Origin of the sequence: Streptomyces sp. NBC_00442, from assembly GCF_036014195.1 — a bacterium.
GTDB lineage: Bacteria > Actinomycetota > Actinomycetes > Streptomycetales > Streptomycetaceae > Streptomyces.
Window position 1 is genome coordinate 3,701,137 of the sequence record NZ_CP107918.1, and the last position, 461,373, is coordinate 4,162,509.

General features: G+C 71.4%; 382 protein-coding genes, 4 tRNA genes, 6 pseudogenes and 1 riboswitch (2 of these 393 cut by a window edge). Of the genes and pseudogenes, 193 read left to right on the forward strand and 199 right to left on the reverse strand.

What is annotated here, in order from left to right; genetic code table 11:
- The 7 genes from OG432_RS16760 to trxA all read left to right on the forward strand — a co-directional run.
- On the forward strand, positions 1-926 hold the end of the coding sequence (locus OG432_RS16760) for a DUF6049 family protein (RefSeq protein WP_328311738.1). Its footprint begins 1,393 nt before the window's first position; only the last 926 of its 2,319 coding nucleotides appear in the window; its start codon lies beyond the left edge, outside the window; the stop codon is at positions 924-926.
- 44 nt (positions 927-970) lie between these two features.
- On the forward strand, positions 971-3,139 hold the full coding sequence (gene murJ / locus OG432_RS16765) for a murein biosynthesis integral membrane protein MurJ (protein ID WP_328311740.1): 2,169 nt from the start codon (positions 971-973) through the stop codon (positions 3,137-3,139).
- A 128-nt stretch (positions 3,140-3,267) separates the two neighbouring features.
- On the forward strand, positions 3,268-5,004 hold the full coding sequence (locus tag OG432_RS16770; RefSeq protein WP_328311741.1) for a protein kinase family protein: 1,737 nt from the start codon (positions 3,268-3,270) through the stop codon (positions 5,002-5,004).
- A 25-nt stretch (positions 5,005-5,029) separates the two neighbouring features.
- A complete protein-coding gene (sigM, locus tag OG432_RS16775) occupies positions 5,030-5,743 on the forward strand; it encodes an RNA polymerase sigma factor SigM (RefSeq protein WP_328311742.1) in 714 nt (237 codons plus the stop codon).
- The gene (locus OG432_RS16780; protein WP_328311743.1) at positions 5,740-6,732 is read left to right on the forward strand and encodes a hypothetical protein; all 993 of its coding nucleotides are present in this window, start codon (positions 5,740-5,742) and stop codon (positions 6,730-6,732) included. The genes sigM and OG432_RS16780 overlap by 4 nt, the downstream gene beginning before the upstream one ends.
- Before the next feature lie 148 nt (positions 6,733-6,880).
- The gene (trxB, locus tag OG432_RS16785; RefSeq protein ID WP_328311744.1) at positions 6,881-7,840 is read left to right on the forward strand and encodes a thioredoxin-disulfide reductase; all 960 of its coding nucleotides are present in this window, start codon (positions 6,881-6,883) and stop codon (positions 7,838-7,840) included.
- Positions 7,841-7,887: 47 nt separating this feature from the next.
- A complete protein-coding gene (gene trxA, locus OG432_RS16790) occupies positions 7,888-8,223 on the forward strand; it encodes a thioredoxin (protein ID WP_328311745.1) in 336 nt (111 codons plus the stop codon).
- A 97-nt stretch (positions 8,224-8,320) separates the two neighbouring features.
- Here the strand turns inward: trxA and OG432_RS16795 are convergent, their stop codons facing one another.
- The 9 genes from OG432_RS16795 to rpmH all read right to left on the reverse strand — a co-directional run bounded on the left by OG432_RS16795 (position 8,321) and on the right by rpmH (position 15,222).
- Positions 8,321-8,938 (reverse strand): GNAT family N-acetyltransferase, encoded by a 618-nt coding sequence (locus OG432_RS16795; RefSeq protein WP_328311746.1) that lies wholly within the window; start codon positions 8,936-8,938, stop codon positions 8,321-8,323.
- A 306-nt stretch (positions 8,939-9,244) separates the two neighbouring features.
- Entirely contained in the window at positions 9,245-10,336 is a 1,092-nt protein-coding gene (locus OG432_RS16800) for a ParB/RepB/Spo0J family partition protein (RefSeq protein WP_328311747.1), read from the reverse strand.
- Positions 10,333-11,409 (reverse strand): ParA family protein, encoded by a 1,077-nt coding sequence (locus OG432_RS16805; RefSeq protein ID WP_328311748.1) that lies wholly within the window; start codon positions 11,407-11,409, stop codon positions 10,333-10,335. Before OG432_RS16805 ends, OG432_RS16800 begins: the two co-directional genes overlap by 4 nt.
- Positions 11,410-11,698: 289 nt before the next feature.
- Positions 11,699-12,424 carry a 16S rRNA (guanine(527)-N(7))-methyltransferase RsmG gene (rsmG, locus tag OG432_RS16810; protein ID WP_328311749.1) on the reverse strand — a complete coding sequence of 242 codons (726 nt, stop codon included), beginning with the start codon at positions 12,422-12,424 and terminating at the stop codon, positions 11,699-11,701.
- 112 nt (positions 12,425-12,536) lie between these two features.
- Positions 12,537-13,049, reverse strand: coding sequence for a Jag family protein (locus OG432_RS16815; RefSeq protein WP_328311750.1), 513 nt, complete (start codon positions 13,047-13,049; stop codon positions 12,537-12,539).
- Between the two features lie 14 nt (positions 13,050-13,063).
- The gene (yidC, locus tag OG432_RS16820; RefSeq protein ID WP_328311751.1) at positions 13,064-14,359 is read right to left on the reverse strand and encodes a membrane protein insertase YidC; all 1,296 of its coding nucleotides are present in this window, start codon (positions 14,357-14,359) and stop codon (positions 13,064-13,066) included.
- A gap of 3 nt (positions 14,360-14,362) precedes the next feature.
- A complete protein-coding gene (yidD, locus tag OG432_RS16825; protein ID WP_267058309.1) occupies positions 14,363-14,698 on the reverse strand; it encodes a membrane protein insertion efficiency factor YidD in 336 nt (111 codons plus the stop codon).
- Positions 14,695-15,066 (reverse strand): ribonuclease P protein component, encoded by a 372-nt coding sequence (gene rnpA / locus OG432_RS16830; protein WP_328311752.1) that lies wholly within the window; start codon positions 15,064-15,066, stop codon positions 14,695-14,697. The genes yidD and rnpA overlap by 4 nt, the downstream gene beginning before the upstream one ends.
- An 18-nt stretch (positions 15,067-15,084) precedes the next feature.
- Complete coding sequence (gene rpmH, locus OG432_RS16835) at positions 15,085-15,222, reverse strand: 50S ribosomal protein L34 (RefSeq protein WP_006381191.1); 138 nt, start codon at positions 15,220-15,222, stop codon at positions 15,085-15,087.
- 391 nt (positions 15,223-15,613) lie between these two features.
- Between rpmH and dnaA the strand changes: the two genes are divergently transcribed.
- The 9 genes from dnaA to OG432_RS16880 all read left to right on the forward strand — a co-directional run bounded on the left by dnaA (position 15,614) and on the right by OG432_RS16880 (position 28,133).
- On the forward strand, positions 15,614-17,440 hold the full coding sequence (gene dnaA / locus OG432_RS16840) for a chromosomal replication initiator protein DnaA (RefSeq protein WP_328311753.1): 1,827 nt from the start codon (positions 15,614-15,616) through the stop codon (positions 17,438-17,440).
- A gap of 928 nt (positions 17,441-18,368) precedes the next feature.
- On the forward strand, positions 18,369-19,499 hold the full coding sequence (dnaN, locus tag OG432_RS16845) for a DNA polymerase III subunit beta (RefSeq protein ID WP_328311754.1): 1,131 nt from the start codon (positions 18,369-18,371) through the stop codon (positions 19,497-19,499).
- A gap of 129 nt (positions 19,500-19,628) precedes the next feature.
- Positions 19,629-20,504, forward strand: coding sequence for a phosphogluconate dehydrogenase (NAD(+)-dependent, decarboxylating) (gene gnd / locus OG432_RS16850; protein ID WP_328311755.1), 876 nt, complete (start codon positions 19,629-19,631; stop codon positions 20,502-20,504).
- Between the two features lie 42 nt (positions 20,505-20,546).
- Positions 20,547-21,668: a DNA replication/repair protein RecF gene (recF, locus tag OG432_RS16855; protein ID WP_328311756.1), complete on the forward strand. Its 1,122-nt coding sequence runs from the start codon at positions 20,547-20,549 to the stop codon at positions 21,666-21,668.
- Entirely contained in the window at positions 21,665-22,207 is a 543-nt protein-coding gene (locus OG432_RS16860) for a DUF721 domain-containing protein (protein WP_328311757.1), read from the forward strand. The genes recF and OG432_RS16860 overlap by 4 nt, the downstream gene beginning before the upstream one ends.
- Positions 22,208-22,596: 389 nt before the next feature.
- Positions 22,597-24,660, forward strand: a complete 2,064-nt coding sequence (gene gyrB, locus OG432_RS16865; protein ID WP_328311758.1) for a DNA topoisomerase (ATP-hydrolyzing) subunit B — start codon at positions 22,597-22,599, stop codon at positions 24,658-24,660.
- A 44-nt stretch (positions 24,661-24,704) separates the two neighbouring features.
- Entirely contained in the window at positions 24,705-27,320 is a 2,616-nt protein-coding gene (gene gyrA, locus OG432_RS16870; RefSeq protein ID WP_328311759.1) for a DNA gyrase subunit A, read from the forward strand.
- A 3-nt stretch (positions 27,321-27,323) separates the two neighbouring features.
- Positions 27,324-27,962, forward strand: a complete 639-nt coding sequence (locus OG432_RS16875; RefSeq protein WP_443058401.1) for a DUF3566 domain-containing protein — start codon at positions 27,324-27,326, stop codon at positions 27,960-27,962.
- A 97-nt stretch (positions 27,963-28,059) separates the two neighbouring features.
- A tRNA-Ile gene (locus OG432_RS16880) sits at positions 28,060-28,133 on the forward strand.
- 401 nt (positions 28,134-28,534) lie between these two features.
- Here the strand turns inward: OG432_RS16880 and OG432_RS16885 are convergent.
- On the reverse strand, positions 28,535-28,909 hold the full coding sequence (locus tag OG432_RS16885) for a DUF6344 domain-containing protein (RefSeq protein ID WP_328311761.1): 375 nt from the start codon (positions 28,907-28,909) through the stop codon (positions 28,535-28,537).
- A 223-nt stretch (positions 28,910-29,132) separates the two neighbouring features.
- On the opposite strand from OG432_RS16885, the gene OG432_RS16890 reads away from it, so the two are divergent.
- Both OG432_RS16890 and OG432_RS16895 read left to right on the forward strand, forming a co-directional pair.
- Entirely contained in the window at positions 29,133-29,267 is a 135-nt protein-coding gene (locus OG432_RS16890) for a DLW-39 family protein (protein WP_003958712.1), read from the forward strand.
- Between the two features lie 319 nt (positions 29,268-29,586).
- Positions 29,587-30,867, forward strand: coding sequence for a hypothetical protein (locus OG432_RS16895; RefSeq protein ID WP_328311762.1), 1,281 nt, complete (start codon positions 29,587-29,589; stop codon positions 30,865-30,867).
- Positions 30,868-30,999: 132 nt separating this feature from the next.
- On the opposite strand, the gene OG432_RS16900 is transcribed toward OG432_RS16895, so the two are convergent.
- Both OG432_RS16900 and OG432_RS16905 read right to left on the reverse strand, forming a co-directional pair.
- Positions 31,000-32,838 (reverse strand): serine/threonine-protein kinase, encoded by a 1,839-nt coding sequence (locus OG432_RS16900; protein WP_328311763.1) that lies wholly within the window; start codon positions 32,836-32,838, stop codon positions 31,000-31,002.
- Positions 32,839-32,869: 31 nt separating this feature from the next.
- On the reverse strand, positions 32,870-33,418 hold the full coding sequence (locus OG432_RS16905; RefSeq protein ID WP_267058290.1) for a helix-turn-helix domain-containing protein: 549 nt from the start codon (positions 33,416-33,418) through the stop codon (positions 32,870-32,872).
- 152 nt (positions 33,419-33,570) lie between these two features.
- Here OG432_RS16905 and OG432_RS16910 point away from each other — a divergent pair.
- A tRNA-Ala gene (locus OG432_RS16910) sits at positions 33,571-33,643 on the forward strand.
- Positions 33,644-33,787: 144 nt separating this feature from the next.
- Here the strand turns inward: OG432_RS16910 and OG432_RS16915 are convergent.
- Together OG432_RS16915 and OG432_RS16920 are read right to left on the reverse strand one after the other, a co-directional pair.
- A complete protein-coding gene (locus OG432_RS16915) occupies positions 33,788-34,645 on the reverse strand; it encodes a helix-turn-helix domain-containing protein (RefSeq protein ID WP_328311764.1) in 858 nt (285 codons plus the stop codon).
- A complete protein-coding gene (locus OG432_RS16920) occupies positions 34,642-35,382 on the reverse strand; it encodes a peptidoglycan-binding protein (RefSeq protein WP_328311766.1) in 741 nt (246 codons plus the stop codon). The genes OG432_RS16915 and OG432_RS16920 overlap by 4 nt, the downstream gene beginning before the upstream one ends.
- 266 nt (positions 35,383-35,648) lie before the next feature.
- On the opposite strand from OG432_RS16920, the gene OG432_RS16925 reads away from it, so the two are divergent.
- The gene (locus tag OG432_RS16925) at positions 35,649-36,251 is read left to right on the forward strand and encodes a peptidase inhibitor family I36 protein (protein WP_328311767.1); all 603 of its coding nucleotides are present in this window, start codon (positions 35,649-35,651) and stop codon (positions 36,249-36,251) included.
- A gap of 192 nt (positions 36,252-36,443) precedes the next feature.
- On the opposite strand, the gene OG432_RS16930 is transcribed toward OG432_RS16925, so the two are convergent.
- Genes OG432_RS16930 through OG432_RS16945 form a run of 4 tightly spaced genes read right to left on the reverse strand, consistent with a single transcriptional unit; the run spans position 36,444 to position 39,913 of the window.
- The gene (locus tag OG432_RS16930) at positions 36,444-37,568 is read right to left on the reverse strand and encodes an acyl-CoA dehydrogenase family protein (RefSeq protein ID WP_328311769.1); all 1,125 of its coding nucleotides are present in this window, start codon (positions 37,566-37,568) and stop codon (positions 36,444-36,446) included.
- Positions 37,569-37,573: 5 nt separating this feature from the next.
- On the reverse strand, positions 37,574-38,719 hold the full coding sequence (locus tag OG432_RS16935) for a hypothetical protein (RefSeq protein WP_328311771.1): 1,146 nt from the start codon (positions 38,717-38,719) through the stop codon (positions 37,574-37,576).
- A 58-nt stretch (positions 38,720-38,777) separates the two neighbouring features.
- A complete protein-coding gene (locus OG432_RS16940) occupies positions 38,778-39,026 on the reverse strand; it encodes an acyl carrier protein (RefSeq protein ID WP_328311772.1) in 249 nt (82 codons plus the stop codon).
- 17 nt (positions 39,027-39,043) lie between these two features.
- A complete protein-coding gene (locus OG432_RS16945; protein ID WP_328311773.1) occupies positions 39,044-39,913 on the reverse strand; it encodes a 3-hydroxyacyl-CoA dehydrogenase family protein in 870 nt (289 codons plus the stop codon).
- A gap of 660 nt (positions 39,914-40,573) precedes the next feature.
- Here OG432_RS16945 and OG432_RS16950 point away from each other — a divergent pair.
- The 10 genes from OG432_RS16950 to OG432_RS16995 all read left to right on the forward strand — a co-directional run bounded on the left by OG432_RS16950 (position 40,574) and on the right by OG432_RS16995 (position 72,197).
- Positions 40,574-48,082, forward strand: a complete 7,509-nt coding sequence (locus tag OG432_RS16950; RefSeq protein ID WP_328311774.1) for a polyketide synthase — start codon at positions 40,574-40,576, stop codon at positions 48,080-48,082.
- Complete coding sequence (locus OG432_RS16955) at positions 48,075-52,709, forward strand: type I polyketide synthase (protein ID WP_328311775.1); 4,635 nt, start codon at positions 48,075-48,077, stop codon at positions 52,707-52,709. Before OG432_RS16950 ends, OG432_RS16955 begins: the two co-directional genes overlap by 8 nt.
- Positions 52,710-52,763: 54 nt before the next feature.
- The gene (locus OG432_RS16960; RefSeq protein ID WP_328311776.1) at positions 52,764-53,555 is read left to right on the forward strand and encodes a CmcJ/NvfI family oxidoreductase; all 792 of its coding nucleotides are present in this window, start codon (positions 52,764-52,766) and stop codon (positions 53,553-53,555) included.
- A gap of 45 nt (positions 53,556-53,600) precedes the next feature.
- A complete protein-coding gene (locus tag OG432_RS16965) occupies positions 53,601-59,909 on the forward strand; it encodes a type I polyketide synthase (protein ID WP_328311777.1) in 6,309 nt (2,102 codons plus the stop codon).
- A complete protein-coding gene (locus OG432_RS16970; RefSeq protein WP_328311778.1) occupies positions 59,906-65,950 on the forward strand; it encodes an aminotransferase class III-fold pyridoxal phosphate-dependent enzyme in 6,045 nt (2,014 codons plus the stop codon). Before OG432_RS16965 ends, OG432_RS16970 begins: the two co-directional genes overlap by 4 nt.
- Before the next feature lie 25 nt (positions 65,951-65,975).
- Positions 65,976-66,998, forward strand: a complete 1,023-nt coding sequence (locus tag OG432_RS16975) for a 2-oxoglutarate and iron-dependent oxygenase domain-containing protein (RefSeq protein ID WP_328311779.1) — start codon at positions 65,976-65,978, stop codon at positions 66,996-66,998.
- A complete protein-coding gene (locus OG432_RS16980; RefSeq protein WP_328311780.1) occupies positions 66,995-68,020 on the forward strand; it encodes an isopenicillin N synthase family dioxygenase in 1,026 nt (341 codons plus the stop codon). Before OG432_RS16975 ends, OG432_RS16980 begins: the two co-directional genes overlap by 4 nt.
- A gap of 64 nt (positions 68,021-68,084) precedes the next feature.
- Positions 68,085-69,221: a glycine amidinotransferase gene (locus OG432_RS16985; protein ID WP_328311781.1), complete on the forward strand. Its 1,137-nt coding sequence runs from the start codon at positions 68,085-68,087 to the stop codon at positions 69,219-69,221.
- Positions 69,222-69,242: 21 nt separating this feature from the next.
- Entirely contained in the window at positions 69,243-70,970 is a 1,728-nt protein-coding gene (locus OG432_RS16990; RefSeq protein WP_328311782.1) for a carbamoyltransferase family protein, read from the forward strand.
- Between the two features lie 36 nt (positions 70,971-71,006).
- Complete coding sequence (locus tag OG432_RS16995) at positions 71,007-72,197, forward strand: hypothetical protein (RefSeq protein WP_328311783.1); 1,191 nt, start codon at positions 71,007-71,009, stop codon at positions 72,195-72,197.
- Positions 72,198-72,272: 75 nt separating this feature from the next.
- Here OG432_RS16995 and OG432_RS17000 read toward each other — a convergent pair whose 3' ends face one another.
- Genes OG432_RS17000 through OG432_RS17010 form a run of 3 tightly spaced genes read right to left on the reverse strand, consistent with a single transcriptional unit; the run spans position 72,273 to position 74,945 of the window.
- Positions 72,273-73,160 (reverse strand): ABC transporter permease, encoded by an 888-nt coding sequence (locus OG432_RS17000; protein ID WP_328311784.1) that lies wholly within the window; start codon positions 73,158-73,160, stop codon positions 72,273-72,275.
- 1 nt (position 73,161) lies between these two features.
- Complete coding sequence (locus OG432_RS17005) at positions 73,162-73,995, reverse strand: ABC transporter permease (RefSeq protein WP_328311785.1); 834 nt, start codon at positions 73,993-73,995, stop codon at positions 73,162-73,164.
- Entirely contained in the window at positions 73,995-74,945 is a 951-nt protein-coding gene (locus OG432_RS17010; RefSeq protein WP_328311786.1) for an ABC transporter ATP-binding protein, read from the reverse strand. Before OG432_RS17010 ends, OG432_RS17005 begins: the two co-directional genes overlap by 1 nt.
- A gap of 450 nt (positions 74,946-75,395) precedes the next feature.
- On the opposite strand from OG432_RS17010, the gene OG432_RS17015 reads away from it, so the two are divergent.
- Both OG432_RS17015 and OG432_RS17020 read left to right on the forward strand, forming a co-directional pair.
- Positions 75,396-76,508: an ATP-grasp domain-containing protein gene (locus tag OG432_RS17015; RefSeq protein WP_328311787.1), complete on the forward strand. Its 1,113-nt coding sequence runs from the start codon at positions 75,396-75,398 to the stop codon at positions 76,506-76,508.
- A 200-nt stretch (positions 76,509-76,708) separates the two neighbouring features.
- Positions 76,709-77,668 (forward strand): RsmB/NOP family class I SAM-dependent RNA methyltransferase, encoded by a 960-nt coding sequence (locus OG432_RS17020; protein WP_328311788.1) that lies wholly within the window; start codon positions 76,709-76,711, stop codon positions 77,666-77,668.
- Between the two features lie 84 nt (positions 77,669-77,752).
- On the opposite strand, the gene OG432_RS17025 is transcribed toward OG432_RS17020, so the two are convergent.
- From OG432_RS17025 to OG432_RS17035, 3 genes are read right to left on the reverse strand one after another with little or no spacing between them, the layout of a single operon-like run.
- Entirely contained in the window at positions 77,753-78,994 is a 1,242-nt protein-coding gene (locus OG432_RS17025) for an ATP-grasp domain-containing protein (protein ID WP_328311789.1), read from the reverse strand.
- Between the two features lie 30 nt (positions 78,995-79,024).
- On the reverse strand, positions 79,025-79,828 hold the full coding sequence (locus tag OG432_RS17030; protein WP_328311790.1) for a 4'-phosphopantetheinyl transferase family protein: 804 nt from the start codon (positions 79,826-79,828) through the stop codon (positions 79,025-79,027).
- Positions 79,825-80,580, reverse strand: a complete 756-nt coding sequence (locus OG432_RS17035) for a thioesterase II family protein (protein WP_328311791.1) — start codon at positions 80,578-80,580, stop codon at positions 79,825-79,827. The genes OG432_RS17030 and OG432_RS17035 overlap by 4 nt, the downstream gene beginning before the upstream one ends.
- Positions 80,581-80,779: 199 nt before the next feature.
- On the opposite strand from OG432_RS17035, the gene OG432_RS17040 reads away from it, so the two are divergent.
- Complete coding sequence (locus tag OG432_RS17040) at positions 80,780-82,036, forward strand: ATP-grasp domain-containing protein (protein WP_328311792.1); 1,257 nt, start codon at positions 80,780-80,782, stop codon at positions 82,034-82,036.
- 166 nt (positions 82,037-82,202) lie between these two features.
- On the opposite strand, the gene OG432_RS17045 is transcribed toward OG432_RS17040, so the two are convergent.
- Positions 82,203-82,913 (reverse strand): DUF5324 family protein, encoded by a 711-nt coding sequence (locus OG432_RS17045; RefSeq protein ID WP_328311793.1) that lies wholly within the window; start codon positions 82,911-82,913, stop codon positions 82,203-82,205.
- A 317-nt stretch (positions 82,914-83,230) separates the two neighbouring features.
- Between OG432_RS17045 and OG432_RS17050 the strand changes: the two genes are divergently transcribed.
- A complete protein-coding gene (locus OG432_RS17050; RefSeq protein ID WP_328311794.1) occupies positions 83,231-83,764 on the forward strand; it encodes a peptidylprolyl isomerase in 534 nt (177 codons plus the stop codon).
- A gap of 85 nt (positions 83,765-83,849) precedes the next feature.
- Complete coding sequence (locus tag OG432_RS17055; protein WP_328311796.1) at positions 83,850-84,737, forward strand: rhomboid family intramembrane serine protease; 888 nt, start codon at positions 83,850-83,852, stop codon at positions 84,735-84,737.
- Positions 84,738-85,062: 325 nt separating this feature from the next.
- Here the strand turns inward: OG432_RS17055 and crgA are convergent, their stop codons facing one another.
- On the reverse strand, positions 85,063-85,317 hold the full coding sequence (crgA, locus tag OG432_RS17060) for a cell division protein CrgA (RefSeq protein ID WP_267059063.1): 255 nt from the start codon (positions 85,315-85,317) through the stop codon (positions 85,063-85,065).
- A 136-nt stretch (positions 85,318-85,453) separates the two neighbouring features.
- Between crgA and OG432_RS17065 the strand changes: the two genes are divergently transcribed.
- The 6 genes from OG432_RS17065 to OG432_RS17090 all read left to right on the forward strand — a co-directional run bounded on the left by OG432_RS17065 (position 85,454) and on the right by OG432_RS17090 (position 89,879).
- On the forward strand, positions 85,454-86,266 hold the full coding sequence (locus OG432_RS17065) for a DUF881 domain-containing protein (RefSeq protein WP_443058402.1): 813 nt from the start codon (positions 85,454-85,456) through the stop codon (positions 86,264-86,266).
- A gap of 23 nt (positions 86,267-86,289) precedes the next feature.
- Entirely contained in the window at positions 86,290-87,003 is a 714-nt protein-coding gene (locus OG432_RS17070; RefSeq protein ID WP_328311797.1) for a class E sortase, read from the forward strand.
- A 68-nt stretch (positions 87,004-87,071) separates the two neighbouring features.
- On the forward strand, positions 87,072-87,251 hold the full coding sequence (locus OG432_RS17075) for a hypothetical protein (protein ID WP_328311798.1): 180 nt from the start codon (positions 87,072-87,074) through the stop codon (positions 87,249-87,251).
- Complete coding sequence (locus OG432_RS17080) at positions 87,248-87,886, forward strand: aminodeoxychorismate/anthranilate synthase component II (protein ID WP_328311799.1); 639 nt, start codon at positions 87,248-87,250, stop codon at positions 87,884-87,886. The genes OG432_RS17075 and OG432_RS17080 overlap by 4 nt, the downstream gene beginning before the upstream one ends.
- Positions 87,817-89,115, forward strand: a complete 1,299-nt coding sequence (locus OG432_RS17085) for a class E sortase (RefSeq protein WP_443058403.1) — start codon at positions 87,817-87,819, stop codon at positions 89,113-89,115. Before OG432_RS17080 ends, OG432_RS17085 begins: the two co-directional genes overlap by 70 nt.
- Positions 89,116-89,141: 26 nt before the next feature.
- Positions 89,142-89,879: a class E sortase gene (locus tag OG432_RS17090; RefSeq protein WP_328311801.1), complete on the forward strand. Its 738-nt coding sequence runs from the start codon at positions 89,142-89,144 to the stop codon at positions 89,877-89,879.
- A 132-nt stretch (positions 89,880-90,011) separates the two neighbouring features.
- On the opposite strand, the gene pknB is transcribed toward OG432_RS17090, so the two are convergent.
- From pknB to OG432_RS17120, 6 genes are all read right to left on the reverse strand, one after another.
- Positions 90,012-92,039, reverse strand: coding sequence for a Stk1 family PASTA domain-containing Ser/Thr kinase (gene pknB, locus OG432_RS17095; protein ID WP_328311802.1), 2,028 nt, complete (start codon positions 92,037-92,039; stop codon positions 90,012-90,014).
- Positions 92,040-92,226: 187 nt separating this feature from the next.
- A complete protein-coding gene (locus OG432_RS17100) occupies positions 92,227-93,696 on the reverse strand; it encodes a peptidoglycan D,D-transpeptidase FtsI family protein (protein WP_328311803.1) in 1,470 nt (489 codons plus the stop codon).
- Positions 93,693-95,114, reverse strand: a complete 1,422-nt coding sequence (locus OG432_RS17105; protein ID WP_328311804.1) for an FtsW/RodA/SpoVE family cell cycle protein — start codon at positions 95,112-95,114, stop codon at positions 93,693-93,695. Before OG432_RS17105 ends, OG432_RS17100 begins: the two co-directional genes overlap by 4 nt.
- Before the next feature lie 26 nt (positions 95,115-95,140).
- Positions 95,141-96,622, reverse strand: coding sequence for a Stp1/IreP family PP2C-type Ser/Thr phosphatase (locus OG432_RS17110; RefSeq protein WP_328311805.1), 1,482 nt, complete (start codon positions 96,620-96,622; stop codon positions 95,141-95,143).
- A 129-nt stretch (positions 96,623-96,751) separates the two neighbouring features.
- On the reverse strand, positions 96,752-97,288 hold the full coding sequence (locus OG432_RS17115; protein WP_328311806.1) for an FHA domain-containing protein FhaB/FipA: 537 nt from the start codon (positions 97,286-97,288) through the stop codon (positions 96,752-96,754).
- 10 nt (positions 97,289-97,298) lie between these two features.
- A complete protein-coding gene (locus OG432_RS17120; protein ID WP_328311807.1) occupies positions 97,299-98,159 on the reverse strand; it encodes a DUF3662 and FHA domain-containing protein in 861 nt (286 codons plus the stop codon).
- A 377-nt stretch (positions 98,160-98,536) separates the two neighbouring features.
- Here OG432_RS17120 and OG432_RS17125 point away from each other — a divergent pair.
- The 4 genes from OG432_RS17125 (at position 98,537) to OG432_RS17140 (ending at position 101,754) form a co-directional block, all read left to right on the forward strand.
- A tRNA-Leu gene (locus OG432_RS17125) sits at positions 98,537-98,619 on the forward strand.
- 362 nt (positions 98,620-98,981) lie between these two features.
- Positions 98,982-100,448, forward strand: a complete 1,467-nt coding sequence (locus tag OG432_RS17130; RefSeq protein ID WP_328311808.1) for a DUF2252 domain-containing protein — start codon at positions 98,982-98,984, stop codon at positions 100,446-100,448.
- 80 nt (positions 100,449-100,528) lie between these two features.
- On the forward strand, positions 100,529-101,365 hold the full coding sequence (locus OG432_RS17135) for a hypothetical protein (protein WP_443058576.1): 837 nt from the start codon (positions 100,529-100,531) through the stop codon (positions 101,363-101,365).
- Positions 101,366-101,409: 44 nt separating this feature from the next.
- Positions 101,410-101,754: a rhodanese-like domain-containing protein gene (locus OG432_RS17140; RefSeq protein ID WP_328311809.1), complete on the forward strand. Its 345-nt coding sequence runs from the start codon at positions 101,410-101,412 to the stop codon at positions 101,752-101,754.
- A gap of 28 nt (positions 101,755-101,782) precedes the next feature.
- Here the strand turns inward: OG432_RS17140 and OG432_RS17145 are convergent, their stop codons facing one another.
- From OG432_RS17145 to paaA, 6 genes are all read right to left on the reverse strand, one after another.
- Entirely contained in the window at positions 101,783-102,925 is a 1,143-nt protein-coding gene (locus tag OG432_RS17145; protein ID WP_328315136.1) for an acyl-CoA dehydrogenase family protein, read from the reverse strand.
- 287 nt (positions 102,926-103,212) lie between these two features.
- The gene (locus tag OG432_RS17150; protein WP_328311810.1) at positions 103,213-104,265 is read right to left on the reverse strand and encodes a 2Fe-2S iron-sulfur cluster-binding protein; all 1,053 of its coding nucleotides are present in this window, start codon (positions 104,263-104,265) and stop codon (positions 103,213-103,215) included.
- Positions 104,266-104,769 carry a 1,2-phenylacetyl-CoA epoxidase subunit PaaD gene (gene paaD / locus OG432_RS17155; protein WP_328311811.1) on the reverse strand — a complete coding sequence of 168 codons (504 nt, stop codon included), beginning with the start codon at positions 104,767-104,769 and terminating at the stop codon, positions 104,266-104,268.
- Positions 104,763-105,482, reverse strand: coding sequence for a 1,2-phenylacetyl-CoA epoxidase subunit PaaC (gene paaC, locus OG432_RS17160; RefSeq protein ID WP_328311812.1), 720 nt, complete (start codon positions 105,480-105,482; stop codon positions 104,763-104,765). Before paaC ends, paaD begins: the two co-directional genes overlap by 7 nt.
- Positions 105,479-105,766, reverse strand: a complete 288-nt coding sequence (paaB, locus tag OG432_RS17165; RefSeq protein ID WP_328311813.1) for a 1,2-phenylacetyl-CoA epoxidase subunit PaaB — start codon at positions 105,764-105,766, stop codon at positions 105,479-105,481. The genes paaC and paaB overlap by 4 nt, the downstream gene beginning before the upstream one ends.
- Positions 105,763-106,752, reverse strand: a complete 990-nt coding sequence (gene paaA / locus OG432_RS17170; protein WP_328311814.1) for a 1,2-phenylacetyl-CoA epoxidase subunit PaaA — start codon at positions 106,750-106,752, stop codon at positions 105,763-105,765. The genes paaB and paaA overlap by 4 nt, the downstream gene beginning before the upstream one ends.
- Before the next feature lie 135 nt (positions 106,753-106,887).
- On the opposite strand from paaA, the gene OG432_RS17175 reads away from it, so the two are divergent.
- The 3 genes from OG432_RS17175 (at position 106,888) to OG432_RS17185 (ending at position 109,804) form a co-directional block, all read left to right on the forward strand.
- Entirely contained in the window at positions 106,888-107,799 is a 912-nt protein-coding gene (locus OG432_RS17175; protein ID WP_328311815.1) for a DUF5819 family protein, read from the forward strand.
- Positions 107,796-109,097 carry an HTTM domain-containing protein gene (locus OG432_RS17180; protein ID WP_328311816.1) on the forward strand — a complete coding sequence of 434 codons (1,302 nt, stop codon included), beginning with the start codon at positions 107,796-107,798 and terminating at the stop codon, positions 109,095-109,097. The genes OG432_RS17175 and OG432_RS17180 overlap by 4 nt, the downstream gene beginning before the upstream one ends.
- A gap of 74 nt (positions 109,098-109,171) precedes the next feature.
- A complete protein-coding gene (locus tag OG432_RS17185; RefSeq protein ID WP_328315137.1) occupies positions 109,172-109,804 on the forward strand; it encodes a TrmH family RNA methyltransferase in 633 nt (210 codons plus the stop codon).
- A 77-nt stretch (positions 109,805-109,881) separates the two neighbouring features.
- Here the strand turns inward: OG432_RS17185 and paaN are convergent, their stop codons facing one another.
- Positions 109,882-111,546 (reverse strand): phenylacetic acid degradation protein PaaN, encoded by a 1,665-nt coding sequence (gene paaN / locus OG432_RS17190; protein ID WP_328311817.1) that lies wholly within the window; start codon positions 111,544-111,546, stop codon positions 109,882-109,884.
- Between the two features lie 216 nt (positions 111,547-111,762).
- On the opposite strand from paaN, the gene OG432_RS17195 reads away from it, so the two are divergent.
- From OG432_RS17195 to OG432_RS17205, 3 genes are read left to right on the forward strand one after another with little or no spacing between them, the layout of a single operon-like run.
- A complete protein-coding gene (locus OG432_RS17195) occupies positions 111,763-113,379 on the forward strand; it encodes a 3-hydroxyacyl-CoA dehydrogenase (RefSeq protein WP_328311818.1) in 1,617 nt (538 codons plus the stop codon).
- On the forward strand, positions 113,376-113,969 hold the full coding sequence (locus OG432_RS17200; RefSeq protein ID WP_328311819.1) for a TetR/AcrR family transcriptional regulator: 594 nt from the start codon (positions 113,376-113,378) through the stop codon (positions 113,967-113,969). Before OG432_RS17195 ends, OG432_RS17200 begins: the two co-directional genes overlap by 4 nt.
- A gap of 49 nt (positions 113,970-114,018) precedes the next feature.
- A complete protein-coding gene (locus OG432_RS17205) occupies positions 114,019-114,831 on the forward strand; it encodes a hypothetical protein (RefSeq protein ID WP_328311820.1) in 813 nt (270 codons plus the stop codon).
- A 54-nt stretch (positions 114,832-114,885) separates the two neighbouring features.
- Here the strand turns inward: OG432_RS17205 and OG432_RS17210 are convergent, their stop codons facing one another.
- Positions 114,886-115,374, reverse strand: coding sequence for an Lrp/AsnC family transcriptional regulator (locus OG432_RS17210; RefSeq protein WP_328311821.1), 489 nt, complete (start codon positions 115,372-115,374; stop codon positions 114,886-114,888).
- 180 nt (positions 115,375-115,554) lie between these two features.
- Here OG432_RS17210 and pdhA (OG432_RS17215) point away from each other — a divergent pair, with 180 nt between their 5' ends.
- The 7 genes from pdhA (OG432_RS17215) to OG432_RS17245 all read left to right on the forward strand — a co-directional run bounded on the left by pdhA (OG432_RS17215) (position 115,555) and on the right by OG432_RS17245 (position 123,702).
- Positions 115,555-116,679 carry a pyruvate dehydrogenase (acetyl-transferring) E1 component subunit alpha gene (pdhA, locus tag OG432_RS17215; protein ID WP_328311822.1) on the forward strand — a complete coding sequence of 375 codons (1,125 nt, stop codon included), beginning with the start codon at positions 115,555-115,557 and terminating at the stop codon, positions 116,677-116,679.
- Entirely contained in the window at positions 116,679-117,710 is a 1,032-nt protein-coding gene (locus OG432_RS17220; RefSeq protein ID WP_328311823.1) for an alpha-ketoacid dehydrogenase subunit beta, read from the forward strand. The genes pdhA (OG432_RS17215) and OG432_RS17220 overlap by 1 nt, the downstream gene beginning before the upstream one ends.
- Positions 117,710-119,185: a dihydrolipoamide acetyltransferase family protein gene (locus OG432_RS17225; protein WP_328311824.1), complete on the forward strand. Its 1,476-nt coding sequence runs from the start codon at positions 117,710-117,712 to the stop codon at positions 119,183-119,185. Before OG432_RS17220 ends, OG432_RS17225 begins: the two co-directional genes overlap by 1 nt.
- Before the next feature lie 69 nt (positions 119,186-119,254).
- Positions 119,255-120,223, forward strand: coding sequence for an NTP transferase domain-containing protein (locus OG432_RS17230; RefSeq protein ID WP_328311825.1), 969 nt, complete (start codon positions 119,255-119,257; stop codon positions 120,221-120,223).
- Positions 120,220-121,638 carry a molybdopterin molybdotransferase MoeA gene (locus tag OG432_RS17235; protein WP_328311826.1) on the forward strand — a complete coding sequence of 473 codons (1,419 nt, stop codon included), beginning with the start codon at positions 120,220-120,222 and terminating at the stop codon, positions 121,636-121,638. The genes OG432_RS17230 and OG432_RS17235 overlap by 4 nt, the downstream gene beginning before the upstream one ends.
- Positions 121,635-122,714 carry a potassium channel family protein gene (locus tag OG432_RS17240; RefSeq protein ID WP_328311827.1) on the forward strand — a complete coding sequence of 360 codons (1,080 nt, stop codon included), beginning with the start codon at positions 121,635-121,637 and terminating at the stop codon, positions 122,712-122,714. Before OG432_RS17235 ends, OG432_RS17240 begins: the two co-directional genes overlap by 4 nt.
- Positions 122,715-122,724: 10 nt before the next feature.
- The gene (locus OG432_RS17245) at positions 122,725-123,702 is read left to right on the forward strand and encodes an NAD(P)H-quinone oxidoreductase (protein ID WP_328311828.1); all 978 of its coding nucleotides are present in this window, start codon (positions 122,725-122,727) and stop codon (positions 123,700-123,702) included.
- A gap of 115 nt (positions 123,703-123,817) precedes the next feature.
- Here the strand turns inward: OG432_RS17245 and OG432_RS17250 are convergent, their stop codons facing one another.
- The 3 genes from OG432_RS17250 to OG432_RS17260 form a co-directional block, all read right to left on the reverse strand.
- Positions 123,818-124,357, reverse strand: coding sequence for a bacterial proteasome activator family protein (locus tag OG432_RS17250; protein ID WP_328311829.1), 540 nt, complete (start codon positions 124,355-124,357; stop codon positions 123,818-123,820).
- 158 nt (positions 124,358-124,515) lie between these two features.
- Complete coding sequence (locus OG432_RS17255; protein WP_328311830.1) at positions 124,516-125,106, reverse strand: hypothetical protein; 591 nt, start codon at positions 125,104-125,106, stop codon at positions 124,516-124,518.
- Between the two features lie 288 nt (positions 125,107-125,394).
- Positions 125,395-127,020 (reverse strand): protein kinase domain-containing protein, encoded by a 1,626-nt coding sequence (locus OG432_RS17260; RefSeq protein ID WP_328311831.1) that lies wholly within the window; start codon positions 127,018-127,020, stop codon positions 125,395-125,397.
- Positions 127,021-127,343: 323 nt separating this feature from the next.
- Here OG432_RS17260 and OG432_RS17265 point away from each other — a divergent pair, with 323 nt between their 5' ends.
- Complete coding sequence (locus OG432_RS17265; protein ID WP_328311832.1) at positions 127,344-129,062, forward strand: protein kinase domain-containing protein; 1,719 nt, start codon at positions 127,344-127,346, stop codon at positions 129,060-129,062.
- A gap of 12 nt (positions 129,063-129,074) precedes the next feature.
- On the opposite strand, the gene OG432_RS17270 is transcribed toward OG432_RS17265, so the two are convergent.
- The 3 genes from OG432_RS17270 to OG432_RS17280 all read right to left on the reverse strand — a co-directional run bounded on the left by OG432_RS17270 (position 129,075) and on the right by OG432_RS17280 (position 131,328).
- On the reverse strand, positions 129,075-130,088 hold the full coding sequence (locus OG432_RS17270) for a phosphotransferase (RefSeq protein WP_328311833.1): 1,014 nt from the start codon (positions 130,086-130,088) through the stop codon (positions 129,075-129,077).
- A gap of 15 nt (positions 130,089-130,103) precedes the next feature.
- The gene (locus OG432_RS17275) at positions 130,104-130,523 is read right to left on the reverse strand and encodes a pyridoxamine 5'-phosphate oxidase family protein (protein WP_328311834.1); all 420 of its coding nucleotides are present in this window, start codon (positions 130,521-130,523) and stop codon (positions 130,104-130,106) included.
- 142 nt (positions 130,524-130,665) lie between these two features.
- Complete coding sequence (locus OG432_RS17280; RefSeq protein WP_323177966.1) at positions 130,666-131,328, reverse strand: response regulator transcription factor; 663 nt, start codon at positions 131,326-131,328, stop codon at positions 130,666-130,668.
- A gap of 385 nt (positions 131,329-131,713) precedes the next feature.
- Between OG432_RS17280 and pdhA (OG432_RS17285) the strand changes: the two genes are divergently transcribed.
- The 6 genes from pdhA (OG432_RS17285) to OG432_RS17310 all read left to right on the forward strand — a co-directional run bounded on the left by pdhA (OG432_RS17285) (position 131,714) and on the right by OG432_RS17310 (position 138,717).
- Positions 131,714-132,868 (forward strand): pyruvate dehydrogenase (acetyl-transferring) E1 component subunit alpha, encoded by a 1,155-nt coding sequence (gene pdhA / locus OG432_RS17285; protein ID WP_328311835.1) that lies wholly within the window; start codon positions 131,714-131,716, stop codon positions 132,866-132,868.
- A 2-nt stretch (positions 132,869-132,870) separates the two neighbouring features.
- Entirely contained in the window at positions 132,871-133,851 is a 981-nt protein-coding gene (locus tag OG432_RS17290; protein WP_328311836.1) for an alpha-ketoacid dehydrogenase subunit beta, read from the forward strand.
- Positions 133,852-133,861: 10 nt separating this feature from the next.
- A complete protein-coding gene (locus tag OG432_RS17295) occupies positions 133,862-135,253 on the forward strand; it encodes a dihydrolipoamide acetyltransferase family protein (protein ID WP_328311837.1) in 1,392 nt (463 codons plus the stop codon).
- A 381-nt stretch (positions 135,254-135,634) separates the two neighbouring features.
- Positions 135,635-136,669 (forward strand): hypothetical protein, encoded by a 1,035-nt coding sequence (locus OG432_RS17300; RefSeq protein ID WP_328311838.1) that lies wholly within the window; start codon positions 135,635-135,637, stop codon positions 136,667-136,669.
- A 90-nt stretch (positions 136,670-136,759) separates the two neighbouring features.
- Positions 136,760-137,422: a GntR family transcriptional regulator gene (locus OG432_RS17305; RefSeq protein WP_328311839.1), complete on the forward strand. Its 663-nt coding sequence runs from the start codon at positions 136,760-136,762 to the stop codon at positions 137,420-137,422.
- Positions 137,419-138,717, forward strand: coding sequence for an MFS transporter (locus tag OG432_RS17310; RefSeq protein ID WP_328311840.1), 1,299 nt, complete (start codon positions 137,419-137,421; stop codon positions 138,715-138,717). The genes OG432_RS17305 and OG432_RS17310 overlap by 4 nt, the downstream gene beginning before the upstream one ends.
- Positions 138,718-138,736: 19 nt before the next feature.
- Here OG432_RS17310 and OG432_RS17315 read toward each other — a convergent pair whose 3' ends face one another.
- Entirely contained in the window at positions 138,737-139,561 is an 825-nt protein-coding gene (locus tag OG432_RS17315) for a maleylpyruvate isomerase family mycothiol-dependent enzyme (protein WP_328311841.1), read from the reverse strand.
- A 164-nt stretch (positions 139,562-139,725) separates the two neighbouring features.
- On the opposite strand from OG432_RS17315, the gene OG432_RS17320 reads away from it, so the two are divergent.
- Positions 139,726-140,499 carry a carbon-nitrogen family hydrolase gene (locus tag OG432_RS17320; RefSeq protein WP_328311842.1) on the forward strand — a complete coding sequence of 258 codons (774 nt, stop codon included), beginning with the start codon at positions 139,726-139,728 and terminating at the stop codon, positions 140,497-140,499.
- A gap of 158 nt (positions 140,500-140,657) precedes the next feature.
- Here the strand turns inward: OG432_RS17320 and OG432_RS17325 are convergent, their stop codons facing one another.
- Positions 140,658-141,155, reverse strand: a complete 498-nt coding sequence (locus OG432_RS17325) for an LURP-one-related/scramblase family protein (protein WP_328311843.1) — start codon at positions 141,153-141,155, stop codon at positions 140,658-140,660.
- A 77-nt stretch (positions 141,156-141,232) separates the two neighbouring features.
- Here OG432_RS17325 and OG432_RS17330 point away from each other — a divergent pair, with 77 nt between their 5' ends.
- Positions 141,233-143,053 (forward strand): NHL domain-containing thioredoxin family protein, encoded by a 1,821-nt coding sequence (locus OG432_RS17330; protein ID WP_328311844.1) that lies wholly within the window; start codon positions 141,233-141,235, stop codon positions 143,051-143,053.
- A 116-nt stretch (positions 143,054-143,169) separates the two neighbouring features.
- Here OG432_RS17330 and OG432_RS17335 read toward each other — a convergent pair whose 3' ends face one another.
- From OG432_RS17335 to OG432_RS17365, 7 genes are all read right to left on the reverse strand, one after another.
- Entirely contained in the window at positions 143,170-143,922 is a 753-nt protein-coding gene (locus tag OG432_RS17335; protein WP_328311845.1) for a DUF4232 domain-containing protein, read from the reverse strand.
- Between the two features lie 312 nt (positions 143,923-144,234).
- Positions 144,235-147,183, reverse strand: coding sequence for an AfsR/SARP family transcriptional regulator (locus OG432_RS17340; RefSeq protein ID WP_328311846.1), 2,949 nt, complete (start codon positions 147,181-147,183; stop codon positions 144,235-144,237).
- Between the two features lie 209 nt (positions 147,184-147,392).
- Positions 147,393-147,617 carry a DUF6458 family protein gene (locus tag OG432_RS17345; RefSeq protein WP_328311847.1) on the reverse strand — a complete coding sequence of 75 codons (225 nt, stop codon included), beginning with the start codon at positions 147,615-147,617 and terminating at the stop codon, positions 147,393-147,395.
- Positions 147,618-147,709: 92 nt separating this feature from the next.
- Entirely contained in the window at positions 147,710-149,005 is a 1,296-nt protein-coding gene (locus tag OG432_RS17350) for a M18 family aminopeptidase (RefSeq protein WP_328311848.1), read from the reverse strand.
- 180 nt (positions 149,006-149,185) lie between these two features.
- Positions 149,186-153,223 carry an SGNH/GDSL hydrolase family protein gene (locus tag OG432_RS17355; protein WP_328311849.1) on the reverse strand — a complete coding sequence of 1,346 codons (4,038 nt, stop codon included), beginning with the start codon at positions 153,221-153,223 and terminating at the stop codon, positions 149,186-149,188.
- Positions 153,224-153,959: 736 nt separating this feature from the next.
- Entirely contained in the window at positions 153,960-155,789 is a 1,830-nt protein-coding gene (locus OG432_RS17360) for an acyl-CoA dehydrogenase (RefSeq protein WP_328311850.1), read from the reverse strand.
- A 115-nt stretch (positions 155,790-155,904) separates the two neighbouring features.
- Complete coding sequence (locus OG432_RS17365) at positions 155,905-156,123, reverse strand: hypothetical protein (RefSeq protein WP_443058578.1); 219 nt, start codon at positions 156,121-156,123, stop codon at positions 155,905-155,907.
- Positions 156,124-156,246: 123 nt separating this feature from the next.
- Here OG432_RS17365 and OG432_RS17370 point away from each other — a divergent pair, with 123 nt between their 5' ends.
- From OG432_RS17370 to OG432_RS17385, 4 genes are all read left to right on the forward strand, one after another.
- Complete coding sequence (locus OG432_RS17370) at positions 156,247-157,122, forward strand: helix-turn-helix domain-containing protein (protein WP_328311851.1); 876 nt, start codon at positions 156,247-156,249, stop codon at positions 157,120-157,122.
- On the forward strand, positions 157,079-157,294 hold the full coding sequence (locus OG432_RS17375; RefSeq protein WP_328311852.1) for a DUF397 domain-containing protein: 216 nt from the start codon (positions 157,079-157,081) through the stop codon (positions 157,292-157,294). Before OG432_RS17370 ends, OG432_RS17375 begins: the two co-directional genes overlap by 44 nt.
- Positions 157,295-157,338: 44 nt before the next feature.
- Positions 157,339-157,800 carry an SseB family protein gene (locus OG432_RS17380; RefSeq protein WP_100575483.1) on the forward strand — a complete coding sequence of 154 codons (462 nt, stop codon included), beginning with the start codon at positions 157,339-157,341 and terminating at the stop codon, positions 157,798-157,800.
- A 152-nt stretch (positions 157,801-157,952) separates the two neighbouring features.
- On the forward strand, positions 157,953-158,930 hold the full coding sequence (locus OG432_RS17385) for a pirin family protein (RefSeq protein WP_328311853.1): 978 nt from the start codon (positions 157,953-157,955) through the stop codon (positions 158,928-158,930).
- 157 nt (positions 158,931-159,087) lie between these two features.
- Here OG432_RS17385 and OG432_RS17390 read toward each other — a convergent pair whose 3' ends face one another.
- Positions 159,088-159,519, reverse strand: coding sequence for a hypothetical protein (locus OG432_RS17390; protein WP_328311854.1), 432 nt, complete (start codon positions 159,517-159,519; stop codon positions 159,088-159,090).
- Between the two features lie 175 nt (positions 159,520-159,694).
- Here OG432_RS17390 and OG432_RS17395 point away from each other — a divergent pair, with 175 nt between their 5' ends.
- Positions 159,695-160,858 carry an AI-2E family transporter gene (locus OG432_RS17395; protein WP_328311855.1) on the forward strand — a complete coding sequence of 388 codons (1,164 nt, stop codon included), beginning with the start codon at positions 159,695-159,697 and terminating at the stop codon, positions 160,856-160,858.
- Here the strand turns inward: OG432_RS17395 and OG432_RS17400 are convergent.
- Positions 160,816-162,978, reverse strand: coding sequence for an ATP-binding SpoIIE family protein phosphatase (locus OG432_RS17400; protein WP_328311856.1), 2,163 nt, complete (start codon positions 162,976-162,978; stop codon positions 160,816-160,818). The two genes, OG432_RS17395 and OG432_RS17400, sit on opposite strands and share 43 nt — an antisense overlap.
- 144 nt (positions 162,979-163,122) lie before the next feature.
- Here OG432_RS17400 and aspS point away from each other — a divergent pair, with 144 nt between their 5' ends.
- Complete coding sequence (gene aspS, locus OG432_RS17405; RefSeq protein WP_328315138.1) at positions 163,123-164,895, forward strand: aspartate--tRNA ligase; 1,773 nt, start codon at positions 163,123-163,125, stop codon at positions 164,893-164,895.
- 128 nt (positions 164,896-165,023) lie between these two features.
- Here the strand turns inward: aspS and OG432_RS17410 are convergent, their stop codons facing one another.
- The gene (locus OG432_RS17410) at positions 165,024-166,088 is read right to left on the reverse strand and encodes an aldo/keto reductase (RefSeq protein WP_328311857.1); all 1,065 of its coding nucleotides are present in this window, start codon (positions 166,086-166,088) and stop codon (positions 165,024-165,026) included.
- Between the two features lie 134 nt (positions 166,089-166,222).
- Here OG432_RS17410 and OG432_RS17415 point away from each other — a divergent pair, with 134 nt between their 5' ends.
- Positions 166,223-167,056: a helix-turn-helix transcriptional regulator gene (locus OG432_RS17415; protein ID WP_328311858.1), complete on the forward strand. Its 834-nt coding sequence runs from the start codon at positions 166,223-166,225 to the stop codon at positions 167,054-167,056.
- Positions 167,057-167,110: 54 nt separating this feature from the next.
- Here the strand turns inward: OG432_RS17415 and OG432_RS17420 are convergent, their stop codons facing one another.
- From OG432_RS17420 to OG432_RS17490, 14 genes are all read right to left on the reverse strand, one after another.
- Complete coding sequence (locus OG432_RS17420; RefSeq protein WP_328311859.1) at positions 167,111-167,758, reverse strand: class I SAM-dependent methyltransferase; 648 nt, start codon at positions 167,756-167,758, stop codon at positions 167,111-167,113.
- A gap of 149 nt (positions 167,759-167,907) precedes the next feature.
- Positions 167,908-169,131, reverse strand: a complete 1,224-nt coding sequence (locus OG432_RS17425; protein ID WP_328311860.1) for a zinc ribbon domain-containing protein — start codon at positions 169,129-169,131, stop codon at positions 167,908-167,910.
- A gap of 6 nt (positions 169,132-169,137) precedes the next feature.
- Positions 169,138-169,707 carry a phage tail protein gene (locus tag OG432_RS17430; RefSeq protein WP_328311861.1) on the reverse strand — a complete coding sequence of 190 codons (570 nt, stop codon included), beginning with the start codon at positions 169,705-169,707 and terminating at the stop codon, positions 169,138-169,140.
- A complete protein-coding gene (locus tag OG432_RS17435; RefSeq protein ID WP_328311862.1) occupies positions 169,704-171,650 on the reverse strand; it encodes a putative baseplate assembly protein in 1,947 nt (648 codons plus the stop codon). Before OG432_RS17435 ends, OG432_RS17430 begins: the two co-directional genes overlap by 4 nt.
- Positions 171,650-172,090 carry a GPW/gp25 family protein gene (locus OG432_RS17440; RefSeq protein WP_120722519.1) on the reverse strand — a complete coding sequence of 147 codons (441 nt, stop codon included), beginning with the start codon at positions 172,088-172,090 and terminating at the stop codon, positions 171,650-171,652. The genes OG432_RS17435 and OG432_RS17440 overlap by 1 nt, the downstream gene beginning before the upstream one ends.
- A 10-nt stretch (positions 172,091-172,100) precedes the next feature.
- The gene (locus tag OG432_RS17445) at positions 172,101-174,035 is read right to left on the reverse strand and encodes a VgrG-related protein (RefSeq protein ID WP_328311863.1); all 1,935 of its coding nucleotides are present in this window, start codon (positions 174,033-174,035) and stop codon (positions 172,101-172,103) included.
- On the reverse strand, positions 174,032-174,757 hold the full coding sequence (locus OG432_RS17450) for a CIS tube protein (protein ID WP_328311864.1): 726 nt from the start codon (positions 174,755-174,757) through the stop codon (positions 174,032-174,034). The genes OG432_RS17445 and OG432_RS17450 overlap by 4 nt, the downstream gene beginning before the upstream one ends.
- Before the next feature lie 2 nt (positions 174,758-174,759).
- Entirely contained in the window at positions 174,760-175,197 is a 438-nt protein-coding gene (locus OG432_RS17455; protein WP_267058993.1) for a phage tail protein, read from the reverse strand.
- Between the two features lie 48 nt (positions 175,198-175,245).
- Complete coding sequence (locus OG432_RS34935) at positions 175,246-178,914, reverse strand: hypothetical protein (protein ID WP_443058404.1); 3,669 nt, start codon at positions 178,912-178,914, stop codon at positions 175,246-175,248.
- 6 nt (positions 178,915-178,920) lie between these two features.
- Positions 178,921-179,079 (reverse strand): DUF6760 family protein, encoded by a 159-nt coding sequence (locus OG432_RS17470; protein ID WP_162952566.1) that lies wholly within the window; start codon positions 179,077-179,079, stop codon positions 178,921-178,923.
- Entirely contained in the window at positions 179,076-179,543 is a 468-nt protein-coding gene (locus tag OG432_RS17475) for a hypothetical protein (RefSeq protein WP_328311867.1), read from the reverse strand. Before OG432_RS17475 ends, OG432_RS17470 begins: the two co-directional genes overlap by 4 nt.
- Entirely contained in the window at positions 179,543-179,986 is a 444-nt protein-coding gene (locus tag OG432_RS17480; protein WP_328311868.1) for a phage tail protein, read from the reverse strand. Before OG432_RS17480 ends, OG432_RS17475 begins: the two co-directional genes overlap by 1 nt.
- A gap of 59 nt (positions 179,987-180,045) precedes the next feature.
- The gene (locus tag OG432_RS17485) at positions 180,046-181,638 is read right to left on the reverse strand and encodes a phage tail sheath family protein (RefSeq protein WP_328311869.1); all 1,593 of its coding nucleotides are present in this window, start codon (positions 181,636-181,638) and stop codon (positions 180,046-180,048) included.
- A gap of 335 nt (positions 181,639-181,973) precedes the next feature.
- Positions 181,974-182,129, reverse strand: coding sequence for a hypothetical protein (locus OG432_RS17490; RefSeq protein WP_328311870.1), 156 nt, complete (start codon positions 182,127-182,129; stop codon positions 181,974-181,976).
- Between the two features lie 470 nt (positions 182,130-182,599).
- Here OG432_RS17490 and OG432_RS17495 point away from each other — a divergent pair, with 470 nt between their 5' ends.
- From OG432_RS17495 to OG432_RS17505, 3 genes are all read left to right on the forward strand, one after another.
- Complete coding sequence (locus OG432_RS17495) at positions 182,600-186,277, forward strand: AfsR/SARP family transcriptional regulator (protein WP_328311871.1); 3,678 nt, start codon at positions 182,600-182,602, stop codon at positions 186,275-186,277.
- A gap of 50 nt (positions 186,278-186,327) precedes the next feature.
- Positions 186,328-187,893: a peptidoglycan-binding domain-containing protein gene (locus OG432_RS17500; RefSeq protein ID WP_328311872.1), complete on the forward strand. Its 1,566-nt coding sequence runs from the start codon at positions 186,328-186,330 to the stop codon at positions 187,891-187,893.
- Positions 187,894-188,153: 260 nt separating this feature from the next.
- Positions 188,154-189,575 carry a hydrolase gene (locus OG432_RS17505; protein WP_443058579.1) on the forward strand — a complete coding sequence of 474 codons (1,422 nt, stop codon included), beginning with the start codon at positions 188,154-188,156 and terminating at the stop codon, positions 189,573-189,575.
- A gap of 219 nt (positions 189,576-189,794) precedes the next feature.
- On the opposite strand, the gene OG432_RS17510 is transcribed toward OG432_RS17505, so the two are convergent.
- From OG432_RS17510 to metG, 4 genes are all read right to left on the reverse strand, one after another.
- A complete protein-coding gene (locus OG432_RS17510) occupies positions 189,795-191,906 on the reverse strand; it encodes an AAA family ATPase (RefSeq protein ID WP_328311874.1) in 2,112 nt (703 codons plus the stop codon).
- On the reverse strand, positions 191,903-192,610 hold the full coding sequence (locus tag OG432_RS17515) for a DUF4255 domain-containing protein (RefSeq protein WP_328311875.1): 708 nt from the start codon (positions 192,608-192,610) through the stop codon (positions 191,903-191,905). Before OG432_RS17515 ends, OG432_RS17510 begins: the two co-directional genes overlap by 4 nt.
- 65 nt (positions 192,611-192,675) lie before the next feature.
- The gene (locus tag OG432_RS17520) at positions 192,676-193,353 is read right to left on the reverse strand and encodes a response regulator transcription factor (RefSeq protein ID WP_328311876.1); all 678 of its coding nucleotides are present in this window, start codon (positions 193,351-193,353) and stop codon (positions 192,676-192,678) included.
- 205 nt (positions 193,354-193,558) lie between these two features.
- Positions 193,559-195,145, reverse strand: a complete 1,587-nt coding sequence (gene metG, locus OG432_RS17525; RefSeq protein ID WP_328311877.1) for a methionine--tRNA ligase — start codon at positions 195,143-195,145, stop codon at positions 193,559-193,561.
- A gap of 167 nt (positions 195,146-195,312) precedes the next feature.
- Here metG and OG432_RS17530 point away from each other — a divergent pair, with 167 nt between their 5' ends.
- Entirely contained in the window at positions 195,313-195,966 is a 654-nt protein-coding gene (locus OG432_RS17530; protein WP_328315139.1) for a response regulator transcription factor, read from the forward strand.
- The gene (locus tag OG432_RS17535) at positions 195,963-197,117 is read left to right on the forward strand and encodes a sensor histidine kinase (protein ID WP_328311878.1); all 1,155 of its coding nucleotides are present in this window, start codon (positions 195,963-195,965) and stop codon (positions 197,115-197,117) included. Before OG432_RS17530 ends, OG432_RS17535 begins: the two co-directional genes overlap by 4 nt.
- On the opposite strand, the gene OG432_RS17540 is transcribed toward OG432_RS17535, so the two are convergent.
- From OG432_RS17540 to OG432_RS17550, 3 genes are all read right to left on the reverse strand, one after another.
- On the reverse strand, positions 197,098-198,432 hold the full coding sequence (locus tag OG432_RS17540; protein ID WP_328311879.1) for a VWA domain-containing protein: 1,335 nt from the start codon (positions 198,430-198,432) through the stop codon (positions 197,098-197,100). The genes OG432_RS17535 and OG432_RS17540 overlap by 20 nt on opposite strands.
- A 93-nt stretch (positions 198,433-198,525) precedes the next feature.
- Complete coding sequence (locus OG432_RS17545) at positions 198,526-199,548, reverse strand: hypothetical protein (RefSeq protein ID WP_328311880.1); 1,023 nt, start codon at positions 199,546-199,548, stop codon at positions 198,526-198,528.
- 14 nt (positions 199,549-199,562) lie between these two features.
- Complete coding sequence (locus tag OG432_RS17550) at positions 199,563-201,050, reverse strand: APC family permease (RefSeq protein ID WP_328311881.1); 1,488 nt, start codon at positions 201,048-201,050, stop codon at positions 199,563-199,565.
- A 366-nt stretch (positions 201,051-201,416) separates the two neighbouring features.
- Between OG432_RS17550 and OG432_RS17555 the strand changes: the two genes are divergently transcribed.
- A complete protein-coding gene (locus tag OG432_RS17555; protein ID WP_328311882.1) occupies positions 201,417-202,610 on the forward strand; it encodes a M23 family metallopeptidase in 1,194 nt (397 codons plus the stop codon).
- Here OG432_RS17555 and OG432_RS17560 read toward each other — a convergent pair.
- On the reverse strand, positions 202,570-203,565 hold the full coding sequence (locus OG432_RS17560; protein ID WP_328311883.1) for a LysR family transcriptional regulator: 996 nt from the start codon (positions 203,563-203,565) through the stop codon (positions 202,570-202,572). The two genes, OG432_RS17555 and OG432_RS17560, sit on opposite strands and share 41 nt — an antisense overlap.
- Before the next feature lie 240 nt (positions 203,566-203,805).
- Between OG432_RS17560 and snpA the strand changes: the two genes are divergently transcribed.
- Positions 203,806-204,462 carry a snapalysin gene (gene snpA, locus OG432_RS17565; RefSeq protein WP_328311884.1) on the forward strand — a complete coding sequence of 219 codons (657 nt, stop codon included), beginning with the start codon at positions 203,806-203,808 and terminating at the stop codon, positions 204,460-204,462.
- A gap of 602 nt (positions 204,463-205,064) precedes the next feature.
- Here the strand turns inward: snpA and OG432_RS17570 are convergent.
- The 3 genes from OG432_RS17570 to OG432_RS17580 all read right to left on the reverse strand — a co-directional run bounded on the left by OG432_RS17570 (position 205,065) and on the right by OG432_RS17580 (position 208,689).
- Positions 205,065-207,038 (reverse strand): FUSC family protein, encoded by a 1,974-nt coding sequence (locus OG432_RS17570; RefSeq protein WP_328311886.1) that lies wholly within the window; start codon positions 207,036-207,038, stop codon positions 205,065-205,067.
- 238 nt (positions 207,039-207,276) lie between these two features.
- Complete coding sequence (locus OG432_RS17575) at positions 207,277-208,290, reverse strand: endonuclease/exonuclease/phosphatase family protein (RefSeq protein WP_328311887.1); 1,014 nt, start codon at positions 208,288-208,290, stop codon at positions 207,277-207,279.
- Positions 208,291-208,335: 45 nt separating this feature from the next.
- Positions 208,336-208,689 (reverse strand): hypothetical protein, encoded by a 354-nt coding sequence (locus OG432_RS17580; protein ID WP_328311888.1) that lies wholly within the window; start codon positions 208,687-208,689, stop codon positions 208,336-208,338.
- 97 nt (positions 208,690-208,786) lie between these two features.
- On the opposite strand from OG432_RS17580, the gene OG432_RS17585 reads away from it, so the two are divergent.
- Entirely contained in the window at positions 208,787-209,203 is a 417-nt protein-coding gene (locus OG432_RS17585) for a hypothetical protein (RefSeq protein ID WP_328311889.1), read from the forward strand.
- A gap of 326 nt (positions 209,204-209,529) precedes the next feature.
- Positions 209,530-210,579, forward strand: coding sequence for a tryptophan--tRNA ligase (trpS, locus tag OG432_RS17590; protein ID WP_328311890.1), 1,050 nt, complete (start codon positions 209,530-209,532; stop codon positions 210,577-210,579).
- Between the two features lie 88 nt (positions 210,580-210,667).
- On the opposite strand, the gene OG432_RS17595 is transcribed toward trpS, so the two are convergent.
- Entirely contained in the window at positions 210,668-211,576 is a 909-nt protein-coding gene (locus tag OG432_RS17595; RefSeq protein WP_328311891.1) for a LysR family transcriptional regulator, read from the reverse strand.
- A 138-nt stretch (positions 211,577-211,714) separates the two neighbouring features.
- On the opposite strand from OG432_RS17595, the gene OG432_RS17600 reads away from it, so the two are divergent.
- From OG432_RS17600 to OG432_RS17610, 3 genes are read left to right on the forward strand one after another with little or no spacing between them, the layout of a single operon-like run.
- The gene (locus tag OG432_RS17600; protein ID WP_328311892.1) at positions 211,715-212,185 is read left to right on the forward strand and encodes a nuclear transport factor 2 family protein; all 471 of its coding nucleotides are present in this window, start codon (positions 211,715-211,717) and stop codon (positions 212,183-212,185) included.
- A gap of 47 nt (positions 212,186-212,232) precedes the next feature.
- A complete protein-coding gene (locus tag OG432_RS17605) occupies positions 212,233-213,165 on the forward strand; it encodes a zinc-binding dehydrogenase (RefSeq protein ID WP_328311893.1) in 933 nt (310 codons plus the stop codon).
- Between the two features lie 53 nt (positions 213,166-213,218).
- Positions 213,219-213,899 carry a transglycosylase SLT domain-containing protein gene (locus OG432_RS17610; RefSeq protein WP_328311894.1) on the forward strand — a complete coding sequence of 227 codons (681 nt, stop codon included), beginning with the start codon at positions 213,219-213,221 and terminating at the stop codon, positions 213,897-213,899.
- An 18-nt stretch (positions 213,900-213,917) separates the two neighbouring features.
- Here the strand turns inward: OG432_RS17610 and OG432_RS17615 are convergent, their stop codons facing one another.
- The 8 genes from OG432_RS17615 to OG432_RS17650 all read right to left on the reverse strand — a co-directional run bounded on the left by OG432_RS17615 (position 213,918) and on the right by OG432_RS17650 (position 221,220).
- Positions 213,918-214,844, reverse strand: coding sequence for an NAD(P)/FAD-dependent oxidoreductase (locus tag OG432_RS17615; RefSeq protein ID WP_328311895.1), 927 nt, complete (start codon positions 214,842-214,844; stop codon positions 213,918-213,920).
- Positions 214,841-215,449: a mycothiol-dependent nitroreductase Rv2466c family protein gene (locus tag OG432_RS17620; RefSeq protein WP_328311896.1), complete on the reverse strand. Its 609-nt coding sequence runs from the start codon at positions 215,447-215,449 to the stop codon at positions 214,841-214,843. The genes OG432_RS17615 and OG432_RS17620 overlap by 4 nt, the downstream gene beginning before the upstream one ends.
- Positions 215,446-215,862: a hypothetical protein gene (locus OG432_RS17625; RefSeq protein ID WP_328311897.1), complete on the reverse strand. Its 417-nt coding sequence runs from the start codon at positions 215,860-215,862 to the stop codon at positions 215,446-215,448. The genes OG432_RS17620 and OG432_RS17625 overlap by 4 nt, the downstream gene beginning before the upstream one ends.
- A 51-nt stretch (positions 215,863-215,913) precedes the next feature.
- Positions 215,914-217,374, reverse strand: a complete 1,461-nt coding sequence (locus OG432_RS17630) for a maltokinase N-terminal cap-like domain-containing protein (protein WP_328311898.1) — start codon at positions 217,372-217,374, stop codon at positions 215,914-215,916.
- Complete coding sequence (locus tag OG432_RS17635; protein WP_328311899.1) at positions 217,371-218,528, reverse strand: IS701 family transposase; 1,158 nt, start codon at positions 218,526-218,528, stop codon at positions 217,371-217,373. The genes OG432_RS17630 and OG432_RS17635 overlap by 4 nt, the downstream gene beginning before the upstream one ends.
- 349 nt (positions 218,529-218,877) lie before the next feature.
- A complete protein-coding gene (locus tag OG432_RS17640; RefSeq protein WP_328311900.1) occupies positions 218,878-219,597 on the reverse strand; it encodes an SDR family oxidoreductase in 720 nt (239 codons plus the stop codon).
- Between the two features lie 37 nt (positions 219,598-219,634).
- Positions 219,635-220,981 (reverse strand): NDP-sugar synthase, encoded by a 1,347-nt coding sequence (locus OG432_RS17645; protein ID WP_328311901.1) that lies wholly within the window; start codon positions 220,979-220,981, stop codon positions 219,635-219,637.
- A 26-nt stretch (positions 220,982-221,007) separates the two neighbouring features.
- Entirely contained in the window at positions 221,008-221,220 is a 213-nt protein-coding gene (locus tag OG432_RS17650; protein ID WP_328311902.1) for a hypothetical protein, read from the reverse strand.
- Positions 221,221-221,496: 276 nt separating this feature from the next.
- Here OG432_RS17650 and OG432_RS17655 point away from each other — a divergent pair, with 276 nt between their 5' ends.
- A complete protein-coding gene (locus tag OG432_RS17655) occupies positions 221,497-222,351 on the forward strand; it encodes a helix-turn-helix transcriptional regulator (protein ID WP_328311903.1) in 855 nt (284 codons plus the stop codon).
- A 32-nt stretch (positions 222,352-222,383) separates the two neighbouring features.
- Here the strand turns inward: OG432_RS17655 and OG432_RS17660 are convergent, their stop codons facing one another.
- Positions 222,384-223,307, reverse strand: coding sequence for a transketolase (locus tag OG432_RS17660; RefSeq protein ID WP_328311904.1), 924 nt, complete (start codon positions 223,305-223,307; stop codon positions 222,384-222,386).
- 242 nt (positions 223,308-223,549) lie between these two features.
- Between OG432_RS17660 and OG432_RS17665 the strand changes: the two genes are divergently transcribed.
- Positions 223,550-225,520 (forward strand): helix-turn-helix domain-containing protein, encoded by a 1,971-nt coding sequence (locus tag OG432_RS17665; protein WP_328311905.1) that lies wholly within the window; start codon positions 223,550-223,552, stop codon positions 225,518-225,520.
- A gap of 257 nt (positions 225,521-225,777) precedes the next feature.
- The gene (glgA, locus tag OG432_RS17670; RefSeq protein WP_443058580.1) at positions 225,778-226,968 is read left to right on the forward strand and encodes a glycogen synthase; all 1,191 of its coding nucleotides are present in this window, start codon (positions 225,778-225,780) and stop codon (positions 226,966-226,968) included.
- A gap of 51 nt (positions 226,969-227,019) precedes the next feature.
- On the opposite strand, the gene glgB is transcribed toward glgA, so the two are convergent.
- The 16 genes from glgB to OG432_RS17750 all read right to left on the reverse strand — a co-directional run bounded on the left by glgB (position 227,020) and on the right by OG432_RS17750 (position 244,510).
- Positions 227,020-229,206: a 1,4-alpha-glucan branching protein GlgB gene (glgB, locus tag OG432_RS17675; protein ID WP_328311908.1), complete on the reverse strand. Its 2,187-nt coding sequence runs from the start codon at positions 229,204-229,206 to the stop codon at positions 227,020-227,022.
- On the reverse strand, positions 229,203-231,341 hold the full coding sequence (locus OG432_RS17680; protein ID WP_328311909.1) for an alpha-1,4-glucan--maltose-1-phosphate maltosyltransferase: 2,139 nt from the start codon (positions 231,339-231,341) through the stop codon (positions 229,203-229,205). Before OG432_RS17680 ends, glgB begins: the two co-directional genes overlap by 4 nt.
- Positions 231,342-231,416: 75 nt before the next feature.
- Positions 231,417-232,184: a MinD/ParA family ATP-binding protein gene (locus OG432_RS17685; protein WP_328311910.1), complete on the reverse strand. Its 768-nt coding sequence runs from the start codon at positions 232,182-232,184 to the stop codon at positions 231,417-231,419.
- A gap of 51 nt (positions 232,185-232,235) precedes the next feature.
- Positions 232,236-233,489 carry a PP2C family protein-serine/threonine phosphatase gene (locus OG432_RS17690; protein ID WP_328311911.1) on the reverse strand — a complete coding sequence of 418 codons (1,254 nt, stop codon included), beginning with the start codon at positions 233,487-233,489 and terminating at the stop codon, positions 232,236-232,238.
- 10 nt (positions 233,490-233,499) lie between these two features.
- On the reverse strand, positions 233,500-233,970 hold the full coding sequence (locus OG432_RS17695; protein WP_328311912.1) for an ATP-binding protein: 471 nt from the start codon (positions 233,968-233,970) through the stop codon (positions 233,500-233,502).
- 17 nt (positions 233,971-233,987) lie between these two features.
- Positions 233,988-234,299 carry an STAS domain-containing protein gene (locus tag OG432_RS17700; RefSeq protein ID WP_328311913.1) on the reverse strand — a complete coding sequence of 104 codons (312 nt, stop codon included), beginning with the start codon at positions 234,297-234,299 and terminating at the stop codon, positions 233,988-233,990.
- A gap of 9 nt (positions 234,300-234,308) precedes the next feature.
- Positions 234,309-236,459 carry a glycogen debranching protein GlgX gene (gene glgX / locus OG432_RS17705; protein ID WP_328311914.1) on the reverse strand — a complete coding sequence of 717 codons (2,151 nt, stop codon included), beginning with the start codon at positions 236,457-236,459 and terminating at the stop codon, positions 234,309-234,311.
- Positions 236,456-236,797 (reverse strand): STAS domain-containing protein, encoded by a 342-nt coding sequence (locus tag OG432_RS17710; RefSeq protein ID WP_328311915.1) that lies wholly within the window; start codon positions 236,795-236,797, stop codon positions 236,456-236,458. Before OG432_RS17710 ends, glgX begins: the two co-directional genes overlap by 4 nt.
- Positions 236,794-238,632, reverse strand: coding sequence for an AGE family epimerase/isomerase (locus tag OG432_RS17715; protein ID WP_328311916.1), 1,839 nt, complete (start codon positions 238,630-238,632; stop codon positions 236,794-236,796). The genes OG432_RS17710 and OG432_RS17715 overlap by 4 nt, the downstream gene beginning before the upstream one ends.
- Positions 238,633-238,645: 13 nt before the next feature.
- The gene (locus OG432_RS17720; protein ID WP_328311918.1) at positions 238,646-239,872 is read right to left on the reverse strand and encodes a low temperature requirement protein A; all 1,227 of its coding nucleotides are present in this window, start codon (positions 239,870-239,872) and stop codon (positions 238,646-238,648) included.
- A gap of 5 nt (positions 239,873-239,877) precedes the next feature.
- Positions 239,878-240,264 carry a nuclear transport factor 2 family protein gene (locus OG432_RS17725; protein ID WP_328311919.1) on the reverse strand — a complete coding sequence of 129 codons (387 nt, stop codon included), beginning with the start codon at positions 240,262-240,264 and terminating at the stop codon, positions 239,878-239,880.
- An 8-nt stretch (positions 240,265-240,272) separates the two neighbouring features.
- Entirely contained in the window at positions 240,273-240,896 is a 624-nt protein-coding gene (locus tag OG432_RS17730) for a DJ-1/PfpI family protein (RefSeq protein ID WP_328311920.1), read from the reverse strand.
- The gene (locus OG432_RS17735; RefSeq protein WP_328311921.1) at positions 240,893-241,318 is read right to left on the reverse strand and encodes an ester cyclase; all 426 of its coding nucleotides are present in this window, start codon (positions 241,316-241,318) and stop codon (positions 240,893-240,895) included. Before OG432_RS17735 ends, OG432_RS17730 begins: the two co-directional genes overlap by 4 nt.
- A 99-nt stretch (positions 241,319-241,417) precedes the next feature.
- Positions 241,418-242,926, reverse strand: coding sequence for a GMC family oxidoreductase (locus OG432_RS17740; RefSeq protein WP_328311922.1), 1,509 nt, complete (start codon positions 242,924-242,926; stop codon positions 241,418-241,420).
- A gap of 67 nt (positions 242,927-242,993) precedes the next feature.
- Positions 242,994-243,773 (reverse strand): antibiotic biosynthesis monooxygenase, encoded by a 780-nt coding sequence (locus tag OG432_RS17745; RefSeq protein ID WP_328311923.1) that lies wholly within the window; start codon positions 243,771-243,773, stop codon positions 242,994-242,996.
- Positions 243,770-244,510 carry a DJ-1/PfpI family protein gene (locus OG432_RS17750; RefSeq protein ID WP_328311924.1) on the reverse strand — a complete coding sequence of 247 codons (741 nt, stop codon included), beginning with the start codon at positions 244,508-244,510 and terminating at the stop codon, positions 243,770-243,772. Before OG432_RS17750 ends, OG432_RS17745 begins: the two co-directional genes overlap by 4 nt.
- 234 nt (positions 244,511-244,744) lie before the next feature.
- Between OG432_RS17750 and OG432_RS17755 the strand changes: the two genes are divergently transcribed.
- The 5 genes from OG432_RS17755 to OG432_RS17775 all read left to right on the forward strand — a co-directional run bounded on the left by OG432_RS17755 (position 244,745) and on the right by OG432_RS17775 (position 250,761).
- On the forward strand, positions 244,745-246,142 hold the full coding sequence (locus OG432_RS17755; protein WP_328311925.1) for an MFS transporter: 1,398 nt from the start codon (positions 244,745-244,747) through the stop codon (positions 246,140-246,142).
- 81 nt (positions 246,143-246,223) lie between these two features.
- A complete protein-coding gene (locus tag OG432_RS17760; RefSeq protein WP_328311926.1) occupies positions 246,224-247,387 on the forward strand; it encodes a ferritin-like domain-containing protein in 1,164 nt (387 codons plus the stop codon).
- A gap of 19 nt (positions 247,388-247,406) precedes the next feature.
- Positions 247,407-248,093: a type 1 glutamine amidotransferase domain-containing protein gene (locus tag OG432_RS17765; RefSeq protein ID WP_328311927.1), complete on the forward strand. Its 687-nt coding sequence runs from the start codon at positions 247,407-247,409 to the stop codon at positions 248,091-248,093.
- Positions 248,090-249,790 carry an MFS transporter gene (locus OG432_RS17770; protein WP_328311928.1) on the forward strand — a complete coding sequence of 567 codons (1,701 nt, stop codon included), beginning with the start codon at positions 248,090-248,092 and terminating at the stop codon, positions 249,788-249,790. Before OG432_RS17765 ends, OG432_RS17770 begins: the two co-directional genes overlap by 4 nt.
- Before the next feature lie 2 nt (positions 249,791-249,792).
- A complete protein-coding gene (locus tag OG432_RS17775) occupies positions 249,793-250,761 on the forward strand; it encodes an aldo/keto reductase (RefSeq protein ID WP_328311929.1) in 969 nt (322 codons plus the stop codon).
- A 7-nt stretch (positions 250,762-250,768) separates the two neighbouring features.
- On the opposite strand, the gene OG432_RS17780 is transcribed toward OG432_RS17775, so the two are convergent.
- Positions 250,769-251,557: a helix-turn-helix domain-containing protein gene (locus OG432_RS17780; RefSeq protein WP_328311930.1), complete on the reverse strand. Its 789-nt coding sequence runs from the start codon at positions 251,555-251,557 to the stop codon at positions 250,769-250,771.
- A gap of 154 nt (positions 251,558-251,711) precedes the next feature.
- Entirely contained in the window at positions 251,712-252,104 is a 393-nt protein-coding gene (locus tag OG432_RS17785) for an SH3 domain-containing protein (protein ID WP_328311931.1), read from the reverse strand.
- A 574-nt stretch (positions 252,105-252,678) separates the two neighbouring features.
- Between OG432_RS17785 and OG432_RS17790 the strand changes: the two genes are divergently transcribed.
- Positions 252,679-254,100, forward strand: coding sequence for an MFS transporter (locus OG432_RS17790; protein ID WP_443058581.1), 1,422 nt, complete (start codon positions 252,679-252,681; stop codon positions 254,098-254,100).
- 107 nt (positions 254,101-254,207) lie between these two features.
- Here the strand turns inward: OG432_RS17790 and OG432_RS17795 are convergent, their stop codons facing one another.
- Positions 254,208-255,119 (reverse strand): hypothetical protein, encoded by a 912-nt coding sequence (locus OG432_RS17795; RefSeq protein WP_328311933.1) that lies wholly within the window; start codon positions 255,117-255,119, stop codon positions 254,208-254,210.
- 142 nt (positions 255,120-255,261) lie between these two features.
- On the opposite strand from OG432_RS17795, the gene OG432_RS17800 reads away from it, so the two are divergent.
- The 3 genes from OG432_RS17800 (at position 255,262) to OG432_RS17810 (ending at position 256,511) form a co-directional block, all read left to right on the forward strand.
- Complete coding sequence (locus tag OG432_RS17800) at positions 255,262-255,777, forward strand: hypothetical protein (RefSeq protein ID WP_328311934.1); 516 nt, start codon at positions 255,262-255,264, stop codon at positions 255,775-255,777.
- A gap of 90 nt (positions 255,778-255,867) precedes the next feature.
- Positions 255,868-256,083, forward strand: coding sequence for a type II toxin-antitoxin system VapB family antitoxin (locus OG432_RS17805; RefSeq protein ID WP_328311935.1), 216 nt, complete (start codon positions 255,868-255,870; stop codon positions 256,081-256,083).
- Positions 256,080-256,511, forward strand: a complete 432-nt coding sequence (locus tag OG432_RS17810) for a PIN domain nuclease (protein ID WP_328311936.1) — start codon at positions 256,080-256,082, stop codon at positions 256,509-256,511. The genes OG432_RS17805 and OG432_RS17810 overlap by 4 nt, the downstream gene beginning before the upstream one ends.
- Before the next feature lie 68 nt (positions 256,512-256,579).
- Here OG432_RS17810 and OG432_RS17815 read toward each other — a convergent pair whose 3' ends face one another.
- A complete protein-coding gene (locus tag OG432_RS17815; RefSeq protein WP_328311937.1) occupies positions 256,580-257,185 on the reverse strand; it encodes a hypothetical protein in 606 nt (201 codons plus the stop codon).
- 140 nt (positions 257,186-257,325) lie between these two features.
- Between OG432_RS17815 and OG432_RS17820 the strand changes: the two genes are divergently transcribed.
- Both OG432_RS17820 and OG432_RS17825 read left to right on the forward strand, forming a co-directional pair.
- A complete protein-coding gene (locus OG432_RS17820) occupies positions 257,326-257,841 on the forward strand; it encodes a hypothetical protein (protein WP_328311938.1) in 516 nt (171 codons plus the stop codon).
- 116 nt (positions 257,842-257,957) lie between these two features.
- Positions 257,958-258,365: a hypothetical protein gene (locus OG432_RS17825; protein WP_328311939.1), complete on the forward strand. Its 408-nt coding sequence runs from the start codon at positions 257,958-257,960 to the stop codon at positions 258,363-258,365.
- Between the two features lie 77 nt (positions 258,366-258,442).
- Here OG432_RS17825 and OG432_RS17830 read toward each other — a convergent pair whose 3' ends face one another.
- On the reverse strand, positions 258,443-259,309 hold the full coding sequence (locus OG432_RS17830; RefSeq protein ID WP_328311940.1) for a lytic polysaccharide monooxygenase auxiliary activity family 9 protein: 867 nt from the start codon (positions 259,307-259,309) through the stop codon (positions 258,443-258,445).
- Positions 259,310-259,451: 142 nt separating this feature from the next.
- A complete protein-coding gene (locus OG432_RS17835; RefSeq protein WP_328311941.1) occupies positions 259,452-260,327 on the reverse strand; it encodes a hypothetical protein in 876 nt (291 codons plus the stop codon).
- Between the two features lie 132 nt (positions 260,328-260,459).
- On the opposite strand from OG432_RS17835, the gene cbiE reads away from it, so the two are divergent.
- Both cbiE and cobM read left to right on the forward strand, forming a co-directional pair.
- Entirely contained in the window at positions 260,460-261,725 is a 1,266-nt protein-coding gene (gene cbiE / locus OG432_RS17840) for a precorrin-6y C5,15-methyltransferase (decarboxylating) subunit CbiE (protein WP_443058405.1), read from the forward strand.
- Positions 261,722-262,465, forward strand: coding sequence for a precorrin-4 C(11)-methyltransferase (cobM, locus tag OG432_RS17845; protein WP_328311942.1), 744 nt, complete (start codon positions 261,722-261,724; stop codon positions 262,463-262,465). The genes cbiE and cobM overlap by 4 nt, the downstream gene beginning before the upstream one ends.
- Before the next feature lie 125 nt (positions 262,466-262,590).
- On the opposite strand, the gene OG432_RS17850 is transcribed toward cobM, so the two are convergent.
- A complete protein-coding gene (locus OG432_RS17850) occupies positions 262,591-263,754 on the reverse strand; it encodes a cobalt-precorrin-5B (C(1))-methyltransferase (RefSeq protein WP_328311943.1) in 1,164 nt (387 codons plus the stop codon).
- 36 nt (positions 263,755-263,790) lie between these two features.
- Between OG432_RS17850 and OG432_RS17855 the strand changes: the two genes are divergently transcribed.
- Complete coding sequence (locus OG432_RS17855) at positions 263,791-264,537, forward strand: cobalt-precorrin-6A reductase (protein ID WP_328311944.1); 747 nt, start codon at positions 263,791-263,793, stop codon at positions 264,535-264,537.
- Positions 264,538-264,642: 105 nt separating this feature from the next.
- On the opposite strand, the gene OG432_RS17860 is transcribed toward OG432_RS17855, so the two are convergent.
- The 3 genes from OG432_RS17860 to OG432_RS17870 are packed head-to-tail and all read right to left on the reverse strand — an operon-like array spanning position 264,643 to position 268,177.
- Positions 264,643-266,175, reverse strand: coding sequence for a precorrin-2 C(20)-methyltransferase (locus OG432_RS17860; RefSeq protein ID WP_328311945.1), 1,533 nt, complete (start codon positions 266,173-266,175; stop codon positions 264,643-264,645).
- Positions 266,172-266,813 carry a precorrin-8X methylmutase gene (locus tag OG432_RS17865; RefSeq protein ID WP_328311946.1) on the reverse strand — a complete coding sequence of 214 codons (642 nt, stop codon included), beginning with the start codon at positions 266,811-266,813 and terminating at the stop codon, positions 266,172-266,174. The genes OG432_RS17860 and OG432_RS17865 overlap by 4 nt, the downstream gene beginning before the upstream one ends.
- Positions 266,810-268,177 carry a cobalamin biosynthesis protein CobG gene (locus tag OG432_RS17870; protein WP_443058582.1) on the reverse strand — a complete coding sequence of 456 codons (1,368 nt, stop codon included), beginning with the start codon at positions 268,175-268,177 and terminating at the stop codon, positions 266,810-266,812. Before OG432_RS17870 ends, OG432_RS17865 begins: the two co-directional genes overlap by 4 nt.
- 636 nt (positions 268,178-268,813) lie before the next feature.
- Positions 268,814-268,920, forward strand: a riboswitch (cobalamin riboswitch).
- 71 nt (positions 268,921-268,991) lie between these two features.
- Between OG432_RS17870 and cobN the strand changes: the two genes are divergently transcribed.
- Complete coding sequence (gene cobN / locus OG432_RS17875; protein WP_328311948.1) at positions 268,992-272,636, forward strand: cobaltochelatase subunit CobN; 3,645 nt, start codon at positions 268,992-268,994, stop codon at positions 272,634-272,636.
- Positions 272,637-272,751: 115 nt separating this feature from the next.
- On the opposite strand, the gene OG432_RS17880 is transcribed toward cobN, so the two are convergent.
- The gene (locus OG432_RS17880; RefSeq protein WP_328311949.1) at positions 272,752-274,452 is read right to left on the reverse strand and encodes a sigma-70 family RNA polymerase sigma factor; all 1,701 of its coding nucleotides are present in this window, start codon (positions 274,450-274,452) and stop codon (positions 272,752-272,754) included.
- 410 nt (positions 274,453-274,862) lie between these two features.
- Here OG432_RS17880 and OG432_RS17885 point away from each other — a divergent pair, with 410 nt between their 5' ends.
- The 5 genes from OG432_RS17885 (at position 274,863) to OG432_RS17905 (ending at position 279,959) form a co-directional block, all read left to right on the forward strand.
- Positions 274,863-276,029, forward strand: coding sequence for a Dyp-type peroxidase (locus OG432_RS17885; protein ID WP_328311950.1), 1,167 nt, complete (start codon positions 274,863-274,865; stop codon positions 276,027-276,029).
- 134 nt (positions 276,030-276,163) lie between these two features.
- Positions 276,164-277,315, forward strand: a complete 1,152-nt coding sequence (locus tag OG432_RS17890) for an NAD(P)/FAD-dependent oxidoreductase (RefSeq protein WP_328311951.1) — start codon at positions 276,164-276,166, stop codon at positions 277,313-277,315.
- A gap of 63 nt (positions 277,316-277,378) precedes the next feature.
- Positions 277,379-277,693 carry a (2Fe-2S)-binding protein gene (locus OG432_RS17895; protein ID WP_328315141.1) on the forward strand — a complete coding sequence of 105 codons (315 nt, stop codon included), beginning with the start codon at positions 277,379-277,381 and terminating at the stop codon, positions 277,691-277,693.
- Positions 277,674-279,155 carry an NAD(P)/FAD-dependent oxidoreductase gene (locus tag OG432_RS17900; RefSeq protein WP_328311952.1) on the forward strand — a complete coding sequence of 494 codons (1,482 nt, stop codon included), beginning with the start codon at positions 277,674-277,676 and terminating at the stop codon, positions 279,153-279,155. The genes OG432_RS17895 and OG432_RS17900 overlap by 20 nt, the downstream gene beginning before the upstream one ends.
- A 99-nt stretch (positions 279,156-279,254) precedes the next feature.
- The gene (locus OG432_RS17905; RefSeq protein ID WP_328311953.1) at positions 279,255-279,959 is read left to right on the forward strand and encodes a GntR family transcriptional regulator; all 705 of its coding nucleotides are present in this window, start codon (positions 279,255-279,257) and stop codon (positions 279,957-279,959) included.
- A gap of 192 nt (positions 279,960-280,151) precedes the next feature.
- Here OG432_RS17905 and OG432_RS17910 read toward each other — a convergent pair whose 3' ends face one another.
- The 3 genes from OG432_RS17910 to OG432_RS17920 form a co-directional block, all read right to left on the reverse strand.
- On the reverse strand, positions 280,152-280,478 hold the full coding sequence (locus OG432_RS17910) for a MerR family transcriptional regulator (protein ID WP_328311954.1): 327 nt from the start codon (positions 280,476-280,478) through the stop codon (positions 280,152-280,154).
- 166 nt (positions 280,479-280,644) lie between these two features.
- Positions 280,645-280,953, reverse strand: coding sequence for an SCO5918 family protein (locus tag OG432_RS17915; RefSeq protein ID WP_328311955.1), 309 nt, complete (start codon positions 280,951-280,953; stop codon positions 280,645-280,647).
- Positions 280,954-281,187: 234 nt separating this feature from the next.
- Positions 281,188-281,391, reverse strand: coding sequence for a cold-shock protein (locus OG432_RS17920; protein ID WP_267058905.1), 204 nt, complete (start codon positions 281,389-281,391; stop codon positions 281,188-281,190).
- Positions 281,392-281,722: 331 nt separating this feature from the next.
- Between OG432_RS17920 and OG432_RS17925 the strand changes: the two genes are divergently transcribed.
- On the forward strand, positions 281,723-284,881 hold the full coding sequence (locus OG432_RS17925; RefSeq protein ID WP_328311956.1) for an ATP-binding protein: 3,159 nt from the start codon (positions 281,723-281,725) through the stop codon (positions 284,879-284,881).
- Here OG432_RS17925 and OG432_RS17930 read toward each other — a convergent pair.
- The 7 genes from OG432_RS17930 to OG432_RS17960 form a co-directional block, all read right to left on the reverse strand.
- The gene (locus OG432_RS17930; protein WP_328311957.1) at positions 284,859-285,653 is read right to left on the reverse strand and encodes an ABC transporter permease; all 795 of its coding nucleotides are present in this window, start codon (positions 285,651-285,653) and stop codon (positions 284,859-284,861) included. The two genes, OG432_RS17925 and OG432_RS17930, sit on opposite strands and share 23 nt — an antisense overlap.
- Positions 285,650-286,660, reverse strand: coding sequence for an ATP-binding cassette domain-containing protein (locus OG432_RS17935; RefSeq protein WP_328311958.1), 1,011 nt, complete (start codon positions 286,658-286,660; stop codon positions 285,650-285,652). Before OG432_RS17935 ends, OG432_RS17930 begins: the two co-directional genes overlap by 4 nt.
- A 432-nt stretch (positions 286,661-287,092) precedes the next feature.
- The gene (locus tag OG432_RS17940) at positions 287,093-287,512 is read right to left on the reverse strand and encodes a TOBE domain-containing protein (protein WP_328311959.1); all 420 of its coding nucleotides are present in this window, start codon (positions 287,510-287,512) and stop codon (positions 287,093-287,095) included.
- Between the two features lie 171 nt (positions 287,513-287,683).
- Entirely contained in the window at positions 287,684-288,790 is a 1,107-nt protein-coding gene (gene menC / locus OG432_RS17945; RefSeq protein ID WP_328315142.1) for an o-succinylbenzoate synthase, read from the reverse strand.
- A gap of 2 nt (positions 288,791-288,792) precedes the next feature.
- A complete protein-coding gene (locus tag OG432_RS17950) occupies positions 288,793-289,602 on the reverse strand; it encodes a GNAT family N-acetyltransferase (RefSeq protein WP_328311960.1) in 810 nt (269 codons plus the stop codon).
- Positions 289,599-290,681, reverse strand: a complete 1,083-nt coding sequence (locus OG432_RS17955; RefSeq protein ID WP_328315143.1) for a M20 family metallopeptidase — start codon at positions 290,679-290,681, stop codon at positions 289,599-289,601. Before OG432_RS17955 ends, OG432_RS17950 begins: the two co-directional genes overlap by 4 nt.
- Positions 290,682-290,868: 187 nt before the next feature.
- A complete protein-coding gene (locus tag OG432_RS17960; RefSeq protein ID WP_328311961.1) occupies positions 290,869-292,515 on the reverse strand; it encodes a PucR family transcriptional regulator in 1,647 nt (548 codons plus the stop codon).
- A 424-nt stretch (positions 292,516-292,939) separates the two neighbouring features.
- On the opposite strand from OG432_RS17960, the gene OG432_RS17965 reads away from it, so the two are divergent.
- The 6 genes from OG432_RS17965 (at position 292,940) to OG432_RS17990 (ending at position 298,917) form a co-directional block, all read left to right on the forward strand.
- Positions 292,940-293,887 carry a hypothetical protein gene (locus OG432_RS17965; protein ID WP_328311962.1) on the forward strand — a complete coding sequence of 316 codons (948 nt, stop codon included), beginning with the start codon at positions 292,940-292,942 and terminating at the stop codon, positions 293,885-293,887.
- Between the two features lie 74 nt (positions 293,888-293,961).
- Positions 293,962-295,008, forward strand: coding sequence for an NAD(P)/FAD-dependent oxidoreductase (locus tag OG432_RS17970; protein WP_328311963.1), 1,047 nt, complete (start codon positions 293,962-293,964; stop codon positions 295,006-295,008).
- A gap of 32 nt (positions 295,009-295,040) precedes the next feature.
- Entirely contained in the window at positions 295,041-296,843 is a 1,803-nt protein-coding gene (locus OG432_RS17975; protein WP_328311964.1) for a carbamoyltransferase family protein, read from the forward strand.
- A 57-nt stretch (positions 296,844-296,900) separates the two neighbouring features.
- Positions 296,901-297,380, forward strand: a complete 480-nt coding sequence (locus OG432_RS17980) for an SRPBCC family protein (protein WP_328311965.1) — start codon at positions 296,901-296,903, stop codon at positions 297,378-297,380.
- A complete protein-coding gene (locus tag OG432_RS17985) occupies positions 297,377-298,003 on the forward strand; it encodes a histidine phosphatase family protein (RefSeq protein WP_443058406.1) in 627 nt (208 codons plus the stop codon). Before OG432_RS17980 ends, OG432_RS17985 begins: the two co-directional genes overlap by 4 nt.
- 410 nt (positions 298,004-298,413) lie before the next feature.
- Entirely contained in the window at positions 298,414-298,917 is a 504-nt protein-coding gene (locus OG432_RS17990) for a nucleoside deaminase (RefSeq protein ID WP_328311966.1), read from the forward strand.
- Positions 298,918-299,092: 175 nt separating this feature from the next.
- Here the strand turns inward: OG432_RS17990 and xdhC are convergent, their stop codons facing one another.
- From xdhC to OG432_RS18035, 9 genes are all read right to left on the reverse strand, one after another.
- Positions 299,093-299,902, reverse strand: coding sequence for a xanthine dehydrogenase accessory protein XdhC (gene xdhC / locus OG432_RS17995; protein ID WP_328311967.1), 810 nt, complete (start codon positions 299,900-299,902; stop codon positions 299,093-299,095).
- Position 299,903: 1 nt separating this feature from the next.
- Positions 299,904-302,333 carry a xanthine dehydrogenase molybdopterin binding subunit gene (gene xdhB / locus OG432_RS18000; RefSeq protein ID WP_328311968.1) on the reverse strand — a complete coding sequence of 810 codons (2,430 nt, stop codon included), beginning with the start codon at positions 302,331-302,333 and terminating at the stop codon, positions 299,904-299,906.
- Entirely contained in the window at positions 302,330-303,814 is a 1,485-nt protein-coding gene (locus OG432_RS18005; protein ID WP_328311969.1) for a xanthine dehydrogenase small subunit, read from the reverse strand. The genes xdhB and OG432_RS18005 overlap by 4 nt, the downstream gene beginning before the upstream one ends.
- A 426-nt stretch (positions 303,815-304,240) precedes the next feature.
- Complete coding sequence (locus OG432_RS18010) at positions 304,241-304,990, reverse strand: GAF domain-containing protein (protein WP_443058407.1); 750 nt, start codon at positions 304,988-304,990, stop codon at positions 304,241-304,243.
- Positions 304,991-305,122: 132 nt separating this feature from the next.
- Positions 305,123-305,380, reverse strand: coding sequence for a hypothetical protein (locus tag OG432_RS18015; protein ID WP_328311971.1), 258 nt, complete (start codon positions 305,378-305,380; stop codon positions 305,123-305,125).
- 180 nt (positions 305,381-305,560) lie between these two features.
- The gene (locus tag OG432_RS18020) at positions 305,561-306,430 is read right to left on the reverse strand and encodes a slipin family protein (RefSeq protein WP_328311972.1); all 870 of its coding nucleotides are present in this window, start codon (positions 306,428-306,430) and stop codon (positions 305,561-305,563) included.
- Positions 306,431-306,523: 93 nt separating this feature from the next.
- Complete coding sequence (locus OG432_RS18025; RefSeq protein WP_328311973.1) at positions 306,524-306,754, reverse strand: hypothetical protein; 231 nt, start codon at positions 306,752-306,754, stop codon at positions 306,524-306,526.
- A gap of 5 nt (positions 306,755-306,759) precedes the next feature.
- Positions 306,760-307,416, reverse strand: coding sequence for a DUF5994 family protein (locus OG432_RS18030; RefSeq protein WP_328311974.1), 657 nt, complete (start codon positions 307,414-307,416; stop codon positions 306,760-306,762).
- Positions 307,417-307,485: 69 nt separating this feature from the next.
- The gene (locus OG432_RS18035; RefSeq protein ID WP_328311975.1) at positions 307,486-308,391 is read right to left on the reverse strand and encodes a hypothetical protein; all 906 of its coding nucleotides are present in this window, start codon (positions 308,389-308,391) and stop codon (positions 307,486-307,488) included.
- Positions 308,392-308,429: 38 nt separating this feature from the next.
- Between OG432_RS18035 and OG432_RS18040 the strand changes: the two genes are divergently transcribed.
- On the forward strand, positions 308,430-310,283 hold the full coding sequence (locus OG432_RS18040) for a toll/interleukin-1 receptor domain-containing protein (protein ID WP_328311976.1): 1,854 nt from the start codon (positions 308,430-308,432) through the stop codon (positions 310,281-310,283).
- Between the two features lie 178 nt (positions 310,284-310,461).
- The gene (locus OG432_RS18045; protein WP_328311977.1) at positions 310,462-310,800 is read left to right on the forward strand and encodes a hypothetical protein; all 339 of its coding nucleotides are present in this window, start codon (positions 310,462-310,464) and stop codon (positions 310,798-310,800) included.
- A 38-nt stretch (positions 310,801-310,838) separates the two neighbouring features.
- Here the strand turns inward: OG432_RS18045 and OG432_RS18050 are convergent, their stop codons facing one another.
- Positions 310,839-312,062, reverse strand: coding sequence for a glycosyltransferase (locus OG432_RS18050; RefSeq protein WP_328311978.1), 1,224 nt, complete (start codon positions 312,060-312,062; stop codon positions 310,839-310,841).
- A gap of 128 nt (positions 312,063-312,190) precedes the next feature.
- On the opposite strand from OG432_RS18050, the gene OG432_RS18055 reads away from it, so the two are divergent.
- Both OG432_RS18055 and OG432_RS18060 read left to right on the forward strand, forming a co-directional pair.
- Positions 312,191-313,090 (forward strand): alpha/beta fold hydrolase, encoded by a 900-nt coding sequence (locus tag OG432_RS18055; protein ID WP_328311979.1) that lies wholly within the window; start codon positions 312,191-312,193, stop codon positions 313,088-313,090.
- Positions 313,091-313,122: 32 nt separating this feature from the next.
- Positions 313,123-313,257, forward strand: a pseudogene (locus OG432_RS18060) (acyl carrier protein); the annotation flags it as partial.
- Positions 313,258-313,259: 2 nt separating this feature from the next.
- On the opposite strand, the gene OG432_RS18065 reads toward OG432_RS18060, so the two are convergent.
- Positions 313,260-314,333 (reverse strand): alpha/beta fold hydrolase, encoded by a 1,074-nt coding sequence (locus tag OG432_RS18065; RefSeq protein ID WP_328311980.1) that lies wholly within the window; start codon positions 314,331-314,333, stop codon positions 313,260-313,262.
- A gap of 18 nt (positions 314,334-314,351) precedes the next feature.
- Here OG432_RS18065 and OG432_RS18070 point away from each other — a divergent pair, with 18 nt between their 5' ends.
- Both OG432_RS18070 and OG432_RS18075 read left to right on the forward strand, forming a co-directional pair.
- A complete protein-coding gene (locus OG432_RS18070; RefSeq protein WP_328315144.1) occupies positions 314,352-314,579 on the forward strand; it encodes an SDR family NAD(P)-dependent oxidoreductase in 228 nt (75 codons plus the stop codon).
- A gap of 129 nt (positions 314,580-314,708) precedes the next feature.
- Positions 314,709-315,146: an NUDIX hydrolase gene (locus tag OG432_RS18075; protein WP_328311981.1), complete on the forward strand. Its 438-nt coding sequence runs from the start codon at positions 314,709-314,711 to the stop codon at positions 315,144-315,146.
- 156 nt (positions 315,147-315,302) lie between these two features.
- On the opposite strand, the gene OG432_RS18080 is transcribed toward OG432_RS18075, so the two are convergent.
- Positions 315,303-315,376, reverse strand: a tRNA-Gly gene (locus OG432_RS18080).
- Positions 315,377-315,617: 241 nt separating this feature from the next.
- Here OG432_RS18080 and OG432_RS18085 point away from each other — a divergent pair.
- From OG432_RS18085 to OG432_RS18095, 3 genes are all read left to right on the forward strand, one after another.
- Positions 315,618-315,797, forward strand: coding sequence for a hypothetical protein (locus tag OG432_RS18085; protein ID WP_328315145.1), 180 nt, complete (start codon positions 315,618-315,620; stop codon positions 315,795-315,797).
- A 96-nt stretch (positions 315,798-315,893) separates the two neighbouring features.
- Complete coding sequence (gene dcd / locus OG432_RS18090) at positions 315,894-316,469, forward strand: dCTP deaminase (RefSeq protein WP_267058858.1); 576 nt, start codon at positions 315,894-315,896, stop codon at positions 316,467-316,469.
- 2 nt (positions 316,470-316,471) lie between these two features.
- Positions 316,472-316,978, forward strand: a complete 507-nt coding sequence (locus OG432_RS18095; RefSeq protein ID WP_328311982.1) for a phosphoribosyltransferase — start codon at positions 316,472-316,474, stop codon at positions 316,976-316,978.
- A 120-nt stretch (positions 316,979-317,098) separates the two neighbouring features.
- On the opposite strand, the gene OG432_RS18100 is transcribed toward OG432_RS18095, so the two are convergent.
- Entirely contained in the window at positions 317,099-318,082 is a 984-nt protein-coding gene (locus OG432_RS18100; RefSeq protein WP_328311983.1) for a Yip1 family protein, read from the reverse strand.
- A gap of 286 nt (positions 318,083-318,368) precedes the next feature.
- On the opposite strand from OG432_RS18100, the gene OG432_RS18105 reads away from it, so the two are divergent.
- On the forward strand, positions 318,369-319,445 hold the full coding sequence (locus OG432_RS18105) for a hypothetical protein (RefSeq protein ID WP_328311984.1): 1,077 nt from the start codon (positions 318,369-318,371) through the stop codon (positions 319,443-319,445).
- A gap of 121 nt (positions 319,446-319,566) precedes the next feature.
- On the opposite strand, the gene OG432_RS18110 is transcribed toward OG432_RS18105, so the two are convergent.
- The gene (locus tag OG432_RS18110) at positions 319,567-321,858 is read right to left on the reverse strand and encodes a (Fe-S)-binding protein (protein WP_328311985.1); all 2,292 of its coding nucleotides are present in this window, start codon (positions 321,856-321,858) and stop codon (positions 319,567-319,569) included.
- 282 nt (positions 321,859-322,140) lie between these two features.
- Here OG432_RS18110 and OG432_RS18115 point away from each other — a divergent pair, with 282 nt between their 5' ends.
- The 8 genes from OG432_RS18115 (at position 322,141) to OG432_RS18150 (ending at position 330,455) form a co-directional block, all read left to right on the forward strand.
- On the forward strand, positions 322,141-323,007 hold the full coding sequence (locus OG432_RS18115) for an NAD-dependent epimerase/dehydratase family protein (RefSeq protein WP_328311986.1): 867 nt from the start codon (positions 322,141-322,143) through the stop codon (positions 323,005-323,007).
- A 13-nt stretch (positions 323,008-323,020) separates the two neighbouring features.
- Positions 323,021-324,058, forward strand: a complete 1,038-nt coding sequence (locus OG432_RS18120; protein WP_328311987.1) for an MraY family glycosyltransferase — start codon at positions 323,021-323,023, stop codon at positions 324,056-324,058.
- 95 nt (positions 324,059-324,153) lie between these two features.
- On the forward strand, positions 324,154-324,924 hold the full coding sequence (locus OG432_RS18125; RefSeq protein ID WP_328315146.1) for an FkbM family methyltransferase: 771 nt from the start codon (positions 324,154-324,156) through the stop codon (positions 324,922-324,924).
- Positions 324,925-325,138: 214 nt separating this feature from the next.
- Complete coding sequence (dnaK, locus tag OG432_RS18130) at positions 325,139-326,992, forward strand: molecular chaperone DnaK (protein ID WP_328311988.1); 1,854 nt, start codon at positions 325,139-325,141, stop codon at positions 326,990-326,992.
- On the forward strand, positions 326,992-327,630 hold the full coding sequence (gene grpE / locus OG432_RS18135; protein WP_328311989.1) for a nucleotide exchange factor GrpE: 639 nt from the start codon (positions 326,992-326,994) through the stop codon (positions 327,628-327,630). The genes dnaK and grpE overlap by 1 nt, the downstream gene beginning before the upstream one ends.
- A 45-nt stretch (positions 327,631-327,675) precedes the next feature.
- Entirely contained in the window at positions 327,676-328,863 is a 1,188-nt protein-coding gene (gene dnaJ / locus OG432_RS18140; protein ID WP_328311990.1) for a molecular chaperone DnaJ, read from the forward strand.
- Between the two features lies 1 nt (position 328,864).
- Positions 328,865-329,332: a heat shock protein transcriptional repressor HspR gene (locus tag OG432_RS18145; protein ID WP_328311991.1), complete on the forward strand. Its 468-nt coding sequence runs from the start codon at positions 328,865-328,867 to the stop codon at positions 329,330-329,332.
- A 148-nt stretch (positions 329,333-329,480) separates the two neighbouring features.
- Complete coding sequence (locus OG432_RS18150; protein ID WP_328311992.1) at positions 329,481-330,455, forward strand: helix-turn-helix transcriptional regulator; 975 nt, start codon at positions 329,481-329,483, stop codon at positions 330,453-330,455.
- A 257-nt stretch (positions 330,456-330,712) separates the two neighbouring features.
- Here the strand turns inward: OG432_RS18150 and OG432_RS18155 are convergent, their stop codons facing one another.
- Positions 330,713-331,690: a helix-turn-helix transcriptional regulator gene (locus OG432_RS18155; RefSeq protein ID WP_267058846.1), complete on the reverse strand. Its 978-nt coding sequence runs from the start codon at positions 331,688-331,690 to the stop codon at positions 330,713-330,715.
- Between the two features lie 254 nt (positions 331,691-331,944).
- On the opposite strand from OG432_RS18155, the gene OG432_RS18160 reads away from it, so the two are divergent.
- Positions 331,945-332,115 carry a hypothetical protein gene (locus OG432_RS18160; RefSeq protein WP_328311993.1) on the forward strand — a complete coding sequence of 57 codons (171 nt, stop codon included), beginning with the start codon at positions 331,945-331,947 and terminating at the stop codon, positions 332,113-332,115.
- Complete coding sequence (locus OG432_RS18165) at positions 332,112-332,444, forward strand: (2Fe-2S)-binding protein (RefSeq protein ID WP_053726447.1); 333 nt, start codon at positions 332,112-332,114, stop codon at positions 332,442-332,444. The genes OG432_RS18160 and OG432_RS18165 overlap by 4 nt, the downstream gene beginning before the upstream one ends.
- Positions 332,445-332,557: 113 nt before the next feature.
- Here OG432_RS18165 and OG432_RS18170 read toward each other — a convergent pair whose 3' ends face one another.
- The gene (locus OG432_RS18170) at positions 332,558-332,971 is read right to left on the reverse strand and encodes a pyridoxamine 5'-phosphate oxidase family protein (RefSeq protein ID WP_328311994.1); all 414 of its coding nucleotides are present in this window, start codon (positions 332,969-332,971) and stop codon (positions 332,558-332,560) included.
- Between the two features lie 140 nt (positions 332,972-333,111).
- Here OG432_RS18170 and clpB point away from each other — a divergent pair, with 140 nt between their 5' ends.
- Together clpB and OG432_RS18180 are read left to right on the forward strand one after the other, a co-directional pair.
- A complete protein-coding gene (clpB, locus tag OG432_RS18175) occupies positions 333,112-335,715 on the forward strand; it encodes an ATP-dependent chaperone ClpB (RefSeq protein WP_328315147.1) in 2,604 nt (867 codons plus the stop codon).
- Positions 335,716-335,912: 197 nt separating this feature from the next.
- A complete protein-coding gene (locus tag OG432_RS18180) occupies positions 335,913-336,455 on the forward strand; it encodes a YbjN domain-containing protein (RefSeq protein ID WP_328311995.1) in 543 nt (180 codons plus the stop codon).
- A 42-nt stretch (positions 336,456-336,497) separates the two neighbouring features.
- Here OG432_RS18180 and OG432_RS18185 read toward each other — a convergent pair whose 3' ends face one another.
- Positions 336,498-337,664 (reverse strand): hypothetical protein, encoded by a 1,167-nt coding sequence (locus OG432_RS18185; RefSeq protein ID WP_443058583.1) that lies wholly within the window; start codon positions 337,662-337,664, stop codon positions 336,498-336,500.
- A 155-nt stretch (positions 337,665-337,819) separates the two neighbouring features.
- Positions 337,820-339,010, reverse strand: a complete 1,191-nt coding sequence (locus OG432_RS18190; protein ID WP_328311996.1) for a pyridoxal phosphate-dependent aminotransferase — start codon at positions 339,008-339,010, stop codon at positions 337,820-337,822.
- A 110-nt stretch (positions 339,011-339,120) separates the two neighbouring features.
- On the opposite strand from OG432_RS18190, the gene OG432_RS18195 reads away from it, so the two are divergent.
- The 9 genes from OG432_RS18195 (at position 339,121) to OG432_RS18235 (ending at position 349,097) form a co-directional block, all read left to right on the forward strand.
- A complete protein-coding gene (locus OG432_RS18195) occupies positions 339,121-339,417 on the forward strand; it encodes a hypothetical protein (RefSeq protein ID WP_328311997.1) in 297 nt (98 codons plus the stop codon).
- A 479-nt stretch (positions 339,418-339,896) separates the two neighbouring features.
- Positions 339,897-340,421, forward strand: coding sequence for a DUF2617 family protein (locus OG432_RS18200; protein ID WP_328311998.1), 525 nt, complete (start codon positions 339,897-339,899; stop codon positions 340,419-340,421).
- Positions 340,422-340,506: 85 nt separating this feature from the next.
- Positions 340,507-342,135, forward strand: a complete 1,629-nt coding sequence (locus tag OG432_RS18205) for a polyamine aminopropyltransferase (protein WP_328311999.1) — start codon at positions 340,507-340,509, stop codon at positions 342,133-342,135.
- Positions 342,136-342,260: 125 nt separating this feature from the next.
- Positions 342,261-343,253, forward strand: a complete 993-nt coding sequence (locus tag OG432_RS18210; protein WP_443058408.1) for an SRPBCC domain-containing protein — start codon at positions 342,261-342,263, stop codon at positions 343,251-343,253.
- 36 nt (positions 343,254-343,289) lie between these two features.
- Positions 343,290-344,078, forward strand: a complete 789-nt coding sequence (locus OG432_RS18215) for an aldose epimerase family protein (RefSeq protein ID WP_328312001.1) — start codon at positions 343,290-343,292, stop codon at positions 344,076-344,078.
- Between the two features lie 23 nt (positions 344,079-344,101).
- Positions 344,102-344,650 carry an orotate phosphoribosyltransferase gene (pyrE, locus tag OG432_RS18220; RefSeq protein WP_267058836.1) on the forward strand — a complete coding sequence of 183 codons (549 nt, stop codon included), beginning with the start codon at positions 344,102-344,104 and terminating at the stop codon, positions 344,648-344,650.
- A gap of 270 nt (positions 344,651-344,920) precedes the next feature.
- Positions 344,921-345,943, forward strand: coding sequence for a class II fructose-bisphosphate aldolase (gene fbaA / locus OG432_RS18225; RefSeq protein WP_328312002.1), 1,023 nt, complete (start codon positions 344,921-344,923; stop codon positions 345,941-345,943).
- Positions 345,944-346,430: 487 nt separating this feature from the next.
- The gene (locus OG432_RS18230; RefSeq protein WP_328315149.1) at positions 346,431-347,885 is read left to right on the forward strand and encodes an MFS transporter; all 1,455 of its coding nucleotides are present in this window, start codon (positions 346,431-346,433) and stop codon (positions 347,883-347,885) included.
- 798 nt (positions 347,886-348,683) lie between these two features.
- Positions 348,684-349,097: a DUF3151 domain-containing protein gene (locus OG432_RS18235; protein ID WP_267058834.1), complete on the forward strand. Its 414-nt coding sequence runs from the start codon at positions 348,684-348,686 to the stop codon at positions 349,095-349,097.
- A gap of 21 nt (positions 349,098-349,118) precedes the next feature.
- On the opposite strand, the gene OG432_RS18240 is transcribed toward OG432_RS18235, so the two are convergent.
- Positions 349,119-349,379 carry a hypothetical protein gene (locus OG432_RS18240; RefSeq protein ID WP_328312003.1) on the reverse strand — a complete coding sequence of 87 codons (261 nt, stop codon included), beginning with the start codon at positions 349,377-349,379 and terminating at the stop codon, positions 349,119-349,121.
- A gap of 45 nt (positions 349,380-349,424) precedes the next feature.
- Here OG432_RS18240 and OG432_RS18245 point away from each other — a divergent pair, with 45 nt between their 5' ends.
- The 4 genes from OG432_RS18245 to OG432_RS18260 all read left to right on the forward strand — a co-directional run bounded on the left by OG432_RS18245 (position 349,425) and on the right by OG432_RS18260 (position 353,497).
- A complete protein-coding gene (locus tag OG432_RS18245) occupies positions 349,425-350,339 on the forward strand; it encodes a DUF3152 domain-containing protein (RefSeq protein ID WP_328312004.1) in 915 nt (304 codons plus the stop codon).
- A 114-nt stretch (positions 350,340-350,453) separates the two neighbouring features.
- Positions 350,454-351,302: a tryptophan 2,3-dioxygenase family protein gene (locus tag OG432_RS18250; protein WP_328315150.1), complete on the forward strand. Its 849-nt coding sequence runs from the start codon at positions 350,454-350,456 to the stop codon at positions 351,300-351,302.
- Entirely contained in the window at positions 351,295-352,524 is a 1,230-nt protein-coding gene (gene kynU / locus OG432_RS18255) for a kynureninase (protein ID WP_328312005.1), read from the forward strand. The genes OG432_RS18250 and kynU overlap by 8 nt, the downstream gene beginning before the upstream one ends.
- Positions 352,525-352,615: 91 nt before the next feature.
- Complete coding sequence (locus OG432_RS18260; protein WP_328312006.1) at positions 352,616-353,497, forward strand: alpha/beta hydrolase; 882 nt, start codon at positions 352,616-352,618, stop codon at positions 353,495-353,497.
- Here the strand turns inward: OG432_RS18260 and OG432_RS18265 are convergent.
- Positions 353,494-354,699 carry an SGNH/GDSL hydrolase family protein gene (locus OG432_RS18265; protein WP_443058409.1) on the reverse strand — a complete coding sequence of 402 codons (1,206 nt, stop codon included), beginning with the start codon at positions 354,697-354,699 and terminating at the stop codon, positions 353,494-353,496. The two genes, OG432_RS18260 and OG432_RS18265, sit on opposite strands and share 4 nt — an antisense overlap.
- Positions 354,696-355,265, reverse strand: a complete 570-nt coding sequence (locus OG432_RS18270) for a TetR/AcrR family transcriptional regulator (RefSeq protein ID WP_328312008.1) — start codon at positions 355,263-355,265, stop codon at positions 354,696-354,698. Before OG432_RS18270 ends, OG432_RS18265 begins: the two co-directional genes overlap by 4 nt.
- 141 nt (positions 355,266-355,406) lie before the next feature.
- Here OG432_RS18270 and OG432_RS18275 point away from each other — a divergent pair, with 141 nt between their 5' ends.
- From OG432_RS18275 to OG432_RS18290, 4 genes and pseudogenes are all read left to right on the forward strand, one after another.
- Positions 355,407-355,904: an FBP domain-containing protein gene (locus OG432_RS18275; RefSeq protein ID WP_328312009.1), complete on the forward strand. Its 498-nt coding sequence runs from the start codon at positions 355,407-355,409 to the stop codon at positions 355,902-355,904.
- 226 nt (positions 355,905-356,130) lie between these two features.
- A complete protein-coding gene (locus OG432_RS18280; protein ID WP_328315151.1) occupies positions 356,131-357,513 on the forward strand; it encodes a sensor histidine kinase in 1,383 nt (460 codons plus the stop codon).
- Positions 357,510-358,175, forward strand: coding sequence for a response regulator transcription factor (locus OG432_RS18285; protein WP_328312010.1), 666 nt, complete (start codon positions 357,510-357,512; stop codon positions 358,173-358,175). The genes OG432_RS18280 and OG432_RS18285 overlap by 4 nt, the downstream gene beginning before the upstream one ends.
- 97 nt (positions 358,176-358,272) lie before the next feature.
- Positions 358,273-358,544 (forward strand): annotated as a pseudogene (locus OG432_RS18290) (ISAzo13-like element transposase-related protein); the annotation flags it as partial.
- A gap of 54 nt (positions 358,545-358,598) precedes the next feature.
- Here the strand turns inward: OG432_RS18290 and OG432_RS18295 are convergent.
- Both OG432_RS18295 and OG432_RS18300 read right to left on the reverse strand, forming a co-directional pair.
- Positions 358,599-359,390, reverse strand: coding sequence for an ABC transporter permease (locus OG432_RS18295; protein WP_328312011.1), 792 nt, complete (start codon positions 359,388-359,390; stop codon positions 358,599-358,601).
- Complete coding sequence (locus OG432_RS18300) at positions 359,387-360,349, reverse strand: ATP-binding cassette domain-containing protein (protein WP_328312012.1); 963 nt, start codon at positions 360,347-360,349, stop codon at positions 359,387-359,389. The genes OG432_RS18295 and OG432_RS18300 overlap by 4 nt, the downstream gene beginning before the upstream one ends.
- A gap of 208 nt (positions 360,350-360,557) precedes the next feature.
- On the opposite strand from OG432_RS18300, the gene OG432_RS18305 reads away from it, so the two are divergent.
- Complete coding sequence (locus OG432_RS18305; protein WP_328312013.1) at positions 360,558-361,292, forward strand: GbsR/MarR family transcriptional regulator; 735 nt, start codon at positions 360,558-360,560, stop codon at positions 361,290-361,292.
- A 218-nt stretch (positions 361,293-361,510) separates the two neighbouring features.
- On the opposite strand, the pseudogene OG432_RS18310 reads toward OG432_RS18305, so the two are convergent.
- A pseudogene (locus tag OG432_RS18310) lies at positions 361,511-362,353 on the reverse strand (IS5 family transposase).
- Positions 362,354-362,551: 198 nt separating this feature from the next.
- Complete coding sequence (locus tag OG432_RS18315) at positions 362,552-362,878, reverse strand: rhodanese-like domain-containing protein (RefSeq protein WP_328312014.1); 327 nt, start codon at positions 362,876-362,878, stop codon at positions 362,552-362,554.
- 36 nt (positions 362,879-362,914) lie between these two features.
- Between OG432_RS18315 and OG432_RS18320 the strand changes: the two genes are divergently transcribed.
- Complete coding sequence (locus tag OG432_RS18320) at positions 362,915-363,544, forward strand: TetR/AcrR family transcriptional regulator (RefSeq protein WP_328312015.1); 630 nt, start codon at positions 362,915-362,917, stop codon at positions 363,542-363,544.
- Positions 363,545-363,705: 161 nt separating this feature from the next.
- Here OG432_RS18320 and OG432_RS18325 read toward each other — a convergent pair whose 3' ends face one another.
- A complete protein-coding gene (locus OG432_RS18325) occupies positions 363,706-364,140 on the reverse strand; it encodes a MerR family transcriptional regulator (RefSeq protein ID WP_328312016.1) in 435 nt (144 codons plus the stop codon).
- 70 nt (positions 364,141-364,210) lie between these two features.
- Here OG432_RS18325 and OG432_RS18330 point away from each other — a divergent pair.
- Positions 364,211-365,502: pseudogene (locus tag OG432_RS18330) on the forward strand (MFS transporter).
- A gap of 189 nt (positions 365,503-365,691) precedes the next feature.
- On the opposite strand, the gene OG432_RS18335 reads toward OG432_RS18330, so the two are convergent.
- Positions 365,692-366,258 (reverse strand): hypothetical protein, encoded by a 567-nt coding sequence (locus OG432_RS18335; protein WP_328312017.1) that lies wholly within the window; start codon positions 366,256-366,258, stop codon positions 365,692-365,694.
- 88 nt (positions 366,259-366,346) lie between these two features.
- On the opposite strand from OG432_RS18335, the gene OG432_RS18340 reads away from it, so the two are divergent.
- A complete protein-coding gene (locus tag OG432_RS18340) occupies positions 366,347-367,615 on the forward strand; it encodes a cytochrome P450 (protein ID WP_443058584.1) in 1,269 nt (422 codons plus the stop codon).
- Positions 367,616-367,736: 121 nt separating this feature from the next.
- Here the strand turns inward: OG432_RS18340 and OG432_RS18345 are convergent, their stop codons facing one another.
- Both OG432_RS18345 and OG432_RS18350 read right to left on the reverse strand, forming a co-directional pair.
- Positions 367,737-369,353: an ABC transporter permease gene (locus tag OG432_RS18345; protein WP_328312018.1), complete on the reverse strand. Its 1,617-nt coding sequence runs from the start codon at positions 369,351-369,353 to the stop codon at positions 367,737-367,739.
- A complete protein-coding gene (locus OG432_RS18350) occupies positions 369,350-370,279 on the reverse strand; it encodes an ABC transporter ATP-binding protein (protein WP_328312019.1) in 930 nt (309 codons plus the stop codon). Before OG432_RS18350 ends, OG432_RS18345 begins: the two co-directional genes overlap by 4 nt.
- A 74-nt stretch (positions 370,280-370,353) precedes the next feature.
- Here OG432_RS18350 and OG432_RS18355 point away from each other — a divergent pair, with 74 nt between their 5' ends.
- The gene (locus tag OG432_RS18355) at positions 370,354-370,899 is read left to right on the forward strand and encodes a GbsR/MarR family transcriptional regulator (RefSeq protein ID WP_328312020.1); all 546 of its coding nucleotides are present in this window, start codon (positions 370,354-370,356) and stop codon (positions 370,897-370,899) included.
- Positions 370,900-371,042: 143 nt separating this feature from the next.
- On the opposite strand, the gene OG432_RS18360 is transcribed toward OG432_RS18355, so the two are convergent.
- Positions 371,043-371,849, reverse strand: coding sequence for a diacylglycerol kinase (locus OG432_RS18360; RefSeq protein ID WP_328312022.1), 807 nt, complete (start codon positions 371,847-371,849; stop codon positions 371,043-371,045).
- A 177-nt stretch (positions 371,850-372,026) separates the two neighbouring features.
- On the opposite strand from OG432_RS18360, the gene OG432_RS18365 reads away from it, so the two are divergent.
- Positions 372,027-373,310, forward strand: a complete 1,284-nt coding sequence (locus tag OG432_RS18365) for an adenylosuccinate synthase (protein ID WP_328312023.1) — start codon at positions 372,027-372,029, stop codon at positions 373,308-373,310.
- A 272-nt stretch (positions 373,311-373,582) separates the two neighbouring features.
- Positions 373,583-374,515, forward strand: a complete 933-nt coding sequence (locus tag OG432_RS18370) for an NADP-dependent oxidoreductase (protein ID WP_328312024.1) — start codon at positions 373,583-373,585, stop codon at positions 374,513-374,515.
- A gap of 153 nt (positions 374,516-374,668) precedes the next feature.
- On the opposite strand, the gene OG432_RS18375 is transcribed toward OG432_RS18370, so the two are convergent.
- The 11 genes from OG432_RS18375 to OG432_RS18425 form a co-directional block, all read right to left on the reverse strand.
- The gene (locus OG432_RS18375) at positions 374,669-375,334 is read right to left on the reverse strand and encodes a ScbR family autoregulator-binding transcription factor (RefSeq protein WP_328312025.1); all 666 of its coding nucleotides are present in this window, start codon (positions 375,332-375,334) and stop codon (positions 374,669-374,671) included.
- Between the two features lie 78 nt (positions 375,335-375,412).
- A complete protein-coding gene (locus OG432_RS18380; protein ID WP_328312026.1) occupies positions 375,413-376,279 on the reverse strand; it encodes an immunity 49 family protein in 867 nt (288 codons plus the stop codon).
- Positions 376,280-376,421: 142 nt separating this feature from the next.
- A complete protein-coding gene (locus OG432_RS18385) occupies positions 376,422-376,748 on the reverse strand; it encodes a toxin-antitoxin system YwqK family antitoxin (protein WP_328312027.1) in 327 nt (108 codons plus the stop codon).
- 86 nt (positions 376,749-376,834) lie between these two features.
- The gene (locus tag OG432_RS18390) at positions 376,835-377,386 is read right to left on the reverse strand and encodes a pentapeptide repeat-containing protein (RefSeq protein WP_328312029.1); all 552 of its coding nucleotides are present in this window, start codon (positions 377,384-377,386) and stop codon (positions 376,835-376,837) included.
- A 136-nt stretch (positions 377,387-377,522) separates the two neighbouring features.
- On the reverse strand, positions 377,523-378,167 hold the full coding sequence (locus tag OG432_RS18395; protein ID WP_328312030.1) for a hypothetical protein: 645 nt from the start codon (positions 378,165-378,167) through the stop codon (positions 377,523-377,525).
- 15 nt (positions 378,168-378,182) lie between these two features.
- On the reverse strand, positions 378,183-380,657 hold the full coding sequence (locus tag OG432_RS18400) for a hypothetical protein (protein WP_328312031.1): 2,475 nt from the start codon (positions 380,655-380,657) through the stop codon (positions 378,183-378,185).
- Positions 380,654-381,070, reverse strand: coding sequence for a DUF6507 family protein (locus OG432_RS18405; protein WP_328312032.1), 417 nt, complete (start codon positions 381,068-381,070; stop codon positions 380,654-380,656). The genes OG432_RS18400 and OG432_RS18405 overlap by 4 nt, the downstream gene beginning before the upstream one ends.
- 53 nt (positions 381,071-381,123) lie before the next feature.
- Positions 381,124-381,435 carry a pore-forming ESAT-6 family protein gene (locus OG432_RS18410; protein WP_328311255.1) on the reverse strand — a complete coding sequence of 104 codons (312 nt, stop codon included), beginning with the start codon at positions 381,433-381,435 and terminating at the stop codon, positions 381,124-381,126.
- A gap of 20 nt (positions 381,436-381,455) precedes the next feature.
- The gene (locus tag OG432_RS18415) at positions 381,456-381,791 is read right to left on the reverse strand and encodes a hypothetical protein (protein WP_328312033.1); all 336 of its coding nucleotides are present in this window, start codon (positions 381,789-381,791) and stop codon (positions 381,456-381,458) included.
- 196 nt (positions 381,792-381,987) lie between these two features.
- Entirely contained in the window at positions 381,988-382,236 is a 249-nt protein-coding gene (locus OG432_RS18420) for a DUF397 domain-containing protein (RefSeq protein ID WP_328312034.1), read from the reverse strand.
- Positions 382,233-383,069 (reverse strand): helix-turn-helix domain-containing protein, encoded by an 837-nt coding sequence (locus OG432_RS18425; RefSeq protein WP_328312035.1) that lies wholly within the window; start codon positions 383,067-383,069, stop codon positions 382,233-382,235. The genes OG432_RS18420 and OG432_RS18425 overlap by 4 nt, the downstream gene beginning before the upstream one ends.
- Before the next feature lie 155 nt (positions 383,070-383,224).
- Here OG432_RS18425 and OG432_RS18430 point away from each other — a divergent pair, with 155 nt between their 5' ends.
- Positions 383,225-383,629 carry a hypothetical protein gene (locus tag OG432_RS18430; protein WP_328312036.1) on the forward strand — a complete coding sequence of 135 codons (405 nt, stop codon included), beginning with the start codon at positions 383,225-383,227 and terminating at the stop codon, positions 383,627-383,629.
- 76 nt (positions 383,630-383,705) lie between these two features.
- Here OG432_RS18430 and OG432_RS18435 read toward each other — a convergent pair whose 3' ends face one another.
- Positions 383,706-384,464: an ALF repeat-containing protein gene (locus tag OG432_RS18435; protein ID WP_328312037.1), complete on the reverse strand. Its 759-nt coding sequence runs from the start codon at positions 384,462-384,464 to the stop codon at positions 383,706-383,708.
- A 460-nt stretch (positions 384,465-384,924) separates the two neighbouring features.
- On the opposite strand from OG432_RS18435, the gene OG432_RS18440 reads away from it, so the two are divergent.
- On the forward strand, positions 384,925-386,412 hold the full coding sequence (locus OG432_RS18440; RefSeq protein WP_328312038.1) for a glycosyltransferase family 39 protein: 1,488 nt from the start codon (positions 384,925-384,927) through the stop codon (positions 386,410-386,412).
- Positions 386,413-386,434: 22 nt separating this feature from the next.
- Here OG432_RS18440 and OG432_RS18445 read toward each other — a convergent pair whose 3' ends face one another.
- Positions 386,435-388,201, reverse strand: a complete 1,767-nt coding sequence (locus OG432_RS18445) for a serine/threonine-protein kinase (RefSeq protein ID WP_328312039.1) — start codon at positions 388,199-388,201, stop codon at positions 386,435-386,437.
- Between the two features lie 359 nt (positions 388,202-388,560).
- On the opposite strand from OG432_RS18445, the gene OG432_RS18450 reads away from it, so the two are divergent.
- From OG432_RS18450 to OG432_RS18465, 4 genes are all read left to right on the forward strand, one after another.
- A complete protein-coding gene (locus OG432_RS18450) occupies positions 388,561-389,922 on the forward strand; it encodes an aspartate aminotransferase family protein (RefSeq protein ID WP_328312040.1) in 1,362 nt (453 codons plus the stop codon).
- A 210-nt stretch (positions 389,923-390,132) separates the two neighbouring features.
- Positions 390,133-390,804, forward strand: a complete 672-nt coding sequence (locus OG432_RS18455) for a GntR family transcriptional regulator (RefSeq protein WP_328312041.1) — start codon at positions 390,133-390,135, stop codon at positions 390,802-390,804.
- Positions 390,780-393,227 (forward strand): glycosyltransferase, encoded by a 2,448-nt coding sequence (locus OG432_RS18460; RefSeq protein WP_443058410.1) that lies wholly within the window; start codon positions 390,780-390,782, stop codon positions 393,225-393,227. Before OG432_RS18455 ends, OG432_RS18460 begins: the two co-directional genes overlap by 25 nt.
- 235 nt (positions 393,228-393,462) lie before the next feature.
- Complete coding sequence (locus OG432_RS18465; RefSeq protein WP_328312043.1) at positions 393,463-394,113, forward strand: hypothetical protein; 651 nt, start codon at positions 393,463-393,465, stop codon at positions 394,111-394,113.
- Between the two features lie 562 nt (positions 394,114-394,675).
- Here the strand turns inward: OG432_RS18465 and OG432_RS18470 are convergent.
- Entirely contained in the window at positions 394,676-395,416 is a 741-nt protein-coding gene (locus tag OG432_RS18470) for an SLATT domain-containing protein (protein WP_328312044.1), read from the reverse strand.
- Positions 395,417-395,798: 382 nt separating this feature from the next.
- On the opposite strand from OG432_RS18470, the gene OG432_RS18475 reads away from it, so the two are divergent.
- The 7 genes from OG432_RS18475 (at position 395,799) to OG432_RS18505 (ending at position 402,370) form a co-directional block, all read left to right on the forward strand.
- Positions 395,799-396,134, forward strand: a complete 336-nt coding sequence (locus OG432_RS18475) for a YbaB/EbfC family nucleoid-associated protein (RefSeq protein WP_328312045.1) — start codon at positions 395,799-395,801, stop codon at positions 396,132-396,134.
- A 127-nt stretch (positions 396,135-396,261) separates the two neighbouring features.
- Complete coding sequence (gene recR / locus OG432_RS18480) at positions 396,262-396,861, forward strand: recombination mediator RecR (RefSeq protein WP_328312046.1); 600 nt, start codon at positions 396,262-396,264, stop codon at positions 396,859-396,861.
- 32 nt (positions 396,862-396,893) lie between these two features.
- On the forward strand, positions 396,894-397,553 hold the full coding sequence (locus tag OG432_RS18485; protein WP_328312047.1) for a DUF5063 domain-containing protein: 660 nt from the start codon (positions 396,894-396,896) through the stop codon (positions 397,551-397,553).
- Positions 397,554-397,817: 264 nt separating this feature from the next.
- Entirely contained in the window at positions 397,818-399,098 is a 1,281-nt protein-coding gene (locus OG432_RS18490) for an aspartate kinase (RefSeq protein ID WP_267058803.1), read from the forward strand.
- Positions 399,095-400,153 (forward strand): aspartate-semialdehyde dehydrogenase, encoded by a 1,059-nt coding sequence (locus tag OG432_RS18495; RefSeq protein WP_328312049.1) that lies wholly within the window; start codon positions 399,095-399,097, stop codon positions 400,151-400,153. The genes OG432_RS18490 and OG432_RS18495 overlap by 4 nt, the downstream gene beginning before the upstream one ends.
- Positions 400,154-400,466: 313 nt before the next feature.
- Positions 400,467-401,096 carry a SigE family RNA polymerase sigma factor gene (locus tag OG432_RS18500; protein ID WP_443058585.1) on the forward strand — a complete coding sequence of 210 codons (630 nt, stop codon included), beginning with the start codon at positions 400,467-400,469 and terminating at the stop codon, positions 401,094-401,096.
- A complete protein-coding gene (locus tag OG432_RS18505) occupies positions 401,093-402,370 on the forward strand; it encodes a hypothetical protein (RefSeq protein ID WP_328312052.1) in 1,278 nt (425 codons plus the stop codon). Before OG432_RS18500 ends, OG432_RS18505 begins: the two co-directional genes overlap by 4 nt.
- 61 nt (positions 402,371-402,431) lie before the next feature.
- Here the strand turns inward: OG432_RS18505 and OG432_RS18510 are convergent, their stop codons facing one another.
- The 4 genes from OG432_RS18510 to tatA form a co-directional block, all read right to left on the reverse strand.
- Positions 402,432-403,238, reverse strand: coding sequence for an SURF1 family protein (locus OG432_RS18510; protein WP_328312053.1), 807 nt, complete (start codon positions 403,236-403,238; stop codon positions 402,432-402,434).
- A gap of 456 nt (positions 403,239-403,694) precedes the next feature.
- Positions 403,695-405,470, reverse strand: coding sequence for a S9 family peptidase (locus OG432_RS18515; protein ID WP_328312054.1), 1,776 nt, complete (start codon positions 405,468-405,470; stop codon positions 403,695-403,697).
- Positions 405,471-405,554: 84 nt separating this feature from the next.
- Positions 405,555-406,517, reverse strand: a complete 963-nt coding sequence (locus OG432_RS18520) for a threo-3-hydroxy-L-aspartate ammonia-lyase (protein WP_328312055.1) — start codon at positions 406,515-406,517, stop codon at positions 405,555-405,557.
- Between the two features lie 42 nt (positions 406,518-406,559).
- Complete coding sequence (tatA, locus tag OG432_RS18525) at positions 406,560-406,811, reverse strand: Sec-independent protein translocase subunit TatA (protein WP_328312056.1); 252 nt, start codon at positions 406,809-406,811, stop codon at positions 406,560-406,562.
- A 173-nt stretch (positions 406,812-406,984) separates the two neighbouring features.
- Between tatA and OG432_RS18530 the strand changes: the two genes are divergently transcribed.
- Positions 406,985-408,502, forward strand: a complete 1,518-nt coding sequence (locus OG432_RS18530; protein ID WP_328312057.1) for an LCP family protein — start codon at positions 406,985-406,987, stop codon at positions 408,500-408,502.
- A 108-nt stretch (positions 408,503-408,610) separates the two neighbouring features.
- Here OG432_RS18530 and OG432_RS18535 read toward each other — a convergent pair whose 3' ends face one another.
- The 4 genes and pseudogenes from OG432_RS18535 to OG432_RS18550 form a co-directional block, all read right to left on the reverse strand.
- On the reverse strand, positions 408,611-409,702 hold the full coding sequence (locus OG432_RS18535) for a type III polyketide synthase (RefSeq protein WP_328312058.1): 1,092 nt from the start codon (positions 409,700-409,702) through the stop codon (positions 408,611-408,613).
- 29 nt (positions 409,703-409,731) lie between these two features.
- On the reverse strand, positions 409,732-410,937 hold the full coding sequence (locus tag OG432_RS18540; RefSeq protein ID WP_328312059.1) for a cytochrome P450: 1,206 nt from the start codon (positions 410,935-410,937) through the stop codon (positions 409,732-409,734).
- A gap of 627 nt (positions 410,938-411,564) precedes the next feature.
- Positions 411,565-412,002, reverse strand: a pseudogene (locus OG432_RS18545) (molybdopterin-dependent oxidoreductase); the annotation flags it as partial.
- A gap of 109 nt (positions 412,003-412,111) precedes the next feature.
- Positions 412,112-412,777, reverse strand: coding sequence for a DNA-binding response regulator (locus OG432_RS18550; RefSeq protein WP_328312061.1), 666 nt, complete (start codon positions 412,775-412,777; stop codon positions 412,112-412,114).
- Between the two features lie 142 nt (positions 412,778-412,919).
- Here OG432_RS18550 and OG432_RS18555 point away from each other — a divergent pair, with 142 nt between their 5' ends.
- Positions 412,920-413,462 carry a GNAT family N-acetyltransferase gene (locus OG432_RS18555; RefSeq protein ID WP_328312062.1) on the forward strand — a complete coding sequence of 181 codons (543 nt, stop codon included), beginning with the start codon at positions 412,920-412,922 and terminating at the stop codon, positions 413,460-413,462.
- A 52-nt stretch (positions 413,463-413,514) separates the two neighbouring features.
- On the opposite strand, the gene OG432_RS18560 is transcribed toward OG432_RS18555, so the two are convergent.
- Positions 413,515-415,143: a serine/threonine-protein kinase gene (locus tag OG432_RS18560; protein ID WP_328312063.1), complete on the reverse strand. Its 1,629-nt coding sequence runs from the start codon at positions 415,141-415,143 to the stop codon at positions 413,515-413,517.
- Between the two features lie 261 nt (positions 415,144-415,404).
- Here OG432_RS18560 and OG432_RS18565 point away from each other — a divergent pair, with 261 nt between their 5' ends.
- The 3 genes from OG432_RS18565 to OG432_RS18575 are packed head-to-tail and all read left to right on the forward strand — an operon-like array spanning position 415,405 to position 418,900.
- Positions 415,405-416,400, forward strand: a complete 996-nt coding sequence (locus tag OG432_RS18565; protein ID WP_328312064.1) for a B3/B4 domain-containing protein — start codon at positions 415,405-415,407, stop codon at positions 416,398-416,400.
- A 44-nt stretch (positions 416,401-416,444) separates the two neighbouring features.
- Positions 416,445-417,665, forward strand: coding sequence for an ATP-grasp domain-containing protein (locus tag OG432_RS18570; protein WP_328312065.1), 1,221 nt, complete (start codon positions 416,445-416,447; stop codon positions 417,663-417,665).
- On the forward strand, positions 417,662-418,900 hold the full coding sequence (locus OG432_RS18575; protein ID WP_328312066.1) for an MFS transporter: 1,239 nt from the start codon (positions 417,662-417,664) through the stop codon (positions 418,898-418,900). Before OG432_RS18570 ends, OG432_RS18575 begins: the two co-directional genes overlap by 4 nt.
- Here OG432_RS18575 and pdxR read toward each other — a convergent pair whose 3' ends face one another.
- The 6 genes and pseudogenes from pdxR to OG432_RS18605 all read right to left on the reverse strand — a co-directional run bounded on the left by pdxR (position 418,901) and on the right by OG432_RS18605 (position 424,266).
- Positions 418,901-420,412, reverse strand: coding sequence for a MocR-like pyridoxine biosynthesis transcription factor PdxR (gene pdxR / locus OG432_RS18580; protein WP_328312067.1), 1,512 nt, complete (start codon positions 420,410-420,412; stop codon positions 418,901-418,903).
- Between the two features lie 22 nt (positions 420,413-420,434).
- Entirely contained in the window at positions 420,435-420,860 is a 426-nt protein-coding gene (locus OG432_RS18585; protein WP_328312068.1) for a hypothetical protein, read from the reverse strand.
- A gap of 503 nt (positions 420,861-421,363) precedes the next feature.
- Positions 421,364-421,684, reverse strand: a complete 321-nt coding sequence (locus tag OG432_RS18590) for an immunity protein TriTu family protein (protein WP_328312069.1) — start codon at positions 421,682-421,684, stop codon at positions 421,364-421,366.
- Between the two features lie 105 nt (positions 421,685-421,789).
- Positions 421,790-422,278, reverse strand: a pseudogene (locus tag OG432_RS18595) (DUF4265 domain-containing protein).
- Positions 422,279-422,402: 124 nt separating this feature from the next.
- Entirely contained in the window at positions 422,403-422,777 is a 375-nt protein-coding gene (locus OG432_RS18600) for a nuclear transport factor 2 family protein (RefSeq protein ID WP_328312070.1), read from the reverse strand.
- A gap of 247 nt (positions 422,778-423,024) precedes the next feature.
- Positions 423,025-424,266, reverse strand: coding sequence for an MFS transporter (locus OG432_RS18605; RefSeq protein WP_328312071.1), 1,242 nt, complete (start codon positions 424,264-424,266; stop codon positions 423,025-423,027).
- 100 nt (positions 424,267-424,366) lie between these two features.
- On the opposite strand from OG432_RS18605, the gene OG432_RS18610 reads away from it, so the two are divergent.
- Positions 424,367-424,948, forward strand: coding sequence for a TetR family transcriptional regulator (locus OG432_RS18610; RefSeq protein WP_328312072.1), 582 nt, complete (start codon positions 424,367-424,369; stop codon positions 424,946-424,948).
- A gap of 394 nt (positions 424,949-425,342) precedes the next feature.
- On the opposite strand, the gene OG432_RS18615 is transcribed toward OG432_RS18610, so the two are convergent.
- A complete protein-coding gene (locus tag OG432_RS18615; RefSeq protein WP_328312073.1) occupies positions 425,343-425,588 on the reverse strand; it encodes a hypothetical protein in 246 nt (81 codons plus the stop codon).
- A 652-nt stretch (positions 425,589-426,240) separates the two neighbouring features.
- On the opposite strand from OG432_RS18615, the gene OG432_RS18620 reads away from it, so the two are divergent.
- From OG432_RS18620 to OG432_RS18630, 3 genes are all read left to right on the forward strand, one after another.
- Positions 426,241-427,929: a sigma factor-like helix-turn-helix DNA-binding protein gene (locus OG432_RS18620; protein ID WP_328312074.1), complete on the forward strand. Its 1,689-nt coding sequence runs from the start codon at positions 426,241-426,243 to the stop codon at positions 427,927-427,929.
- 1,009 nt (positions 427,930-428,938) lie between these two features.
- A complete protein-coding gene (locus tag OG432_RS18625) occupies positions 428,939-429,244 on the forward strand; it encodes a hypothetical protein (RefSeq protein WP_328312075.1) in 306 nt (101 codons plus the stop codon).
- A gap of 72 nt (positions 429,245-429,316) precedes the next feature.
- Complete coding sequence (locus OG432_RS18630) at positions 429,317-429,451, forward strand: hypothetical protein (protein WP_328312076.1); 135 nt, start codon at positions 429,317-429,319, stop codon at positions 429,449-429,451.
- A gap of 313 nt (positions 429,452-429,764) precedes the next feature.
- On the opposite strand, the gene OG432_RS18635 is transcribed toward OG432_RS18630, so the two are convergent.
- From OG432_RS18635 to OG432_RS18665, 7 genes are all read right to left on the reverse strand, one after another.
- The gene (locus OG432_RS18635; protein ID WP_030183853.1) at positions 429,765-430,445 is read right to left on the reverse strand and encodes a hypothetical protein; all 681 of its coding nucleotides are present in this window, start codon (positions 430,443-430,445) and stop codon (positions 429,765-429,767) included.
- Positions 430,442-431,002: a hypothetical protein gene (locus OG432_RS18640; protein ID WP_097249658.1), complete on the reverse strand. Its 561-nt coding sequence runs from the start codon at positions 431,000-431,002 to the stop codon at positions 430,442-430,444. The genes OG432_RS18635 and OG432_RS18640 overlap by 4 nt, the downstream gene beginning before the upstream one ends.
- Positions 431,003-431,206: 204 nt before the next feature.
- Positions 431,207-432,721 (reverse strand): NaeI family type II restriction endonuclease, encoded by a 1,515-nt coding sequence (locus tag OG432_RS18645; protein ID WP_328312078.1) that lies wholly within the window; start codon positions 432,719-432,721, stop codon positions 431,207-431,209.
- A gap of 495 nt (positions 432,722-433,216) precedes the next feature.
- Positions 433,217-434,488, reverse strand: coding sequence for a TIGR02679 family protein (locus OG432_RS18650; RefSeq protein ID WP_328312079.1), 1,272 nt, complete (start codon positions 434,486-434,488; stop codon positions 433,217-433,219).
- Positions 434,485-438,741, reverse strand: coding sequence for a TIGR02680 family protein (locus OG432_RS18655; protein WP_328312080.1), 4,257 nt, complete (start codon positions 438,739-438,741; stop codon positions 434,485-434,487). The genes OG432_RS18650 and OG432_RS18655 overlap by 4 nt, the downstream gene beginning before the upstream one ends.
- Positions 438,738-440,063: a TIGR02678 family protein gene (locus OG432_RS18660; RefSeq protein WP_328312081.1), complete on the reverse strand. Its 1,326-nt coding sequence runs from the start codon at positions 440,061-440,063 to the stop codon at positions 438,738-438,740. Before OG432_RS18660 ends, OG432_RS18655 begins: the two co-directional genes overlap by 4 nt.
- On the reverse strand, positions 440,060-441,688 hold the full coding sequence (locus tag OG432_RS18665) for a TIGR02677 family protein (RefSeq protein ID WP_328312082.1): 1,629 nt from the start codon (positions 441,686-441,688) through the stop codon (positions 440,060-440,062). Before OG432_RS18665 ends, OG432_RS18660 begins: the two co-directional genes overlap by 4 nt.
- A 232-nt stretch (positions 441,689-441,920) precedes the next feature.
- On the opposite strand from OG432_RS18665, the gene OG432_RS18670 reads away from it, so the two are divergent.
- Together OG432_RS18670 and OG432_RS18675 are read left to right on the forward strand one after the other, a co-directional pair.
- Entirely contained in the window at positions 441,921-442,565 is a 645-nt protein-coding gene (locus OG432_RS18670) for a DUF433 domain-containing protein (RefSeq protein ID WP_097251353.1), read from the forward strand.
- Positions 442,562-443,032 (forward strand): DUF5615 family PIN-like protein, encoded by a 471-nt coding sequence (locus OG432_RS18675; RefSeq protein ID WP_328312083.1) that lies wholly within the window; start codon positions 442,562-442,564, stop codon positions 443,030-443,032. The genes OG432_RS18670 and OG432_RS18675 overlap by 4 nt, the downstream gene beginning before the upstream one ends.
- 117 nt (positions 443,033-443,149) lie before the next feature.
- On the opposite strand, the gene OG432_RS18680 is transcribed toward OG432_RS18675, so the two are convergent.
- Positions 443,150-443,872: a hypothetical protein gene (locus tag OG432_RS18680; protein WP_328312085.1), complete on the reverse strand. Its 723-nt coding sequence runs from the start codon at positions 443,870-443,872 to the stop codon at positions 443,150-443,152.
- Between the two features lie 427 nt (positions 443,873-444,299).
- On the opposite strand from OG432_RS18680, the gene OG432_RS18685 reads away from it, so the two are divergent.
- The 4 genes from OG432_RS18685 (at position 444,300) to OG432_RS18700 (ending at position 449,215) form a co-directional block, all read left to right on the forward strand.
- Positions 444,300-445,082, forward strand: a complete 783-nt coding sequence (locus OG432_RS18685; RefSeq protein ID WP_328312086.1) for a hypothetical protein — start codon at positions 444,300-444,302, stop codon at positions 445,080-445,082.
- Positions 445,083-445,119: 37 nt separating this feature from the next.
- Positions 445,120-446,442 (forward strand): 7-cyano-7-deazaguanine synthase, encoded by a 1,323-nt coding sequence (locus OG432_RS18690; protein ID WP_328312087.1) that lies wholly within the window; start codon positions 445,120-445,122, stop codon positions 446,440-446,442.
- 152 nt (positions 446,443-446,594) lie between these two features.
- Positions 446,595-447,008 carry an effector-associated constant component EACC1 gene (locus tag OG432_RS18695; RefSeq protein WP_328312088.1) on the forward strand — a complete coding sequence of 138 codons (414 nt, stop codon included), beginning with the start codon at positions 446,595-446,597 and terminating at the stop codon, positions 447,006-447,008.
- Positions 447,008-449,215 (forward strand): caspase, EACC1-associated type, encoded by a 2,208-nt coding sequence (locus OG432_RS18700; RefSeq protein WP_328312089.1) that lies wholly within the window; start codon positions 447,008-447,010, stop codon positions 449,213-449,215. The genes OG432_RS18695 and OG432_RS18700 overlap by 1 nt, the downstream gene beginning before the upstream one ends.
- Before the next feature lie 36 nt (positions 449,216-449,251).
- On the opposite strand, the gene OG432_RS18705 is transcribed toward OG432_RS18700, so the two are convergent.
- Positions 449,252-449,497, reverse strand: a complete 246-nt coding sequence (locus OG432_RS18705; RefSeq protein ID WP_328312090.1) for a hypothetical protein — start codon at positions 449,495-449,497, stop codon at positions 449,252-449,254.
- 389 nt (positions 449,498-449,886) lie between these two features.
- Between OG432_RS18705 and OG432_RS18710 the strand changes: the two genes are divergently transcribed.
- From OG432_RS18710 to OG432_RS18720, 3 genes are all read left to right on the forward strand, one after another.
- A complete protein-coding gene (locus OG432_RS18710; protein WP_328312091.1) occupies positions 449,887-456,201 on the forward strand; it encodes a protein kinase domain-containing protein in 6,315 nt (2,104 codons plus the stop codon).
- Positions 456,202-456,268: 67 nt separating this feature from the next.
- The gene (locus OG432_RS18715) at positions 456,269-459,190 is read left to right on the forward strand and encodes a DEAD/DEAH box helicase (protein ID WP_328312092.1); all 2,922 of its coding nucleotides are present in this window, start codon (positions 456,269-456,271) and stop codon (positions 459,188-459,190) included.
- A protein-coding gene (locus OG432_RS18720; protein ID WP_328312093.1) for an Eco57I restriction-modification methylase domain-containing protein crosses the window boundary here: on the forward strand, positions 459,190-461,373 show its 5' portion. 1,974 nt of this gene lie beyond the right edge of the window; the window shows 2,184 of its 4,158 coding nt (coding positions 1-2,184); its start codon is at positions 459,190-459,192; its stop codon lies off the right edge, out of view. Before OG432_RS18715 ends, OG432_RS18720 begins: the two co-directional genes overlap by 1 nt.

Below are 461,373 nucleotides of genomic sequence, written 5' to 3' on the forward strand. Positions count from 1 at the left end.
AGGCCCAGACGATGGCCGCCGCGCTGCACGCGCTCGATTCCCAGCGCTGGACCCAGCCGCTCGACCTGTCCGCAGCGGCCACGGCCAAGCCCGACCCCGGGGCCACCACGAGGGTGCCCGGCGCGAGCGCGTACCCCGATGCGCTGCGCCGCCAGGAACTGCCGGCCGACGCCTTCCAGGACATGAAGGACACCCAGGGCACCCTGGAGAGGTTCAAGGTGATCCTGGCCGCGCCCGACCGCGTGGTGACGCCGTTCGGCAACGCCATCAACCGGGAGATGTCGGCGTCCTGGCGCGGCGACGCGGACAACGCGCAGAAGTACCGGTCCGGGGTCCAGCTCTATCTGGACGGTCTCGCCAACCAGGTCCATCTGATCCAGAAATCGACCGCGACCATGTCGGGCCGCAGCGCGACCATCGCCGTCACCGTGCAGAACAAGCTGGTGCAGGGCGTCGGCCACCTGGTGCTGAGGATCCAGCCGAAGAGCCCCACCCGTCTCCAGCTGGGCGAGGACGGCGCCGCGATCGGCGAACAGCCGGTGAAGGTGGACGGAGACCGCAGCCAGTCGGTCAAGTTCACCGCCATCGCCAACGCCAACGGCCCCGTCCCCGTGACCGCGCGGCTCTACACCGAGGACGGCACGCCGTACGGTGACCCGATGGAGTTCACCGTCCAGGTCTCCGAGATCACTCCGACGGTGATGCTGGTCATCGCCGGCGGTGTCCTGCTCCTGGTGCTCGCCGGCATCAGGATGTACACCCACCGCAAGCGCTCCACGGCGCGCGAGGAGCCCGAGGGCGACGACGGCCCCGGCACGCCGAACGGTTCAGCGGACGCCGATCCCGGGCAGCCGAGTGACCCGACACCGGACACCGGTCCGGAAAGCGGGGCCTCACCCGGCCCGGGTGAGAAAGTGGACCATTGAGCTATGTCGTGGCCGTCGGCCGGGGACGATGAGGTGGGGTAACCATGAACGCGCCGTACGACGGTGACCGTGGGCAGGGCACCGGCAGTGGTGCCGCGCCCTCCGGGGGCATGCCCCCGGCACCCGCCCAGCAGGGCCAGGTCCCGCCACCGCAGTCCGCGCCTGATCCGTACGTCCAGGACGCCTACGCCTACGACCCGTACCGGTCGCAGGATCTGTCCGCCCAGGACCCGGTGACCGAGGCGCTCTACGATCGTGCGGCGCACCCGCCGCCGCCCCCGGGCACCTATGCGGAGCAGCCGCCGCTCTATCAGCAGCCGACCGCTCAGCAGTACGCGCCCGACCCGCGCATCTGGGCGCAGACGCCGCCACCCGAGCCGGAGGGGCCCTCGCGCCATCTGCCTTACGGCGACGACGCCCGGACCACCCAGTTCGTGGGTCTCGACGACCTGGTCACGCAGGCGGGTGAGGAGCTGCCCGAGCAGGACGCCTTCGCCCATCTCTACCGGGACCAGCAGCAGGCGGGCCCGCCCACGGCGCCCGCAGGTCCCGAGCCGGTACCCGCGCCGCCCCGCGCGTCGGGCGGCCGTGCCTCCAGCCTGATGAAGTCCAGCGCCGTCATGGCGGCCGGCACCCTGGTGTCACGGCTCACGGGCTTCGTACGCAGCCTGGTGATCACCGCGGCGCTGGGCGCCGCCCTGCTCGGCGACACGTTCACCATCGCCCTGACCCTGCCGACGATGATCTACATCCTCACCGTCGGCGGTGGCCTCAACTCGGTGTTCGTGCCCCAGCTGGTGCGCTCCATGAAGGACGACGAGGACGGCGGTGAGGCCTACGCCAACCGCCTTCTGACGCTCGTCATGGTGGCGCTCGGCACCATCGTCGCCCTGGCGGTCATCGGGGCCCCGCTGCTGATCCAGCTGATGTCGCCCACCATCGGCAACGACGCGGCCGCCAACAGCGTCGCCGTGACGTTCGCCCGCTACTGCCTGCCCACGATCTTCTTCATGGGCGTGCACGTGGTGATGGGGCAGATCCTGAACGCCCGCGGCAAGTTCGGCGCGATGATGTGGACCCCGGTCCTCAACAACATCGTGATGATCTGCACGTTCGGTCTGTTCATCTGGGTCTACGGCACTTCCGCCGAGTCCCGCATGGGCGTCCAGACCATCCCGCACGACGGCGTCCGGCTGCTCGGCATCGGCACCCTGCTCGGTCTCGTGGTGCAGGCCCTGGCGATGCTCCCCTACCTTCGCGAGACCGGGTTCCGCTTCCGGCCCCGTTTCGACTGGAAGGGCCACGGGCTCGGCAAGACGGTCAAGCTCGCCAAGTGGACCGTCATGTTCGTGCTCGCCAACCAGGCCGGCGTCATCGTCGTCACCCGGCTCGCCACCGCGGCGGGCAAGCAGTCGGGGCGTGACGGCGCAGGCTTCCTCGCCTACTCCAACGCCCAGCTGATCTGGGGCATGCCGCAGGCCATCATCACCGTCTCGGTCATGGCCGCGCTGCTCCCGCGGATCTCGCGTGCCGCGCACGACAACGACCCGGGCGCGGTCCGCGACGACATCTCCCAGGGCCTGCGCAACTCGGCGGTCGCCATCGTGCCGGTCGCGTTCGCGTTCCTGGCGCTCGGCGTCCCCATGTGCACCCTGCTGTACGCGTCGAGCGGCATCCAGGCCGCCCAGTCCATGGGCTTCATCCTGATGGCGTTCGCGCTCGGCCTGATCCCGTACTCGGTGCAGTACGTCGTCCTGCGCGGGTTCTACGCGTACGAGGACACCCGCACGCCGTTCTACAACACGGTCATCGTGGCAGCCGTCAACGCCGCGGTCTCGGCCGCCTGCTACGTCGTGCTGCCCGCCCGGTGGGCGGTCGTCGGGATGGCCGCCGCGTACGGGCTTGCCTACGCCGTGGGTGTCGGAGTGGCGTGGCGCCGGCTCCGCAACCGGCTGGGCGGCGACCTGGACGGCGCACACGTCCTGCGTACGTACGCCCGTCTGTGCCTCGCCGCGGTTCCGGCCGCGGTGGTGGGCGGCGCGGTCGGCTTCGGCCTGCTGAAGTTCCTGGGCGAGGGCGCGGGAGGATCGGTCGTGGCCCTGGTCGCCGGTGGCGGCGTACTGATGGGAGTCTTCTTCGTCGCGGCCAAGCGCATGCGCATCGAAGAGCTCAACGCCATGGTCGGAATGGTGCGCGGGCGGCTCGGCCGCTGAGACCGGGGCCGGCGCACAACCATCGTCGGCCACCGCGTGTCGTGCATAGTGCTGGACTGTGGGCACAATTGGCATGACTTTGCATGGCTGGCCTACAGCACGCAACGGATGGGGAGGCAGGAGCGACGGTGGCGGAACGTAGCACGGCTGCCGTCGACGTAGCCGACAACAGTGGCGACAAACCGCTGACCGCCAAGGCGGACAAGGCGACGACCGACGGGGTGACGGAGTCCATCGACACGGCAGACACGGCTGAGCAGAGCACGAACGGCACCGGCGGCGGCGAGCGCAAGGCCTCCGAGCCGTCCATCGCGACGCCCGAACTGCACAGCGGACACAAGCTGGCCAGACGCTACCGCCTCGAGGAGTGCGTCACCCGTCTGGACGGTTTCAGCAGCTGGCGTGCCGTGGACGAAAAGCTCCGCCGTGCGGTCGGCGTCCACCTGCTGCCCGCCGACCACGCGCGGGCCCGCTCCGTCCTCGCCGCGGCCCGCTCCTCAGCACTGCTCGGCGACCCCCGCTTCGTGCAGGTCCTGGACGCCGTCGAGGAGAACGACCTCGTCTACGTCGTCCACGAGTGGCTGCCCGACGCCACCGAGCTCACCGCCCTCCTGGCGCTCGGACCGCTGGAGGCGCACGACGCCTACCAGATGGTCACCCAGGTCTCCCAGGCCATGGCGGCGGCCCATCGCGAGGGCCTCGCCCACCTCCGCCTCACCCCGAGCGCTGTCCTGCGGACCTCCACCGGGCAGTACCGCATCCGCGGCCTCGCCGTGGCCGCGGCGCTGCGCGGCATCACCTCCGAGAAGCCTCAGCGCACCGACACCGAGGCCATCGGAGCGCTGCTGTACGCGGTGCTCACCCAGCGCTGGCCGTACGAGAGCGACGCGTACGGCCTGCACGGCCTGCCCAAGGGCGTCGGTCTGATCGCCCCCGACCAGGTACGGGCGGGCATCCACCGTGGCCTGTCCGAACTCGCCATGCGGGCGCTGGTCAACGACGGGGCCACCGCGTCCCGTCAGGAGCCGCCCTGCACCACCCCGGACGAGCTGGTCAAGGCCATCGGGGAAATGCCGCGCATCCGTCCCCCGGAGCCCGCGTTCACCGCGCCGCCCGAGTACCAGCGCACCACCTACCAGCAGGGGACGTACGGCCGCCCGGCCGCGGGACCCGGTCCGTCCGTCAACCAGCCCATCCAGCCCCCGCCCCCGCCGCTCCAGGGCCGCACCGGCAAGGCGCTCAAGTGGGCCGTATCCGCGCTCCTCATCGCCGCCCTCGGCCTCGGCAGCTGGCAGCTCGCCGACGCCCTCCTCCAGCACGACAAGGGCGGTTCCAACGAGACCGGGAACACCCGCACCACGGACAGCGGCAACGACGGTGACAAGCCGAAGGCGCCCCTGCCGATCAAGATCCAGGGCGCTCAGGAGTACGCGCCGGACGGCAAGCCGCAGGATGCGGACGGCGTGGCCAGCACCTACGACGGCAAGTCCTCGACGTTCTGGCGCTCCAAGAGTTATCTGGGCGGTCCCGAGCTCGCGCCCTTCAAGAAGGGCGTGGGCATCGTCTACGATCTCGGCTCCGAGAAGGATGTCTCGACCGCCTCGATAGCGCTCCGCTTCAGTGGCGATCACACCACCATCGCGCTGTACGCGACCGACTCCATGTCGTCGGGCCGAGGTGTGACCGACATGAAGCAGATCGCCACGACGACGACCAAGGGCACCACGGCCGACCTCAAGGCGAAGGCTCCGGTGAAAACCCGGTACGTGGTCCTCTGGCTCACCGCCGCTCCGTACGCGGCAGGCGACGGTTACAGCGACTCGGGCTTCAAACAGGGCATCACGGATGTGAAGTTCGCCGGCTGACCGATCGGCGGGGGGAGGCTCACTGTTGGACGACGCCACGCTGGGCGACATGAGCGACAAGGATCTGTTGGCGCGCCATGTCGACGGCGACCCCGACGCCTTCGGTGAGATCGTGCGGCGTCACCGCGACCGGCTGTGGGCGGTGGCGCTGCGCACCCTGGGGGACCGCGAGGAGGCCGCCGACGCCGTCCAGGACGCCCTCGTCTCCGCCTACCGCGCCGCCCACACCTTCCGCGGCCAGTCCGCCGTCACCACCTGGCTGCACCGCATCACGGTGAACGCCTGCCTCGACCGGGCCCGCAAGGCCGCCTCCCGCAAGACGTCCCCGGTCGACGACCCCGAACGCCTGGAGCAGCTCGTCGAGCCGCACGAGTCGGCCGAGGCGCCCGCTGAGCGGCAGGAACTGCACCGGCAGCTCATCGAGGCCCTGGGCACCCTGCCACCGGACCAGCGCGCCGCCCTCGTCCTCGTCGACATGCAGGGTTACCCGGTCGCCGAGGCCGCCGCGGTACTCGATGTGCCGACCGGCACGGTGAAGAGCCGCTGTGCCCGCGGTCGCGCGCGGCTGCTGCCGCTTCTCACTCATCTGCGCGCGGATACGGCCGATGCCAGGGGTAGCGGCGAGTCCAGTGGGGGAAGGAACCGGACGCCGGGGACATCCGTCCCACCTCCGTCGGACACGAACGACGCAGGACCGAGCGATTCAGCTGCAGTGAAGGGCGGAGGTGGGCGCGCGTGACATCCACGACCGGAACAACGGAACACCCGGACGTCTCGGAGATCTCCGAACTCACCGAGGGCCTCCTCCCTCCGGCCCGTAGCGCGGACGTCCGCCGCCATCTCCAGGGCTGTGTCCTGTGTGCCGACGTACGTGACTCCCTCGAAGAAATCCGCGACCTGCTCGGGACGCTGCCCGGCCCGCCCCGCATGCCCGCCGATGTGGTGGGGCGCATCGACGCGGCACTCGCCGCGGAAGCCCTGCTCAATGCCACAACCCCTGAGGACCCCGAGGACCCCGAGGCCACGCGGTCCGAGGGCACGTCGCGTGAAACCGCCCATGTTTCACGTGAAACACCGGAGGCGGCCACCGCACCGGCACTCGCCGCCACTGCGACCCCGCCCTCACCCGGTGCCTCCCAGACCGACCGCCCCGCCGGGCATGCCCGCGCGGCGGCCGGCCCCGGACCCGGCCGCGGCCGCAAGCACCGGCGCCGCGCGACCGTGCTCACCGCGGTGCTCGGCGCTGCGGCGGTCGGAGCGGGGTTCTTCTTCGTGCAAAACATGCAGTCGCCCACGCCCACCCCCCATGCCGAGCCCGCCCAGTCCCAGCCGTCCCAGTCCGACGGCACCGCGTTCTCCGCGGGCAGCCTCGAAGGGCGGGTGCAGTCGCTGCTGGAGTCCCAGGGGGGCCAGAGCACCCAGAAGGCTCCCTCGGCGCAGATCGCCCCGTCCACGAAGAACGCGCCCGACAGCGAGAAATCTTCTGACGGTCTCCGGTCCGCCGCCAGCATCCCGCCCTGTGTCCAGGCGGGGACCGGGCGGCCCTCCCAGATGCCTCTCGCCACCGAGCAGGGCACGTACGAGGGCTCGCGGGTGTTTCTCGTGGTGCTGCCCGACCAGGGCAATCCCTCCAACGTGGAGGCGTACGTCATCGACGCGTCCTGCGAGAGCGCCGGCCCGTCCGCCCACGGCAAGGTGCTGCTGACCCGCTCCTACCCGCGTCGCTGAGGCCCGGCGGCCCCTACGCGGGACGGGTCTCCATGCCGCCCGTACGGCTCGGGAATGCAACCCCCGTAGGATCCGTTGGGTGGGGTGAGAGTCCTGGACCGGGGCCCCGACAGGCAGTAGGCAGTCCGCAGAGACGAGGAAGAAACCCGTGAGCGACGTCCGTAACGTGATCATCATTGGCTCGGGCCCGGCCGGATACACCGCGGCCCTGTACACCGCACGTGCGTCGCTGAAGCCGCTGGTGTTCGAGGGCGCCGTCACCGCCGGCGGTGCGCTGATGAACACCACCGAGGTGGAGAACTTCCCCGGTTTCCAGGACGGCATCATGGGCCCGGAGCTCATGGACAACATGCGCGGCCAGGCCGAGCGCTTCGGCGCCGAGCTGGTCCCGGACGATGTGGTCGCCGTCGACCTGACCGGTGACATCAAGACCGTCACGGACACCTCGGGCACGGTCCACCGCGCCAAGGCCGTCATCGTCACCACCGGCTCGCAGCACCGCAAGCTCGCCCTGCCCAACGAGGACAAGCTGTCCGGCCGTGGCGTCTCGTGGTGCGCCACGTGTGACGGGTTCTTCTTCAAGGACCAGGACATCGCCGTGGTCGGCGGAGGCGACACCGCGATGGAGGAGGCGACCTTCCTCTCGCGCTTCGCCAAGTCGGTCACGATCATCCACCGCCGGGACACCCTGCGTGCCTCCAAGGCGATGCAGGAGCGTGCCCTCGCCGACGAGAAGATCAAGTTCGCGTGGGACAGCGAGGTCGCGGAGATCCACGGCGACCAGAAGCTCTCCGGACTGACGCTGCGCAACACCAAGACGGGCGCGACGTCCGAGCTGCCGGTGACCGGCCTGTTCATCGCCGTCGGCCATGACCCGCGTACCGAGCTCTTCAAGGGCCAGCTCGACCTCGACGAGGAGGGCTACCTGAAGGTCGCCGCCCCCTCGACCCGTACCAACCTGACGGGTGTCTTCGGCGCCGGCGACGTCGTCGACCACACCTACCGGCAGGCCATCACGGCGGCCGGCACGGGCTGCTCCGCCGCCCTCGACGCGGAGCGCTTCCTCGCGGCCCTGGCCGACAGCGAGAAGGCCGCAGCCACCGTCTGATCCGCCCCTTCCAGCGTCCCTCCCCCCAACACCCCTAGGAGACTGCCGTGGCCGGCACCCTGAAGCACGTAACCGACGCCGACTTCGACGAGATCGTCCTCAAGAGCGGCAAGCCCGTTCTCGTGGACTTCTGGGCCGAGTGGTGCGGCCCGTGCCGCCAGATCGCCCCGTCGCTCGAGGCCATCGCCGCCGACCACGGCGACGAGATCGAGATCGTCAAGCTCAACATCGACCAGAACCCGGACACGGCCGCCAAGTACGGCGTGATGTCGATCCCGACGCTCAACGTCTACCAGGGCGGCGAGGTCGTGAAGACGATCGTCGGCGCGAAGCCGAAGGCCGCGCTGCTGCGTGACCTCGACGGTTTCATCACCGAGAAGTAAGGCCCGACGCGCCCCGCTGTTTCACGTGAAACGGGCTCGCTCCCTCCGAGGGGGCGAGCCCGTTTCGCATGTGTGGAGCATCCACAGCGGCGCACCGCTACAGCGGCCTGAGGACCGGCTCCTTCTGAACTGCCCCGAGCAGCCGGTCAAGGGCCAGCTCGACGTCTTCCTTCCAGGACAGGGTCGTGCGCAGTTCCAGGCGCAGCCGCGGATATCGGGGATGGGGCCGCACGGTCTTGAACCCGACCGACAGCAGATAGTCCGCCGGCAGCACACAGGCCGGCTCCTTCCACCGGGCATCCCCGAATGCCTCGATGGCCTTGAAGCCACGGCGCAGCAGGTCCTTGGCGACCGTCTGCACGAGCACTCTTCCCAGCCCCTGCCCCTGATAGCCCGGCATGATCCAGCCGGTCATCAGCTGTACGGCGTCGGCGGCCACGGGGCTGGTGGGAAACGCGGTGGAGCGGGGTACATAGGCCGGAGGCGCGTACAGCACGTAGCCGACCGGGACGTCGTCGACGTATACGACCCGACCGCAGGAACCCCACTCCAGGAGCACCCCGGAGATCCAGGCTTCCTTCTCGACTTCGGGTCGTCCCGCTTTTAACGCCGCTTCGCCGCTGACGGGGTCGAGTTCCCAGAACACACAGCCGCGGCAGCGCTTGGGGAGGTCCGGAAGGTTGTCCAGCGTGAGCGGTACGAGCCGACGCCCCATGGAGGCTGTTCCTCACTTCCCTCGCCTGCCGCCTCCTGCGCGGCCGACAGTGTGCTCAACTCCCGCAGCAGGCTGCCGACGAACCCGCCGACCGCTCCGAGACCGAGCCCTGCCGTCACCAGCCGAGTGCGGCTCACCGTTCGCATGGCCCCGCCCTCCCTAGAGGATGGATCAAGGTCGATGTGCCATACCAGAACGCATCGTATCCACCCCTTCACGGCAGCGACACCGCTCGCATGCAAAGGGCGGGCCGTGTTCCCGTATGAACAGGGAACGCGGCCCGCCCGTGAGCGGCAGCGACCGGACTCAGCCGGTGCCGTCCTCCGAGGCCTGCTCGGCGAGGCCCTTCTCCAGGACCCGCCCCTCGCCCGGGGCGAGGGTGCCGAGGATCCTCTCCAGATCCTCTATCGAGGCGAACTCGACGACGATCTTTCCCTTCTTCTGACCCAGGTCGACCTTCACCCGTGTCTCGAAGCGGTCCGAGAGCCGGGTCGCCAGGTCGCTGAGGGCCGGCGAGAGGAGAGCGCCCGCCCGGGGGCCCTTCGTCTTCGGAGCGTTCTTGGGCTCCGAGTTCAGCAGCGTCACGATCTCTTCGACCGTCCGCACCGAAAGCCCCTCGGCCACGATGCGCTTGGCGAGGGCGTCCTGTTCCTCGGAGTCCTCCACCGAGAGCAGCGCCCGCGCATGTCCCGCCGAGATGACGCCCGCGGCAACCCTCTTCTGGACCGACGGCGACAGCCGCAGCAGCCGCAGCGTGTTGGAAACCTGAGGCCGGGAACGGCCGATGCGGTCCGCCAGCTGGTCATGGGTGCACTTGAAGTCCCGGAGCAACTGGTCGTAGGCGGCGGCCTCTTCCAGCGGGTTGAGCTGCGCGCGGTGCAGGTTCTCCAGCAGGGCGTCGAGAAGGAGCTTCTCGTCGTCCGTCTCCCGCACGATCGCCGGGATCCGCTCAAGGCCGGCCTCGCGGCAGGACCTCCAGCGCCGCTCACCCATGATGAGTTCGTAGCGCTCGGGGCCGGTCTGCCGGACGACGACGGGCTGCAGAAGCCCGACCTCCTTGATGGAGGTGACGAGTTCGGAGAGCGCGTCCTCGTCGAACACCTCGCGCGGCTGGCGCGGGTTGGCCGTGATGGAGTCGATCGGCAACTCCGCGAAGAAGGCGCCGGCCGGGGTGGCGGGTTCGGCAACGGCCTCCGGCTCCACCACTGTTTCACGTGAAACGGCTGCCTGCGGCAGTGTCGCCACCTTCGCGGCCGCCACGCCCCGCTCCGCGGTCAGGACCGGTACCGAGGACGGGGACGTGGATGCCGTCCCCACCGATGAACCCGGCTTTTCCTGTGCGGCGGAAGGGATCAGCGCACCGAGCCCCCGTCCCAATCCTCTGCGTCGCTCGCTCACTGGATCCCCTCCGACATGCTGTGCTGGTTGTTCTGGCTGACCACATGCGCGTGCGTGGGGTCGTACTGCACACCGACACCGCGCAGGGCGATCTCGCGGGCAGCTTCGAGGTAGGACAGCGAACCACTAGAGCCGGGGTCGTAGGTGAGCACCGTCTGCCCGTAGCTCGGAGCCTCGGAGATGCGGACCGAGCGCGGAATGCTGGTCCGTAGCACCTCCTTGCCGAAGTGGCTGCGCACCTCGTCGGCCACCTGGGAGGCGAGCCTGGTCCTGCCGTCGTACATGGTGAGCAGGATCGTGGAGACATGCAGCGTCGGGTTGAGGTGGCCGCGTACGAGATCGACGTTCCTCAGGAGCTGACCCAGGCCCTCCAGCGCGTAGTACTCGCACTGGATCGGGATCAGCACCTCGGCCCCCGCGACCAGCGCGTTGACCGTCAGCAGGCCCAGCGACGGCGGGCAGTCGATGAGGATGTAGTCCAGCGGCTGCTCGTACGCCTGGATGGCGCGCTGCAGGCGGCTCTCTCTCGCCACCAGCGACACGAGCTCGATCTCCGCACCGGCGAGATCGATCGTGGCCGGGGCACAGAAGAGACCCTCGACGTCCGGGACGGGCTGGACCACTTCAGAGAGCGGCCTGCTTTCCACCAGAACGTCATAGATGGACGGGACTTCGGCATGGTGGTCGATGCCCAGCGCCGTCGAGGCGTTGCCCTGCGGATCGAGGTCGACGACCAGGACCCGCGCACCGTGCAGCGCGAGAGAAGCGGCGAGGTTGACCGTGGAGGTGGTCTTTCCTACGCCGCCCTTCTGGTTGGCAACGACCATGATTCGGGTCTGCTCCGGCCGTGGCAGGCCCTCGCCTGCACGGCCGAGAGCTTCCACCGCCAGCTGGGCAGCACGACCAATGGGGGTGTCGTCCATCGGGGGCGGTGTTTCACGTGAAACATCCTCCCCCGCCGATTCGGTACGGGGACCGGGGACCGGATCGGTCATCGGTCCCGCGATGTTGGCGTCGGACCGCAAGGATTCACTCTCCTCGACATCAGGCTCGCAATGAACAGAGCCTCCCATGCCTTCGGGGTCGTGAACCAGCGAGGCCCGTCCTTCTGTGGATGAATCCACCTCTGTGGACAACTCCGTAGCCTCTGCGGGGGACACAAGGCCCCCCGCGAACGGCTTACGGTCGCGCGGAGAGGAAGCCGCACGGCCGCGGCTGATGATTCCATGCAGCAGTGAGCGACGTTTCACGTGAAACACGATGCATCCGCGCTCGCCGGAGACCGTTACGACACTCCGAAATGCGTACGTATACCGCCTTCTATGGAGCATTCACCCAGAAGCACATGAAGTGGACTAAATCTCAGCGGCGACGCCGGGTCCTGCTCGTCCGCGCGGCCTTGGCGCGCTTGGCGGCGAACCGCACACCACCGGGGCTCTCGCCAACCTCGACCCGGACAACCGTGGACAGCGGGTCCACCACACCCTCGCCGACATGGAGCACCGAGGTCTCCACCACACCGAGTTTGCTCAGCGCGGCGCGTGCTCCCAGGATCTCCTCCTCGGCCGTGTCGCCCTTGAGCGCCAGCATCTCGCCGTAAGGACGCAGCAGCGGAACGCCCCAGCCGGCCAGCCGGTCGAGCGGCGCCACCGCACGCGCCGTCACCACATGGACCGGAGTGACCTTGCCCATCATCTCCTCGGCGCGGCCGCGCACCACGGTCACATGGTCGAGGCCGAGCAGCTCCACGACCTCCTGAAGGAAGTTGGTGCGCCGCAGCAGCGGTTCCAGAAGCGTGATCTTCAAATCCGGGCGGACCAGCGCCAGCGGGATACCGGGCAGCCCCGCGCCCGAGCCCACGTCGCACACCGTGACGCCCTCGGGAACGACCTCGGAGAGCACCGCGCAGTTGAGCAGATGCCGCTCCCACAGGCGCGGCACCTCACGCGGCCCGATCAGACCGCGCTTGACCCCCGCATCCGCGAGCAGCTCCGCATACCGCACGGCCTCGGGGAAGAACTCCCCGAAAACCGCCCGCGCCTCTTCCGGCGCCGGGGGAAGCTCCGCTGCTGCCTCTGCCTCCGTCACGGGGACCGTCCTTCCCTACCTAGGCGGCGTTACCGCACTGTGGTGGCTGACTATCAGGCTGACAAAGATCGGCCCCGCCTGCGGACAGACGGGGCCGAGAAAGCAATGGCGCTCAGGCGGGCAGCACGACGACGAAGCGCTGGGGCTCCTCGCCCTCCGACTCGCTGCGCAGCCCCGCGGCCGCCACCGCGTCGTGCACGACCTTGCGCTCGAACGGCGTCATCGGGTCCAGCTTCACCGGCTCACCGGTGCTCTTCACCTCGTCCGCCGCCTTGGCACCCAGCGCGGCGAGCTCCGTACGCTTCTGGGCCCGGTAGCCGCCGATGTCCAGCATCAGACGGCTGCGGTCACCGGTCTCACGGTGCACGGCCAGGCGCGTCAGCTCCTGGAGCGCCTCAAGGACCTCGCCGTCACGGCCGACAAGTTTCTGCAGGTCGCGGCTGTTGCTGTCACTGATGATCGAGACCGCGGCCCGGTCCGCCTCGACGTCCATGTCGATATCGCCATCGAGGTCGGCGATGTCGAGCAGGCCCTCCAGGTAATCGGCGGCGATCTCCCCTTCCTGCTCCAGGCGGGAGAGGGGGTCGACGCCCTCAGCGGCCGGGGCGGTGGTGCCTTCCGTCACGGATGGACTCCTTCTTACTTCTTGGACGGGTGCTTGGGCCGCTGCTGACCCTTGCGCTGACCCGACTTGGCTCGTGCCTGACCGGCCGTGGGCTTGCCCTGCTTCGGCTTGGCGTCCTGCTTGGGCTTCGCGTCCTGCGGTTCAGCCCGCTTCTCGTCGGGCACCTCGGCCGCGGAGTCGTCCGTGGAGCCCTTCGTCAGCGAGGTCTTCGCGGCCGCGTCGTCCTGCTGCACGGCACCACCCTGGCGCTGCGCCTTGGTCTGCCGCTTGGGCTGCTGGCGCTTGGGAGCCGCGCCGCCCTCGGCCTCGAGCAGTGCCGTGTCGCTCTTCACCACGGAGCCGTCGGCCTGGGCCGCGAAGCCCTGCTTGGAGAGCGTGGTGATGAACTTGCGCTCGTTGGCGTTGCGGTCCGGGCCCTTGGCCACGATCGCCTGCACGATGGTGCGGCGCTTCTTGCCGCGCACCTCGCCGTGCGTGCTGACGTTCTTGATCAGGCGGTCCAGGTAGTGCGCCTGCGCCTTGGAGCCCGGCGTCGGGTTCTGGTTGATCACGTACATCTGCTGGCCCATGGTCCACACGTTGGTGGTCAACCAGTAGACGAGGACACCGACGGGGAAGTTGATGCCCATCACGGCGAACATGACGGGGAAGACGTACATCAGCATCTTCTGCTGCTGCATGAACGGCGTCTTGACCGAGAGGTCCACGTTCTTCGTCATCAGCTGGCGCTGGGTGAAGAACTGCGAGGCCGACATCATCACGATCATGATCGCGGTGACGACCCGGACGTCGGTGAGGGTGGCCCCGAGGGACTCGACCTTCGACGCGTGGTCCATGAACTTCGCGGCCAGCGGCGCGCCGAAGATGTGGGCCTTCTGGGCGCTCTCCAGGAGCGGCTGGTTGATGACGCCGATGGTCTTGCCGTTGGCGATGCCGGCGAGCACGTGGTACAGCGCGAAGAAGAACGGCGACTGGGCGATGATCGGAAGGCACGAGGAGAGCGGGTTGGTGCCCGTCTCCTTGTACAGCTTCATCATCTCTTCGGACTGACGCTGCTTGTCGCTCTTGTAGCGCTCCTGGATCGCCTTCATCTTCGGCTGGAGCGCCTGCATGTTCCGCGTCGACTTGATCTGCTTCACGAAGAGCGGGATCAGACAGATACGGATGAGCACCACGAGGGACACGATCGACAGGCCCCAGGCCCAGCCCGTGTCCGGCCCGAAGATCGCGCCGTACAACGTGTGGAACTGGACGATGACCCAGGAAACAGGCCAGGTGATGAAGCTGAACAGACTGGCAATCGTGTCCACTAATCAGGCTCCTTGAGCTTTGGGCGGGGTCTCTGCGGCCGGGCTTGTCTCGGTCTCAGCGGCGGACTGCCCGCCCTTGTCGCCGCGCCAGGCAGCGCGCAGCGCCTCGTGCCATCGAGGGCGCTTGCGCTCCGGCACGTAGTCCACACCGCCGGGCGACCACGGATTGCACCGCAGAATGCGCCAAGCGGTCAGGGCTGTGCCTTTGACGGCACCGTGCCGGTCGATCGCCGTATATCCATAGTGGGAACACGACGGGTAGTACCGGCAGACGGGCCCAAGAAGTGGGCTGATCGTCCACTGGTACAGCTTGATCAGGGCCAGCAGCGGGTACTTCATCGCGCGCCCCCTCCCAGGAGCCGCGCGAGGGCGGCATCCAGGTCTCGGGCCAGCTGTGCATGGTCGGCATCGCCCGCACCGGGCAATGCCCGTACGACCACCAGGCTACCGGCGGGCAACTGGGACAGTCGTTCGCGCATGAGATGGCGGAGCCTGCGCTTCACCAGATTGCGGACGACAGCCACACCGACGGCCTTGCTGACAACGAAACCCGCACGCGTCGGGGGAGCGCTCTCCCCAGGCGCGTGCGGGTCCGTTGTACCGCTGCTTAGATGGACGACGAGGAGCGGGCGGCCGGCCCGGCGTCCTCGGCGAACCGCGGTCGCGAAGTCCTCGCGCCGCCTCAGCCGATTCTCGGTAGGCAGCACGTCATGACCTGTCGGCTATTACGCGGACAGGCTTGCGCGACCCTTGCCACGGCGGTTCGCGAGAATCGCGCGGCCGGCGCGGGTACGCATCCGCAGGCGGAAGCCGTGGGTCTTGGCGCGGCGACGGTTGTTCGGCTGGAAGGTGCGCTTGCTCACTCGGGGGCTCCAGAAATGATTCGTTGGCGGCGGGACATCGCCTGGCTGTCACCGTGCGCCCACGAGTAGCTCGCGTATACGCCCGTGTGCACCGCTTCACGACCACAGATCGTGATCTTTGCCCATCGGAGGCAGGCGGCAGCAGCCATCGACAACTCGACCTGGTTACGGTACGCGCGGCTACGCCATCCGGTCAAACCGGCTCCTCGCCGGGCTCCGGTATGCACAGGCTGTGGACAACAACTTGAACCACGTCAGTGGGCCCGACTACCGTGGCTGAACTCCGAGCCTTCTCCCCATCTGTCCTCGCCTGTCTGTCCTGCCTGTCTATGCCATCCCCATCCCGTCCCGAGAACCACACATTCGTGGGACCTGCGAGAGAGCGTGCCCTGTGGCTGACGTACCTGCCGATCTTGCCGCAGTGTGGCCACGCGTGCTGGAACATCTCCTCGGGGAGGGGCAGCAGGGCATCGAGCCCAAGGACAAGCAGTGGATCGAGCGCTGCCAGCCGCTCGCGCTGGTGGCCGACACCGCGCTGCTCGCCGTCCCCAATGAATGGGGCAAGCGCGTGCTGGAAGGCCGGCTCGCCCCGCTGATCAGCGAGACCCTGAGCCGCGAGTGCGGCCGCACCATCCGGATCGCGATCACCGTCGACGACTCGGTGGGCGATCCCTCGCCGCCCGCCCCGCAGCAGCAGGCTCCGCAACAGCAGCAGCCGCGCTACCAGGACGACCACCCCTACGGCCGCCAGGCCGACGACGGCCTGGCGGCCGCGCGCCCCGCCTATCCCGGCGAGTACCAGCAGCGCTCCGAGCCGGGCGCCTGGCCGCGCGCCCAGGAAGACCTCTGGCAGCAGCCCCGGCTCGGCGGCTTCCAGGACCGCGACGCCCCGGGCGAGCAGTGGCGCGAGCCCTACGGCGCCCCGCGCCCGCAGCAGCCCCAGCACGACTACCGCTCCCCGCAGCTGCCCGAGCGCGGCCCGTACGACCAGGACCGCGGCCAGTACGACCAGGGCCGGGGCCAGTACGAGCAGCCCAAGCCGCAGTCGTACGAGCAGCAGCGCCACGACCAGCGGTCCGACCGGCGCGATCTCCCCGACGGGCAGCCCCCGCAGCGCGGCGGCTCCGGCCACCTCGCGCCGTCCCCCTCCGGCGGCGCGCCCGCGCAGGGCGGTCCGGGCGAGCCGCACGCGCGCCTGAACCCCAAGTACCTCTTCGACACCTTCGTCATCGGCTCGTCGAACCGGTTCGCGCACGCCGCGGCCGTCGCGGTCGCCGAGGCGCCGGCCAAGGCCTACAACCCCCTCTTCATCTACGGGGAGTCGGGCCTCGGCAAGACCCACCTCCTGCACGCGATCGGGCACTACGCGCGCAGTCTGTATCCCGGCACCCGGGTGCGGTACGTGAGCTCCGAGGAGTTCACCAACGAGTTCATCAACTCGATCCGCGACGGCAAGGGCGACACCTTCCGCAAGCGCTACCGCGATGTCGACATCCTCCTGGTGGACGACATCCAGTTCCTGGCTAGCAAGGAGTCGACGCAGGAGGAGTTCTTCCACACCTTCAATACGCTCCACAACGCCAACAAGCAGATCGTGCTGTCCTCGGACCGGCCGCCCAAGCAGCTGATGACCCTGGAGGACCGGCTGCGCAACCGCTTCGAGTGGGGTCTGACCACCGATGTGCAGCCGCCCGAGCTGGAGACGCGTATCGCGATCCTCCGTAAGAAGGCGGTGCAGGAGCAGCTCAACGCGCCGCCGGAGGTACTGGAGTTCATCGCGTCCCGGATCTCGCGGAACATCCGCGAGCTGGAGGGCGCGCTGATCCGCGTCACCGCGTTCGCCTCCCTGAACCGGCAGCCGGTGGACCTCGGGCTCACCGAGATCGTCCTGAAGGACCTGATCCCCGGCGGCGAGGACTCGGCGCCCGAGATCACCGCGAGCGCGATCATGGCCGCGACCGCCGACTACTTCGGTCTGACGGTGGAGGATCTCTGCGGATCCTCGCGCAGCCGCGTCCTGGTGACGGCCCGCCAGATCGCCATGTATCTGTGCCGCGAGCTCACGGATCTCTCGTTGCCCAAGATCGGGGCCCAGTTCGGCGGCCGCGACCACACGACGGTGATGCACGCCGACCGCAAGATCCGCGCGCTGATGGCGGAGCGCCGTTCCATCTACAACCAGGTCACCGAGCTCACCAACCGCATCAAGAACGGCTGAGCCGGCCGACGCACCACAGCTCCCAGGGCGCCCGGGGATTTATCCTCCGGGCGCCCTTCGGCGTTCCCGGAGCCCTTCCCGAGCCCTTCCCGAGCCCTCCGAGAGCCCCCGAAATGCGTGTGTGCGGGACCCGGGAAGCGTGTGTACGGGCTCGGGGGAAGCGTGTGTACGAGTCCGCCGGGCGTCGCGCTGTTCGAATACCGGCTGGTCAGAGGCGGTTCTCCACAGATCTGGGGACTTTTGGCCGTCCACACCCTGGGGACCGCGAAGTTGTCCAGATTGCGTCCACAGGCGCGGCGGCTGATACTCCATCACTCCAGGTCAACAGCCTGTGGATTTGTGGGCATCCTCGTTCCACAGCTTGTGGACGAATTCTCTGTCCACAGCCTGTGGGCGAAGTTGTCCACCGGTGACCCACAGGCCTCGGTCCGTTGTCCCCAGCTTCTCCACAGCCCTGTCCACTGTTCGGCAACGCAACACCCGCAATCACCGGACCGAGTGAAAGCCGTCACACCAAGGGGGCAGGTTGGCCTGTGGGGAACCGGGGTAAAGCTGGGGACAGGGCTGGGGAGAACCACCCCTCTTCTGTGCATGGGGTGTGCAGAACTTTCGGGCGTCCACAGAAACCATGAGTTGTCCACTGGTTCCACCCACAGGGCCGGTGGACAAAAAACTGGGTGTGACCTGCGCAAACGGGGTTATCCACGGTTTCCACAGGCCCTACTACTACTCCCACTTAGAGTTAGCTGGGAATCCGCTTCGAAGTGGGGCCTGTGCACAACTGCCCGCCGGAGCTCCCGACGCCGCTCGACGCGACTTGACCCCGACGCGCACCGACTGTCAGCGGCGTACGTCAGACTGGTCCCCGGCGACAGCGCCGACGACGAAAGCCAGCAGGGCGAGCCAGCAACAGCAGGAGGCGGTTCCGGTGAAGATCCGGGTGGAGCGCGATGTACTCGCGGAGGCGGTGGCCTGGGTGGCCCGCAGCCTCCCGGCCCGTCCGCCCGCGCCCGTACTCGCGGGCCTTCTTCTGAAGGCGGAGGACGGCGCGCTCAGCTTCTCCAGCTTCGACTACGAGGTCTCGGCGCGGGTCTCGGTGGACGCCGAGGTCGACGAGGACGGCACGGTGCTCGTCTCCGGCCGCCTGCTCGCCGACATCTGCCGCGCCCTGCCCAACCGTCCGGTGGAGATTTCCACAGACGGTGTACGGGCGACCGTGGTCTGCGGCTCCTCCCGCTTCACCCTCCACACCCTGCCCGTGGAGGAGTACCCGGCGCTGCCGCAGATGCCCACCGCCACCGGCACCGTTCCCGGTGAGGTCTTCGCCTCGGCCGCCGCCCAGGTCGCCATCGCGGCCGGCCGGGACGACACCCTGCCCGTCCTGACCGGCGTGCGCATCGAGATCGAGGGCGACACCGTCACCCTGGCCTCCACCGACCGCTACCGCTTCGCGGTCCGCGAGTTCCTGTGGAAGCCGGAGAACCCGGACGCCTCCGCGGTCGCCCTGGTGCCCGCCAAGACGCTCCTGGACACCGCCAAGGCGCTCACGAGCGGCGACACGGTCACCCTGGCGCTGTCGGGCTCCGGAGCGGGCGAGGGTCTGATCGGCTTCGAGGGCGCCGGCCGGCGCACCACCACCCGCCTCCTCGAGGGTGACCTGCCGAAGTACCGCACCCTCTTCCCCACCGAGTTCAACTCGGTCGCGGTGATCGAGACCGCCCCGTTCGTCGAGGCCGTCAAGCGCGTCTCCCTGGTGGCCGAGCGCAACACCCCCGTGCGGCTCACCTTCGAGCAGGGCGTGCTCATCCTGGAGGCCGGCTCCAGCGACGACGCACAGGCTGTGGAAAGGGTCGACGCCAACCTGGAGGGCGACGACATCTCGATCGCCTTCAACCCGACCTTCCTGCTCGACGGCCTGAGCGCGATCGACTCGCCGGTCGCCCAGCTGGCCTTCACCACCTCGACCAAGCCTGCGCTGCTCAGCGGCAAGCCCGCGCAGGACGCCGAGGCGGACGACGCGTACAAGTACCTGATCATGCCGGTGCGCCTGTCCGGCTGAGCGGCTTGAGGACGTACGCCCCGGGCACCCGGGGCGTACGTCTGAGCGGCTGACCCCGCAGGTGTGTACAGGGGCTCCGGCGTAGGCTCGGACGCGGGTACGAACGCCTCAACGTCAAAGGATTCTGTGATGGAGCTCGGTCTCGTCGGCCTCGGCAAAATGGGCGGCAACATGCGCGAGCGCATCCGCCGCGCAGGCCACACAGTCATCGGTTACGACCGCAACGCGGACGTCGCCGATGTCCACAGCCTCAAGGAGCTTGTGGACAGTCTCAAGGGCCCGCGCGTCGTGTGGGTGATGGTCCCCGCGGGCGCGGCGACGCAGTCCACCATCGACGAGCTCGCCGAGCTCCTGTCGCCCGGTGACATCGTCGTGGACGGCGGAAACTCGCGCTGGACGGACGACGAGAAGCACGCCGTCGAGCTGGGCCTCAAGGACATCGGCTTCGTCGACTGCGGCGTCTCCGGCGGCGTCTGGGGCCTGGAGAACGGCTACGCGCTGATGTACGGCGGCACCGCCGAGAACGTCGCGAAGGTCCAGCCGATCTTCGACGCGCTCAAGCCCGAGGGCGACTTCGGCGCGGTCCACGCCGGCAAGGTGGGCTCCGGCCACTTCTCCAAGATGGTTCACAACGGCATCGAGTACGCCATGATGCAGGCCTACGCCGAGGGCTGGGAACTCCTGGAGAAGGTCGACTCCGTCACCGACGTCCGCGAGGTGTTCCGCAGCTGGCAGGAGGGCACGGTCATCCGTTCCTGGCTGCTGGACCTCGCGGTCAACGCCCTGGACGACGACGAGCACCTCGACAAGCTGAAGGGCTTCGCGCAGGACTCCGGCGAGGGCCGGTGGACGGTCGAGGCCGCCATCGACAACGCCGTGCCGCTCCCCGCGATCACCGCGTCGCTGTTCGCCCGCTTCGCGTCCCGTCAGGACGACTCCCCGCAGATGAAGATGATCGCCGCCCTGCGCAACCAGTTCGGCGGCCACGCGGTCGAGTCCAAGTAGCTGTCAAGAGCAGTAGGTAAGCCGGGGGAGGTCGGCGACACCATGCACGTCACCCATCTCTCGCTGGCCGACTTCCGCTCGTACGCCCGGGTCGAGGTTCCGCTCGACCCGGGCGTCACCGCTTTCGTGGGCGCCAACGGCCAGGGCAAGACCAACCTGGTCGAAGCCGTCGGCTACCTCGCCTCGCTCGGCAGCCACCGGGTCTCGTCGGACGCGCCGCTGGTCCGCATGGGCGCCGAGCGCGCCGTGATCCGGGCCGCCGTCACCCAGGGCGAGCGCTCCCAGCTGATCGAGCTCGAACTGAACCCCGGCCGCGCCAACCGTGCCCGCATCAACAGGTCCTCGCAGGTCAGACCCCGCGACGTGCTGGGGATCGTACGGACGGTGCTGTTCGCGCCGGAGGACCTCGCCCTGGTCAAGGGCGACCCTGGTGAGCGGCGCCGCTTCCTCGACGAGCTGATCACCGCGCGCTCCCCCCGGATGGCGGCCGTGCGGTCCGACTACGACCGGGTGCTCAAGCAGCGCAACACCCTCCTGAAGTCCGCCGCGATGGCCCGCCGGCACGGCGGCCGCGGCATGGACCTGTCGACGCTCGACGTGTGGGACCAGCACCTTGCCCAGGCCGGCGCCGAACTGCTCGCCCAGCGCCTCGACCTGATCGCCGCCCTGCAGCCGCTCGCCGACAAGGCGTACGACCAACTGGCGCCGGGCGGCGGCCCGTTGACCCTGGAGTACAAGCCGTCCGCGCCCGGCACCGGGCACACCCGCGAGGAGCTGTACGGGCAGCTCATCGCGGCTTTCGCGGACGTCCGCAAGCAGGAGATCGAGCGCGGGGTGACGCTGGCGGGCCCGCACCGCGACGACCTGTCGCTGCGCCTGGGCGAGCTGCCGGCGAAGGGGTACGCGAGCCACGGCGAGTCGTGGTCGTACGCGCTGGCGCTGCGCCTCGCCTCGTACGACCTGCTGCGGGCCGAGGGAAACGAGCCGGTCCTCGTGCTCGACGACGTGTTCGCCGAGCTGGACGCCACGCGCCGTGAGCGGCTCGCCGAACTGGTGGCGCCGGGCGAGCAGGTCCTGGTGACGGCCGCGGTGGACGACGACGTTCCGGGCATCCTGGCGGGTGTGCGGTACGAGGTCGCGGCGGGCGAGGTGATCCGGGCATGAGCGAGACGTCCGGCGAGGGCGAGCAGCCCAAGGTGCCCGAATCCTCCGGCGTCGATCTGGCGCGTGTCGCGCTGCGCGCCGCCAAGGAGCAGGCCAGGGCGCGGGGCGACGCCGCGCAGCAGAAGAAGCAGGCCCGCAGGGGCGGCGGGCTCCGTTCCGGTGCCCGTGCGGACGGGCGCGATCCGCTGCCGCTGGGCGCCGCGATCAACCGGCTGATCAATGAGCGGGGCTGGGAGGCGCCCGCCGCGGTGGGCGGCGTGATGGGCCGCTGGCCGCAGATCGTCGGCGACGACCTGGCCAACCACTGCGTGCCGAAGTCCTACGACCAGGCCGAGGCGGTCCTCACCGTGCAGTGCGACTCGACGGCCTGGGCCACCGAGCTGCGCCTGTTCGCGCCCCAGCTGGTGGCGCGCATCAACGCCGACCTCGGCCACGGCACGGTCCGGCTGATCAAGGTGCTGGGACCGGGCGGGCCGCCGCAGCGGTACGGCCGGCTGCGGGCGCCGGGCAGCACGGGGCCGGGCGACACCTACGGGTGAGGGTGCACCGCGCGCTCGTGTGCCTCAGGCGCACCCCCTGTGACGTGGGAAAACGTGACTTCTGTGCGCCCTGGTACCGCGTGATGGCCCTGAGGCGTCCCTCACGGTAGTCGGAGGTTGACAGGCCGAAGCGCTGAAAGCCCGTGTGAGGCTCTTGGGGCCCCTCCCCGGATATGGGGAGTCGGAAGGCGCCCGCCCAGGGCGGCACATGCGGACTCAGGTACCGGCAAACCCCCATTCATGTCGGCGCTACCGGTAGACTGGTCAATAATCCCGCCGTCCTCGCGGGACCCACCGAAAGACGCGATCGGACGCTTGCCGCCACGGCGACGCCCGACGCCGACCATCGCTGAACGACGCAGCCGCTCCTGCCTGTACAGGGGAGGCTTGTGCTGTGCCAGAAAGGGCGCTTCGTGGCCGATTCCGGCAACCCCAACGAGAAGACCCCGTCCACTGCCGTCGGTGAGAACGGCGAGGTAACCACCTCGTACGACGCCAGCGCGATTACCGTCCTCGAAGGTCTGGACGCGGTCCGCAAGCGACCCGGCATGTACATCGGCTCGACCGGTGAGCGTGGTCTGCATCACCTTGTGTACGAGGTCGTCGACAACTCGGTCGACGAGGCCCTGGCCGGGCACGCGGACACGATCGACGTCACGATCCTGCCCGACGGCGGTGTCCGCGTGGTCGACAACGGCCGCGGCATCCCCGTGGGCATCGTTCCCTCCGAAGGGAAGCCGGCCGTCGAGGTCGTGCTCACCGTGCTGCACGCGGGCGGCAAGTTCGGCGGCGGCGGTTACGCGGTCTCCGGCGGTCTGCACGGCGTGGGCGTGTCCGTGGTGAACGCGCTGTCCACGAAGGTGGCCGTCGAGGTCAAGACCGACGGCTACCGCTGGACGCAGGACTACAAGCTGGGTGTCCCGACGGCGCCCCTCGCCCAGCACGAGGCCATCGAGAAGTCCGGCACGTCGGTCACCTTCTGGGCCGACGGCGACATCTTCGAGACCACCGAGTACTCCTTCGAGACGCTGTCGCGGCGCTTCCAGGAGATGGCCTTCCTCAACAAGGGCCTGACGATCAGACTCACCGACGAGCGCGAGTCGGCGCGGGCGGTCTCGGGAGCGGACTCCGCCGAGGAGGGCGAGGAGCCGCAGCCCCTCACGGTGACGTACTTCTACGAGGGCGGCATCGTCGACTTCGTGAAGTACCTCAACTCGCGCAAGGGCGAGCTGATCCACCCGACCGTGATCGACATCGAGGCCGAGGACAAGGAGCGACTCCTCTCGGCCGAGATCGCGATGCAGTGGAACTCTCAGTACTCCGAGGGCGTTTACTCCTTTGCGAACACCATCCACACGCATGAGGGGGGTACGCATGAGGAGGGATTCCGCGCCGCGCTCACGGGCCTGGTCAACCGGTACGCGCGCGACAAGAAGCTGCTGCGCGAGAAGGACGACAACCTCTCGGGCGAGGATATCCGCGAGGGTCTGACGGCGATCATCTCCGTCAAGCTGGGCGAGCCGCAGTTCGAGGGTCAGACCAAGACCAAGCTGGGCAACACCGAGGCGAAGACGTTCGTCCAGAAGGTCGTGCACGAGCACCTCACCGACTGGTTCGACCGCAACCCCGTCGAGGCCGCGGACATCATCCGCAAGTCCATCCAGGCGCAGACGGCGCGCGTCGCCGCCCGCAAGGCGCGCGACCTGACGCGTCGCAAGGGGCTCCTCGAATCGGCGTCGCTGCCCGGCAAGCTGTCGGACTGCCAGTCCAACGACCCCACCAAGTGCGAGATCTTCATCGTCGAGGGTGACTCCGCCGGTGGCTCGGCGAAGTCCGGCCGCAACCCGATGTACCAGGCGATCCTGCCCATCCGAGGCAAGATCCTGAACGTCGAGAAGGCGCGGATCGACAAGATCCTGCAGAACACCGAGGTCCAGGCGCTGATCTCGGCGTTCGGTACCGGGGTCCACGAGGACTTCGACATCGACAAGCTCCGCTATCACAAGATCATCCTGATGGCGGACGCCGACGTCGACGGCCAGCACATCAACACCCTGCTGCTGACCTTCCTGTTCCGCTTCATGCGGCCGCTGGTCGAGGCCGGACATGTGTACCTGTCACGCCCGCCGCTCTACAAGATCAAGTGGGGCCGGGACGACTTCGAGTACGCGTACTCCGACCGCGAGCGCGACGCGCTGGTGCAGCTCGGCAAGCAGAACGGCAAGCGCATCCGCGAGGACTCGATCCAGCGCTTCAAGGGTCTCGGAGAGATGAACGCCGAGGAGCTGCGCATCACCACGATGGACGTCGAGCACCGCGTGCTCGGCCAGGTCACCCTGGACGACGCGGCCCAGGCCGACGACCTGTTCTCGGTGCTGATGGGTGAGGACGTCGAGGCACGCCGCTCGTTCATCCAGCGCAACGCGCGGGACGTCCGCTTCCTCGACATCTGACTCGGTCTGTCGCTGACCGCTTCGAAAGGACTTGAGAACCAGCAATGGCCGACGAGAACACTCCTACGCCCACTGAAGCCGCTGCCGCCGCGGCCGCAGCCGAGGAAGCCCTCGCCCTGCGCATCGAGCCCGTCGGGCTCGAAACGGAGATGCAGCGCTCCTACCTCGACTACGCGATGTCCGTCATCGTCTCGCGTGCGCTGCCCGACGTGCGGGACGGCCTGAAGCCCGTCCACCGCCGCGTCCTGTACGCGATGTACGACGGTGGGTACCGGCCCGAGAAGGGCTTCTACAAGTGCGCCCGCGTCGTCGGTGACGTCATGGGTACCTACCACCCGCACGGCGACTCCTCGATCTACGACGCCTTGGTGCGCCTCGCCCAGCACTGGTCGATGCGCATGCCGCTGGTGGACTCCAACGGCAACTTCGGCTCCCCGGGCAACGACCCGGCCGCCGCCATGCGGTACACCGAGTGCAAGCTCATGCCGCTGGCCATGGAGATGGTCCGTGACATCGACGAGGAGACCGTCGACTTCACGGACAACTACGACGGCCGCAACCAGGAGCCGACGGTCCTGCCGGCGCGCTTCCCGAACCTTCTGGTCAACGGCTCGGCCGGCATCGCGGTCGGCATGGCGACCAACATCCCGCCGCACAACCTGCGCGAGGTCGCCGAGGGCGCCCAGTGGTACCTGGCGAACCCGGAGGCCTCGCACGAGGAGCTCCTGGACGCGCTGATGGAGCGCATCAAGGGCCCCGACTTCCCGACCGGCGCGCTCGTCGTGGGCCGCAAGGGCATCGAGGAGGCGTACCGCACCGGCCGCGGCTCCATCACCATGCGCGCGGTCGTCGCGGTCGAGGAGATCCAGAACCGCCAGTGCCTGGTGGTCACGGAGCTGCCGTACCAGACCAACCCCGACAACCTCGCGCAGAAGATCGCCGACCTGGTCAAGGACGGCAAGGTCGGCGGCATCGCCGACGTCCGGGACGAGACCAGCTCCCGTACCGGCCAGCGTCTGGTGATCGTCCTGAAGCGGGACGCGGTCGCCAAGGTCGTCCTGAACAACCTGTACAAGCACACCGATCTGCAGTCGAACTTCGGCGCCAACATGCTGGCCCTGGTCGACGGCGTGCCGCGCACCCTCTCGATCGACGCGTTCATCCGCCACTGGGTGACGCACCAGATCGAGGTCATCGTCCGGCGCACGAAGTTCCGCCTGCGCAAGGCCGAGGAGCGCGCCCACATCCTGCGCGGCCTGCTCAAGGCGCTCGACGCGATCGACGAGGTCATCGCGCTGATCCGGCGCAGCGACACGGTCGACGTGGCGCGCGTGGGCCTGATGGAGCTGCTGTCCATCGACGAGATCCAGGCCAACGCGATCCTGGAGATGCAGCTCCGCCGGCTCGCGGCGCTGGAGCGCCAGAAGATCGTCGCAGAGCACGACGAGCTCCAGGCGAAGATCAACGAGTACAACGCGATCCTCGCCTCGCCCGAGAAGCAGCGCGGGATCGTCAGCGAGGAACTGGCCGCGATCGTCGACAAGTTCGGCGACGACCGGCGCTCGGCCCTGGTGCCGTTCGACGGCGACATGTCCATCGAGGACCTGATCGCCGAAGAGGACATCGTCGTCACCATCACCAACGGCGGCTACGTCAAGCGCACCAAGACCGAGGACTACCGCTCGCAGAAGCGCGGCGGCAAGGGCGTGCGGGGCACCAAGCTGAAGCAGGACGACATCGTCGACCACTTCTTCGTCTCCACCACCCACCACTGGCTGCTGTTCTTCACGAACAAGGGCCGCGTCTACCGGGCGAAGGCGTACGAACTCCCCGACGCCGGGCGCGACGCGCGCGGCCAGCACGTCGCCAACCTCCTGGCCTTCCAGCCGGACGAGAAGATCGCCCAGATCCTCGCGATCCGCGACTACGACGCGGCGCCCTATCTGATCCTGGCCACCAAGGCCGGCCTGGTGAAGAAGACGTCGCTCAAGGACTACGACTCGCCTCGTTCGGGTGGTGTCATCGCCATCAACCTGCGGGAGACCGCGGACGGCGGCGACGACGAGCTGATCGGCGCGGAGCTGGTCTCGGCCGAGGACGACCTGCTGCTCGTCAGCAAGAAGGCGCAGTCCATCCGCTTCACGGCGACCGACGACGCGCTGCGCCCCATGGGGCGCGCCACGTCCGGCGTCAAGGGCATGAGTTTCCGCGAGGGAGACGAACTGCTCTCGATGAATGTCGTCAGGACCGGTACGTTCGTCTTCACCGCAACCGATGGCGGGTACGCGAAGCGCACCCCCGTCGACGAGTACCGCGTCCAGGGCCGCGGCGGCCTCGGCATCAAGGCCGCCAAGATCGTGGAGGACCGCGGCTCGCTCGTCGGCGCGCTGGTGGTCGAGGAAACGGACGAAATCCTCGCCATCACCCTCGGCGGCGGTGTGATTCGTACGCGAGTCAACGAGGTCAGGGAGACGGGCCGTGACACCATGGGCGTCCAACTGATCAACCTGGGCAAGCGCGATGCCGTCGTCGGTATCGCCCGTAACGCCGAGGCGGGCAGCGAGGCCGAAGAGGTCGACGGGGCCGACGACGCCGAGGGCGCTATTGCCGAGGCTGCTGCCGAGGGCGTCCAGCCGTCGGCCGGGGAGCACGAGGAGTAAAGCGTGAGTGGAGCCACGGGCGCCGGAGCGGCCGCTTCCGGAGCAAACGGTGCCCGTGGCCCTGCCGCGGACTCCCAGGGGGTAACGGTGACGGAGACCCGCGGGGCCAAGGGCCGGGCGGAGTACGAGGGTGGCGGCGCGCTGCCCGGCGAGCGCGAGAAGACCGCGCACGGCGGACAGCAGCCCTACCATCCGCCGCAGGCGTATCCGGCGCCGCAGCGCACCGGTGAGGGAATGCGGCGGCCGCGCACGGGGGCCCGCACGGCGCCCCGTACGCGCAAGGCCCGGCTGCGGGTGGCCAAGGCCGACCCGTGGTCGGTGATGAAGGTCAGCTTCCTGCTGTCCATCGCGCTCGGCATCTGCACGGTCATCGCGGCCGCGGTGCTGTGGATGGTCATGGACGCCATGGGTGTGTTCTCCACGGTCGGCGGCACGATCAGCGAGGCCACCGGCTCGAACGAGTCCAACGGCTTCGACCTCCAGTCGTTCCTGTCGCTGCCGCGGGTGCTGCTCTTCACCTCGGTCATCGCGGTGATCGACGTGGTGCTCGCCACGGCGCTCGCGACGCTCGGCGCCTTCATCTACAACCTCTCGGCGGGCTTCGTGGGCGGTGTCGAGCTCACTCTGGCCGAGGACGAGTAGCCGCAGTTCACGGCGGCTCGCATATCGATTTTGGGACTGGCCGTCCCGTGCGCTAATCTTCAGAGGTCGGCGCGCGGGACATCCCGCGAGACGCGGCGGGGCTATAGCTCAGTTGGTTAGAGCGCATCCCTGATAAGGATGAGGCCACAGGTTCAAATCCTGTTAGCCCCACAGTGACGAAGACCCCCAACCGATCGCGGTTGGGGGTCTTCGGCGTTTCCGAGCCCGGCCTGTGGGTGGGTATGGGTGTGGGTTTCGGCCGGGCCTGGGTGGGCTGGGGGCTTGGGAGTCGGGGTCTGAGGGCTTGGACCCGGGTGGGGCCGTGGGCGGGGCTGGGGTGAGCCGTGGGGGTGTGGCGTCCGGGGAGCCGAGGGGTGGGGCAGGCCCGGTTCGCCGGAGACGGGGCGCCGGCGTGCTGGACGGCGCCGGCCTCGGCGCCGGCGTGCTGGACGGTGACGGAACAGGTGTCGTCGGCGGGGCGTCGGAGTGCCGGGGACAGGAGCTCCGGACGCCGAAGAGCCCGGCAACTCCGAGGAGTTGCCGGGCTCGCAGCTCGGGCAGAGCGGGTGGGGTCAGGAGGACGGGGTTTCCGCTGCGGCCGGGTCTTCGGCCGGCTCCGCGGCGCCGTCGTCGCCCGACGTGGGGTCGTCCGCCGTGTCGCGGACGTCACCGCGGTGGCGGGAGGAGGGCGAGGAGCCGTGGGCCTCGGCACGGATGCGCTGCTTCATGGTGGGCGGCAGCGCCGACGCGGCGGGCAGGGCCCATTGCACGGCCGGCGCAACGGAGGTGGCCGGTTCGCTGCGGTTGTACGTCACGTCGTGCTGCGGTACGGAAGCCGAGGGGGCGGCGGCGGCAGTGGCCTGGCCGGCCAGGCCGAGGGAGGCGAGGAGCGCGACCAGCGCGCCGATGAGTGCGGTCCACCAGGTCGTGAGCTTGCTGGTTGCCATGACGTCCTCGCTTCTTCCGTAAGCAGACATGTGCTGTTGGGTTGCCCGAATTGCGTTGTATCCGATGATGTGTGGGGGCGGTCGGCGAGGCGAGGAGCGACGCACCGTATCGACGGATCTTCCGATGAACTACACACGGATGGAGCATCACCGGTCGATATCGATCGGTGTGTATAGTCGGGCGACAGAGGTCCCTTACGTCAAGGAAAGACGAGGTCGCGCGGTGAAGAAGCTTCTCCTGGTCGCACTGGCCGCCATCGGCGGGCTCCTCGTGTACCGCCAGATCCAGGCGGATCGCGCCGAGCAGGATCTGTGGACGGAGGCGACCGACTCCGTGCCCGCAGGTTCGGGTGTGTGAGACCGAAAGACCCGGTTGCGAAGCCCCGGCCACTGAGGTGGCCGGGGCTTCGTGCTGTCCCGGGGCAGGCCCCGGGCGCCGGCGAGTTCACGTGAGCTAAGAGTTGACTTGCGAGGGCAAAGGTGGGCGGGGCGACGTGAGGACGAGGCACAGCAGGTCCCGGGCGGCAGCACATCCAGCCACTGCGCACGCGGTGGCTTCCGTATATATGGCGCTGCTCGCGGCAGCGCGTGGAGGAGTACGGCGTGTGGTGCTGGCACGCAGGGCGTCGGTATATAAGGGGACGGCGCATGCGCCGCGACCGCGTACGACGGCGGCGATGGCCGCGGCGAGAGCGGGGGTGTGGGCGGCCGCGCTCTGTTTGCTCTTGGCGGCGCCGGGGCCCGTGCACGCGGCCGGGGCTCCGTCCCCGTACCGCTTTCCCGACGGTGTGCAGGACGTGTCGGGCGGCGGGCAGGGCACCGACGCACCGGTGCTGAAGGCCGACACCGCCTACAGGTCGCTCATCAAGCCCGGGGGCAAGCTCTATTTCCGCCTGAGTCTCGACGGGAAGAAGGACGCCTACGCTTCGGCCGTCGCCCTGCCGGGCCCCGCGGGCGCCAAGCTCGCCTACGGCGACTCGGTCCGGGTGTCGATCCAGGACGCCGACGGCGAGACCTGCGACGCCCAGCGCCGTTCGATCGGCTCGGCGCAGTACCCGCACCCCGTCGCCGCCTATGCCTACCGCGCCGTCCGCAAGAGCCTGTCGACCTGTCAGGAACCCGGCTCGTACTTCATGGTGGTCGAGCGGGAGGACGATCCCGGCTCCACGCCCGCCGACTGGGGCCTGGACCTGCGGTATTCGACCGAGCCCACCCGCGAGGGCGCCGGGCCGGGCACGGCGCCGTCGGGCTGGCCCTCCGCGTCGCCGACTCCGTCGGCCGGCACCCCGCGCCGGGTCCACGGCGGCACCGGCTTCCATGACGCGGCCGAACTCTCCGGCGGCCAGTGGGAGGACGCCGTCCGGCCGGGCGAGACCCATTTCTTCCAGGTGCCGCTCGACTGGGGCCGGCAGCTCTTCGTCAGCGGCAGTCTGGACGGCATCACCACCGCACGGACCGGCTATGTCGGCACCGCGCTGTCCCTCCAGCTCTACAACCCCGAGCGGGGCCCGGTCGCCGGTGCGTCGGCGCCGTACGACGGCCGGCGCAAGGAGGCCTCGCTCGACCCGCTGGCCCCGGTCGCCTACGACAACCGGTACTCGCCCTCCGACGAGACCTCGGCGATGCGGCTCAGCGGCCCCTACTACCTGGCCGTCTCCCTCAGCCCCGAGGTCGGGCAGACCTTCGGAGACACGTCCTACGACGTGACGCTGAAGCTGACCGTACGAGGAGCGAAGGATGCGGCTCCCGCCTACGCGGGTCCCGCGCCCGACTTCGGCGGGGCCGGCGGCTCCTCTGCCGGCGGCACCTCGATGAAACTTCTCGCGGCCCTCGGCATCGGCACGGGCACGGTGCTGGTGGCCGGGCTCGGGCTGTGGACCGTGGTGGCCCGCCGGCGCGCGGCGGCGGCCGCTCCCGCCCCGGACGCGCAGGGCTTCGGGCCACCCCACTCCTGGTAGCCGGAGCCCGCACCGCATCCCGATGACCCCGTGCCGCATCCCGATGCCCCCGTGCCGCATCCCGATGCCCCCGTGCCACGTCCGGGGCGGGAGCGGCCGCCGTGCCGCGTCCCGACGCCCGTGCCGCGCCCGTCAGATCCGCGTCAGCGCCCAGAAGCCGACCGCGAAGCACACCAGCGCCACCAGGAGCACGGGGACCGCGACCTTGCGGGGCGGCCCGGGGCGCGAACGCCGCGCCGGCGGCCGCCCCAAGGGGGCTCCCTGTACGGGAACTTGGGGCGCCACGACGGAATGCGGAACGGAAGGGGGATGCGGGGCCGCGTACGAGCCGGGGTAGGGCGTCGTGTACGGGGTCGTCGCGGGCGTGGGCGGTGTCTGCTCGTAGTGCGGCGGCAGGAGGTACGAGGGCGACGGTGCCTGGCCGGGAAAAACGTGCGAGGCGAAGGCCTGCGCGGACGGGTCTTGTGGGGAAATGCCGTGGGCGCGGGGCGCCTGGGCGCGGGGCGCCTGAGTGGGAGGAGTCCGGGTGGCAGGAGCTTGGGTGGGAGGGGTCGGCGGCTGTGGTGGGGGCGGGGGGAAGGCGGCCGCAGCCGAGCCCTCCGGAGGAACCGCTGACGGCCCCAGCCCAGGCCTCCGGGTCGAAGCCGAATCCGGTCCCAGCCCCGAGCCTGAAGCCGCCCCCGAGCCTGAAGCCGCCTCCAACCCCGAAGCCGCCTCCAGCCCCAAGCCTGAAGCCGCCCCCCAGCCTGAACCCGCCCCCGAACCCGAAGCCGCCTCCAGCCCCGAGCCTGAAGCCGCCCCCGAGCCTGAAGCCGCCCCCGGGGCCGAATCCGGGCCGGGACCCCAACCAGGCCCCAAACCAGCCCCCGCACCAGGCTCCCGACCGACTCCCGGACCGGCCCCCGGACCAGGCCCCGTCTCCGGAGCCGGCCCCGAAGGCGAGGGCCACGACTCGCCCGCGGGCGAGGGCCACGACTCGCCCGCGCGGAAGGCCTGTTGCGCGTAAGCGCCCGACGCGTCGCCGGAGGTGTCCGTCGGCCGAAGACGACCGGGTTCGGTGGCCTGGGGTTCGGTCGCGGCGCGGGGCGCCCGCTCCGGGCCGTGGTCGGCGAAGCCGGGCGGCAGGGGGCCGATCTGGTCGAAGACCTCGACGGGCTCCTCGTCCGGGTCCTGCTCGGGCAGCAGCTCAACCGCCGACGCCAGCGCCTTGCGCGCCCCCGTGGCCGTGCGGAACCGGTTCTGCGGGTTCGGCTGGAGCAGCCCCGCGAGGACCTGCCACAGGGGTTCGGGCACGCCCTGAGGGGCGCCCGGGGTGCCGTGCGCGGCGAAGTACTCCACGAGGGCCCGCGCGTCCGGCTTGCTGCCCTCCAACAGGTACAGGGCAACCAGGCCGACCGCGAAGAGGTCGGCGGGGAAGTCGGGTTCGGCGCCCATCATCTGCTCGGGCGCGAAGTAACCCGGCGTCCCCACCACGTAGTTGGTCTCGGTGAGGCGGGGCTCGTCCTTGCGCATGGAGATGCCGAAGTCGGAGAGGCGCAGGTGGGGGCGGCCGCCGCCGGTGGCCTCCAGCAGGACGTTGGCCGGCTTGATGTCGCGGTGGACGACGCCCTCCGCGTGGACCGCGGCGAGGCCGGCCAGGAGCTGGTCGAGCAGGGTGCACACGAAGCGCGGCGGCAAGGGCCCGTAGTCGCCGATGAGATGGGCCAGCGAGCCGCCGCTCACCAGGTCCATGGTGAACAGGACCTTGTCGTCGTCGGCGGCCCAGCTGGCCGGGGCGAGCACGTGCGGATGATCGATCCTGAGGGCCTGCTCGCGGACGAACCGCAGCAGGGTGTGGGCATCGCTCTGCTGAAGCACCTTCGCCGCCACGTAGCGGCGCCTGCGCCGGTCCCAGGCGCGCCAGACGGCTCCGGCCCCGCCCCGTCCGACCGGGTCGACCAGCTCGTACCGACCGGCGAAGACCTCACCCACCCGGCGCCCCCCAGGATCGATCGGACCGTTGTCAGCTCTGGTGCGCCTCGTAGTGCGCGACCGCCTCGGAAGTGCGCCCCGCGCCGTACACCCGGAGGAACTCTGCCAGCTCGGGGTGGGCGGGGGCGAGGGTCTCGGCGGCGTCGATGATGTCTCCGGCGGCCGCCACCGAGCGCAGCAGCGACTGGATCTCGCGCACCACGCGCCGTACGGTCGGCGCTCCCGAACTGGACGTCGTCTGGCCGGTGTTGGTCAGCACCGAGCCTCCCTGCGACTTCTTGATCTCTTCCATCCGGTCGGTGGCCTCCACGGCGCTCACACTGCCGTCGGCGACCTGCCCCGCCAGATCCTGGAGCGACTGGACGCGCTGCACGACGGCGGGATTGCCGATCTTGGCGCGCTGCCCGCTCATCAGCTGCGACAGCATGGGCGCCGAGAGCCCGAGAACGGCGGCGAGCCGGGCCTGGTTGAGCCCGAGGTCGTCTATCAGGCGGCGGAAGAGCGCCCCCAGCGGCTCTCCGTACCAGCTCCGCTGAAGCTCCCTCGCTCTGGCGGTCGCTTCCTGCTGTGCTGTGTCCATTGCGCGTCTCCCCATCGCTTCCCCATCGAGGCCGCTTCACGGGTGCGAACCTCGACGAGCATCTTACGGAGAGTGGTCGTTCACCGGGAGCCCCAATCCTTTTGCGAGAACCCCGGTCCGACCCGGTACTCTGGTCCCGCACCACCTCACCCGGGGCCTTAGCTCAGTTGGTAGAGCGCTGCCTTTGCAAGGCAGATGTCAGGAGTTCGAATCTCCTAGGCTCCACAGAAGAAAAGCCCTCTTGACCTGCGGAAACGTGGGCCGGGAGGGCTTTTTTCGTCTGCCTGTGCCCCGGCCCGCCCCGCCCCGCCCCACCCGCGCCCGCCCGTGCCCACGGGACGCCGGGGCCCGCACCGGCGCGGCCCGCGGCTAGGGAGACGCCTGGATGGCCGCGGTGAAACAGGAGGGGTCCCTCCTCGTGGCCGGAAGGAGGCACGCGGTGATGGGCTGCCCGCCCCCGACGGAGTTCATCGGGGTGTACACGTACCCCTGTGCGTCCAGTTCGTCGGAGACGGTCGCCGTGCGGCTGGGGGCGCCGGGAACAGCGAGGCGGACCTGGTCCCCGATGTGGGTGTTGCCGATGCGGGCCCAGGCTGTCCCGCACGGGGGACTGTAGCGAATCTCGACGAGCTGGCCGGTGGTCAGCCGGTGGGCGTCCAGGGTGGTCGAATGCTCGGCGCAGAGGCTGCTCGCCGGGCTGCGGTTGTCGCAGGCGGCCCGATGGCAGCGCACCGGGTCGGCCGCGGCACCCGACAGGTGGTGCAGCAGTGCGCCGATCGCCGCGATGGCCCCGACCGCGAGGGCAGCCGGCAGTACACGTCGGCGGTGGACCGGGCCGGGCGGGCGGCCGGCCGCCGGCGGGGTCCGCTGCGAGCGAGGGCGGCCGCCCTCCTGCCCGGCCCGTAGCGGGGGCGGTTCCGGCGTCGCGCGTTTCTTGGACGCGCCCGCGGTGCGCCAGGCCGGAGCGGCCAGGTCCCACAGGGCGAGCATCACGTCGGGCGGCTCACCGGCGATGCGGCAGAGCTCCTCCACGGCCGAACGGGGCAGCCTCGTCCTGGCGCTCAGATAGCGCTCCCAGGAGGACTTGCTGAAGGGGGTCTTCTCGGCGAGCGCCACGAGGCTGAGGCCGGTACGGGCGCGCAGGAGGCGAAGCTCCGTCACCAGCCGGTCCTGTGCGCGGGAGGGTTCCTCGGGCTCGGAGCCCCGCACGGGGGACGTCCCGGTCATGCCCGCAGGGCGTTCCAGGTGTGGGGGCCCATCGTTCCGTCGGGTACCAAGTGGTGCCCGCTCTGGAATCGTTTGACGGCTCGTTCCGTCATCGGGCCGTACAGGCCGTCCACTTCACCGACGGGGAACCCCGCCCGGGTCAGCAGGCACTGCGCCTCGGCGACGTCGGGGCCGGCGTTGCCCTGTCCGAGGACGGCGGTACGGGTATCGCTGAGACCGGCGTGCCACTGGGCGCCGGACTGGCTGATCCGGCAGGCGTAGGAGACCGCGGCGTCGCTGTCGTGCTGCCACGGGTGCAGGACGAGGGCCAGTGCGCCGAGCACGGCCACGAGTGCTGCCGCCCCTGCCGCGAGCCACCCGCGCCTCATCCGCCGCCCGTCCCCGGGCGGCCCCTCGCGCCCGTCGCGCCCCTCGCGCCCGTCGCGCCCCTCGCGCCCGTCGCGCCCCTCGCGCCGGTCTTCGGGGGCTTCGGCGGAGCGCTGATCCCAGGCGGCCACGGCCAGCCGGTGCAGCGCCAGGGCTCGTGCCTCGTCCGCTCCCGCCGCGCGGGCCAGCGCCTCCACCGCCTGTGCGGGAGGGAGCGTGCGCCCGGAGAGATAGCGCTGCCAGGAGGAGGTGCTGAACCCCGTCCGGGCGGCGATCCTCACGTTGCCGAGTTCGGCGCGCTCCTTCATGGCACGTAACTCGGTGATGAGGTCGCGGACATGAGGGTCCAAGCCCTCGGGAAGTGCTGACAACCGCGCCATGTTCGTCCCCCGATCTCCCCCGGATCGCCCCCTGCGGAGCCCATCGACGATACCGGCTGGGCGTCCACGGCTCCCGACTCATCCCGGCCAGACCTCACGCCGGTGCTCGAAGGGGCAGGTCACGAGGTGGGACATCCCGCGTTGAGGTCAGCTGCCGATGGCCCGTGGACCGCCCGATACCGACGGATCGAAGCTCGAGGTGTTCGGCCGGGGCGCTCCCGTTCCGGCCGCCGTCTCCAGTGGAGGAGCCAGCAATCATGATCCGTACGACACGCATGGCGGCCTGCGTCGCCGCCGTCGCCGCTCTGGCGGCGATCGGGCAGACGGGGCCCGCCTCGGCCTCACCCGTCGCCCACCCCGCGTTCTCGGCGCAGAGTGTGCGCGGCGGTCTTTCGGCCGCACAGAGCGCGGAGTTGCAGCACCAGGTCGACGCGACGCTCGCCGAGACCGGCGGGCGCCAGGTGTCGGCGAACCGCATCGAGCTCGCCGGTGACGCCAGCGTCCTGATCCCGGTGCCCGGTGAGAAGTACGCACGCGACCTGGCCACCGGCGCCGGCCCCGCCGCGAATGCCAGGGCCGCCGCGCTGGCGGAGTGCAAGTACGGCAACTTCTGCGGGTGGAAGGGAGCCGAGTACACGGGGAAGATCTGGCAACGCGGCACGTGCGGCGCCAAGTTCGAGATCCCCGACGGGTGGAACAGCGGCGGCTCCTGGTGGAATCACCAGACCGGCTCGCACAGGGCCAAGATGTACGGCAAGACCGGCAAGGTCGTCTTCACGACGCCCCCTGCCAACGACCCGAACGGCTCGTTCGACCCCCACGGCAACTGGGGGCCCGTCTGGAGGGTGCAGCCCTGCTGACGGCCCGGTCCTGACGGCCTGGTCCTGACGGCCCGGTCCTGACGGCCCGGTCCTGACCGGCGGCGGACGAGCGCTGGGGCAGCACCCGGGTGGGTGCTGCCCCAGCGTTTCGCTGTACCGCGTTCTCGCGCCGTCACGACCGTCACGACCTGCCGGCCCGGTCGGAGCGGGGGCGGATCGGGGCGGATCGGATCAGAGCGTCAGGTCGGCGATCTGGAGCTGCTGGATCTGGGTGGTGCCCTCGATGATCTCCTGGATCTTGGCGTCACGGAGGTGGCGCTGGACCGGGAAGTCCGGGCCCACGCCGTTGGCGCCGTGGAGCTGTACGGCGTCGCTCGCGGCCTGGAAGCCGGCCCGGGAGGCGAAGTACTTGGCGATCAGGGTCTGGCGGATGGCGTCCCGGTGGTTGGCGGCGCGCAGCGCACCGGCCTGCCGGCAGAGCAGCCGGGCCGCCTCCACCGAGGCGGTCATGTCGGTGAGCAGGCCCCGCACCAGCTGGTGCTCCCCCAGCGGGACGCCGAACTGCGTACGCTCGCGGGCGTACTCCAGGCTCGCCGTCAGACAGCCCTGGGCCAGGCCCACCGACCCGTACGCCGTGCTGAACCGGCCGTAGTCGAGGGAGCCGGTGGCCACCAGGTCGAAGGTGAGCCGGCCGTGGCTGATCAGGTTGGCCGCGGGAACGGCACAGTCGTCGAACGAGAGCTCCGCGAGCTCGGAGGCGCGCAGGCCGAGCAGCCCGGAGATCGGCTCGGTGGTGAAGCCCTCGGTGCCCCGCTCGACCACGAAGGCCGCCGGGTCACCGTCCAGCCGGGCGAAGACGAGGAAGATCTCGGCACGTTGGCCGAAACTGATCCATTTCTTGCGCCCGTTGAGGACGAAGGTCTCGCCGACCCGCTCGGCGGTCATCGAGCCGTTTCGAGCGTCGCTGCCGGTCTCCGGCTCCGTGAGGGCGAACGCGCCGACGCTCTCGCCGGTGCCGATGCGCGGCACCCAGCGGTCGGACTGCTCCTTGGTGCCCCATTTGAGAAGGGCGTGGGCGACCATTCCCTGGACCGCCACCAGGTTGCGGATGTTGCCGCAGCCGCGGCCCAGCTCCTCGCTGAGCAGGCCGTAGGTCTCCGTGTCCATGCCCTGGCCGCCCGCCTCGGTGGGCAGCGTCGGCACCAGCAGACGGGACTTGCCGAGGAGCGCGACGATGTCGTCGGACAGCGCCTGGTCCCGGTCCCACTGGTTCGCGTGCGGGAGGAGGTGGTCATCGGCGAACCGGGCGAACGCGGCCTGGTCCTCGCGCTGTTGCCCGGTCAGTGCGTACTGCATTGCGTCTACCCAATCTCCTGTGCAACTGCCGCCGGCCATGCCGCGGGGTCGATGCCGTGCTGGCTCACGAACGCGTGGACCAGCCGTTCCAGACCGAATCCGACGCATCCGCTGGCGATCGGTCCGCCCTGTGGGCCGTTGATCTCGAAGGACTCCCCGAAGAAGTGACCGTGGAGGTTGAACGAGCCGACCGCGATGGACCGGTCGGACGCGACCGGCACCTGGAGTTCGAACTTGAGCTCCATCATCCGCTGGGAGAGGATCCGGCTCGCCGTGTCGGCGTTGGCGAAGAAGTGGTCGTTGGCCACCTCGCAGCCGCTGACCAGCTCCAACTCCTCCATCAGCGCGAACGTCTGGCGCATCACGGACGTGCGGCACTCGGCGGCGAACTCCGGGGTGCCCATGAAGACGATCTCGCGGATCGTGAAGTCCCAGAGCCGCTCCAGGCTCGTGTGGTAGCGGGACTCGTGCCGGAACGACTTGCCCCGGGCCGTGAAGACCGAGTCGCCCTCCAACTGGCTTCCCTGGAACTGGTGGAAGCTGTGGTAGCACATGGTCGGCGGCAGGCAGTAGTCCTGGTTCGAGCAGTGGGCGAAGAGGCCGTCGGGCAGCCGCTGCTCGGCCTTGTACTCCTCGACGAACCGCTGGTACACGTCGATGTCGTTGTGCAGCCGGGTCACGAACATGGGGAACTGCGGGAACGAGCCGAAGTACCCGAACCGGTCGAGCACGCTGGTCGGCAGCAGCGTCGGGTACTGGTACTCCCGAGCGTGGTCGAGACTCAGGGCGATGGCCCGAAGCCGCTTGTCCAGGAAGGCGAAGAGGGAGATCAGGGGTTCCCCGAAGCCGACTTGGCCCTCTCCGGACACGAACACGGCGCCCTGCTCGAGGAGTTCGGGAAACGCGTCGGTGAACTCCGTTTCCCGGCGCGTGGATTCCCATACGACGCGGGGCGGAAGAGGGCGCTGGGGCAGGATCTGCTCCGCCACCATCCTATTGAGCTTCTCGGCCAGATCGCCGGAGTCCGCCGAGTTCAGCGTGAGCTCGACCCGGTCCACGAACCCGTCCTCATTGAACAGCTTGAACTCTTCGATGGAGCTGGATACGAAGAAGAGCCGCTTCATCAGTTCGGACGCAAGGCTGTCCGGCACGCGTTGGGCTAGAGAGAAAGTTACAGTCGGCATCCGAAGGCCCTCTCTGACCCGGCCGTCAGGCGGCGGCGAGTTTGCGGGTAATGAGTCCGTCGATGCGGTTCACCGTACGGAAATTGTCGAACTGCAGGTCGTCTCCGGTGACGGATATGGCGAATTCCTGCTCCGCGAAGAGAACCAGTTGCATCACGAACATGGAGCGCACGAGGCCCCGTTCGAAGATGTCGTCGTCGTCTCCCACGGACGACTCCGAGATGTTTTCGAGAATGAACTCACGAATGGCTGCTTTGTTGTCCATGTCGGCCATTGCTCTGCCCCTTTCCTTCAGCCGCGCTTGCCGGCTGCGTAGTTGAAGAAACCCTGTCCGGTCTTGCGGCCGTGCAGCCCCGCGTCCACCAGCTTGGTGAGCAGTGGGCAGGGGCGGTACTTGCTGTCCTTGAACTCGTCGTACAGGACCTCGATCGAGAGCAGGACGGTGTCGAGCCCGATGAGGTCGGCGGTCTCCAGCGGGCCCATGGTGTGGCCGAAGCACTCCACGAAGAGCCGGTCCGTGTCCGCGGCCGACGCGACTCCCTCGTGCACGAGGAAGGCCGCCTCGTTGACGGTGAGCATCATGACGCGGTTGGTGACGAAGCCGGGGGAATCGTTCACGACGATGCTCTTCTTGCCAAGAGCCGACAGGAAGTCGCGCGAGGCTTCGATCGTTGATTCTGAGGTGTGGTGAGCCCGGATGACCTCGACCGTAGGCTTCAGCGGCACCGGGTTCATGAAATGCATGCCGATGACGTTCTCCGGTCGGCCCGTAAGGCCGCCCAGCCGGGTAATCGATATGGCCGAGGTGTTCACCGCGATGATGACGTCGGGGCCGCAGATCTTCCCCAGCTGCTCGTAGATGGGCCGCTTCACCTCCCACCGCTCCGTGGCGTTCTCGACCACGAAGTCGGCCGTGGCGAGCTGCTGGATGTCGGTGGTGAAGGTCGTCTCCGCCACGAGTTCCTCGGCGGTGATCGCGGAGGCCGGGGCGAGCATCGAGTACAGCCGGACGTCGTCGCGCAGCTGGGCCCGGGTCCGCTCCAGGATCTCCTCGCTGCGGTCGACGAGGATCACCTTGAACCCGGCCTGGCGCAGTGCGATGGTGACGCCCCTTCCCATCACCCCGGCGCCGATTACACCGACGGTACGAACGTTCACCATGGCTATTACCTCAATCTCCCCGCGTCGAGCCGTGATCGCGACAATCCCGGTCATGAAGTCATCGGTCTTTGATTGATGTCTGCGGAACGCGCATGCAGCGTCCGCCCGGCGGGAATCCGAAGGGGCGTCGCCCGAACTCCCCGTGGGGAAAAGGCGGTCCGGCCCCACGCCCGCTCATCGGCTGGTGGGCAATGCAAGCCTCTGCTTTTGGCCAAGAAGGTGCCGACCAAATCAGGACACGTAACACGTGATGCTGTCAACGGCTGTACCAAGTCAACTCCGCGGCAGCTTACCTGTTCAGAGGGCATCCCCCAAGTGATCACAGCAACAACAATTGATCCTGGACATTGTCTGCGTATCCGTGCACGATCGGTCACAGGCAGGGGGAGCTGGGCACCAAGCAAGGGATCTCGGTACCTCATTGAACCCCCTTGTCAACAGGGGGACTTGCATGCCTAGTCTGGCTGGGACCAGTGGCAGTGGCATCCGTTCAATGGACAGAGGGCGCACGTGTACGGCTCCCGCCGGGAGCCCCGCGTCTGATCTGCCCGCTCGGGCCTCACTGCATGCGCCGTAGATGAATCCCAACGGTCTTGTTCCCGATTGGGCTTGCCAACGGCTTCCGTGTGAACGGTAGTGACACTCTGGGGGAACAGCACCATGAACAGCCCGGTCGGCAACCACCGTTCCGACTCCGAACGCCAGTTGAGCGCGTGGTGCGGCAGCTCGGTCGATGTGCCTTCCCTCGCCGTCCATGAGCTTTTCGAACAGACGGCCCGTGGCACCGCGGGACCCGGTGTGCGGGGCGGCGCCGACGCGATCGCCGTCGTGGACGGGGAGCGCCTGTTGACCTATGGTCAACTCGACGCGCTGGCCGACCGCGTGGCCGACTGGCTGCTGTCCGCCGGCGTGCGCCCGGGAGAGCCCGTCGCCCTGTGCATGCGGCGGTCCCCCGGCCTGTTCGCCGCGATGCTCGGCGTCCTCAAGTCGGGTGCCTGCTATGTCCCGTTGGACGCAGGGGACCCGGAGGAGCGGCTGCGCTACGTCGTGGAGCAGGCCGGGATCGGCGTGTTCGTCACGGACGGATCGCGCCAACTTCCGTCTGTGGCACGTGAAACGCTGGTCGTCGACGAGCAGTGGTGCGCCGCGGACCCGTCGGATGCGGGCGGGGAGCGCGGGGAAGCGGACGGGGAGCGCGCGGAGCGTCCCGCCGCCGACCCGAGCGCCGCGGCCTACGTCATCTACACCTCGGGATCGACCGGGCGCCCCAAGGGCGTCGCCATGTCCCACCGGTCCCTGGTCAACATGCTGACCTGGCACGACCGCACCAGGCCCGGCAGCTGTGGCTCCCGTACCGCCCAGTTCTGCGCGGTGAGCTTCGACTTCTCCTTCCACGAGATCTTCTCGACGCTGTGCTTCGGCGGCACCCTCGTGCTGGCCGACGAGGACGTACGGCGCGACTCCTTCGCACTGGTCGACTTCCTCGCCGCGCAGCGCGTCGAGCGTCTCTTCGTGCCCGTCACCGCCCTCACCCAGCTCGCCGAGGCGGCCCTGACGAACACCGCTCCCCTGGCCCTCGCCGAAGTGATCACGACGGGCGAGCGCCTGGTGATCACCCCGGCGATGGCCGACCTGTTCCGGCGCACCGGTGCGCTGCTGCACAACCACTTCGGGGCGACCGAATTCCAGGACGCCACCACCCGCACCCTCGAAGGCGACCCGGCCCAGTGGCCCACGACCGTGCCGGCCGGCCTGCCCATCGACAACGTTCGCGTGTACGTCCTGGACGCGGAGCTGCGCCAGGTGCCGGCCGGCACCGAGGGCGAGCTGTGCGTCGCGGGCGCCGGTGTGGCGGGCGGCTACCTCGGGCGGCCGGATCTGACCGCCGAGCGGTTCGTCGACGACCCGTTCGGGGAGGGCCTGCTCTACCGCACGGGCGACCTCGCCCGCGCCGCCGACGACGGCGGGATCGAGCACCTGGGCCGGATGGACGACCAGGTCAAGATCCGGGGCATGCGCATCGAGCCCGGCGAGATCGAGGCGGTGCTCGCGGCTCACCCGGACGTACGGGAGGCCGTCGTCCTGGCCCACGAGGTCGGGGGCCACAAGCGACTGGTGGCGCATCTGGTGGCACGCGAGGGCGTCGCCCGCGACCAGCTGCCCAAGCGCCTGCACACCCACCTCTCCGACCGGCTGCCGCGCCACATGGTGCCCGAGGCCTACCTCGTACGGGACGCGATGCCGCTGACGTCGAGCGGCAAGACGGACCGTCGGGGCCTCACCGCGCCCGAGGTCTTCGCACGCCTCGACGGGCCCGCGCCGTCGCGTGCCGGCTCGCCCACCGAACGGCTCGTCTCCGAGGTCCTCCGGGCCGTCCTGCGGCTCGACGCGGTCGGGCCCGACGACAACTTCTTCGACATCGGCGGGACCTCTCTGCACCTGATGGAGGTCCAGCGCCGCCTCTCCGAGACGCTCGGGCGTGCCTTCTCCGTGGTCGACCTGTTCCGCCACCCCACGGTGCGGGGCCTCGCCGCCCACCTCGATGAGGACGGGACGAGCGGTGCGGCCGCGTCCCGGCCCGCGCGCGGGCCCGCGCCGGCGGCGGGCGCCGACATCGCGGTGATCGGCATGGCGGGCCGTTTCCCCGGAGCCGGTGACCTGGAGACGTTCTGGCGGAACCTGCGCGACGGCGTGGAGTCCGTCACCCAGCTGTCCGCGGCCGAACTCGACCAGGCGGACGCCCGGTTGGCCGGCCACCCCGACTACGTCAGGGCCGGCGCGGTGCTGCCCGACATCGAGCTGTTCGACGCGGACTTCTTCCAGATCACCGCCAAGGAGGCCGCCCTCGTCGACCCCCAGCAGCGGGTGTTCCTCGAATGCGCCTGGGAGGCGTTCGAGAACGCCGGGTACGTGCCGGGCGACGACCGCGGCCCGGTCGGCGTCTTCGCCGGGTCCAGCCTGAGCACGTACCTGATGAACAACCTCAACCCGCACTACGGCCACCCGGCGAACGGCCCGTTCATCGAGGCCGACATGCTCCAGTTCCAGCTGAAGCTCGGCAACGACCGCAACTACCTGCCGACCCGCGTCTCGTACAAGCTCGACCTGCGGGGCCCCAGCATCAACGTCCAGACGGCCTGCTCCACCTCGCTGGTCGCCCTGCACCTCGCCTGCCGCAGCCTGCGGTCGGGGGAGAGCGCGATGGCGCTGGCCGGAGGCGTGTCGATCGTGGTGCCGCAGAAGGGCGGCTACCTCCACGAAGAGGGCATGATCCGTTCGCGCGACGGCCACTGCCGGGCGTTCGACGCCGAGGCGGAAGGCACCCTGTTCGGCAACGGCTGCGGTGTGGTGCTGCTCAAGCGGCTCGACGAGGCCGTGGCGGACGGCGACAACATCATCGCCGTGATCAAGGGCTCGGCGGTCAACAACGACGGCTCGGACAAGGTCGGCTTCACCGCGCCGAGCGTCACGCGCCAGGCCGACGTGATCCGGGAGGCGCTCGCCGACGCGGGCGTCGACGCGGCGAGCGTCGGCTACGTCGAGGCCCACGGGACCGGTACGGCGGTGGGCGACCCGATCGAGGTCGCCGCCCTCACCGAGGCGTTCCGGGAGAGCTCCGCGGGGCTCGCGCCACAGTCGTGCGCGATCGGATCGGTCAAGACCAACATCGGCCATCTCGACGAGGCCGCGGGAATCGCCGGACTGGTGAAGGCCGCGCTGGCCGTCGAACACCGCACGCTCCCGCCGAGCCTGCACTTCACGTCCCCCAACCCCCGGATCGACTTCGCATCGGGCCCGTTCTTCGTCAACACGACGACCACCGCGTGGGAATCCGACGGCGCTCCGCGGCGGGCCGGCGTCAGTTCCTTCGGCATGGGCGGCACCAACTGCCACGTCGTGCTCGAAGAGGCACCCGAGCCCCCGCCCGCCGCCCCGCGCGAACCCGGGAGCGGCCGCCCGCGGCTGCTCGCGCTGAGCGCCCGCGGCCCCCAGGCCCTGCGCGAGCTGGCCGGCCGCTACCTCCGACACCTCGACGAACATCCCGAACTCCCCTTCGGCGACGTGTGTTTCACCGCCGCCGCGGGACGCACGGTGTTCGACCACCGCCTCGCCGTCGTCGCCCGTGACGGCCGGGAGGCACGGGCCGCGCTCGAGGTGGCGGCCACGAACGGCCCCGCAGGACCGGACGCCGACGCGCGCGCCGCCACCGGCACGCGCACCGGCGCTCGCACGGCCGGTCGCACCGCGTTCGTGTTCAGCGGGCAGGGATCGCAGTACGCGGGCATGGGCCGCGAGCTGTACGCGACGCAGCCCGTCTTCCGGGCCGCCCTCGACCGCTGCGCCGGGCTCCTGGAGGGCCAGCTGGAGCGCCCGCTCCTCGAGGTGCTGTTCCCCGCCGAGGGCGACAGCTCCCCGGTGGACGAGACCGCGTACGCCCAACCCGCCCTGTTCGCCGTCGAGTTCGCGCTCGCCGAGCTGTGGGAGGCGTGGGGGGTGCGCCCCGACGTGATGATCGGGCACAGCCTCGGCGAGTACGTCGCGGCCTGCCGGGCCGGAGTCTTCTCGCTCAGGGACGCCCTGACGCTGGTCGCCGAGCGCGGCCGCCTGATGCAGGCGCTGCCCGCCGGCGGCCGGATGGTCTCGGTGGCCCTTGCGGAGGCCGAGGTCGCACCGCTCATCGCCCCGTACCGCGAGCACGTCTCCGTCGCCGCGGTGAACGCCGCCGCGTCCACCGTCGTGTCCGGCCGGGGCGACGCCGTCGAGGAGATCGTCGCCGCCCTCACCGAGCACGGCGTCAGGCACCGTGAGCTGACCGTCTCGCACGCCTTCCACTCGCCGTCGATGGAGCCGATGCTGGCTCGGTTCGCGCAGGCCGCCGAGCGGGTCGACTACGCGGCGCCGAGCACGCCCGTCGTCTCCAACGTCACCGGCGAGATCATCGGTGAGGAGATGGCGCACGCCTCCTACTGGGTCGAGCACGTCATGCGGCCCGTGCGGTTCGCCGACGGCGTGGCCGCGATGGCCCGCGCCGGCGCCGAGGTCTTCGTGGAGATCTCGCCCCGGCCCACCCTGCTGCAGTTCGTCGCCGCCGAGCTCGGTGACACCCCCGCGCTCCTGGCACCGAGCCTGCGCCCCGGCCGCGAAGAGGCCCAACTGCTGGAAGCGGTAAGGGACATGTGGCAGGCCGGCCTGCATGTCGACCTGCCGCGCCTGTACGCGCCCGGGGAGCACCGGCGTCGCGCGCTGCCCACCTACCCGTGGCAGCGGCAGCGGCACTGGATCGACGCACCCGCGGCGGTGCCCGCCACCGCCGCTCCCGCCGCGTCCGGGGAGCAGCCCCTGATCGGGCGGCCCGTGGACCTGGCCGACAGCGACGAGGTCCGCTTCCAGTCGGTGGTGGGAGCGCGGCACCTGCCGTGGCTCGGCGACCACCGGGTGTTCCAGACCATCGTGATGCCCGGCGTGGCCTATCTGTCGACCGCGTTCGCCGCGGGGCAGGAGGCCTTCGGCAGCGAGGGCGTCGAGCTGCGGGACTTCTTCATCCACCGGGCCATGACCTTCTCCGACGAACACGCCGACCGGGACGCCCAGATCGTCCTGAAGCCGGACGGCGAGGGGGCGCACGGACTCGGGATCTTCTCCCGCCCGTCCGGCGCCGGCGCGCGGCCCTGGACGCTGCACATCTCGGGAAGCCTCGCCCCCGCCCCCGCGGGACGGCCCGGCGGCCGGGAAGGGGAGCGCGCCGCCGAGTCGCTGGAGAGCCTGCGGGCGCGTTTCACCGGCGAGATCCCGGTCGAGGACATCTACCAGGGCGAGCGGGAGCGCGAGATCGACCTGGGCCCGCTGTTCTGGGCCACCGAACGGCTGTGGCGCGAGGATCAGAAATGCCTGGCGCGGATCGCCCTGCCGCCGGAACTGCGCGCCGAGGCCTCGCGCTACCGGATCCACCCCGTCCTGCTGGAGGCCTGCTTCCTGGCGCTGACGGTGACGTACCCCGAGAAGTACGGGCGCCGCACCTATGTGCCGGTCGGTGTGGAGCGGCTCCTGTTCCACGAGCGGGTCGGCACCCACGCGTGGTGCCACGCCCGGCTGCGGCCCGCCGACAGCGACGACCCCGAGACCCTGCACGGCGACGTGGACCTGTACGACGCCGACGGGCGGGTCGTCCTCACCATGGAGGGCGTGCTCCTCAAGCGGGCGCACCGCCAAGCCATGGTGGGCCGCCCCGACGCCGCCTGGCAGCAGTGGCTGTACCGCGCCTCCTGGACGCCCGAGCCGCCGGCCGCCGGCTCCGCCGCGGGCCCCAAGCGCTGGCTCGTCCTGTCCGAAGGGCCGGCCGCGCACGCGCTGGCCGACACGGCGCGCGGCAACGGTGTCGACTGCGTGGTCGTGGACCCGGCAGGCGCCGAGGGCCCTGACGCGTTCGCGCGGCTGCTCGACGGGGCGGGGGGCGAGCCGGACCTGGTCGTGGCCGCCTGGCCCGCGGACGCGGCGGCGGCCCCCTCGTCGCAGGAGGCGCTCGACCACAGCGTGCGGATGCTGCACCTGGCGCAGGCGCTGATCGCCCGCGGCGGGGACGCCGGCAGGCTCCGCGTCGTGACCCGGGGCGCACAGGCCGTCGCGGACCAGGAGGTACGCGATCCGGCGCAGGCCGCGCTGTGGGGTCTGGGCCGCGTGATCGGCCTGGAGCAGGTGGACCTGGGGTACGCGCAGATCGACCTCGACCCGGCCCTGCCCGCCGCGGAGCAGGCCGGGGTGCTCGCCGCGGAGCTGAACCGCGCCGGCGCGACGGACGAGGACCAGATCGCCTACCGCGGCGGGATACGGCACGTGGCGCGGCTGGTCAGGACGGCGCCCGGCGCCGAGGGCCCCGGCTCCGGCGGCGCCAACGGCCCGCGCGCGGACGGCAGTTACCTGATCACCGGAGGCCTCGGCGGGCTCGGACTGGAAACGGCCCGGCTGCTGCACGAGCGCGGCGCACGCCATCTGGTCCTCCTCGGGCGCGGCGCGCCGCAGGAGGCCGCCGAAGAGGTGCTGGCCGGGCTGCGCGCCGCCGGGACCCGCGTGGAGACCGTCGCGGCGGACGTCGCCGACGAGGCGCAGCTCGCCGCGTGCCTACGCATGATCGCCGAGGACCCGGAGCTGCCCCCGCTGCGCGGAGTGCTGCACCTGGCCGGGGCCCTGGACGACGGGGTGCTGCACCAGCAGTCGGCCGGGCGCTTCGAGCGGGTCTTCGCGGCCAAGGCGCGCGGCGCCTGGCTGCTGCACCGGCTGACCGAGGGCCTGCCGCTGGACTTCTTCGTGATGTTCTCCTCGGTGTCCTCCGCGCTCGGCGCCCCCGGGCAGTCCAACTACGCCGCGGCCAACGCCTATGTGGACGGCCTCGCCTCCTACCGGCGCGGCCTCGGCCTGCCGGCGCTCGCCGTGCAGTGGGGCTCCTGGGCCGAGACCGGAATGAGCGCCCGGCTGGGCCTCGACAGCAAGCTGGAGCGGATCGGCGAAGGGGTCATCCCGAAGCAGCAGGGCGTCGACGCGCTCGGCGCGCTGCTCGGGGCGCGCCCGGAAAGCGCCGCGGTCGCGGTGCTGCCGATCCAGTGGCCCCGGTTCATGGAGCACCAGGTCGGCCCGGTGCCGTTCCTGTCGGGGTTCCGGCAGCGGCCCGCGGCCGGCCGGCCCGCCGCCCCCGCCGAGACGTTCCAGGAACGGCTCGCGGCGACGGAGCCGGGACGCCGCCGTGCGCTGCTCGCCGACCAGGTGTGGGAGCAGGTGCTGCAGAGCCTCGGCTCGGACCGCGGTCTGGAGCCGGACGCGGGTTTCTTCTCGCTCGGCCTGGACTCCCTCGGCTCCATCGAACTGCGCAACAGGCTCCAGACCGCGCTGGGTTGCCGCCTCGGCCAGACGGTGGTCTTCGACTACCCGACGCTGTCCTCGCTCACCGGCCACCTGTGGGACGTGGTCGGCATCGCCGACGACGACGCCGAGGACGCCGCCCGCGCCGACCACCCCGACACCACGGACACCGGCACGGACACCACCGGCACCGCAACGGACGCCGGCACCGCCGCCGGCGCCTCCGGCACCACCGACGACATCGGCGACGGGTCCGTGGACGACGTGGCTCGACTGCTGGCCAGGAAGCTCGGGATCGGGAACATCGACCATGCATGAGAAGAACGAGACGTACGAGGCCCTGCTGCGCGGCGCGCTGGCCCGGATCGAGGAGCTGGAGGCCGCGGTCGACGAGGCGCGCGAGAGCTCTTCGCGCCCCGGCCCCGTCGCGATCGTCGGCATGGGCTGCCGCTTCCCGGGCGCCGAGGGCCCCGACGCGTACTGGAAGCTCCTGTCCGAGGGCCGTGACGCGGTCACCGAGGTCCCAGCCGACCGGTGGGACATCGACGCCTACTACGACCCCGACCCGGACGCGCCGGGCAAGATGTCCACCCGGCACGGCGGATTCATCGACGGCCTCACCCAGTTCGACGCCTCGTTGTTCGGGATCTCCGCCCGCGAGGCGGCCAGCATCGATCCGCAGCAGCGGCTGCTCATGGAGGTCTCCTGGGAGGCGTTCGAGCACGCGGGCATGCCCGTGAAGAGCCTGCCCGCGCGGACCGGAGTGTTCGTGGGCATCAGCAATGTCGACTACCGCGAGGCGATGGTGTCCGGCGGGGCCGAGTCGCTCGACGGCTACTTCAGCTCGGGCAGCACCACCAGCACGGCGAGCGGCAGGCTCTCGTACTTCCTGGGTCTGACGGGCCCCTCGCTCTCCGTCGACACCGCCTGCTCCTCGTCCGCGGTCTCGGTGCACCTCGCCGTGATGAACCTGCGCAGCGGAGCCTGTGACATGGCGCTCGCGGGCGGCGTGAACCAGATCGTCACCCCGCACGAGACGATCAGTCTGTCCAAGGGCCGCATGATGTCCCCGGACGGACGCTGCAAGCCCTTCGACGCCGAGGCCAACGGGTACGTACGGGCCGAGGGCTGCGGAATGATCGTGCTCAAGCGGCTGGAGGACGCGCGGCGCGACGGGGACCGGATCCTCGCCGTGATCCGCGGCAGTGCCACCAACCAGGACGGGCACCGCAGCGGGCTCACCGTGCCGCACGGTCCCTCGCAGCAGGACGTCGTGCGCCGCGCGCTCCAGGACTCCGGCATCGGGCCCGAAGAGGTCGGCTACATCGAGGCGCACGGCACGGGGACCGCCCTGGGCGACCCGATCGAGGCCGCTGCGCTCGGCGCGGTGTTCGGCGAGCGGCCGAGCCCCCTGGTGGTCGGCTCGGTCAAGTCCAACTTCGGGCACCTGGAATCCGCGGCCGGCATCGCGGGCGTCATCAAGACGGTGCTCGCCCTGTGGCACGCGGAGATTCCGCCGACCCTGCACTTCAGCACCCCCAACCCGTTCATCGACTGGGACGCGCTGGCGCTGCGGATCCCGACCTCGGCCGAGCCGTGGACCGGGGAGCGGCGGATCGCCGGTGTCAGCTCGTTCGGTTTCAGCGGCACCAACTGCCATGTGGTCCTGGAGGCCGCACCGCGTGAGCCGCGGCCCGCGACGCCGCCGGCCGACCGCCCCGTGCACGTCCTCGGCCTCTCGGGCGCGACCGAGCAGGCCCTCGCCGATTCGGTGCGGCGGACGGCCGCGTTCGTGGCGGACGGCGCGGACGGCGCGGCGCTGGCCGACGTGTGCTTCACGGCCAACACCGGACGCAGCCACCTGGAGCACCGGGCGGCCGTCGTCGCCGACTCCGCGGAACACCTGGTGCGGCAGCTGACCGGCGAGGAGCCGGGTCTGCTCACCGGGCACGTCCAGGGGCAGCGCTCGGTTCCCGACGTGGCCTTCCTCTTCACCGGCCAGGGCAGCCAATACCCGGGCATGGGAGCCGAGTTGTACCGCACCCAGCCGGTGTACCGGCGGGCGATCGACAGCTGTGCCCAGATCCTCGACCCGCTGCTCGGCCGGTCCCTGACGGCGCTGCTCCACCCGGAGCCCTCGGACGAGCCGGGCGACGAGCTCGACCGCACCCGGTTCACCCAGCCCGCGCTGTTCGCGGTCGAGTACGCCCTCGCCCAGCTGTGGCGGTCGTGGGGCGTCGAGCCGCGGAGCGTTCTCGGCCACAGCGTGGGCGAGCTCGTCGCCGCCTGTGTCGCCGGGGTGTTCTCCCTGGCGGACGGCCTGCGCCTGGTCGCCGAGCGCGGCCGGCTGATGCAGGAACTGCCCGAGGGCGGCGTCATGGTTTCCCTGCGGGGGCGCCCCGGGCTGATCGAGGAGGTCGTGGGCCGCTACCCGCTGGTGGCGGTCGCCGCCGTCAACGGGCCCGAGGAGCTGGTGATTTCGGGCGACGGCGACCAGACGGCGCAGGCCGTCGCCGAACTCGCCCGGCAGGGTGTCACCAGTCGCGGGCTCAAGGTGTCGCACGCCTTCCACTCCCCGTTGATGGCCTCCATCGCGGAGCCGCTGACCGCGGTCGCCAAGAGCGTCACGTACGCCAAGCCGCGCATCCCCGTGATCTCCAACGTCACGGGCGGCCCGGTCGGCGCCGACGAGCTGTGCGACCCCGCCTACTGGGTGCGGCACGCGCTGGCCCCGGTCCGGTTCGCCGACGGGATGCGCGCCGCGTACGAGACCGGTGCCCGCGCCTTCGTGGAGATCGGCCCCAAGCCCGTCCTGCTCGGCCTGGGCCGCGACTGCCTGCCGGACGCCGACGCGCTGTGGCTGCCCAGCCTGCGGCCGGGCCGCGACTGGACCGAGCTGCTCGGCAGCCTCGCCGCGCTCCACGTGCGGGGCGTCGCCGTCGACTGGCGGGCCTTCGACCAGGAGTACGCCGCCGCGCGCCGCGGTGTCACCCTGCCCACCTATCCCTTCCAGCGCGAACGCCACTGGTTCACCGAGGAGCAGCCCGCGATCACCCCGGGCCGGCTGTCGGACGAGGACTGGCTGGTGGGTGTGGAGTGGGGTGAGGTGGCCGGGGAGGCTGTCGAGGAGTTGGGTGGCTGTTGGCTGGTGAGGGGTGCCGGTGCCGGTGCGGGTGCCGGTGTGGTGTCCGGTGTGCGGGTGGTGGGTGACCTGGTCGAGGCCGATCATGTGGTGTTCGTGGCGGATGCTGTGCCCGCGCCGGGTGTGGATGTGGCCGATCGTGCGCTGGAGTTGTCGGTCGGGTTGCTGGAGTTGGTGCAGGAGTTGGCTGCTGGTGGGCGGCCGGTGCGGTTGCGTGTGGTGACGCGTGGCGGTCAGGCGGTCGTGCCGGGCGACCGGGTGGATCCGGCGCAGGCGGCGCTGTGGGGTCTGGTGCGTACGGTGCGTGCCGAGCACCCGGAGCTGGAGTGCTCCATCGTCGACCTGGATGCCGACGCATCGGTCGAGGACGGCCTGCGTACCTCGCACGCGCTCAGTGCGGTCCGCGGCGCGCTGCGCCTGACACCCACCCTCACCCCCGTCACCGAAACCGCTCCCCTTTTCGAGGGGTCGGTGGGGTTGTCGTCGGATGCGAGTTATCTGGTGACGGGTGGTTTGGGTGGGTTGGGTTTGCGGGTGGGTGAGTGGTTGGCGCGTGAGGGTGCGGGTCATGTGGTGTTGGCGGGTCGGAGTGTGGATCCGTCGGGTTTGTCGGGTGAGGTGCGGCGTTGTGTTGGGGTGATGGAGGGGTTTGGGGCGCGGGTTTCGGTGGTGGCCGCGGATGTGTCGTGTGGGGGTGATGTGGAGCGGTTGGTGGCGGTGGCTGAGGGTGTGGCGCCGTTGCGGGGTGTGGTGCATGCGGCTGGTGTGCTGGATGACGGTGTGCTGGGTGGTCAGAGTGCATCGCGGTTCGGTGGGGTGTTCGCGCCGAAGGTGCGGGGTGGTGTGGAGCTGGACCGGGTGCTGCGTGAGCGGGGTGTGGGGCTCGACTTCTTCGTGGCCTTCTCCTCCGTCGCCGCCCTGGTTCCCACCCTCGGATCCGCTTCCTACGCGGCTGCCAATGCCTTCCTCGACGGGTTGATGGCGTCGCGGCGGGCGCAGGGCCTGCCGGGTCTTTCGGTCAACTGGGGCCCCTGGGGCGAAGTCGGCATGGGGGCGCGGGACACGGCCGCATACGAGCGGATCGGCCTGCGCATGATCCCCCCGGACCAGGGCGCCCGCATCACGGTGAAGCTGGCGTGCGGGGCGGCTCCGTCGGGCGCCGTGGGCGTGGTCGGAGCGGACTGGACGACGTTCCGCGACGCGCTCGGCGAGGGCCTGCCCGCCGGATACCTGGCGGCGTTCACCGAAGCCGCAGCCGGTTCCGTACGCGCCACCGCAGCCGCCGGAGCGCGAGCCGCAGGGACCGGCACGGGCCGTCCACTGCCCGGCCAACGACCCGGTCAGCAATCCGCCCAACTGCCTTCCCTGCGCGCCGAGTTGGCGGCCGCCGACGATCGGCGTGCCTTCCTGGCCGCCCAGGTCGAACGCATGCTGCGCGAAGTCCTTGGATCGCGCTCGGCACCGGGGCCGCACCAGGGGTTCTTCAGCCTCGGCATGGACTCCCTGATGGCCGTCGAGTTCCGGGCCAGGCTCACGGCCGGGCTCGAACTGCGGCTGCCCACCACGGTGGCCTTCACCTACCCGACCCTCGACGAGCTGGTCTCCTTCCTGGCCGATGAACTCGGCATCACCCCCGCGGCCGGCGACCCGGGGCCCGAGCGGCAGGCGGCGCCGACGAGGACCGCGTCCGGAGCTCCGGCCGAGACCCCGTCCGGCCCCCCGTCCGAGACCCCGGCGGAGGCATCCGCCTCCGACCTGATGGCCCGGATCGCCGAGAAGTACCGCACCCACCGGAGCACCTGACACGCGCTCCGGGCACCACGGAACAAGGACCGACCGAGAAAGGTACGACGCATCTTGTCTTCTCCCCTCACAGCCAACGTCCGTTACCTGGCGCCCGAGTGGTGCGACAGCGAGACCGCGCCGAACATCGGCGACTGGCAGGCCATGGCGGCCGCCACCGTCGAGCACAGCGTCCCCATCGAGAACGCCCGGGACATCGAGTACGGCCTGGACACCACGGGCTTCACCCTGACCCGGCACGAGACCTCGGTCGACTTCCGCGACGAATCCGCCATCGTCGCCCAGTACTTCACGGAGCTCGCCCCGCTCGTGCGCGAGCGCACCGGGGCGGACGAGGTCTTCGTGACCCACCACTTCGTGCGCTGGGGCGAACCCGAGGACTTCGAGGCCGGCTACGCCGGGTTCCTGCACGGCGACAAGGGCCTGGACGACCCCTACGGCTACACCGACGCCCGGATGGCGGAGCTGGACATCCGGCTCGCGCCGGACCAGGAGTACGCCTTCGCCTGGTACAACACCTGGCAGCCGGTGGACCGCGAGGTGAGCCAGCACCCGCTGGTCGTGATGGACGCGCGCTCCGTGCCGCGCGAGGACATCCACGACTACTTCTACACAAGCATCGGCAACCACCCGCCGGAGTCGGCCCCCGGATTCGCCGAAGGCCACCGCTTCTTCTACTTCCCCCGCATGCAGACGAACGAGGTGCTGATGTTCAAGCAGCTCGACACGCGACCGGACCGTGCGCCGACCTGTCTGCACTCCGCCTTCGAGGACCCGACGGCACCGGCGGACGCGCCGCTGCGGCGGAGCATCGAAGTGCGCTGGATGTGCGCTTTCAAGCGCTGAACCACAAGCGCCGTACCGACTGAGCAGGTGGAGGGGAACCCCAACATGGCAGGACCGCAGCCGAACGACGATCTGCTGGCATCGCTCCAGCAGTCCGTCTTCGTCATCGACAGGCTGGAGAGCGAGCTCGCGCGGACCCGCGAGGACGTCGCGATCATCGGAATGTCCTGCCGTTTCCCCTCCGCGGACAGCCCGGCGGCGTTCTGGGACCTGCTCCGCGACGGGGTGGACGCCATCACCGAGATCCCCGCCGACCGCTGGGACGTGGAGTCCCTGTACGACCCGGACCCGGCGGCCGAGGGAAAGCTGTACAGCAAGTACGGCGGCTTCGTGGACGGCGTGGACCGGTTCGACCCGCTGTTCTTCGGGATCTCCCCGAAGGAGGCGGCGCGGCTCGACCCGCAGCACCGCATGCTGCTCGAAGTCGCCTGGGAAGCCCTGGAGGACTCCGGGCACGCCCCGAGGACCCTGCGGGGCAGCCGTACCGGCGTGTTCGTCGGCATCGCCGAGAACGACTACGCGCGTCTCATCGAGGAGGCGCACGGCACCCGCTTCGACCACTACGACGCCACCGGCACCGGCTTCTGCTTCGCCTCGGGACGCATCTCGCACGTCCTGGGCCTCCAGGGCCCCAACGTGGCCATGGACACCGGCTGTTCGAGCTCGCTCGTCGCCATCCACCAGGCCGTGTCGGCCATCCGGCTCGGCGAGTGCGACATGGCGCTGGCGGGCGGCGTCCACCTGCGGCTCTCACCGACCACCTCGCTCTCGCTCGCCAGGACCGGCGCGCTGGCGCCCGACGGCCGGTGCAAGACGTTCGACGCGCGTGCCGACGGGTTCGGCCGCAGCGAGGGCTGCGGGCTCATCGTGCTCAAGCGGCTGTCCGACGCCCAGCGGGACGGCGACACCGTCCTCGCCGTGGTGCGGGGCTCCGCCGTCAACCACGACGGACCCGCCAGCGGCTTCACCGTGCCCAACCAGCGGGCCCAGGTCTCCCTGATCCGCAGCGCGCTGGGCAACGCGGGCGTCGAGCCGGACGAGGTGGGCTATGTCGAGACCCACGGCACCGGCACCTCGCTGGGCGACCCGATCGAGGTGGGCGCGCTCGCGACGGTCTTCGGCGGCAGCCCGCACCCGGTCCTGCTGGGCGCGGTGAAGAGCAACATCGGCCACACCGAGGGCGCCGCGGGCATCGCCGGCGTCATCAAGGCGGTCCTCGCGCTGCGCCACCAGGAGATCCCGGGCAACGTGCACTTCGACGAGCCCAACCCGTACATCGACTGGGAGAACCTGCCGTTCACCGTGCCCACCACGCCGGTCCCCTGGCCCGGGACCGAGGGCGGCGCCCGGGTGGCGGGCGTGAGCTCCTTCGGCATGAGCGGCACCAACGCGCACGTGGTGCTGGGCGCGGCGCCCGCCGCGCCGGCACGGGACGACTCCGGGCATCCCGCGCGGCTGCTCACCCTGTCCGGGCGGACCGAGCGGGCACTGGCGGACGCGGCCGGACAGCTGGCCGCGTTCGTGGCCGGCGGCGCCGGCGGTGCCTCGCTCGCCGACGTCTGCTTCACCGCGAACACCGGGCGCGACCACTTCGAGCACCGGCGTGCCGTCGTGGCCGCCACCCCGGCCGAGCTGGTCGAGCGGCTGACCGCGGGGGGTGGGCACAGCGGGTACGTGCCCGTGCACCGCCCCGCTCCCGGCGTCGCCTTCCTCTTCACCGGCCAGGGCTCCCAATACGCGGGCATGGCACAGGAGTTGTACGCGAGCGAGCCGGTGTTCCGGGAGGCCGTCGACCGGTGCGCCGAGGTCCTCGACCGCCACCTGGACCGGCCCCTGCTGTCGGTGCTCCACCCCGCCGACCCCGCTCACGACGACCTCCTGGACCGGACGGGATACACGCAGCCCGCGCTGTTCGCGGTCGAGTACGCCCTGACGGAGCTGTGGCGCTCCTGGGGCGTGACCCCCGACGTGGTGCTGGGGCACAGCGTCGGCGGGCTGGTCGCGGCCTGCGTGGCCGGCGTGTTCTCGCTGGACGACGCCCTTCTCCTCGTCGCGGAGCGCGGCCGGCTGATGCAGGGCCTCGAACAGGGCGGCGTGATGGTGTCGTTGCGCGGCGACGAGGCCGTCGTCGCGGCCGCCGTCGCCGCCCATCCCCTGGTGTCCGTCGCCGCCGTGAACGCGCCGGGAGAGGTGGTGGTGTCCGGGGCGGCCGAGCAGGTGGAGGCGGTCCTCGAAACCCTCGCGGAGCAGGGCGTGCAGGGCCGCAGGCTCTCGGTGTCGCACGCCTTCCACTCGCCGCTGATGGCACCGATCGCCGAGCCGTTCCGTGCGGTGGCCCGACGGGTGCGGTACGCGCGCCCGCGCATCGCCGTCGTCTCCGACCTGACCGGGCGCCTCGCCGACGCCGACGAGCTGTGCGACCCCGAGTACTGGGTGCGGCACGCACTGGATCCCGTGCGGTTCGCCGACGGGGTACGGGCCGCGCACGCCACGGGTGCCCGCGCGTTCGTCGAGATCGGACCCAAGCCCGTGCTGCTGGGCCTCGGCCGGGCGTGCCTGACGCAGAGCGAGGGCGACGACGTCGCCTGGGTGCCGAGCCTGCGGCCCGGCCGCGACCGGGCCGAGCTCCTCTCCGGAGCCGCCGCGCTGCACGTGTACGGGGTCCCGGTCGACCTGGCCGCCGTCGACGGACGCGGCGACCCCCGCCGCGTCCCGCTGCCCACCTACCCCTTCCAGCGCGAGCGCCACTGGTTCACCGCGCCGGCCCGCGCGGGGCGGACGCCCGTCGCCCGGGTGCGGCCCCTGCTCGACACCGAGATCCGCCTTCCGATGTACCGAGTGACCGTGTTCCAGAGCGAGTTGGGCGCGGACTCCGTGCCGTTCCTCGCCGAGCACCGCGTGGGCGGCGCCCTGGTGTCACCGGCCGCCTGTCACCTCGCGATGGCGGCGAGCGCGGTCGAGGCCGTGTCGGGCGAGGGGACGGTCGTCCTGACGGACGTGGTCTTCCCCGAAGCCCTGGTCGTCCCCGACGAGGGCACCCGCACGGTCCAGCTGTCCCTGACCCCGCGCGCCGGCGGAGCGCCCGGCCAGGACTTCCAGCTGGCCGGCGCGGTGCACGGAGCCGACGAGGACGCCCCCGTGCACGCCACGGGCCAGGCGGCGCTCCAGAGGGACCTGCCACCGGCCGAGACCGTGGACGTGGACGCCCTGCGGTCCGGGCTCGGCCGGGAGGTCGACGCGGACGAGCTGTACGCGCGCCTCGCCGACCACGGCATCGAACTGGGCCCGGTGTTCCGCCGGCTGGGCCACATCTGGACGGGAGCGGACGAGGTGCTGGCGACCGTGACGGCCGCCCCGACGGACGACCCGTCCGTCGCGCCCGTCCACCCCGGGCTCCTGGACGCGCTGTTCCAGGCCACCGAGGCCGTCGCGCTCGCCGACGGCGAGCGGGGCGAGGCCAGGCTGCCGTTCGCGGTGGCGCGGCTGCGCCTCGACCCCGGAGCCGGAGACCGGGCGCACTGGATCCACGCGCGCAGGACCGGCGCGGGCCCCTGGGACATCCGCCTGCTGGACGGGTCGGGCACCGTGGTGGCCGAGGTCGAGGGCTTCGAGGACCGCCCCGCACCCCGCGACGGCTTCTCCACCGCACCCGCCTGGGCCGACTGGCTGGTGGGTGTGGAGTGGGGTGAGGTGGCCGGGGAGGCTGTCGAGGAGTTGGGTGGCCGTTGGCTGGTGAGGGGTGCCGGTGTGGGTGCCGGTGCGGGTGCCGGTGTGGTGTCCGGTGTGCGGGTGGTGGGTGACCTGGTCGAGGCCGATCATGTGGTGTTCGTGGCGGATGCTGTGCCCGCGCCGGGTGTGGATGTGGCCGATCGTGCGCTGGAGTTGTCGGTCGGGTTGCTGGAGTTGGTGCAGGAGTTGGCTGCTGGTGGGCGGCCGGTGCGGTTGCGTGTGGTGACGCGTGGCGGTCAGGCGGTCGTGCCGGGCGACCGGGTGGATCCGGCGCAGGCGGCGCTGTGGGGTCTGGTGCGTACGGTGCGTGCCGAGCACCCGGAGCTGGAGTGCTCCATCGTCGACCTGGATGCGGACGCATCGGTCGAGGACGGCCTGCGTACCTCGCACGCGCTCAGTGCGGTCCGCGGCGCGCTGCGCCTGACACCCACCCTCACCCCCGTCACCAACCCCACCTCCACCACTCCGGTGCGGCTGGTCCTCGACGCGTACGGCAGCCCCGACCACCTGCGCGCCCACCCGCTGCGGAGGCGCGAACCGCGGGCGGGCGAGGTCGAGATCGAGGTCGCGGCGGCCGGCCTGAACTTCCGCGACGTCCTGATCTCGCTGGGCATGATGCGGGAGCACTACGCCACCGCCCACGGCATCGACGAGGCCCGGGACATTCCCCTGGGCTTCGAGTGCGCGGGTGTCGTCGCGGCGGTGGGCCCCGAGGTGACGGGGCTCGCGGTCGGCGACCCGGTGATGGCGATGGCCGAGGGAGGCTTCGCCGACTACGTCACCGTGCGCGCGGGGCAGGTCGCGGCGATGCCCGCGGGGCTCACCCCCGCCGAAGGCGCCACGATCCCGCTCGCGTTCCTGACCGCCCACTACGCGCTGACCCGGCTGGCCGGCCTGCGCCGCGGGGAGCGGGTCCTCATCCACGCGGCGTCCGGCGGCGTCGGCAGCGCCGCCGTGCAGATCGCGCGCGCCGTGGGGGCCGAGGTGTACGCGACCGCGAGCGAGGCCAAGCGGGACGCGGTACGGGCCATGGGCGTCACCCACGTCCTCGACTCGCGCAGCACCTCCTTCGCCGACGACATCGCGGCGCTCACCGACGGGCAGGGCGTCGACGTCGTACTCAACAGCCTGAACGGGGAGTTCATCCCCGCGAGTCTCAACTGCCTCGCCAAGAAAGGGCGTTTCGTCGACATGGGCAAGCTGGGCGTCTGGTCGCCCGAGCGGATGCGGGCGGAGCGTCCGGACGCGGGCTACTTCCCGTTCGACCTCGGGGACGACGCCGAGCTGGACGCGACCCTGCTCCCCGGCCTCTTCGCGGAGCTGAACACGCTCTTCGCGGCCGGGGAACTGCGGCCGCTGCCGATGACCGTGTTCCCGCGCCACCAGGCCACCCGGGCCTACACGTACATGCAGCACACCAAGCACACCGGAAAGATCGTCCTGCTCTTCGAGGGGGCGGTGGGGTTGTCGTCGGATGCGAGTTATCTGGTGACGGGTGGTTTGGGTGGGTTGGGTTTGCGGGTGGGTGAGTGGTTGGCGCGTGAGGGTGCGGGTCATGTGGTGTTGGCGGGTCGGAGTGTGGATCCGTCGGGTTTGTCGGGTGAGGTGCGGCGTTGTGTTGGGGTGATGGAGGGGTTTGGGGCGCGGGTTTCGGTGGTGGCCGCGGATGTGTCGTGTGGGGGTGATGTGGAGCGGTTGGTGGCGGTGGCTGAGGGTGTGGCGCCGTTGCGGGGTGTGGTGCATGCGGCTGGTGTGCTGGATGACGGTGTGCTGGGTGGTCAGAGTGCATCGCGGTTCGGTGGGGTGTTCGCGCCGAAGGTGCGGGGTGGTGTGGAGTTGGACCGGGTGGTGCGTGAGCGGGGTGTGGGGCTCGACTTCTTCGTGGCCTTCTCCTCCGTCGCCGCCCTCCTGGAGGACGGCGGCCAGGGCAACTACGCGGCTGCCAATGCCTTCCTCGACGGGTTGATGGCGTCGCGGCGGGCGCAGGGCCTGCCGGGTCTTTCGGTCAACTGGGGCCCCTGGGCCGAAGTCGGCATGGCGGCGCATCTGGCCGAGCGGCTGACCAAGGCCGGCTCGGGCATGATTCCCCCGGACCAGGGCGTCGACGCACTGCGGGCGCTGCTCGGCGCGCCGGTCGCGCAGATCGGCGTGATGCCCACCGTGCGCGCCCCCCGGCCCGAACCGACCCGCACGGCACCCCCCGCCGCGACCGAGACCTGGCCCGCCCGCCTTGCCGCGGAACCGGCCGAGGGACGCAGGGACCTGCTGCGCCACTACCTGGAGCAGCAGCTGACCGCACTGCTCGAACTGCCCACGGGCTACCGCATCGACGGGCACGCCGCCTTCTCCGAGCTGGGCATGGACTCGCTCATGGTGGTCGGGCTCAGGAACCGGCTGCAGAGCGATCTGGACGTCGCGCTCGGCTCCACCGTCGCCTTCAACTACCCCACGGTCGAACAGCTCGTCGGTCATCTCCTCCAGGAGCTCGCCCTGGACACGACCGACGCGGCCGATGCGACCGAGGCGTCCGTCCCGCCCCCCGCCCGGCCCCTGGACGACCTGCGGGCCGACGTCGACCGCGAGCTCGACCTGCTGATCAACGACGACGAGGACATGACGCCGTGACCGACCGACACGACAGCGCCGATGCGCTCAGGCTGCAGAAGGCACTGACCGCCATCCGGGGCCTGCGGACCCGGGTCAAGGAACTGGAGCGCGACCGGTCCCAGCCGATCGCCGTCGTCGGCATGGGCTGCCGGCTGCCGTCGGCCGACGGCCCCGACGCGTACTGGGACCTGCTGCGGTCGGGAGGCGAAGGAATCGGCGAGATCCCGTCCGACCGCTGGGACGTGGCGGCGTACTACGACGCCGACCCGGAGGCCGAGGGCCGGATGTACTGCCGCAGGGGCGGCTTCCTCGACGACGTCGCCGGATTCGACGCGCCCTTCTTCGGGATCTCGCCCCGCGAGGCCAAGCGCCTCGACCCGCAGCAGCGGCTGCTCCTCGAAGTGACGTGGGAGGCGATCGAGGACGCCGGGCGCGACCCGAAGTCCCTCGCGGGATCCGCCACGGGCGTGTTCGTCGGCATCTCGGAGGCCGAGTACCTCCAGCAGATGCAGAACAAGGGCGCGCACGCGACCGAGATGTACGACGTGACGGGCACCGCGCTGAGCGTGGCAGGCGGCCGGCTCTCCTACCACCTCGGTCTCCGCGGCCCCAACATCGCGCTGGACACGGCCTGTTCGTCGGCACTGGTCGCCACGCACCTGGCGGTCGCGAGCCTGCGCAGCGGCGAATGCGACCTGGCGCTGGCCGGCGGGGTGAGCCTGATGCTGGCGCCGGACGCCTTCGTCGCGTTCTGCAAGGGCTCGGCGCTCGCCGCCGACGGCCGGTGCAAGACGTTCGACGCCCGCGCCGACGGCTACGCGCGCGGCGAGGGCGCGGGTATGGTCGTACTGAAGCGCCTCGCCGACGCCGTCGCGGACGGCGACCGGGTCCACGCGGTCATCCGCGGCACGGCCGTCAACCAGGACGGCCGCACCAACGGTCTGACCGCGCCCAACGGCCTGGCGCAGCAGGAGGTCATCCGCAAGGCGCTGGCCGATGCCGGACTCGCGCCGCACGACGTCGGCTACGTGGAGGCGCACGGCACCGGCACCCAGCTGGGCGACCCCATCGAGGTGGACGCGCTGGGCACCGTCTTCCGCGACCGCGGCGCCGCGGGGCCGCTGCTGATCGGCGCCGCGAAGACCAACATCGGTCACCTGGAGGCCGCGGCGGGCGTCGCCGGCCTCATCAAGGCCGTGCAGGTCCTCAAGCACGGCGAGGTCCCGCCCAACCTCAACTTCGAGGAGCCTAGCCCGCACATCCCGTGGGCCGAGCTGCCCGTGCACGTCCCGGTCGAGGCCCGCCCGTGGCCGGCCGGCACCCGCGCCGCGGGCGTCAGCTCGTTCGGGTTCAGCGGCACCAACGCCCACATCGTGCTTGAGGCCGCCCCCGAGCGCGAGCCCGCCGCGGACGGGCCCGAGCGCCCGAACCACGTGCTGCCGCTGTCCGCGCGCACCCCCGAGGCGCTGCGCGAACTCGCCGGGCGGTACGCCGAGTTCCTGCGCCGGGAGCCGGCCGAACCGCTCGCCGACGTGGCGTTCAGCGCCGCGTCGGGGCGCACGGCCTTCCCGCACCGGCTGGTGGCGTCCGCCGCGAACGGCGCCGACGCGGCCGACCTGCTGTCCGCCTTCGCCGAAGGGCGCCGCGCCAGGATCTCGACCGGGCACGCCACCCACCGGCCGCCGGTCGCCTTCCTCTTCACCGGCCAGGGTTCCCAGTACGCGGGCATGGGGCGGCTCCTGTTCGACACGCACTCCGGGTTCCGCGCGACCCTGGAGCGCTGCGACGCGATCCTGCGCGAGCAGGGCCTCCTGGAGGCCCCGCTGCTCGACGTGCTGTACCCGCAGCCCGACGGGCCGGGGGCCGGCCTGATCGAGCGGACCTCGCACGCCCAGCCCGCCATCTTCGCGCTGGAGTACGCGCTGGCCCGGCTGTGGCAGTCGTGGGGCGTCGAGCCGCAGGTGGTCATCGGGCACAGCACCGGCGAGTACGCGGCCGCCTGCGTCGCGGGCTTCTTCTCCCTGGAGGACGGCCTGAAGCTGGTCGCCCGCCGGGCCGCGCTGATCGAGGAAGCGACCTCGGGCGGGGCCACCGCCGCCGTCTTCGCCTCGCCCGCCGAGATCGCCCCGGTGCTCGAAGGGTTCGCGGGCCGGGTCGGCGTCGCCGGGATGAACGGGCCGCGCGAGACCCTCGTCGCCGGGGTCGCCGACGCGGTCGCCGAAGCGCTGGCGCTGCTGAAGGAGCGCGGCCTCGACGGGCGGCCGCTCAAGATCCCGCACGCGCCGCACTCGCCCATGATCGAGCCGGTCCTCGCCGAGTTCGCCAAGGCCGCCGCGGGCGTCACGTTCACCCCGCCGCGCATCAAGATGATCTCCAACGTCACGGGCGGCGTCGTCGCGTCCGTGGACGCCGACTACTGGCGCCGTCACATGCGGGAGCCGGTGCGGTTCTCGGACGGCATGGCCGCGCTCGCCGAGGAGGGCCCCGGGGCCCTCCTGGAGATCGGTCCGCAGCCGGTGCTTCAACTCCTGGGCCGGCAGAGCTGGACCGGCCCTTCGGTGCGCTGGCTGTCCTCCCTGTGGGAGGGCCGCGACGACTGGAAGCAGCTGCTGCACAGTGTCGCCGAACTGCACGCGTCCGGCGTCGACATCGACTGGGCCGCCTTCGAGGGCCCCTACCCCCGGCGGCGGGTGTCGGTGCCGACCTACCCCTTCCAGCGCACGCCCCACTGGTTCACGCAGACAGAAGGAACGACGGTGCCTCAGCAACCCCTCGGCGCGGCGGCGGTTCCCGCGCAGGCCACGCAGGCCACGCAGGCCGGACGGCGGGAACGGATCCTCGCGGATCTGCGGGAGCGGATCAGCGTGGGCCTGGAGATGAGGCCCGAGGACGTCGAGCCCGGATCCAGCCTCGTCGACCTCGGTGCGGACTCGCTCCTGATGGTGCGGCTCATCCAGGACATCACCGACCTGTACGGGGTGGTGCTCACCGTCGGCCGGCTCTTCGACGACCTGGACACCCTGGAGGCCATCGCCGGGCACCTGGACGCCCAGGTGCCCGCGGGCCACGCGCTGCCCGACGACCAGCCGGCCCCCGGCCCGGCCCCCGCCGCGGCGCCCGGGGCGCAGGCCCCGCCGGCCGAGCCCCTGGCGCTGGCCGGAGCAGCCCCGGCCCCGGCGGACCTGGCGCTCACGGCCGGCCAGGACGAGCTCGGCCGGCTCATGGCGGCCCAGCTGAAGGTCATGTCCCAGCAGCTCGACGTCCTCGCACGGCACGGCGCCGCCCCGGCGCCCGCCACACCGGCCGCGCTGCCCGCCCCCCGTCAGGCGCAGCCCGCGCCGAAGCGCACCGAGGCGCCCGCCGCGCCCCCTCGCATTCTGACGGAACGTCAAAGTGCGCATCTGGCCGACCTGTTGACGTCGTACAAGAAGCGCACCGCGGGGTCCCTGGCCCGCGCGGTCGACTACCGGGCGCTGCGCGCCGACACCCGGATGCGGTCGGTGCGGCCCGAGACCCGCTCCGTCTCCTACCCGGTCATCGGCGAGCGGGCGAGCGGCTCCCACTTCTGGGACATCGACGGCAACGAGTACATCGACATCGCCATGGGCGTCGGTGTGCTGCTGTGCGGGCACGATCCCGACTTCGTCACCGAAGCCGTCTCCGACCAGCTGGGCCTGGCCCTCCAGACCGGTCCGATCTCCGCGCTCTCCGACGAAGTCGCCGAGCTGGTCTGCGAGATGACCGGCATGGAGCGCCTGTTCTTCGCCGTGACCGGCACCGACGCGGTACGCGGCGCGCTGCGCATGGCCCAGGCGGCCACCGGACGCTCCCGCTTCGTGATGTTCTCCGGGTCCTACCACGGCCAGGACGACCGGGTGCTCGCGCTGCCCGACGTGCTGGGCGACCCCACGCACTCCGTGCCGATGGCCCCCGGCATCTCGCCCGGCGCCGCCCAGGACCCGCTGATCCTCACCTACGGCGCCGCCTCCGCGCTGAAGGCCATCGAGGAGCACGCGCACGAACTGGCCGGCGTCCTGGTCGAGCCCGTGCAGAGCCGCAATCCCACGCTCCAGCCCGGGGAGTTCCTGAAGGAACTGCGCGCCCTGACCACCCGCGTCGGCGTCCCGCTGATCTTCGACGAGGTCATCACCGGTTTCCGGGTGCACCCGGGCGGCGCGCAGGCCCACTTCGGCGTACGGGCCGACCTCGCCGCGTACGGCAAGGTCGTCGGCGGCGGACTGCCGGTCAGTGTCGTGGCGGGACGGGCCGAGTTCCTGGACCGGGTGGACGGCGGCGACTGGGTGGACGGCCCGGGGCCCGACCCGGACAGCGAGAAGACGTACATCGGCTCCACCTTCGAAATGCACCCCCTGGCCATGGCCAGCACCCGCGCGATCCTGCGCCACCTGCGCGAGCAGGGGCCGGAGCTCCAGCGGACGCTGACCGCCCGCACCACCGCCATGGCCGAGAGGCTCAACGCGTTCTTCGAGGCCCAGGGCGTGCCGATCCGGGTGCTCCACTTCGCGTCCGTGTTCCGGTTCGCGTGGAAGGGCAACGCGAGCTACGCCTACCAGCCCCTCGACATCGAGGTGTTCCACTTCCACCTGCTGTCCCGGGGCATCTACATCTGGGAGGGCAGGACCTGCTTCCTGTCCACGGCGCACACCGACGAGGACATCGACGGCATCATCACCGCCGTCGAGGAATCGATCGCGGCCATGCGCGCCGGCGACTTCCTGCCCCCGGCCCCCGACCGGGCGCCCCGCGCCACGGCGCTCGGCGAGGAGCAGCGCGAACTGCTCGCGCTGGAAAGGGAAGCGAGGGACGGCGAGCCGTCCTGGACGGTCCCCGACGACATCCTGCTGCGAGGGCCGCTCGACCTGGCCGCACTGCGCCGCGCGGTGAACACGCTGGTCGCCCGGCACGAGGCGCTGCGCACGGTCTTCCCGGCCGGCGGCGGCGCCGAGATCAGGCCCGAGCTCACGATTCCCGTCGACGTCGTCGACCTCACCGCGGTGCCCGCGCAAGGTCAGGACGAGGCGGTCGCCCAGTGGTGGCGGCAGGAGATGGACAAGCCCTTCGACCTGGCCGATGGCCCGCTGCTGCGGGTCGCCGTCCTCAGGCTGGCCGACGACCTGCACCACCTGACGCTGCTGACCCACCACATCGTCTCGGACGGCTGGTCGGTGTCCGTCCTGGTCGAGGAGATCGCGGCGCTGTACACCGCCGGGCGCAGGGGCACCGACGCCGCCCTGCCCGAGCCGCTTCAGCACCGCGACTTCGTGGCGTGGCAGGAGCGGCGGCGCCCGGACGCCGAAGCGCAACAGGCCTACTGGACCGAGCGGTTCGGCCGGGGCTTCCCCGCCACCCTGCTCCCCGCCGACCACGGGCGCACCGAGGCGCCCTCGCACCGCGGCGGGCGCGTCTCCACCACCCTCGAACCCGAGCTGTGCGAGGCGGTGAAGAAGGCCGGGCGGGCCCACAAGGCGACCCTGTTCATGACTCTGCTGGCCGTATATAGTTTGCTCACCCATAGGCTGACCGGCCAGGACGACATCGTCATCGGTACGCCGCAGGCCAACCGCCCCTTCAAGGACAGCGGTTCGGTGGTGGGGTACTGCGCCCACTTCCTGCCGGTGCGCAGTGAACTCGCCCCCGGCACGACGGTGGCGGACCATCTGCGCAGGACCCGGGACGTGGTCCTGGCGGCCTTCGAACACCAGGAAGTCCCGTTCGCCAGGCTGCGCGAAGCCACCGGGGAAGCCACCCGGCCGTTCCCGCTCCCGCTGCGTACGGTCTTCAATCTGGACCGGGACGTGCCCTGCCCGGCCTTCGACGGCCTCGACGCCGAATTCCGTTCCGTACCGACCCGGTTCGCCCTCGTCGACTTCCGTCTCGACGGTCTTGAGTCCGACGGCGGCGTGCGGCTCGACTTCGACTACCGCACCGACCTGTTCGACGAGACGACCGCGCGGGCCTGGAGCGCCTACTTCAGGACCCTCCTCGAAGCCCTCGTCAGCGACCCCGAGCAGCCCGTCGACCAGCTGCCCGCTCCCTGAACCCGCTCCGATCCTGGAAGGAAACATGATCCCGGTCATCAAGCTCGCCGACCTTGAGGCACGGCGCCCCGAGTCCTTGGAACTGCTGCACGCTTCCCTGCGGGACAACACCCTGGTTCACGTGGACGCGCGTACGGAGCTCGGTGCCGGGTTCTTCTCGGATCTGTACGGGCAGACCCGGTCCTTCTTCGCGCTGCCCGAGGAGCGCAAGAAGGCGCTGGACATAGACAAGTCGCCGAACTACCGCGGCTACGTCGGCCAGGGCACGGAGTACACCAACGGCGTGCCGGACCTGAAGGAGTCCTTCGAGTTCGGCAAGGAGACACCGGCGCCCGAGGGCGAACGGCTCCACTGGTACGGCCTGTACGGAGACAACCAGTGGCCCGGCGAGGCGACGCTGCCCGGCTTCCGGGCGGTCGTGGACGCCTACTCGGCGGCCATGGACCGGATCGCGCTGGCCGCCCTCGCCTGCCTGCAACTGACGCTGGACCAGGAGGCCGACCCGGAGAAGGGCGTCACCGGCGGGGAGCTCTGCTCCTTCTCGCGGCTGATCTACTACCGCGACCCGAAGGGCTTCGGCGCCGGCGAGGCCCGTCTGGAGCGGCACACCGACAGCGGTCTGCTCACCATCGGGCTGCAGAACGCGGCGGGCCTCGAAGCCCAGGCGGCCAACGGTGAGTGGCTCCGCGTCGAGCCGCCCGCCGACGTGTTCACCGTCTTTCCCGGTGAACTGATGGAGATCTGGACCCACGGCTACTACCGGGCGTGCGCGCACCGGGTCCGCAACGCGGCCCTCAGCGGCGAGCGCCTCTCGTACGCGTCCTTCTTCCTGCCGGACCTCCAGCGCGAGCTGGTCCCGATGGACCGTGCGACCAGTGCGCGCCTGAGCGGCCCACTGTCGGTGCCCGGCGCGAACCCCTGGCTGGCCGGCGGCAGTGAACTTCCCCCGGCCACCCCCATAGGGCAGCTGGAGTGGGACCGGATGAACGTGATCTTCCCGGGGCGGGACACCGCGGAAGCCGAAACACAGAAGGGACAGGTCCAGTGAACGACCACACCACCGGGGATGCCTTCAAGGAGGTCCCCGTCATCGGCATCGCGCCGCTGGTGACCCCGGACCCGGACCCCGAGGCCCTGCGCGAGACCGTGGAACAGATCGGGCAGGCCTGTCGCGACGTCGGGTTCTTCTACATCAAGGACCACGGCGTCACCCCGCGGGAGAGCGCCGAACTGTTCCAGGCGTCACGGGACTTCTTCGCCCTCCCGCTGGAGGAGAAGCTGAAGATCCGGCTCGGCATCACCGAGCAGTTCCGCGGGTTCGTGCCGCTCGGCGGCGAGGTCACCGGCGGCAAGACCGACTGGCACGAGTGCCTCGACCTTCAGCCCGAGTCGGGGCGCCACGCCCACACCATCGCCGCTGCCGCCGCGGCCCGCAGCGGTGACACCCACCCGCTGGACGACCCGGGCCAGTGGCCCCCGGCGCTGCCCGCGTTCCGGGAGACGGTGATGCGCGCCTGGGACCAGCTGTACGGCCTGAGCGCCCGGATCGCCGCCGGAATGGCCCTCAGCCTGGGCCTGGACGAGCACCACTTCGCCCCGTACCACGGCGTGGAGCTGAGCGATCTGCGGATGGTGCACTACCCGCCGTACAACGAGACGGTCGGCAGGGCCGCCCCCGAGGACCTCCCCATGGAGGACGTCGACCACGGCTTCGGCGCCCACGTCGACTACGGGTTCCTCGCGGTGCTCCAGCAGGACGCGGTCGGCGGCCTCGAGGTGCGCAACGCCGAGGGCGCCTGGATCCCCGCCCCGCACATTCCCGGCACGTTCCTGGTCAACATCGGCCAGATGATGCAGCGTTGGACCAACGACCACTACCGCGCGACCTGGCACCGCGTACAGCTGCCCGGTGCCGTCGACCGCTACTCCATCCCCTTCTTCTTCGAACCGCGCTACGACGCCGTGATCGAGCCACTGGACGTGTGCTGCGACGCCGACAACCCGCCCCGCTACGAGGCCTGCGCGTTCGGCCCGTACGTGGTGGACCTGTTCGCGAAGGCCTATGACTGACGCCGACCGCCGGCACCTGTCCGCAAAGCCCCTGTCACACCCACACAGATAGGCACCCGTACGAATGCAGACATCGTCGATCGTCAATTCGTGGAACGAGTGGGACCCCCTGCAGGAGATGGTGGTCGGCTCCGCCGACAACGCCAACTTCGAGCCGACCGAGCCGGGCAGCCGCCCCTCGATCAGGAACGCCCCCGACACCCCCTTCCCGACCGGCCCGAAGTCCAAGAAGGCCATCGACCTCGCCAACGAGGAACTCCAGCAGCTCGCCAACCTGCTGGAGTCCCAGGGCGTCACCGTCCGCCGCCCCGAGACGCACGACTTCTCGGCCCCGATCCGCACCCCGGACTTCGAGGTCGAGAACCAGTACTGCGCGGTCTGCCCCCGCGACGTCATGATCACCATGGGCAACGAGATCATCGAGGCCACCATGTCGCGCCGGGCCCGGTACTTCGAGTACCAGCCCTACCGCAAGCTGGTGTACGAGTACTGGAACGCCGACGCCCGCGTCCAGTGGACGACCGCGCCCAAGCCGTCGATGGCCGACGGCATGTACCGCGAGGAGTTCTGGGACTGGCCGCTGGAGAAGCGGCACGCCCAGATGCACTCCCACGAGTTCTGCATCAACCAGGACGAAGTGATCTTCGACGCCGCGGACATGAGCCGGCTCGGCCGCGACATCCTGGTCCAGGAGTCCATGACCACCAACCGGGCCGGCATCCACTGGCTCAAGCGCCACCTGGAGCCCCGCGGCTTCCGCGTCCACCCGGTGCACTTCCCGCTGGACTTCTTCCCCTCGCACATCGACTGCACCTTCGTGCCGGTGCGTCCGGGCCTCATCCTCACCAATCCGGACCGTCCCCTGCGCGAGGGCGAGGAGAAGATGTTCCTCGACAACGACTGGGAACTGGTCGAGGTCCCGCAGCCCGTCCTCGGCAACGAGGACATGCCGAAGTACTGCCAGTCGTCCAAGTGGCTGTCCATGAACGTCCTCAGCATCTCCCCGACCAAGGTGATCTGCGAGGCCGAGGAGAAGCCCCTCCAGGACATGCTGACCAACCTCGGATTCGAGGTCTTCCCGACCCCGTTCCGCAACGTCTTCGAGTACGGCGGGTCCCTGCACTGCGCCACGTGGGACGTACGCCGCGAAGGCACCCGGGAGGACTACTTCCCGAACCTCACCTACCAGCCGCTGGTCTGACACCCCCTCTTGGGAGCCCCTATGTACATCCTTGGGATCAACTCGGTCTACCACGAGTCGTCGGCCTGTCTGCTCAAGGACGGAGTGGTGGTCGCAGCGGCGGAGGAAGAGCGGTTCAACCGGGTCAAGCACGGCAAGGAAGCCCGTGCCGACAACCCCGACGAACTGCCCATGAACGCCATCGAGTTCTGCCTCGATACCGCCGGCATCCGCCCCGCCGACGTCGACCACATCACCTGCGCGGCCGACCCGGACGAGATCAGGGACGTCCTGGACTCCGGGCTGCCCTCGCCCTGGGACAGCCCGGCCAAGCAGTCCGAGTTCCTCGGCAACTTGCCCAACATCCCGAAGAAGTTCGTCGAACTCGGCTTCACCGGGGACTTCCACTGGGTGGCCCACCACACCGCCCACGGCGCCTCCACGTACTTCGCCTCCTCCTTCCAGGACGCGGCGGTCCTGGTCGTGGACGCGCTGGGCGACGACGCCTTCTCGACGCGCTTCTACCACGGCAAGGGCGACAAGCTGGACTGCGTCCAGAGCGTCCGCTACCCGGCGTCCATCGGGTACCTGTGGGAGCTGGCCTCGGTCTTCCTCGGCTTCGGCGTGTACGACGCGGCGAAGGTGATGGGCCTGGCGGCCTACGGCGACCCGCAGCGCTTCGCCGAAGGGTTCGACAAGCTCGCGTGGACCACCGACGACGGTGGCTTCGACATGCGGCACGAGCTCCTGAAGTTCAGCGACATCCTGTACTACCCCCCGTCGGCCGACACCTCGGGTCTGGAGTCCGTCCTCGGCGTGGCCCCGCGCCGCCCCGACGAGCCGCTCCAGGACGTGCACCACGACATCGCGGCCGCACTCCAGGAGAAGACCAACCAGCTGGTCCTGCACATGGCGCGGCACCTGCACGAGCTGACCGGCTCCAGCAGGCTGTGCCTCGCGGGCGGTGTCGCCCTCAACTGCGTCACCAACCAGGTCGCCTTCGAGCAGGGCCCCTTCGACGAGCTGTACGTGCAGCCCGCCGCGCACGACGGCGGCCTGTCGGTCGGCGCCGCGCTCCACGTGTGGAACGACGTCCTCGGCGGCGGCCGCGCCCCCGAGATGCGGCACGCCTACTGGGGCCCCGCGTACTCCGACGAGCAGATCGAGGCCGAGCTCTCCAGCAGGGAGGGCCTGGTGTTCGAGCGGGCCGCCGACTTCGAGAAGGACGTCGCGAAGCTGCTCAGCGAGGGGCACGTCATCGGTCTGTTCCAGGGCGCGATGGAGCTCGGCCCCCGGGCGCTCGGCAACCGCAGCATCATCGGCGACCCCCGCCGGCGGGAGATGCGCGACGTGCTCAACCACAAGGTCAAGCACCGGGAGTATTTCCGCCCGCTGGCGCCGAGCGTGCTCAGCGAGGCGGTGCCGGAGTGGTTCGAGGTGGCCAAGGAGACCACCGCGGCCGACTACATGCTGATGGCCTACCCGGCGAAGCCCGACAAGTACGACCGCATGGGCGCCGTGCTGCACGTGGACAACACCTGCCGCATCCAGGCCGTGCGGGCCGATGTGAACCCGCGGTTCCACGGCATCATCAGCGAGTTCGCGGCGCTGACGGGCGTGCCCATGGTGCTCAACACCTCATTCAACGACCAGGAGCCGATCATCTGCTCCCCGGCGGATGCGGTGAACACCTTCATGAAGACCGAAATCGACTATCTGGTGATCGGCCCGTACCTGGTGCGCAAGGCGGCCGCGGAGCCACGGGGCTGACGCGCCGCACCCGGTGGAAGAGCAGGGAGAGAAGCAGTGAAACTGCACGTCACGCGGATCCAGGACGTCGTTCGGCGCATGGTCCAGGACATCGGAACGTACTGGGCGCCGGCCTCGGCGGACGGCCACGCGGCCGCCGAGGTGGCCGTCCTTGAACAACTGGTCGCAACCGGGGGCTTCGGACCGGCCGAAGCGAAGAAGCACCTGGTCGAGATCATCGTGGCGAGCACCGCGCTCGCCAACGCGTACGGCGTCTCCCTGCAACAGGCCTTCAACGACGCCTCGGTCCCGGCCGACCTGACCGAGGCGTCGTTGTGGCCCGAGCAGCCGGTGGCGCCGGCCGAGACCGCGGTGCGGGTAGCCGAGGCGTTCGCTCCGGTCCGCGCCACCATGGCCTTCTACCGGTCCGACGCCCGGCAGGGCAGCGACCCGGACGTGGTCGCGCTGCGCCACTCGATTCCCCACCTCCTGCGGGCGGCCTTCACCGGGTTCGACTCGGCGGACGACCTCAGCGGGCAGCTGCTGCGGCACTTCGACGCGCTGCGCAAGCCGGCCGTCCCGGTGGCGAGCGCCGAGTTCGACCCCTCGCAGGCGGAGTCGGTCGGACTCATCCGTCCCATCCAGACGGAAACGGTCTGCCCGTTCGCCCTGAAGTCCACCCTGTGGGGTTCCCCGTCCTACGACGAGAGCCTCTCGTTCGAGGACAACATGCGGCGCTCGCTGCCGAGCGTGCGGCAGTTCATCAGAATTCTGGACCGCGACGTGGTCGACGGCTATGTGTACGCCTTCCCGACGCGCATATTCGGCGACTCGTTCGAGGACCTTCAGCAGCTCTTCCGTAACTTCGTCGATTTCCTGCACCGCACGATGACGGACGCCGCGCCTGCCGGTCTCGATCCGGCCGTCGCGACCGACCCGAAATGGTTCCTCGTCCTGGAGAGCGAGGAATGCTTCATCAGTGTCTTCGCGCCGTGCTATCCGCACGACCATTCTCGCTACATGAATGGTGTCGAGGGTCATTTCCTCTTCATGCTGCAGCCGGAGGCAGCCGTTCTGAGGCAGCTCACGAAGAACGACTACCACCAGCGCTCGGAAGCGATACGGTTCCGATTCCGGGACGGATTCCAGGCCTACACGCTGGCCGACATCGAAATCGACCGCTTCCTGCTTCCGATGCGGCCCGACCAGCCGCCGGTCAAGTGGTACGAGCTGAACGTGACCAGCTGAATTCGGCTCCACGAGAAAGGGGCGGCCGGGACGTGAAGTCCCGGTCGCCCCTTTCCTTGTGCGGGCCGTGCCCGGTCAGCTGAGCAGCAGCTTCCCGATCCGCCGCGAAGCACCGTAGAGGCCGAGTGCCGCGAGGGCCACCAGATAGGCGACGTGCCCGAACATCGTCGGGTCCAGAACGCCCATGGAGAGTCCCCGGGCCAGTTCGATGCCGTGGTACAGGGGCGAGACCTCCACCAGGTACCGCATCGCCGGCGGATACACCGACATCGGGTAGAACGTGGTGGAGAACAGGAACATCGGCATCACGGCGACGTGGATGTAGTCGAACTGCGAGGACGACCGCAGGAGCGTCGCGCACACCATGCCGAGCGCGGCGAAGACCGTCGCGACGAGCAGCGCCACCGGGATCAGAAGCAGCGACCAGGGGGAGGTGGCGAGCCCGAGGGCCGCCATCACCGCGAGGAACGCCGCCGCGTACATGCCGCTGCGCAGCACCGCCCAGCTGATCTCGCCGATCGCGACGTCCAGGGTGCCCATCGGCGTCGACAGCATCGCGTCGTAGAGGCGGTCGAAGCGCAGCTTGTAGAAGATGCTCAGCGTCTCGTAGACCGCGCCGTTCATCGCGGAGGCCACCAGCAGGGCCGGGGCGACGAACGCCACGTAACTGATGGTGCGGCCGCCGGGACCCGCCACGTCGCCGACCAGCGATCCGAATCCGACCTGGAAGGCCAGCAGGTAGAAGAGCGGTTCGAAGACGCCCGACAGCAGGACGAGCCAGGCGCGGGAGTAGACGAGCGCGCTGCGCATGACCAGGTGCCGGGCGAGCCCGGAGTAGCGGCTGGAGGGGAAGATCCGCAGCAGCGGGCCGCCACCGCCGACCCGGCGACTGGCCAGCGACTCCCGGACGGCGGCCATCTCCGGAGAGGCGTCCGTGGTCACGGTGCTCGGGGGACTGTCCATGTCAGATCACCAGCCTGCGGTGGAACTGCCGCCGGCCGATGAGGACACCGCCGGCCAGCAGGGCGAACAGGAAGAGCGCGTGCCCGAGGGCGGGCAGCGCGGACATGCCGCCGAGCGCGACGCCGCGGGCCAGCTCGTTGCCGTGCCAGATCGGGGAGATCCAGACCAGTGGCTGGATGACCGCGGGCAGCCGGTCGACCGGGAAGAACGTGCCGGCGAACAGGGTCATCGGCAGGACGGCGAAGCGGTTCAGCGCGACGAAGGCGTGCCCCTCGCCGCGGGTCGTGGCGGCGAAGGCCATGACCGGCGCCGCGCAGGCCGCCCCGACGAACACCGCGACGGGCAGGGCGAGCAGCACCCCGGGCCCCTTCCACGCTCCGAGGAGCGCAGCGGCGATCCCGTAGATCACCGCCGACAGCGCCAACCGGATGACGATCCACAGGAGTTGGGCGCCGAACAGCTGCTGAGGGGTGATCGGACTCGCGCTGACCGCGTGGTAGTCCTGTTTCCACTTGAAGCCGGAGAGGATCGGATGGCCCGACTCGTTCACCGCCGTGGAGATGATGCCGCTGACCAGCAGCGCCGGGGCGATGTACTGGAGGTAGGACACCCCCGGGCCGATCGAGCCGATCGATCCGTCCTTGACCTGCGAGCCGAAGCCGAGGCCCATGGCGCCCAGGAAGAGCACGGGCTGAAGGCCCGATGAGTACAGGTTCGCGCGCCAGTAGCGGCGGTACCAGGCCCACTGGCCCTCGATGCGCAGACCCATGGCCCGCCAGGGGCCGACGACGCTTCCCGTCGACCGGGACCGCGCGTGCTGGATGTCGGTGGCCATCAGTCGACCAGCGTCCTGCCGGTCAGGCGCAGGAAGACGTCTTCCAGGGTGGAGCGCCGGATCAGGGTGGACAGCGGCTCGACGCCCCGCTCGGCCGCGCGGACCACGGCCGCCTCGCCGTTCGACGTGTACAGGAGCAGCCGGTCGGGCAGCACTTCGATGCGGTCGGCCAGGTCCTTGACCTTCTCCACGTGCTCGGTCTGCGTGCCGGGACGGAAGCGCAGCTCCAGGACCTCGCGGGTGGAGTACCGCTCGATGAGACCGGAGGGCGAGCCCTCGGCGACGATCTTCCCGCCGTCCATCACCACGAGCCGGTCGCACAGCTGCTCGGCCTCGTCCATGTAGTGCGTGGTGAGGATGAGGGTGACCCCGCTCTGCTTGAGCCGGAAGAGCCGGTCCCACAGCAGGTGCCTGGCCTGCGGATCGAGCCCGGTGGTCGGCTCGTCGAGCAGCACCACCTCGGGGTCGTTGACCAGGCCGCGGGCGATGGTGAGGCGGCGCTTCATGCCTCCGGAGAGGGGTTCCACCTCGTCGTCGGCGCGGTCCGAGAGCTGGGCGAACTCCATCAGCTCCACGGCCTTGTCGCGCGCGTGCGCCCGGGAGAGGCCGAAGTAGCGGGCGTAGACCTGAAGATTCTGGCGGACCGTCAGTTCCCGGTCGAGGTTGTCGACTTGAGGAACGATCCCGATCCGGGCCCGGATTTCGGGCCCCTGTACGTCAGGATCCATGCCGAGCACCCGCAGATCTCCGCCGGTGCGCGGCGAGATGCACGAGATCATCCGCATGGTCGAGGATTTACCCGCCCCGTTGGGGCCGAGGAAACCGAAAGCTTCGCCACGTGGCACGGACAGATCGATGCCGCGGACCGCTTCGAATGAGCCGAACTGCTTCTTCAGGCCGGTGGCTCGAATTGCAGTGGCATCGTCGGCGCCAGCGTTTTCCCTGGCCACAAACCACCACTCTCTAGTCGCATGATCTGGAACAGCCAATCTACTAGGGGCGGTTGAGCGCCTGCAAGGCTCCTGATGTGCGGTACGAGGCGGGGTGCAGCCGGGGCGGGGCGCGGGCTCAAGCGCAGTTACTCGTGGCGCTCCGGCGGTCCGCGATCAGAACGCCCGCCAACGTTCACCCGGTACGTCTTGTCGCGTCTGCTGACCGGTGTTAGCGTGGCGATCGTGAATGTAGCAGATGGTCTCAACTCCCCTTCGCAGACTGGCTATTTCGTCGAGGTTTCCATTCCGGGAATGGAACTTTGGCCGGAGTTGCGCAATCGCGCCCGAAGTCTGCGGGAGCATGGCGTCCCTGTTCTCTTCCTCGCCGCCGCCGAGTTCGCATCGGTGTATGAGGAATGTGCAGACCAGGTCATCATTTGCCCCGATGTCTTCTCAGAGGATGCCGTCGTGGAGGCGCTGAGCCCCTACCGCGGCAGAATCGACCGGTTCTCACTCATCAATGACAAGATCTGGCCGGTCCAGCTGGGCGCCTCGCGACGCCTCGGCATCGACTTCCCGGGCTTCGAGGGACAGCTCAACTGCCGCATCAAGCCCCGTCTGCGGGAGGTGCTGGCCGACACGCTGCCGCTGCACACCGAGGTCTTCGCGGCCTCGGACCTCAGCCGGGAGAACGTGGCCGCGGCGGTCGAGCGGCTGGGCACCCCCTTCGTGATCAAGCCGATCTGGGGCACGGCGAGCGCCTTCGTGGAGATCGTCACCGACCCGGAGCGCGCCTACGACGAACTCGCCGAGACCTTCGAGGGTCTGGCGGCCGGCCACCCGCACGGCGCGTTCGACGACGGCACCCGGGTGTGGGACCCGCGCCACGAGGTCCTGCTCGAATCGTTCATCGGGTCCGGCCGCGAGCTGTCCTTCGAGGCGTTCATGCAGGACGGCGACCTCGTGCCGCTGCTGATCCAGGAGAAGCTGCTCTGGGCCCAGGAGGGCGGGTTCCGGCTGGAGACGGCCAACGTCTGCCCGACCCCCTTCGTCTCGGCGGAGGAGGAGGCGCGCATCTGCGACATCCTCCAGGACGCGCTGCGCAAGCTCGGCGTGGACGACACGTTCGTCCACATCGAGTTCAAGTGGGACGGCGAGAAGGCCTCCATCATCGAGGTCAACCCCCGGATCGGCGGCGGCAGTGTCGCCAAGACCCTCATCGCCTGGCTCGACATCGACGTGCGCGACATGGGCCGCAAGCTCCAGCTGGGCGAGGCCCTGCCGCGGAAGTACGTGCGGACCAAGGAGGGCTTCCTCCTCGGCGTATTCGTCAATGCGATGGAATCGGGCATCTTCAAGGAATTCGACGGCCTGGACTGGGTCCACGCCCAGCCGGAATTCGACTTCGAGCAGAACTATCTGGAGGCGGGCCAGCGCGTGCCGGCCCGGAACGAGTCGAAGGCCACCCGCGAGGGGTGGATGTACACCTATGACGCGTTTTACCACTGCACGGACGTCGAGCGGATCGACTATCTGCACGAGGAGACGCGGAAACGGGTCCAGCTGAGGTTCGAGGAGTAGCGGGCGGCCGCGCCCGGCCCCGCCGGCCTCCGAGGCATCGCCCCGGGGGCCGGCGGCGTGCCGGGCGCGTGCCGGGGCGGGCGGTGGCCCGGGGCGGGACATTGGACGGTCCCGGCGGGTTGATGTCAAAATGAGAGACTCATCCCGCGCGGCCAGTCACGATGCCCCCGACCCGCGGGCCGACGACAGGAGCTCCAGCCGTGTCCAACGCGCGGACGGTCCAGCAGTTCGAGAAGCGCATGGCGGAGGTCTTCCGGATTCGCCCCGCCCAGGTGAAGAACCTGTTCAAGGGTGCGAGGCCGACCGCTATCCGGGTCAATCGCCTTCTCGACGAGGAAACATATCAGGACACGCTGCGCATAGTGCGGGAAAAGGCCCCGAAAGCCTTTCCGGTCGACTGGTGCGAGCACACCTTCCTGTGGCCCGAGAACGACGGATTCGACGACATTCTGCCGATGGCCCACGAAGGGCGCGTCTATTTGCAGAACGCGTCCAGTCTCATTCCGCCCGTTGCCCTTTCCGCCCGTCCCGGCGACAGCATTCTCGATGTCGCGTCCGCCCCCGGCGGAAAGGCATTCCATGTCGCCGCCCGGGTGAACAACGACTGCACTCTGTGGCTGAATGACGCGGCCGCTCCCCGCGCCCGCAAGCTGGGCGAACTCGCCGATGTGTACGGCGTGAAATACGCCGAGCTGACCACGCACCCCGCGCAGTACCTGGACAAGTCGATCCCCGCCGAATCGTTCGACCGGATCCTCCTGGACGTCCAGTGCTCGGGCGAGGGACGGGTCGATCTGCGGCGCCCCGTGACGCTGCGGTACTGGTCCGAGGAGCGCATCGAGAAGTACAAGTTCCTCCAGACGAAGATGCTGAGTGCGGCCTATCGTCTGCTGCGGCCCGGTGGCGTCATGGTGTATTCCACCTGCACGCTCAGCCCCGAGGAGAACGAGTTCCCGGTCAGCAAGATCCTCCAGCGGCACGCGGACCTCACGGTGGAGCCGCTCGGCTTCTCCGAGCCGTCGTTCCAGCCCGGCGTCACGTCGTGGCGGGGCACCAAGTTCGACGCGCGGCTCACGGACGCGGTCCGCGTGGCGCCCACCGAGGTCTTCGAGGGCTTCTTCGTGGCCAAGATCGCCAAGGCCGGGGCCGGCGCGGCGTAACCGGCCGCCCCGCGCCCCAGCCGGCTCCCGGCCCGGAACGCGGGGCCGGGGATGCCTGGGGCCGGGGATGCGGGAGCCCGGGGCTCAGACGGCCAGCGGGGCGAGGTCCGCGACGACCTTCTCCTCGGCGAGATCGAGGATGCGCGTGGTGGCGGCCTCGTCCGCGGCGACCGCGACCAGGGCGGCGAGCCGGGGGATCGGGTTCTTCGGCGGCAGGAGCAACCGCGTTCCCGGCGGGGCGAGCACGGTGGTGTGCGCGACGCCGGGCAGACCGTCGACGTTGCTGAGGTCGACCTCGCGAACCGTGCAGTCGTGCGGCGGGTAGACGAAGCGGATCTCCGCCGTGCCCCCCGGCTCCCGGTCGCCGGTGCCCAGTTCGGGACGGCGCCCGAGGGCGATCTCGGCGGCCGCCTTCACCAGGTCGACGCCGGTGGCCATGCGGCTGATCAGGGGGATCAGGTCACCGCCGAGCCGCGCGTTCAGCTCGATCAGCCGGGGCCCGTCGGGCGTCAGCCTGACCTCGGCGTGGGTGACGCCGAAGTCCACGGCCAGGACGCGGTGCGCGCTCTCGATCAGCGTGGCGACCTCGGGATCCAGCGCCCCGGCCGCGGCGGTGACCAGGTGCCCCACTTCTTCGAAGTACGGCGCGAACCCCACACGCTTCTCGGCGACGTGCACCCACCGCACGTTCCCCTCGAAGACCACGCTGTCCACGCTGATCTCGGGTCCTTCGAGGAACTCCTCCACCAGGATGCCCTCGCCGGCCGGCAGCGTCCCGTACGCGGCCCCCGCGGCCAGCTCGAACGCCGCGCGCACCCCGCTCTCGTCCTCGGCCTTCACCACGCCGATGCTGCCGGCCAGGGAGCGGGGCTTCACCACCACCGGACAACCGAACTCCGCCGCGGCGCGGGCGGCCTCGTCGGCCGAGAACGTCAGCCGGTAGCCGGGCGAGGGCAACCCGGCCTCCTTCATGAGCGACCTGGTCGCGTACTTGTCGCGGCAGCGCGTCACCGCGGCGACCGAGGTGTGCGGCAGCCCCAGTTCCTCGGCGGCGCGGGCGGTCGCCTCCAGGACGAGCTCGTCCCAGGTGAAGACTCCGCCACGGCCCCCGGCCACGTTCAGCTCGGTCACTGCCGCGGCGATCGCCTTGGGATCGGTGCAGTCGACGACCCGGTGGTCGGCGAGATACGGCGCCTGCCAGGTGGGTTCCGCCGGGAGAACGGCCGTCAACTCATAGTCCTCGGCGAGGGACTGGAAGGAGTACTCCCGATATGGCTGGCCCCCGCTTCCGACAATTGTCAGCCGCGGCTTCTCTCGCTGTGCCATTGCGTGTTCCCCTTTTATCTCTCTGCCGTGTCATCCCTGAACGCGGTCGACCAGTTCAGAAGAGCGTTCGGAGTCGAAGAGTTCCCAGGCGTCCCGAGACCGCACTCGATGGATGCTCATGCCACGATCCATCAAGAACGCCGCGGAAGCCATACTTTCCGGATCCGTAAATCCGGGGGGCGCGTCCACCGGCATCAGCACGGTGCGGCCGTCGAGCAGTTCGGGCCGTCCGGGATAGGAGGCCAGCCGTGTCATTGCCGATGTCTCACACAGCTGAATTCCCGGGAGCGGCACGCGCAGCCCGTCACCGGTCGCTTTGACGACCGCTTCCTTGTACGTCCAGCGCCGCAGCAGCCACGTAGCGCGCGCATCCTCCGGCGTCTTTTCCAGCGTACTCAACTCATCCGCGCCCAGGGCGCGTTGCAGCACGGCGGCATGGCGCGACGTGAGGAGGCCCACGGTCTCCACGTCGACGCCGACCCGCGCCCCATGGCTCACGGCGACCACGACGACGGAGCCGGCGTACGACACCGAGACGTCCAGCCGCGCCCCCTCGATCCGGGGGCGGCCGTGCGGCAGGGGGCAGTCCGGGCAGTCCCGCACGACGCCGATGTCCCGCGCACCGAGGCCGAGTTGGCGGGCGGCGGCCAGGCGCACCAGGGCGGCGGACACCGTGAAGCGGTCCCGGTCATCGGCCCTGGCGTACAGATCCCGCCGTACGGTCTCGCTCCGCGTCAGCAGGGCGGCGAGCCCGGGACGGCAGTACGCGGTCCGGGCCCACCACACCTCGCAGGAGGCGCCGCCGCCGTTCCCCCCGGTCGCCGGGTGCGTCACTGCGCGGGGTCGGTGAGGGCGCCCAGAGCCGTCCTGACGTCCTGGGCGATGTGACCGATGAGCGGGTCCGGGTCGTCGCTGAAGTAGAAGTGCGCGCCGTCGAGCAGCCGCGTGCCGAGGAACTTCTCCGACTGCCCCGACCACTGGGCGAGTTGGTCCGCCGGGGCGTGCCGGTCCTCGCGGCCGCCGAAGACCGAGAGCGGCAGCGGCAGCGGCGGCCGCTCCGGGTCGGGCCGCCAGGTCTCCACCAAGCGAAGGTCCGCCCGGATCAGCGGCCCGAAGATCCCCCACAGGCCCGGGTCGTCCAGGAGCACGTCCGGGGTGCCGCCCAGGGCGCGCACATGGTGGCGGAACCCGTCCTCGTCCAGCGTGTGCCGCCGCACGGCAAGGGGCGTGGCGCTCGGCGCGCGACAGGCGGAGAGCCCCAGCCACACGGGCGGGGTGCGTGCCTCGGCGACGAGCCGGTGTGCCAGTTCGAACGCGACGATGCCGCCCATGCTGTGGCCGAAGAAGGCGTACGGCTCGTCCAGTTCGGGTTCGATCCGGTCCAGGAAGTGCCGGGTGAGCAGGTCGAGGTCGTCGATCAGGGGGCGGCCCATCAGGTTGCCGTGCCCCGGTGCGTCCAGCCATCGGCCGTCCCAGCCTTCGGGGAGCCGGTCCTGCCAGGTGTTGAACAGTGTGCTGGAGCCCCCGGCGTGATGAAAGCCGAACAGCCGTACCCGGGGTGCGGTATTCGCCCTGGTCCCGCTCAACAGAGCTCCCTCCCTGCGCCGGAGCGTCCGCCCCGCCGGCCGCCCACTCTGCCAGCCACGCGTTCACGAGTTCAAGGGATGCCGTGCCGGATGCCGTGCCCGTCACACCAGTTGATCCTTTTGATCATTGTCACCGCCCGGTCCTGCGGATAGCTTGATCGATGCCAACGGTCCTGACTTCCCAGGAGGTACACCGCCCATGTCGGCTTCAGGGAAGACGGACGGGGGCGCGCGTCCCCACGTCGTCGTGATCCATCGCTGGCGGGACCGGTACGCCCACTACGAGACGTATCTGGATCACGACGAACACGCCGTGACCTACGTGACGACCGAGGTGGGAACCGCGGGGGTGCCCGGCCGCGCCGCCGGTGTCGCGCTCGTGGACGCCACCGACGACATGCCCGCGGTGCGTGACGCCGTGTCCGGCCTGTCCAAGGAGCACGGGACGCCCACGGCGGTGGTCGCGCTGAAGGAGGACGACCTGCTGATAGCGGCGCAGCTCCGCACCGAGCTGGGCCTTCCGGGCACCGCGCCCCACGAACTGGTCCCGTTCCGCGACAAGTTGGAGATGTGCGAGCGGGTCGAGGCGGCCGGGCTCGCCATCCCCGCGTTCGCCCCCGTGTCCGGGCCCCCGGACGTGGAGGCCTTCGCCGCACGCCACGGGTGGCCCGTCGTCCTGAAGCCCACGCAGGGCAGTTCCAGCGCGGGCGTCCGGGTCCTGGACGACGCCGCCGAGCTGGCCGGTGTGGACTGGCACGAGGGTGCCCCCCTCATGGTCCAGGTGCGCGAGAGCGACCCGATCTACCACGTCGACGGACTGTTCAGGGAAGGCCGTCTGGAGGCCTGGCGGGCCTCCCGCTACGTCAACACGTGCCTGGGCTTCAGGGACGGCACCTACCTGGGTTCCGTCGAGGAGGACGATCCCGCCGTTCTGGCCGCGATCGGCGCGGCGTCGGAAGGCTTCCTCGGGGCGCTCACCGACACCTCGACCGTCTTCCACCTGGAGGTGTTCGTCGGGCGCGGCGCCGACGGCGCGATCCGCTGCTCCTTCCTCGAAGTCGGAGCGCGGGTCGGCGGCGCGGAGATCCCCTTCATCTGGCGGGACGTGCACGACTACGACCTGATGGGGCCGGCCTTCGCGCTCCAGCTGGGCGAGCAGCCCGCCGAGGGGCGGCTGCGCGCCAGGGAGGTCGGCGGGTGGCTCCTGATCCCGGCGCCGACGGAGCGGCCCTGCCGCATCGTCGAGGTCACGTCGATGACGGGACGGGATCCGGGGCCGTACGCCGAGTCGCTCCTCGCCCCGGGCGAGATCCTGCCCGCGGCGGACGCCTACTACGAACACGTCGGCGGGCGCTTCAGGTTCACCGGCGCGACGAGCGCGGCGGTGGAACGCGCGGTCCGTGACACGGCCCGGGACTTCCGCGTCGCCGCGGAGTCCTGCGGGACGCCGGCCTGAGCCGGGGCCTTGACGGTCCGGGCCCGCCGGGGCTCGTGGTGGCCGGGGCCTGCGCGGTTTTGCCCCTTCACGGTCGGGCCGCTGCGGGGTCCGGGCCGGTGGCGGTACGTCGACGGGCGCCCGGCGGCCTGTTCCGGCCACCGGGCGCCCGTTCGGCGCGTCCGGATCAGTGCTTCTCGTCGCGCTCCTGTTCCTCCGCCTCGGCCTCGGCCTGCTTGGCCTGGACTTCGGGGTCGAGGGCGTCGGCGCTGCCGTCCACGGCGGTGAGCGGCGGGCGGTCGTCGGCGACCTCGGTCGGCTCCGGGGGCTCGACCAGCCAGTCCGGGTTGGCCTGCTTGTCCCACCACCGCCACGCGGCGAACGCGCCGCCCGCGACGATGCCGAGGATCAGGAAGCCCTTGCCCGCGCGGGCCGCCTTGGCCCGGCGCCGGTGCTTGCGCGCCAGCTTCTCGATCTCCTTCGTCGTCACCTGGCCGCGCAGTGCCGCGAGCGCCGCCGCGGAGCGGGCCATGGCCTCCTCGCGCAGGGGCTGAGCGGCCGCCACGGCCTGCTCGACGCGGGGGGCCGCGTAGTCCGCGGCCTGCCGGGCGGCCCGGCGCGAGTGCTTCGCCGCCTGGTGGGCCACCTCGTCCACCCTCGGCGGGACACGCGGCGCCACATGGGCGTCGTACTGGTGCCGGGCCTGGCTGCGGGCCTGGGCCGCCGCCTTGGTCACCTTCGGTGCGACGCGTACGCGCGCTTCCTGGGCGTAGTGCTGGGCATACTGTGCGGCCTGCTGCTTGGCCGAGTCGGCGTAGGGCGCCACCACTTCCGCGGCGTGCAGCACGCTCTCCTTCGCCGATCCGGTTGCGGCGCGCACGCTCTCCATGCGGGTCACGTGATCCTCCTCCTTGGTGGCGGTTCGGTATGTCGCCTTTCCACCCATCTCGAAATCATGCCTGTCCTGCGAGTACCCGGCATGTGCTCCAAGGCATCCGGGTGGGGGCCGTGTCTTTCGAGCAATTTCGGGACGGGGGGCGGGACGCGGTACTGAGGGGGAGCTCGCCGACGACAATGCCACGGTTCGGGGCAGTACGGCACCGTTCAGCGGGTATCCGTGGGTAACCGGGCGGTTTTCCACCCGTCGGCACGGTCCGTGCGAGGATCGTGCATCGTCAGTGCAGACCCTTGCAGCGCTTTAGAGGAAGGCAGATCGTGGCCGAGCAGCTTTACGCCACCCTGAAGACCAACCAGGGCGACATCGAGATTCGGCTCCTGCCGAACCACGCACCCAAGACGGTCAAGAACTTCGTGGAGCTCGCCAAGGGCGAGCGCGAGTGGATCGACCCCGCGACCGGCCAGAAGACCAACCGCCCGCTCTACGACGGCACCGTCTTCCACCGCGTCATCGAGGGCTTCATGATCCAGGGCGGCGACCCCCTGGGCAACGGCACCGGCGGTCCGGGCTACGAGTTCGCCGACGAGTTCCACCCCGACCTCGGCTTCACCAAGCCGTACCTGCTGGCCATGGCCAACGCCGGCCCGGCCACCAACGGCTCGCAGTTCTTCATCACCGTGTCGCCCACCGCGTGGCTGACCGGCAAGCACACCATCTTCGGCGAGGTCTCCAGCGACGCCGGCAAGAAGGTCGTGGACGCCATCATCGCCACCGAGACCAACTCGCGCACCGACCGCCCGGTCAACGACGTGATCATCGAGTCGGTCGTCGTGGAGACCCGCGAAGGCTGAACTTCGGCTCCGCAGGGAACCTTTCCGCCCCGCTCGTCCGTATGACGAGCGGGGCGGAGCTGCTGCACGAGAACGAGGGAGCCCGATGAACCAGGAAGAGGACGAGGCGCGGCAGTCGAGCCTGCCCGGCTGCTACCGCCATCCCGAGGTGCGCACCGGCATCAGCTGCGCGCGCTGCGAACGGCCGATCTGCCCGCAGTGCATGGTCAGCGCGTCCGTCGGCTTCCAGTGCCCCGAGTGTGTGCGCTCGGGTTCCGGCACCGGCCACGCGCCGGCCGCGAACCGGCCGCGGACCGTGGCGGGCGGGGTCCTCGCGACCGGCGATCCGCAGCTGATCACCAAGGTCCTCATCGGGATCAACCTCGCCGTGTTCCTGGTGCAGCAGGTCGTCGGCGACCGGTTCACCGATGCGCTCTACCTGCTGGCGTCGTGGCCGGTCCAGGGCTTCGACGGCGTGCAGGGCGTGGCCGAGGGCCAGTGGTACCGCCTGGTCACCTCGATGTTCCTGCACGGCAGCTACATCCACATCGGCTTCAACATGCTCAGTCTGTGGTGGCTGGGCGGGCCCCTGGAGGCGGCGCTCGGCCGGGCCCGCTATCTCGCGCTGTACTTCGTGTCCGGCTTGGCCGGCGGCGCGCTGACGTATCTGCTGGCCGCGCAGAACCAGCCCTCGCTCGGTGCGTCCGGCGCGATCTTCGGCCTGTTCGGTGCCATGGCGGTGCTGATGCGGCGGATGAAGTACGACATGCGTCCGGTGATCGGGCTGCTCGTGGTCAACCTGATCTTCACGTTCTCGTGGTCGGGCATCGCCTGGCAGGCGCACGTGGGCGGTCTGGTGGCGGGCGTCCTGGTCGGCATCGGCATGATGCACGCGCCGGCGGAGCGGCGTGGGCCGGCGCAGTGGGGCAGCTGCGCCGCGGTCCTCGCGGTCTCGCTCGCGCTGGTCCTGATCCGCACCGCCCAGCTGACCTGATGTGCGGTCGGCGGCTGACCTGATCCGTACGGCACCGGACATCCCATCCGAGCTCGACCGGGCCCGCCCGACCACAGCGGGTACGAGCTTTCCCCAGAGTTGTCCACAGTGGGTGCCCGAACTTGTGCACTGGGTGGGGAACGCCCGTGCCCCTCGCTCCTGACCTGGGAGTTCCAGGTGGGGCAAGGGGCACAAGGGGTGGGGCGGCCGGTGGAACCAGTCACACCGGCGTCAACATCCCGGAAGTTATCCACAGATCGTCTGAGTTATCCACTCCCCGTGGATAGCGTTGTGGATAACTAGGGGCAGAGCTTGCTTTCGGCCGCTACTTCCACTGCGTGGAGACGCCGAAGCCGCCCGCGATGAAGCCGAAACCGACGACGATGTTCCAGTTGCCGAGCGCGCTGAGCGGCAGATCGCCCTCGGTCACATAGAAGAGGACGATCCAGGCAAGACCGATGAGGAAGAACGCCAGCATCACCGGGGCCACCCAGCCGCGATTGCCCAGCTTTATGGCAGTCGCCTGCTTCGGGGGCGGCGGCGTGAAATCGGCCTTCTTGCGGATACGTGACTTCGGCACGAGGAACTCTCCTGTCGATGCGCTGCGTGACCGCGCAGGGAACTGTGGCGGCGCCGGGGGACGGACTGCGGGGGAAGCCTCCCCCAAGCGTCCGTTAGCGTAGTGCTTCCGTGGCGCCGAAGGAGATAAGGGTACGTTGAGCAATTCTGCCGACTCCCCCGACGGGGTCCCCGAGCAGCCCCGCGACTCCCTCGCCGGGGTCCCCGAGCAGCCCCGGCGACGCCTGCGCGGCCGACCCGTGCGGCTGCTCTCCGCCGCCGTGTTCGCGCTCGCCGGCCTCATCTTCGTGACCAGCTTCAACACGGCCAAGGGCACCAACATCCGCACCGACGCCTCGCTCCTGAAGCTGTCGGACCTGATCAAGCAGCGCGACCACAAGAACAAGGAGCTCGGCGACACCACCGCCGCGCTCCGCGGCGACGTGGACGCGCTCGCCCAGCGCGACGACGGCTCCACCAAGGCCGAGGACCAGCTCCTCAACGGCCTCAAGGACGCCTCGGGCACCGCGCCCGTCTCCGGCAAGGCGCTCACCGTCACCCTCGACGACGCCCCGCCCAACGCCACCGCGGCCCCCGGTTACCCCACCCCCCAGGCCAACGACCTCGTCATCCACCAGCAGGACCTCCAGGCCGTGGTCAACGCGCTGTGGCAGGGCGGCGCCCAGGGCATCCAGGTCATGGACCAGCGCCTGATCGCCACCAGCGCGGTCCGCTGCGTCGGCAACACCCTGATCCTCCAGGGCCGCGTGTACTCGCCCCCGTACAAGATCACCGCGGTGGGCGGCACGGGGAAGCTGCGCGCCGCCCTGAACGCCTCGCCGGCGATCCAGAACTACCAGCTGTACGTGAAGGCGTACGGGCTCGGCTGGAAAGTCGACGAGCACAAGACGATGACTCTCGCCGCCTACTCGGGCACAGTGGATCTCCACTACGCGAAACCGGTGCAGTAGCGGCGCGGAAGGGGACACCGCCGATGTCCGTGCGGATCGTCGTCAGGTCCTTCAGCGAACTGTGCATCACCGCCGGCACCGTGATCGTCCTGTTCGTCGTCTATCTCCTGTACTGGACGGGCGTGAAGGCCGACCACGCGGCGAGCGACCAGATGTCCAGCCTCCAGCGGCAGTGGGCCGCCCAGAGCCCGCCGCCCCGTCCGGCCGCGTCCCCGCAGAGCACCGCACCGGCCGGGTCCGAGGGGCCGCCCGCTCCCGCCGCGTACGCCGAAGGCCGCTCCTTCGCCGTCATGTACATCCCGCGGCTCGGCAAGGACTGGCACGAGCCGGTCCTCGAAGGCACCGCCGTGAAGGACCTCCAGAAGGGCCTCGGGCACTACGCGAACACCGCCCCGCTGGGCCAGCAGGGCAACTTCTCGGTCGCCGGCCACCGGCGCACCTACGGCGACCCGTTCAAGGACTTCCCCGAACTGCGGCCGGGGGACGCGGTCGTCCTGCGCGACGACAGCACCTGGTACACCTACCGCATCGACAACAAGCCCTACCGGACCGTGCCCAGCGACGTCGGCGTCATCGACGCCGTCCCCGCCAAGTCGCCCTTCCGCTCCCCGGGCCGCTATCTGACCCTCACCACCTGCGATCCGGAATGGGGCAGCAGCCACCGCCTGATCGCATGGGGACACCTCGACTCCACGCAGCCCGTGACGCGGGGCGGACCCCCGGCTTTGGACGGCTGACCCCACTCCACAGCCCCGGCCCTTACTCTGGTGCCGTAACGATCGTCGGAAGGGACAGCGGGGACAGCATGTACGGCTGGATCTGGCGGCATCTGCCGGGCAACGCGTGGCTTCGGGCGTTCATCTCGCTCGCGATGGTGCTGATCGTCGTCTACGTGCTCTTCCAGTACGTCTTCCCGTGGGCGGAGCCTCTGCTTCCGTTCAACGACGTGACGGTGGACCAGGGGATGGGGACAGCAGTCCGGTGAGCGCACGCATTCTCGTAGTCGACAACTACGACAGCTTCGTCTTCAACCTGGTCCAGTACCTGTACCAGCTCGGCGCCGAGTGCGAGGTCGTCCGCAACGACGAAGTCTCGCTCGGTCACGCCCAGGACAACTTCGACGGCGTCCTGCTCTCGCCCGGACCCGGCGCCCCCGAACAGGCGGGCGTCTGCGTCGACATGGTGCGCCACTGCGCGGCGACCGGCGTCCCCGTCTTCGGTGTCTGTCTCGGCATGCAGTCGATGATGGTCGCGTACGGCGGTGTGGTGGGCCGCGCCCCCGAGCTGCTGCACGGAAAGACGTCGCCGGTGCTGCACCAGGGCGCCGGCGTCTTCGCGGGCCTGCCCTCCCCGTTCACGGCGACCCGCTACCACTCGCTGGCCGCCGAACCGGCCACCCTGCCGGGCGAGCTCGAAGTCACCGCCCGCACCGAGGACGGCATCATCATGGGGCTGCGCCACCGTGAACTGCCGGTCGAGGGCGTCCAGTTCCACCCCGAGTCGGTGCTGACCGAGCACGGCCACCGGATGCTGGCCAACTGGCTGGTGCGATGCGGGGACGCGGGGGCCGTCGGGCGCTCGGCGGGGCTCGCGCCGGTGGTGGGCAAGGCCGCGGCGTGACTCCGGTGCGCCCGGAGGACGAGTACGACCCGCTGACGGACCCGCTGCCACCGGCGGCGGGGTCGCCGTGGTTCCGTGCCGACAAGCCGGCGCCCGGCGCTTCAGCCCCCGTACAGGAGCCCGTATACGGGCCCGCGCCGGTCCCCGGCCCGGGACCCGCGCCTGCTCACGCCCCGGCGCCCGCCGCGTGGCACGAGCAGGCGCCCGCGCCCCAGGAGGGCTGGTACCCGGCACCGGAGCCGCCCGCCGAACCCGTGAACCGGGCCGCGCCCCCGATACCCGGCCCCGGCCCCGGCATCTCCGGGCCGATGGCTGTCCCCGGGCCGATGGCCGCCGGGTCGTCGGCCGTCCCCGAACCGACCGCCGTCTTCGAGCCGATAGCCGACTACGAGCCGTCTGCCACGTCGGTGCCGCCGGCCACCGGTGGCCGGGCCGAGCGGCGCAAGGCGGCCAAGGGCAAGGGACGCGCGACTCCCGCGCCCGCCTCCGTGCCCGCCCCCGCGCCGGACGGGCGGCGTCCGACCCGGGCCGAGGCGCGCCGGGCGGCCAAGGCGCGCAAGGACAGTGCGGCGGTGGTCGCCAGCCGGGTGGTGGGCGAAGCGTTCATCACGCTGGGCGTGGTGATGCTCCTGTTCGTGACGTACCAGCTGTGGTGGACCAATGTCCGCGCCCACCAGGAAGCGGGCAGCGCGGCCAAGAAGATCGCCCAGGACTGGGCGGACGGGCGCAAGCCCGACACGTTCGCGCCGGGTCAGGGCTTCGCCATCATGCACATCCCCAAGCTGGACATCGTCGCCCCGATCGCGCAGGGCACCAGCAAGGCGAAGGTCCTCGACAAGGGCATGATCGGCCACTACGACGAAGCCGGCCTCAAGACCGCCATGCCCTCGGACGCGACCGGCAACTTCGCGGTCGCCGCCCACCGCAACACCCATGGCGAGCCCTTCCGGTACATCAACCGGCTGAAGGCGGGCGACAAGGTCATCGTCGAGACGCAGGACGCGTACTACACGTACGAGATCACCAGTGCACTGCCGCAGACCCCGCCGTCGAACGTCTCGGTGCTCAAGCCGATCCCCGTCGGGTCCGGATTCACCAAGCCCGGCCGTTATCTGACGCTGACGACCTGCACGCCGGAATTCACGAGTACCTACCGATTGATCGTGTGGGGCAAGATGGTCGACGACCGGCCGCGCAGCAAGGGCAAGCCCGACGCGCTCGTGGGATGACCGAACGGACAGCAGGGGCGGGTGCGGTGGCTGCAGGAACCGACCACGAGGAGCGGACCGGCGTCCCCGGGCCCGCTCCGGCCCGGCGCGGGCGAGGAGCCGTCGCCGCGGTCATCAGCGTTCTGGGTGAACTCCTCATCACAGCAGGCCTGGTGCTCGGTCTGTTCGTCGTCTACTCGCTGTGGTGGACCAACGTCGTCGCCGACCGCGAGGCCTCCGCGCAGGGCGACAGCGTGCGCCGCGACTGGGCGGCCGCCGCCGGGCCCGGCGCGCTCGACACCAAGGGTGGCATCGGCTTCCTGCACGTCCCGGCGATGAAGAACGGCGAAGTGCTCGTCAAGAAGGGCACCGACACCGACGTCCTGAACGGCGGTGTCGCCGGCTACTACACGGACCCCGTCAAGGCGACGCTCCCCGGTACGGCCACGAGCGGCAACTTCACGCTCGCCGCCCACCGGGACGGCCACGGGGCCAAGTTCCACAACATCGACAAGCTGAGGACCGGCGATCCGGTCGTCTTCGAGACCAAGGACACCTGGTTCGTCTACAAGGTGTTCGCCGAGCTGCCCGAGACCTCGAAGTACAACGTCGACGTCCTCCAGCCCGTCCCGAAGGGCTCGGGCGTGAAGAAGCCCGGCCAGTACATCACCCTGACGACCTGCACCCCGGTCTACACCTCGAAGTACCGCTACATCGTGTGGGGCGAGCTGGTGCGCACGGAGAAGGTCGACGCGAAGCGGACGCCGCCCGCCGAACTGCGGTAGGGCCGCGGCCCGTACCGCGTCGGGAGCGCGGTGCACACCGAAGAGGGCGGCCCGGCATCCCGTGGCCCGAACACCACTGAGCCCCGGCACCCTCATCGGGCGCCGGGGCTCAGTGCCGTGAGCCGTGACCGTCTAGTCGACGGGCCAGCCCGGCCATCCGGTGTCGTTCTGTCCGCCGCCGCCGCCGCCGCCGCCGCCTCCACCGCCGCCGCCGCCGATGGTGGTCAGCGTGACGGGCTGGCTCGGGTCGGCCATGGTGCCGCCGCCCGGCGTCACGGTGAGGACACGGGCCTTGTCGTCGTTCGAACTGCCCGGCGCGAACTGAACGTTGCTGAATCCGGCCTCGTTCAGCGTCTGGGTGGCCTTCTTGACGGTCATGCCGGCCAGATTCCCCGGGATCTGGGCCTGGCCGGGCGTCGGGGACGTCTGCGGGCCCTTGGAGACCCTCAGTACGATCTGGACGTCCTTGGCCTGCGGGGTGTTCCCGGTGGGGGTCATCGACACGACCTGGTTGAGCGGCTTGTCGTTGTCGACGTCCTGGCGGGAGACGTTGGTGAAGCCGAGGGCACTGAGCTGCTGGACGGCCGCGGTGTAGTCGTGGTTCGTCACGTCGGGCAGGTTCGTGGTCTGCTTCTTGGCGATCGTCAGCGTGACCGTCGAGTTCTTCTCGGCCTGCGAACCGCCCGTCGGGTCCTGCTTGTCGACCGTGCCGGGGGCCGAGCTGGACTCGACCTCCTTGGTCTTCACCTGGAAGCCCTTTTTCTGGAGCAGCTGGGTGGCGCTGTCCTTGTCCTTCTGCGTGACGTCCGGGACCTCGATCTTGGGCGCGCCCGTGGAGACGGTGACCGAGACGGTCTCGCCCTTCTTCATGTCGCCGCTCGCCGGGCTCTGGGTGCAGATGTTGCCCTGGGGCTGGTCCGCGCACGGCTCGTTCTTGTCCACGGACATCTTGACGCCGACGTTGGTCGCCAGCTTCTCCGCGTCGCCCTGGCTGCTGCCGACGAGCCGAGGCACGCTCACCGTGGTGCTGTCGGCGCCCCCGCTGAAGACGGCCTTGCCGATCAGGATCGCGCCGACCAGGACCAGGACGCCCGCCAGGATCAGCAGGATCGTCGAGGTGTTGGACTTCTTCTGGCGCCGCCGGCCGGGGCGGTCGTCGTAGCCGTAGCCGCCGTCGTCGGGGTTGACCGGCGGAAGCATCGAGGTCTGGCCGCCACCGGTGTCGGCCTGGCGCAGCGCCGTCGTGGCCTGGTCGTGGCCGTAGCCGTCGTACCCGTTGCCGTAGCCGACCGCGCCCATGGCCGCGGTCGCGGCGACCGGCTGCCCGTCGAGGTAGGCCTCGATGTCGGCGCGCATCTCGTCCGCCGACTGATAGCGGTAGTCGGGGTCCTTGACCAGAGCCTTCAGGACGATGGCGTCCATCTCGGGCGTGATCTCGGAGTCGAAGTTCGACGGAGGCTGCGGGTCCTCGCGTACGTGCTGGTAGGCCACCGCGACCGGAGAGTCCCCGACGAAGGGGGGCCGGACGGTGAGCAGCTCGTACAGCAGGCAGCCCGTCGAGTACAGGTCGCTTCGCGCGTCGACCTGCTCGCCCTTGGCCTGCTCGGGGGAGAGGTACTGGGCGGTGCCGATCACGGCGGCGGTCTGCGTCATCGTCATGCCGGAGTCGCCCATGGCGCGGGCGATGCCGAAGTCCATGACCTTGACCTGGCCGGTGCGCGTCAGCATGACGTTCGCCGGCTTGATGTCACGGTGGACGATGCCGTTGCGGTGCGAGTACTCCAGGGCCTGGAGGATGCCGATGGTCATTTCCAGGGTGCGCTCGGGCAGCAGCTTGCGCCCGGAGTGCAGCAGCTCACGCAGGGTGGAACCGTCGACGTACTCCATCACGATGTACGGGATGGAGACGTTGTCGACGTAGTCTTCGCCGGTGTCGTAGACAGCGACGATCGCCGGGTGGTTGAGCGAGGCGGCCGACTGGGCCTCACGGCGGAACCGGGCCTGGAAGGACGGGTCGCGGGCGAGGTCGGCCCGCAGCGTCTTCACGGCGACGGTGCGGCCGAGCCGGGTGTCGTGCGCGAGGTAGACCTCGGCCATGCCACCACGGCCGAGCACCTGGCCCAGCTCGTACCGGCCGCCGAGGCGACGCGGCTCTTCCATAGCTAATCCAGCCCTCTCCGTCTGTCCCGACCGTACCCATGGGTGGTCCGGCGGTGTGCTGTTCGCGCATACGCTACCGGGCACCGCAAGCCGATCAGCTCGCGGCCGTCACCTGATACCGGACCGGTACAGGGCACGTGTGATGTTTCACGTGAAACGGACGATGTTTCACGTGAAACGGCCCGGGTCACTTCTTGCCGTCGAGTACCGCCTTCATGACATCCCTGGCGATGGGGGCCGCGAGCTTGCCGCCCGCGATGTCGTCACGCGTCGTGTCGGAACCCTCGATCACGACGGCGACCGCCACCGGGGAGCCGTCCCCCGACTTGGCGTAGGAGATGAACCAGGCGTACGGATTGTCCTTGTTGCCCACGCCGTGCTGGGCGGTACCGGTCTTGCCACCGACGGTCATGCCGTTGATCTGCCCGGCCTTGCCGGTGCCGTCGGTGACCACGAACTCCATCATCTTCTGGAGCTTCTGCGCGGTGGCTGCCGACATGGGCTGGCTCATCTGCTCGGGCTGCGTCTTGGAGAGCACGTCGACGTTCGGCGCCTGGAGCTGGTCGACCATGTAGGGCTTCATCAGCTTGCCGTCATTGGCGACGGCCGAGGCGACCATGGCCATCTGGAGCGGCGTGGCGCGGTTCGAGGCCTGGCCGATGCCCGCCATGGCGTTCTGCGGACGGTTGTCCTTCGGGTAGACGCTGGCGTCCGTGCGGACCGGGTTGAAGATCTCCTTGTTGAAGCCGAACTTCTCGGCCTCGGCCTTCATCTTGTCGTTGCCCAGGTCCGCGCTGATCTTGCCGAAGACGGTGTTGCAGGACCACTGCAGCGCCACCTTGAGGGTGGCGTTCTCGCAGGGGATGTTGCCCTCGTTGTTCAGTGGCTGGTGGTCGGTGTCCGGCAGGATGTACGGCACCGGCGACTTCGTCGGATCGTCGATCCCGGAGTACAGGCCGTTCTCCAGCGCGGCCGCGGCGGTGACCACCTTGAAGGTCGAGCCCGGCGGGTAGGTCTGGCGCAGCGCGCGGTTCAGCATCGGGTCGTCCGGGTCGACCTTCTTCTGCAGGGCGTTGTAGGCCTTGGAGTCCTTGCTGGTGTTGCCCGCGAAGGTGGACGGGTCGTAGGACGGCGTGGAGGCCAGCGCCAGGATCGCACCGGTGCGCGGGTCGATGGCGGCGACGGCGCCCTTCTTGTCGCCCAGCCCGTCGAACGCGGCCTTCTGGGCCTTGCTGTTGAGGGTGGTGATGACATTGCCACCCTTCTTCTTGTCCCCGGTGAACATCGACATCGTCCGGTCGAAGAAGAGCCGGTTGTCGGTGCCGGAGAGGATGCCGTCCTCCAGGTTCTCCAGCTGGGTGGCACCGAACGCCTGCGAGGCGTACCCGGTGACCGGTGCCCACGTGGGTCCGTCCTTCCAGGACCGCTTGTACTTGAAGTCGTTGCCGGAGGTCTCCGTGGAGCCGGTGATCGTCTGACCGTCGGCCGTGATGATGTTGCCGCGCTCGTGGGCGAACCGCTCGATCTCCACCCGCCGGTTGTGCTCGTTGGCGTTGAGCTCGTCGGCCCGGACGTACTGGAGCCAGTTGTCGCGGATCATCAGCGAGAGGATGAGCAGCCCGCAGAAGATCGCGATCCGGCGCAGGGGCTTGTTCACGGGCGGACCACCTGGGTCATCTCGGCGTCGGGGGACGGGGCGGGAGCCGGAGCGGGACGGCGGGCGGTGTCGCTGATCCGGATCAGAATGCCGATCAGCGCCCAGTTGGCGATGACGGACGATCCGCCCTGCGCCAGGAACGGCATGGTCATACCGGTCAGCGGGATGAGGCCCATCACACCGCCGGCCACCACGAAGACCTGGAGCGCGAAGGCGCCGGACAGGCCGATCGCGAGCAGCTTGCCGAACGGGTCGCGTGCGGCGAGCGCGGTGCGCACGCCCCGCTCCACGATCAGGCCGTAGATCAGCAGCAGCGCCATCATTCCGGCCAGGCCCAGCTCCTCGCCGACGGTGGAGAGGATGAAGTCGGCGTTGGCGGCGAAGCCGATCAGGTCCGAGTTGCCCTGCCCGAGTCCGGTGCCGAGGGTTCCGCCGGAGCCGAACGACATGATGGCCTGGCCGATCTGCTCGCAGGCACCGGTCTTGTCGCTCGTGTAGCAGGCGAAGGGGTCGAGCCAGGCGTTCACACGCGACTGGACGTGCGGCTCGAAGGAGGCCACCGCCACCGCGCCGACCGCCGACATCAGCAGACCGAACACGATCCAGCTGGTGCGCTCGGTCGCCACGTACAGCATCACGACGAACAGGCCGAAGAACAGCAGCGAGGTGCCGAGGTCGGTCTCGAAGACCAGGATCAGGATCGACAGCGCCCAGATCACCAGGATCGGGCCGAGGTCACGGCCGCGCGGCAGGTACAGGCCCATGAACCGGCGGCTGGCCAGGGCGAGCGCGTCGCGCTTCACCATCAGGTAGCCGGAGAAGAAGATCGCGATGATGATCTTGGCGAATTCGCCGGGCTGGATGGTGCCGAGACCGGGGATCGAGATCCAGATCTTGGCGCCGTTGACCGCCGGGAAGAACATCGGCAGCACCAGCAGGAACAGCGCCACGGCCATCGAGATGTACGTGTAGCGCTGCAGGATGCGGTGGTCCTTGAGGAGCAGCAGCACACCGACGAACAGGGCCACGCCGATCGCGGTGTACAGCAGCTGATGGGGTGCGTCGGGGGAGAACTTGCCCCAGGCGGACTTCGCGCGCTGGATCAGCCGCGGCGACTGGTCGAGCCGCCAGATCAGGACGAGGCCGAGCCCGTTGAGCAGCGTCGCGAGCGGCAGCAGCAGCGGATCGGCGTACCGGGCGAACTTGCGCACCACCAAGTGCGCCACACCCGCCATCAGGCCGAGGCCCAGACCGTATCCGAGCATGCCGGAGGGAAGCTTGCCGGTCATGGCAAGCCCCACGTTGGCGTACGCGAACACCGGGATGGCCACCGCGAAGATCAGCAGGGCCAGCTCGGTGTTGCGGCGGCTCGGTGCTTCGATCGCGCCAATGGTGGTCGTGTTGGTGACAACGCTCATGGTGTGGAAAGGCCCCCTACGGCTGCCTACTGCTTACCGCACTGCGAGACCAGCTTCTGCTCGTCCTCCGAGAGGCTGGGGCCGGGTGTGGGAGATGCGGTGGTGGTCTTGTCGGACGGGGTGCCGGTGGCACCCTTGCCGGGCTTCGCGGAGTTGTTGCTCTCCGCCGCGCGGCGCTCCTCCTCCTTCTGGCAGGCGGATGCCTGCGTCGCGAACTCCTGGATCTTGGCCTGCGCCTTGTCGAGGCTGTTCGCCGCGATGGTGGAGTCGATCTGGTTCTGCTGGTACTGCGGGAGGTACTTGAGTTCGATCTTGGGGTAGTCGGTCTCCACCTTGGAGAGCTTCACCCACGCCAGGTCCTGGCTGATGCCCCGGTACAGCGCCACATGCGGAGTGCCGTCGCTGTTGGTGCCGATGTAGTACTGCGTCTGCGTCCAGCGGTAGCCGCCGTACAGGCCGCCGCCGACGACCGCGAGGGCCAGCACGATGAACAGGGATCTGCGGATCCACCGGCCCTTGCGGCGCCGGTCCGGCTTGACGAAGTCCTCGTCCGTGTACGAGCCGAAGGCGCCCTCGGGGGGACTGCCGTAGCCGCTGTCGTCGCCGCTGCCGGGCGGGCCGAAGCCGCCCGTCGGGGCGGGCGCGGGCGCGGGCCTGCCGAGCCCGGAGGCGCGGCCCGCCGGGGTCTGCATGGCGCCGCCGTCGTTCAGCTGCAGCTGGTTCTCGGCGACCGCGCCGACGATCACCGGCGTGTCGTTGAGCTGGCCCGCCAGGGTGTCCCCGGCGTCGACGTCGAGGACGTCGGCGATGATCACCGTGATGTTGTCGGGGCCGCCGCCGCGCAGCGCGAGCTGGATCAGCTCCTGCACGGTCTCCTGCGGGCCCTGGTAGCTGGCGAGGGTCTCCTCCATCGTCTGGTGGGAGACCACGCCCGACAGGCCGTCGGAACAGATCAAGTACCGGTCGCCGGCCCGCACTTCACGGATCGACAGATCGGGCTCGACGTGGTCGCCGCTGCCCAGGGCGCGCATCAGGAGCGAGCGCTGCGGATGGGTGGTGGCCTCTTCCTCGGTGATGCGGCCCTCGTCGACCAGACGCTGCACCCAGGTGTGGTCCTGGGTGATCTGGGTCAGGACACCGTCGCGCAGCAGATAGGCGCGCGAGTCGCCCACGTGCACGAGACCGAGGCGCTGGCCCGTCCACAGCAGAGCGGTGAGCGTGGTGCCCATCCCCTCCAGCTGGGGGTCCTCCTCGACCATCATGCGCAGCTGGTCGTTGGCCCGCTGCACGGCGGTGCCGAGCGACGTGAGGATGTCGGAGCCGGGTACGTCGTCGTCGAGCGTGACCAGGGTGGAGATCACCTCGGAGGAGGCGACCTCACCGGCGGCCTGACCACCCATGCCGTCCGCGATGGCCAGCAGACGAGGGCCGGCGTAACCGGAGTCCTCGTTCCCCTCGCGGATCATGCCCTTGTGCGATCCGGCGGCGAAACGCAGGGACAGACTCATGCGCACCTCGCCCGTCGGCTCGGGGTACGGCCGGTCATGTCGAGCCACACTGCCCACCCTCCGGTCGGGAGCCCGCCCCGGTCCCTGGGGACCGTCGCGGCTCGCTCGCTCCGCTCGCTCATTGTCGTACTACTTCCGCAGCTCGATGACGGTCTTGCCGATGCGGATCGGCGCGCCCAGCGGAATCGGGGTCGGGGTGGTGAGCCGGGTCCGGTCCAGATAGGTGCCGTTGGTGGACCCGAGATCCTCGACGATCCAATTGCCGTCCCGGTCCGGGTAGATCCTGGCATGGCGGCTCGACGCGTAGTCGTCGTCCAGGACGATCGTCGAATCGTGCGCCCGGCCCAGCGAGATGGTCTGGCCCTGGAGGGCGACCGTCGTGCCGGTCAGGGTGCCCTCCGACACGACCAGCTTGGAGGGGGCGCCGCGGCGCTGACGCCCGCCGCCACCCTGCTGCTGGCCGCGCTGCGGCGGCGGCGTCGCGGCAGCGGCGGACTGCCGGCCGGTCTGCTGCTGCCGGCCTGCTTCATTGCCCCTGCGCGAACCGCGCTGGGTGACACGCGTGCCGAACAGATCACTGCGAATGACCTGAACGGCCACGATGACGAACAGCCACAGTACGGCGAGGAAACCCAACCGCATGACCGTGAGGGTCAGCTCTGACATTGCCCCCGCTTCACCCTTCGGCTTGCCGGTAAACGATGGTGGTGCTGCCCACGACGATCCGCGAGCCGTCGCGGAGCGTAGCGCGGGTGGTGTGCTGCCCGTCCACCACGATGCCGTTGGTGGACCCGAGATCCTGGATCGTCGGGGGCGTTCCGGTCCGGATCTCACAGTGCCGGCGCGAAACGCCGGGATCGTCGATCCTCACGTCCGCATCGGTGCTGCGGCCAAGGACCAGGGTCGGGCGGGAAATCTGATGGCGGGTGCCATTGATCTCGATCCAGCGTCGCACCTGACCGTGTCCGCCCGGCATCGGCCCCGGGGCCGCCGGACGGCGGTCGGCGGGCGAACCGGCGGGACGGCCCGGAGGCGGCGCCGTGGGCATGGGCGGCGCCGAGCCGGCGGCCGGCGGGTAGCCGTAACCGCCACCCTGAGGGGCCGCGGGCGCGGGACGCTGCGGGCCGCCGGGGCCCGCGCCCTGGCCGCCCTGCTGGTCGGTGCTGGACGCGAGCGTGCGGCTGCGCACCCGGTACAGACCCGTGTCGAGGTCATCGGCCTTCTCAAGGTGCACCTTGATCGGGCCCATGAAGGTGTAGCGCTGCTGCTTCGCGTAGTCGCGCACCAGGCCGGCCAGCTCGTCGCCGAGCTGCCCCGAGTACGGGCTGAGCCGCTCGAAGTCGGGAGCGCTCAGCTCGACGATGAAGTCATTGGGGACGACCGTGCGGTCCCGGTTCCAGATCGACGCGTTGTTGTCGCACTCGCGCTGGAGCGCGCCGGCGATCTCGACGGGCTGGACCTCGGACTTGAAGACCTTCGCGAAGGTGCCGTTGACCAGGCCTTCGAGCCGCTGCTCGAAACGCTTCAGGACTCCCATGGGGCACCTCCTCCGTCGTTGCCGTCCTGGTGATGCTGCCGGTTCTGCTCCGGGTCGTTCTCTTGGTACTGCTTACTGATCGTATCCACGCGTCGGGAAATCGGCTGGTTCCCCTTCTGTGCCCTGTGGACGAGTGTCACCTCTCACACACACCTCTCGTACGGATCGTAGAGGTGGCTTCCCGACAGTGTCCCGCACCCGGGGTGCACTGTGGAGGAGCGGGTAACGATGCCGGGGGTTGCCTCCCTGCGCCTTGTCCCTCCCCACCAGGGTCGCCGCAAACAACCGATGTGAATCCACCCTGTCCAGCGTGCTAATCTTCTCGACGTCGCCAGGCAATCGCACCGAAAAGTGAGAGAGCCCAGCACACCACTCTTGCGCGAGTGGCGGAACGGCAGACGCGCTGGCTTCAGGTGCCAGTGTCCTTCGGGACGTGGGGGTTCAAATCCCCCCTCGCGCACAAGTCAGAAGCCCCGCAGATCCCCGGATCTGCGGGGCTTCCTTCGTATGTCGTGCCGGTCGCACGCGCCTGGCGTCTCATGCCCCGCTCCGTTCCGTTCCGTTTCCTGTTCCGTCCGGTCCCGTACCTGGATCCCGTTCCCCGGCTCCGTTCTCCGCTCTGTGTCATATGTCGCGTCACGGGCCGCGCAAACCTGGTGAGGCGGCGCGGGGCATCGGGCGGTTTCACGTGAAACGGCCCCGATCGGAGAGTTGTCCACAGGGCAGGGCGGGTGTGCGCCAGCGCCTGTACCGTCAGGGGCAGTTGATCGTGTGGCGGCTCCGTGCGAGCGGCGTCGTACGAGACGGGGGAGGCGGCACGCCATGGGAGAGATCGACACGGTGGTCCCGGCGCCACGAGCCGAGGGGACGGACGGACAGGGGCGGATTCCCGGCGTCCCCGGGTTCGCCCGCCGCCCCCACCCACCGGGCACGGCACACCGCACGGCCCAGCGGTCGCCCAAGGCCGAAGGAAAGGCGTTGCGGGACCGGATCCCGCGCGGCGCCCACGACTCGCTGCTCCTGGCCGCCGACCGGCCCGACGCCGTCCGCGCGGTCGAGGAGTCCAACGCGGGCCGGGTGCCCGAGCTCACACCGATACGGGTGGGCCGCATGGCCGCCGGTCCCTTCGCCTTCCTTCGCGGCTCCGCCGGACTCATGGCACACGACCTGGCCGGCACTCCCGTCACGGGAATCGCCGCACAGATCTGCGGAGACGCCCACGCCGCCAACTTCGGGCTGTACGGCGACGCGCGAGGAAGCCTCGTCATCGACCTGAACGACTTCGACGAAACCGTGACCGGCCCCTGGGAATGGGACGTGAAACGGCTCGCCGCCTCGCTGGTCCTGGCGGGCCGCGAAGCGGGCGCCGACGAGACCACCTGCCGCGCCGCGGCGTTCGACGCCGTCGGCGCCTACCGCCGCACCATGCGCCTGCTCGCGAAACTGCCGGCCCTCGACGCCTGGAACGCGATGGCCGACGAGAGACTCGTCTCCCACGCCGACGCCCACGACCTCATCGGCACCCTGGAACGCGTCGCCGAAAAGGCTCGCAACAACACCAGCGCGCGCTTCGCCGCCAAGGCGACCGAACATGACAAGGACGGCAACCACCACTTCGTCGACGCGCCGCCGGTGCTGCGCCGCGTGACCGACGCCGAAGCCACGGCCGTCGCCGCCTCGCTGGAGCAGTACCTGCACACGCTGCCCGAAGACCTGCGGCCGCTGCTCGCGCGCTACGCCATCCACGACGTCGCGTTCCGCGTCGTCGGCACCGGAAGCGTCGGCACCCGCTCGTACGTGGTGCTGCTCCTGGACCACCGGGGCGAACCCCTCGTGCTCCAGGTCAAGGAGGCCAGGCCCTCCGTGCTGCTGCCGCACCTGCCGAAGGAGGGCTTCCAGCCGGCCGAAGCCGGGCACGAGGGGCGGCGCGTGGTGCTCGGGCAGAAGCGGATGCAGGTGGTCAGCGACATCCTGCTCGGCTGGACGACCGTGAACGCATTGCCTTACCAGGTACGGCAATTCAGAAACCGCAAGGGCAGCGTCGACCCCGCCGCGCTCGCCGCCGGCCAGCTCGACGACTACGGCCGCATGACGGGAGCGCTGCTCGCCCGCGCCCACGCGCACAGCGCCGACCCCCGGCTGATAGCCGGGTACTGCGGAAAGAACGAGGAGTTCGACCACGCGGTGGCCGCCTTCGCGGTGACCTACGCCGACCGTACGGAGGCCGACCACGCGACCCTGGCCGCAGCCGTGCGCGCCGGCCGCATCCCGGCGGAGGCGGGGGTGTGAGGTGCCGCGTTCGCCGCCCTTACGCTGGACCGGTGACGGACGAAGCTGCAGGCGGTACGACTGCCCGGAACGAAGACCCGTTGAGCACCCCGGCAGCCGCGGGGGGCGAGACGGGCGCGCCGTTGGGCGGGCAGGCCGGGGCCGAGCGGCCGGAGGCGCGGCTCGAGCGTGCGGTGCGGGCGGCCGAGCAGGCGCTGATCGAGTTCGAGATCGCCGTGGAGACCTTCCGGGTCGAGGTGGAGAACTTCTCCCGGCTCCACCACCAGCGGCTCGGCCCGATGTACGCGAGGCTCGATGAGCTGGACGCGCAGATCGCCGAGGCCAGGGCGGTGCGGAGCGGCGACCCCGAGGACCTGCGCAGGGCGCGGGAGGCGCGGGCGGCGGTCATGCCGATGCCGGGGGTCGAGGAGCTCTTCCACGACTGGATGGACTCCGACGGCCTCTCCCCCGAGGCCGCCTCGATGCTCACCGACCAGCCGGTGCGGCCGCCCAAGCGGGTCCGGCCGAGCGAGGAGGTGCGCAGGCTCTATCGCGAGCTGGCGCGCAAGGCGCACCCGGATCTGGCGCAGGACGACACGGAGCGCGCACGGCGGGACGAGTTCATCGCCCGGGTCAACGCCGCGTACGGGCGGGGCGACGAGGCGCTGCTGCGGGAGCTGGCCGAGGAGTGGGCGGCGGGCCCGGTGCCGGCCGAGGCGCGGCCCAGCGAGAGCGAGGAGCTGTACGCGCGCCTTGAGTGGCTGAGCCGCCGCAAGGAGCTCCTGGCGCTGGTGGCCCGTGAACTGGAGGACAGCGCGATCGGTTCGATGCTGCGGATGGCACCGGACGATCCGGACCGTCTCCTGGAGGAGATCGCGGAGCAGTTGCTGGCCGAGGTGGCCGGTCGTGAGACGGAGCTGGCGAAGCTGGTGCAGTAGCGTTCGCAGAACCTGCCGGGTTCGTACGAGAGAAGGCATGACCCATGAATTTCGCCCAGCTGCCCTCGGTGGATGTCGCCGAGGTGCCGGCCGACGCCCTGGTCCTCGATGTCCGTGAGGACGACGAGTGGGCGGCGGGGCATGCCGAGGGCGCGCTGCATGTGCCGATGAGCGAGTTCGTGGCCCGCTTCGGCGAGGTGACGGAGGCGGTCGCGGACGGCCGCCGGGCGTATGTGATGTGCCGGGTCGGCGGACGGTCGGCACAGGTCACGCAGTACTTGGTGCAGCAGGGGATCGACGCGGTGAACGTCGACGGCGGCATGCAGGTGTGGGAGGCCGCGGGCCGCAAGGTCGTCGACGCCGCGGGCGCGCCGGGCACGGTCGTCTGACGGGCCCGCTGCCCGCCCGGCCCGGCGCTCAGGCGGTCTGGCTGAGGGGGTGGGCGGCGAGGAGGTCGCCGAGGGCTTCCTCGTGGGCGGCGGCGGGGCCGAGGGACAGCTCCAGTTGTTTGGCCCAGGCGTGGTAGCGGTGCAGCGCGTAGTCGGTGTCGGCGCCGAATCCGCCGTGCAGGTGCTGGGCGGTCTGGACGACGCGGCGCACGCCTTCGGAGGCCCAGATCTTGGCGACCGATACGTCCGCGGCGACGGGCAGGGCGCCCGGGGCGCCGGTGCTGATGCGCCAGGCGGCCTGCCAGAGCGTGGCTTCCATGGCACGCAGGTCGATGTAGCGGTCGGCGGCCTGGACGGCGACCGCCTGGAATGTGGCGACCGGGTGTCCGAACTGCTCGCGCTTTCCGGTGTATTGGCCGGTCATGGCGAGGACGGCTTGGCCGAGGCCGAGAGCCAGGGCGCAGGTTCCGGTGGCGAGCAGATGGTGCAGCCACTCCCAGGCGCCGTCCGCCTCGATGACCGCGGACGCGGTGAGCCGTACGGATGCGAGGTGGAGTTCGGCGAAGCGTTCGCCGCTGGTGGAGATCTGGTCGGCGAGGGCGATGCCCCGGTGGTCGCGGGGGACCAGGGCCAGGACGGTGTGTCCCTCGGCGGTGTGGGCGGGCACAGCGACGCGGTCGCAGGTCTGGGCCCACGGGACCGCGGTCTGGGCGCCGTCCAGCACCCAGTGGTCGCCGTCCCGGCGGGCGGTGACGGCGAGTTCGGCGCCGTCGTGGCCGGTGCGGCCGTTGGCGGCGACGGTGACGACGAGGTTGCCCCGCCCGATGGCGGGCAGCAGCTCGTGGCGCAACTCGGCCTGGCCGTACCGCTGTACGGCCAGGGCGACCGCGCTCGTCTCCAGGAGGGGAACCCGGGCCAGGACCTTGGCCGATTCGCGCAGCAGCAGGCACAGGGCGACGGGGTCGAGGCCGGCTCCGCCGTACTCGGCGTCGAGCACCAGGCTCAGCAGGTCGGACGCGGCGAGTTTGGCCCAGAGGCCGCGGTCGAAGTCGTCGGCGACGGCGCCCGCGGTGAGAGCGGGGCTGGGTACCGCGTCGGGTGCGACGCCGGAGAAGACGGCTTTGGCGGCCTCGACGGCTGCCTGCTGCTCCTCGGTGAAGGTGAAGTCCACGGCCTTGTCCTCCCGCACGCACCGGTTCTCTCCGGGGTGGGCGCCGCCGCGCGAACGGCGCGTCGCCCTACCGGATCTGACGGATCGTCAAGATAGAACAGGTTCTACGGGATGGGAATGGGCACGCTCCACCGAGGGCACGCTCCACCGACCGGCAGCCCGGGGGCCGGCTGCCCAGCACCGCCGGACACCCATGGCCCCGGACACTCATGGCCCCGGACACCCATGGCCCCGGGCGCCCCGGTCCTCACCGGCCCTCACCGGCCCTCAGCGGCCCTCAGCGGCCCTCACCGGTCGAAGTCGAGCTCCACCTCCCCCGTGGCGGGGTGCGACTGGCAGGCGAGGACATAGCCCGCCTCCGTCTCCTCCGGCTCCAGCGCGAAGTTGCGCTCCATCCGGACCTCGCCCTTGACCAGGAAGGCCCGGCACGTCCCGCACACCCCGCCCTTGCAGGCGTACGGCGCGTCGGCGCGGGCGCGCAGCACCGTCTCCAGCAGGGATTCGCCCTCGCGCACCGGCCAGTTGCCCGAACGGCCGTCCAGCGTCGCGGTGAGGGTGGCACGCGAGGGGGCGGCCGCCGCGGCCACCGCGACCGGCGCCGCATCGACGTGGAAGATCTCCTGGTGGATACGGGTGCGGTCGACGCCGAGGCCGCGCAGCGCCCGCTCGGCTCCCTGGACCAGGCCGAAGGGCCCGCACAGGAACCAGCCGTCGATGTCGGCCACCGGAAGCAGCGCGGGCAGCAGGGTGTCCAGCCGCGCGCGGTCGAGCCGGCCGGAGGGCAGCCCGGACTGCTGTTCCTCCCGGGACAGCACGGTGACCAGCTGGAACCGTTCGGGATAGCGGTCCTTCAGGTCGGCCGTCTCTTCGAGGAACATCGTCGACGCGGCGCTGCGGTCGCTGCGTATGAGGCAGAACCGCGCCTCGGGCTCGCGGGCGAGCAGTGTCGCCGCGATCGACAGGACCGGGGTGATGCCGCTGCCTCCGACGATCGCCGCGAAATGGCCGGGGCGCGGCGGCAGGACGAAGCGCCCCATAGGCTCCATGACGTCGACCGTGTCGCCGACGGCGAGTTCCTTGAAGGCGTACGTGGAGAACGCGCCGCCCTCCACGACGCGGATGCCGACGCGCAGCACCGGCTCGTCCGGCGCCTCGACGGCGGGCGCGCAGATCGAGTACGTACGGCGGATCTCCGCGCCACCCACGCTGCGACGCAGGGCGAGGTGCTGGCCGGGGCGGTGGCGGTAGGCCTCGCGAAGCTCGGGCGGTACGGCGAACGTGACGGCCACCGCGTCGTCAGTGAGCCGCTCTACCTCGCTGACCCGGAGCGGATGGAACATCTACAACTCCTTGAAGTGGTCGAACGGTTCACGGCAGGAGACGCAGCGGCGCAGCGCCTTGCACGCGGTCGAGGAGAAGCGGCTGAGCAGCTCGGTGTCGGTGGATCCGCAGTGCGGGCAGCGCACCGACAGGGTGAGCGCGACCGGTCCCTCCGCGGTGTGCGGGCGCGGGGGAGCTATGCCGAACTCGGCGAGCTTGCGGCGCCCTTCGGCGCTGATGTCGTCGGTCGACCAGGCGGGCGACAGGACGCGCACGACCGACACCTCCGGGATGCCGTGGTCGTGCAGTATGCGCTCGATGTCCGAGGTCATGGTCTCGACGGCGGGGCAGCCGGTGTAGGTGGGGGTGAGTTCGACCCGTACCTTGCCGGGCGCCTCGACGTGCAGGGCGCGGAGCACGCCGAGTTCGTCGAGGGTCAGGACCGGCAGTTCGGGGTCGGGGACGGAACCGGCGAGGCGCCGCAGTTCGCTCTCCAGCGGGGTGGGGCGGGTGTCGGTCACCATGACGCCCCCGGGTGGCTGCGGTGCAGGTGCTGCATTTCGGCGAGCATCCGCCCGAACGGTTCGGTGTGCAGGCCCTGCCGGCCCGCACCCGCCGCCCAGGCTCCGGCGCGCGGGCCTTCGGGAACGGTCAGGGTGGCCCGGCTCAGGATCGAGGTCACCGATGCCGTCCACCGTGCGTCCAGGCCGGCCCAGTCGAGGTCGATGCCGGGGATCGGCTGGAACATCTCGCCGGTGTAGCGCCACAGCGCGTCCACGGCCTGCCGCATCCGTCCGTGGCTCTCCTCGGTGCCGTCGCCCAGGCGCAGCGTCCACAGCTCGGCGTGGTCGCGGTGGTAGTCGACCTCCTTGACCGCCTTCGCCGCGAGGGCGGTGAACTCGCTCTCGCCTTGCGCCAGTTCGCCGTAGAGAAGGTGCTGGTACGTGGAGAAGTACAGCTGGCGGGCGATGGTGTGGGCGAAGTCGCCGTTGGGCTGCTCGACGAGCTGGAGGTTGCGGAAGGCCCGCTCCTCGCGGAGGTAGGCCAGCTCGTCCTCGTCGCCGGCCTGGGAGAGCAGGACCCGCGCCTGGCCGAGCAGGTCGAGGGCGATGTTGGCCAGGGCGACCTCCTCTTCGAGCACGGGCGCGTGGCCCGCCCACTCCCCCAGCCGGTGCGACAGCACGAGCGCGTCGTCGCCGAGGGCCAGGGCGGCGTCCGCCGAGACGATGGCCGTCACAGGTGCTTCACCCCTTCGGGGATCTCGTAGAACGTCGGGTGGCGGTAGGGCTTGTCGGCGGCCGGGTCGAAGAACGCGTCCTTCTCGTCGGGCGAGGACGCGCTGATCGCCGCGGACGGCACGACCCAGATGGAGACGCCTTCCGACCTGCGGGTGTAGAGGTCGCGGGCATTGCGCAGGGCCATCTCGGCGTCGGGCGCGTGCAGGCTTCCCGCGTGGGTGTGGGAGAGCCCGCGGCGCGAGCGCACGAACACCTCCCACAGCGGCCAGTCGTGCGTGCTCATGCCGTTGCCTCTCCGTTCGCGTGCTGCGCTTGCTGCTTCGTGGCGTAGGCGGCGGCCGCGTCGCGGACCCAGGCGCCTTCCTCGTGGGCACGGCGGCGCTGGGTGATCCGCTGCTCGTTGCAGGGGCCGTTGCCCTTGAGGACCTCCCAGAACTCCGTCCAGTCGATCTCGCCGAAGTCGTGGTGGCCGCGCTCCTCGTTCCAGCGCAGATCGGGGTCGGGCAGGCTCAGCCCGAGGGCCTCGGCCTGGCCGACCGCTATGTCCACGAAACGCTGGCGCAGCTCGTCGTTGGAGTGCCGCTTGATCTTCCAGGCCATCGACTGGGCGGAGTGCGCCGAGGCGTCGTCGGGCGGGCCGAACATCATCAGCGACGGCCACCACCAGCGGTTCACCGCGTCCTGCGCCATGGCGTGCTGCTCGGGCGTGCCCCGGGACAGTGCCAGCAGGAGCTCGAACCCCTGGCGCTGATGGAAGGACTCCTCCTTGCAGATGCGGACCATCGCGCGGGCGTACGGCCCATAGGAGCAGCGGCACAGCGGGACCTGGTTGGTGATCGCCGCGCCGTCCACCAGCCAGCCGATCGCGCCGACGTCGGCCCAGGTCAGGGTGGGGTAGTTGAAGATCGAGGAGTACTTCTGGCGGCCCGAGTGCAGCTTGTCGAGGAGCTCGTCGCGGCCGGTGCCGAGCGTTTCGGCCGCGCTGTACAGGTAGAGGCCGTGGCCCGCCTCGTCCTGGACCTTCGCCATCAGGATCGCCTTGCGGCGCAGGGACGGGGCGCGGGTGATCCAGTTGGCCTCCGGCTGCATGCCGATGATCTCGGAATGGGCGTGCTGCGCCATCTGGCGGACCAGCGAGGAGCGGTACTCCTCGGGCATCCAGTCGCGCGGCTCGATCCGCTCGTCCGCGGCGACGGCCGCGTCGAACACCGCCCGGTGCGCGTCGCCCGTCTCTGCGGCTGCCGTGGCTGTCGCGGTCACTCCGGTCATTCAGGCCCCCTGCCGAGCTGCTGTGCGGTGGTCCATCAACCGACCGATCGTTCGGTCCAGTGACTTCAATGGTGAGTCGACGGCCCGTAGGGTGTCAACCCTGTGGATAACTCAGCGGGTGCCGATCGGGGCGGGATGGATTCGTACAAGAACGGGGCCAGTGCCGGGAGCAGGGCCGAGGACAGCGCATCCGAGCAGGTCGGAGTGGGTGCGGACGGCTCCGGCGACCCGGTGACGAGCGAGCGGGCAGCCCCGGCGGGGCAGGAATCCGCCCCGGAATCCGTCCCGGAAACCGGCCCCCCATCCGGGCCGTCCGGCGCGCCGCGCGACCCCGCCGGGGACCTCTCGGACGCCGGTGGCGGTGGCGGGGGCGAGGGCGAGGCCCCGCAGGGGATCGCCGGGCTGCCCGTCCGGTTCCAGGCGGTGGCCGCCGTCGGGCTCGCGGTCGTCGGCGTGATCGCCTTGGTGCAGATCGGGATGGTGTTCCTGCACGTCGCACCGTCCAACACCATCAGCAAGCAGTACGGCACCGCGGTCGACGACTGGATCTACCCCGAGTTCGAGCAGAACTGGAAGCTCTTCGCGCCCAATCCGCTCCAGCAGAACATCGACGTCCAGGGGCGTGCCGAGATCAAGTTGCCGGACGGCAGCACCAGGACCACCGACTGGATCGACTTCTCGGCCCAGGACGGCGCCGCCATCCGCCACAACCCGCTGCCCAGTCACACCGAGCAGAACGAACTGCGCCGCGGCTGGGACTTCTTCGTCGGGTCCCACACCGACGACAACAAGCCGAACGGCCTGCGCGGCGAGCTGTCCGAGCAGTACCTGCGGCGCATCGTGATGCTCAGGCTCGGCGCGCACCGCGACGGCGGCACGGTCGACCGGATCCAGCTCCGGTCCATGACGATCTCCGTCAAGGGCCCGTCATGGAGCGACGAGAAGACCGACACCCGGCCGTCCTACCGGGTGATCCCCTGGTGGACGGTGGGCCCGGCCGACCTGCCCAAGGGCGCCGGCGACGCACGCACGGAGGCGCAGCGGTGACCACGTACGACCACGACGAGCCGGCCGGCCACCGCTCCCCGGCCACCGGTACCTCCCGACCGCCCGCAGGCACCGGCGCCATCCACACCTCCGCCACCCCCGGCCCCGCCCAGGTGCCCCCCGGCCCCGGCGAGACGTGGGCCGCGCGCGCCGTGCGGGTCGCTTCGGCCGCGGCCCTCGGCCCGTACCAGAGCGCCGTCGTACGGATCGGTTTCTCCGCGACCTGGCTGTTCTTCCTGCTGCGCGAGCTGCCCAACCGGCGTGAGCTGTACGGCCCCGACGGACCCTGGAGCTGGGGCCTCGGCAACCGTCTGGTGGACGGGAACCACGCGTTCACCGTGCTCCTGTGGAGCGACAGCACCGTCTGGTTCGAGGTCGTGTACGCGCTCGCCGTCGTGTCGAGCGTGCTCCTCCTGCTCGGCTGGCGCACCCGCACCATGTCCGTCGTCTTCATGATCGGCGTGCTCTCTCTGCAGAATCGCTCCGTCTTCGCGGGGGACGGCGGTGACAACGTCATCCACCTGATGGCGATCTATCTCGTCTTCACGCGGTGCGCCCGCGTCTGGTCGCTGGACGCGCGGCGCCTCGCGCGCGGCGGCCGGGACCGGGTCGGCCCGGTGCTGTGGGCGGTGTGCGGACTCGCGCTGCTGGCCGGTACCTGGCGTACGTCCGGGGCCGGTGTCTTCGGCGCCGGCGAGTGGTGGCTGTGGGTCGTGTTCTGGGGCATGTGGGCCGCGCAGGGGCTGTGGTGGGCGGCCCACCGGTACGCGGGCGCCGACGCGCGGGCGCTGCTCGACGTCCTCGCCAACCTCGTCCACAATGCCGCGATGGTCGTGATCATGGCGGAGGTCTGCCTGGTCTACGCGACCGCCGGCTGGTACAAGATCCAGGGCAGCCGCTGGCAGGACGGCACGGCGCTGTTCTACCCGCTCAAGCTCGACTACTTCTCGCCGTGGCCCGAACTCTCCTCCCTGCTGGGCACGAGCGGCGTGATCGTCATGCTCCTCACCTATGGAACGGTCATGGTGCAGGTGGCGTTCCCGTTCACGCTGTTCAACCGCCGGGTCAAGAACGTGCTGCTGGTGGCGATGATGCTGGAGCACGCCGGGATCGCGGTCCTGCTGGGCCTGCCGTTCTTCTCCCTCGCGATGATCGCCGCCGACGCCGTGTTCCTTCCGACGTCCTTCCTGCGCCGGGTGGGGGCCTACGCGGGCCGGCTGCGGCCGGGCGCGCGCCTTCCCGGGCAGCGCGGACAGGGGGCGGACGAGGTCGAAAGGCCCCGTACGCTCGTGGGGTGAGCAGCACCGAACAGCCGGCCCGCGCCGAGGACACCACCCCGGCCGGCGTCGAGGAGACCCCGGCCGGCGACCCCATGCAGTACGACGAAGGCTTCGGCCCGGCCGAGGTCGGGGTGGGTCCGCACCCGTTGCCCTGGCCCGAGGGCGAGCGCTACGACCCGGAGCTGCTCGCCCATGGCGACCGGCGCAATGTCGTCGACGCCTACCGCTACTGGACGCGCGAGGCGATCGTCGCGGACCTCGACACCCGGCGGCACGACTTCCACGTGGCCGTCGAGAACTGGGGCCACGACTTCAACATCGGATCCGTGGTGCGCACCGCCAACGCGTTCCTCGCCAAGGAGATCCACATCGTGGGCCGGCGCCGCTGGAACCGGCGCGGGGCCATGGTCACCGACCGCTACCAGCATGTGCGCCACCACCCGGACACCGAGTCGCTGACCGCATGGGCGCTGGCGGAGGGCGTGCCGATCATCGGCATCGACAATCTGCCGGGCGCGGTGCCGCTGGAGCGGACCGAGCTGCCGCGCCGATGTGTCCTGCTCTTCGGGCAGGAGGGCCCCGGGCTCACCGAGGAGGCGCGCGAGCACGCCCATATGGTGTGCTCCATCGCCCAGTTCGGCTCCACGCGGTCCATCAACGCGGGCGCCGCCGCGGCCATCGCGATGCACGCCTGGGTGCAGCGGCACGCCGTCGTCCCCGGCTGACGCGCCGCCCGGGTGCAGCGGCACGCCGTCGTCCCCGACCGACGCGCCGCTGCCGCCCGCCCCGTGAGGGGCCGTGCTCAGGCCTGCCTGCGGACCTCCACCACGCGGAAGCGGTTGGCCACGAACGCCCCGTCGCACAGGGCCGCGTTGGCCGCGGGGTTGCCGCCCGAGCCGTGGAAGTCGGAGAAGGCGGCCGTCTGGTTGACGTAGACCCCGCCCGTCAGGTTCAGCGACAGCTGGGCCGACTCCTCCAGGCAGACATCCTCCACCGCGCGCTCCACCTCGGGTGAGGTGGTGTACGCGCCGACCGTCATGGCGCCCTTGTCGCGGACCGTGCGGCGCAGCAGCTCGACCGCGTCCGCCGTGGAGTCGACGGCGACGGCGAAGGAGACCGGGCCGAAACACTCCGACAGGTAGGCGGCCTCGCTGTCCGGCTTCGCGCCGTCCAGCTTGACGATCACGGGGGTGCGCACCACCGCCCCGGGGAACTCGGGGTTGGCCACCTCCCGTGAGGGCAGGGCGACTTCCCCGAGGCCCGCCGCCGCCTCCAGACGGGACTTCACATCGGGGTTGACGAGGGCGCCGAGCAGCGCGTTGGCCCGGCCGTCGTCGCCGAGGAGGCCACCGACCGCGCCCGCGAGGTCGGTGACCACCTCGTCGTAGGACTTCCTTCCCGCGTCGGTGGTGATGCCGTCGCGGGGGATCAGCAGGTTCTGCGGGGTGGTGCACATCTGGCCGCTGTAGAGGGACAGCGAGAAGGACAGGTTGGCGAGCATGCCCTTGTAGTCGTCGGTGGAGTCGATGACCACCGTGTTGACGCCGGCCTTCTCCGTGTAGACCTGCGCCTGGCGGGCGTTGGCCTCCAGCCAGTCGCCGAAGGCGGAGGAGCCCGTGTAGTCGATGATCTTGATCTCGGGGCGGACCGCGAGGGTCTTGGCGATGCCCTCGCCGGGCCGCTCGGCCGCGAGCGCCACCAGGTTGGGGTCGAAGCCCGCCTCGGCCAGCACCTCGCGCGCCACCTTCACCGTCATCGCGAGCGGCAGCACCGCGCGCGGGTGCGGCTTGACCAGGACCGGGTTGCCGGTGGCGAGGGAGGCGAAGAGGCCCGGGTAGCCGTTCCACGTCGGGAAGGTGTTGCAGCCGATGAGCAGGGCAATGCCGCGCCCGGCCGGCGTGAACGTCTTGGTGAGCTCCAGAGGGTCGCGCTTGCCCTGCGGCTTGGACCAGGCGGCGCTGCCCGAGGGGGTGCGGGTCTGCTCCTGGTAGGCGTACGCGACGGCCTCGAGCCCGCGGTCCTGGGCGTGCGGGCCACCGGCCTGGAACGCCATCATGAAGGCCTGGCCGCTGGTGTGCATGACCGCGTGCGCGAACTCGTGGGTGCGCGCTCCGATGCGGGCCAGGATCTCGACGCAGACCAGCGCCCGCGTCTCGGGCCCGGCGGCCCGCCAGGCGGCCATGCCGGCGCGCATCGCGGGCAGCAGGACGTCGAGGTCGGGGTGCGGGTACTGGACGCCCAACTCGATTCCGTAGGGCGAGACTTCGGCGCCCGTCCAGTCGTCGGTGCCCGGCTGGTCGAGGTCGAAGCGGCGGTTCAGGAGCGCGTCGAAGGCAGCCTTGCCGTCCTCGGCCCCGGTCTCCCCGTAGGCCTTGGGGTGCTCCGGGTGCGGCGACCAGTACGCACGCGTGCGGATCGCCTCCAGGGCCCCGTCCAGGGTGGGCCTGTGCTTCTCGGTCAGCTGCATGGAGCAACTCCTCGTCGAGTCTTCGAGCTGGGCAGGGAGAGCCGGACACCGTTAGAGTAACCGAACGATCGGTCGGGACAAGAGGGTCCGGGGAAACCTGTGGACAACGGCAAACCTGTGGACAACTCCCGGCCACGCCCGCCGCGGCGCCCGTCGTGCGGCCCCGTGAGGGGGCCCGCCGGGCCCGTGGGCACGCCGTAGGGGAGGATCGCGTTCATGACCAAAACCGCCAGCGCCTCAGCGATCGCGCCGAGCCGTACCGTCGCCGTCGTCGGCACCGGGACCATGGGGCAGGGCATCGCCCAGGTCGCCCTCGTCGCCGGACACCCCGTACGGCTCTACGACGCCGTGCCCGGCCGGGCACGCGAGGCCGCGGACGCCCTTGCCGGCCGCCTGGAGCGGCTGGTCGACAAGGGCCGCATGGACGGCGCCGCACGCGACGCCGCGCTGGCCCGTCTGTACCCCGCCGACGCCCTCGCCGAGCTCGCCGACGCGGCGCTCGTCGTCGAGGCCGTCCTGGAACAACTCCCCGTCAAGCAGGAGCTGTTCACCGCGCTCGAAGCGGTGGTGGCCGAGGACTGCCTGCTCGCCACCAACACCTCCTCGCTCTCGGTCACCGCGATCGCGGGGGCGCTCGCGCACCCCGGCCGCTTCGTCGGCCTGCACTTCTTCAACCCTGCGCCGCTGCTCCCGCTGGTCGAGGTCGTCAGCGGTTTCGCCACCGACGAGGCCGCCGCGACCCGTGCGTACGAGACGGCGCAAGCCTGGGGCAAGACGCCGGTGCGCTGCACCGACACCCCGGGCTTCATCGTCAACCGCATCGCCCGCCCCTTCTACGCCGAAGCCTTCGCCGTCCACGAGGAGCGGGGCGCGGACCCGGCCACCATCGACGCGGTGCTGCGCGAGTGCGGCGGTTTCCGGATGGGCCCGTTCGAACTGACCGACCTCATCGGGCAGGACGTGAACGAGGCGGTGACGCGCTCGGTCTGGGAGTCCTTCTTCCAGAGCCCCAAGTTCACCCCGTCCCTCGCCCAGCGCCGCCTGGTCGAGTCCGGGCTGCACGGGCGCAAGAGCGGGCGCGGCTGGTACGCGTACGAGGCACCTGGCGTATCCGGCGCGGCGGGCTCCTCCAGCGCGTCCAGCGCCGGTGGTGCCGGTGGTGCGGGTGCCGCCGGTGGCGCGCCCTCACAGAATGCGGGGCGCCCCGAGCCGCACACCGCCCCGCCCGCGAAGGCGCCCGCGTCCGTCACCGTCGTCGGTGACCTGGGCCCGGCCCGCGAACTGGTCGCGATGATGACCGAAGCCGGCATCGACGTGACGAGCGTCAACGAGGGCGGCCCCTACATCGAGCTTCCGGGGGATGGACAGCTCGTCCCGGCCGACGGCAAGACGTCCGTCGAGTTCGCGGACGTCGTGTACTTCGACCTCGCCCTCGACTACCGGGGCGCCACCCGCATCGCGCTCTCCGCGAGCGAGGACACCTCCGAGCGCGCCGTGGCCGAAGCCGTCGGCCTGTTCCAGAAGCTCGGCAAGGAGGTCAGCGTCATCGGTGACGTGCCGGGCATGATCGTCGCCCGTACCGTCGCGATGCTCGTCGATCTCGCCGCCGACGCCATCGCCAAGGGTGTCGCCACACCCGAGGACATCGACACCGCGATGCGCCTCGGCGTCAACTACCCGCTGGGGCCGGTCGAATGGAACCGGCGCCTGGGCCGGGACTGGGCGTACGACGTGCTCTCGGCGCTCCACGAGCGCTGCCCCACCGGCCGCTACGCGCCCTCGCTCGCGCTCTACCGACAGGCGTACGCCGGCGACGAGGAGACGGGCTCATGACCACGGCCAAGCGCGACACCTACACGCCCGAGACCCTCCTGACGGTGGCGGTGCGGATCTTCAACGAGCGTGGCTACGACGGCACGTCGATGGAGCACCTGTCCAAGGCGGCCGGGATCTCCAAGTCGTCGATCTACCACCATGTCTCCGGCAAGGAGGAACTCCTGCGCCGGGCCGTGAGCCGCGCCATCGACGGTCTCTTCGGCGTCCTGGACGAACCCGGTGCCCAGCGCGGCCGCTCCATCGAGCGGGTCGAGTACGTCACCCGACGTACCGTCGAAGTCCTCACGGCCGAACTCCCCTACGTCACGCTGCTGTTGCGCGTCCGCGGCAACACCAAGACGGAGCGCTGGGCCATGGAGCGCCGCCGGGAGTTCGACCAGCGCGTCGCCGACCTGCTCAAGGCGGCCGTCGCCGACGGTGACCTCCGCGACGACCTGGACATTCGGCTGGCGACCCGGCTGCTCTTCGGCATGGTCAACTCCCTGGTGGAGTGGTACCGGCCGCAGCGCGAGGGCGAGGCGGACGGGGACCAGGTGGCCGACACGGTGGTCAGGATGGCGTTCGAGGGGTTGCGGACCGGCCATTGAGGACCGGGGCCGTTGACGGAGCCACCGAAGCGGATCACCATCCACGGACATGGCTGCCTCGCGAACTCCTGCGCCCGTTGTGTCCCTCTGCGCCGTGGTGCTGCTCGCGGGGCTGACGCTGACCGGATGCAGCGGCACAGGCGGCACGGACGACGCGGCGGGCAGGAAGCCGAACGCGACAGCAGCCGTCGAGAAGGCCGCCGTCCCGCCCGGTGGGCGGACGGAACCCGTCAAGGGCGACACGTTCGGCTGTCTGACGCCCGAGCAGGCCAAGACTGACTCTGTCGTCTTCCCGTCCACGACGGGATCGCTCACTGGCGGCTTTCTGACCGGAAATGGCAACACCGGGATCGTTCTCGCCCATCAGTCGGGCGGGAACGTCTGCCAGTGGAAGGACAAGGCCGTCGAACTCGGCAAGGCCGGCTTCCGGGTGCTCGCCGTCAACAGCACGACCGGTGACGAGGCCGCCGAGATCGAGGGCGCGGCCGCCACGCTGCGCCACGAGGGCGCCTGGATGCTGCTCCTCATGGGTGCTTCCGAGGGCGGCGCCGCCGGCCTCCGGGCGGCCGACGACATGCTGCTGAAGCCGGACGCGCTCGTCGCGCTGTCCGCGCCCGCGGCATACGGCTCGACGGACGCGGTGGCCGCTGCCAGGGGGCTCGCCGTGCCCATGCTCTACATGGCGGGCGGCCGGGACGGCGCGTCCACCACGGCCGCGCGCGAGCTGAGCGCGGCGAGCACGAAGGCGCCGGAGAACCGCCTGGTGACCGTCGCGGGAACGGCCGAGCGAGGCGTGGGCCTGCTGGCCGCTCCCGACGACTGGGAGACCGTGCTCGCCTTCCTGAAGAAGTACTGCACCTGAGTGGGTGAGTGGGTGAGCGGGCCTGGCCGCACCGCACCGCACCGCACGAGGTGATTACACGGGGTCCAGGTCCGTCTCCTCGAACACCAGGAGCGTCCGCGTGGAGAGCACCTCCGGGATGGACTGGATCCGGGTGAGGACGAGCTCGCGCAGGGCTCTGTTGTCGGGTGTGTGCACCAGGAGCAGCACGTCGAAGTCCCCGCTCACCAGGGCGATGTGGGCGGCGCCCGGCAGCTGTTGGAGTTGCTCGCGGACGGTGCGCCACGAGTTCTGGACGATTTTGAGCGTGATGTACGCGGCGGCGCCCTGGCCCGCCCTCTCGTGGTCCACACGCGCGGTGAAGCCGCGGATCACGCTGTCCTCGACGAGCCGGTTGATCCTGGCGTAGGCGTTGGCGCGCGAGACGTGCACCCGCTCGGCCACGGACCGTATCGAGGCCCGGCCCTCCGCCTGAAGGATCCGCAGGATGTCGTGGTCGATCTCGTCCAGCGGGCGCGGTGGCACCGGCCGTGCGTCGCCGGTGGCCATTTGTTCAGCTGCCATGTCCCCCCGCCTTCCTGTTGTGGACGACCTGTTCCCATCTCAGGCTGTGGAGAACCGTTTGTCCACAGGCTGAAGGCGCCTGTAGCCAAAATGCGTCCACGACCGAACAATCGGTAGGTGAGGGGCGTCACAGTCGCGCCCCCTCCTGGATGTCCGCTCCGCACAAGGAGGTGCATTGGCATGACGGTCCAAGAGCTCCCCGGTGCCGCCGCATACCGGCCGGCCCCTCCACCTGCCTGGAGGCACCGCACCGACCCCGCCCCGCTCCTGCCGGACTCCGAGCCCTTCCGGGTCCTGGGCACGGGCGCCGAGCTCGACCGTGCGCTGATGCTGAAGCTGTACGCGGAGCTGGTCCGTGGCCGCCGCTACAACGCGCAGGCCACCGCGCTCACCAAGCAGGGCCGTCTCGCCGTGTACCCCTCGTCGACCGGTCAGGAGGCCTGCGAGGTCGCCGCCGCCCTCGCCCTGGAGGAGCGTGACTGGCTGTTCCCGAGCTACCGCGACACCCTCGCGGCCGTCGCCCGGGGCCTGGACCCGGTGCAGGCCCTGACGCTGCTGCGCGGCGACTGGCACACCGGCTACGACCCGCGCGAGCACCGCATCGCTCCGCTGTGCACCCCGCTGGCCACCCAGCTCCCGCACGCGGTGGGCCTCGCCCACGCGGCCCGCCTCAAGGGCGACGACGTGGTCGCGCTCGCCCTGGTGGGCGACGGCGGAACCAGCGAGGGCGACTTCCACGAAGCGCTGAACTTCGCGGCCGTGTGGCAGGCGCCGGTGGTCTTCCTGGTGCAGAACAACGGCTTCGCCATCTCCGTGCCGCTCGCCAAGCAGACCGCGGCCCCCTCCCTCGCCCACAAGGCCGTCGGTTACGGAATGCCGGGCCGCCTGGTGGACGGCAACGACGCGCCCGCGGTGCACCAGGTGCTCTCGGAGGCCATCGGCCGGGCCCGGCGCGGCGGCGGCCCCACCCTGATCGAGGCGGTCACGTACCGGATGGAGGCGCACACCAACGCCGACGACGCGACGCGCTACCGCGGCTCCGCCGAGGTCGAGGCCTGGCGCGCACACGACCCGATCCGGATCCTGGAGGGCGAGCTGACGGCCCGCGGCATCCTCGACGAGGACGGCGTGCGTGCCGCGGCCGAGGCCGCCGAGGCCATGGCGGCGGCGCTGCGCGAGCGGATGAACGCCGAGCCGGTCCTCGACCCCATGGACCTCTTCACCGAGGTGTACGCCGAGCGGAACGGCCAACTGCGCGAGCAGGCCGCCCAGTTGCGCGCCGAGCTGGAAGCCGAGGCCCGCTGATGGCCACCGCCACCGACCGCACGGCCGGCCGGAGGACCGCCGGGAAACCCGCCACCATGGCGCAGGCGCTGCAGCGCGCGATGCGCGACGCCATGGCCGAGGACCCCACCGTGCACGTCCTCGGGGAGGACGTCGGCACCCTGGGCGGGGTCTTCCGGGTCACCGACGGGCTGGCCAAGGAGTTCGGTGAGGACCGCTGCACCGACACCCCGCTCGCCGAGGCCGGAATCCTGGGCACGGCCGTCGGCATGGCGATGTACGGGCTGCGGCCGGTCGTCGAGATGCAGTTCGACGCCTTCGCCTACCCGGCCTTCGAGCAGCTCATCAGCCACGTCGCGAAGATGCGCAACCGCACCCGCGGCGCGATGACGATGCCGCTGGTGGTGCGGGTGCCCTACGGCGGCGGCATCGGTGGCGTGGAGCACCACAGCGATTCCAGCGAGGCCTACTACATGGCCACGCCCGGCCTCCAGGTCGTCACCCCCTCCACCGTGGAGGACGCGTACGGGATGCTGAGGGCGGCCATCGCCTCGGACGACCCGGTCGTCTTCCTCGAACCCAAGCGGCTGTACTGGTCGAAGTCCGACTGGTCCCCCGACGACCCGGCGCCGGTGGAGCCCATCGGCAAGGCCGCCGTGCGGCGCACCGGGACGAGCGCCACGCTCATCACGTACGGGCCGTCCGTGCCCGTGTGCCTGGAGGCGGCCGAGGCGGCCCGCGAAGAGGGCTGGGACCTCGAAGTCGTCGACCTGCGCTCGCTGGTCCCGTTCGACGACGAGACGGTGTGCGCTTCGGTGCGCCGCACCGGGCGCGCCGTGGTGGTCCACGAGTCGGCGGGCTTCGGCGGCCCCGGCGGCGAGATAGCGGCCCGGATCACCGAGCGCTGCTTCCACCACCTGGAGGCTCCCGTGCTGCGGGTCGCCGGCTTCGACATTCCCTATCCGCCGCCGATGCTGGAGAAGCACCATCTGCCCGGGGTCGACCGGGTGCTCGACGCGGTGGCACGGCTGCAGTGGGAGGCGGGGCACTGATGCCGAAGGTCCTGGAGTTCAAGCTGCCCGACCTCGGGGAGGGGCTCACCGAGGCGGAGATCGTGCGCTGGCTCGTCGCGGTCGGCGACGTGGTGGCGGTGGACCAGCCGGTGGTCGAGGTGGAGACGGCCAAGGCGATGGTCGAGGTGCCCTGCCCCTACGGGGGAGTGGTCACCGCGCGCTTCGGCGAGGAGGGCACCGAACTGCCGGTCGGCTCGCCCCTGTTGACCGTGGCGGTCGGGCCCTCGCCGGCAGGGGACGCCGTCGAGGACCAGGCACGGGAGGACCAGGCACGGCAGGACCACCAGGCACGGGAGGCCGACGTACGGGAGGGCCGCGTACAGGAGGCCGCCGCGGACGCCGAGTCCTCCGAGTACTCGGGCAATGTGCTGGTCGGCTACGGGACGGGGGCGGCCACCGCCCGCCGCCGCGGCAGGATCAGGCCCGCCACGCCGTTCGCCGCCCCCGCGCCGGCGGCCGCCCCCGTCGCCCCGCAGGCGCCGGTCGAGACCCAGGTCCCCGCCGTGGCGCCCGCGAAGGCGTCGGGGCCGGTGCCGGTCATCTCGCCCCTGGTACGCAGGCTGGCCCGCGAACACGGCCTCGATCTGCGGGCGTTGCGGGGTACCGGTCGCGACGGGCTGATCCTGCGGGCCGACGTGGAGTCGGCGATGAAGGCACCGGTGGCCTCCGCGCCCGAGGCCTCTCGGGCAGCCGTCCCCACGGGCGGCACGCCCGCGCCGGGCACGTCCGCGGCCGTCGCATCCGGGCGCGGTACGTCCACGGGCGGCGCCGAGCGGATCGCGCTGCGCGGCATCAGGGGAGCCGTCGCCGACAAGCTCAGCCGCAGCAGGACCGAAATCCCCGACGCCACCTGCTGGGTGGACGCCGACGCGACCGAGCTGATGGCGGCGCGCGCCGCCATGAACGCGGCAGGCGGCCCCAAGGTGTCCGTGCTCGCGCTGCTCGCCCGGATCTGCACGGCGGCCCTCGCCCGATTCCCCGAGCTCAACTCGACGGTCGACGTCGCGGCCCGCGAGATCGTGCGGCTGCCCGAGGTGCACCTGGGCTTCGCCGCCCAGACCGAGCGTGGCCTGGTCGTGCCGGTCGTCCGCGACGCCCACACCCGCGACGTCGACTCGCTCGGCGCCGAACTGGCCCGGCTCACCGAGGCGTCCCGCACGGGCACGCTGACCCCGGGCGAGCTGACCGGCGGCACCTTCACCCTCAACAACTACGGGGTCTTCGGGGTCGACGGCTCCACGCCGATCATCAACCACCCCGAGGCCGCGATGCTGGGCGTCGGCCGCATCATCCCCAAGCCCTGGGTGCACGAGGGGGAGCTCGCCGTGCGCCAGGTCGTGCAGCTCTCCCTCACCTTCGACCACCGGGTGTGCGACGGCGGCACGGCGGGCGGCTTCCTGCGCTACGTCGCGGACTGCGTGGAACACCCGGTGGTGCTCCTGCGCACCTTGTGACGAACGTCCCCGCCGACTCGGGACGTTCACGGGGGTAGCCGTGATCGTGCGGCGGCCCATACTCGGAAGATGACCGCGTATGACGCCGCAGGACCCGCGCGGGACGCCGCCGGCAGCACGCAGGAAAACGCGAACCCGGCCTACGGCACCGGTGGCCCGGGGTTCGACGCCGCGCACACGGACTACGACGCCGTGGTGCTCGCCGGGGGCGCGGCCAAGCGGCTCGGCGGCGCCGACAAGCCGGGGCTCAGCGTGGGCGGCCGGTCCCTGCTCGACCGGGTGCTCACCGCCTGCGCCGGCGCCACGAACACCGTCGTGGTGGGCGGCAGGCGCGACACCGCGAGGCCGGTGACGTGGGCGCGTGAGGAGCCGGCCGGCGGCGGGCCGCTGGCCGCACTCGACGCCGGAGTGCGGCACACGTCGGCGGGGAGCGTGCTCGTGCTCTCGGCCGATCTGCCGTTCCTCGCCGCGCCGACCGTCCAGGCACTGCTCGCCGAGGTCCGCCGCACGGGCCGCGACGCCGCGCTGTGCACCGACGCCGATGGCCGTGACCAGCCGCTGGTCGCCGTCTACCGCGCCGGACCGCTCCGCCGCGAGCTGGCGTCGATCGCCGCCGAACACGGCTCGCTCGCCGGACTGCCGCTGCGGCGGCTGACCCGCCGGCTCGACCTCACCCGCGTCACCGGGGACCCTCTCGCCTCGTTCGACTGCGACACCTGGGAGGACCTCGCCTCCGCGCGCGCCAGGATCAGGGACCATGGGGGCGTGCTGGACGAATGGATCACCGCAGTCAAGGACGAGCTCGGCATCGAACTGGACGTCGACACCGGCGTCCTGCTCGACCTGGCCAGGGACGCCGCCCACGGCGTGGCCCGGCCCGCCGCCCCCCTCACCACCTTCCTGGTGGGCTACGCGGCCGCCAAGGCGGGAGGCGAGGGCAAGGACGTGGCGGACGCGGCACGCCGGGCGGCCGCGCTCGCCAACCGCTGGGCGGCCGAGGCCGAGGCCTCCGACGGCCCGAAGAACGACGCCGGATGACCGCCCGGACCCCGGCGGCCGACGACGGGTCCGACGAGGCCCTCGCCCTGCTGCGCGACACCGGTCCCGCCGTCCCGCGGCGCAAGGCCGGACCCCCGGGCCAGGACCGGGCGGAGCCCGTGCACCGCGACAGCGGCGGGAACGCGTCGGCGAAGCCGGGATCCGGCGCCTCCTCCAAGCCTCACCGCAGTTCCGCCCCCGCGCCCCACCGGCGTGCGTCGTCCTGGGCCGACGCACGGGCCGTGGCCGCACGGGCGGGCCGTTCCGCGCCGCCGCGCGCCCATCGGGTTCCGCTGGAACAGGCCCTGGGCGAGACCCTCACCGGGCCGCTCACCGCGCTCACCGATCTGCCCTCCTTCGACACCTCCGCCATGGACGGCTGGGCGGTCGCGGGGCCGGGGCCCTGGACGGTCCAGGACGGCGGCGTCCTCGCCGGTCACGCCGTGCCCGGCCCGCTCGGCGACGGGGACGCGGTACGCATCGCCACCGGGGCCCGCATCCCGGGCGGCGCCACCGCGGTGATCCGCAGCGAACACGCCCGCTTCGACGAGGCGCGCACCCTGCTCCAGGCCGACCGCGTGGTGCTGCACGGCCAGGACATCCGCCCGCGCGGCCAGGAGTGCCGCTCGGGAGACGCCCTGCTGCCCGCCACCGCCCTGGTCACCCCGGCCGTGCTCGGCCTGGCCGCGGCAGCCGGATACGACGAGCTGGCCACGGTGCCGAGACCACGCGTCGAGGTTCTCGTCCTGGGCGACGAGCTGCTCACCCAGGGCCTCCCCCATGACGGTCTGATCCGGGACGCGCTCGGCCCCATGCTCGGGGTCTGGCTCAGGGCGCTCGGCGCGGACGTCATCGCGACCCGACGGCTGAAGGACGACGCGGGCTCGCTGCTCGCCGCGGTCACCGCCTCCTCGGCCGATCTCGTGATCACGACGGGCGGGACCGCGGCGGGGCCCGTCGACCACGTCCACCCGGTGCTGCACAAGGCCGGTGCCGAGCTCCTGGTCGACGGGGTCGCCGTGCGGCCGGGGCACCCGATGCTGCTGGCGCAGATCGGAGTGGGCAAGCACCTGGTCGGCCTGCCCGGCAATCCGCTGGCCGCGGTCTCCGGGCTCCTCACCCTGGCCGAGCCGCTGCTGCGTGAACTCGCGCACCGGGCGCGCCCGGTGACGTACACCGCGCCGCTGCGCAACGCGGTGCAGGGGCACCCGCACGACACCCGGCTCGTCCCCGTGGTGCACCGCGCGGAACGGGTCCTGCCCCTGCACTACAACGGCCCGGCCATGCTGCGCGGGGTCGCGGCGGCCGACGGACTCGCGGTGGTGCCCCCCGGTGGGGCGCGCGAGGACCAGGAGGTCGAGATCCTCGATCTGCCGTGGGCACACGCCGGCTCGGGCGACGGGTGTTTCACGTGAAACTGCCCGGCCACGACGCGATGGCACGGCAGGCGGGGGAACACCTGATCACCCGGCGGGTGCAGCTGCCCCGTCGTGTCGTCGACCGGCCCTTGCGGCAGGTCGCGAAGCGGCTCCTCATGGCGCTCGCCGTGCTGACACTGACGACGCTCATCGTCTGGATCGACCGCGGCGGCTACCACGACAACGCCAACGGCAAGGTCGACTTCCTCGACGCCGTCTACTACGCCACCGTCACCCTCTCCACGACGGGTTACGGCGACATCGTGCCCTACAGCGACAGCGCACGGCTCACCAACATCCTGCTGGTGACACCGTTGCGCGTGCTGTTCCTGATCATCCTCGTCGGAACCACTCTCGAAGTCCTCACCGAACGGACCCGCGAAGAGTGGCGGCTCAACCGCTGGAAGGCCCAATTGCGCGAGCACACCGTCGTCGTCGGCTTCGGGACGAAGGGCCGTTCGGCGATCCAGACCCTGTGCGCGAGGGGACTGAACAAGGAACAGGTCGTCGTCGTGGACCCGAGCGCGAAAGTGATCGAGGCCGCCAACGCCGAGGGGTTCGCCGGCGTCCTCGGCGACGCCACACGCAGCGACGTGCTGTTGCGCGCCGAGTTGCAGAGGGCACGCCAGATCGTCATCGCCACCCAGCGCGACGACACCGCGGTCCTCGTCACGCTGACCGCCCGCCAGCTCAACCGGAGCGCCAAGATCGTCGCGGCGGTACGGGAGGAGGAGAACGCGCCGCTCCTGCGTCAGTCCGGCGCGGACGCCGTCATCACCAGCGCCAGCGCGGCCGGCCGCCTCCTCGGCCTGTCCGTGCTCAGCCCGAGCGCCGGCACCGTGATGGAGGACCTGATCCAGCAGGGCAGCGGGCTCGACATGGTGGAGCGGCCGGTACGCAAGAGCGAGGTCGGACGCGGCGTGCGGGAGACCCACGACCTGGTGGTGAGCGTGGTGCGAGGGCACCGGCTGCTGGCGTACGACGACGCCAAGGCGAGCCCGCTCCAGCTGACGGACCGGCTCATCACGATCGTACGAGCCGGTGGCGCGCCGGGAGAGGGTCGGCCGGAGTAGCGTCGCAGACATGTATGCGATCACGATTCCTGAGCCGGGCGGTCCCGAGGCACTGGTCTGGGCCGAGGTCCCCGATCCCGTACCGGGCGAGGGCGAGGTCCTCGTCGAGGTGGCCGCGGCCGCCGTCAACCGTGCCGATGTGCTCCAGCGGCAGGGCTTCTACAACCCGCCGCCCGGCGCTTCCCCCTACCCGGGCCTGGAATGTTCCGGGCGGATCGTGGCGCTGGGGTCCGGGGTGTCCGGGTGGAGCGTCGGCGACGAGGTGTGCGCCCTGCTGAGCGGCGGCGGCTACGCCCAGCGGGTGGCCGTGCCGACGGGGCAGCTGCTGCCCGTGCCCGAGGGCGTGGGGCTGACCGAGGCGGCGGCCCTGCCCGAGGTCGTCTGCACCGTGTGGTCCAACGTGTTCATGGTGTCCCACCTGCGGCCCGGTGAGACGCTTCTGGTGCACGGCGGATCGAGCGGGATCGGCACGATGGCCATCCAGCTCGGCAAGGCGATCGGGGCCACGGTCGCGGTCACGGCGGGTGGCCGGACGAAGCTGGAGCGCTGCGCGGAGCTGGGCGCGGACATCCTGATCGACTACCGCGAACAGGACTTCGTGGACGAGGTGTTGAAGGCCACCGACGGCGTCGGCGCCGATGTCATCCTCGACATCATGGGTGCCAAGTACCTGGAGCGGAACGTGCGGGCGCTCGCCGTCAACGGACGGCTCGCGGTGATCGGGCTCCAGGGCGGCGCCAAGGGCGAGCTGAACCTGGGCGCGCTGCTCACCAAGCGGGCCGCGGTCACCGCCACGTCGCTGCGCGGGCGGCCCGCGTCGGAGAAGGCGGCGATCGTGGCGGCGGTGCGTGAACACGTGTGGCCGCTCATCGCCGACGGCGGCGTTCGGCCCGTGGTGGACCGCACGGTGCCGCTGGCGGACGCGGCCGAGGGCCACCGGGTGCTCGAATCGTCCCAGCACATCGGCAAGGTCCTGCTGACGGCCTGACCTGACGTGCCGAAGGGGGCGCCGGAAGCCGGCGCCCCCTTCGGACCCGCTCGGGCGTACTCGATCCTGCTCGGGCCTGCTCGGTACGGACTACAGGTACGGACTACAGGTACGGCTACAGGTACGGGCCCGAGCGGGCGCCCGCGTGGGGACCGCCCTCGTCGTCCTCGTCGTGCGACACACCGGGCGGCAGCGCGCGGCGCATCTGCTCCAACTGGGCGCGAGCCGCCATCTGCTGGGCGAACAGCGCCGTCTGGATGCCGTGGAAGAGCCCTTCCAGCCAGCCCACCAACTGGGCCTGCGCGATGCGCAGTTCGGCCTCGGAGGGGATGGCCTCCTCCGTGAAGGGCAGGGAGAGCCGCTCCAGTTCCTCGACCAATTCCGGCGCCAGGCCGTCTTCCAGTTCCTTCACGGACGAGGCGTGAATGTCCTTCAGGCGTACGCGGCTCGCCTCGTCGAGAGGAGCCGCGCGGACTTCCTCAAGGAGCTGCTTGATCATGCTGCCGATCCGCATGACCTTCGCGGGCTGTTCGACCATCTCCGTCACCGGGACCTCGCGGGACTCGTCGTCTCCACCGCCGATGGCCATACCGTCCTGGCCTACGACCAGGATGTGGGGGCTGTCCGGCGACTTATCGTTCCTCGGCATCTCCATGCCGCCCATTCTCTCGCACACGTGCCTCTCATCCCGTTGTGCCCCCGGGAAGCGGTGATCCACCGCCAGGGAGGCGCCGATTCCGGCCGAAGAGGCCGTGTTTCACGTGAAACACGGCCCCGTCCACGGCGTTCGTGCCGGGCCGCCGGGATGCCGTGTCAGGGCCGTCTCAGCCGCAGCGCGAGAAATCCGAGCCCCAGACCGGTCAGGGCCAGGCCCGCTCCCAAGGAGAGGACGTGGAGGCGCAGGTCGGAGCCGCTGGAGCTGGAGGTGGAGACGGCCTGGGGCGTCTGATGGGGCCGGGGCTGCGTCCGCCCCGGCGTGGCCGTGCGGGCGGGGGTCGACTGGGGCGACGCCGGTGCCGAGGGCTCCGGGGCCGGGATCCGCGCGGGCGCCTGCGGGGCCGTCCGGTTCGTCTCCAGCGGAGCCGGGGCCACCTCGTCCCAGGCGTCCGACACGACGGGGTACTGGGCATCGGCCCGGCCCGGCCGCGTCCGGCCGACTCCGGCCCGGCTGCCCGCGAGGTGCTGCTCATCGGCGGCCACGCGGGAGGGCGTCGACCCCGGGGACGGATCGGTCGACGGCGAGGCCGGGAGGGAGGCCGAGGGCGAGGTCCGAGCGGTGTCGGGCGAGGTCACGGACACGCTGGGCGTCGGGTCGCCGACGGCGAGCGCGAGGGGCAGGGGCGTCAGGAGCAGCGCTCCCGTGAGCGAAACGGCCGCGGCGAGCGACCGGACCCCTGGAGCCATGGCGGGGCCCCTTCCCGTACGGATGCGCAGGATCGCCTGAGGTGGCCGAATCAGCGTCACACGCGGCGAGTTGCGCGGCATCCCGGGAGCCGCCCGGCATGCGCCGAATGGGCTTGGCGCCGCCCGGGGCATCCGACCGAGGAAGACCGGCACGGGTGATCCGCAGCGACGAAGGCCCGGCACCAGGGGGCGCCGGGCCTTCATCCGTATCCGTATCCGAGTCCCGTTCCGAGTCCCGTTCGAGTCCCGTTCCGAGTCCGTATCCGCGTGTGCGTGCGGGACGTGTGACTACTGACCGGGCGGGTTGCCCGACGAGATCTGGAGCGTGAACTGGGCGTTCTTCTTGTCCACGTCCACGCCGGCCGCGGGGAACTGAGTGACCACCACGTCCTGGCCCCACTGGCCGTTGTCGATGGTCTCGGTGTTGACCTTCCAGCCGGCGGCCTGGATGCAGGACTTCACCGACAGGATGTCCTTGTAGGAGAAGTCGGGCGCCTGGACCTTGCCCGGGTCGAGGGTGGAGGTCTGCGGCGAGGTGCACTTGTCGGCGTCCATCTTGCGATCGCGCTCGGGGCCCTTGTGTCCGGCCGCCGCCGAGGTGCTGGCCTTCGCGTCGCCGCCATCGGCGTTCGAGTCGCCGTTGTTCAGGGTCAGTGCCGTGATCAGACCGCCGACCGCGAGGAGCGCCACGGCCACGGCGCCCACGATCACGCCGGTGTTCCGCTTGCCGCCGCCGGATGCCGCGGGCGGGGTGTGGGCCGGGGACATCGTGTACGGCGGCGGGGTGGCGGCCCCCATCGGGGCGTGCTGCTGCGGGTACCCGTAGGACGGCTGGACCATCGGCGTCGGGGCCGGGGTGGGCGGACCGTAGGGACCCGCCTGGTACGGCGTCTGCACGCTGCCCTGCAAGCCGGGCGCGGCCTGCGAGTCGAGCGGCGGGAAGACCGTCGCACCGACGCCCGCGCCGCTGACCGGCGGAGCCCCGCCGGTGATGACCGGTGCCGCGCCCATCTGGCCGGCGGACGCGATCCGGTGGATCTCGTCGTGCATGGCCTGAGCGCTGGGGAAGCGTTCGTTCGGGTTCTTCTTCAGGGCGCGGGCCACCAGCGCGTCCACGGCCGGGGTGATCGACCGGTTGACGGAGGACGGGGCGACCGGCTCCTCCTGGACGTGTGCGTACGCGATCGCGAGCGGCGAGTCCGCGTCGAAGGGGATGCGCCCGGTCAGGAGCTGGAAGAGCATGATGCCGACCGAGTACAGGTCGGAGCGGGCGTCCACGCCACGGCCGAGGGCCTGCTCGGGCGACAGGTACTGGGGGGTGCCGACCACCATGCCGGTCTGGGTCATGGAGGTGACGCCGGACTGCATGGCGCGGGCGATGCCGAAGTCCATCACCTTGACGATGCCGCGCTTGGTCATCATCACGTTGCCCGGCTTGATGTCCCGGTGCACCAGGCCCATCTCGTGGCTGACCTCCAGGGCGGCCAGCACGTCGGCGGTCACCTTGAGGGCCTTGTCGGCCGGCATGGCGCCGTACTGCTGGACGTCGCGCTGCAGCGTCGAGCCGAGCGGCTCGCCCTCCACGTACTCCATGACGATGTACGGCATCACGCCGTCGGCGCCCGCGGAGCCGTTGAACATCACCGTGTCCTCGCCGGTGTCGAAGACGGAGACGATGTTGGTGTGCTGCAGCTTGGCGACGGCCTGCGCCTCGCGGCGGAACCGCTCGCGGAACGACTGCTCCCGGCCCAGTTCGGTGTGCAGGGTCTTGATGGCGACCTGGCGGTCGAGGGCGGAGTCGTACGCGAGGTACACCGACGCCATTCCGCCCTCGCCGAGGAGGTCGCGCAGCTGGTAGCGCCCGCCCGCGATGGAACCGCCCGCATAGCGGCCGTGTGCGCCGTCCTGGCTCATGACTGTGCATCCCCCTTGGCGCGGTGGCCAGTGATGATCCTCGATTTTTCAGGCCAAGTCTGCCCGAGGGGTGAGTCACGTCAAGCCGGGTGCCCGTTCCGTGACCCTACGCACGGGAAGAGACTCGCAAGCGTTACAGGAATGGCATGGAAACCGTACGAGATTTGCATGGGTACACGCGGAACCGATTGGATGGCCGGTCCATCCCGGACCGGCGGCCCCCGCCAACGCTGTAGCGTGCACTACTGCACAACCAGCGGATGAGCACGACAGAAGACCGTAAGGAAGACCGCGGACGCGGCCAGATACGACGGCGAGGACTGATGGCACCCGAACCCGACGGAAACGGCGCCGGGATGGCCGATGGGCAGGACCACGAGTCGTGGGTCGGCGTTCTCGTCGGCGACGGCCGGTACCGCCTCACCCACCGGCTGGGGCGCGGCGGCATGGCGGAGGTGTTCGCCGCCGAGGACGTGCGCCTGGGCCGCACCGTCGCCGTGAAGCTGCTCCGTGCCGATCTCGCCGAGGACCCGGTGTCCAAGGCGCGCTTCACCCGTGAGGCGCAGTCGGTGGCCGGACTCAACCACCACGCGGTGGTGGCGGTGTACGACTCCGGCGAGGACTTCGTGGGCCGCCAGACGGTCCCGTACATCGTGATGGAGCTCGTCGAGGGGCGCACCATCCGCGACCTGCTGGTCGACGCGGACGCGCCGCCGCCGGAGCAGGCGCTGATCATCGTGTCCGGCGTGCTCGAAGCGCTCGCCTACTCGCACCAGCACGGCATCGTGCACCGTGACATCAAGCCGGCCAACGTGATCATCACGGACACGGGCGCGGTCAAGGTGATGGACTTCGGCATCGCGCGCGCCCTGCACGGCGCCCAGTCGACGATGACGCAGACCGGCATGGTCATGGGCACCCCGCAGTACCTCTCGCCCGAGCAGGCGCTCGGCAAGGCCGTCGACCACCGCTCCGACCTGTACGCGACCGGCTGCCTGCTGTACGAACTCCTCGCGCAGCGGCCCCCGTTCGTCGGCGAGACGCCGTTGTCGGTGGTCTACCAGCACGTCCAGGACATGCCGATTCCGCCGTCGCACGTGGCTCATGTGGCGCCGCCGGAACTCGACGGCCTCGTCATGCGTTCTCTCGCCAAGGATCCGGACGACCGTTTCCAGTCCGCCGAGGAGATGCGCGGCCTGGTCCAGTACGGGCTGCAGATGCTCCAGGCGCAGGGCGGCCACACCGGCACCTGGAACACCGGCCCGGTCGAGATGATGCACGAGAGTGCCCGCACTCCGGCGATGGGCAGCGCCGGTGCCACCGCGGCCATGGGGCACCCCGTGCACGGGGACACCTCGCAGTTCGGCGGTCCGATCCTGCCGCCGTCCAACCCGGACGACGGCGGGTACGACGGCTACGGTCACGGCGCCCCGAAGCGGCGTGGCGGCTCGGGCAAGATGGTGCTGTTCGTGGTGCTCGCCATTGTCGCGATCGCCGCGGGTGTCGCCTTCGCGCTGAACGCGACACAGGGTTCGGGCAACGGCTCGGGCGGCGGCGGGGGCACGACCTCGAACTCGCCGAAGACCTCGCCGTCGGTCTCCGCGCCGGACAGCCCTTCCGCGCCGGACACCCCAGGCACCAGCCAGGGCCAGACGTACGGCAGCAGCAGCAACGGCAACGGCGAGTCCCCCTCGCGCCACCGCTCGCGCTCCGCGTCGCCGTCCCCCAGCAAGTCGCGGCCGTCGCACTCGCCGGGTACGGACCAGGGCACGACGTCCGGCACGAGCGAGGGCACGGACCAGGGCACGACGTCCGGCACGAGCGAGGGCACGACCCAGGGCACGACGTCTGGCACGAGCGACGGCACGACCCAGGGCACGACGTCCGGCACGAGCGCGGGGGCCGACCAGGGAAGTACCACCAAGGGCAGCTCTGCGGGGGCCGACCAGGGCACCACCACCAAGGGCAGCTCTGCGGGGGCCGACCAGGGCACCACCACCAAGGGCACGACGCAGGGAACGTCCACCGGATCCGGAAACTGACCCGGCTGACCCTCACCCCGCGAAGGCCTCGCACACCGCCTCGTACTCGCGGGTCCACCAGACCGCCAGGGCCGACGCCGCAGGAAACTGCGGGTCGGCCCTGCTGTCGTGCAGCTGGTAGCGCCAGCGCAGGATCCAGAAGTCGTTGAGCCGCTCCCACCACACCCGGTGCACCGCGGCCGCCAGCTCCTGCGCGTCGGCTCCGGCGGCCCGCCGGTAGGCGCGCGCGTAGGCCCGTACCTTGGCCAGCTCCAGTTGGCCCGAGGGGCGGACGAAGAAGATCACGGCGGCTCGCACCGCCTCCTCGGCGCGCGGCTGGACGCCGAGCCGGTCCCAGTCGACGATCGCCGCGGGCTCGGACGTGCGGCCCTCGCCGCGGTACAGCAGGTTCAGCGGATGGAAGTCGCCGTGCACCCAGGCGCCGGTCGCGGGGGCCGCCGGGCGGCGGTGGGCGTGCTCGCCGAGCAGCACCCGCCGCTCCAGCAGGCGGTGCTCGGCCAGTTCGTCGAAGCTGTCGCGGGGCCGGTGCCGGCGGGCCCGCGCCACCAGGTCGTCGATGAGCGCGAGGCTGTCCGCGGGGTCGGCGCTGAGGTGCTCGCCCTGCGGTACGTCGGGCTCCATGACCTGGGCCAGGCAGGTGTGCACGAGCCCGAGGAGCGCGCCGAGGCGGCGGGATTCCACGGTGCAGAGCTGGGCGCCGTCGCGATGGCGGCCATGCACCCACGGGTGCAGGGCGTAGCAGTGTCCGCCGATGACCGCGACGGTGTCGCCGTGGGTGTCCGGCACGGGCGGGGCGACGGGGACGCCGAGAGCCTGGAGGCGTTCGGTCGCGCGGTGCTGGCGCGCGATGGCCTCGTGGTCGCCGTCGAGGTGGTGCTTGAGGAAGTAGTCGCCGCGGGTGGTGGCGAGGCGGTAGCCGCGGTTCAGCAGGCCCTGGGCGACCCGTTCGCAGGAGAGCGGCTCGCCGGGGGAGTCGTAGCGGCGCAGCAGATCGCCCACGGGTGGAGTTGCAGATGAGCGCGGCACTCGTCAGATGTTAGATCACGCAACGTGCTTGAGTCGGCGCTCTGTGGAGTAGTCCAGCGAATGGACCGTTACGAACTGGGGTTCGATGCGCATGTAGACCGGGTCGAAGGGCTCGCCGTCCACCTCGCGGGGCGCGGAGCCGAAGAGCCTCAGTTCATCGGCGGTCGGCTCGAAGGGCTCCGCGGTCCCGGTGAACTGCACCGACCACACGTGGTCCGCGCCCGAGCCGCAGTTGTCCGCGCCGTAGGCGACCACGCTGCCCAGGCACGCGTGGTGGTAGCCGAGGCCCGCGTGCAGGCGGAGCAGCACGCGGCCGTCGACGACGACGTGGCGGGCCGGCGCGACGAACGGCAGGGCACGCATGCTGGTAGCCACGCGGCCGTACGGAACACGGCCGAGCAGCTCAATGGCGTGGGCTTCCTCGTCGAAGGACATGCCCCCTACTTTTGCGTTCCGCGGGAGCCGGTGAAAGAGCTGGGGGCCCCGTGCGGCCGGGCCGTAGGTCCTTACCTGGCCGCGGGGCCGGTGTCCGGGCCCGCTCCCGGGCCCGGCTCGTCGGTGCTGCGTCAGCGCTGCGTCAGTGCTGCTTCTCCGCCTGGATCCGGGCCACGTACGCGGCGGCCTGGGAGCGGCGCTCCATACCCAGTTTGGAAAGGAGCGAGGAGACGTAATTCTTGATCGTCTTTTCGGCGAGGTGGAGGCGCTCGCCGATCACGCGGTTGGTGAGGCCCTCGCCGATCAGGTCGAGGATCTTGCGCTCCTGGTCGGTGAGGTTGGCCAGGCGGTCGTCGCCCTTGCTCTTGCCCCCGTCGCGCAGCCTTTCCAGGACGCGGGCGGTGGCCACCGGGTCGAGCAGCGACTTGCCGGCCGCGACATCGCGCACGGCGGTCAGCAGCTCGCTTCCGCGGATCGCCTTGAGGACGTATCCGGAGGCACCGGCCATGATCGCGTCGAAGAGGGCCTCGTCGTCCGCGAACGAGGTGAGCATCAGGCATTTGATGTCCTCGTTCCGCGAACGGATCTCACGGCAGACCTCGACTCCGCTGCCGTCGGGAAGGCGGACGTCCAGGACAGCGACGTCGGGGCGGGTGGCCGGGATCCGGACCAGGGCGTCCGCCGCCGTGCCGGCTTCGCCGACCACCTCGATGTCGTCCTCGACGGAGAGCATTTCGTGGACGCCGCGACGAACCACCTCGTGGTCGTCGAGCAGGAATACGGTGATTTTGCCTGTTTCGCGCACGGAATCAGTCTCACACATTCATCCGAAGCACGCCGAAGAGTGCCATAAGTGACCCCTTCCCGAACCTGCGTGGCCGGGATAACGTGCCGTTGTTCCGGCGGCCTGCAAGGCTGTGACCAGCAGCTGTTCCCCACTTTCTCGATTTACTTGGAAATCCAAGCAAAATCGCAGGTCAAGCGGGGTTTCGCAGTAATGCGCAGCACTGGGTAACGTGCCTTTGGCAGGGCGCTCGCCGGGGCACCTGTCACGCCTGATCCCCGGCCGAGCGCACACACCCCGTGCACTTGAGACGGACAGGCGAGCCTCCCCCAAGCTCCGGACGAGCCGGGGGGACCCCCAGGCTCACCGGCGAACCCGGGAGCCGGACAGACGGAGGAGCACGCACGTGACCGTGGAGAGCACTGCCGCGCGCAAACCGCGACGCAGCAGCAAGCGCACCGCCGGCGCCGGCGCAAAGAAGACGGCCGCCGAGCCCGAGCTCGTACAGCTGCTGACGCCCGAGGGCGAGCGCGTCGAGCACCCTGACTACGACGTCGACCTGAGCGCCGAGGAGCTGCGCGGTCTCTACCGAGACATGGTGCTGACCCGGCGCTTCGACGCCGAGGCCACCGCGCTGCAGCGCCAGGGCGAGCTGGGCCTGTGGGCCTCGCTGCTCGGCCAGGAGGCCGCTCAGATCGGCTCCGGGCGTGCGCTGCGGGACGACGACTACGTCTTCCCGACCTACCGCGAGCACGGCGTCGCCTGGTGCCGTGGCGTCGACCCGACCAACCTGCTCGGCATGTTCCGTGGCGTCAACCACGGTGGCTGGGACCCGAATTCCAACAATTTCCATCTGTACACGATCGTGATCGGCTCGCAGACGCTGCACGCCACCGGGTACGCGATGGGCGTCGCCAAGGACGGTGCGGACAGCGCGGTCGTCGCCTACTTCGGTGACGGCGCCTCCAGCCAGGGCGACGTCGCGGAGGCCTTCACCTTCTCCGCCGTCTACAACGCCCCGGTCGTGTTCTTCTGCCAGAACAACCAGTGGGCGATCTCCGAGCCCACCGAGAAGCAGATGCGCGTGCCGCTCTACCAGCGCGCCCAGGGCTTCGGCTTCCCCGGCGTCCGGGTCGACGGCAACGACGTGCTGGCCTGCCTGGCGGTCACGAAGGCCGCCCTGGCGCGGGCCCGGCGCGGTGAAGGACCCACCCTGGTCGAGGCGTTCACCTACCGGATGGGCGCGCACACCACCTCCGACGACCCGACGAAGTACCGGGCCGACGAGGAGCGCGAGGCGTGGGAGGCCAAGGACCCGATCCTGCGCCTGCGCGCCTACCTGGAGAACGCCGGCCACGCGGACGCCGCGTTCTTCGAGGAGCTGGAGACCGAGTCGGAGACGCTCGGCAAGCGGGTGCGCGAGGCGGTGCGCGCCATGCCGGACCCCGAGCCGATGGCGATCTTCGACCACATCTACGCCGACGGCCACGCGCTGGTCGACGAGGAGCGCGCCCAGTTCGCCGCCTACCAGGCTTCGTTCTCGGACGGGGAGGGCAACTAGTCATGGCCGTACAGAAGTTGCCGATCGCCAAGGCGATCAACGAATCGCTGCGCAAGGCGATGGAGACCGACCCCAAGGTCCTGATCATGGGCGAGGACGTCGGCAAGCTCGGCGGTGTCTTCCGGGTCACCGACGGTCTCTTCAAGGACTTCGGCGAGGACCGGGTCATCGACACCCCGCTCGCCGAGTCCGGCATCGTCGGCACCGCGATCGGCCTGGCCCTGCGCGGCTACCGGCCCGTCGTGGAGATCCAGTTCGACGGGTTCGTCTTCCCCGCGTACGACCAGATCGTCACGCAGCTCGCGAAGATGCACGCCCGCGCGCTCGGCAAGATCAAGCTGCCGGTCGTCGTGCGCATCCCCTACGGCGGCGGCATCGGCGCGGTCGAGCACCACAGCGAGTCGCCCGAGGCGCTGTTCGCGCACGTGGCCGGCTTGAAGGTGGTCAGCCCGTCCAACGCGTCCGACGCGTACTGGATGATGCAGCAGGCCATCCAGTCCGACGACCCCATCATTTTCTTCGAGCCCAAGCGCCGCTACTGGGACAAGGGCGAAGTCGACACGGACGCCATTCCGGGTGCGCTGCACAAGGCCCGTACGGTGCGCGACGGTTCGGACCTGACCCTCGTGGCGTACGGGCCGATGGTGAAGGTGTGCCTGGAAGCCGCGGCAGCCGCGCAGGAAGAGGGCAAGTCGATCGAGGTCGTGGACCTGCGCTCGATGTCCCCGATCGACTTCGACGCCGTCCAGGCCTCCGTCGAGCGGACCCGCCGCCTGGTCGTGGTCCACGAGGCGCCGGTCTTCTACGGCGCCGGAGCCGAGATCGCCGCCCGGATCACCGAGCGCTGCTTCTACCACCTGGAGGCCCCGGTGCTCCGGGTCGGCGGCTACCACGCCCCGTACCCGCCGGCGCGCCTGGAGGAGGAGTACCTGCCGGGTCTCGACCGGGTGCTCGACGCCGTCGACCGCTCGCTGGCGTACTGAGGGAATGGTCGTGACGACAATGACTGAGAACGCAGCCCGCTTCCGCGAGTTCAAGATGCCGGACGTCGGCGAGGGACTCACCGAGGCGGAAATCCTCAAGTGGTACGTGCAGCCCGGTGACACCGTCACCGACGGCCAGGTGGTGTGCGAGGTCGAGACCGCGAAGGCGGCCGTCGAGCTCCCCATCCCCTACGACGGTGTGGTGCGCTCGCTCCACTTCGACGAGGGCGTGACCGTGGACGTGGGCACGGCGATCATCACCGTGGACGTGGCCCCGGGCACCGAGGAGCCCCCGGCCGCCGAGCCCGCGGCCCCTGCCGTGACGGCCGAGGCCGCCGAGGAGGAGGCACCCAAGGGCCGCCAGCCCGTCCTCGTCGGCTACGGCGTCTCCGAGGCCTCCACCAAGCGCCGCCCGCGCAAGGGTGCCTCCGTCCCCGAGCAGGCCCCGGCCGAGGCCCTGCGCGCCGTGCAGACCGAGCTGAACGGCCAGGCCCCCGCGCCGGCCCGCCCGCTCGCCAAGCCTCCGGTGCGCAAGCTCGCCAAGGACCTCGGCATCGACCTCGCCACCGTGGTGCCGAGCGGCCCCGACGGCGTCGTCACCCGCGAGGACGTGCACGCGGCCGCGGCGCCCGCGGCCGAGGCGGCCCCTGTTTCACGTGAAACAACTCCCGCTCCGGCTGCGGCCGTCCAGACCGGCGACACCCGCGAGACGCGGATCCCGGTCAAGGGGGTCCGCAAGGCGACCGCGCAGGCCATGATCGGTTCGGCGTTCACCGCGCCGCACGTCACGGAGTTCGTGACGGTCGACGTGACGCGGACGATGAAGCTCGTCGAGGAGCTGAAGGCCGACAAGGACATGGCGGGCCTGCGGGTCAACCCGCTGCTCCTGATCGCCAAGGCGCTCCTGGTCGCGATCAAGCGCAACCCGGACGTCAACGCGTCGTGGGACGAGGCGAACCAGGAGATCGTGCTCAAGCACTACGTGAACCTGGGCATCGCGGCCGCCACCCCGCGCGGTCTCATCGTCCCGAACATCAAGGACGCCCACGCCAAGACCCTGCCGCAACTGGCCGAGTCGCTGGGCGAGTTGGTGGCGACGGCCCGCGAGGGCAAGACGTCGCCGGCGGCGATGTCGGGCGGCACGGTGACCATCACCAACGTCGGCGTGTTCGGCGTGGACACCGGGACCCCGATCCTCAACCCGGGCGAGTCCGCGATCCTCGCGGTCGGTGCCATCAAGCTCCAGCCGTGGGTCCACAAGGGCAAGGTCAAGCCGCGCCAGGTGACCACGCTGGCGCTCTCCTTCGACCACCGCCTGGTCGACGGCGAGCTCGGCTCGAAGGTGCTCGCCGATGTGGCGGCCGTCCTGGAGCGCCCCAAGCGCCTCATCACCTGGGCGTGACGGCCTGACAGGCCTGACAGGCACGGGCCTGTCGCCCGATGGGCCCGACGCCGATGCCCCGGCCCCCGATGCGTTTCGTACGCGCCGGGGGCCGCGGTGCGTCCGGGCCCGGGGGGCCCGGACGGGCAGCGCTGCGGGACCCCGGCCGGCCCGGGTGGACAGCGGTGCGGTGCGGGCGGAGAGTGGTGTGAGGCCGACCGCGTCCGTGAGGTCTGTCACGCGCTCGTGACAGTGAGCGGACGCTTCCCACACAGGTGTTCCCTAGATTTCTTCTTGCAGCCCCGCCCAGCCTCAACGGCCCCACCCGGCAGAGGAGGCGGCATGCGACCTCCACTTCTTCCTTCTCCGGCCACTCGGCCGCCCTGTGCCATGGAGTCGTTCATGTCGACCTACGCCCGCACCTCCCTTCGCACCCCGCTCCGCGCCGCGATCGCCGTCGCCGCGCTCGCCGGAGCCCTCCTCACCCCGACTGCCGCCTTCGCGGCCACCTCGGCGCCGACCACGGTGTCCGCGGCCGCCCAGTCGGCCAACGACCGTTACGACGGCGAGAAGGTCCTCGTCTACAAGGACGCCGAGCACGGCGTGCTGGCGGTGCTGCGCAACGGCGCCGAGGGGCCGGAGGCCTGGTTCCGCGCGGTGGGCCCGAACTGGAAGCCGGGTGACGTGTGGGCGGTGAAGGTCATCGCGGCCGTGGACCGTGCCGAGCCCGTCGCCACCGCCCACGAGTACGTCACCGGCCTCAAGGCGCAGCTGATCGACGCCGCGAGCGCCACCCCCAGCGTCAAGGTCACCTCCCCCGACGGCACGGTCACGACGTACGCCCTGCCCAAGGGCAAGCCCGCCGCCAAGCCGACCGCCAAGCCGACCGCCAAGCCCTCCGCACCGGCCGCGGGCGCCGTGCTCACCACCGGCTGCACCGTCACCCAGAGCCGTTCCATCGGAGCCGGTACCGACGCGGTGATGACCATGAGCACGGACGGTCCGAAGGTCACCTTCGCGGACGGTCCCGGCACCCCGGTGCCCTCGCTCGGCACGCTCGACCGCAAGCACCCCAAGCTGCCCGCGTCGGCCGGCATCTACGCCGAGATCCTCAACCCGTACGGCACCGCCCCGCAGCTCAAGTCCAAGGTGGAGGGCGGCGCCGGATCCTCGTACGCGATCCAGAGCTTCCCGAAGCTGCCCAAGGGCTGTGAGCTGAACACCGGTGCGGCCGCCAAGGCGCCGTCCTCCGCGCCTTCGGCGAACACCTCGGGACAGACCTCGGTCGTACCCAAGGGCGCCGTCGCCGCCGGTGCCGAGTTCACCGAGCGGTCCTCCGACGGCACCCCCGTCCTGATCGCGGGCGGCGCGGGCCTGGCCGTCGCGGGCGCCGCGGGCTACGTCGTGCTGCGCCGCCGCTCGGCTCCCCGCGCCTGACACGACCGGCCGACCGGCCACACAGCAACCACCGTCCCGCGATCCGGACGGTGGTTTCTGTTGCACCCCTGTTGTATCTATCCTGTGCGCATGCCTTCCGCCCCCGCCCCCGCCACCAAGCGGCCGCCCGCCGCCGACCGCGTCTACATGCACGTCAAGCAGGCGGTGCTCGACCGCCGTTACGAGGGCGGCACGCTGCTCACCGAGGGCGAGCTGGCCGAGGCCGTCGGGGTGTCGCGGACGCCGGTGCGCGAGGCGCTGCTCAAGCTCGAAGTGGAAGGGCTGATCAAGCTCTATCCGAAGAAGGGCGCCCTCGTGCTCGCCGTCTCCGCGCAGGAGACGGCCGACGTCGTCGAAACCCGCCTGCTCGTCGAGGAGTTCGCGGTGCGCCGGGCCGTGCCCGCGCCGGAGCGTCTCGTCGTGCGGCTCCAGGAACTGCTCGCCGAGCAGAAGGAACAGGCGGCCGTCGGCGACCTGGCGGCGCTCGCGGTCTCCGACCGGTGCTTCCACGCCGAGATCGTGCGCAACGCGGGCAACGAGATCCTGGCCCGGCTCTACGACCAGATGCGCGACCGTCAGCTGCGGATGGGCGTCGCCGTCATGCACGCCCAGCCCGACCGCGTCGCCAAGAACATCGCCGAGCACGAGGAGATGCTGGCCGCGATCAGGGACGGCGACGGCGAGCGTGCCGCGCACTGCGTGCGCCAGCACCTGAGCTGGGTCAAGGTCCTGGTCAGGGGGGACGACCGATGAGTTCTGCCGCACTGCCCGTACCACGGCCGCTGGGCGGACGCCGGGCCGCGTTCGTGTGGGGCATAGGCGTCGGCGTCTACTTCGTCGCCGTCATCTTCCGCACCTCGCTCGGCGTCGCCGGCCTGGACGCCGCCGAGCGCTTCCACGTCAACGCCTCGGCCCTGTCCACCTTCTCCATACTCCAGCTGCTCGTGTACGCCGGCATGCAGATACCCGTCGGCCTCATGGTCGACCGGCTCGGCACCAAGAAGGTCCTGGTGCTCGGGACCGTCCTGTTCACCGTCGGACAGCTCGGCTTCGCCCTGTCCCCCTCGTACGCCACCGCGCTCGCCTCCCGGGCGCTGCTCGGCTGCGGCGACGCGATGACCTTCATCAGCGTGCTGCGGCTCGGCTCGCGCTGGTTCCCCGCCAAACACGGCCCGATGATCGGGCAGGTCGCCGCGCTGTTCGGGATGGCGGGCAACCTGGTGTCCACCCTCGTCATCGCGCGCGCCCTGCACGGCGTCGGCTGGACGCAGACCTTCGCGGGCAGCTCGCTCGCCGGTGTCGTCGTCCTGGTCCTGCTGCTGCTCTTCCTGCGCGACCACCCCGAGGGCCACGAACCGCCGCCCGCCCACCACGCCGGAGCCGCGTTCGTACGCCGCCAGATCGCCGAGTCGTGGCGCGAACCCGGCACGCGGCTCGGAATGTGGGTGCACTTCACCACGCAGTTCCCCGCGATGGTGTTCCTGCTGCTGTGGGGCATGCCGTTCCTCGTCGAGGCGCAGGGCCTCGACCGCGGGACGGCCGGCGGACTGCTGACCCTCGTGGTGCTCTCCAACATGGTCGTGGGCCTGGTGTACGGGCAGCTCATAGCCCGCCACCACGCGGCCCGGCTGCCCCTGGCGCTCGGCACCGTAGGAGCGACCGCGCTCCTGTGGGCCGCCACCATCGCGTATCCCGGAACGCACGCGCCGATGTGGCTGCTCGTCACCCTGTGCCTGGTGCTCGGCGCGTGCGGGCCCGCCTCGATGATCGGCTTCGACTTCTCGCGCCCCGCCAACCCGCCCGAACGTCAGGGCACCGCGTCCGGCATCACCAACATGGGCGGCTTCATCGCCTCCATGACGACGCTGCTCGCGGTGGGCGTGCTGCTCGACGCGACCGGGGACAACTACCGGGTCGCGTTCTCCTCGGTGTTCTTCCTGGAGGCGCTGGGCCTCACCCAGATCCTGCGCCTGCGGGCCCGCGCCCAACGCCGTGAGCGGGACCGGCTGGTGGCGAGCAGGGTGGAAGCGGTGCACGTGCCGGTGTAGCGGGCCGCGCCCCACGAACCTACGGCGTGACCGCGAACTCCCGCAGGATGGCGTCGGCCAGCGCCTGGTCGCCCTCCGCCTTCACACGGTCGGCGACGGCGTGCGGGCGCACCCGGCCGCACGCGAGCCGCACGAAGGTCTCCCAGTCCATGGCGAGGGTGACCAGCGGGCCGAGCGAGGGCGCGCCGTCGACGGTGCCACGCCCGTCCGCGTCGATGCGCACCGTACGCAGGAACTCCAGCGGGCCGTGAACGTCGAAGACGACCGCGGAGCTCGCCGGGGCGCCCGCGTTCTTCGCCACGACCTTGGGCAGCGCGCTCAGCAGGACGTCGCGCGCCACGTACGCACCCGGCGAGTCCAGGTTCCCCGGCCTGTTGAGGGCCCAGCGCAGATCCTGCTCGTGCACCCACACGTCGAACGCCCGCATCCGCAGCGCGAGTTCCAGGGTCTGCTCGGCGCCGAGAGGGGCGCGCACCTTGGTCTCGGGGTCCCGGTTCTCGTTGCGCAGCTGACGCGCCCGGCGAATGACCGTGTACTCCAGCTCGGACGTCATCTCCGGCGCCGTGTGGTGCCGGCGCACATCCACCTGCATCTCCATGTAGCGAGCGAACTCGGTCTGCACGTGGAAGAGGTCGCGCGGCAGGGTGTGGATCGGCCTCGGGTCGCCCAGCTGCTCGCACTCCATGCCGATGATGTGCGACACGATGTCGCGCACCGACCAGTTGGGGCAGGGTGTCGCACGGTTCCACTCGCCCTCGACGAGCGGTTGCACCAGCTCCGATATCGCCTCGATGGAGTGGGTCCAGGCATCGGCGTAGGTCTGAAGGCTGGGATGGACGGTCACGGGACCCCTCGGCGGTTCTTTTGTACGCGGGCTGGACTGCGGGCTGCGTGGGAGGCTTGGTCGCTAAGTTACGCTTCCGGGCAGCACCCCGGCAGTGCTTTCGTGTGACGATCGTAGGCTGTCTCTCATAGTGCTGACGGCTCGAAGGCCAGGACGGTGGTACTGTGCGCGCTTCGCTCATCCAGATCGATGTAAACCCCGATGAATCCGTCAATTCCCGCCGCCGGCGCGTGGGTTCACTGGTGCGGGAGCAACGGGACAGCGACCTGGTCGTGCTCCCCGAGCTGTGGACGGTGGGCGCCTTCGCCTACGAACTCTTCGCGGACGAGGCGGAGACGCTGCGCGGCACCACGGCGCAGGCGATGTCCGAGGCGGCCCGCGACGCCGGGATCTGGCTGCACGCCGGGTCGATTCCGGAGCGGGGCGAGGACGGCGCGCTCTACAACACCTCCCTCGTGTTCTCGCCCGACGGCGCGCTCGCTCACACCTACCGCAAGATCCACCGCTTCGGCTTCGACAAGGGCGAGGCGGTCCTGATGGGCGCGGGCGACCGGCTCGTCACGGTGCCGCTGCCCGAGCTGACGCTCGGCCTGTCCACCTGCTACGACCTGCGCTTCCCCGAACTGTTCCGCGGCCTGATCGACGCGGGCGCCCAGGCGCTCGTCGTCTCGGCGGGCTGGCCCGAGCGCCGCCGCGCCCACTGGACGCTGCTCGCGCGGGCCCGCGCGGTCGAGAACCAGGCGTACGTGCTGGCCTGTGGCACGGCGGGGACGCACGCGGGGGTGGAGCAGGCGGGACACAGCGTCGTCGTCGACCCTTGGGGCGACGTGCTCTGCGAGGCGGGGCCGGGCGAGGAGATCCTGACCGCCGACCTCGACCCGGCGAAGGTCGCCGAGACCCGGGAGGTCTTCCCGGCCCTCAAGGACAGGGTGCTGTGACGCTCCGCTGAGTACAGGGGGCTGGGTGCGGACCGTGCGGGGCCGCTCGCGCGGTCCCCGCGCCCCCGGCTACTCGGCGCAGGGCGGCACGGAAGGCTTCGGCCCGTTGCCCCGGCCTCCAGCTGCTCGGCCCTGGTGGGCCGGCCGACTCCGTGGGGTCAGTCGTCGTGGCCGCGCTCCCTCTCGTCCATGCGGATCACACTGATCACCACCGCGATCATCAGCGCCGCGTCCGCGTCCTCCCGTACGACGTTGACCGCGTACGTCTCGTGGATCCGGAACCACTTGCGCGAGACGTGCGCCAGCAGCTCACCCTCGTACTCGACCGTGAACTCGCGGTCCAGGATCTTGCCCGTGACGTCGAGCTCCGTGCCCTCCACCAGGTTCACCCGGTAGTGGTTGCGCAGCAGCGAGAGCCGTTTGCGGCGGACCGTGGCCAGCGCCTGGTCGTCCCGCTCGATGGTCATCGTGTCCCGCAGGGCGAACATCTTCTTCCGGAGCGTGATCAGCACCCGCCCCGACGGGTTCTTCAGTTCCAGCGTGTCGCGCAGCCGCAGCGCCTTGCCGTCGGCGAGGAAGGCCTGACGCCCGTCCTCGGTCTCGATCCAGTAGTCGTCGCCGATGGCGAAGATCTTGTCCCGCACGAGGTATTTCATGGCTACACCCCTGCCCATCCCGCGGCCCCGCCGAACGGCGACACAGGGCGTTCATGACGGGATGGCAAGCTTGAAGCATGAACGACGCAGCAGCCCCGGCGCCCACCCCCGCGCCCGCGCCCCGACGTGCCCGTGTCCGCGCCCCCGAGCTGATCGGCAAGGGCGGCTGGCTGAACACGGGGGGCCACGCGCTCACCCTCGCCGGCCTGCGAGGCCGTGTGGTGATCCTCGATTTCTGGACGTTCTGCTGCATCAACTGCCTCCACGTCCTCGACGAGCTGCGCGAGCTGGAGGAGAAGCACCGGGACACCGTGGTGATCATCGGGGTGCACTCGCCGAAGTTCGTGCACGAGGCCGAGCACCGGGCCGTCGTCGACGCCGTCGAGCGGTACGGCGTGGAGCACCCCGTGCTTGACGACCCGGACCTCGCGACGTGGAAGCAGTACGCCGTCCGCGCCTGGCCCACGCTCGTGGTGATCGACCCCGAGGGGTACGTCGTCGCCCAGCACGCCGGTGAGGGGCATGCTCACGCCATCGAGCGGCTCGTGGAGGAGCTGGAGGCCGAGCACGGCGCGAAGGGCACGCTGCGGCGCGGCGACGGGCCCTACGTGCCGCCGGAGCCCGTCGCCACCGACCTGCGTTTCCCCGGCAAGGCCGTCGCGCTGCCCGGCGGAAACCTCCTGGTCTCCGACACCACCCGCCACCAGCTGGTCGAGCTCGCCCCCGACGGCGAGAGCGTCGTGCGGCGGATCGGCGGGGACGGTCGGTTCAAGGAGCCGCAGGGCCTCGCGCTGCTCCCGGACGGCAAGGTCGTCGTGGCCGACACCGTGCACCACGCGCTGCGCACCTTCGACCCCGTGAGCGGGGAGATCGAGCTGATCGCGGGCACCGGCAAGCAGTGGTGGCAGGGGCAGCCCACCTCCGGGCCCGCCCTCGACGTGGACCTCTCCTCGCCGTGGGACGTGGCCTGGTGGCGGGGCAAGGTGTGGATCGCCATGGCCGGGGTGCACCAGCTGTGGACGTACGACCCGCAGACGCGGACCGTCGAGGTCGCGGCCGGGACCACGAACGAGGGGCTTGTGGACGGGCCGGGCGGCGAGGCCTGGTTCGCGCAGCCGTCCGGGCTCGCGGCCACCGAGGACCGGCTGTGGGTCGCCGACTCGGAGACGTCCGCGCTGCGCTATGTCGACACCGAGGGCGCGGTGCACACCGCCGTCGGCACGGGCCTGTTCGACTTCGGACACCGCGACGGCGACGCCGCCCAGGCGCTGCTCCAGCACCCGCTCGGCGTCACCGCGCTGCCGGACGGCTCGGTCGCCGTGTCCGACACGTACAACCACGCGCTGCGCCGCTACGATCCGGCGACCGGCGAAGTGACCACGCTGGCAACGGACGTGAGGGAGCCGAGCGATGCGGTGCTCGTCGGTGACGACATCGTCGTCGTCGAGTCGGCGCGGCACCGGCTGACCCGGCTCCGGCTGCCCGACGAGGCGGTACGGGTCGAGGCGGTGGCGCACCGCACCCAGCGCGCGGCGACCGAAGTCGCCCCGGGGCGGCTTCAGTTGGACGTGGTGTTCCAGGCGCCGGCCGGGCAGAAGCTGGACACCCGCTACGGTCCGTCCACGCGGCTGCTGGTCTCTGCCACGCCGCCCGAGCTGCTGCTCGCCGGCGACGGCACCGGCACCGACCTCGCGCGCGAACTCGCCCTGAACCCGGAGGTCGGCGAGGGCGTCCTGCACGTGTCGGCGATGGCGGCGTCCTGCGACGACGACCCGGCCAACGAGTACCCGGCCTGCCACATGCACCAGCAGGACTGGGGTGTGCCGGTACGGATCGTCGAGGGCGGCGCGACACGGCTGCCGCTGGTGCTCGCCGGAATGGATTCCGCGGGGAGCTAGGGCGCGCTTCACAGTGGCGTCGCCCGCCGCGAGCCCGCGTGCCAGACCTCGCCGGCCGGACGGCACCGTGAAGACACGACCCGGGGGCCGGGCCGCCGGGGTGGAGGGGGTGGCTCCTAGCCGAAGCCCGGTGTGAACGCGCCGACGCGCACGGCCGCCCCGCACACGGACAGCGTCGCCGGGCGTCCGTGCGCGTCCACGGCCGGCACGCTGTCCGCGGTGGCGGAGCCGGGCAGCGTCACCCGCACCGCGATGCCCCGGCAGCCCCGGCGGGCGGTGTAGTGCACCCGCGCCACCCCGCCCGAGCCCGGATGCAGCGCGAACGGCTTCGCGAACGGCTTGGCCGGGGTTGAGGCGCTCGACGGCCGCCCGGCGTCGTCGGTGAAGGTCAGCGTGGGGAAGCCGCGCAGGACACAGGTGTGGCCCGAGGTGTTGCGGGCCACCAGGACCGCCTCGCCCGGTGCGCGGACGTCGGCGCCGGAACGTGAACCACCGCCTGCGCGCGGTGGGTTGGCGACGCGCAGGACGAGGGACAGCGCGGTGGGCGAGCAGAAGACACGGGCGTCCTCGCCACCGTCGTCCGCCGGACCCGGACGGCCGGTGGCGGGCCCCGTGCCGACACTCGGCGACGGAACGGCCGTGGACGGCGCGGCTGCCGGGGTGGCCGGGGTGGCGCCGCTCGCCGACGGCGCCGGGCTCCGGCCCGGTGCGCCGGGGCCGGCGGTGGAGGTCGCGGTGGGGGTGGATGCGCCGGGCCGCTCACGCGGGAGGCCGGACGGTGCGGGTGCGGACGAGCCGTGCGCGACCGTCGTCGAGCCGGCCCCGGCGCCGGGCGCGGCCGGCGGGACTCCGTCGGTGCAGGCGGTCATGGACGCGCAGAGCATGGCGCACAGCACGGCCAGACCGGCCGCGCGGGCCCTCGCCCCGCCGATACCCGCCGTACGTGTGCCCGCCGTACGTATGCCGGCTGTGGGTATGCCGGTTGTACGTGTGCCCGCGGTACGTGTGCCGTCGCCTGCGGCCCCGTGTCCGCGCCCCCGCATCGCCCCTCCCGGTCCCGTTCGTGTCCCTGTGCGCCGCATCAGCCTCACCGGCGCTCCTATCGTTCGGCTAACGCCATTGACCCGCGTTCGTCTGCGGGCCGTGCGCGGCTGGTCGCGCAGTTCCCCCGCGCCCCTCGACTACTCGGTGCCGGGCCGCATGGACATCCTCGGCCCGTCAGGGGGACGGAGCCCCAGGGTGGCGAGTTCGGAGAGGCGGGCGCGGGCTGCCGCGGCGCCCTCCTCGTACCCGTGGTCCTCCGCCTCGCGCACCGCCTCGCCGAGCTGCCCGCACGCCTCCTGCGTACGGCCGAGCCCCGCCAGCGCCTCGCCGTGGCTCGTGCGCAGCAGCACCCGGCGGGGGATCGCCTCCGGCGAGGGGCCGAGTTCGAGGCCGCGCCGGGAGTGGTCGAGGGCGAGCCCGTGGTCGCCGGCGTTCAGGAAGTGCCGGGCCAGATGCTGGTGGGCGAGCATCTCGGTGGACCGGTCGCGGGCGCGGCCGGCCAGGGCGAGAGCCTGGCCGAGGAGGTCGCCGGCCCGGTCGACCTCGCCGTACTGGGTGAGGATGAGCGCGAGGTTGATGCGGGCGACGGCCTCGCTGGTCACGGAGCCGGCCCGGCGGGCGAGGTCGGGGGCCTTCTCCAGCTGGGCGAGGGCCTCGTCGAAACGGCCCTCCTCGTGCAGCACCCAGCCGAGCAGGGCGCGGGTGCGGGACTGTGCGTCCAGCTCCTGCTCCAACTCGGCCGATTCCAGGGCCTGCTGGAGGAGCGGGACCCAGCCGTCGCGGACCCGCCACAGGATGAGCGGCCACTGGAGCAGCACGAGCCGCCAGGCCCGGTCGTGCATCCCGGCGGCGATGGCGGCGGCCACCGCGCCGCGCAGGGTGGCCCGTTCGGCCTCGTACCAGGCGAGCGCGGACTGGCGGTCCTCGAACTCGCGCACCGCCGCGGGCCGCCGGGCGCCGGGCGGCGGCGCGAAGCAGGGCTGGCTGCCGGGCTCGGCGGTGGCGGTCGCGACGAGGCCGGTGTGGAGGTAGTGGTCGAGGAGCCGGGTGAGCCCGTCGGGGTCGGCCTCGGGGGCGAGCGCGCGGGCGTAGAGGCGTACGAGGTCGTGGAGGGTATAGGCGTCGGGGCGCCCGGGGTGTGCCGGGCCCATGTGCGCCGGGGCCACGTGTGCCGGACCCATGTGCACTGGGCCCATGTGCGGTGAGCCCACGTGTGCCGAGCCCATCTGCCCCGCGCCCTGCGGGCCCGACTCGACCACCAGGTGGGCCGCGGCGAGCCGTTCGAGGGCCGCGGCGGCCTGGTCCGGGGTGCAGCCGGCGAGTGCGGCGGCGCTGTAGCGGTCGAGTTCGGACCCGGTGTGCAGGCCGAGCGCGCGGAACATGCGCCGTGCCTGCTCGGGCAGTTGCTGCACGGTCAGCCGCAGGGCCGCGGCCACCCCCGTGTCCTCGACCCGGAGCAGCCCCAACCGCCTTTGCTCGTCGGCGAGTTCACCGGCGAGTGCGGCCAGCGACCACTGTGGGCGCGCGGCGAGACGGGCGGCGGTGACGCGCAGGGCCAGCGGGAGGCCGTCGCAGAGCGAGGCGAGGCGGTCGGCGGCCGCGGGTTCGGCGGCCACCCGGTCCTCGCCGAGCACGGCGGCGAGCAGCGCGGTGCAGTCGGCGGCGGGCAGTTCGTCGAGGCGTACGGGCCGGGCGGCGTCCGACGCGACGAGACCGCCGAGCCGGTCGCGGCTGGTGACGAGGGTGACGCTGTGGTCGCCGCCGGGGAGCAGCGGGCGGACCTGCTCGGAGTCGCGGGCGTTGTCGAGGACGACCAGGATCCGGCGGTCGGCGGTCAGCGAGCGGTAGAGCGCGCCCATGCCGGCCTCGGTCTCGGGCACGCGCTGCACGGGCACCCCGAGTGCGAGCAGGAACTCCCGTAGTACGACGGTGACTTGGCGGGCCGGTGTGTCGCTGTAGCCGCACAGGTCGGCGAAGAGGCGGCCGTCGGGAAAGTCGCTCTGGCGCTCGTGCGCCCAGTGCACGGCGAGCGCGGTCTTGCCGACGCCGGCGCCGCCGGTGACCAGTGCGATGGCGCCGTACTGCCCGGCGGTGGCCCGGTCGAGGGCGGCGAACTCCGCCCGACGGCCGGCGAACCCGCGAGGCCTGCGCGGCAGCAACTCCGGTATGGCGGAGGCAATGTGGGCCCGTCCCTCGCCCTTGCCGCCGCCCTCGCCGCCGCCCTCGACCGCGCTCTCGACGCCGCCCCCGCTCGCGACCGCGCTCACGGGCCCGAACCCGCCCCCGGCGCCGCCCCCCGTGCCGGCGCCCGGCGCGGCCGTGGCCGTGGCCTTCGCCGTGGGGACGCCCGCCCGCAGGACGAGTGCGTACGTCTCGCTGAGCACGGGGCCGGGGTCCACGCCGAGTTCGTCGGCGAGCAGGCGGCGGGTGCGGTGGAACCATTCGAGGGCGTCGGACTGGCGGCCGGAGCGGCTCAGGGCCAGCATCAGCGCGGCCGACAGGGGCTCGCGCAGGGGGTGGGCGACGGCTTCGGTGCGCAGTACGGCGGCGGCCCTGCCGTGCTCGCCGAGTTCCCCGTACGCCTCGGCGAGAGCCTCCACGGCGGCGAGCCTGAGCTCTTCGAAGGCGTGGGCGGCGGCCTGGAGGGGCGGGCTCGTGACGGTGCCGGTGAGGGCGGGGCCCTGCCACAGCGCGAGCGCCTCGCGCAGCATGAGCACCGTGTCGCCGGGGGCGCGGTCGCCGCGGGCGAGCGTGACGAGTTCCTCGAAGCGGTGCGCGTCGATGAGGGTTTCGGGCATCCGCAGCACATAGGCGGGGCCCTGGGTGACCAGCTCGATGCCGTACGCCTCGGCGTCGTGCTCGGCCAGCAGGGCGCGCAGTCGCGATATGTGGCCCTGGAGCACGGTGCGCGAGTGCTGGGGCGGTTCCTCGTCCCACAGGGCCTCGGTGAGCCGGTCCACGGATATCGCGGTGTTGGGCCGGAGCAGCAGCATGGCGAGCAGGCTGCGGCGCTTGGCGGGGCCCAGCGCGAGGAACGCGCCGTCCTCCGTGGCCACGGCCACCGTGCCCAGGACGCGGAACTCCACGGTGGCGGTACCCCCTAGCTCCCCGTTCCCGGACTCCGTTCCCGGACTTCCCGGACCTGGTCAGGGCCCGGACAGTCGAGGATACGCGGGGCGGCAGGGCCAGACCTCACGCCCCGGGCCACACCACAGGTGGCACCGGTCACGTGGGCGCGGGCCACATGGGCGGAAGCCACATGGGCGTGGGCCACACATGAGGGGGTCGCCGCGGCTCACATGAGGTGGTCGCCGTGGTGGTGGTCCTCTTCGATGACGGTGGAGCCGGGCACCATGCGCCGCCTGCGCAGCACGCTGGTGAAGACGGCGACGCCGATGATGCCGACGGCCATCAGGATCAGGCCGACGACGTCGAGGTTCACACCGTTCGCGTGCCAGTCCGTGGCGAATGTGAGGATCGCCCCGACCGCTATGAGGATGATGCAGCCGCCCAAGCCCATGGAACTCGCCTCCGTGAAAGGTGGTGGACCGTCCGGGTACCCGGGCCCCGGACGGTCAATCCCCTTGCACACCCGCGTGGTTCACCGGTGGGTCATTCGGCGAGGAACGCGGTGAGGGCGGACGCGAGGAGGTGCGGGTCGTCGGCGCCGCACAGTTCGCGCGCGCTGTGCATCGACAGGATCGCCACGCCGATGTCGACGGTCTGGATGCCGTGCCGGGCCGCGGTGATGGGGCCGATGGTGGTGCCGCAGGGCATCGCGTTGTTGGAGACGAAGGTCTGCCACGGCACCCCGGCGCGCTCGCAGGCCGCCGCGAACACGGCCCGCCCCGCGCCGTCGGTGGCGTACCGGGCGTTCACGTTGACCTTGAGGATCGGGCCGCCGTTGGCGCGCGGGTGGTGCGTGGGGTCGTGGCGCTCGGCGTAGTTGGGGTGCACGGCGTGGCCGGTGTCGGAGGAGAGACAGATGGTGCCGGCGAAGGCGCGGGCGCGGTCCTCGTACGTACCGCCGCGCGCGAACACCGAACGTTCCATGACGTTGCCGAGGAGCGGGCCGTCGGCACCGGTGTCGGCCTGCGAGCCGTCCTCCTCGTGGTCGAAGGCGGCGAACACGGGGATGAAGGGGAGTTCGTCGGCGGCGGACGCGGCGGCCAGCGCGGCGGTTCCGGCGTGCACGGACAGCAGGTTGTCCATCCGGGGTCCGGCCACCAGCTCCCGGTCGCGGCCCAGGTAGGCGGGGGCCTCCACGGAGTGCAGCATCAGGTCCCAGCCGGCCACCTCGTCCTCGGCGAGCCCGGCCTCCTGCTCCAGGAAGCGGATCAGGTCGCCTTCCCGCACGTCGTCGCCCAGGCCCCAGATCGGCTGGAGGTGGCGCTGACGGTCGAGCTTGAGCCCGTCGGTGTTGACCGACCGGTCCAGGTGTACGGCGAGCTGCGGTACGCGCAGCAGCGGGCGGTCCACGTTGACGAGGCGGTGGCTGCCGTCCTTGAGCGTGAGGCGGCCCGCGATGCCGAGGTCGCGGTCGAGCCAGGTGTTGAGCAGCGTCCCGCCGTAGATCTCGACGGCCACCTGCCGCCAGCCGAACGCCCCCGTGTCGGGCTGCGGCTTCACGCGCAGGTTCGGGGAGTCGGTGTGGGCGCCGACGATCCGGTACGGGGTGTGGGGCGCGGCGCCCTCGGGCACGTACCAGGCCACGATGGCGCCGCCGCGCAGCACGTATTTCCCGCCGTACGTGCCGTCCCACGCGTCCGTCTCCTGGACCTGCCGGAACCCGGCCTTCTCCAGGCGTGCGGCCGCGTTGGCCACGGCGTGGTACTGCGACGGGCTCGCCGCGAGGAAGGTCAACAGGTCGTCGGTGTGGCCGCGGTCGAAGCGGGGGGGTGTGCTCATGCCCGCCACCCTAACGGCGCCCCGGCCCCCGCCCCCGGCGCTGAGCGGCTTGCCCTGTTTGCCCCCGGGGGGTCTGCCCTCCCGTCCCTCCCGGGGGCGCCCGAGCGGCCCCGCCCCGGGGCGGGACCCGGGCCCGATACGCGGACCCGGGCCCCGCCCGCGGTGCCGTGGGGGCCAGTCCTAGCGCAGCGCCGCCTGGAAGACGTTCGCGTAGAGCCGGGCGCCGCCGATCTTCGGGTGGAAGGACGCCATCCCCACTTCGGTGAGGCCGAAGTTGTCCGCCTTCGAAAGGCCGGTCTTCACGAGGCCGTTGACCTGCTCCGGGTCGCCGCACACCGCCTTCTTGTCGAACTCCCCGCGCGGGTCGGCGAACGTGGCGTTCGCGCCGGAGGCCGCATCGGCATCGGCGGTCGCCCCCTCCATCTCCTTATTGAGCGTGTCCGCGAGCTGGTTCAGCCACGGCGCCTCCTCGCTGCCGATGCCGGGGACGCACTGGCCGTCGGCGGACAGGAGCTCCGGATATCCCATGAGGATGATCTTCGCGTACGGTGCGCGGTCGTGGATCGCGGTCAGTGTCTTCGCGATCCGCGGACGGATCTCCTCGTGCAGCCACGTCGGCGCCCAGTCCTTGAGCGGTCCGGTGTCGCCGGGCACGCTCCTGCCGGTGTCCGGGTCCTTGTTCCCGATCGACGTGTTCTGGCACACGTCCAGGCCGGCCAACAGCGCGCACTGCTTGAAGACGTCCGTGAAGCGGGCGTCGTTGCCGCCGATCGACAGGCTGACCAGGGTGGTGTTCTGGTCGAGGTAGCCCGTGTCGATCTGGGTGCCCTCGCCCATCTGGTCCTGGGCGATGATGTCGAAGTGGCGGGCGCCCGAGCAGGCCACGAGGTGGTAGTCCAGCCGCGGGTCGAGGTTGTCGTCCAGCGTGCCGATGGACTGCGTGTAGGTGGGCAGCGTCGCCTGCCTCGACCAGGCCAGCTTGGAGCGGTGGCACTTGTCGATCTCGGTCTCGTTCTGCTTGTCGAAGTGGTCGGTCTCGGGGTAGAAGTCGGCGCCCCCGGCCGCGGAGGCGCCCTCGCCGGACGTGTACGAATCACCCATGACGACAAGGGAGTTGGCGGGCTTGCCGGGGAGCGGCTGGAAGGCGACCGCGCCCCAGGCGACGTCCTCGTCGGCCGTGCCGTCGTCCGTGGTGTTGGACAGGTTCACCTGGGGTGTTCCGGTGAAGTGGAAGACACCGAGGCTGACCCACCGGTCGCCGCGCTGCGCCACCTTGCGCGTCGGGCTCTTGCTGTCCGAGTTGAGCACGGTGTAGGCGGCCTGTCGGGTCTGGGCGCCGCTGTCGGGTAGGTGCACCAGGACGCGCGCCCAGTTGAGACTCTGGCCCAGCGTCCATGTGCCGTTGACGGTCATGTAGTTGCCGGGTCCGCCCATGTGGTAGCCGTCGCGGGTGTGGGTGTACCAGAAGTGGCCGCCGTAACCCCCGCCGATCTGGTGCAGATCCGCCTTCGCCTCGTAGTGGTTCTGACTGTCGGCGTTGAACGAGAACTGGAAGCTGCCGGCCGAGCCGACCGTGGACCCGCAGCCCGCCCACGCGCTGCTTCCGTCGCCCCATACGGGAGTTCCGTTGGGCACCGACGCGACGACCTTGGCGCCGGCCGGTGCGGAGGAACAGTCGGGCATGCCGGTCTGGAGGCGGGTGCCGCGGCCCGGTTCCGCGACCAGCGTCTGGTACTTGATGGCCTCGTGGCCGCAGGTGGTGGCGCACTGGGCCTTCCAGCTCACGTTGGGCTGGTTCCACCAGAACTTCGCGTAGCAGGCCGCGTCGGGACACTTCGGCGGCGCGTCGGCGTCGCAGTTGTTCTTGGTGTTGCAGAAGACGCTCGGCTGGGGCTGCACGTTGACGCGGTCGGTGTTGGTGGTCCACCAGGCGGGCCGGAACCCCGCGGAGGCGTACCCCGTCTCGCCGGGCCAGTCCTGGCGGCCGGAGGTGGCGTAGGAGAAGCCGGTGTCGATGGACCAGGCGGCCCAGCCCATCACCTTCTCCTCGTAGGGCCACCACTGGGGGTTCGCCGCGTCCTTGTTGGCGTCCGGCCCGTCGACGTCGGTGTTCATGAACGGGTGGCCCCAGCTGTTCTTGTAGACGGGGTTGGCCGGGTTGTTGAACCAGCCCAGACCCCAGTTCCCGCCGTGGTCCGGCTCCGATGCCTGCGAGGGCGGGTTGAAGCCGAGGTTGTAGTTCCACACGGCGGTGAACCAGTTCTCCACCATGGACGGGTCGTCGTTGTTGACGGTGACCTTCTGCCCGTCCTTGTGCACCTCGTTCCACTTGTCGGCGAGGATCTGCATGGAGGCGGCGACGTTGGTGGCGTAGTCGACGGCGACGAGCTTTTGCAGGCCCGGGGCCAGAACGACCTCGCCGTCCTTCTTGTGCTCGTACGAGCGCATGCCGTCGGTGACTTGGCCGACGCCGTAGCCGCAGTCGGACTTGTCCCAGTTGATCTTCCAGTACGCGGTCGGGTTGTCCGGGTCGGCCTTGTGTCCGTAGTAGCCGTCCACCGCGGCCAGGGGGCTGCTCATCTGGCCGGGGATCGCGCCGGAGTCGGCCTGCCACAGGTTGGATTCCTGCGCCATGATGCCGAGCAGCACGTTGGCGGGGATCCGGCCTCCGCCGGTCAGGGTCGGGGGCGGGAACAGGGCCTGGGGGTCGACGGTGCCCATGCCGGCCTGGTCCCGGTAGCCGCCCTGTCGCAGGTAGGTGCCGCGCAGTTGGCCGCGTACGGCCATGTCGACGGCCCATTCCACTTGGTTCGGGGTCGGCTGGAGCGCCTGCATGCCGACGTCGTTGCGGGAGACGGAGCACCAGCGGTCGGGGTCGGTCGGATCGTTCGCCGGGCCCGCCGCGGTTGTCGTGGCCGCCGTGGCCGCCGTGGCCGCCGTGGCCGTCCTGGGTGCGGCGCCGGGCGTCGCGCTCTTGGCCGCGGGGGTGATGCCGAGGGCGGGCGAGGGGATGGTGCCCGAGCCGTCCGCGATCCGGTCCTTGACGCTCTGGGTGAGCTTGGTGCCGGTGGTCGTGGCGGTGCTCGTGACGGTCACCGGTTCGTCGTCATCGGAGGCACCGGCGGCCTGCGGGGCGGGTTCGTCCGCCGCGTCGAAGCTTTTGCCGGCGTCCTTGATGTGGGCGAGGCCGGCCCGGACGCCCGGTGTGAGGACGGGCTCGACGGCGAGGCGGCCGTGGGAGGAGACATCGGTTTCGGCCGGGGCGTCGATGCGGGTGACGCCGGTTCCCGCCGTGGCCCGGACCGTGGTGGGGTGGCCCGCGAGGAAGACCTGGCCCGCCTCGCCCTGCATCAGGTCGAGGTCGCGCAGCTTCCCCGACGCGAGGACCGTCGGTGCGGCGCCGCCCGCGAAGACCTTGGCCGTCACCGCCGCGTCGCCGGTGCGGTCGACGAAGGCGACCTTGCCGTCCGCCTCGGGACGGATGTCGAAGGGGACGCTGTCGGCATCGGCGAGGTTCTTCACCCGGCCGGAGCGGTCGAGGTGGACCAGGTGCTTGCCCAGCCCGGCGACGGCGCCGTCCTTCACCGGCACGGCGCTGGTGATCTCACCCTTGGCGGCGGCCGTCCCCGTCGTCCTGCCCGCCGTATCCACGGTGATGACGCGCGTGAGGGTGTGCGCGGGGTCGTTCATGTCCCGGTAGCCGGTGAACGCGGCCGTGTGCGTCGCCGTGTTGCAGGACGGGTCGAAGTAGGCCAGGGACGCGGTGAACGGCAGCTTGGTCACGTGCCCCGTCGAAAGGTCGACGATCGCGGTGAAAGCCCCGCCCTGCATCAGGTCCGGCTTGTTGGTGAACGTGCGCGGCGCGTAGACGACGGCCGCGTGCTCGTGGTCCATCAGGCACTGGTTGCCGATCCACGAGTCGGCCGGAACGCCCGGTTCGGACAGGGTCGCGGCGGTTTTCCACGCGTACGCGTCGCCGCTGTCGGCGACCAGGACGTCCAGGCCGTCACGGTCGGCGGCGGCGGTCACCGCGCGGTCCGCACTCGATTTCCAGTCCCGGCCGAGCTTCTTGTCCGGATCCTCAACCTGCCCCGGAGGCACCGGGGTTGGCCTGGGCGCGGCGGAAGGAGTCGCTTTCGGCGCGGCCACGACGGGCGGGGCCTGAAGCAGGCCGCCGGTCAGCGCCCCAGCCGCCATGGCCGTCACAAGGACGGCCATGGGTGCGCGCGTTCTCCTCTTTCTGCTCTTTCTGACTCTCACGTGATCTTCCCCATCCGTCTCTAGGGGTGATGACCCGCGCCCCGACCCCGCGTCGGCGAGAGGCCGCTTCGGGTCGGCCGCGCCGGACCTTCACGAGGTCGGTTTTGTTGTCCCAGTGGCCCCCGCCCGGATGGGGGAGCCGGCTGAGACCGGGGAATTCGTCTTTCCGAAAGCCGGCCTTCCGTGTCACATGGCGGCCCTCATGAATCCCTCCCCGATCAATCGAATCTAGACCGGCGCATGGGGGAAATCATTTGAATTGGGCATTCCGGATCACGGGTGGCCAGAACCCGAGAGAGCCCCGTGCCCGCCCGTGCGCTCCAATTGAAAGTGGCGCGTTCCGGATGGGCTCGGAGGGCGGTGAAATATTGCGTCCTCTTTATGGGGGCGCGCCGCCGAACCGCTTGGGTTCCGTACGGTTCCTGCGCGCCGGCATCGCGCCGGCGGGGTATTTACCGCATATGACCGTCATGGAATTTTCTGCACGGGGCGATATGCAAGTCGGCATTCCGTAAAAATCGCGCGGACATCGAAAAAAGGCCCGCATCCGGTCGATCCGATGCGGGCCGGGCCCCGGAACGGCGGGGTGAGCCGACGCGTTTTGGCGAGAAATCGGCCCTCCCGCCAGGGCTCCGGGCACAGCAAAAGGGGCCCGGGGTCCGACCACCCCGAGCCCCTTCTGGAGGGAGGAAGGCTAGAACGCCGCCTCGTCCAGCTCCATCAGCGAGTTGTCCACGGTCTCGGCCAGCGCACGCGCCGTGCCGACACCCGGCAGAACGTTCGCCGCGAAGAACTTTGCGGCGGCGATCTTGCCCGTGTAGAAGGGGACGTCCTTGGCCGAGGCCGAGGACAGCTTCTCGGCGGCGACGGCCGCGCCCTTGAGGAGCAGGTAGCCGACCACCACGTCACCCGAAGCCATCAGCAGGCGGGTCGTGTTGAGGCCCACCTTGTAGATGTTCTTGACGTCCTCGCCGGTCGCCGTCAGGTCGGTGATCATCGTGCCGACGATCGCCTCCAGGTCGACGGCGGCCTTGGCGAGCGAGTCGAGCGCGCCGCCCAGCTCCGCGTTGCCGTTCTGCTCCGCGAGGAACTTCTTGATCTCCTCGGAGAGGGCGTTCAGGGACGCGCCCTGGTCCCGGACGATCTTCCGGAAGAAGAAGTCCTGGCCCTGGATCGCCGTGGTGCCCTCGTACAGCGTGTCGATCTTGGCGTCGCGGATGTACTGCTCGATCGGGTACTCCTGGAGGTACCCGGAGCCGCCGAAGGTCTGGAGCGACTCGTGCGACAGCTTCTCGTACGACTTCTCCGAGCCGTAGCCCTTCACGATGGGCAGCAGCAGGTCGTTGAGGCCGACGAGCGCCTTCGCGTCCTCGCCCGCCGCCTCCTTGACCTGGATCGCGTCCTGGATCGAGGCGGTGTAGAGGACGAGCGAGCGCATGCCCTCCGCGTACGCCTTCTGCGTCATCAACGAGCGTCGTACGTCCGGGTGGTGAGTGATCGTCACCTTCGGCGCGGTCTTGTCCATGAACTGCGAGAGGTCGCTGCCCTGGACGCGCTCCTTGGCGTACTCGAGGGCGTTGAGGTAACCCGTCGACAGGGTGGCGATGGCCTTCGTGCCGACCATCATGCGGGCGAACTCGATGATCATGAACATCTGGCGGATGCCGTCGTGCTTGTCGCCGATCAGCCAGCCCTTGGCGGGGTGCTGGTCGCCGAACGTCATCTCGCACGTGTTGGACGCCTTCAGGCCCATCTTGTGCTCGACGTTCGTCGCGTACACGCCGTTGCGCTCGCCCAGCTCGCCGGTCTCCCAGTCGAAGTGGAACTTCGGGACGAGGAAGAGGGACAGGCCCTTGGTGCCGGGGCCGTGGCCCTCGGGGCGGGCGAGGACGTAGTGGAGGATGTTCTCCTCCATGTCGTGCTCGCCGGAGGTGATGAAGCGCTTCACGCCCTCGATGTGCCACGAGCCGTCCGCCTGCTCGACGGCCTTGGTGCGGCCCGCGCCCACGTCCGAGCCGGCGTCGGGCTCGGTCAGGACCATCGTCGAGCCCCAGCGCTTGTCGACCGCGATCTCGGCGATCTTCTTCTGCTGCTCGTTGCCCTCCTCGAAGAGGATGCCGGCGAAGGCCGGGCCCGAGGAGTACATCCAGATCGCGGGGTTCGAACCGAGCAGCAGCTCGGCGTACGCCCAGATCAGGGAGCGCGGCGAGACGGTGCCGCCGATCTCCTCGGGCAGGCCCAGGCGCCAGTACTCGGAGTCCATGAACGCCTTGTAGGAGCTCTTGAAGGACTCCGGGACCGGAGCGGTGTTCGTGGCCGGGTCGAAGACCGGCGGGTTGCGGTCCGCGTCCGCGAAGGAGTCGGCCAGCTCGTTCTCGGCGAGGCGGGCGATCTCCTCCAGGATCGACTTGGCGGTGTCGACGTCCATCTCCCCGAACGGGCCGGTGCCGTACAGCTTGTCGCGTCCGAGCACCTCGAAGAGGTTGAACTCGATGTCGCGGAGATTCGACTTGTAGTGCCCCATGGCGACGGCTCCGTAAGCAGGGTGTCGGTTACATCTACCAGCAAGTAGGTCAGTACCTCCGATGATGCTACCCGTCGGTAATAACGCGCAACCTCTGGCCCGGAACTGTGACGCGTCAGGCAGGAAAACTTTGCCCCTCGCCCAGCGCGGCGGCGAGGGCCCGTGCGGTGGCGGTGTTGCAGTTCCCGAGGATGACCAGCGGCGGCGTCCCGAAGTCCCGCCCCAGCGAGGGCAGCGTGATGCCGTGCCGGGCGAGGGCGGAGCGCAGCTCCATGACGACGCTGTAGGTGTCGTCCCCCTGCGGGGGGCGGGGGGTGGCGTGCGGCTTGGTCATCTTGGTCATGGGGTGCCTCCTGCGAGTGCGGTGTGTGACGTAGCGCTCACAGAGTGGGGTCCTTTCGCGTACGTTCGGAAGAGGTTCGGGGTCCACGGCCCGGGTGGTGGAAGGACGGCAACCATGGCTGCGCGCAAGGAGATTGACGGCTCGGCGAGCGTTCCGGAGTTCTACGGCAAGGAACTGCGCTGGCAGCGCGAGCGCGCCGGGCTCACGCTGGAGCAGATGGTGGAGGGCAGCTTCTATGGCGTGAGCTACCTCAGTGAGATCGAGCGTGGCCAACGACGCATGCCGCCTGACCTGGCCCGCCACGTTGATCAGGTGCTCAAGACGAACGGGTTCTTCGAGCGCTGCTGCGAAGACGTTCGTAAGGCCCGGCAGGGTGCGCATGCTGCGTATTTCGCCCCGGTGGCCGAGAGCGAGACGCGGGCGTTGGTCATTGAGGAGTGGGCCAATGCGCTCATCCCCGGGTTGCTTCAGACGGATGCGTATGCGCGAGGCGTCATTCACGCGACGCATCCGCTCGCCCTGCCGGACGAGGTCGACGCCAAGGTGCAGGCCCGCTTGCGGAGAGCCCGGATCTTCGAGGACCCCAAGCGCCCCGAGTACTGGGTCGTCCTGCACGAGTCGCTGCTGCGGAGCCCGTTACTGGGGTCCGCCGACATGGCCGAGCAGCTGGAATGCATCGCCGTGTTGGCGCGCCGGCGGCGGATCGTTCCGCAGATCCTTCCGTGGAACGACGTCAGCTGCCACTTCATGCTGTCGTCGCTCACGCTCATGGAATTCGACCGCGAGCCGCCGGTCGTCTACACAGAGGGCATGTACCACGGGCAGCTCATCGACGATCCGCCCCTCGTGAGGCGGTACCACAAGGCATACGATCGGCTGAGGGCCGCCGCGTTGCCGCTTGAGGCGTCCCTTGCCCTACTCGACCAGGCGGCCGAGGAGTACCGAAATGGTGGGCGCAGCACCGGACTTGAGCGTGGTTCGCTGGCGTAGAAGCACGTACAGCAACGGCGACGGTGGCAACTGCGTCGAGGTCGCCGACAACCTCGCCGGGGTCGTCCCCGTACGGGACTCCAAGGTGCCGAACGGCCCCGCACTGATCATCCCGGCCAGGGCCTGGGTGTCCTTCGTCCGGGCGGTCAAGGACGCGGCGCTTCGCGCCTGAGATCGCGGTGTTCGGCGGGACCCCGTCTCGGTAGTCTTGGGGTCATGTACGGCTACGACCAGAACCCGGGCGCACAGCAGCAGTACGCCCCGCCGCAGCAGCAGATGCAGGGCGGATACGGGGAGCAGCCGCTGTACCCAGAGCCGTCGCCGCCCTCGCTCGCCGACGCGGTGCGGGCCTTCACCACGGGCTCGCTGTCGGCCGAGGACTTCCAGCAGATCTTCGCGGGGGCCCGGGTGTACTGCCCGCGCGGCGACAACCCGGGGTTCCTGGCGCTGCACAACACGCAGCAGCCGGTGATCCCGATGTTCACCTCGCTCAAGGAGCTGCGCCGGTACGCCGGCAAGGAGTCCAAGTACTTCGTGATCACCGGCGCCGAGGTGATCGACCTCCTGCCGACCGGGTACGGCTTCGTGCTCGACATGGAGGGCGACCACCGCATGGTCTTCGACGCGAAGGCCGTGGAGCAGATGGTCGACTTCGCGATGCGGCGGATGTACGGCTAGCCGCACCGCCAGGCCGTTCCTCGGGCCCGTATCCCCACCGGGATGCGGGCCCGAGGCGCGTCCGTGACCGGCCGGGAATGAACGACGCCTTGCAGGATGTTCAGCATTCAACTACTTTGAACGTAGAGCATCCCCGCAAGGAGGGCCGTCCCATGCCTGCTGTGACCGTCGAAAACCCGTTGACCCTGCCGCGCGTGACCGTGCCGGAGGGCGCCTCGGCGCGGCCCGTCCTCGCCGTGACGACCGCTCCGCAGGGGTTCGAGGGCGAAGGGTTCCCGGTGCGCCGCGCGTTCGCCGGGATCAACTACAAGTACCTCGACCCGTTCATCATGATGGACCAGATGGGCGAGGTGGAGTACGCGCCGGGCGAGCCCAAGGGCACCCCGTGGCACCCGCACCGCGGCTTCGAGACGGTCACGTACATCATCGACGGGATCTTCGACCACCAGGACTCCAACGGCGGTGGCGGCACGATCACCAACGGTGACACCCAGTGGATGACGGCCGGGTCCGGTCTGCTCCACATCGAGGCGCCGCCGGAGCAGCTCGTCATGTCGGGCGGACTCTTCCACGGGCTCCAGCTGTGGGTGAACCTGCCGGCCCGGGACAAGATGATGGCCCCGCGCTACCAGGACATCCGCTCCGGTTCCGTCCAGCTGCTGACCTCGCCGGACGGCGGCGCGCTGATGCGGGTCATCGCGGGCTCGCTCGACGGGCACGACGGCCCCGGGATCACGCACACGCCGATCACGATGGTGCACGCCACGCTGCGGCCGGGCGCGTCCGTCACGCTGCCGTGGCGCGAGGACTTCAACGGCCTGGCGTACGTGCTGGCCGGGCGCGGCTCGGCCGGTGCGGAGCGGAGGCCCGTGCACATGGGGCAGACCGCGGTGTTCGGCGAGGGCGGTTCGCTGACCGTCCGCGCGGACGAGAAGCAGGACGCCAACGCCCCCGACCTGGAGGTCGTGCTGCTCGGCGGTCAGCCGATCCGCGAGCCGATGGCGCACTACGGCCCGTTCGTGATGAACACCCGGGCAGAGCTGGAGCAGGCCTTCGAGGACTTCCAGAAGGGCCGCCTGGGTACGGTCCCGGCCGTCCACGGGATGACCGAGGGCGGGCTCACGGCGTAACCGCAGGCGCGGCCGATGCGGTAACCGCAGGCGCGGCCGACGCGGCCGCGTGACCGTCAACTCCCCATCGTCCGGGGGCCGTCCGGGACCGGGCGGCCCCCGGACGTGTGCCGCGGGCCGTCCGGGGCCGGGCGGCCCCCATGACGTGTGCCGCGCGTCAATCGCCCCGCCCCGTACGCCCGTTGTACTGGTCCCGCCCCGCCTGGTAGACCCGTGCGTTGCCCGACGCCCTGGCCTGGAGGTGGACGGCGGAGAGGGCCGGGCGGTCCTCGGGGGGCAAGGACGCTCGGGCTTCGGCGAGGAGGGTTTCCAGCTCGCGGGCGGCCTCGGGGTCGGCGGCGAGGAGGCGGGCCAGGCGGCGCCACCAGTCGCGCTCCAGGTCGTGGACGCCGTCCTCGTCCCCGGCCCGCCGGGCGGCGAGGATCTCCTCGCGCGTCTCGCCCAGCGCCAGCTCGATCTCGTCGGCCTGCACCGGGCGCACCCGGCGCCACAGCGCGACGATGCCCGCGCGCGTGGTCTGCCAGGCGTCCGTGGCCATCAGCGCCACGACCGTCGTACCCGCGCTCTGGACCAGATCCTCCGCGCCCATGCCCCGCACCCCCGTACTTTTCGTTCTCGTCCTGGGTTCCCTCTGCGATGGTAGGCGTCAACTCCCTTTCCCGGGGCGCCCCTTGGTGATGCCGCCGGGACCGTGTGCTGACGGGGCGTCACCCGTGTGGACCGCCCGGGAGGTGCGGCGGGCGCGCGCGTGGTCGGCTGGCCGGGTGGAGACGTCCAGGCACCTGCTGCCCGAAGCCGCCCGTCGCATCGCCGCCTGGTGCGCCGTCGTGCTGCTCGTCGCCGGGGTCGTCGGGGTGGGGGTGTGGCTGTGCGCCGCGTTCAAGACGGCCGTCACGCCCGTGCTGCTCGCCCTCCTCGGCACCGCGCTGCTCGGGCCCGTACACCGGTGGCTGGTCCGCCTGGGGCTGCGGCGCTCGCTCGCGGCGGGGCTCACCTGCGTCGCACTCGTGGCGGTGGTCGGCGGCGCCGGGTACGTCGTGGTCAGCGCGCTCATCGACACCGGGGACCAGATCCTCGCCTCGCTCAAGCAGGCCGGACAGTGGGTGGCCGACCACTTCGGGGTGGCCGGCGGGGACGGCGTCACCAACATCGCCGACAACGCCAAGCAGCTGCTGTCCAAGTTCGGGGCGAGCGCGGCCGGCGGGGTGCTCCAGGGGCTCAGCCTGCTGGGCACGCTCATCGCCACCAGCGTGCTCGCGCTGCTGCTGACCTTCTTCTTCCTCAAGGACTCCGACCGGGCCGTGGGCCTCGCCCACGCGGTGGCGCCGCGCGGCGCGGGCGACACCGTGGAGGCGATGGCGCGGCGCGCCTTCGAGGCGGTCGAGGGGTTCATGCGGGGGACCACGCTCATCGCCCTCATCGACGCCGTCTGCATCACGGTCGGGCTGCTCATCCTGAGGGTGCCCGGCGCCATCGGGCTCGGCGCGCTGGTCTTCATCGGCGCGTACATCCCCTACCTGGGCGCCTTCGTGTCCGGCGCGGTGGCCGTCCTGGTGGCGCTCGCCGACCGCGGGTTCGGCACCGCGCTGTGGACCCTCGGGATCGTGCTCGCCGTGCAGCAGCTCGAAGGGCACATCCTCCAGCCCGTCATCCAGAGCCGCACCGTCCAGATGCACCCCGCGATGATCATGATCGCGCTGACCGCGGGCGCGGACGTAGCGGGCCTGGTCGGCATGCTGCTCGCGGTACCGGTCGCGGCGGCCGCGTTCGGGGTCCTGGGGGAGGTGCGCAAGCGGTACGGGAGTGGGGGCGAGCCCGGCTTCGGTGGGGGCGCGACCCGGGAGGGGGCCGGCGGCGGGCCGCCCGGCGCGGGGGCGGGCGGAGGTCAGCCCCCCGGGTTGTCCGCCCCGGCGGGCCCGGACTCGTAGAGCTCGAACCAGATCGACTTGCCGTCGCCCCGCGGGTCGACTCCCCACGCGTCCGCCAGCATCTCCATCAGGATCAGGCCGCGGCCGCTCGATGCCATTTCGCCGGGGCGGCGCCGGTGGGGGAGTTCGTCGCTGGCGTCGGCCACCTCGACGCGCAGGCGGCGGGTGCCCAGGGGGCCCCTGGCCTCGGCCACCAGGAGGGCGTCCCCGTCGGTGTGGACCAGGACGTTGGTGATCATCTCGGAGATCATCAGGACCGCCGAGTCGACCTGCTCCTCGTCCGCCCAGTCGTGCAGGAGCTCGCGCAGCTGCCTGCGGGCGCCCGCGATCTGCTGGGGCTCGGCCTGGGCGACGGTCAGGGCGGTGCGCCGGACCACGTCGGGCGGGGCGGCCCCCGCGGACGCGGCGACGTCGTTGCGGCGCAGGAGCAGCAGCGCGATGTCGTCCTCGCGGCGGTCCACGAGCGGGCCCGTGGTGTGGTGCGAGGAGGGGCCGTGCACGGCCTGGACCAGCTCGTCGGCGAGCTGTTCCAGGCTGTCGCCGGTGTGCATCTCCAGGACCGGGCGCAGCCGCGTCCAGCCGCTCGCCATGTCGTGCCCGCCGGTCTCGATCAGACCGTCCGTGCAGATCATGATCGTCTCGTCGGGGTCCAGGACGAGCCGGGTGGTCGGGTAGTCGGAGTCCGCCTCGATGCCGAGCGGGAGGCCGCCCGCGGTCGAGCGGATCAGGGCGGTGCCGTCGGCGGTGCGGATCACCGGGTCGGGGTGGCCGGCCCGCGCGATGTCGAGGGTGCCGGTGGCCGGGTCGACCTCGATGTAGAGGCAGGTCGCGAAGCGCGGCGCGTTGTCCTCGTACCCGTCGCCCGACGGCTCGGGCAGCCCGTACGACTCGGTGATCCCGTACAGGAAGCGGGAGGCGCGCGAGAGGACCGCGTCGGGGCTGTGGCCCTCGCTCGCATACGCGCGCAGCGCGATCCGTAGCTGGCCCATGAGGCCGGCCGCCCGCACGTCGTGGCCCTGCACGTCGCCGATGACCAGCGCGAAGCGCCCACCGCCGTTGTCCGTGGCGGAGCCGCCGCCGGGCAGCGGGATCATGTCGTACCAGTCGCCGCCGACCTGGAGGCCACCGCCGGTCGGCACATAGCGGGCGGCGACCGTCATGCCGGGGATCTCGGGGCCGAGCGTCGGCATCATGGAGCGTTGCAGGCCGAGCGAGAACTCGCGCTCGTCCTCCGCCTCGCCCGCCCTCGCCAGGGCCTGGGCGAGCATGCGGGCCACCGTGGTGAGGACCGAGCGCTCGTCGGGGGTGAAGGCGACGGGATGCTTGAACGCGGCCATCCACGCGCCGATGGTGTGGCCGGCCACGATCAGCGGGACGAACGCCCACGACTGCCGGTCGAAGCGCTGCGCCATCGGCCAGGTGGCGGGGAAGCGGCGCCGGTACTCCTGCGGGCTCGGCAGATAGATCGCCCGCCCGTTGCGTACGACGTCGGCGGCCGGATAGTCCGTGTCGAGCGCCATGTCCGCGAACGGGCCGTCGTCCCCCGGGTTGTGCCCGTGGTGCCCGATGATCGTCAGCCGCTCGCCGGCCACCCCGAACACGGCGAGGCCGTCCGGCGAGAACCCCGGCATGGACAGCGAGGCGGCGACCCGCAGCACCTCGGACGTGGAGCGGGCCTCGGCGAGCGCGCGCCCCGCGTCGAGCAGGAACGCCTCGCGCGAGCGCCGCCAGTCGCCGGTGATGGAGGGATGTGCTGCGGTGGTGCCGGGCTGGGGCTCGGCGACCTCCTGGATGGTGCCGATGAGCATGTAGGTGTCGCCGTTGAGCATGGGCTTGGAGCGGCTGCGCACCGTACGCAGGACGCGGCCGTGCTCGTCCATGATCCGCAGCCGGACCTCGGCGAGGGTGCCCTCGGCGAGGGCGAGGTGCACGATGCCGTCGACCTCGTTCCAGTCGACCGGGTGGAAACGGGAGCGTGCGGATGCCTCCGTCAGGGTGGCGGGACGCGCGGGCAGCCCGAGGAGCCGGGCGGCCTCGGCGTCGAGGGTGACCGTCCCGGAGGCGTTGTCCCAGCGCCACAGGCCAGTCGCGATAGCGGCCAGGACGTCCTCTGTGCGCATTGCCCCTATTTAAGAAGATCCCGGGACTCGCCGCCACCGAAGGGCGGCCCCGCACCGGGCGGTAACCTGAACCCGTTGATTCCCGCCTGTCTCGCGAAGAATCTCGCGAAGAGTCGCGCCGTCGCGCGAAGAATTGGATGAATGATGCACCGGTACCGGTCCCACACCTGCGGCGAGCTCCGCGCCTCCGACGTCGGCGGCGACGTCCGGCTGAGCGGCTGGCTGCACAATCGCCGAGACCTGGGCGGCATTCTCTTCATCGACCTGCGGGACCACTACGGCATCACCCAGCTGGTCGCCCGGCCCGGCACGGCCGGCGCGGAGGCCCTGGACAAGCTGTCCAAGGAGACCGTCGTCCGCGTGGACGGCAAGGTCGTCTCGCGCGGCGCCGAGAACGTCAACGGTGAGCTGGCGACCGGTGAGATCGAGATCGAGGTCGGTGAGGTCGAGGTGCTCGGCGCCGCCGCGCCGCTGCCCTTCACGATCAACGCCGAGGACGGGGTCAACGAGGAGCGGCGCCTGGAGTACCGCTTCCTGGACCTGCGCCGCGAGCGCATGCACCGCAACATCATGCTGCGCAGCGCCGTGATCGCCTCGATCCGCTCGAAGATGGTCGCGCTCGGCTTCAACGAGATGGCGACGCCCATCCTGGCCGCGACCTCCCCCGAGGGCGCCCGCGACTTCGTCGTCCCCTCCCGCCTGAACCCGGGCAAGTTCTACGCGCTGCCGCAGGCGCCGCAGCAGTTCAAGCAGCTGCTCATGATCTCCGGCTTCGACCGGTACTTCCAGATCGCGCCCTGCTTCCGCGACGAGGACGCCCGCGCGGACCGCTCGCCGGGCGAGTTCTACCAGCTCGACGTCGAGATGAGCTTCGTCGAGCAGGAGGACGTCTTCCAGCCCATCGAGAAGCTCATGACCGAGCTCTTCGAGGAGTTCGGCGGCGGCCGCCACGTCACCTCCCCCTTCCCGCGGATCCCGTTCCGCGAGTCGATGCTGAAGTACGGCAACGACAAGCCCGACCTGCGTGCCAAGCTCGAACTCACCGACATCACGGACGTGTTCGAGGGATCGGCGTTCAAGGCGTTCGCCGGCAAGCACGTGCGCGCCCTGCCGGTGCCGGACGTGGCCGGGCAGTCCCGCAAGTTCTTCGACGGGCTCGGCGAGTACGCCGTCTCGCTCGGCGCGCAGGGCCTGGCCTGGGTGCGGGTCGCCGAGGACGGGTCGCTGTCCGGCCCGATCGCGAAGTTCCTCACCGAGGAGAACGTCAAGGTCCTCACCGAGCGCCTCGGCCTCGCCGCCGGGCACGCGGTGTTCTTCGGCGCGGGCGAGTTCGACGAGGTCTCCAAGATCATGTCGGGCGTGCGCGTCGAGGCCGCGAAGCGCGCCGGGCACTTCGAGGAGGGCGTGTTCCGGTTCTGCTGGATCGTCGACTTCCCGATGTACGAGAAGGACGAGGAGACCGGCAGGATCGACTTCTCGCACAACCCGTTCTCCATGCCGCAGGGCGGCCTGGAGGCCCTGGAGAGCCAGGACCCCCTGGACGTCCTCGGCTGGCAGTACGACATCGTCTGCAACGGCATCGAGCTGTCCTCGGGCGCGATCCGCAACCACGAGCCCGAGATCATGTTCAAGGCGTTCGAGATCGCGGGCTACGACCGGGAGACCGTGGAGCGCGAGTTCGGCGGCATGCTCAAGGCGTTCCGCCTCGGCGCCCCGCCGCACGGCGGCATCGCGCCGGGCGTCGACCGCATGGTGATGCTGCTCGCCGACGAGCCGAACATCCGGGAGACCATCGCGTTCCCGCTGAACGGCAACGCGCAGGACCTGATGATGGGCGCGCCGACCGAGCTCGACGAGACGCGTCTGCGCGAGCTGAACATCGCGCTGCGCAAGCCGGTGGCGGACAAGCAGGCGTAGTCCCCAGCCCGGTAAGCCGGTAAGCCGGTGGCCGAACCGGTCCTTGTCCGGCCCCCGGGGCACATGCCCCGGGGGCCGGACGCGTTCGCGGCCCGCGCGAGCGGCGCCGCGGACCGGCGGGCCGGGATTCAGGCGCGGAGCTGGATCTTCAGGTCGCCCCGTGTCGCCCCGCGGCCGTGGTCACCGGCGAGGTAGGCGTGCGGGATGCCCGGACCGATCGCCCCGGCCGCGTCGAGCCGGGACAGCTGGGCGGCGGTGAGGCCGGTGTCGAGGGCGCCCAGATTGTCGTCCAGCTGCGCGAGCGTGCGGGCACCGATGACGGGCGCCGTCACGGCGGGGTTGTGCAGCGTCCAGGCCAGCCCCACCTGCGCGGGGGTGCGGCCGAGCTCCGTGGCCACGTCCTTCACGACGTCCGCGATACCGAGGGTGCGCTCGGTCACCATGCCCAGGGCCGCGTTGAAGCTCTTGCGGGTGCTCCCCTCCGACGCGGCGGGCTCGCCGGCCAGGTCGGAGCGCCTGTACTTTCCGCTGAGCAGCCCGCCCGCGAGCGGCGAGTACGGCACCACGCCGAGCCCCATCTCGCGGGCCATCGGGATCAGATCGCGCTCCCCGGTGCGTTCGGCCAGGCTGTACTCGATCTGGAGCGCGACCAGCGGCGACCAGCCGCGCAGCTCGGCGATGGCCTGCATCCGCGACACCTGCCACGCCGGGACGTTGGACATCGCCACGTACAGGACCTTGCCCTGCCGGACCAGGTCGTCCAGGCCGCGCAGGATCTCCTCGACCGGCGTCGAGAAGTCCCACACGTGCAGATAGAGCAGGTCGATGTAGTCCGTGTTCAGACGCCGCAGGCTGGATTCCACCGACGCGAACAGGCTCTTGCGGTGCGGGCCGCCGGAGTTGGGGTCGTCCGGGCGGCGCAGCGTCGAGTACTTCGTGGCGAGCACCAGGCCCTCGCGGCGCCGGCGGGCGAAGGCGCCGAGCAGACGCTCGGAACTGCCCTCGGTGTAGGTGGTGGCGGTGTCGATGAAGTTGCCGCCGTGCTCGACGTAGCGGTCGAACAGCCGGCGCGCCTCGTCCTCCGCGGCGCCCCAGCCCCACTCGGTGCCGAACGTCGCCGTGCCGAGCGCCAGCGGTGAGACCCGCAGCCCGGAGCGGCCCAGCAGCCGGTAGGTGTCGAGCGTGAGCGACATGGTGTTCTCCTGTGGTCGTGGCGGACCCGTTGCCCGGATCCGTCGTCGAGAACAACCCTGCGACCCCCGTGAGCCGGGAATAAGGGAAGGACCATCCTGGGAACAGCGGTCCTACCCTGGCTGTTGGACCCGGCATGACGATCTCCGCCGTGGACGCGACACAGGAGCTGGCCGTGTTCCTGCGGACCCGGCGCGAACGGCTCGACCCGGGCGCCCTGGGTCTGCCCGCGCGCAGGCAGACCCGTCGGACCCCGGGTCTGCGCCGCGAGGAGGTGGCCGAACTGGCCGGGGTCAGCGTCGACTACGTCGTACGCCTCGAACAGGCGCGCGGGCTGCGGCCCTCGGCGGACGTGCTCGAAGCCCTGGCCCGTGCGCTGCGCCTGGCCCCCGTCGAACGCGCCTACCTCTTCGACCTGGCCCAGCAGCGCCCCCGTACCGCCGACGAGCCCGCGACCACCGCGGCGCCGCCCCTGGCCCAGCTGGTCGCCGACCTGTCGCCGCTGCCGGCCATGCTCCTCAACCACCGTTACGACATCCTGGCCTGGAACCGCGAAATGGCGGCGCTGTTCCTGGACTTCGGCGCTCTGCCGCCGGCGCGGCGCAACGCGATGCGGCTGTGTCTGGCGCACCCGGACATCCGCGAGCGCTACGTGGACCGGGAGCAGGTCGTACGGGAGGGCATCGCCCATCTGCGTGCGGCGTGGGCCGCCCATCCGCAGGACCGGGAGCTGACCGGGCTGATCACCGAACTGCGCACGATGGACGGGGAGTTCGCGCGCCTGTGGGCCGAGCGGGACATCACGGCCGGTGGCCGCGGCCACAAGGTGATGCGCCATCCCGAGGCGGGCCCGCTGGCGCTGCGCGGGGAAGTGCTGGCACCGCTGCACGATCCGGATCAGCGGCTGTTGCTCTTCCGCGCGGCGGACGAGGAGAGCCGGGAGGCGCTGGCGCGGCTGTGCGGGGAGTGACGCGGGGCGCCGCGCCAACCCGCCGAGCCACAGGGCGCATTCACGGCGCGGGGCCTACCCCTCCCGGCGCGCGAACAGGACCGCTCCGGGCAGTCGCTCGTCGAGGTCCAGCAGGAACTCGGCCTCGACCGTGAACCCGGCCTCCCGCAGCCAGGCCGTCACCCGGTCGGGGCGGCGCAGATGGATGTGGACCTTCATCGCGTGGCCGCCGTAGCCCCGGGTCTTCAGGCGGGTCCCGTCGCCCATGTGGAAGCCGAGCAGCAGCGGGGCGCCCGGCGGCATGACCCGGCGGAACTCGGCGAAGACGGTGGGGACCGCGTCGTCCGGGATGTGGACCAGGGACCAGAACGCGAGGGCGGCGGTGACCGAGGCGTCGGCGAGGGGGAGCTCCGTCATGGAGCCCACCTCGAACCGCAGCCCGGGGTGGTCGCGCCGGGCCACGGCGATCATGCCGGGAGAGAGGTCGACGCCGAAGGCATCGACGCCCAACTCGACCAGATGCGCGGTGACATGACCGGGCCCGCAGCCCACGTCCGCGACGGGCCCGCCCCCGGCGTCCCGTACCAGCTCCGCGAACAGCGCGAGCACCGCCCGCAGATACGGCTCCCCCGCGAGGGCCTCGCGCAACTGGTCGGCGTAGCTCGCGGCGACCGTGTCGTAGGAGGTCCGGGTGTCGTCCAGCCATGCGTCCACGTCACTCATGCGTCAGCACGCTAGCCGATCAACCCCGGCCGCCCACAAGCCCGTTCACGTGGGCACCCGGGCCCGGCGTGCCGGGCGCCGGTCCGCGCACGCCGACGCCCCCGGCCCCGGTGAGGGGGCAGGGGGCGTGGGCATGCGCGGACCGGGAATCAGGTCTTCGAGCGGGCGAAGAACTCCACCTCCGCGATGGCCACCTGCTTGTCCTTGGCCGCGCCGAAGGCCGAGCGCAGGATGATGCGGACCGAGGCCGCGTCGCGGACCCGGACGTCGATGCGCTGGACACCGCCGTCGTTGATCGACCGGTGCGAGACGTGCTGCTTGCCGCTCGTGTCGGTCACCACCAGGTCGAACTCCTGCGGCCTCGCCTGCTCCGACTGCTGGCCCGCGCGCTTCGACGTGCCCGGGGTGATCAGCAGGGCCAGCAGGTCGGTCGGCTGGCCGAAGGTCGCCTCCAGGTAGGTGCCCTGGGCGTCGCCCGCGTACCCGCTGCCCCACCAGGTGTTGGAGTAGCTGTCGCCGGCCAGGCCCGGGGCGTGCTTCGGGTCCCAGTGCGACGCCGACCAGGAGGTCGGGTGGACGGCCACGCGCTTGGCGAAGTGGTCCTGTACCGCGCGGGCCGCCGGGGGCCCGCCGAACACGCCGCCCACGATCAGCGCCACCACGGCCGCCGCCACCAGGGCGCGCGCGATCCAGCGCTTACGGTCCCGGTGCAGCGGCGGGCGCTGACCCGCGTACGGGCCCGTCGCCGTGTCCTCGCGGCGCGGGCCGAGCGGGGTGGCGCAGCTGCGGCAGAAGGTGCGGTGCTGGTGGTTGGGGGTGGAGCAGGCCGGGCAGGGGGTGCCGTTCTCCGGGGCCGGGGCCGGCATCGAGGGGCGGACGCGGGGGCGGGCCGCCTCGGGGCGTCCGGGCAGGACCGTGCCGGGCGTCTCGCGGGGCCGGGGCGCCGACGGCTCCTGCACCGGTACGAGCAGGGCCCGCGCGGCGTCGGTCGCCGAGGTGGCGCGCGCCTCGGGCAGCGCGCCGGTGTCCCGTGCGTCGTCGGCGACGGCGGGCGTGGGGACGGTCGCCGCGTCCGGCCGGCCGGACGCGTCCCCGGCCGGCGGCTCCTCGGGGCGGGCCGCGTCCGGCCCGACGACGGGGGTGCCGGCGGGCGGTGTGGGGTCGTCGGGCGCGATGCTCCGCGCGGCCGGCTTCTCGGCCGGCCGGGCCGGCTCGGCTGTGGGCTCGGGCTCGGGCGCGGCGGCGTCGGCCGCGGGCCGGCCGGCCGGGGCGGTCCAGCGCAGGAAGGCTCCGCAGGAGTCGCAGAACGACTGGCCGGTGGCGCGTGCCGGGGTGCCGCAGTCGGGGCAGGGGACCATGGCCGGGGTGGACATGAAAGGTCAGTTCCCTTCGTGGGAGGGGGTCTTGCGAGCGGATACCTCGGCCGTGAAAGGGAGGTGCGCGGGGCGGGCCGCCGCCACCACCGCCTGGAGGCGGTAGGGGTCGACGCTGGACGGGTCGGCGACTTCGAGGGTCACCCGCAGAGAGGCGCGGGACTCGCCGGGAAAGGGGCCGAGCGGGCGGGCCGACCAGGACGCGCCGCCGCTCTCGGTGATCCGGGGGCGCACCCCGAAGGCCAGCTCGACGGCGCGCGAGAGGCCCAGCGCGGTGCCGCGCACCCGGTGCAGCGAGACAGCGGTGGCCACGGCGTGCCGGCGCAGCTCCAGGGACTCGGTGCCGTCGAGTTCCGTGCCGACCCAGCTGGTGAGCCAGTCCACGAAGTCCTCGGGGGCCAGCGCCGGGTCGAAGTAGGCCTCCAGGCAGTCGAGCACGTTGAACAGCGGGGCCAGGACCACGTCGAGGCCCTCGACGAAACGCTGGGCGAAGTCGTCGTCGGCGTACACCGCGGGCAGCTGGACGCCCAGCGGGTGCGAGGACGCCAGGTCGTCGACGGATCCGCGCGCGCTCATCGGGCCTCGATGACGCGGACGCGGTGGTCGAAGGGGAACAGGAGCGCGGACGGGGAGAGTTCGATGCGGTCCGTCGCGTCGCCCCTGCGGCCGGACAGCGGGTCCGCCGGGTGCAGCAGCACCTCGTCGACCAGCTCGACGCCCGGGACGCGCTGGAGCGCGGCGAAGATCTCGCCGGCGCGCAGCGGCCGGCCGAAGGGCCAGCCCGTGCCGTGGGCGCCGCCGGTCAGCGGGTCCAGGTAGGAGTACAGCGCGTTGAGGGCCTCGTCGCGCACGTGGTCGGCCTTGGCCGCGCGGAAGGAGTGCAGCGTCGCGACGACGGTGACGCCCTGGTAGAACGGCGGGCCCACCGCGAGGCGGGTGCCCAGCGGGCGGCGCTCGTCGAGGAAGGACGTCACCCGGCCCAACAGCTCGTCGCCGGGCACCAGTTGCTCGAAACGCAGCCGTCCGCCCCGGTCGGGCACGGCCTGCGGGACGACCAGGACCCGTACCGCGTTGTCACCCGATTCGACGTCGTCCGCCGACAGGCAGGCGATGCGGGCGGTCTCGGGGGCCGCGCGCCGGGCCAGCTCCTCGTAGTCGCGCGCGGTCACGGCGCGCTCCTGGGCGCGCAGCGCGATCGGCGCCCGCGTCTTGGCCTCCTCGACGGTCTCGCCGTCGACACCGCCGCGCGCGGCCTCCCGGTTCTCCACGTGGGAGACGTACGGGATGGAGCTGCGCAGCACCTGGATGGCGCCCCGGGCCACGTTGCCGGAGCGGCCGCCGCCGGTGCCGTAGCGGGCGGCGCGGATGGCGGCGCCCTTGATGGGTACGGCGCCGAACTGCCGTACGGTGCCGTCGGGTTGGCGTACCGCCGGGCCGAAGGCTATCTCGCCGGTGGCCGCGTCCAGGGTGAAGTGACGGTCGAAGGGGGTGGAGGCCGCGAAGTCGTCGACCCGCTCCCACTCCTCCCAGCCCTCGCCCGCCGACACGTCGAGGTGAACGCCGCCGACGACGGGCGCGTGCGCGAGCATCAGACGCTGACCGGGGACGCCCTCGGACTCGCCGAGCGACTCGTCACGCACCGACTCGGAGTGCGAGACCCGGGTGGTGCCGCCGATGGTGAAGGCGGAGGCGCCGCGCACGGTCGGCGACACGCTGTAGAACGGCTGGCCGGGGGCGGCCTCCACGACGCGGCAGCGCAGCCAGCCCGCGTCGAGGCCGCCCATGCGGGAGACGGCGTGCGCGGCCGGCATGTGCAGGATGACCTCGCCGGGGCGGTTGAGGCCGCCGGTGGTGTCCTCGGCGACCTCGCACTCGGTCCAGCCGTCGGCCGTCCACGCCTCCCACACCAGCGGAGGCTGACGCGGGTCGACGCCGACACCGTCGACGCGGCTGTCCAGGCGCAGCGCGGCCGTGCAGTGCGGCAGTGCCGCCGACAGGCCGAAGAGCAGCACGTCGCCGGGGAGCGGGCCGGAGCTGAACACCGACACGTCGGTGCCGCCGAGCACGTCCTGCGAGCAGTCCTCGGGCTTGGACGCGGCGGGCTGACGCAGCACGTGGGAGAGGCCGCACGGCACGATCGTCAGATCGTCCTCGGAGGCGAAGACCACGGCCTCCTCGGTCTCGGTGCGGCCGGTGGCGACCTCGGTGCCCCGGGGCAGCACGACGGGCTCCGCCTGCGGCGCGGACAGCCAGAACGTCACCGACGCCTTGGCCGCCGACGGCGGGAACAGGGTGACGCCCAGCAGGTCGAGGAAGGCCAGCTGGTTCTTCTCGGGGACCCGGTTGAGCCGGTACACGACCTGGTCGGCCATGTGCGCGACGGCCTCGATGAGGGTGACACCCGGGTCGGAGACGTTGTGGTCGCTCCATTCGGGGCAGCGCTGCTGGATGTAGCGCTTGGCGTCGTCGACGAACTGCTGGAAACGGCGGTCGTCGAGGTGGGGTGCGGGCAGGGCCATCAGTGTCGTTCGCTTTCGCCGGCCGTCGGGCCTGGCTCGTCGCCGCCCTCGGAGGGAATCACATAGAAGGGGAAGACGAGGCTGCGCGGGTTGTTGGTGCCACGCACCGAGTAGCGCACGTCGATGTGGAGCACGGTCGGCTCGTCGGGCGCCGGGGTCACCGTGACGTCCTCGACCTCGATCCTGGGCTCCCAGCGGTCGAGCGAGGTGCGCACCTCGTAGCGGATGCGCCCGGCGGTGGCGTCGTTGACGGGCGCGAACACCAAGTCGTGCACCGCGCAGCCGAATTCGGGGCGCATGGGGCGTTCGCCCGGCGCGGTGGCCAGCACCAGGCGCATCGACTCCTCGATCTCGCGGTCGCGCCGGGCCAGGGCGATGCCGCCGCCCGGCTCGGTGCGCATCGGGAAGGCCCAGCCGGCCCCGACGAAGTGTTCGCTCATCTCGACTCTCCTAGAGGACCGGTACGCCGTTGGCCAGCGGCATGCCCGCCGGGGTGTTCAGGAGCAGGCCCCCCAGGCCGTTGATGAGGACGGTCCCGCCGTTGATCGTGGTGTTGGCGACGGCGTTGAGGACCACTTCGCCCAGCGCGTCCACCGTCACCACGCCGCCCGCGAGGACGGACGCCTCGCCACCGGCCTTCGCGGTGAACTCGGCCCCCGCGTCGATGTTGACGCCCATGCCCGCGCCGATCTCGATGGCGCCGCCCGCCTTCATGTTGATCATGCCGCCGGCCTTCAGGGACAGGTCGGCGCCCGCCTCGATGTCGACGCTGCGGTTGCCCTTGATCTCGACGCTGCCGTTGCTGTCGATGGTGATCGAGGTCTTCGCCTCGTTCATCTGGATGTGCAGCCGGCCCTTGCCGGTGCGCAGCCGGATGCCGCTGGACAGCCGCGCGGCCCCGCCCTCTTCGAGGATTTCGACGGTGTGCCCGCTGCGGCCGGTCAGGGAACGCCAGTTGATCTGCCCGCTGGTCGGGTCGACGGCCGGATAGTTGTCGGGTTCGCGGGTGTGCTTGTCGACGCCGTTGTAGAGCCCGGCGATGACGTACGGGTGCTCGAGAGAGCCACGGTCGAAGGCACAGAGCACCTCGTCGTTGACCTCGGGCAGCAGCAGCCCTCCGCCGCCCTTGCCGCCGAACTGCGCGACCCGGCACCAGTCGCTCTGGTACGTCGCGGACAGCCACGGGAACGACAGCCTGACCCGGCCCATGCGCAGCGGGTCCTTGGTGTTGGTGACCAGGGCGACCGCGACGCCCGGCATCGGGGGCGCCTGGTCGGTGCCGCCCGACGCGAGACCGTACAGCGAACGGAACTGGCGGCCCGAGACGGTCAGCCACGTCGTGTACAGGTCGCCCGAGGCGAAGACGTGGCGCACACCGGTCGCGGTGTACTTGCCCTCGAAGGGGAAACCCGCGCCCTTCACGGCGATGGGGGTGCCCGGCGTGAGCGCGGGGTTGCCGGTGATGGCGACCTCCAGCTCGGCGAAGGCGCCCGTCACGTCGTCGGCCAGGGCCTTCGAGGCGTGCGTGACCTGCGACAGGGTGGTGTACGGGGTCTGTGTGGCGGTGAGTTCGGAGGCGCCGAAGGGCAGCGTCACCTGGCCCGGCTTCATGCCGGCGGTGATGTCCTTGCTGTCGACCGCGGGCTGGGGCGACTGCAACTTCTGCCGGGTGCGCATGTCCCAGCCGCGCACGTTCACCTTCCGCACCTGCCCGGCCGCCGTCATCGTGGCCCGGCTGTGCAGGTTGTTCGCGCCGAAGTCCAGGACGTACGGGCTCTGCGCGGCCGGCGTGGTGTCGGAGGGGGCGCCCGAAGCCGGGTCGAGCCCGGTGAAGTTGAGCTTGCCCTTGTTGTCGAACGACAGACGCACGTCGTTCTCCGCGGCCAGGCGCGACAGGAAGTCCCAGTCGGTGATGTTGGGCTGGGTCGCCAGGTCGTACACCGTGGGCGTCGACTCGATCTTGCCGATCTTGAGACCGTTCTGTCCGGCGATGCGGCGCACGATGTCGGATGCCGTCATGTTCGGGTAGCCCTCGACGCGGCGGTTGCGCAGCAGACGGTGGCCGGGGTCGTAGCCGCGCACCAGCAGATGGCGGCCGACGCCCGGCTCGGAGTCCATCTCCAGGGCGGTGACCTCGCCGGTCATCATCGGCTCGCCGCGCTTGCCGTCGGTGAACGGGCTGATGACGACCTTCGCCCCGATCTTCAGCATCGGGAACTTGGTGGTGACCTTGCTGTCCTTGTCGCTGAACGTGAGCTGGAAGGCGGCCGGCACGTTGACCGACGAGTCCACCCAGCCCTCGACGAGCCGCAGCGCGAGGGCGTCGGGCAGCACGGTGCCGCCCAGCTGGACGTGCAGGACGGTGGTGAAGGTTTTCTCGGTCACGTGGTGCCCTCCGAGGAAGCGGGAAGAAGCAGCTCGGTGCCGGGGCGCAGCCGCATCGGGTCGTCGATCTCGTTGGCCTCGGCGATGACGCGCCACTGCGTCGCGTCGCCGTACTCGCGCCAGGCCAGCGAGGCCAGGGTGTCCCCGGCGATCGTGCGGTGCACCCGGCGCGCGGAGAGGGCGCCCGAGGTCGGGTTCTGGCGCTTGGTCTCGCTGGAGACCTCGGTCAGCGCGAGGCTGCACGTGGCCCGCAGCGGGGTGCCGTTGGGGCTGAACAGGGTGTAGTTGGCGTTGACACTGGTGACGTACGCGACGAACTGGACCGTCGAGAACGAACCCCAGCTGAACTCCACCCACGGCGGCGACGGCGCCTTCGCGCTGATGCTCTGCGACGTCACCTCGCAGCACGAGAGCAGCAGCTCCACCTGGCTCTGCACGGTGTTGGAGCTGGGCGTGCCCGAGGCGTCGAGGAACACCTCCAGCTGGAGCGAGGCCGGCATGGCGCCGGTGAACTTGGGCGGCGCGCCCCGGTTGTAGGAAATGGCGGGCGTGGTGATCCAGTTGGCGGACCGGCCCATCTGCACCTGCGACGGGTTGAACTGGAACTTGACCTCGCCGATCTTGCCGCCCATGGAGCCGCCCAGGTCGGTGGGCGGCTGGTGGATGGCGAGGGTGGCGCGCGAGAGGCCCTTGGCGGCCTTGCCTCCGACGGGAGCGGCCATGCTCACGCACCTCCCGCGTCGGTGAAGCCGTGGTGGGCGATCTCCAGGGTCTCGGTGGCCACGCTCGGGCTCGCCGGGTCGAGGCTCGGGCCCGTCCAGCGCACCGGAAGCACCTCCACCAGGCCCCACTGCGCGACGATCGAGCCGTCGGCGCGCAGCGCCGCGATCTGCGCGGTGGGCCGGGTGATACCGGTGGCGAGCGAGGAGATCCAGGAGGCGACCTTGGAGGTGTCGGCGGTCAGCGGCCGGGTCAGCCGGATCGTGGAGAACGTGACCCGGGTGGGCAGCTGCCACACGAACCCGTTGTTGCCGCCCTCCTGGCGCTGCTCCACCTCGACCTCGGACGCGAGACCGTCGCAGCCGTTGAACAGGCCGAGGTTCTGGCCGTCGATGGTCAGCTTGAAGAAGACGGTGGAGCCGGGGTCAAGGGTGGTGGGCATGGGGTGGTCTTCCGTCGGTGGGAGTGGTTACGGGCAGGTCGTACGGGGTCAGCGGTCGCGCAGCCGCCCGATCCGTTCGCGGTCGCCGCGCAGCTCGGCGCGCAGCAGGCGCGAGAGCGGGGCGACGAGCCGCCGCGCCAACGCGTCCAGATCCGTGGGTGGTTGGGGCCCTTCGCCCGGCTCGGCCGCGCCGTCCGTGGCGGCGGCCTGGGTGGCGGTGCGCACGGGCGGCGCGTCCGCCTGCCGCTGTACGGGGGCGGGGAACGCCGGTGCGGGCGGGGGAGCCGGGGCGGGCGGGGGGCTCGCACGGCGTACCGGAACGACGGCCGGCGTCTCGGGCACGGCGGCGCGCTGAACGGTGCGCCGCACCATCCCGACGGGCGCGGCGGGACCGCCCAGCGGCACGACCGGCCGGCTGTCCGCGGAGGCGGGAGCCGCCCGCTTGAGCGGCGCGGGCGCGGGCGCCGTGGCGCCGGCCACGGGGCCCGGGACGCTCTGGTGACGGGTGGTCAGCGGCCTCGCGGAGGCGAGCGGCGGACCGGCGATCTCCATGCGCTGCAACGGGGCGGGGCCGGGCAGCCGCACCTTGCGCAGCGGGGTCGGCGGCGCGGCGGGCACCGCGGGTGCGGCGGCCCGCTGGACGGGGGCGGGGGCGGGGGCGGGCGCCGGTGCCGGGGCGGCGGCCGGTGCCGGCGCGGGCGCCGGGGTGGGCGCGGGGCCCGGGGTGAGGGGCGCGCCGATGAGCGGCCTGCGCCGGGGCGCGTCCGGAGCGGCGCTCTGCACCCGGCTGACCCGCCGCACCATCGGCTTGCGCTGCACGGGCGGCGCGGGGACCGGCTCCGCTGCCGGGGCCGGGGCCGGGGCCGGTGCCGGAGCCGGTGCGTCCACGGGGACGACCGGGGCGGGGGCGGGTGCCTTCGCCGCCGGGGGCCGGACCACGCCGACGGGGTCCAACTGGTGCGAGGGCCGCACCGGACGGGGCGAGGAAGTGAGGGAGCGCTGGGCGGACACGCGCTGAACGGGCATCGGCCGCACGGGAGTTGACGGCACGGGACGCACCGGCGGGGCGCCGTCCCCCGCCGCACGCTGTACGAAGGCGTCCGGCTGCGCGGAGGCGCTGACGGGCAGCGCCGCGGAACCACGCTCGCCGACCGTGCCGCGCACGGGCAGCGCGGAGCCGCCGTCGGCATCCGGTGCGGAAGGCGCCGCCGCGGCGCGCTGGACCTGCGGGGCCGTCGCGGGTGCGGCCCCGGGAACCTGCGCCGGGCCGTGCGGGGGAGCGTGCGGCGGTGCGACTGCCCGCTGGACGGCGGGAGGCGAAGGCACCGGACCCCGGCCCGTCTCCTGGGCGGACCCGGTGCCGGGCGCCTGCCCGGGGGAGGGGGTGACGGCGCGTTGAACGGCGGGGCCGGCGGTGCCGCCCGTGCTCGGCGCCGGCGTGGCCGGGGTGGGGGCGGGGCCGGACGCGGGCGTCGTCCGCGGTGCGGTGCCCGGACCGGACGCAGGCGCGGCGGCGCTCCGCACCCCGGGATCGCCGGCCGCGGACGCCCGCTGGATGGGGGCGCCGATCGGGCCGGTCCGCCCGGTCCCGCCCGTCCGGCCGCGTACGGGCGGGACCGGGGAGGCGGGCGCGGCGCCCGGGGTGTTGGCCGCCGGGCCCCGCGAGGGAGCGGCGGACCGCTGTACCGAGGGTGCGGCGGGGCTCGGCGATGTACCGGGGTTGCTCACCGGGTCGATCGCACGCCCAATAGCCCGCTCGGTGGCGGGAGTTGGGCCCGCATTCGTCGGGGCGTCCGAGCCGCCGGACGGTGTGGCCGACCGCTGCACGGCGGGGGCCGAGGCGGATTCGCCCGAACCGGGCCTGTTCGGTGCGGTGTTGGGCGCGGCCGGCGGCGAGGCCGGCGTACGGGGCGGGGGCGTGGCGGCCGTGGGCTCGGCGGCCCGCTGTACGGCGGGGCGCGTGCCGGGTGCCGCCGGGGTAATGGTTCCCGGTGTCGTGCCGGGGCTGTGCGTGGCGCCGGGCGCGCGGCCGACGGCGGGGGGAGTGCCGGGTCCTGCGGGGCTGTCGGCGGGGCCGCGCGGAGGCGTCGCCGACCGCTGCACGACGGGCGGTGTACCGGGGGTCCCCGGGGCGGCGGGGCCTCGCGTGGTGTCGGGGTGGCGCGTGGCCCCGGGAGCGGGCGTCGCGGACGGCTGCGTGCCGGGGCGCTGCGCGGCGGGCGGCGTGCCGGGTGCGGCCGGGGTGTCGGGCGTGCCGGTCGGCGCGGGTGCGGACCGCTGCACGGCGGGCGAAGTGCCCTGGCCGACGGACGTGTCGGCAGGCCCGGCCGACGGTATGGCAGCCGACCGCGGTGCGACGGGCGAAGTGCCGTACGGGTGAGAGGAGTTGGCCGTGTCGTCCGGCGGCGTCGCGGACCGCTGGACGGCGGGCGGGTTGCCGGGTGCGGCCGGGGTGATGGCCGGACCGGTCGACGGCGTGGCCGGCCGCCGTGTGGCGGGCGGGTTGCCGGGTGCGGCCGGGCCGGCGGGAGGTGTGACGGACCGCCGCGCCACGGGCGGCGTGCCGGATGAGGCCGGGGTGGTGGCCGGGCCCTGCGAGGCGGATCGCTGGACGGCGGGGCTCGTGCCGGGTGCGGCCGGGGTGGTGGGCGTACCGGGCCGGGGCGCGGCGGAACGCCCGTCGGCGGGCGGGGTCTTCGGCCCCGGGGTGGCGGACGGACCGGTTGACGGCGTGGCCGGCCGAGGTGCGGCGGGCGGGTTGCCGGGTGCGGCGGGGCCCTGCGAAGCGGCGGCGGATCGCTGTACGGCGGGGCTCGTGCCGGGTGCGGCCGGGGTGGTGGGCGCGCCGCTCTCGGGCGTCACGGATCGCTGGACGGCGGGGCCCGTGCCGGGTGCGGCCGGGGTGGTGGGCGCGCCGCTCTCGGGCGTCACGGATCGCTGGACGGCGGGGCCCGTGCCGGGTGCGGCCGGGGTGGTGGGCATGCCGGTCGGCGAGGGTGCGGACCGCTGCATGCCGGGTGCGGCCGGGGTGGTGGCCGCGCGGTTCGCGGGTGGTGCGGGCCGCTGGACGGCGGGCGGCGTGGCCGGCCCGGCCGGAGCGTCCGCCGTACCCCGCCGGGGCGCGGCCGAGCGCCGCACCGCGGGAGCCGCGCCGGGGGTGGCGGGAGCGGGACCGCTGGACGGCTCAACAGCGCGCTGTACAGCGGGAGTCGACGTACCGGCGGAACCCGGTGCCGCGGCGCGCGGCTGCGCGGACGGCCCGCTCGCCGAGGGGCTCGCGGGCGTCACCGACCGCTGCACCGCGTCCGGCGCGGAAGCCGGCAGATCGGGGCCGGTGTCCGCGTCCGCCGGTGCCTCGGCCGACCTTCCCGCCACCGGCAGCCGCAGGAGCGGCAGGGGCAGCGAGGAGGGGCGGCCCGCGACCGGCGTCAGGGCGTTGTGCAGGACGCCGTGCGGCGCCGAGGGCGACACGGCGTGGGTGAGCGGACGGACGACCGAGAGGTCCTGGTGCGCCGCGAGGGTCGCGCCGAAGCCGGCCTCCGCGGTGAGGCGGGGGACGGCCAGGGCACGCTGGATCGCGGGCGCGGCGGCCCAGCCGCCGTCACCCTGGACGGGCGACGGCTCCGGCCCGGCCGGCCCCGCGGGCGCCGCCGCGTCCGGGACCGGAGCCCCGGCGGCCTCGGCCGGCCGGCTACGCCGGCGCTTGAACAGGGCCATCCCCCGTCACCGCTCCCCTTCGCCTTGTTCCACCAGTGCGGCCACCCGCCGTACGTACGCCCGCCGGTCCGCATGCTCCAGGTCGAGGATGGAGTCCATGTCCCAGTGGAAGTGGTAGGCGAGGTACGCGGTCTCCTCCTCGATCCGGTCGGCCGCGTACGTCACGATTCCCCCAGGCGGCTCCCGGCCAGCTCGACCTCGAAGGACTGCTCGCAGTGCGGGCAGGCCACGGCCGCGCGGGTGTGGCCCTCCGCGTTGATCTGCCGGTAGAAGTCCTGGAGGAAGGCCAGGTCGGAGGCGAACATGTTCTCCACCGTGCCGTCGTGGACATCACCGAGGGTGCCGAGCCGGGTGATGACCCGGCCGAGCAGGACCACCGACAGGTACGCCGGGTTCTCGCGGACCCGTACGTCCCGCAGCGGGAGCAGCTCGTCGCGGGCGGTGGCGAGCCGCATCGCGCCGCGCCGGTGCACGGTGCCCGACTCGTCGACGTACCCGCGGGGCAGCTCGAACTCGAACTCGGTGCGCAGGGTCTCCCGCGCACCCGTCGCCGCGCCCGTGCCCGCGAGGGACGGGGCGTCGGCTCCGGGGAGCGCCCCGCCGGGAACTCCAGGACCTTCGCGGCGCATTACTCGATGACCAGCTCTTCGAAGGTGATGGAGACCTGCTCGGTCATGGCGGCGGCGTCGCCGGCCTTGACGGCGCTGATCTCGACCTTGTTGCACCAGGCGTTGCGCAGGTGGTAGCGCTTCACCGGGTTGTCCTGGTAGTCCATCATGATGATCGAGGCGTTCTTGCGGGCCGAGCCCATGTTCCCGTCGATGGACTCCTTGATCCACTCGGAGAACGTGGCGGACTGCGTCGCGCCCCGGGTCACCGTGCACTCGCCGGCCTTCTTGACGCCGGGCAGCTTCTTGATGATCGGCTTGCCGTCGGACGAGACCTGCTGGTACTCGATGACGTCCTGCTCCATCGAGAGGCTGCTGACCTCCTGAAGGTACTCGACCATGATGCCGTCGATCTGCAGGCCGAAGTTGTGTGTAGTGAGCGCATCACCAGGCTGAAGCGACATGCTGGTTTACTCCTGTTTCGTGCGAAAACGGCTGTGGGACAAGCGAGTCGGGGCGCGGACTACTCCTCAAGCTCGCCGCCGCCGCCCGAGAACTGGGCGAGCCGGAACACGACGAACTCGGCGGGCTTCACGGGCGCGATGCCGATCTCGCAGACCACGCGGCCGAGGTCCACGGACTCCGGCGGGTTGGTCTCCTCGTCGCACTTCACGTAGAAGGCGTCCTCGGCGCGCTGACCGAACAGGGCGCCGCTGCGCCACTCGTTGACCAGGAACGCGGAGATGTTGCGACGGATGCGGGCCCACAGCGCCTGGTCGTTCGGCTCGAACACCACCCACTGGGTGCCGATCAGGATCGACTCCTCCAGGTAGTTGAAGTAGCGGCGCACGTTCAGGTAGCGCCACGCCGGGTCGGAGGCGAGGGTGCGGGCGCCCCAGACGCGGATGCCGCGGCCCGGGAACGCGCGGATGCAGTTGACGCCGACCGGGTTCAGGAGGTCCTGCTCACCGCGGGTGATCTGGAGCTCCAGGTCGACGGCGCCGCGCACGATCTCGTTGGCCGGGGCCTTGTGGACGCCGCGCTCGGAGTCGTTGCGGGCCCAGATGCCGGCCATGTGACCCGACGGCGGGACCAGCTTGGTCTGGCCCGTGGAGGGGTCGAACGACTTGATCCAGGGGTAGTACAGGGCGGCGTAACGGGAGTCGTAACCGGCGCCCTCCATCCGCCACTTGCGGATGTCGCGGGCGTTGAGTCCGGGCGGCGGGTCGAGGACGGCCATGCGGTCGCCCATCAGCTCGCAGTGCGCGACCAGGCCGAGCTGGACGGCCTTGACCTGCTCCAGGTCGATCAGGCCCTGCTGGTAGGCGGCCATCAGGTCGGGGACCGCGACCATGTTGATCTCGTCGAACGCCTCGAGGCCGCCGAAGCCGGTGCGGTCGGCGGAGTCGCCGATGAACTGGCCGGACTCGATGCGGGCGACCGTGCCCCCGCTGGTCGGGGCGGGCGCGGCGGCGGGGGCCGGCGGGGCCAGGGTGACGGCCTGCGCGTCCGGCTTCGCCAGCTGACCGCCGGCCACGGCCTCCTCGACGGAGATCGTCTTGGAGCGCTGCTTGACCTGCGTGACGACGAAGTTGCGCGCCGACTTCTTCGCGCTGACGTCGAAGTTCTCGACGACGGTCTCGCCGTCCTTGACGACCAGCTTGAAGCGGTCGCCGTTGCCCTCGCCCTCGGCGTCCTGCACCTCGACGGTGAGCGAGCCGCCGCCGGTGCCGGCCGCGATCGCGGACACCTTGAACGTGCCGAGCGCCACGGCCTCGCCGGCGGTGATGGCCTGCGGTGCGGGCGCGGAGGCGCCGGCCGGCTGGCGGGCCGCCCGGCCCGGTCCGTCCTCGGAGCCGCCGACCCGCACGACGTAGGCGGCGGTGCCGCCGTTGTTGAAGAAGCCGTAGACGGAGTGCGCCAGGTAGTACCCGTCCGTGAACTCACCGAACTCGGCGACGTACTGCGACCAGTTGGTCACCAGCGTCGGCTCGTTGAGCGGTCCGACGGGCGCGAGCCCGACGAAGGCGGCCACCGAGGTGCCGACCCCTTCGATGGGGCGGGATCCGCTGGCGACTTCCTCGACGTAGACGCCGGGGGACAGGTAGTTGGGCACGGGAAGCTGCTCCTTGTTGCTGGATTACCTGGATGACGGAGGTGTCGGCTGGCGCCCGGAGGCGGCCGGGCTGTGCTGAGCGCGGGGCGGACGACTCCTCCCGCATCCGAGCTGCACACGGTGTCCCGCCCCGAAAACGCTGCTACCGGCCCATTACCGTCCCAGCCTCGCGCGGCGCGGCCCCCGCGGGGAGGGGAGAAGGTGCGTGGCCGAGGGCAGCACGAGGTGCCCTTCCGGTCATCGGCGGGCGTTCTTCCGGCCGGATGGGGTACGAGAAGGGGTTCCGTGCCCGGCGCTCGGCCCGGTGCTCACGGGAGCGGCCGCGCGGCGCGGGGTCAGCTCTCACCCGCCGCGTCGGTCGCGGTTCCGGCCTCCTCGGACGGCGAAGGGCGCCCGGTGCTCAGCCGGTTCGCCTCGCGGACCTTCTCCAACAGCTCTTCCCTTCGCCTGGCGTCCTCGGCCGCCTGGTCGTCCGCCCTGCTGCCGCTCATGCACGTACCCCCCTGGGCTCGTATGCCGGTTCCCCGCGCTGTCCCGGACAGTGAGCGTGCGGTGGCTGTCCGTTCCTCCAGCAGCGTGCTCCCGGACGGGCGGCCTGGCCAGGGGGTGGCGCCCGTCGTAGGGGGCGCGCCACGAACGCGCCCCGAAGGCGGTGCGGCTGTTTTCGCCGGTCCCGCGCGGCGGCACGCTCCCGGCGGCGGCCGCCTCGCGATTCTTGGTGCGCCCCCGAGGGAACGCAGGAGGCGCGGGGCCCGTCTTGGGGGCAGTGGGGGTGCCCTTTCGACCGGTTACCCCGGGGATACGGGGGCAGTTCAAGCCAACTCCCTGTGCGATACATGTGCTGATGCGGGCCTGTGGGCGGTACTGGCGTAGCGTTCCGGTGACCGGACGAACAGGATCCGGGGGCCGAAAGGGCAGACGTCGGGGGACGAATCGGCCGGACGACTGAGAGGGCGACGGCGTGGCGGTATCCGGCGGAACGAGCGAGGGCGGCATACCCGGCGGCACATCCGGCGGCACGGACGGCGCCGCCGGTGTTGCCGGTGGGCTGCGGTTCCGCATGCTCGGTCCCGTCGAGGGCGACCTCGACGGCCGGCCCCTGCCGCTCGGACCACCCCAGCAGCGGGCCCTGCTCGCCGTGCTGCTGCTGCGCGAGGGCCGGCCCGTCTCCATGCCCGAACTGCTCGACGCGATCTGGGGGGAACGGCTGCCCCCGCGCGGCGTCGGCACCCTGCGCACCTACGTCTCGCGCCTTCGCACCCTCCTGGAGCCGGGCCGCCCCTCGCGCACTCCGGCCAGGCTCCTGGTGTCGGCGGACGACGGATACGCGTTGCGGGTTCCGGCCGCGGCGCTCGACACCGTTGTCTTCGAGGCGCGGCTCGCCGAGGCGGCCCGGCTGCGCGGTGCGGGCGACACCGCGGCCGCCCACCGCGAGCTGACCGGCGCCCTCGCCCTGTGGGGCGGCAGCCCGCTGTCCGGCCTTCCCGGCCCGCACGCGGAGCGCGAGCGCGACCGCCTCACCGAGCTGTGGCTCTCCGCCCGCGAGGACCACTTCCACGGCGCCCTCGCCCTGGACCGCCACGCCGCGACGATCGCCTCGCTGCGCGCGTTCGCCGCCGAACACCCGCTGCGCGAACGCACCCAGGCCCTGTTGATGCTGGCGCTGCACCGGGCCGGCCGCCAGGCCGACGCGTTCGCCGTGTACGAGACGACCCGGCGCACCCTGGACGCCGAACTCGGCGTGCCGCCGGGCCCCGAGCTGACCGCCCTGCACACCCGTCTCCTGACCCGCCCCGCGCGCGAGCCCCGCCAGGCCGGCCGCGCGCGGGAGACACGGCCGGGGCGGGAGGGCCACCCGTCCGGCGAGCCCCGCTCCGCGCCCGCCGCGGGACGCGGACCCCGCCCGCCGCAGGGGTCGGGCCAGCCGCACGCGCCCGCCCCGCCGAACGAACACCGCGCGGCGCGCGAGCACGGCACGCCGGGCACATCCCGCCCGTCCGGGGCGCCCCACCCGCTGGGCGCGGCCCGCCCGGACCGGGGGGCCCGCCCGGAGCCCGGACACCGCCCGGAGCCCGGATACCGCACGGGCCCGCCGTCCGACCCGGCGCCGGCCCAAGAGCCCATTCCCGCCTGGGAGTTCCGCCGGTCCGATGTGGCAGGGCCCGACGCGTCCCGGTCCGACGCGTCCCGGCCCGGTGCGCCCCAGTTCGATGCGCCGCGATGCGCCGCGCCGCGAGCCGGCGCGCCCCGCCCGGCCCCGGAGCCGCGCCCCGCCGCCGCGCCCCGCGCGGCCGGCCCCGCGCGCGGCGAACCGGTGCCGTCGACCGCCCCGACCGCCCCGACCGCCCCCGCCGCCCCCGCCGCTCTCGGCGCGGACATCGGGCCGGACGGCCCCGTACCGCCCGCCGAGCGCCGTCCCGTACACCCCCGGCCCTCCCAACTCCCGCCCGCGATAGCGGACTTCACCGGCCGAGTGGGTTTCCTCGGCGAGGTGTCCGACCTGCTCCAGGAGGCCGCCGACGGGCGTTTCACGGGGGTGGGGATCCTGACCGGGCTCGGCGGTGTCGGCAAGAGCGCCCTGGCCGTGCGGGCGGGCCACCGCATGCGCCGGGCCTTCCCCGACGGACAGCTCTACGTCGACCTGCGCGGCGGCGACGCCGAGCCCGCCGACAGCGCGGACGTCCTCGCCCACCTGCTGCACTCGCTCGGCGTCGCCGAGGAGGCCGTGCCCGACGACATCGGCCGGCGCGGCGCCCTGTACCGCTCGCTGCTCTCCGCGCGGCGCGTGCTCGTGCTGCTCGACAACGCGCACGACACCGCGCAGCTGACGCCCCTGCTGCCCGGCACCCCCGGCAGCGCGGTCCTCGTCACCAGCCGGACCCGCATCGTGGGCCTGCCCGGGGCGCGGATCGTCGACGTGGAGGCGATGAGCGAGCAGGACGCGCTGACCATGCTCGAAACCATCGTGGGCGCCGAGCGGGTGCGTGCCGAACCCGAGGCGGCCCGCCAACTCGTCGCGTCCTGCGGCCGGTTGCCGCTCGCCGTGCGCATCGCGGCGTCCCGGCTCACCGCCCGCTCCGACTGGGCGGTGGCCGACCTGACGGCCCGGCTGCGCGACGAACGCCACCGCCTGGACGAGCTGGAGGCCGACGGACTCGGGGTCGACGCCGCGTTCCGGCTCAGCTACGAAGGCCTCGCAGGTCCGGCCGCGCGTGCCTTCCGCCTCACGGCCGCCGCGGCCGTGCCGGTCTTCGGGCGGTCCACCGCGGCCGCCCTGCTCGACGCCGACGAGTACGCGGCGGAGGAGGCCCTGGAGGCGCTGGTCGACGCCGGTCTCCTGGAGGCCTGCGGGGTGGACCGCTACCGCTTCCACGACCTGGTGCGGATCTTCGCCCGGCGCGTGCTCGACGCCTCGCCCGACGCGGCCGAACGCCCGGCGGCGCAGCGCAGACTGCTCGACCACGTCCTGGCCACCGTCCGCAACACGGTGCGCTGTCTGCGCCCGCTCAGCCGCGTCCCCGACCTGCTGCACACCCCGCGGACGCCCGGGTACCGGCCGGCCGACGCCGAGGCCGCGCGGGCCTGGCTCCAGGAGTCGCACCAGCTGATCCGGGACACCGCCGAGCAGGCCCTCGGCAAGGGCCCCTGGGAGGAGCTGGGCGCGGACGCGCTTCGCCCCGCCGTCGACCTCCTCACCGGCTGGGCACACCTCGTGCTCGGCACGGCACGGCGCCGCGAACTCCACGGTCCGGCCCGCCTCGCCCTGACCGTGGCGCACCGTCACGGCGACTCCCGCTCGGCGGGCCGGGCGCTGCGCCTGATCGCCGCGGTGCCGCAGCAGACCTGCGACACCTACCGTCACACCGAGCGCACCCTGCGGGAAGCCCTGAGGTGCGCGGCGCTGGCCCGCGACCCGCTGACCGAGTCGGAGGCGGCACACGAACTCGCCATGATCCTCGCCGCGATGGGGCGGCCCGCCGACGCGCTGCCCCTGTTCGAGCAGGCGTACGCCCGCTTCGTCGAGCTGGGCAGCAAGGGCGAGGCGGTGCGCGTACTCGCCCATGTCGTACGCGCCCACATGCTGCTCGGCCACAAGGAACGCGCCGAGTCGGCGGCCAATGAAGTGCTGCGGTCGGCAAGGGAGTTGGGCGACCGGGGTACGCTCGGACATGTGCTGTACCAGATCGGCTGCGCGTTGCTCGCGGGCGGCCGTCCGGTGCGGGCCGCGGCCCACCTGCGGGAATCGCGCCAGCACCACCAATGGGTCGGCGACCTGCGGTGGGAGGCGATGGCGTGGGCCCGGCTCGCGCACTGCGCGCTGGCCAGGGAGCGGCCCGGCGAGGCCGCGGCCTGCGCCACCCAGGCGCTGTCCATCGAGGGCGACCTCGGCGATCCGTTCTGCCGGGGCCTCGCGCTCGCGGCCCGCGGCCGTGCGCTGCTCGCCCTCGGCGAGACGCCGGCGCTGTCCGCGCTGGCCTCGCTGCGCACCGCGCACCGGCTGCTCAGCGCGCGCGGCGCGGCGGAGGCCGACGAGCTGACGTCGCTGTTGCGGTCCGCGCCCGCGGTGCCGGGACAGCCCCCGGGCCCGCCGGGAAGCCCGGTGGGCGGGGCCACGAGTGCAGCCGGCGCTGCCCTCTGACAGAGCCTTTCGGGCAGGGGGGCGCGGGGCCCGCGCCCTAGCCTTCCCCCATGACCATGTGGACGTCTCTGGACCCGGCCGCCGTCGCCGTCGATCCCGGTGGGCGGGCCACCGCACGGCTGCGCGTGCGCAACACCGGGGACACCGTCGAGGAGTACCGCCTCTCGGTCGTCGGCACCCCCGCGGGCTGGTCCCGGGTGGAGCCCGACACCCTGCGTCTGTACCCCGGCAGCGAAGGCACCGCGGAGATCTCCTTCGCGCCGCCGCGCTCCCCCGACGCCCTGGCGGGCCCGGCCTCGTACGGGATCCGCGTGGAGCCCCGCGACCACCCCGAGGTGCGGGACGTCCTCGAAGGACAGGTCACGGTCGCGCCGTTCACCGAGGTGCGTGCCGAGCTGATGCCGGCGACCCTGGTGGGCCGGTTCCGCGCGCGGGCCTCGGTCGCCGTCGACAACGTCGGCAACACCACGCTCACGGCATCCCTGACCCTGCGCGACGAGGCCAACCGGCTCACCTACGAGATGGCACCCAACGCGGTCCAAGTGGAGCCCGGAAGGGCCGCGTTCGCGAAGCTGACCGTCCGGCCGCAGCGGGTCCGCTGGACCGGCGGCACCGAGCACCACCGCCTGAGCCTGTCGGTGCGCCGCTCCGGGGACGACACCGCCGTCGATCTTTCCGGCACCTTCGAGCAGCGTGCGGTACTGCCGCGCTGGATGCTCGTCGTCGCGAGCGCGGCGGTCACGGCGTCGGTCGCGTTCGTGATGCTGTGGCTCGGCTTCCAGCCGAAGGTCGCCACCGCGGCCGGCGAGATGCAGGCCGCCGCCGGCGCGCAGCCCGTGCCGCAGGGCTCCGAGACCCCGCTGCCCGCCGCCCCCTCGTCCCCGCCGCCGGCCGCGCCTCCCGGCGCGGCGGTCCCGCCCGCGGGCGGCTCGGGCGGCGGCGACGGTGGCGCGGGCGGCGACTCCTCGCAGGTCGGCGGCGGCCCGCCCGTCCCGCCGCCCGCGCCGAGGACCGCGCCCAAGCCGGCCGCCGACGCCCCCGTCGGGCCCGTCTGGGACGTGGGCTACAAGCCGGACGTCATCGTCACGTACGCCCAGTACCGCCTGGCCACCCTCGGCAACGAGTGCGCCCTGAAGCCCGGCTGGACCGCGGCCGTCATCGACAAGGCCACCCAGACCTCGCTGGCCTGCTACCAGCGGCACGTCATGGCGGACCAGAAGACCAGCCGCCAGCTGACGCTCACCGACCAGCGGTACGGCACCCTCGGCCGGGCCACCCTCACCTCGATGTGGGCCCAGGGCATCCGCCCGGAGGACGTGAAGAGCGGCGCGAACAACTTCAAGGTCCGGATGCTCGCGGCGTCCCTGTGGTGGGCCAACCAGTCGGCGATCTCCGACGTCGACCTCGACCGCGACCGGGACTACGCCGAAAAGGGCGTCGCCTACTTCAAGAACCCCGCCAAGGGCGAGACGATGAAGGCGGACGCGGGACTCGCGTCGGCGATCAAGGAGTACCAGCAGAACGTCGGCCTGAAGCCGACCGGCGTCGCCGATTCGAAGACCCTCAACTGGCTGGTCGGCGGGGCGGTCAAGGAACCCGGCAAGGTCGGCCGTTAGCGCGGGCGTTAGCGGGCGTTAGGCCCTGCTGATCGCGGCCTGCGAGGCTGGTCGCGCTCATGAACTCCCGGGCGGTTGTTCCCCCGCGACCGCCCGGGTCCCCCGTGCCGGAGACCTGCCGGTGCCGGGCGAGGACGTCGACCGGCGGCCGGGGCGTCCGACGCGCGGGCATGGCCGCTCGGGCAGCCAGTCCTGCCCCCGGAACTGCCCCTTCCGTCCCTGTACTTCACCCCCCGGCCCACTTGACTCATGGGGTGAGTATGTGGACTGCCCTGGAGCCCCCCGCCACCACCGTCGCACCCGGTGACAGCGCCGTCGTACGACTGCGGGTGCGCAACACCGGGGACACGGTCGAGGAGTACCGGCTCTCTCCGGTCGGTGACCCCGCCGGGTGGGCGAGCATCGAGCCGGCCGTGCTGCGGCTCTACCCCGGGGCGGAGGGAACCTCCGACATCACCTTCGCGCCCCCGCGCACCCCGGACGCCGTGGCCGGCCCGACTCCGTTCGGCATCCGCGTCGAACCGCGCGAGCACCCCGGGGACGCCGATGTCGTGGAGGGCCGGCTCACCGTCGGCCCGTTCGCCGAACTCCGTACGGAGCTGGTGCCGCGCACCGTGCGCGGCCGGCGCAGGGCGCGCGGCCGGGTGGCCGTCGACAACCTCGGCAACCAGCCGCTGACCGCCTCCTTCTCAACCCGCGACAACGGCGACGCCATCACCGTGGAGGCCCTGCCCACCGCGGTCCAGGTCGACCCGGGCCGCGCCGGGTTCGCCGAGGTCCAGCTGACCGCGACGAACGTGAGCTGGTTCGGCGGGGTGCGCCAGCACCCCTTCACCGTCTCCGTCCTGAGGTCCGGCGAACCCACCCCGAACGAGCTGCGCGGCACGTACGTGCAGCCGTCGGTCTTCCCCGGCTGGTTCCTCGCCGTCGGCTCGCTGCTGCTGGCGCTTGCCGTGGCGTTCGCGGTGTTCTGGTTCCAGCACGACATCGGCGTCAAGAGCCAGGCCTCCGAGCAGGCGGCCGCCCGGGAGGAACCCCTCCCGCAGGGCTCCAAGTCGCCGCTGCCGTCCACGCCGCCCTCCCCGTCGAAGGCCCCCGACCCGCCGTCCGCGCCGCCCTCGGCCCCGGCCGCCCAGCAGCCGAAGCCGAAGCCCGCCGGCGGTGGGTCCGGCGGTGGCGGTGGCGGTGGTGGTGGCGGGCCGAAGAAGCCCCAGTACGACCCGAACAAACTGGTACGCATCCAGTCGGGGCTCGGGAAGTACCTGACCACGGCCACGGACCAGAAGCCGGAGGGCCGCTACGTCTACTCCTGGGACGAGATCCGCGACCAGCCCACGTGGGACCAGTACTGGTACGTGCGCCCGCTGCCGAAGAACGAGTTCGCCTTCACGGCGTCGACCGAGAAGTGGGCCGTCGCCGACAACACCCGGGAGGGCAACCAGGTGCAGATGTGGGGGGCGTCCGGCGGTGATGCGAGCCTGACGAACGGCCAGATGACGTCGAACCAGAAGTGGGCGATAGAACCGATCGAGGGGGCGGACGGGTTTGTGCGGCTGATCAGCAAGGACGGGGGTTGGTGCCTGTCCGATCTGTCGCCCAACGACAAGGTGATGCAGGTGACGGAGGTGCGCCCCTGCGGAGCCCTCCCGGCCGACCAACAACGCTGGCGCATAGTCGACTAGCCCCCCGGGGGGGCTCCGACCCGGCCCCGTTCGCGCCTGAGGGGCGTTCGTCCTCAAGCTCCCGGGAAGACCAATCACCGTCCATCGCCCGGTTGAACACACCTGGTCGAGGCCAACCTGCGCGCGGCCGGCATCTCCGTCCCGAGTCGGACCCGGCCGCCCGGCGGACCCGGCCGCCCGGCAGACCGGGTCGGCCGGACGGGACGTCGAAGACACGACCTAGGGGGTCCAGGCGAGGCCGACGCCGGGGACGAGGCGGCCGGATTTCACGTACTCCCGCCGCGCTCCGACCCGCACGTCCTCCGCGGACACCGCACCCCCCCGTCCCGCCGCGAGATACCCCGCCGTGACTCCCGCGGAGCGAATCGCGCCGCCGGCGAGGTCGAACTCCTTGGCGCAACGCAGGAGTTCGGCGTCGAGGCCGGGCTCCTGCGGCACCCCCGCCAGGCAGCTGCGCCACAGCTGGGCGCGCAGTTCCACGTCGGGGAACGGGAAGTCCACGATCAGGTCGATCCGCCGCGTGAAGGCCTCGTCGATGTTGGCCCGCAGGTTCGTCGTCAGGACCGCGATGCCGTCGAACGCCTCAAGCCGCTGGAGCAGGTACGCGCTCTCCAGGTTCGCGTACCGGTCGTGCGAGCTCTTCACCTCCGACCGCTTGCCGAACACCGCGTCCGCCTCGTCGAAGAGCAGCACCGAGTCCGTCCGGTCCGCCTCCGCGAAGATCTTCTCCAGGTTCTTCTCCGTCTCGCCGACGTACTTGTCGACGACGGACGACAGGTCGACCACGTACATGTCGAGCCCGAGCTCCCCCGCGACGACCTCCGCCGCGAGCGTCTTGCCCGTGCCGGAGTCCCCCGCGAACAGCGCGACGACGCCCCGCCCGCGCCCGCCCCCCGTGCGCAGCCGCCACTCGCCGAGCACCCGGTCCCGGTGCCTGGCCCGTCCGGCCAGTTCGTGCAGCATCCCGAGCGGTTCGGCCGGAAGGACCAGGTCCGCGAAGCCGACGGCCGGCCTGACCCGCCGCGCGTGCCGGTCGAGCAGCGGCGCCGACAGGAGCCGGGCGCTGCGCTGCACATGGCCGAGGCCGACCGGAACACCTTCGAACCCGGCGAGCGCCAGCGCCCCCCGCGCGGCCAGCCGCACCTGTCCCGCGCCGAGCCGATACGGCCCGACGGCCTCTGCCAAGTCGCCCTCGTACGAGGGGAGTTCCTCGCTCCACGCGGTCAGCGGATCCGTCTCGACGGCCGTGTCCTCCAGGGCCAGGAGCGCGGCCCCCGGCGCCCATGTGGGGTCGTACGGCTGGGTTCCGGCGAACACCACGGTCACGTCGGGCGCGGCGAGTTCGCGGACCAGCGGTCCCGGTTGGTCGTCCGGGAGCTCCACGACCACCGCCGTCCCCGCCCCGCGCAGCCGTGCCTCGCGCAGCAGCGCGCGCACCGCCGCGTGGTCGGTGTGCCCGTTGTGGTCGGTGTGCCGGGCGTGCCCGGTGTGCTCGCCGTGTCCGGTGCTCACGGGGCGGTGGCGCAGCACCGCGCGGCCCGCGCCGCGCAGGGCGAGGGTCACCGCGTCCGCGCCGCTCCCCGCCCTGCGCTCGCGCAGATGGACGCAGACGGGCCGCTGTGCCAGCGCGATCCGCGCCGCGACCCCGTCGTCGGGAGCCGAGCCGCCCGGCGTGAGCAACTCGACCCCCCATCCGCCCAGTTGACCGTCGAGCGTGTCGTCCCCCAGGAGATGGGCGACCACCCGCTCCGGGACTCGCAGCGCCCGGCCCGGCAGCGGCCGCTCCTCGTCCTCCAGGACCACCAGGCCCTTCGCGACCAGCGGCGCGGCGGGGTGGAAGCGCCCCCGCGCCACGGGGTCGTACGGGCCCGTCCCCGCGAGGTCGAGGGCGAGGGTCACCGAGGCCCTGCGGCGGCCCACGTCGTCGTTGAGGTAGCCGTACAGCGCCTCGAAGCGCCGGTCCACGTCGGGCGCGAGGGCCACCAGGAGGATCAGCTCATCGAGCTCGCCCAGGCCGAAGTTCCCGGCGAGGAGCGCCAGACGGTCGTCCGGCCCGAAGAGCAACTCGCTTTCGTCGAGAGGGAGTTCGGTCGGCGCCGCGCCCGCTTCCGTAGGTGACGGCGACTGCGACTGCGACTGCGACGGTGATGGTGACGGCGGCGCGGGCATCGGGGCCGCGGCCAGGCGGGCCGCCGTGTCCGCCGAGACGTACAGGCCGCGGAGCGGGTCCTGGGCCGTCGGGTCGTCGGCGGAGCGCGACTCCACCAGGGCCGCGATCGTCGTACGCAGACGGTCGAGCCGGAGCAGCAGGGCGCGGGCGGCCTCGTTCACCGGGTACCACCGTTCTGGCCGCCGTCGTTGCGGGAGCCGTCCTTGCGGGAGGCGTCCTTGCGTGAGGCGTCCTTGCGTGAGGCGTCGCCCCGCGAGCTCCGCATCATCCGCGGCTTGGCGTCGGCGGGCACCCCGTCCCGGCCGCGCACGCTGATCACGCCCTCGGTCACCGGCGGGGCGACGTCGTACACCGGGGTGACCGGGAACGGCGTCGTGATCACCACGTCGAGCGAGGGCTTCAGCTCGCCGCCGAGCGCCGACCAGATGTCGGCGAGCGAACGCGACTCGGCGGGCGGTACCGCGACCGTCAACGGAATGGTCACGTTGTACGCCTCAAGAGCCGGCGGTACGAAGGCGTCGGGCAGCATCTCGTGCGGCAGCAGACACGCCAACGCGCCGGACAGCAGGCGGTGTTCGTCCTCGGGGCGGCTCGTCCACGCCGTCAGGAGGTAGGACAGGCGGTACCAGCGGGGCGGCTGGCGCCTGCGCAGCACCACGCCGTTGGCGTCCCGCTCCGCGTACGATCCGCGTTCGCGGCGGGCCACGTCCTCGCGGATGTCGTACAGATAGGCGTTGAGGGTGGGGGTGTTGCGCCGGGCCGCCCAGTCGCGGGTGGGCGCCTCGAAGACGACGTCCCCCGTTCCCTCGGGGAGTGCCCCGCCGCGCAGGATGCGCCGCAGCGCCTCGTCTATTTCGTGGATCATGGAGCCAATTTCCCAAATCGGTGGTGCACCGTCGGCCGGCCGGGTGGCGCCGCGCCGGCCGGATGCTAGATGTAGCCCTCGCGCAGCGCGTAGGCCACCGCGTGCGCGCGGTTGGTGAGCTGGAGGCGGGTCATCAGGGCGTGCAGAATGTTTTTGACGGTGCGTTCCGAGTAGGCGAGCTTCTCGGAGATCTGGCGGGTGTCGAGGCCCTCGGCGACCAGGCGCAGCACGTCGACCTCGCGCGGCGCCATGCCGAAGAGGGGCGCGGCGGACGAGGAACCGGCCGACGCGGACGTCGTCTCCGAGCGGCGCAGCCGTCCGACCTGGACGAGCAGTCGGCTGATGAGGTCCGGCGGCAGTTCGCCCTCGCCGCGCGCCGCGCTGTGCACGGCCTTCAACAGGCGCTGCTCGGTGGCCTGGTGACGCCACAGGATGGCCCGCACCCCGTACTCGACCACGGTCAGGAGATCGGGTTCGCGCAGCTCGCGCGCGATGAGCACCACGCGCTGTTCGCCGCCGCGCACGACGCGGCGCAGCTCCGCGGAGGCCGAGTCGTCGACCTGGTCGACGAGCATCACGGCGACGGTGGGGTCGGCCGTGCGGCCCTCGCCGTCGCGGGGGTCGCGGGTCTCGCGCAGGACTTCGACGGTGGGCTGGTGCTGCAAATGACTGATGACTCCGGCCCGGCTCAGCGGATCGGAGGCGTGAACGGTCACCGTGACACGATTCGCGAGCAATGGCATTCCCTGTCCTTTCCCTTCTCCGTGCTACCTACCGGCACAGTCTGGTCGGGCCCGATCAACAGCGAATCAACAACGGTTGAATGGGCCACCGATCCGGTCACACGCGGACGGAAACGGCAGGCAGGGCGGGCGCACGAAGGCGGGGCGGGGCGCCGCGGGAGGACGGCGTCGAAGCGGGCGCCCCGCACCGGGGCCAACGGCTCGCTCAGGCGGAGGCGGGCTTCTCCTCAAGACGCGGGAAGAGCACCGCGCCCTTGGTGACCTTCGCGCCCGGGGTCAACACGCCCCACGCGCCCGCGTCCTGCACCCGCTGCCCGTCGAGCGCGCCGAGCGCGGCCTCGGCTCCCAGCGAGTCCCACAGCTTCCGCGAGGTCTCCGGCATCACCGGGTTGAGCAGCACCGCGACGCCGCGCAGCGCCTCGGCGGCGGTGTAGAGAATCGTCGCGAGCCGCGCCCGGCCCCCGGCGGATTCGTCCTTGGCCACCTTCCACGGCTCCTGCTCCGTGAGATAGCCGTTGACCTGCTTCACGAACTCGAAGACGGCCAGGATGCCGCCCTGGAAGTCGAGTTCGTCCCCGATGCGCCGGTCGGCCTCGGCGACCGCCTTCGCGAGCCCGTCCTTGACGGCCTGCTCCGCCTCCCCGTCGGCGGCCGACGCGGGCAGTTCGCCGCCGAAGTACTTGCCGACCATCGCCGCGACGCGCGACGCCAAGTTGCCGTAGTCATTGGCGAGTTCGGAGGTGTAGCGGGCGGTGAAGTCCTCCCAGGAGAACGAGCCGTCCTGGCCGAAGGCGATGGCCCGCAGGAAATACCAGCGGTAGGCGTCCACGCCGAAGTGCGAGGTCAGATCCTGCGGCTTGATGCCGGTCAGGTTGGACTTCGACATCTTCTCGCCGCCGACCATCAGCCAGCCGTTGGCCGCGACCTTCCCCGGCACGGGAAGGCCGTTGGCCATCAGCATCGCCGGCCAGATGATCGCGTGGAAGCGCAGGATGTCCTTGCCCACGAGGTGCACGTCGGCCGGGAAGATCTCCTCGAAGCGGGCCTGGTCGGCGCCGTACCCGACGGCGGTCGCGTAGTTGAGGAGCGCGTCCACCCACACGTAGATGACGTGCTTGGTGTCCCACGGCACCGGCACGCCCCAGTCGAAGGTGGACCGGGAGATCGACAGGTCCGTCAGGCCCTGCTTCACGAAGTTGAGCACCTCGTTGCGGGCCGACTCGGGCTGGATGAAGCCGGGGTTCGCCTCGTAGAACTCCAGGAGCCTCGGACCGTACGCGCCGAGCTTGAAGAAGTAGTTCTCCTCCTTGAGGAGCTCCACCGGCTTCTTGTGGATGGCGCACAGCTGCGTGCCGTCCTCGGCCTCGATCAGGTCGCCGGGGAGCTTGTACTCCTCGCAGCCCACGCAGTACGGGCCCTCGTAGCCGCCCTTGTAGATCTCGCCCTTGTCGTACAGGTCCTGCACGAACTCCTGCACCCGGTCGGTGTGCCGCTTCTGGGTGGTGCGGATGAAGTCGTCGTTCGCGATGTTCAGGTGTTCCCACAGGGGCTGCCACGCCTCGCCGACGAGCTTGTCGCACCACTCCTGCGGGCTGACGCCGTTCGCCTCGGCCGTCCGCATGATCTTCTGACCGTGCTCGTCCGTGCCCGTCAGATACCAGACCTTCTCGCCGCGCTGGCGGTGCCAGCGGGTCAGCACGTCACCGGCGACGGTGGTGTAGGCGTGGCCCAGGTGCGGGGCGTCGTTGACGTAGTAAATGGGCGTCGAAACGTAGTACGTCGGCGAAGGCATGCACTGAATCCTATCCGCCGGGGTGCGGACGCCCGCCCGGGATGTCCGGATGCCGGACGCCCCGGACGGCCGCCGACGCGCGGCGGAGAGGTTTGCGAAACACCCCGTGTCGTACCAAGGACGCATCCTGGGACGGAAGGGGGCACGTGCACACGAAGGACGAGAACATGCGGGTACTGGTCGCCGAGGACGAGGAGGTCCTCGCCGAGCTCGTCGCCACCGGCCTGCGCCGGGCCGGCTTCGCCGTGGACACGGTCTACAGCGGGGACGCGGCCCTGGCCTACCTCGGCCTGCACGACTACGACGTGGTGGTGCTCGACCGCGACCTGCCCCGCGTGCACGGCGACGAGGTGGCCCGCCGCCTGGTCGCCGACGCCTCCCGCACCCGCATCCTCATGCTGACCGCGTCCGCGTCGACGGAGGACCGTGTGGAGGGCCTCGACCTGGGCGCCGACGACTACCTGGGCAAGCCCTTCGAATTCCCCGAGCTGGTCTCGCGGGTCCGCGCCCTGCGCCGCCGCAGCGCCCGGCCGGTCCCGCCGGTCCTGGAGCGGCACGGCCTGTGCCTGGACACCGTGCGCCGCACCGCGCACCGCGAGGGCCACGAGCTCGACCTCACGCCCAAGGAGTTCGCCGTGCTCCAGATCCTCCTGGAGGCCGACGGCGCCGCAGTCTCCGCGGAGGAACTCCTGGAACGCGCCTGGGACGCCAACGCCGACCCTTTCACAGGAGCGGTACGCGTCGCCATGAGCAAGCTGCGCGCCAAGCTCGGCGAGCCCGCCCTGATCCGTACCGTCCAGGGCGTCGGGTACGCCCTGTGATCAGGACGCGGATAGCGCTGATCTTCGGCGGTGTCTTCCTGGTGCTCGGCGCGGCGCTGCTCGCCGTGGTCAACCTGCTCTCGCGGGCCGGCACCGAACAGCAGGCCACCGCCATCGCGACCCGCGCGACCACCCTGCGGATGCCGTCCGGGGTGCCCGCCTACCGCAACGGGGTCATGCCCCTCGAACCGCTCACCGTCTACCGGGTGAGCGCCGACGTCAGCGACGCCGCCTCCAGCCAGACCGCGCTGTGGTCCACGCTGGCGCTCGTCGCGATCGCGCTGCTCGCGGTCGTGGTGGGCTGGTGGACGGCGGGCCGCCTGCTGCGTCCCGTCCACGTCATGACGGAGCGGGCCCGCAGGCTGACGGCGAACAATCTGCACGAGCGGGTGGGGGCCGCGGGTCCCGACGACGAGCTGAAGGAACTCGGCGACACCATCGACGACCTGCTCGGCCGGCTCGAAGCGGCCTTCGACAGCCAGCGCCGCTTCATCGCCAACGCCTCGCACGAACTGCGCACCCCGCTCGCCACCCAGCGCACCGCGATCCAGGTCGGCCTCGACGGCGAACCGAGCCCCACCGACCTGGAGCGCACCCGCACGACGCTGCTCGACAACAACCGGCGCAGCGAGCAGCTCATCGAGGGCCTGCTGATGCTGGCCCGCAGCGAGCGGGGCCTGGAACGGCGCGAGGAGGTGGACCTCGCGGAGGTCGTACGGGAGGAGGCGGCGCGTCACGACACCGTGAAGGTGACGGCGGCGCCCGCCGTGGTGCGGGGCAACCGGGCGCTGCTCGTCCGGCTCACCGCGAACCTCCTCGCCAACGCGGTCACCTACAACCAGCCGGGCGGCACGGTGGAGGTCACCGTGCGCGGCGGGCGGCTCGTGGTGGCCAACCCGACGGGCCCGGTGGTCCCGGCGGACGGCGTCCCGGGCCTGTTCGAGCCGTTCCGCCGGGGCGAGGGCCGCGACCGGATGGGGCCGGGCGCGGGGCTCGGCCTGTCCATCGTGCGCTCCATCGCGGTGGCGCACGGCGGGACGGCCACGGCGGAGCCCGGCGCCGATGGCGGGCTCACCGTGACCGTCTCGCTCCCGGCGAGGACCCGGCCCCGCGTTACGGGCGGTACACGCGTTACGGGCGGTACGAGCTGAGCAGCCCCTGGTAGACCTCGGCGTCGCTCAGCTCGCGCGGCGCGGGCCCGGCGTGGAAGAACCCGACGTGGTCGTGCTCGCCCTCGGCCGTGCGCAGGAAGTCGAACGCCTTGGCGTCCGTCTCGCCGAACGCCACGAACTGCCAGTACAGCGGCTTGTCCGCGACATCGACGAGCGCCTGGCGAGCGGGCAGCTTGGCGTCGGGGGCGCCGTCGGTCTGGAACACGACGAGCACCGGCCCCTCGTGCCCGGCCTTCTCGACGTGCTCGACGACCTCCTCGACACCCCGGTGGTAGCTGGTGCGGCCGAGCCGCCCGAGCCCGGCGTGCGTCTCGTCGACGACGCCCTCGTACGCGTCGAGGGTGAGGTCGGCCGACCCGTCGATGTCGGTCGAGAAGAACACGGTGTGCACGGTGGCGTCCTCGTCGAGGTGCGCCGCGAGCGCGAGCACCTGTTCGGCGAGGCCCTGCGCGCTGCCGTCCTTGTAGTACGGCCGCATCGACCCGGAGCGGTCGAGCACGAGGTACACCTTGGCCCGCGCCGCGCCGAGCCCGGCCTTCTTGAGCGCGGCCCCGGCGGCCTTGTACGCCCCCGCGAGTCCGGGCGCCCGCGACTTGACGCGCGCGGCGGGGACGGCGGGCTTGGCGGCCTTGGCCTCGGCCGGAACGGGCTCGGCCTCCGACTCCGGCTCGGCTTCGGCCTTGACGGGCTCGGGCTCCGGCTCCGGCTCGGCTTCGGCCTTGACGGGCGCGGGCTCCGGCTCGGCTTCGGGCGCGGGCTCCGGCTCGACCTTCGCCGGCTCGGGCACCGTGGCCTCCGGCTTCACGGGTTCGGGCGTGGCCTCGGGTTCGGGCTCCGCCGCGGCGGCCACGGGCTCCTCGGCCGGCTCGGGCTCGACGGCCGGCTCCTGCTCCGCGTCCTTCTCCGGTTCCTGCTCCGTGTCCTTCGCCGGCTCCGGCTCCGGCTTCGCCTCGGTGCGGGGCTGGGGCACCTCGGCGGCGGCAGCGGCGGGTTCAGGGGTGGCGTCCGGGGCCGGGGCCTCCGGGGCCGGGGTGGTGGCGCCCTGGGCGTCCCCGCCCTGGGCGGGCGGGCGCGGGCCGTCGAACGCGGCGGCCACGAGCGCCTCCGCCTCGGACAGCTCTCCGCCGCGACTCGGCGCCGGGACGGTGGCCGCCCCGGTCGTGGTGGCGGCCGGCGTTCCGGACGTCGTCTCCAGGGTGCGTTCCGTCTGGGGCGGTACAGAAGCCGCCGACGCATCGGCACGCTCCGTGCGATCGCGTCCGAACACCTTGCGCAGCAAGCTCCGAATGCCCATGGGCGAGGCCTTTCGCATGAGTTGGGTGCGATACGTACCGCACTGCGCCGACAGGTCCGGGGTCCGATCCCTGGCCAGCGCGGACACGTAAGGTTAGCGACCCCGCCGGGGGTTTCCCGGAAAGGGGCCGGGGCAAGTCCGGGAGGCCCGGCCCGTCGCCCGCTCGCGCCAGCGCAGAATCTGCTGGGCGGGGTCGCCGGTGTAGACCCACGGCACCGTGGAGACGCGCTCGCCGAGCAGCCCGACCAGGGCCACCGCCTCATGAGTGAGACCAGCACAACAAGCGGCGTGCGCAAGGTAGTTGAGCTCGGCTGCCTCGGCGGCGCGGACCGGCCCGGGTGGGCGGCCGCCGAGCCACCGGTCGTAGGTGCGCCGCAGCTCGGTCACGGCGAGTTCGTGGCTCCAGTGCTGGCCGAATCCCCGCACCGGCCGGCCCTTCGCGGCCTCCGCGACATAGCGGTACTCCTCGACGCGGGCGATCTGCACCAGGACCGGCAGCGGTGACCCGGCGGGTGCGGCGCCCGCCGCGTCGCGTGCGAAGTCGTACATCGAGCCGTGGGTGCCGTGCCAGCGTGCCGAGAAGTAGCGCACCATCTGAATGTGGCCTTCGAGGTGGTACGGGTCGCGGCGGCGCAACTCCTCCCACCACGATCGCAGTTCCCGCCGGGACACCCCGCCGTCGTACAGCCGGACCACGGTGAGCAGGGAGGCCCAGGGCATCGGGTCGGCGGGGCGGGCGTCGGCGGCGCCGAGGCAGGCCATCACGGCGACGTCGATGCGGTCGCGGTCGGTGCCGGCCCCGCGTCCGGCGGCGATGGCGCCGTTGAACGCCCGGGTCACCTCGGTGGCGGCGCGCAGCACCGCCGCGTCCGCGCTGTCCGGTTCGGCGGCACGCCAGGCCTCGACGATGGACGACGCGGCGGCCGCGTTGGCGAGCAGCCTGATGCGGTGGGTGCGCAGCGCCCAGTCGTCGCCCGTGGACCGCAGCAGGTCGCGCACGCCCTGCCAGCGGCCGATGGCGATGTCGTGCCGGGCCACGGTGAGGGCGCGGTCACCGAGGTCGGCGTCGAAGCGTACGGCCGTCCCGCGCTCGGAGCGGCGGCGCAGTGCTGCCATCCGCGTACCGCCTCTCAGAAGTCGGTGGGGTGTCCAGCGGCGACGTAACTGCTGTGTGGCGCGGGCGAGTTGGGTCCACCGGCGCCGGCCTCGAAGGAGCGGGTGGCGTCCAGGCGGGCGGGGCGGTAGTACGGGCTGCCCCGGCGCCAGTACCAGAGCATCGGGGCGATCCCGGCGAGGAGGCTGCCGATGCCGATCGCCACGGCCGCGGCGCTGAGCCGGGTCAGCGAGAGTCCGAAGGCGCAGAACATGAAGAGCGAGCCGAGCAGCGGCCAGACCCCGCCGAGCAGGAAGGAGCCGACGGATTCGGTGAGCGTCCCGCGGTAGGCGACGACCGCGGCGAGACCGGCGAGGCCGTAGTACAGAGTGGTCTGGAGGCCGATCGCGGAGAGCGCGTCGGCCATGATGTCCTGCACCGAGCCGAGCGCGTTGGAGGCGACGAACAGCAGCAGCGCCACCGCGCCGACGACGACGATCGCGACCCACGGCGTGTTCCACCGCCGGTGTACGGCGCCGAGCGCCCCCGGCATCGTCCGGTCGCGGCCCATCGCGAACAGCGAGCGGGTGACCTGGATGAGGGTGGTCTCCAGGGTGGCGATGGTGGAGAGGACCGCGGCGAGCACCATGAGCCTGCCGCCGGCGCCGGGCCAGATCCGCTCGCCGAGCAGGGCCAGGACGTTGGTCCGGCCGTGGGCGATCTCGTCGCCGGTGAGCAGGGCGTCGGTGGCGACGGTGAAGGCGACGAACAGGGCGAAGACGACGCCGACGCCGACGAGGGCGGCGAGTCCGGCGGTGCGGCGGCCGTCGCGGGTCTCCTCGCTGAGGTTGCTGGTGACGTCCCAGCCCCAGTAGTAGAACGCGGCGATGAGGGTGCCCGCGGCGAATCCGGGGACGCCGTCGAAGTGGCTGAAGCCGAGCCAGGACCAGTCGAAGGGGACGGCCCCGTCGCCGTCGCCGACCCGGATGAGCGCACCCGCCGAGAAACCGAGCAGGATCATCAACTCGACGCCCGACACGATGAGTTGGGCGCGGGCGGAGAGGCGGGCGCCGCCCAGGACGACCGCCAGCATGAGCAGGAACCAGCCGGCGCCGGTGAGGGTGGCGAGCGCGGTGTCGTGGGCGAGGCCGGCATCGAAGAGGCCGAGGGTCATCTGCCCGGCGGGCAGCGAGCCCGCCACCATGAACAGGGTGGCGGCGACCACGAGCGCCCAGCCGCTCAGGAACCCGAGGAAGGGGTGCAGGGTGCGGCCCACCCACGAGTAGGCGGCGCCCGCGTGCACGTCGATCCGGCCGAGCCGGCCGAAGGCGAGCACGATGCCGAGCATGGGTATCGCGCAGTACAACAGGGCCGCGGGGCCGGCAAGGCCCGCCGACCCCACCAGCACGGTGGTGGTGGCGGCCAGCGAATAGGCGGGCGCGCTGCCCGCCACCGCCATGACAACGGTGTCGAAGGTGGACAGGGCGTTGGGCTGTAGCCCTCTGCCACTGGTGCTGCTGCTCATGGCCGAACATCCTTTGACGGCGCGACATATGGCGGTATGTCAGAAACGCCGGGTGCAACGGTCCCGTGCGGCAGGCGCGGCGGTCGGGTGCGGCAACCCGGAGTCGAGCGCATCGTAGTCGCCGGTGCGCCCGGTGGTTGCCCGGCGCGACACCGCGGCGCGTAACGCACCGTACGACGGCCGGACTTCGTCAAGTCCGCGTCCGGCGACGGGGTGTGAGCGGCGACTCACGGGTCCGTGGCCCCGGGCGCACAACCGCGCTGCCCGGCCGATCGTCTTGCGGGTGACAGAGCCCGCGTGCCTTGTGGCGGAAGCGCCGCAGGACACAGCGCCCCTCGCCCCCGACCAGAGGAAGATCACCGGACCGTGGAGCCGACGCAGCAGCCGGACCGGAGCGCGGCCGCCCTCGCGCTGGAACGCTTCCTTCTCGCCGGACCCGGGCGGTGGCCCGAACTCGCGCCCCGCGTGGTGGCCGCCGTGGGCCGGGACCGCCTGCACGAGATCCTCACGGCGACCGGCGAACGCGTCGGCGGTTTCGCCGGGGTCACCGAGGGTCCGGAGGGGCTGGTGATCGAGGGCCCGGCCGGCCGGGTCCTCGCCTTCGCGCGGGCGGACGCCGAGGGGAGGATCACCGGGCTGCTCGTCGCCCCCGGCACGCACCGGCCCGCGCGCCGCCGCCTCCCGCTCCCGCCGCGCGCCCGGGGCGCCGTGGCAGGCGCGGCGTTGTTCCTGCTGCTCGCGGTGCGCGTCGCGGCCTGCTGGCGCGCCCCGTCCCTGGCGGCCTGGTGCACCGAGGGGTCGGTGGTGGCCGTCGGCTGTCTGCTCTTCGCGGGGTTCTTCGCGCCGGCCCGGCTGCACCGGTGGATCCGCGCGGCGGTGGCGGCGGGCGCGGTGGCGGCGCTCGCCTCCGCGTGGCGCCTGACCCGGCTGCCCGCGGGACGGCCGGACGCGTACCTGGCGGCCGGTGTCGCGCTGCTCGCGGGATGCGCCGGCTACCTGGTGTGGGCGCGCCGCCACCGCTGGGGCGCGCCGCTCTCCGCGGCCCTGGAGTTTCCGCTGCGGGGCGGAAGCTGGCTCGTCCTGCAGGGCGGCGGCCCCGGGCTCAACCACCACGCGTCCCACCCCGAGGAGCGCGGGGCCCTCGACATCGTCGCCACCGGGGCGCGCGGCTCCCACCCGGGCGGCGGCGCGTCCCCGGACACGTATCCGGTCTACGGGGCGACGCTGTACGCGCCCTGCGACGGGCGGGTGGTGTCCGCCGCCGACGGCTTCGAGGATCAACTGCCGGGGACGATCCGCTACGAACCGCCGTACGGAAACCATGTGTTCATCGACACCGGCCACGAGATCGTCAAGCTCGCGCACCTGCGGCCGGGCAGTGTGCGTGTGGCCTCCGGGGACCGGGTGCGGGCCGGGCAGCCGCTCGGTGAGGTGGGCAACACCGGCAACACCACCGAACCGCATCTGCATCTGCACGCCGAACGTGACGGTGTGGGGCTCGACCTGCGCTTCACCGGCGTCAGGGGGACGCTGCACCGGGGTCGGGTCGTACGCAACTGACGGCGCCCTGCGGGACGCCGCCCCGGTTCTCCAGCCAGGCGCGGTAGGGCGGCGAGGACGACGCCGCCTCCCAGTACGCCGCCTCCAGATCGGCGCCGACCCCGGCGAGGTCGCCCCCGTACGCGCCGCTGCGGACCGCCAGGAGGAGGCGTACGCCGATCGGGTCGCCGCGCAGGGGGCGGACGGCGAAGTCGGAGCGGGGGCGCGAGGTGGGCTGGCACAGGGTGACGATCTCGCCCGTGGCGACCAGACCCACCGCCGTGAGGTAATCGCCGTGCAGCACACGCGGGTCGAGCCCGGCCGCGTTCAGGACCCGGCGCAGGCCCTCCCATTCGCCGTCCACGCTCGGGTCGACCATCCACTGGTCGGCGGCGAGGTCGGTCAGGTCCACCACGGGGCGGTGCGCGGCCGGATGGTCGGCGGCCAGGCACACGAACTGGGGCTCGCGCTCCACGAGCGTACGGACGTCGAGACCCGCGGGGACGCGCAGTGGGCAGCCCTCCACCTCGTGCACGAAGGCCACGTCCAGCTCGCCCGCCGCGACCTGGCGCAGCAGCGCGGTGGCCGAAACAGCCACCTGTAGTTCGGTCTCGGTGCCGGGCAGCCGCTCCCGCAGCCGGCGCAGCCAGCCGGGGATGGCACGGCTCGCCGTGGAGCCGATGCGCAGCCGTTCGCCCCGCGCGGTCCGGGCGGCCGCGGCCCGCGTTTCGGTGACCAGCGCGTTGATCGACGCGAGCAGCGGCCTGGCCCGGCCGACCACGCCCCGGCCGAGCACCGTGGGCACACAGCCGGTCCGCTCGCGCGAGAACAGCCGCCCGCCCAACGTGAGCTCGATGCGCCGCAGTTGGGTGGTCAAGGCGGGCTGGCTCGTGCCGAGCGCCCGCGCCGCGCCGTGCAGACTGCCGGCGTCGGCGATGGCGCACAGCACCCGCAGATGTCTCACCTCCAGCTCCATGCGGCTGAGGTTAGGCGGCGCTAACTCTTCGCACCAGATGACCAAAACCGCTCTGATACGCGGGAGTTATCGCAGATCGGCATCATTCCCGTACGTCGCTGTGGCCACCACAATCACCGGGACGACGGCGCGCCGCGACTCACCCGGTCGTGGCGGGCCGTCGACCGATCAGTGCACACCCCCACCCGGGTGCGGCCCACCCAGCCGCACGCGGATCCCCACAACGATTGGTAACCCCCCATGAGACACCCCCGTACCTTCGCCGTGACCGCTGCCCTGGGCCTCGCCCTCGCCGGGTTCGGCGCGATTCCCGCCACCGCCGCCACCGCCGCCACTCCGTCCACCGCCGCCGCCGGCGCGCACTTCACCCCGGGCGCCAAGCACTCCGCCGCCAACGACCAGGCGTTCTACGACGCCGTCATGAAGTCGGTCGCCAAGAAGCGCGCCGCCAACCCGCTCGCCGCCTCCGTGACGGTTTACTACAGCGCCGCCAACGCGCCCAGTTTCCGTTCGCAGATATCGCAGGCCGCGCAGATCTGGAACTCCTCGGTGCAGAACGTGCGGCTCGCGGAGAGCGGGTCCGGCGCGGACTTCCAGTACTACGAGGGCAACGACACGCAGAACGGTTCCTACGCCTCGACCGACGGGCACGGCAACGGCTACATCTTCCTGGACTACACCCAGAACCAGCAGTACTACTCGGTGCGGGTCGTCGCACACGAGACCGGGCACGTGCTCGGCCTTCCCGACCACTACTCGGGGCCGTGCACCGAGCTCATGTCGGGTGGCGGGCCCGGTACGTCGTGCCGCAACGCCTACCCGAACAGCACGGAGAAGTCCCGGGTGAACAGCCTGTGGCGCAACGGGCTCGCCTCGGCGTTCAAGCCGGCCGCGTAGTCCCTCTGGCAGCATGGGGGGATGCCGCAGCTTTCCGTGTCCCCTCGCCGCACCTGCCCGTCCTGCGGTCGGTCCGTCGCCGTGGTGGCGGGCAGGTTTGTGCGGCACGATCCTCGTACGTGGGAGGGGGGTGAGCTGACGCTCTGTGCCGGTTCCAAACGGCGGGCGCCGGCGGACGCCACCCAACGAACCCTGTCCGCCTTCCCCCTCCCCCCAACCCCCGGCCAACTCCCCCTCTTCTAACCCACCTCGCCTCGGCCCCCTGGGGCTCCGCCCCAGACCCCGACGCGTTTTCCCACCCACCCGCCCGTGCGGCGAGTTGAGAGGCTCGGCCCCCTGGGGCTCCGCCCCAGACCCCGTTCGCGCCTAAAGGGCGCTCGTCCTCAAACGCCGGACCGGCTGAGGGTGTCCATGCGGGCCGGCACCGAGTAGTTAAGGGGCGCGGGGAACTGCGCGAGAAGCGGGCACGGTCCGCGCACGAAGGCGGGTTTAGGGGCGCGGGGAACTGCGCGAGAAGCGGGCACGGTCCGCGCACGAAGGCGGGTTTAGGGGCGCGGGGAACTGCGCGAGCAAGCCGGCACGGTCCGCACTCGACAGCGGGGTCAAGGGGCGCGGGGAACCGAGCGTGGGGAGGTGATGGCTCGGGCTGCTCGGACTTCCTGGCGGAGGGGCGCGAGGACGCCCTCCTCGTCGCCCTCCAGACGGGCCCGGACCTCCACCAGCGTCACACTCCGCCGAAGCCCCCGCGCCAACTCCCGCAACTGCACCACGACATCCTCCACCTCGCCGGCCGCAGGCCACCCCGCGCCGTGGTTGACCCGTACCCGCGCCGCCGTCGTCGCGTCCACGACCCGCTCGACGGCGACGACCAGCGGCCACCACGCCGCCGCCCGCGCCCCCATCGGGGGCGGTTCGGTCAGCGCGCGCTGGAATTCGCTGCGCACGGTCGACAGGTCCCGGTAGAGGCGGCGCCGGTGGCGGGCGCGTTCGGCGTGGTCGTCCTCGGAGCCGAAGGCGTACTCCACGTACTCCGCCGTCGCCGCGACCGTGTCCGCGAGCCGGGCCCCGATCCGGGTGTGCCAGCTCTCGGGCCACAGCAGATAGCCCGCCACCAGGGCGATCGCGCAGCCGATGAGGCTGTCGGTGAGGCGGGGCAGGACCAGGTCGAAGCCCCGGTGGTTGAGCGTGTCCGAGAGCAGCAGGATCACCGGGGTGATGGCCGCGGTCTGGAAGGCGTACCCCTTCGCGGAGAACGCCGGGATGAGCGCGGCGAGCAGCATCATCACCGGCACGTCCCACCAGCCGCGCGGCACCTCGGCGAGGACGGCGGCGGCGATGACGAGACCGCCCGCGGTGCCGACCGCGCGCATCAGGGCGCGGGCGAAGACCGAGCCGAAGTCGGGTTTGAGGACGAAGACGATGGTGAGAGCGACCCAGTACGAGCGCTCCACCGGGACCACGGACACCAGTACTTGGGCGAGCCCGATGCACAGCGCGAGCCGCAGCCCGTAGCGCCAGGAGGCCCCGGACAGCAGCACGTTGCGGGTGGCGCGGCGCAGGCGGATGCGCAGGGCGGCGGGGCGGCCCAGCCGGTCGTCGATGTTCGTCGGGTCTGGGTCGGGCCGGTGCACCACCGTGAAGGCGTACCGCAGCGCGCTGTCCAGGGCGCGCTCGGCCGGGGTCGTGGGCGCGGGAAGGTCCGGTTCGGCCGCATCGGTGCGGCCCTCGGAGACCGCGTCCGCCAACTCCCGTACGGCGGCGGGGATCGCGGGGTCCACGCCCCAGCCCCGCAGGTGCACGGCGGGGGCCGCCTCCACGATCGGGATCACCACGTTGAGCTGGGCGGAGAGCCGTACCAGTTCGCCGCGGCGGCCGTGTTCGCGGGCGCGGCGGCCGAGGATGAGGTCGTAGGTGGTGTTGAGGGAGTGCGTGACGGCCTGGCGGCGGGTGTCGTACGCGTCGCTCGCGGCGGCCTCGATGGCGTCGGCGACCGCGCGGTAGGTCCCGGCGACGGCCTCGCGTTCGGGTTCGGTGCGGCGCAACGGCCAGGCGAGCAGGCTCAGGAGCAGCACGAGCAGCCCGCCGAGGCTGAGCAGCAGCGGCGCCTTCCACCAGGGGCCCGGCAACGGCAGGCCGGCGCCGACGACGGCGTTGAGCAGGAGCAGCAGTCCGGACACGGAGGCGACCGCGCCGATCGAGGAGATCATTCCGGACACCAGCGCGACCAGGGTGAGGGCGGCCACCGCGAGCCAGCCGTGCCCGAAGACCAGGCTGCCGACGGTCACGCCGAGCGCGCCGAACAGCTGCGGCACGGCGATGTTGAAGATCCGCATCCGGTACGCGTCGGCGGTGTCGCCGATGACTCCGCTGAGCGCGCCCATGGAGGCGAGCGCGCCGTAGGCGCTCTGTCCGGTCGCGAGGCCCACGGCGAGCGGTGTGGCCAGAGCGATCGCGGCGCGGGCGACGGCCGGCCAGGGGATGGGGGTGGGGGCGGGCCGCAGCCCCCCGATGAGCCACTCCGGGGGCGCGGGGAGCCCGGTCCGCCCGCCGCTCCCTGCCCGCTTCTGATCAGCCATGAGCACACGACATCGCAAAAGGATCACTTGGCGCAAACGGGACGGCCAACGGAATCGTAAATGTTGTCCACAGGCTGTGGATAATTTCTGCGGTTTTTGTGCCCACGATTCATCCGCCCACGATTCATCCGCCCACGATTGAGATGCCTACCGTCGATCCGCCTGCCGTTGGTCCGGCCGCGTTGGTCCGGCCACCGTTGGTCCGCCCGCTCTGCTCCGCCCCCGCTTCCCGCCCCGGCTACTCGCCGTACAGCCCGAGCTTCACGAGGAGCGCGCGGTGGTCGGTGCCGCGCAGGGTGAGGAAGCGGGCGGACGCCGCCTTGAAGTCGCCGCTCACCAGGACGTGGTCGATCTGGGTGTGCAGCGGGGTCGTGCGGTCGGCGGGCCAGGACCAGGTGCGCGACTGTCCGGCGAGCCGGGCGCTGTCGTACAGGGCGCCCTCGTCGAGTACCGAACGGAACAGCGCGTGGTCCTGCGTGGCGTTGAAGTCGCCGGCCAGGATCACCGGACCGCCCCTGGCCGACCTCGCGAACTCCCTTACTCTGCCCAGCTCTTGACGCCATTTCGCGTCGGCGCCGGGGAGCGGGGGCATGGGGTGCGCGAGCTGGAGCCGTACGTCGCGCCCGCCGATCGTGGCCACCGCCCCCGGCATCGCCATCTCCGACTCGATGGGCTCGGCGGGCTTGAGCGGGAAGCGGCTGAGGATCGCGGATCCCGCCGAGCCGTCCTCGCGTACGACGTCACGGTAGGGATAGTCGGACGCCGGCACGCGGGCGGCGAGCGCGTCGGCGCAACGGAAGCTGCATTCCTCGACGAACACGACGTCGGGCCGCTCGTGCCGGACGGCGGTGATCAGATCGTCCGTCGCCCACCCGAACTCGGTGTTGGAGGTGAGCACCGTGAACTCGGCGAGGATCGGCCCCTTCGGCCGGGTCGCGGCGGCTCCGTACGGCTGGGTGTACCAGCCGGTGACCGCGAGCACCGCCACGCCCCACACCATCCCGGTGCGCCACCGCCCGAGCGCCGCGAGCGCGAGACCCGCGCTGCCGGGCACCAGCAGCCAGGGCAGGAACGCGAGGGCCTGCGGAACGGGAGTGACCCCGTCCGAATCGGCGGCCCGGCAGCCCACCACCGCGCTGACCCCGGCCAGCAGGAGCGCCCCGGCCAGCGAGGAGACCACCCGCCAGGGATGCCGGCGGCGTACGTGCACCACCGCGTGCTCCGCCACCCTCCCGGTGCTCAAGGTGTCCAAGACGGCCTGCCTCCCGCTAGCCGGTCACAGGGTTCGCATCCTCTCTCACGGACGGCCCCGCGCCCGGCACGGTTGCTCAAGGCTTTGCTCGCGCCGCCACGGCCGGCCCGCGAGCCAGGTGCCGAACGCGAGCGCGGTCCCGAGGGCGAGCACGCCCCACGCCGCCGTGGTGAGGACGTCGGTGAGGGCGTCGTAGACGGCGGCCGCGGCCGCGGGGTCGGAGCCCGCGGGGAGCCCGTCGAGGGTCCGGGACCTCCCGACGGCGACCAGGACGCGCACCACCACCGCCCCGGCGGCAAGGCCGGCGCCCACCCAGATGAGGGCGCGCCTGCGGCGTACCCCGAGCGGAACCAGGACGCCCGCCCAGGCGATCAGCGCCGGCGGCAGGAAGCTGCGCACCCGTCCACGTAATCCCGGGTTGCCCATCGGCGCGCGCGGGTGTGGGCTGGATGGGGGACGCATCCATGTGTCCCGGGCAAGCGGAAGGAGTGCCGCCATGGCCGCACACGCTTCGATACCCGTCACGAGCCGCCGCCCGGCCCGGCGCACGGCGCGCCGCCCGAGCAACGCCGCGCTCGCGGTCCCCGTCGTCCTGGGCGTGGCCTACGGCATCTGGGCCGCCGCCATCCAGCGCAACGGCGGCAGCAGCGGCATCCTCACCGGCGGCCAGATCGTCCTGGGTGTCGTCTCGGGCCTGGTCCTGGCCGTGCTCGGCCTCGGCCTGCTGCGCATCCAGTCCGCGCTGCCCCGCGAGATCCGGGCGGCCGCGTACGCCACGCTGTTCGGCTGCGCCATGGGGTTCCTGTACAGCCTGTCCGACCACAGCATCCTGCGGTCGGGCGGCATCGGCGCCATCTGGGGCGGCGCCATGCTCCTCGTCTCGTTCTATGTGTTCTACACACACGAGAAGTGACCGCATCCGACGTGCAGTGACCGCACCCGGCGCCATGCAGTGACCGCACCCGGTGCCATGCAGTGACCGCACCCACCGCCGTACAAGGGCCCGCCGCCCCGCGGGTCCCGCGTTACAGTGGACGCATGTCGTCCGTGTCGCGGTGTCGCTCCCGCCTCAGCTGGTGGCGCTCCTCCTAGGAGCGGCCACGACACCCACGCACGCCATCGTCACCGGGCCGTTCATCACTGGACGGCCCTTTTTGTTGCCCTCGCTGGATCCCGCAGTGGGCGCCGTCCAGGCCCGCCCCCCCCGGTCACCACCCACTGCCTCCCGAGGAGCACCTGATGACCACGACCCCGCGCCCCACGACCACCCCCGGCCCCACCCCGACGGGCACCGCCCCCGCTGTCCCGGCCACCGCCGACCGCATCCTGACCGGCGACCGGCCCACCGGGCCCCTCCACCTCGGCCACTACTTCGGCACCCTGCGCAACCGGGTCCGGCTCCAGAACGAGGGCGTCGACCTCTTCCTCGTCATCCCCGACTATCAGGTGCTGACCGACCGGGACGTCGCCGAGCGTCTGAGCGAGCACGTGGAGGGCCTGGTCCTCGACTATCTCGCGGCCGGTGTGGACCCGGCCCGCGCGACCGTCTTCACCCACAGCTCGGTCCCCGCCCTCAACCAGTTGCTGCTGCCCTTCCTGAGCCTGGTCTCGGTCGCCGAACTCGGCCGCAACCCCACCGTCAAGGACGAGATCGCCCACTCCCGCCAGGCGGCCGTCTCCGGGCTGATGTACACCTACCCCGCCCACCAGGCCGCCGACATCCTGTTCTGCAAGGCCACCCTCGTCCCGGTCGGCCGGGACCAGGAACCGCACCTGGAGCTGACCCGCACGATCGCCCGGCGCTTCAACGAGCGCTACGGTCCGGTCTTCCCCGAGCCGCGCACCCTGCTCTCCGAGGCACCCCTGCTGCTCGGCACCGACGGCACGAAGATGAGCAAGAGCCGCGCCAACTCCATTGCGCTGAAGGCGAGTCCGGACGAAACGGCACGGCTGATCCGGGGCGCGAAGACGGATGCGACCCGGCTCATCTCCTACGAGCCGGAGCTCCGCCCCGAAGTGAGCAACCTGGTGCTCCTCGCCGCGCTCTGCCAGGGCCGCGATCCGCACGAGGTGGCCGCCGGGATCGGCGACGGCGGAGCGTCGGCCCTGAAGGCGGCGGTCACGGAGGCGGTCAACACCCACCTCGCCCCCCTGCGGGCCCGCCGCGCCGCGTACGCCCAAGACCTGGGATATGTACGCCAGTTGATCCGCGAGGGCAACGCGCGGGCCAACGCGGTGGCCGAAGCGACCCTGGACGAGGTGCGGGAGGCGATGGGCACGTTCCGCTAGGGGATTGGGGGGACGCGAGGAGTGCGAGGGTGCGAGGGGCGAGAGGGGTGCGAGGGGCGAGAGCCACGGGAGCGGCGCCGCTCCACCGCTACGCCGGTGAGTGCAGCCACCCCTGCGCCCGCGCCGTCCGCGACGCCGTACGCAGCATCGGGGCGACGGCCGGGCGGCGCGCACGCCCCCGGGTGAGCAGGTGGAGTTCGATCGCGGCCGCCGGGCGCAGCGGGCGCCACACCAGGCCGGCCGGGAGGCCCTCGATCGCCGATGCGCCGATCACGGAGACGGCCTCGCCCCGGGCCACCGGGGTGTGCGCCGCGTCGAACGACAGTTGGCGCAGGAGGAGCCTGGGCGTCACGCCGGCCCGCTCGAAGATGGCCGTGATCGCGTCGAAGTGCCCGGGGTTGGCCTCGCGCGGGTGCACCAGGAGGGACTCGCCGGCGAGCGACGTCACCTCGACGTCGTCCTGCGCCGCCAGCGGATGTCCCGCGTGCAGCAGCACGCCCTGGGGTTCGAGGCGTACGAGGGTGCGGACGAGTTCGGGGGTCGGGGGCGGGCAGCGGACCAGACCCGCGTCCAGGGTTCCGTCGGTCACTCCGGCCACGATGTCGGCGCTGGGCAGCAGCCGGGTGGTGACGGTGAGGTCCGGGTGGTGCTCGGCGAGCGCCGCGAGGAGGGCGGGCGCGGTGCCGTACCCGGTGCTCGTGCTGTAGCCGAGGGTGAGGGTGTCACGCTCGGTCTCGGCGAAGCCGCACACGTCGCGCCACAACCGGTCGGCCTCCGCGCACAGTTCGGTGCCGCGCTCCATCAACAGGCGCCCGGCGTCAGTGGGTTCGACGGCGTGCGTGGTGCGGTCGAGCAGTCGCACGCCGAGCTCCTGCTCCAGCCGGCGGACCTGGCGGCTGAGCGCGGGCTGGGCGATGTGCAGCCGTTCGGCGGCGCGTGTGAAGTTTCGTTCCTCGGCGACGGCGAGGAAGGAGCGCAGACGGCGGAGTTCGAACATGTCGGGCAGCCTACAGACCGCCCTGAGCAGGCGTTATGCCGGGACGGCATGGGGTGGTTCCGAACAGGTCTTTCCCTCGGGAAGTGCTCCGTTCCTAGGGTTCAGGTGTCGCAGAGAACACCGACCGAAGGGCACAAAGTGAACACCCGGACCGCCACCGCCGATGTCACCGCCACCGCCACCGCCGCCGCCGCCACCCCCGCCACCGCCCTCACCGAGGCGAGCCGCGCCGTGATCCTCGCCTACATGGACACCCTCACCACCGGCGACTTCGACGCCCTGAGCGTCTTCTTCGCGCCGGACGCGACCTGGACCCTCGCCGGTGACCTGCCGCTCTCGCGGACCTGGACGGGCGCCGAGGAGATCCTCGGCGAGTTCGTCCCCGCGATGGTGTCGCACTTCGTGCCCGAGACGATGGAGCTGGAATTCGAAGGCGTCATCGCCGACGGCGAGCGGGTCTTCGCCGAGTGGAACACCCGCGCCCTCACCAAGGAGGGCACCCGCTACGACCAGCACTGCCTCGCCGTCTTCACCGTGCGGGACGGGCAGATCGTCGCCGTCCGCGAGTACTTCGACACCCTGCACGCCAAGAATGTCGTCTTCGTCTGAGCCACCCCGATCACGAGGAACGCGATCACGAGGAGAAGGAAACCGTCATGAAGGCCGTACTGCCCGCCGCCGACGCCGACACCCCCGTCCTCCTGGGAGAGGCCCCCGAACCCGCCCCGGCGCACAACGAGTTGGTGATGTCGGTCGAGGCGTACTCGGTCAACCGGGGCGAGACCTTCCAGCTCGACGGGCAGCTCGACCGCACCTGGCAGGGGTGGCGTCCCGGCAAGGACGTATCGGGGGTCGTCGTGCGGCCGGCCGCCGATGGGAGCGGGCCCGCAGCCGGCACCCGGGTGGTGGCCCACCCGCCCGCGTACGGCTGGGCCGAGCGGGTCGCGGTGCCGACGTCGAGCGTGGCCGAACTCCCCGACGGCGTGGACGCGGTGACCGCCGCCGCGCTGCCGCTCGCCGGCATCACCGCGCTGCGCCTGCTGCGCGCGGCGGGCCCGGTCGCCGGGCGCCGGATCCTGATCACGGGGGCGAGCGGGGGAGTGGGCCACTACGTCACGGAGCTCGCCGCGGCGTCGGGAGCGGCCGTCACGGCCGTCGTCGCCTACGCCGAACGGGGCGCCAGACTCGCCGAGTTGGGCGCCGACACCCTGGTCACGTCGGTGGCCGATGCGCCGGGCCCGTACGACATCGTGCTCGAATCGGTCGGCGGTGACAGCCTGCCCGCCGCGCTCGGCCGGCTCGCCCCCGGCGGCCTGCTCGTCTGGTTCGGCCAGGCGAGCCGCACCCCGGTGACCCTGGACTTCTTCGACTTCTTCAAGGGCCCGAACCAGGCCCGCATCGCCCACTTCGACTACACCACGTCCGAGACCACCTACGGCCGCGACCTCGCGGCCCTGGTCCGCCTGGTGGAGACGGGCCGGCTGCACCCGGAGATCGGCTCGGTACGGGACTGGTCCCGCACGGCCGAGGTCATCGCCGACCTCAGGGCCCGCAAGGTGCGGGGCAACGCCGTCCTGACGCTGTCCTGACCGGAGCTTCCTAGACTGGGTGCGACCGACCGGATCCGAGGGGCAGGCTGACCATGGCTGAACAGCGCGTACGGCGCGGGCGTGCCCGATGGCTGGTGCTGCCGGTCGCGGCGCTCGCCGGATGGGGATGCGTACGCGGCGTATCGGCCTCGCAGGACTCGGGGAGCCCTTCGCACGCCGCGTCGCCCAGGACGTCCGCGTCCGCCCCGGCCGATCCGTCGGCCAAGCCGGCGCCGAGCGGTGCCTACGATCCCGCCGACTATGCGCCGCAGGTCCGCACGTACGCCAAGAAGGCGGGCGTGAGCGCGCGGCTGCTCATGGCGATCCTCTACAACGAGGACTACAAGCCGCACGACCCCGCCTTCGAGCGGAGCTGGCAGAAGTACAAGCCCGACGCCGCCTTCGGCATCGCGAACATGCACCGGGCGGCCTTCGACGAGACCAAGCGCGGCCGGGACTTCGCCTCCCGCACGTGGCAGGAGCTGCCCGACGACCGGGCTCTCGCGGTGGAGGCGGCGGCCTGGTATCTGCACGACATGTCCAAGCAGCTCCCGGCGCACTGGGCGGGTCCGTACTCGCGTGAGGAGCTGATGGCGCTCGGATACAACGCGGGCGGCGGCAACATGGCGGCGTTCGCGCGGGGCGCGAAGCCGGGGAGCCAGGCGGCCGACTATCTGGCGCGGCTGCGGGGGAACTGGGACAAGGCCGCGAAGGCCGTCGGCCAGGCGGCCTGACCGGCCCGCCCGGAACGGTCAGTCGGCCTTCAACTCCGGTGGATAAAGGAAGTAGTTGGCTGCCGACGCGGCCTGCGCGCCCTCGTGGACGGCGGAGGTCACCTGGTGGGAGTGGAGCGCGGTGAGGTCGCCCGCCGCGTACACCCCGGGCACGGACGTCTTCTGCTCGGTGTCGACCACGACGTAGCCCGACTCCGCGAGATCCACGCCGAGTTGGCGGGCGAGGGCCGTCTCGGGCGTGGCGCCCTGGATGGAGAACAGCGAGTCCAGCGGGATGCGCAGGCCGCCCCGGGTGTGGATCGCCGTCAACAGCCCATCGGATCCCTCGGGTTCGGCGATCCGGTCGTGGATCACCCCGATGCCGGCCGCCGCGAGCCTGGCGCGGAACTTCAGGCTGATCTCGTCGTGTGCGCTGTTGGTGAGGAGCCGGACCCGGTCGGTCAGGCTGTGCAGCTGCATCGCTTCGCCGGCCGCCGCGTCGGTGTGCCCGACGACCAGGATGGAGCGGCCCCGGTTCTCGTAGCCGTCGCAGGTGATGCACCAGAACATGGAGCGGCCGACGTACGACTCCCAGTGCGGGAAGTGCGGGAAGTGGTCGAGGACGCCGGTGGCGAGCACCAGGGTGCGGGCCCGCCACCTCAGGTCCTGCGCGTGCAGGGTGAAGCCGCGCTCCGCGTCGCCCTCGACGGCGGTCACCCGGTGGTGCGCGATCCGGGCGCGGGGATAGCGGGCGAGCTGCTCGGTGCCGAGCTTGCGCAGGTCGACGGTGGGGATGCCGCCGGGGAAGCCCAGGTAGTTGTGGTTGACCTGGTGGTGGGTGGACCGGCCGTGGCCGGTGTCGAAGACGAGCACCTCGCGGTTGTAGCGCGCCAGGTACAGGGCGGCCGACAGGCCCGCGGGGCCGCCGCCCACGACGGCCGCGTCGACCGGCCGCGCCGCGCTCATCCCCGGCTCCGCTTCAGCTCGTAGAAGCCGGGCGTGGCCGCCATCAGGGTCAGGCCGTCCCACAGCCGCACCGCGTCCTGGCCGCGCGGCACGGGCGTCACCACCGGTCCGAAGAAGGCGGCCCGGCCGGTGCCGGCGGGGCCGTCGAGGGCGAGCACGGGCGTGCCGACGTCGTCGCCCGCCAGGGTCACGGCCGCCTTGTGCGAGGTGAGCAGCGCCTCCTCGTGGGCGTGGGAGACCAGCGCGTCGGCGAGGCGCGTGGGCAGGCCGCATTCGCGCAGGGCGGTCTCGACGGTGGTCCGGTCCTGCGGCAGGCCCCGCTCGTGGAAGCGCGTGCCGAGCGAGGTGTAGAGCGGGCCGAGCACGTCGTCGCCGTGTTCGACGCGGGCCGCGGCGCACACCCGGGCGGGCCCGCGGGCCTCGGCCAGCATCTGCCGGTAGGCGCGCGGCAGCCGGGGGTTGTCCTGGAGGACGGCCAGGCTCATCACGTGCCAGCGCACGGTCACCGGGCGCAGGCGGCGCACTTCGAGGATCCAGCGGGAGGTCTGCCAGGACCACGGGCAGATCGGGTCGAACCAGAAGTCGACGCTCGTCGAGTCGCTCATGCCGCTGCCTCCAGTCCGACGCCGCGCACCAGCGCGAGCACCACGTCACCCAGTTGTCGTACGGTCTTCGCGTCCGCGCCTCCGGCGGTGAACCGGAGCGCCGGCCCGCTGCCGACGGAGCGCACGGTGAACCAACTGCCGTTCTCCAGGCGGACGGTGAGGCCGCCCGCACGGTCGGGGCGCAGGCCGCCGGCCCGGTACGCGGCCTCGATGGCGGCGAGCGCCGCCGCCGGGTCGGCCACCTCGATGCCGAAACCTCCCGACGCCTCGTCGAGTTCGCCCGATGCCTTGCCGGGCGCGCCGGACCTGTTGGCCCCGTCGGGTCGGTCGGGCCCGTCGGGGGCGGTGCCCCGGATGTCGTGGGACCGCACCGGGGTGCGGTGGCCGGGTGCGTCAGGTGGTGGTGTGCTCATCGTTCCCATTCGTCCTCAGGGTTCCCGTACGGTGTCGGGCCGGCCGCGGCGTCAGCCCGCCGGGCGCTGCCAGGTCGCGAGCCTGCGGACCGCGGCCAGCGGGATGGCGAGCCACTCGGGGCGGTTGCGGGCCTCGTACAGCGCCTCGTACACCGCCTTGTCGGCCTCGAAGGCGCGCAACAGCACGGGCCGCACCCGGGGGTCGGCACCGCCCGCCTCGGCGTAGCCGGCGCAGAACGCCCGCCGGTTGTGGACGGCCCACGCCGAGGCGCGGTGGGCCAGGCGGATGGACCGCGGATCGCGTGCGGGCTGCTCGCCGGGCGGCGCGCCGAGCACTTCGGCAAGCGCGTGGTGGCCCGCGTAGTCGAAGGAGCGCAGCATCGCGGCGACGTCGCGCAGCGCGGGCTGCGGACTGCGCCGTTCCTCGGGCGGGCGGCCGGGTTCGCCCTCGAAGTCGATGAGCACCCAGCCCCGTTCGCCGCGCAGCACCTGGCCGAGGTGGAGGTCGCCGTGGATGCGCTGGACGTCGAGCCCCTTGCCCGCGACCTCGGCGAGGTCGCGGTACATGGCCCGCAGCTGCCGCGCGTGGGGCAGCAGGGCGGGCACCTCGGCGAGTGCCGTCTCCAGGCGTACGCCCAGGGTGTCGGCGAGGCGCGTGGCACCGGCGGTGGTGAGGGCCTCGGTGCCGAGCTGTCCGGCGAGCGCGGAGTGCACCTCGGCGGTGGCGCGGCCGAGCGCGCGGGACTCCTCGGTGAACCCGCCGAGCGGCGAGACGGTGTCGCACGCGCCGGTCAGGCAGGCGCGGGCCTCGGCCACGGCGAGCGCCCAGCCCTCGCCGTGTGAGGGCACGAACTCCTGGAGGATGCCGAGGGTGATCTCGCCGTCGAGGGCGCCGGGCGCGGTGCGCAGCCAGCCAAGCGGTGCGGCGCTCGGCACGCTGCCGGCCCGGCGCAGGGCGCCGAGGAGCTCCAGTTCGGGGCTCGGCCCGTGCACCAGATGGCGCAGCACCTTGAAGATCATGCGGTCGCCGAAGGCGATGGAGGTGTTGGACTGCTCCCCGCCGAGCAGCCGGGCGGGCAGCCCGGCCGGGATGTCGGCGCCGGGCATGCGGTGGAACTCCACGGCCGCGTCGTGGCGTTCGGCGCCGAGGAGCTCGATGAGGCGGCCCATCAGCTCGGGGTCGGCGGTCGCGTCGTACAGGACGCGGCCCGCGGTCGCGGTGCCGTGGCCGATCGTGGCGGCGCCGAGGTGACCGGGCAGCTCGGCGCGCACGCCGACCAGGAGCTGGTACCAGTCGTCGGGGCCGGTCCGTATGACGGTGTGGACGAGGGCGGGCTCGCCGGGCCACAGGACGTCGACGAGGACCGGCTCGGCCTCGGCGAGGGCGTGGTCCTTGCCGGCGAACCAGCGCTGGGCGCGGATCCAGGAGGGCAGCAGGCGGCGCAGGTCTGCCGCTATCCGCTCGCCCTCGGTCAACTCCGTGATGAACAGGCCCGGTTCGGTGCTGGTCATGCGGCGCTTGCCTCCATGGTCCGCCGGTCGGGGACGGCCCGTACCGGCTGCGGGGCGGTGAGCACCCGGATGGCGTGGGCGAGCGACACCATCGTCATGTGGTGGTGCCAGCCGCGGAAGGACCGTCCCTCGAAGTCGCGCAGGCCGAGCGGGTCGCCGTAGGCGGCGAGGTCGCGCTCGACGCGGCGGCTGAGCATCGCGGTGCGGTAGACGGTGCCCAGCTGGGACTGGGGCATGTTGGTGAGCCAGAACTCGTCGGGCGCCGGTCTTCCCGCGGTCGTCCACGCGCCGAGCAGGAGCAACTCCTGGCTCTCGGAGGGCGTGTGGCGGTCGCGCAGCCGGACCCGGGTGGCGCCGACCGAGGTGGCGCGCAGCGTGTCGGTGGTGTGGTCGAGCCATTCGACCGGCATCTGGTGGCGGCTCAGCGTCGCGGTGAGGCCGGGCCGCGCGGCGTGCGGTCCGGGATCGAGCGAGGTGTGCGAGGAGGCGGGGCTGACGCGCACCACGAAAGGAATCTGACGAGACGTCAAATCGCCGCACACGGGGTAGGGGTCGGTCTCGCGCAGGTCCATCACCACCGGTCGGCTGTGCAGGCTCCACTCATCGGCCATCGCCGCGAGCGAGCCGATCGCGCACTGCTCGGGCGGGCAGGCCCCCACGTCGTCGGGGATGGAGGCCCGCTCGCGCATGCCGGGCTCGTCGGTCCAGCACTCGGGCAGCACGAGCCGCCAGTCGACGGGGCAGCTGACACGGTCGGAAGCAAGCCACACGCCCATCGCCTGCTGACAGTTGACTACTCGTCCGTATTGCGAGACGAACTGCCGCTCCACGCCCACCGAATGACGGCCCACTTTGGTGATGACCAAAGGCTGGACGACCCAGGCGCGCGGCTGTGTCAGACCCTGGAAAAGGCGGGCCAGTTCACGGCGCACCGGCATCGCGTCCCACGGCGATTTGCTGATGAACTGGTAGAGACTCTGCTCCACGCTGCCCCGCCCGTTTCCGGCGAGTGCGCGCATCGTCTTCTTCCCGTCGACCGAGAGCAGGCCGCGTACGTACAAGTCGCCCCAGCGCCGCTGATCGGCGCGCGGAATGGAGGCGAGTGCCCGGTTGAGGAACTCGGTGACAATCTCCGGGGAAATCTCGTCGGGCAATTTCTGCTCAGGTACGGCGGCTACCACGGCTATTACCCAGCCCTCTCCACGGGAATTCGGGGATCGTCGAGGCCACGGTCACAGGAAGAGCTGATCTACAGCCTCGGTGCGGAGACCGGGGCCGGCGGCCGCGGCGGAGTGTGTCCGCCGGGCCGGGCCGGCCCCGGTTCCTGGCCCGCCGGCACGGGGGAATGGCCGGTGGGCAGGGGGGACGGGGCGGAAGGTCGGGGTCCGCCCTCGTCGTATCGAGGACCGGGAGGGCGCGCCGCCCGGTCGGGGTGGGCCGCCGGCCAGACGCACGCCGGTCGGATGGCCGGCACGGCGCGCGGCGGCGCCGGCCGGGGTGAGGTCAGGCGACCCGGTGCTCCAGCACCCGGTCGGGGGCGAGGTGGCCGAACAGGGCCGGCCAGTCGTCCGGGGCGGCGCCCGGCTCGCTGTATATCTCGAAGGTGCGGCCGGCGGCCTGCGGTGCGCGCAGCGCCTGGACGCAGGACTCGGCCACCGAGGCGCGCGAGACCCAGCCGTAGCCGCGGTCGTTCTGCTCCAGGCGGACCCGGTTGCCCACCGACTGGTCGTCGGTGAGCCAGCTCGGCCGGACCACGGTGTAGGGGAGACCTGACTCCCGTACCGCGTCCTCACCGCGCAGCCGCCAGTCCAGGAGCCGGCCGTAGGCGTTCATCGGATGCTCGCGGCGCGTCACGAATATCTGGCTGATCAGAACGAAGTGCGGGCGTGCGCCCTGCTCCGCGGCGGCCGCGAGGGCGTTGCGGACACCGTCGTGGACGGTGGACTCGGGCGAGTCCGGTCCGGTGTCGGCGGTGCCCGGCTCCACGCCGAAGACGATGGCCGAGCAGCCGCGCAGCGCGTCCGCGAGGGTGGGGGCGTGCCGCACGTCGGCGCGGTGCACCTCCACCTGGCGGGGCAGCGGTGCGGCGCCCCGCTCGGGGTCGCGGCTGACCACCCTGACGCGGGCGCCCAGTTCGTGCAGCCGCCGGGTCACCAGAGTGCCGGTCCTGCCCGCGCCTCCGATCACCGCGATGGGACCGTGCGGGGCAATGGGGCCGTGCATGCTTCTCCTCTCCCGTGGCCGGGCGGCCGGCGTTGCGTCACGCCCAGCGCAGAATGTCGTCGGAGTTGCGCAGTTCCGTGTCCGCGGGCACCCCGGTGAGGGCGGGCACCCGCAGGCGCGGGTAGACGGTGATGCCGCTGAAGCGGAGACCGGGCCAGAGCACGGCCCCGTCGCCGATGGCGGCATGGTTCTCGAGACGGGCGGGCCGGCCGCGTTCGGAGTGGACCTCCGCCATGGGGCCGACGTAGCTGTCCGAGACCTCGGCGTACGCGCCGATCACCGCGGACTCGCCGACGGCCGACCTGACGAGGGTGGCGCCCTCGCGGACCTCGGCCCCGTCGCCGATGTCCGCGTGCTCCAGGCGCACCCCGTACCCGATCTCCACGTCCCGGCCGATGCGGACGCCGGGACCGATGACCACGGTCTTCTCGTCGAGCTTCTGCGCGAGGGTGGTGCCGGTCAGGTCGTCCTTGGTGCGCAGACTGCTGGGATGGATCCAGCGCCGCGCGCCGTCCGCCTCCGGGTCGGGGGCGTCCATCAGCCGGTTCATCTGTTCGTACGCGCCGTCCAGCACGAGCTGGACCGTCTCCAGATAGTCCGGCACGTTGCCGAGGTCGCCGAGGCGTCCGATGGTGTGCGCGGCCACGGGGTGGCCGCGCTCGACCAGCCAGGGCAGCAGGTCGCCGCCCCAGTCGAGCCGTTGGTGGGACTGCCGGAAGAGCTCCGGTTCCCGGGCGAGCAGCCGCAGCCGTCCGCAGTCGACCAGGTACATGCCGGCGTTGGTGGGCAGCGTGGTGCGCGGGTCGTGGGCCGTCGCGGGGAACAGCTCGTGCAGGTCGCCGGCGTGCGGCTTCTCGACGAAGCCCTGGACCAGGCCGTCGTTCCCGGTCCGCATGACGCCGTACTTGGCCGCGATCTCCTGAGCGGTGCGGGCCACCGATGCGACCGTCACCAGCGCCTCGCACGCCTCGTGTGCCGCGGTCATCGCGCCGAGGTCGAACTCGAAGAGCGAGTCGACGGGCAGCACCAGGGCGCGGCCCTGAAGATCCCACTGTTCGAGGTTGTGCAAAGTGGCCCCGGCGGAGCCGACGTTGTAGCGGTCGAAGCGCGATCGCGAGTAGCTGATCTCGACGCCGTAGCGTTCTCCGTGGCCGAGAAGGAGCTTGATCTGATCGCGGTTCTCCAGGCCGTGGGTCACGATGTAGAAACGGCGGATTCCCTGTTCCCGGCAGGCTTCAAGTACCCATTCGATAAGGCTGCGTCCCACGAAAGGAATGAGCGCCTTGCTGCGAATGTAGTCCGCCGACTTGAGGGTGATGGGCTTGGCCCGTTCTCCCCTGCCCCCGGCGAGGATGATGCCGACTGTTTCCTGATCCGTACTCATTTCGCCCCCGTCCGGCCCTTGTGGGATCAGGTCCAGTTGGAGTCGTCCTCGGTGTTCACACCGCTGGGCGCACCGGCGTGAATCGCGGTCCAGTTCGAGTCGTCGGGCGTTGCGCCGCCGCTCTGCTGGGCGGTGGAAGCAAAGGCGGTGCCGGCCGATACCTGAGTGCCGAACGCAATGGCGAGGGCCAGTGCGAGACCGGCGGTAATTCTCTGAACCATCGTCTGGTTGAAGTTCATGATTGCCTCCCCTATGGCTGAAAGACCTACCAGGTCTTCCGTCAGACGAAGCATGCCGCAGAAAAACCCCCCGGCCCGGTTTTCGCTAGCATCGTGATTGCGCAATGCAGAAACAAGAAGGGGAGGCACATGTGTAGAAACCCGGACATCAAGCCACAAGCCACTGTGATACGACCCTGCGATTGGGGGCTCGAGCGGTACCGGGAGGCTCTGGCGAAGGGTCCGATTGGTGGTGAAATTCCCGAATGCCTCCTGGAGTTGGGGCTGCTGCGGCCATTGGCTGAAACACCGGCCCTCTGGGCGGCGATCCCGCCGGACATCGCCACCAGCGAGCTCGTGCGCCCCATGGAGCGGGCGGTCCTGGTCCAGCAGCACACCATCGCGGCCATCCAGGAAGCGGTCTCGCACGCCGAGGACGTCTACCGCGAGGAGCACCGGGAGTCCGCGACCCCGCTCCGGCTGTTGCAGGGCGCCGACGTCATCAGTTCCGCGCTGCTCCAGGCCAGGGACGACTGCGTCTCGGAGATGCTGACCGCGCAGCCGGGCGGCTCGCGCGACCCGGAGGCGCTCGCGCGCACCCTGCCGCAGGAGATCGCCATGTCCCGGCGCGGCGTCAAGCAGCGCACCCTCTACCAGCACACCGTGCGCGCGCACGGGCCCACGCTCGCCTACATCGAGCAGGTCACGTCCGAGGGCGCCGAGGTGCGCACCCTCAACGAGCTCTTCGACCGGCTCATCGTCTTCGACCGCCGCGTCGCGCTGATCCCCGACCCCCGACACGAACTGAAGACCACGGCGCTCCTGATCGAACACCCCGCCGTGGTGCAGTACTTGGTGAAGGTCTTCGACCACGCCTGGGCACGGGCCGAGCCCGTCAGCAGGACCTCCGAGCAGGTGCGGCCCCGCCTGATGACCGACGAGACCCGGCGCACGGTGCTCCGGCTCATGGTGGAGGGGCACACGGACGCGGTCATCGGCACCCGGATCGGCATCAGCACCCGCACGGTGTCCACCCACATCAAGAAGGCGTCGGAGCTGCTCGGTGGCCGCAGCCGTGCCCATCTCGCCTATCTCCTGGCCCAGTCGGAGATATTGGAGGACGGCCCGGCGCGCGGCGCCGCGACCTCCTGACCGCACGCCTCGCGGCCGGCCGGCCGCGAGCCTCAGCCGCGCGGCCCCGCCAGGCCCGCGGCCTCCAGCACGGTGTGCACCTCCGCCGCGCCCACGTGCTCGCCGCGGCCGAGCGGAACCCCCACGACCTCGCACCCCGGCAGCAGGGCGGCCAGCTCCTGGGCGAGGCCACCGTCGCTCGCGTACCCCCCGACGACCACGAGCCGGCTGTGCCGCGCGGCGATGCGCTCCGCCGCCGCGGCGAGCGGCGCCCCGCTCAGATAGACCAGGTGCGCGTGTCCGAGCGCGGGTGCGGCGCGCCGGGCGGCGAGCGCGAGTGCGGTCCCGGTCTCGCCCGCCGACACCAGGCACGGCCACGCGGGCGCGCCCGTGGACTCCCAGTTCACCATGGGCAGCCCCGCGCCCTCCCAGGGCAGCGAGGCATGGCGGGTGCCGCGGCCGATGCGGATGTAGTGGGGCCGTCCCAACTGGGCGGCGACGCGCACCACCGCACGGGTCTCGGCCTCTCCGTACGGAGAGGCGAGGATGACCCCGGGGACCCGGCGCAGCGCGGCGAAGTTGAGCGGGGCGCCCTCGTACGGGGCGATCACGGTGGCGCCGGCGGAGAGGTAGCCGATGGTCAGCTCCAGGTTCTCCGTCTCCCGGTGCGGCGCGAAGGTGCTGACGAACGGCCGGAACCCGGCGACCGCGAGCCCCTTGGCCATCCCCACCATCGCCACCTCGACGGTGCCGAGCCGGAAGAACCGGTCGGGCCGGGCCGCCTCGAAGGGGTGGCCCTGCACGCCGTCGGGCCCGGCCTCGAGACAGACCACGCGTTCGTCGTGACCCGCGATCCGGGTCAGCTCGGAGCGGTAGGCGTCGAGGCCGGTGAGCGGCAGCGCACGCGCCGCCGGCCGGCCGTCGGGCGACGGATTGTCGCCCCCCGGCGCCATCGCGTCCACCACATCACTCACCATTGCAAACGCCCCCGTGCCGGTCGAGTCGGAGCTCCGGCGGCACCACCCTGCCCTTTGAGTCAGACGCCAAGGAAGGTGCCGGGACGACTACTTACCGCACCCGGGCGGTGACCCGCTCACCTTTTACCCCCTTTGAACTGGGGTTTTACATAGCAAGATGTGGTTGACGCGGTCGGTGTGCGGCCCCTAGGTTCCCCAACGGTCGAGCGATTCAGGCCATCGCGGGGACGGGGGAGGACCACGTGCAGGACACGAGCGACACCGTGGCGTACGACAGCCTGTTCCACCTGCTGCAACTGCTCGCCGATCAGGCACCCGTGCGCAGCTTCGACGAGCCGCTGGCACGGGCACGGGCCGAGGGGGTCGAACCCTCCCATGTCGCCCTGCTCGAACGGGCCAGGGCGCTGGCGCTCGATGTGCGGGAGGGCTTCGCGCGCGGCCGCAGACGCGAGGCGGGCCTGTCCGAACTCGTCGATCTGGCAAAGGAATTGGCGCTGCCGCACGATCTCGACGCGCTGCTCGGCCTCGTGGCGCGCCGGGCCAGGCTGCTGCTCGGCCTCGACACCGCCTGGGTCAGCGTGCGCGATCCGGACCAGGGCCGGCTCGCCGTGTGCGCGTCGGACGGCCACACCGCGCCGTTCGCTCGTGCGTATCCCCACCCGGCGCACGAGGGCGCGGGCAACGCGGCCATCGCCCGGGGCGGCCCGTTCTGGACGTCCGACTACCTCGCCGACGACCGGTTCGCGCACCACGGCGGCGCCGACGACATGGTGCGCGCCGAAGGACTGCGCGCCCTGGTGGCGGTGCCGGTGCGCTGCGCCGAGAGCGACAGCGCGCTCGGTGTGCTGTACGTCGCGCACCGCGCGGTGCGCTCCTTCACCCCGTGCGAGATCAGCCTCATGTCCTCGCTCGCCGACCTCACCGCCGCGGCCATCGCCAGGGCGCGCCGTCTCGACCGGGCGCGCAGGGAGATCGGTGAGCTGGAGTTCGTCACCTCGCGGGCGATGGAGTTCGGCTCGGCCGCGCACCACCTGCTCGACGTGCAGAGCCGGCTGACCGATCTCGCCCTGCGCGGCGTCCCTCCGCACGAGCTGGCCGAGCGGGCCGCGGCCGAACTGGGCGGCGCGCTCGTCATCCGGGACGCGGGGGGTGCGGTGCTGGCGTCGGCGGGCGACTTCCCCGAGACGGCCGAGGTGGACCTGGAGCGCGGCACTCTTGACGCGCACGCCGCCCGCACCCCCGTCGCGTCGGCCGCCGGGCTCTGGTTCTGCCCGGCCATGGCGGGCGACGAGGTCCTCGGCACCCTCGTCGTCGCGCCGCGCGAGCCCGCGGCGAGCGGTCAGGAGCCGATGATGCGGGCCCTCACCCAGGCCGTCTCGGTGCTGCTGCGGATGCACGAGGGAGCCGCGCTCGCCGAACACCGGCTGCGCGAGGAGCTCTTCCACGAACTGCTCGGCGGCTCGGCGCTCTCCGCGGACCGGCTCACCGACCGGGCGCGTTGGCTGGGCATCGACCTCGCCGCCCCCCATGTCGTGGTGGTGGCCCGCCCGCAGGGCGGCGGCGCGCGGGAGCAGACCGCGCGCTGGGCCGCGGCCCATGCGCGGCGCCACGCGGGTCTGCGCCTGTCCGACGGGGACGGCGTGGTGATGCTGCTGCCCGGCGCCGACCCCGCGGCAGCCGCGGCACGGGCCCGCGACCAGCTGACGGCGGTGCTCGGCCGGCCGGTCTCGGTCGGCGCGGCGGGCCCGGCCACCGGCCCCGCACAGGTGGCCCCGACCCACCGGGAGGCGCGGCGCTGCCTGGACGCGGTGGTCGCGCTCGGGGACAACGGCGGCGTCGGCTCGCCGCGCGAACTGGGCTTCCTCGGGCTGCTGCTCGCCGAACAGCCCGACGCGGCGGCGTTCATCGCCTCGACCGTCGGGCCGCTGCTCGACTACGACGCCCACCAGGCGACGGCGCTCGTCGCCACCCTGGAGGCGTACTTCGGCACGGGCGGCAGCCCCACGCGGGCCGCGGAGATCCTGCACGTCCACGCGAACACCGTCTCGCGACGCCTGGAGCGGATCACCGAGCTGCTCGGTCCCGGCTGGCAGGAGCCGGTGCGGGCGGTCGAGGTCCAGCTGGCGCTGCGGCTGCACCGCGCCCGGCACGCGATTCGCGACCGGGGCACCCGGACGGCCGCGTTCGCGGGGCGTCCGCGCGCCCGTACCTGACGCTACGTCAGCTCTCTTTCGGTAGCGTCGCGGTGGGGCCCCCGGGGCCGTGCGTTCCGCTCCCGCTGCCGCACGGCCCGGGGCCCCTTCCCACCGCCCGCGCCCCACGGCCGCGGCCCCCGTGCGCCGGCTCGTGCGCCCGGGGCGCCGTCCCGGCCGGGCGCGCGAGGGCGGCCCGAGCCGACCTCCGACCTCAGGAAGTGCCGATGAATCCGCAGCCGACCCGCGAAACCCCGCAGAGCCCGTCCGCCGCACGCCTGCGCGTCGACCTCCTGACCAAGGAGTACCCGCCGGAGGTCTACGGCGGCGCGGGCGTCCATGTCGCCGAGCTGTCGCGCGAGTTGCGCGCGCTGACCGACCTCAGGGTGCAGTGCTTCGGTGCGGCCCGCGAGGAGCCCGGCGTGCTCGCCCACGCCGAACCCGCGCTCGGCGAGGGCGCCAACCCCGTCCTCGCCACCCTCGCCGTCAACGTCACGATGGCGGCCGCCGCGGCAGGCGCCGAACTCGTGCACAGCCACACCTGGTACGCCAACGGCGCGGGCCGCCTCGCCCAGCAGCTGTACGGCATCCCGCACGTGGTGACCACGCACAGCCTGGAGCCGCTGCGCCCCTGGAAGGCCGAGCAACTGGGCGGCGGATACGCGCTGTCCTGCCTGGTGGAGCGCTCCGCCCTGGAGTCCGCCGACGCCTTGATCGCCGTGTCGCACGGCATGCGCGAGGACATCCTGCGGGTCTACCCGGACATCGACCCCGGCCGGGTGCACGTCGTGCACAACGGCATCGACACCGAGGCGCACCGCCCCGACCACGCCACCACCGCCCTGGAGCGGTACGGCATCGACCCGGACCGCCCGATCGTCCTGTTCGTCGGCCGCGTCACCCGGCAGAAGGGGCTGCCGCACCTGCTGCGGGCCGCCTTCGCCTTCGACCCCGCCGCCCAGCTCGTGCTGTGCTGCGGACAGCCCGACACCCCGGCGATCGCCGCCGAGACGGCCGGCCTCGTCGAGGAGCTGAGCCGGGTCAGGGACGGCGTCGTACGCATCGACGGGATGCTCGACACGGTGTCGCTCGGCCAACTCCTCACCCACGCCACGGTGTTCGTGTGCCCCTCCCTGTACGAGCCGATGGGCATCGTCAATCTGGAGGCGATGGCCTGCCGCACGGCGGTCGTGGCGACCGCGACCGGCGGCATCCCCGAGGTGGTCGCCGACGGCGAGACCGGTCTGCTGGTGCCGATCGAGCAGGAGCGGGACGGCACCGGAACCCCGCTCGACCCCAAGCGGTTCGCCTCGGACCTCGCCGACGCCGTCAACCGGCTCCTCGCCGACCCGGCGCACGCGGCACGCCTGGGCGACGCGGGCCGGGCGCGGGCCGAGGAACACTTCGGCTGGGACCGGGCCGCCCGCCGCACCCTCGACCTCTACGAGCGGACCCTCACCCGCGCCTGAGCCGGCCGGCCCGCGCTCCGGCCCGGCGGCGGGCCCGCCCGGCCGGCTCGCTCACTCCGGGCGGAGCCACACCGCGCCGAGCGGCGGCAGTACCACGGTGGCGCTCGCTGGGAGCCCCCGCATCGGCTCCCCGTCCGCGAGGACCGGCCCGGCGTTGACCGTGCCGCTGCCCCCGTACGCGGCGGAGTCGGTGTTGAGCACCTCCCGCCACCGGCCCGCCGCGGGCAGCGCGAGCCGGAAGCCGTGCCGCGGCACCGGCTGGAAGTTGTAGACGCACACCAGGAGTTCACCCGCCGAGCCGTACCGCACGAACGAGTACACATTGTCCTCGGCGGCGTCCGCGTCGATCCATCGGAACCCCTCGGGGTCGCCGTCCCTGCTCCACAGCGCGGGGTCGGCGGTGTAGCGGTGATTCAGGTCCCGCACCAGGTCGCGCACGCCCGCGTGCGGGGCGTGCCGCAGCATCGACCAGTCGGGCCCGCGCTCGTGCGACCACTCGGTGTCCTGCGCGAACTCCTGCCCCATGAACAGGAGTTGCTTACCGGGGAAGGCCCACATGAAGCCCAGGAACGCGCGCAGGTTGGCGAGCTGCTGCCAGCGGTCGCCGGGCATCTTGGCGAGCAGCGAACCCTTGCCGTGCACGACCTCGTCGTGGCTGATCGGCAGGGTGTAGTGCTCGGCGTAGGCGTACATCATCGGGAACGTCATGCGGTGGTGGTGGTACTGGCGGTGCACCGGGTCCTCGGCCATGTAGGACAGCGCGTCGTGCATCCAGCCCATGTTCCACTTCAGGCCGAAGCCGAGCCCGCCGTGGTCGGTGCGCCGGGTCACCCCGTCCCAGGCGGTGGACTCCTCGGCGATCGTCACCACACCCGGGCAGCGCCGGGCCACGGTCGCGTTCATCTCCTGGAGGAACTCCACGGCCTCCAGGTGCTCGCGCCCGCCGTACGCGTTGGGCTGCCACTGCCCTTCCTCGCGCGAGTAGTCGAGGTAGAGCATGGACGCCACCGCGTCCACCCGCACCCCGTCGATGTGGAACTCCTCGCACCAGTACGTGGCGTTCGCGACGAGGAAGTTGCGCACCTCGGGACGGCCGTAGTCGAAGACGAGCGTGCCCCAGTCGGGGTGCTCGCCGCGCCGCGGGTCGCCGTGCTCGTACAGGGCGGTGCCGTCGAAGCGGGCCAGCGCCCAGTCGTCGCGGGGGAAGTGCGCGGGCACCCAGTCCACGATGACGCCGATGCCGGCCCGGTGCAGGGTGTCGACGAGGTGGCGGAAGTCGTCGGGGGTACCGAGCGCCGCCATCGGCGCGAAGTAGGAGGTGACCTGGTAGCCCCACGACCCGCCGAAGGGGTGCTCGGCGACCGGCAGGAACTCCACGTGCGTGAAGCCGAGCGCCTTCAGATAGCCGGGCAGCTCGCGGGCGATGTCGCGGTAGCCGAGCCCCGGCCGCCACGAGCCGAGGTGCATCTCGTACACGCTCATCGCCGCCCGCTCGGCCGGCACCGCGCCGCGCCGCTCCAGCCACGCCGCGTCGCCCCATCGGTGGGCCGAGGTGTGCACCACGGACGCGGTGCCGGGCGCGGACTCGGCGGCCGAGGCCAGCGGGTCGGCCTTCTGGATCCACTCGCCCCGCCGGGTGAGGATCTCGTACTTGTAGCGCACCCCGTCCCCGACGCCGGGCACGAACAGCTCCCACACCCCGCAGGCGCCGAGCGAGCGCATCGGGTGCGCCGCGCCGTCCCAGTGGTTGAGGTCGCCCACCAGGCGCACGGCGCGCGCGCCCGGCGCCCACACCGCGAACGCCGTGCCCGCGACGGGCCGCCCGCCCGCGTCGTGGGTACGGGTCGTGGCACCCAGCATCCGCCACAGCTCCTCGTGCCGTCCCTCCCTGATCAGGTGCAGGTCGAGCTCGCCGAGGGTGGGTGCGAAGCGGTACGGGTCGTCGTAGCGGAAGACCGTGGTCCCGTAGTGCGCCTCGACCCGGTAGTCCAGGGGCCCGGCGCCGGGCAGCAGGCCGGTGAACACCCCGCCCTCCTGGTGGCCGAGCTCGGCGAGCGGCGCACCGTCGGGGCCGGTGATCGTCACGGCGTCGGCGAACGGCCGCAGCACCCGCACCACCGTCCCGTGCGGGCCCGGGTGCGCGCCGAGCAGTGCGTGCGGATCGCTGACCTCACCCGTGACCAGGCGCTTGAGGTCGGTCGCGGCGAGGCGGGCCTGGGCTTGCGTTGCGGTGGTCACGACTGCGGGTTCCCGTCCGTGAAGATGTGGGCGACTTGACGGCGCGGATCGAGGCGCACGTAGTTGTCGCGGCCCCAGTGGAAGGTCTCGCCGGACAGCGCGTCGCGCACCGCGAAGGTCTCCGAGCGCTCCAGGCCGAGCGCGGGCAGATCGAGACTGACGGTCGCCTCGCGGACGCTGTGCGGGTCGAGGTTGATGACCACGAGCACCCAGTCGTCGCCGGAGGAGTCGGCGGCGCCCTCGGCCCGCTTGGAGAAGCAGACCACCGCGTCGTTGTCGGTGCGGTGGAAGCGCAGGTTGCGCAGCTGGTGCAGGGCCGGGTGGGCGCGGCGCACCGTGTTGAGGGTGCGGATCAGCGGGACCAGGGTGTCCTCGGCGCCGTCCCAGTCGCGGGGCCGGTACTGGAACTTCTCGGAGTCCAGGTACTCCTCGCTCGCCGGGCCCGCCGCCACGTTCTCGTACAGCTCGAAGCCGGCGTACAGGCCCCAGCTCGGCCCGGCCATGGCGGCGAGGACCGCACGCACCGCGAAGGCGGGCCGGCCGCCGTACTGGAGGTAGGCGTTGAGTATGTCGGGGGTGTTCACGAACAGGTTGGGGCGCAGGTAGGCCGCGCTCTCCTCGCCGCCGAGCCCGGCCAGCTCCGCGAGGTAGGACTCCACCTCGTCCTTGGAGTTGCGCCAGGTGAAGTACGAGTACGACTGGTGGAAGCCGGTCCTCGCCAGGGTGTGCAGCATCGCCGGGCGGGTGAAGGCCTCGGCGAGGAAGAGGACGTCGGGGTCGCTCGCGTGGACGGCCTCGATCAGACGCTCCCAGAACGCGACCGGCTTGGTGTGCGGATTGTCCACGCGGAAGATCCGCACCCCGTGCGCCATCCAGTGCCGCAGCACGCGCAGGCACTCCTGGTGCAGCCCGTCGGGGTCGGTGTCGAAGTCGATCGGGTAGATGTCCTGGTACTTCTTCGGCGGGTTCTCGGCGTACGCGATCGTCCCGTCGGGCCGGTGCCGGAACCACTCGGGGTGCTCGGTGACCCACGGGTGGTCGGGCGAGCACTGGAGCGCGAAGTCGAGCGCGACCTCCATGCCGAGCCCGGCGGCGACGGCCACGAAGTGGTCGAAGTCGTCGAGGGTGCCGAGGTCGGGGTGGATCGCGTCGTGGCCGCCGGCCGCGGAGCCGATCGCCCACGGCGAGCCCGGGTCGTGCGGGCCCGCGGTGAGCGTGTTGTTGGGGCCCTTGCGGTGGGTGGTGCCGATGGGGTGGACCGGCGGTAGGTACACCACGTCGAAGCCCATGCCGGCGATGGCGTGGAGGCGCTGGGACGCGGTGCGCAGGGTGCCGCTGACCGGAGCGGGCGGCAGCCCGTCGGCGTCGGCCGTCGTGGAGATCACGGCGCCCTCGGAGCGCGGGAACATCTCGTACCAGGCGCCGTACAGGGCGCGCTCGCGGTCGACGCGCAGGGGATATTCGGCGGAGACCGTCAGCAGTTCGCGCACCGGGCGCGCGGTGAGCAGCGCCGTCACGATGGGCCGCAGTGCCGCGGCGAGCCGGTCCTGGGCGGGCAGCGAGGCGTCCCGCAGGGTGCGGGCGGCCGCCACCAGCGGGGTGGCCTCGCGGGTGTCGAAGGCGTCCGCGGCGCGGTCGAGCAGCAACGCCCCTTCCTCCAGGACCAGTTCGACGTCCTGGACGGCCGGGATCTTGATCTCGGCGGCGTGCCGCCATGTCGCCACGGGGTCGCTCCACGCCTCGACCCGGTAGGTCCATTCGCCCTCGCGGTCGGCGCTGACCCGGGCCGCGTACCGGTCGGTGCCGGGGGCGAGCAGGCGCATCGGGGTCCACTCGCCGGTCCGGCCGTCCGGGTCGGTGAGGACGACGTTGGCGGCGACCGCGTCGTGGCCCTCGCGGAAGACGGTCGCCGAGACCTCGAAGACCTCGCCGGGCACGGCGCGGGCGGGCCGCCGCCGGTCGTCGACGCGGGGGCGCACGTCGACGACCGGGATCCGGCCGACGCTCGGCGCGAACGTCCGGGCCCCGGCCGGCTTCGCCACCGGGGCGGGCCGCTCGGTGCGGGCGGCCGGGGCGGTGGCCGCCGCGGGCCGTACGGGCGCCCTGCCGTTCTTCGGCATGGTGGTGCCTTTCATCGTGGTGTGCCTCCTCGCACCGGGGTGCGGTCATGGAAGTGGTGCGGTCGAGGGCGTGCGGTCGACGGCGTGCGGTCAGCGGCGGATCGCGCTCGTGCCGTTGCTGACCTCGGTGATGATCCGGCGGTACCCGGCGACCAGCGGATGGTGCGGGTAGGCCGTGCTGAACAGGCGCTCACCGGCGAGGGACGCCATCTCCGGTGCGTAGGGCAGGACGGCGGTGACCTTGGTGGCGTACGCGCTCTCCACCTCGGCGCGCATCCGCTCGCCCACCCCGCCGTCCGGGGCGAGGTTGACGGCGACGCTCATCCGGACACAGCCGAGCCGTCCGGCGAGCGCCATCGTCTCGCCGGCGCCGGCGAGGTCCAGACGGTCCGCCCGGGTCAGGATGACCAGGACGTCCGCGCTGGCCATCGCCGTCACCGTCTCGTTGTTGAACCCGGCGTGGGTGTCGAGGAGCAGGACGTCGAGGGCGAGCGAGTCGATGAGCCGGTCGAAGCCCTCCCTCAGCAGGCCCACGTCGTAGCCGCGGCCCATGATCTCGTTGACGCCCGCCGCGCGGTTCCTGGCCGGCACGAGGAACAGGCCGCCGTGGCCCGCGTCGGTGTCCGCGGGGTAGGCGGTGTCCTCGATCTCACAGCGCCCCACCAGATAGTCGGTGAGCGAGCGGCGTACCGGCGCCATCGCGTCGCTGAACATCACGTCGAGCGACGGCGTCTGGATGTCCGTGTCCACCAGGGCGACCCGGCGGCCCGCGGAGGCCAGGAGCAGCGCCAGGTTCGCGGCCGTGCTCGACTTCCCCGTTCCCCCTCGGTAGGAGTGCACGGTGATGATCTGTGACATGGTTTCCACCCGGTAGTTCTGTGAGTCGCGGCAGGCAGGTCGGGTGCTGGGTCAGACCGCGCCCGCACCCTCGGGCCGCCGCCAGTGGACGGCCATCATCGTGATGTCGTCGGACTGTTCGGCGGGCCCGACGAACTCGCCGAGCGCCCCGTCCATGTGGTCGAGCAGTTCGTCGCCGCTCGGCTCCGCCTCCGCCAGGTGCCGCAGCATCCGGTCCTCGCCGAAGAACTCACCCGTGGCCGAACGCGCCTCGGTGACCCCGTCCGTGTAGATGAACAGGGTGTCGCCGGGGCGGAACTGGGTGTAGCCGAGCGAGAAGGTGACGTCGGGGATGACGCCGACGGCGGGACCCGTGGGGTTGAGCAGCACCGGTTCGGCGCCGTCGCCGCTCACCAGGACCGGCGGGTTGTGCCCGCCGTTGATGTAGACGAGATTGCCGGTGACGGGGTCGAGGACGCCGAAGAACATGGTGGCGAAGTAGCCCTGCCGGATGTGGTTGCGCGTCAGATAGTTGTTGGTGCCCACGACGGCGTTGAGCAGCGGGGTCGCGCCGACCACGGGAATGGCGCGGCTCTGCTCCTGCCAGGCGGTCTCCTCGCCGAGCAGGTCGGCGGCGATCAGGTTCTGCAGCCCGCTCTGCTCGGCGGTGTGCCGCAGCAGGCTGCGGATGAGGGCCATGAACAGGGCGGCGCCGACGCCCTTGTCGCAGACGTCGGCGACGACCAGGGCCAGGCGCCGCTTGTTGACGAGTTCGAAGACGTCGTAGAAGTCGCCGGCCACGGTCCGCGCCGGCCGGAACCTGACGTTGATCTCCCATCCGTCGGGGCTGGGCAGCGAGTCCGGCAGGAAACCCATCTGGATCTCCCGGCCGATCTCCAACTCCCTTTCATAGCTGAGCAGTTCGGCGTGGGCCGCGACGTCCTGCACGGTGCGGCTGAGCGTGGCGTGCTCGTGGCAGTTGCGCAGCCGGGCCCGTATCAGGTCGGGGTAGAAGGGCGGCACCAGATAGTCGGAGCCGGCGTGCACATGACTGCCGAGCAGATGCAGGTCGTGTTCGGCGTAGGCGACGACGGTGGGGTTGTTGCCCTCGTCGTCCAGGCGCCGCGTCACCGCCCGCACGGTGTGGGGGGAGACGTCGGCGTGCACGAGCAGCACCTCCGTCCCCGGGACCTGCCCGTGCTGGGCGCCGAGCACGTCCCCGGGGGTGCGCACGCGTACCCGGGCGCCCACGGTGTGGAGCGCCTTGAGGAGCTCGGCGGGCGCGTTGCGGCTTTCGTCCAGTACCAGCACGTTTGTCTGTGACATCTCGTCCCATCTATCCGCTCGGCGGCCTGTTCACCGCGAGGGTGCTCACGTTGCGCCCGGCCACCAGCCGGTAGCCGAAGAAGTCCACCGCCGTGAACGCGAGGTAGACCCCGAGCCCGCCGACCTGCCGCTCGGCGAGCGGCACGTCCAGTGCGGGCGGCTGCATGCCCTGCCGCGGGTCGAAGGCCGGTGCGTCGTCCTCGAAGCGGACCCACACCCGGGCCGGGGTGATGCCCCCGGCCACCACGATCTCGCCGGACACCCCGTGATAGCCGTGCATCACGATGTTGGTGGCGAGCTCGTCCGCGGCGAGCCGCAGCCGGTACACCGAGTCCTGGGGCAGGCGGGACTCGGCGCACAGGGCGAGCACGAACTCCGCGATCCGGTCGAGCTGTTCGAGCTCGGCGGGCACGTGCAGGGTGGCTTGGGGCAGGGCGGGTTCCGCCATCTCGGGCATCACGGCACCGAAGTCCAGCGCCATCTGGGACCGCCTCCCCTTCAGGCGTCGACGAGGTCGATGCTGTAGTCGAAGCCCGCGAGGCGAATCGTGCGGGCCACGGAGTCGGCGGCGCCGACCACGGCGATGCGGGTGCCGTCGCCCATGTGCTGGCGGGCGAAGACCAGGGAGCGCAGGCCCGCGCTCGACAGGTAGGTGAGGTGTTCGGCGCGGATCACCAGCTCGACGGAGCCGGCCTGGGCGGCGCTGGTGATGGTCTCGTGGAACTGGGGGGCGGTCTTGGCGTCGAGTTCGCCCTTGAGCTCGATGGTGGCGACACGGTCGTTGATCCGCAGCCTGGCGTCGAACGTCACGGTGGCTCCTCAGGAGGGTTGGTGGGTGGTGGAGTCGTGGTCGCGGCCGACGAGGACCACCACGGAGTGCGGGCCCAGGTGGTACCGGCCGGGGTGGTGCAGGGGCGGCTCCGCGCCGAGCGGGTGGGCCGCCGCCGCGGAGGTGTCGGCGAACAGGTGCCAGCTCTGACCCCCGGGCAGCTGGGGAAGCTCCAGGTCGTGGGCCTCCCAGTGCGCGTTGACCCCGACGTAGACGTGGTCGTCGGCGACGGTGCCGCCCTTGGCGTGCCGGCCGCAGCGCAGCATCCCGAGGATGCGGCTGTGCGCCGACCAGTCGGGCTGCCAGGCGTGCACCCCGTGCCAGCTGACCTCGGGCAGGCCGCTGCCGACCCGGTCGGTGCCGTGCGGGTGCTCGGCGCCGCGCAGCACGGGGTGTGCGTGCCTGAAGGCCGTCAACGCCCGTACGAAGCCGAGGAGTTCGGCGTTGGCGTCGACCAGGCCCCAGTCGAACCAGGACAGTTCGTTGTCCTGGCAGTAGGTGTTGTTGTTGCCGAGCTGGGTGCGCCCCACCTCGTCGCCGGCCAGGAGCATCGGCACGCCCTGGCTGGTGAGCAGCAGCGTCATCATGTTCTTCATCTGCCGCAGCCGCAGGTCCCGCACGTGCGCGGAGGCGCTCGGGCCCTCCTCGCCGCAGTTCCAGCTGTGGTTGTCGTTGCCGCCGTCGCCGTTGTTCTCGCCGTTGGCCTCGTTGTGCTTGTCGTTGTACGAGACGAGGTCGGCGAGGGTGAACCCGTCGTGCGCGGTGACGAAGTTGACCGACGCCGTTGCGGTACGGCCCTGGTAGAGGTCGGGGGAGCCGGCCATGCGGGTGGCGAGTTCGCCGACGAGACCGGGCTCGCCCTTGACGAAGCGCCGCACCACGTCGCGGTACTTGCCGTTCCACTCCGACCAGCGGCCGTAGTTGGGGAAGTGCCCGACCTGGTAGAGCCCGGCGGCGTCCCACGCCTCGGCGATCAGCTTGGTGTGGCGGAGCACCGGGTCGTACGCGAGCTGTTCGAGCAGCGGCGGGTTCGGCAGCGGGGTGCCGTCCTGGGCCCGGTCGAGGATGGCAGCCAGATCGAAGCGGAAGCCGTCGATGTGGTACTCGGAGACCCAGTAGCGCAGGCAGGAGAGCACGAAGTCGCGGACCACGGGGTGGTTGCAGTTGACGGTGTTGCCGGTGCCGCTGAAGTTGTAGTACTCGCCGTGCGGCGTGAGCATGTAGTACGTGGCGTTGTCGAGGCCGCGGAAGGAGATGGTCGGGCCCTGCTCGTTGCCCTCCGCGGTGTGGTTGAACACCACGTCGAGCATGACCTCGATGCCGGCCTTGTGGAACTCCTTGACCAGGGACTTGAATTCGTCGGCCTGCATGCCGAAGCGGCCGGTGGCCGCGTAGCCGGCCTTGGGGGCGAAGAACGAGACGGTGTTGTAGCCCCAGTAGTTGTGCAGACGGTCGCCCGTCACCGGGTTGGTGCGCGGGTTGTCCAGCTCGTCGAACTCGAAGACGGGCAGCAACTCCACGCAGTTGACGCCCAGTTCCCTCAGGTAGGGAATCTTCTCGCGCAGCCCCGCGTAGGTGCCGGGCGCGTCCACGCCGGAGGAGGGGTGGCGGGTGAAACCGCGCACATGGGTCTCGTAGATGACCAGGTCCTCGCCGGGGATGCCGAGCGGCATGTCCTCGCCCCAGTCGAAGTCCTCGTCCGCCACCTGGGCGCGGTACTGGTAGATGTCGTCCCAGTCCGGCTCCGCGCCCCACACCTCACGGCCCGACAGGCGCCGCGCGTAGGGGTCGCTCAGGACCCTCCTGCGGTCGAAGCGGTCGCCTGCCGCCGGGTCGAAGGGCCCGTCGGCGCGGAAGCCGTACTCCAGGTTCTCCGCGTCGAGACCGAACACCGTCATCGCGTGGACGCTGCCGATGCGGAACTCCGGCGGGAAGGCGAGCTCCGCGAACGGCTCGGGCGAGCCCTTGTCGAAGAGGACCAGGCTCATCGAGGTGGCGCGGTCGGAGTAGACGGAGAAGTTGATGCCGCCGGGCACCGGGACGGCGCCGTACGGGAAGACCCGGCCGGCCCTCACCCGGTGGGCGCCGATCCGCCGGGTGGGGAAGGAGTCGACGCGGTCGCGCGCCTCGGGGGTGGTCATCGCGCGGCGCGTTCCAGCTCGACGTCGAGATCATCGGCGATCTTGAAGAAGTCCAGGAAGCCGGTGGCGTTCATGACGAACCGGACCTCGTCGGAGAGGCCGATGAGCACGATCTCCGCCGCGACCTGCTGGGCGCGCCGGTGCACGATGAGCAGGGTGCGCAGACCCGCGCTCGAAATGTAGGTGACGCCGGTGAGGTCGATCAGTACCTCGGCGAACTCCACGATAAAAGGCAGCAGTTGGGCCTGGAGGCCCCCGGAGGTGGTGGAGTTGATCTCCCCTTCGAGAGCGATCACCGTGGCCTTGCCCACGGCGCGGGTCGTGACGTGCACGGTCATCGGGTCACCTCCGCGGACGTGTTCGCGGCGAGCCGGACGCGTACCTTGATCCGGCCCGAGGTCTCGGGCAGCCGCACGGTCAGGGTGTCGCTGTCGAAGTCGGTGTGCGGCTCGCCGTCGATGTCCACGGCGTCGATGCGCACCGAGCCCGGCGGCAGCAGGTCGGGTGCGACCCGCAGCAGACCGTCCTCGGCCAGGGCCGGGTCGGGCTTGAACCAGAAGTCCATCGCCTTGCCGTTGACCAGCAGGTTGTTGTACACCGCGGCCAGGTAGCACAGCTCGGCCGAGTGGTACATCGACATCGAGTGGCTGCCCTTGAGCCGCTCCACGCCGAGCAGGTACGGCAGTCCGCTGGCGAGGGTGTTGAAGTAGACGGCGCCCTCGTCGTGGTCGAGGAAGAAGGCGTTGTAGAAGGCCTGCGCGTCGCGGGCCTCGGTGGCGAACGCGGGGCGTCCGGTCACGCCGTGCAGGATGAGGTAGGCGAGGATCGCCTGCTCCTGCTGCCACCACGCCTTGCGGTCGTGCCAGGTGAAGCGGAAACCGTCCTCGCCGTCCGCCCTGAGCCGCTCGACCACGTCGTACCAGCCGCCGCGCTGGCGGTCCGCGCCGACCTCGGGCATCGACTCGGCGATGGAGGCGGCCGTCTGGAGGTAACTGTCCTTGGGCCGCAGGGAGTTCATGCGCGCCAGGTTCCAGGCGATCTTCAGGTTGTGGCCGACCACGGCCCGGTTCTGCTGCCAGCCGTGCGTGGTGTCGTGCGACCAGTCCTTGTGGAAGCGCTCCTGCACGAACGGGCTGTGCTTGAGGTCGGGGAAGCGCTCCACGATGGTGTCGAAGGTGTACTCCAGCATGTCGGCGTAGCTCTGCTCGCCGGTCGCCAGATACAGGTTGATCAGATAGGCCGGCGCGTGGTCGCCGACCGAGTTCCAGTTCTTGCGGGCCTTGTTGGGGCCGAGCGAGTCGTGGTCGGGGCTCAGCAGGATCGGGTCGATGTGCGAGAAGTAGCCGCCGTGCTCGGGGTCGAGGTAGAAGCGGTCGAAGAGCCGGATGGTGGCGTCCGCGTCGGCCTTGATGCGCGGGTCGCCGGTGATCCGGTAGGTCTGCACGGGGCCGGCGAGGGCGTAGATCTGCTCGTACGCCGGCAGCGCGTCGTAGTCGTCGGAGAACTCCGAGGTGAACAGCTTCGTCTCGGTCTCGCCGTCGACCTTGAGGCCGTGGTACCAGTACACAACGTTCTCGTCGGTGTCGACGAAGCGCATGTGCTCGCGCAGGTACTCGGTGCCGCGCTCGGCGACCTCCAGGTACTCGTCGTCGCCGGTCAGCAGGAACGCCGAGGCCATGCCGTACACGAGCCGCGAGATGGTGTCGGTCTCCTGGATGTGGCTCGCGGTCTTCTCGCCGCCGAGGCGTATCTCGGTGCGGTAGCGGGAGAAGTCGACGGGTCCGTCACCGAACTGGGCCTTGCGGTAGAACGCGGCGATCTCCTCGATCTGCCGGACCCACCAGCCCTCCTCCTCGAAGCGGAAGTCGTCGGTGCCGCGGCCCACGAAGATCAGCCGCTTCGCCTCGAAGCGGGCGCCCTGGTCGCCGGGGTAGAACACGCCGTACGCGAAGACGAACCGGCCCGGCTCGATCAGCTCGTCGATGTGCCCGGAGGCGTCCTGGTAGGGCTCGCCCAGGTTGTGCAGCAGCTCGGCGCTGGGGCCCGAGTCGAGGTCCACCTCGAATTCCCGGCCGTCGGCCGTGCTCAGCGTGAAGCGGCGTCCGACCTGGTCGAAGGCGGTCACCCGCCCCGCGACCGTGTCGGAGAACGTGAAATTCACAGCGTTGGACATGGATGTCTCCCAGTCAGTGGTTGCTTGCGGCATGGCTCACCGCGGGGGCCCGGCTCTCCACGAGGATCTGGCAGGCGATCCCGGCCACCAGGACCGCTTCGAGGAGCACCGTGGGCAGTCCTCCGCCGGCGACGCCGAACAGCACGAAGGCCGCGCCGAGGCCGAGGCGTGACCATGAGCGCAGGTCGCCCCGCCGTCCCACGTTGAGCAGATGGATGGCGCCGACCCCGAAGAGGAAGGCCGCCATGCCGAAGCAGAGCACCGGCCCGCCGTCCAGGGGCATGCGGCCGCCGCCGTTGGCGGCCTGCGCGGCGAGCAGCCCGCCGACGCCGGTCACCGTGATGCCGCCGTGCACGAAGAGGTGGCCGTAGACGTACGCCTGGCCGGTGAGCCGCCACTTGCGCAGAGGGCTCGCGTCGACGTGGTCGAAGACCAGCCACCACTGGCCCGCGGCGATCAGGAAGGACCCCGCCACCACGGCCAGGGTCCCGCCGCGCAGCCCGCTGGCCGCGATGCCGATCGCGTTGAGCGCCACGACCTCGCCGAGCACGATGATGGTGAAGAGGCCGAACCGTTCCGGTACGTGGGACACGTTGAACGGCACCTTGGCGATCGCCGAGGTGGACACGATCGGCGTGAGCAGTTCCACCGCGGCCCCGGTCGCCCACAGCGCGAAGCAGTACGGCGTCGGCACCAGCGCGGCGATGCCCCAGATCACCGCGCCGAGCCCGTAGCCCTGGAGGAACCGGGTGGTCAGGGGCCGCGCCCGGGGCACGTGGTAGTGGGCCCGCAGATACAGGCCGAGCAGGATCAGACGCACCACGAAGTAGGCGAGCGTGAACCGCTTCGCCCCGGATCCGCCGGCGAAGGCGGTCGGTACCGCCACCGACAGCGTCAGCACCGCCATCATCGCGGCGATCATGATCAGCCGGTAGACGCGGTCGTCGTTGTCGAAGCGGTCGGCGTAGAAGGTGTAGCAGACCCAGCTCCACCACACCGGCACGAACAGCGCGGTGAAGCGCAGCACTCCCGCCCAGGTCGGCGCGTGCAGCAGCACCTCGGTGAGCTCGGCGACCGCCACCACGAAGACCAGGTCGAAGAAGAGCTCAAGAGGGGACGCGGCCCGGTGGTGGCCCTCTTCGGACACCCTCAGCCGCACTCGGCCGCGGCGCAGCCGCACCTTGCCGGTGTAGGTACCGCGCGCGACGCCCGCCTCGGGCGCGTCCAGGACCCCCCGCATCCCGATCAGCCCCCGGCGACCTGGGTGTGGGCCTCGTCGTGGTAGCCCTTGATCTCGGTGATCAGGCCGTCGTCGCCGACCCGGAAGGTGTCGATGCCGCGGTCCTCGACGGTCCCGCCGTCCTTCTTGTGGGCGGTGATGTGGAAGGTGAACGCGGCCTCGTCGCCCGTCACCACCACGTCGGTGACGCGGAACTCGACGCGGTCGATGGCCTCGAAGACCCCGTCGAAGAAGCCGACGACGGCGGCCTTTCCCTGGTTGGCGGGGGCGCCGACCGGTTCGTACTGGACGACGTCCTCGGCGAGCAGGGCGGCGAAGCCGTCCCGGTCGCGCTTGCTGAAACTCTCCGCGTAGCCCTCGACGGCTGCGCGTATCTGCTGCTGGTCCGGCATTGCCTCTCCTAGCGGTGTCGGTCGGACGCTTCGATCTCGCGGACGAAGGTGTCCATGAACCGGTCGGTCATCTGGGGGTGCTTGGCCGTGATGAGGTCGCCGTCGACCACCAGGTCCGCGGTGCCGTCGCCCTCGTAGACGACGTCGGCGCCCGCGTTCTCCACGTCGCAGACGATGTTGTGGGCGCAGGTGACCCGGCGGCCCTCAAGGAGCTGCCGGTCGGCGCAGAGCAGCCACAGCGAGTGGCATATCGTGCCGACCTTCAGGCCGTCGACGGCCGTCGCCGCGCGCAGGAACTCCACGGCCGGCGCCTTGTTGCGGCTGTGCGGTCCCGCCACCTCGGTCTGGTAGCGCAGCCGGTCCATGGCGTAGGCGCCGATCAGGATCAGGCCGTCGTAGTCGGCCGGGTCGATCGACGCCACCTCGGTGGTGACGGTGACGTGCTCCTCGACATAGCCGTTGTCGGGGTTGCTGCCGAAGGTCAGCGACGGCTGGCCCCACAGGTGCGAGACGTAGGTGACCTCGTAGCCGCGCCGCGGGAAGTACGCGTTGAACGCGCGGTACTCGCTCTGGTCGAAGTGCTCCTCGATCAGGACCGCGATCTTCCCCTTCGCCGCCGGCGCGGGGCTCATCCGTCCAGGCCCAGCGGTGCGAGCAGCTGGTGCGGGTCGAAGAAGGCGGTGACCTCCTTGATGAGGCCGCCCTCGATGCGGAAGATGTTCATCCCGCGCACCGTGATCTTCTCGCCGGTGGGGGCGGCGCCCATGAACACGCCGCGGTGCGTGCCGGTGATGGTGAACGACGCGGCGACCTTGTCGCCCTGCTCCAGGAGGTCGTCGATGGTGAAGACGCGGTCCGGGAACCCGCCGTACCAGCGCAGCGCGAACTCCTTGTACGCCGGCAGGCCGTGGATGCCGTCCGGAGAGATCGGGTTGTTGAACACCACGTCGGGCGCCATGATCCGGTCGGCGAGCTGGAGGTCGCCGGGGGCGGTCAGGAACTGCTCGTAGTAGAGCCGGACGAGCTTGGACCCCTCGTCGGTGACGTCGGCCATGAGTGAACTCCTCGTGAAATGCGGTCGGTTGGTGACCAGGTGCCCGGTCCGGGCCGTGGAAGGGGGGGGTACGGCCCGGACCGGGAGTACCGGGCGGGCTCAGGCGTCCTGGAGGAACCACTCCGCGGCGCGCTCACCGATGACGTAGCAGGTGAGGTTGGGGTTGGCGCTCACGTGCGTCGGCATCACGGAGGCGTCGACCACGTTCAGGTTCTGCACGCCGTGCACCCGCAGTCGCTGGTCGACGACGGCGCCGGAGTCCTCGGCGGAGCCCATCCTGGCGGTGCCGACCGGGTGCCACAGGGTGGCGGAGTTCTCCCGGATGTAGTCCAGCAGCAGCGCGTCGCTGTCGACCTGACGCTGCGTCAATTTGTCCGACAGGCCGGACGAAAGGTCCTGGATCTGCTTGGAGTTGGCGATCTCCCAGGACAGTCGCACACCGTCGAGGGCGATCTTGCGGTCGGCCTCGGTGCCGTAGGAGTTGAGGACGATCTCGGGGTGGACCGTCGGGTCGGCGCTGCGCAGCGACACCCGGCCGCGGCACTGCGGCTTCTGGAGCACGCTCATCACGCTGATCGGGCGGTGGGTCACCGGGACGTAGCGGCTGACGAAGTACAGCTGCATGTCGTTGAACTGCTGCGAGCCCGGGTTGGTGTACCGCACCAGGACCTGCACGTCCGGGTCGTCGGGGTCGGTGACGCCGTCCTTGGGCAGCAGGCCCACGGTGATCTGCTGGTGCTCGATCAGGTTCTCGCCGACGCCCTGTCGGTCCAGGACGACCTCGATGCCGAGCTCGCGCAGCCGCTCCTGCGGCCCGATGCCCGAACGCAGCAGAATCGCGGGGGAGTTGAGGGCGCCGGCGGACAGGGTGACCTGGTCGCCGTAGACCTTCTCCAGGCGGCCCCCGGTCTCCACCTCGACGCCGACCGCCGTGGTGCCCTCGAACAGCACCCGGTGCACGGTGGCACCGGAGCGGATCGTGAGGTTCTTCCGCTTGCGGGCCTCGGTGAGGTACGCGATCGCGGTGGAGATCCGCACGTCGCCGCGGCGGTTCATCGGGATCGGGCCGACACCGGTGGACTCCGGGTCGTTGTGGTCCGCGACGTAGTCGAAGCCCTGGTCGATGCAGGCGTCCAGGTAGGCGGCCTGGAAGGGGACCAGCTCGTCGCGGGTGTGGCGCACGATGGGAGTCGGGCCGCCCTTGCCGTGCAGCGGACCGTCGAAGTCCTGGTCGTCCTCGATCCGGCGGAAGTACGGCAGCATCGAGCTCCACGACCACTGGTCGTTGCCCAGCTGGGCCCACTCGTCGTAGTCCGCCGGGATGCCGCGCAGCGCGATCGCCCCGTTGACGGCGGAGCAGCCGCCGGCCACCTTGCCGCGGGCGTACGTCAGGGACCGGCCGGGGACGGCCTCGGCCGAGTAGCCCCAGTCGTGGTCCTCCACCGACACGGTGCGCGCGTTCGTGATGTCGCCGGGGATGTCGGCGTTGTCGGCCCAGTCGGGGCCGGCCTCCAGGAGCAGGACGCTGACGCCGGAGTTCTCCGTGAGCCTGCTGGCCAGGACGGCGCCGGAGGAGCCGGCACCGACGACTATGTGGTCGTAACGCATGGAAGAGTTCCCTTCCGGGTTCACTGATGAGTTGCGCCCGGGGAGGTTCCCGGGGCTTCGCGGCCTGTTACTCGGACTCGAGGCCGCCGGGGTAGACCCCGGTGCGCACCCATTCGTCGATGGGGCCGCGGTCGCCGGTGTCCACGTACTCGATGCGGGCGCCCATCAGATCGGGCGCCGTGATCACGGCGAACGGGGTGGAGTCGGCGTCCTTGCGGAACAGCGCGTCGATGCCGACGCCCTGCTTCTCCAGGATTTCGAGCCGCCCGGCCATGTCGTCCTCCCAGACCCCGTAGTAAAGGATCTTTCCGGCGTTCTTCGCCGAGACGATGCCGTCGCCGTCCGCCTGGATGAGTTCGTAGTACGGCGCCCCGGACTTGGAGAAGGCGCAGACCAGTTCGAAGGGGTGCGGTTCCGGGTCCTCCAGGCGCGGCACCTTGAAGGTGGCGGGCTCGGTGAATTCGATGCCGAACACCTCGGAGTAACGGGCGATCGCCGCCTGAAGGTCCGGAACCACGATGCCGACGTGGAAGAACGAGTCGGGCAGATCGGGGCCGGGCGTGACGTCGCGGTAGACGTCCACCGCCGGGAATTCCTCCAGGCATTCCAGAAGGTTCGGAATGAAGTCGCGCAGATAATCCGTCGACTTGTGGAATTCCATGGCCGCGTCGTCCCGGTAGCGCTCCACGACCAGACGCGTGGTGCCGCCCTGCTCCGGCCGCACGTAGTCGAAGCCGACACAACCGGGCTCGTTGGCGCGGATCTTGGCGGCGAGACCGGCCATGAGGACGTCGAGCTCCGCCTCCTTGCCCGCCTTGACGACCTGCCGCGCGGTGACAGTGATCATGCCTGCGCACCCCGGCCCGGAAGCAGCATCGGCTCGAAGAAGTCCGTGAACTTCTCCTCGAGGTCGGGGTGGACGTAGAACTCCGGGCCCGACGCCGCGTAGATCTGCTCGCCGAGGCCGCCGTAGGTGTCGAACATCATCGAGACGATGGTGCCGACCTCCTTGCCGAAGTACTCGGTGACCAGCGCGACGGTGGACCCGTTCACCCCGTACGAGCCGGTCGTCGTCCAGATCTTCTTCGCCGCGTCGTGCAGCCACATCCGGCGCGGCGACGGCACGTTGGTGCCCTCGGCGCGCAGACCGCGGGCGACCGCGGCGACACAGGTGACGGGCGTGTCGCCGAGGATTCCGGAACGGGACAGGATGCCGACACCGGAGCAGTTGGCCGCGATGACCTTGCCGTTCACGTGGTGGTGGCGGATCGCGTCGAGGATGCGCCCGTCCTGGGTCATCTTGCCGGAGCCGACACCGCCGGGGACGTACAGGATGTCGAAGAGCTGCCCGTCCTCCAGGACGGCGTCCGGCACGACCTGGGTGCCCATCTGCATGACGACGTTGCCCGGGTCGAGCGACACCAGCTTGACGTCGAGCTCGGCCGGCTCGGCGTCCATGGGCCACGGCGCGATCTGCTGGGCGAGCACCATGGCGGCGCCCTTGAAGATTTCGAGCGGGGTGATCGTGTCCTGCTCGCTGCAGCTCTCGTAACCGAGAACGGCCACGGTTTTGATCTCGGCCATTTCTGAAGCCTCCTGGAAATCCCTTGCGGGAATTCGATGTTGGGATCGCGATCGCACCTCGAATGGGGCGCATTTATCGGCGAGTACCGGGAAGCTAGCAGGACACGTTTGCGAACTGCCTCTCACTCGAACGGACTTCCTGACCTTCACCACACTTCAAGACATCGGCCTGAGGTCAGGAAGTCCGCCCGGAAACGTTGGCCGCCCTCACGCCCGTGCGGGACCCTGCCGTCCATGACAACCGAGAGCATCGACGTCACGCCTGAGGCGTCTGCCGAGAAGGCGAACCCCGCCGGGAAGCCGCGCACCGCCGGCCGCTTCCTCGGTATCGCGGTCGGCAACTTCCTCGTCCTGATGGACGCGTCCATCCTGAACGTCGCCCTGCCCGACCTCCAGCACAGCCTGCACGCCTCGACGGGCGCCCTGGCGTGGACGGTCGACGCCTACACCGTCGTCTTCGCCGGCCTGATGCTGGCGTCCGGTTCCTTCGCGGACCGCTGGGGCCCGCGGCGCATCTACCGCTCGTCGCTGATCGCGTTCGGTGTGGTGTCGCTGCTGTGTGCCCTCGCGGGCTCGGCCGGTGTGCTCATCGCGGGCCGCGCGCTGCTCGGTGTCGCCGCGGCGGGCCTGGTCCCCGCGTCGCTCGCGCTGCTCGGCGGGCTCTACCCCGACCCCGCCAAGAAGGCGCGTGCGGTCGGCGCGTGGGCCGCGGTCAGCTCGCTCGGCCTGGTCTCCGGTCCCGTGCTCGGCGGCGGCCTCGTCGCGCTCGGCGGCTGGCAGCTGGTCTTCCTGGTCAACCCGCCCATCGCGCTGGTGACATGGCTCGCCGCGCGCGGCTTCGCCGCCGACGGGGAACGCCCCCACCGGAAGATCGACGCCCCCGGCCTCGTGCTCTCCATCGTCGGACTCGGCGCACTCACCTTCGGTCTCGTCGAGGGCGGAACCTCCGGCTGGGGCCGGCCCGCCCCCATCGTCGCCGTGGTCGCCGCGGCGGCGGCGTTCCTCGCCCTCGCACTGGTCGAGCGCAAGGCCCCCTTCCCCGCGCTGCCGCCCGCGCTCCTCGTACGGGCCCGGGTACAGGCCGACATGATCGCCGGTTCCGCCGCCTCGTTCGTCTTCTACGGGCTGCTCTACGCGATGACCCAGTGGATGGTCAACGAGCGCTCCCTCACGCCCTTCCAGACCGGCCTCGCCTTCCTGCCGATGACGCTGCCGCTCGCCGTGCTCCCGCTGTTCACCGGCCGCCTGGTCGCCCGCATCGGCACCCGGCCGCTGATCCTGTTCGGGCTGACGTGCGGCGTGCTGTCCGGGGTGATCCTCGCGTTCTCCGGCACCGAGACCCCGTTCCTGCTCCTGGTCGCCGCCCAGCTGATGCTGGCGCTCGGCTCCACCACCGCGATCCCCGCCTCCACCGCCGACATGGCGATGACCGCGCCCGCCGAGTACGCCGCCACCGCACAGGGCGCCCTCAACGCCTCCCGGCAGGCCGGCTCCGCGCTCGGTGTGGCCGTCCTCGGCACCCTGGTCTCCATGCACCGCATCGGCCTGGGCGTCGCCCTGTTCGCCGCCGCGGCGCTCCTCGTGGTCATCGCCCTGCTCACCCGGGCCCGCCGCCAGGAAGCCGCCAACTGAGCGGTCCCGCACGGCTGTTGATCTCCCGGGCGGCGGCCCTTGCCGCTGTACGAACGTAAAGCCAACGAAAGGAACACCGCGATGACCACCGCCCAGGACGAGACCGTCAAGGCGCCGGCCAAGCGCAACGTCGCCTGGATCCGCTCCGCGCTCCAGACCGCGATAGAGCTGGAACACTCCACGCTGCCGATCTACACCTCGGCGATGCTCTCGCTCGAAGTGCAGAACTACACCAGCTACAACACCATCCGCAGCGTGCTGATGGAGGAGATGGTCCACATGGCCATCGCCGGCAACATGCTCGCTGCCATCGGCGGCCGTCCCCGCATCAAGGACCTCGACCCGGCCTTCCCCCGCCGCGGCCTTCCCGGCGGTGTAGAACCCGACCTCTCCATCGGGCTCGCCTCGCTCTCCAAGCCGCAGCTGCGCAACTTCATGCGCCTGGAATCGCCGCTGTTCCTGCTGCCCGACGAGTACAGCCACGAGGACTTCCCCACCATCGGCAAGCTCTACTCGCAGATCAAGGAAGCGATCGTCGACAACGCCGACGAGCTGCGCGCCGCGGTCAAGGGCGGCGGCATCGCCAACCAGGTCGGCGACAACATCGGCTTCAAGACCATCGTGGCGACCCCCGGCGTCGACCCCGTCGACCAGCTCCTCGAAGGCATCGACGAGATCCTGGAGCAGGGCGAGGGCGCCACCGGCGGCACCATCCAGGCCGGCGCCTCCTTCCAGCACGAGGAGTCGCACTACGGCAAGTTCGCCGAGCTCTGGTACGGCCGCGAGTACCGCACGCCCGAGCCGCCCCTGGAACTGACCTCCGACACCGAGGCCGTGCACTTCCAGGGCAGCCGCATCGACTGGCCCGCGGTCGTCAACACCCTCGCCGTGCCCGCCGACGGCTACGCCAAGATCCTGGCCGCCGACCCCGACGGCACCGACGTCGAGGCGGAACTCGTCCAGTTCGACGAGACGTACACCGGCATGATGGTCCACCTCGACGAGCTGTGGAACGGCTCCGCGGCCACCCAGTGGCCCACCTTCGGCGACGCCGTCCACCACATGGTGAAGTTCCGCGTGTTCTCCTGCTTCACCTTCATGCGCCGTCAGATCCCGCAGTCGGTCATCGACGACCTGCCGCGCCTGTACCCGGCCGAGTTCGGCTTCCTGAACACCTACACCGACCTGAGCAAGCCGGTCTTCTACGGCCCGCGCTTCCGCAATCTCGCCGCCGCCCAGGCCTGAGCCCGCAGCAGGAGATCACATGCCCCGCACCAAGACGGTCCTCGTCGTCCTCACCAGCCACGCGGAGCTGGGCGACACCGGCCGCGCCACCGGCTACTACATGCCCGAAGTCGCCCACCCCTGGCGGGTGTTCACCGACGCCGGGTACCGCGTCGCCCTCGCCTCCGTCCAGGGCGGCACCCCTCCCGCGTCCGGCGTCGACCTGTCCGACGAGATCCAGAAGGCGTTCCTCGCCGACCCCGAGATGAGCGCCAAGCTCGCGGACACGCTGCGCCCCGAGGACATCGACCCGCAGGCCTACGACGCGATCTTCTTCGCCGGCGGTCACGGCACCATGTGGGACTTCCCCGGCAACACGGCGCTCGCCGCGCACGCCCGGGACATCTACGAGGCGGGCGGCGTGGTCGCGGCGCTCTGCCACGGTCCGGCGGCCCTGGTCGGCGTACGGCTCTCGGACGGCCGCCCGCTGGTGGAGGGCAAGCGGCTCACCGCGTTCAGCAACGCCGAGGAAGCCGCGGTCGGCCTGACCGACGTCGTGCCGTTCGCGTTGCAGACGGCGCTGGAGGAGCTCGGTGCCAAGCACGAGGCCGCCGCCACCGAGTTCGCCGCACACGCCGTGACCGACGGGCGCCTGGTCACCGGCCAGAACCCGGCGTCGGCCACCGACACCGCCCTGGCGACCGTGCTCGTCCTGGCCGGCACGTGACCCTCTCCGCCCCGGGGCCCGCGCGGGCGGCGGCCGACGTCGCCGCGCCCCCGGCGGCGGCCGGTCCGGCCGCGCCCCCGGCCGTCGCCGTCGCCCCCGCCGACCGCACCCGCTGGTTCGTCCTCGGCGTGGGCCTGATCTGCACCTTCCTCGTCGTGGGCGGCGCCTCCATCGCGAACCTCGCGATGCCCTCGCTCCAGCAGACCCTCCATGTCGGCTTCGGCACCGCCCAGTTCGTGGTCGCCGGATACGGCCTGGTGTACGCGGTCTTCCTCATCACCGGCGGCCGCCTCGGCGACGTGTCGGGACGCCGCCGGGTGCTGCTCGGCGGCCTCGTCCTGTTCACCGCGGCCGTCCTGGTCGGCGGGCTCGCCCCGAACGCGCCCGTGCTGATCGGGGCCCGCCTGGTCCAGGGCTTCGGCGCCGCGCTGATCTACCCGCAGATCCTGTCGATCATCCAGGACACCTTCGAGGGCAAGGAACGCAACTTCGCGCTCGGCCTGTTCGGTGCGACCATCGGGGTCGCGATCGTGGCGGGCCAGCTCATCGGCGGCGCACTGATCCAGCTCGACCTGGGCGGCCTCACCTGGCGCCCCGCCTTCCTCGTCCTCGTACCGATCGGCGCCGCGGCCCTCGTCACCGGCAGCCGCGTGATGGCCCCCGACCGGCCCGCGGGACGCGACCACATCGACCTCGCGGGCACCGGCCTGCTCGGCGCCTCGCTCCTGCTCCTGATCCTGCCCCTCCTGATCGGCCCCGGCGCGGGCTGGGCCTGGTGGACGTGGGCCATGTTCGTCCTGGCGATCCCCATGTTCGCGCTCTTCCTGCGCTACGAGCGCTCCCTGGTCCGCCGGGGCCGCACCCCGCTGCTCCGCCCCTCCCTCTTCCGCCAGCGCGCGTTCGCCGTGGGCACCGTCATCGGGGTGCTGTACTTCGTCACCATCGTCGGCCTCGCCGTCTACACCTCGCTGACCTTCCAGGTGGGCCTCGGACTCGACCCGCTCCAGGCGGGCCTCGCCTTCGCCCCGGTCGGCGTCGCCTTCTTCCTGTCCTCGCTGGTCGTACCGCGCCTGGTGCCGCGGCTCGGCCGCGCGGTCCTGACCATCGGACACGTCCTGCTCCTCGGCGGCCTGCTGTCGGCCTGGCTCACCGCGCGGCTGGCGGGCCCCGGCCTGACGGCCTGGAGCCTGGCCCTGCCGCTGCTGCTCGTCGGCACCGCCCAGGGCCTGACGATGTCCCCGCTCATCGGGATCGTCCTGACCGGCATCCGCCCCGAGGACAAGGGATCCGCGTCCGGCGCCCTGACCACCGCCTTCCAGGTCGGGCAGGCCCTCGGCGTCGCCGGCATCGGTACGGTCTTCTCCATGCTGGGCGCCCACCCGGGGCCCGGCGCCGACACCGACCGCTACCGCGTCGCCTTCGGTGCGGCCCTGTTCCTGATGGCGGCCCTCACCCTGGTCTCGCTGCTCCTGGTCTTCCTGCTGCCCACCCCGCACGACAGCCGGCCCCACCACCACTTCCTGTGGCTGCGCCACGGCCGTCGCACCGGCCTCGCGCACGCCCTTTACCTGTTGACGGGTGGTCATGCGGTGGGTCGTCTGACCCACTGGTTCCACCACCACGGGGAGCATCCCCATGGGGCCGGCCCCCATGGGGGACAGCTCCATGGGGACGAACCCCACGACGAAAGGACGTAAGAATGCGCCAGGTCGCTCTGGGCAGCCAAGGACTGCGGGTCTCCGCACAGGGCCTCGGCTGCATGGGCATGAGTCAGTCGTACGGCGTCGGCAACGACACCGAGTCGATCAACACCATCCACCGTGCCCTCGATCTCGGCGTGACCCTGATCGACACCGCCAACGTGTACGGCGCGACCGGTCTCTACGGTGTCGGCGCCAACGAGAAGCTCGTCGGATACGCCCTCAGGGACCGACGCGACGAGGTCGTCCTCGCCACGAAGTGCGGCATCCACGACGTACGGCCCGGCACCGGCATGGTCCTGCGGGCCGACCCCGAGTACATCAAGCGCAGCTGCGAGGAGTCCCTCCAGCGCCTCGGCATCGACCACATCGACCTGTACTACCTGCACCGGGTCGACCCCAAGACCCCCATCGAGGAGTCCATCGGGGCGATGGCCGAGCTGGTGAAGGCCGGCAAGATCGGTCACATCGGCGTGTCCGAACTGCCCGCGGAGGAGCTGGAGCGCGCCCACGCCGTCCACCCCGTCACGGCCGTCCAGAGCGAGTACTCGCTGTGGACCAGGAACATCGAGGAGTCCGTGCTCCCCACCGCCCGCCGCCTCGGCATCGGCGTGGTCCCCTTCTCGCCGCTCGGCCGCGGCTTCCTGACGGGCGCGGTCACCTCGCGCGACGCGTTCGACGCCACCGACATGCGGCGCGGCATGCCCCGCTTCAGCCAGGACAACCTGGACGCCAACCAGCAGGCCCTGGAACTCGTGAAGTCCATCGCCGACGCCCACGGTGTGCTGCCCGGCCAGGTCGCCCTCGCCTGGGTCCACGCGCAGGGCGACGACATCGTCCCGATCCCCGGCACCAAGCGTGTCGGCTACCTGGAGCAGAACGCCGCCGCCGCCGATCTCGTCCTCACCACCGAGGACCTGGCCCGGCTCGACGAGGTGGCCGCCCGCATCGAGGGCGCCCGCCGCTGACGGCCCCTCAGGGACCGGTCGTCCGGCGGGTGTCGCCCGTGCACAGCATTGTGCCGCCGACCTCGGCGCAGGCCTCGGCCCGCCCGGGGTCGGGGGCCACCAGCATGGGGCTCTCGGTGTCGGCGCCGGTCGAGCTGGAGCGCACCTCCGACCAGACCGTGTCGCAGGACGGGCTGAAGCGCAGGCGCACCGCGTACGAGGCCGTCGTGAGGGCGCTCTGCGTACGGGCATCGGTGCGGCAGGCCGAGCGGGCCGGGTCGGCGCCCTGGCAGCCGGCGCCCCGGCAGGCGGACGGTGCGGGCGCGGCCGGCGTCGCGTGCGAGGCGTGCGGCACGGCCGCCCAGGCGGCGCTCCCCACCAGGGCGAGCGCGGCGGCGATCGTGAGCGTACGGCGGCGCGAACGCCGGGCCGACGGCGCGGCATCGGAGTGCGCGGGCGGCGCGGGGTGCGCGGGCGGCGCGGCCCGGCCCGGCGGGGCGCCGGTGCCGGCCGGGGTGACTGGGCGGCCGGCCGGGTCCGCGCTTCCGGGGTGTGGGGCTCGTACCGCGCGGTCCCAGAGGTCGAGGAGCCGGGCGTGGTGCTCGGCGCCGCCCAGGGCGCCGAAGGCGTCGACCGCGTCACGCGGCGGCAGGTTGTCCCCGTTGAGATAGCGGTGCCACGCCGACTTGCTGTACGTGGTGCGGGCCGCGAGGCCGGCCAGGCTCAGCCCCGAGCACTGTTTGAGGTGCCTCAACTCGTCGATGAGGAGCCGGAGTTCGGGTCGGGTCGACTCGGGCAGCGGTCGCCACTGGGGCACGCGGTCCCTCCCAAAAGTCCGTATGGTCCCGTTCGAGGGTCATCTGTACCCCTTGGGGGCCGGAGCCAAGCTCCGACCCCCGGGGCGAACGGGCGAAGGGGGCGCGACAGCGGATCCCGCTCCCCCTCCCGGCGCTGGAGCGAACCTCAGCGCGTCAGCACCACGGCACGGCGGACCCGGCCGCGACCCGCACATAGTGCGCGGACACATATCGCGCGTGGTGCCCGGCCAGCCGGTACCAGACCCGGTTGCCCTGCACCGAGCTCCCGTCCTTCTTGCAGACCAGCGACACCTGGCGCCCCGAGCGCAGGGTGCCGGCGGCCCGGTAGGTGACGCCGGCACCGGTCCGTACGTGCAGCCGGACGGCGCGGCCGGTGACCACCGTGCCCTGGGGGAGGAGCTTGTGGTGCCGGGCGACGGCGACGGTCGCCTTCGCCGGCGCGGAGGCCGGTGCGGAGGCGGGCGCCGCGGCCATCGCGGTGGTCGGGAACAGGGCGAGCAGGGCGGCGACGGCGACGACGCTGTTGCGCACGGTGCTTCGGTTCATGTCTGTGTTCTCCAAGGTGATGCGGGGTCCCCGAGTAAGTGACCCTGTGTCGTCAAAGGTGTCCGGAGGGCCACGCGGACATGCGTCCCAGTCGTTCCTGGGACGAACGGGGACGGGGCGCGCGGAACCCCGCCCACCACGGGATTCCCGCCCGGCCCGCGCCCGTACGGGCACCCGAGCCCGCCCCTGTGCACCCGTCCCCACCGGCGTTCACTCGCGTGGCGGAACCCCTGGGCCTCACTTAGCGTGAGGAAGGAGCGATCGCGAACGGGAGACCACCGAGGGAGACGCGCACATGGGCCGTCACACCAGGGACGCCGCCGAGCAAGGACGCGCCGCGCGCATAGCCGCCGCCTCCGAGCACCTTTCCGCAGCCGATGCCCCACCCCGTTCCCCAGCGGGCGCCACACGCGACGCCGCCACCGGACGCCAGCAGCCATTCGGAGGGGCACCTTCGGGGCAGTCGCCGTCGTCCGGACGCTTCGCCCCGCCGCCGTCCGCCGCGTACGCCGGTGACGGCGCGCCCCCGCCCGACGCGGCGCACACCGGAGCCCCGCACGAGCACCGCTGGCTCGTGCTCGGCGTGATCGCGCTCGCCCAGCTCATGGTCGTGCTCGACGCGACCATCGTGAACATCGCGCTGCCCTCCGCGCAGCGCGATCTCGGCTTCAGCGACGGAAACCGCCAGTGGATCGTCACGGCGTACGCGCTCGCGTTCGGCTCGCTGCTGCTGCTCGGCGGCCGCATCGCCGACCTCGTGGGGCGCAAGGTCGTCTTCCTGACCGGACTCGTCGGCTTCGCCCTCGCTTCCGCGATCGGCGGCGCCGCGCCCAACTTCGAGGTCCTGGTCACCGCCCGCGCCCTCCAGGGCGTGTTCGGCGCGCTGCTCGCACCGGCCGCGCTCTCGCTGCTCACCACGACCTTCACCGACCCGAAGGAGCGCGCCAAGGCGTTCGGTATCTACGGCGCGGTCGCCGGCACCGGCGGCGCGGTGGGACTGCTGCTCGGCGGCGTCCTCACCGAGTATCTCGACTGGCGCTGGTGCCTGTACGTCAACCTCCTCTTCGCGGCGCTCGCCTTCTTCGGCGCCTGGCGGCTACTGCACCCGGGCGCGCCCACCGACCGCCCCAAGCTCGACATCCCCGGCACGGTGCTGGTCTCGGCGGGCCTGTTCTGCATCGTGTACGGATTCTCCAACGCCGAGACCCACGCCTGGAGTTCACCGCAGACCTGGGGCTTCCTGGCGGCGGGCGGCGTCCTGCTGCTGGCCTTCGCCTGGTGGCAGACGCGGGCGAAGCACCCCCTGCTGCCCCTGCGCGTCGTCCTCGACCGGGACCGGGGCGCGTCCTACCTCGCCATGTTCATCTCCGGCGCGGGCATGTTCGGCGTGTTCCTGTTCCTGACGTACTACCTCCAGCAGATCCTGCGGTACTCCCCGGTCAGCACCGGGCTCGCCTTCCTGCCGATGGTCTTCGCGATGATCGTCAGCTCGGTCGTCGCCCAGAACAAGCTCGTCCCGAGGCTCGGCGCGAAACCGATCGTGCCGCTGGGCATGGGCCTCGGCGCGGCGGGCCTCGCCTGGATGACGGCGTTGGACGCGACCAGCGGCTACGCGGCCCACGTCCTGCCCCCGCTGCTTGTCATGGGCGTCGGCATGGGCCTGATCTTCGCCCCGGCGATGAGCATGGCCACGGCGGGCGTCGCCGCGCACGACGCGGGCGTCGCCTCGGCGATGGTCAACACCAGTCAGCAGGTGGGAGGTTCGATCGGCACGGCCCTTCTGAACACCCTCGCCACGAGCGCCGCCACCAGCTACCTGGTGGGCCGTCGCCCCACCCCGGGCGTCCGCGTCCAGGCCCAGCTCCAGAGCTACTCGACGGCGTACTGGTGGTCGGCGGGCTTCTTCGCACTCGGCCTGGTGATCTCCCTGGCCCTCTACCGCAAGGGCCCACCGAGGTCGGCGGTGGGGCCTTCGGAGGGACCGGTGCACATGTGAGGCGGGCACATGTGAGGCGGGCACATGTGAGGCGGGCACGTGTGGGCGGGCCGCTGTGGGCCCGGCCCGTGTGGGCCCGGCCCGTGTGGGCCCGGCCCGTGTGAGCCTCAGGCCTGCTCCCAAGGAACGGGGTCGGGCCGTCTGCGCCACCACCAGCCACCCGGCCCCTGACCGACAGCCCCGGCCGACCGCCGTCGGGGAAGGACTTCCGTCGTACTTTCCACCGTGGCAGCGGCGAAACGCCTGTCCAGTCGCCCCAAGGCGTCGGTCAGCAACGGGACGACGTCGTGTGGCAGCCGATGGACGAGAGCCGCGAGGGCGTCACGCGCCTCCAGCCGTTCGCGATAAAGATCGGCGGGATACCAGCCCGATGGCGCCCAGCCGGATTCCATCTGAGTGATGACCCGCTCCCACACCACCAATGTGTCCCGCACGGACCGGATGGGGCCGCCAGTATCGTCGTCGAGCGGAAGCCGTGCCAGGCAGGAAGCCGCCTGGCGCACCCTCTCCAGCGATGCCATGAAGTGCTCCGAGACAGGGCTGTCCGGCCGCTGCTCACGGACGATCTCCTCGAAGCGCGTCACCGTGGCCCGGGGGAACCGGGCGACGCGCGCCTCGACGGCCGTGACCGTGAAGACGGGTGGCTCGTCCTCGGAGGGTTCGAGCCTGACGCGGGTGAGCAGCCCCTGGGGTGTCGCCGCCCAGTACGCGCTGGGAGGCGCTTCCAGCGCGGGGAACAGGACGGTCGTCCTCACGGCCTTCGCGAACCGCGCGGCGACTTCCGACTCAAGCGGTCGGCCGCCGACCGTCTCTTGGACGTAAATGTCCAGCGCCTGCGTCAAGTCGCCCTGAAGTGGCCGGAGTCCACAGGTGACCGGCGCATTCCAGTTTCGTACATCGGGATCCGTGTCGGGCTCGCCGACATCCACATCGCCCACCGCCACGCCGAGACAGCCGGCGAGTGCGAGGGCCACCGTGGTGGGATCGGAGGAGTCGACGGCAAGCAGGTTGTAGCTCACGGACGCTTCCCGTCGTAGCCGGTGATGACATTTGTCCTGGGGGAGTCGGGATTCTTCGCTCTGCCGTCCGACGTGCCCTGGAGGGGAGTATCGGTGATGTCGGCAGGGGCCGGCGACTGAGAGACAGGGTGAGGGGAACGCCATGAGTGCCACGGTCGCGATGGGGATGCCGGTCCGGGTCGAGGCTCCGGTGGACGCCGCTCCGGTGGACGTCGCTCAGGTGGACGTCGCTGGGGCGGTGGTCCTGAAGGGGCTGCCGAACTGGTACTTCCCTCTGGTCGGTCTTTTCGCGGGGATCTTCGACATCGCTCGTGCGTATCCGGTGCTGTACGCGTTGATCCCGGTGGTCGCGATCGTGCAGATCGTGTTGGCGTTCACGGTGTTGAGGGCGCGGATCCGGTACATGAAGTCGCTGTGGAAGAACAAGCGGACCCGGTTCCTTGCGCTCGGTCTGCTGGTGGTCCGCTTCGCCATCCGGTACGGACTCGGTGTCGCGGGCCTGGCGCTGGGTGCGGCCACCGGGCAGCTGACGCTGGGCATCGTGATGGCGGTCATCGGCACCGCGATGGCCTGGGGCGACCAGTGGCTGATCCTGCGCACCCTCAAGCACGCCCAAGCCGCACAGGCCGCCCAAGCCGCGCAGGTCGAGGCTGTCTGAGCAGGGTCGGCCCCGGTCACGCCCCTCGCCCATCGCGCTCATGCGATATATAATCGATATCCCGCTTGATATCTAGGGATGTGATGCTGGATGAGCCGAACCGTGATCGACCTCGATGACGAACTGTTGGCCGACGTAGCCAAAGCGCTGGGCACCGGCACCAAGAAGGAGACCGTCAACACCGCCTTGCGCGAGGTGCTGGAACATCGCAGACGAGCACTCGCGCTCACCCGGCTTCGTGCCGCGGCCGGCGAAGGCGCCTTCGACCTGGAGATCTTCGAGGAGAAGGCGAACTACCGCCGGTGAACGGAGCCCAGTTCCTGATCGACACCAGCGCTCTCGCCCGGTTCCTGCGCGCCGAAGCCGAGCAGTACGGGTGGGATCAGGCTGCCGCGGCCGGGCTGATCGCCACCTGCCCCGTCACCGAGCTGGAGTTCTTCTACAGTGCCCGTTCCGCCGAAGACCGGGCGCGCGGCATCGAGGACATGCGGATGATCTTCAGCTGGGTCCCGGTCGACGATCGTGCCTATACGCGCGCCTGGCAGGTCCAAGAAGTCTTGACCAAACGGGGGCAGCATCGCAGTGCGGGCGCCGTCGACCTCGTCGTGGCCGCGACGGCCGAACTCCAGGGGCTGACCCTGCTGCACCGTGACCGGGACTTCGAGTGCATCGCCGCCGTCACAGGGCAGGCCCTCCAGTGGTACGGGCCTGACGCGGGCAAGCCGAGCGACTAGAGCGACCCCTGGGGCCTTGCGGGACGACGTACGCACGCTCGGCGCCCCCCGCGACTCCGTTCACGCGCTCACCCGATGTCCCCCAGCCAGCCCGCCAACACCGCCTCGCGCTCGCGTGAGCGCAGGACTCGGGCCGGCTGGACCTCGTTCCACCATCCGGTCAGGACCGTGGGCGAGGACTCGCCGCGCACGAAGCGGGCGAGCAGCCCCAGCGAGAGGTCCACTTCTCGTGGGGAGTAGGCGACCGCGGCGCCGGACAGCACCCCGGCCGTGGACTCGTCCCCCTCCTTCGTGGTGAGCGCGACCGTCATCGACGCCGGTTCGCCCGGCACCCACAGGTCGAAGACCGCGGCCGCCACGGACAGTGCGTGGACACCCCACCGCACGGTCGCGGACCGGACCGGCGCATCGGTCACCCGCACCTCCAGCAACTCCGACCAGCTCCAGTCGCGGCGCGGCTCGCCCTCGCGCGCCTCGTCCTCTCCCGGCTCGTGCTGCGTGGCGCGCGCTAAGCGCACCCCTTCGGGAGTGAGCCGTACGCCACCGCTCCCGGCCCCGGCTCCGGGCGGGGTTCCCACGTACACCTCGTCCCCGGTGACCCAGAAGAGGCCGACCATGCTGCCGGCCTCGTGGTTCACGGCGGAGGACGGCGACGGCGATTCTGACGGCTGCATGAGCTCGACTCCCTTAGCGGTGATGACATTTGTCCTGGGGGAGTCGGGATTCTTCGCTCTGCCGCCCGTCCCGCCCTGGAGGGGAGTATCGGTGATGTCGGCAGGGGCCGGCGACTGAGAAACAGGGTGAGGGGAACGCCATGAGTGCCACGGTCGCGATGGAGATGCCGGTTCGGGTCGAGGCTCAGGCGCAGTCCGGCCACGAGGCAGTTGTCCTGGAGGGTCTGCCGAACTGGTACTTCCCCCTCGTCGGTCTTTTCGCGGGGATCTTCGACATCGCTCGTGCGTATCCGGTGCTGTACGCGTTGATCCCGGTGGTCGCGATCGTGCAGATCGTGTTGGCGTTTACGGTGTTGAAGGCTCGGATCCGGTACATGAAGTCGCTGTGGAAGAACAAGCGGACCCGGTTCCTTGCGCTCGGTCTGCTGGTGGTCCGCTTCGCGATCCGGTACGGACTCGGTGTCGCGGGCCTGGCGCTGGGTGCGGCTACCGGTCAGCTGACGCTGGGCATCGTGATGGCGGTCATCGGTACCGCGATGGCCTGGGGCGACCAGTGGCTGATCCTGCGCACCCTCAAGCACGCCCAGGCCGCCCAAGCCGCCCAAGCCGCGCAGGCCGCGCAGGGTGCTCAGGGTGCGCAGGCCAAGACCGCCTGACCAGAAGTGCGTTGATCCACGCGGGCTCTGGACGCGGGCGGTGGCCGCCGGTACGTTCGGGCGATGCTGCTTTCCGGGGGTTCCCAGCCGTACGTGACGTGCGGAGATCCCAGCAAATGCGGTCCTGGCGCGCGCCGTTGAGGCGCTCGTGGCGCACGGCCGTGGTGCTGCTCGCGAGTGGTCTGGCCGCCGCCTGCGGGAGCGGCGGACCGACGGTCGGCGACAGCGACGCCTCGTGCGGCATCTCGGCGCAGCCGACGGTCACGGGCGTCACCACGGCGTACGAGGTGACCTTGAGCGCCGCCGGCAACGAGGTGGGGTACTTCGCGAAGGACGCGTCGGTGACCGTGAGCGGCGGGGTGAGCGGTACCACGACGACCAGCCAGACCCTCGGCACCCCGATCCGGGTCCCCTCGGCCCCCGGCATCTACCTCGTACAGGCGTCGGTTCCCCTGACATCGGGCGCGCCGAGCAACTACCGGGGCGTGGAATGCCGCCTGACGCTCACCGTCAACAGCGGCTGAGCCCGGCCCCGCCCCGCCGGGGCCGCACCCCCCGTAGCAGGTTGAGCCGGGGGCACGGGCCGGGCCGGGCGGGGTGGTCAGTCGCGGCGGCGGCGCAGGAGGAGGAAGCCGCCACCCACGACGCTCGCGGTCGAGACCGCCGCCAACGCCTGGGGCGCGGGCGACCCGTCGGGCGAGGACGCCGGGGCGGGCGCCGCGACCGGTGATGTCGGGTCGCCGCCATGGCCGTGGTGGCTCACCGTGGAGCGGGCCGCACCCGCCGCGATCTTCTGCTCCGTGGGCGCCGCCGCGGCCTTCGCCGTACTTCCGCCCCCGTACACCACGTCCGAGCAGCTGTAGAACGCCTCGGGGCTGTCGTCGCGCTGCCAGACCTTGTAGATGATGTGGCGGCCCGTGCGGGCCGGCAGCGTGCCGGTGAAGTTGTAGTAGCCGTCCGTCGCCGTTCGCGGCGTCTGGTACGTGGCGACGGGCGTGTTGTCCAGGTCGGACCACTTCAGCGGCTTCGTCGGGTCGAAGCCGTCCTTGGTGATGTAGACCGTCATGGTGCCCGAATGGGCCGCCGTGACACGGAACTTGAAGGCGAACTTGCCCGCCGCGACGCTGGTGGAAGGCCAGTCGGTACGGGCCCAGTCCAGCGCGCGGTACTTGTCCCGGTTGGCCGAGCACAGCTTGCCGTCGGGGATGAGCTGGCGGGACTGGCCGTTGGCGTTGGCGATGTTCACCTCGTTCCAGTCGTACAGCGGCTGGGTGCCGGAGTCGGCGACGAGGTCCTTGCACACCTGCGACACCGGGTGCTCCGGGCCCTCGGCGTAGCAGGCGGCGATGCGGCTGACCGGGTTGAACATGGCCCCGTGCGCGGAGGCCGGGGTGGGGGCCAGCGCGAGGAACGTCAGGGAGGTCGCCCCGAGGACACCCAGGGACGCGGCGGTACGCCGAGCGGACATGCGAGTGCTCCTTGATCGTGGGGTGGAGGCGGGCAGGCGGGGACGGCCGGGGCGCGCCCGAGGGATGTGGCCGCGCACCAACGTGCCCCGGAGTGGCGGCACTTGAGAGCCTGGCATTGGTCTGGACCAAGCCGCAAGAGGTCTACGCCAACCGGTCGGGTGTCGTAGGGGTGGCGTTCCGCGGCGCGGTCACCGGGCGTTCGCCGGCCGGACGGCACCACCAGACGGCCTCGCCATGGGTGAGACCCGGCAGCCGCCGCTCGATCGCCGCCACCACGCGGGCCGCGACGGTGCCGCGCAGCAGCCACGCCTCGCCCGCGGCGCGGCTCTCCTCGATGAGCGCGCCCATCGAGGAGAGGTGGGCGGCGACGGCTGCGAGGGTGGCGGGAGGACAGTCCAACTCGAAGGCCTGGTACGGCTCGTAGGCGTCGGTGCCGGTGTCCTTCAGGGCATGGACCAGGACGATCTCGGTGAGGGCGCGGAAGTCGCCCGCCGTGCTGAAGATGCTGTTGAACCCCGAGCGTACGAGCGTGACCGTACAGTCCGCGACCGCCCATCCGTGCGGGCCTCCCCCGCCCAGCGTCGCGTGGACGGTTTCCTCGATCGCCTGATGGAAGGCCCTGGGCAGCGCGCCCCGTTCCGTCTCGTACCGGAACGTGTTGCCGCTGCCGTACGGAGCCGGCGCCACGCGCAGCCCGACGCTTGCCCAGTGCCCAGTGCCCAGTGCCCAGTGCCCAGTGGGCGCCGGTCCGCGGTCCATCGCGGCCGCCGACTCGCCCGTCCCGGCGGGCCGTTCGCTGCACACCGTACGGCTCGGCTCGAAGACCGCCTCGATGCCGTACGCGTCGGCGAGCGTGGCGGCGATGACCTCCTTCTGCACCTCGCCGTACAGCGATACCGAGGTGGCGCCGCCCGGTTCGGTACGCGCCCGGATCAGCGGGTCCTGATCCGCGAGGTCGGTCAGCGCGGCATGCAGCCGGGCGGCAAGGGCGGCGCCGGGCCCGCGGGGGCGCACCACGCTCCGGAGGGTGGGGGCGGCGAAGCGGGGTGTGCGGGCCGGAGGGCGGCCCAGGGGGTGGACCCGGGGCGTGGGGGGCGGGGCGCTGGACAGTAGAGTGCGGGGCCAGCCCCCCGCATCCCCGAGGTACCCGTGAAGAACCCCCCCACCCCCCACCCCGACATCACCGTCGTCGGCATCGGGGCCGACGGGTGGGACGGGCTCACCAGGAGAGCCCAGGCGGTGCTTCGAGGGGCCGGTGTCGTCATCGGCGGGGCGCGCCAGCTCGCGTTGCTGCCCGGCGAGTGCGACGGCGAGCGCGTCGCCTGGCCGAGCCCGCTGCGGCCCGCCGTGCCGGGGCTGATCGACGCCCACCGAGGCCGCCGCATCGCCGTCCTGGCCAGTGGCGACCCCATGTTCTACGGGATCGGCCGCACCCTCACCGAGGTGCTCGGCGCCCCGCCCCGCATCCTCCCGCACCCCTCCTCGCTCGCCTACGCCTGCGCCCGGCTCGGCTGGCCCGTCGAGGAGACCGAGGTCGTCACGCTCGTCGGCAGGCCGGCCGCCCGGCTCGCGGCCGCGCTGCACGACGGGCGCAGGGTGCTGGTCCTGAGCGCCGACGCCCGCACCCCGGCCGAGGTCGCGGCGCTGCTGTGCGACCGCGGGTTCGGGCCGAGCCGGATGCGGGTGCTCGAACAGCTCGGGTCCGAGGACGAGCGGTGCCGGGACGGCGTCGCCGACACCTGGGACGAGCCCGCCCGTGACGCGCTCAACGTCGTCGCCGTCGACTGCCGCCGCGCCGTCGGCGCCCTCCGGCTCGGCGCCGTGCCGGGGCTGCCCGACGACGCGTACGAACACGACGGTCAGCTCACCAAGCGGCACGTCCGCGCCGCCACCCTCGGCGCGCTCGCGCCCGCACCCGGCGAACTGCTCTGGGACGTCGGTGGCGGCTCCGGCTCGATCGCGGTGGAGTGGATGCGTACGCACCCCTCCTGCCGGGCCATCAGCGTCGAGCGGGATCCCGGGCGGGCCGTACGGATCGGCCGCAACGCGGAGCGGCTCGGAGTGCCGGGGCTGCGTGTCGTCGGCGGCGCCGCGCCGGGCGTCCTCGCTCAACTCCCCGCGCCCGACGCCGTGTTCATCGGCGGCGGGCTCACCGTGCCCGGTCTGCTCGACGCGTGCTGGGAGGCGCTCGCGCCCGGCGGGCGTCTCGTGGCCAACACCGTCACGCTCGAATCCGAGGCGCTGCTCGCCCAGTGGTACCGGCGCCACGGCGGCGAACTCGTCCGGCTCGCGGTCGCGCACGCCGTGCCGGTCGGCACCTTCACGGGCTGGCGTCAGGCCATGCCCGTCACCCAGTGGGCGGTGGTCAAAGCCACAACAGAAACCCTCAACACCCCTTCAGGAGCAGCCACATGACCGTGTACTTCATCGGTGCGGGGCCCGGCGCCGCCGACCTGATCACGGTGCGCGGCGCTCGTACGCTCGCCTCCTGCCGGGTGTGTCTGTACGCGGGCAGCCTGGTGCCGCGCGAACTCCTCGCCGAGTGCCCCGAGGGCGCCCGGCTGGTGGACACCGCACAGCTCAACCTGGATGAGATCACGGGGGAGTTGGTGCGGGCGCACGAGGCCGGGCTCGACGTGGCCCGGCTGCACTCCGGTGATCCGTCGGTGTTCAGCGCGATGGCCGAGCAGATGCGGCGGCTCGACGCGGCGGGGGTGCCGTACGAGGTGGTACCGGGAGTGCCCGCGTTCGCTGCGGCGGCGGCCGCGCTCAAGCGGGAGCTCACCGTGCCGACCGTGGGCCAGACCGTCATCCTCACCCGCATCGCGCAGCGGGCCACCGCGATGCCGGAGGGCGAGGACCTCGCGACGCTCGGGCGCAGTGGGGCGTTGCTGGTGCTGCACCTGGCGGCGGGGTACGTCGACCGCGTGGTCGAGGAACTCGTGCCGCACTACGGCGCGGACTGCCCCACGGCGGTGGTGGCCTTCGCGTCCCGGCCGGAGGAGCTGGTGCTGCGCGGCACGCTGTCCGACATCGCGGAGCAGGTGAAGGGTGCGGGTGTGGTGCGTACGGCTGTGATTCTCGTGGGGCGGGTGCTGGGAGCGGCCGGGTTCCGGGACAGCCACCTGTATTCGGCGGAGCGGTGCCGGGACTGAGCGCTCCCGCCGCGCTCGGCTGGGCGTTCGGGTGCGGGTCGTGGACGGCTGGCCGCGCACTTCCCCGCGCCCCTTGCGGGTGACCCGGCTCGCAGGTGACCCGGCGCCGAGCGGCATGAGCATCCTCAGGCTGGCCGGTGTGAGGGTGGGCCCGGGGTGCTGCGGCCCACTACCTGGCCCGCTCGGTCGATGCACAGGACGTCCACCTCCACCGGCGCCCCCCGCAACACGGCGAGGGCCTCGTCGCGGGCCCGGACCGCGACCAGGTCGCCGAGAGGGACGCCCGCCGCCGCGCACAGCTGGAGCGCACCCAGACCCGTGTTGGCCCCGGCCACCTCCGCCGCGAGCGCCTCACCCGCGCCGCCCGCGCGGGCCAGGTCCGCCAGGAAGCCCTTGTCCACCTGCGAGCGCGCCGAGTGGAGGTCCAGGTGGCCCGCGGCCAGCTTGGACAGTTTGGCGAAGCCGCCGCAGATGGTGAGGCGGTCCACCGGATGACGGCGTACGTACTTGAGGACCGCGCCCGCGAAGTCCCCCATGTCGAGCAGCGCGTCCTCCGGCAGGCCGTACTCCGCGACGACCGTCTTCTCCGACGTCGAGCCCGTGCAGCCCGCCAGGTGCGTACGGCCGGCCGCGCGCGCCACGTCCACGCCGCGCCGGATCGAGTCGATCCACGCCGAGCACGAGTACGGCACCACGATGCCGGTCGTGCCCAGGATGGACAGGCCGCCCAGGATGCCCAGGCGCGGGTTCCAGGTCGAGCGGGCGATCTCCGCGCCGTGGTCCACCGCGATGGTGATCTCGACGTCCCCCGGGGCGCCGTGCCGTTCGGCGACCAGCGCCACGTGGTCGCGCATCATCTGGCGCGGCACCGGGTTGATGGCCGGTTCGCCCACCGGCAGGGGCAGGCCGGGGCGGGTGATGGTGCCCACGCCGTCGCCGGCCCGGAACACCACGCCGGAGCCGGGCGGAAGCAGTCGTACCGTCGAGCGGATCAGCGCGCCGTGGGTGACGTCCGGGTCGTCGCCCGCGTCCTTCACCACGGCCGCCATGGCGTGCCCGCCGGCCAGTTCCTCCGCGGCGAGCGCGAACGCGGGCGTCTGGCCGCGCGGCAGCGTGATCGTCACCGGGTCGGGGAAGTCGCCGGTCACCAGCGCGGTGTACGCGGCCGTCGTGGCCGCCGTCGCGCAGGCACCGGTCGTCCAGCCGGGGCGCAGACCGGTGTGCTTGAGTTGGGCGCCGCGGCCCCCCTTGGCCTCAGGGGCCTCGGGCCCGCCCTTCGCCTCACTCATGACCTGCGGCCTCACTCACGAACGGAACCGGATCCTGTGCACATCTTGATTCTGGGGGGTACGGGCGAGGCCCGTCGCCTGGCGGGGCTGCTGCACGGCGACGAGGCCGCCGGCGTGCGCGTGACCAGCTCGCTCGCGGGGCGGGTCGCCGAGCCCCGGCTGCCGCCCGGCGAGGTCCGGATCGGCGGGTTCGGCGGCGCCGACGGGCTCGCCCGGTGGCTGCGTACGCACGCGGTGGACGCGCTCATCGACGCCACCCATCCCTTCGCCCGGACGATCAGTTTCAACGCGGCGGCGGCCGCCGCCGAGGCCCATGTTCCCCTGCTCGCGCTGCGCCGCCCCGGCTGGGTCGCGGGCGACGCCGACCAGTGGCACCCGGCGGGCTCCCTGGAGGAGGCCGCCGGCCTGCTGCCCGCGCTCGGCCGCCGCGTCTTCCTCACCACCGGACGCATGGGTCTCGCCGCGTTCGCGGGCCTCGACGGGCTGTGGTTCCTCATGCGGTCCGTGGACGCGCCCGAGCCGCCGTACCCCGCCGCGATGGAGGTGCTGCTCGACCGCGGCCCGTTCACCCTCGAAGCGGAGCGGGAGGTGCTGCGGGCCCATCGGATCGACGTCCTTGTGACGAAGGACAGCGGGGGCGCGGCGACCGCGCCCAAGCTCGCCGCGGCCCGCGAGGCGGGCGTTCCCGTCGTCGTGGTGCGCCGGCCGCCCGTGCCGGAGGGGGTGGGCGTGGCGGCCACCCCCGAGGAGGCGGCCGCCTGGGCGCGGCGATTCATCGCGTGACCGCGCGTGGCAGTCGGCCCTCGGGGTGGCCCCGCGGGGTGCCCGAGTCTTCGGGACGGCCCCCGCAGGGTGTCTGAGCCCTCGGGACGGCCCCGCGGGCTGGCCTCAGCCCTCCGGGTAGCGGCGCGGGGTCCAGACGATCTCCTCGCCGTCGCCGCGCCGGACCGTACGGGTCTGCGAGGAGCCGACCAGCAGGATCGTGCGCATGTCGACCTCGGCCGGGTCCAGATCCGTCAGGCGCACGATGCGGACGCGTTCGGCGGGGCCGCCCACGTCCCGGGCGACCACGACCGGGGTGTCCGGCGCGCGGTGTTCCAGGAGCAGCTCGCGCGCCTTGGCGACCTGCCACGTGCGGCTGGCGGAGCCGGGGTTGTACAGCGCGAGGACGAGATCGGCGGCGGCCGCCGCGTGCAGCCGCCCGGCGATGACCTCCCAGGGCTTGAGCCGGTCGGACAGCGAGATCGTCGCGTAGTCGTGGCCGAGCGGGGCGCCCGCGCGGGCGGCGGCCGCGTTCGCCGCGGTCACCCCCGGCAGGACCCGCACCGGTACGTCCGCGTACTCGGGCTGCGAGGCCACTTCGAGGACGGCCGTCGCCATCGCGAAGATGCCCGGGTCGCCGCCCGACACCACCGCGACCCGCCTGCCCCGCAGGGCCAGTTGGAGGGCGAACTCGGCGCGCTCGGACTCCACCTTGTTGTCCGAGCCGTGCCGCAGCTGCCCGGGACGCTCGGGCACCCGGTCCACGTACGTGGTGTAGCCGACGACGTCGTCGGCGGCGGCGAGCGCGCCCCGCGACTCGGGGGTCAGCCACAGCGGGCCGGCCGGGCCGGTGCCGACGACGACGACCTCGCCGCGCTCGCGCACGGGCGGCGTGGCGTCGATGCGGCTGGGCAGCACCGCGACGGAGAAGTAAGGCACCGACTCGGCGTCGATGTCGGCGAGTTGACCGGTACGCTCGCCCGCCATCGTGGCGCGCTCCACATAGCGGGCCTCGTCCAGACGGCCCGAACGCTCAAGCGCCCGGCGGACCTTGGTGAACGTGCGGCCCAGCTTCATCACGACCGCCGAGTCGGTGGCGGCCAGGCGCGCGGTGAGCTCCTCCTCCGGCAGTGTGCCGGGCAGGATCGTCAGCACCTCCTCGGCCTCCACCAGGGGCTCGCCGAGCCGGGCGGCGGCGGCGCTCACCGACGTCACGCCGGGGATCACCTCCGTCGGGTAGCGGTGCGCGAGCCGCTTGTGCATGTGCTGGTACGAGCCGTAGAACAGCGGGTCGCCCTCGGCGAGCACGGCGACCGTGCGGCCCGCGTCGAGGTGCTCGGCCAGGCGCGCCGAGGCCTCCTCGTAGAAGTCGTTCAAGGCGCCCCGGTAGCCGCCGGGGTGGTCGGTGGTCTCCACCGTCAGCGGGTAGACCAGCTTCTCCTCGATGTGGTCGGCACGGATGTGTTTCGCCGCGATCGAGCGCGCTATGGAACGGCCGTGCCGCGCCGAGTGGTACGCCACCACGTCGGCCTCGGCGATCGCCTCCACCGCGCGGACCGTCATCAGGGACGGGTCGCCGGGGCCGAGCCCGACCCCGTAGAGACGGCCGGTCGTGCCGCCGTTCTCGCCGGACTCGTCGGGTGCGCTGTTCTCGCTCATTCCGCCTCGCTCGCGATCGCGTTGAGTGCGGCGGCGGCGATCGCGCTGCCTCCGCGCCGGCCCCGTACCACCAGGTGCTCCAGGCCCGAAGGGTGCGCGGCCAGCGCGTCCTTCGACTCGGCGGCGCCTATGAACCCGACCGGCACGCCGATGACGGCCGCCGGACGCGGCGCGCCCTCCTCGATCATTTCGAGCAGCCGGAACAGGGCGGTGGGCGCGTTGCCGACGGCCACGACCGCGCCGTCGAGCCGGTCGCGCCACAGTTCCAGTGCGGCGGCGCTGCGCGTGGTGCCCAGCTTCGCCGCGAGGCCGGGAACGGTCGGGTCGTTCAGGGTGCAGATCACCTCGTTGTCGGCGGGCAGCCGCTTGCGGGTCACCCCGCTGGCGACCATCCGCGCGTCGCACAGGATCGGTGCGCCCGCGCGCAGCGCCTCGCGGGCGCGGGCCACGACGCCGGGAGTCCAGCCGAGGTCGCGGGTCAGGTCCGTCATGCCGCAGGCGTGGATCATGCGGACCGCGACCTGGCTGACGTCGGCGGGCAGCCCGGCGAGGTCGGCCTCGGCGCGGATCGTGGCAAAGGACTGGCGGTAGATCTCCGCGCCGTCCTTCTCGTAGTCGAACACTGTGCTCTCGCTCATCTCGTCGTTGTCCCTGTCCCGTACGCTCCCGGACGGCCGCCCCGCGCACGGGCCACCGCCTTCGGCAACTCGCCTGTTTCCAGCGGCACTTGGTGCTCCTGCGTGCCGCGTACCGTCACCGTGTAGTGGCCGTCGGCGGTCGCCGTCACGTCCACCCAGTCGCCGTGCGGATGCCCGCAGCGCCGCTCGCACCCCGACCAGTGGACCGGCAGGCCGCCCGTGCCCGGCAGGGCGTCCCGGCGCACGTCGGCCAGCGCCTTGGCGCACCCGGGCCGCCCGGTGCACGCCCCGACCCCGGCCCACGGGGCGTCGGGACGGGTGCTGAACCCGGCGTCGTCCAGCTCCCGCAGCCGCTCGCGGGCGCCCCGCTCGTCGAACCCGGGGACGACGAACCCGCGCCACGGGGTGATCCTGACCTCGCCGCCGGGGCCACTCAGCGCCCGGAGCCCGGCGCTCGTCACACGGCCCAGTACGGGGGTCACGACCACGGCGTACGTCCCGTCGGGGGCCGCGACGATGCCGGGGGCCGGGGCCGGGGCGGGGGTCGTCCCGCCGGTGTCCGGTTCGGGGGCCGGGGTGGCCGGGATGCCGGCGCGGGCCAGGGCGGACGCGAGGTCGACGTCGTGGCCCGCGGGGAGCTCGCGCACCCGCCAGGCACCGTTGCCCGCGGCGGCGGCCGCGTCGAGGAAGGCGCGGGCGGCTTCCAGGGCGGCGCGCGGGGCGTCGGCCGCCGCCACGCGCAGCGCGCTCGCCCCGACGCGTACGACCACCGTGTCCTGCCGCCCGGTGCCCCGGTCCTGTGCGAGCAACGTCACATCGGCGCCGAGGCTCGCGACGTCGCCGCGGCCGTCGTCCAGGGCGAACAGGAAGCGGCCCGAGAGCGCGGTCGTCCACGCCCGGCCGCACAGCAGGGCGTCCAGGGCGCGCAGGCGGGGGAGGAGGGTGCCGTTGCCGCGGCCGTCCAGTCCTGCCAGGGGGGACGCGACGATGTTGCGGACGCGCTCGTGGGTCTCGGAGGGCATGAGGGCGGTGTGGCGCAGGAGTTCGGCGAGTGCGTTCGCGTGGGTGTCCTCGATGCCGCGCAGCTCCGCGTTGCCGCGGGAGGTCAGGGTGAGGTGACCGTCCGCGTACCGCTCCGCCGCGGTGGCCAGCGCGTCTACCTGACGGGTCGTCAAAATACCGCCGGGCAGGCGGAGTCGGGCCAGGTTGCCGTCGCCGGCGGGGTGCAGCCGCAGGGCTCCGGGGCAGGCGTCGCCGCGGTCCCGTACGACGGGGTCGTGGGCGACTTCTCCCGGGGTGCGCCCTATGGAGGGTTCGCCCTGGTTGGGGGGTGTTGCGGAGGAGGGCGGCATGGCGGCGAGCATACCCACGAGCCGGCGGCGGCGACCCCGGGAGGCTCTCCCCACCCCGCCCCTCCCCGAGACCCTCCGGAGGTGCGGCCGGCTGAGACACGCGGCCCGGGGCCGCGCCCCAGCCCCCACGGGTTTTCCCACCCACCCGTGCGGCAACTCCGAAGGTGCGGCCCCCTGGGGCTCCGCCCCGGACCCCGTATCGCGCCTCAAGGGCGCTCGTCCTCAATCTCCCCCAAGGCCTCAAGGGCCAGGGGGGACCCCCCTGACGGGCTGAGGTGGCCCATGCTGCCCGGCATCGAATACCTAAGGGGCGCGGGGAACTGCGCGAGACGCGGGCACGGTCCGCGGACGAAAGCGGGGTTAGGGGCGCGGGGAACTGCGCGAGACGCGGGCACGGTCCGCGGACGAAAGCGGGGTTAGGGGCGCGGGGAACTGCGCGACCAGCCGTCCACGGCCCGCGGGACGAAAGCGGGGTCAAGGAGCGCGGGGAACTGCGCGAGCAAGGGTCCGCCGGGTCGCGGACGGTGGCGGGGTTCCCAGGGGCGCGAGCCACCGGCCACTCGCCCGCGGCCGAAAGCGAACCGGGCCCGGAGGGGGGCCGTGCGGGGTCGCTACTATGCAGGCGGCAGGCCAACCGGCCCGCCGGCGTCGCCGGCCACGGCGACAGGGGAGGAAGCCCGGTGCGATTCCGGCGCGGTCCCGCCACTGTGAGCCCGCACCGAGGCCAGCTCGGAGACCGGGTGAGTCAGGAACTCCCCCTCCCCCGCAGGGGAGACCATCCGACACCACCCGGGGCGCGGACACCCCGAGGAAGGCCTGACGCCGCATGCTGCACTCGTCCGGGGAGCCCGCGGAGGAACCCCGCCCCATCCTGCTCCTGTCGACGTCCGACACCGACCTCCTGAGCGCCCGCGCCGCGGACGGACCGGTCACGTACCGGTTCGCCAACCCCTCCCGCCTCGCCCTCGACGCCCTGCCCACGCTGCTCGACGGCGTCGGACTCGTCGTCGTACGGCTGCTCGGCGGCGTACGCGCCTGGCAGGACGGCCTTGACCAGCTCACCGCGAGCGGGCTCCCCGTCGTCGTCCTGACCGGCGAACAGGCCCCGGACGCCCAGCTGATGGCCGCCTCCACCGTGCCCGTCGGCATCGCCGCCGAAGCGCACGCCTACCTCGCGCACGGCGGCCCCGCCAACCTCGACCAGCTCGCCCGGTTCCTGTCCGACACCGTGCTGCTCACCGGCCACGGCTTCGAGCCGCCCGCCCCCGCCCCGTCCTGGGGCCCCCTTGAGCGCACCGCCCGCATGGTCGAGGGGCCGACCGTCGCCGTGCTCTACTACCGCGCCCACCACATGAGCGGCAACACCGCCTTCGTGGACACCCTGTGCGGCGCCATCGAGGACGCCGGGGCCCGCCCGCTCCCGCTGTACGTGTCCTCGCTGCGCGACCCCGAGCCCGCGCTCATCGACGAGCTGCGCGCCGCCGACGCCATCGTGACCACCGTCCTCGCGGCCGGCGGCACCAAGCCGGCCACCGCGTCGGCCGGCGGCGACGACGAGTCGTGGGACGCGGGCGCGCTCAGCGGCCTGGACGTACCGATCCTCCAGGCGCTCTGCCTCACCGGCTCGCGCAGCGCCTGGGAGGAGAACGACGAGGGCGTATCGCCCCTGGACGCGGCCAGCCAGATCGCCGTCCCCGAGTTCGACGGCCGCCTGATCACCGTGCCGTTCTCCTTCAAGGAGATCGACGCCGACGGGCTGCCCGCGTACGTCGCCGACGACGAGCGGGCCGCCCGCGTCGCCGGGATCGCGGTGCGCCACGCCAAGCTGAAGCACATCCCCGCCGCCGACAAGCGCATCGCGCTCGTCCTGTCCGCGTACCCGACCAAGCACTCCCGCATCGGCAACGCCGTCGGCCTCGACACCCCCGCGAGCGCCGTCGCACTCCTTCGCCGACTGCGCGCCGAGGGCTACGACTTCGGACCCGAGGACGCGATCCCCGGCCTCGTCTCCGGCGACGGCGACGAGCTGATCCGCGCCCTCATCGACGCGGGCGGCCACGACCAGGACTGGCTCACCGAGGAGCAGCTCGCCGCCAACCCGGTCCGCATCCCGGCCGCCGACTACAAGCGCTGGTACGCGACGCTCCCCGAGGAGCTGCGCACCAACGTCGAGCAGCACTGGGGCCCGCCGCCCGGCGAGATGTTCCTCGACCGGAGCCGTGTGGGCCAGGGCGGCGACCCCGAGGGCGACATCGTGCTCGCGGCCCTGCGCCGCGACAACCTGCTGATCCTCATCCAGCCGCCGCGCGGCTTCGGCGAGAACCCGATCGCGATCTACCACGACCCCGATCTGCCGCCCTCGCACCACTACCTGGCCGCCTACCGCTGGATCGCGGCGAGCGCCACCGACGGCGGATTCGGCGCCGACGCCATGATCCACCTCGGCAAGCACGGCAACCTGGAGTGGCTGCCCGGCAAGAACGCCGGCCTGTCCGCCGCCTGCGGCCCCGACGCCGCGCTCGGCGACATCCCGCTGGTCTACCCGTTCCTGGTCAACGACCCGGGCGAGGGCACCCAGGCCAAGCGCCGCGTGCACGCCACGCTCATCGACCACCTGGTGCCGCCGATGGCCCGCGCCGACTCCTACGGCGACATCGCACGCCTGGAGCAACTCCTCGACGAGCACGCCCAGATCGCGGCCATGGACCCGGCCAAGCTCCCCGCGATCCGCGCCCAGATCTGGACGCTGATCCAGGCCGCGAAGCTCGACCACGACCTCGGGCTCGAAGACCGCCCCGAGGACGAGGGCTTCGACGAGTTCATCATGCATCTCGACGGCTGGCTCTGCGAGATCAAGGACGTCCAGATCCGCGACGGCCTGCACGTACTCGGCAACGCCCCGGCCGGCGCCGACCGCGTCAACCTCGTCCTCGCGATCCTGCGCGCCCGCCAGATCTGGGGCGGCACCACCGCCCTGCCCGGCCTGCGCGAAGCACTCGGCCTCGACGAGTCCGCCGCCACCCGCACCAGCGCCGACGAGGCCGAGGAACAGGCCCGCGTCCTGGTCCAGTTGATGGACGACGCCGGCTGGGACCTCGCTGCGATCCCCGCCGAGCAGCCCCAACAGGTGCGCGCCATCCTGGAGTTCGCCGCCCGCGAGGTCGTGCCGCGCCTCGCCGCGACCACCGCCGAACTCGAGCACACCGTGCACGCCCTGAACGGCGGCTTCGTCCCGGCGGGCCCCTCCGGCTCACCGCTGCGCGGCCTGGTCAACGTCCTGCCGACCGGTCGCAACTTCTACTCCGTCGACCCCAAGGCCGTCCCCTCCCGGCTCGCCTGGGAGACCGGTCAGGCCCTCGCCGAGTCCCTCGCCAACCGCTACCGCACCGACAACGGCGACTGGCCGACCTCGGTCGGGCTCTCCCTGTGGGGCACCAGCGCGATGCGCACGGCGGGCGACGACGTGGCCGAGGCCATGGCGCTGCTCGGCGTGCGACCCGTCTGGGACGACGCCTCACGCCGGGTCACCGGCCTGGAGCCGATCCCGCTCGACGAACTCGGCCGCCCCCGCATCGACGTCACCCTGCGCATCTCGGGCTTCTTCCGCGACGCCTTCCCGCACACCATCGGCCTGCTCGACGACGCCGTACGCCTCGCCGCCTCCCTGGAGGAGCCCGCCGAGCACAACTACGTGCGCGCCCACACCCAGGCCGACCTCGCCGAGCACGGCGACGAACGCCGCGCCACCACCCGCATCTTCGGCTCCCGCCCCGGCACCTACGGAGCGGGCCTGCTCCAGCTCATCGACTCCCGCGACTGGCGCACCGACGCCGACCTCGCCGAGGTCTACACGGTCTGGGGCGGCTACGCCTACGGCCGCGAGCTCGACGGACGCCCGGCCCGGGACGAGATGGAAACGGCGTACAAGCGCATCGCGGTCGCGGCGAAGAACACCGACACCCGCGAGCACGACATCGCCGACTCGGACGACTACTTCCAGTACCACGGCGGCATGGTGGCCACCGTCCGCGCCCTGCGCGGCACCGCCCCCGAGGCCTACATCGGCGACTCCACCCGCCCCGAGACGGTCAAGACCCGCACCCTGGTCGAGGAGACCAGCCGGGTCTTCCGGGCCCGCGTCGTCAACCCCAAGTGGATCGAGGCGATGCGCCGCCACGGCTACAAGGGCGCCTTCGAACTCGCCGCCACCGTGGACTACTTGTTCGGCTACGACGCCACGACCGGCGTGGTCGCCGACTGGATGTACGACAAGTTGACCGAGACGTACGTCCTGGACCCGGCCAACCGCGAGTTCCTCCAGAACGCCAACCCCTGGGCCCTGCACGGCATCGCGGAACGCCTCCTGGAGGCCGAGTCGCGCGGCATGTGGGCCAAGCCCGACCCGGCCGTCCTCGAAGCGCTGCGCCAGGTCTACCTGGAGACCGAGGGCGACCTGGAGGACGAGGGATGAGCGGGTAGGTAGCGCTGTAGGTACCCGCTGTAGGTACCGCTGTAGGTACCGCTCACGTACGCACAGGGGCGGGCCCGGTCGCTAAGACCGGGCCCGCCCTCGTACGTCGGCGGTATCAGCTCCGCGTGCCGAAGTCCTGCGTCCACCACGGCCCGCCGGACCCGTAGTGCACACCGATGCCGATCTCCTTGAACCCGCAGTTCAGGATGTTGGCGCGGTGGCCCGGACTGTTCATCCACGAGTCCATGACGGCGGCCGCGTCGGCCTGGCCCCGCGCGATGTTCTCGCCGTACGCGCTCCACTGGTACCCGGCGGCCGTGATGCGCTCGCCGGGGCCCGCGCCGCTCGGGTCGGTGTGGTCGAAGAAGTTCTGCGCGGCCATGTTCTCGGAGTGCTTGAGCGCCGCGTCGTACAGCTTGGAATTGCTGGTGAGCGCCGGGCAACCCGCCTTGGAGCGCTCGGAGTTGACCAGATCCAGGACCTGCTGCACGGCGGCCGGTGTGCTCGTGTCGGCGGCGCTCGGCGTCGCGCGCCTGGTGCTCGGCGCGGGCTTCGGCGGGGCCGGGCGCGGGGACGGCTCGGCGGGCGGCGCGGAACGCTTCGCCGGGCTGGGCTTGGGCTTGGGTGAACCGCTGTGCGGGCTCGGCGAGTGGGAGGCCGAGGGGGACGGCGTCAACGGCTTGGTGCTGATGCCGTCGGCGGCGGCCGCGTCGGTGGTGGTCGCGGGGGCGTCCGCGACCGAACGGGACGCGTCACCACCGGAGTCCGTCACGAAGTGGTAGGCCCCGCCCAGCGCGGTGACGACGGCGAGTGCGGCGATGACGGCGCCGGTCCTGCGCCGCCGCCGCGCCCGCTGGTCGCGCCGGTCGCGCCGGGACGCGGGGGCCCGCCGCCTGCCCGCGGCGTGCGCGCCGTGGGAGGCCCGGGGTGCGGGCGGGGCAGGCTGGGAGGCGCTCTGCGCGAGGGGCTGCGTGGTGGCGTGCGCGGCCGTCCGGAGATCGGGGGTGTGAAGACCGGGAGCCCGGCCGTGCAGAACGGCGAGCAGCCCCGCCGTCGTCGCGGCCACCGGGACGAGACCGAGCCCGACGAGCAGGCCCTCGGCGGGTATGAGCCCGCTCCAGTGCCCGGAGCACACCGCGCAGGTACGGGCGTGCCGGGCTATGCGCTTGCGCCACAGCGCGGACGGCGCGCCGTCCCAGGAGAGCGTGAGCCCGGACAGCTCGCCGCAACGCCGCGTCCCGGCGAGGGCGCGCACCACGACCCGGGCGGTCTCCAGCTGGCCCTTCATGCGCTGGACGCGCACCGCGGCGTGCTCGGCCGGCAGGTCGAGCGCCGCGGCGACCTCGCCCCGGGTGAGCACGCCGGCCGCCTCCAGCCACCACAGGGACAGCAGGGCCCGGTCGTCGGTCTCCAGCCAGCGAGTGGCCTCCGTGACCTCCTTGCGCTGCCCGGACAGACCCAGCCGCACGATGGTGAGGTCGACGAAGTCCGCGCCGGGGTCGGCGACGTCGTAGGCGTCCTGGAGTCCGCCGTCGACGGGGGTGCGGCGGTGGCCCTGCCAGTACCGGCGGACCTCGTTCATGGTGACGGCGACCAGCCACGACCTGAACGCCGCGGGGTCGCGCAGCGAGCCGAGCCCGTCGAGCATCCGCAGCAGGCTCTCCTGCACGACGTCGTCGACGTCGGCGTGCCCGTTCAGCGCCCGGCCGACGATGTTGTAGACGAGCGGCAGATGTCCGGCGACGAGCTCGTCCCGTGCCCGCTGGTCCCCGCTTCGGGCCGCGACGACCACCGCGGCTTCCTGTTCACTGATCACGCCTCGTCCACTCTCCCGGAGCACCGAACCCAACTGACCCGACGAAGTGGAGACACTCGGCGAGTGGTCGGATAACAGAAAACGGATGACGGATATCGGCCGCCTTCCGTCAGATGCTGCATGGTGCCAGCCATCGGGTAGGTAACACGTGACACGGTGACGAAGCCCATACCCGGCCCCGCGTGACGGCGGCCGCGCCCCGCGTGACTGCGGACGCGCTGCGCGTGACGGCGGACGCGCCGACCGTCAAGATCACCGGAAGGCAGTCGAAGCCCCACTCTCACGTGCCCGACCGTGCTGCACGCGTGTGGCGGAGGCGGATCGCGGGCCGGTGCGCCGCCGTCCCGGGGCCCCGCCGGTGTATCGTGCCGAGCACCTCTCTCCTGAAATGTACTGTTTTGTACGATCACTTGAGTGACTCCGGGTTCCGGCGCCGCGCCCTCCTCGCCACCCTTCCCGTGGCGTTCGCGCTGAGCGGGTGCGACGCCGCCGTGCCGCGCCGCCCGCGCGAGGAGCGGCCCGTTCAGGGACCTCCGGCCGGGCCCGTGCGGCAGGCCGGGGTGGTCGAGCCCCCGCAGCGGCACCTCCTCTTCGTCTCCTACGACCTCACTCCGGGCACCCGGGGCGCGCCCGGCCGGGACGCGGTGCGCAGGCTGCTCGCGCGCTGGAGCGAACTGCTCGCCGGAACGGGCCCGGGGCCCACCGTGACCGTCGGTATCGGACCCGCCCTGCCGGGGCGCATCGGCATCGGCGCGCCCGAGGCGCTGCGGGAACTGCCCTCGTTCGCGGGGGAGCACCTCGACGTGGGGCTGGGCGGGGGCGAGATCGGCGTACAGATCTGCGCACGCGATCCCCAGGGCTGTGAGCGGCTTGCCGGGCTGCTCGCGGCGGCCGGGGCCGGTGTGCTGCGAGCCCGCTGGCGTCAGGCCGCGTTCCTGCCGCGGGACGGGTCGGGCGGCAAGGGCGGGGAAGGGCCCGGCTCCGGAGCCGGGGCCCGGGTGTTCGCGCCGCTGCGGGACGGGGAGACGCCGCGCGATCTGCTCGGGTTCAAGCACGGCACGGCGAACCCCACGCCGGCGGAGAGCGAGCGCTGGGTCTGGCTGTCGGGGCAAGGGCCCTACGCGGACGGTACGTTCCTCGTGGTGCGCCGGGTGCGCCTGCGCGTCGAGGAGTTCGGGCGGCTGCCCGTCGCCCGGCAGGAGCAGATCATCGGGCGTCGCAAGCGGGGCGGCGAGCCGCTCGGCGGCGGCCGCGAGCACGACGCGGCAGAAATCAACACCCGTACTGCGGAAGGCAGTTACGTCCTTCCCGCCGACGCTCACGTACGCCTCGCGGATCCCCGGCTCGACGGGGGTGCGCGGATGCTGCGGCGCGGTTACTCCTACGAGAACAGCCCGGCCGACCGGGGTCTCTTCCTCCTCGCGTACATGAAGGACCCGGCGCTCTTCGCGCGGGTGGGGCAGCGGCTCGCCGCCGGTGACGCGCTCAATTCCTATGCGGAGCAGTACGGTTCGGCGCTGTTCTACGTGCTGCCGGGGGCCAGGGCGGGGCGCCCGCTCGGCAGCACGGTCCTGTGAGCGCGCCCGAGTCCACCTGGGGGGCGGCGCGAGTCCACCTGAGCGCGCCCGAGCCCGTCCGAAGCTGAGCCCGCCCGAGGCCGAGTACGCCCCTTGGCAACACCAGTGCCATGTGAAATATTACTGACGTGCCCATGAGATCCATGAGAAACACCGCGGATGTCATCGTGGTGGGCGCGGGGGTCGTGGGGGCCGCCTGCGCCTACTACGCGACCCGCGCCGGTCTGCGGGTCACCGTCCTCGACCGGGGCGCGGTGGCCGGCGGAACGACGGGGTCGGGGGAGGGCAACCTCCTCGTCTCCGACAAGGAGCCCGGCCCCGAGCTCGAACTCGCCCTGCTCTCCACCCAGTTGTGGCAGGAGCTCGCCGAGCTGCTCCCGTCGGCGATCGAGTACGAGGCCAAGGGCGGTCTCGTCGTCGCCCGGGACGAGACGGGAATGGGCGCGCTGCGCGCGTTCGCCGCGGGCCAGTCGAAGGCGGGCGTCACCACGCACGAGGTCGCGGGCGACCGGCTGCACGATCTGGAGCCGCATCTGGCGCCGGGTCTCGCAGGGGGCTTCCATTATCCGCAGGACGCCCAGGTCATGCCCGCCCTCGCCGCCGCCCATCTGCTGCGCGCCTCGGGCGCCGAGGTCCGGCTCGGCCAGGAGGTCACCGCCCTGCTCACCGGCCCCGACGGCGCGGTACGCGGAGTGCGGACCTCCTCCGAGGTGCTGTACGCGCCGCACGTCGTGAACGCCGCCGGCACCTGGGGCGGCGAACTCGCCCGCCTGGCCGGGGCGTTCCTGCCGGTGCTGCCCCGGCGCGGCTTCGTCCTGGTCACCGAGCCGCTGCCGCGCGTGGTGCGGCACAAGGTGTATGCGGCGGACTACGTCGCCGACGTGGCCAGCGACTCCGCCGCGCTCCAGACCTCCCCCGTGGTCGAGGGCACCCCGGCGGGGCCGGTCCTCATCGGGGCGAGCCGGGAGCGGGTCGGCTTCGACCGCACCCTGTCCGTTGACGCGATCACCCGCCTCGCGGCGGGGGCGGCCGGGCTCTTCCCGGTCCTGGCCGGGGTGCGGGTGCTGCGTACGTACGCGGGCTTCCGGCCCTATCTGCCGGACCACCTCCCGGCCGTCGGAGCCGACCCGCGGGTGCCGGGCCTTTCGCACGCGTGCGGGCACGAGGGGGCGGGGATCGGGCTTGCCCCGGCTACGGGGTGGCTCATCGCGGAAGGCCTGTTCGGGGCGGAACTCCCCGCGTACGCAGGGGCTTTCGACCCGGGGCGGTTCGATGACGGCGCCTGATGCGTGGCCGGCCTTCGGTTCGGCCTTCGGTTCGGCCTTCGGTTCGAGGAGAGGAGATCCGTGGTGGCGCGAAGCCCCAGGGAGCTGGCCGGGGCGCGCCCCGGGCCGGCGTTCGAGATCACGGTCGACGGGCGCGCCGTGTCCGCGCTGCCCGGCCAGTCGGTCGCCGCGGCGCTGTGGGGGGCGGGAATCCTGACCTGGCGCACCACGCGTGTCGGGGCCCGGCCCCGGGGAGCGTTCTGCGGGATCGGCCAGTGTTACGACTGCCTCGCGACGGTCAACGGCGTGCCCAACCGGCGGGCCTGCCTGGTGCCCGCGGCGCCCGGCGACGCGATCACCACACAGGAGGGGGAGGGGCATGCGGGATGTGCCGTCTGAAGCGGTCGTTGGTCCCTTCGGCCCGGCGCAGGCGCACGACGCCGCCCCGCAGACGTACGACCTCGCCGTCGTCGGGGGCGGTCCCGCCGGTCTCGCGGGAGCCGTCGTCGCGGCCGAACTCGGCCTACGCGTAGCCCTGTTGGATCTCGCCGAGCAGATCGGCGGCCAGTTCTACCGGCAGCCCGCGGCGGGCCTCGGGGCCCGCCGCCCCGAGGCGCTGCACCACGACTGGGACGTCTTCGCCGACCTGCGCGAACGGCTGGCGGCGAGCGGTGTCACACATCTCGCGGGTCACCACGTCTGGGCGGTCGAGCGGCACGGCGACACCCGGTGGAGCGTGCACGCCGTCACCGGCGCCGACGGCGACGGCGAGCGGCCCGTCCGGGTGCGGGCGCGTGCCGTGCTGCTCGCGACCGGCGCGTACGAGCGCCAACTCCCTTTCCCGGGCTGGACGTTGCCGGGTGTGATCGGGGCGGGCGGCGCGCAGGCCATGCTCAAGGCCGGGCTCGTGCTGCCGGGGAAGCGGGTCGTCGTCGCGGGGAGCGGGCCGCTGCTCCTGGCGGTCGCCTCCTCGCTCGCCGCGGCCGGCGCCGACGTCCCGGCGGTGATCGAGGCGTCCGGCTACCTCGGGTACGCCCGCAGGCCCGGCGCGGTCGCCGCCAACCCCCACAAGCTGGCCGAGGCCGCGGTGCACGGCGCGGCGCTGCTTCGCCACCGGGTGGTCCCGCGCACCCGCAGTGCGGTGATCGCGGTGCACGGCGCCGAGCGCGTCGAGGCGGTCACCGTCGCCCGGCTCGACCCGCGCTGGCGCCCGGTGCCCGGTACGGGCCGCGAGATCGCCTGCGACGCGCTGGCCGTCGGCCACGGCCTGGTCCCGGCGATCGACCTGGCCACCACCCTCGGCTGCGCCACCCGCCGCACCCCCGACGGCGCCCTCGCCCTCGCGCTCGACCGCCGCCAGGAGACGTCCGTGCGGGGTCTGTGGGCGGCGGGCGAGCCTGGCGGTGTGGGGGGCGCGCAACTGGCTTGTGTGGAAGGGGAGTTGGCGGCCATGGCGGTGGCGGCCCGGCTGGGGCGTCACCCCGGGCCCGGCACGCGCGTACGGCGGTTGCGCGGGCGGCGCGCGCGTCTGCGCGCCTTCGCCGAGGCCATGGCGGCCGCACACGCCCCCGGTCCCGGCTGGCTCGACTGGTTGCGCGACGACACCGAGGTGTGCCGCTGCGAGGAGGTGACCGCGGGCCGGATCCGCGAGGCCGTCGAGGAATACGGCGCCCGCGACGCCCGTACGGTGAAGCTGCTCACCCGGGCCGGCATGGGCTGGTGCCAGGGGCGCACGTGCGGCACGGCGGTGTCCTGCCTCGCGGGCGGGGCCGAACCTCCGGCGGAACGACGCCCGTTGGGGGCGCCCGTGCCGCTCGCGGCGCTGGCCGGGGGCGACGGTCGGGACGGATTGCCGGGGTGAGCGCGTAGCCGTGTGCCCGGCGTACGGCGTGCATCGTGGCCGGGCCGAAAAGCAACGTGACATTGTACTCTGGGTCTCCGCTCGGTACGGAGGAACAGCATGGGGCACCTGAAGCAGAGCACGGTCATCACCACCACCGAGCGGCTGCGCGACCAGGTGGCCCACGCGTTGCGCGCGGCGTTGATCTCCGGCGAACTGCGCCCCGGCCAGGTCTATTCGGCGCCCGGCCTCGCCGAGGACTTCGGGATCTCCGCGACCCCGGTGCGCGAAGCGATGCTCGACCTCGCGCGGGAGGGGCTTGTGGAGCCCGTGCGCAACAAGGGGTTCCGGGTCACCGAGGTCAACGAACGCGACCTCGACCAGTACACCGAGATCCGGGCGCTGATCGAGGTCCCCATGATCGGCCGGATCACGCGCAGTGCGGACCGCGCCGACCTGGAGGCGCTGCGGCCGGTCGCCGAGGAGATCGTGCGCGCCGCCCGCGACCACGACCTCATCGGCTACCTGGAGGCCGACCGCCGCTTCCACCTCTCCCTGCTCGCGCTGTCCGGGAACGAGCGGCTGGTCGAGACGGTCGGCGACCTGCGCAAGCGCTCCCGCCTGTACGGTCTGACCGCGCTCGACCAGCGCGACGAGCTGATCCCCTCCGCACAGGAGCACATCGAACTGCTCGACCTCATGCTGGCCGGGGAGGCTCGGGCCGCCGAGAAGTGCATGACGCGCCACCTCGGCCATGTCCGCTCCCTATGGGCCAGGAGCGAGGCGGCCGCACCCCAAGGCCTTGGGGCCACGGGGACCCCATGACCGGCTGCCCGTGCCCGTGCGGGCCGGCACCGGGCAGTCAAGGGGCGCGGGGAACTGCGCGGGACGCGGGCACGGTCCGCACCCGAAGGCGGGGTCAGGGGCGCGGGGAACTGCGCGAGCGACCACGCACGGTCCGCGGACGAACTCGGGGTTTCAAGGGGCGCGGGGAACTGCGCGGGACGTGGGCGCGGGTCACGGCGCGTCGTCCTTCGCCGCCCGGTACTCCGCGTTGAGCCGCTGCGCCTCCTCCAGCTGATCCTCAAGGATCACGATGCGGCAGGCCGCCTCGACCGGCGTGCCCTGGTCGACGAGTTCGCGGGCGCGCGCGGCGATCCGCAGCTGGTAGCGGGAGTAGCGGCGATGCCCTCCCTCCGACCGCAGCGGCGTGATCAGCCGCGCCTCGCCGAGTGCCCGCAGAAACGCCGGACTCGCGCCGATCAGTTCGGCGGCCCGGCCCATCGTGTAGGCGGGGTAGTCGTCGTCGTCCAGCCGGCCGGTCAGGGGGCTATCCGCTGTCATGTCACCTCTTTGTGCAACGCCTCGTGGCGGCCCGGGTGCGACACAGCACCCAGGCCCCGAAGAATTCAACACCATCGGGCGGCCCGGCAACGGCGACGAGGGCCCCGCCGGTGTCGGCGGGGCCCTCGTGGTGGTGCGGTGCGGGCGGATCGCCCGGTGCGGTCGGCTACGCGAGCGCGGACACGCCGAGCAGCGCGGACGCCGTCTCCAGCGGGGTCAACGCGCGCACGGGCTCCGGCTCGGGCAGCGCCTGGCAGGTGAAGCCGAGGCGGGTCATCGCCCGGCTCACTTCCTGCGCGCTGAAGTCGCGGCGGTCCTGACGGGTGATGACCTCGCCCACCTGCTTCACCGGGTAGTGGCGGCGGCCGATGAGGACGGACTCACCCACAATGGGCTCGGGCTTGATGCCCTTCATGGAGGCCACCACCCCGCTCTTGGTCAGATCGAACGGGAAGCGGGCGATGACGCAGCGCATGATGCCTCACAGGGAGCGAAGGAAAGGAATTCCCAGGGAAACGAACGGCATGGGAAATCGCGAGGGAAAGCGAGTGGTCCCGTTGGTCGTACGTGCAGGCGCATCGCATCACGCTTGAATTCGCTGAGCGATGGTGCGGTGGGAGAAAAGGAGCCGGCGGGAGCCGCCCGGAAATGCGACGAGCCGGGGCTCGCACCCCAAGGTGCGGGCCCCGGCTCGGAAGTGCGCGTCGCGTCAGGCGGGAACGATGTTCTCGGCCGTCGGGCCCTTCTGGCCCTGCGCGATGTCGAAGTTCACCTTCTGGCCTTCCAGGAGCTCGCGGAAGCCCTGGGCGGCGATGTTCGAGTAGTGGGCGAACACGTCCGGGCCGCCACCCTCCTGCTCGATGAAGCCGAAGCCCTTTTCTGCGTTGAACCACTTCACGGTACCGGCAGCCATGTCTGTCTCCTTCGGGGCATTTCCCGGAACCCACACCGTGCGGGCTCCGCGTCACTGCGATGATTACCCCGCCCGGAGAAATGAATGACCGGGACATACAAAAGAGCACCCGTCGGCACAGAGGCCGGTACGGTCGCCCGAAGTTTTGGGAACCACAACTGCAACTGATATTGACCTTAGCACGGCATCTCGTGAGGGCGCGGTAAATAATTCCTTTCCGCCGGTCGCGCAAGAAATCCTTACGGGGCGTCGCTTCGATTTCTCTCGCGGCGGACACAGATATTTTTGACCATCTGGGTACGCGGGGCGCCGCGCTGACTACGCTGCACGGGTGACCACCGAGTTGACCTTGCTGACGCGCGTCGCCTACCGGGGCCAGGAAGTGACCGCGCCGCGACTGCGCGGGCTCCTCGCGCTGCTCGCCGAAGACCTGCGGGCCGGATGCAGTACCGGCCGGCTCGTGGAGGGGCTGTGGACCGAGGAGCTGCCCGAGCGGCCGGGCAAGGCGGTGCAAGTACTGGTGTCGCGGGTGCGGGCGCAGCTCGGGTCCGAGGTCATCGCCAGCACCCCGGCCGGCTACCGCCTCGCCCTCGCCGACGACCAGGTGGACAGCTCGGCGCTGCTGCTGCACGCGGCGGCGAGCGAGGCACGGGCCGGGGCCGGCGAACACGAGGAGGCGCTCGCCGAGGCCGAGGCCGGGCTCGCCCTGTGGGACGGGGCCGTGGACAGCGCCGCCGGCGAGGACCTGCACGACCCGGTCGCCGCGCTGCGCCTGGCGCGCTCCGCCGCGCACGCCGGACTCGAACGGTCACGGGCGCTCGCGCTGGCCCGGCTCGGGCGGCGCGCCGACGCGCTGCGCCCCCTGGCCCGGCTCGCCCGCGAACTGCCCCGCGACGAGGAGGTCCTCGCGGAGCTGCTGCGCTGCGAGGCGGCCACCACGGGGCCCGCCGCGGCCCTCACCCGGTTCGACACCTACCGGCGCGCCCTGCGGGACGAACTCGGCGCCGACCCCGGCGGCGAACTCACCTCCGTACACCAGGAGTTGCTGCGCGGCGAGGCGCCGCTCGTGCGTCACGGTGTGCTGCACGAGCCCAATCCGCTGCTCGGCCGGGACGACGACGTGGCCGCCCTCACCCGGCTGTTGCGCACCGCGCGGGTCGCCACCGTCGTCGGGCCCGGCGGCCTCGGCAAGACGCGGCTCGCCCACGCGGTGGGGCGCGAGGCGGAGCAGCGCGTGGTGCACTTCGTCCCCCTGGCCGGTGTCACCTCCGACGACGACGTGGTCACCGAGGTGGCCTCGGTGCTCGGCGCGGGCCCGGTGCGCGGCCTGCCGGGCCCCGCCGGTCTCGTCGCCGGCATCGCGGGCGCGCTCGGCCCCGGCCCCGCGCTGCTCGTGCTCGACAACTGCGAGCACGTCATCGGCGGCGCCGCCGAACTCGTACGGGCCCTGGTGGCGCGCTCCAAGGAGCTGCGGGTGCTCGCCACCAGCCGGGCGCCGCTCGGTCTCACCTCCGAGTCGGTGTACGCGCTGTCCGAGCTCGGCCTCGTCTCGACCGTCGAGCTGTTCCGCCAGCGGGCCCGCGCCGCGCGGCCGGACGCGGAGCTCGAGGAGCGGGCCGTCCAGGAACTGTGCCGTCAGCTCGACGGGCTGCCGCTCGCGGTCGAGCTGGCCGCGGCCCGGGTACGGGTGCTGTCGGTGCCCGAGATCGCGCGGCGTCTGGGCGACCGGTTCGCGCTGCTGCGCGGCGGCGGCCGCGACGTGCCGGAGCGCCACCGCACCCTGCGGGCCGTCGTCGAGTGGAGCTGGAACCTCCTCGATGCCGACGCGCAGGCGGCGCTGCACGTCCTTTCGGTGTTCCCCGGCGGCTTCCGGGAGGACGCGGCCGAACACGTCCTCGGCGACGAAGCGCTGTTCCTCCTCGAACAGCTCGCCGACCAGTCGCTGATCAAGGCGGCCGACACCGCGTCCGGGGTGCGCTTCCACATGCTGGAGACGGTGCGGGAGTTCAGCGCGGCCCGCCGCGCGGAGGCCGGGCAGGAGGAGGCCGTCACCGACCGGTTCCTCGCCTGGGCGCGGGACTTCGGCCGGGGCCACCACGACGCCCTGTTCAGCCCCGACTCGCTGCGGTCCTGGGAGCTCACGCGGATCGAGCAGGACAATCTCTTCCTCGCTCTGCGCCACGCCCTCGCCCGCGACGACCGCCCCACCCTCGCGGGCCTGACCGCCGTGCTCGCCTCGCTGTGGGCCACCGACTCCAACTACAGCCGCCTCACCGGCCTGGCCGCCGACACCGCGGGGCCGCTCTCGCACTTCAGACCGGGGCCCGACGACATCGAGCCCGCCCGCAGTGCGGCCGTGGTGTGCACGCTGAGCCTGTTCATGGGCTACGGGCCGCACGCCGTACGGCAGTTGGTGACCCTGCGGCGGCTTCCGCCCGCCGAGCCCGACACCCTGATGCGGGCCCTCGACACGGTGCTGCGCGCCCTGCCCGAGGTGCACCCGCCGCACTACACGAGGCTGCGGGAGCTGTGCGAGTCCGGCACGCCGCTGCTCGCGGGGGTCGCCGAGTGCTTCGCCAGCTATGTGTGGGAGTACGAGCGTGATGTGGACCGCGCCCTGGAATCGGCCCGCCGGGCGCTGGACGCCCTGATCGCGCTGGGCAATCCGGCCACCGAGATGCTCGCCCACGGCCGGATCAGCGAGCTGTGCCTGCAGACCGAGCGGGGCGAGGAGGCGTACCGGCATCTGCTGGCGTCGATGGACGTCCTGGAGCGTACCGGCGACTGGGCCGACGCGGCCGGCTGGTACGACGCGGCGGGGGTGCGCTGGGCGCTGGTCCTGGCGTGTCTGCAGCGCGGCGAGATCGACGAGGCGGAGCGCTGGCTTGAGCTCGCGGCTCTGGAGAAGCCGCCGGAGCCGGCCCAGGTGTTCAGCGCGGAGCTCGGGTCGCGGGCGGAGATCGCCCTGCTCAGGGGGTTGACCGAGGTGGGGCTCGGGCTGTGGCGGCAGGCGGTGGCGCAGCTGCGGGAGGCCGATGCGCTGTACCCCGACGACCCGTTCGTGGGGACGTGGTCCATGCAGATCCAGTCGACGGCCGTGGCCGCCCACGCCCGGCACGGCCGGCTGGAGCTGGTGGCGGAGCAGGCCGGTGAACTGTGCGCCCGCACACAGGAGTTGCTGTCCCGCCCGCGCGAGGAGGGCAGTCCCGCCGAGCTGCCCGTGTCGGGCACGATGCTGCTCGCGATCGGCCTGGCGGAGCTCGCCCGGGGCAACACCTCGGGCGTACGGCTGCTCGCGCTCGCCGAGCGGATGCGGGTGCACCGGGACTTCCCGACGATGTCCGCGGCGCGGGCCCGGCAGTCCGCCGTGGACGCCGACGGGGCGGCGTACACCGACGCGGTGTCGGAGTACGCCGCCCTGGGGCGCGACGAGTTGGAGGGGGCCGCCGCGCTGGTGCTGCGCGGCATCAGCGCTGCGGGTCGCGGTTGAACTTGGCCTTCGACCAGAAGTAGCCGAGGACGGTGAGGCCGACGGCCCAGGCGATGGCGAGCCAGCCGTTGTTGCCGATCTCCGTGCCGAGCAGCAGGCCGCGCAGGGTCTCGATGGCCGGGGTGAACGGCTGGTACTGGGCGATCGGCTGGAACCAGCCCGGCATGGAGTGGAGCGGCACGAACGCGCTGGACAGCAGCGGCAGCAGGATCAGCGGCATCGCGTTGTTGCTGGCCGCTTCGGCGTTCGGGCTGATCAGGCCCATGCCGACGGCGATCCAGGTGAGGGAGAGGGCGAACAGCACGAGCAGTCCGAACGCCGCGAACCATTCGATGACGGTGGCATCGGTGGAACGGAAGCCGATGGCCACGCCGACGGCGCCGACGAACACCACGCTGAGGATCGACTGCAGCACGCTGCCGATGACATGTCCGACGATCACCGAACCGCGGTGGATGGCCATGGTGCGGAAGCGGGCGATGATGCCCTCGGTCATGTCGTTGGAGACGGAGATCGCGGTGCCGACGACGGTGGAGCCGATGGTCATCAGGAGCAGACCGGGGACGATGTAGGCGATGTACCGGGCGCGGTCGGGAGTGCCGCCGCCGATGCCCACGCTCATGGTGTCGCCGAAGATGTAGACGAAGAGCAGCAGCAGCATGATCGGCGTGAGCAGCAGGTTGAGGGTGAGCGAGGGGTAGCGCCTGGCGTGCAGCAGGTTGCGGCGCAGCATGGTCGAGGAGTCGCGCAGGGCGAGGGACAGAGAGCTCATCGGACGGTCTCCTTCTGGGTGGCGGCGGCCTGGGCGGCACCGGTGACGGGGTGGGCGGTGAGGGCGAAGAACACGTCGTCGAGGTCGGGGGTGTGCACGGTCAGCTCGTCGGCCTCGATGGCGGCGGCGTCGAGCCAGTCGAGGATGGCGCGCAGTTCGCGCTGGCTGCCGCCGCTCGGGATCTGCAGGGACAGCGACGCGTCGTCGCGGGTCGCCTCGCGCAGGCCGGCGGCCGCGTTCTCGTATGCCAGCGGGTCGGTGAAGCGGAGCCGGACGTGGCCGCCGGGTACGAGCCGCTTGAGTTCGCTCGCGGTGCCCTGGGCGACGAGCTTGCCGCCGTTCAACACGGCGATGCGGTCGGCGAGTTCGTCGGCCTCCTCCAGGTACTGCGTGGTGAGGAAGACGGTCACGCCGTCGGTGACGAGACCGCGGATGATGTTCCACATGGTGTGCCGGCTGCGCGGGTCGAGGCCCGTGGTCGGCTCGTCGAGGAAGATGATCCTGGGGCTGCCGACCAGGGTCATGGCGATGTCGAGCCGCCGGCGCATGCCGCCGGAGTAGGTGGAGGCGGGCTTCTTCGCCGCCTCGGTCAGGTCGAACCGTTCGAGCAGGTCGGCGGCGACCCTGCGGCCCTCGGGCCGGGGCAGGTGGTGCAGGTCCGCCATGAGGAGCATGTTCTCCTCGCCGGTGATCAGGTTGTCGACCGCCGAGAACTGGCCGGTGACCCCGATCGCGGCGCGCACCGCCTGGGCGTCGGAGGGCAGGTCGTGCCCGGCGATCCGGATCTCGCCGGCGTCGGCGCGGATCAGGGTGGAGAGGATCTGCACGGCGGTGGTCTTGCCCGCGCCGTTGGGTCCGAGGAGCGAGAAGACGGTGCCGGCCGGCACCTGCAGGTCGATGCCGTCGAGGACGGTCTTGTCGCCGTAGGCCTTGCGCAGTCCGGTGGCCGCGATGGCGAGCTCGGGGGTTGTTGGCGCCGTTGTCGTCGTGCCGGTCGTTGTCGTCATGCGGCAGAGCTTGGGGGGGAGTGGGTTCAGCGGGGTTTCAGGGTGGTTTCAGGGTGGGCCGCGGCTCGTGCCCCGGCGGGATCCGCGCCGTTCCCCGCGCCCCTGAAACTCTGCCTTCGGCTGCGGACCGTGCTCGCTTCTCGCGCCGTTCCCCGCGCCCCTGAAACTCTGCCTTCGGCTGCGGACCGTGCTCGCTTCTCGCGCCGTTCCCCGCGCCCCTGAAACCCTGCCTTCGGCTGCGGACCGTGCTCGCTTCTCGCGCAGTTCCCCGCGCCCCTGAAACTCTGCCTTCGTGTGCGGACCGTGCCCGCTTCTCGCGCAGTTCCCCGTGCCCCTTGCAGGTGACCCGGTGTGTCGAGCGGTCGCGCCCGTCGCGGCGGGGCACCCGGAGTCAACCGGCCGCCCGCCGCGGAGGCGGGTTCGCCGGGTGGGTCAGCGGGTGGCGAGGGAGATTTCGGTCGACTTGATCAGGGCCACTACGGACGTGCCCGCCGTGAGGGCGAGGTCGGCCACCGCGTCCTTCGTGATCGCCGCGGTCAGCTCGCCCCCCTCGATTCCGACCTTCACGGAGGCCATCGCCCCACCGGTGGCGACGTCGGCGACCGTGCCCGCGAGCTGGTTGCGGATGGACAGGCCCTGGACGGGGCCGGTGGCCAGCGAGACCTCGGTCGACTTGATGAGGGTCTTGACCGCGGAGCCCTCGGCGAGACCCAGCTCCTTGACGGCCTCAAGGGTGATCGCCGCGGTGATGTCCTGGCCGCCGTCGAGGCGTACCTTGACGGTCGCCATGACCTCGCCCGGGGTGACCGAGGTGACGGTGCCGGCGATCTGGTTGCGGATGCTCAGGCTCATGGAGAAACGCCTCACGTAGTGGTTCCGTTTTGTCAGGCTTTGGCCTGCGACCCTCCCCACGTTAGCGGTCGTGGACGCGGCCGCTCGGGACCGTGTCGCATGCGCCATCCACACGCCGCGCTACGGCTCGCAGGTGCCCCGAGGTTCCCCCCGGTCGGGGGACCGCGGGGATCACAGGGCGAGCCATTGCGTCGACGTGGTCACCTCGTCGAGGACGTCGGGCAGCGGCGCGACGCCCAGACCCGGGCCGGCCGGCACGGAGAGGTGTCCGTCGGCGAGGACGAACGGCTCGGTGATGTCGGTGGCGAAGTAGCGGCGGGAGGCGGAGGTGTCGCCGGGGAGGGTGAAGCCGGGGAGCGCCGCGAGGGCGACGTTGGCGGCGCGGCCGATGCCGGTCTCCAGCATGCCGCCGCACCAGACAGGGACGCCGTGCGCGCGGGCGAGGTCGTGGATGCGGCGGGCCTCCAGATAGCCGCCCACGCGGGCCGGCTTGATGTTGATGACCGAGCACGCGCCGAGCGAGATCGCGGCCGCCGCGTGCGCCGCCGACTCGATGGACTCGTCCAGGCAGATCGGCGTGCGCAGGAGCCGTGCGAGCTGCGCGTGCTGGACGAAGTCGTCGTTGGCCAGCGGCTGTTCGAGCAGCAGCAGGCCGAAGTCGTCGAGTTTGGCGAGGTGCTGGGCGTCGACCAGGGTGTAGGCCGCGTTGGCGTCGACCTGGAGCAGCAGGTCGTCCCCGAAGCGTTCGCGTACCGCGCGGACGGGTTCGACGTCCCAGCCGGGCTCGATCTTCAGCTTGATCCGCACATAGCCCTCGGCCACATAGCCCTCGACGGCGTCCAGGAGCTCGGGGACGGAGTCCATGATGCCCACCGAGACCCCGCACGGCACCCGGTCGCGCGCGGCGCCGAGAAAGGACCCGAACGAGTCGCCGGTGGCGCGCAGCTGGGCGTCGAGGACGGCGCTCTCCAGGGCGGACTTCGCCATGTGGTGCCCGGTGAAGGGTGCGAGTGCGCGGCCCACGGCGGCGGCGTCCGCCCCCTTCCTCGGCAGCGCGGGGACGAGGAACCTGCGCAGCACGTCCTGGGCCCCGTCGACGTACTCGGAGCAGTAGCGGGGTTCGGACATGGCGGCGCATTCGGCCCAGCCCTCCCCGTCCGCGGTGACGACCCGCACGAGCAGTACGTCGCGCGCCGTCTCGACGCCGAAGGACGTACGGAACGGCGCGACGAGCGGCATCGCGATCCGGCGCAGTTCGACGCCGGAGATCTTCGACATGGTCACGGGGTGCTCCTGGTGGGCGTGGCGGTGGGGCTGGGCGCGGGAGTGGTGCGGCGGACCACATAGCTGCGCCGGTCGTGGAGGCCGAGCACATGGGCGCCCTCGGCGAGTAGGCTGCCCAGCGAGCCACGTACGGCGTGCCGCCAGGCATGAGCGGCCGCGGTGTCGGTGCGGCGCAGCGCCTCGATGTCGTCGGGCAGGTCGATGAGAACGAACTCGGCGTCGGTGACGGCATGTTCGGGCCGGCCGTCGCGGTCGCGGACGGCGTGGGCGGCGCCGGCGGGCCGGGGGACACCGGCCTCGCCGTGGGCGGTCGGCGGGCCGGACAGGTCCCAGGCGGCGAGGACCCGGTCGGACTCGTCGCCGCCGTTGATGGCGTCGTCCATCGCACCGTAGAAGGAGCGCAGGTACTCCTCGGGGCGGGCGCCGAGTTTGGTGAGGTTGAAGTGGGCGTTGCGGCGGACGAGGGGGTCGTAGGTCCAGGTGATGCGTTTCAGGCCGCGGAGCAGCGCCCACTGGCGCTGATGCAGTTTGAGGGCGAGGCCCGCGCCCCGGCCGGGCAGCGCGCCCGTGATGTGGGAGTGCAGGGTGGTGCCCAGGGGTTCGCCGAAGAACGCGACGGACGCCCCCACGAGCCGGCCGCCGTCATAGGCGCCCGCCACATAGTTCCCGGCGTGGGACAGCGCGCGCATGATCTCCGCGGACATCGGCGCCTGGTCCGGTGAGGTGCCCCAGATGTCGGCGTACAGCAGGCTGACGGAGTCGAACTCCGCCGTGCTGTGCAGTTCGCGCACCTCGGGCCCGCTCACAGGAGCGCTCCGACCAGGTCGGCCAGGAACTGGGTGCGGGGCGCCATGGCGTCGGTCATCACATGTTCGTGGTCGGCGTGGGCGCCGTCGCCCACGGCGCCGAGCCCGTCGAGGGTGGGGCACCCCGCGCCGGCGGTGTAGTTGCCGTCGGACGCGCCGCCGACCGCCGCTTCCCCGAGGACGCCGAGCCCCGAGCGGGCGGCCACGTCGCGGGCGAGCGCGAACAGGTCGCGGGAGCTCTCGGCGTCCAGGGGCGGGCGGTTGGGCCCGCCGTCCACGACAAGACGGGCACCCGGGTGGCGGGGCGCGAGGGCACGCATCAGTTCGTCGACCGTCCGCTGCGCCGCCGGCGTGGGGACGCGTACGTCGACGCTGAGGTCCGCGCGCGCCGGAACGGTGTTGGTGGTGGTGCCGGCCGAGATGACGGTGGGGGTGATCGTGGTGCCGGGCCCTGTGCGGGAGGCGACCGTGGCGCTCATGTCCTCCAACGCGAGGAGGTGGTGGGCGAGTTCCGTGGCGGCGTTGACGCCCTTCTCGGGTTCGAGCCCGGCGTGGGCGGCGCGGCCGTGGACGGTGAGCTGGTAGTGGGAGACGCCCTTGCGGACGGTCTTGAGCGCGCCCCCGGCGGCCGACGCCTCCAGGACCAGCGCGGCGCGGCAGGCACGCGCCGTCTCCTCGATGAGTTCGCGCGAGCTGTCCGAGCCGACCTCCTCGTCGCCGGTGACCAGGACGCAGATCCCGTCGAGCGACGGCAGCAGGGCCAGCGCGTGGAACATCTGGATCAGGCCCGCCTTCATGTCGAAGACACCGGGCCCGCGGGCCACGCCCCGGTGGACCGAGAAGGGGCGCGTCGCGAGGGAGCCCATCGGCCACACCGTGTCGTGGTGGCCGAGCAGCAGGACGCGCGGGGTGCCGAAGCTCCATCGCAGATGGGTCACGCCGTCGTGCACCAGGGTCTGCGGCCGGGCCCCGAGCAGCCGGGCGCCCAGCCCGGCCACGACCTGCGCGCTGCGTGCCACGGCCGCGAGGTCGGCGGAGTACGACTCGCACGTCACGAGGGTTTCGAGGTCGCCGAGCATGGTGTCGAGGGAGGGCGGCGCGAGGCGGGACGAGGGGCGGCGGGACGCGGGGCGGGATGCGGGATCGGCCGACACGGGGGAGTCCTCCAGGGGTGGGTTACCGCCACGCTAAGCAGACCGCCACCGGCGGAGTTGGTGCGCGGGCCACGGCTTCGCGCGCGGATTCGTACCGCGGGACGAAGGGGCGTCAGACCTCGCCGTCGTACAGGCCCATCAGCCGCAGCTCCAGCATCGCGGCGAACCGCGCGGCCGGGTCGCCCAGATCGATCCGGCCGACTTCGGCGACCCGGCGGATCCGGTAGCGGAAGGTGTTGGGGTGGACGAACACGCCGGCCGACGCGGCGATCACATCGCCGAACGCGTCGAGCCACGCCCGCAGTGTCTCGACGAGGTGGGCGTTGTGGCGGGCGTCGTACGCCGCCAACTGGGCGATGCCCGGCGAGAGTTCGTCGCGGTTGGCGATCGCGAGGTCGCGCATCTCGATCAGGAGCGCGTCGATGTGGACGTCGCCGATCGCGGCGACCCGGCGGGGGGCGGAGCCGGCGAGCAGCACGCGCAGCGCGCGGTCCGCGTTGGTCCGTGAGCGGGCCAGGGCGGCGGGTTCGGGGGCGAGGGAGCCGATCCCGATGACGGCGCCGGTGCGGTCGCCGGTGCGCTCCAGGAAGTTCGACGCCACCTGGAGGGCACGTTCGCGCGCGGTCGCCGGGTCGTTCGCGACGGGGAAGAGCGCGTACGCCACGTCCCCGAGCAGCGCGACGGCGGAGCGCGGCCGCACCGCGGTGAGGTGGACGGCGAGCGCGCCGGCCAGGCGCTGGTGTTCGGCGGTGAGGCGGGCGTGGTCGGTGTCGGCGAGCGGTCGCAGGCCCAGCGCCATGACGAGCACGGGCCCGTCGGCGAGCCCGAGCCGGCCGAGCGCGGCGACGGCTCCTGATCCGCCTTCGAGGGCGGTGGTCACGAGGTCGGCGCGGAGCCGGTGCTCGGCGTCGGTGCCGGCGCGCAGGCGCAGCATGTGCAGGGCGACCAGCTTGGCGGCCTCCCGGAACGCCGCCTCCCGTTCGGGGGTGAGCGGCTCGCGCACCGCGGCCCAGACCGAGCCGAGGACCTCGTCCCCGGCCCGCACCGCGATCGCCGCCCGGGGCAGCGCGACCTCGTCGCCCAGCGTGGGCGGCGGGATGTGGACCGGCCGGTCGCTGCGGTACAGCTCCCTGAAGACGCCGTCCTCCTCGTGGATGCGCAGATAGCGTTCGGGCACCCGGCGGGCCAGGATGCTGGCCACGCGGGCCGCGTCCGCCTCGTCCTGGCGGCCGGAGAACGCCAGGATGCGGGAGCGCCGGTCCTCGATGGTGACGGGTGCGTCGAGGAGGGTGGCGATCGCGTTGGCCAGCGCGAACAGGTCGCCCGACGGCACCCCGCCGAGCGTCTGCCCGCCGGCCTCCCCGACATCGTCTTCGGCGAGCAACGTCCGCAGCATGGCGGCCAGTTGGGCCCAGGATGCGCCCCGGGTGAGGGCGAGCAGCGCGATGCCGGAGTCGGCGGCCGCCGCGGCCAGGGCGCCGTCGTCCTCGACGGGTCCGCGCACGACGAGCGCCGCGGCGCCCAGACGCCCGAGTTCGCCGAGCAGCCGGCGGATGCCGTCGACGCCGTGCACCCCGACCCCGAGCACGATGGCCCGCTCCGGACAGTGCTGCTCGTCGTGCGGATCGTGGATGGCGACACCGCCGAGCTCGGCCGTGGCCGCGGGATCGCCGTGCAGCAGATCGAGGAGGGTGGGTCCGAGATCTTCGAGCACCCGGCTCAGGCTCCGGGCGGGGTGCGTCGACATGTGCCTGATCATCTCCGCAGGTTAGGACCGGCGTGGCGGTATGCGTCCGTAGCCGCGTACGAGATTACGTCGCCGTCTCCGTATCCCGGAACGAACGCCTCCAAAGGCGGGGAGCGGGCTCGCGCCCCCGGCCCGGAAGGGTGCCCGCGTTGGCCGGAACCGAGCAGTCCGGCCGAGCCGACGGTGTCCGCACCGGCCCGCACGGAGGGGTCGAGGGGCGTGGGAAAGGGTGCGACCGGACCCCGCCGGACCCGCCCCCGAGGGCCGGAGCTCCCGAGTAGCCGTGACACACAACCCGCCCGAGCTGCGGTTCCGTAGAAAGATACGAACTACGGAACCCAGGAAGATCGCGGCTTCATGTTTTCAACGCCTGGCCGAAATAAGCCGGTTGGCGATGTACTCCTCGGACAAGCCGCATCAACGAACGGGGAAAGTCTTGTCCGAGAAGCTGCCTGGCCGTCAGATCGAGATCTCCTGGCCCGACCTGGGCATTACGGTCACCGCCGACCTCGACGACCGCAACCCGGCACTCGCGGATGCCCTCTGGGATTCGCTGCCCTACCAGAGCCTTCAGGGGCACGCGCTCATCGCGGGCGAGCACCTCTACCACGTATCGCCGATACCCGCCCTGCTGCACACCCCGCACGACCTGCGCATCCCCGACCGGCGTGAGGCGCCCAACGGCACGGTGTTCTGCTCGGGGCTGCAGCACCTGGGCATCAAGTACGGCACGCTGACCGAGCCGATGCCCGCCACCCCCGTCGGCCAGGTGCGGGAGGCCGACATGCCCGCGCTGCTGGAGGCGGGGGCCGCGATCTGGGAGGCGGTCTACTCCACGAAGAAGCAGATCGTCGCCGAGGTCCGCCGCGCCGGCGAGCAGGGCGGCCACAGCATTCCGGAGCTGCCCGCCGCCCACGCGGACGCCGCCCGCCTGATCGCCGACATCCACGCCGAGACCGAGAAGATCTGGCTGGAGGCGCCCGTCGAGCTCGACGGCCTCCACCGGGGCGTCATCCCCTCGCAGGCCGGCAACTTCGGCACCGTCCTGCCCACCCTGCTCTTCGTCAACGGCGAGACCCGGCCGCTGGGTTACGCGGCGTACGGCGGGATCGTGCGCGGCGCCGTCCAGGGCATGGAGCTGGACTCCCTCAAGCACATGACCCGCCTCACCGTCGGCGTCCCCGCCGAATTCCTCGGCTACTGCGGCCTGGAGAAGCTGTGGGCGTTCACCCAGCGCTTCCTCGACGTGCTGGACGACCTCGACCGTGACGACTTCTACGCCGTCGCCAGCCAGATGGCGCTCTACATCAACTGCCTCGGCGGCTGGAACCTCCAGCTCTACCCGTGGGAGACCGGCGACCACCTGCGCCAGCAGGTCGCCTAGGCGGTGCGGCCATGTCCGGAGCGGACCCGCGCCCCGGGGCCCTCTCACGTGAACCCACACCCCAGGAGAAGATCTTGAGCGCCCTGCCCTCCCGCGCCGACGCCGTCGTCATCGGCGGGGGAGTCATCGGAACGTCCGCCGCCCATCACCTCGCCGAAGCCGGCGTCGACACCGTGCTGCTGGAACGCGCGGGCCTCGGCGGCGGAGCGTCCGCGCACACGGCCGGCATGGTCCGTACGTACTTCCCGGGCGATCCCCGCACCGGCGGTATGGCCGTGCGGAGCCTGAACGCCTACCACGAGTTCGCCCGTCACACCTCGGCCCCGCTGGCCCTCAAGCGGCTCGGGTTCATGGCGCTGTTCACCGAGGAACAGCAGATCGCCGACTTCGAGACGGACCTCCAGGCCCAGCGCGCCGCCGGCGTCGAGGTCGGCCTGATCAGCGCCCGCGAGGCGGCCGAACGCAACCCGCTGGTCAACGAACGCGCCGTCCTGGCCGCCGCCTGGTCACCCCAGGCGTACGACGTGCAAGGCCTCGACATCGTCCGCGGTTACGCCGCGGGCGCCCGCAACCACGGCGCCCGCCTGTTCACCCACACACCCGTCACACGGATCGACGACGACAACACCGTCCACACCCCGCTCGGCAGCATCTCCGCCGGCACCGTGGTGTGCACGGCCGGCCCGTGGTCGGGCGAGGTGGCCTCCATGGCCTCGGTCGACCTGCCGCTGACGCCGCGCTCGATGGAGATGCTGTTCACCGACGAACTGCCCTCTCCACAGGCCGAGTTGCCCATGACGATGCACGCCGCCTCGGGCCTGCGGATCCGTTCGTGGAAGGACCGCGTCCTGCTCGCCATGGGCGCGCCCAAGGCCGACGAGACCCGTGAGGCCTGGCTCGGCCGGATCTACGGCCATCTCGGCACCCTGTTCCCCGCGCTCGACGGGACCGGCCTGCACCGCGCGTGGTCGGGCGACTTCGACGCCAGCCCCAACAACACCGCCTTCATCGGCGCGCACCCCACCCGCCGCTTCCTGTACGCGGCCGGATTCACCGGCGCGGGCCTGTGCCAGGCGCCCGCCGCCGGGGAACAGCTCCGCGACCTGCTGATCGTCAAGTAGTTCCACACCAGGCCACAACAGGAAGGAACGCAGTGATCGTTCTGGGATGTAATGGTTTCAGCCGGGTCTCGGAGTTCTTCTCCGAACGCTTCGGCGCGACCGGCATCAACAAGCACTACCTCTTGGGCCATGACGCCGCGGCCGCACTCCTGGTGGACGGCCGTCTGGTGGCCGCGGTGGAGGAGGAACGCCTCAACCGGGAGAAGAAGACCACCGACTTCCCCGAGAACGCGGTCGACTGGTGCCTGAAGGAGGCCGGGGTCACGTTCGACGACGTGGACCTCTTCGCCTTCCCCTGGAACTGGTCCGCCGAGGTTCTGCGGCAGATCACCGACGGTATCGGCGCATCCCCGCTCCCCGCGGACACGAAGGCCCAACTCGTCGGCAACATGGGCGACTTGTACGAACAGGTCGTCAGCCACGAGGCGATCCTCGCCGACTTCGAGGCCCGCACCGGGTACCGTCCCGACCCCGCCAAGGTCCGCTTCGTACCGCACCACCTGGCGCACGCCACGACCGGCTACTACCTCGCCGGCATGCAGGACGCCGCGTTCCTCGTCAGCGACGGCCGCGCCGAACGCTTCTCGACCCTGACGGGCGAGATCCGCGACGGCCGGATCACCGTCTTCGAGGACACCGTCACGGGCTCCGAGAACTCCATGGGAACCCTGTTCTCCGCCATCACCCGATTCCTCGGCTTCGTCCCCAACAACGACGAGTACAAGGTGATGGGCCTGGCCGGATACACCGGCCCGCCCTCGCCGAACCCGTTCGTCGAGGACCTGCTGCGGCTGCACGACGACGGCCGCTACTCCTTCACCAAGCCGTTGCGGACGGACGACGTGCACAGCCACGACGCCCTGTTCGAGGAGTACTTCGGGCCCTTCGAGGACACCCTCGAATACACCGCCCGTGTCTCGGCGGCCGCGCAGGAGATGCTGAACGTGGCCACCGCCCACCAGGTCGCGCACCTGGGGAAGCGCTCCGACCTCGACCGGCTGCTCTTCGAGGGCGGCGTCGCCCTGAACTGCCTCAACAACACGCCGCTGTTCGAGGGGTCCCGCTTCGAGGACATGCAGGTCAGCTTCGGTGCGTCCGACACCGGCATCACCATCGGCGCCGCCGCGCACGCCTGGCTGAACGATCCCGGCACCGGCCGCGCGGACATAGCCGCCGCGGCCTCGCCCGTCAGCCCGTACGTGGGGCCGTCGTTCGGCGAGGCCGCGATCGAGGAGGCCCTCGCAGGGTTCGCGGACCGGGTGAGCGTGACCCGGCTCGGCGACGACGCCGAGGTGGTCGAGCGCGTGGCGGAGCTGCTGACGGAGAAGGTCGTCATCGGCTGGTTCGACGGGCGCGTCGAGCACGGGCCACGGGCGCTGGGGCATCGCAGCATCCTTGCCAACCCCGGCTTCACCGACATCAAGGACATCATCAACACACGGGTCAAGCACCGCGAGCCGTTCCGTCCGTTCGCCCCGCTCGTCCTGGAGGAGCAGGCGCCGAAGATCTTCGACATGGGGCGCAAGACGAGCTCCCCGTACATGACGTTCGTCTTCCCCGTCCGGGAGGAGTACAGGGACCGCATCCCCGGCGCCGTCCACGTGGACGGCACCTCCCGCATCCAGACCCTGACGGACGAGGGCACCCCGCGGCTCACCGCGCTGCTGCGCAAGTTCATCGAGCTCACCGATGTGCCCTGTCTGATCAACACCTCGTTCAACGTCGCCGGCGAACCCATCGTGTGCACGCCGGCCGATGCCCTGAACTGTTTCCTGGGCACCGAGATCGACTACCTGGTTCTCGGCAACCACCTGGTCACCAAGGCGACCGCGTAGAACACCCGGCGAGCAGGACCCGCCGGCACCCATCAGCACCAGCACAAGGAGCACTCCGTGCCGATCCAGCGCAAGCACACCATGTACCACTCGACCATCCTCGACGCCGACCCGGACACCGTGTGGGCGACCGTGCGTGACGCCATGCAGATCCTGGACATCGTGTCCCCGGGCGACCTGGACATCCACCGGGACGTCACCTGGACCGAGGGCGGCTCGGTCGACACGGTTCCGGCCCGCTACGACTTCAAGCTGACGCTCAACGGCCGCCTCGTGCAGCAGGAGATCGCCGCCCGCGACGAGATCAACCGGACCCAGTCCTACCGGGCCGTCGCCCCCACCAGCGGCGTCGCCCGTTACGAGGCCACCATCCGCGTGTTCGCCATCACCAACGACCCGAACCGCAGCTTCTTCGACTGGTCGCGGGTCCTGGACATAGCCGAGGACGCCGACGAGAAGGTCGTCGAGGCGATCATCGACGTCATGGAGAAGCAGACCGACGCCGTGCGCGACCACTTCGCGAAGACCGCGCAGTGAGTGAGGTGACGACGCTCGTACTGCTGCGGCACGGCGAGACGCTGCTCACCCCCGGGCGGCGGATCTCCGGCAGCGGCGGCACCAACCCGGGACTCTCCCCGGCCGGACGCCGCCAGGCTCTGGCGACGGCCGAGGCCCTCGCCGAGCGCCGCGACATCGAGGCGGTCGTCACCTCACCGATGCGGCGCTGCCGGGAGACCGCTCAGCCCGTGGCAGCGCGCCTCGGGCTGAGCGCCCAGGTCGAGCGGGATCTGCGGGAAGCCGATTTCGGGTCCTGGGAGGGCCTGACCTTCGGGGAGGTCGGCGAGCGCTACCCGGACGACCTGGCCGCGTGGCTGGCCTCGCCCGAGGTGCGCCCCACGGGCGGGGGCGAGACCATGCAGGAGGTCACCTGGCGGGCCACGGCCGTACGCAAGAGCCTCATGGCCCGGTACGCCGGCGCCACGGTCCTGGTCGTCTCCCACGTGGGACCGCTCAGGACCCTGATCCGTCTCGCCCTCCAGGCGCCGCCGCACAGCCTGTTCCGGATGGAAATCGCCGCGGCCTCGCTGTCGACGGTGACGTACGACGCGGACGGCACCGCCACGGTGCGGGTGCTCAACGACACCCACCACGTGGCCTGAATCGAACGCCGCGCGCCGCCGCCGACGAGGTGATCGTCGGCGGCCGCGCCACCGGCCCGATGCCGATTAACACCTGCAAAGCAAGAGCTCGCCTCTCGTGCGACTCTACAAGTTCACCGAGCTGACCAGCCAACTCCTTCATGGGTTCGGTGACTTTCCGCGAAACGGCGGGGCGGATGTACTTGCGCTATTCCCGTTAACAGCTCGTGAACAGGCCCGGAAAGGACAGTGGAGGCCGCTCATGCCGACCCAGATCCCGTCCGGGCGTTCGCCTGCAGGGCTGACCGGAACCCGTCGTGCCAAGTGCGTGGTGTCGGCGAGCCGCCTACCCTTTCGGCCCCAGTCGCGCCGATCTCCCGTGTGTGCCGCACATGCGGGGACTCCCCACAGTCAGTGACAAAGGAGAGACCATGACCGTGCACACGCACGAAACGAGCATCCAGGAGCTGGAGCGCACCTGGCTGGACGAGGCCATCGGCCTCGCCACCACGAGCGTGCAGAACGGCGGCGGGCCGTTCGGTGCACTGATCGCCAAGGGCGGCGAGGTCGTCGCGATCGGGAACAACAACGTCACCTCGCACCTCGACCCCACCGCGCACGGCGAGGTCACCGCGATCCGCGCCGCCTGCCAGAAGCTGGGTTCGTTCTCGCTGGAGGGCTGCACCCTGGTCACGTCCTGCGAGCCCTGCCCGATGTGTCTCTCCTCCGCCCTGTGGGCGCGCGTCGACCGGATCATCTTCGCCGCCGACCGCGACGACGCCGCGGTGGCCGGCTTCGACGACCGCAAGTTCTACGACCTCTTCGAGAAGCGGCCCGCGGAGCTGTGGCCGCTGGTGATCGAGCGCGTGGACATGACGAACCGCACGGCGCCGTTCGACGCGTGGGTCGCCAAGACGGACCGCATCGACTACTGAAAAACCCTTACCGCACATCCCCGGGGTGACCGAAAGGGCCCTCACGCTCGTGTGAGCGTGAGGGCCCTTTCGGTGTTCCCGGTACCTCGGACGCGGTGTCCCCCGGCGATGCAGTGTCCCCCGGCCTCGGACGGGACGGTGGCGGGGGCGGCCCGCCCCCGCCACCGTCGCGCCGTCAGTCGATCTCGTGCTCGAAGGTGCGCAGCAGATCCGCCGCCACGCTCACGGCGATCGTCGCGGGCTCCTTGCCGGTGACGTCGGCCAGTCCGATCGGCGTCTTGATCCGGCCGATGGTGGCCTCGTCGTGGCCGCCCTCGGTGGCGAGCCGCTTGCGGAACCGTACCCACTTGGCCGCCGAGCCGATCAGCCCGATCGACCCGAGGTGGCTGGTGCGCAGGGCGGCGTCGCACAGCGCGGCGTCCTCGGCGTGATCATGGGTCATGATCAGGACGTGGGTGCCGCGCGGCAGCTCTTCGAGGACCTCCTCGGGCAGCAGCGGCGTGTGGTGCACGTGCACCTGCGCCACCGCGTCGCCCAGGACGTCGAGCCGCTCCTCGGCGAGCATGTCGGCGCGGGAGTCGATGAGGTGCAGATCGAGGTCCTGACGGGCCAGGATGCGGGCCAGTTCGAGCCCCACGTGTCCCACGCCGAACAGCGCGACCGCCCGCACCACCGGCAGGGGTTCGAGCAGCACCGAGACGGTCCCGCCGCAGCACTGAACGCCGTGCTGGTTGGTCACCTTGTCGTTCAGGGCGAAGTCGATCAGCTCGGGCTCGGGCTTGGACGCGTCCAGCATCTCCCGGGCCCGGTCGATCGCGACGGCTTCCACGTTGCCGCCACCGATCGATCCCCATGTCCGCCGATGCCCCACCACCAGCTTCGCGCCGGCGTCGCGTGGGGCATGGCCGCGCACGGTCGCGACGGTCACGAGGACGCCGGCTTCCCGGCGTGCCCGCAACCGCCCGACCGCGGCGACCCACGTCATGTCAGGCACCGCTCATCGCCGCAGCGCCGGTCCGGACCTTGCCGTTGGAGGCGTGGCCGTTCACGGCGTTGTCCTGGCGGTCCCGGCCGGTCTCGGAGGCCGCCTTGCGGACCTCCTCGATCGCCCAGTACACCGCTTCCGGCGTCGCGGGCGAGGCCAGATCGACACTGGTCCCGCTCGGCCCGAACGCGGCGGCGGCCTGACGCAGCGCCTCGCGCACCGAGAACGCCAGCATCAGCGGAGGCTCACCCACGGCCTTGGAGCCGTACACGGCGCCCTCTTCGGTGGCGTTCTCCATCAGCGTGACGTTGAACTCCTCGGGCATCTCCGAGAAGCTCGGCAGCTTGTACGTGCTCGCCGCCTGCGTCTGGAGCCGGCCGCGGTGCGGACCGTCGCTGGTGTCCCAGCGCAGGTCCTCCAGGGTCAGCCAGCCGGCGCCCTGCACGAAGCCGCCCTCGACCTGACCGATGTCGATCATCGGGGAGAGGCTGTCGCCGACGTCGTGGACGATGTCCACGCGCCGGACCCGGTACGCGCCGGTGAAGCCGTCCACCTCGACCTCGGTCGCGGCGGCGCCGTTGGCGAAGTACTTGAACGGCGTGCCGCGGAACGTCTTCGCGTCCCAGTGCAGCCCCTCGGTCCGGTAGAAGCCGGCCGCCGACAGCTGCACCCGCTGGAAGTACGCGGCGTGCACCAGGTCGTCCCAGGCCAGCTCCTTGTCGCTGCCGAGGACCCGGGCGACGCCCTCGACGATGCGTACGTCGGAGGGGTTGCCGCCGAGCTGGGTGCCGGCCACCTGGTGCAGCCGCTCGCGCAGCTGCTCACAGGCGTTCTTGATCGCGCCGCCGTTGAGGTCGGCGCCCGAACTCGCCGCGGTGGCCGAGGTGTTGGGCACCTTGTCGGTACGCGTCGGGGCGAGCCGCACCTTGTGCAGCGGGATGCCGAGGGTGGTCGCGGCCACCTGCATCATCTTGGTGTGCAGGCCCTGGCCCATCTCGGTGCCGCCGTGGTTGATCAGGACGGAGCCGTCCTTGTAGATCAGGACCAGCGCGCCGCCCTGGTTGAAGGCGGTGAGGTTGAACGAGATGCCGAACTTGATGCCGGTGATCGCCAGCGCCCGCTTGGTGTGGGGGTGCGCGGCGTTGAAGGCGGCGATCTCGCGCTTGCGGTCGGCGATGCCGCCGTCCTCCTTCACCTGCTCCCAGACGGCGGAGATCCGGTCGGCCTGGGTGACCAGCTGGCCGTACGGCGTGGTCTGGCCGCGGCCCGGCTGGTAGAAGTTGCGCTCGCGCAGCTCCATGGCGTCCATGCCGAGCTGCGGGGCGACGCGGCCCAGGATGTCCTCGATCACCAGCATGCCCTGGGGGCCGCCGAAGCCGCGGAAGGCCGTGTTGGAGACCGTGTTGGTCTTCGCGATGCGGCCGGCGACGCGCGCGTTGGGGATCCAGTACGTGTTGTCGATGTGGCACAGCGCGCGGGCGAGCACCGGCTCCGACAGGTCCAGGCTCCAGCCGCCGTCGGCGGTCAGGGTGGCGTCGAGGGCCTGGATGCGGCCTTCGGCGTCGAACCCGATCTTCCACGAGGAGTGGAAGCCGTGGCGCTTGCCGGACATGGTCAGGTCCTGGGTCCGGTTGAGCCGGAAGCGGACCGGACGGCCGGTGAGCTTGGCGCCGAGCGCGGCGATGGCCGCGAATCCGTGCGGCTGCATCTCCTTGCCGCCGAAGCCGCCGCCCATGCGCAGGCACTGCACGGTGACCTCGTTGGCGGGGATGCCCAGGATGTGGGAGACGATCTCCTGGGTCTCCGAGGGGTGCTGGGTGCTGCTCTGGATGAACAGCTGCCCGTTCTCGTCGACCAAGGCCAGCGCGGCGTGCGTCTCCAGGTAGAAGTGCTCCTGCCCGGAGAAGGTGAACTCGCCGGTGAAGACGTGCGCGGACTCGGCGAAGCCGGCGTCGATGTCACCGGTCTCCATCAGGGGGCGGGCGCCGTGGAAGCTCTCCGCTTCGATGGCTTCCGCGACGGTGACCAGGGCGGGCAGCTCGTCGAGCTCCACCTCGACGGCGGCGGCGCCGAGCCGGGCGGCCTCCAGGGTCTCGCCGAGCACCCAGGCCACCGCGTGGCCGTGGAACATGACCTCGTCGGGGAAGAGCGGCTCGTCGTGCTTCATGCCGGCGTCGTTGACGCCCGGCACGTCGGCGCCGGTCAGGACCCGCACCACGCCGGGCACGGCCAGCGCGGGCTCGGTGCGCAGCGCGGTGATCCTGCCGTGCGCCTTCATGACCTGCACCGGGTAGGCGTGGAGCACGTCCTTGGTGCGGTAGATCAGGTCGTCCGTGTAGAGCGCGGTGCCCGTGACGTGCAGCGTCGCGCTCTCGTGCGGCATGGAGACGCCGACTACGGGCTTCTCCGGGAGTTCGGAAAGATGGCTCATGACGAAACCGCCTCGGTGGTTTGCGCGTACAGCTTGTGCAGGCTCTGGCCGAGCATCGCGGAACGGTAGAGGGAGCTGGCACGGTGATCGCTCATCGGCGTGCCCTCGCCGCGCAGGATTCTCGCCGCGGCGTCGACGGTCTCCGCCGTCCACGGCCGGCCTTCGAGGGCCGCCTCGGTGGCGAGGGAGCGGATCGGGGTCGCGGCCACGCCGCCCAGGCCGATGCGGGCCTTGCGGACGACGCCGTCCTCGATGTCGAGGGCGAAGGCGACGGCGACGCTGGAGATGTCGTCGAAGCGGCGCTTGGCGATCTTGTGGAAGGCGGTGACCTTCGACAGCGGCGTCGGGATGCGGACCGCGCGGATCAGCTCGTCCGGGCGGCGCACGCTCTGCCGGTAGCCGGTGAAGTAGTCGGCCAGCGGCACCTCGCGCTCGCCGTCGGCGTCCGCGAGGACCAGCGACGCCTCGAGGGCGAGCAGGACCGGCGGGCTGTCGCCGATGGGGGAGCCGGTACCGAGGTTGCCGCCGAAGGTCGCGCTGTTGCGGATGAGCCGCGAGGCGAACTGGGGGAACAGCTCCGCGAGCAGCGGGACGCTGCCGTCGAGGCGGCGCTCGATCTCGGTGAGCGCCTGCGCCGCACCGATGAGGATGTGGTCGGACTCGACGCGCAGTTCGCGCAGTTCGGGCAGCCGGTCGATCGCGACGACGAGCTTGTCGCGGCGCGAGCGGATGTTGACCTCGACGCCGTAGTCGGTGCTTCCGGCGACCGGCACCGCGTCGGGGCGCTCGCGCAGCAGACGCGTCGCCTCGGCGAGCGTGTCGGGCCGTACGAAGGAGCCCTCGCCCTGGGTGTACGCGGTGGTCACCGGGGCGGGCGGCGCCTGGTCGCGGCGCTGGGCCAGCGGGTCGTCGTCGGCGGGCTCGCCGACGGCGTACGCGGCGTCGCGGATCGGGCGGTAGCCGGTGCAGCGGCACAGGTTTCCGCTCAGCGAGTGCAGGTCGAAGCCGTTGGGGCCGTGCTCGTGGTCGCCGGACGCGGCCTCGGTCTCGGCCTCGTCGGCCGGCGCCTCGTGCGCGCAGCGGTCGGGACGGTAGTACTCGGACGCCATGCTGCAGATGAAGCCGGGGGTGCAGTATCCGCACTGCGAGCCGCCGCGGACCGCCATCTCCTCCTGCACGGGGTGCAGGGTGGGCGCCGTACCGGCTTCGCCGACGGTCGCCAGGCCCTCGGAGGTGATGACCTCCTGGCCGTCGAGGGCGGCGGCCGGCACCAGGCAGGCGTTGACCGCGACCCAGTCGGTCGGCTTGTTCACACCGGGACGCGCCACCAGGACCGAACACGCGCCGCACTCACCCTCGGCGCAGCCCTCCTTGGAGCCGGTCAGGCCTCGCTCGCGCAGGAAGTCCAGCACCGTGGTGTGGGCGGGCGCCGGAGCGAGAGGGGTTTCTTTCCCATTGACGGTGATACGCGCCGCTACCATCGGGCGTCCTCGTTCCGGCGCATCGTGGAGCGGACTATCTGAGTAGCCATGTCAGGAGCTTTCTCTCTTCGGTGGCGCAACGCTGGAACCCGGAGCGGCGCGACGGAGCGGCGCGCGGCAACGTGCCTGAGCGGCGGGGAAACGTGCCTAAGCGGCGGGGGAGAAGCGAAGGTGCCCGGGGGCCGTGATGATCGGCCAGCCGGGAAGGGGGCTGTTCAGCAGCCGTGTGCTACACGGCCGGGGGCCCAGGCGACCTGGTGGGCGAGGCGAAGAAGTCCGGAGATGGTGGACATCCGGCATCGCCTCCTTCGTATATTTCACCAGGTTCGTTAACTCGAAGTTACGTCGCCCTAGAGCATCGGTCAACCTCTCATTCCCAACCGTTATCGCCGCTGTACCTGGCGAGTGTTTCGTTTGTGGGACGCGTCAGCTTCCGAGCGGGGGCGGGGGAATGGTGGCGGTGTCGAACGTTCCCGTGATGATCGAGGTGGCGAAACCGGTCAGGCCCAGCTGATGGCTGCGGGCATAGCTGCGGAACGCGTGGAACGCCTCGTCCGGTGAGGTCCCCCAGCGCTCGGCGAGGAGGCCCTTGACCTGTTCCACCAGGATGCGGCTGTTGAGCGCGGTCTGGAGCTGCGTCCTCTCGACGTGGGACTGCTCCAGGGTGCGCTGCTGGAGGATCGTGATCGTGGCGACGCTCGCGAGCGCCGTGGCGAGCGCGATGTCGCTCGCGCCGAGGCGGTGGGGCGTCTTCTGGAAGAGGTTGAGCGCGCCGATGTTGCGGTCCCGCAGCCGCAGGGGGATCGCGTGGGTGGCGACGTACCCGGTCTCGCGCGCGCGGGTGGCGAAGCGGGGCCAGCTCGCCGTCGTCCTGGCGCTGGAGAGGTCGATGTTGGTCCTGGCCGTCCCGCTGCGGAAGCACTCCACGCACGGACCCTGGTCGTGCTGGAGGGCGAACAGCTCCAGCAGCCGGGCGTGTTCGTCGGACGCGGCGACGACCTGGAGGTTGCCGAGCGGGTCGACGAGCAGGATGCCGGCCGCGGAGACGTCGAGGAGTTCGACGCACCGGGTGGACAGGCGCTGGAGGAGGTCCAGGACGTCGAAGTCGTCCGTCAGTGAGTCGGCGACCTCGATGAAGATCTCCGTGAGGCGCTGTTCGCGGGCCATGCCGATCATCCCTTTCGAGCGCCGCGCGACTGCGGCCCGTTCGTGTCGTCGTTGAACCGCATCCGTCTGGCCGCCACGGCCCCGCCACGGTGGGGCTCGCGCGCGGTCACCACGCTCAGTACGCACATTCCGAGGCGCGCGTCAGCGCTGGTGATCGTCCTGGCGGAACCATCGGCCCCGGCGTTGACGTGCGTAGCGGCGCCGCCAGCGGTCCTCGCGGTCGCGGTAGTCACGGTAGGAGGCGAATCCGGAATCGTCCCCGCGCCCCCATCCGCCGGATCCGCCCCGCCCGTACCGGAAGAGGCCGAAGAGCAGCACGGCGGCGGCCACCCACCACAGGGCGTTGAGGAACCCGAGACCGAACAGGGCGAGGATGAGGAGAGCGAGCAGCACGATCATGGCGAACCTCCGGTCACGGAACGGATCGACGCGACCGGGGACTGGGGCCTGCCCCAACAGCGTAGTCCTGTGGGGGAGTTGCTGCGACCGCCATCTCCGCCATAGGCCCGCCCCCTCTCACGCCCGCCGCAAAAAGATGTGAGGTCCGGGAGCGGGGGAGTGGGGGCGGGGCCCAGGGGGTCAGGCCTGGTGGGGGACCGGCCCGGGTTTGTTGTTCGATCCCGCTGCGTGGACGGTCTTGGCCAGTTCGGCCGGGTGCGGGGTCGGCGGCGCTCCCGCGGCTGCCGCTTCCCGGCTGAGGAAGGCGCCCAGTTCGCCGATGGTGCTCATCAGGGGTGCGGGGAAGACGACGGTGGTGTTCTTGTCGACGCCTATCTCCACGAGGCTTTGCAGGTTGCGGAGTTGGAGCGCGAGGGGGTGGGCCATCATGGTGTCGGAGGCGTCTCCGAGTGCTGCCGCGGCGAGCGATTCGCCTTCGGCGTTGATGATTTTGGCTCGCTTCTCGCGCTCGGCCTCGGCCTGTCGGGCCATCGCGCGTTTCATGCTGTCGGGCAGTTGGATGTCCTTGAGTTCGACGAGGGTGACCTCGACGCCCCACTCGGCGGTGGCGACGTCGAGGATCTCGCGGATGCCCAGGTTGATGCGGTCGGTCTCCGACAGCGTCTCGTCCAGGGTGTGCTGGCCGACGACCTTGCGCAGGGTGGTCTGCGCGATCTGGTTGATGGCGGCGTTCACGTTCTCGATGGCGATGACGGACTTCACGGCGTCCACGACGCGGAAGTAGGCCACGGCCGACACGTCCACGCTGACGTTGTCGCGGGTGATGATGCCCTGCGACTGGATCGGCATCGTCACGATGCGCAGCGACACCCGGTGCAGTACGTCGACGAGGGGAATGATGGTCCGCAGCCCGGGAGCACGCGTGCCGGCCAGGCGCCCCAGGCGGAAGAGCACTCCCTGTTCGTACTGCTTGACGATCCTGAGGGTCAGGGCCAGTGCCACCAACGCCAGCACGACGATGACGATCACGAGGATGATCAGAAGCTGCATGACGGCGCTCCCGCGGTGAGAGGTGCGAGGTGAGGGGGGGATGACGGCGAGGGCCTGGGCGTCAGGATTCGCGGGGGTGACGAGCTGCGCTCGTCATGCGGGCCGTGGCGGGTCGGGCCGGTGCGTCGGGGCCGCGGCGGCCGGGTCGTCGGGGCCGGCAGCCCGCCGGGTCGCGTCACTACGGGTTCCTCGGACGCCGGGATGGAAGCGGCTGTACCGGTGGAACATGATCCTCTCGGTGTGCTGGGCGTTGAGGAGGTGGATCACGCGTACCGCCACGAGGATCAGAAGCAGCGTGATGACGACGGTCAGGGCCGTGGTCATGGCGGTCACATCCCCATCGGGAGCGGGTCCGGGCGTGCCGTGCCGACGACGGCGTGGGTCGAGGAGGCACCGCCTTCGTACTCCCAGGCCTCCTCCCGGTCCTGCAACCGATCGGCCGCCGAGCCGGCGTGCGGGACCCGCGCCGCGTCGTACGGGACCGGCACCGCATCGTGAAGGAGCGCCTCGGCCGCGCTCACGGCCGCCTCGGCCGCCATGAGGGCGCTCGCGGTGAGCCGCGGGCCGGCGGGATCCGTAGCGGCGGCCATCAGACGGGCGGCCGCGGTGGCGCCGGTTTCCGGCGGGATGACGAGGAGGTCCCAGCGTCCGGCCGTGTAGGAGAGCAGCAGGAGCTTGTGCGGGTCGAGCTCGTCCTTGAACCAGCCCGCCTTCACCACGTGCCCGGTGACGGGGATCCTTCGCGGGATGACCGGCCAATGCTCGGGGTTCACGGCGATGCGGGTGATCCGGCCCCACTTCGGCGCCAAGGCGTCGATCAGTGCGGGCAGTTCACGCAGCAGGTCGCGCGAGCGGGGCCACCAGGCGCCGTCCAGGAGGCCGCGGGATGCGCCGGGACTCTTCAGGGCGATGCGCGCCGCGGAGGGCGCGGGAGGATCGGGGATCCCGACCGGAGGGGAAAACCGGTCGATCGTGGTCGCGGACATGGCGCGAACCCGTCTCCGGGAACACGTCAACGGACGACACCCGGTGCTTTTGTTCAACCGAGAACGACGTCAGCGTGGAAGCCAGTGTGCGAAATGCTCCCGGTACCTCAACCGTACTCCTCGGCGTGGGCGAAGGGTGGCGCGCGGCGGCGAGGAATCGCGCGGGGAGGCGGAGCGCGTACCGCCCACCGGACGGGTGGGCCCGCTGCTGGCGAATGCGGAACGCGTCGCGTCACCGATCCCGGCCCGTGGCCGTGTCCCACCGGCGCGGGCCGAAGGGCCGCCGACCTTCGGTGCGGCACTACCCCTGGTCAGCGGGGGGGGGTCCCCGACGGAGCCATCGTCATGACCCCGGCCGAGGGGCCGCGGCCGGGTGGACGGGGGCAGCGGGGCGCGAGCCGGCGGCGGCACGGGAGGCCTGGGCACGGGCAGGTCGATCAGATCGCCCACCTCGGCCACCTGTTGCAGCGTTCGGGCCAGTGACCGCAGCGCCTGCCGGGTGACGTCCAGCTGGCGCCGCAACTCCTCCGCCTCGGGCCAGGCGCGCTCGTGACTCACGGGATCCGTGCCGGCGGGCCGCAGCGCCTCGTACGCCGCGAGCCGCGGGTGCCACACCGTCAGTACCGGGCGCAGGACGCGGTTCAGGGTCACCATCGCGAGCACCCCGAAGGTGAGCCGTCCCTCCGGGACGGGCGGGGCGACGGCCGGGCCGTGTTGGTGCAGGATGCCGCGGGTGACGTCGTAGAGGGAGTACAGCGAGGTGAGTGCTTCGCGCAGGACGCCCTCGTCCCGCTCCAGCGGAACGACCGCGATCCGGCTGGCCAGTTGGAAGTACAACTCCCAGGCGGCCGTGCGCTCGGCGTCCGCCGGCTGCCACACGCCGGCCACCTCGCCGACGAACGGGATCGTCAGTTTCGCCGTGATCTGCGAAGGTCCTGTCCGCCCCCGCCGCGGCGTGCCTCCGGACTGCGTCATGATCGCCTCCCCGGTTCCCCACAGTAGGGTATGACACCGTGTGGGATGTCTTCCTCAGCTACAGCCGTCAAGACGCCAGCCAAGTCCGCCTACTCCACGCGGAGTTCGTCGCGGCCGGCCTGAAGGTGTTCACGGACGAGTCCGCGGTCGCCGGGTTCGCCGGCATCAGCGACACGATCCGTTCCGCACTCGCCGACTCGCGCGTCCTGCTGGCGTACTACTCGCTCGGCTACCCGGAGCGCCCGGCCTGCCAGTGGGAGCTGACCGCCGCTTTCCTCGCCGGGCTCGGGGAGGGCGATCCCCGCCGCCGCGTGCTGGTGGTCAACCCCGAGCCGGGCACCGCGCACATCCACCCGGTCGAGCTGCGCGACACCCGCCACGGCGAACCGGAGACGCTGGTCGCCGATGTGCTCGCCCATCTGCGGCAGGTGCCCGGCCCCATGCGGCTGGATGCCGCGCCTCCCCGCGTGTACGGCGAACTTCCTTCCGCCGTCGGCGAGTTCACCGGCAGGCTGCCCGATCTGTGGCGGCTGCACAGCGCCCTGCACGTGCAGGAGGCCCCTCTCGTCACCGGCCGCACCTCGGCCGGCCCCGTGCAACTGCGCGGCATGCCGGGCATCGGCAAGACCCGGCTGGCACGGGAGTACGCGCTGCGGTTCGGCGCGGCGTTCCCCGGCGGCGTGCACTGGGCGGCGGCCGGCGCACCGCGGCCGCCGCAGGCACCCGAGAAGCCCTGCCTGTACGTCGTGGACGACGTGCCCCACGGCCTGCCACCGCGCGCCGTCATGGAACTCACCGCCCCGCATCCCCTGGTCCGCACCCTGCTGATCACCCGTAGCCGCGCCTACGGGGGCCACGGCGAACACCTCGACCTGGAGCCGCTCCCCGAGGCGGCCGCCGCCGTCCTCGCCGGGGCCCCCGAGATCGCCGACGCGGCCGCCGGGCACCCCGGCGCGCTCGGGCTGCTCGGCCGCGCGGCGGCAGCGGGCCGCGGCCCCGCCGCCCTGGCCGGCCGGCTGTACCAACCGGGCCGTTCCCTGCTCGACGAACTCGCCGGCGACGAACTCACGGCGGACCACGTGCGCGACGCCCTGAGCGCACCCGCCGAGGCCCAGGACGTCCTGCGCTGCGCCCTTGCCCTGTCCCCGCTGCCGGCCGGCGCCGAGACCGTGGCCCCGGTCCTCGCCGCCGCCGACCGGCTGCCCCACGCCGTCGCCCTGCGCCGCGCGAGCGCCGGTCTTGCCGAACTGACCGTCCGCGGACTGCTCACGCCCGCCCGGCACCACCTGCACCCGGTCACGGCACACTCCTGGCTCCACCACGAAGGCGACCCGGCCCGCGCGGAGACACTGCGCCGTGCGGTCCTCTCCAGTCTCGGAGCGGCGACCACTACGCTGGACGGTCCCGGCCTCCGGGTTCCCGGCGTACGGCAGGAGGGCATCACGATGAGGGTCAGAGAAGCCGAGCGGATGGCCGCCTTCGACCTCCAGGTCGAGCTGGTGAGCCGCATCGGTGTCCAGGAACTCCCCGCCGACAGCGGCAGTCTGCGCGAGGCGCTCACCTCCCTGAACACCCTGTTCTCGTTCACCCGCGACACGCTGCGCCGCTACAGCATCGGCCTGGAACCGGGCACGGCCCCCACGGTCCGGTCGGTGGCGGACCACCTCCTGAACGAAATCCTGCGCCCCTTCACGACACGCTGGCACCCCCTCCTCGCCGCCTGGGAAGCCCACCGCCCGCCGCACACCAGCCCACTCGACCACGAACGCGGCTGGGCCCACGCCGCCACGTTCCGCTCGGACCTGAACGCCCTGCGGGAGCCCCTCCAGGGCGTGGCGGCGTCCCTGGCGGAGATCTCCGGGGCGGAGTTCGGGATCTCGACGGGGGTCTGAGGGCGCGGGGATCGGCCCTCTCCACCTGCCGTGCCGAGCGCGGCGATCTCGTGGGCGCAGGAACGTCGCCGCCTCATCGCCCAGGCTCCGGCCGGGCGGACCCGGCGCGGGGTGTCACTCAGGCGGAATGAGTACCGGCACCCATGTGCCGCGGCGGGGCGTCTCCTAGCTTTCGAGCATGAGTGTTCAACGGTGTTTGCCCCAGCGGCCCTTGCCCGTCGGCTCCGGGTCGCTGGCGCTCGGCACGCTCGGTGTCGCCCTGTTCGGGTCTCCGTGGCTGCCGACGGCCCTGCCCCCCATGGTCCGCTACTTCCCGCTGTTCCTGACCGTCCCCGTGGGTATCTGCGCCATTCTGGACGGGATCAACTCCCTGCTCCCGGTGCGCGGCCTCGACGGTGTCCCACGGTGGCGGGCCCGGACCGGGATCGCACTGGGCGCGCTCGTCGTCACCGTCCCGGTCGCTCTCCTCGCCGTCGGCTACCTCATGCTGTCGCACGCGTACGCGCACGCCTACTGACCGACTCGGTCGCCGCCGGGCCGCGGGCGGTCGCGGTTTCAGAGCGCCGCCAGTGCGCTCACTACGCGTGCCGCTCCGTCTTCGCCGCGAAGAATCCGTGCGAGCCCGGCCGACCGGGCGCGGTACTGCCCGTCGTCCAGCGTCGTACGCAGCGCGCCGGCCAGCTCCGGTGCCGTGATGCGACGCGCGGGGAGGGTGGTGGGCGCCAGGCCCAGAGCGGTCAGGCGGCGGGCCCAGAAGTGCTGATCGATGGCGTGTGGTGCCGGCACGGCGGGGACTCCGGCTCGCAGGCCGGCGCCGGCGGTTCCGGGACCCGCATGGTGCACCAGGGCGCTCATGCGGGGGAAGAGCCAGTCGTGCGGGCACTCGTTGATGGTCAGGACGTCGTCACCGACGACGTTCAGCCCCTGCGCACCGATCTGTACCACCGCGCGTACGCCGAGCATGCGGATGGCTTCTTTGATGGTGGTGCTGAGGCGTTCGGCGCTGCCCGGTGAGGCGCTGCCGAACCCGAAGTACACGGGAGCGGGTCCCGAGGCGAGGAAATCGCGTAGGCGCTCGTCGGGGCTCCAGCGGGGGTCACGGGCCGGCCACCAGTACCCCACGCACGCGTGACCGTCCGGCAGCGGGATGCCCTTCGGCAACAGGGCGCCGCTGTATCCGTACAGGACGCGCCGGCCGCGCAGGACGGCACGGACGGTACGAGCGGTTCCGCGCCCCACGCCGAACTCTTGGCCGATCCAGGAAAGGGCCGGCGCGTACAGGGGACTCATAGCGGCGTGCACCAGCGTTTCGGCGATCCGGTATCCGTGGGGCGCCAAGCGGGGAGACGCGCTGAGCCGCGGCAGGAGCATTCCGGGTGCGACCGTGTAGACGCCGATGCAAGGCAGGTCTGCCGCGGCCGCGATCATGGCGCACACCGGGTGCGGCAGCGGGTGGGCGAGGATCGCGTCCACCCCCTCCCGGACCGCGTCGACGACTCCGCGGGCCATCACGTGGGCGATGTCCTGACCGTTGCGCGTCCTGCGCCGGAGCCTGGCCGGGCTCTGCCATCGGTCGAAACGGTCGGCGGCCAGCGCGGACTCCTCTTGCCCGGCCAGGGGAAGGACGCGGACCGGCAGGCCGTGCACGCGAAACGCGGGCGCGTGGCGTTCGGAGGTGGCGACCACGACCTCGTGTCGTGCGGCGACCAGTTGTACCGCCAAGCCCGCATAGGGGGCCACGTCACCGGTCGAGCCCCAGGTCACCAGCAGGATCCGCATGGGGCGAGTATGGGACATCGGGGCGCCCGATGGGACGCCAGGCATCCATGGGTCCCCTGCCATGCTCAAATGGATGAAATCGGCAGGAAATGCTGGGTTGGCCTCCGGGCCGCCGGTAGACAGGCCGGATGTCTCACACCATCCAAGCGGCAGATCACGAGCTGGAGTTCCGCGGGTTCCGGTATGTGGCCCGCACGGCCACGGCGGGAACCTCCGCCACCGAGCCGGTCGTTGTCCTGGGAGGCTCGTCGCAGGACCGCCACTCGTGGCTGCGGTACGAGCGGGTGCTCCTGTCGCACAGCAGCATGCTGACGCTGGAGCTGCCCGGATACGGGCAAGCCGATCCCCTCCCGGTCGAACACGGCATGGGCTTTCTCGCCGACGCCGTGCGCCACGCCGCGGACACGCTCTCGCTCGGACCGGTCAACGTGTTCGGAGCGTGCTTCGGGGCCTCCATCGCTCTGCGCCTGGCGCAGCAGCACCCGGACCGGGTCGCACGTCTGATGCTCGGTGGAACCGCCGTGGAGACCTCCCCCGAGTACATCGCCTCCGCGCACCGGTGGCGCCGCATGGTCGACGACGGCCTGATCGACGACCTGGCCCGGGACATGGTCCAGCAGTTCATGTCCCCGCCCGACCACGGTTTCGTCCGGCGCCGAGCCGCCGTGGCACGCCTGATGCAGCAGCGGTTCGCTCATCTCACGGAGCGGGAACTCGCCATGGACATCACCCACCACGAGCGTCTCCTGTCGCATCCGTGGAGCGTGCCCGAGCCGACTGTCACCACTCCCGCCCTGGTGTTCACCGGGGAACACGACACCATTACGCCGCCTCCCGTGGGACGGCGCGTCGCCGAGGGGCTCGGAGCCCGGTTCGCCACCATCAAGGACTCCGACCACCTGGTACAGATCGAGCGCGACACGGACCTGGCCGATCTGATGGCCCGCTTCTTCACCGACCAGCCCCTTGACGACCTCCCCTACCTCAACCCGGTCGAGTGTTTCGCCACCGCCACCGCCGTCGCATGACGCCGGCTTGTCCCATGCGCTTCGGAGGACCCATGCACATCGACCTCGTCCCCTTCCTGACCGGAAACCTCGGGCTCAAGGCGCACTCGATCGGACCTGGGGCCACTCTGGAGGAAGCCGGCATTGATTCGCTGGCGGTGGTCGAGTTGGCGGTGATGCTGGAGAACGACTACGGGGTCGTCATCGATGAGGACGAGCTGTCATCCGTACCCTCGGTCGCGGCCCTCAACGAGTTGGTGTACGAACGAGTGGCGTCGAGGACGGCGGGAGCCTCCTCGGGGCGAGGAACCGCCAAGGACTCCGGCGGACCGCAGTAGGCAAGGCCGTTCAAGCTGTCATCGGTCAGGAACCGCGTGACCACGTCGGCGAACTCGGCTTCCCGCTCGTTGTGCACCATGTGGCCCGCTGCCCGTACGTACATGAACACGGAACCGTCAATCAGCGCAGCGACCTTGCGCCCGTCGGAAGGCGGCGTGACGCGATCCTTCTGACCCGTCAGCACGAGGGTACGAACCCCCCGGATCTCCTGAGCGGGCAGCAAATCTCTGCCGATCAGCAGGGTCCGGTTGTAGTTGATGAAGTTGCCCAGAACGTGTCCGGGCAGGGCGACCACCCTGCGGGCCAGCGCACGGGCGACGACCTGACGCGTCACCGGCGTGGCAGCGGTGGAGGATGCCAGGAAGATGTTGACCAGGGCCCGCGCCTGTTCCTTGGCCTGCCTACTCCCCTTTCCCCCCGCTGGAGCATTGCTCAGTTGCCCGGCCAAACGCTCCACGGACAGGAGAGTTTCGTTCGCCTCCGGGCACAAGCGCGGTGAAGCACCCAGGAGCAGAAGGCGCGCCACTCGCTCGGGGGCCCGCTGTGCCATCCGGTAGGCCGTCGGAGCGCCGGCCGAGGTGCCGAGAAGGTTGCAGCGGGAGATGCCGAGAGCGTCCAGCGTGTTGATCGCCGCGCCGGTCAGGTGCTCCCAGGTCAGTCCCCCCGGCACCGCTTCCGAGTCGCCGACCCCTGGCGGCTCCAGGAAGACGATCATCTGCCGGTCGGCCAGCCTCTGTTCGAGGCGCGGCCATGAATGGAGGGCATGGATCGACCCTCCGAGGATGAAGAGCGGCTCGCTCATCGAGCCGCCGTCCGGAATCAGAATTCGGCAGGTGTACCGCCCGCCTCTCCATACGAGCGAGCGGGTCTCTTCCACCGCATCCGCAAAGGGAACTCGTCCGCTCTTGATCACAATGGCGTCCACGACGGACTAACTACCTCGCTGACCGCGAAGATGTGCCGCCATCGTGCTTCTCCCGGCATGATCGAACGCCGCTGGGGCCGGATCGTGAACATCGGCAGCGTCAACGCCCGTGCCGGCCGCACCGACCTCGTCGCCTACAGCACCGCCACGGCGGGCCTCCTTGGCCGGGCCCGCTCCCTGGCCCGCGACTCGGCCCGTACGGCATCTGCGTCAACACCGTCCTGCCCGGCACCATCCAGGTGGTAGCTGAGACCGCCATCCCTGCGTTTCACCGAGCCCGCCCGGAAGACCGGATCAACCGCCAGTGCGTCCCGCGGCATGGATGCCCCGAAGATGTGGCGGACCTCCAGTCAACAAGCAAGGAGACAGAGCGAAATGATCGAACGAGTCCGAGCCGTCCTCGTCACCGCGGACGACACGATGCTGGTCATCCGCCGCACCAGGCCCGGAATCCCCGTGTACTGGGTGCTGCCCGGCGGCGGGGTCGAGGAGAGCGACGATTCCCGGGAGGCCGCACTCCATCGGGAGATCCACGAGGAGATCGCGGGGAAGGCCGACATCGTCCGCCTCCTACACACGATGGAGTCCGACGAAGAGCGTCGGCTCTTCTACCTCGCCCGCATCGCGACCTGGTCCTTCGAAGACCGCACCGGCCCCGAATTCAGCGCCGAGGGACGCGGCGAATACGCACTGGAGGAAATCCCGCTGACCGCGGAGGGACTCGACAGCATCGATCTCAAGCCCGAGCAGATCGTCCACGTCCTGCGAGGTGCCATCGGTGCCGACGCACTCGGGGCTGGGGCCGCGGGCTAGCCGCTGGACATGTGCGCCTGTCACCCGGGCTTGCGCCGCTCAATTCGGCTCGGCAACCGGTCCCTTGTGGCACGCGAATGGCACGCGAATGGCACGCGGAATAAAAAATGGTCTAGACAACAAACAAACCCCAGGCCGCCGACCTGGGGTTTTCTATGGAGCGAGTGACGGGAATCGAACCCGCGCTCTAAGCTTGGGAAGCTTATGTTCTACCATTAAACTACACTCGCGTGATCGTTCCCGCGGGGGGACCGGTCGTCGCTCACTCTACCCCATGCTCGGCCCTCGGCGGATTCGCCGAGGGCCTTCGTGCTGTCGGGGACCGGGATCCCCGTCCCGGGTGCGGGAGTTGGGGCGTACGGTGGTGGGCGCTCGCGTCGGCGGAGTGCCGCGTGGGCGGACGTCCTGTTCATCCCCTAATGTGGTGGTTTCTCCGTCCACGCTTGTTGGGGAAGGGACTTGAGCGACTTGATGGACTCGTTGGAGCGCACCGTCGTCCGCTGCGCCGAAGGGCACGTCTTCACCACCGATTCGTTTCCGATGCAGCAGCTCGGCGCCGCGCGGATCGGGCCCGGCCGGCTGATCCGGTGTCCGCGGTGCGCCCGGCTGCGCAATGCCGTGCCGGTACCGGTGCCCGTCGACCCGAGCTAGAGCGGCGGCCGCCTGGCGGTGGAGCGGCGGTGGAGTGCAGGCGCGCGGCGCCCGTCCGATTGGGGCGGGGCCGCGCGCCTTGCGTATCCTCGGGGCGTGCTTCTCTCAGACAAGGACATCCGGGCCGAGATCGACTCCGGGCGGGTACGGATCGATCCCTACGACGAATCCATGGTGCAGCCGTCCAGCATCGACGTGCGCCTCGACCGCTTTTTCCGGGTGTTCGAGAACCACCGCTACCCGCACATCGACCCCGCGGTCGAGCAGGCCGACCTCACCCGGCTCGTGGAGCCCGACGGCGACGAGGCGTTCATCCTGCACCCCGGGGAGTTCGTGCTCGCGTCGACGTACGAGGTCATCTCGCTCCCCGACGACCTCGCCAGCCGCCTGGAGGGCAAGAGTTCGCTCGGCCGGCTCGGCCTCGTCACGCACTCCACCGCCGGCTTCATCGACCCCGGGTTCTCCGGCCACGTCACCCTTGAGCTCTCCAACGTCGCCACGCTGCCCATCAAGCTGTGGCCGGGGATGAAGATCGGGCAGCTGTGCCTGTTCCGGCTGAGCTCCTCCGCCGAGGAGCCGTACGGGTCGGAGCGGTACGGATCGCGGTACCAGGGCCAGCGCGGGCCGACCGCCTCGCGGTCCTTCCTCAATTTCCATCGGACCCAGGTGTGAGCATGAGCGACCAGAACGACCTGCGCGAGAACCTCACCTACGAGAAGTTCGGCGGGGCCATCCGCGAGCTCGCGCAGACCATCGCCGACGACGGTTACGAGCCCGACATCGTGGTCTCCATCGCGCGCGGCGGCGTCTTCGTCGCGGGCGGGCTCGCCTACGCGCTGGACTGCAAGAACATCCACCTGGTGAACGTCGAGTTCTACACCGGCGTGGGCACCACGCTCGAAATGCCGGTCATGCTCGCGCCCGTGCCCAACGTCATCGACTTCTCCGGCAAGAAGGTGCTGATCACGGACGACGTGGCCGACACCGGCAAGACGCTGAAGCTGGTGTACGACTTCTGCCTCGACCACGTCGCCGAGGTCCGCAGCGCCGTCATCTACGAGAAGTCCCACTCCCTCGTGAAGTGCGAGTACGTGTGGAAGCGTACGGACGAGTGGATCAACTTCCCCTGGAGCGTCGAGCCGCCCGTCGTGCGGCGCGAGGGCCAGGTCCTCGACGCCTGAGCCTGCGCTCCGGGGACGGGGCGGGGATACGTGGAAGGGCCCTGGTGCGGTCGGCCGACCGCACCAGGGCCCTTCCTGCTGTGCCTGTGCCTGTGCCTGTGCCTGTGCCTGTGCCTGCGCCTAGATCGTGCCCAGCTTGATCAGCGAGAGCAGCGCCAGCAGCTGGATCGCGGACGCGCCCAGCGCCTTCGGCCAGGGCAGATCGTGGGACTTGCTCACCATCGACGTGAACAGTGCGCCGGCCGCCAGCCACGTCGCCCAGCCCACCACCTGGACCAGGCCGTTGTCGCCGCCCAGGAACAGGGCCAGGAGCAGGCGCGGGGCGTCCGTCAGGGACATGATCAGCATGGAGAGGCCCACCGTCGGCTGCCACGCGCCGTCGCCGCCGAGCTGGCGGGCCATCGTGTGCGTCACCGCCCCGAGGATCATGCCACCGGCCACGAACACGACGCCGGTGATGAGGACCACCGGCACCGCGGTGCCCAGCGTGCTGCTGATGACGTCCTCGCGCGCCTTGTCGAAGCCGAAGATCGCCAGCATCCCGTAGAGGAACGTGATGATCAGCGCGGGACCCCACACCGGGTAGTCCCGCATCTGCCAGAAGGTCGGGCCCGGCCGCATCACGATGCCGGACAGGAGCTCCTTCCAGGGCAGGCGCGGGCCGCTGGGCGGGGCGGTGGCCGCACCGGCGCGGTAGGTCGCGCCGTCGCCGTACGGGTCCTCGCCGATGCTGAACGCCTGGGTGTGGCCCGGGTTGTTGGCGTACGGGTCCTGGGCGGGGGCGTAACCCTGCGGGCCACTCCGACCCTGGCCCTGGCCCTGGTAGTACGGATCGCCGAAGTACTCCGGCTCATCCTGCTGGGGCGGGGGCGCCTGCCGGTACTGCGGCTGCCCGCTCCCGTACTGCGGGGGCTGCCCCTGCCCGTAACCCTGCGGTCGCTGCTGTTGCTGCCCCTGGCCCTGCCCCTGCCCGTACCCGTACTGCGGCTGCTGCTGGGCGCCCGGCCACTGCTGTGCCGGCGCCTGCTGCTGCCCTTGCTGTTGCGGTCGCCGCGGGGGGCGGTTGTTGTCCCGGCCGCCGCGTCCCATCCTGAATCCAGCCACGAATCGAACGTACCTGTTCCGGCGGTACGCCAACCCGGGGCGGCCGGAACCGGGCCCCTTTGCGGCTGACCTGTGACATCCCCTAGGGGCTCCGGGGTGGCCGGGTGTTTTGGTTGAATTCCGCCCGATTTACACGGCTGCGTCCGAAGTCGAAGGTGGCCGTTACATTGCCTACGTACGACCCAAACATCGCACTCGTAACTTTGCCGATGTCGCCGCCGTGAAGCAGGACAGGCCCGACATGACAGACAAGCTTCACGCTTCTACGTTGCGAGGAAGATCACCCATGCGCGCCACCCGCCGTACCGTCCGCACCGCCGCCATCGCCACCGGAGCCGTCGCCGCGCTCGCCCTCCCGGCCGGCGCCGCCTTCGCCGACTCGCCCGCCGCCCCGCCCGCCGCCCCGTCCGACGCGCAGAGTCGGCCGCGGATCCAGCCGCAGACCCAGCCGCAGGGCCCGTCCGACGGCACGAGCAAGGACGAGAGCGCCAAGAAGGACGAGAACACCAAGAAGGACGGGAACGCCCAGAAGGACGACGAGAAGAAGACGGACGACGAGACCCGGAAAGGCGTCCGTTCCTTCGTGAAGTCCGTCGAGCTCGCGGACGGTTCCGTCGCCAAGGTCTACAAGCTCGGCCAGAACCACTACGAGGCCGAGATCTGGGCCAACGGTGCCAAGCTCGACACTCTCGTCGCCGAGGGAGCGTCCGCCACGGGGCAGAACAACGGGTTGTACGTCGTGCTGAACCCGGACGGCAGCGTCACCTCCTGGATCGACGGCGGCAAGAAGAAGGACGAGTCCAACAAGAAGAAGGACGAGTCGAAGAAGAAGGACGGGAAGAAGTCCGACGTCATCTCCTCCGTGAAGATCACGATGCCCGACGGCCGCACGGCCAAGCTCATCAAGACCGGCAACGGCCCCCGCGTCGAGATCTCCATGGCGAACGGCACCTTCCTCGGCGCGCTCGACTTGAAGGACCCGTCCGCGCTCAACGACGGCTGGGCCTACAAGATCGTCGACGCCGGCAGGAGCGTGTACAAGTTCGTCGTCATCGACGGCAGGCACGGGGGCAACAGCTGGGTCTACGACTTCGACGGCAGGCTCATCGAGAAGTACACCGTCGAGAAGGACCACAAGAAGGACGGCCGGAAGCCGCAGCCGCAGCCGCACGACATCGTCGTGGACCGCACGACCGCCGGCGTCGTCCCCAAGGGGGGCGTCAAGGCCGGTGCGGAGGGTGTGGGGGTTCAGGACGGCTCGTCCGACCGGACGCCGATGCTCGCCGCCGGTGGCGGTCTGGCCGCCGCGGGGGCCGCGGGCCTCGGCTTCGCGATGCTGCGCCGCCGCGGCCACCAAGGCTGACCGGCCCCGGGCCCGGCCCGCGCGCCCTCGCCCGCGCGCCCCCGCCCGCGCAACGGAAAGCGGCCGGTTCCGCCCTCGGGCAGAACCGGCCGCTCCCGTGCGTACGGGCCGACAGGTGGGGCTACTTGACCGGCTCGGGCTCCGGCTCGCTCTCCGCCTCGGCGGCGCCCGCCGGGTCGGCCGGGGTCTTCACCGAGTCGAGGAGCAGCTGCGCCACGTCCACGACCTGGAGGTTCTCCTTGGCCTTGCCATCGTTCTTCTTGCCGTTGACGGAGTCCGTCAGCATGACGAGGCAGAACGGGCAGGCGGTGGAGACGATGTCCGGGTTGAGGGACAGGGCCTCGTCCACGCGCTCGTTGTTGATGCGCTTGCCGATCCGCTCCTCCATCCACATCCGCGCACCACCGGCGCCGCAGCAGAAGCCGCGCTCCTTGTGGCGGTGCATCTCCTGCTGGCGCAGGCCCGGGACGGCCGACATGATCTCGCGCGGGGGCGTGTAGACCTTGTTGTGACGGCCCAGGTAGCAGGGGTCGTGGTAGGTGATCAGACCGTCCACCGGGGTGACCGGGACCAGCTTGCCCTCGTCGATGAGGTGCTGGAGCAGCTGCGTGTGGTGGATGACCTCGAACTCGCCGCCCAGCTGCGGGTATTCGTTCGCGATCGTGTTGAAGCAGTGCGGGCAGGTCGCGACGATCTTCTTCGCGGACTTCGGCTTCTTCGTCGACTCGTCTTCTTCGTCCTCGCCGTACGCCATGTTCAGCATCGCGACGTTCTCCTGGCCGAGCTGCTGGAACAGCGGCTCGTTGCCGAGGCGGCGGGCCGAGTCACCGGTGCACTTCTCGTCGCCGCCCATGATCGCGAACTTGACGCCCGCCATGTGCAGCAGCTCGGCGAAGGCCTTGGTGGTCTTCTTCGCCCGGTCCTCCAGGGCGCCCGCGCAGCCGACCCAGTACAGGTAGTCGACCTCGGTGAGGTCCTCGATGTCCTTGCCGACGATCGGGACCTCGAAGTCGACCTCCTTGGTCCACTCGACGCGCTGCTTCTTGGCGAGCCCCCAGGGGTTGCCCTTCTTCTCCAGGTTCTTGAGCATCGTGCCCGCCTCGGACGGGAACGCGGACTCGATCATCACCTGGTAGCGGCGCATGTCGACGATGTGGTCGATGTGCTCGATGTCGACCGGGCACTGCTCGACGCAGGCACCGCAGGTGGTGCAGGACCACAGGACGTCCGGGTCGATGACGCCGTTCTCTTCGAGGGTGCCGATCAGGGGGCGCTCGGCCTCGGCGAGGGCGGCCGCCGGGACGTTCGCCAGCTGCTCCTCGGTCGCCTTCTCGTTCCCCGACCCCGCGCCGCCAGGCGCTGACGGATCCTGCTTGCCGCCGCCTGCGAGCAGGTACGGGGCCTTGGCGTGCGCGTGGTCGCGCAGGGACATGATCAGGAGCTTGGGCGAGAGCGGCTTGCCCGTGTTCCAGGCCGGGCACTGCGACTGGCAGCGGCCGCACTCGGTGCAGGTGGAGAAGTCGAGGATGCCCTTCCAGGAGAAGTGCTCGATCTGCGAGACGCCGTAGACGTCGTCCTCGCCCGGGTCCTCGAAGTCGACGAGCTCGCCGCCCGAGGCCATCGGCTGGAGCGCGCCGAGCGCGACGCCGCCCTCGGACTCGCGCTTGAAGAAGATGTTGGGGAAGGCCAGGAAGCGGTGCCAGGCCACGCCCATGTCGGTCTTGAGCGCGACGGTGATCATCCAGATGAAGGACGTCGCGATCTTCAGGCCGGCGAAGAAGTACGTGAGGTTCTGGAGCGTGGAGAGGTCCATGCCGCGGAACCAGGCGACGACCGGGTACGAGACGAAGAACGAGGCCTCGTAGCCGTCGACGTGGTGCTGGGCGCCTTCGAGGGCGTGCAGCGTGAAGATGCAGATGCCGACGATGAGGATGACGGCCTCGACGAAGTACGCCTGGCCGGTGTTGGAGCCCGCGAACCGGGACTTGCGGCCCGGCCGGCCCGGCCGGTTCAGCTGCCGGATGACGATCAGGGTGAGGATGCCGAGCGTCGTCATCGTCCCGAGGAACTCGACGAACATGTTGTACGGCGGCCAGTCGCCGATGACCGGCAGGATCCAGTCGGCCTTGAAGAGCTGGCCGATGGCGTTGACGATCGTCAGGAGCAGCGAGAAGAAGCCCACGGCCACGAACCAGTGCGCGAAGCCGACGATGCCCCACTTGTTCATGCGCGTATGGCCGAGGAACTCCTTGACCACGGTGATCGTGCGCTGCGTGGGATCGTTCGTGCGGGTGCCGGCCGGGACGTTCTGGCCGAGCCGCACGAAGCGGTAGATCTGCACGACGGCACGGCCGAACAGCGCTACGCCGACCGCGATTAGGACCAGCGACACGATGATCGCGGCGAGTTGCATGAGGGGGCTCCTCGGGCCTGCGAGGTGGGTTTCGGGGGACGGGCTCGTACGGGACTACCGGGACCGCTCAGCACGATGATCACGATTACTAAGCAGTAACTTACCCAGTCCACCTGAGCGTACCCACTTCTGACGCCGCACTGTAGCCGCGCAGGCGGTGATCTGTGTCGCTCAGCGTGCCCTTGGTCGACGCCGTATATCCATCGTGTTATTCACCACATATGGGGACATAACAAACTAACTTGTTGTCGGCCACGACGATCGAACCGAATGGGCGTCCCCATGCCAGCTCCCGCCACGTACCTCGTCACCGGTGGTGCCGGATTCATCGGCTCGCACCTCGCCGATGCGCTGCTCGGCCAGGGCCACACCGTGGTCGTGCTCGACGACCTGTCCACCGGCGCCCGCGCCAACCTGGCCGCCGCCTGGTCCGACCCCCGGCTGCGCTTCGTACGCGGCTCGGTCCTCGACGAGCGTCTCGTCGACGAACTCACCTCCCGCTGCGACGCCGTGGTCCACCTCGCGCCGGTGACGGGCGCCGTCGGCGCGGCGGCGCTGCGGCACGGCCGCGGGCTCCTGATCGCGGCGGCCGACGGCCGGTGCGAGGCCGCCGCGGGCGCGGTCGTCGTACGGCACGGCGACACGGTCGGGCCGCGCCAGTCGCCCGTGCACGCCACCGTCCTGACCCGGCTCGTGCGCCGGGCCGTGGCCGGCGAACCGCTCGCCGTGCACGGCGACGGGACCCGCGCCTGCCGTTTCCTCGACGTGGCCGACGCGGTCGGCGCGCTGCTCGCCCTGCTCGCCCTGCTCGCCCACCCGGGCGCGGCCGGCGCCGAGTTCGACATCGCCGGCACAGAGGAGACGACCGTCATGGCCCTGGCCGAGCGCACCCTGGCCCGCTGTGGCGGCCCGTCCGCCATCAGCCACTTCCCGTACGTCGTCGACCGCGTACCGCACGAGATCCGGCCGCGGGCCGCGGCCCGGCCCCTGGACACCGCGCCGCTGCGCGAGCTGACCGGCTGGCAGCCGGCCCGCGGCCTCGACGACATCCTGGGCGCGGCGATCGCCCGCGCCCGCGGCGAGGCGCCCGTCGTGCTGCCCGGACTCCGAGCGCCCGCCGCGTCGCCGGCCGCGCAGCACCGCGGCTGAGAGGCGGACCGACATGCTGCACGGGCTCGCGGCCGCCACGACGGCCCTCGTACTGACCGCACTGCTCGCGGCCCTGGTCCGCCGCCTGATGCTGAGGTTCGGCCGCAAGGGGCCCGACACCGTGCCCCACCTCGGCGGCATCGCGGTCGCGCTCGGCACGCTCGGGGTGGCCTGCTCGGGGCCGCTGCTCGGCGTCGCCGAACTCGGCGACGGCGTGGCGCCCCTGCTGGCCGCGGCCGGCGCGGTCGCGCTGCTCGGCCTCGTCGGCGACCTGCGTCCGCTCGGGGTGCGGGTCAGGCTCGTGGCGCAGGCGACGGCCGCGACCGCGGTGGTAGCGCTCGCCGGGCTCTCGCCGGGTGCCGGCGCGCTCGCCGTGCTGTGGATCGTCTTCGTCACCAACGCCTTCCAGCTCCTGGACACCTCCGACGGGGCGATGGGCGCGGTCGCCGCCGTCACCGCGCTCGGCCTCGCCGTGTGCGCGATCGCCGAGGGCCACCCGGGACACGGGCTGCTCCTGAGCGTGCTCGCCGCCGCCCTCACCGGCTTCCTGCTGCACAACTGGCACCCGGCCCGCATCCATCTCGGCGACTGCGGCGCCCTGTTCACCGGCTTCCTGCTCGCCTCGTCCGCGGTCGTCGTGCACACCGGGGCGCCCGGCGGCCGGACCACCGCCGAACTCTTCGCGCTCACCGTCGTCGTGCTCACCGACACCCTGCTCGTCCTGGTCTCCCGTCACCGCGCGGGCCGCCCGCTGCTGCGCGGCGGCGGCGACCACATCGCCCACCGGCTGCGCGGGCTCGGCCTCACCACCCAGGGTTCGGCCGTCGTGCTCGGCGTCGCCTCGCTCGGCTGCACGCTTTTCGGGCTCCAGATCCACGACGGGCGCCTCGCCCCGCTCGCGGTGCTCGCGCTCGCTCTGCTGGTTCCCGCGGCGGTCGTGCTGCTCCTGCGGGTGCCGGTGTACGGGCCGGCGTCGCGCCGCCGCACCCCGCGTGCCCGTACCCCGGCCGACCCGGCCGCCTCCGTCGACCTCGCGGGCGGCCGGGGATGACCCCGCCCACCGCCGAAGCGCCCCTTTGCCCCGCCACCGCAAACGCCCCTTCCCCCGGCGCCGTACCCCTTCCAGCAGGGAGCAGCACAGACGTGATGACGACCCTTCCGCGCCGCCTGCGCCGCGCGGTGCGCCGCCTCGGCATCGACGTGGTCCGCCACCGCCCGGCCGGGCACGACCTCGTGCGCCTCCTGCACCGGTACGAGATCGACCTTGTCCTCGACGTGGGCGCCCACCGGGGCGACTTCGGCGCGCTGCTGCGCGAGGCCGGCTACCGCGGCCGCATCGTCTCCTTCGAGCCGCTGCGCGAGCCCCGCGGCGAGCTGCGTCACCGCGCCGGGCCCGACGACGGCTGGAGCGTGCTGCCGTACGCGCTCGGTGACCGCACCGGGACCGCCACGCTCAACATCTCCGGCGACTCGGGCCCGGCCAGCTCCTTCCTGCCGATGCTGCCCCGGCACCGCGCGGCGGCCCCCCGCGCCGCGTACACCGGGAACGTCATCGTTCAGACGCGGCGCCTGGACGAGGTGTGGAAGCAGGTCACCGCGCCCGGCGAACGGGTCTTCCTCGCGCTGGACGTGCAGGGCTACGAATCCCAAGTGCTCGACGGCGCAGGGGAGTTCGCGGACGAGATCTGCGGGGTGCGGATCGGGGCGCCGCTGGTGCCGCTCTTCGAGGGCGGGCGGCTCTTCGACGACCTGCTGGCGCTGGCCCGTGAGCGGTTCGGCCTGACCCTGATGTCGCTGGCTCCGGGCTTCACCGATCCGCGCGACGGACGGCTGCTCCAGTGCGGCCTGGTGCTGCTCCGCGAGGACGCGCCGGTCCTGGGCGAACAGGTGCCCGCGCAGGTCGCCGCGGTGGTGTGAGAGCGTCTCCTGGGGCGTATCGAGGCCTGTCGGCGCAGGCTTCGGTGTGACTATCGCGACCGGCGATATCGGTCCTGACCTGCGGCTACAACATTCATTGCCGATAAGCGCAGGATAAAACTTGAGCGTGCCAGACTCAGCTCTGTTGACGCGATGCGAGCCGTCATGCATCCTTGAGCCAGATCCACTCAAGTAGTCATCTGGAGGAATCGAAATGGCACGTGCGGTCGGCATCGACCTGGGCACGACTAACTCCGTCGTCAGCGTTCTTGAAGGCGGCGAGCCCACCGTCATCACCAACGCAGAGGGCGCCAGGACCACGCCGTCCGTCGTCGCCTTCGCGAAGAACGGCGAGGTGCTGGTCGGCGAGGTCGCCAAGCGCCAGGCGGTCACCAACGTCGACAGGACCATCCGGTCGGTCAAGCGCCACATGGGCACCGACTGGAAGATCGAGCTCGACGGCAAGAGCTTCAACCCGCAGCAGATGAGCGCCTTCATCCTGCAGAAGCTCAAGCGCGACGCGGAGGCCTACCTCGGCGAGAAGGTCACCGACGCGGTCATCACCGTGCCGGCGTACTTCAACGACTCCGAGCGCCAGGCGACCAAGGAGGCCGGCGAGATCGCGGGCCTCAACGTCCTGCGCATCGTCAACGAGCCGACGGCCGCCGCCCTCGCCTACGGCCTCGACAAGGACGACCAGACGATCCTCGTCTTCGACCTCGGTGGCGGCACCTTCGACGTGTCCCTCCTGGAGATCGGCGACGGCGTCGTCGAGGTGAAGGCCACCAACGGTGACAACCACCTCGGTGGTGACGACTGGGACCAGCGCGTCGTCGACTACCTGGTGAAGCAGTTCCAGTCCGGTCACGGCGTGGACCTGTCCAAGGACAAGATGGCCCTCCAGCGCCTCCGCGAGGCCGCCGAGAAGGCCAAGATCGAGCTGTCCTCGTCCACCGAGACCTCGATCAACCTGCCCTACATCACGGCGTCCGCCGAGGGCCCGCTGCACCTGGACGAGAAGCTCACGCGCGCCCAGTTCCAGCAGCTGACGTCCGACCTCCTGGAGCGCTGCAAGACGCCGTTCCACAACGTCATCAAGGACGCGGGCATCAACCTCTCCGAGATCGACCACGTCGTTCTCGTCGGTGGCTCCACCCGCATGCCGGCCGTCGCCGAACTCGTCAAGGAACTGACGGGCGGCAACGAGGCCAACAAGGGCGTCAACCCGGACGAGGTCGTCGCCATCGGCGCCGCCCTGCAGGCCGGTGTCCTCAAGGGCGAGGTCAAGGACGTCCTGCTCCTCGACGTCACCCCGCTGTCCCTCGGCATCGAGACCAAGGGAGGGATCATGACCAAGCTCATCGAGCGCAACACCACGATCCCGACCAAGCGGTCCGAGATCTTCACGACGGCCGAGGACAACCAGCCGTCCGTGCAGATCCAGGTCTACCAGGGCGAGCGCGAGATCGCGGCGTACAACAAGAAGCTCGGGATGTTCGAGCTGACCGGTCTGCCGCCGGCCCCGCGCGGTGTCCCGCAGATCGAGGTCGCCTTCGACATCGACGCCAACGGCATCATGCACGTGACCGCGAAGGACCTCGGCACGGGCAAGGAGCAGAAGATGACCGTCACCGGCGGCTCCTCGCTGCCGAAGGACGAGGTCAACCGCATGCGTGAGGAGGCCGAGCAGTACGCGGAGGAGGACCACCGCCGCCGCGAGGCCGCCGAGAGCCGCAACCAGGGCGAGCAGCTCGTCTACCAGACCGAGAAGTTCCTCAAGGACAACGAGGACAAGGTCCCGGGCGAGGTCAAGACCGAGGTCGAGGCCGCCGTCGCCGAGCTGAAGGAAAAGCTCAAGGGCGAGGACTCGGCCGAGATCCGCACCGCGACCGAGAAGGTCGCCGCCGTCTCGCAGAAGCTGGGCCAGGCCATGTACGCCGACGCCCAGGCCGCGCAGGGCGCCGCCCCGGGTGCCGAGGGCACCGAGCAGGCCCACCCCGCCGGTGAGGACGACGTCGTCGACGCCGAGATCGTCGACGACGAGAAGCCGAAGGGCGGCGCCGCCTGATGACGGAGGAGACCCCGGGCTTCGAGGAGAAGCCCGAAGTCCCCTCCGGCGCATCGGAAGACGCCGAGCCGAAGGCCGCCGACTCCTCCGAGGAGGAGAAGGCGGCCCCGGCCGGGGACGCAGCCAAGGACATCGCCCTGCAGGCCCAGCTGGACCAGGCCCAGACGGCGCTCACCGAGCGCACCACGGACCTCCAGCGCCTCCAGGCCGAGTACCAGAACTACCGCCGCCGCGTGGAGCGGGACCGCGTCACGGTCAAGGAAGTCGCCGTCGCCGGTCTCCTGACCGAGCTGCTGCCCACGCTCGACGACATCGGCAGGGCCCGTGAACACGGCGAACTGACCGGTGGCTTCAAGTCGGTGGCCGAGTCCCTGGAGACGGTCGCCGCGAAGATGGGCCTCCAGCAGTTCGGCAAGGAGGGCGAGCCCTTCGACCCGACGGTCCACGAGGCCCTGATGCACAGCTACGCGCCGGACGTCACCGAGACGACCTGCGTGGCGATCCTGCAGCCCGGGTACCGGATCGGCGAACGTACGATCCGCCCCGCGCGGGTCGCGGTGGCCGAGCCCCAGCCGGGCGCGGCCGCCAAGGAAGAACAGTCGAGCGACGAGGAGAGCGGTGGCCCCGACAAGGGCTGACGCAGCGGTCATTGAAGAAGTGATCGTCCGGAAGGAGGGACGTCGATGAACACGAAGGACTTCGTCGAGAAGGACTACTACAAGGTTCTCGGCGTCCCCAAGGACGCCACGGACGCGGAGATCAAGAAGGCGTACCGCAAGCTGGCGCGCGAGAACCACCCCGACGCCAACAAGGGCGACACCAAGGCGGAGGAGCGCTTCAAGGAGATCTCCGAGGCGAACGACATCCTCGGTGACCCCAAGAAGCGCAAGGAGTACGACGAGGCGCGCGCCCTGTTCGGCAACGGAGGCTTCCGGGCCGGTCCCGGGGCCGGCGGGGGCAGCTTCAACTTCGACCTCGGCGACCTGTTCGGCGGGCAGCAGCCCGGCGGCCAGGGCGCGGGCGCCGGCGGCTTCGGCGGCGGGCTCGGCGACGTGTTCGGCGGCCTGTTCAACCGGGGCGGCGCGGGCACGGGCCAGCGCACCCAGCCGCGCCGCGGCCAGGACCTGGAGTCCGAGGTGACGCTCAGCTTCACCGAGGCGGTCGACGGCGCCACCGTGCCGATCCGGCTGTCCAGCCAGGCCCCCTGCAAGGCCTGTTCGGGCACCGGCGACAAGAACGGCACGCCCCGCGTGTGCCCGACCTGTGTCGGTACGGGACAGGTGTCGCGCGGCATGGGCGGCGGCTTCTCGCTGACCGACCCGTGTGTGGACTGCAAGGGCCGCGGTCTGATCGCCGAGAACCCCTGCGACGTCTGCAAGGGCAGCGGCCGGGCGCGCTCCTCGCGCACCATGCAGGTCCGCATCCCGGCCGGCGTCAGCAACAACCAGCGCATCCGGCTGCGCGGCAAGGGCGCGCCGGGCGAACGGGGCGGCCCCGCGGGCGACCTGTACGTCGTGGTGCACGTCGACGCGCACCCGGTGTTCGGCCGCAAGGACGACAACCTCACGGTCACGGTGCCGGTCACCTTCACGGAGGCGGCCCTCGGCGCCGAGGTCAAGGTGCCCACGCTCAGCGGTCCGCCGGTCACCCTGAAACTGCCCGCGGGCACCCCCAACGGCCGTACGATGCGGGCCCGCGGCAAGGGCGCGGTCCGCAAGGACGGCACCCGGGGCGACCTGCTGGTCACGGTCGAGGTGACCGTGCCCAAGGAGCTGGACGACAAGGCCCGTGAGGCCTTGGAGACCTTCCGCGACGCCACCGCGGGCCTCGACCCGCGGGCCGACCTGTTCCAGGCCGTGAAGGGAGCATGAGATGGACCCCCGCCAGCGCCGTCAGCCCCCGTTCGCCGGCCGGGCCTACGAGCTGACCGACGAGACGCCGGTGTACGTCATCTCGGTGGCGGCCCAGCTCTCCGGTCTGCATCCGCAGACCCTGCGGCAGTACGACCGGCTCGGCCTTGTCTCGCCCGACCGCACGGCCGGGCGCGGCCGGCGCTACTCGGCCCGCGACATCGAACTGCTGCGTACCGTGCAGGAGTTGTCGCAGACCGAGGGCATCAACCTGGCCGGCATCAAGCGCATCATCGAGCTGGAGAACCAGGTCGCCGCGCTTCAGGCCCGGGTCGCCGAGCTGTCGAGCGTGGTCGAGGGCGCGGCCGTCGCCATGCAGCAGCGCGAGGCCCAGGTGCACGCCTCCTACCGGCGCGACCTGGTCCCCTACCAGGACGTCCAGCAGGCCAGCGCGCTGGTCGTCTGGCGGCCCAAGAGGACGTCGGAGTAGCCCGGTCGGGGCCCGGCGCCCCCAGCGCCGCACAGGCCCGCCGTCCCGTTCCGGGGCGGCGGGCCTGTCGCGTGCCGTGCCGACGTGAACCGGCACCCCGATGGGGATAGGGTCGTCGGGCTCGAACGCAGGGAGGCGGGGGAAGGGCATGTCTGGGCAGGTGGCGCATCCACATGGGGCGGACCGGCTGTGCGCGGCCGGGGAACGGGCGTACGCGGACGCGTTGCGCGCCGGACGCATCGCGCGCGCGGGCGCGGGCGACGCCCCCTGCCTGATCGACCTGGGCCTGCTCCACCCCGACCCGGCCGCCCCCGCGTGGCTGCTTCCGACCTCGCCGCAGGTCGTGATGGCGCGGCTGCTGCGCGGCATCCACGAGGACATCGCGGCGAGCCAGGCCCGGACGGGCTCGGCGGCCGCCGCCTTCGAGCGGTTCGCCGCGCTCGGTACGCCCGTTCCGGCCGGCGGCGACGCCATCCGCGTCCTCGACGGCATCACCCGTATCAACGCGGCCATCGACGACGCGATAGCGGCCTGCACCACCGAGTCGCTCACCATCCAGCCGCGCGGCATCCGGCCCGAGCACATCCTGTCGCAGGCGCTGCCCCGGGCCGTCGACATGCTGGACCGCGGGGTGCGCATCCGCACCATGTACACCCACGTCGCCCGCTACGGCACCGGACTCGCCGACTATCTGCACCAGTTGGAGGGGCGCGCCGTGGAGGTGCGCACCCTGGACGAGGTCACCGAGCGCCTGCTGCTCTTCGACCGGACGGTGGCGATCATCCCGGCCGCGGCCGACGACAGCAGCGCGCTGGAGCTGCGCCATCCGGCGCTGGTGGAGTACCTGGCCACCGTCTTCGAGCGGCTGTGGCGGCTCGCGGTGCCGCTTGCCGAGGCGGTGCCCGTGGCCACCGACATCGAGGGCGTCACGCACCGCGAGCGGGTCATCGCGGCGCTCCTGGCGGAGGGCCACCAGGACGCGGTGATAGCGCAGCGGCTCGGCATCAGCGTGCGGACCTGCCGGCACCACATCAGCCGTCTCGCGGAGGCGCTCGGTTCGCGCAGCCGCACCCAGCTCGGCGTACGCATAGCCCAGTCGGGGCTCGATGCCCATCCGCGCTGAGCGGAGACGATCCGCGTGGTACGCGTCAGTCCGGTATGTCGGGCATCTCGGGCTTTAATCCGGCTCCAGTTGATGCAGTGCAGCAACATGATGGTGGTGGTGCGACGGCTCGCGATGCATCGTGGTGGCGGTATGAGCAGCTCAACTCGACGGGACACGGGGCCGGCAGGCGGCGGGACGGACGCCGCGACTGTGGCCCTGCTCGTGCGTGGCCCCCGAGGTGGCCCCGCGCTCCCCGGCGCGCCGAGGTGACGGCTTCAGGCGTCCTGCTCCAGGATGCCCGACTGCGCTATCAGGAAGCCGAGTTGGGCCCGGCTTCCGCTGCCGAGCGACGCGGCGAGCTTGGCGATGTGGGCACGGCAGGTCCGTACGTTCATCCCCAGGCGCCGGGCGATGGCCTCGTCGACGTGGCCTTCGACGAGCAGCTTGGCGATGGAGCGCTGGACGCCGGTGATGCCGGCCGTCTCCAGGTGGTAGGGGACCTCGTCGTCCCAGGGCACGGCGTACTGCCAGAACTGCTCGAAGACGCCCACCAGGTACTGCACGAGCCCTTCGTGGCGCAGTTCGAGGGCGACCTGGCGGTCGCTGCGGGCGGGTATGAAGGCGATCTTGCGGTCCATGATGATGAGCCGGTCGATGATCTCTTCGAGGGTGCGCACTTCGAGCCCGTACGGCGCGATCCGCTCCACGTAGCCGATGGTGGCGGAGTGGTGGCGGGCGGTGTGCTGGTAGAGGGTGCGCATCTCGACGCCGCGCGCGACCAGGGGTTCGACGCGGCGCAGCCCCGCCTCGAAGCTCTCCGGCCTGCGTCCGCTGCCGGGCTGGATCACGAGCAGTTCGTCGGTGCACTCCTCGATGACGCGGTCGAGGGTCGCGTTGATCAGTTCCAGGCCTTCGAGGACCGTGATCGCGTGGGTGCCCGTCAGGGGCGGCGTCGCGATCGACATGAATGGCTCGAAGGTGTTGGCCAGGGCGACCGACAGCTTCCTGCGCTCCTGGATCTCGCGTTCGAGCGGCTGGGTCAGCAGGTTGAGCACCACCGTGGGCGGAACCGGCCGCAGCAGCCCGGCGTCGTCAGGATCGGGGCGCAGCAGGGTGAGGTCGACCAGGCACGGTGCGGCGTCGGCTTCTGAGCGGGTAATCCCGCCCGTACGCAGGGCGAGCGAGTACAGGGCCGTCCCTGTCTCGCACAGATCGACCGGGCCGTGATCGTGTCCAACATGCCCCTTTTTCAACCTAGTTGCACCCCCCTCATCCTTTTGAATTACAGGAACATGATGCCTGGCTGCGCTGGTGCAAGTGGTCGGAGTGGGCCATCGTCGTATCCGCGGGGGGAGGTAATGATCAAAAGAGGTGGAGATCGGCCATGAGCAGGATGGTTCGAGCACTAAGCACGACAGCCGTTGTGGCGGCTGCTCTCTGCGCTCTCTCGGCGCCTGGGGACATTACTTGGGAGTCCCACCCCGCGAAGGCGGATGTCGCAACTGCAATGGACATCACCTGGGAGATCGCGCCCAAGGTCGCCGCGATAGCGAGCGACCCGACCTGGGAGGTCGCGCCCAAGGCGGCGCCCGGCGACATCACCTGGGAGGTCGCACCCAAGGGCGCGGCGCCCGGTGACATCACCTGGGAGGACGCTCCCGCAGGTGCCGTCGCATGAGCTTCCCGCCCGACGACCGCACCTTCCGTCGCGAAATGGCCACGGCCTACCGCTCTGGGTGGCACTTCATCGATCTCGCCACAGCAGTCCCGTTCCGTGGCGATTCGTTGATGGTCACCCTGCTCGGTGAGCCGATCCTGATCGCCCGCGAGGACGACGAGGACGTCCGCGCCTACCGGTGCCTGCGCCGCCCGCGCGGGGCGCCGCAGCCCATCCGCTGCGTTGTCCGGTACGGCATGGTCTTCGTCAATCTGGACCAGCGTGACCACCAGCTTTTCGAGTCGGAAGCTCAACCCGATTCATCCACCGCCACCCCCCGCAGTGCCTGACGCGATCCCCCGTCGTTACACATCGCGCAGGCGCTTCCCCCACACAGCGGCGCCATCGTGGACCTGAACACGGTGGCGCCGCTGTGCTGCCCGGACGCGGCCGGCCCGGCCGCTCACGCGTTGCCCATGGCCCTCGTCAGCCGGATCTCGATCAGTACCCGGCCCGGGTTCACCCGCGGGGTCCGCTGATACCGCTCGGTGTACCGCGCCTCCGCGTCCGCGATCAGCTCGGGCTCCGTGCGGACGACCGCGCGGCCCTCCAGCGTCGCCCAGCGCCTGCCCTCCAGCTGGCAGAGCGCCACCCGGGCGCCCCGCGGATCCGCCGCGGCCTCCGCCAGGATGTTGGCGACCTTGCGGCTCGACCCGCTCGTGATGATCCGCGCGAGCCCCGCCTCCGGGTCGTACGTCGCCCCCACCGGCACCACGTGCGGCGAACCGTCGGGCCGGTGGGTCGTCAAGGTGCAGATGTGGCGTTCCCGCCAGAAGCTGAGATAGCCCTCGCCGGGCATGCGTACGTCAGTGGCCATGGCCAGGAACCTAACCCCGGTGAGCCCGTCCCCCTGACCTTGAGCGGAATGGACTCAACTTTGTGTACGTTGGAAGGGTCATGGGTGGCGCACGCCGTGCCCGCCACGATTCGACGTACGACGAGGAGGAGCGAACGCACGTGGACGCCGAGCTGACCAACAAGAGCCGGGACGCGATCAACGCAGCGAGCAGCCGGGCCGTAGCCGGGGGCCACCCGGACCTGACCCCCGCGCACCTGCTGGTCGCGCTCCTGGAAGCCCAGGACAACGAGAACATCACCGACCTGCTGGCCGCCGTCGACGCCGACCAGGCCGCCGTGCGCTCCGGCGCCGAGCGGATCCTGGCGGCCCTGCCCAGCGTCGCCGGGTCCACCGTCGCACCGCCCCAGCCCAACCGGGACCTGCTCGCCGTCATCGCGGACGCCGCCCAGCGCGCCAAGGAGCTCGGCGACGAGTACCTCTCGACCGAGCGCCTGCTCATCGGCCTGGCGGCCAAGGGCGGGCAGAGCGGTGAGATCCTCTCCCAGCAGGGGGCGAGCGCGAAGAAGCTCCTTGAGGCGTTCGAGACGAGCAGGGGAGGGCGCCGGGTGACCACACCCGACCCGGAGGGTCAGTACAAGGCGCTGGAGAAGTTCGGTACGGACTTCACGGCCGCCGCCCGCGAGGGCAAGCTCGACCCGGTCATCGGCCGGGACCAGGAGATCCGCAGGGTCGTCCAGGTGCTGTCGCGGCGCACCAAGAACAACCCGGTGCTCATCGGCGAGCCCGGCGTCGGCAAGACCGCCGTCGTCGAGGGCCTCGCCCAGCGCATCGTGAAGGGCGACGTACCGGAGTCGCTGAAGAACAAGAAGCTGGTCTCGCTCGACCTCGGTGCGATGGTCGCGGGTGCGAAGTACCGCGGCGAATTCGAGGAGCGCCTCAAGACCGTCCTGTCCGAGATCAAGGAGAGCGACGGACAGATCATCACGTTCATCGACGAACTGCACACCGTCGTCGGCGCCGGCGCGGGTGGGGATTCGGCCATGGACGCCGGCAACATGCTGAAGCCCATGCTGGCCCGCGGCGAGCTCCGCATGGTCGGCGCCACCACCCTCGACGAGTACCGCGAGCGCATCGAGAAGGATCCCGCCCTGGAGCGCCGCTTCCAGCAGGTCCTGGTCGCCGAGCCGTCCGTCGAGGACACCATCGCGATCCTGCGCGGGCTCAAGGGCCGCTACGAGGCCCACCACAAGGTGCAGATCGCGGACGGCGCGCTCGTGGCCGCCGCCACCCTCTCCGACCGGTACATCACCTCCCGCTTCCTGCCCGACAAGGCCATCGACCTCGTCGACGAGGCCGCGTCCCGGCTCCGCATGGAGATCGACTCATCGCCCGTCGAGATCGACGAACTCCAGCGCTCCGTCGACCGGCTGCGCATGGAGGAGCTGGCCCTCAAGAACGAGACCGACGCCGGCTCCCTCCAGCGCCTGGACAAGCTCCGTAAGGACCTCGCCGACAAGGAGGAGGAGCTGCGCGGCCTCAACGCCCGCTGGGAGAAGGAGAAGCAGGGCCTCAACCGGGTCGGTGAGCTGAAGGAGAAGCTCGACGACCTGCGCGGCCAGGCCGAACGCGCCCAGCGCGACGGCGACTTCGACACCGCCTCCAAGCTCCTCTACGGCGAAATCCCGGGCCTGGAACGGGAGTTGGAGGAGGCCGCCGAGGAGGAGGCCGAGCAGGAGAAGTCCAAGGACGCCAAGGACACCATGGTCAAGGAGGAGGTCGGCCCCGACGACATCGCCGACGTCGTCGGCGCCTGGACCGGCATCCCCGCCGGGCGCCTGCTCGAAGGCGAGACGCAGAAGCTCCTGCGCATGGAGGACGAGCTGGGCAAGCGCCTCATCGGCCAGACCCAGGCCGTCCGGGCGGTCTCGGACGCGGTGCGCCGCACCCGGGCCGGCATCGCCGACCCCGACCGGCCCACCGGCTCGTTCCTCTTCCTCGGACCCACCGGCGTCGGCAAGACGGAACTCGCCAAGGCACTCGCCGACTTCCTCTTCGACGACGAGCGGGCCATGGTCCGCATCGACATGTCCGAGTACAGCGAGAAGCACTCGGTGGCCCGCCTCGTCGGCGCGCCCCCCGGCTACGTCGGCTACGAGGAGGGCGGCCAGCTCACCGAGGCCGTCCGCCGCCGCCCGTACTCCGTGGTCCTCCTGGACGAGGTGGAGAAGGCCCACCCCGAGGTCTTCGACATCCTGCTCCAGGTCCTCGACGACGGGCGCCTCACCGACGGGCAGGGCCGCACCGTCGACTTCCGCAACACCATCCTCATCCTCACCTCCAACCTGGGCAGCCAGTACCTGGTCGAGCCCTCGACCAGCGAGGAAGAGAAGAAGCAGCAGGTCCTTGACGTGGTGCGGGCGTCCTTCAAGCCCGAGTTCCTCAACCGGCTCGACGACCTGGTGGTCTTCTCGGCGCTCACCAAGGACGAGCTGTCCCACATCGCGGGGCTCCAGATCGGCCGCCTCGCCAAGCGCCTCGCCGACCGGCGCCTCACCCTCGACGTCACCCCGGCCGCCCTGGAATGGCTCGCCGACGAGGGCAACGACCCGGCGTACGGAGCGCGCCCGCTGCGCCGTCTGATCCAGACGGCCATCGGCGACCGGCTGGCCAAGGAGATCCTGGCCGGCGAGGTCAGGGACGGCGACACGGTGCGGGTGGACCGCTTCGAGGACGGGCTCGTCGTGGGGGCCGCCACGGACTAGGGCCTGTCCGCCGGACAGGCCCTGGCCGGGCCGCCGTGCACGGGGGCGCGCGCCCGGTCCCGGGCATCCGCCCCCGGACACATCCCGCCACCCGGACCCGATTGAGTCAGCCCGCAGCGGATACCCGGGGGCGGGGCTTGCCAGTCCTGCCCCGGCATGGGGCAGGATGACCGGAACCGTACGAAGGAAGATTCACGATGACCATCGACCCGTCCTCGATTCCGAATTTCGGGGCTCAGCCCGGCCCGCAGCCCGGCGGCCAGCCGGCCGGCCCCATCGTTCCCGACCAGGACCTGGTGAAGCAGCTCCTGGACCAGATGGAGCTCAAGTACGTCGTGGACGACGAGGGTGACCTCGCCGCTCCGTGGGAGGATTTCCGTACGTACTTCATGTTCCGCGGCGAGGACGACCAGCAGGTCTTCTCGGTGCGGACGTTCTACGACCGGCCGCACGGCATCGACGACAAGGTCCAGATCCTGGAGTCGATCGACGACTGGAACCGCCGCACCCTGTGGCCCAAGGTCTACACGCACACCCACGACGACGGCACCGTCCGCCTCATCGGCGAGGCGCAGATGCTGATCGGCACCGGCGTCGCCCTGGAGCACTTCGTGTCCTCCACGGTGAGCTGGGTGCGCGCCTCCATCGAGTTCGACAAGTGGCTCCTGGAGCAGCTCGGCCTGGAGAAGGACGTCGACGGCGAAGAGGGCGAAGAGACCGGCGGCACCGAGTCCGAGTGAGGCGCTGCCCCGCCGTTCACGAGTGAGGCGCTGCCACGCCGTTCACAGCGCCATGGTGGCCAGCGTCAGAAGATAGGCCCCGTAGCCGAACGAAAGCCCGGCCAGGGCGACGGTCACCGCGACCGCCGCCCTCGGCCGGGCTTTCGTCAGTGCCAGCGCCGGCGGGATCAGCAGCGGGAACGCGGGGAGCAGGAAGCGCGGCTTCGACTCGAAGAAGCCCGCCCCGCCGACCGCGATCAGGACCAGGACCGCCGAGTAGACCGCGAGCGGCAGCGAGGGCCGGTCCAGGACGAACAGCACGAAGAGCAGCGCCATCACGCCGGTGATCAGCGCGGCCATCGGGAACCCCAGGTCGTACGGGACCAGCACGAGCCGTTTGACGAAGGCCAGCGAGCCCGCGCCGAAGTCGAACCGGGACGTCCAGCCGGCCTGCACCGCGAAGTAGCCGCCGAACGGGTCGCCCGCGCGCACCCCCACCCACAGCACGTATCCGCACCAGCCGAGCGGCGCGAGCAGCGCGCCCGCCCACGGCCGCCACGCGCGCCGTTCGCCCCGCCAGAGCGCACAGCCCGCCGCCGCCATCACGGCCGCGGCGACCGCGACCGCGTTGGGCCGGGAAAGCCCGGCGAGCAGCGCGAGCGAGCCCGCCCACAGCCAGCGGCGCGTCAGGACCGCCCACAGCGACCACGCCGCGAGCGCCGTCATCACGGGCTCCGTGTACGCCATCGTCAGGACCACCGAGTGCGGCAGCAGGCCCCACAGGAGCACGAGCAAGGTGCCCACGGGCCGCCCGTACAGACGCTCGCCCACCAGATAGATCCCGCAGGCCGCGGCCGCCGCCGCCGTCCAGGACACCAACAGCCCCGCGGTGCCGCCGGTGACCGGAAGCACACTGGTCACGGTGCGGATCAGACCCGGGTAGAACGGGAAGAACGCCAGGTCGCTCTGGACCGCGCCGTCCGGCCAGAACAGGGTGCGGCCGTAGCCGTGGGCGGCGATCCGGACGTACCAGTCGGCGTCCCAGGCGGTGGCGAGCCGCGCCCGCGGAGACAGGCCCCGGCCGTGGGCCACGGCCGCCAGCACCAGGAGCCCGGTCAGGCGCGCGGCGGCGAAGAGCCCGAGCGCGGGGGCCGCCCGCCGCAGCGCGGCCGCCCAGGGCGGAACGCCCGCCCGGCCGTCGGCCCGGCCGGCACGAGCGGTGGCGGTGATCTCGGCGGACAGGGGGCACCTCCGGGCGCGCGTGATCGGACAGACCGACCATCCGCGCGGATCCGCCGCCCCGCGACCGGTGCGCCCCCGACCGGGTGGAAGTCCGCCCACCCGGCGGTGTACGACGCGGCCGCCGGGGCGGCGGGGGGCTCGGGCTAGCCGGCCAGTGCCTTGAGGCGGGTGACCGCTTCTTCGAGTACCGCCGTCTTCTTGCAGAAGGCGAAGCGGACGAAGGGGGCGCCTTGCGCGCGGTGGTCGTAGAACACGGCGTTGGGGATCGCCACGACACCACAGCGCTCGGGCAGCGCCCGGCAGAACGTGAGGCCGTCGCTCTCGCCCAGGGGGCGCACGTCGGTGGTCACGAAGTACGTCCCGGCCGGCCGGAACACCCCGAACCCGGCCGCCGCGAGCCCCTCGCTCAGCAGGTCCCGCTTGGCCAGGTGCTCCGCGCGGAAGGCCTCGAAGTAGGAATCGGGCAGCCGCAGCGCCTCGGCCACCGCGTACTGGAAGGGCCCCGACGCCACGTACGTGAGGAACTGCTTGGCCGAGCGGACCGCGGCCACCAGCTCGGGGGCGCCCGTCACCCAGCCGACCTTCCAGCCCGTGAACGAGAACGTCTTGCCCGCCGAGCCGATGCTGACGGTGCGGTCGCGCATGCCGGGGCACGAGGCGAGCGGGATGTGTTCGGCCCCGTCGAAGACCAGGTGCTCGTACACCTCGTCGGTGATCACCAGCAGATCGCGCTCGCAGGCCAGCTCCGCGACGGCGGCGAGCTCGGCGCCGGTCAGGACCGTGCCGGTCGGGTTGTGCGGGGTGTTGAGCAGGATCAGCCGGGTCCTGGGGGTGACGGCGGCGCGCAGCTCGTCCAGGTCCAGGACGAAGCGGTCCCCGTCGGGGCGCAGGGTGACGGGCACCCGGGTGCCGCCGGCCATCGCGATGCACGCCGCGTACGAGTCGTAGTACGGCTCGAGGGCGATGACCTCGTCGCCCGGTTCGACCAGGGCGAGCAGGGCGGCGGCGATCGCCTCGGTGGCGCCCGCGGTCACCAGGACCTCGCGGTCCGGGTCGTAGGAGAGGCCGTAGAAGCGCTGCTGGTGCTCGGCGACGGCGGTACGCAGCTCGGGGACGCCGTGACCCGGCGGGTACTGGTTGCCGCGGCCCTCGCGCAGGGCGCGGACCGCGGCTTCCCGCACCGCCTCGGGGCCGTCGGTGTCGGGGAAGCCCTGGCCGAGGTTGATGGCACCGGTCCGCTGGGCGAGTGCCGACATCTCGGCGAAGATCGTCGTCCCGAACTCGGCGAGGCGGCGGTTGAGGAGAGGGCGCGCGCTGGAGGTCATGACGGCCATCCTGCGGGCAACCTCTGGACTTGCTCAAGTGTGCTTTGGCGCCGGGCGGCGAAGGGCATCCCCTCTCCACGCGGGCCACGGGGGGCCGTGTCACGGAAGGACGGTGGGGGATGGGCATCGTGATCGCTCTGGTGATCGTCGTGGCGGTGGCGCTGGCCGCCCTGGCGCGTTCCGCGTCACGCGGGCGGCGCCGCGGGGGCAGGGGCACGCGCGGGGCCTCGGCGGCCGCGGGCGGCTCCAGCTGGTGGGCGGCCGGAGGCTCGGACGGCGGGAACGCGTCGTGCGGCAGCGGCGGCAGCCACCACGGGGGCGGTGGGGGCCACCACGGCGGCCACTCCTGCGGCGGCGGCCACTCCTCGTGCGGCGGCGGCTCCTCCTGCGGAGGCGGCGGCTGCGGTTCGAGCTGACGGCCCGGCCCGGCGGGCCGCGGCTCCGCGGAGCTGACGGCCCGGCCCATTCGGCCGACGGCCATTGGGGCGCTCCGTCCCGTGGCCGGCGGGAGCGGCGGGCGGGTCGGGTGTGGTGGTCGCGGCTGGCACGGGGCAGCCGATTCCGCCGTCCGCCCCGCCCGTTGTGCGCCCGGTCGGTTCCGGCCGGCCGGGCGCCTTTTCGCACGCCGGTAGTTGAACGTTTGAACCGAGTGGCCCCCGAGGGGATGGAAACCCCATCAAGTTGGGTAAAAAAGCTGTGAGCGCCGCGCACTTCATGATTCCCTCGCAGAGATACCACGCAGCCCTCGGAGCAGCCCCCGGACCCCGGGCGATCAGAGAGCGGTCCCCCCGGTCCTCCGTTGCGGTCCGAGTCGACATCGGTCATCCACCGGCATCGGTCACCCGCCGACACCGGTCACCCCACCCGCCACATGTGTGTTTTGCGGAGCCCACCCATGCTCACGTCCCTCAAGACCGCCTATACCGACACGCGTGCCGCCGACCTCGCCTGGGCGCTGGGCCGCGAGCCGCTGCCCGCCCTCGCCGTGCTCGACCTCGAACTGTCCGGCGCCAAACTCCAATTGAGGCTCCTCGGCGCCTCGCACCAAGTCCTCCTCGACGAGGAGCGCGGCACCTGCTCGGAGACGGTCGCCTGCATGCCCGGCAGCAGTACGCCGCTGCCGCTCGGCGTGGCCAAACGGCTCGGGGAGTGGGACTACGAGTTCGCCGCGCGCGTCGAGACGCTCTCGCACGGCTCGTTCGCGGGCCGCGCCCAGGAGCTCCTCGCCCTCGTCGCCGACCACCCCAACGGACTAGCGGGAACGTTTCCCGGATCGCCGCACGCCTTCACGGCGATGCTCGCGCAGCGCGGCGAGGGCCAGGTGTGGTGGCGTACCTGGCACGCCTACCCGCAGGAAGGGCAGTTGGTGGTCACGCGCACCCGCGTCGGCGTACGCGTACCCGCCCCCGCCGGGCTCTGAGGCGCGCGGATTCCCCGGCGTTTGGCTTCAGTTGCACCCGTGTGGGTGACAGGATGCGAACGGGGCGTCACGTAGCGTTCGCATCATGATCGAACCGCTCCCCGCTCCCGTGAGTAGTCCGCGGTCGGGCCGGTTCCTCGTCCTGGCCGTCGTGTTCATCTGTGCCGCCTGCGGCCTCGTGTACGAGCTCGAACTGGTCGCCCTCGCCTCGTACTTGATCGGCGACTCGGTCACCCAGGCCTCGGTCGTCCTGTCGGTGATGGTCTTCGCGATGGGGGTCGGCTCACTGCTCGCCAAACGGCTGCGCTGCCGTGCCGCGGTCGGCTTCGGCCTGATCGAGGCCGCGCTCGCCCTGGTGGGCGGCTGTTCGGCGGTGGTCCTGTACGCGACGTTCGCCTGGTCCGGCGGATCGCGGTACGCGCTGGTGGCGTTCTCGCTCGCCATCGGCATGCTGATCGGCGCCGAGATCCCGCTCCTGATGACCCTCATCCAGCGTGTCTCGCGGCGTGCCGCGGGCGACGCGAGCGGCACGGTGGCCGACCTGTTCGCCGCGGACTACGTGGGCGCGCTCGTCGGCGGCCTCGCCTTCCCGTTCCTGCTGCTGCCCCAACTCGGCCAGCTCACCAGCGCGTTGCTGACCGGATCGGTCAACGCGGTCGCGGGCGGCTCCCTCGTCCTGCTGCTCTTCGGCCGCGAACTGTCCCCGCGCGCCCGCTGGTTGCTGCTCGGGGCCAACGCCCTGGCCCTCGCGGTGCTCGCCCTGACCACCGCCATGGTCGGCGACTTCGAACAGGCCGCGCGCCGCGCCGTCTACGGCAGCCAGGTGCGGGTCGCCGTCCAGAGCCACGTCCAGGAGATCGTCCTCACCGGCAGGGCGGGCGCACCCCTCGGGCTCTTCCTCGACGGGCGGCTGCGCGTCGACGGCCGCGACGAGTCCCGCTACCACGCGGCTCTGGTGGACCCCGCGCTCGACGCGGGCCCGCACGGCCGGGTCCTCGTCCTCGGGGGCGGCGACGGCCTCGCCGCCCGCGAGGTGCTGCGCCGCCCCGACGTGCGCTCGGTGACCCTCGTCGACGTCGACCCCGAGCTCATGCGACTCGCCCGCGGCGACCCGGGCCTCGCGTCGCTGAACGCCCACGCCTACCGGGACCCCAGGCTGCGCGCGGTGTCCGGCGACCCCTTCGCCTGGCTGCGCGGCGAGGGCCGCACCTCGGGAACGTACGACGTCGTCGTCTGCGACCTGCCCGACCCCGGCATGACCGCGAGCACCAAGCTCTACTCGCAGGAGTTCTACGGGCTCGCCTCCCGCGTCCTCGCGCCCGGCGGGCGGCTCGTGGTGCACGCCGGCCCGGTGGCGAGCAGCCCGCGTACGTTCTGGACGGTCGCCGCGACGGTCCACGCGGCCGGCCTCACGACGTTCGCGTACCGCGCGACCGGGCGTGCCGCCGGGCCCGCCGCAGGCCCCGGCCGCGCCCTCGCCCCCGCGCCCGGCGCGGCCGCCGGGGACTGGGGGTTCGTCCTGGCGGCGCGGCCGGACCGGAGCCCCTCCGTGATCACGCCGGCGAAGGGCCCGCAGGCGGTGTCCGGGGCGCCCCTGCCCGTCGGTGCCCGCTCCGGGGTGCGGCTGCCGCGCGGCGCCCAGCCCCTGGCGCCGCCTTCCGACGCGACCGGCTTCGCGCCGTCGACGCTCGTGCATCCGCGGTACGGGGAGTGAGCGCGGCCCGGGGGCGGAAGGGGTGGGGGTGCGGCCCCGGGCGGAAGGGGTGGGCGCGGTCGGGTGGGGCATCGGCGCCGCGTTGACGCAGACGGAACGGCCGGTGCTGAGTAGGCTCGGTGGTTATGGAGCATGAGGTGTTCGTTCCGGTTGAGGCCCAGGCACTCCGGCAGACGCTGCGCGATCCCGCCCGGGTCGCCCGCTGTCTGCCGGGGCTCCAGCAGGACGCGGGCGAGCCGCCCATCGCGGGCCGGCTGAAGGTCCGTCTCGGCGGCAGCACCATCACCTACCGCGGCGCCCTGCGCATCACCGAGCAGGACGACGGGGCGTTCGCCGTGGAGGGCGAGGGCGTGGAGGTCCGCGGCGCGGGCGCGGCCCAGCTCTCCCTGACCGTACGGCTGGAAGACGCTCCGGGCGGCACCACGCTCGCGTTCGCCGGCACCGCCCTCGCGGAGGGCCGGGCGGCGGACGTTCCGGCGGACACCGCCACGGCATCGGCGGCGCGCCTGCTCGACCGGTTCGCCGCGGCCCTCGCACATCCGGCACGGCCCGATGAGGCGACGGGGGCGGCTTCGAACCCGACGAACCCGAAGGACCGGGCGGATCGGGCGGACCCGCAGAGCCCGGAGGCGGCCCCGGGTTCCGGGCCGTCGGGCGCGCCGGCCGACCTCGCCGAAACGGACCTGAACACGGACCTGAACACGGACCTCACCGGCGCCTCCGGCGGTGCGGGTGCGGGTGCGGGTGCGGACGGGGGTGCGGGTACGGATCCCGATCTGGACTCCCCGGATCTGGACTCCCCGGACCTGGACGCCGAAAGCTTCGCTTCGGTCTTCGACGCCGCGGTCCCGCCGCCGTCACTCGACCCGCTCGCCGACGAGGAGTTCGCCATCGAGGTGGGCGGCCCGATGCCGGCCGAGGCCGCGCACGCCCGCCGCACGATGATCGGCCGCAGCGCCGAGGAGGTCGACCACGCTCCGCCGCGCGGCCGGTACGCCCCGGTGCCCGCGCCGTCGGGCAGCAACGCCGGTGCGACGCTGCGCTGGGTCGCTCCCGCCGCGGCCCTCGCGCTGGCCTCCGCGGTCGTGGTCGGACGCGCGCTGCGGCGTCGCCGCTGAGCCCACATCCGCGGCCCACCCGTTAGGGTCGACGGCGTGAGCAGTGACCAGATCAAATTGGGCGTCGGCGCCGTGGAATTGACCGTCGACGCGGGCAACGGCTGCCGGATCAGCAGCCTGCGGATCGACGGCACCGAGGTGCTGCGCCAGGGCGACAAGTACGGCTGCTTCCCGATGGTGCCGTGGTGCGGCCGCGTCGAGAACGGCCAGTTCCGCGACGGCGGAGTGAAGTACCAACTGCCGCTCAACTCGCCGCCGCACGCCATTCACGGCACCGCGCGCGACCACGCGTGGAAGACAGCGCGGGTCTCGGCCACCGAGGCCGTGTTCACCCAGGAACTCACCGAACCGTGGCCGTTCAGCGGCCGGGTCACCCAGATCTTCGAGCTGACGCCGGACGCGCTGACCGTGCGGATGGGCATCGAGACATACGACAACTCCTTCCCGGCGCAGGCCGGCTGGCACCCCTGGTTCGTGCGGGAGATCGAGGGCAGCAGGGTCGAGCTCGCCTTCGACGCCGCATGGCAGGAGGAGCGAGGCGACGACCACCTGCCCACCGGGCGGCGGATCGACCCGCTGCCGGGCCCCTGGGACGACTGCTTCGGGATGCCCGACGGAGTCGACGTCACCCTCACCTGGCCGGAGCGGCTCGAAATCAAGGTGACCAGCCCCACCGAGTGGGTCGTCGTCTACGACGAGCAGGAGGAAGCCGTGTGCGTGGAGCCGCAGTCGGGCCCGCCCAACGGACTCAACACCCTGCCCCGTCAAGTCACCCCCATCGACCCGCTGGAGCTGGCGACGACCTGGACCTGGCGCCGGCTGTAAGGACGGCCCTTAAGCTCTTGGGTATGACTGACGTACGCGCTGACCTGCTCCAGCAGATCAAGGACAAGGCCGTGGTGCACGGCAAGGTGACCCTCTCCTCGGGGATCGAGGCCGACTACTACGTCGACCTGCGCCGGGTCACCCTTGACGGCGTCGCCGCGCCGCTGGTGGGCCAGGTGATGCTCGACGTGGCCGCCGAGTTCGACTTCGACGCGGTGGGCGGCCTGACCATGGGCGCCGACCCCGTGGCCGGCGCGATGCTGCACGCGGCCGCCGCCCGCGGCCGCTCCCTGGACGCCTTCGTGGTCCGCAAGGCGGCCAAGGCGCACGGGATGCAGCGCCAGGTCGAAGGGCCGGACATCAAGGGCCGCCGGGTCCTGGTCGTCGAGGACACCTCGACCACCGGCGGCTCGCCCCTGACCGCCGTCGAGGCGGTCCGCGCGGCCGGCGCCGAGGTCGTGGCCGTGGCGACGATCGTCGACCGCGCGACCGGCGCCGCGGAGAAGATCACCGAGGGCGCGGGCGTGCCGTACGTCTTCGCGTTCTCCTCGACGGAGCTCGGGCTGGAGTAGGGACGCGGTGCGGGACGCAGTTCGGAGTGGGATCCGGCGGGCTCGGGCCGGTGCAAAAGTCGTGACGTAGGTCCCGGCGTTCCAACCGGGCGGGCCTGACCTGCGTGTTCTTTCAGGGGCGGACCGTTTCACGTGAAACGGTCCGCCCCTCGGACATCCACGGGGTGGAGCCGCTGCCAGAGTCTGGAAAGATGGTCCGCGACGATGACGTCGCCCCCAGGTCAGGGCCAGCACATACCGCACACCCCGCACATCACAAGGAGCGGACAGATGCCCATCGCAACCCCCGAGGTCTACAACGAGATGCTCGACCGGGCGAAGGCAGGCAAGTTCGCCTACCCGGCCATCAATGTGACCTCGACCCAGACCCTGCACGCTGCGCTGCGCGGCTTCGCGGAGGCCGAGAGCGACGGCATCATCCAGATCTCCACCGGTGGTGCGGAGTTCCTGGGTGGCCAGTACAACAAGGACATGGTGACCGGCGCGGTCGCCCTGGCCGAGTTCGCGCACGTCGTCGCCGCCAAGTACGACGTCACCGTCGCGCTGCACACCGACCACTGCCCCAAGGACAAGCTGGACGGCTACGTCCGCCCGCTGATCGAGGTCTCCGCCGCGCGCGTCGCCAAGGGTCTCAACCCGCTGTTCCAGTCGCACATGTGGGACGGCTCCGCCGAGACCCTCGCGGACAACCTGGCCATCGGCCAGGAGCTGCTCGCCAAGGCCGCCGCCGCGAAGATCATCCTTGAGGTCGAGATCACCCCGACCGGTGGCGAGGAGGACGGCGTCAGCCACGAGATCAACGACGAGCTGTACACGACCGTCGACGACGCGCTGCGCACCGCCGAGGCGCTCGGTCTGGGCGAGCGGGGCCGCTACCTGCTCGCCGCGTCCTTCGGCAACGTCCACGGCGTCTACAAGCCGGGCAACGTCGTGCTGCGCCCCGAGCTGCTCAAGGACCTCCAGGCGGGCGTCGCCGAGAAGTACGGCAAGCCCTCGCCGTTCGACTTCGTCTTCCACGGCGGCTCGGGCTCCTCGGCCGAGGAGATCGCGACGGCCCTGGAGAACGGCGTCGTGAAGATGAACCTCGACACCGACACGCAGTACGCCTTCACCCGGCCGGTCGCGGACCACATGTTCCGCAACTACGACGGTGTGCTGAAGGTCGACGGCGAGGTCGGCAAGAAGTCGACGTACGACCCGCGCACGTGGGGCAAGCTGGCCGAGGCGGGCATGGCGAAGCGGGTCACCGAGGCGTGTGCGAACCTCCGGTCCACCGGGACCAAGCTGAAGTAGGCGGCGCGCTTGCAGGAGCGCGAACGCTGCCCTGGGCCCGGTGTTCCCCTTCGCGGGGGGCGCCGGGCCCTTGCGCGTGCGCCACTCGCGGAGAGCTCGCATTCGGGTGCGGACCGTGCCGGCTGCTCGCGCAGTTCCCCGCGCCCCCAACCCCGCTGTCGGGTGCGGACCGTGCCGGCTTGCTCGCGCAGTTCCCCGCGCCCCTAACCCCGCTTCCGTCTGCGGACCGTGCCCGCATCCCGCGCAGTTCCCCGCGCCCCTGTAGGGCACCCGGCGCCGAACGGTCGCGCCCACCGCGGCGGAGCCGCGCGATGTCACAGCCCCGCGCCCCTGTAGGGCGCCCGGCGCCGGGCAGCGTGCACATCTGAGGACGAGCGCCCTTCAGGCGCGATACGGGGGCCGGGGCGGAGCCCCAGGGAGCCGCGCCTGCAAGTTGGCGCACGGGGCCGGGGTGGGGGACAGTCGTGCTGTGGCGGACAACGTACGCATGCGCACCGGCCCAGGCCGCTGGGTGCTGCTCACCACGGTCCTCGGCTCCGGGATGGCCCTGCTCGACTCCACCGTCGTCAACGTCGCCCTGCCCCACATCGGCGCCGACCTCGACGCGGACATGGCCGTCCTGCAGTGGACCGTCAACGCCTACATGCTCACCCTCGCCGGCCTGATCCTGCTCGGCGGCGCCCTGGGCGACCGGTACGGGCGGCGGAAGGTGTTCGTGACCGGGGTGGTCTGGTTCGCCGCCGGTTCGCTGCTGTGCGGCCTCGCCCCGAACGCCGGGATCCTCATCGCCGCCCGCGCCCTCCAGGGCATCGGCGGCGCGCTGCTCACCCCCGGCTCCCTCGCCATCATCCAGGCGAGCTTCCACCCGGACGACCGGGCCCGCGCGGTCGGCGTGTGGTCGGGGCTCGGCGGGGTCGGGGCCGCCGTCGGCCCGTTCCTCGGCGGCTGGCTCGTGGACGGCCCCGGCTGGCGCTGGGTGTTCCTGATCAACGTGCCGCTGGCCGCGCTCTGCGTGACGGTCGCCCTGCGCCACGTTCCGGAGTCGCGCGACCCGCGCACCCACACCGCGCGCTTCGACGTGCTGGGCGCGGCGCTGGGCGCGCTGACCCTCGCCCTGGTGACGTACGCGCTGATCGAGGCGCCCGGCCAGGGCTCGTCGGGCCTCGTCGTGGGGGCGGGGGTCGCGGGGCTGGGGCTCGGAGCGGCGTTCGTACGGCGTGAGCGGCGGCTGCCCGACCCCATGCTGCCGCCGGCCATCTTCCGCTCGCGGATCTTCACCGCGGTCAACGTGGTGACGGTGTGCGTGTACGCCGCCTTCGGCGGATTCTTCTTCCTCGCCGCGCTCCAGCTCCAGGTCGTCGCCGGGTACTCGGCGCTCGGCGCGGGCGCCGCCCTGCTCCCGACGACCGTCCTGATGCTGCTGCTCTCCGCCCGCTCGGGCGAACTCGGCCAGCGGATCGGCCCGCGCATCCCGCTCACCGTCGGGCCACTGCTGTGTGCGGCCGGGATGCTGCTGATGCTGCGCGTCGGTGAGCACGCCTCGTACGTGCGCGACGTGCTGCCCGCGCTCGTCGTGCTCGGCCTCGGCATGGTCACCCTGGTGGCGCCGCTCACCGCGACGGTGCTGGCGTCCGTGGACGAGGGGCGGGCCGGTCTGGCCAGTGGCATCAACAACGCCGCCGCGCGTGCCGCGGGGCTCATCGCGGTGGCGGCGCTGCCGCTGGCGGCGGGGATGGGGCCGGAGGCGTATCGCTCCGCTGAGGAGTTCGGGGCGACGTTCCGGCGGGCCATGCCGATGTGTGCGGGGGCGCTGGTGTTGGGCTCGTTGGTTGCCGTGCTTTCCGTGCGGCGGCCGGGGGTGGGGGTGGTTCCGGAGTGCCGCATGCAGGCCGGGGTCTCGGGCCCGGCCATCGAACCCGACCACGACTCCCCACCCCCCTGACCGGGGCCCCGCCCGCGTTTTCCCACCTCCCGCCCGTGCGGCTACGTGAGGGCCTCGGCTCCCTGGGGGCTCCGCCCCCAGACCCCCGTTCGCGCCTGAAGGGCGCTCGTCCTCAAACTCCCCCAAGGCCTCAAGGGCCAGGGGGGACCCCCATGACGGGCTGAGGGTGCCCATGCGGGCCGGCACCGAGTAGCTAAGGGGCGCGGGGCTGTGACATTGCGCGGCTCCGCCGCGGTGGGCGCGAGCCGTCGGAGCCCGGGTGCCCTACAGGGGTGCGGGGCTGTGACATTGCGCGGCTCCGCCGCGGTGGGCGCGAGCCGTCGGAGCCCGGGTGCCCTACAGGGGTGCGGGGCTGTGACATCGCGCGGCTCCGCCGCGGTGGGCGCGAGCCGTCGGAGCCCGCGTGCCCTACAGGGGTGCGGGGCTGTGACATCGCGCGGCTCCGCCGCGGCGGGCGCGACCCGTCGGAGCCCGGGTGCCCTACAAGGGCGCGGGGCTGTGACATTACGCGGCTCCGCCGCGGTGGGCGCGAGCCGTCGGAGCCCGGGTGCCCTACAGGGGCGCGGGGAACTGCGCGGGACGCGGGCACGGTCCGCAGACGGAAGCGGGGTTAGGGGCGCGGGGAACTGCGCGAGCAAGCCGGCACGGTCCGCAGACGGAAGCGGGGTTCAGGGGCGCGGGGAACTGCGAGGGCAGGCGCCACCGGCACGCACACGAAGGCGGACCGGGGCATCGGGGGCGCCGGGGAAGCGAAAACCCCGCCCGCCCCGCAGGGACCCCGGTGGCAGACTGGGCCGCATGTCCATTCACGAGAACCTCCTCGGCGGCCCCGCCCCCACCCTCCTCCCCGACGACCCGGAGCCGCGCGAGCTGCTCGCCGGCGGAACCGCCCCCGCCGACGTCGCCGCGAAGTACCCCACGTCCTCCCTCGCCTGGGCGCAGCTCGCCGACGACGCGTTCGACGCCGGCCGCACCGTCGAGTCGTACGCCTACGCCCGTACCGGCTACCACCGCGGCCTCGACTCGCTGCGCCGCGCCGGCTGGAAGGGCCACGGCCCGGTGCCGTTCGAGCACGAGCCCAACCGCGGCTTCCTGCGCGCCCTGCACGCCCTCGCCCGCGCCGCGCAGGCGATCGGTGAGGACGCCGAGTACGAGCGCTGCACGACCTTCCTGCGGGACTCCTCGCCGCTCGCCGCCGACACCCTGGGCTGATCGCTCCCGGTCGAGTCCGGTTCAACCCCGGTCGAACCTCCGTCGAGAGGGAACGTCAGGGCCGTCCCCGGCATCTGTATGTCTGACACGGACGGTCCTGGCACCCGCGATCACGTCGATCACGTCGATCACGTCGATCACGTCGATCACGTCGATCACGTCGATCACGTCGATCACGTCGATCACGTCGATCACGTCGATCACGTCGATCACGTCGATCACGACGATCACGACGCATCGCGCGCGCCCGACCGCATCGACAGGCTGGCGCAGAGGCCCCATTCCTCTCCCCCCAACTCCAGCCGGGGACAAGGGGAGAGCTCTGTTTTGGGCAAGCGAGGCGCCCGCAGCAACGCGAGTAGATCAGGTGCGACCGGCCGGACCGGCCACGGCCACCCATACGACCGGCGCGGAAGCGGGCGCGGACAAGCGCGCCCCCGCACCCGCACCTCCACCCGAGCCCTCCTCGTCGTCGGCTCCCTGATCGCCGTCGCCCTGGCCGGCGGAGTCGCCCTCGCCGAGTGGCCCGGCCGCGGCGACGGGACCGCCACGGAGCCCGGCAACATCGCGGCCAGTCCCATGGAGCAGGTCTCCCCGAAGCCCGTGGAGGCCGTGCCGGTCGAGCCCCCGGCGTCGCCGGGGCCGGGCGGGTCGGGCGGCCCCGGGGCCGTCGATGTGCCGAGGTCCGGGCCCGGCACGTTCAGCATCGCCAAGGCGTCCGGCAAGGTCGTCGGCACCGGCGGACCGCTGCGCCGCTACCAGGTGCAGGTCGAGGACGGGGCGGACGTCTCCGCCGAGCAGGCCGCCATCGGCATCCAGGCCATCCTGTCCGACCCCCGCAGCTGGGCCGCGCACGGCAAGGGCCGCTTCCAGCTGGTGGCGACCGGCGCCGACGTCGTCATCAAGATCGCCACCCCGAAGACCACCGACAAGCTGTGCGCCGCCGTCGGTGACACCGGTGGAGAGCTGAACTGCGAGGTCGGCGGCGGTGTCGTCGTGAACCTGAAACGCTGGGTGACCGGGTCGCCGCAGTACGACGGGCCGCCCGCCGAGTACCGCCACCTCATCATCAACCACGAGATAGGCCATTTGATCGGCTACCACCAGCACATGGCGTGCCCGGGTGCCGGCAAGCCCGCCCCGGTGATGATGCAGCAGATCAAGGGCCTCAACGGCTGTACGTCCAATGCCTGGCCGTACACCGCCAAGGGGGCGTTCGTCTCGGGGCCCTCGGTGCCCTGACGAGGCGGGCGGAGGCGTGCTTATGATGCCGGTGGGGACCGGGGCTCCGACGCCGACCAAGGAAGGGGCGGACCGCTACCCGGACACATCGAGGAGACAGCGATGTCATCAAAGATGTCCGAACCGGTGACGCCGCCCGAACAGGGCGACCAGCCGGAGACCCCGAATCTGGACTTCGCGGGCACCACACCGTACGAGGACTACGTCCAGGCGGATGTCCTCACCCACCTCCAGCAGCTGCGCTCGGACGACCCGGGCGAGATGGTCTTCCTGGTCACCACCCAGGTCATGGAGCTGTGGTTCACGGTCATCGTGCACGAGTGGGAGACCGCGTCGCGGGCGCTGCGCGCGGACCGGGTGCCGGTCGCGGTCGACGCCCTGAAGCGCTCGGTACGGGAGCTCGAGGCCCTGAACGCCTCGTGGACGCCGCTGGCGCAGCTGACCCCGGCCCAGTTCAACTCCTACCGGTCCGCGCTCGGCGAGGGCTCCGGGTTCCAGTCGGCGATGTACCGGCGGATGGAGTTCCTGCTCGGTGACAAGTCCGCCTCCATGCTGGTGCCGCACCGCGGCGCCCCCCGCGTGCACGCCGAGCTGGAGAAGGCGCTGGGCGAGCCGAGCCTGTACGACGAGGTGCTCGCGCTGCTCGCGCGCCGCGGGTACGCGATTCCCACCGCCGTCCTCCAGCGCGACCTGACCCGCAAACACGAGCCGTCCGCCGAGGTCGAAGCGGTCTGGACCGAGCTGTACACGGGCGATCAGAACGCTGAACTGGTGCGCCTGGGAGAGGCGTTGACGGATGTCGGCGAGCTGGTGTGGCGCTGGCGCAACGACCACCTCGTGGCGACCCGCCGCGCGATGGGAGCCAAGTCGGGCACCGGAGGCTCGGCGGGCGTGGCGTGGCTGGAGAAGCGCGCCTCCAAGAACGTGTTCCCCGAGCTGTGGACGGCGCGCAGCCATGTCTGACGCACTGGCCGGCAAGGCCGCGGCGCTCGACGCCGCCGACGAACTCGCCCGCCACCGCGATCTGTTCGACCTCGACGACGGCGTGGTCTACCTCGACGGCAACTCGCTCGGGGCGCTGCCCCGGCACGTGCCGGCTCGTATGCAGGACGTCATCACCCGCGAGTGGGGCCGGCTGCGCATCCGCTCCTGGGAGGAGAGCGGCTGGTGGAGCGCGCCGGAACGCATCGGCGACCGCATCGCGCCGCTCGTCGGCGCGGACCCCGGCACCGTCGTGGTCGGCGACTCCACGAGCGTGAACGTGTTCAAGGCACTGGTGGGCGCGGTGCGTCTGGCCGGGAACGACGGGGACGGCCCCGAGGGCGGCCGGGCCCCCGAGGGCGGCCGGGACGAGATCCTTGTCGACGCCTCCACGTTCCCCACCGACGGCTACGTGGCCGAGTCGGCCGCACGCATGACGGGCCACCGCGTCCGCGCCTTGGCGCCCGCCGAGATCCCGGCCGCCCTCGGCCCGCGCACGGCCGCGGTCCTGGTCAACCACGTGGACTACCGCACCGGCCGCCTGAACGACCTGCCGGGCATCACCGCGGAGGTCCACGCGGCCGGCGCCCTCGCGGTGTGGGACCTGTGCCACAGCGCGGGCGCGCTCCCGGTCGGCCTCCGCGAGCACGGCGTCGACTTCGCGATCGGCTGCACCTACAAGTATCTGAACGGCGGCCCCGGTTCACCGGCGTACCTGTATGTGCGCGGCGACCACCAGGCCCGCTTCGACACCCCGCTGCCCGGCTGGAACTCGCACGAGGACCCGTTCGGGATGCGGGCGGCGTACGCGCCGGGCGAGGGCGCGGTCCGTGGCCGCGTCGGCACCCCGGACATCCTGTCGATGCTGGCCCTGGAGTCGGCGCTCGACGTGTGGGACGGCGTCTCCGTCGAGGCGGTGCGCGAGAAGTCCCTCGCCCTGACGGACTTCTTCCTGGAGTGCGTCGCGGCGTACGTCCCCGCGGGCCGGGTCACCTCGGTGACCCCGGCGGCCGCCGCGGAACGGGGCAGCCAGGTCTCCCTCGGCTGCGAGAAGGCGGGCGAGGTGATGCGCGCCCTGACCGAGCGCGGTGTGGTGGGCGACTTCCGCCGCCCCGACGTCCTGCGCTTCGGTTTCACCCCGCTGTACGTGGGCTTCGCCGACGCGCGGCGGGCCGCGGTGGAACTCGCGGCGCTGCTGAGCTGAGCCGACCGGCCCGCAGGGGCGCCCCGGACGCCCTGGTAGCGTCCGGGGCACCCGGGTGATCAACCGGCTTGGCCTGGCGAAAGGTTGGGGAATGACGGATCCCGCAGAGCGTGACGCGGCCGAAGAGGCCTCCGCCTTCTCCCACCCCGCCGTCGCCCCCGACGCCACCGCCGCCTACGGCGACCACCCCGACCAGATCGTCGACTTCTACGCCCCGAGGGGTGCGGGCACCGGCGCCCCGCCGGTCGCCCCGCTGGTCGTCCTGTTGCACGGTGGCGCCTGGCGCGCACCGTACGACCGTACGCACCTCACCCCGCTCGCGGACTTCCTGGCCCGGCGCGGATTCGCCGTCGCCAACGTGGAGTACCGGCGCGGGAGTCTGCTGCCGCAGCAGGGCGGCGACGGTCCGGTCGCCGGGCGCTGGCCCGACACGTTCGACGACGTGGCGGCCGCCCTGGACGCGATTCCGCTGCTCGTACGGGACGCCGTGCCGCAGGCCGACCCGCGCCGCACCGTCCTCGCCGGGCACTCGGCGGGCGGTCAGCTCGTGCTGTGGGCCTCGGCCCGGCACGTCCTTCCGCCCGGCTCCCCGTGGCGCACCCCGGGCCCCGCCGCCCTGCGGGGCGTCGTGGCCCTCGCCCCGATCGCCGATTTCGCGACCGCGGTGGAACGGGAGGTGTGCTCGGGAGCCGTACTCCAACTCCTCGGTGAGGGCGGCGAGTTGGGGGAGAGGGCCGCGCACGCCGATCCGGCCGTGTTGCTGCCGACGGGGATCGCCACGACCGTCGTACAGGGCCGCGAGGACATCGTCGTGCCGCAGGCCGTGGCGGAGGCGTACGTGGACGCCGCGGCTCGGGCGGGCGAGACGGTGGGCCTGACCCTGCTGGACGACGTCGGCCACTTCCCGCTCATCGACCCCGCGGCCGACGCGTGCGCGGTGGTGGCGGAGGAGATCGCCCAGCTCGCGTACTAGCCCACGGACTCGCCGGACGCACCCTGCCGGAAGGCGGGTTCGCCGAACGCACCCTGCTGGAAGGCGAGTTCGGCGAATCGCTCGCCCATGCGCCGGTGGGTCGCCGCGTCCGGATGCAGGGCGTCGGGCAGCGGCAGCTCGGCCGCGTCCCGCGTCCCGTACAGGGAACGGCCGTCCAGGTGGTGCAGGTGGGGGTCGTCCGCCGCGCGCGCCGACACGATGGCGGCCAGTTCGTCCCTGATGACACCGAGAGTGAGCTTCCCGGCCGCGCGCTCCGCCGGGTCGCCCGTCGCCCGGAACCTCACCTGCCCGGCGGCAAGCGCAGGGAGGTCCATCGCGCAGGGCCCCGGGGTGTCCTCGTGGATGGGACACAGGATGGGCGAGATCACCAGGAGCGGGGTGGCCGGATGGCCCTCGCGGATCGTGTCGAGGAACCCGTGCACCGCCGGGGTGAACACGCGCAGGCGCATCCCGTCCAGATTGACCAGGTTGATGCCGATCTTGACGCTGATCAGATCCGCCGGGGTGTCCCGCATGGCCCGTGCGGTGAACGGGTCGAGCAGCGCGCCACCGCCGAAGCCCAGGTTGACCAGGTCGACACCGCCGAGGCGGGCCGCGAGGGCGGGCCAGATGGTGCTGGGGCTCGCGGCGTTGGAGCCGTGGCTGATCGAACTGCCGTGGTGCAGCCACACCCTGCGGCCCCGGTCGGGGACCGGCTCGACCGGGGCGTCGGTGCGCAGCGCGACGAGTTCGGTCCTCTCGTTGTGCGGCAGCCAGATCTCGACGTCCTTGGCCTCGGGGGACAGCCCGGCGAAGCGCAGGGTGCCGGGCTCGCCCGGCCGGTGCTCGGTGGTTCCGGCGGCCATGTCGATGGTGAGCGTATGGCCGTCGGCCACACTGCCCCGGCCGGCCGGGTGGCCGTCGACGAGCAGGTCGTACACCCCGTCCGGGCGGGCCGGGGCGCCGACGTACACCTGCTTGGTGGGGAGGGTGTCCAGCTCGATGGCGGTGGCCCGGCTGCGGAAGGCGAGGCGTACACCGGAGGGCTGGGCCTCGGCCATGAGCAGCTGCGCGTCGGCGCCCCGGGCGCGTGCGCGGGCGGGCAGCCGGTGCGGCAGCACGCCGTGCCCGGTGTTCTCCAACTCGACGGCGCCGCGCAGGAGTTCGGCGGTGATGGGGGTGGACACGGGGTGGGCGCTCATGACGCGGGCCAGTTGCGCAGCAGGGCGTCGAGCGCGTCCAGGGTGCGCTCCCAGGTTTCCTGGGTGTCGGGGGCGCTGTGGCTGAACCCACCACCCATCTCCAGGCTGATGTAGCCGTGGAAGACACTGCCGAGCAGGCGCACCGCGTGGGTCTGGTCGGGCTCGGTGAGGTCGTAGCCGCGCAGGATCGCACGGGTCATGCGGGCGTGCCGGCCGCCCGCGCTCGCGGCCGCCGCCTCCGGGTCGAGACGCAGCTGGGCGGCGGCGTAGCGGCCGGGGTGTGCGCGGGCGTAGTCGCGGTAGACGTTGCCGAGGGCGGCCAGGGCGTCCTTGCCGGAGCGGCCGGCCACCGCGTCGGCGGCCAGGTCCGCGAGTTCCTCCAGGCCGAGCAGGGCGAGCCGGGTCTTGAGGTCCTGGGAGTTCTTGACGTGCGAGTACAGGCTCGCGACCTTCACGTCGAACCGCCGGGCCAGCGCCGAGACGGTCACCTGCTCGAAGCCGACCTCGTCTGCCAGCTCGGCGCCCGCCCGCACCAGCCGCTCGGTGGTGAGCCCTACGCGTGCCATGCCGTTCCTCTCCTGAAACCTCGGCCGCACTGCCACTGCCACTGTCGCCGTCACAGCCGCACCCGCAGTCACAGTCGCTGCCATCTTCCTGAGGTCATTATTGATTTGCCTACAGCATTTAGGCAAATTACCGTGGCATTCATGAAGCCGCTGACCGAACAAGACATCCGTGCCGCCTTCGTGAACTGCACCAAGGGCGAGGCCAAGCGCCTGTCCGTGCCGCACGACCTGGCCGGGCGGCCCTGGGACGACCTGGACTACCTCGGCTGGCGCGACCCGCAGGCACCCGACCGCGGCTACCTCGTCGTGGAGCTCGACGGCCGCCCGCAGGGCCTCGCGCTGCGCTGCTCCGGCTCGGTCTCGGGCCGGCAGCGGCGCAGCATGTGCTCGATGTGCCTGACCACCCACTCCGGTGCGGTCTCGCTGATGGTCGCGCCGAAGGCGGGCAAGCCCGGCAAGCAGGGGAACTCGGTGGGCGCCTACATCTGCTCCGACCTGGACTGCTCGCTCTACGTGCGCGGCAAGAAGGACCCGGGCCCCGGATCGCGGTTGCACGAGACGCTCACGGTGGAGGAGAAGATCGGGCGGACGGTGCAGAACATCGCGGCGTTCGTCGCGAAGGTGACCGCGGGCGCGTGACGAGCGCCGGCGCGTAAGGGCGGGCGCGTGAGGGACCGGTGCGCGGCGTAGTCCCTGAGGCGGACCCCGCAGGATCCCCATCGCGCCGGACGCCCGCGCTCGGCCCGCCGCCTACCGTGGTGGTGTGAACAAGACGACGGCCAGGCCCCGGCAGGGGAGCGGCACCAGAGCAGCGGGCGGCGGAGCCGGGCGCGAGCACGGGCACGCGCCCGAATTCCGGCTGGCGATGGATGCGTACGGCGGGCTGCGCGGGGACCTGTTCCACGACGCGTTCGCCTACCGGCCGCTTCGGCCCCTGCGGCCGCGGGACGGGAGCGCCCGCAGGGGCGCGATGCGCGAGGCGGTGGCGTGGCTGCCGCACGCGGCGATCTGTTTCCTCGCGTTCGTCACGCTGCTGCTCGGCTACTCCCGCAGCATGGACGGGTTCTGGGGAAGCCGCGCACTGCTGCTGGCCGGACTGATGGTGACGGTGCCGGTGCTGATGACGCTCGTACGCCCCATCGGCGCGTTCTGGCTCTCGTGCGTGGTGATCGTCATCACCGGGATGCTGGGGGACCACGGCAGCATGAGCCCGTGGACGCCCGGCACCGTGTTCATGCACCTGAGCGTCCTCGTCGTCGTGGCGCTGCGCACCCGGCCCCGGGTCGCGGGCTGGATGTGGGTGGTCACCTTCGCCGTCAGCATGGTCATGAGCACTCTGCGCGGCCGCTCCGACCCCCTGGGCAGCGTGCAGATGGCGATCTTCTACGGCACGGTCCTGCTCGTCATCTCCGTCGTGCACATCCGCAAGGACGCCGAGCGGCAGGTCAGCGCGGAGAAGTCGGTCACCGCGGTCGAGCGGGACAGGCGGACGGTCCTGGAGGAGCGCACCAACATCGCCCGCGAGCTGCACGATGTGGTGGCGCACCACATGTCGGTCGTCGCCATCCAGGCCGAGGCCGCGCCCTACCGGGTGGACAACCCGCCGCCCGAGCTCGCCCAGGCCTTCGCCACGATCCGCGAGAACGCGGTGGCCGCGCTCACCGAACTGCGCCGGGTGCTCGGTGTCGTACGCGCCGAGGACTACGAGGCGCCGGACGCCCCCCAGCCCACCCTCGCCGACCTCGACGGCCTCCTCGCCAATGTCCGCGAGGCCGGGCTGCCCGTGGAGAAGGTCATCACCGGCGCGGTACGCGAACTCCCGCAGGGCGTCGAGCTGTCGGCGTACCGGATCATCCAGGAGGCGCTCAGCAACACCCTGCGGCACGCGCCGGGGTCGGGGGCGCGGGTGGAGATCGGGTACGTCCTGGGCGGGCTCGGCCTGCGGATCCTCAACGGACGCGCCACCGCGGAGGCAGGCCCCTCGCAGGGTTCCGGGCACGGGCTCACGGGCATGGCGGAGCGGGTGTCGATGCTCGGCGGCGCGATGACCGCGGAGCGGACGGCCGAGGGCGGCTACGAGGTCACCGTCTTCATCCCGGTCGCCCCGACCGGACCGGCCGAGCGGTCCGAGCGGTCCGGGGTGTCCGAGGCGTCCGGGGTGTCCGGGGTGTCCGGGGCGGAGTCCACCGTGGACCTCGCCAAGGGAGCGGGACACGGGACGGCGCACGGGACGGGGGAGCGGGCGTGACGATCAAGGTCCTCATCGTCGACGACCAGATGATGGTGCGCGAGGGATTCTCCGTACTGCTCGGCGCGCAGCCGGACATCGAGGTCGTCGGTGAGGCGGTCGACGGCCGCGAGGCGGTGGCCCAGGTGCAGGCGCTCCGCCCCGACGTGGTCCTGATGGACATCCGCATGCCCCACATGAACGGCATCGAGGCGACGCGGGAGATCGTCGCGGCGGACGACTCGTCGAAGGTGCTCGTCCTGACCACGTTCGACCTCGACGAGTACGTGTACCAGGCGCTGCGGGCCGGTGCGTCCGGCTTCCTCCTGAAGGACGCATCCGCGCGTCAACTCGCCGAGGGGGTAAGGGTGGTGGCGTCCGGGGAGGCGCTGCTCGCGCCCTCGGTGACGCGGCGCCTGATCAACGAGTTCGCGCGGGTCCTGCCGGCGCAGCGGGGTGGCTCCGCCGGGGTGGGGCAGGTGGAGGAGCTCACGGATCGTGAGACGGAGGTGCTCGTCCTGATCGCTCAGGGGTTGTCCAACCAGGAGATCGCGGAGCGGCTGGTTGTGGCGGAGTCGACGATCAAGACGCACGTCAGTCGGGTGCTGGTGAAACTTGGTCTCCGTGACCGTACGCAGGCGGCGGTCTACGCCTACGAAACCCGCCTGGTAACCCCGTCCTGACCCCAACCCCCCGGGGCTCCGCCCCAGACCTCGTATCGCGCCTTAGGGGTCATCTCATGTGGATGAGTGGGCTGTCGGCTGTCGGCTGTCGGCTGTGGCGGGGGCGGAGCCGCCGGGCCGGGTTCGCCGTCCGGGCGGCGGGCGCAAGCGGGTGGCCGAGGTGGATCCAAAACTGCGGCCCGCGCTGGTGGCGCTGGTCGAGCCGGACATGCGTGGGGATCCGATATCGCCACCGAGATGGACGACGAAGTCCCCCCGCGGACCCGCCGACCAGCTCACCGGGCAGGGCCAGCGCATCTCGGCGGACACCGTCGCGACCTGCTGCGGGAAGAGGGATCCGGCCTCCAGGCCAACGCCAAGACCCTCAAGTGAATCCGAGCGGGCTCATCTCGACCGGCCAGGTGGTCGAGAACCGGCAGCGGCTCACTGCGTGGGCTCGCGATTGTAGAGCTTCTTGGCCCACATGTAGCCCCCCAGGGCGATCAGGGCGCACCAGCCGACGGCGAGAATCGCGTTGTTGCCGATCGGTGTGCCCATCAGCAGCCCGCGCAGGGTCTCGATGAACGGGGTGAACGGCTGGTAGTCGGCGAACCATCTGAGCCCGGCGGGCATCGAGTCGGTGGGGACGAATCCACTGCCCATCATCGGCAGGATCATCAGTGGCGTCAGCATGTTGCTCGCGGTCGCGACGCTCTTGGCCATCAGGGCCAGCGCGACCGACAGCCAGGTGAGCGCGAGGATGATCAGCACGAGCACGCCGATCACGCCGAGCCATCGACCGAAGTCCGCGGTGGGCTCGAAGCCCACCAGCAGGGCGGCGCCGGTCACGATGGTCATGCTCAGCAGCGTCTGGGCCAGGCTGCCCAGCACGTGGCCGGTGAGCACCGAGACCCGGGCGATGGCCATGGTGCGGAACCGGGCGACGATGCCCTCGGTCATGTCAATGGCCACCGAGATCGCGGTGCCCTGGGCCGCGGTGGCCGCGGTCATCAGGATGACGCCGGGGACGACGTAGTTCACGTAGGTGTCCCGGCCGCCCGACGGCCCGCCGAGACCGCTGCCGAGGATGCCGCCGAGAACGTAGACGAACAGCAGCAGGAAGACCACTGGGACCCCAGCGGCGGTGAGGGTGAGCGTCGGGTACCGCAGCATGTGCCGCAACTGGCGACGCAGCATGGTCGCCGAGTCGGTGAAGGCCTGGCCGGCGGTGCTCATCGGGCGGGCTCCTGTTCCGTGACGGGGTTGCCCGTCAGTGCGAAGAAGACATCGTCGAGATCGGGGGTGTGGACCTGGAGTTCATCCACGGTCAGCGAGGCGCGGTCGAGCCAGTCAAGGAGTGCGCGCAGCGACCGGACGTCGCCCCGGTCGGCAATCTGAAGAGTGAGTGACTCATCGTTGCGGGACACCACGTCCAGGGTCCGGGCCGCGTAGGCGTGGCCGTGGGCGTCGGCGAAGCGCAGGGTGATGTGGCCGCCGCCGACCTGCCGCTTGAGATCCTCTGCCGTGCCCTGGGCGACGATCTTTCCCTGGTGCAACACCGCGATGCGGTCGGCGAGTTGGTCGGCCTCTTCGAGGTACTGCGTGGTGAGGAAGATCGTGACGCCTTCGTCGGTGACCAGGCCGCGGATGATCTCCCACATGGTCCGCCTGCTGCGCGGGTCCAGCCCGGTGGTCGGCTCGTCGAGGAAGATCACCCGCGGTCGGCCGACCAGGGTCATCGCGAGGTCCAGCCGGCGGCGCATCCCGCCGGAGTACGTCACCGCGGGCTTGCGGGCCGCGTCCATCAGGTCGAATCGCGCCAGCAGTTCGGTGGCGCGATTCCGCCGTTCCCTCCGGGGCAGGCGGTGCAGGTCGGCCATCAGCAGCAGGTTCTCCTCGCCGGTGAGGAAGCCGTCGATCGCGGAGAACTGGCCGGTGACGCCGATCGCGGCACGGACCGCGTCCGGATCACGGACCACGTCGTGGCCGGCGACCCGCATCTCCCCGGCGTCGGCGCGGATGAGCGTGGACAGGATCTGCACCGTCGTCGTCTTGCCCGCGCCGTTCGGCCCGAGTAGCGCGAAGACCGAACCTGCGGGGATGTCCAGGTCGATGCCGCTCAGCACCACGTGGTCGCCGTACGCCTTGCGTACCGCGGCCGCCGAGAGTGCTGGGGGACCGAGATTGGTGGTCATGGGTTCCGCTTCCGTCGTTGAGCTCCGACTGATCTTCACGTCTCGACAATAGTTGCGTTGCATATGCCAATTCGTCAATCGTATCCACGTCAAGCAACGGCATAACTCCAGGTGGGAAAGGCAAATCGTTGCATGGTCGGTGCCATCTAATGCAACGGAGAGCGTTGCATTAAGCTGGTTCGGACATCGAACAAGGGAGGACACCTGGATGCCCGGCGACCGACTCACGCTCCAGGACCGTCAGCGGATCGCCGCTGGGCTGCACGAGGGGCTGACCTACGCCGCCATCGGCCGCCGCACCGGGCGGCCGACCTCGACCATCACCCGCGAGGTGATGCGCAATGGCGGGCCGCGCGGCTACCACGCCGAGGCGGCGCACCAAGCGGGCGCGGGCCGGGCGCGTCAGCACAGGCCCCCTGCGCCGGTGACCTCTCCGGGAACGGCCGGCCTGGGCGGGCGCGATCCACGGATCGTGGACGAGGTGGGCGCGCAGAGCGTGGAGCTGATGATTCAGGCCGGGCTTCCGCAGATGATGGCCAAGGTGCTCGCCGCGCTGTTCACCACCGACAGCGGCAGCCTCACCTCCGCGGACCTCGTTCGACGCCTGCGGATCAGTCCCGCCTCCGTCTCCAAGGCCATCGGCTACCTGGAGAACCAGGCACTCATCAAGCGCGAGCGCGATCTCCGCAGCCGGGCCGAGCGCTACGTCGTCGAAGACGACGCGGTCTTCACATCCATCATGGCCGGCGCGCGCAACCAGACCCGGATCGCCGAAGCCTGCGCGGCCGGAGCCCGGAAGCTCGGCGTCACCACCCCCGCCGGTGCCCGACTGGAGAACACGAACCAGTTCCTCCGCCACGTCATCGACGACCTGGTCCGCTCGGCCGAGCACTGGCACACGGTCTACTCCACCCACCCTCGACCGACATCCGAAACCGACTGAGCGGGCCACGCCGGCCGCAGGTCTCGCCGCATCGCCTCCGTCACGATCGTGTGAGACGTCCCGCGAACTCCCCTGAGCCTCACTGGGTCCCTGCCCTGATGTCCAAGGCCCCGGCGCCACTCGCCCGTCCCCGGAAGGTGCGTGTTTCCCGTTTCCTCTTCGGCTGCTGAACGCGGCTTGCGGGGCCAAGAGGTCGCGCAGATAGGCATGTGCTGTGCTCATGGACGGCGGTGCGGGCGTTCGTCCCAGCGGTGAGTCGTCCATGACTGTCGGATGAGGCTACGCACGGTGATGATCGTGTCGGCGAGGTCGGAGAAGGCGTCGATGACGGTGGCCCGGCGCTCGTAGCAGCGGGCGAGGCGGTGGAAGGCGTTCTGTCAGGAGTGCGTGCGCTCCACGTGCCACCTCTGGCTCGCCTGGATCGGCGCCTTCTCGCCTTTGTGCGCGATCCGGCCGTGCGGGCCGCGTTCGCCGAGCAGGGCGCGGGTCTTGTCGGAGTCGTAGCCGGCGTCCAGGTGGACGGTGATGTCGGCGGGTAACGGTCCGAGGTCGTTCAGGCGGTCCAGGGTCGGGGCGAGCAGCGGGGATTCATGTCGGTTGGCCCCGGACAGGACGCGGCCCAGCGGAATGCCGTAACCATCCGTCATGCCCGAGCGCTTCAGGCCATGCTTGCCGCGGTCGACCGTGGAACGCCCGGCCACCTCGCCGCCCCCGGGGGCTTGGGTGATGGCGCCGTCGACGGCGATCTGGTCCAAGACGAGGCCGACGATTCGGTCGTAGGACTCCAGCGCGATGTTCTTGAGCCGGGCGAAGACGCCGAGCCGGATCCACTCGTCGCGGCGGTTGCGGATCGTGGTGGCCGAACAGGTCGTGTCGGCGATCGCCTGCTAGGAGCAGCCGAACCGCAGGAGCCGCAGCAGCTTGTCGAACACGATCCGGTCCTTGATGCGCGGGCGGTGGCAGCGCAGGGGATGGTCCGGGTGATGGCGCGGCCGCTCCGGAAGCAGAGCGGCGAATTGGTCCCACAGTGGTTGGGTCGGCCATGCCGGCAGTACGGGCACCAACCTTCCAAGTGATCAAGGTATGTCAGCCTCTTGATTGAGGCCGTTGACAGGCTGCGTCGAACTCGGCCCATGCCGTCCACGCTGTCTGTGCCTCACGGGGGTGCTCGGCGGCTTGTCGACCCGGCATGGTGCATGAATGCGTGACTGCCCCGGGGGAGGGCAGGGCTTCTCGGGCTGCCCTCCCCCGGGGTGCGGTCAGGCGGACTCGGTGGGAAGGCCCGCCTCCACCCAGTCCTGGATGCCCTCACGGTACTTGCGGACATTGGTGTATCCGAGAGCGGTGAGCCGGTCGGCGACCTGTCCACTGTTGGGGCACGCCGGGTTGGAGCAGTAGGTGACGATCGCTGCGTCGCGGTCGGGGAGCAGGGCGGACGCCTGGGCCTCCACGTCGGCCAGGACCAGTTCGAGTGCGCCAGGAAGGTGCTGCTTGGCGTAGTACTCGCCGCCCAGAGTGTCGACGACGGTCACACTGCCCGCGTCCGTGGCTGCCTTCAGCTCGTCTCGTGTGATGAGTGCGGTCATGCCCCTACCTTTCAAGAATCGGACTATAGTCCGGTTGTGGCTCACGACAATAACGGACCGCAGTCCGATTCCGCAATGCTGCTGGAACTCCTGCGCACCCCGCCGCCCAAAGAGCAAGAACGCTCGGCACGCAACCGTGCCGCCGTGCTGGAGGCGGCCGCGCGGCTGTTCGCCGAGCACGGGGTGGAAGCGGTCTCCATGGACCAGGTGGCCGAGGCCGCCGGTGTCGGCAAGGGCACCCTGTACCGCCGCTTCGGCGACAAGTCCGGGCTGGCCGCCGCACTCCTTGACGCCCGAGAACGCGTACTGCAAGAGGCGATCCTGTATGGACCGCCACCGCTTGGCCCTGGAGCCGCCGCCGAGGAGCGGCTCACCGCGTTCGTCGACGCCTATGTCGACTACCTGCTGGAGAATCTGGCTCTCATCCGTACCTCGGAGACCGCCGCGGTCGGCGCCCGGTACCGGATCGGGGCCTACCGGTTCTGGCACCGCCACACAGCGATCCTGCTGGTCACCACACCCGACCCCGAACACACCGCCCACGCCTTGCTCGCCGCGCTGGCCGCCGAACACGTGGCCGCGCTCCTTCCGGAACTCGGCGAACAGCGGATCCGAGCCGGCCTCATTCGCCTCGCCCGCTCGGCGATGCAACCCCCCAGCCCGTAGGGCAGGGGCCGAGTCGTGGACCCACACCTATCCGCGCGACCTCTAAGAAGTCATCTCATTTGGTGAGTCTGCGCTAGCGGATGAGGGCGCAGGCGATGCTGGTGAAGGCGAGGAAGTGGTCGGCTGCGCGGAGCGGGCACGGTCCGCACACGAGGGCGGGGTCAAGGGGCGCGGGGAACTGTGCGCGAGGCCACGCACGGGTCCGGTGTTCCTTCAGGGCCGCCGGGCACCGGCAGCCGGCACTGCCCGACTTCAGCCAGATACTCACTCATCGCATCCCGGTTGCGGATGAGCACATCGATCCGCTCGGTGAGCCGGTCCCGCTCGGCGCCGAGCAAGGCCAGCATCTCCGGTGTCGCATCGGGAAAGTGGATCGATCGAGGTTTGTCCAGGCAGGGAAGGATCTGCTTGATGATGCGCGTGGGAAGCCCCGCATCCAGCAGCCCGCGGATCTGGTTGACCCGGTCCACGTAGCGGTCGTCGTACTCCCGATACCCGTTCGCGGCCCGGTCCGGGACGATCAGCCCCTGCTCCTCGTAGTAGCGGAGCAACCGGCGCGACGCACCCGTCAGTCGCGACAATTCACCGATCCTCACACCCGCCGAAACTACTCGCCGCATCCCGCCTTGACCATCACACCTATGTGAAGGTTTCACGATTCGGTCCATGACCACCACGTCTTCCGACACACAGTCCCGTACGCGACGGACCGGCCTGCCATGGCCGGCGCTGCTGGCACTGGGGACCGCCGTCTTCATCACGAGCTTGACGGAGACTCTGCCCGCGGGTGTGCTGCCCGGCATGTCGGCCTCACTGGGCACCAGTTCAGGTGCTGCCGGCCAGGCCGTCACCGTCTATGCGGGCGGTACGGCGCTGACCGCGATCCCGCTCGCCACGGCGACGGCATCCATTCCGCGGAAGCCCCTGCTGCTCGGCGCCATGGCCGTCTTCCTGGTGGCCAACACGTTGACCGCGGCCGCACCGGGATACCTCGTCCTGCTCGCGGGCCGGTTCCTCGCCGGCGTGGCCGCGGGCCTGGCCTGGGCGATCCTGGCCGGCCATGCCCGTCGTATCGCACCTGCCGGCATGGAAGGGCGCGCCATCGCGGTGGCGATGACCGGGATCCCCGTGGCGTTGTCCTTGGGAGTTCCGGCCGGCACGCTGATCGGTGAACAGGTGGGATGGCGGGCGGCGTTCGGCGCCGTCTCCCTGGTCACTCTTGCCGTCATCGGCTGGATCGGCGTGTCCGTCCCCGGCGTGGGGCAACCCGCCACCGAACAGGCCGACACCGCCACCGCACAGGCCGACACCAGCCGTTCGAACCCCGCACCGGAGCCGGCGAAGTCGCCCCTGCGGCAGACCTTGGGGGTGCCAGGCGTCGCGCCGATCATGGCCACGGTCACGGCGTTCGTCCTCGGGCACACGATGATCTACGCCTACATCGCTCCCTACCTTCAGCACCCGGGCTCGGGTCGGCGACCGATGCGGTTCTCCTTGTCTTCGGTGTCGCGTGCCTGGTGAGTATTTGGTACGTCGGGCGCCATGTCGACCGCCGGCTACGGACTCTGATGGTCACCGGCGCGGTGCTGTTCACTCTCGCCACCGCGGCTCTTGCCGTCACGACAACACACGCGATCGTGTGGGGCGCCGCTGTTCTGTGGGGCCTCGGGTGGGGTGGTGCCCCGACCTTGTTGCAAACCGCGGCCGGACAAGCCGGAATGCGGCACAGCAGTGCTGCCGCCGACACCGCGCAAGCCATCCTCGTCACCCTCTGGAACGCGGCGATGGCCCTTGGCGGCATCGTCGGTGGTCTCCTGCTGCAGAAGTCGGGCGTCACCGCGGTCGCCGTGTCGGCCGCCGCGCTCGGGGCGGTCGGCCTGCTCGTCGTCGCCGCGGCCCGACACCACACATTCCGCGACACTCACACCACGCCACGGCCCACGCCAACGCGCCCCTGAGGGCTGAAGGGAGCGGGTGTCCGGTTGCCGCACTCCCACGGCACCATCACCCACATCGAGCGGATCGCCGCAGACCGCCACCTAGCCCCGCATGGCCACGCCCGCCACCCTGCCCGGCATCGCCACGCCCGCCACCCTGCCCGGCATCGCCACGCCCGCCACCCTGCCCGGCATCGCCACGCCCGCCACCTAGCCCCGCATCGCTACGCCCGCCACCGCCGCCACGGCGATCAGCACCGCCAGGACCACGCCGACGATCCACGGCGTGACCCGGTCCCGGGACTCCGCAGTGGGCCGCACCCGAGCCCCGGGCTCCGTGCTCCGCTCCCACCACCGCACCACCCGGTGGTAGTCCGCGTAGAAGTTCGGCGCCTGATAGACGGGGTTGTGCTGCAACCCCGGCAGCGAGCGCCGCCGCCCGTTGGTGAGGAAGACGCGCACCGCGAGCGCCTTCCCCTGCTCACCCTCGGTCTCGCGCACGTCGATCCAGCGGATCTCCCGCCAGGAGTAGGTACGGCCACCCAGGCCCCAGGAGATGAATATCCCCTCCGCGCCCACCGTGCACCGGCTCCGGTACCAGGAGAAGAAGCCGAGGCCGACGCAAAGCACGCTCCCGACGAGCACGCAGTACACGCCCGCCGCACTCAGCTGGGAGTAGGACACGAGCCATTCGGCACCGATCGCCGCCACCGCGTACGCGAAGTGCCGCCACGACAGGCGGAAAGCCCCCGGTCCCCGGAAAGAGAGTTCGTCCACGGCGCGACAGTACGCCGCGCCCTTCGCGCAGGAAACGCCACCCTTGATCCGCCTCCCGCGACCCCCCATCCTCACCTCCATGACTCCCATGAATCCCATGAATCCCCCGGCCTCCAAGGACGACACACCCACCCCCTTCCGTCCTCACGACCCCGACTTCGTCGCGAACCCCTACCCCGCGTACGCCGCGCTCCGAGCCATGGGCCGGGTGCTGCACTACGCGCCGACGGGACAGTGGCTGGTGCCCCACCACGCCGACGTGTCCGCCCTGCTGCGGGACCGCCGCCTCGGTCGGAGTTACCAACACCTCTTCACGCACGAGGAGTTCGGCCGCACGCCCCCGCCCGCCGCCCACGAGCCGTTCCACACCCTCAACGACCACGGCATGCTCGACCTGGAGCCCCCGGACCACACCCGTATCCGCCGCCTCGTCTCCCAGGCGTTCACCCCGCGCACAGTGGAGCGGCTCGCCCCGACCGTGCGGCGCCTCGCCGCGCGGCTCGTGGACGACTTCGTCGCGGCGGGCGGCGGCGACCTCGTCGCCGAGGTGGCCGAACCCCTCCCCGTCGCCGTCATCGCCGAGATGCTCGGCATCCCCGACGCCGACCGCCCCCTCCTGCGCCCCTGGTCCGCCGCGATCTGCGGCATGTACGAACTCAACCCGGGCGAGGATGCCGCCGCCCGCGCCGTGCGCGCCTCACGCGAATTCAGCTCCTATCTCAGGGAGTTGATCGCCGAGCGGCGCACCGCCCCCGGCGACGACCTGATCTCCGCGCTCATCGCGGCGTACGACGACGAGGGCGGCCCCGGCCCGGACTCCCGAGCCCGTCTCACCGAACAGGAAATGATCTCCACCTGCGTCCTGCTGCTCAACGCGGGGCACGAGGCCACCGTCAACACCACCACCAACGGCTGGTGGGCCCTGCTGCGCCACCCCGAACAGCTCGCCGCGCTCCGCGCGTCGCCGGACAAGCTGCTTCCCACCGCCATCGAGGAGTTGATGCGCTACGACACCCCGCTCCAGCTCTTCGAGCGGTGGGTGCTCGAAGACATCGAGTTCGCGGGGCAGGTCCTTCCGCGCGGCAGCGAGGTGGCGCTCCTCTTCGGGTCCGCCAACCACGACCCCGCCCGGTTCGCCGACCCCGCCGCCCTCGACCTCTCCCGCGCCGAGAACCCGCACATCTCCTTCGGCGCCGGCATTCACTACTGCCTGGGTGCCCCGTTGGCCCGGCTCGAACTACAGGCGTCCTTCAGCGAGTTGCTCGCCAAGGCGCCCCGGATGAGGCTGGCCGCCGAACCGGAGCGGGGCCCCGGGTTCGTCATCCGGGGACTCAAGGAGCTCCGGGTGGAGTGCTGAGGAAGCCGGCCACGCCGTGGCCCCCGGCCCCAGCCATGCCCACCCCCGGCCGTCCTCACCCCGCATCCCTGCCGTCCTCACCCCGCATCCCTGCCGTCCTCACCCCGCACCCCGGTCGTCCTCATCCCTCCACGTCCCGCCGCCGCAACGCCCCCACCCCCGCCGCCACCAGCACGCCCGCGATCCCCGTCAGGACGAGCACGGGTGTCCATGCCATCTCCGTACCCGGCAGCTTCGGCAGGTGACCGAAGGGGGAGAGGCGCAGGACGGGGGAGGGCAGGTTCAGGGCGGGGCCGATCCAGCCGAGGGCCAGGCACAGGCCCACCACGCCGAGCGCCGCCTGCGCGAGCTTCGGGAACGCTCCGAAGAGCAGCATCGCGAGACCCGCCAGGGTCCAGATCGCGGGGAGCTGGACCAGGCACGCGGCCAGGAGCGGGCCGAACTCCCCGCCGTGGCCGACGCCCAGGCCGAGCCCTCCGGCCGCCATGACCAGGGCCGCCCCGCCGAACGCGATCACCAGATGCCCGGCCGCCCACCGGCCCCGGCCCACCGATGCCGCGAGGACCGGTTCGGCGCGCTGTGCCGTCTCCTCGCCGTGCAGCCGCAGGACGGACGACGTGGCGTACAGGGCCGCGACCATCCCGAGAAGGCCGGCGATCGCGGCGAGGAACGCGTCGGTCGGGCCCGCCTGGCCGCCCATCCGCTGGATGATCTCGCGGGTCCGCGCGTTGTCGCCGACCAGGTCCGCCGCGCCGTCCGCCATCCCGCCGAACAGCAGCCCGGCCAGGGCGAACCCGAGGGTCCAGCCGAGCACGCCGCCGCGCTGGAGGCGCCGGGCGAGTCCGTACGCCGTCGCGATGCGGCCCTCGGCGGGGCCGGGGCGCGGCGGCATGAAGCCCATCCCGAGGTCGCGCCGCCCGGCGAGAACGTACGCCGCCCCGCCCTGCACACAGGCCGCCGCCACGATCAGCAGGAGCACCCACCACCGTTCGTCGGCGTACGGGCGGACGTTCTCGGCCCAGCCGAGCGGGGAGAGCCGGTCGAGCGCCGAGGAGGCGTCGCGGGTCGCGGTGTCCCCGGCCGCTTTCAGGAGGAACGCCGCGGCGAGGACCGCGCCGGTGAGTCCCTTGGCGAGGCGGGCGCTCTCCGTCAGCTGGGCCATGACGGCCGCCGTGCCCGCGAACAGCATCCCGACCGTGCCGATCGTCAGGCCGAGCGCCGCCGAACCCGCCGTGTTTCCGGTCGACTTGGCGAGTCCCGCCGTGATGACGACGGCCACGGACGCGTTGGCGGTCAGCGCCGCGAGCAGGGCCGAGGTGAGCGGGGCGCGCCGCCCCACCATCGCCGACGACAGCAGTTCCTGGCGCCCGGTCTCCTCTTCCTCCCGTGTGTGGCGCACGACGATCAGCAGGCTCATCACCGCCGCGAGTACGCAGCCGAACCCGCCGAAGCGCCATGCGGTGAGCCCGCCCGGCGAGTCGTCGAAGACCGGACCGTACAGCGCGCGCAGCGAGCCGTTGCCGCTCATCGAGTGGGCCACCTCGGCGCGTTGGGCGGCCGTCGTGTACACCTTCTCCAGGGTGCTCGCGCCGCTGGCGACGAGCCCGCCCAGCGCGACCGCCCACACCGGGATCATCACCCGGTCGCGGCGCAGGGCCAGCCGCAACAGGGCTCCGGTGCCCGCCAGTTCGCGCCGCGACGCCGGCGCGGTCGGCAGGGGCGCGGCCACGGCGGTCATCGCTCCACCACCTCGTCCGCCCCGGTCGTCTCCGCGCCGGTGCGCCCGGTGTAGTGCCGCAGGAACAGCTCCTCCAGGGTCGGCGGGGTGGACGTCAGGGACCGTACGCCGGACTCCGTGAACGAGCGCAGCACCGCGTCCAGCTTGTCGCTCTCGACCTGGAGCCGGACCCGCCGTCCCCGGACGTCCACGTCGTGCACCCCGGGCAGCCCGGCCAACTCGCCCGGCTCGCCCGCGAGTTCCGCCGTCACGGACGTACGGGTGAGGTGGCGCAGCTCGGCGAGCGAGCCCGTTTCCACGGTCCGGCCGCGCCGGATGATGCTCACCCGGTCGCAGAGGCTCTCCACCTCGCTGAGGAGGTGCGAGGAGAGCAGGACGGTGCGGCCCCGGTCGCGTTCCTCCTTCACACACTCCTGGAAGACCTCCTCCATCAGCGGGTCGAGGCCGGAGGTCGGCTCGTCGAGGACGAGGAGATCCACGTCGGACGCGAACGCGGCGACCAGGGCGACCTTCTGGCGGTTGCCCTTGGAGTAGGTGCGGCCCTTCTTCGTGGGGTCGAGCTCGAAGCGCTCGATGAGGTCGCGGCGGCGTGACCTGTCGAGGCGGCCGCCTCTCAACCTGCCGTACAGGTCGATGACTTCGCCGCCGGAGAGGTTGCGCCACAGGGTCACGTCGCCCGGTACGTACGCGACACGGCGGTGCAGTTCGACGGCGTCCGACCACGGGTCGCGGCCGAGCAGCCGCGCGGCGCCGGAGTCGGCGCGCAGCAGCCCGAGCAGGATCCGGATGGCGGTGGACTTCCCGGCGCCGTTGGGACCGAGGAAGCCGTGCACCTCACCGGTCTCGACGGCGAGGTCGAGACCGTCCAGCGCCTGGGTGCGGCCGAACGACTTGTGCAGTCCGGCGACCGTGATTGCCTTCGTCATGCTTTTGAACGTACGGTATTTTCACGAAGTTGTGAAGCTAAGGAAGGGTATGAAGGAGCGGATAGGGTCGGACCATGAGCAGCGAGGACACGGAACAGACATCGCAGAGGGGGCGAAAGGTGCCGGAGGTGCCGGTGGGGCGGGACGAGGATGCGGTGGGGCGGTTCGTCGAACGGTTCGCCTCCGAGCTGGCCGAGGCGGGCATGCAGCGGATGGCGGCGCGGGTGTTCGCGGCGCTGCTCGTCTCCGAGTCGGGCGCGATGACCTCGGCCGAGCTGGCCTCGGCGCTCCGGATCAGCCCGGCGGCGGTCTCGGGTGCGGTGCGCTATCTCGCGCAGGTCGACATGGTCGGCCGCGAGCGCGAGCCGGGTTCGCGGCGCGACCGGTACGTGCTGCACAACGAGCTCTGGTACGAGACCTTCACCAACCGCGACCGGGTCCTGACCCGCTGGGAGCAGGTCATGGCGGACGGCGTGGCGAGTGCGGGGGGGCCGGGGACGGCGGCGGGGGCGCGGATGGCGGAGACGGCGGAGTTCTTCGCCTTCCTGCACGGCGAACTGTCCCAGCTGATGGCCCGCTGGCGCGCCCACCGCACCACCCTGGACCTCCCGCCGCTGTAGCCCCCTGGCCCTCCTGGCTCCCTTGTCTCTCTTGTCTCTCCTGGCGGGTTTGGCTGGTCGCACAGGTCCCCGCGCCCCTGTAGGGCACCCGGTGACGGCCCGCATGGACAGCCTCAGCCCGCCCGCCCGGGGCCGGACAGGCCCTAGGTCGGCAGGACCAGCTCCCACGCCCCCGCCAGCGCCGTCCACGTACGCGTACGCACCGGCCCCCCCACCACCGCATCCGCCCGATAGCGAAATCCCCCCACCGGCCCGGAAATCGTCACCGCGCGAGCCGCCGCACGGGCCCGCTCCCCGGTGCGGCCGTGCACCACCACCTGGGCGAGCCCGTCGGCGGAGGCCACCGACACCCCCGCCACCGGCTGGTCCAGGTCACTCAGGAGCACCCCGTCCGCCTCCACCCGCAGCCGGAGCGCCATGGACGCGGCCACCGGCGCCGGCGCCCCCACCAGGGTGCGGACGAGGGAGCGGGCCGTGCCCCACACCGTCGGCGACGCGGGCCGCGCGCGCACCGGGATCGGCGCGGGCACGCGCAGCGCTCCGAGCACCACCTGGTCGCAGTCGTCGGCCAGCAGGTCGAGCCGGCGCCCCGCACCCTCCAGGACGGCCCGCGCCGCCGCCACCGCGCCCATGGGCACCCCGAGCGAGCGGGCCAGCCGCAGCGAGTCCGCCGCGCCCACCGGGACCATCGCCAGCGCACCCCGGTCGAGCTCACGCTCGCGGTGCAGCAGGGTCACCGTGCGTAGCAGCGCCCGGTCGTCGCCGACCACCACGGTGCGCCGGCCGCCCCGGCGGGCCAGCGCCCTTGCGAACTCCTCCGGCCCCTGTGGCCAGCAAATCTTCGCCTGTGCTCCCGCACACAGCACATCTTTCGCGATCCGTACGGACTCGCCGTCAATACGGCGGGCGACCGGGTCGATGAGCACGACGAGCTGGTGCGCAGCCGACACCTCGGTCCTTCCTCGGGTAGCATCTTTGTGCAAGAGCCCCTTGCGCTATTGCGCCAGGGGCTTCGTCTATTCCGGGGCAACCGGTTCAACGGATCAGGCCCATGGTGTACGCACCCATGTATGGAGCGCGTATGCCCCTGACCTTGGACATGCCCCGCCCGGAAGGGGTGTACGCCTGTGCCCGCACTTGTGCTGCTCGGTGCTCAGTGGGGTGACGAGGGCAAGGGAAAGGCCACCGACCTCCTCGGTGGTTCCGTTGACTATGTGGTGCGTTACCAGGGCGGCAACAATGCCGGCCACACGGTCGTCGTAGGCGACCAGAAGTACGCACTGCATCTTCTCCCTTCCGGGATCCTCTCACCGGGGTGCACCCCGGTGATCGGTAACGGAGTCGTCGTCGACCCGGCGGTCCTGCTCTCCGAGCTGAGCGGACTGAACGAGCGAGGCGTCGACACGTCCAAGCTCCTGATCAGCGGCAACGCTCACCTGATCACGCCGTACAACGTCACGCTCGACAAGGTCTCCGAGCGCTTCCTCGGCAAGCGCAAGATCGGTACCACCGGCCGCGGCATCGGCCCGACCTACGCGGACAAGATCAACCGCGTCGGCATCCGCGTCCAGGACCTCTACGACGAGTCGATCCTGGAGCAGAAGGTCGAGGCGGCTCTGGAGGGCAAGAACCAGCTGCTCGCCAAGGTCTACAACCGTCGCGCCATCGAGGTCGGCAAGATCGTCGAGGAGATGCTCCAGTACGCGGAGCAGCTCAAGCCGTTCGTCGCCGACACCACGCTGATCCTCAACAAGGCGCTCGACGACGACAAGGTCGTGCTCTTCGAGGGCGGCCAGGGCACCCTGCTCGACGTGGACCACGGCACGTATCCCTTCGTCACCTCCTCGAACCCGACCGCGGGCGGCGCCTGCACGGGTGCGGGCGTGGGCCCGACGAAGATCAGCCGCGTGATCGGCATCCTCAAGGCGTACACGACCCGCGTCGGCGCGGGACCGTTCCCGACCGAGCTGTTCGACGAGGACGGCGAGGCGCTGCGCCGCATCGGCGGCGAGCGCGGCGTCACCACCGGCCGTGACCGCCGCTGCGGCTGGTTCGACGCGCCGATCGCCCGCTACGCGACCCGCGTGAACGGCCTCACCGACTTCTTCCTCACCAAGCTGGACGTGCTGACCGGCTGGGAGGAGATCCCGGTGTGTGTCGCGTACGAGATCGACGGCAAGCGCGTCGAGGAACTCCCGTACTCCCAGACCGACTTCCACCACGCGAAGCCGATCTACGAGAAGCTGCCGGGATGGTCCGAGGACATCACCAAGGCCAAGACCTTCGACGAGCTGCCGAAGAACGCGAAGGCGTATGTGAAGGCCCTGGAGGAGATGTCCGGTGCGCCGATCTCCGCGATCGGCGTCGGCCCCGGCCGTACCGAGACCATCGAGATCAACTCCTTCATCTAGGAGCCCGATGAACGGGGCCCCGTGAGCGGGCCGGGCCCCGATGAGCGGGACCCCGTGAGAGGGACCCGATGAGCGGGGTCCCCGGCGCCGGACGGCGGCCGGGGGCCCCGCTTCGTCGTGGGCGGACGTGGGCGGACGTGGGCGGACGCCGCCCGTGCCCCTTTCCGGATGGCGAGATCGCGACAGCTTCCCAATTGATTCCTTCGCGAAGGTATTTTATTGTCATGGGTGTTGGGGGGAGCCCAACCGCCGTATCTATGAGGGGATTTCTTATGCGAGCCATCGTTCAGCAGGCCTTCGGCGGGCCCGAGGTTCTGAAGGTCACGGAGGTCGAGCGGCCGGATCCGCTGCCCACCGAGATCCTGGTGCGGGTCAAGGCGATCGGGGTCAACCCGGTCGAGGCCATGATCCGCAGCGGCGCCTTCCCGCTGCACGGCGAGCCCCCGTTCGTCCTGGGCTGGGACGTGTCGGGTGTGGTCGAGCACGTGGTGCCGGGCACTTCGCGCTTCCGGGAGGGCGACGAGGTCTTCGGGATGCCGCTGTTCCCGCGCGCGGCCGGCGCGTACGCCGAGTTCGTCGCGGCGCCCTCGCGCCACTTCGCCCACAAGCCGTCCTCGCTGAGTCACGCGGAGGCCGCCGCGATCCCGCTGGCCGGTCTCACGGCGTGGCAGAGCCTGGTGGAGATCGCCGAAGTGGGGCCGGGGCAGCGGGTGTTGATCCACGCGGGCGGCGGCGGAGTCGGGCACCTGGCCGTCCAGATCGCCAAGGCGCGCGGCGCGTACGTCATCACCACCGCGAGCGCGGCCAAGCACACGTTCCTGAAGGAGCTCGGCGCCGATGAGGTCATCGACTACCGGATGGCCGACTTCGCCGAGACGGTCTCCGGAGTGGACACCGTCCTGGAACTGATCGGCGGCGACTACGCGGACCGCTCCCTGCGCACCCTGCGGCCCGGCGGCCTCCTGGTCACCGCGGTCGCCCGCGCGGACGCCGAACTCGCCGCGCGCACCGAGGAGTCGGGCCGCCGGTTCGCCGGAGTCTCGGTGGAGCCCGACCACGTGGGCCTCGACGCGCTGGCGGCCCTGGTGGACAAGGGCCTGCTCCGCCCGCACGTGGACCGCGTCCTGCCCCTCGAATCGGCTTACGCGGCGCATGAGTTGATCGAGGGTGGCCACGTGACGGGCAAGGTCGTACTGGAGCCCTAGCCCTACCCCTAGGACTGGGCCCTGGGGCAAGTGACCCGCGGGGCGGGCCCGGCACGGCGTCAGCCGGTGCCGGGCCCGCCCCGGGCCGGACCGGAACCGCCCCTCTCAGAGCGCCGACCTGGACGCCTTGCGCCACGCGGCCCTCGACACCGCCTAGTTGCCGGCCTCCCGCGTGGGAGCGCCGCCCGCGCCGCCCGCCACGCCCACCGCACCCGGCAGCACGACCGCGAGGATCTCCCGGACGCGCTCGGTGATGTCGGTCCGGTTGTTCATCACCCAGGACATGTGCTGGGCGCCGAAGAACGCCGAGACGAGGACGCGGCCGGTCACTTCGGGATCGTGCCCGGCCGGAAGCGCGCCTTCGCCCTCGGCCGCCCGCAGCAGCCCGGTGACGGTCTCGGTGTAGCCGACGAACGGGGTCGGCAGATCGGTTTCGATGAGGGACTGCTCGATCTGGAGCCTGGCGCCCGCCCGGATGACCTCGTCGTCGCGGAACATCACGCCGGTACGGGTGAGGAGTTCGGCGAGCGTGGCCAGCGGGGACAGCCCCTGCTCCGCCACCTCGTGCGCGGAGGCGCGCAGGCGCACGTAGAACTCCTCGGTCACCGCCGCGGCGAGGGCGCCCTTGTTGGCGAAGTGGAAGTACACCGCACCCTTGGTCGCACCCATCAGCTCGGCCACGTCGAGAATGGTGGTGGCCGGATACCCCTTGTCCGCGAAGGCCCGCGCCGCCGCGTCCAGAATGAGCGCCCGCGTCCGGACGGCACGCTCCTGCTTGAGGTCGGCGGCGGCGGGCTTCTGTCGGGGCTTTGCACTCATGGGGCAACCATACCTTCTTGAAGGTATGTTACGACGGGCGACGGCTGGCCCTCGCGCCCCTCGGGGCCGCCGTACGGCTCAGGTGGGGAATTCGCCGAGCCAGCTGCGCTTGAGGAGGTTTTCGGGGAGGTACTCCGATTCCACCTCGATGGGCTGGCCGGCGTCGTGGGCGAGGCAGGCGAGGGCGAGGGGGGCCAGGGTTACGGCGCTGTCGAGGTCTTCGCGCCGTTCCTCGTCCTCGGTCCAGTATTCGTGGTGCAGCTGGACGGCCTGGGTGAGGGCTTCGGTGAACTTTTCCCGGTCGTTGGTGATGAAGCGGTAGAAGACGTTGAGCGGGGGATACAGGATCTTGAGCATGAGCTCGCGGTCGACGAACCGCAGGTTCTGCGGGTCGGTGCCGTCGAACGCGGCGACCAGCTTCTCGCCCAGCTCGGGGCGTTGCAGCCAGTACGCCTGGAGGGCTTCGACCCAGGGGTAGATGTACTCCTCGAACTCACCCGAGCGACGCAGCAACTCGACGGGGTAGTGGGCGAGTTGGGTCATGCGGGCCTGGTCGCGGCAGATGATGGCGAGCCAGAACGCCTGGAGCCAGGTGCCCGCGTCGGTGAAGTGCGTGGGGCCGCCGAGCCCGGGAATGGTCCGCGGCTTGTGCGCGATCATGCACTCCACGGTGGAGCCCTCGGGCGCGGACGCCGAGGCGAACAGCGCCGACCCGGTCTGCATGGCCGCGACCCACGCCTCCCACGTCTCGATCGTGTTCGCGGTCGGGTCGTGCAGGCAGTGCAGGAACGCGTCGTTGAGCACGCTGCTGAAGGTCAGGCCGAACATGTCCGGCGACCGGTCGAGATGCTCGATCTCCCCCAAGGTGCGCGCATCGATTTCGGCCAGCCACTCGGCAGAGTTCTCGCCGGGCGTGTACGGGCTCCTGGAAATCTTCATCGGCATGCGCTCCATCATCGCGCCTGCCCCCCGGCGCGATGTCCTCGTTCTGTCTGCTCCGCTCGCTGGTCCCCGCCTGGAGTTCCGCGTCGGCTGTCGTCACAGGCCCCGGGGTTCACCGACCCCCGGGATTGCCCGGCGTTGGAGTTCACGGGCTCTGGGGTCGCCATTCGCGCGTGGGCTGGCCGCTCTCGTCCCACCCGAGGTCTTCGAGGAGGGACAGCCCGTCCTGATCGAAGACCTTCCGCGAGGCGAGGACCCCATTGGCATGCCACGTCTTGAACTCGCCGGAGGGCATGCCCTGCCGGACCCGCCCCTCCGAACGCAGGGTGCCGTCCGGGTACCACTCCCGCGACCAGCCGTCCTGGAGTCCCTCTGTGTATGCGTCCAGGCTCACCAGGTGTCCCGCCACATATTCCACGGCCTCGCCGGTGAACAACTCGCCCTGGTAAAGCAGCCGTTGGGCGTCGTCCATGTCTACGGCAGGGCCGTCGATGTCGATTCTGCGCGCGTGCTCATCAGGAGATCCGGTCCTCTTCGCTGGTAAGGAAGCCTGTGACATCACTTTTGGTTCCGGTTGCCCGGAGCGACTACTTCGACCTCTCCGCCCCGCTCGCTGATCCACTCCTGGAGTTCCACGCCGGCCAGCTCTCGAGAGGAGGCGCCGCTGAAGGCCGTGATCGGCCCGAAAGCGGTGCCCGTCAGGCCATGCACCACGGTGGTGTCGTCGACGGTGACCTTGAAGGTGTTCTGGAACAGGATCGCGTCGGTCAGGTCCGCTCCCCGCAGATCGACGCGGAAGAGCGAGGCCCCCATGATCCGCGTCCCTCTGAAGCTTGCTCCCGCCGCATCGACCCCATGCAGGGACGCTTTGACCATGTCGGCGCCGTCGAGTCGCGCCGAACGGAGCACGGACTCGTCGAGGTTGGCCCTGACCAGGTCGGCACCGGTGAGATCCGCGCCGGTGAGATCCGCCGACTGAAGATCCGCGCGGTAGAAGCTCGTGCCCGCCAGCCGCGCCCCCGCCCAGTTCACGTGGCCGAGCCACGCGCTGGTGAAGTCGCGGCCCGACAGATCCGCACCGCGGTAGTCGCCGCCGGGCTCACGCCGCATTTCGGTCACTCACACCGCTCAGGTGGGGAATTCGCCGAGCCAGCTGCGCTTGAGGAGGTTTTCGGGGAGGTACTCCGATTCCACCTTGATGGGCTGTCCGGCGACAGCATTGACGCGCGCACCGGGTCCTCCCGCGTTAGCCGATGACCGCATCGGTGACGTCCAGCGCTCGTCCGTCGATGATGTCAGTAGTTGCCAGCCCGTAGCCCTCCGCATGCCCGTAGTACGTCGGCTCACCGGGTTGCGCCTCGACTCCGAGTAGCTGAACGAGCTCCTCAAGAGCCGACGCGAGTCGCGGCGCGTTGGCGGCATGGATGGCCGGGTGGGGCTCACCCCGGAAATCGTACGCAGCCCATACATCGTGATACACGGAAAGTTCGGCCCAAGGCCCGATCTCGTCCGGCGACACCGTCAACTCGACAAGACGGTTCTCCTTGTGCCGCGCACCACTCGCATCGAACCACACGCCAAAGCCCCGTACGAAGATTCCGCCCATTTCCGCGTTCGGGTAACCGGACGGCCGGCAGGCGCGCATGCGATCCGGCAAGTCCGGATCGTCGAGCGAACGTCCCACAAGGGAAATGCGGCTATGAATCCCAAGCCCGCCCCTTCCGATCTCGAACCAGCTCCACTCAAGCCCGTGCGGCTCCAGTAGCGCATGCTTCTGCAGCACCGCAGTCATGCGCCCCGCAGTCCGGAGCGCGGGCTCCAGTCCGGGCTCATCGATATCGTCCAGATCCCAGGACCAGGAGCCGGACTCCTTTGGTGAGCGCATCAGCATGTCTGTCGATCTTCCTTACCGTTTCGTGGCATTCGTCGGGTAGACGGTGAGAGATCCATCGTCAAACCTTAGCTCAAAATAAGCATTAGTGCGGTCGGCGGCCCGTTGCACGGCTTCGATGTCACGCTCCGTCAGCTCACTCCGGAGGCCATTGATGTCCAAAATTCCGGCCTTAATATCGACCCCTGGCCCACTCAATTGGTGGCCCGCGATTTTCTTGACGGCCGATCTGATGCCTGCCGCGCTGTCCACGTCCTTGAGCTGGGCGCCGTATTCTATTCGCCCATCGCCGCGAATCAGAACATCGAGATCGAGGTTTTCATCCGGGACCTTGAGCTCGAATTCAACATTCCCCGCCCCCTTGCTCTGGAGCTCTGCGGCGTGCTCCATTGCTTGGTGCACGGCAGGGATCATGTCGCGCCGCTTCACCTGGTAAAGGAGGCCTTCGCGGTGACTGAAGTTCGGAACGTCCGCGAATCTGCCGCTCGAAATGTAATCGGCAATTGCGGCACCGTATCCTGACTTTCGCAGCTGCGTCAGCATGCGGTCCTGGTCCACCGCGGAAATCTTCATGTCCTTGAGCGCCTCCGCGACGGCCGGCTCCTGCTCGGGACTCATAGGCCCACTGGGCTGCTGACCTATCCGGTCACCTTCCAGGATCACCCCGGGCTGCCGCTCCGGACGACCGACGTCGCCTCCCGGGCCGTCGCCGCCGCCCCCGTCGTGGCCCGCGCCGCCCGTCCCGTCGTGCCCGCCAGGAACGTGCCCCGCGTCGTCACCCGCGCCACCGCCGTGACCGGGCTCGTGCCCGCCGGAGCCGCCGTCGTGGCCGCCCGTGCCGTGGCCGCCCGTGCCGTGGCCGGCGGAGCTGGTTCCGGAGTGGGCGCCGGTGTCGGCCGCGTGGCCTGCGGTGTCACCCGCGGACGGCGCCCCGCCGCGGCTGCCGCCCGTCGCGCCCCGGTCGAGGTCGTTCGCCGCGCCGCGGCCGAGGTCGTGGGCCGCGCCGCCCGGCGTGTGGCCGGCCGTGCCGCCCGGGGTTCGGGTGCCCGGGGTCGCCGGGTGGTCACCGACGTGGCCCGCGCGGTCGCCCGCGCCGACCAGGACCGGTTGCTTCACGCCGTCCGGCACCGTGGCGTCGACGTGCGGGAGTTCGCTCTTGAGGAGGGCGATGTCGTCGGCGCTGAGTTCGACCTTGGCCGGCGCGACCGTGCCGTCGGGCCTGTAGACCGTGCCCTCGTCGAGGTCGAGGCGGCTGCCGCTGGACCACTCGACGTAGTTGCCCTTGATGACGGGTACGTCGGGGTTCTTGACGTAGGTGCCGTCGAGGTCGTATTTGCCGCCGCCCGCGAGGACGTCCGCGTACCGGCCCGAGTACACGTTCTTGAGGCTGCCGAAGAGGTCGCCGACCTTGATGACGCCGAACTTGCCGGCCTTCGCGACGTACGTCATGGGGTCGACGACCTTGGCGACCTTGCCGGTCACGGAGAGCACCTTGGCTACGGCGCCGCCCTTCGCCGCGCTGCCCGCGCCGCCAGTGAAGACGGTGGTCAGGACGTTGAAGGTGACCCCGCCCGCGGCACGTGCGGGGTTCTTGCCCCACTCGTCCCACGCGACGAGGGCCTTGCCGGTCTCCTTCATCGCGGTACGCGAGTCCCGCAGCCAGGACGGGAGTTGCTTGTCCGGCACGGCCCAGAACAGGCCGCCGAGCGGGGTCGCGGTGATGACGAGGCCGGTGGCGAGCTTCGCGAGGCCCGTCCAGGCCTGGCCGGCCTTGTCCCACCCGTCGGTGCCGACGAGGGTGCCGAGGCCCTTGATGGTGCCCCAGACCCCGTCGACGATGAACCCGTCCCACACGAAGCTCTTGGTCTGCTCCCACAGCCACCGCACGCCCGTGTACTCACGCTCGGCGTAACCGCCCCACGGCGTCTCCTCCGCGTGCTTCATCATGTCGGCGGAGTACCCGTACATGCCGGGCTTGTGGCTGCCGTCGTCGACGGTCAGCTTGCTGCCGCCGACCAGCGCGGTGATCTTGTCGTGGCAGGCGCGTTCGGCGTCCGTGAACGCCGTGACCGTGGCGCCGACATCCTGCACCAGCCTGGTGTTGTGGTCGATCTTCGACTGGTCGCGGCGCCAGTGGTCGTCACCGGCGATGCTGTCGGTGAACGCGAACGCCTCGGTGCGCAGGCTCTGCAATTTCTTGACCAGGGGGCGCACGACCCCCTCGTACTCGGTCAGGGCCGCCGCGGCCTTCTCCAGGTCGTCGGCGAAGTCGTCGGCCTTCGTCTTGACGGGAAGCGTGGTGGCGAAGAGCTGGTCGGCCTCCGGGGCCTGATAGCAGGCGGACAGCCCCTGGAACTCCTTGTGCACGTCCGCGCCGCCGTCACGGAACGCACCGGCCTGCTTGGTGAGCGCTGCGGCGTCCTTGGTGAGCTGCTCCAGGTCACCGGTGAACATGGGTATGCCACCGGGCTCGATGACGTCGTCGCTCACTTGTGACCCTCCGGCTCGGGCTGGACCGGCTTGCCGTCCGCGCCGAGCTCCTGGCCCTTGTCGTTGACGACCGGCTCCTTGATGGCCTGGCTCTGCTTGTTCGCAGCCATCGCCACGTCACCCTTCATGTACTCCGTCGTCGCGTCGTACGCGCCCTGGAGCGAGTGCTGGGTACGCACGGCGATGTAGCCGAGCTCCTGCGCCTTGTGCTGCATGAACTCGCCGAGCGCGCCGCCGACCGGGCCCATCGGGGCCTCACCGCAGTACGGACCCGAGATCGTGCCGGCGGACGACGCCGCCGACTTCAGGCTCTCCTGCATCGAGGTCCCGGCCTTCGACATCGCCTCGGCCGCCGTACCCGTCTTCTTCAACACGCCCGAAACCCCGGACGGCTTGATGTCCCAACTCGTCACCGCACCACACCCCCGTCGATCAACCGCACACCACGCACCGCGCCGCTGTCGCCTCAGCCGATGGCGTCGACGGCTGCTTTCGCCTTGGAGAGGGTGGAGTGGGCGGTACCGTCGTTGAGTTCGAGGGTGCCGCGCACGAGGCGGATGATCTCGCGGACTTCGGCGGCCGCCTTGTTCCAGCGCAGTTCCTTGCCGTGGTACTCGTCCGAGACACCGTCCGCCGTGAACTCCGCCATCGCGGCCTTCACGGCCCGGTCGCGGTCGTTGAGGACGCGCTCCAGGTTGCCGATGATCCCGGCGAGGCCGCCCTGTACTTCGGTGGAGGCGCCGGTGTCGTAGCTGCGCCGGTCCAGATTCTGACCCATGTTGTTCCGTCTCCCCCGGGTTAGTGGCGTGCGCCGAAGCGGGCGGCGTCGAAGTTGGCCGACGACATGTTCTGGTGCGCGTTGGACTCCTGCTCGTGGTCACCGGCACCGAACGCGTTGTCCATACCGGACTGGCCGCCCAGAATGTCCTGCAACGACCCGTTCAGGTCGTTGGTGATCTCGTCGGCGTGATTCTTGAACTGGTCGAACGCGGCCTTCCCGGCCCCGTTGAACTTGCCTTCCAGCGGATCGGCCGCAGCGATCAACTGCCGGATCAGCGAGCCCAGATCACTGCTGGACCCGTCCGTGCTCCTGCCCAGATCGGACAGAGTCGTGGACCCCATGTCGAACTTCACGCACACACCCCCGTTAACAACGCAACCGGCACAGACATCACGAACCGCCGCACGTGCCTCGCGCAGCGACTTCCATGTCTATCGAACGCACGTCGCAGGTGCAACGCGGATCCGTCCCAGGTTCGTCACCATCGGGTGCCGACGCGCTTCGGCCCCGGCCCACCGCGCGGTACAGCGGAGACCGGGGCCGTGACGCTCAGGCGACCGGGGCGCCCTTCCAGCCCACGAACGCGGCCCACACCCCGGGACCCACGGCGAGCGCCGGACCATGCGTCACCTTCGAGTCCCGTACGTGAATGGCTTCGCAGCAGGTGGCCACCTCTACGCGGTCGCCTCCACTGGAGCTGCGGGACGAGGACTTGCGCCAGACGGCGGCCACCTCGATGCACTGGCCCCCACTGTCGTCGCTGTAGCTGGACTTGAACCACTGGAGGGTGCTGCTCATCTCTGTTCTCCTGCCAACTCCTCGATGAGGCCCAGCGATTCGCGAAGACCCAGGGCCTGTGCTCGGATCTTCGCATAGCGCCGTGCGTACGTACTCACCTTCGCCGGGTCGGTGATGAGAAGGCTCTCGCCCTGGACTTCCAGGTATCCCAAGCGGTCGTGTTCTGGAGTCTCCACCAAGGTGATCCCGCCGCGGGCACCCGCGTGTTCTCCGCTCGTTCCGCATTCGAGCGGGAGCACGTGAAGGTTGACATTGCGCCTGCGCGTGTACGCAATGAGGTGTTGCATCTGGCCGGTCATGACCTCGGCGTTGCCGATTGTCCGCCGCAACACCGCTTCCTCCAGGATCAGCTCAATCGAGACGATCGGCTCCCGGTCGAACAGAGCCTGTCGTTCCATACGGGCTTGGACCAGTTCTTCTACCCGCTGCTCGGACAGCGGGGGGTAGCCTCCGCCGATCAAGGCGCGTGCGTACTCCTCCGTCTGAAACAGTCCGTTGATGACCAAGGTCTCGTACATCTGGAGCACGATGGCGCGCTGCTCCAAGGGCGCGAAGTTCTGGAACTGCTCGGGGTACTTCTCCAGCCGTACGGCGGTCCGAGCGTCCTCGAAGATGCCCATGCCGTCGCCGAGTACGCGCTCCAGCTCCACCAGCATCTGGTCGCTTGCGGGCTGAGCCAGAGTTTCCATGGCGCTCACCGCCGCGCCCGAGAAGCCGAGCTCGGCTCCCAAACGGTCCTGGGACCACCCTTTCCGTACGCGTAATTTGCGAGCGAGTTTGGCGACCATCTGGGCCATCGGCCCCGCCGTCTCCTTGTTTTCCGCTCGTGCCATGTGCGATCACGCTCCGACTCAACCGGACTCAACCGGTCACTACCCAGCCCCGCCGAATTCGACCCGGTCATACGGGAGTTGAGGCTGGTCAACGGCTCCCGACGGTCCCCGCGCGGTCATGGAAAACGCTAGCGGGGCGACCCCAGACTGTCCTCGTGGATGCGCAAATCGATGAGGTGAACCTCGACTGGATTCCGCTCGCCGGGTTCCAGCTCAGGAAAGCGGGCGTGCAATTCGACGCCGTGCGAATCAATGGGGCCGTTGGGCGGTGTGTGGCGGATGCGATGGAGGAGCTGACCGGGGGTGACCCGGGGCCGATCGTCGCGGATGCGCTCGGGTGGCGGGCGGTGTACTTCCTGGTGCCGCCGCGCAGTACGTCGCACCGGGCGTGGCCGGCGGTGGCGACCCCGTTCAACTCTGGGCGAGGGAGAGTCAGTTACGTGCCGGTCCCGGCGCTCGATGGGCGTACCTGGCCGCTGTCGTGGCGGTGCCTGCCCTCGGGGCCGGACCGGTTCGTGCATACACCGCTGCTCAACTCGCTGGTGCATCAGCTACGTTGAGGCGCGGGTGGCGGCAGCGGAGCGGGGCGCCGGCCCATGGCCGAACGCCCCGCCCGCCCCGCTTTCGGTGTCCCTGCTAGCCGGCCACCTCGTACTGCCCGGTCACCAGGAAGTACCGCATGTCCTCCGGGGTGCCGTCGAGCGCCTTGTTGCACGCCGCGCGGAGGGCGTCGCTGATGCCTGGCCTGGCCAGGATGCGGGAGATGGCGACGCTGTCGTCCTCGGCCTGGGCGAGGCGGTAGCCGGTGGTGCGGAAGGTGCGGAGGGCTTCGGGGGTGCCGTTGTCGAGTGCCTTGGTGGCTTCGCGGATGACGGCGCGGTCGCCGTTCTTCTGGGCGACGCCGAGTATGCGGGTGGTGGCGACGCTGTCGTCCTCGGCCTGGGCGAGGCGGTAGCCGGTGGTGCGGAAGGTGCGGAGGGCTTCGGCGCTGCCGTTGTCGAGTGCCTTGGTGGCTTCGCGGATGACTGCGCGGTCGCCGTTCTTCTGGGCGACGCCGAGTATGCGGGTGGTGGCGACGCTGTCGTCCTCGGCCTGAGCGAGGCGGTAGCCCGTGTCCAGGAAGGTGCGCAGGGCTTCCGGGGTGTTGGCGTCGAGCGCCGTGTTGGCGTCGCGGATGACACGTCTGTCGCCGTCCTTGATCGCCTGGCCCAGGATGCGGGACACGGCGACACGGTCGTCGTCCTCGGAGGCGGGGCCGGCCGACGGGCCGGACACGGCTGTCGCGGCGGGCGACGACGCGGCCGTCGTGCCGGAGGCGAACGCCGGGGTCGCCACGGCGAGGGCCGGCGCCAGGGCGGCGGCCGCGATGAGGAGGGCGGCGAGGGTGGGTCGCATGAGTGTGCCTCCGTGATCGAGTTGCAGACGGGGAGATCATCGGTGCTGCGGGCCACCCCGTCATTGCCGGTTCCGGGCAGACTTTCGGCCCGTTTCTTGCCTGCCGCACAACCGATATCACGCGCATCCCGGATTCCCCAATTCCGCTCAGCGGCAGGAAAGTTGCGACCGTCGGCCATTCTCGCGGAGTCGGTCCGGTCAAGCGGAATTCGTCGAATCCGCATCGGGGTCTGCGTCCGTATGACGTCCCTTCCGCAAGTGGAATGCCGTGCGCTGCGTACGGGTGCGCGCCGCCCGAATCCAGTCGCTTCGGGCGTTGTCCCAGGACCACATACTTCCCTGGTCAAGGAACCACGTACACGGGGGCACACGCATGGCCGCACACCTGTCGGAACGAGGGCTCTCTTCGGAGCACCGCGCGTTATGGATTTCCTGTATTCCGGTTTTCCCGGCGGCCTTCATGCTCGTGGTGGGCCTGTGGGGAATCACCCGGCAGGACACCATGTGGCGGGACGAGGCCGCCACATGGCAGGCATCGCGGCGTTCGCTGCCGGATTTGTGGCACCTGCTGCACCACGCCGATGTCGTGCACGGTCTCTACTACTTCCTGATGCACGGCGTGTTCGCCCTGTTCGGCGACAGCCTGCTCGCTCTGCGGCTGCCCTCCGTGCTGGCGATGGCGGGCGCGGCGGCGTTCGTCGCGAGGATCGGGGCTCAACGAGGTTGCCCCGCGACGGGGTTGTGCGCCGGGATCACCTTCGCTCTCCTTCCGGCGGTACAGAACTACGCACAGGAAGGACGCTCGTACGCACTCGTCACCCTCGGGATCGCGTGCGGTACGTGGCTGCTGGTCGGGCTCCTCGACCGCCCGGGGCGGTCGCTGCGGTGGGGGACGTACGCCGGGGTCGTTCTCGTCACCGGCTGGCTCAACTGGTTCGCGCTGCTCGTGCTGCCCGCCCACGCCGTCGCCGTGCTGTGCGCGCGGCCGGGGCGCGCCGCCGTCGCGCGCTGGGCGCTGTCCTCGGCGGTGGCCGTCGCCGGCACCCTGCCGCTGATCCTTCGCAGCCAGGACCAGTCGGGCCAGGTCTCCTGGATCAAACCGCTCACCCCGGGCTCCCTGACCGTGCCCGCGCTCATGGTCGTGGGCGGGGTGGTGTGTGCGGTGTGCGGTGCCTCGGGGGGCCGGGGGCGGTCCGCCCGGGAGGGGCGTGCGGGGGGCGGGGGGTCCGGCGCGCTCGGGCAGTCCGGCGTATTCCGTGTATCCGGTGCGTCCGGCATGTTCGGTGTGTCTGGAGCGCGTGGGGTGGCCCTTTGGGGAGTTGGTCTTCCTCTGCTCGCCTTTCCCCAGGCCGCGTTGCTCGCCGTGTCCCTCGTCAAGCCGCTCTACGTCGACCGGTACGTGCTCTTCTCCTACCTGGGTCTCGCCCTGCTGATCGGGGCGGCGGCCGCCCGCGCGTACCGGGCCCTGGTGCGGCCCGGGGTCGCGGCCGCCGTGGTCGTGGTCGCGCTGGGCTGTGTCCTGCTGCCCGCCGAGCTGGGGCACCGGGGTCCGCACAGCCGCATCGACGACGTGATCGCCCCGGCGAACGTGGTGGCCGCGACGGCCCGACCGGGCGACGGGGTGCTGTACATACCCGCCGCGCGCCGTGACACCGCCCTGGTGGCTCCGGCGAAGTTCGCCGGCCTCGACGACGTCGCGCTGCTCCAAAGCCCGGCGGATTCAGGCACGTTGAAGGGTGTCGAGAAGGAGCCGGCCCGCATAGCACGGGCCGTCGCCGCGCAACGACGTGTCATCCTCGTCACCGATGCCACCGGGGTCTCGACCAATGAGGGGGACCGGGCCAAGCGGCGTGCGCTCGACACCCACTTCGTCTGCGTGTCGGACACGCGCGTCCACGGGCGGCGGGTCGCGGTGTACGAGCACCGAAGAGGTCAACATGCCCATTGAGTAAGGGAGTTGGGGGGCGGGGTCAGTCTCGCTCGTAGTCGAGGTACTCACCGGTCTCCGGGGTCAGGCGGTGCAGGCGGCCGTCCGGCAGGAGGCTGATGGTGCTCGGTTTTCCGGGGCTGCAGGAGCCCGTCGAGCCCGTTCCCACCTGGGACGGGCCGATCTGGAGCGGGGCGTTCGACGAGGCCGGGGCCGAGGTCAGGCGGGCCTGGAAGACGCAGTGGTAGCCGCTGCCCTCGGCGGTGAGCGTGAGGACGGTGTCGCCGGGCCCGCCCGCGCGGATGGCGAGGTGGCGGGGGTCCTCGCCGGTGGCCGTGGGCACGGTGGCCGACCAGGCTCCGATGTACTGGCGCGGTACGCCACCGGGTGTGCCGGGATCTGTCCCTTGGCTCGAACTCCCGCCGGGCGAGGGCGAGTTGGGATCGGCCGGTGTCGTCGACCGGGTGTCGTCCGTCGCCTTGCCCAGGCTGTCGCCGCTCATGAACGCGTACACCGAGCCGCCGGCCCCGACCGCCACCACCAGGGCCACCGCGATCAGCGCCACCGTGGATCTCGTGCTGCGGCTGGGCGGGGGTTCCGGGGCGTACGGGGTGGAGAGGGAGGGCGGGTAGTCGTAGGGGGTGGGGTCCGCGGGGTGTGTGGGGTGTGCGGGGTGTGCGGGTGTCCGGGGTGGGGGCGGCGATATGCCGAACGCGGGTGCGGTCGGGGGCGTGGGTGCGTCGGGGAGGGTGTCGGGGGGCGGGGCCGCGTTCGGCCCGGAGTGGCCGGAGTGGCCTGAGTGGCCTAGGTGGTCGGAGGCGGTGATGTCGGTGCGGCCGGCGGTGGTGCCGGTTGCGGTGGTTGCGGTGGAGGGTGTGTGCGTCGTCGCGCCGGGGTCTTCCATGTCGAGCAACTGCGCTGCGTGGCTGCCCAGTTGGGCCACCAGAGGAGCCGGCAGCCACGGGTCGGGGGCGTGGCCGGGGAGCCGGGACAGGATGTGGTCGAGGCTCGGGCGCGCCGCCGGATCCTTGTGCAGACAGTCGCGTATCAGGTCCTGGAGGGACGCGGGCACGCCGTCGAGAACGGGGGGCTCCTGCGCGATGCGGAACATCAACGCGTGCACGCCGCTCGACGCCTCCCCGAACGGGAGCCGGCCGCTCGCCGCGTACGCGAGCACCGAGCCGAGGCAGAACACGTCGCAGGCCGGGGTGATCCGGTCGCCGCGCACCTGCTCGGGGGCCATGAAACCCGGCGAGCCGACGAGCGCGCCCGCCCTGGTGAGGCCGGCGTCCGTGCCGGTCTCCAGGGCGCGGGCGATGCCGAAGTCGATGACGCGGGGGCCGTCGATGGTGATCAGGACGTTGGAGGGCTTGAGGTCGCGGTGGACGATCCCGGCGCCGTGGACGTCCCGCAGTGCACGGGTCAGGCCGCGGGCCAGGACGCGTACGGAGTGCTCGGGGAGGGGGCCGTGCGGGCCCTTCACCACGGACTGGAGGGACGGGCCCGCGATGTAGCCGGTGGCGATCCAGGGGGCGGGGGCCTCGGTGTCGGCGTCCAGGACGGGGGCGGTCCAGGGGCCGCCCACGCGGCGTGCGGCTCTCACTTCCTGGCGGAAGCGGCCGCGGAACTCTTCCTGGTCGGCGAGGTCGGGGCGGACCAGTTTGACGGCTACGGTGCGGCCCCGGTCGGAGCGGGCGAGGTAGACCTGGCCCATGCCGCCTGCGCCCAGGCGGGCCAAGAGGCGGTAGGTGCCTATTCGCTCGGGGTCGGCCGGTTCGAGTGGCTGGGTGCCGCCGAGGCTCGCGCTCATGCCCTCCCTCACCTCCCCGGTCCCCGGTGCGTTTCGTCTTGCCGACGGGGTGAGGATAGTGGGGTTGGGTCGGGCGGGGTCCTGCGGGCGGCCGGGGTGGTCGATGGCGAGCCGGCTTCGCGCAGTTCCCCGCGCCCCTGAACCCGCCTTCGTGTGCGGACCGTGCCCGCGTCCCGCGCAGTTCCCCGCGCCCCTGTAGGGCACCCCGGCGCCTCTGGCACCCCGCCTCGGAGGCACTTACCCAGGGGCGCGGGGAACTGCGTAACGGCCGCGGGGTGCGACATCTTGCCGAGGGATGGGGGTCTCGGTGGACAGGATGGCCATGGCCGGTCCGACCTGGGCGTACTTACCCTGGACCCATGACCCCTCAAGGCACCCCCGATCCTCAGGCCGGCGCGGCAGTGAAGGCCGCCGACCGCGCGCACGTGTTCCACTCCTGGTCCGCCCAGGGCACGATCGACCCGCTCGCCGTGGCCGGCGCGGAGGGGTCCTACTTCTGGGATTACGAGGGCAACCGCTACCTCGACTTCGCCAGCGGGCTCGTCTTCACCAACATCGGCTATCAGCACCCGAAGGTCGTCGCCGCGATCCAGGAGCAGGCCGCCACGATGACGACCTTCGCGCCCGCGTTCGCGGTCGAGGCGCGTTCGGAGGCGGCCCGGCTGATCGCCTCGCACACCCCGGGCGACCTCGACAAGATCTTCTTCACCAACGGCGGCGCCGAGGCCGTGGAGAACGCCATCCGCATGGCCCGCCTGCACACCGGGCGCCACAAGGTGATGAGCGCCTACCGCTCGTACCACGGCGGGACGAACACCGCGATCAACCTCACCGGTGACCCGCGCCGGTGGGCCTCCGACAGCGGCTCGGCCGGGGTCGCCCGGTTCTGGGCGCCGTTCCTCTACCGGTCGCCCTTCCACGCCACCACCGAGGCGGAGGAGTGCGAGCGCGGCCTCCGGCACCTCGAGGACACCATCGTCTTCGAGGGGCCCGCCACCATCGCCGCGATCATCCTGGAGTCGGTGCCTGGCACCGCCGGCATCATGACGCCGCCGCCCGGCTACCTGCCCGGCGTGCGCGCGCTGTGCGACAAGTACGGCATCGTGCTCGTCCTGGACGAGGTCATGGCCGGGTTCGGGCGTACCGGCAAGTGGTTCGCCTGCGAGCACTTCGACGTCGTGCCGGACCTGCTGACGTTCGCCAAGGGCGTCAACTCCGGCTACGTGCCGCTCGGCGGCGTCGCCATCAGCGGCGAGATCGCCGAGACCTTCGAGCACCGGCCCTTCCCCGGCGGCCTCACCTACTCCGGGCATCCCCTCGCGTGCGCCGCCGCCGTCGCCACCATCGAGGTGATGGAGGAGGAAGGCGTGGTCGAGCAGGCCGCGCACATCGGCGCGACCGTGATCGAGCCGGGGCTTCGCGAGATCGCCGAGCGGCATCCCTGCGTGGGCGAGGTGCGCGGCAGCGGCGTGTTCTGGGCGCTCGAGCTGGTGCGCGACAAGGAGACGCGCGAGCCCCTCGTGCCGTACAACGCGAGCGGCGCGGACAACGCGCCGATGGCCGCGTTCGGTGCCGCCTGCAAGAAGAACGGCCTGTGGCCCTTCATCAACATGAACCGCACGCACGTGGTGCCGCCCTGCAACGTCACCGAGGCGGAGGTCAAGGAAGGCCTCGCCGTCCTCGACGAGGCGCTGACCGTGGCCGACGAGCACACCGTGTGAGCCGCCGGGCCGCTCCGTCCGGTCCGGGCCCGGTCGGTCCCGACTGGGCCGGGTCGGTCCCGCGTGGGCCGGGCGGATCCGGCCCGAGCAGGGTAGATGCGGCCTGAGCAGGGTCGATCCGGCCTCGGCGGGGGCGAAAACCCCGCTCTCCTTTGTTCGGTTTCCCGGCCACCCCATAGGGTGGCCGGAGCCGGAGAAGGGGAGCGAGTCATGCCCGCGAGCGGAGCGGTCACCCGCAACACCCTTCGACAACAGATCGCGGACGCGCTGCGTGACGAGGTGCTCGCGGGGCGTATGCGGCCCGGCGAGGAGTTCACCGTCAAGCAGATCGCCGAGCAGTACGGCGTCTCGGCGACGCCCGTGCGCGAGGCGCTCGTCGACCTCTGTGCGCAGGGCCTGCTCGACTCCGACCAGCACCGCGGCTTCCGGGTGCGGGTGTTCACGGTCGACGACTACAAGGGCATCGTCGAGGCGCGGGCCCTGGTGGTCGACGGGATATTCCGGCGGGCCGCGGTCCCCGGGTCGTTCGACGCCCACGGGCCGGCCCTGGTGTCGGTGCGCCGGCGCGGCGAGGAGGCGGCGCGGGCCGCCCGGTGCGGCGACCTGAACATCCTGGTCGGCTACGACCTGCGGTTCTGGCGCGAGCTGTGCGCGCTGGCCGGCAACACCTACATCTCCGACTTCCTGCACCGCCTGCGCATGCAGAGCTGGGTGTTCGCGGTGCCCCACCTGCGCGGCCACGGCGACCTCGGCGACTGCCTGTGGACCGGCCACGGCGAGGTCGTCGCCGCGCTGGGCCGGGGCGACTTCGACACGGCGCGGGCGCTGATCGCCGCGTACAACGACGCCTCCCTGACATGGGCGGAGCGGCTGCCCCGGTGACGACGAACACCCCGGCCGCACCGGTCGAACTGAGCGTTGTCGTCCCCGCCTACAACGAGGAGCGGCGCCTCGCCCCGACTCTCGAAGCGATCCGCTCCCATCTCGGCGACAGCTGCGTCTGGGAGCTGATCGTCGTCGACGACGGATCGGGCGACGAGACCGTACGCGTGGCGAAGGAGGCCGCCGCCCGTGACGCGCGCATCCATGTCGTCGTCAGCGGGAGCAACCGGGGCAAGGGCCACGCCCTGCGGCTCGGGGTGCTCGCCTCCTACGGGCGGCGCGTCCTGATCACGGACGCCGATCTGGCCACGCCCATCGAGGAGTTGGACCGTCTCGACAAGGCGATGACCGAGGGCGACACGGCCGCGGCGATCGGATCGCGTGCGCACCCCGACGCGCGGATAGAGGTCCACCAGAGCCGGCTGCGGGAACATCTCGGGCGGATGGGCAACCGGCTCATACGGGCCGTCGCGGTGCCCGGCATCCGCGACACCCAGTGCGGCTTCAAGCTGTTCGACGGCGAGAAGGCGCGCGCCGCGTTCGCCGACGCCCGCCTGGACGGCTGGGGCATCGACGTCGAGATCCTCCAGTTCTTCCGGCGCCGCGGCTGGGCGGTCGCCGAGGTGCCGGTGCGCTGGTCGCACCAGGAGGGCTCGAAGGTGGGCGCGGCGGACTACGGCAAGGTGCTGTGGGAACTGGCCCGGCTCAAGGCGCGCGCGGTGCGCCGCGTCGACCTGGTGCTCGGCGCCCTGTTCCTGCTGTCGTCGGTGCTGCTCTACAAGAACCTGTGGGACGGCCTCGGGCGGAGCTACCTCACCGACTCGATGCAGGACCAGAACCAGTGGGAGTGGTTCTTCGCGGTCACCGCGGTCAACGTGGCCCATCTGCGCGACCCGCTGTTCACCACCGTCCAGAACTTCCCCGACGGCGTGAACCTCATGGGCAACACCCCGATGCTGGGACTGTCCGTGCCGCTGGCACCGGTCACGCTCGCGTTCGGGCCGAGCCTCACGTGGGCGCTCGTCCTCACCCTGGGGATCTCGGCGACCGCGTACGCCTGGTACTGGCTCTTCGCCCGCCGGGTGACTGAGAATCGCTGGGCGGCGGGGCTCGGCGGGGCGCTCGCCGCGTTCGCGCCGCCGATGATCTCGCACGGCACCGCGCATCCGAACTTCTGCGTCCTGTTCATGCTGCCGCTGATCATCGACCGTGCGCTGCGCCTGTGCGAGGGCCGCGACGTGCGCCGCAACGGGATCGTGCTCGGCCTGTTCACCGTCTACCAGATCTTCCTCGGCGAGGAAGTGCTGCTGCTCGCCACGCTCGGCATGGCCCTGTTCGCCCTGTCGTACGCACTGGCCCGCCGCGATGTCGCGCGGGCCGCGATCCGGCCGCTGGCCACGGGCGCCGCGTACGCGCTCGGGGTCTGCCTGGTGCTGCTCGCCTACCCGCTGTACCGCCAGTTCGCCGGCGCGCAGAGCTATCACAGCGTGCTGCACGGCGACAGCGCGGGCAATTCACCGCTGGCGCTCGTCGAGTTCGCGGGGCGCTCCCTCCTCGGCGACGAGGCGACCGCCGACAAACTGGCCCTGAACCGCACCGAGCAGAACGCCTTCTACGGCTGGCCGCTGGTGGCCCTCGCGTTCGCGCTCGTCGTACGGCTGTGGCGGCGCCCCCTCGTCAAGGCGCTGGCCGTCACGGGTGTGGTGGCCGCGGTGCTCTCGCTCGGGCAGAAGATCCGCATCCCGTACACGGACATGGTGTTCGCCGGGCCCTGGAAGCTGCTCGCCCACAAGCCGCTCTTCGAGTCGGTGATCGAGGGCCGGGTCGCGATGATCTGCGCGCCGGTGCTCGGCGCGCTGGTCGCGCTCGGCGCGGGGCGCCTCGCGCACAGCCGGGCGCGCCTGAACAAGGCGGTCGGGTTCACGGCGATCGCCCTGGCGCTGCTGCCGATCGTGCCGACGTCGTACCCGACCAATGCCCGGCCGCAGGTGCCCGAGTTCATCGCGTCGGGGATGTGGAAGAAGTACGTGGGGCCGGGGGAGTCCCTGGTGCCGGTGCCGCTGCCCGACCCCGGTTCGGCGGAGGCGCTGCACTGGCAGGCGGAGACGGGGCTCGGCTTCTCCGTGCCCGGCGGCTACTTCAACGGGCCCTGGGGCCCGGACCGCATCGGCATCTACGGGGCCTCCCCGCGCTGGACGTCGAACCTGTTCGGCGACGTCCGCTCCGGCAAGCCCATCCCCGACATCGGCACCGACTGGCAGAACCAGGCCAGGGCGGACCTGGCGTACTGGCGGGCCGGTGTGCTGGTGCTGGTGCCGCAGCCGCGCGCGCCCGAACTGTACGAGACGGTGTCCCGGCTGCTCGGGCGGGCGGGCACGGAGGTCGGCGGCGTGTGGATCTGGGACGTGTCCCCGGGGCGGTGACATGTCTCCGGGGGCGGTGACGTGATCCCCGGGCGACGGCGGTGGCGCACGCGAGTCCGACTCAAGTCCGGGTATCCGAGTAACGGACGGGCTCGTGGGTAAACCTTTGCGACCGGGGCGTGCGGGAGGAACCGGTCACCCCGCAGCGGGAGTTGACGGGCGCTCTTCGCGCGGCGTGCCCGGCGCACTACGCTGTCCCGACCATCGCGCGAAACGAGTTGAGAGCGAGCCCGTCTTGGCCTGTGACCTGTGGCTGGTCCCCCTCGTCGACGTGCTGTGCCACAGCCCCGACAATCCCTTCGCGGAGGAGATCGCGTCGTACGACAAGGCGCTCGGCGAGGCCGGGCTCCCCGCCGTACCGGTCTTCGCCTACATGCCGGGGCTTTCCGGGGACGTGGCTCCGGTGGCCGGGTTCGACTACGACGCGCTGCACTTCCTGCGCCGCGCCTATCTGCTCCAGCTGTGCGGGCTCGCGGTGACGCCGGTCGACGAGCTCGGCGGCGACTACGAGCAGCTCCTGGAGATGTTCGAGGCGACCGCCCAGCAGTCGCACCTGGTGTGGCACTACGACCACGCGGGGGCGTACGTGCCGGTCGACTTCGCGGTGCCGCTGTCCAACGAGGAGCTGCTTTCGGGGGGCGGTCCGCTCGGCTCCGCGCAGGGGTTGCTGCGGGAGCTCCAGTTCGTGGGGCCCGCCATCGGGATAGATCCGGCCAATCCGCCGTCGCCGCCCGCGCCGCCGGCGGGGCCCACGTCGTTGGAGGAGCCGGCGGGGCCCATTCCGTACGACGAGAGTCCGTTCGCGCGGGAGCGGCATGTCTGGCTCGGGCTCCATGCGGCAGCCACGCGCAGCCTGGCCCAAGGCTCCATGATCATCTTCAGCTGACCCCTGGGGCTCCGCCCCGGACCCCGACGCGTTTTCCCACCTCCCGCCCGTGCGGCTACGTGAGGGCCTCGGCTCCCTGGGGGCTCCGCCCCCAGACCCCCGTATCGCGCCTGAAGGGCGCTCGTCCTCAATCTCCCCCAAGGCCTTAAGGGCCAGGGGGGACCCCCATGACGGGCTGAGGTTGCCTCGACTGAGCCCCGTTAGGGGCGCGGGGAACTGCGCGAGAAGCGGGCACGGTCCGCAGACGTAAGCGGGTTAGGGGCGCGGGGAATTGCGCGGGCAAGCCAGCACGGTCCGCAGGCGTAAGCGGGGTTTTGGGGGCGCGGGGAACTGCGCGGGCAGGCCAGCACGGTCCGCAGGCGTAAGCGGGGTTTTGGGGGCGCGGGGAACTGCGCGGGCAGGCCAGCACGGTCCGCAGGCGTAAGCGGGGTTTTGGGGGCGCGGGGAACTGCGCGAGCAAGCCAGCACGGTCCGCAGGTGTAAGCGGGTTAGGGGCGCGGGGAACTGCGCGAGACGTGGGGACGGCCCGCACCCTGAAGACGACCCATCGAGGCTCGCGGGGTCAGCGGGGGCTTTCCGGGGGGCGTTGGCGGGGCATGTTGGGGCGGGTCACCGGGGGGTGGGGGAAGCGGCCGGGCCCCGGCGCGGCATCGGCGCGCGGCGCCGACGCACTCAGGGTCTGCATGACCAGCGGCGCCGGCCCCGAGCGGAACTCCACCATCCAGTCCGCCGTCTCCGAGCGGACCAGCTCGGTCACGTCCTCGGTGAACCGGCGCAGCACGGACAGACAGCGCTCGGCCGCCTCGCCCGCCGTGCCGTCGGTGGGCCCGAGGACCTCGCGCACGCTCTCCGACGCCCAGTCGAACTGGAGGGTCTGGAGCCTGCGCTGCACCGCCTGCGCCGTCGCCACGTCCCGCATCCAGCCCGACGTCAGGCCGAAGAACCGGTCACAGGCCAGGCACGCCGCGCCGAGCAGCAGACACAGGTAGCCCCAGCCCGCCGCGCCCGCGAGGGCCCGCGTCAGGTCGAGCAGCGGGAGCACGGCCCCCGCGATCGCGCCCGCCGCCGTGCCGCAGCGCAGGACGCGCGCGCCGCGGCGCTTGCGGAGCCGGTCGGCGAGGTACCAGTCCGCGGTGCGCAGGGCGCCCGCCTCGACCCATTGGTACAGCTCGTAGAGGCGTTCCGCGGGCTCGCCCCAGTCGCCGAGCGGGAAGGGCCGCCCGGTCAGATCGCCCGTCGTCGCGCCCTCGTCCCGCCGGGCCCGGCCCGGTGGCCCCTCGGGCTGCATGTCAGGCTGGCTCACCCGGCCGCTCCCTCCGCACTGCTTGCTGTGACCCGCCGCGACCCGCTGTGGCATCGCATGACGTACGGGCACCTGGACCACTTGGACGTACTACAGGACGTACTACAGGGCCTAGTACAGGACGTAGTCAAAGGCGTGCCGCCCGGTGGCACGCGCGGTGCGTGTGCGCCGCTTGACGCACAGTGATGCGCCCGACCGCCATTCCTACCGCCGAATGGAGGGCCCGGGGGGCGATATCCAGGTATTTCCGCCCGGAAGTGGTCCTTGATCAGGTATAGGAACACGCACCACATCACTCGAAAGAGTTGCGGAGCAGGGCGCCTGTCGACCACGTAGGCTCGGAGTGCCCGTCGAACCGTCCTAGCGAAATCCGGAGTGAACCGTGATCCCTGGTGGTGGCCAGCCCAACATGCAGCAGCTTCTTCAGCAGGCCCAGAAGATGCAGCAGGACCTCGCCGTGGCCCAGGAGGAGCTCGCGGCGACCGAGGTCGACGGCCAGGCCGGCGGCGGCCTGGTCAAGGCGACCGTGACCGGGTCGGGCGAGCTGCGTTCCCTCGCCATCGACCCGAAGGCGATCGACCCGGAGGACACCGAGACCCTCGCGGACCTCATCGTGGCGGCCGTGCAGGCCGCCAACGAGAACGCGCAGGCCCTCCAGCAGCAGAAGCTGGGCCCGCTGACCCAGGGCCTCGGCGGCATGCCCGGCCTGCCGTTCTAGACCCCGGTTCCGGGACCGGGCACCCCGCGCGCGCCCGGTCGCGCGCAGCCGACCGTGCGCCTGCCCTACTGGGGCGGACGCAGAGCAACTACCGTAGGCATCAGAGCAACCCACGAGAGGCGTTCCGTTGTACGAAGGCGTGGTTCAGGACCTCATCGACGAGCTGGGCAGGCTGCCCGGCGTCGGTCCCAAGAGCGCGCAGCGGATCGCCTTCCACATCCTCCAGGCGGAGCCGACCGACGTGCGCCGCCTCGCGCACGCCCTGCTCGAAGTCAAGGACAAGGTCCGCTTCTGCGCGGTGTGCGGCAACGTGGCGCAGGAGGAGCGGTGCAACATCTGCCGCGACCAGCGCCGCGACCTGACCGTCATCTGCGTCGTGGAGGAGCCCAAGGACGTGGTGGCGATCGAGCGGACCCGTGAGTTCCGCGGCCGCTATCACGTGCTCGGCGGTGCCATCAGCCCGATCGAGGGCGTCGGCCCGGACGACCTGCGCATCCGCGAGCTGCTCGCCCGCCTCGCGGACGGCACGGTCACCGAGCTGATCCTGGCCACCGACCCGAACCTGGAGGGCGAGGCGACGGCGACGTACCTCGCCCGCATGATCAAGCCCATGGGGCTCAAGGTCACCCGGCTCGCCAGCGGCCTGCCGGTGGGCGGCGACCTCGAATACGCCGATGAGGTCACCCTGGGCCGGGCCTTCGAAGGAAGGCGGCTGCTCGATGTATGACGCCCACGCGGGCCACGAGGAAGGTCAACTCGATGTCTGACGCAACGCTGCACGCGACCACGCAGGACCCGGACTCCTTCGCGGTCCAGATCGCCGACCAGGTCGAGTCCTTCATCGTCGCGGTCACCGAGGTGGCCAAGGGCGACGAACCCGACAGCGCGGTGCCGTTCCTGCTCCTGGAGGTCTCCCAGCTCCTGCTGGCCGGCGGCCGGCTCGGGGCGCACGAGGACATCGTCCCCGACGAGCGCTACGAGCCCGACCTCGGCCCGGAGGCCGACCTCGACGAGCTGCGCGAGCGCTTCGCCCGTCTCCTTGAACCCATCGACGTGTACTCCGAGGTCTTCGACCCCTACGAGCCGCGCAAGGCCCCGGTGCCGTGCCGGATCTCCGACGACCTCGCCGACGTCGTCACGGACCTGCGCCACGGCCTGGCCCACTACCGCGCGGGCCGCACCTCCGAGGCATTGTGGTGGTGGCAGTTCTCGTACTTCTCCAACTGGGGTTCGACGGCCTCCGCCGCCCTGCGCGCCCTCCAGTCGCTCGTCGCCCACGTCCGCCTCAACCAGCCGCTCGCGGAGCTGGACGGTCTGGACACCGACGAGGAGCTGACGGAGGACGCCCTGGAGGAAGCGGCGGGCCGTGTCATGGCCCAGGAGCTGGCCGGCCCCCTTGGCCTCGGTGACGTCAAGTAGCTCCGCCCGTAGGGGAGTTGGGACCGGGGGCGGCGGGCCGCGTCCGGAGCCGTCGCCCCGCGGAGGTCTCGTACGCCCTTGTGAGCCCGGACACATGCCGCGTATCCGGCGGGTGCTCGGGCAGGCAGATCTTGCGAGCGGTGCCGGAGAGCGCCCGGTGTCATGGAGTGAGCGGGACATCTCACGAACTGATACGGGACGGGCGATTCCGGCCCGCTCGTTAAACTGAGCCGACCGCACCAATGGAATGAGCGAGGAGCGCACGTGGGCCTTGTCGTGCAGAAGTACGGAGGCTCCTCCGTTGCCGATGCCGAGGGCATCAAGCGCGTCGCCAAGCGGATCGTGGAAGCCAAGAAGAACGGCCACCAGGTGGTCGTCGTGGTTTCCGCGATGGGCGACACGACGGATGAGTTGATCGAGCTCGCGGAGCAGGTGTCACCCATGCCTGCCGGGCGGGAATTCGACATGCTGCTGACCGCCGGAGAGCGGATCTCCATGGCCCTGCTTGCCATGGCGATCAAAAGCATGGGCCACAAGGCCCAGTCCTTCACGGGCAGCCAGGCCGGTGTCATCACCGACTCGGTCCACAACAAGGCGCGGATCATCGACGTCACCCCGGGCCGCATCAGGACCTCGATCGACGAGGGCAACATCGCCATCGTCGCCGGGTTCCAGGGTGTCAGCCAGGAGGGCAAGAACATCACCACGCTCGGCCGTGGTGGTTCGGACACGACGGCCGTCGCGCTGGCCGCCGCCCTCGACGCCGAGGTCTGTGAGATCTACACGGATGTCGACGGCGTCTTCACCGCGGACCCCCGCGTCGTGAAGAAGGCGAAGAAGATCGACTGGATCTCCTTCGAGGACATGCTGGAGCTGGCCGCGTCCGGTTCCAAGGTGCTCCTGCACCGGTGCGTCGAGTACGCCCGCCGGTACAACATCCCGATCCACGTGCGGTCGTCCTTCAGCGGACTTCAGGGCACGTGGGTCAGCAATGAACCACGTTCCAAGTCGGAGGGTCAGCAGGTGGAGCACGCCATCATCTCCGGAGTCGCCCACGACGTCTCCGAGGCGAAGGTCACGGTCGTCGGAGTGCCCGACAAGCCGGGCGAGGCCGCGGCGATCTTCCGCACCATCGCCAACGCGGAGATCAACATCGACATGGTGGTGCAGAACGTCTCCGCCGCGTCGACGGGGCTCACCGACATCTCGTTCACGCTGCCCAAGGCAGAGGGCCGCAAGGCCATCGACGCCCTGGAGCGGTCCAAGCCGGCCATCGGTTTCGAGTCGCTGCGCTACGACGACCAGATCGCCAAGATCTCCCTCGTGGGCGCCGGCATGAAGACCAACCCGGGCGTCACGGCGGGCTTCTTCGAGGCGCTCTCCGACGCGGGCGTCAACATCGAGCTCATCTCGACCTCCGAGATCCGCATCTCGGTCGTCACCCGCGCCGACGACGTCAACAACGCCGTGCGCGCCGTGCACTCCGCCTTCGGTCTGGACTCCGACAGCGACGAGGCCGTCGTCTACGGGGGCACCGGGCGATGACCCACAGGCCGGCGCTCACGGTCGTCGGAGCGACCGGGGGCGCCGGTGCGGTGATGCTCCAGATCCTGTCCCAGCATGCCGATGTCTGGGGCGAGATCCGGCTCGTCGCGTCCGCGCGCTCGGCCGGACGCACCCTGCTCGTACGGGGCAGGGAGTGCGAGGTCCTCGCGCTGAGCGAGGAGGCCCTCGACGGGTCCGACATCGTGCTGTTCCTCGTGCCGGCCGCCGTCGCCGCCCAGTGGGCGCCGGTCGCGGCCGCCAAGGGCGCGGTGGTGGTGGACAGTTCGGCCGCCTTCCGGATGGACGCGGACGTGCCGCTGGTGGTGCCGGAGCTCAACCCGCACGCCGTACGGATGCGTCCGCGCGGCATCGTGGCGAGCCCGCACGCCACCACCCTCGCCATGAGCGTGGCCGTCGGCGCGCTGCACGCCGAGTTCTGCCTGAGCGAGCTGGTCGTCTCCACGTACCAGGCCGTCAGCGGGGAGGGGAAGGCGGGCGTCGAGGCGCTGCGCCGGCAGATCTCCCTGGTGGCCGGGACCGGGCTGGGCACGAACCCCGGCGACGTGCGCCGGGCCGTCGGCGACGACCTCGGCCCCTTCCCCGGGCCCCTCGCCCTCAACGTGGTGCCCTGGACCGGCGAACTCGCCGACGACGGCTGGTCGTCGCAGGAGCTGGGGATCCGCGACGAACTGCGCAAACTGCTCGACCTGCCGCGCCTTCCGGTCGCCGCCACCTGTGTGCGGGTCCCCGTGGTGACCACGCACTCCGCGTCCGTGCACGCCCGCTTCGAGAACGAGGTGGACGTGGCGCGCGCCCACGAGATCCTGGCGACCGCGCCCGGTGTGGTGCTGTTCGACAACCCCGCCGTCGGCGACTTCCCGACGCCCGCCGACGTGGTGGGCACCGACCCCACCTGGGTCGGCCGGGTCCGCAGTTCGCCGGACGATCCGCACGTACTGGAGCTTTTCGTCTGCGGCGACAACCTCCGCAAGGGCACGTCCCTGAACGTGGCCCACATCGCCGAGCTGGCGGCCCGCGAATTCACCGGGCGTTGAGCCCCGCACGTTTGTAGGATCTGTGAACGCTCTGTGAGCAAGTCGCTGGTCTGTACCACTTGAAGTGCGCGGATGCCTTGTTACACGATTCATTTCCGTGTCCCTGCAACCGGCAGTCCGGCATGGAGCGTCTATGCGGTCGCCCCTCAAGGTGCCGTATAAATCGGGGCATTGGGGAAGAGCGGGTACGGATGAGGGCATGTGTCGCACCGCCAAAAACAGTGTCGTACGCGTACAACCCTGACGGGGAGGAACGTGTCCAACAGGCGTGGCAGAGGTACTCGACTTCAGGGCGGTACCGGCGCGCGGCGGGATGGTCGTCCGCCCGCGTCGGCGTTCCGGCGTGCCCGGCGGCATGCCGGTGATCGCGCCCATGCCGGCCACCCGCCCCGCCGCCCTCGTACCGTCCCAGGCACCCTCCCGCGAGGGCGCTGACGAGATCATGGCGGCCGGCACCACCGTCGATCACCTCACCGAGACCTACCGGGCGCACTACCGCTCCCTGCTCGGCCTCGCCGCGCTGCTCCTGGACGACACCGCGTCCTGCGAGGACGTCGTGCAGGAGGCGTTCATCCGCGTCCACTCGGCGCGCAGCCGGGTGCGCGAGCCGGAGAAGACGCTCGCCTACCTGCGCCAGACGGTCGTGAACCTGTCGCGATCCGCGCTGCGCCGGCGCATCCTCGGGCTCAAGCTGCTCTCCAAGCCGATGCCCGACATGGCGAGCGCCGAAGAGGGCGCGTACGACCAACTGGAGCGCGACGCCCTGATCAAGGCGATGCGCGGCCTCCAGCGCCGCCAGCGCGAGGTGCTCGTGCTGCGGTACTTCGCCGACATGACGGAGGCACAGGTCGCCGAGACGCTCGGCATATCCCTGGGCTCGGTGAAGGCGTACGGATCACGAGGCATAGCCGCCCTGCGCGTCGCCATGGAGGCGACGGCGTGAAAGGGCCCGACGGAAACGGCGCCAACCGGCCGGGGGAGCACGGACAGCACGGACAGCACGACGAGCACAAGAAGAAGCACCAGAAGCACCAGAAGCACGGGGAACACGGGACGTACGGGCCGGACCAGCGGCCCGACGTTGACCTGAACGACCTGACTGGATACGGATTCGTGGACACATCGCCGGAGAAGAACGGCACCGGCACCCCCCACCTCGGTCTCCCGCCCGCCCCGGGCGCCACCGACGCGGCCGGGGAACAAGCGCTGCGCAGACTGCTGCACGGCGCGGTCGACGAGCTGACACCCTCCGAGGGGGCGCTCGAACACCTGCGGGCCGCGGTGCCGGTGCGGCGCGCCCGCAAACGGCAGGCCGTCGTGGGCTCGGTCGCGGCCGCCCTCCTGGTGGCCACCGCGGTGCCGGCCTTCCTCCATGTCGCCGACACCGCGAGCAGCACCGACGAGCAGCCCGCCGTCGCCGGGCACGGCCAGCAGACGTACGGCACGTCGAGCGGCATCTCCGGGACGCCCGACGGGGTGCCGCGCGGCGGGCCGTCCACCGGCGCGAGCACCCCGGCCGGCGGGACACCCGACGCCAAGGGCGCGACGAAGCCGCCCAGTACGGGCGCGACCGGTGACACCGGGGGTGCCGTCGACGGGCCGCGCAGCGGCACCGCGCAGGCGAACTCGCCGGTGTGCGAGGCGGCGGAGCTGAAGGTGAAGTCGGCGAGGGTCGGCAGGCCCGACTCGACGGGCAAGGTGTACGGCGCGTTCCGCGTCGTCAACGCCTCGGACAAGCAGTGTGCGATCGGCGGGGTCGGCACGTTCGACGTCCACGCCCAGGGCGCGGCCGACCCCGCGAAGATCACCGTGGTCGAGCACGCGGCGGGCGACCCGGCACCGGGCCTCCCCGACCCCTCCCAGGACGCGGACCACCTGGTGCTCAAGCCGGCCGCGGCCTACGAGGTGCGGTTCGCGTGGGTGCCGTCCGACACCTGTCCCAAGGCGACCCCGACGCCCGACCCCAGCCCGTCCGGCAACCCGGCGAGCACCAGCGGGATCACCTCGCCGACGACGACCGGGGGTGGCGGCCAGAGCCCGCAGCTCGCCGCGGACGGCGGGCCCCCGGCCTCGACGGAGGACGGCACGGTGGCGGTTACGCACGTGGCCGAGCCGGGCGCGCCGACCGCGGAGGCGAAGATCCCGAACGCGTGCGCGGGCACGATCTACAAGACGGGCGTACTGGACGCCGGGTCGGCCACGCCGACGGCGCACTAGCGCGACCGGGGACCGCGCGAGGACCGGTTCGCGGGCTTCGCGCTGGGACCGTGGTGTCCCGTCACCCGGTGAGGGAAGCGGGGGAGGGCTTGTCGGAGGGCACCTCGTCCGGCTCGGACCCCTCCGGGGCGAGGCCCAGTTCGGCGTCCTCCAGGGCCTCGGCCTCGCGCCGCACCAGGCGGAACCACATGAAGACCACGAAGCCCGCGAAGACGAACCACTCGCCGGTGTAGCCGAGGTTCTGGAACGCCTTGAGGTCGAGCCCGCTGTTCTGCGGCGCGCTCGCCGGCACCGGGGTCAGGCCGGCGTCGGCGCCGGGCAGCGTCACCCACGCGTCGTACACCGGGTAGGGCACCAGGTTGACGAGGGCCGCCGCGCTGATCATGCCGACCTGGCCCTGCGGCAGCCCGCCCTGCGCGTGCACGCCGTCCGACCCGGCGTTCTCCGACGCCTGCAGTACGCCGGTGACGGCCACGTCGCCCGCCGGTGCGGCCGGGGCCTCGGCGCCCCGCGGGATCCAGCCGCGCACGACGGGCAGCGCCTTCCCGCCGTCGGTGCGCAGCAGGGTCAGCACATAGCTACCCGACTTGCCGTCGACCTCGCGGTCGGGCACCAGGAACTGCTGGGCGTAGTGGCCGCGGGCCTGCGCCGGGCGGCCGGAGGTGCGCTGGTCCACGGGGAGCAGCGAGGCGAGCGGCTCGGCCTTGAGGGTGGCGGGGTCGGGGGCCTTCTCGGCGGCGTCGTGGGACTGCACGCGGTCCTCGAAGCGGCCCAGCTGCCAGGAGCCCATGAAGACGCAGACGGGGATGGCGAGCAGGACGAAGACGTGGATTCCCCACCAGCGGGGTGTGAGCAGGAACCGGTACACACCCCCACGGTACGGAATCCTGCCGGGGGGCTGGGTCGCGGGGTGCCCGCAACCACCCCGGGCGCGCGCCCCCCGGACCCCGGCGGGGGCTTCGCCCCCGGACCCCGGTCCGTTTTCGTCCGCGGGCCGTGCGTGGCTGGTCGCGCAGTTCCCCGCGCCCCTAACCCCGCTGCCATCCGTGGGCCGTGCGTGGCTGGTCGCGCAGTTCCCCGCGCCCCTAACCCCACTGTCATCCGCGGGCCGTGCGTGGCTGGTCGCGCAGTTCCCCGCGCCCCTAACCCCGCTGCCATCCGCGGGCCGTGCGTGGCTGGTCGCGCAGTTCCCCGCGCCCCTTACGGGGCTTGGCAGAGGCATCCTCAGCCTGGCATGGGGGTCCCCCCTGGCCCTTGAGGCCTTGGGGGAGATTGAGGACGAGCGCCCTTGAGGCGCGAACGGGGTCTGGGGCGGAGCCCCGGGTCAGTCGGCCAAGTGGCGTGTGGCGAAGTCGAGTTCGAGGCGGACCTGCTTGATGCGTTCCTCCACCACCAGCGACCCGTGCCCCGCGTCATACCGGTACACCTCGTGCGCCGCCCCCCGCGCGGCCAGCCGGTCCACATAGTTCTCCACCTGCCGGATCGGGCAGCGCGGATCGTTGACCCCGGCCGAGATGTAGACGGGCGCGCGGACCGCGTCGACGTACGTCAGCGGCGACGACGCGCGGAACCGCTCCGGAACCTCCTCCGGGGTGCCGCCCAGCAACGTGCGGTCCATCGCCTTCAGCGCCTCCATCTCGTCGTGGTACGCCGTGACGTAGTCCGCGACCGGCACCGCCGCGAGCCCGAGCACCCACGCGTCGGGCTGGGTGCCGAGGCCGAGCAGGGTGAGGTAGCCGCCCCAGGAGCCGCCCGCGAGGACGAGCCGCGCGGGGTCGGCGAGCCCCGAGGAGAGGGCCCATTCGCGGACCGCCGCGATGTCTTCGAGCTCGATGAGCCCGACCCGGTGCTTGAGCGCGTCGGTCCACTCCCGCCCGTACCCCGTGGAGCCGCGGTAGTTGACCCGGACCACCGCGAACCCGTGGTCGACCCAGGCCGCCGGGCCCGAGGCGAACGCGTCGCTGTCGTGCCACGTGGGGCCGCCGTGGATCTCGAAGAGGGTGGGGAAGGGGCCGTCCCCGGCGGGGCGCTGGACGAGGGCGTGGACGCGGCCGCCGGGGCCCTCCACCCAGACGTCCTCGACCGGGACCGAGCCGGGCGCCTTGAAGCCGGGCGGGTCGAGCACGACCTCGCCCGTCGTGGAGCGCACCTCGGACGGGGCGGCCGCCGACGACCACAGGTACTCCACCGTGCCGTCGGGCCGTGCCGTCGCCGACGACACCGAACCCGCCGGGGTGTCGATCTCGATCAGCGAGCGGGTGGCGAGGTCGAAGCGGAACAGGCCGCTGCGCGCCTCGAAGCTGTGCACGACCAGCAGGCCCGAGCCGTCCGGGTACCACTCGGCCGACACGTCACCGGGCAGGTCGAGCGCGAGGTCGCTCTCCTCGCCGGAGGCCACGTCCCAGATCATCGGCTCCCAGCGGCCGCGCCGCTGGTGCGAGACGAGCAGCCGGCTGTCGCCCGCCAGCGGCGCGAACCCGAGCACTTCGAGCCCGAGCTCTCGCGTGCCGCCCTTGGTGTCGTCGAGCTCGGCGACCGCCGAGCCGTCCGGGCGCAGCACGCGCAGCGCCGAGTGCATCGCGTCGCCGTGCTCGGTGTGCTCGATCGCGATCAGCGTGCCGTCGTGCGACAGGTCGCCCACGCCGGCCGATTCGCGGTGCCGGTAGATCTCGACGGGGGCGGACCCGGGGCGTGCGACGTGGATCGTTGAGCCGTCGTCGTCGGTGGAGCGGCCGACCACCGCCGTGCCGTCACGGCCGAGGGCCAGGCCCGCCGGGTAGGAAGGGGCGAGACCGGGCACGGCCGGCTCGTCGGCGCCGCCGCCGAACGGCTGGCGCTGCCACACCCCGAACTCGTCGCCGTCGGTGTCGCAGAACCACCAGATCCACTCGCCGTCCGGCGTCAGCACCCCCTCCGTGGTGCCGTTGGGCCGGTCGGTGGCCCGGCGCTGCGCCCCGCTGGCGCGGTCCCATGCGTACAGCTCGTACGTCCCCGTCGCGTTCGACACGAACAGCGAGCGGTCCGGGGCGTCCTCCGCCCAGTCGGGGAGCCCCACCCTGGGCGCCCTGAACCGCTTCTCCCACTCCGGCATCTCGTTCATGCCCCCATCATGCGCCGAACCGCCGACAAACCGTGGGCGTCCTTCGCGGCCTGTGGACAACTCGCCGTCGCGAGACGCCCGGTCTCAGCCGGCCAGCAGCTCGGCGTAGCGGGCCAGGTCCACGTTGCCGCCGCTGATGACGACACCGACCCGCTTGCCGCGGTAGCGCTCGGCCAGGGTGCGGGCGCCGGCGAGGCCCAGGCATCCCGTGGGTTCGACGACGCTCTTCATGCGGGAAGCGAACAGCCGCATGCAGTCGACGAGTTGGGCGTCGGTGGCGGTGACGATGTCGGTCACGCGGTCGCGGATCAGAGGGAAGGTGTGGCTGCCCAGGTGCTGGGTCTGGGCGCCGTCCGCCAGGGTGTCGGGGGTGTCGATGTGCACGATCTCGCCGGCGCGCAGCGACCGGCGGCCGTCGTCGCCCGCCTCCGGCTCGACTCCGTACACCTCGCAGTCCGGTGCGAGGGCGCCCGCGGAGAGCAGGCTGCCCGACAGGAGTCCGCCGCCGCCGAGCGGCACGAACAGGGCGTCCAGGGGGCCGGTCTCCTCGAAGAGTTCCTTCGCGGCGGTGCCCTGGCCTGCCATGACGTGGGGGTGGTCGTACGGCGGGATCAGCGTGAGGCCGCGCTCCTTGGCGAGCGCCCGGCCGATCGCCTCGCGGTCCTCGCTCCACCGGTCGTAGGTGACGACGTCGGCCCCGTACCCCTTGGTCGCGGCGAGCTTGGCGGCGGGTGCGTCGTGCGGCATGACGATGGTCGCCGGGATCCCCAGCAGCGCGGCGGAGAGCGCGACGGCCTGCGCGTGATTGCCGGACGAGTAGGCGACCACACCCGCGCGCCGCTGCCCGGCGTCGAACTGCGACAGCGCGTTGAACGCGCCGCGGAACTTGAAGGCCCCCATCCGCTGGAGGTTCTCGCACTTGAAGTACAGGCTCAGACCGAGTTCGGCGTCGGTGAGCCGCGAGGTCATGACCGGGGTGCGGTGGGCGTGCGCGGCGATCCGCTCGTGCGCGCGGACCACGTCCTCGTACGTCGGCAGCTGTTCCATGGCTGCCGAGCGTACGGGGGCCCGGTCCGCGGAGCCACGGAGTTACGGGGCCGGGTGGACCGGAGCGTCGGCGGGGGCGGGAGAGGCGGGGGCCGGGGTGACGTGGGTGGCCGGGGTGGCGGAGGCCGGGGCCGAGCCGTCCTCACGCATCGCCTTGGTCTCGCTCTTGAGGATGCGCAGGGACTTGCCGAGCGCGCGTGCCGTGTCGGGCAGCTTCTTGGAGCCGAACAGCAGGATCAGTACTACGGCGACGATCAGCAGGTGCCAGGGTTCGAGTCCGTTGCGCAGGAACATCCCGCGGTCCTCCCTCGTTCGCGTCCTACAGCCGTTTCGTCCGGCCGCTGTCATCGCGCGGCCGGGGCTGATGGCTCTCAATGAGACTTGCTACATTGCGCAACTGTACAACCAGACCGTACGACTCACCGTCTCCTCTACAGAAGAGGCGCGAATGAGGGATGAGGGGTCCGATGGCGGGGAGCCACAAAGCGGGAGCGGCAAGCAGGCATGAGAGCGATGGCCCGGCCGCGCCGCGTCGCGGAAAGAAGCGCAGCCGCGCGCGTCTCATCGGGATCACGGGCCTCTCCGTCGTCGTGCTCGCCGTCGCGGGCGGCGGCTGGATCTACTTCCAGCTGAACGGCAACATCAAGACGTTCGACGACGGCGGCATCTCCGCGGACCGCCCCGCGGCCTCCACCAAGGGCTCGAACGTCCTGATCATCGGCTCCGACACGCGCTCGGGCGACAATGCCGAGTACGGCCACGGCAAGGGCGACATCGGCCGCTCGGACACCGCGCTCCTGCTGCACGTGTACTCCGACCAGAAGCACGCCGTCGCCGTCTCCATACCGCGCGACTCGCTGATCGACATACCGTCGTGCAAGCTCCCGAACGGCAAGTGGACCAAGGAGCAGCACCATGTGATGTTCAACTCGGCGTTCGAGGTCGGCGAGACGGTCGAGGGCAACCCGGCGTGCACCCAGAACACCGTCGAGAAGCTCACCGGGCTGCGCGTGGACCACACGATGGTGATGGACTTCGCGGGCTTCGCGAAGATGACCGACGCCGTCGGCGGCGTCCAGGTCTGCGTCCCCAGCAACGTCTACCAGGGCGACCTCAACCCGAAGCTCGGCCACAAGGGCAGCCTGGTCTTCGCCAAGGGGCCGCAGAAGGTCTCCGGCCAGAAGGCGCTGGACTACGTCCGCATACGGCACGGCCTGGGCGACGGATCCGACATCGGCCGCATCCAGCGCCAGCAGGCGTTCATCGGCAGCCTGATCAAGCAGGTGAAGGGCAACGGGCTGGACCCGACCACCCTGCTTCCGCTCGCCAACGCGGCCACCAAGTCGATGACCGTCGACCCGGGTCTCGGCTCCGCGGACAAGCTGATCTCGTTCGCGATGTCGATGAAGAACATCGACCTGCACAACACCAAGTTCGTCACCCTGCCCTGGCGCTACGACGGTGCACGCGTCGACGTCGTGAAGCCCGAGGCCGACGCCCTGTTCGCGGCGCTGCGCGCGGACCGCACCGTGGACGGCCAGGACGCCGGCGGCAAGGACGCGAGCGCTGCGCCGTCGGCCTCCGCGTCAGCCTCCGCGCCGGCGCCCGCCTCCGGCAAGGGGATCAGCGTCGCCGTGTACAACGGCACCGTCACCAAGGGGCTCGCGAGCAGCGCCGCCGAGTCCCTCAAGAGCGCCGGCTTCACGGTGACCGGCGCCACGACCGCCGCCACCCAGGACTACACGCACACCGTGGTCCAGTACGGCCCGAACGACGAGGCCAAGGCCAAGACGCTCGCCACGCACTTCCCCGGCGCGCTGATGCGTCAGTCCAAGCAGCCGGGGCTGAGCGTCATCCTCGGCACGCAGTACAAGCAGAGCGGGGCGGACGCCACGCCGAGCGCCCCCGCCGAGGTCCCCGCGTCCGTCGCGGACAAGGCCCGCTCCGCCGACGACAACATCTGCTCCAACCTCTCCTACGGCTGACCGGCCCCGAACGGCGCCAGCACGCCGGCCGACGCCCCGTCCAGGGCGCCGGCCGGCGTGCTGCCGCCGTTCACCGCGCTCGCCGACGGGCGGGCGGGCAAGGGGAGTTCAGAGCTTCGCGGCCATCGCGCTGAGCTCCTCGTCCAACTGCGGGCCCGCGTTCCAGCTCCCCACGCCGATCTCCGCGGTGATGCCGGGCCCGAACCCGGCGATCAGACCGCGGGCGCCGTCCTCCATGCCGCCCTCGTCGAAGAGCCGGGCCAACGCGTCGAAGACCACCGAACTCGCGATGTTGCCGCGCTCGGTGAGGGTGCTGCGGCTGAAGCGGAACATCTCCGGCCCGAGTTCGAGGAAGTGGCACAGGTCGTCCAGGATGCGCGGGCCGCCCGCGTGCACGATGTAGAAGTCGAGCGCGCCGACGTCCCAACTGTGCTGCGCCACGAGGGTCTTGAGCGCGGGCGCCAGCATTTCCATCGTGCCGGGCACCCGCTTGTCGAGCTGGAAGTGGAAGCCCGTCTCGCGCACCGCGTACGAGATCCAGTTCTCGGTGTCCGGCACCAGGTGCGAGCCGTTGCGCTCGATCCGCATGCCGGTACCGCCCTCGCCGCGCACCACCGCGGCCGAAAGGGCGTCCCCGAACAGGCCGTTGGAGAGCAGCGAGCCCACACCGATGTCGGTGGGCTGGTAGAGCAGCGAGCAGAACTCGCAACTCACGATCAGCACGTTGGAGCCCGGGTAGGCCGTGATGAAGTCGTGGGCGCGGTTGATCGCCGCGCCGCCCGCCGCGCAGCCGAGCTGGGCGATGGGCAGCTGACGGGTGTCGGAGCGGAAGCCCATCGAGTTGATCAGCCAGGCGGTCAGCGAGGGCATCATGAAGCCCGTGCACGACACGTAGACGATCAGATCGATGTCGGCGGCCTCGACCTCGGCGTGGGCGAGCGCCTCGCGCACCACGGCGGGCACCCGCCGCTTCGCCTCGGCCTCGTACACCCGGTTGCGGAGCTCGAAGCCGGGGTGGGCCAGCGTCTCTTCGAGGGGCTGCACGAGGTGGCGGGTCAGCACGCCGGTGTTCTCGATGAGCCGCAGGACCAGACCGAGCTGCGGGTGCTCGGCGTGGGTCTCGCGGGCGATCGCCAGGGTCTGCTCCTGGGTGATGACGTGGTCGGGAACGGCGACCGCCGGTCTGCACAGGGTGGCCATCTAACTGCCTTTCGTCGATGGGGGGTTGGTCACCAGGCGACCGGAAGGCTGAGCGGATAGCGCCAGATGGAGTGGGTGTTCCACGGCACGTCGCCGGGGGCGCCCGCGTGGCGGATGCCGGGGAAGCGGGTGAGCAGGGAGGTGAACGCCACCTCCAGTTCCATCTGGGCGAGCGGGGCGCCGAGGCAGTGGTGCGCGCCCCAGCCGAACGTCATGTGCGCCACCGCGCCCCGGTCCGGGTCGAGCTCGTGGGCCCGGTCGAACTTGGCGTTGTCCCGGTTGGCGGTGAGGTAGGAGACGTGGACGACGTCCCCGGCCCGGATGAGCACCCCGCTCAGCTCGACGTCCTCGGTGGCGACGCGGGGGATGCCGACGCCCTTGCGGAACGGGATGAAGCGGAGCAGCTCGTCGAGGACCGAAGGGAAGCGGTCCGGGCGCGCACGCAGGGCATCGAGGATGTCCGGCCTGGTCAGAAGCGTGTACGCGATGTTCCCGAGCTGGTAGGTGGTGGTGTCCTGGCCGGTGATGAGCAGGACCATCGCCATCACGGCGAGCTCCTGGTCGTCGAGGAGCTCGTCCCCGTCGCGTGCGGTGGCCAGGGTGGAGATCAGATCGTCGCCGGGGGTGCGGCGGCGGGCGGCGGTGAGGTCGGTGAAGTAGGCGCGCAGTTCGGCCTTGGCGGCGACGGCCGCCTCCCGGCCCGCGGCGCCGATGTTCATCATCGTCAGCGCGTGGCCACGCAGCCAGTCCCGTTCGCCCTCGGGGATCGCGAGGACCTCGCAGATCGTGACGAGGGGGAGCGGCGCGGCCACGTGCTCGACGAAGTCGGCGGGCGAGCCGTGCGCGGCCATCGTGTCGAGCAGCCCGTCGACCACGCGCTGGGTGCGCTCGCGCATCCGCGCCACGTGCTTGGGGGCGAAGCTCTTCGCGACGAGGCTGCGCAGCCGGCTGCTGGCCGGCGGGTCCATCAGGTTGATCGACTCGTCCTGCACGATGGGCTCCGGTGTCATCCGCGGGAAGTCGCGGCCGATGACGGCGCTGCGGCTGAAGCGGCGGTCGGTGGTCACCGTGCGCACGTCGTCATAGCGGGTGACCAGCCAGGCTTCGCCCTCCCCGTACGCCATGCGGATGCGCGCGACCGGTTCCTCGGTCAGCATCCGCTGGAGCTGCGGGTCGAATTCGAGTGCGTCGGCGTAGTCGAAAGGGCAGCTCCACACGGTGTCTGTGGTCTCCACGAGGCGTACTCCGGTGTGTCAGGGACGGGCGGGGGCAGGGGATGAGCCCTGTATCCCCTGCCCCCGTCACCGACATGTCCGCGAACGTCCCAATTAACCGATTAGAGGGAGATCTCGCGGAGCCCGGTCCTTGCCGGCCCCACGCGGCCGGGGCCGGACGGCACCGGCCCGCCCCGTGCCGGGCGCGCCTCGAAGGCCGTCGCCGCGGTGCGCCCCTGCGGCCGCATCTGCTCCGGGCGCCGCGGGCCGGTGCGCCGGCGGTCGCACGCCCACGTCCACCGCCGCGTCACCGCCCGGCCCCGCGGCCTCCGGGAGCGCCGCGGGTACGGCCGGTGAGGTGATCGTGTGCGGTGTGGGCGCCGGCAGCTCCGTACGGCCGAGCCCACCGCGACGACGACGCAACCGGCCGAGCACGGGCCGGGCACCGGCCGAGCGTCGGTTCGGGAACTACGCGGGCCTGCCGATCGCCCCGCCCGCGACTTGACCGTCGATGACCTGACCGCCCGCGACCCGACCGCCCGCGACCCGACCGTCCATGGCCCGACCGTCCATGCCCCGATCGCTCGTGGCCCGGACGCCCACGGCCCGACCGCCCTGCGCGCTCTCCGGCGGTTCGGCGCACGCGCGCAGTCTGACCTGGGTGATGCCGCTGACGTAGCGCGCCCCGCACCGGTCGGTGGGGATCACGAGCTGCGCGCCGAGGCCGTCGAGCGGGGCCCCGTCGAGCGCGGTGGCGAGCAGCACGGGCGAGTCGCCGAAGTCCTCGTCGATCTCGGCCCAGGACAGCACCGTGGCGTGCCCGTCCTCGCCGGTGACCTCCAGGAGGAAGCGGGAGCGGTCCTTGCGGCGGGCGGCGTCGAATCCGGGACCCGCCGCGGTGATCACCTCGCGCAGCAGTGGACCCGTGAACGTGTGGGCCCGCGGGCCGCTGGTCGCGCAGTCGAAGGTGACGGCCGCCGTCCGCTGCGGCCACCGCTCGCGCAGCTCGGCCACACTCAGCAGGACCGGCCGCTCCACCGCACCCACCACCGCCATGTGCCGCTCAGCCGCGCGTTTATGAGTCATGTACGAGAGTATGGCTCGCATTTGCAGTTTTGATCCATGGTGTGCAAGGGGCGATCCGGGGCGCGGACGCCGGCACGGGTACGGGCATGGGCGGGGCCGCGGGCCGGGCTCAGTCGCGTCCCACCAGCTCGCGCGCGCGGAGCCCGGCCTGGAACCGGGAGGTGGCCCCGAGCGCCCGCATCAGGTCGGCGACCCGCCGCCGGTAGGTGCGCAGCGACATGCCGAGCAGCCGCGCGGCCGACTCGTCGGTGTGCCCCGCCTCCAGCATCCGCAGGACCCGCCGCGCCTCGGCGTCCAGCGCCGCGGGGCGCCGCCGCAGATGGTCTTCGAGATCCGGGGACGTGTCCCACGCGGCCCGCATGAGCGACCCCAGACCCGCGACGACGTCCGGCGAACGGATCACCGTGTACGTGCGCGTGCCGCTGCCGGGAGGCCCCGCGAGGATCGCGACGCGCCGGTCGAGCACGATCGTCTCCTGGGCGAGCGGCGCCGCGCAGATGCGGATGTGGGCCCCGCCGGCGGCCATCCTGACCAGGCGCCGCTCCGCGAACGCGTCGGGAAGCGCCTGCGGGGTGTAGAGCTTGCGCAGGACGGGGCCGCCGGGCTCCCTGCCGGGGCGCAGCCCGGCCTTGAAGGCGGTGTTGACCCCGGCCGACCAGGTTCCCGGATCGGCGGCGGCGACCAGGAACTCCTGCCGCGCTCCGGCGAACAGATGCCCGGCGCGGTCGATGAGGGCGCGTTCGCCGTGGAGCGTCACGATCGGTTCGTCGTTCATGATCCGGTCAGTGTGCGACGCCCCGCGGCCCCGGTCAACGCGGGGTGACGGCCCCGGGCCACGCCCCTCGCGCGCGTCCCGTCCCGCTCCCGCCCCGCTCCCGCCTGTTCCGCGAACCGCCGTGACCTGCCACGCTATTGCGATGACAGAGGTGTTCTTGCGGCGGCTGTCCCGCTGGCAGGCCGAGCAGCAACGGGGATCCGTCGCGGACCTGTACGCGGCGGCGTACGGCGATGTGCCGGGCCCGGAGTCCCTGGGGCGGGACGGCTTTCTGCGCCGTTTCGAGGAGGACGTGCAGCGTCCCGGCTTCGACATGATCATCGCGGGGGACCCGTTCCTGATCGGCTGTGCCTACGGATACCCGCCGGGCCGCGAGGGCGAGTGGTGGCACGGCTTCCGCGGTGCCGCGACCGACGGCGACGAGGAACTGGCCGAGTCCGACCGGGTGTTCGCGCTCGCCGAACTCATGGTGCTGCCCGCACGCCGCCGCGCGGGCGTCGCCACCCGCCTCCAGGACAGACTCCTCGAACGGCAGGAGGCCGACCTGCTCACCGCCCTGATAACCCCGGCCAACACGGCGGCCGTTGCGGCGTACACGTCCTGGGGCTGGACCAGATCGCTCCGCGCCGCCCCGTCCGCGACGGCCCCGGCGGTGGACGCCTGGACCCGCCGCCCGACGGGCTGAGGCGCGGCCGGCGTCACCCGCGACCCGAAGCCCTCCGGTGTCCCGCAGCCGGTCAGACCCCTTCGTCGCGCCGGCGGATGCGGCGGGCGAGGACGACGGGGACGACGTAGACCATGGCGAGGGAGCCGAGGGCCAGGAACAGGGAAAGGAGGTTGGTCAGGGAGTCCACCATGTTCTGGTAGCCGGTCACCACGCCGTCGTGGGCGGCCGCGACGCCCATCGCGCTGTACGTGCTGATCCCCCACCAGCCCTGCACCTCGAAGAACGCGAGGGCGAGCCAGAACGTCTGGTTCAGGCCGAGCCACCGGCCGGCCGGCATCCGCCGTCGTGCCGTTGTGAGCCATCCGCACAAGGCGAGCAGTGCCGGCACGGCGATCACGCGGAGCCAGCCCATGAAGGTGGGCTCCGCGAACACCACCAGGTAGGAGCCGATGCCGAGCGGGACCAGCCAGAGCAGCCCGAACAACGGATGGCCGAGGAGCCCGCGGTACGCCCATGACGGGTCGCCCTGCGGGCGGCCGGTGGTGCCGGTGGTGCCCGCGCCGTACGGGGTCGAGGTGGGCCCGCCCGCCGGATAGCCGTAGCCGTGACTCGGGGGCGGCTGTGGTGGCGCGGAGGGCTGCCGCGGGTGGCCGTGGGCGGTGCTTCCGGGCCCGTGGCCGGCGCCGCCCCGGCCGGACGGGGGCGGTGGCGGCGCCGACGGCCGGGCCCCGCTCGGTGCGGGGCCCTGCGTCGTGGCGCCATGGAACCCGGCGCCCGAACCACCGCCCGCCCGGAACCCGTCGGCCTCCCCGCGCGCCGGGCCGCCGCGCTCGCGGTCGTCCGCCGCCTCCAGGTTGAGCAGCCGCTCGGAGGTACGGGCGATCGCGGACGCCACCGGCGCGGGCAGCCAGGTGTCCGTCGTGACGTCGAACGCGCGTGTCCGGGTGTGGAGTTGGGCCGCGGTGGGTCGCCGATCCGGTTCCTCGTCGAGACAGTGCGCGATCAGGAGTGCCAACTCGGCGTTCACTCCCGGAAGTTGGGAAGGCCGCGTACCGCGCCGCGGGGTGATGCCGGTCGCGGCGAAGGCCAGCGTCAGGCCGTAACTGTAGATGTCGCTCGCCGCGAGGACGCGCTCCCCGTACGCCTGCTCCGGCGACATGTACGCGGGCGTCCCGATGCGGGCACCCGACAGGGTGAGCCCGGTCTCCAGGGCGGCGTGCACGATGCCGAAGTCGATGAGCCGGGGGCCGGAGGCGGACAGGAGCACGTTGGACGGCTTGAGGTCGCGGTGGACCAGGCTCATGCCGTGGACGTGCTCCAGCGTGCGGGCCAGGTCGGCCGCGAACCGCCACAGCGCCTGCGCGGGCAGCGGGCCGAACGCGTCGACCGCCTCCTGCAGGGAAGGGCCGGGCAGGTAGTCCGACGCGTACCAGGGGTGCTGGTCGTCGACGCCGGCGTCCACCACCGGCACGGTGCCGACGCCGGAGACCCGCCGCACCACCTCCACTTCGCGCCGGAAGCGGTCGCGGAAGCCGGGCAGGGCCGCCATGTCGGAGTGGATCAGCTTCAGCGCCACCGACCGGCCGCCGCGGGTGCGGGCCAGGTAGACCCGGCCCATGCCGCCCTCGCCGAGCCGCCCCAGGACCCGGTAGCCACTCACCGTGCGCGGGTCCCGCTCGTCCAGCGCCTCCATCAACATCCCCCCGATGCAATGCCGTTGCCGAGATCGCATTCTGGCACGCGACGGCGCACGGGCCCGGGGGCGGGCGCCCGGCGGACCACCGAGAAGTGGACTCCTGGAATTGCCGGAAATTGGCCACAGCAGGGCCCCCGCCCGGTCCTTACCGTCATCAGCACCGTCACCGTCATCAGCACCGGCATCAGCGGACCCACTGGTTCCAGCCGCAGCACACCGACCCACTGGTTCCAGCCGCAGCACACCATCGAAGGAGCACCGGCCATGCAGAACCCGCCCGACGCCGCCGGCGGCGCCCGCCCCCTCACCGTCTCGATCGACGCGCGCCTGACGGAGCGCGTGCCCGGCTATGTGCTCGGTCTGATCGCGGTACCGGACATCGACGTCGTCCGGGAATCCGACGACATCGGCGCGTGGCTCACCGCGGCCGAGGACATCCTGCACGCGGCCGGTCTCGGCAAGGCGGACGTCTCCGCGCTGCCCGCGATCGCCGCCTGGCGGGAGGCCTACCGCGCGGTCGGCGTCAACCCGAACAAGTTCCCCTGCGCCGCCGAGTCGGTCGTCCGCAGGGTGGCCAAGGGCGACCGGCTGCCCCGGATCAACGCCCTCGTCGACCTCTGCAACGCGGCGTCCCTCGACACCCGGCTCCCGGTGGCGTCCTGCGATGTGGGCTCCCTCCAGGGCGAGTTGGAGGTGCGGCTCGCACACGGCGGCGAGGTCTTCGCGCCGCTGGGCGCGCCCGACGCCACCGAGCACCCCGAGCCGGGCGAGGTCGTCTACGCCGACCACCGCGGCCGCGCGCACTCGCGGCGCTGGAACTGGCGCCAGAGCGACGTGGTCAGGACCGATGTCGGGCGGCGCCGGCTGCTGCTCACCGTGGAGTCGGCGCACGAGGGCGGCCGCGCCGAGGTCGAGGAGGCGCTCGGCTGGCTCGTCGAGGCGCTCAGCGGACTCGACGGGCTCGGCGCGGTCACGGGCCGGCCCCTGGTGCTCGACCGGACCACACCGCAAGGAGACCCGTTCGCACCCCGGCACCCGTCCACGCCGTCCGGGGATCCGGGCGGCCACCACCAGCAGGCGTCCACGCCGTCCGGCGACCCGTCCGGCGACCCGTCCGGCGACCCGTCCGGCGACCCGTCCGGCGACCCGTCCGGCGACCCGTCCGGCCACCGCCGGCAGCCGTCCACGCCGTCCGGCCACCGGCGTCCGCTCGCGCCGGGAGGACCGTCGTTCGTCCCGCCCGCCGCCCTCGCGCGCTGATGTCCGCCGTTCCGCCGATACCGGCCCCGTACGAGGAGCACCGCATGAACCCCGCGATCCTGGTGATCCACCGGCCCGCCGCCGGGCGCTACACCACCCAGTTCCGCAGCGTCGTCGTGGCCGCGGCCGAGCTCGGTGTGGGCACGGTGGTGCTGCTGCCGGCCGGCGTCGAGGCCCCGGAGGCCGCCGGGCTGCCGCACTACCACTGCGACCTGGACGACCCGGCGGAGCTGCGCGCCGCGGTCGGCCGCATCGTGGCCGAGCACCGCATCGAGCGGATCTTCCCCCTGTTCGAAGGCGACGTCCTGCCCGCGAGCCGGGCCCGCAAGGACCACGGCATCCCCGGCCTCATGCCCTCCCAGGCCCTCAACTTCCGCGACAAGAACGTGATGCACCGCCGGGCCGAGGAGCTCGGCGTGACCGTGGCCCGCTCCTGCCGGCCCGACACCGTCTCGGCCGTCGCCGGCTTCGCCGAAGAGGTCGGCTACCCCGTCGTCGTCAAGCCGTACGCCGGCTGGGCCTGCGGCAACACCTACCGGGTGGACGACCGGGCCGAACTCGACCGGGTCTGGGCCGAGATGGGGGACGACCGGCACGAGTACCGGGTGGAGGAGTTCGTCCACGGTACCGAGTTCCACGTCGACTCCCTCGTCCAGCGCGGCGACGTCGTCTTCGAGCAGCTCTCCCAGTACACGTACTCCGTCCTCGACTACCGCGACGAGCCCGGCGGCACCATCTCCCGCAAGTACGGCCTGACGCCGGCGGAGCGGCGCATCCTGGAGCTGAACGGCGTGATCCTGCGGGGCTTCGGCCTGGGCACGGGGGTCGTGCACGCCGAGTTCTTCCTCCGGGACGACGGCGAGATCGTTTTCGGCGAGGCGGGCGCGCGGGCCGGCGGCGGCTCGATCGTGCCGGCCGTCCAGGCCGGGCGCGGCATCAACCTGGCCGGCGAGTGGTGCCGCCTCGAACTCGACCCCCACCACCGCCCCGCCGCCCGGCTCGGCCCGGAGATCGGCACCGAATACCTGTCGTCCGACGCGTACGGAACGATCACCGCCGTCACCTCGGCCGCCGAACTGACCTCGCTGGAGGGCGTGTTGGACGCCGACGTGTGGAAGGGCGTGGGCGACACGATCGCGCCGCCGACCGCCTCCAACGACGTGCTCGGCTGGTACGTGTGCGAGGGCCGCGACTTCGAGGAGGTGAAGGCCCGCTTCAAGACGGTGCGGGACACCTTCCGCGTGCGGACCGGCGGCCGTCCATGACCTGGGTGGCACGTCTGCGTCAACTCCCGCTCGCACTACGGGTGTTGTTCCTGGCCTCCTTCGTCAACCGGGCCGGCATGTTCGTCTTCCCGCTGCTCGCCGTCTACCTGGTGCGCGGCAAGGGGCTGAGCCCCGGCGAGGCCGGCCTGCTCATCTCCGTCGGCAGTACGGGCCTGCTGGCCGGCAGCCTCCTGAGCGGGCCGCTGTGCGACCGCGGCGGCAGACGGACGGCCCTGCTGAGCGCGCTGCTCCTCAACGCCGCCGGCTATCTCGGCCTCGCCCTGCTCGACGGCGCGCCCTGGACGTACGCGGCGCTGCTGTTCGTCGCCCTCGTCGGCATGGGCATGTTCAGCCCGGCCTCCAACACCCTGGTCGCCGACCTGACCACACCCGAGCAGCGCCCGTTCGCGTACACGATCAGCTACGTCGGCAACAACCTGGGCATGGGGGTGGGCCCCCTTCTGGGCGGGGTCGCGGCCGCGTACTCGTACCACGTCATGTTCGCCGGGAACATCGCGGCGGGTCTGCTGTGCGCGGCGATGATCCTGCTCCGGGTGCCGCACGACCGCAGGCGGCCGCCTCTCAACACCGGTCGTGACAAGAGCCGTTCGGGCCGTCGGCGCCTCGGCCACACCCACGTCCTGCTGCTCGTCCTCGTCTCCTTCTTCTACGTCGTCCCGCTCATCGGCCTCGAATACGCGCTGCCGCTCGCCGTCACCACGGTGCTGCACGACTCGGCGGGGCTCGTCGGCGCGGTCTACACGATCAACAGCGTCGTCGTGGTGAGCCTCGGGCTTGTCATGGAGAAGCACCTGCGCGGCCACGGCACCAAGGCGCTGCTCCTGGCCGCGGGGCTGCTGTGGACGCTCGGGCTCGCGGTGATCGTCCTCGGGTTCTCGCTGCCGGCGCTGCTGCTGTCCACGGTGGTGTGGACCCTCGGCGAGATCATCGTGTCCGTCGTGGTGCCCACGTACGTCGCCGACCACGTCGACGAGCACCGCGTCGGCACCTTCATGGCGCTCAACGGCTTCGTGCTCGGCCTCGCGCGGCTCGTGGTCCCGGTCGGCCTGGGCGTGCTGTGGACGGCCGACGGCCACCGGCCCGTCTTCGTGACCCTGCTGTGCGCCCCGCTCCTGGGCATGGCGGGCTTCGCGCTGCTGAGGATCAGACGGCCCGCCGCCACCGGCGCCGCGGCCGGCACCCCCGACGCGGAGCCGCTCGCGGTGAGCGGCTGATCACCCCTCCGTGGCCTCCCGCACCGCGGCGGCGAGCAGGGCGACGCCGCGGGTGATGCGGGGCGCCGGCAGGGCCGCGTACCCCATGAGGAACGTGGGCTCGGCCGGCGGGTCCTGTACGAAGTAGCCCGACGCGGGGTAGATCCGCACCCCGTGCGCGGCCGCCGCCTCGACGATCCGGCTCTCCGGCACGCCGCGCGCCCCGGCCAGCGTGACCAGCACGTGCAGCCCCGCCGCCTGCCCCGACACCCGCACACCGGCCCCGAAGTGCTCGTGCAGCGCTTCCAGGAGACGGCTCCGGCGCTGGCGGTAGAGCCGGGTCATGCGGCTGATGTGCCGGGCATACGCACCGGTGGCGATGAAGTCGGCGAGGGCGTCCTGGGCGATGGTGGGGGTGAGCCGGTCGGTGATCCACTTGATGCCGAGGAAGGGCTGCACCAGGTGCGGCGGCAGCAGGGCGTAGCCGATGCGCAGGGCGGGGAAGAGCGTCTTGCTGAAGCTGCCGACGTAGACCACGGTGTCGCGGTGCCGCTCGGCGGCGAGCGCCGGGAGCCGCTCTCCGGTGAACGTGAACTCGTGGTGGTAGTCGTCCTCCAGGACGGTCGCCCCGCGCTGGTACGCCCACTCGAGCAGCCCGCGCCGGCGCGGCTCGGACAGGATGAACCCGGTGGGGAACTGGTGCGACGGCGTCACATACACGAGCTTCACGCGCGCGGGGTCGTGGCCGTGGGCGCGTACGCGGGCGTCGATGTCGCCGACGCGCAGCCCCTGTTCGTCCACCGGCACGGGCACCACGTGCGCCTGCGAGCAGCCGAAGACCTGGCGCAGCACGGTGTGGCTCGGATCCTCGATCACCACGACGTCGCCCGGCCCGACCAGCATGCGGACCAGGATGTCCATGGCCTGGGTCGCGCCGCTGGTGACCATGAGGTGATCGGGCGAGGCGTCCAGGGCCCGGCTCTGGCGGACCAGCGTGGCGATCTCCGTCCGCAGCGCGGGCGAGCCCTCGGCCGGCCCGTAGCCGAGCGAGGCGGCGTCCGCGCGGCCGTACGCGTCGTGCATGGACTGCCGCCAGCGCGCCACGGGGAACTCGGCGAGCGCGGGCATCCCGTGCCGGAAGTCGAGGGCGCCGCTGGGGCGGCGCACGGGCGGCGGCTCCCAGGGCTGCCACAGGGCGCTGCCGCCGTCGGTGGCCCTGGGCGGCTGCGGCGCCAACGCGGCCGCGTCCGTGGGGCGTTGGGGCTCGGCGGGGACATCCGCGCCGGGGGCGATGCGGGTGCCGGAGCCGCGCTTGGCGGTGATGACGCCGTTGGCGCGCAGCAGCTCGTAGGCGCGGGTCACGACGGTCCGCGACACGTCGAGCTGCCGGGCGAGCTCACGCGAGGCCGGAAGCCCGTCCCCGGGGCGCAGCCGGCCGGCCCGGACCAGCGCGGTGATCCGCTCACCGAGCTGCTGCTGCAACGGCGTACGACCGTCCCGGTCGAGCACGATGAGCAACTCCGGCGACCCCACGGCGCTCCCCCTTCTACGGGCTTCAACGGGCATCCCCTCGGTGGCGAGTGTGCCATGGCGGGGTGGGTGGGGTGGGCGGGGTGGGTGGGTCGGGGACGGCCGGGAGAGCGGCCTCGCGCGACGTCTCTCTTTCGCCCGGCCGTGGAGGGAACCGCCGACCGATGAGACGTCGGGCTTCGCGGGCCGCGAGGTGTTGCCGGGCTTCGGCCCAGACCTCTTCGAAGTCCTGGAGGGTCAGCGGCTCCTCGACGTGCCCTTGCCAGTCGGTCACGGGCGACTCGGCCGTGAACCCGTACCGGGCATCGTCGTCCTCGACCGAAGCGGCGGCGACGGGTTGCCGCGCCGGACCTTCGAGCTCGACCTGTCGGCTCACCCATTCGTCGTCGCCGACCTCGAAGTAGAACCAGGTGTCTTCTTCGTCCCAGTAGCTACGGAACCATCGCGTCACCGGCCCATCCTGGCTCATTCTGGCCCGTCGTCGTCGTAGTCGCCGTCGCCGCCGTCCGGCAGCTCGCGGTCCGGCAGTTCGCCGTCCGGCAGCTCGAGGGTCGATGGCCGATGGCCGATGGCCGATCGAACCACCCGGGCCTCCGGCTTGCCGCTCCGCCTCGACGCGAGATGAGCCGGGCGAGCGACTCCGTGGGCCGGCAGAGCCACGCGAGGAGAGGGCTGGTGACCACGAACCGGTGGACACTGATCCGGCCCTGCCGCTTGTCCAGGACCGGTGGCGCCTCGTCCCGGTAGACGGAGCGGAGGTAGAGGCGACGGACCGGAGCTCCGGCCAGCAGCAACGGGCGACGCGACGAGGACCGTCCGGCTCCTGGCCGGCCGCGACGAGGCGCTCGCCGACCTCGCCGACCTCGCCGACCTCGCGGACCTCGCGGACCTCGCGGACCTCGCCGACCTCGCGGACCTCGCGGACCTCGGTCTTCGGGCCACGACGCGGTCTGCTCAGGGTGCGGCGGATCGCACCCATCGCGCGAGTCCTGAAAGTGCCCTGACGAGATCCTGTTCTGTCTGAAGGAAGCGGTGTTCAGAGTGGACCTGACCGCTCTCGACGTCTACGTGGTCGAGTTCCGCCTCGCCGGTGTCCCAGACCGCGAGGGCGGCGAGCCGGGCATCGGTGCTGAGGGTCACCCAGGCGCTCGCCTTGTCGCGTCCGTCGGTCGGAGACGTGTCGATCTCACAGTCGATTGCAGCTGCTCGGAGGCCGGATGCCTGGGCGGTGCACCAAGCGGCAAGTGCATCAAGGGCATGAGGGAAAGCGGTCATGGCGACTCCGTCGAAGGCGTCCCGGCCAGGGCGTTGGCCGGTGAGTAGGAGGGGAGGCGGCTCGCGAGACGCATGTCATCGTCGTCGTACGAGGGCCCGAGAAGGTCAGGCATTCCACCATCTCTCGGTGCCACAGCCGACTTCGTAGTGCCACCACCCCTCCCGCTGCCCCTGGTTCAGGAGCGCCTTGATCCCGGTGAAGTCCGCGGCCGCCGGTGCGGTGAAGGCCACCATGGGGAAGTCGTCGCTGAAGACCTCGCCTCCGAGCCCGAACGCCGAAAGACGCTGGTGCACCGCCTGGGGACTGCGTCCCAAGGGGCCGGTAGGGATGGGCACGACGCGAATCGTGCAGTTGCCGGCCGTGCCGACTCGTTCCACGGACCAATGGAGTCCGTCGCCGTCCGTCCGATACCGGACCACGTCACCTTCAGCGACACCGTCTTGAAGGAACGGGATGTTCCGCACCATCGCCGTGTTGTCGCCGAGCTTCGTTGCCCACAGGCCCTCGGTGTCCTGCGGGAGCCACCCCTCGCGAGGAACGAACCGGAATCAGACCTTGATCTTCTCGTCCGCGCTCTCCATGTCCGGCATCATGCGCCGCCCGGAAGCGGCCCTGCTCACCGGGGCCGAACTGATTGATCAACCTGCGACTGCCCTCGGTCGGGGTCCATGGGCCGAGGACGGTCGGGGCGGACCGTCAATCGGCCCCGGCGCGCGGCTAGTTCGCGAGTTGGGCTTGGAAGGCGGCTCGGTTGAAGTACGCCTTGGCGTCCTGGATGAGGCCGTCCTCGTCGAGTTCGTAGATGTTGATGCCGGACCAGTTGACCGGCTTGCCGTCCAGAGCGACGGCGGCGCCGCGCCAGGAGACGGCGACCTGGTTGCCGACCGTGTGTGCCTCCAGGGGGGTGAGGCCGAGGAAGGGCTGGAAGTTGGGGAGTACGGAGGCGATGAAGTCGCGGATGGCGGGGCGTCCGATGAGCGGCGGTGTGCCGACCGGGTCGTGGAAGACGCCGTCTTCGGCGAATGTCTGGGCCCAGGCATCGGCATCGCCCTGCTGGGAGGCCCGGAAGAACTGGAGAACTGCCAGTGGCATGGCCGGGTATGTCATGAAGAATCCTTCGAATTGGAGGGCGAGGAGGGCGGGGAGGGCGGCGAGGGTGAGGAGGGTGGGGAGAGCGGGGGATCCGAGGCGGCGGGAGGGGCCCGGGGCCGGGGCCGGGGCAGCGCCCGGGGTCGTGCCTGTGCCTGCGGCCGTGCCCGCGCCCGGGGTCGCACCCGGGGTCGTACCCGGGGTCGTGCCTGTGCCCGTGCCCGTGCCCGCGCCCGGGGCCGGTCGGCGGTCACCGGGCGCGCAGGTCGACGGGTGCCGCAGCGCCGGCCTCCTGCCGACGGGCACCGGCCAGGCAGAGGGTGAGCGCGAGGAGAGCGAGCATCCCTATGAGTGCGCACACGCCCAGCCAGTTCAGCCGGACGAAGGCGCGGATGCCGAGCCAGGATCCGGCGCTGCCGCCGAGGAACGAGCAGGTCATGTAGGCGGTGTTGAGCCGGCTGCGGGCCTCGGGGCGCAGCGCGAAGATACGGGCCTGGTTGGCGACTTGGCTGCACTGCACCGCGATGTCGAGCAGCAACAGCCCGGCCACCAGGGCCGCCAGCCCCACCCAGGAGCCGGCCGCACCTCCGGCCAGGACGGCCGCTGCGGTGAGGGTGGCAAGGATGCACCAGAGGTTCACCCGGTCCGCGCCGTTGCGGTCCACCCACCGCCCGGCGGCCGGGGCGCAGAACATGCTGGCCGCGCCGATCAACGCCAACACGCCCACCACCTGCGTACCAAGGCCGTAGCGAGGGCCGGTGATCAGCAGGGCGAGCGCGGTCCAGGCGGCACTGAACCCGCCGAAGAGGGTGGCCTGGAAGAGTGCCGAGCGGCGTAGGTCCGGCTCGGTGCGCAGCATCCGTACACCGGCCGCAAGCAGGGCGCCGTAGCGCTCCCGTACGGCCGGAGCGGTGTCCGGCAAGGCGGTGTGGAGCACGATCGCCAGCAGTGCGGTGAGCGCGGCGGCGGCCAAGTACGGGGCGCGCCAGCCCAGTTGCTCACCGAGGGCGGAGCCGAAGGTGCGGGACAGCAGGATCCCGCCGATCAGCCCGCCCTGCAGGGTCCCGATGACGGCGCCTCGCCGGTCGGCCGGAACCAGCCCCGCGGCCATGGGCAGCAGTAGCTGTGGCACCACGGTCGCCACCCCGACCACCGCGCCGGTCGCGAGCAGGGCGCCGGTGGCCGGGGCGAGAGCGGCGGCCAGGAGGGCAAGTGCGGTCACGGCGAGCAGCGCGGTGATCAGGGGGCGGCGCGGGAGCCGGTCGCCGAGGGGGACCAGAAAGAAGATCCCGACGGCATACCCGAGCTGCGTCACGGTCGCCACGGTCGCGGCCGAGTCCGCCGTGATGCCGAAGCTGTCGGCGATGAGCGGCGCCAGGGCCTGCGGGAAGTAGACGTTCGCCACGCTGACCCCGCAGGCCAGCGCCATGACCAACGGCAGCCGACGGGGCAGTGCCGGTACGGAGGGCGGTGGTGAATCAGGGCAGGACATCACGACTCCAAACGAACGAACTAGATGGTTCGGACGGCAGGAAGAGCGTCGCAGACGGCTCCGCGATCAGTCAAACGAACTGGTTCGTTACCATCGGTGCATGGCGTACGACTCGAAGGCAACCAAAGAGCGGATCCTGGCGGCGGCCGCCGCGGAGTTCGCCCAGTACGGCGTGGCCGGCGCCCGCGTGGACCGCATCGCCGCCGAGGCCAAGGCCAACAAGCGGGCGATCTACGAGTACTTCGGCGACAAGAACAAGCTCTTCGCCGACGTCCTGGAACACCTCATGGCCGACCTCGCCCAAGCCGTCCCGCCCGGCGACGAGGACCTGCCCGCCTACGCCGAGCGGCTCTTCGACTACCACCGTGCTCACCCCGAGGCCCTGCGCCTGCTCATGTGGGAGGCGCTCGAACTCGGCGACCAGCCCGTCCCCGGCGAAGAGGCCCGCACCCGGCACTACGAGGACAAGATCCGCGCCACCCGCGCCACCCGGGCCGCCTCGGACGGCGAAGCCCGCGACCGGCTGTTCTTCACCCTCGGCCTGGTCGGCTGGACCTTGGCCATGCCCCAGCTCCGCCGCATGATCCTCGGCCCCGACCACACCCTCGACCAGCTCCGCCCCGCCATCGCCGAAGCGGTCCGCACCCTCCCGGGACGCAGCGAAACCCGTCCTACGAACTGACGCCCTGCAGCACGGCCTTCCGCGGCGGCGGGCTTCCCGGGCTAAGGACGCCTAGACCGCGCCCACGGACGTAGAGCGGCGGAACGTGTTGGCCGTCTGCTGGGTTACGAGGCCGCCTGGCACGCGAGCATCATCGACCTCTCGCCCGGAGTGCGGGCGTGGAACTCGGTCACCCGGCATACCTTCGATGGGGTCGGGGGCCGGCTGGTCCTACACCGTGGTGTTGCTGCAGGTGGGCGAGGACTGAGCCGCGCTGACGCGGGCACCGCGTCAGGAGTTCGATCACTGCGGGCACTGCGGGCACCGCGGGCACTGCGGGCACTGCCGGAGAGCGGCCTGGCCACGTTGGCCGCGCCAGGCTGCCTGGGAGTGTCGGCGTCCGACGCCGTTGATGTCACTTGTGGATGTCGGAACTGCGGCCCCGTGCGCCTGCTGACACGATGTTCCCGTAGTTGACCCGGAACGCATTAAAGCAGAGGCCGTGGCGTACTGCCGAGCACTCGACGATGCCGGCACCCAGCGGCACCACTTCCGCCCCGCTGACGAGGAGGGCGGCCTGTGATACATCGAGGCCGTACCCGACCACAGCGAGTTGGTCGTCATCAAGCAAGCCGAGCTGACTTCGGCCGGCGAACTCCATCGGTGCAGCTTGGGGCACCTGGAGGACGAGCACGGTGGCCTGACAGACCGGGCGAACGATCCTGGGGTAATTCCGCTGGAGCCCATCCCAGCCGAAGAGTTCCAGCGGATATGGCCTCGCTAAGCGTGCTGGACAACCGCCTTAGGAGAGCGGGTGGAGCGCAGGCAGATGACCTGCGGCTTCGCTGGCCGTGCAAGTGGGATCATGGACTTGGAGATAGCCCATGTCGTCCACCAGCTGCTTCTCTCTACTGACGCTGACGATGAGTAGGTTGCCCCGATACGCCCGCGGTATGGCAGACCGAATCAACTACGGCTGCACATCGGCGTGTTCACGTGGTCGGACGACCAAATAATGCGTGCCGCAACCGTGCCAGACACAGGGGTTGGCCACGGTCAACATGGCTAGCAAGCGGGCGCATCCGTGCCCGGGTTGGGTGCGGGGACGTTGACCTGCGTTGGTGGAGGGCCGCTCGCCGAGTCAGGCACACTCCTGGTCTTGTCCGAACGACCGTGAACCGGCTGAATGAGGGCGAAATTGAAACGGTCCTCCCCTCCATCATCGGCCGAGGAGTCGAAGCTCGGTGGGTAGCCTTTGCGCCGGTACGTTTGGGTGGGGAGCCGTCGACGGGACGCGATGGAGGGGCTGGGCTATGGGGCGGTCGAACGAAGCCCGTGACACTGAGATGTGCAAGATGTACGCGGACGGTCACACCTTGCAGGAGATCGGGGATCAGTACGGCGTCACCAGGGAGCGGGCGCGCCAGATTATCAGCAGGAGGAGCGACGCCGTTTCGGCGTCGACTGCGCGCAATGCGCGGCGCGAGGCACGGGCCGAGAAACTGACTAGTCAGGTCGGAGAATTCCTCACAGCCCATCAGGTGGGCATCGTCAAGCTTGCGGAGGAAGGAGTGAGCCGTAGCGATGTCGAGGCCCGTTTCGCTCTCTTGTATCCCGAGGTTCCGGCGGCAGTAGTGCGTGAAGCAATCGCCGAAGCCAACGTCTTGTTCGACGTGGATGTGCAGGAGTTCGCCTTCTCCGTCACGGCTGTAGAAGGCGCCGTCTGGTACGCCCTCGCCCGTGAGCACGGGCTTGGAGGCGACCGGCTAGGAGCGGCACAGAGGATGGACCTCGATGAGCTCGAAGGGACAGGCCAGGCTCTCCTACGGGAAGGGGTCGAATCGGGCGCTGCTGCGGAGATCCTCGGCCTGATCCACGCTGCCCAGGAACTTGTACGGTCTGGTGCACAAGTCGGCATATCCGCAGCGCGTTACAACGCGCGACGGGAGTCAGTGCTCGAGGAGCTGGGAATGGAATCCAGTAAAGGGACCAGGCCCTGGCCGCCTACCAGTCAGACCGTCATGAAGCGGCTGGGACAGGGCTCATGGGCCAAGGCCCAGATCGCCCTCGGTCTCACTCCCGATTCCCGGGGCCGGCCCCAAGGGCTGCTGCTGTTCGAGCCTCAGGACTATCCGGCGGCCGTGGCGGACTTCATTCGCGATGCCCAATCTGTTGGCAGCCCCTCCACCTTCGAGGGGTACATGTCATGGGTTGAGGCGGAGGAAAGGTCCGGTCGCAGGCGCCCGTCCGCACCGTCCGTACGCCTCTACTATCGAGGGTGGACTTCGGCCAAGCGGGCTGCGGTCGCGGAGGGGGCTACCGTCGCCCGTCGGACGAAAGAGCGGTCCGGGGTTCCACAGGCCGCGACAGCATTGCACCACGCCCAGCAGGAGATCGATCGGGCCATAGGTGCGCTGGTCGGGCTCCGGCCCGCGGACCGATCCGCGCACCTGGAGCGCTTCGTCAAGGCGTTTATGCAGGAGTTTGAATTCCGGCGCCGAGGGTGGATTCGCGCGGCGGTGGCGCTGGACGGGTCGACTATCGGGCGACGACTTTCCGACCCTACGCTCAAGACAAAACACAGGACGGCTCTGACGCAGAGCCCACCCGCCGTGGGCGAAGTCTTGACCGACATGTATCTCGACAAGCTTGGGGCTGGCGACCCGCGCGTCACCGATGGCTGGATGAGGCCGGACGTACAGGCTGAGCTCGATGCCGTGGGGGTTGGGACTGTCGCACGCTTCACCGTTCTGAAGGAATCAAGGAACTACCTCGTGCATGGCTCCCAGGAGGCGCGGCGGCGGCTTGAGGCTGCCCTGAAGGAGCTTGCCACCGTGGAGTCCGGGTTTGAGCTCAAGCAATCCTTAACGCCGCGAGTCTTGCTCACCTGGTTGCTTGCGAACGACCAGCGGCGACTGCGAGTACTCCTCGGCTGTGTGCCGGACCTATGGCGGGCCATGGTGATTGGGGAGACGCTGCTTGTGGCCGCACCCCAGACGTAACCGCCGGCCGGGTCCTCATGAGCCGTGTGGTGATCTGGGAGCGGCCCCTGTTCTGTTGCCTGCGCGGCAGCACCGCAGAGGGCCGCACGCAGACGCGGCCGGAGCATGCCGGGTTAGCGGGAAACGACAACTCAGTCCCTTACATGCTGGCGCTGTCAGTCACGTGCTGCATCATCGCGCCCATGACCACAGTGCAACCGCGCGGTACATCCTTCCCGCCAGGAGCGCGCGACATCCGGCACCGAGCATGGGTGCGGATCCGTTTGAGCGCCCGCCGCGCGATCCGCGTCAGCGGACGCGATTTCCGGGGCTGGTGCACGAACACTAATGAGCAAAGATTTCAGAAGGAGACCCGGGATCTCTGGGTGTCCTTGGACCATCTCGGTATCCGTGGCGAGGACCTTCCCTATACCGTGCTGGCTCAGCGGTCGCTGAGTATGACCTGGGGGTCCTTTCTGTCTCGGGGTGTCGTAGCTCCTGTCGCGAGCCTGATCATCACCACCATCTCCGTGCCAGCCCTGGCGCTGGCTACCTTGAACTTTGCCCACCACTACGGCGTCGACAACCTGGAACAGGCAGCAGGGTTCCTCTACGAGCAGTGGGGCAAGGTGGCTGCCAGCTCGGCTCCGGGACGTGACCCCGTATTCGCCGTGGTGGCCAATATGGCGTTGCTCGGGATCCCTGCGTGGGTGATGTGGCGCACCCTGCGCAAGGGAGTTTTCCGCAAGTACTGGCTTACACAGCGAACTTGCGCGGCACTCGTGCGATGCGCGCAGGCGAAGACAGTGACGGGTATCGACCGTCCGGATCGGCTCCGGCAAGTGGATAGCCTGTGCCGAGCCGTTGAGTGGAGCATCTGGCGTTCCCACCTCTGGCGCGGAGGCATGACCCGGCGCTCACCGCGAAGGGGCGCTGCCCGTCACCACGCGGCCGCTGTCATTGGCGCTCTACACCGCGAACTCGGCGGCTCGACATCGAGCCCGACACTTCTTTGGATGATCTGGCCAAGATGCTCGCGACGATCGGTGAACAACACGCAGCGGGGTACGTTGCCGCCCTCCTTCCTGCCGAGACTCTGGAAGGTGTCACACCGGTCTCGCTGCAGCGCCATGCGCTCCGTGAATCGTTCGCCATTGTGCGCGGCACCGTTGCAGCTCTGGGTTCGGTCCTGGTCTTGGACCATCTCTTACCTGTGCTCGGAGTCCGCGACGATCTCACGGGATGGTTTCTCGCCGGCGGTGCCCTCGTCGCGGCCGTTACGGCTGTCGGATGGCGTCGTGTCCACGACTTCCTGGGAGTCTTTCCCGGGCTGTAGGCGCCCTCTGCTGAGCATGGTCGGCCTCGGCGCGGTGCGCATGCACAAGTGCGCTCATGCTTGCTGCGGCGGATGCTGCACAAGCGCAATTTTCTGCTGCAGGGGGCTGAAGGCCCGTCTCTGACGGTCAGCGCGACCAGCCTGAGCATTGCAGTGGAAGACCTGGACCAAGATCTTCTCGCAGATTTCTCCCAAACGATCACCTGAGACGCAGGAAGGGTCTGACCCTCAGAGAGGATCAGACCCTTGATCTGTTCTTGCAGCTGTCGGGGTGGCGGGATTTGAACCCACGACCTCTTCGTCCCGAATGAGGTTCGGGTGGTGATCTTGCCAGCGTGGACAGCGTTTGCGCTGGTCAGGGCCTCGGGATGTCGTGGTCTCAGGTGGCCTCGAAGGGGCTCGGGGAGCGGGTCGGCTCCCAGATGGCTCCCAAGGGGAACGTAGCCAACGGTCGCTGGGGCGACCTGTCCCGCCACATCGGCACGCGCTGAATACGTGTGCGCGATGCTCGTGCGACGGCTCAGATCACGGTTGACGGAGCGTGCTTGCTCAGGTAGCTCTTGAAGGTCTTCCTGATCTCGGCCTGGAGATAGCCTGCCTGTGGTGAGTTGGGTACCACGTCGGGCTCGAAGCCTCTCTTTCGGGCATCGAGGTACCGCACGATGCTCGACGATCTGGTGTTGGCGACGAAGAGTTCGTTCTGGGTACGGATGTCGGCGCGCAGCCCCTCGAAGTTCCGTGCGAGGCCGATGCCGAGGTTGGAGACGTAGTACTTGCACTCGACGATGAGGACACTCTGACTGCCTCGTGGTGCGATGCCCTGCGCTCGGCTCAGGGCGGCTTCCTCGGCTGGCAGCACCAACACGTCGCACTCGTGCAGGACGCCCGACGAGCCGGTCACATAGACGCCGAGGTGGACTTCAAGGGCGGGGGCACCATCGAACTCGATCACGGCGTGGGTGAAGGGCTGGCTGTTGCCGTACAGGTGACCGGGCCCTGTCCGGAAAACAAGATTGCTGGCCTTCGCCCCGTAGACGTCTTCGTAGGTGACAGTGGCACCATGCCGACTCGCGGTGGCGACGATCAGGGAGAAGATGAAGCCCTCGTAGATGTCGGACGGCTTCGAAGCGGAGTCGTACGACACCGCCCCCGCAGCCAGAAGGCTCTTGATCTCGTTGACTAGGTCATCGACCGTGCTCAACTGACTACCTCCCTCGTCACTTCGGCCAGCAGCTGGCTGACGCGTGTACGTCGCTCAGCCGGCACCCGATCTCCCCGGAACTCAGTTCGGCTACGGCGCGTTCGAGCGCTTTCGTCTGGCTCGAACACGACCCCCTCAGCCATGCTCCGGCTGCCAGCGTCGCCTTCGGGCTCAGACCGGAGCGTCTTCAGCACCTCCAGTTCCATTTCAGGCAGGTCGACGAGCACGCGCTTTACCGCATCAAGGAGGAGCTGCACACGTTCTTCCTCTGTCATGGCTCGCGTGGCGATGACCAGGGTCCCTCCCTTGCGTGAAGACTCGTACTCTCCGAGGCCAAGCATGCTGCGGTCCACGACCTCGTATCGAGCCGCTGCTGCAGCCGGACTCGTGGCGGGGAGGTTATCGCCGCGGCGCTGCTGGCGTCGGCGGAGGATCTTCTCCTCCGGCACTCCCGCGGCGATTGCCGCGTCGACATCGTCGAGCACCCAACTTAGGGCGGTGTCTTGCAGCGCTTCGCGGAGCTGCCCTTCCACACGGCGTAGTTCGAATTGGTTCATGTCCCCCTCGTATCAGTAGCTTTCGTCTGACGTAGCCAGTCGGTTCACGGTTCTTCCCCAGGATGTGTTCGAAGGAACCGCAGTTGGCCGTCGATCAGATTTCGGAGTGCCTCCAGCGACAGGCGGGCTTCCGGAGCGGTAGCTCCACCGGATAATCGGACACCCTCGCCTTCCAGGACGGGTTCGCCGACGTTTCCTTCAGCGCTACCAGAGTTTCGCGAGCGACGGAGCCTTCTCGATGGGGTCGTCTGGTCCAGCCAGTGTCCACACCTCATCGGAGAGGGCGATGCTCGGTGCATCGCCATGTTCGGGGCGTCGGCGGGTGACCCGCTGACTGACCCATTCACCGTCGCGCGGCACGGGCAGGCCGAGGCTACGGGCGATCGTCGCCTGTCGACTGGTGCCGCCGAGCACGAGGATGCCATCGCCGCGCAACGCCTCCCGGGCAGTTCGAACTCGCTTCGGGCCATCTGCGGTCACGGCGACGGTGGAGATCGTGGTTCGGTTGAGTAGCCGTCCTTGCGCGAGCCTGAAGAGGTTGTTCACCCGGGCCTGGCTGCCGCGCCGGCTCACTTCGGTGGCGAAAATCTTCTCTCGAAGCGGCGCCGGAAGGTGGAGAAGGGTGTTCTCCGGCAGATGCGCGTTGTGGAAGAGCCAGGTGACGGCCTGTCGGCCTGCGGCCGAGAGCGTGCGCTTGAAGTCGCGGTTGGCTGCTCCGCTGAGGTGGCCGGGTTCGATCCGGATCAGTCCGAGGCTCCAGCAGGACCGCTCGTCGTTGGCTGACACGAGCAGACACACCCTCCCGACCTCCCCGGGCGTAATCGTCCATGTCGCACCAGTGATGAACTTCAGTACTACCTGCTGGCGTCCTATCGGGAGGTCGGTGGTCTCCTGGCCAGGCGGGAATCCCCAGGCCGCCGTGAGCTCGTGAGTGACCTTGGCGCCGAGGTAGACCTTCTCGGATTTCCCGAGCGTAGCCGGGTCGAATCGCCCCGTTCGTCGTCCGTCGAGCACGCTGTCGAATGCGTGGCGCAGGGCGTTCGCCGTTGTTGCCTCGAAGTCCGGCATGCCGCGGAGGGCATCCGCGACGGTAGCCACGTCAGAGGAGCCAGAGCTGCTTTCAGTTCCTGCGGCGGCGGCAGAAGGGCTGCTGGTCGCGGCTGCGATGTCGGAGTCTGCCAAGCGGGTCGCTGCGACACCCTCGTCCGGAAAGGACGGGATCACGGTGGTCGGTTCATCCCGTGCCGGGCCGACGGACGGAGCCGGAGCTCGGCGCTCGGCGGCGGCCAGCTCGTCGCGCAGTGCTTGGAGGCGCTTCTCCTTGCGCGCCAGGCGGCGCTCGATCCGTTCCACCTTGCTGCGAAGGTCGCGGTTCTCTCGTAGCACGTCCAGGAGTTCCGGATCCGGGCTATCGGGCGTCGGCTCTTGCGATGGTTGCGTACTGCCGGCTGCCAGCGTGGCCCGCGCGTTCACCAGGTGCTGCCTGACCTCCTCGGTCATGCCTTCCTTACGCTCTGGTGGAGCGAGTACCGCGATGATCGCGTAGATCAACGAGGCGTTGTTCTGGAGCCCTCTGCCTCGAAGCCGGTCCGAGAGCACCTGATACGACGGAGGGTGCGGGCCTTCCCGGTGCTGCGCCAGCAGTAGCTGTTGCAGCCCTTTCAGCTGGACTCCGCTGCTGTCGACCAGATCACGCAGCAGCCCCACGATCTCCCGCATGGGCATGCAGAGTTCCGTGTCCACCTCTGACCACTGACCGCCCCGTCTTCGGCGCGCCACGTCCTCGCCCCCGCCCCTTCGATCTCCTCAAAAGAGTATTCAATCTATCTGATCGGAAGATCGAACTTCCGGGCGTCGTGGACGTCCGGCACCGTGGTCACCCCAGCCGCAAATCGCTACGTGAGAAAGGACGTCGATGCGTCAGCGCACGGCCGATATCTGCGCCTTCGCCATCATCGTCGGCACGCCCGCAGCTCTGATCGCCTTGAATCTGCCTTCTGATCAGGTCATCGCGAGCACCTCCGCCGCGGCCGTTCTCTACTCGGCCTGGCGCCAGGGTGGAGGTACGCCGCCGTCACAGGGCTCCGGGGGACGGCATGGCGCTGACTCTGCTGCCGCTTCCGACTCCGGGGCGGTGTCCGAGTCGGAAACCCGCCCAGGCCGGGGGCCCTCGGAACAGGTCGGCTCCCGGGACCCGGCATAGTGCCGATGTCTCTACGCCTGGCGTGACAGGTCGGCCACCAAGAGGTCGAGAGTGGCCTCCTCATGGAGCGCGACGCCGAGGGCGGTCATGGCAGGGGCGAGATCCGAGTCCCAGTCCGCGTCGACCGGCTGGCCGTCGAGTGCCAGTTGAGGGATGCCCTCGGCCTGACTGCGAGCGGCCAGATGCTCGTAATCCGCGGTGCCCATGCGCCACGGCCGGGCTTCGTAGCGGCGGATGACCCGGTTGGCCAGAGTGATCCCCGGCCAGTCGAAGTCGCCGTGGTACGCGAAGCGGCAACCCGTGGCGGCGAGGGCGTCGAGAAGCGTGAAGACCACGGTGGCGGCGCTGCCGGACGTGCACACGAGAGGCTGGACGCAGGCCGCGTCCGCCGCGGCTTCCACCACGCGCGGATTCTCACAGATGTGGATCAGCGTTCCGGCGGGCAGTTGCAGCCGAAGGGCATGCAGGTCGCGCGGTGTGACGTGAACTTCGGCGTGATGATCGGCCCGCTCCCGTAGGGCGCGCTCCCGCCAGCCCTCGCCGTCGGGCCGCAACCCGTACGTCAGGACCGTGCTGGAAACCTCGTCCGGAGTGACGGACACCAGCCGCCACAGAGCTCGTCGACCGGCCGCGTCGTCGGGGAACTCAGTGCCGTGGGCGAGGGCGACGCCGCGTCGGACGAGACGTGCGAGCCAGGTGCCGTCGTCCAGGCCGTGCGCGGAGCCGGTCGCCATGGCGGCGAGTTCTCCTCGGCCGAGTGTGCTGCCCCGCTCGGGTCCGAGGAGAGTGGTGAGGACTTGGACCGCTTGGTGGAGTGTCCATATCGCCGCTTCGGGCGTCACTCCCTTCGGAACGCCGGTACGGCGCAGCAGGTCGTACCACTGCCGGGGCCATTCCTGGTCGGCGAGCGGGGAGGTGTCCAGTGACGAAGCGAGGGACGACCACACCTGTTCGCGCCGTGCCGCAACGTCCGCGCGGGCGGCACGGCGGTCGGTGAGTGGCGGGCCGAGTTCCTCCAGGGTCTGTCTGAGGCCGAGTCCGGCGGCCGAGGCGCGTAGCCGTGCGTCGAGCACGTCGAGCCGTACGGTCACGGCGGCACCTGTGAGGGGTTTGCCCAGGAGGAGAGACAGGTCGTTGCGTTCCTGAGCGTTCATCGCGGTCAGTCGGAGCGAACCCGTGGCCTGTAGGCCGTTGCTCTCCAGGCGTTTGCGTGCCCCCTGCCAGAGCCGGGTGAGTCCAGGTCCCGTGAGCCAGTCGCGCGTTGCGGCGGGCAGCCCGCTCATACGGACACCAGACGCCGGTGCCGACCGTTCCAGGTGTAGTGCAGGGTGGCCACCCCGCGTACGTGGGGATCACGGAGGCACTCGTAGATGTGCAGGGACGGAACCTCGGGCCAGTTGCCCATGAGCCGCTCGCTGGTCAGGACGAAGTCGAGATCGAGGTCGACGAGGATACGGCCCAGTCGGCCGTGGGTGGGTTCGTCGACCTTGGCGAAGGCGTCGTCCAGGAGGATCAGGCGTGGCGCGTGCGGTGCCGACTCGGCGAGGCTGGTGAAGTGGGCGGCTGCGGCGGCGAAGAGCACGAGGTAGGAGAGCACGCGTTGTTCGCCCTGGCTGAGCCCGGTCCGGCCGGTCAGTTTCCGACGGCGGCCCGGAGCCGCGTCCTCCACCACGAAGGTGTGAAAGCGGAACCAGTCGCGGTAGTCCAGCGCAGTCCGCAGATGGGCGGCGTAACCGGCTGACGGGTCGGCGAGTCGGGCGTCCTCGATCCGGCGTTGCAGGACTTCGCGGAGTTGCTCGGTCTCCTCGCGCGTCCTGAGGCTCGACGGACTGCGCAGCAGCTCGACGGCCGCGCGCACATCCGCGTCCACGTCCTCGTCCAGCTTCCACAGCAGCTCGACGCCGAGGCCGTGGGAGGTGCGCACGGTCCGCAGGGTGGCGTTGAGAGCCGCGACCAGATTCGCTGCGGTGATGACCTGTGCCGAGAGGTGGTCGCCGAGCTCACCGGTCAGGAACCGCTGGAAGACCTCACGTTCGCGCTCGGTGAGCCGCCCTCGGGCCTCCGCGGCCTGAAGCGCGATCCGCTCGCCCACGGCCGCGACGTCATGGGACCCGTGGTCGTCGACCAAGCGGCACACCTTGATACCGCCGCGTTCCTCCAGCTGTGCGTCGTACCCGCCGGCCAGTTGGTCGCGCAGCGCAGTGTGCCGGATGAGCAGAGCGCTGTCCGACACCTCGCCCTTCGGGCGGCCGAGGGCCTGCTCCACGGCGTCGGCGAGGGCCCGCAGCGCGCGCAGACGGCTGCGGACGTCCGCACCGGGGTCGTCCGACACGTACTCGGGCAGCGAGGACCGGTCGAGGCCGGCGCCGAGCACCACCTCCGGTCGGCTGAGAGCACCGCGGAGAGCGCTGCCGGTGTCGATGACCGCCGTTTCCTGGTCCGACAGGGTCCCGCGCAGGCGCTTCTCGTCCTCTTCCGCGCGTACGCGCAGGTCGTGGAAATCGTCGCGAGCTCGTTGTGCCGCGGGGAGCGCTTGGACGGCGTTCGTGATGCGCTGCTTGGCGTCCTGCTCGCGGGAGAGGATCTCCTCCTCGGACGATCCGATGGCCTCCTCGCGGGTGCGCAGGTCCTGCTCAGCGGTGCGCAGTCCGGCGAGGTGGAGCCGGTAGCTCTCGTCCGCGGCCAGGCGATCCTCTTGGGCGCGTCCGTACCGGTCGGCATCGGCCTGGTTCGTGCCGAGCCGCTCGCCCGTGCCGCTGACGGCCCTGCGCAGATGCCCGATACCGCTGAGCAGGCTGGCCAGTGCGGTGCGGACACGGTCCAGGGCGGCGGGGTCGCCGGGCAGGTCGTGGGCGGTCGCGGTGGCCTCCGCCTCGGTTCGCGCCGATACCGCGAGAGCGCGTGCCTCCTCGGCCAGCCGCGCCGCCCGGGTTGCCTTGGCGGTCAGGTCGCGCAGGGTCCGCTCGGCTGATTCGGTCCTGCTCCAGGCGTCCGCGAGATTCCGTGCCCTGGGGAAGTCCCGTTCCGCGAGCGTGAGAGCCCGACGCATGGCATCGGCTACGGCGAGCTCCTCGCGGACATCGGCCAGCCGTTGCTGAGTCCGCGCGATCCGCTCCTCCAGCTCGGCGAGGATGCGCCGCCGAGTCTCGGCGCGTACGGCGGCCCCCACGTACTCGGTGTCGCCCTTGTCATGACGACCGCTGAGCACGCCCAGACGCCAACTGCCGTCGTAGAACACTGTGTTGTGCGCGGAGGTCTCCTGTGCCGATGCGAGTGCGATGCTGGCCAGGAGACCTCCCACCTGCTCGGAGGAGACGCCGCAACCCGGTTCAGGGACTGGGCGCAGGGCCGAGGCGAGAGTCCGCCCGTCGGACAGCGCAGGACCCGGCTGGAGAAGGGTGTCCCGGGTGCGCGGGTCGAGAAGGACGCCGCCCGCGCTCACCCACGCGTCCAGGATTCCACTCGCCTCCAGCGCCCCTTCCAGACCAGCTCGGTCGGCCGGAGCCAGGTCTTCCGCGAAGTCCACGAGCCGGTAGAAAGGTGCTCCACTGCCCGGCGTCCTTGCGGCGGCGCGATGGTGCGGGGCGGGTGGCTCGGGGTCGGTACGTTGCTCCCAGTCCCGCTTCTGCTTCGCCAGGTGGTCGAGTTCCTCGCCGAGCCGGTTAACGCTGAGTGCCAGGGCGTCCCGGCGTCCGGTGAGTTCCTCGCCGTACGGCTCCAACGCGGCCTGAGCTGTCCGCCACGCCTGGTTGTCGATGTCGGGCGGCAGTGTGCGGTCCGCGAACGGCGCGTCGGTGGAGGTCTCGTGGCCAACGGTGGCGTGGACGGCGTCGAGTGACGGGCAGTCGATACCCAGCGCGGTCCGCGTGCGCGCCGCCCAGTCGGCGACTTGGCGGGCGTAGGCGCCGCTCTCCTCGGCGACCTTCTGACGGCTGCCCTCCAGATGACCGGCGGCCTCTTCCCCCTCGCCCTCCAGTCGTTCCCGCTCGGCATCGGACTGAGCCGCCGCGGCGCGGGCCTCGTCCGCCCGTGAGATGAGGCGGGTCACCTCCTGAACCATCCGGGCCCGGTTTCTCGCGACCGCCTCGGCGTCCTCCAACTGGTTCTGCCAGGACCGCAGCCCTTCCTGCGCCGTGACCGTGTCCACACGGGTCACCGACCGGTGCCGTACGGTATGCGTCTCCCCGTCCGGAGTCGTCAGCTCGGTCTCGGTGGCCTGGGTGAGAACCATGCGCGGCAGAGCCACCGCCTCGCCGAGATGGCCGGTGGGAAGCCCGGCCTTCTCCGCCTGCGTCAGCAGCTCCCGGTGTTCGGTTCCCAGCTCGGCCAGTCGGCTTCCGAGGTGTTCGACACCTTCGGCCAGCCGCTCCGCCGAGCCCTCCTCCGCGTCATGTGCGTTCCGCAGGGTGGTGAACGCGGCCGCGGCGGCGGTGTGCAGCGCCTCCACCGTGCCGCGGCGCTCCGACAGTTCGCGCAGGCTGCGGTAGGCGTGACTGGCGTGCAGGGCGGCCAGGTCGGTCCGGGCGGCCTGTTCCTCCTCGCGCACGGTCTCCAGTCGGCCCTCCGACTCCTCCTCCTGCGTCCTCAGGTCGCTCGTCCGCTGTGCGGCGTCTCCGGCCGCCCGGCGCCGCTGAGCGAGGACGCCCAGCTCGTGGCTCACTCTCTGGGCGGAGGTGCGCAGGACCCCGGCCAGGTAGCCGCGGTAACTGGTGAGGAACGTGCGCAAGGCCGCGTCGGTGCGTTCCAGGCGGCCGAGTTCGTCCCGTACGGCGTCGAGGTCGTAGAGGTTGCGCGCCACCTTCTCGACCACGTCCTCGTCGAGCCCCGGCAGGGTCTCGCTCAGCAGGGAGACCAGGCCCCCGTGTTCGATCCGGTCGCCGACCGTCGGGCGCCGCAGCCGGTGGAGGAGCTGGGTGAGGTTGCGGTAGCGCGTCGTGTCGGTGATGCCGAACAGTTCCCGAGCCACGCGTGAGCGGTGCTCGACCGCACGGTCGGTCGTGTTGTCGGAGCCGACGATCTCCTTGAGCCGGTCGACCGGCAGCGGCTTACCGGCTTCGACCAGGTGCAGGTCCTCACCGATCCGCAGCGGGGTGACGAAGAATGTCGGCAGCGCCTTCTGCGTCGACTTCGAGGCGCGGATGGCGGCACCGAGCGTCAGGTGGCGGTGACCGCCGTCGTCGGCCGTGCCCCGGAACTCCACCCACAGATACCCGAGACGGTTGGTCTGCTCGAATCCGTCCAGCATCAGCCAGGCAAGCGTGGTGCGGCCGGTGCCTGTCGCGTCCAGTGCTCGGGAGTCGCCGTCCAGAAGATACGGGAGCAGCATCTCCAGGGCCTTGGACTTGCCCGCGCCGTTCTTGCCGCGCAGCAGCAGCCGTCCGTCGCCGAAGGAGAACTCCTGCTCGTCGTACTGCCAGATGTTCTGGATGCCCGCCCGGTGCAGCCGGAAGCGGGTGCCGGCGGTCGTCGCAGGGCCGGCGGGTGTCGCAGCGCCGGAACGCGGCAGCGGAACGAGGCCACGCGCGTCGGTGGTCATAGCGGCAACTCCTCTTGAACGTCAGTGCCTTTGCCTGCTGCGGTGGCCGGGCGCACCGTGACGTGGGTGGCGTAGCGGGCCGCTGCGGCCAGCAGCACCCAGCCGTCGCCGCCGGGCCGTGCGCCATGGACATCGGTCACCGTGCGTCCTTCCGGCGCCTCTTCGACGTACCCCTCCGGCAGTCCTTCGCCCTCGGCGCGCAGCTGGGCCGCGCGGGCCATCAGCCGCATGCGGACCAGGAGGTCCAATACGGCCTCTCGCAGGGAGGGAAGGTCCTCCAGGTAGCCGCGCTGCCAGTTGCTGCGCTGCCCGTACTCAGCGATCAGCCCGGCCAGCACCTCATCCACCAGGCCGTCCGGGACGGCCACCCCGATGACGAGCGTCCCGCCGGTCGCCGGATGCCCCGGCTCCTGCGGCCGAAGCCGCTCCACGAGCCGTTCCGCCAGCAGCAGCGCGGCCTGTGCGACGGTCCCGGTTCCCGGCAGGTGCAGATCCGTGAGCTCCTCCTCGGGGTCCACCAGTGCCACGCCCTCGGCACGGATCTCCATCTCCAGACCAAGGAGTTCGGAGAAAGCCTGGGCTTCCCGGCGCTGCCGGGTGCGGAGCCAGTCCCGCTCGGCGTCGGTCAGCTCGTCGAGGTGGACGACGGGTGTCTCGACGAGCATCCGGCGCACGTAGGTGCGTGGTCCGCCGAAGCTCGGGTCCGCAGCCCGCCGGACCAGGTCGGCGCCGTCCCGTGCTTGGGAGAGCGGGCCGGCGACAACCACGCGTGCCAGCTCCCGATCTATCGTGATCAGGGCTTCTCCGCCCGCCTCCTGCGCAAGCGCGGTCACATGGCCCTCGGTCTCGATGAGCACGCCCCAGTCGACGAGCTGGCGCAGAGCCGCGACCAGGGTCCGCTTCCCGGCCGCCCGGCCCGTTTCCTCCAGCTCAATCCCGGCGTCGGCTGCGGCAGCCCTGATATCGGCGACCAGGTGTGACAGCAGCATCTGCTCGGGCGCGGTCACCAGCACGGACAGGGCCAGCGCGAGGCAGGCGTACGTGTGTGGGGTGAACGGGGTGCCGGTGGAGCGCTCCAGCCGATGACCCGAACCCGCCCCCAGCCCCGCCTTGAACAGCCTGGCATAGGAGCTGTCGACCAGCAGGCGGTAGCCGAGCACCTGCTGGAACCGTTTGCCCAGCCAGTCGGCGTGCCTGCGGATCAGCGGGAAGAGGTCGGCGTGCGGGCCGTCCGACGCGATCAGCGGGTGGGCGAGCAGCAGCCGGGCGGCGGTGCGGCGCTCGGCTGCCAGGGCTACCTCGTGAGTCGAGGGGAGGGTCATGACACGCTCGCCTCCGCTTCGCCGTCGACCGCGGCGGAGGTGCGACCGATGTCCAGCTCCAGGTCGTCCAGCAGCAGGTCGCCGTCGGCCGAGTACAGCACCGTTCGCGTGCCCGCCGTCCGGCGCACGGTGAGGCGGATACGCAGTTCGGCGTCTTCACTGCTGGCCGAGTCGAGGTCGAACCCCGTCGTCCTCTCTCCGTCCGTGCTGACGGGCCTGCTGAGCTGTGCGTTTCCGAGCGCTGTGGCCAGCAGCTCCAGGAGCAGGCCGAGCGCCGCTGACGTGAGGTGTACCTCGGCGAACCGGCCGGACGCGCTGCGCAGTTCGTCGGCTGCCGCTGCTCTGGCCGCTGCCCGCTGACGGGCTGCCTCCCTCAGCAGCTGCTTCTGCGCGGAGTGGTCCTCCACCGCGGAGGCCCGGCCCCGCTGGGCGCGGCTGCCTCTCTCCCGCAGGGCCACCGGTACCTCGACCACCGGGCCGGTCCACCAGCTCGTGTAGGCGGGCACCACCTCGTCGGTGGCCGGAGGTATGCTCAGATGGCGGGCGCCGTACAGCCCGAATGCGGCGACGGCGATGTCGTGTGCGTCCCGCGGCGCCGCTTCGTCGAACCAGCGGGCCAGCCGCAGCAGATCCTTGCGCCGGGACATCTCCCCGGTGGCTGACCGCAGCATCCGCTTGGCGTTGGCGAGCAGCGACTGCAACGCGCGCAGGGTGGCATCGCGTAGCTGGTCGACCTGGCTGCCTTGGCCGTCGGTGTTGCTGAACCAGCCGCGCAGGCCCTCCCAGTCCGCGAATTCGCGGCCGCGGCTGCGCTGGATCCGGACGTCTGGGCGGCTTTCGCCCTGCGCCTGCGCCGAGAGCCCGGTGAGCCCCTGGGCATGAGAGTCCAGCCGGTCCAGCAGAGCCGGGATGTGCGGCCACAGGGTGTCCAACGCCGCCGAGATCCGGGGCGCGCGGAACGCCACGTCCTCCGTGATTGCCTCGACGTAGTCCAGGAGCAGCTCCTTGAAGCCCTGGTACTCGGCGCTGTCCAGGTCGTAGCGGGACAGCACCTGGCCGAGATAGGCATAGAAGTCGCGTATGGAGTCCGCGAACTCGGTGAACTGCACGAACAGCGTGCTGATCCGCTCCAGTCCGTCCTGCGGCTCGACGCCGCCCGGCGCGGTCACGAGGTCGGCCAGCTCCCGTAGTCCGCGCTCGACCAGTGCCAGCAGTTCGTTGCTCACCTCGCGGGCGGCGTCGGCCTCGGCCAGGACTCCGTCGGCGTCCCGCTGGATACGTTCGCCCAGTTTCGACAGCTGGTAGCGCGAGCGGGATCGCTGGTACTCACTGATGCTGGACGCGTTCACCGTGTGGCTGCTGCGGAGCAGGTTTCCCCACTGGACCAGCTGTTCCAGTCGGACCGTGAGGGTGTCGGCGTCGAGTCCTGCGGCGGAAGCGCCGGTCTGGCGCAATTTCGCCATGATGTCCGGGACGGCGAGATCCGCCAGCAGCGTTCCGCAGAAGACCCGCATGATCGCGACGTGCTCCAGCCGTTCGGGCGCGCTGAGGTACGTGTACGCGTTCAGCCGCCGCCGCGCCTCCTCGTCGGCGTCCTGACCTGCACCGGATGCTGATGCCCCCATGCCCGTGAGGTTACGCGGCGCATACGGGCGCCGCCGGTGGGTGGCCGAAAATGCCACGGACGTGTGCCGGCCTGTGGCGAATCCCGCGGGAGCGGCATGTGCGGCATGTAGGCGTCCGGCGTCCCGGCTCACCCTGAATGGGCCCTTCGGTTTCTGTGCTGAGTGGCCTCCAGGAGAATGGGGTACGTTCAGGCCGATATCCATGGGGGCGGAAGACGGAAGGAGGCACGCGGTGTCGTACGAACCCAAACTCGCCGCGGCTCTTTCCGGCGCGACGCTGCGCCAGCTGTCCCACTGGCGCCGAGCCTCTGGGCCCAAGGGCGCCGTGCTCGTGCCCGAGATCTCCAGCGAGAGGCCGATCCTCTACTCGTTCCGCGACGTTGTCGCACTCCGCATCTGTGTGCAGCTGCGCGAAGAGGCTTCGTTGCAGAAGATCCGCCGTGCGCTGAACACGCTCCGGGAGGACCTCGGCGAGTGGGAGCACCTCTCCTCGTACAAACTCGTCGCGGGCCCGGACACGATCTATCTGGCTGAACCCGACCATGCCGTAGACCTGATCAAGGGAGGCAACGTGGTCATCCACCAGATGGTGGATGTTCTCGCGCCCTTCTATAAGGACGGCCGCAGCATTCCCGCTCTGCTCACCCCCCGTGAACACGTTGCGGTCGACGAGTCGGTGCGAGGCGGCGAACCGGTCATCCAAGGCACCAGGATCCCGGCGTCAGATGTCGCTGCCCTCGTGAGAGACGGCATCCCGCCGGACCAGATCGGTGAGTTCTACCCAGGCGTGACGGCCGAGGCCGCCCGGGACGCTGCCGACTTCAGCGAGTACGTCGACAGCTATGGCAGCAGTGAGCCCCGGCAGGTCGTCGCTTGAAACTGCTGCTCGACGAGAACGTGCCCCGTCCCATGGCCGAGATCGTGCGCATCTTGCTGAAGGCGCATGAAGTCGTCCACGTCCACGAGCTCAAGGGCTGGACGGGCACGAAGGACATCGAGCTGTACGCCAATGCCAAGACCGACGGCTTCGAGGTCGTCATCACCAATGACACCAAACAGCTCAGCCGGCCACTCGAAGTGGCGGCCATCGCACAGTCGGGCCTGCATCGCATCGAGTACCGCCAGAACAACAAGCACGGTGGCCTGGTGGGCCTGGGCACGGCGATCGCCACTGTCTGCGCGGCCCTTCCGCACGCCCTGTCCGAACTCGAAGCAGCTGACGGCCAGCGTCTCGTCTCTCTGACGTCGATCGACCCGACCCGGCAGAAGCGCCTCCAGATCACGGACCCGGCCGTCGCCCCGCCGAAGCACTGGCCGGGGCGCGATTCGACCGCTGAGTCCTGACACCTCGATACACGAGGGCTCCCGGCCAGTAACCCATCGGAATCGATGCGGGGAATGACCTGGCATCGCTGCCTGCGCTTCGTCTCATCAAGGTTCACTGCCGAGCTCTTCCTGGAGTTAGGCGATGCGTTGTTGGGTTGCCGCCGCGTTCTTCTGCTGACGGGTCAGCTTCGCCTCGGCGGCTGCCAGTTCCCGGGCGAGCCGCTCTCGATCAGCTGCCGCCCGCTCACGGATGGTCCCGTCATCGCGGTACGCGGGCCCTACTCGCTCACTGCTCACTACGCCGCGACGCTCTCCGCACTCTGGGCAGTCGATGACGCGGGTGGAAACGCGGCTGTTCTCGCGATGCTGAATGTGGGGCACCACATGGTCGCAACGGAGAGTGAGGTCCCAAGTATCGAGGTCTTTCTTGCGCTCCTCCCGCGAAGGCCAGGACGCGAACAGGCTGGCGAGCTTCTCTATCTGCTTCGGCCCCATCGGCGGTGGCGGGCAACAAAAACAGCAGTGCGTCACCCGAGAACCGCTGACGGACCACCGAGCATCCCGGCAGTCGGCGTGCCGCTCGCGGAACCTCTGGTTGGCTTCCTCGTATTCGCGCTTCTCGGCCTCGGACAACCTCATGAGAGGTGGCCAGCTCCCCAGCTCATCCGTCATGGGTTGTCCGCAACCGCGACAGGGCTCATCGGCCACGTACTCCCCCCAGCTGAGGCACGTACCTTCTCGCTTCCAGCGTGCATCCCGCTCGCGGCGACGACGGTCGTCCGCTTCGGCATTCAGGGCCGAGCGCAGAGCACGTTTGGCGGCTCGTCGCCGCTTCTGCTCCTCCGTGAGCTTGGCCATGGCTTCACCCTTCGCTGCACCGTGTTCTCGTGCACAACCGTGGAATGCATGCTGGCGTGGCCACCCCGTGAGCCGACTGCCCGTGTGCCGGATGACGACTTGTGACCGGACCTGGATCGCAAGCGGCCTTCAGGCGACTGGTGTCGTCTGGAGCGGACAGCCGGAGCTTCCTGATTTGATACGCGGTCAGGAGCCGCACTGCAGAGAGCACGGACAACAGGGCATACGACGCAAGGGCCAATCTTGCCAGCCCGCGACCTGCCCCGAACCGGTACTTGCGGGGCGTCTGTGACTCAGCGCTACGACTGGTCACGTATCTGGGTGTAGGCATCACGGGAAGTGATACCCCTGGCTGTTTCAGCACCTGGTCGGTCCGCGGGCCCCTGGCCGAGTCCCGCCCTACCTGGGGATCGTCCGGTCTGATGCCATGGACGAAGTGGCTGGTTGGGACACCATCGTTGGGGGCGATGTGGGGACATCCACGCGATGGAAGGGACCGAACGGCGATCGGTGGAGCTCCGCTGGGAGGCGGCTGGCGCGCTGGCGGGAGGACTCACGTGACGCGGATCAGCGGCTAGAGGAGATCGCGGCGGACCACCTGAGCGCCCTGCACGAGACGCTCCGTGCCGATCGATCGGCTTTCGGGTTGTACGACACGGCTTGCGCGGCAGGCGAACGGCTCGCCGGAGCCCTGGGGCCGCTGGCTACAGAGGGGGCGGAGTCGGAGGACGCGCTCGTCGCGCGTCTCGTCTTGGAGGTCGGTGGGGACGGCGGCACACTCGCCGACGCCGCGGTGCGCAGGGGGATGGCCGCGGCGGTCCGCGATGTCCGGAGCAGACATCCCGAGCTGGACGATGCCATGGGCGGAGGCGGCGGCGGCTTCACCTGGGACATCCTGTGCGATCTCTACCAGGTGTTCTTCGCGGACATGGTGGGGGAGTTCCTCAGGTCCGTTGTCGCCGAGCACGTCAAGGTGGCGGTCCCGGTGCTCATCGCGGCCGATCCGGAAGGCAGGATCGCCGACTGGGTCGCGGAGAAGGTAGTGGACCTGGTGCCGAATCCTTGCGAGGAGTCCGCCGAAGCGACGGACCTTGCACAGGGTGTGGATACCGCGCAGTCAGTGGTGGACGCTCTGCAGGACCCGTCGGCTGCATTGCCCAAGATCGCCGAGTTGTTGGTACCGCGGGCGGTCGGAAGGTGCTTGGCCTGATCACCGAGGAGATCACCGGAGAAGAGGGAGCTGCGGCGTGACCGATTCTGACGATTTCCTGTGGTGGCGCGGTCCTCGGAGCGACCGACCTCGTGGCGACCGCTGGACGGAGATCGGCGAGGAATCCTTCCAGGAAAAGGAGCGCCGCATCACCGGCCGGCACTATCTGCCCGGTTCCGTCCCCGACTGGGCCGAGGACCTGTTCCGCGTCGCCAGGGCGGCTTTCATCGCCGACAAGTACGTACGCCGGACCGGAGTACGGGACAGGTGGACCCGCCGCATCAGCCTCGCCGTGCCCGTCACGGAACACGAGCGGTGGGCAAGCGCAGCGGTCCGTACTCACCTCACTGCGCTTCTCCAAGTCCTCACCGGGGACCTCTGGAACGTGGACTTCCGTCCCCTCACCGGTCACTACGTCGAGGAGGCGATGATCTCTCCCGACGACCCGCGTGCCGCGGAAGTCGCGTTGTTCTCCGGCGGACTGGATTCCCTCAGCTGGGCTGCCACCCGTGCGCGCGCCGCCGACTCCCGACCGCTGCTGCTCGTGATGTTCCGCGAGATCGGCCTGCTGCGTCTCCAGCAGCGGGTGTACAAGGCCGTCGAACGACTGGGCGGAGCACGGCCGGTCCTGCTGTTGCCGATGAGCCAGACCCCGGCGGGCGACGGCTCGAGGTTACGGCTGGAGACCTCCTCCCGCACACGTGGCCTGCTGTATGCGACAGGCGCGATCCGCGCCGCCACCGCGCACGGTGTGAGTACCGTCCACATCCCCGAGAATGGCCAGCTCGCCCTCAATCCGCCCCTGACAGCGGCGCGTTCGGCCGCTTGTTCCACGCGCTCCGTGCACCCGCGGACGCTGCGCAGCCTGAACGCCTTGGTGACGGCCGTGAGTGACACGGAGAGCGCGGTGCAGGTGGTCAACCCCTTGGCACAGCTCACGAAAGGCGAGGTGTGCAAGGCCGGACGTGATGCGGGGCTCACCCCGTCCGACCTGGAGTCCACTCTGAGCTGCGGCAAGCCTCCAACCCGCCGAAGCGGCGGCCCTCCCATCGCCAACTGCGGGGTCTGCTTCCCGTGCCTCGTGCGCCGCTCCGGGCTACTCCACGCCAACGGCATCGACGGCACCCGGTACGAGGCATTGCCGTGGGCGGACGGCTTACCGCTTGACCGGGGTGCCGACTGGCGCGCACTGCAGCGGTGGCTGCTCGGCAGATACACCATTACGGATCTCCTCACCGATACTCCGCTGCCGCCGGACATGGATCCAATGGCGGCCTTCGAAGTGATCAAGCGCGGGCGGAAGGGACTGGCCCGACTGCTTCAGATCGCCGGTGCGGCCGAGGCCGCTGATGCGGCGTAGACGGCTTCGTGGCGTACGAATCAACGCCACACTGTTGAAGGCCAGTTGAGACGTATTCTTCCCTCTGGGGTGAAAGCTGTGGCAGGAGTGACGGCCCCATATCCGCTCCTTGCCGTGAGCGCTAGGCAGCAGAGACGATAGAGGGAGACGTCGTGGAGATTCAGATCACGGTCGATGCGCAGGGCGACGACGCAGCGGCACATGATCTCTACTACTGGCTCCGGCAGGATCGCGACCTCCGGCGTCACGTGGAGGTCGAACTGGAACAAGCCTCCGAAGTCTCTGACCGCATGAGCGCGGGCGAGATCATCAACATGTTCGTCAGCAACGGTATTGCCGCTGCGAGCTTGTTGGTGAACATCGTGGTCGCCTGGCGAGCATCCCGACCTTCGCCGCCCGGGGCCGTGACCTTCGAGCACGGCGGTATGACAGTGACCGTGCACGATGCGTCGGACGAAACCTTGCGCAGAGTCGCACTGCTGTTGGCTCCCGAGACCCACGGCGGAGACCCAGGGGCCACTGGTCCGGGACGTCCGTCGGCACCGTCGGTTGCAGGGAATCGGTGATGGGGCTGCCCGACCCCGACGGAACTCGTGTGGTGCTGATCGGTGCGGACGACTATCAGAACTTCTCGGACCTGCCAGCGGTGCGGAACAACCTCGCCAGGCTGGCAGAGCTGTTCAGGTCACCGGACGTTGGGGGGCTACCCGCCGGACATTGCGTGTCGCTGCGTAATCCCGCCGATGGCCAGGACGTACTCGATGCCGTCCACCAGGCAGCAAGCGAGGCGACAGACACGCTGGTGGTGTACTTCGCCGGCCACGGTATGCGGTCGCTCGATGGCTTTCTCTATCTCGCGCTGGGGCATTCCGAGCGAAACCGGAAGCTGTACAAGTCGGTGGCGTTCAACTACCTCCGCACAGCAGTGCTGGAAAGCGCAGCGCCCAGGAAGGTCGTGATCCTCGACTGTTGCTACAGCGGTGCCGCGCTGGAGGGATACATGGGCGGGCCGGATGAGTTCGCGGACCAGGCCGCCATCGAGGGTACCTATGTCATGACTGCCTCAGCCGCTACGCAGGCTGCCATGGCTCCCGTGGGTGCGCACTTCACTGCGTTCACCGGTGAACTCGTGAAAGCCATTACCGATGGCGTTCCAGACGTGTTGGGCCCACTCGACATGAACGCCCTCTACCAGCACGTCAGCCGTGAACTGGCATCACAGGGCATGCCGGTACCCCTGCAACGGGCCGGCGACCAGGGGCACGCCATCACACTGTTCCGAAACAAGTGGAAGCGGCCCAGGAAGAAGCCCACGCTCGCGACGCTGCGTGAAGAGTGGTTCCGCGCGATCCAAGAAGGGCTGCTCTGGCATGTAAGGGATGTCCCGGCGCTTGCTGAGGGCCGACTACGCACCGAGTTCGGCGAACCCGGGCTCATCGGCTCCCTGCTGGTGGCGCGGATCGCCGCCCGGCTCGCTCGGGGTGAGGGCACGGCGAATATCCGCGGCTGGCTCGCCGCCAGCCCTTTTTTCACTGCGCCCGGCCCCAATGCTGATGAGCTCACCGAGCTCATCAGCAAGGTCCAGTTCGGGTTCCAGCATGACGGGCTGGCCACCACCGTTGTGGTCCTCGACGGCCTGGGACTGCTCCCCTGGAGGCCGGAGAGCACGGACATGCTTCTCATTGAATACTGGGCTGCCCAACGAGGTCGTACGGTGCCTCGTACACGTGTGGAACGTGAACTCAGGGAGTTGTGGGACAGCACGGACTCGCGTGTCCACGCGGCACTCTCGGCGCTGCCGTCCTCTCCACTGGAGGCATATCCCGACGTGTGGAAGAGGCTGAAAGACGAGTCGGACTTCCGCGTCGGCAACGCGGGGGCCATGGTGCTCGGCGAGCGGGGTGGCGGCGACCGCGCCTGGGATCGGTGGATGTCCACCCGCACCTGGAGCATTCTCAAGGCTCGCCACTTGGTGCGCCTCGGCGGAGATCTCGTCCGCTGCCAGGCCGCGCAGCGTGCTCTCGGCCGTCTCCTCGATCAGGCACCTCCCGGCGATGAGTTCCGCGGTGTTCTTGAGCGGGCCGCAAAGATCATCCAGGAACAGTTGGAGCACATCGCCCTGGCTGTAGAGGGCATGAGCGCCATCGAGTACGAGCTACTACGCGAGCGTAGCCGGGACGAACACTTCCAGGACGGCTGCCTTGTCACCTTCCAGCAGCATCTGCTGGAGCGGTACCGGTCCTTCACCCCTTTCCCCGAGCACGTGACAACACACGGCACCTGGGGCCCGCTTCCATGGTGGTCGATCGCCCTGCACGACGAGCGCGAACAACTTGCGGCGCAGGAGCTGCTTGTCCGCGGCGGCATGCAGATGAGTATCACCGCCAAGAGCCGTGACGCTGACGAGCTTGTCATCACCTGCCAGGAGCCCGGGTCCGGACCCTCAGGCATCACAGCCCGCCTCCGTTTCGATCTCCGCGACGCCGTGCACGCCTGCGAGCTGCTCCTGCTTGCCCGTCGGCAGTCGGTGGCGGTGGACTTCCTCACTGAACACATCGACGAGTGGGATGACCGCGAGGTCACCCTCATCGGCACGTTGCCCATCGACGTAGGCAGCGACCTCGGAACTACGCTCGCCGATATCGCAACCGGTGCCCTGCGCCGACTCATGCCCGGTGCATCAGGCCCGGCTATTTACCATGACGGGGTCCCGGCGCTCGAGAGGCTCATCAAATCCTCACGGCTCCCGCAGATCTGCCGTCATCCGAGGTAGCGACCGAGCCTGATGAGGCTGGCATCGACATGCGCGTCAAACTGTCTCCATGTCCATCAGACGTCGCGGAGAGGTGACGGACTGTTCGACGGTCATGTAGTCGTGCCCGGCGATCTGGTCGTCGAGGTCGCCATGGAGGGCGAGGGTCTCAGTGTCAATGCCCTCGCTCTCTTCCATGCGGGCGACGATCTCGGTGTCGAGCTGTTCTGCGATCTTTCGCGGCTCGCGAACGCTCTCGACCTTTTCCTCAAGTTTCGCCACTGCTTTGGCCGGAACGCCCATTTCGTCTCTCCGTTCCGGCTGTCATGATCTGTCCTCGCGAGCGCGCCAGCGACGAAGGTCGTGCGGTCCGTCGCCATCCGGTCGCGGAGGCCGTTGCCCTGGTACCGCTGCGTCGGCTCCCTCCCCTGTCGCGACACATGTGTGAGGCAGGGATTCTGCTGGTCTGAGCCCGTTTCGCCGAACGCTCGTGGTCGTACGGGGGTGGCTCGTGAAGCCGAAATGGCCCGCACGAACAGTCGATGTGTTGACGATGCTAACAGGCTGACACTTGTTCATTTTCTGACTTTCGTGTACGTTCCTTCTGTGGGTGCTCCGTCTGTCACGATGAGCACGCCCACCACATGGGGAAAACGCGTGCCCTCGGCGGGGCCGCACGGGGAGGCAGCAGCATGAGTGAAGGTTCCGAGACGGTCGCCGGGCGGTTCCGCCTGCTGAGCTACGTCGACTCGGGAAACATGGGTGAGGTTCACCGCGCCGAGGACCTGGACGAGGCCGAGGACTCTCCCGACCGCTTCGTCGCCCTCAAGCTCATCCGCCGCCGCCGCTCGGGCACGCTGGTGGAGACCCGCACCGACCCGAAGGCGGTGGAGCGGTTCGCGCGCGAGGTGCGCATCATGCATCTGCTGAGCCACCCCAACCTGCCCCGCACGATCGACGGCGGGGTGGACGAGACCAACGGCGACCTTCCCTTCCTGGTCATGGAATTCCTGGACGGGCATCCACTCGCCGACCTCGTGGCGGAGGAAGGGCAGCTTCCGGTGCCCTGGGTCGCCGCCATCGGGGCACAGATGGCCGACGCCCTGGCCGCCGCTCACGTTGCCGGCGTGGTCCACCGGGACCTCAAGCCCCGCAACGTGATGCTCACCCGTGGTGGCGCAGTCAAAGTCCTCGACTTCGGTATCGGCCGGATTGTCGACGATCCCGACGGCACCAAGCTGACCAGCACGGGAGTGACCGTCGGCACGGCCCGCTACATGGCGCCGGAACAGTTCGAGGGCAGCCTCGTCACCCAGGCCGCCGATCTGTACGCCCTTGGGTGCATGCTGCACGAGACGCTGCTGGGGAGCCCGCCCTTCATGGGCAACACCGCCTTTGATTTCCGCGACAAGCACGTCAATCAGGAGCCGACGCCGGTACGTCTGCTTCGTTCTGATGTGCCGGAGGCGCTGGCCCGCCTTGTGGACCGTCTCCTTGCGAAGAACCCCGCCGACCGCCCTGCTGACGCGGTCGCCGTCCGGGATGCGCTGCTTCCTTTCGTGGCGGAGGGCAGCACTCTTCCTGTCTGGCAGGACTTCGACCCGGTGGAGTGGCTGCTGCGGCCGGCCAACGAGGGTGCCTCGGTCACCGAGCAGCGGCCTTCCGAGCCGGCGGTACCGGAGCTCGCGAAGCGTTCCCTGTCCGGTTCCGGCATGGACGTCTTCGGTGTGCACGAGCAGCTCATCAAGGACTACCGCTCGTTCACCGAGGGCGGCACCGTGATCCGTGACGAGCGCATCAAGGACTTCGTGAAGAAGGACCTCGATGACAAGTCGCAGTGGCCCAACCCGTGGCTGTCGCTCAACCCCTTCTTCGCTTCCGCCGGAACGGTCGCGGAACTCGCCGCGCAGAAGGTCCTGCACGACGAGTGCGCGAAGATCTTCCAGGCGGGGAAGTCCGAGAACTCCACCGTGTGCGACGGCCGCTCGCTCACTCTGCACCGTCACCAGCGTGCGGCGATCGACGCGGCGGCAGCCGGCGTCTCCTACGTCCTGACCACCGGTACCGGGTCCGGCAAGTCCCTCGCCTACATGGTCCCGATCGTTCACCGGGTCCTGAAAGAGCGGAAGAAGGCCGGGCCCGAGGCGCCCAAGCGGGTGCGGGCCATCATCGTCTATCCGATGAACGCCCTCGCCAACAGCCAGCTCAAGGAGCTGGAGAAGTACCTGCGCAATGGTTACGGCGTCGGCAACGAGCCGGTCACCTTCGCCCGTTACACGGGCCAGGAGGACGACGAGGCCCGCAGGCAGATCCGCAAGAACCCGCCGGACATCCTGCTCACCAACTACGTGATGCTGGAGCTGATGCTCACCCGGCCCGACGACCGCGACAGCCTCGTGGCCATGGCCGAGGGGCTGCAGTTCCTCGTCTTCGACGAACTACACACCTACCGGGGCCGGCAGGGCGCGGACGTCGCCCTGCTGATCCGCCGGGTGCGCGACGCCTGCCGCGCAGACGACGTGCAGTGCATCGGCACTTCCGCGACGATGTCGACCGAAGGCAGCCTGGAGGAGCAGAAGATCGTGGTGGCCGACATGGCGACCAAGCTCTTCGGCACGAAGGTCAGCCCCGAGCACATCATCGGCGAGACCCTGGTCCGCGCCACCGGCGAGACCCCGACCGTCGTACCCGCCGCGCGCCTCACGGAGACCGCCGCCCCGCGCGCCTACGCCGACCTCGTGACCGATCCTCTCGCGCGCTGGATCGAGACGTACTTCGGTCTCGGCACCGACGAGGCCACGGGGCAGCTTGTGCGTCAGAAACCCCGGAAGATCGAGGAGGCCGCCGCCGTACTCGCGGCGCAGAGCGAGGTGCCGGAGAAACAGTGCGCGGACGCCCTTCGGGCCACGCTGGAAGCGGGCTCGCAGGCGTACCACCCCGTCACCGAACGCCCCTTGTTCGCTTTCCGGCTCCACCAGTTCCTGTCCAAGGGCGACACCGTCTACGTCACCCTGGAGAACAAGGCCGACCGCCACCCCACCCGTGACTACCAGCGGGTCCGTCCGGGCACCGACGGACACGTCCTGATGCCGCTCGCCTTCTGCCGTGAGTGCGGTCAGGAGTACCTCACCGTGTGGCGTACGGAGAAGGACGGCGAGGTCCGCTACGAGCCGCGCCGCGACACCTCCGCCACCGGGGGCCGCGCCGGTGACGGCTACCTTTACCTCGACACGGACCGCTATCTGCACACCCCTCCCTGGCCCCAAACCCCGGAAGAGGCCATCGCTGACCGGCGGCTGCCCGAGTCCTGGCTGGAGATCGACGACAGGGGCCAGGAGGTCGTCAAGAAGTCCTACCGGGACCGGCTGCCGCGGGCGGTCACCGTCGATCCGTACGGAATCGAGTCCAAGGGCGAACTGCACGTGGCGTTCATCCCCGCCCCGTTCCTGTTCTGCCTGCACTGCTCGGTCTCCTACGAGCAGACCCGCGGGAAGGACTTCGCCAAGCTCGCCACCTTGGACCAGGAAGGCCGCTCCTCGGCGACCTCGCTGATCTCAGCATCCGTCGTGCGCTCGCTGGACAGCGTGCCGGAGGCGGCGCTCCCCAAGGCGGCACGCAAGCTCCTCACGTTCGTCGACAACCGGCAGGACGCCTCCCTCCAGGCCGGCCACTTCAACGACTTCGTCCAGGTCACCGAATTGCGCGGAGCGCTGTACCGGGCCGCCGTCGCCGCGGGCACGGACGGTATCCAGCATGAAGAGCTGACCTCCCGGGTCTCCAACGCCCTCGCCCTGGAGCCCGTCGTGTACACGGGCGAGTCCGACCTGCCCCCGCGGCTGGCCGCCGCCGCGGCGAGGACCCTGCGGGATGTGATCGCTTTCCGGCTCTACCTCGACCTGGAGCGCGGCTGGCGTGTCACCATGCCGAACCTGGAGCAGACGGGACTCCTGGAGATCGACTACGCCGACCTCCAGTGGGTCGCCGAACGCCAGGACCGCTGGGAACAGGCGCACCCCTCCCTGCGTGAGGCAGACGCCTCCCTGCGCGCCGAGATCATGAAGGCGCTACTCGACGAGATGCGCTGGTCTCTCGCCATCGACGTCCAGTACTTCCGTGACGACTTCGACTCGCTCCAGAGCGCCAGCGAGGAGAGGCTGGTCGACCCGTGGGTCCTCTCCAAGAGCGACACGCCCAAGGTCGCCACCGCCTATCCCCAGCCCTCGAAGCCCGGGATGGACCGGGCGGGACTGTTCCTGTCCGCGCGCGGCAAGTACGGAAAGTACCTGCGCCGCACGCATCGCGGGTTCGACAGGAACATGGACCCTGCCGACCTGCAGACAGTCATCGAGGATCTGCTGAAGGTCCTCAGGAACGCCGGGCTCGTGACCGAGGTGTCCGTGGCCCCGCAGAAGGCCGGGCGCTTCCGCAAGCCGTCGACGACCGCCACCGGTTACCGGGTGTCGGCCGCCTCCATCATCTGGCGGGCCGGCACGGGCGAAACCGGTGCCCATGATCCCCTCACCCGTACGTACGCCAGCGGCGACGGTCCGCGCGTCAACGCCTTCTTCCGTCAGCTCTACCGCGAAACGGCCGACGGCCTGTCCGGCCTGTTCGCACGCGAGCACACCGCGCAGGTCGACCCCGAGGACCGGCAGAAGCGGGAGGAAGCCTTCAGCAAGGCCGAGCTCAAGCTGCTCTACTGCTCCCCGACGATGGAGCTGGGCGTCGACATCTCCTCGCTCAACGCCGTCATGATGCGCAACGTCCCTCCCACTCCGGCCAACTACGCCCAGCGCAGCGGCCGTGCCGGGCGCAGCGGCCAGCCCGCCCTCGTGACCACCTACTGCGCCACCGGCAACAGCCACGACCAGTACTACTTCCGCCACTCCGCCCGCATGGTGGCCGGCGCTGTCGTCCCGCCACGCCTGGACCTGGCCAACGAGGACCTGGTTCGCTCGCACCTCCAGGGCATCTGGCTCGCCGAGGCCGGACTCACGCTGGGGCGGGCCATCCCGCAGATCCTCGACATCGCCCACGGCGAGACCTCCGGTAGCCCGGCTCCTGGCCTCGCTCTCCGCGACGACATCCTGGCCGCTTCCCACGAACCCGGCGCGCAGGCCCGCACGGTGGACGCCGCCCGGCGCATCCTCGGCCCGCTGCTGCCCCAGTTCGGTGAGACCACATGGTGGGACGAGCGGTGGATCGAGGACGCCGTGCACAAGGCGCCGCGCAACTTCGACCGGGCCTTCGACCGCTGGCGCGACCTGTACCGGGCGGCCCTCGTCGACCAGTACGTGCAGAACAAGCGGGTCCTCGACCACACCCTGACCGAGGGCGACCGGCGGCAGGCGTTCCGGCGCCGCACGCAGGCCGAGACCCAGCTCAACCTGCTCAAGAACGAGAGCCCGGACAACCGCTCCGTCCTGTCCGACTTCAACCCTTACCGCTACCTGGCGTCCGAGGGCTTCCTGCCTGGCTACTCCTTCCCCCGGCTTCCGCTGGCCGCCTTCATCCCCACCCGGGGTGGCCGTCAGGGCGACGGGGACTATCTCCAGAGGCCCCGCTTCCTCGCGATCCGCGAGTTCGGCCCCGGCGCGCTCATCTACCACGAGGGCGCCCGCTACCAGGTCACCCGCATCCAGCTGCCGCCCGACTCCTCCGGCGACATTTCCACCAGCGAGGCCCGCCGCTGCGCCCACTGCGGCTACCTCGACGAACCCGAGCAACGCCGGGACAAGTGCGAGATGTGCGACAAGCCGCTTGGTGCGCCCACCTACAACCTGCTGCACCTGCACACCGTCTACACCCAGCGCCGGGAGCGCATCTCCTCCGACGAGGAGGAGCGCCGCCGGGCCGGATTCCGGCTGGAGACGTCGTACCGCTTCCGGCGGCACGGCACCCGCAGGGGGCGGCAAGACGCCCGGGTCGCCGACTCCGCGGGTCCGCTCGCCACGCTCACCTACGGTGACTCCGCCACCGTCCGCATCACCAACGTCGGCAGGCTGCGCGCCAAGGACAACGAGCCGGCCGGCTACTGGCTCGACCCCACCGACGGGCGTTGGATGAACGAGCGGGACGCCTCCGACGCCTCCGGTGACTCCGGCGAGTTGCCTGTCATCGACGAGGACGGCAAGGAGAAGCGCCGCAAGAAGCGGGTCATCCCGTTCGTCGAGGACCGCCGCAACATCCTCGTCGTCACCCTTGACGAGCCCCTGCCGGACCCGGTCGCCCTGACGTTGATGTACGCCCTGGAGCGCGGCATCGAGACCGCCTTCGAGCTGGAGGACTCCGAGCTGACCAGCGAACTGCTGCCGCCGGCCGACGGACCGCGCGACCGGCTGCTGTTCACCGAGGCCGCCGAGGGAGGCGCGGGCGTCCTCCGGCGGCTCCAGGCCGAACCGCAGGCTCTGGCCAAGGCAGCCCAACAGGCTCTCGCCATCTGCCACTTCGACGAGCGCGGCGGGGACGAGAAGGGCCCCCACCCCGACCGCCCCTGCGCCCGAGGCTGCTACGAGTGCCTGCTGACGTACGGCAACCAGCTCCACCACGGCGTGATCGACCGCGGCTTGGTCACCGCCCTGCTGCTGCGGCTCGCGTCCGCCGAGACGACGAGCGAGAGGCGCGGCGAAACGACGACCGATCAGCACCAAAGGCTGGTCGTGGCGGCGTCTGCCGCCGCGACCACCAGTGAGGCCCCGCAGCTCACCTCGGTGGAGGCGGAGTTCCTGACCTGGCTCAGGGAGCGCGGCCTCCGGCTGCCCGACGAGGCGGGGATCACGGTCCCCGAGGCCGACGCCCGCCCCGACTTCGTCTACCGGATGCCCGGGGTCAACGTCGCCGTCTTCCTCGGCGGCGCGGACACCGAGGAAGACGCGGCGCGGGACGAGGACGCCGAGGAGCGGCTGTACCTCGCCCGGTGGGACGTCATCCGCTTCCCGGAAGCAAGCGACTGGGACGCCATCGCCGCCGAGCACGCCCGCTACTTCGGCCTCGGCCCGTCCTCATGACGGCCCGCCCGCACCGTCCGCCCCGCCCGGCCGTGGAACCGGCTGACACCTCCGCGAGGAAGCCCCGATGACGCACACCTACACCCCTGGCTCCCTGGTCACCGCCCGTGGCCGCGAATGGGTCGTCCTTCCCGACAGCGAGCCCGACCTGCTGGTGCTGCGTCCCCTGGGCGGCTCCGACGACGACATCTCGGCCGTCTTCCCCGCGTTCGAGCAGGTACGGGACGCTCAATTCGCGCCCCCGTCCCCGGCCGACCTCGGCGATCAGCGGGCGGCCGGGCTGCTGCGCTCCTCCCTGCGGATCGGCTTCCGCTCCGGCGCCGGACCGTTCCGCTCCCTCGCCGGCATCGCCGTGGAGCCCCGCGCCTACCAGCTCGTCCCTTTGCTGATGGCGCTGCGGCAGCAGACCGTACGGATGCTGATCTCCGACGACGTCGGAATCGGCAAGACCATCGAGGCGGGCCTGATCGCGAAGGAACTCCTGGCCCAAGGTGAGGCCAAGGGCCTGGCCGTGCTCTGTTCGCCCGCCCTGGCCGAGCAGTGGCAGGAGGAGCTGCGGACCAAGTTCGGCATCGACGCCGAACTGGTCCTCGCCTCCACGGTCTCCCGCCTCGAACGCGGCCTGGATCTCGGCCAGTCTCTGTTCGACCGGTACCCGCACGTCATCGTCTCCACGGACTACATCAAGTCCACCCGGCACCGCGACGACTTCGTACGGCACTGCCCCGACCTCGTCATCGTCGACGAGGCGCACACCTGCGTAGCCGCCGACGACACCGTCTCCACCCAGAACCAACTCCGCTACGAGCTGCTGCGGCGCATCGCGGAGGACCCGGACCGGCACCTGCTGCTGGTCACCGCGACCCCCCACAGCGGCAAGGAGTCCGGCTTCCGCAACCTCCTCGGCCTGGTCCGTCCGGAACTGGCCGACGTGGACCTGGAGACGGACCGCGGACGACGGCTCCTTGCCCAGCACTTTGTGCAGCGCAAGCGTGGCGACGTACGCCAGTACCTCACCAAGGAGAGCGGGCTCGCCGACGACAGCCTGGCCGAGAAGACCGCGTTCCCCTCCGACCGTAAGTCCAAGGACGAGAAGTACAAGCTGTCTCCCGCCTACCGGGCGCTGCTCGACGATGCCATCGCCTATGCGAGCGAGCGCGTCCAGGCGGCGGGTGAGCAGGGGCGGCGCGAGGCGCGTATCGCCTGGTGGTCGGCGATCGCCCTGCTGCGCTCCCTGGTCTCCTCGCCCCGGGCCGCCTCCCAGACCCTCTCGACCCGCTCGGCCGCGGCCGTCGCCGCCAGCGCCGAGGAGGCCGACCGGCTCGCCGCCCCGCTGACCCGGGACTCCGCCGACAGTGACGCCCTGGAGGGCCTGGACGCGGCTCCCGGCGCGGAGACCGACGGCGCCGGAGCCTGGCTGGCCGACCTCGCCGAACGGGCCGCCGCCCTGGAGGGCCCGGAAGACGACCTCAAGCTCGCGGCTCTCGTCCGGCACCTCAAGGCGCTCCTGAAGGACGGCTACCACCCGATCGTCTTCTGCCGGTACATCCCGACCGCCGAGTATGTTGCCGAGCACCTGGAGAAGAAGCTCGGCTCCAAGACGGTTGTCAGGGCCGTCACCGGCACCCTCTCCCCGCAGCAGCGCCTCACCCGCATCGAGGAGCTGGCGACACTCGCGGGCGACGACCCCGCCGCCCGCCGCGTCCTCGTCGCCACCGACTGCCTTTCCGAAGGCGTCAACCTCCAGCACCACTTCGATGCCGTCGTCCACTACGACCTCGCCTGGAACCCCACCCGCCACGACCAGCGCGAAGGCCGGGTGGACCGGTACGGGCAGAAGCGCGACGAGGTCCGCGTCATCACCCTGTACGGCATCGACAACGGCATCGACGGCAAGGTCCTCGAAGTCCTCATCGCCAAGCACCGCCAGATCCGCAAGGACCTCGGCATCTCGGTCTCCGTACCCGACGAGGCGTCCGCCGGCGTGACCGACGCCATTGTCGAATGGCTCCTGATGCGCGGCCAACAGCCCGAGCAGGAAGGGCTGTTCGCCGTTGAGGAACTGAAGACGGTGGATGCGAGGGCCGCCGAGTTGGAACGCGAGTGGAACTCCGCCGCGGAACGCGAGACGACCTCCCGCTCCCGCTTCGCCCAGCGCGCCATCCACCCCGAGGAGGTTGCCCGCGAGGTCGCCGCCATCCGCGACACCCTCGGCCGTGCGGACGAGGTGAGCGGCTTCGTCCGGCACGCACTGGCCGCCCTCGAAGCACACGTCGTCGAAGCCGGCGACGGATCGGGCGACTTCACTGCCGAGGTCAGCGGAGTTCCTGCCGGACTGCGCGACGCCCTCGCCCCCGTCGCGGGCGCCGAGGCGGTCGAGTCCGGGCGGCCCATCCCGTTCCGCACCACGGCGGCCGTGGCCCGGGGCGAAGCCGCCCTCGTCCGTACCGACCCCGTGGTCGGAGCGGTCGCGGCCCACGTCCTCAACGCGGCTCTCGACGCCGAGGCCGTCGGCCGTCGCCCCGCCCGGCGCTGTGGGGTGGTCTCCACGGCGGCCGTGACCGTCCCCACGACTCTGCTCCTGGTCCGCTACCGCTTCCACCTCACGCTGCCCTCCCGGCAGGGCACACGCAGGATCGTCGCCGAGGACGCCCGCCTCCTCGCCTACCAGGGCTCGGCGAAGAACCCGGTCTGGCTCCCCGAGGAACAGGCCCTGGACCTGCTCACTGCCGAGGCCGCCGAGAACACGGACGACTACTTCCAGGAACGGACGATGCGCCGCACCCTCGGACAACTGGACGCTGTACAGGACCACATGACGGCCTACGGCGACGAACTCGCCGCAGAGCTGCACGAGTCCCACCGGCGGGTCAGGCGCGCATCCGACGAAATCGTGCAGGGCCTGAAGGTGACCGCCCAGCAGCCCGCCGACATCCTCGGCGTCTACGTCTACCTGCCCCCGATCACCGCAGACGGAGAGGCCGCCTGATGTCCGCCACCACCCGCAACCAGGTCTTCTCCGCCGTCCACACCGTCGGCGCCCTGCTCCCCGCCGACATGCTCGTCCGCATCTCGGAGAGCAAGGAGGGCAGGGACGTCCCGGGTTCCGGCCCCGCCGACTACCACGTGACCGGCCCTCGGCGGTCGGTACGTGACGAGGCCGAGCGCCACTGGGACTACCTCAAGGCCGTCTGGCGTGAACTCCGAGAGAAACTGCCGGTCAGCGCCGAGGCCGACCAGCCCGCCGACCCGACCGGCCTCGCCGTCGGCCAGTGGCTGGAGCCGCTCTTCAACGAGCTGGGCTTCGGCCGGCTCACCACGGTCGCGGTCGGCGAGTACCGGGCCGACAGCGACCCGGAACGCGTCTTCCCCATCAGCCACAGCTGGCACCACGTGCCCGTCCACATGGCCGCCTGGAACGCCCTCCTCGATAAACGGCCTGGCGGCGTGGGCACCGTACCCCCGCACTCCCTCCTCCAGGAGTGCCTGAACCGGCGAGAAGCCCACCTGTGGGGCGTCCTCACCAACGGCCGACAGCTGCGCCTGCTGCGCGACTCGAACGCCCTGGCCACCGCCTCGTACGTCGAGTTCGACCTCGAAGCCATCTTCGACGGTGAGCTGTTCAGCGAGTTCGTCCTGCTCTACCGGCTGCTGCACGTCTCCCGCTTCGAGACCGGCGAAGCGGGGGTGCCGTCCGCGTGCTGGCTGGAGCAGTGGCGTACGGAGGCGATCGCCTCGGGCACCCGGGCGCTCGACCACCACCGTGACGGCGTCCAGCGGGCCATCACCACCCTCGGCACGGGCTTTCTGCGTCACCCGGCCAACACGGACCTGCGCGACAACCTGGACGCCGACGGCTTGCACAAGGCGCTGCTGCGCCTCGCCTACCGGATGATCTTCCTCTTCGTCGCCGAGGACCGCGACGCCCTCCACGATCCCGACGCGGATCAGGACGCCCGCAAGCGGTACGCCAAGTACTTCAGCTCCGCCCGCCTGCGCCGCCACGCCCTGCGCCGCCAGGGCACCGCACACGCCGACCAGTACGCCGCTCTGCGGATCGTCATGGACGCCCTGGGCCGTGAGGACGGCCGGCCCGAGCTGGGCCTGCCCGGCCTCGGCGGCCTCTTCGACGACACCGCCGCCGACGCACCGCTGCGGGACTGCTCCCTGTCGAACGCCTCCCTGCTGGAGGCGGTGCGCCACCTCTCCCGCGTGCGCGACGAGAAGACCGCGCGCTGGCGGCCGGTGGACTACCGCAACATGGGCTCGGAGGAACTCGGTTCCATCTACGAGTCCCTGCTGGAACTGGTCCCCAAGCACAGCGCCACCGAGCGCTCCTTCGAACTGGTCAACCGGCTCGGCAACGACCGCAAGAAGACCGGCTCCTACTACACCCCCAGCTCGCTCATCGAGGTCCTGCTCGACTCCACGCTCGACCCGGTGATAGACGATGCCCAGAAGCGCGGCGAGCAGGCCGCCACGGCGGCGGGCGAGCCGGATCCGTCGGAAGCGATCGTTCGCGAGCTGCTGTCGCTGACGGTCTGCGACCCGGCCTGCGGTTCGGGTCACTTCCTCGTCGCGGCGGCCCGCCGCATCGCCAAGCGGGTGGCGGCGGTACGCGAGAGCAACCCGGAGCCGCCCCCCGTCGCTGTACGCACCGCCCTGCACGAGGTCGTCGCCCGCTGCGTCTACGGCGTGGACCTCAACCCGATGGCGGTCGAACTGGCCAAGGTCTCGCTGTGGTTGGAGGCCCTGGAACCGGGGAAGGCGCTGGGCTTCCTGGACGCGCACATCAAGCACGGGAACGGCTTGGTGGGCACAACCCCCACGCTGATGCTCGACGGCATCCCGAACAAGGCGTTCAAGGTCGTCGAAGGCGACGACGAGAAGTACGCCAGATTCCTGGAGAAGCAGAACGACCAGGAACGCAAGGGCCAGAGCGGCCTCTTCGAGGTGGTCGTGGAGACGAAGGTCTCCAACACCGCCTTCGCCTCTGGTCTCCGCCGGATCATCGCGGCCCCGTCCGGCAACTTGCGGCAGGTGCACGCCCAGCAGGCGGCGTACGAGAAGTGGCGGGACGAGAAGGAGTACGTCCACGCTCGGCACATCGCCGACGCCTGGTGCGCCGCGTTCATGTGGCGCAAGACCAAGGACGCCCCGGCCCCCGTCACT

Bases quoted from the DNA above. Each gene is read 5' to 3' on its own strand.
- pyrE (WP_267058836.1), top strand. From the start codon at position 344,102: ATGACTGACGTACGCGCTGACCTGCTCCAGCAGATCAAGGACAAGGCC.
- OG432_RS18455 (WP_328312041.1), top strand. From the start codon at position 390,133: ATGCCCGCGAGCGGAGCGGTCACCCGCAACACCCTTCGACAACAGATC.
- OG432_RS18495 (WP_328312049.1), top strand. From the start codon at position 399,095: ATGACCCACAGGCCGGCGCTCACGGTCGTCGGAGCGACCGGGGGCGCC.
- OG432_RS18560 (WP_328312063.1), bottom strand. From the start codon at position 415,143: ATGTTGATGGAGGCGCTGGACGAGCGGGACCCGCGCACGGTGAGTGGC.
- OG432_RS17040 (WP_328311792.1), top strand. From the start codon at position 80,780: ATGTCGGCTTCAGGGAAGACGGACGGGGGCGCGCGTCCCCACGTCGTC.
- OG432_RS18650 (WP_328312079.1), bottom strand. From the start codon at position 434,488: ATGAGCGGGCTGCCCGCCGCAACGCGCGACTGGCTCACGGGACCTGGA.
- OG432_RS18295 (WP_328312011.1), bottom strand. From the start codon at position 359,390: ATGAGCACCGCCGGCCAGGCCTTCACCGACTCGGCGACCATGCTGCGT.
- OG432_RS18270 (WP_328312008.1), bottom strand. From the start codon at position 355,265: ATGGCACGCGTAGGGCTCACCACCGAGCGGCTGGTGCGGGCGGGCGCC.
- OG432_RS17715 (WP_328311916.1), bottom strand. From the start codon at position 238,632: ATGTCCAACGCTGTGAATTTCACGTTCTCCGACACGGTCGCGGGGCGG.
- OG432_RS17350 (WP_328311848.1), bottom strand. From the start codon at position 149,005: ATGAGCACACCCCCCCGCTTCGACCGCGGCCACACCGACGACCTGTTG.
- xdhB (WP_328311968.1), bottom strand. From the start codon at position 302,333: ATGAGCCATCTTTCCGAACTCCCGGAGAAGCCCGTAGTCGGCGTCTCC.
- OG432_RS18435 (WP_328312037.1), bottom strand. From the start codon at position 384,464: ATGCGACCCACCCTCGCCGCCCTCCTCATCGCGGCCGCCGCCCTGGCG.
- OG432_RS18265 (WP_443058409.1), bottom strand. From the start codon at position 354,699: ATGAGCGCCCACCCCGTGTCCACCCCCATCACCGCCGAACTCCTGCGC.
- gyrA (WP_328311759.1), top strand. From the start codon at position 24,705: ATGGCCGACGAGAACACTCCTACGCCCACTGAAGCCGCTGCCGCCGCG.
- OG432_RS17370 (WP_328311851.1), top strand. From the start codon at position 156,247: ATGGCTGCGCGCAAGGAGATTGACGGCTCGGCGAGCGTTCCGGAGTTC.
- dnaJ (WP_328311990.1), top strand. From the start codon at position 327,676: ATGAACACGAAGGACTTCGTCGAGAAGGACTACTACAAGGTTCTCGGC.
- OG432_RS17935 (WP_328311958.1), bottom strand. From the start codon at position 286,660: ATGACGACAACGACCGGCACGACGACAACGGCGCCAACAACCCCCGAG.
- OG432_RS17375 (WP_328311852.1), top strand. From the start codon at position 157,079: ATGGTGGGCGCAGCACCGGACTTGAGCGTGGTTCGCTGGCGTAGAAGC.
- OG432_RS17710 (WP_328311915.1), bottom strand. From the start codon at position 236,797: ATGACCGTGCACGTCACGACCCGCGCCGTGGGCAAGGCCACGGTGATC.
- OG432_RS18605 (WP_328312071.1), bottom strand. From the start codon at position 424,266: ATGTCCTGCCCTGATTCACCACCGCCCTCCGTACCGGCACTGCCCCGT.
- OG432_RS18280 (WP_328315151.1), top strand. From the start codon at position 356,131: ATGGATGCGTACGGCGGGCTGCGCGGGGACCTGTTCCACGACGCGTTC.
- OG432_RS17420 (WP_328311859.1), bottom strand. From the start codon at position 167,758: ATGAGTGACGTGGACGCATGGCTGGACGACACCCGGACCTCCTACGAC.
- OG432_RS18450 (WP_328312040.1), top strand. From the start codon at position 388,561: ATGACCCCTCAAGGCACCCCCGATCCTCAGGCCGGCGCGGCAGTGAAG.
- snpA (WP_328311884.1), top strand. From the start codon at position 203,806: ATGAGACACCCCCGTACCTTCGCCGTGACCGCTGCCCTGGGCCTCGCC.
- OG432_RS17385 (WP_328311853.1), top strand. From the start codon at position 157,953: ATGCCTGCTGTGACCGTCGAAAACCCGTTGACCCTGCCGCGCGTGACC.
- OG432_RS17335 (WP_328311845.1), bottom strand. From the start codon at position 143,922: ATGACCGCCTGCACCGACGGAGTCCCGCCGGCCGCGCCCGGCGCCGGG.
- OG432_RS18395 (WP_328312030.1), bottom strand. From the start codon at position 378,167: ATGCTGATGCGCTCACCAAAGGAGTCCGGCTCCTGGTCCTGGGATCTG.
- OG432_RS18565 (WP_328312064.1), top strand. From the start codon at position 415,405: ATGCAGAACCCGCCCGACGCCGCCGGCGGCGCCCGCCCCCTCACCGTC.
- OG432_RS18425 (WP_328312035.1), bottom strand. From the start codon at position 383,069: ATGGCACGAGCGGAAAACAAGGAGACGGCGGGGCCGATGGCCCAGATG.
- OG432_RS17225 (WP_328311824.1), top strand. From the start codon at position 117,710: ATGCCGAAGGTCCTGGAGTTCAAGCTGCCCGACCTCGGGGAGGGGCTC.
- OG432_RS17765 (WP_328311927.1), top strand. From the start codon at position 247,407: ATGCCCCGCACCAAGACGGTCCTCGTCGTCCTCACCAGCCACGCGGAG.
- OG432_RS16805 (WP_328311748.1), bottom strand. From the start codon at position 11,409: ATGGGAGGCTCTGTTCATTGCGAGCCTGATGTCGAGGAGAGTGAATCC.
- OG432_RS17545 (WP_328311880.1), bottom strand. From the start codon at position 199,548: ATGGCAGCACTGCGCCGCCGCTCCGAGCGCGGGACGGCCGTACGCTTC.
- OG432_RS17820 (WP_328311938.1), top strand. From the start codon at position 257,326: ATGAGTGCCACGGTCGCGATGGAGATGCCGGTTCGGGTCGAGGCTCAG.
- yidD (WP_267058309.1), bottom strand. From the start codon at position 14,698: ATGAAGTACCCGCTGCTGGCCCTGATCAAGCTGTACCAGTGGACGATC.
- OG432_RS17680 (WP_328311909.1), bottom strand. From the start codon at position 231,341: ATGAAAGGCACCACCATGCCGAAGAACGGCAGGGCGCCCGTACGGCCC.
- OG432_RS17905 (WP_328311953.1), top strand. From the start codon at position 279,255: ATGGGGCACCTGAAGCAGAGCACGGTCATCACCACCACCGAGCGGCTG.
- OG432_RS18380 (WP_328312026.1), bottom strand. From the start codon at position 376,279: ATGCCGATGAAGATTTCCAGGAGCCCGTACACGCCCGGCGAGAACTCT.
- OG432_RS18205 (WP_328311999.1), top strand. From the start codon at position 340,507: ATGATCGAACCGCTCCCCGCTCCCGTGAGTAGTCCGCGGTCGGGCCGG.
- OG432_RS17220 (WP_328311823.1), top strand. From the start codon at position 116,679: ATGGCCACCGCCACCGACCGCACGGCCGGCCGGAGGACCGCCGGGAAA.
- OG432_RS17910 (WP_328311954.1), bottom strand. From the start codon at position 280,478: ATGACAGCGGATAGCCCCCTGACCGGCCGGCTGGACGACGACGACTAC.
- OG432_RS17055 (WP_328311796.1), top strand. From the start codon at position 83,850: ATGAACCAGGAAGAGGACGAGGCGCGGCAGTCGAGCCTGCCCGGCTGC.
- cobN (WP_328311948.1), top strand. From the start codon at position 268,992: ATGCTGCACTCGTCCGGGGAGCCCGCGGAGGAACCCCGCCCCATCCTG.
- OG432_RS18005 (WP_328311969.1), bottom strand. From the start codon at position 303,814: ATGGTAGCGGCGCGTATCACCGTCAATGGGAAAGAAACCCCTCTCGCT.
- OG432_RS18705 (WP_328312090.1), bottom strand. From the start codon at position 449,497: ATGGGCGTTCCGGCCAAAGCAGTGGCGAAACTTGAGGAAAAGGTCGAG.
- OG432_RS17430 (WP_328311861.1), bottom strand. From the start codon at position 169,707: ATGAGCGCGCGCGGATCCGTCGACGACCTGGCGTCCTCGCACCCGCTG.
- OG432_RS18110 (WP_328311985.1), bottom strand. From the start codon at position 321,858: ATGCAACTCGCCGCGATCATCGTGTCGCTGGTCCTAATCGCGGTCGGC.
- OG432_RS17260 (WP_328311831.1), bottom strand. From the start codon at position 127,020: ATGAGCCAGGACGGCGCACACGGCCGCTATGCGGGCGGTTCCATCGCG.
- OG432_RS17300 (WP_328311838.1), top strand. From the start codon at position 135,635: ATGTCGACCTACGCCCGCACCTCCCTTCGCACCCCGCTCCGCGCCGCG.
- OG432_RS18620 (WP_328312074.1), top strand. From the start codon at position 426,241: ATGGGGCGGTCGAACGAAGCCCGTGACACTGAGATGTGCAAGATGTAC.
- OG432_RS17860 (WP_328311945.1), bottom strand. From the start codon at position 266,175: ATGAGCGAGAACAGCGCACCCGACGAGTCCGGCGAGAACGGCGGCACG.
- pdhA (WP_328311822.1), top strand. From the start codon at position 115,555: ATGACGGTCCAAGAGCTCCCCGGTGCCGCCGCATACCGGCCGGCCCCT.
- tatA (WP_328312056.1), bottom strand. From the start codon at position 406,811: ATGTTCCTGCGCAACGGACTCGAACCCTGGCACCTGCTGATCGTCGCC.
- OG432_RS18350 (WP_328312019.1), bottom strand. From the start codon at position 370,279: ATGACGAAGGCAATCACGGTCGCCGGACTGCACAAGTCGTTCGGCCGC.
- OG432_RS18590 (WP_328312069.1), bottom strand. From the start codon at position 421,684: ATGACCGCTTTCCCTCATGCCCTTGATGCACTTGCCGCTTGGTGCACC.
- OG432_RS17585 (WP_328311889.1), top strand. From the start codon at position 208,787: ATGGCCGCACACGCTTCGATACCCGTCACGAGCCGCCGCCCGGCCCGG.
- OG432_RS18105 (WP_328311984.1), top strand. From the start codon at position 318,369: ATGCGCGCCACCCGCCGTACCGTCCGCACCGCCGCCATCGCCACCGGA.
- OG432_RS18625 (WP_328312075.1), top strand. From the start codon at position 428,939: ATGCTCGCGACGATCGGTGAACAACACGCAGCGGGGTACGTTGCCGCC.
- grpE (WP_328311989.1), top strand. From the start codon at position 326,992: ATGACGGAGGAGACCCCGGGCTTCGAGGAGAAGCCCGAAGTCCCCTCC.
- OG432_RS16985 (WP_328311781.1), top strand. From the start codon at position 68,085: ATGCAGACATCGTCGATCGTCAATTCGTGGAACGAGTGGGACCCCCTG.
- OG432_RS17755 (WP_328311925.1), top strand. From the start codon at position 244,745: ATGACAACCGAGAGCATCGACGTCACGCCTGAGGCGTCTGCCGAGAAG.
- OG432_RS17250 (WP_328311829.1), bottom strand. From the start codon at position 124,357: ATGGAGATGCCGAGGAACGATAAGTCGCCGGACAGCCCCCACATCCTG.
- OG432_RS18115 (WP_328311986.1), top strand. From the start codon at position 322,141: ATGCCAGCTCCCGCCACGTACCTCGTCACCGGTGGTGCCGGATTCATC.
- OG432_RS17825 (WP_328311939.1), top strand. From the start codon at position 257,958: ATGCGGTCCTGGCGCGCGCCGTTGAGGCGCTCGTGGCGCACGGCCGTG.
- OG432_RS17735 (WP_328311921.1), bottom strand. From the start codon at position 241,318: ATGGCCGACGTCACCGACGAGGGGTCCAAGCTCGTCCGGCTCTACTAC.
- OG432_RS17255 (WP_328311830.1), bottom strand. From the start codon at position 125,106: ATGGCTCCAGGGGTCCGGTCGCTCGCCGCGGCCGTTTCGCTCACGGGA.
- OG432_RS17750 (WP_328311924.1), bottom strand. From the start codon at position 244,510: ATGGCCGAGATCAAAACCGTGGCCGTTCTCGGTTACGAGAGCTGCAGC.
- OG432_RS18235 (WP_267058834.1), top strand. From the start codon at position 348,684: ATGTCCATTCACGAGAACCTCCTCGGCGGCCCCGCCCCCACCCTCCTC.
- kynU (WP_328312005.1), top strand. From the start codon at position 351,295: ATGTCTGACGCACTGGCCGGCAAGGCCGCGGCGCTCGACGCCGCCGAC.
- dnaK (WP_328311988.1), top strand. From the start codon at position 325,139: ATGGCACGTGCGGTCGGCATCGACCTGGGCACGACTAACTCCGTCGTC.
- OG432_RS17960 (WP_328311961.1), bottom strand. From the start codon at position 292,515: ATGATCAGGCACATGTCGACGCACCCCGCCCGGAGCCTGAGCCGGGTG.
- OG432_RS18300 (WP_328312012.1), bottom strand. From the start codon at position 360,349: ATGACCACCAATCTCGGTCCCCCAGCACTCTCGGCGGCCGCGGTACGC.
- OG432_RS17915 (WP_328311955.1), bottom strand. From the start codon at position 280,953: ATGCGCTGCGTCATCGCCCGCTTCCCGTTCGATCTGACCAAGAGCGGG.
- OG432_RS17570 (WP_328311886.1), bottom strand. From the start codon at position 207,038: ATGGCTGATCAGAAGCGGGCAGGGAGCGGCGGGCGGACCGGGCTCCCC.
- OG432_RS18685 (WP_328312086.1), top strand. From the start codon at position 444,300: ATGGACGAAGTGGCTGGTTGGGACACCATCGTTGGGGGCGATGTGGGG.
- OG432_RS18095 (WP_328311982.1), top strand. From the start codon at position 316,472: ATGAGCGACCAGAACGACCTGCGCGAGAACCTCACCTACGAGAAGTTC.
- OG432_RS18520 (WP_328312055.1), bottom strand. From the start codon at position 406,517: ATGGAACAGCTGCCGACGTACGAGGACGTGGTCCGCGCGCACGAGCGG.
- OG432_RS17650 (WP_328311902.1), bottom strand. From the start codon at position 221,220: ATGAACTTCAACCAGACGATGGTTCAGAGAATTACCGCCGGTCTCGCA.
- OG432_RS18410 (WP_328311255.1), bottom strand. From the start codon at position 381,435: ATGGGTCAGAATCTGGACCGGCGCAGCTACGACACCGGCGCCTCCACC.
- OG432_RS17305 (WP_328311839.1), top strand. From the start codon at position 136,760: ATGCCTTCCGCCCCCGCCCCCGCCACCAAGCGGCCGCCCGCCGCCGAC.
- paaD (WP_328311811.1), bottom strand. From the start codon at position 104,769: ATGGTGACCGACACCCGCCCCACCCCGCTGGAGAGCGAACTGCGGCGC.
- OG432_RS17230 (WP_328311825.1), top strand. From the start codon at position 119,255: ATGACCGCGTATGACGCCGCAGGACCCGCGCGGGACGCCGCCGGCAGC.
- xdhC (WP_328311967.1), bottom strand. From the start codon at position 299,902: ATGACGTGGGTCGCCGCGGTCGGGCGGTTGCGGGCACGCCGGGAAGCC.
- OG432_RS17695 (WP_328311912.1), bottom strand. From the start codon at position 233,970: ATGGCGCTGGACTTCGGTGCCGTGATGCCCGAGATGGCGGAACCCGCC.
- OG432_RS16990 (WP_328311782.1), top strand. From the start codon at position 69,243: ATGTACATCCTTGGGATCAACTCGGTCTACCACGAGTCGTCGGCCTGT.
- OG432_RS17830 (WP_328311940.1), bottom strand. From the start codon at position 259,309: ATGTCCGCTCGGCGTACCGCCGCGTCCCTGGGTGTCCTCGGGGCGACC.
- OG432_RS18250 (WP_328315150.1), top strand. From the start codon at position 350,454: ATGTCCGAACCGGTGACGCCGCCCGAACAGGGCGACCAGCCGGAGACC.
- OG432_RS18390 (WP_328312029.1), bottom strand. From the start codon at position 377,386: ATGCGGCGTGAGCCCGGCGGCGACTACCGCGGTGCGGATCTGTCGGGC.
- OG432_RS17730 (WP_328311920.1), bottom strand. From the start codon at position 240,896: ATGAGCCCCGCGCCGGCGGCGAAGGGGAAGATCGCGGTCCTGATCGAG.
- OG432_RS18025 (WP_328311973.1), bottom strand. From the start codon at position 306,754: ATGACCACGGCCCTGACCGTCGTCATCACGCTGCTTCTGATCCTCGTG.
- OG432_RS18445 (WP_328312039.1), bottom strand. From the start codon at position 388,201: ATGAGCGCGAGCCTCGGCGGCACCCAGCCACTCGAACCGGCCGACCCC.
- OG432_RS18570 (WP_328312065.1), top strand. From the start codon at position 416,445: ATGAACCCCGCGATCCTGGTGATCCACCGGCCCGCCGCCGGGCGCTAC.
- OG432_RS18315 (WP_328312014.1), bottom strand. From the start codon at position 362,878: ATGACCGCACTCATCACACGAGACGAGCTGAAGGCAGCCACGGACGCG.
- OG432_RS17620 (WP_328311896.1), bottom strand. From the start codon at position 215,449: ATGAGCGACTCGACGAGCGTCGACTTCTGGTTCGACCCGATCTGCCCG.
- OG432_RS17120 (WP_328311807.1), bottom strand. From the start codon at position 98,159: ATGGGAGTCCTGAAGCGTTTCGAGCAGCGGCTCGAAGGCCTGGTCAAC.
- OG432_RS18610 (WP_328312072.1), top strand. From the start codon at position 424,367: ATGGCGTACGACTCGAAGGCAACCAAAGAGCGGATCCTGGCGGCGGCC.
- OG432_RS16940 (WP_328311772.1), bottom strand. From the start codon at position 39,026: ATGGCCGACATGGACAACAAAGCAGCCATTCGTGAGTTCATTCTCGAA.
- OG432_RS18165 (WP_053726447.1), top strand. From the start codon at position 332,112: ATGAGCTTCCCGCCCGACGACCGCACCTTCCGTCGCGAAATGGCCACG.
- OG432_RS18230 (WP_328315149.1), top strand. From the start codon at position 346,431: ATGCGCACCGGCCCAGGCCGCTGGGTGCTGCTCACCACGGTCCTCGGC.
- OG432_RS16965 (WP_328311777.1), top strand. From the start codon at position 53,601: ATGGCAGGACCGCAGCCGAACGACGATCTGCTGGCATCGCTCCAGCAG.
- OG432_RS17520 (WP_328311876.1), bottom strand. From the start codon at position 193,353: ATGCCATTGCTCGCGAATCGTGTCACGGTGACCGTTCACGCCTCCGAT.
- OG432_RS17610 (WP_328311894.1), top strand. From the start codon at position 213,219: ATGGCTGAACAGCGCGTACGGCGCGGGCGTGCCCGATGGCTGGTGCTG.
- OG432_RS18385 (WP_328312027.1), bottom strand. From the start codon at position 376,748: ATGGACGACGCCCAACGGCTGCTTTACCAGGGCGAGTTGTTCACCGGC.
- OG432_RS18640 (WP_097249658.1), bottom strand. From the start codon at position 431,002: ATGAACCAATTCGAACTACGCCGTGTGGAAGGGCAGCTCCGCGAAGCG.
- OG432_RS17440 (WP_120722519.1), bottom strand. From the start codon at position 172,090: ATGAGCGAACACTTCGTCGGGGCCGGCTGGGCCTTCCCGATGCGCACC.
- OG432_RS18440 (WP_328312038.1), top strand. From the start codon at position 384,925: ATGCTCGTGGTGGGCCTGTGGGGAATCACCCGGCAGGACACCATGTGG.
- menC (WP_328315142.1), bottom strand. From the start codon at position 288,790: ATGTCGAAGATCTCCGGCGTCGAACTGCGCCGGATCGCGATGCCGCTC.
- OG432_RS17685 (WP_328311910.1), bottom strand. From the start codon at position 232,184: ATGTCACAGATCATCACCGTGCACTCCTACCGAGGGGGAACGGGGAAG.
- OG432_RS17530 (WP_328315139.1), top strand. From the start codon at position 195,313: ATGCGGGTACTGGTCGCCGAGGACGAGGAGGTCCTCGCCGAGCTCGTC.
- trpS (WP_328311890.1), top strand. From the start codon at position 209,530: ATGACCACGACCCCGCGCCCCACGACCACCCCCGGCCCCACCCCGACG.
- pknB (WP_328311802.1), bottom strand. From the start codon at position 92,039: ATGGAAGAGCCGCGTCGCCTCGGCGGCCGGTACGAGCTGGGCCAGGTG.
- OG432_RS18145 (WP_328311991.1), top strand. From the start codon at position 328,865: ATGGACCCCCGCCAGCGCCGTCAGCCCCCGTTCGCCGGCCGGGCCTAC.
- OG432_RS18660 (WP_328312081.1), bottom strand. From the start codon at position 440,063: ATGACCCTCCCCTCGACTCACGAGGTAGCCCTGGCAGCCGAGCGCCGC.
- OG432_RS18050 (WP_328311978.1), bottom strand. From the start codon at position 312,062: ATGCGGATCCTGCTGGTGACCTGGGGCTCGACCGGTGACGTGGCCCCC.
- OG432_RS18210 (WP_443058408.1), top strand. From the start codon at position 342,261: ATGGAGCATGAGGTGTTCGTTCCGGTTGAGGCCCAGGCACTCCGGCAG.
- OG432_RS18195 (WP_328311997.1), top strand. From the start codon at position 339,121: ATGGGCATCGTGATCGCTCTGGTGATCGTCGTGGCGGTGGCGCTGGCC.
- OG432_RS18575 (WP_328312066.1), top strand. From the start codon at position 417,662: ATGACCTGGGTGGCACGTCTGCGTCAACTCCCGCTCGCACTACGGGTG.
- OG432_RS17560 (WP_328311883.1), bottom strand. From the start codon at position 203,565: ATGGAGCTGGAGGTGAGACATCTGCGGGTGCTGTGCGCCATCGCCGAC.
- OG432_RS17450 (WP_328311864.1), bottom strand. From the start codon at position 174,757: ATGGCCGCTCCCGTCGGAGGCAAGGCCGCCAAGGGCCTCTCGCGCGCC.
- OG432_RS16950 (WP_328311774.1), top strand. From the start codon at position 40,574: ATGAACAGCCCGGTCGGCAACCACCGTTCCGACTCCGAACGCCAGTTG.
- OG432_RS18045 (WP_328311977.1), top strand. From the start codon at position 310,462: ATGAGTGTTCAACGGTGTTTGCCCCAGCGGCCCTTGCCCGTCGGCTCC.
- OG432_RS16930 (WP_328311769.1), bottom strand. From the start codon at position 37,568: ATGCAGTACGCACTGACCGGGCAACAGCGCGAGGACCAGGCCGCGTTC.
- OG432_RS18535 (WP_328312058.1), bottom strand. From the start codon at position 409,702: ATGGCCACCCTGTGCAGACCGGCGGTCGCCGTTCCCGACCACGTCATC.
- OG432_RS18710 (WP_328312091.1), top strand. From the start codon at position 449,887: ATGAGTGAAGGTTCCGAGACGGTCGCCGGGCGGTTCCGCCTGCTGAGC.
- OG432_RS18240 (WP_328312003.1), bottom strand. From the start codon at position 349,379: ATGGGGCCTCTGCGCCAGCCTGTCGATGCGGTCGGGCGCGCGCGATGC.
- OG432_RS17645 (WP_328311901.1), bottom strand. From the start codon at position 220,981: ATGAGTACGGATCAGGAAACAGTCGGCATCATCCTCGCCGGGGGCAGG.
- OG432_RS18275 (WP_328312009.1), top strand. From the start codon at position 355,407: ATGAAGCCGCTGACCGAACAAGACATCCGTGCCGCCTTCGTGAACTGC.
- OG432_RS18305 (WP_328312013.1), top strand. From the start codon at position 360,558: ATGCCCGGCGACCGACTCACGCTCCAGGACCGTCAGCGGATCGCCGCT.
- OG432_RS17345 (WP_328311847.1), bottom strand. From the start codon at position 147,617: ATGGGCTTGGGCGGCTGCATCATCCTCATAGCGGTCGGGGCGATCCTC.
- OG432_RS17275 (WP_328311834.1), bottom strand. From the start codon at position 130,523: ATGTCCTTCGACGAGGAAGCCCACGCCATTGAGCTGCTCGGCCGTGTT.
- OG432_RS18120 (WP_328311987.1), top strand. From the start codon at position 323,021: ATGCTGCACGGGCTCGCGGCCGCCACGACGGCCCTCGTACTGACCGCA.
- glgX (WP_328311914.1), bottom strand. From the start codon at position 236,459: ATGACCACCCCCGAGGCGCGCGACCGCGTCGACTCCTTCCCCACCCGG.
- OG432_RS17865 (WP_328311946.1), bottom strand. From the start codon at position 266,813: ATGAGCGAGAGCACAGTGTTCGACTACGAGAAGGACGGCGCGGAGATC.
- OG432_RS17415 (WP_328311858.1), top strand. From the start codon at position 166,223: ATGACGATCTCCGCCGTGGACGCGACACAGGAGCTGGCCGTGTTCCTG.
- recF (WP_328311756.1), top strand. From the start codon at position 20,547: ATGCACGTCACCCATCTCTCGCTGGCCGACTTCCGCTCGTACGCCCGG.
- OG432_RS17435 (WP_328311862.1), bottom strand. From the start codon at position 171,650: ATGGCCCTGCCCGCACCCCACCTCGACGACCGCCGTTTCCAGCAGTTC.
- OG432_RS17900 (WP_328311952.1), top strand. From the start codon at position 277,674: ATGCGGGATGTGCCGTCTGAAGCGGTCGTTGGTCCCTTCGGCCCGGCG.
- OG432_RS17400 (WP_328311856.1), bottom strand. From the start codon at position 162,978: ATGCGCACAGAGGACGTCCTGGCCGCTATCGCGACTGGCCTGTGGCGC.
- OG432_RS18010 (WP_443058407.1), bottom strand. From the start codon at position 304,990: ATGATCGGCATGGCCCGCGAACAGCGCCTCACGGAGATCTTCATCGAG.
- OG432_RS17175 (WP_328311815.1), top strand. From the start codon at position 106,888: ATGGATTCGTACAAGAACGGGGCCAGTGCCGGGAGCAGGGCCGAGGAC.
- cobM (WP_328311942.1), top strand. From the start codon at position 261,722: ATGACCGTGTACTTCATCGGTGCGGGGCCCGGCGCCGCCGACCTGATC.
- OG432_RS17115 (WP_328311806.1), bottom strand. From the start codon at position 97,288: ATGTCAGAGCTGACCCTCACGGTCATGCGGTTGGGTTTCCTCGCCGTA.
- OG432_RS17205 (WP_328311820.1), top strand. From the start codon at position 114,019: ATGGCTGCCTCGCGAACTCCTGCGCCCGTTGTGTCCCTCTGCGCCGTG.
- OG432_RS17005 (WP_328311785.1), bottom strand. From the start codon at position 73,995: ATGGCCACCGACATCCAGCACGCGCGGTCCCGGTCGACGGGAAGCGTC.
- OG432_RS17500 (WP_328311872.1), top strand. From the start codon at position 186,328: ATGACCATGTGGACGTCTCTGGACCCGGCCGCCGTCGCCGTCGATCCC.
- OG432_RS17455 (WP_267058993.1), bottom strand. From the start codon at position 175,197: ATGCCCACCACCCTTGACCCCGGCTCCACCGTCTTCTTCAAGCTGACC.
- OG432_RS17890 (WP_328311951.1), top strand. From the start codon at position 276,164: ATGAGATCCATGAGAAACACCGCGGATGTCATCGTGGTGGGCGCGGGG.
- OG432_RS34935 (WP_443058404.1), bottom strand. From the start codon at position 178,914: ATGGCCCTGTTCAAGCGCCGGCGTAGCCGGCCGGCCGAGGCCGCCGGG.
- OG432_RS18485 (WP_328312047.1), top strand. From the start codon at position 396,894: ATGTCTGACGCAACGCTGCACGCGACCACGCAGGACCCGGACTCCTTC.
- OG432_RS18030 (WP_328311974.1), bottom strand. From the start codon at position 307,416: ATGTCCGCGACCACGATCGACCGGTTTTCCCCTCCGGTCGGGATCCCC.
- OG432_RS17150 (WP_328311810.1), bottom strand. From the start codon at position 104,265: ATGTTCCATCCGCTCCGGGTCAGCGAGGTAGAGCGGCTCACTGACGAC.
- OG432_RS16945 (WP_328311773.1), bottom strand. From the start codon at position 39,913: ATGGTGAACGTTCGTACCGTCGGTGTAATCGGCGCCGGGGTGATGGGA.
- OG432_RS17360 (WP_328311850.1), bottom strand. From the start codon at position 155,789: ATGGGGCACTACAAGTCGAATCTCCGCGACATCGAGTTCAACCTCTTC.
- OG432_RS17550 (WP_328311881.1), bottom strand. From the start codon at position 201,050: ATGAGCAGCAGCACCAGTGGCAGAGGGCTACAGCCCAACGCCCTGTCC.
- OG432_RS17325 (WP_328311843.1), bottom strand. From the start codon at position 141,155: ATGAAATACCTCGTGCGGGACAAGATCTTCGCCATCGGCGACGACTAC.
- OG432_RS18170 (WP_328311994.1), bottom strand. From the start codon at position 332,971: ATGGCCACTGACGTACGCATGCCCGGCGAGGGCTATCTCAGCTTCTGG.
- OG432_RS16895 (WP_328311762.1), top strand. From the start codon at position 29,587: ATGGCCGCGGCGAGAGCGGGGGTGTGGGCGGCCGCGCTCTGTTTGCTC.
- OG432_RS17355 (WP_328311849.1), bottom strand. From the start codon at position 153,223: ATGGCCGTCCTTGTGACGGCCATGGCGGCTGGGGCGCTGACCGGCGGC.
- OG432_RS18355 (WP_328312020.1), top strand. From the start codon at position 370,354: ATGAGCAGCGAGGACACGGAACAGACATCGCAGAGGGGGCGAAAGGTG.
- OG432_RS18020 (WP_328311972.1), bottom strand. From the start codon at position 306,430: ATGCAGCTTCTGATCATCCTCGTGATCGTCATCGTCGTGCTGGCGTTG.
- OG432_RS17210 (WP_328311821.1), bottom strand. From the start codon at position 115,374: ATGGCAGCTGAACAAATGGCCACCGGCGACGCACGGCCGGTGCCACCG.
- OG432_RS17475 (WP_328311867.1), bottom strand. From the start codon at position 179,543: ATGCGCCGCGAAGGTCCTGGAGTTCCCGGCGGGGCGCTCCCCGGAGCC.
- OG432_RS17920 (WP_267058905.1), bottom strand. From the start codon at position 281,391: ATGGCTGCCGGTACCGTGAAGTGGTTCAACGCAGAAAAGGGCTTCGGC.
- OG432_RS18615 (WP_328312073.1), bottom strand. From the start codon at position 425,588: ATGGAGTTCGCCGGCCGAAGTCAGCTCGGCTTGCTTGATGACGACCAA.
- OG432_RS16905 (WP_267058290.1), bottom strand. From the start codon at position 33,418: ATGGACACAGCACAGCAGGAAGCGACCGCCAGAGCGAGGGAGCTTCAG.
- OG432_RS17815 (WP_328311937.1), bottom strand. From the start codon at position 257,185: ATGCAGCCGTCAGAATCGCCGTCGCCGTCCTCCGCCGTGAACCACGAG.
- paaA (WP_328311814.1), bottom strand. From the start codon at position 106,752: ATGACCGGAGTGACCGCGACAGCCACGGCAGCCGCAGAGACGGGCGAC.
- OG432_RS18200 (WP_328311998.1), top strand. From the start codon at position 339,897: ATGCTCACGTCCCTCAAGACCGCCTATACCGACACGCGTGCCGCCGAC.
- OG432_RS18190 (WP_328311996.1), bottom strand. From the start codon at position 339,010: ATGGCCGTCATGACCTCCAGCGCGCGCCCTCTCCTCAACCGCCGCCTC.
- OG432_RS18530 (WP_328312057.1), top strand. From the start codon at position 406,985: ATGGCGGGGAGCCACAAAGCGGGAGCGGCAAGCAGGCATGAGAGCGAT.
- OG432_RS17630 (WP_328311898.1), bottom strand. From the start codon at position 217,374: ATGACCAGCACCGAACCGGGCCTGTTCATCACGGAGTTGACCGAGGGC.
- OG432_RS18035 (WP_328311975.1), bottom strand. From the start codon at position 308,391: ATGACGCAGTCCGGAGGCACGCCGCGGCGGGGGCGGACAGGACCTTCG.
- OG432_RS17940 (WP_328311959.1), bottom strand. From the start codon at position 287,512: ATGAGCCTGAGCATCCGCAACCAGATCGCCGGCACCGTCACCTCGGTC.
- fbaA (WP_328312002.1), top strand. From the start codon at position 344,921: ATGCCCATCGCAACCCCCGAGGTCTACAACGAGATGCTCGACCGGGCG.
- OG432_RS17290 (WP_328311836.1), top strand. From the start codon at position 132,871: ATGGCCGTACAGAAGTTGCCGATCGCCAAGGCGATCAACGAATCGCTG.
- OG432_RS17130 (WP_328311808.1), top strand. From the start codon at position 98,982: ATGGGAGAGATCGACACGGTGGTCCCGGCGCCACGAGCCGAGGGGACG.
- OG432_RS17000 (WP_328311784.1), bottom strand. From the start codon at position 73,160: ATGGACAGTCCCCCGAGCACCGTGACCACGGACGCCTCTCCGGAGATG.
- OG432_RS17310 (WP_328311840.1), top strand. From the start codon at position 137,419: ATGAGTTCTGCCGCACTGCCCGTACCACGGCCGCTGGGCGGACGCCGG.
- OG432_RS16915 (WP_328311764.1), bottom strand. From the start codon at position 34,645: ATGACCGGGACGTCCCCCGTGCGGGGCTCCGAGCCCGAGGAACCCTCC.
- OG432_RS18085 (WP_328315145.1), top strand. From the start codon at position 315,618: ATGGACTCGTTGGAGCGCACCGTCGTCCGCTGCGCCGAAGGGCACGTC.
- OG432_RS18340 (WP_443058584.1), top strand. From the start codon at position 366,347: ATGAATCCCATGAATCCCCCGGCCTCCAAGGACGACACACCCACCCCC.
- OG432_RS16860 (WP_328311757.1), top strand. From the start codon at position 21,665: ATGAGCGAGACGTCCGGCGAGGGCGAGCAGCCCAAGGTGCCCGAATCC.
- OG432_RS17070 (WP_328311797.1), top strand. From the start codon at position 86,290: ATGTCCGTGCGGATCGTCGTCAGGTCCTTCAGCGAACTGTGCATCACC.
- paaN (WP_328311817.1), bottom strand. From the start codon at position 111,546: ATGCAGCTGACCGAGAAGCACAGGCCCACCCTGGACGGGGCCCTGGAG.
- OG432_RS17075 (WP_328311798.1), top strand. From the start codon at position 87,072: ATGTACGGCTGGATCTGGCGGCATCTGCCGGGCAACGCGTGGCTTCGG.
- OG432_RS17390 (WP_328311854.1), bottom strand. From the start codon at position 159,519: ATGGGCGCGGAGGATCTGGTCCAGAGCGCGGGTACGACGGTCGTGGCG.
- OG432_RS18125 (WP_328315146.1), top strand. From the start codon at position 324,154: ATGACGACCCTTCCGCGCCGCCTGCGCCGCGCGGTGCGCCGCCTCGGC.
- OG432_RS17365 (WP_443058578.1), bottom strand. From the start codon at position 156,123: ATGACCAAGCCGCACGCCACCCCCCGCCCCCCGCAGGGGGACGACACC.
- gnd (WP_328311755.1), top strand. From the start codon at position 19,629: ATGGAGCTCGGTCTCGTCGGCCTCGGCAAAATGGGCGGCAACATGCGC.
- OG432_RS17245 (WP_328311828.1), top strand. From the start codon at position 122,725: ATGTATGCGATCACGATTCCTGAGCCGGGCGGTCCCGAGGCACTGGTC.
- OG432_RS17425 (WP_328311860.1), bottom strand. From the start codon at position 169,131: ATGTCCACCCCGGCCATGGTCCCCTGCCCCGACTGCGGCACCCCGGCA.
- OG432_RS17105 (WP_328311804.1), bottom strand. From the start codon at position 95,114: ATGAGCGTTGTCACCAACACGACCACCATTGGCGCGATCGAAGCACCG.
- OG432_RS18715 (WP_328312092.1), top strand. From the start codon at position 456,269: ATGACGCACACCTACACCCCTGGCTCCCTGGTCACCGCCCGTGGCCGC.
- OG432_RS18160 (WP_328311993.1), top strand. From the start codon at position 331,945: ATGGACATCACCTGGGAGATCGCGCCCAAGGTCGCCGCGATAGCGAGC.
- OG432_RS17800 (WP_328311934.1), top strand. From the start codon at position 255,262: ATGAGTGCCACGGTCGCGATGGGGATGCCGGTCCGGGTCGAGGCTCCG.
- OG432_RS18555 (WP_328312062.1), top strand. From the start codon at position 412,920: ATGACAGAGGTGTTCTTGCGGCGGCTGTCCCGCTGGCAGGCCGAGCAG.
- OG432_RS18550 (WP_328312061.1), bottom strand. From the start codon at position 412,777: ATGAACGACGAACCGATCGTGACGCTCCACGGCGAACGCGCCCTCATC.
- OG432_RS17330 (WP_328311844.1), top strand. From the start codon at position 141,233: ATGAACGACGCAGCAGCCCCGGCGCCCACCCCCGCGCCCGCGCCCCGA.
- OG432_RS18150 (WP_328311992.1), top strand. From the start codon at position 329,481: ATGTCTGGGCAGGTGGCGCATCCACATGGGGCGGACCGGCTGTGCGCG.
- OG432_RS18460 (WP_443058410.1), top strand. From the start codon at position 390,780: ATGGGCGGAGCGGCTGCCCCGGTGACGACGAACACCCCGGCCGCACCG.
- OG432_RS17515 (WP_328311875.1), bottom strand. From the start codon at position 192,610: ATGATCCACGAAATAGACGAGGCGCTGCGGCGCATCCTGCGCGGCGGG.
- OG432_RS18375 (WP_328312025.1), bottom strand. From the start codon at position 375,334: ATGAGTGCAAAGCCCCGACAGAAGCCCGCCGCCGCCGACCTCAAGCAG.
- OG432_RS17410 (WP_328311857.1), bottom strand. From the start codon at position 166,088: ATGTCGCTCACGCTCGACACCTACCGGCTGCTGGGCCGCTCCGGGCTG.
- OG432_RS18180 (WP_328311995.1), top strand. From the start codon at position 335,913: ATGACCATCGACCCGTCCTCGATTCCGAATTTCGGGGCTCAGCCCGGC.
- OG432_RS17200 (WP_328311819.1), top strand. From the start codon at position 113,376: ATGACCACGGCCAAGCGCGACACCTACACGCCCGAGACCCTCCTGACG.
- OG432_RS17760 (WP_328311926.1), top strand. From the start codon at position 246,224: ATGACCACCGCCCAGGACGAGACCGTCAAGGCGCCGGCCAAGCGCAAC.
- OG432_RS17615 (WP_328311895.1), bottom strand. From the start codon at position 214,844: ATGAGCGCGGCGCGGCCGGTCGACGCGGCCGTCGTGGGCGGCGGCCCC.
- OG432_RS17740 (WP_328311922.1), bottom strand. From the start codon at position 242,926: ATGCGTTACGACCACATAGTCGTCGGTGCCGGCTCCTCCGGCGCCGTC.
- OG432_RS16795 (WP_328311746.1), bottom strand. From the start codon at position 8,938: ATGGGGCGTCGGCTCGTACCGCTCACGCTGGACAACCTTCCGGACCTC.
- OG432_RS17785 (WP_328311931.1), bottom strand. From the start codon at position 252,104: ATGAACCGAAGCACCGTGCGCAACAGCGTCGTCGCCGTCGCCGCCCTG.
- OG432_RS17640 (WP_328311900.1), bottom strand. From the start codon at position 219,597: ATGCACGGCCCCATTGCCCCGCACGGTCCCATCGCGGTGATCGGAGGC.
- OG432_RS17185 (WP_328315137.1), top strand. From the start codon at position 109,172: ATGCAGTACGACGAAGGCTTCGGCCCGGCCGAGGTCGGGGTGGGTCCG.
- OG432_RS17805 (WP_328311935.1), top strand. From the start codon at position 255,868: ATGAGCCGAACCGTGATCGACCTCGATGACGAACTGTTGGCCGACGTA.
- OG432_RS17605 (WP_328311893.1), top strand. From the start codon at position 212,233: ATGAAGGCCGTACTGCCCGCCGCCGACGCCGACACCCCCGTCCTCCTG.
- OG432_RS18260 (WP_328312006.1), top strand. From the start codon at position 352,616: ATGACGGATCCCGCAGAGCGTGACGCGGCCGAAGAGGCCTCCGCCTTC.
- OG432_RS18420 (WP_328312034.1), bottom strand. From the start codon at position 382,236: ATGAGCAGCACCCTCCAGTGGTTCAAGTCCAGCTACAGCGACGACAGT.
- murJ (WP_328311740.1), top strand. From the start codon at position 971: ATGAACGCGCCGTACGACGGTGACCGTGGGCAGGGCACCGGCAGTGGT.
- OG432_RS17195 (WP_328311818.1), top strand. From the start codon at position 111,763: ATGACCAAAACCGCCAGCGCCTCAGCGATCGCGCCGAGCCGTACCGTC.
- OG432_RS16975 (WP_328311779.1), top strand. From the start codon at position 65,976: ATGATCCCGGTCATCAAGCTCGCCGACCTTGAGGCACGGCGCCCCGAG.
- OG432_RS18600 (WP_328312070.1), bottom strand. From the start codon at position 422,777: ATGCCACTGGCAGTTCTCCAGTTCTTCCGGGCCTCCCAGCAGGGCGAT.
- OG432_RS18500 (WP_443058585.1), top strand. From the start codon at position 400,467: ATGGTCGTCCGCCCGCGTCGGCGTTCCGGCGTGCCCGGCGGCATGCCG.
- OG432_RS18665 (WP_328312082.1), bottom strand. From the start codon at position 441,688: ATGGGGGCATCAGCATCCGGTGCAGGTCAGGACGCCGACGAGGAGGCG.
- OG432_RS16885 (WP_328311761.1), bottom strand. From the start codon at position 28,909: ATGGCAACCAGCAAGCTCACGACCTGGTGGACCGCACTCATCGGCGCG.
- OG432_RS17140 (WP_328311809.1), top strand. From the start codon at position 101,410: ATGAATTTCGCCCAGCTGCCCTCGGTGGATGTCGCCGAGGTGCCGGCC.
- OG432_RS17870 (WP_443058582.1), bottom strand. From the start codon at position 268,177: ATGCTCGCCGCCATGCCGCCCTCCTCCGCAACACCCCCCAACCAGGGC.
- OG432_RS17235 (WP_328311826.1), top strand. From the start codon at position 120,220: ATGACCGCCCGGACCCCGGCGGCCGACGACGGGTCCGACGAGGCCCTC.
- OG432_RS17540 (WP_328311879.1), bottom strand. From the start codon at position 198,432: ATGGGCATTCGGAGCTTGCTGCGCAAGGTGTTCGGACGCGATCGCACG.
- OG432_RS17265 (WP_328311832.1), top strand. From the start codon at position 127,344: ATGGCACCCGAACCCGACGGAAACGGCGCCGGGATGGCCGATGGGCAG.
- OG432_RS16925 (WP_328311767.1), top strand. From the start codon at position 35,649: ATGATCCGTACGACACGCATGGCGGCCTGCGTCGCCGCCGTCGCCGCT.
- OG432_RS18655 (WP_328312080.1), bottom strand. From the start codon at position 438,741: ATGACCACCGACGCGCGTGGCCTCGTTCCGCTGCCGCGTTCCGGCGCT.
- OG432_RS18075 (WP_328311981.1), top strand. From the start codon at position 314,709: ATGATCGAACGAGTCCGAGCCGTCCTCGTCACCGCGGACGACACGATG.
- OG432_RS17660 (WP_328311904.1), bottom strand. From the start codon at position 223,307: ATGGTGAGTGATGTGGTGGACGCGATGGCGCCGGGGGGCGACAATCCG.
- OG432_RS17745 (WP_328311923.1), bottom strand. From the start codon at position 243,773: ATGATCACTGTCACCGCGCGGCAGGTCGTCAAGGCGGGCAAGGAGGCG.
- OG432_RS17110 (WP_328311805.1), bottom strand. From the start codon at position 96,622: ATGAGTCTGTCCCTGCGTTTCGCCGCCGGATCGCACAAGGGCATGATC.
- OG432_RS17930 (WP_328311957.1), bottom strand. From the start codon at position 285,653: ATGAGCTCTCTGTCCCTCGCCCTGCGCGACTCCTCGACCATGCTGCGC.
- OG432_RS17775 (WP_328311929.1), top strand. From the start codon at position 249,793: ATGCGCCAGGTCGCTCTGGGCAGCCAAGGACTGCGGGTCTCCGCACAG.
- OG432_RS17025 (WP_328311789.1), bottom strand. From the start codon at position 78,994: ATGGCACAGCGAGAGAAGCCGCGGCTGACAATTGTCGGAAGCGGGGGC.
- OG432_RS17850 (WP_328311943.1), bottom strand. From the start codon at position 263,754: ATGAGTGAGGCGAAGGGCGGGCCCGAGGCCCCTGAGGCCAAGGGGGGC.
- OG432_RS18700 (WP_328312089.1), top strand. From the start codon at position 447,008: ATGGGGCTGCCCGACCCCGACGGAACTCGTGTGGTGCTGATCGGTGCG.
- OG432_RS18015 (WP_328311971.1), bottom strand. From the start codon at position 305,380: ATGATCGTGCTGCTCGCTCTCCTCATCCTCGCCCTGTTCGGTCTCGGG.
- OG432_RS17955 (WP_328315143.1), bottom strand. From the start codon at position 290,681: ATGCTCGGCGACCTCGAAACCCTCGTGACGTGCGAGTCGTACTCCGCC.
- OG432_RS17595 (WP_328311891.1), bottom strand. From the start codon at position 211,576: ATGTTCGAACTCCGCCGTCTGCGCTCCTTCCTCGCCGTCGCCGAGGAA.
- OG432_RS17720 (WP_328311918.1), bottom strand. From the start codon at position 239,872: ATGCGGGGGGTCCTGGACGCGCCCGAGGCGGGCGTCGCGCGCGGTACC.
- OG432_RS17725 (WP_328311919.1), bottom strand. From the start codon at position 240,264: ATGCCGGACCAGCAGCAGATACGCGCAGCCGTCGAGGGCTACGCGGAG.
- OG432_RS18630 (WP_328312076.1), top strand. From the start codon at position 429,317: ATGCTGCACAAGCGCAATTTTCTGCTGCAGGGGGCTGAAGGCCCGTCT.
- OG432_RS18055 (WP_328311979.1), top strand. From the start codon at position 312,191: ATGTCTCACACCATCCAAGCGGCAGATCACGAGCTGGAGTTCCGCGGG.
- OG432_RS16955 (WP_328311775.1), top strand. From the start codon at position 48,075: ATGCATGAGAAGAACGAGACGTACGAGGCCCTGCTGCGCGGCGCGCTG.
- OG432_RS18345 (WP_328312018.1), bottom strand. From the start codon at position 369,353: ATGACCGCCGTGGCCGCGCCCCTGCCGACCGCGCCGGCGTCGCGGCGC.
- OG432_RS17690 (WP_328311911.1), bottom strand. From the start codon at position 233,489: ATGTCACAGACAAACGTGCTGGTACTGGACGAAAGCCGCAACGCGCCC.
- aspS (WP_328315138.1), top strand. From the start codon at position 163,123: ATGCACCGGTACCGGTCCCACACCTGCGGCGAGCTCCGCGCCTCCGAC.
- OG432_RS17625 (WP_328311897.1), bottom strand. From the start codon at position 215,862: ATGAGCACACCACCACCTGACGCACCCGGCCACCGCACCCCGGTGCGG.
- OG432_RS17085 (WP_443058403.1), top strand. From the start codon at position 87,817: ATGCGGGGACGCGGGGGCCGTCGGGCGCTCGGCGGGGCTCGCGCCGGT.
- OG432_RS17380 (WP_100575483.1), top strand. From the start codon at position 157,339: ATGTACGGCTACGACCAGAACCCGGGCGCACAGCAGCAGTACGCCCCG.
- OG432_RS18645 (WP_328312078.1), bottom strand. From the start codon at position 432,721: ATGCGGGAGATCGTGGGGCTGCTGCGTGATCTGGTCGACAGCAGCGGA.
- OG432_RS17480 (WP_328311868.1), bottom strand. From the start codon at position 179,986: ATGTCGCTTCAGCCTGGTGATGCGCTCACTACACACAACTTCGGCCTG.
- OG432_RS18515 (WP_328312054.1), bottom strand. From the start codon at position 405,470: ATGAACGAGATGCCGGAGTGGGAGAAGCGGTTCAGGGCGCCCAGGGTG.
- OG432_RS18680 (WP_328312085.1), bottom strand. From the start codon at position 443,872: ATGGCCAAGCTCACGGAGGAGCAGAAGCGGCGACGAGCCGCCAAACGT.
- OG432_RS17990 (WP_328311966.1), top strand. From the start codon at position 298,414: ATGACCGTGCACACGCACGAAACGAGCATCCAGGAGCTGGAGCGCACC.
- OG432_RS17505 (WP_443058579.1), top strand. From the start codon at position 188,154: ATGTGGACTGCCCTGGAGCCCCCCGCCACCACCGTCGCACCCGGTGAC.
- metG (WP_328311877.1), bottom strand. From the start codon at position 195,145: ATGCCTTCGCCGACGTACTACGTTTCGACGCCCATTTACTACGTCAAC.
- OG432_RS18370 (WP_328312024.1), top strand. From the start codon at position 373,583: ATGCGAGCCATCGTTCAGCAGGCCTTCGGCGGGCCCGAGGTTCTGAAG.
- paaB (WP_328311813.1), bottom strand. From the start codon at position 105,766: ATGAGCACGCACGACTGGCCGCTGTGGGAGGTGTTCGTGCGCTCGCGC.
- OG432_RS17490 (WP_328311870.1), bottom strand. From the start codon at position 182,129: ATGAGCGGCAGCAGGGCGGACGACCAGGCGGCCGAGGACGCCAGGCGA.